This window comes from Microbacterium sp. NPDC091676 (assembly GCF_044756645.1).
GTDB lineage: Bacteria > Actinomycetota > Actinomycetes > Actinomycetales > Microbacteriaceae > Microbacterium > Microbacterium paraoxydans_D.
In genome coordinates, this window is sequence record NZ_JBIVTI010000001.1 from 1 (window position 1) to 445,837 (window position 445,837).

General features: G+C 69.7%; 449 protein-coding genes, 10 tRNA genes, 1 rRNA gene, 1 other RNA gene and 1 pseudogene (1 of these 462 cut by a window edge). 306 read left to right on the plus strand and 156 right to left on the minus strand.

Annotated features, from left to right (window positions below):
* From rrf to ACIQID_RS00090, 18 genes are all read left to right on the plus strand, one after another.
* Positions 1–86: ribosomal RNA gene (gene rrf, locus ACIQID_RS00005) — 5S ribosomal RNA — on the plus strand; the annotation flags it as partial.
* A gap of 75 nt (positions 87–161) precedes the next feature.
* Entirely contained in the window at positions 162–2,156 is a 1,995-nt protein-coding gene (locus tag ACIQID_RS00010) for a primosomal protein (protein ID WP_400280807.1), read from the plus strand.
* Positions 2,156–3,205, plus strand: a complete 1,050-nt coding sequence (locus ACIQID_RS00015) for an HAD-IIA family hydrolase (RefSeq protein ID WP_400280810.1) — start codon at positions 2,156–2,158, stop codon at positions 3,203–3,205. Before ACIQID_RS00010 ends, ACIQID_RS00015 begins: the two co-directional genes overlap by 1 nt.
* 49 nt (positions 3,206–3,254) lie before the next feature.
* Positions 3,255–3,434 (plus strand): hypothetical protein, encoded by a 180-nt coding sequence (locus ACIQID_RS00020; RefSeq protein ID WP_312672012.1) that lies wholly within the window; start codon positions 3,255–3,257, stop codon positions 3,432–3,434.
* The gene (locus tag ACIQID_RS00025) at positions 3,431–4,228 is read left to right on the plus strand and encodes a TlyA family RNA methyltransferase (RefSeq protein ID WP_331203108.1); all 798 of its coding nucleotides are present in this window, start codon (positions 3,431–3,433) and stop codon (positions 4,226–4,228) included. Before ACIQID_RS00020 ends, ACIQID_RS00025 begins: the two co-directional genes overlap by 4 nt.
* Complete coding sequence (locus tag ACIQID_RS00030; protein ID WP_331203107.1) at positions 4,225–5,145, plus strand: NAD kinase; 921 nt, start codon at positions 4,225–4,227, stop codon at positions 5,143–5,145. Before ACIQID_RS00025 ends, ACIQID_RS00030 begins: the two co-directional genes overlap by 4 nt.
* Positions 5,142–6,824 (plus strand): DNA repair protein RecN, encoded by a 1,683-nt coding sequence (gene recN / locus ACIQID_RS00035; protein WP_400280816.1) that lies wholly within the window; start codon positions 5,142–5,144, stop codon positions 6,822–6,824. Before ACIQID_RS00030 ends, recN begins: the two co-directional genes overlap by 4 nt.
* A gap of 26 nt (positions 6,825–6,850) precedes the next feature.
* A complete protein-coding gene (locus tag ACIQID_RS00040; RefSeq protein WP_187661851.1) occupies positions 6,851–8,545 on the plus strand; it encodes a CTP synthase in 1,695 nt (564 codons plus the stop codon).
* Positions 8,538–9,134 (plus strand): NUDIX hydrolase, encoded by a 597-nt coding sequence (locus ACIQID_RS00045; RefSeq protein ID WP_331203105.1) that lies wholly within the window; start codon positions 8,538–8,540, stop codon positions 9,132–9,134. The genes ACIQID_RS00040 and ACIQID_RS00045 overlap by 8 nt, the downstream gene beginning before the upstream one ends.
* A gap of 2 nt (positions 9,135–9,136) precedes the next feature.
* Positions 9,137–10,039 (plus strand): site-specific tyrosine recombinase XerD, encoded by a 903-nt coding sequence (xerD, locus tag ACIQID_RS00050; RefSeq protein ID WP_400280821.1) that lies wholly within the window; start codon positions 9,137–9,139, stop codon positions 10,037–10,039.
* A 162-nt stretch (positions 10,040–10,201) separates the two neighbouring features.
* On the plus strand, positions 10,202–11,035 hold the full coding sequence (locus tag ACIQID_RS00055; RefSeq protein ID WP_164498181.1) for a ParA family protein: 834 nt from the start codon (positions 10,202–10,204) through the stop codon (positions 11,033–11,035).
* Entirely contained in the window at positions 11,019–11,891 is an 873-nt protein-coding gene (locus ACIQID_RS00060) for a segregation and condensation protein A (protein ID WP_400280824.1), read from the plus strand. The genes ACIQID_RS00055 and ACIQID_RS00060 overlap by 17 nt, the downstream gene beginning before the upstream one ends.
* Positions 11,881–12,504, plus strand: coding sequence for an SMC-Scp complex subunit ScpB (gene scpB, locus ACIQID_RS00065; protein ID WP_400280827.1), 624 nt, complete (start codon positions 11,881–11,883; stop codon positions 12,502–12,504). Before ACIQID_RS00060 ends, scpB begins: the two co-directional genes overlap by 11 nt.
* Positions 12,501–13,298, plus strand: a complete 798-nt coding sequence (locus tag ACIQID_RS00070) for a pseudouridine synthase (RefSeq protein ID WP_312672021.1) — start codon at positions 12,501–12,503, stop codon at positions 13,296–13,298. Before scpB ends, ACIQID_RS00070 begins: the two co-directional genes overlap by 4 nt.
* Positions 13,295–14,431: a prephenate dehydrogenase gene (locus ACIQID_RS00075; RefSeq protein WP_312672022.1), complete on the plus strand. Its 1,137-nt coding sequence runs from the start codon at positions 13,295–13,297 to the stop codon at positions 14,429–14,431. Before ACIQID_RS00070 ends, ACIQID_RS00075 begins: the two co-directional genes overlap by 4 nt.
* Complete coding sequence (gene cmk, locus ACIQID_RS00080) at positions 14,424–15,122, plus strand: (d)CMP kinase (RefSeq protein WP_060921101.1); 699 nt, start codon at positions 14,424–14,426, stop codon at positions 15,120–15,122. Before ACIQID_RS00075 ends, cmk begins: the two co-directional genes overlap by 8 nt.
* The gene (gene der, locus ACIQID_RS00085) at positions 15,115–16,635 is read left to right on the plus strand and encodes a ribosome biogenesis GTPase Der (RefSeq protein ID WP_312672023.1); all 1,521 of its coding nucleotides are present in this window, start codon (positions 15,115–15,117) and stop codon (positions 16,633–16,635) included. Before cmk ends, der begins: the two co-directional genes overlap by 8 nt.
* 62 nt (positions 16,636–16,697) lie before the next feature.
* A complete protein-coding gene (locus ACIQID_RS00090; protein ID WP_400280832.1) occupies positions 16,698–17,645 on the plus strand; it encodes an NUDIX domain-containing protein in 948 nt (315 codons plus the stop codon).
* A gap of 160 nt (positions 17,646–17,805) precedes the next feature.
* On the opposite strand, the gene ACIQID_RS00095 is transcribed toward ACIQID_RS00090, so the two are convergent.
* The 5 genes from ACIQID_RS00095 to ACIQID_RS00115 form a co-directional block, all read right to left on the minus strand.
* A complete protein-coding gene (locus tag ACIQID_RS00095) occupies positions 17,806–19,251 on the minus strand; it encodes a DUF222 domain-containing protein (protein ID WP_400280835.1) in 1,446 nt (481 codons plus the stop codon).
* 39 nt (positions 19,252–19,290) lie between these two features.
* Positions 19,291–19,665, minus strand: coding sequence for an RNA-binding S4 domain-containing protein (locus ACIQID_RS00100; protein WP_400280838.1), 375 nt, complete (start codon positions 19,663–19,665; stop codon positions 19,291–19,293).
* On the minus strand, positions 19,665–20,333 hold the full coding sequence (locus tag ACIQID_RS00105; protein ID WP_400280841.1) for a lysoplasmalogenase family protein: 669 nt from the start codon (positions 20,331–20,333) through the stop codon (positions 19,665–19,667). The genes ACIQID_RS00100 and ACIQID_RS00105 overlap by 1 nt, the downstream gene beginning before the upstream one ends.
* Before the next feature lie 62 nt (positions 20,334–20,395).
* Positions 20,396–20,851 (minus strand): hypothetical protein, encoded by a 456-nt coding sequence (locus ACIQID_RS00110; protein ID WP_400280844.1) that lies wholly within the window; start codon positions 20,849–20,851, stop codon positions 20,396–20,398.
* Positions 20,848–21,456, minus strand: coding sequence for a GNAT family N-acetyltransferase (locus ACIQID_RS00115; RefSeq protein WP_400280847.1), 609 nt, complete (start codon positions 21,454–21,456; stop codon positions 20,848–20,850). Before ACIQID_RS00115 ends, ACIQID_RS00110 begins: the two co-directional genes overlap by 4 nt.
* A 108-nt stretch (positions 21,457–21,564) precedes the next feature.
* On the opposite strand from ACIQID_RS00115, the gene ACIQID_RS00120 reads away from it, so the two are divergent.
* A tRNA-Pro gene (locus tag ACIQID_RS00120) sits at positions 21,565–21,638 on the plus strand.
* Positions 21,639–21,732: 94 nt separating this feature from the next.
* On the opposite strand, the gene ACIQID_RS00125 is transcribed toward ACIQID_RS00120, so the two are convergent.
* The 3 genes from ACIQID_RS00125 to ACIQID_RS00135 all read right to left on the minus strand — a co-directional run bounded on the left by ACIQID_RS00125 (position 21,733) and on the right by ACIQID_RS00135 (position 23,894).
* The gene (locus ACIQID_RS00125; RefSeq protein ID WP_400280850.1) at positions 21,733–23,037 is read right to left on the minus strand and encodes a tyrosine-type recombinase/integrase; all 1,305 of its coding nucleotides are present in this window, start codon (positions 23,035–23,037) and stop codon (positions 21,733–21,735) included.
* Between the two features lie 29 nt (positions 23,038–23,066).
* Positions 23,067–23,381 (minus strand): ImmA/IrrE family metallo-endopeptidase, encoded by a 315-nt coding sequence (locus ACIQID_RS00130; protein ID WP_400280853.1) that lies wholly within the window; start codon positions 23,379–23,381, stop codon positions 23,067–23,069.
* 189 nt (positions 23,382–23,570) lie between these two features.
* Positions 23,571–23,894: a hypothetical protein gene (locus tag ACIQID_RS00135; RefSeq protein ID WP_378823063.1), complete on the minus strand. Its 324-nt coding sequence runs from the start codon at positions 23,892–23,894 to the stop codon at positions 23,571–23,573.
* 77 nt (positions 23,895–23,971) lie between these two features.
* On the opposite strand from ACIQID_RS00135, the gene ACIQID_RS00140 reads away from it, so the two are divergent.
* The 18 genes from ACIQID_RS00140 (at position 23,972) to ACIQID_RS00225 (ending at position 33,767) form a co-directional block, all read left to right on the plus strand.
* Positions 23,972–24,244, plus strand: a complete 273-nt coding sequence (locus ACIQID_RS00140) for a helix-turn-helix domain-containing protein (RefSeq protein ID WP_378823061.1) — start codon at positions 23,972–23,974, stop codon at positions 24,242–24,244.
* Positions 24,241–24,516, plus strand: a complete 276-nt coding sequence (locus tag ACIQID_RS00145; protein WP_400280858.1) for a helix-turn-helix domain-containing protein — start codon at positions 24,241–24,243, stop codon at positions 24,514–24,516. The genes ACIQID_RS00140 and ACIQID_RS00145 overlap by 4 nt, the downstream gene beginning before the upstream one ends.
* Positions 24,513–24,965: a hypothetical protein gene (locus tag ACIQID_RS00150; protein WP_400280861.1), complete on the plus strand. Its 453-nt coding sequence runs from the start codon at positions 24,513–24,515 to the stop codon at positions 24,963–24,965. Before ACIQID_RS00145 ends, ACIQID_RS00150 begins: the two co-directional genes overlap by 4 nt.
* A 62-nt stretch (positions 24,966–25,027) precedes the next feature.
* Positions 25,028–25,243, plus strand: coding sequence for a hypothetical protein (locus ACIQID_RS00155; protein WP_400280864.1), 216 nt, complete (start codon positions 25,028–25,030; stop codon positions 25,241–25,243).
* Positions 25,240–25,986: a phage antirepressor gene (locus ACIQID_RS00160; RefSeq protein ID WP_400280867.1), complete on the plus strand. Its 747-nt coding sequence runs from the start codon at positions 25,240–25,242 to the stop codon at positions 25,984–25,986. Before ACIQID_RS00155 ends, ACIQID_RS00160 begins: the two co-directional genes overlap by 4 nt.
* A 65-nt stretch (positions 25,987–26,051) precedes the next feature.
* Positions 26,052–26,378 carry a hypothetical protein gene (locus tag ACIQID_RS00165; protein WP_400280870.1) on the plus strand — a complete coding sequence of 109 codons (327 nt, stop codon included), beginning with the start codon at positions 26,052–26,054 and terminating at the stop codon, positions 26,376–26,378.
* Positions 26,375–27,355 carry a hypothetical protein gene (locus tag ACIQID_RS00170; protein WP_400280873.1) on the plus strand — a complete coding sequence of 327 codons (981 nt, stop codon included), beginning with the start codon at positions 26,375–26,377 and terminating at the stop codon, positions 27,353–27,355. Before ACIQID_RS00165 ends, ACIQID_RS00170 begins: the two co-directional genes overlap by 4 nt.
* Entirely contained in the window at positions 27,342–28,100 is a 759-nt protein-coding gene (locus ACIQID_RS00175) for a hypothetical protein (RefSeq protein WP_400280876.1), read from the plus strand. Before ACIQID_RS00170 ends, ACIQID_RS00175 begins: the two co-directional genes overlap by 14 nt.
* The gene (locus ACIQID_RS00180; protein WP_400280879.1) at positions 28,100–28,534 is read left to right on the plus strand and encodes a hypothetical protein; all 435 of its coding nucleotides are present in this window, start codon (positions 28,100–28,102) and stop codon (positions 28,532–28,534) included. Before ACIQID_RS00175 ends, ACIQID_RS00180 begins: the two co-directional genes overlap by 1 nt.
* Positions 28,531–30,357 carry a DNA cytosine methyltransferase gene (locus ACIQID_RS00185; protein WP_400280882.1) on the plus strand — a complete coding sequence of 609 codons (1,827 nt, stop codon included), beginning with the start codon at positions 28,531–28,533 and terminating at the stop codon, positions 30,355–30,357. Before ACIQID_RS00180 ends, ACIQID_RS00185 begins: the two co-directional genes overlap by 4 nt.
* Before the next feature lie 74 nt (positions 30,358–30,431).
* A complete protein-coding gene (locus ACIQID_RS00190; RefSeq protein WP_400280885.1) occupies positions 30,432–30,752 on the plus strand; it encodes a hypothetical protein in 321 nt (106 codons plus the stop codon).
* 139 nt (positions 30,753–30,891) lie between these two features.
* Positions 30,892–31,185 (plus strand): hypothetical protein, encoded by a 294-nt coding sequence (locus ACIQID_RS00195; RefSeq protein ID WP_400280888.1) that lies wholly within the window; start codon positions 30,892–30,894, stop codon positions 31,183–31,185.
* Positions 31,182–31,448 (plus strand): hypothetical protein, encoded by a 267-nt coding sequence (locus ACIQID_RS00200; protein WP_400280891.1) that lies wholly within the window; start codon positions 31,182–31,184, stop codon positions 31,446–31,448. Before ACIQID_RS00195 ends, ACIQID_RS00200 begins: the two co-directional genes overlap by 4 nt.
* Positions 31,449–31,784: 336 nt before the next feature.
* Positions 31,785–32,453, plus strand: a complete 669-nt coding sequence (locus tag ACIQID_RS00205; RefSeq protein WP_400280894.1) for a hypothetical protein — start codon at positions 31,785–31,787, stop codon at positions 32,451–32,453.
* Positions 32,437–32,613 carry a hypothetical protein gene (locus ACIQID_RS00210; protein ID WP_400280897.1) on the plus strand — a complete coding sequence of 59 codons (177 nt, stop codon included), beginning with the start codon at positions 32,437–32,439 and terminating at the stop codon, positions 32,611–32,613. Before ACIQID_RS00205 ends, ACIQID_RS00210 begins: the two co-directional genes overlap by 17 nt.
* On the plus strand, positions 32,610–32,882 hold the full coding sequence (locus tag ACIQID_RS00215) for a hypothetical protein (protein WP_400280900.1): 273 nt from the start codon (positions 32,610–32,612) through the stop codon (positions 32,880–32,882). Before ACIQID_RS00210 ends, ACIQID_RS00215 begins: the two co-directional genes overlap by 4 nt.
* Positions 32,882–33,355, plus strand: coding sequence for a single-stranded DNA-binding protein (locus ACIQID_RS00220; RefSeq protein WP_400280903.1), 474 nt, complete (start codon positions 32,882–32,884; stop codon positions 33,353–33,355). The genes ACIQID_RS00215 and ACIQID_RS00220 overlap by 1 nt, the downstream gene beginning before the upstream one ends.
* A complete protein-coding gene (locus ACIQID_RS00225) occupies positions 33,333–33,767 on the plus strand; it encodes a hypothetical protein (protein ID WP_400280906.1) in 435 nt (144 codons plus the stop codon). Before ACIQID_RS00220 ends, ACIQID_RS00225 begins: the two co-directional genes overlap by 23 nt.
* 5 nt (positions 33,768–33,772) lie before the next feature.
* Here ACIQID_RS00225 and ACIQID_RS00230 read toward each other — a convergent pair whose 3' ends face one another.
* Together ACIQID_RS00230 and ACIQID_RS00235 are read right to left on the minus strand one after the other, a co-directional pair.
* Positions 33,773–34,093, minus strand: coding sequence for a hypothetical protein (locus ACIQID_RS00230; protein WP_400280909.1), 321 nt, complete (start codon positions 34,091–34,093; stop codon positions 33,773–33,775).
* A gap of 44 nt (positions 34,094–34,137) precedes the next feature.
* The gene (locus tag ACIQID_RS00235) at positions 34,138–34,308 is read right to left on the minus strand and encodes a hypothetical protein (protein ID WP_400280912.1); all 171 of its coding nucleotides are present in this window, start codon (positions 34,306–34,308) and stop codon (positions 34,138–34,140) included.
* A gap of 137 nt (positions 34,309–34,445) precedes the next feature.
* Here ACIQID_RS00235 and ACIQID_RS00240 point away from each other — a divergent pair, with 137 nt between their 5' ends.
* A complete protein-coding gene (locus tag ACIQID_RS00240; RefSeq protein WP_400280915.1) occupies positions 34,446–35,387 on the plus strand; it encodes a hypothetical protein in 942 nt (313 codons plus the stop codon).
* Positions 35,384–35,581 (plus strand): helix-turn-helix domain-containing protein, encoded by a 198-nt coding sequence (locus tag ACIQID_RS00245; RefSeq protein WP_400280918.1) that lies wholly within the window; start codon positions 35,384–35,386, stop codon positions 35,579–35,581. The genes ACIQID_RS00240 and ACIQID_RS00245 overlap by 4 nt, the downstream gene beginning before the upstream one ends.
* A 65-nt stretch (positions 35,582–35,646) precedes the next feature.
* Here ACIQID_RS00245 and ACIQID_RS00250 read toward each other — a convergent pair whose 3' ends face one another.
* The 3 genes from ACIQID_RS00250 to ACIQID_RS00260 form a co-directional block, all read right to left on the minus strand.
* Positions 35,647–36,075 (minus strand): hypothetical protein, encoded by a 429-nt coding sequence (locus ACIQID_RS00250; protein WP_400280921.1) that lies wholly within the window; start codon positions 36,073–36,075, stop codon positions 35,647–35,649.
* Positions 36,072–36,890 carry a hypothetical protein gene (locus tag ACIQID_RS00255; RefSeq protein WP_400280923.1) on the minus strand — a complete coding sequence of 273 codons (819 nt, stop codon included), beginning with the start codon at positions 36,888–36,890 and terminating at the stop codon, positions 36,072–36,074. The genes ACIQID_RS00250 and ACIQID_RS00255 overlap by 4 nt, the downstream gene beginning before the upstream one ends.
* 441 nt (positions 36,891–37,331) lie before the next feature.
* Entirely contained in the window at positions 37,332–37,562 is a 231-nt protein-coding gene (locus ACIQID_RS00260) for a hypothetical protein (protein WP_400280925.1), read from the minus strand.
* 299 nt (positions 37,563–37,861) lie between these two features.
* Here ACIQID_RS00260 and ACIQID_RS00265 point away from each other — a divergent pair, with 299 nt between their 5' ends.
* The 17 genes from ACIQID_RS00265 to ACIQID_RS00345 all read left to right on the plus strand — a co-directional run bounded on the left by ACIQID_RS00265 (position 37,862) and on the right by ACIQID_RS00345 (position 52,178).
* The gene (locus ACIQID_RS00265) at positions 37,862–38,074 is read left to right on the plus strand and encodes a hypothetical protein (protein ID WP_400280928.1); all 213 of its coding nucleotides are present in this window, start codon (positions 37,862–37,864) and stop codon (positions 38,072–38,074) included.
* 600 nt (positions 38,075–38,674) lie between these two features.
* Positions 38,675–39,172, plus strand: a complete 498-nt coding sequence (locus tag ACIQID_RS00270) for a hypothetical protein (RefSeq protein WP_400280931.1) — start codon at positions 38,675–38,677, stop codon at positions 39,170–39,172.
* On the plus strand, positions 39,172–40,854 hold the full coding sequence (locus tag ACIQID_RS00275) for a hypothetical protein (protein WP_400280934.1): 1,683 nt from the start codon (positions 39,172–39,174) through the stop codon (positions 40,852–40,854). Before ACIQID_RS00270 ends, ACIQID_RS00275 begins: the two co-directional genes overlap by 1 nt.
* 13 nt (positions 40,855–40,867) lie before the next feature.
* Positions 40,868–42,208: a phage portal protein gene (locus ACIQID_RS00280; RefSeq protein ID WP_400280937.1), complete on the plus strand. Its 1,341-nt coding sequence runs from the start codon at positions 40,868–40,870 to the stop codon at positions 42,206–42,208.
* Entirely contained in the window at positions 42,186–43,010 is an 825-nt protein-coding gene (locus ACIQID_RS00285) for a hypothetical protein (protein ID WP_400280940.1), read from the plus strand. Before ACIQID_RS00280 ends, ACIQID_RS00285 begins: the two co-directional genes overlap by 23 nt.
* A 73-nt stretch (positions 43,011–43,083) precedes the next feature.
* Positions 43,084–43,593 carry a hypothetical protein gene (locus ACIQID_RS00290; RefSeq protein WP_400280943.1) on the plus strand — a complete coding sequence of 170 codons (510 nt, stop codon included), beginning with the start codon at positions 43,084–43,086 and terminating at the stop codon, positions 43,591–43,593.
* A gap of 56 nt (positions 43,594–43,649) precedes the next feature.
* Positions 43,650–44,894, plus strand: a complete 1,245-nt coding sequence (locus ACIQID_RS00295) for a hypothetical protein (RefSeq protein WP_400280946.1) — start codon at positions 43,650–43,652, stop codon at positions 44,892–44,894.
* Positions 44,895–44,914: 20 nt separating this feature from the next.
* Complete coding sequence (locus tag ACIQID_RS00300; protein WP_400280949.1) at positions 44,915–45,496, plus strand: hypothetical protein; 582 nt, start codon at positions 44,915–44,917, stop codon at positions 45,494–45,496.
* Positions 45,493–45,828 (plus strand): hypothetical protein, encoded by a 336-nt coding sequence (locus ACIQID_RS00305; RefSeq protein WP_400280952.1) that lies wholly within the window; start codon positions 45,493–45,495, stop codon positions 45,826–45,828. The genes ACIQID_RS00300 and ACIQID_RS00305 overlap by 4 nt, the downstream gene beginning before the upstream one ends.
* A 391-nt stretch (positions 45,829–46,219) precedes the next feature.
* The gene (locus ACIQID_RS00310) at positions 46,220–46,447 is read left to right on the plus strand and encodes a hypothetical protein (RefSeq protein WP_400280955.1); all 228 of its coding nucleotides are present in this window, start codon (positions 46,220–46,222) and stop codon (positions 46,445–46,447) included.
* Positions 46,448–46,516: 69 nt separating this feature from the next.
* Complete coding sequence (locus tag ACIQID_RS00315; RefSeq protein WP_400280958.1) at positions 46,517–47,077, plus strand: hypothetical protein; 561 nt, start codon at positions 46,517–46,519, stop codon at positions 47,075–47,077.
* Between the two features lie 82 nt (positions 47,078–47,159).
* On the plus strand, positions 47,160–47,468 hold the full coding sequence (locus ACIQID_RS00320) for a hypothetical protein (protein WP_400280960.1): 309 nt from the start codon (positions 47,160–47,162) through the stop codon (positions 47,466–47,468).
* Positions 47,468–47,839 carry a hypothetical protein gene (locus tag ACIQID_RS00325; protein WP_400280963.1) on the plus strand — a complete coding sequence of 124 codons (372 nt, stop codon included), beginning with the start codon at positions 47,468–47,470 and terminating at the stop codon, positions 47,837–47,839. The genes ACIQID_RS00320 and ACIQID_RS00325 overlap by 1 nt, the downstream gene beginning before the upstream one ends.
* A gap of 15 nt (positions 47,840–47,854) precedes the next feature.
* Positions 47,855–49,753 carry a tape measure protein gene (locus ACIQID_RS00330; protein ID WP_400280966.1) on the plus strand — a complete coding sequence of 633 codons (1,899 nt, stop codon included), beginning with the start codon at positions 47,855–47,857 and terminating at the stop codon, positions 49,751–49,753.
* 9 nt (positions 49,754–49,762) lie between these two features.
* On the plus strand, positions 49,763–50,509 hold the full coding sequence (locus ACIQID_RS00335; RefSeq protein ID WP_400280969.1) for a hypothetical protein: 747 nt from the start codon (positions 49,763–49,765) through the stop codon (positions 50,507–50,509).
* 12 nt (positions 50,510–50,521) lie between these two features.
* Positions 50,522–51,598, plus strand: a complete 1,077-nt coding sequence (locus tag ACIQID_RS00340; RefSeq protein WP_400280972.1) for a hypothetical protein — start codon at positions 50,522–50,524, stop codon at positions 51,596–51,598.
* Positions 51,588–52,178 carry a hypothetical protein gene (locus ACIQID_RS00345; protein ID WP_400280975.1) on the plus strand — a complete coding sequence of 197 codons (591 nt, stop codon included), beginning with the start codon at positions 51,588–51,590 and terminating at the stop codon, positions 52,176–52,178. Before ACIQID_RS00340 ends, ACIQID_RS00345 begins: the two co-directional genes overlap by 11 nt.
* On the opposite strand, the gene ACIQID_RS00350 is transcribed toward ACIQID_RS00345, so the two are convergent.
* Complete coding sequence (locus ACIQID_RS00350; RefSeq protein WP_400280978.1) at positions 52,175–52,627, minus strand: hypothetical protein; 453 nt, start codon at positions 52,625–52,627, stop codon at positions 52,175–52,177. The two genes, ACIQID_RS00345 and ACIQID_RS00350, sit on opposite strands and share 4 nt — an antisense overlap.
* Positions 52,628–52,780: 153 nt before the next feature.
* Between ACIQID_RS00350 and ACIQID_RS00355 the strand changes: the two genes are divergently transcribed.
* The 8 genes from ACIQID_RS00355 to ACIQID_RS00390 all read left to right on the plus strand — a co-directional run bounded on the left by ACIQID_RS00355 (position 52,781) and on the right by ACIQID_RS00390 (position 59,778).
* Complete coding sequence (locus tag ACIQID_RS00355; RefSeq protein WP_400280981.1) at positions 52,781–54,679, plus strand: hypothetical protein; 1,899 nt, start codon at positions 52,781–52,783, stop codon at positions 54,677–54,679.
* The gene (locus ACIQID_RS00360) at positions 54,669–55,895 is read left to right on the plus strand and encodes a hypothetical protein (protein ID WP_400280984.1); all 1,227 of its coding nucleotides are present in this window, start codon (positions 54,669–54,671) and stop codon (positions 55,893–55,895) included. Before ACIQID_RS00355 ends, ACIQID_RS00360 begins: the two co-directional genes overlap by 11 nt.
* An 8-nt stretch (positions 55,896–55,903) precedes the next feature.
* On the plus strand, positions 55,904–56,710 hold the full coding sequence (locus tag ACIQID_RS00365) for a hypothetical protein (protein WP_400280987.1): 807 nt from the start codon (positions 55,904–55,906) through the stop codon (positions 56,708–56,710).
* Positions 56,710–57,210: a hypothetical protein gene (locus tag ACIQID_RS00370; protein ID WP_312672825.1), complete on the plus strand. Its 501-nt coding sequence runs from the start codon at positions 56,710–56,712 to the stop codon at positions 57,208–57,210. Before ACIQID_RS00365 ends, ACIQID_RS00370 begins: the two co-directional genes overlap by 1 nt.
* Complete coding sequence (locus ACIQID_RS00375; RefSeq protein WP_400280990.1) at positions 57,207–57,710, plus strand: holin; 504 nt, start codon at positions 57,207–57,209, stop codon at positions 57,708–57,710. The genes ACIQID_RS00370 and ACIQID_RS00375 overlap by 4 nt, the downstream gene beginning before the upstream one ends.
* Positions 57,711–57,880: 170 nt before the next feature.
* Positions 57,881–58,348, plus strand: a complete 468-nt coding sequence (locus ACIQID_RS00380; RefSeq protein ID WP_315638511.1) for a hypothetical protein — start codon at positions 57,881–57,883, stop codon at positions 58,346–58,348.
* A gap of 86 nt (positions 58,349–58,434) precedes the next feature.
* Positions 58,435–58,605: a hypothetical protein gene (locus ACIQID_RS00385; protein WP_400280994.1), complete on the plus strand. Its 171-nt coding sequence runs from the start codon at positions 58,435–58,437 to the stop codon at positions 58,603–58,605.
* A 39-nt stretch (positions 58,606–58,644) separates the two neighbouring features.
* Positions 58,645–59,778 (plus strand): fatty acid desaturase family protein, encoded by a 1,134-nt coding sequence (locus tag ACIQID_RS00390; protein ID WP_400280997.1) that lies wholly within the window; start codon positions 58,645–58,647, stop codon positions 59,776–59,778.
* Between the two features lie 758 nt (positions 59,779–60,536).
* Here ACIQID_RS00390 and ACIQID_RS00395 read toward each other — a convergent pair.
* Positions 60,537–60,887 carry a hypothetical protein gene (locus tag ACIQID_RS00395; protein ID WP_400281000.1) on the minus strand — a complete coding sequence of 117 codons (351 nt, stop codon included), beginning with the start codon at positions 60,885–60,887 and terminating at the stop codon, positions 60,537–60,539.
* Positions 60,888–61,078: 191 nt separating this feature from the next.
* Between ACIQID_RS00395 and ACIQID_RS00400 the strand changes: the two genes are divergently transcribed.
* Together ACIQID_RS00400 and ACIQID_RS00405 are read left to right on the plus strand one after the other, a co-directional pair.
* The gene (locus ACIQID_RS00400) at positions 61,079–61,438 is read left to right on the plus strand and encodes an ArsR/SmtB family transcription factor (protein WP_400281003.1); all 360 of its coding nucleotides are present in this window, start codon (positions 61,079–61,081) and stop codon (positions 61,436–61,438) included.
* Between the two features lie 8 nt (positions 61,439–61,446).
* Positions 61,447–62,118, plus strand: coding sequence for a cation transporter (locus ACIQID_RS00405; protein ID WP_400285588.1), 672 nt, complete (start codon positions 61,447–61,449; stop codon positions 62,116–62,118).
* Between the two features lie 491 nt (positions 62,119–62,609).
* Here the strand turns inward: ACIQID_RS00405 and ACIQID_RS00410 are convergent, their stop codons facing one another.
* Positions 62,610–62,894, minus strand: a complete 285-nt coding sequence (locus tag ACIQID_RS00410; protein WP_331203095.1) for a tyrosine-type recombinase/integrase — start codon at positions 62,892–62,894, stop codon at positions 62,610–62,612.
* Between the two features lie 239 nt (positions 62,895–63,133).
* Positions 63,134–64,192 carry a GNAT family N-acetyltransferase gene (locus tag ACIQID_RS00415; protein WP_400281007.1) on the minus strand — a complete coding sequence of 353 codons (1,059 nt, stop codon included), beginning with the start codon at positions 64,190–64,192 and terminating at the stop codon, positions 63,134–63,136.
* A 30-nt stretch (positions 64,193–64,222) separates the two neighbouring features.
* Between ACIQID_RS00415 and ACIQID_RS00420 the strand changes: the two genes are divergently transcribed.
* Positions 64,223–64,717, plus strand: coding sequence for a MarR family transcriptional regulator (locus ACIQID_RS00420; protein ID WP_331203093.1), 495 nt, complete (start codon positions 64,223–64,225; stop codon positions 64,715–64,717).
* On the opposite strand, the gene ACIQID_RS00425 is transcribed toward ACIQID_RS00420, so the two are convergent.
* Complete coding sequence (locus ACIQID_RS00425) at positions 64,694–65,272, minus strand: TetR/AcrR family transcriptional regulator (RefSeq protein ID WP_136053054.1); 579 nt, start codon at positions 65,270–65,272, stop codon at positions 64,694–64,696. The genes ACIQID_RS00420 and ACIQID_RS00425 overlap by 24 nt on opposite strands.
* A 73-nt stretch (positions 65,273–65,345) precedes the next feature.
* Between ACIQID_RS00425 and ACIQID_RS00430 the strand changes: the two genes are divergently transcribed.
* Positions 65,346–65,753: a VOC family protein gene (locus tag ACIQID_RS00430; protein WP_136053053.1), complete on the plus strand. Its 408-nt coding sequence runs from the start codon at positions 65,346–65,348 to the stop codon at positions 65,751–65,753.
* A 31-nt stretch (positions 65,754–65,784) separates the two neighbouring features.
* Here the strand turns inward: ACIQID_RS00430 and ACIQID_RS00435 are convergent, their stop codons facing one another.
* Genes ACIQID_RS00435 through ACIQID_RS00445 form a run of 3 tightly spaced genes read right to left on the minus strand, consistent with a single transcriptional unit; the run spans position 65,785 to position 67,648 of the window.
* Positions 65,785–66,579 carry an ABC transporter permease gene (locus ACIQID_RS00435; protein ID WP_400281012.1) on the minus strand — a complete coding sequence of 265 codons (795 nt, stop codon included), beginning with the start codon at positions 66,577–66,579 and terminating at the stop codon, positions 65,785–65,787.
* Positions 66,576–67,292 carry an ABC transporter ATP-binding protein gene (locus ACIQID_RS00440; protein ID WP_136053051.1) on the minus strand — a complete coding sequence of 239 codons (717 nt, stop codon included), beginning with the start codon at positions 67,290–67,292 and terminating at the stop codon, positions 66,576–66,578. The genes ACIQID_RS00435 and ACIQID_RS00440 overlap by 4 nt, the downstream gene beginning before the upstream one ends.
* Positions 67,289–67,648 carry a hypothetical protein gene (locus ACIQID_RS00445; RefSeq protein WP_136053050.1) on the minus strand — a complete coding sequence of 120 codons (360 nt, stop codon included), beginning with the start codon at positions 67,646–67,648 and terminating at the stop codon, positions 67,289–67,291. The genes ACIQID_RS00440 and ACIQID_RS00445 overlap by 4 nt, the downstream gene beginning before the upstream one ends.
* 72 nt (positions 67,649–67,720) lie before the next feature.
* Between ACIQID_RS00445 and ACIQID_RS00450 the strand changes: the two genes are divergently transcribed.
* The 9 genes from ACIQID_RS00450 (at position 67,721) to ACIQID_RS00490 (ending at position 74,313) form a co-directional block, all read left to right on the plus strand.
* Entirely contained in the window at positions 67,721–68,248 is a 528-nt protein-coding gene (locus ACIQID_RS00450) for a helix-turn-helix domain-containing protein (protein ID WP_400281017.1), read from the plus strand.
* Positions 68,249–68,384: 136 nt separating this feature from the next.
* On the plus strand, positions 68,385–69,047 hold the full coding sequence (locus ACIQID_RS00455; protein WP_400281020.1) for a hypothetical protein: 663 nt from the start codon (positions 68,385–68,387) through the stop codon (positions 69,045–69,047).
* A 534-nt stretch (positions 69,048–69,581) separates the two neighbouring features.
* Positions 69,582–70,937, plus strand: a complete 1,356-nt coding sequence (locus ACIQID_RS00460; protein ID WP_400281023.1) for an alpha/beta hydrolase — start codon at positions 69,582–69,584, stop codon at positions 70,935–70,937.
* Positions 70,938–70,996: 59 nt separating this feature from the next.
* Positions 70,997–71,347, plus strand: a complete 351-nt coding sequence (locus ACIQID_RS00465) for a hypothetical protein (RefSeq protein ID WP_062764551.1) — start codon at positions 70,997–70,999, stop codon at positions 71,345–71,347.
* Between the two features lie 8 nt (positions 71,348–71,355).
* Positions 71,356–71,811: a DUF6389 family protein gene (locus ACIQID_RS00470; protein ID WP_312672036.1), complete on the plus strand. Its 456-nt coding sequence runs from the start codon at positions 71,356–71,358 to the stop codon at positions 71,809–71,811.
* Positions 71,812–71,869: 58 nt separating this feature from the next.
* Entirely contained in the window at positions 71,870–72,775 is a 906-nt protein-coding gene (locus ACIQID_RS00475) for a LysR family transcriptional regulator (RefSeq protein WP_312672038.1), read from the plus strand.
* Between the two features lie 108 nt (positions 72,776–72,883).
* The gene (locus ACIQID_RS00480; RefSeq protein ID WP_400281028.1) at positions 72,884–73,669 is read left to right on the plus strand and encodes an SDR family NAD(P)-dependent oxidoreductase; all 786 of its coding nucleotides are present in this window, start codon (positions 72,884–72,886) and stop codon (positions 73,667–73,669) included.
* A gap of 114 nt (positions 73,670–73,783) precedes the next feature.
* Complete coding sequence (locus ACIQID_RS00485) at positions 73,784–74,101, plus strand: hypothetical protein (protein ID WP_062764545.1); 318 nt, start codon at positions 73,784–73,786, stop codon at positions 74,099–74,101.
* Positions 74,101–74,313: a DUF2188 domain-containing protein gene (locus tag ACIQID_RS00490; protein ID WP_400281031.1), complete on the plus strand. Its 213-nt coding sequence runs from the start codon at positions 74,101–74,103 to the stop codon at positions 74,311–74,313. The genes ACIQID_RS00485 and ACIQID_RS00490 overlap by 1 nt, the downstream gene beginning before the upstream one ends.
* A 3-nt stretch (positions 74,314–74,316) precedes the next feature.
* On the opposite strand, the gene ACIQID_RS00495 is transcribed toward ACIQID_RS00490, so the two are convergent.
* Both ACIQID_RS00495 and helR read right to left on the minus strand, forming a co-directional pair.
* Positions 74,317–74,475, minus strand: coding sequence for a hypothetical protein (locus ACIQID_RS00495; RefSeq protein WP_153244972.1), 159 nt, complete (start codon positions 74,473–74,475; stop codon positions 74,317–74,319).
* 43 nt (positions 74,476–74,518) lie between these two features.
* A complete protein-coding gene (gene helR / locus ACIQID_RS00500; protein WP_400281034.1) occupies positions 74,519–76,648 on the minus strand; it encodes an RNA polymerase recycling motor ATPase HelR in 2,130 nt (709 codons plus the stop codon).
* Positions 76,649–76,785: 137 nt separating this feature from the next.
* Between helR and ACIQID_RS00505 the strand changes: the two genes are divergently transcribed.
* A complete protein-coding gene (locus ACIQID_RS00505) occupies positions 76,786–77,367 on the plus strand; it encodes an NADPH-dependent FMN reductase (RefSeq protein ID WP_029989877.1) in 582 nt (193 codons plus the stop codon).
* 17 nt (positions 77,368–77,384) lie between these two features.
* Here ACIQID_RS00505 and ACIQID_RS00510 read toward each other — a convergent pair whose 3' ends face one another.
* Positions 77,385–78,248 carry a DUF72 domain-containing protein gene (locus ACIQID_RS00510; RefSeq protein WP_400281039.1) on the minus strand — a complete coding sequence of 288 codons (864 nt, stop codon included), beginning with the start codon at positions 78,246–78,248 and terminating at the stop codon, positions 77,385–77,387.
* A gap of 84 nt (positions 78,249–78,332) precedes the next feature.
* On the opposite strand from ACIQID_RS00510, the gene ACIQID_RS00515 reads away from it, so the two are divergent.
* Positions 78,333–78,548, plus strand: a complete 216-nt coding sequence (locus ACIQID_RS00515) for a hypothetical protein (RefSeq protein ID WP_400281041.1) — start codon at positions 78,333–78,335, stop codon at positions 78,546–78,548.
* Between the two features lie 388 nt (positions 78,549–78,936).
* Positions 78,937–79,317, plus strand: coding sequence for a hypothetical protein (locus ACIQID_RS00520; RefSeq protein ID WP_400281044.1), 381 nt, complete (start codon positions 78,937–78,939; stop codon positions 79,315–79,317).
* A gap of 33 nt (positions 79,318–79,350) precedes the next feature.
* On the opposite strand, the gene ACIQID_RS00525 is transcribed toward ACIQID_RS00520, so the two are convergent.
* From ACIQID_RS00525 to ACIQID_RS00535, 3 genes are read right to left on the minus strand one after another with little or no spacing between them, the layout of a single operon-like run.
* Entirely contained in the window at positions 79,351–82,806 is a 3,456-nt protein-coding gene (locus tag ACIQID_RS00525) for an error-prone DNA polymerase (RefSeq protein WP_400281047.1), read from the minus strand.
* On the minus strand, positions 82,806–84,341 hold the full coding sequence (locus ACIQID_RS00530; RefSeq protein ID WP_331203080.1) for a DNA polymerase Y family protein: 1,536 nt from the start codon (positions 84,339–84,341) through the stop codon (positions 82,806–82,808). The genes ACIQID_RS00525 and ACIQID_RS00530 overlap by 1 nt, the downstream gene beginning before the upstream one ends.
* Positions 84,338–85,123, minus strand: a complete 786-nt coding sequence (locus tag ACIQID_RS00535) for a hypothetical protein (RefSeq protein WP_312672058.1) — start codon at positions 85,121–85,123, stop codon at positions 84,338–84,340. The genes ACIQID_RS00530 and ACIQID_RS00535 overlap by 4 nt, the downstream gene beginning before the upstream one ends.
* A 130-nt stretch (positions 85,124–85,253) precedes the next feature.
* Here ACIQID_RS00535 and ACIQID_RS00540 point away from each other — a divergent pair, with 130 nt between their 5' ends.
* The 6 genes from ACIQID_RS00540 (at position 85,254) to ACIQID_RS00565 (ending at position 89,641) form a co-directional block, all read left to right on the plus strand.
* On the plus strand, positions 85,254–85,724 hold the full coding sequence (locus tag ACIQID_RS00540; RefSeq protein ID WP_136053035.1) for an A24 family peptidase: 471 nt from the start codon (positions 85,254–85,256) through the stop codon (positions 85,722–85,724).
* A 47-nt stretch (positions 85,725–85,771) separates the two neighbouring features.
* A complete protein-coding gene (locus ACIQID_RS00545) occupies positions 85,772–85,987 on the plus strand; it encodes a hypothetical protein (RefSeq protein ID WP_025105115.1) in 216 nt (71 codons plus the stop codon).
* On the plus strand, positions 85,980–86,591 hold the full coding sequence (locus ACIQID_RS00550; RefSeq protein ID WP_400281054.1) for a CYTH domain-containing protein: 612 nt from the start codon (positions 85,980–85,982) through the stop codon (positions 86,589–86,591). The genes ACIQID_RS00545 and ACIQID_RS00550 overlap by 8 nt, the downstream gene beginning before the upstream one ends.
* A 62-nt stretch (positions 86,592–86,653) precedes the next feature.
* Complete coding sequence (locus tag ACIQID_RS00555; RefSeq protein WP_400281057.1) at positions 86,654–87,811, plus strand: type III polyketide synthase; 1,158 nt, start codon at positions 86,654–86,656, stop codon at positions 87,809–87,811.
* Positions 87,808–88,533 carry a methyltransferase domain-containing protein gene (locus ACIQID_RS00560; RefSeq protein ID WP_331203078.1) on the plus strand — a complete coding sequence of 242 codons (726 nt, stop codon included), beginning with the start codon at positions 87,808–87,810 and terminating at the stop codon, positions 88,531–88,533. Before ACIQID_RS00555 ends, ACIQID_RS00560 begins: the two co-directional genes overlap by 4 nt.
* Positions 88,520–89,641, plus strand: coding sequence for an FAD-dependent oxidoreductase (locus ACIQID_RS00565; RefSeq protein WP_400281061.1), 1,122 nt, complete (start codon positions 88,520–88,522; stop codon positions 89,639–89,641). The genes ACIQID_RS00560 and ACIQID_RS00565 overlap by 14 nt, the downstream gene beginning before the upstream one ends.
* A 54-nt stretch (positions 89,642–89,695) precedes the next feature.
* Here ACIQID_RS00565 and lpdA (ACIQID_RS00570) read toward each other — a convergent pair whose 3' ends face one another.
* Positions 89,696–91,093 carry a dihydrolipoyl dehydrogenase gene (gene lpdA, locus ACIQID_RS00570; protein ID WP_071329858.1) on the minus strand — a complete coding sequence of 466 codons (1,398 nt, stop codon included), beginning with the start codon at positions 91,091–91,093 and terminating at the stop codon, positions 89,696–89,698.
* Between the two features lie 9 nt (positions 91,094–91,102).
* Positions 91,103–91,756: a copper resistance protein CopC gene (locus tag ACIQID_RS00575; protein WP_400281064.1), complete on the minus strand. Its 654-nt coding sequence runs from the start codon at positions 91,754–91,756 to the stop codon at positions 91,103–91,105.
* Between the two features lie 100 nt (positions 91,757–91,856).
* On the opposite strand from ACIQID_RS00575, the gene ACIQID_RS00580 reads away from it, so the two are divergent.
* The 3 genes from ACIQID_RS00580 to ACIQID_RS00590 all read left to right on the plus strand — a co-directional run bounded on the left by ACIQID_RS00580 (position 91,857) and on the right by ACIQID_RS00590 (position 93,670).
* Positions 91,857–92,339 carry an FHA domain-containing protein gene (locus ACIQID_RS00580; protein ID WP_025105108.1) on the plus strand — a complete coding sequence of 161 codons (483 nt, stop codon included), beginning with the start codon at positions 91,857–91,859 and terminating at the stop codon, positions 92,337–92,339.
* On the plus strand, positions 92,339–93,025 hold the full coding sequence (locus ACIQID_RS00585) for a MerR family transcriptional regulator (RefSeq protein ID WP_312672067.1): 687 nt from the start codon (positions 92,339–92,341) through the stop codon (positions 93,023–93,025). Before ACIQID_RS00580 ends, ACIQID_RS00585 begins: the two co-directional genes overlap by 1 nt.
* A 99-nt stretch (positions 93,026–93,124) precedes the next feature.
* Positions 93,125–93,670: a MerR family transcriptional regulator gene (locus tag ACIQID_RS00590; protein ID WP_025105106.1), complete on the plus strand. Its 546-nt coding sequence runs from the start codon at positions 93,125–93,127 to the stop codon at positions 93,668–93,670.
* A gap of 69 nt (positions 93,671–93,739) precedes the next feature.
* Here the strand turns inward: ACIQID_RS00590 and ACIQID_RS00595 are convergent, their stop codons facing one another.
* Positions 93,740–94,552 (minus strand): ParA family protein, encoded by an 813-nt coding sequence (locus ACIQID_RS00595; RefSeq protein WP_025105105.1) that lies wholly within the window; start codon positions 94,550–94,552, stop codon positions 93,740–93,742.
* 92 nt (positions 94,553–94,644) lie between these two features.
* Here ACIQID_RS00595 and ACIQID_RS00600 point away from each other — a divergent pair, with 92 nt between their 5' ends.
* From ACIQID_RS00600 to def (ACIQID_RS00610), 3 genes are all read left to right on the plus strand, one after another.
* Positions 94,645–98,052 carry a pyruvate carboxylase gene (locus ACIQID_RS00600; protein ID WP_400281070.1) on the plus strand — a complete coding sequence of 1,136 codons (3,408 nt, stop codon included), beginning with the start codon at positions 94,645–94,647 and terminating at the stop codon, positions 98,050–98,052.
* A gap of 64 nt (positions 98,053–98,116) precedes the next feature.
* A complete protein-coding gene (locus ACIQID_RS00605) occupies positions 98,117–99,601 on the plus strand; it encodes an AAA family ATPase (RefSeq protein WP_400281073.1) in 1,485 nt (494 codons plus the stop codon).
* Complete coding sequence (gene def / locus ACIQID_RS00610; protein WP_400281076.1) at positions 99,601–100,092, plus strand: peptide deformylase; 492 nt, start codon at positions 99,601–99,603, stop codon at positions 100,090–100,092. The genes ACIQID_RS00605 and def (ACIQID_RS00610) overlap by 1 nt, the downstream gene beginning before the upstream one ends.
* An 89-nt stretch (positions 100,093–100,181) precedes the next feature.
* On the opposite strand, the gene ACIQID_RS00615 is transcribed toward def (ACIQID_RS00610), so the two are convergent.
* A complete protein-coding gene (locus ACIQID_RS00615; RefSeq protein WP_331203073.1) occupies positions 100,182–102,014 on the minus strand; it encodes a long-chain fatty acid--CoA ligase in 1,833 nt (610 codons plus the stop codon).
* 151 nt (positions 102,015–102,165) lie between these two features.
* Here ACIQID_RS00615 and ACIQID_RS00620 point away from each other — a divergent pair, with 151 nt between their 5' ends.
* Both ACIQID_RS00620 and ACIQID_RS00625 read left to right on the plus strand, forming a co-directional pair.
* Positions 102,166–102,855, plus strand: coding sequence for a 1-acyl-sn-glycerol-3-phosphate acyltransferase (locus ACIQID_RS00620; RefSeq protein ID WP_060921165.1), 690 nt, complete (start codon positions 102,166–102,168; stop codon positions 102,853–102,855).
* 47 nt (positions 102,856–102,902) lie between these two features.
* Positions 102,903–104,243 (plus strand): class II 3-deoxy-7-phosphoheptulonate synthase, encoded by a 1,341-nt coding sequence (locus tag ACIQID_RS00625; protein ID WP_029989865.1) that lies wholly within the window; start codon positions 102,903–102,905, stop codon positions 104,241–104,243.
* 61 nt (positions 104,244–104,304) lie between these two features.
* Here the strand turns inward: ACIQID_RS00625 and pknB are convergent, their stop codons facing one another.
* Together pknB and ACIQID_RS00635 are read right to left on the minus strand one after the other, a co-directional pair.
* On the minus strand, positions 104,305–106,260 hold the full coding sequence (gene pknB / locus ACIQID_RS00630; protein WP_331203072.1) for a Stk1 family PASTA domain-containing Ser/Thr kinase: 1,956 nt from the start codon (positions 106,258–106,260) through the stop codon (positions 104,305–104,307).
* A 76-nt stretch (positions 106,261–106,336) separates the two neighbouring features.
* Positions 106,337–107,473: a LysM peptidoglycan-binding domain-containing protein gene (locus ACIQID_RS00635; protein ID WP_400281081.1), complete on the minus strand. Its 1,137-nt coding sequence runs from the start codon at positions 107,471–107,473 to the stop codon at positions 106,337–106,339.
* A gap of 130 nt (positions 107,474–107,603) precedes the next feature.
* Between ACIQID_RS00635 and ACIQID_RS00640 the strand changes: the two genes are divergently transcribed.
* A complete protein-coding gene (locus tag ACIQID_RS00640; RefSeq protein WP_331203070.1) occupies positions 107,604–107,960 on the plus strand; it encodes an Rv2175c family DNA-binding protein in 357 nt (118 codons plus the stop codon).
* Positions 107,961–107,966: 6 nt separating this feature from the next.
* On the opposite strand, the gene ACIQID_RS00645 is transcribed toward ACIQID_RS00640, so the two are convergent.
* Positions 107,967–108,992, minus strand: coding sequence for a polyprenyl synthetase family protein (locus tag ACIQID_RS00645; RefSeq protein WP_400285591.1), 1,026 nt, complete (start codon positions 108,990–108,992; stop codon positions 107,967–107,969).
* A gap of 162 nt (positions 108,993–109,154) precedes the next feature.
* Between ACIQID_RS00645 and ACIQID_RS00650 the strand changes: the two genes are divergently transcribed.
* The 27 genes from ACIQID_RS00650 (at position 109,155) to ACIQID_RS00780 (ending at position 137,469) form a co-directional block, all read left to right on the plus strand.
* A complete protein-coding gene (locus ACIQID_RS00650) occupies positions 109,155–109,529 on the plus strand; it encodes a DUF3040 domain-containing protein (protein ID WP_025105096.1) in 375 nt (124 codons plus the stop codon).
* A 262-nt stretch (positions 109,530–109,791) separates the two neighbouring features.
* Positions 109,792–110,223, plus strand: a complete 432-nt coding sequence (gene mraZ, locus ACIQID_RS00655) for a division/cell wall cluster transcriptional repressor MraZ (protein ID WP_025105095.1) — start codon at positions 109,792–109,794, stop codon at positions 110,221–110,223.
* 103 nt (positions 110,224–110,326) lie between these two features.
* Positions 110,327–111,265 (plus strand): 16S rRNA (cytosine(1402)-N(4))-methyltransferase RsmH, encoded by a 939-nt coding sequence (rsmH, locus tag ACIQID_RS00660; protein WP_312672078.1) that lies wholly within the window; start codon positions 110,327–110,329, stop codon positions 111,263–111,265.
* Entirely contained in the window at positions 111,262–111,840 is a 579-nt protein-coding gene (locus ACIQID_RS00665; RefSeq protein ID WP_400281087.1) for a hypothetical protein, read from the plus strand. The genes rsmH and ACIQID_RS00665 overlap by 4 nt, the downstream gene beginning before the upstream one ends.
* 25 nt (positions 111,841–111,865) lie before the next feature.
* Positions 111,866–113,635: a penicillin-binding protein 2 gene (locus ACIQID_RS00670; RefSeq protein WP_331203067.1), complete on the plus strand. Its 1,770-nt coding sequence runs from the start codon at positions 111,866–111,868 to the stop codon at positions 113,633–113,635.
* A 27-nt stretch (positions 113,636–113,662) separates the two neighbouring features.
* Positions 113,663–115,075 (plus strand): UDP-N-acetylmuramoyl-tripeptide--D-alanyl-D-alanine ligase, encoded by a 1,413-nt coding sequence (gene murF / locus ACIQID_RS00675; protein ID WP_400281091.1) that lies wholly within the window; start codon positions 113,663–113,665, stop codon positions 115,073–115,075.
* On the plus strand, positions 115,072–116,178 hold the full coding sequence (mraY, locus tag ACIQID_RS00680; RefSeq protein WP_071329843.1) for a phospho-N-acetylmuramoyl-pentapeptide-transferase: 1,107 nt from the start codon (positions 115,072–115,074) through the stop codon (positions 116,176–116,178). The genes murF and mraY overlap by 4 nt, the downstream gene beginning before the upstream one ends.
* Entirely contained in the window at positions 116,168–117,703 is a 1,536-nt protein-coding gene (gene murD, locus ACIQID_RS00685) for a UDP-N-acetylmuramoyl-L-alanine--D-glutamate ligase (RefSeq protein WP_400281095.1), read from the plus strand. Before mraY ends, murD begins: the two co-directional genes overlap by 11 nt.
* The gene (gene ftsW / locus ACIQID_RS00690; RefSeq protein ID WP_136053013.1) at positions 117,672–118,877 is read left to right on the plus strand and encodes a putative lipid II flippase FtsW; all 1,206 of its coding nucleotides are present in this window, start codon (positions 117,672–117,674) and stop codon (positions 118,875–118,877) included. Before murD ends, ftsW begins: the two co-directional genes overlap by 32 nt.
* Positions 118,874–119,950, plus strand: a complete 1,077-nt coding sequence (locus ACIQID_RS00695) for a UDP-N-acetylglucosamine--N-acetylmuramyl-(pentapeptide) pyrophosphoryl-undecaprenol N-acetylglucosamine transferase (RefSeq protein ID WP_312672087.1) — start codon at positions 118,874–118,876, stop codon at positions 119,948–119,950. The genes ftsW and ACIQID_RS00695 overlap by 4 nt, the downstream gene beginning before the upstream one ends.
* A 42-nt stretch (positions 119,951–119,992) precedes the next feature.
* A complete protein-coding gene (gene murC / locus ACIQID_RS00700) occupies positions 119,993–121,393 on the plus strand; it encodes a UDP-N-acetylmuramate--L-alanine ligase (protein ID WP_400281100.1) in 1,401 nt (466 codons plus the stop codon).
* A 3-nt stretch (positions 121,394–121,396) separates the two neighbouring features.
* Complete coding sequence (locus ACIQID_RS00705) at positions 121,397–122,317, plus strand: FtsQ-type POTRA domain-containing protein (protein WP_400281103.1); 921 nt, start codon at positions 121,397–121,399, stop codon at positions 122,315–122,317.
* 162 nt (positions 122,318–122,479) lie between these two features.
* A complete protein-coding gene (gene ftsZ / locus ACIQID_RS00710; protein ID WP_312672093.1) occupies positions 122,480–123,634 on the plus strand; it encodes a cell division protein FtsZ in 1,155 nt (384 codons plus the stop codon).
* On the plus strand, positions 123,631–124,338 hold the full coding sequence (locus tag ACIQID_RS00715) for a YggS family pyridoxal phosphate-dependent enzyme (protein ID WP_400281106.1): 708 nt from the start codon (positions 123,631–123,633) through the stop codon (positions 124,336–124,338). The genes ftsZ and ACIQID_RS00715 overlap by 4 nt, the downstream gene beginning before the upstream one ends.
* A 43-nt stretch (positions 124,339–124,381) precedes the next feature.
* Positions 124,382–124,855 (plus strand): cell division protein SepF, encoded by a 474-nt coding sequence (locus ACIQID_RS00720; RefSeq protein WP_400281109.1) that lies wholly within the window; start codon positions 124,382–124,384, stop codon positions 124,853–124,855.
* Between the two features lie 3 nt (positions 124,856–124,858).
* Positions 124,859–125,158 (plus strand): YggT family protein, encoded by a 300-nt coding sequence (locus tag ACIQID_RS00725; RefSeq protein WP_025105081.1) that lies wholly within the window; start codon positions 124,859–124,861, stop codon positions 125,156–125,158.
* 181 nt (positions 125,159–125,339) lie between these two features.
* Positions 125,340–125,939: a DivIVA domain-containing protein gene (locus tag ACIQID_RS00730; protein WP_331203061.1), complete on the plus strand. Its 600-nt coding sequence runs from the start codon at positions 125,340–125,342 to the stop codon at positions 125,937–125,939.
* Between the two features lie 9 nt (positions 125,940–125,948).
* Positions 125,949–126,521 (plus strand): signal peptidase II, encoded by a 573-nt coding sequence (lspA, locus tag ACIQID_RS00735; protein ID WP_396654598.1) that lies wholly within the window; start codon positions 125,949–125,951, stop codon positions 126,519–126,521.
* Positions 126,522–126,523: 2 nt separating this feature from the next.
* Entirely contained in the window at positions 126,524–127,444 is a 921-nt protein-coding gene (locus ACIQID_RS00740) for an RluA family pseudouridine synthase (RefSeq protein ID WP_331203060.1), read from the plus strand.
* A gap of 57 nt (positions 127,445–127,501) precedes the next feature.
* Entirely contained in the window at positions 127,502–128,083 is a 582-nt protein-coding gene (locus ACIQID_RS00745) for a GNAT family N-acetyltransferase (RefSeq protein WP_312672098.1), read from the plus strand.
* Positions 128,084–128,114: 31 nt separating this feature from the next.
* Positions 128,115–128,717, plus strand: coding sequence for an RNA polymerase sigma factor (locus ACIQID_RS00750; protein ID WP_400281116.1), 603 nt, complete (start codon positions 128,115–128,117; stop codon positions 128,715–128,717).
* Positions 128,692–129,756, plus strand: a complete 1,065-nt coding sequence (locus tag ACIQID_RS00755) for a hypothetical protein (protein WP_331203059.1) — start codon at positions 128,692–128,694, stop codon at positions 129,754–129,756. The genes ACIQID_RS00750 and ACIQID_RS00755 overlap by 26 nt, the downstream gene beginning before the upstream one ends.
* A 38-nt stretch (positions 129,757–129,794) precedes the next feature.
* The gene (gene dnaE / locus ACIQID_RS00760) at positions 129,795–133,313 is read left to right on the plus strand and encodes a DNA polymerase III subunit alpha (protein ID WP_312672101.1); all 3,519 of its coding nucleotides are present in this window, start codon (positions 129,795–129,797) and stop codon (positions 133,311–133,313) included.
* Positions 133,314–133,380: 67 nt separating this feature from the next.
* Entirely contained in the window at positions 133,381–134,634 is a 1,254-nt protein-coding gene (locus tag ACIQID_RS00765; protein ID WP_400281120.1) for a hypothetical protein, read from the plus strand.
* 1 nt (position 134,635) lies between these two features.
* Positions 134,636–135,940: a histidinol dehydrogenase gene (gene hisD / locus ACIQID_RS00770; RefSeq protein WP_331203057.1), complete on the plus strand. Its 1,305-nt coding sequence runs from the start codon at positions 134,636–134,638 to the stop codon at positions 135,938–135,940.
* A gap of 10 nt (positions 135,941–135,950) precedes the next feature.
* The gene (nrdR, locus tag ACIQID_RS00775) at positions 135,951–136,421 is read left to right on the plus strand and encodes a transcriptional regulator NrdR (RefSeq protein ID WP_187661782.1); all 471 of its coding nucleotides are present in this window, start codon (positions 135,951–135,953) and stop codon (positions 136,419–136,421) included.
* A gap of 10 nt (positions 136,422–136,431) precedes the next feature.
* The gene (locus tag ACIQID_RS00780) at positions 136,432–137,469 is read left to right on the plus strand and encodes a quinone-dependent dihydroorotate dehydrogenase (RefSeq protein WP_400281124.1); all 1,038 of its coding nucleotides are present in this window, start codon (positions 136,432–136,434) and stop codon (positions 137,467–137,469) included.
* Here ACIQID_RS00780 and ACIQID_RS00785 read toward each other — a convergent pair.
* Positions 137,444–138,016, minus strand: a complete 573-nt coding sequence (locus ACIQID_RS00785) for a DUF3043 domain-containing protein (protein WP_060921218.1) — start codon at positions 138,014–138,016, stop codon at positions 137,444–137,446. The two genes, ACIQID_RS00780 and ACIQID_RS00785, sit on opposite strands and share 26 nt — an antisense overlap.
* A gap of 45 nt (positions 138,017–138,061) precedes the next feature.
* On the opposite strand from ACIQID_RS00785, the gene ACIQID_RS00790 reads away from it, so the two are divergent.
* The 5 genes from ACIQID_RS00790 to ACIQID_RS00810 all read left to right on the plus strand — a co-directional run bounded on the left by ACIQID_RS00790 (position 138,062) and on the right by ACIQID_RS00810 (position 143,105).
* The gene (locus ACIQID_RS00790; protein ID WP_312672106.1) at positions 138,062–139,465 is read left to right on the plus strand and encodes a dipeptidase; all 1,404 of its coding nucleotides are present in this window, start codon (positions 138,062–138,064) and stop codon (positions 139,463–139,465) included.
* A gap of 66 nt (positions 139,466–139,531) precedes the next feature.
* On the plus strand, positions 139,532–139,894 hold the full coding sequence (gene erpA / locus ACIQID_RS00795) for an iron-sulfur cluster insertion protein ErpA (RefSeq protein WP_025105067.1): 363 nt from the start codon (positions 139,532–139,534) through the stop codon (positions 139,892–139,894).
* A 109-nt stretch (positions 139,895–140,003) separates the two neighbouring features.
* Positions 140,004–140,930 carry a cytochrome c oxidase subunit II gene (gene coxB, locus ACIQID_RS00800; RefSeq protein ID WP_396654600.1) on the plus strand — a complete coding sequence of 309 codons (927 nt, stop codon included), beginning with the start codon at positions 140,004–140,006 and terminating at the stop codon, positions 140,928–140,930.
* A 3-nt stretch (positions 140,931–140,933) separates the two neighbouring features.
* Positions 140,934–142,667, plus strand: a complete 1,734-nt coding sequence (ctaD, locus tag ACIQID_RS00805; RefSeq protein WP_331203053.1) for a cytochrome c oxidase subunit I — start codon at positions 140,934–140,936, stop codon at positions 142,665–142,667.
* Between the two features lie 3 nt (positions 142,668–142,670).
* Entirely contained in the window at positions 142,671–143,105 is a 435-nt protein-coding gene (locus ACIQID_RS00810) for a cytochrome c oxidase subunit 4 (RefSeq protein WP_025105064.1), read from the plus strand.
* A 63-nt stretch (positions 143,106–143,168) separates the two neighbouring features.
* Here ACIQID_RS00810 and ACIQID_RS00815 read toward each other — a convergent pair whose 3' ends face one another.
* The 7 genes and pseudogenes from ACIQID_RS00815 to ACIQID_RS00845 all read right to left on the minus strand — a co-directional run bounded on the left by ACIQID_RS00815 (position 143,169) and on the right by ACIQID_RS00845 (position 148,750).
* Positions 143,169–143,588: a rhodanese-like domain-containing protein gene (locus ACIQID_RS00815; protein ID WP_400281131.1), complete on the minus strand. Its 420-nt coding sequence runs from the start codon at positions 143,586–143,588 to the stop codon at positions 143,169–143,171.
* Between the two features lie 9 nt (positions 143,589–143,597).
* Positions 143,598–144,197, minus strand: coding sequence for a GNAT family N-acetyltransferase (locus ACIQID_RS00820; protein WP_400281134.1), 600 nt, complete (start codon positions 144,195–144,197; stop codon positions 143,598–143,600).
* Positions 144,194–144,307, minus strand: a pseudogene (locus ACIQID_RS00825) (RidA family protein); the annotation flags it as partial. The gene ACIQID_RS00820 and the pseudogene ACIQID_RS00825, both read right to left, overlap by 4 nt.
* A gap of 140 nt (positions 144,308–144,447) precedes the next feature.
* On the minus strand, positions 144,448–146,262 hold the full coding sequence (locus ACIQID_RS00830; protein ID WP_312672114.1) for a cytochrome bc complex cytochrome b subunit: 1,815 nt from the start codon (positions 146,260–146,262) through the stop codon (positions 144,448–144,450).
* Complete coding sequence (locus ACIQID_RS00835) at positions 146,259–147,335, minus strand: ubiquinol-cytochrome c reductase iron-sulfur subunit (RefSeq protein ID WP_071329603.1); 1,077 nt, start codon at positions 147,333–147,335, stop codon at positions 146,259–146,261. The genes ACIQID_RS00830 and ACIQID_RS00835 overlap by 4 nt, the downstream gene beginning before the upstream one ends.
* A 36-nt stretch (positions 147,336–147,371) precedes the next feature.
* Entirely contained in the window at positions 147,372–148,172 is an 801-nt protein-coding gene (locus ACIQID_RS00840) for a c-type cytochrome (protein WP_071329602.1), read from the minus strand.
* Between the two features lie 20 nt (positions 148,173–148,192).
* Positions 148,193–148,750 carry a heme-copper oxidase subunit III gene (locus ACIQID_RS00845; protein ID WP_231729617.1) on the minus strand — a complete coding sequence of 186 codons (558 nt, stop codon included), beginning with the start codon at positions 148,748–148,750 and terminating at the stop codon, positions 148,193–148,195.
* A gap of 288 nt (positions 148,751–149,038) precedes the next feature.
* On the opposite strand from ACIQID_RS00845, the gene trpD reads away from it, so the two are divergent.
* Both trpD and ACIQID_RS00855 read left to right on the plus strand, forming a co-directional pair.
* Positions 149,039–150,109 (plus strand): anthranilate phosphoribosyltransferase, encoded by a 1,071-nt coding sequence (trpD, locus tag ACIQID_RS00850; RefSeq protein WP_312672121.1) that lies wholly within the window; start codon positions 149,039–149,041, stop codon positions 150,107–150,109.
* A 2-nt stretch (positions 150,110–150,111) separates the two neighbouring features.
* A complete protein-coding gene (locus ACIQID_RS00855; protein WP_400281140.1) occupies positions 150,112–151,098 on the plus strand; it encodes a PHP domain-containing protein in 987 nt (328 codons plus the stop codon).
* Positions 151,099–151,110: 12 nt separating this feature from the next.
* Here the strand turns inward: ACIQID_RS00855 and ACIQID_RS00860 are convergent, their stop codons facing one another.
* The 3 genes from ACIQID_RS00860 to ACIQID_RS00870 all read right to left on the minus strand — a co-directional run bounded on the left by ACIQID_RS00860 (position 151,111) and on the right by ACIQID_RS00870 (position 153,361).
* On the minus strand, positions 151,111–152,061 hold the full coding sequence (locus ACIQID_RS00860) for a 5'-3' exonuclease H3TH domain-containing protein (protein ID WP_400281143.1): 951 nt from the start codon (positions 152,059–152,061) through the stop codon (positions 151,111–151,113).
* Positions 152,062–152,093: 32 nt separating this feature from the next.
* Positions 152,094–152,594, minus strand: coding sequence for a hypothetical protein (locus tag ACIQID_RS00865; RefSeq protein ID WP_400281146.1), 501 nt, complete (start codon positions 152,592–152,594; stop codon positions 152,094–152,096).
* Positions 152,595–152,824: 230 nt separating this feature from the next.
* Complete coding sequence (locus tag ACIQID_RS00870) at positions 152,825–153,361, minus strand: hypothetical protein (protein ID WP_400281149.1); 537 nt, start codon at positions 153,359–153,361, stop codon at positions 152,825–152,827.
* A gap of 234 nt (positions 153,362–153,595) precedes the next feature.
* Between ACIQID_RS00870 and rpsA the strand changes: the two genes are divergently transcribed.
* From rpsA to ACIQID_RS00905, 7 genes are all read left to right on the plus strand, one after another.
* Positions 153,596–155,050, plus strand: a complete 1,455-nt coding sequence (gene rpsA / locus ACIQID_RS00875) for a 30S ribosomal protein S1 (RefSeq protein ID WP_400281152.1) — start codon at positions 153,596–153,598, stop codon at positions 155,048–155,050.
* 144 nt (positions 155,051–155,194) lie between these two features.
* Positions 155,195–156,046, plus strand: a complete 852-nt coding sequence (locus ACIQID_RS00880; protein WP_331203046.1) for an ABC transporter ATP-binding protein — start codon at positions 155,195–155,197, stop codon at positions 156,044–156,046.
* Entirely contained in the window at positions 156,043–157,083 is a 1,041-nt protein-coding gene (locus tag ACIQID_RS00885) for an aliphatic sulfonate ABC transporter substrate-binding protein (protein WP_400281155.1), read from the plus strand. Before ACIQID_RS00880 ends, ACIQID_RS00885 begins: the two co-directional genes overlap by 4 nt.
* Positions 157,080–157,937, plus strand: coding sequence for an ABC transporter permease (locus ACIQID_RS00890; RefSeq protein ID WP_400281158.1), 858 nt, complete (start codon positions 157,080–157,082; stop codon positions 157,935–157,937). The genes ACIQID_RS00885 and ACIQID_RS00890 overlap by 4 nt, the downstream gene beginning before the upstream one ends.
* Complete coding sequence (acs, locus tag ACIQID_RS00895) at positions 157,928–159,934, plus strand: acetate--CoA ligase (protein WP_400281161.1); 2,007 nt, start codon at positions 157,928–157,930, stop codon at positions 159,932–159,934. The genes ACIQID_RS00890 and acs overlap by 10 nt, the downstream gene beginning before the upstream one ends.
* Complete coding sequence (locus tag ACIQID_RS00900; RefSeq protein ID WP_400281164.1) at positions 159,931–161,235, plus strand: O-acetylhomoserine aminocarboxypropyltransferase/cysteine synthase family protein; 1,305 nt, start codon at positions 159,931–159,933, stop codon at positions 161,233–161,235. The genes acs and ACIQID_RS00900 overlap by 4 nt, the downstream gene beginning before the upstream one ends.
* Complete coding sequence (locus ACIQID_RS00905) at positions 161,232–161,804, plus strand: CoA-binding protein (RefSeq protein ID WP_400281168.1); 573 nt, start codon at positions 161,232–161,234, stop codon at positions 161,802–161,804. The genes ACIQID_RS00900 and ACIQID_RS00905 overlap by 4 nt, the downstream gene beginning before the upstream one ends.
* Positions 161,805–161,831: 27 nt before the next feature.
* Here the strand turns inward: ACIQID_RS00905 and ACIQID_RS00910 are convergent, their stop codons facing one another.
* From ACIQID_RS00910 to ACIQID_RS00920, 3 genes are read right to left on the minus strand one after another with little or no spacing between them, the layout of a single operon-like run.
* A complete protein-coding gene (locus ACIQID_RS00910; protein ID WP_400281171.1) occupies positions 161,832–162,362 on the minus strand; it encodes a hypothetical protein in 531 nt (176 codons plus the stop codon).
* Complete coding sequence (locus ACIQID_RS00915) at positions 162,359–162,874, minus strand: signal peptidase I (RefSeq protein ID WP_400281174.1); 516 nt, start codon at positions 162,872–162,874, stop codon at positions 162,359–162,361. The genes ACIQID_RS00910 and ACIQID_RS00915 overlap by 4 nt, the downstream gene beginning before the upstream one ends.
* Before the next feature lie 33 nt (positions 162,875–162,907).
* Complete coding sequence (locus tag ACIQID_RS00920) at positions 162,908–163,465, minus strand: hypothetical protein (protein WP_400281177.1); 558 nt, start codon at positions 163,463–163,465, stop codon at positions 162,908–162,910.
* A 128-nt stretch (positions 163,466–163,593) separates the two neighbouring features.
* On the opposite strand from ACIQID_RS00920, the gene coaE reads away from it, so the two are divergent.
* The 3 genes from coaE to ACIQID_RS00935 are packed head-to-tail and all read left to right on the plus strand — an operon-like array spanning position 163,594 to position 166,664.
* On the plus strand, positions 163,594–164,229 hold the full coding sequence (gene coaE, locus ACIQID_RS00925) for a dephospho-CoA kinase (RefSeq protein WP_400281180.1): 636 nt from the start codon (positions 163,594–163,596) through the stop codon (positions 164,227–164,229).
* A gap of 3 nt (positions 164,230–164,232) precedes the next feature.
* Positions 164,233–166,305, plus strand: coding sequence for an excinuclease ABC subunit UvrB (gene uvrB / locus ACIQID_RS00930; protein ID WP_312672140.1), 2,073 nt, complete (start codon positions 164,233–164,235; stop codon positions 166,303–166,305).
* A gap of 11 nt (positions 166,306–166,316) precedes the next feature.
* Positions 166,317–166,664, plus strand: a complete 348-nt coding sequence (locus ACIQID_RS00935) for a TfoX/Sxy family protein (protein WP_136052681.1) — start codon at positions 166,317–166,319, stop codon at positions 166,662–166,664.
* A gap of 11 nt (positions 166,665–166,675) precedes the next feature.
* Here ACIQID_RS00935 and ACIQID_RS00940 read toward each other — a convergent pair whose 3' ends face one another.
* A complete protein-coding gene (locus ACIQID_RS00940) occupies positions 166,676–166,924 on the minus strand; it encodes a hypothetical protein (protein ID WP_060921196.1) in 249 nt (82 codons plus the stop codon).
* 39 nt (positions 166,925–166,963) lie between these two features.
* Here ACIQID_RS00940 and ACIQID_RS00945 point away from each other — a divergent pair, with 39 nt between their 5' ends.
* From ACIQID_RS00945 to ACIQID_RS01020, 16 genes are all read left to right on the plus strand, one after another.
* Positions 166,964–167,407 (plus strand): MarR family winged helix-turn-helix transcriptional regulator, encoded by a 444-nt coding sequence (locus tag ACIQID_RS00945; RefSeq protein WP_062634051.1) that lies wholly within the window; start codon positions 166,964–166,966, stop codon positions 167,405–167,407.
* 63 nt (positions 167,408–167,470) lie between these two features.
* A complete protein-coding gene (locus tag ACIQID_RS00950) occupies positions 167,471–168,226 on the plus strand; it encodes a DUF4129 domain-containing protein (RefSeq protein WP_400281186.1) in 756 nt (251 codons plus the stop codon).
* Entirely contained in the window at positions 168,223–168,696 is a 474-nt protein-coding gene (locus ACIQID_RS00955) for a hypothetical protein (protein WP_400281189.1), read from the plus strand. The genes ACIQID_RS00950 and ACIQID_RS00955 overlap by 4 nt, the downstream gene beginning before the upstream one ends.
* Positions 168,693–169,664 carry a MoxR family ATPase gene (locus ACIQID_RS00960; protein ID WP_312672146.1) on the plus strand — a complete coding sequence of 324 codons (972 nt, stop codon included), beginning with the start codon at positions 168,693–168,695 and terminating at the stop codon, positions 169,662–169,664. The genes ACIQID_RS00955 and ACIQID_RS00960 overlap by 4 nt, the downstream gene beginning before the upstream one ends.
* On the plus strand, positions 169,661–170,968 hold the full coding sequence (locus ACIQID_RS00965) for a DUF58 domain-containing protein (protein WP_400281193.1): 1,308 nt from the start codon (positions 169,661–169,663) through the stop codon (positions 170,966–170,968). Before ACIQID_RS00960 ends, ACIQID_RS00965 begins: the two co-directional genes overlap by 4 nt.
* A complete protein-coding gene (locus ACIQID_RS00970) occupies positions 170,965–171,540 on the plus strand; it encodes a hypothetical protein (protein WP_400281196.1) in 576 nt (191 codons plus the stop codon). Before ACIQID_RS00965 ends, ACIQID_RS00970 begins: the two co-directional genes overlap by 4 nt.
* A 9-nt stretch (positions 171,541–171,549) precedes the next feature.
* Complete coding sequence (uvrA, locus tag ACIQID_RS00975) at positions 171,550–174,438, plus strand: excinuclease ABC subunit UvrA (RefSeq protein ID WP_312672151.1); 2,889 nt, start codon at positions 171,550–171,552, stop codon at positions 174,436–174,438.
* A complete protein-coding gene (gene uvrC / locus ACIQID_RS00980) occupies positions 174,438–176,342 on the plus strand; it encodes an excinuclease ABC subunit UvrC (protein ID WP_400281200.1) in 1,905 nt (634 codons plus the stop codon). Before uvrA ends, uvrC begins: the two co-directional genes overlap by 1 nt.
* A gap of 35 nt (positions 176,343–176,377) precedes the next feature.
* Positions 176,378–177,250, plus strand: a complete 873-nt coding sequence (gene rapZ, locus ACIQID_RS00985; RefSeq protein WP_312672153.1) for an RNase adapter RapZ — start codon at positions 176,378–176,380, stop codon at positions 177,248–177,250.
* A 63-nt stretch (positions 177,251–177,313) separates the two neighbouring features.
* Positions 177,314–178,291 carry a DNA-binding protein WhiA gene (gene whiA, locus ACIQID_RS00990; protein WP_060921191.1) on the plus strand — a complete coding sequence of 326 codons (978 nt, stop codon included), beginning with the start codon at positions 177,314–177,316 and terminating at the stop codon, positions 178,289–178,291.
* A gap of 161 nt (positions 178,292–178,452) precedes the next feature.
* Positions 178,453–179,079 (plus strand): superoxide dismutase, encoded by a 627-nt coding sequence (locus tag ACIQID_RS00995; RefSeq protein WP_025105027.1) that lies wholly within the window; start codon positions 178,453–178,455, stop codon positions 179,077–179,079.
* Between the two features lie 115 nt (positions 179,080–179,194).
* Entirely contained in the window at positions 179,195–180,205 is a 1,011-nt protein-coding gene (gene gap / locus ACIQID_RS01000; protein ID WP_025105026.1) for a type I glyceraldehyde-3-phosphate dehydrogenase, read from the plus strand.
* A 10-nt stretch (positions 180,206–180,215) separates the two neighbouring features.
* Entirely contained in the window at positions 180,216–181,430 is a 1,215-nt protein-coding gene (locus ACIQID_RS01005) for a phosphoglycerate kinase (protein ID WP_400281207.1), read from the plus strand.
* Entirely contained in the window at positions 181,421–182,212 is a 792-nt protein-coding gene (tpiA, locus tag ACIQID_RS01010; protein WP_025105024.1) for a triose-phosphate isomerase, read from the plus strand. Before ACIQID_RS01005 ends, tpiA begins: the two co-directional genes overlap by 10 nt.
* An 80-nt stretch (positions 182,213–182,292) precedes the next feature.
* Positions 182,293–182,541: a preprotein translocase subunit SecG gene (gene secG / locus ACIQID_RS01015; RefSeq protein ID WP_025105023.1), complete on the plus strand. Its 249-nt coding sequence runs from the start codon at positions 182,293–182,295 to the stop codon at positions 182,539–182,541.
* Positions 182,541–182,894, plus strand: a complete 354-nt coding sequence (locus tag ACIQID_RS01020) for an RNA polymerase-binding protein RbpA (RefSeq protein ID WP_025105022.1) — start codon at positions 182,541–182,543, stop codon at positions 182,892–182,894. Before secG ends, ACIQID_RS01020 begins: the two co-directional genes overlap by 1 nt.
* A 56-nt stretch (positions 182,895–182,950) precedes the next feature.
* On the opposite strand, the gene ACIQID_RS01025 is transcribed toward ACIQID_RS01020, so the two are convergent.
* A complete protein-coding gene (locus tag ACIQID_RS01025; RefSeq protein WP_312672162.1) occupies positions 182,951–184,057 on the minus strand; it encodes a hypothetical protein in 1,107 nt (368 codons plus the stop codon).
* Positions 184,058–184,251: 194 nt separating this feature from the next.
* A tRNA-Gly gene (locus ACIQID_RS01030) sits at positions 184,252–184,325 on the minus strand.
* A gap of 94 nt (positions 184,326–184,419) precedes the next feature.
* Between ACIQID_RS01030 and ACIQID_RS01035 the strand changes: the two genes are divergently transcribed.
* From ACIQID_RS01035 to clpX, 11 genes are all read left to right on the plus strand, one after another.
* Positions 184,420–184,493 (plus strand) — tRNA-Pro (locus tag ACIQID_RS01035).
* A gap of 60 nt (positions 184,494–184,553) precedes the next feature.
* Positions 184,554–186,050: a trigger factor gene (tig, locus tag ACIQID_RS01040; RefSeq protein ID WP_331203027.1), complete on the plus strand. Its 1,497-nt coding sequence runs from the start codon at positions 184,554–184,556 to the stop codon at positions 186,048–186,050.
* 72 nt (positions 186,051–186,122) lie between these two features.
* Positions 186,123–186,617, plus strand: a complete 495-nt coding sequence (locus tag ACIQID_RS01045; RefSeq protein ID WP_025105019.1) for a tetratricopeptide repeat protein — start codon at positions 186,123–186,125, stop codon at positions 186,615–186,617.
* A gap of 81 nt (positions 186,618–186,698) precedes the next feature.
* Complete coding sequence (locus tag ACIQID_RS01050) at positions 186,699–187,286, plus strand: ATP-dependent Clp protease proteolytic subunit (protein ID WP_025105018.1); 588 nt, start codon at positions 186,699–186,701, stop codon at positions 187,284–187,286.
* A gap of 17 nt (positions 187,287–187,303) precedes the next feature.
* Entirely contained in the window at positions 187,304–187,945 is a 642-nt protein-coding gene (locus ACIQID_RS01055) for an ATP-dependent Clp protease proteolytic subunit (protein ID WP_025105017.1), read from the plus strand.
* A 153-nt stretch (positions 187,946–188,098) separates the two neighbouring features.
* Complete coding sequence (locus tag ACIQID_RS01060) at positions 188,099–189,034, plus strand: sugar-binding transcriptional regulator (RefSeq protein ID WP_187661738.1); 936 nt, start codon at positions 188,099–188,101, stop codon at positions 189,032–189,034.
* 29 nt (positions 189,035–189,063) lie between these two features.
* The gene (deoC, locus tag ACIQID_RS01065) at positions 189,064–190,032 is read left to right on the plus strand and encodes a deoxyribose-phosphate aldolase (protein WP_400285595.1); all 969 of its coding nucleotides are present in this window, start codon (positions 189,064–189,066) and stop codon (positions 190,030–190,032) included.
* Between the two features lie 34 nt (positions 190,033–190,066).
* On the plus strand, positions 190,067–191,509 hold the full coding sequence (locus tag ACIQID_RS01070; RefSeq protein ID WP_312672165.1) for an aldehyde dehydrogenase family protein: 1,443 nt from the start codon (positions 190,067–190,069) through the stop codon (positions 191,507–191,509).
* Positions 191,506–192,357: an aldehyde dehydrogenase family protein gene (locus ACIQID_RS01075; RefSeq protein ID WP_259954546.1), complete on the plus strand. Its 852-nt coding sequence runs from the start codon at positions 191,506–191,508 to the stop codon at positions 192,355–192,357. The genes ACIQID_RS01070 and ACIQID_RS01075 overlap by 4 nt, the downstream gene beginning before the upstream one ends.
* Positions 192,358–192,461: 104 nt before the next feature.
* On the plus strand, positions 192,462–192,986 hold the full coding sequence (locus ACIQID_RS01080; RefSeq protein WP_400281218.1) for a hypothetical protein: 525 nt from the start codon (positions 192,462–192,464) through the stop codon (positions 192,984–192,986).
* A 116-nt stretch (positions 192,987–193,102) separates the two neighbouring features.
* Positions 193,103–194,371, plus strand: a complete 1,269-nt coding sequence (clpX, locus tag ACIQID_RS01085; protein WP_312672169.1) for an ATP-dependent Clp protease ATP-binding subunit ClpX — start codon at positions 193,103–193,105, stop codon at positions 194,369–194,371.
* A 57-nt stretch (positions 194,372–194,428) separates the two neighbouring features.
* Here the strand turns inward: clpX and ACIQID_RS01090 are convergent, their stop codons facing one another.
* From ACIQID_RS01090 to ACIQID_RS01100, 3 genes are read right to left on the minus strand one after another with little or no spacing between them, the layout of a single operon-like run.
* Positions 194,429–194,926: a GyrI-like domain-containing protein gene (locus ACIQID_RS01090; protein ID WP_400281221.1), complete on the minus strand. Its 498-nt coding sequence runs from the start codon at positions 194,924–194,926 to the stop codon at positions 194,429–194,431.
* Positions 194,927–194,945: 19 nt separating this feature from the next.
* Positions 194,946–196,997 carry a M3 family metallopeptidase gene (locus tag ACIQID_RS01095; RefSeq protein ID WP_400281224.1) on the minus strand — a complete coding sequence of 684 codons (2,052 nt, stop codon included), beginning with the start codon at positions 196,995–196,997 and terminating at the stop codon, positions 194,946–194,948.
* Positions 196,998–197,006: 9 nt separating this feature from the next.
* Positions 197,007–197,936 (minus strand): LysR family transcriptional regulator, encoded by a 930-nt coding sequence (locus tag ACIQID_RS01100; protein ID WP_400281227.1) that lies wholly within the window; start codon positions 197,934–197,936, stop codon positions 197,007–197,009.
* Positions 197,937–198,017: 81 nt separating this feature from the next.
* Between ACIQID_RS01100 and tdh the strand changes: the two genes are divergently transcribed.
* The 4 genes from tdh to ACIQID_RS01120 are packed head-to-tail and all read left to right on the plus strand — an operon-like array spanning position 198,018 to position 201,132.
* Entirely contained in the window at positions 198,018–199,061 is a 1,044-nt protein-coding gene (tdh, locus tag ACIQID_RS01105; RefSeq protein ID WP_331203021.1) for an L-threonine 3-dehydrogenase, read from the plus strand.
* Positions 199,061–200,239 (plus strand): glycine C-acetyltransferase, encoded by a 1,179-nt coding sequence (locus ACIQID_RS01110; protein WP_400281229.1) that lies wholly within the window; start codon positions 199,061–199,063, stop codon positions 200,237–200,239. Before tdh ends, ACIQID_RS01110 begins: the two co-directional genes overlap by 1 nt.
* Before the next feature lie 54 nt (positions 200,240–200,293).
* On the plus strand, positions 200,294–200,917 hold the full coding sequence (locus tag ACIQID_RS01115; protein ID WP_400281232.1) for an ArsR/SmtB family transcription factor: 624 nt from the start codon (positions 200,294–200,296) through the stop codon (positions 200,915–200,917).
* Positions 200,914–201,132, plus strand: a complete 219-nt coding sequence (locus ACIQID_RS01120) for a hypothetical protein (protein ID WP_085607812.1) — start codon at positions 200,914–200,916, stop codon at positions 201,130–201,132. The genes ACIQID_RS01115 and ACIQID_RS01120 overlap by 4 nt, the downstream gene beginning before the upstream one ends.
* Before the next feature lie 83 nt (positions 201,133–201,215).
* Here ACIQID_RS01120 and ACIQID_RS01125 read toward each other — a convergent pair whose 3' ends face one another.
* Positions 201,216–201,428 carry a hypothetical protein gene (locus ACIQID_RS01125; RefSeq protein ID WP_400281236.1) on the minus strand — a complete coding sequence of 71 codons (213 nt, stop codon included), beginning with the start codon at positions 201,426–201,428 and terminating at the stop codon, positions 201,216–201,218.
* Positions 201,428–204,022, minus strand: a complete 2,595-nt coding sequence (gene valS, locus ACIQID_RS01130) for a valine--tRNA ligase (protein WP_400281239.1) — start codon at positions 204,020–204,022, stop codon at positions 201,428–201,430. Before valS ends, ACIQID_RS01125 begins: the two co-directional genes overlap by 1 nt.
* A gap of 157 nt (positions 204,023–204,179) precedes the next feature.
* Here valS and ACIQID_RS01135 point away from each other — a divergent pair, with 157 nt between their 5' ends.
* Positions 204,180–205,229: a P1 family peptidase gene (locus ACIQID_RS01135; RefSeq protein WP_400281242.1), complete on the plus strand. Its 1,050-nt coding sequence runs from the start codon at positions 204,180–204,182 to the stop codon at positions 205,227–205,229.
* A 12-nt stretch (positions 205,230–205,241) separates the two neighbouring features.
* Here the strand turns inward: ACIQID_RS01135 and ACIQID_RS01140 are convergent, their stop codons facing one another.
* From ACIQID_RS01140 to ACIQID_RS01175, 8 genes are all read right to left on the minus strand, one after another.
* A complete protein-coding gene (locus ACIQID_RS01140; RefSeq protein ID WP_400281245.1) occupies positions 205,242–206,054 on the minus strand; it encodes a serine hydrolase in 813 nt (270 codons plus the stop codon).
* Positions 206,051–206,884, minus strand: coding sequence for a serine hydrolase (locus ACIQID_RS01145; RefSeq protein ID WP_400281248.1), 834 nt, complete (start codon positions 206,882–206,884; stop codon positions 206,051–206,053). Before ACIQID_RS01145 ends, ACIQID_RS01140 begins: the two co-directional genes overlap by 4 nt.
* On the minus strand, positions 206,881–207,843 hold the full coding sequence (locus ACIQID_RS01150) for an LD-carboxypeptidase (protein ID WP_400281251.1): 963 nt from the start codon (positions 207,841–207,843) through the stop codon (positions 206,881–206,883). The genes ACIQID_RS01145 and ACIQID_RS01150 overlap by 4 nt, the downstream gene beginning before the upstream one ends.
* Complete coding sequence (locus ACIQID_RS01155; RefSeq protein WP_400281254.1) at positions 207,840–209,489, minus strand: ATP-binding cassette domain-containing protein; 1,650 nt, start codon at positions 209,487–209,489, stop codon at positions 207,840–207,842. The genes ACIQID_RS01150 and ACIQID_RS01155 overlap by 4 nt, the downstream gene beginning before the upstream one ends.
* Position 209,490: 1 nt before the next feature.
* Positions 209,491–210,405, minus strand: coding sequence for an ABC transporter permease (locus ACIQID_RS01160; RefSeq protein WP_082758500.1), 915 nt, complete (start codon positions 210,403–210,405; stop codon positions 209,491–209,493).
* Complete coding sequence (locus ACIQID_RS01165; protein ID WP_136050635.1) at positions 210,402–211,445, minus strand: ABC transporter permease; 1,044 nt, start codon at positions 211,443–211,445, stop codon at positions 210,402–210,404. The genes ACIQID_RS01160 and ACIQID_RS01165 overlap by 4 nt, the downstream gene beginning before the upstream one ends.
* Positions 211,446–211,517: 72 nt before the next feature.
* On the minus strand, positions 211,518–213,323 hold the full coding sequence (locus ACIQID_RS01170) for an ABC transporter substrate-binding protein (protein ID WP_400281258.1): 1,806 nt from the start codon (positions 213,321–213,323) through the stop codon (positions 211,518–211,520).
* Positions 213,324–213,636: 313 nt separating this feature from the next.
* On the minus strand, positions 213,637–214,785 hold the full coding sequence (locus tag ACIQID_RS01175) for a M20 family metallopeptidase (protein ID WP_331203011.1): 1,149 nt from the start codon (positions 214,783–214,785) through the stop codon (positions 213,637–213,639).
* A 93-nt stretch (positions 214,786–214,878) separates the two neighbouring features.
* Here ACIQID_RS01175 and ACIQID_RS01180 point away from each other — a divergent pair, with 93 nt between their 5' ends.
* The 11 genes from ACIQID_RS01180 to ACIQID_RS01230 all read left to right on the plus strand — a co-directional run bounded on the left by ACIQID_RS01180 (position 214,879) and on the right by ACIQID_RS01230 (position 226,757).
* Complete coding sequence (locus ACIQID_RS01180; RefSeq protein WP_400281261.1) at positions 214,879–215,655, plus strand: GNAT family N-acetyltransferase; 777 nt, start codon at positions 214,879–214,881, stop codon at positions 215,653–215,655.
* Complete coding sequence (locus tag ACIQID_RS01185) at positions 215,652–216,341, plus strand: SIS domain-containing protein (RefSeq protein ID WP_312672195.1); 690 nt, start codon at positions 215,652–215,654, stop codon at positions 216,339–216,341. The genes ACIQID_RS01180 and ACIQID_RS01185 overlap by 4 nt, the downstream gene beginning before the upstream one ends.
* Positions 216,338–217,486, plus strand: coding sequence for an o-succinylbenzoate synthase (gene menC / locus ACIQID_RS01190; protein ID WP_400281265.1), 1,149 nt, complete (start codon positions 216,338–216,340; stop codon positions 217,484–217,486). The genes ACIQID_RS01185 and menC overlap by 4 nt, the downstream gene beginning before the upstream one ends.
* 30 nt (positions 217,487–217,516) lie before the next feature.
* Positions 217,517–218,404 (plus strand): aminotransferase class IV, encoded by an 888-nt coding sequence (locus tag ACIQID_RS01195; RefSeq protein ID WP_400281268.1) that lies wholly within the window; start codon positions 217,517–217,519, stop codon positions 218,402–218,404.
* A complete protein-coding gene (locus ACIQID_RS01200) occupies positions 218,388–219,518 on the plus strand; it encodes a dipeptidase (RefSeq protein ID WP_331203006.1) in 1,131 nt (376 codons plus the stop codon). Before ACIQID_RS01195 ends, ACIQID_RS01200 begins: the two co-directional genes overlap by 17 nt.
* A complete protein-coding gene (locus ACIQID_RS01205) occupies positions 219,515–220,228 on the plus strand; it encodes a type 1 glutamine amidotransferase (protein WP_400281271.1) in 714 nt (237 codons plus the stop codon). The genes ACIQID_RS01200 and ACIQID_RS01205 overlap by 4 nt, the downstream gene beginning before the upstream one ends.
* A complete protein-coding gene (locus ACIQID_RS01210; protein WP_400281274.1) occupies positions 220,225–221,751 on the plus strand; it encodes a serine hydrolase domain-containing protein in 1,527 nt (508 codons plus the stop codon). The genes ACIQID_RS01205 and ACIQID_RS01210 overlap by 4 nt, the downstream gene beginning before the upstream one ends.
* 84 nt (positions 221,752–221,835) lie before the next feature.
* A complete protein-coding gene (locus ACIQID_RS01215; RefSeq protein ID WP_400281277.1) occupies positions 221,836–223,449 on the plus strand; it encodes an ABC transporter substrate-binding protein in 1,614 nt (537 codons plus the stop codon).
* A 46-nt stretch (positions 223,450–223,495) separates the two neighbouring features.
* A complete protein-coding gene (locus ACIQID_RS01220) occupies positions 223,496–224,443 on the plus strand; it encodes an ABC transporter permease (RefSeq protein ID WP_400281280.1) in 948 nt (315 codons plus the stop codon).
* Positions 224,440–225,252 carry an ABC transporter permease gene (locus tag ACIQID_RS01225; protein ID WP_400281283.1) on the plus strand — a complete coding sequence of 271 codons (813 nt, stop codon included), beginning with the start codon at positions 224,440–224,442 and terminating at the stop codon, positions 225,250–225,252. Before ACIQID_RS01220 ends, ACIQID_RS01225 begins: the two co-directional genes overlap by 4 nt.
* A complete protein-coding gene (locus ACIQID_RS01230; RefSeq protein WP_400281286.1) occupies positions 225,249–226,757 on the plus strand; it encodes an ATP-binding cassette domain-containing protein in 1,509 nt (502 codons plus the stop codon). Before ACIQID_RS01225 ends, ACIQID_RS01230 begins: the two co-directional genes overlap by 4 nt.
* On the opposite strand, the gene ACIQID_RS01235 is transcribed toward ACIQID_RS01230, so the two are convergent.
* On the minus strand, positions 226,747–227,388 hold the full coding sequence (locus ACIQID_RS01235) for a pentapeptide repeat-containing protein (protein WP_400281289.1): 642 nt from the start codon (positions 227,386–227,388) through the stop codon (positions 226,747–226,749). The genes ACIQID_RS01230 and ACIQID_RS01235 overlap by 11 nt on opposite strands.
* Positions 227,389–228,577: 1,189 nt before the next feature.
* Here ACIQID_RS01235 and ileS point away from each other — a divergent pair.
* Genes ileS through ndk form a run of 4 tightly spaced genes read left to right on the plus strand, consistent with a single transcriptional unit; the run spans position 228,578 to position 234,186 of the window.
* Complete coding sequence (gene ileS, locus ACIQID_RS01240) at positions 228,578–232,006, plus strand: isoleucine--tRNA ligase (protein ID WP_400281292.1); 3,429 nt, start codon at positions 228,578–228,580, stop codon at positions 232,004–232,006.
* A complete protein-coding gene (locus ACIQID_RS01245) occupies positions 232,003–233,355 on the plus strand; it encodes a folylpolyglutamate synthase/dihydrofolate synthase family protein (protein ID WP_331202998.1) in 1,353 nt (450 codons plus the stop codon). Before ileS ends, ACIQID_RS01245 begins: the two co-directional genes overlap by 4 nt.
* Positions 233,352–233,768, plus strand: coding sequence for a DUF4233 domain-containing protein (locus ACIQID_RS01250; protein ID WP_312672214.1), 417 nt, complete (start codon positions 233,352–233,354; stop codon positions 233,766–233,768). The genes ACIQID_RS01245 and ACIQID_RS01250 overlap by 4 nt, the downstream gene beginning before the upstream one ends.
* A 1-nt stretch (position 233,769) precedes the next feature.
* Entirely contained in the window at positions 233,770–234,186 is a 417-nt protein-coding gene (gene ndk, locus ACIQID_RS01255) for a nucleoside-diphosphate kinase (RefSeq protein WP_071329548.1), read from the plus strand.
* 63 nt (positions 234,187–234,249) lie between these two features.
* Here ndk and ACIQID_RS01260 read toward each other — a convergent pair whose 3' ends face one another.
* On the minus strand, positions 234,250–234,861 hold the full coding sequence (locus tag ACIQID_RS01260) for a vitamin K epoxide reductase family protein (RefSeq protein WP_312672215.1): 612 nt from the start codon (positions 234,859–234,861) through the stop codon (positions 234,250–234,252).
* Positions 234,862–235,143: 282 nt separating this feature from the next.
* Here ACIQID_RS01260 and ACIQID_RS01265 point away from each other — a divergent pair, with 282 nt between their 5' ends.
* Positions 235,144–237,615: an Rne/Rng family ribonuclease gene (locus tag ACIQID_RS01265; protein ID WP_400281297.1), complete on the plus strand. Its 2,472-nt coding sequence runs from the start codon at positions 235,144–235,146 to the stop codon at positions 237,613–237,615.
* Here the strand turns inward: ACIQID_RS01265 and ACIQID_RS01270 are convergent.
* Complete coding sequence (locus ACIQID_RS01270) at positions 237,577–237,846, minus strand: DUF4031 domain-containing protein (RefSeq protein ID WP_136051936.1); 270 nt, start codon at positions 237,844–237,846, stop codon at positions 237,577–237,579. The two genes, ACIQID_RS01265 and ACIQID_RS01270, sit on opposite strands and share 39 nt — an antisense overlap.
* Positions 237,847–238,059: 213 nt before the next feature.
* Here ACIQID_RS01270 and rplU point away from each other — a divergent pair, with 213 nt between their 5' ends.
* The 11 genes from rplU (at position 238,060) to ACIQID_RS01325 (ending at position 245,710) form a co-directional block, all read left to right on the plus strand.
* The gene (gene rplU, locus ACIQID_RS01275; RefSeq protein ID WP_025104973.1) at positions 238,060–238,368 is read left to right on the plus strand and encodes a 50S ribosomal protein L21; all 309 of its coding nucleotides are present in this window, start codon (positions 238,060–238,062) and stop codon (positions 238,366–238,368) included.
* A gap of 18 nt (positions 238,369–238,386) precedes the next feature.
* Positions 238,387–238,644: a 50S ribosomal protein L27 gene (gene rpmA / locus ACIQID_RS01280; RefSeq protein ID WP_025104972.1), complete on the plus strand. Its 258-nt coding sequence runs from the start codon at positions 238,387–238,389 to the stop codon at positions 238,642–238,644.
* Between the two features lie 98 nt (positions 238,645–238,742).
* Positions 238,743–240,242 (plus strand): GTPase ObgE, encoded by a 1,500-nt coding sequence (gene obgE, locus ACIQID_RS01285; protein WP_331202995.1) that lies wholly within the window; start codon positions 238,743–238,745, stop codon positions 240,240–240,242.
* Positions 240,239–241,024: a glutamate 5-kinase gene (gene proB / locus ACIQID_RS01290; RefSeq protein WP_331202994.1), complete on the plus strand. Its 786-nt coding sequence runs from the start codon at positions 240,239–240,241 to the stop codon at positions 241,022–241,024. The genes obgE and proB overlap by 4 nt, the downstream gene beginning before the upstream one ends.
* A 9-nt stretch (positions 241,025–241,033) precedes the next feature.
* Positions 241,034–242,287 carry a glutamate-5-semialdehyde dehydrogenase gene (locus tag ACIQID_RS01295; RefSeq protein ID WP_331202993.1) on the plus strand — a complete coding sequence of 418 codons (1,254 nt, stop codon included), beginning with the start codon at positions 241,034–241,036 and terminating at the stop codon, positions 242,285–242,287.
* A 67-nt stretch (positions 242,288–242,354) separates the two neighbouring features.
* The gene (locus tag ACIQID_RS01300; RefSeq protein ID WP_025104968.1) at positions 242,355–242,576 is read left to right on the plus strand and encodes a hypothetical protein; all 222 of its coding nucleotides are present in this window, start codon (positions 242,355–242,357) and stop codon (positions 242,574–242,576) included.
* Between the two features lie 6 nt (positions 242,577–242,582).
* The gene (gene nadD / locus ACIQID_RS01305) at positions 242,583–243,185 is read left to right on the plus strand and encodes a nicotinate-nucleotide adenylyltransferase (RefSeq protein ID WP_029989831.1); all 603 of its coding nucleotides are present in this window, start codon (positions 242,583–242,585) and stop codon (positions 243,183–243,185) included.
* The gene (locus ACIQID_RS01310) at positions 243,182–244,243 is read left to right on the plus strand and encodes a hypothetical protein (RefSeq protein WP_400281306.1); all 1,062 of its coding nucleotides are present in this window, start codon (positions 243,182–243,184) and stop codon (positions 244,241–244,243) included. Before nadD ends, ACIQID_RS01310 begins: the two co-directional genes overlap by 4 nt.
* A complete protein-coding gene (rsfS, locus tag ACIQID_RS01315; protein WP_105949979.1) occupies positions 244,243–244,623 on the plus strand; it encodes a ribosome silencing factor in 381 nt (126 codons plus the stop codon). The genes ACIQID_RS01310 and rsfS overlap by 1 nt, the downstream gene beginning before the upstream one ends.
* Before the next feature lies 1 nt (position 244,624).
* Positions 244,625–245,314 carry an SDR family oxidoreductase gene (locus ACIQID_RS01320; RefSeq protein ID WP_400281309.1) on the plus strand — a complete coding sequence of 230 codons (690 nt, stop codon included), beginning with the start codon at positions 244,625–244,627 and terminating at the stop codon, positions 245,312–245,314.
* 138 nt (positions 245,315–245,452) lie between these two features.
* The gene (locus ACIQID_RS01325; RefSeq protein WP_312672234.1) at positions 245,453–245,710 is read left to right on the plus strand and encodes a hypothetical protein; all 258 of its coding nucleotides are present in this window, start codon (positions 245,453–245,455) and stop codon (positions 245,708–245,710) included.
* 63 nt (positions 245,711–245,773) lie between these two features.
* Here ACIQID_RS01325 and ACIQID_RS01330 read toward each other — a convergent pair whose 3' ends face one another.
* On the minus strand, positions 245,774–245,944 hold the full coding sequence (locus ACIQID_RS01330; protein WP_400281312.1) for a hypothetical protein: 171 nt from the start codon (positions 245,942–245,944) through the stop codon (positions 245,774–245,776).
* Positions 245,945–246,039: 95 nt separating this feature from the next.
* Positions 246,040–247,242: a DUF3500 domain-containing protein gene (locus tag ACIQID_RS01335; RefSeq protein ID WP_400281315.1), complete on the minus strand. Its 1,203-nt coding sequence runs from the start codon at positions 247,240–247,242 to the stop codon at positions 246,040–246,042.
* 170 nt (positions 247,243–247,412) lie between these two features.
* Between ACIQID_RS01335 and ACIQID_RS01340 the strand changes: the two genes are divergently transcribed.
* A complete protein-coding gene (locus ACIQID_RS01340) occupies positions 247,413–247,838 on the plus strand; it encodes a hypothetical protein (RefSeq protein ID WP_400281318.1) in 426 nt (141 codons plus the stop codon).
* 99 nt (positions 247,839–247,937) lie between these two features.
* Here the strand turns inward: ACIQID_RS01340 and ACIQID_RS01345 are convergent, their stop codons facing one another.
* Positions 247,938–249,038 carry a hypothetical protein gene (locus tag ACIQID_RS01345; protein ID WP_400281321.1) on the minus strand — a complete coding sequence of 367 codons (1,101 nt, stop codon included), beginning with the start codon at positions 249,036–249,038 and terminating at the stop codon, positions 247,938–247,940.
* 207 nt (positions 249,039–249,245) lie between these two features.
* Positions 249,246–249,318, minus strand: a tRNA-Ala gene (locus tag ACIQID_RS01350).
* Positions 249,319–249,453: 135 nt separating this feature from the next.
* Here ACIQID_RS01350 and ACIQID_RS01355 point away from each other — a divergent pair.
* The 5 genes from ACIQID_RS01355 to ACIQID_RS01375 are packed head-to-tail and all read left to right on the plus strand — an operon-like array spanning position 249,454 to position 253,781.
* A complete protein-coding gene (locus ACIQID_RS01355) occupies positions 249,454–250,521 on the plus strand; it encodes a flavin-containing monooxygenase (RefSeq protein ID WP_400281324.1) in 1,068 nt (355 codons plus the stop codon).
* Between the two features lie 42 nt (positions 250,522–250,563).
* Positions 250,564–251,355: a hypothetical protein gene (locus ACIQID_RS01360; protein WP_400281327.1), complete on the plus strand. Its 792-nt coding sequence runs from the start codon at positions 250,564–250,566 to the stop codon at positions 251,353–251,355.
* Positions 251,352–251,879 (plus strand): DUF3592 domain-containing protein, encoded by a 528-nt coding sequence (locus tag ACIQID_RS01365; RefSeq protein ID WP_400281330.1) that lies wholly within the window; start codon positions 251,352–251,354, stop codon positions 251,877–251,879. Before ACIQID_RS01360 ends, ACIQID_RS01365 begins: the two co-directional genes overlap by 4 nt.
* A 28-nt stretch (positions 251,880–251,907) precedes the next feature.
* Positions 251,908–252,564, plus strand: a complete 657-nt coding sequence (locus ACIQID_RS01370; protein ID WP_312672244.1) for an SDR family oxidoreductase — start codon at positions 251,908–251,910, stop codon at positions 252,562–252,564.
* Between the two features lie 5 nt (positions 252,565–252,569).
* A complete protein-coding gene (locus ACIQID_RS01375) occupies positions 252,570–253,781 on the plus strand; it encodes a glycoside hydrolase family 3 N-terminal domain-containing protein (protein ID WP_400281333.1) in 1,212 nt (403 codons plus the stop codon).
* Between the two features lie 5 nt (positions 253,782–253,786).
* On the opposite strand, the gene ACIQID_RS01380 is transcribed toward ACIQID_RS01375, so the two are convergent.
* From ACIQID_RS01380 to ACIQID_RS01390, 3 genes are read right to left on the minus strand one after another with little or no spacing between them, the layout of a single operon-like run.
* The gene (locus ACIQID_RS01380; protein WP_400281336.1) at positions 253,787–254,650 is read right to left on the minus strand and encodes a 3-methyladenine DNA glycosylase; all 864 of its coding nucleotides are present in this window, start codon (positions 254,648–254,650) and stop codon (positions 253,787–253,789) included.
* Position 254,651: 1 nt separating this feature from the next.
* A complete protein-coding gene (locus tag ACIQID_RS01385; protein WP_312672247.1) occupies positions 254,652–255,677 on the minus strand; it encodes a phosphatase domain-containing protein in 1,026 nt (341 codons plus the stop codon).
* 4 nt (positions 255,678–255,681) lie between these two features.
* A complete protein-coding gene (locus tag ACIQID_RS01390; protein ID WP_312672248.1) occupies positions 255,682–256,353 on the minus strand; it encodes a DedA family protein in 672 nt (223 codons plus the stop codon).
* 41 nt (positions 256,354–256,394) lie between these two features.
* On the opposite strand from ACIQID_RS01390, the gene ACIQID_RS01395 reads away from it, so the two are divergent.
* The 3 genes from ACIQID_RS01395 to ACIQID_RS01405 all read left to right on the plus strand — a co-directional run bounded on the left by ACIQID_RS01395 (position 256,395) and on the right by ACIQID_RS01405 (position 261,097).
* Positions 256,395–257,717, plus strand: coding sequence for an anthranilate synthase component I family protein (locus ACIQID_RS01395; RefSeq protein WP_400281340.1), 1,323 nt, complete (start codon positions 256,395–256,397; stop codon positions 257,715–257,717).
* Between the two features lie 46 nt (positions 257,718–257,763).
* A complete protein-coding gene (gene leuS / locus ACIQID_RS01400; protein WP_400281343.1) occupies positions 257,764–260,328 on the plus strand; it encodes a leucine--tRNA ligase in 2,565 nt (854 codons plus the stop codon).
* Positions 260,329–260,497: 169 nt separating this feature from the next.
* Positions 260,498–261,097 carry a helix-hairpin-helix domain-containing protein gene (locus ACIQID_RS01405; RefSeq protein WP_400281346.1) on the plus strand — a complete coding sequence of 200 codons (600 nt, stop codon included), beginning with the start codon at positions 260,498–260,500 and terminating at the stop codon, positions 261,095–261,097.
* Positions 261,098–261,104: 7 nt separating this feature from the next.
* Here the strand turns inward: ACIQID_RS01405 and ACIQID_RS01410 are convergent, their stop codons facing one another.
* On the minus strand, positions 261,105–261,437 hold the full coding sequence (locus ACIQID_RS01410; RefSeq protein WP_312672254.1) for a hypothetical protein: 333 nt from the start codon (positions 261,435–261,437) through the stop codon (positions 261,105–261,107).
* 186 nt (positions 261,438–261,623) lie between these two features.
* On the opposite strand from ACIQID_RS01410, the gene ACIQID_RS01415 reads away from it, so the two are divergent.
* On the plus strand, positions 261,624–263,987 hold the full coding sequence (locus tag ACIQID_RS01415) for a ComEC/Rec2 family competence protein (protein WP_400281350.1): 2,364 nt from the start codon (positions 261,624–261,626) through the stop codon (positions 263,985–263,987).
* 34 nt (positions 263,988–264,021) lie between these two features.
* The gene (gene holA / locus ACIQID_RS01420) at positions 264,022–265,059 is read left to right on the plus strand and encodes a DNA polymerase III subunit delta (protein WP_025103705.1); all 1,038 of its coding nucleotides are present in this window, start codon (positions 264,022–264,024) and stop codon (positions 265,057–265,059) included.
* Between the two features lie 68 nt (positions 265,060–265,127).
* Here the strand turns inward: holA and rpsT are convergent, their stop codons facing one another.
* Positions 265,128–265,388, minus strand: coding sequence for a 30S ribosomal protein S20 (rpsT, locus tag ACIQID_RS01425; RefSeq protein ID WP_187661676.1), 261 nt, complete (start codon positions 265,386–265,388; stop codon positions 265,128–265,130).
* A 220-nt stretch (positions 265,389–265,608) separates the two neighbouring features.
* Between rpsT and ACIQID_RS01430 the strand changes: the two genes are divergently transcribed.
* Positions 265,609–266,982 (plus strand): glycoside hydrolase family 1 protein, encoded by a 1,374-nt coding sequence (locus ACIQID_RS01430; RefSeq protein WP_400281355.1) that lies wholly within the window; start codon positions 265,609–265,611, stop codon positions 266,980–266,982.
* Positions 266,979–268,217 (plus strand): MFS transporter, encoded by a 1,239-nt coding sequence (locus tag ACIQID_RS01435; protein WP_400281358.1) that lies wholly within the window; start codon positions 266,979–266,981, stop codon positions 268,215–268,217. Before ACIQID_RS01430 ends, ACIQID_RS01435 begins: the two co-directional genes overlap by 4 nt.
* On the opposite strand, the gene ACIQID_RS01440 is transcribed toward ACIQID_RS01435, so the two are convergent.
* The 5 genes from ACIQID_RS01440 to ACIQID_RS01460 all read right to left on the minus strand — a co-directional run bounded on the left by ACIQID_RS01440 (position 268,209) and on the right by ACIQID_RS01460 (position 274,709).
* Positions 268,209–268,940, minus strand: coding sequence for an alpha/beta fold hydrolase (locus ACIQID_RS01440; RefSeq protein ID WP_400281361.1), 732 nt, complete (start codon positions 268,938–268,940; stop codon positions 268,209–268,211). The genes ACIQID_RS01435 and ACIQID_RS01440 overlap by 9 nt on opposite strands.
* A 75-nt stretch (positions 268,941–269,015) precedes the next feature.
* Entirely contained in the window at positions 269,016–270,728 is a 1,713-nt protein-coding gene (locus ACIQID_RS01445) for an ABC transporter family substrate-binding protein (RefSeq protein WP_136050748.1), read from the minus strand.
* A 132-nt stretch (positions 270,729–270,860) separates the two neighbouring features.
* Positions 270,861–272,789, minus strand: coding sequence for a dipeptide ABC transporter ATP-binding protein (locus ACIQID_RS01450; RefSeq protein WP_400281365.1), 1,929 nt, complete (start codon positions 272,787–272,789; stop codon positions 270,861–270,863).
* Positions 272,786–273,724: an ABC transporter permease gene (locus ACIQID_RS01455; protein WP_312672266.1), complete on the minus strand. Its 939-nt coding sequence runs from the start codon at positions 273,722–273,724 to the stop codon at positions 272,786–272,788. Before ACIQID_RS01455 ends, ACIQID_RS01450 begins: the two co-directional genes overlap by 4 nt.
* Before the next feature lies 1 nt (position 273,725).
* Positions 273,726–274,709: an ABC transporter permease gene (locus ACIQID_RS01460; RefSeq protein WP_025103697.1), complete on the minus strand. Its 984-nt coding sequence runs from the start codon at positions 274,707–274,709 to the stop codon at positions 273,726–273,728.
* A gap of 242 nt (positions 274,710–274,951) precedes the next feature.
* On the opposite strand from ACIQID_RS01460, the gene lepA reads away from it, so the two are divergent.
* From lepA to ACIQID_RS01535, 15 genes are all read left to right on the plus strand, one after another.
* Positions 274,952–276,820: a translation elongation factor 4 gene (gene lepA / locus ACIQID_RS01465; RefSeq protein WP_136050751.1), complete on the plus strand. Its 1,869-nt coding sequence runs from the start codon at positions 274,952–274,954 to the stop codon at positions 276,818–276,820.
* A 315-nt stretch (positions 276,821–277,135) separates the two neighbouring features.
* A complete protein-coding gene (locus ACIQID_RS01470) occupies positions 277,136–277,789 on the plus strand; it encodes a DUF1990 family protein (protein ID WP_025103695.1) in 654 nt (217 codons plus the stop codon).
* Positions 277,789–279,006, plus strand: coding sequence for a radical SAM family heme chaperone HemW (gene hemW, locus ACIQID_RS01475; protein WP_400281372.1), 1,218 nt, complete (start codon positions 277,789–277,791; stop codon positions 279,004–279,006). The genes ACIQID_RS01470 and hemW overlap by 1 nt, the downstream gene beginning before the upstream one ends.
* A gap of 107 nt (positions 279,007–279,113) precedes the next feature.
* Positions 279,114–280,145 carry a heat-inducible transcriptional repressor HrcA gene (gene hrcA / locus ACIQID_RS01480; protein ID WP_071329516.1) on the plus strand — a complete coding sequence of 344 codons (1,032 nt, stop codon included), beginning with the start codon at positions 279,114–279,116 and terminating at the stop codon, positions 280,143–280,145.
* Between the two features lie 36 nt (positions 280,146–280,181).
* Positions 280,182–281,294, plus strand: a complete 1,113-nt coding sequence (gene dnaJ / locus ACIQID_RS01485; protein WP_060922189.1) for a molecular chaperone DnaJ — start codon at positions 280,182–280,184, stop codon at positions 281,292–281,294.
* A gap of 2 nt (positions 281,295–281,296) precedes the next feature.
* Positions 281,297–282,025, plus strand: a complete 729-nt coding sequence (locus ACIQID_RS01490) for a 16S rRNA (uracil(1498)-N(3))-methyltransferase (RefSeq protein ID WP_312672272.1) — start codon at positions 281,297–281,299, stop codon at positions 282,023–282,025.
* A gap of 38 nt (positions 282,026–282,063) precedes the next feature.
* Entirely contained in the window at positions 282,064–282,411 is a 348-nt protein-coding gene (locus ACIQID_RS01495; RefSeq protein ID WP_071329514.1) for an HIT domain-containing protein, read from the plus strand.
* A gap of 46 nt (positions 282,412–282,457) precedes the next feature.
* Positions 282,458–283,483 (plus strand): PhoH family protein, encoded by a 1,026-nt coding sequence (locus tag ACIQID_RS01500; RefSeq protein ID WP_400285598.1) that lies wholly within the window; start codon positions 282,458–282,460, stop codon positions 283,481–283,483.
* A complete protein-coding gene (gene ybeY / locus ACIQID_RS01505) occupies positions 283,480–283,941 on the plus strand; it encodes an rRNA maturation RNase YbeY (protein ID WP_025103688.1) in 462 nt (153 codons plus the stop codon). The genes ACIQID_RS01500 and ybeY overlap by 4 nt, the downstream gene beginning before the upstream one ends.
* The gene (locus ACIQID_RS01510) at positions 283,938–285,230 is read left to right on the plus strand and encodes a hemolysin family protein (RefSeq protein WP_312672273.1); all 1,293 of its coding nucleotides are present in this window, start codon (positions 283,938–283,940) and stop codon (positions 285,228–285,230) included. The genes ybeY and ACIQID_RS01510 overlap by 4 nt, the downstream gene beginning before the upstream one ends.
* The gene (era, locus tag ACIQID_RS01515; RefSeq protein ID WP_187661663.1) at positions 285,223–286,119 is read left to right on the plus strand and encodes a GTPase Era; all 897 of its coding nucleotides are present in this window, start codon (positions 285,223–285,225) and stop codon (positions 286,117–286,119) included. Before ACIQID_RS01510 ends, era begins: the two co-directional genes overlap by 8 nt.
* A 54-nt stretch (positions 286,120–286,173) precedes the next feature.
* The gene (locus ACIQID_RS01520; RefSeq protein WP_400281379.1) at positions 286,174–286,695 is read left to right on the plus strand and encodes an RNA polymerase sigma factor; all 522 of its coding nucleotides are present in this window, start codon (positions 286,174–286,176) and stop codon (positions 286,693–286,695) included.
* Positions 286,695–287,681 (plus strand): hypothetical protein, encoded by a 987-nt coding sequence (locus tag ACIQID_RS01525; protein WP_400281382.1) that lies wholly within the window; start codon positions 286,695–286,697, stop codon positions 287,679–287,681. Before ACIQID_RS01520 ends, ACIQID_RS01525 begins: the two co-directional genes overlap by 1 nt.
* The gene (locus tag ACIQID_RS01530; RefSeq protein WP_312672276.1) at positions 287,678–288,148 is read left to right on the plus strand and encodes a hypothetical protein; all 471 of its coding nucleotides are present in this window, start codon (positions 287,678–287,680) and stop codon (positions 288,146–288,148) included. The genes ACIQID_RS01525 and ACIQID_RS01530 overlap by 4 nt, the downstream gene beginning before the upstream one ends.
* A gap of 42 nt (positions 288,149–288,190) precedes the next feature.
* Positions 288,191–289,132 carry a zinc-binding alcohol dehydrogenase family protein gene (locus ACIQID_RS01535; protein ID WP_400281385.1) on the plus strand — a complete coding sequence of 314 codons (942 nt, stop codon included), beginning with the start codon at positions 288,191–288,193 and terminating at the stop codon, positions 289,130–289,132.
* Here the strand turns inward: ACIQID_RS01535 and ACIQID_RS01540 are convergent.
* Positions 289,129–289,776 carry a hypothetical protein gene (locus ACIQID_RS01540; RefSeq protein WP_400281388.1) on the minus strand — a complete coding sequence of 216 codons (648 nt, stop codon included), beginning with the start codon at positions 289,774–289,776 and terminating at the stop codon, positions 289,129–289,131. The two genes, ACIQID_RS01535 and ACIQID_RS01540, sit on opposite strands and share 4 nt — an antisense overlap.
* A 191-nt stretch (positions 289,777–289,967) precedes the next feature.
* Between ACIQID_RS01540 and leuA the strand changes: the two genes are divergently transcribed.
* Complete coding sequence (gene leuA, locus ACIQID_RS01545) at positions 289,968–291,722, plus strand: 2-isopropylmalate synthase (RefSeq protein ID WP_312672280.1); 1,755 nt, start codon at positions 289,968–289,970, stop codon at positions 291,720–291,722.
* 73 nt (positions 291,723–291,795) lie between these two features.
* Here leuA and ACIQID_RS01550 read toward each other — a convergent pair whose 3' ends face one another.
* The gene (locus tag ACIQID_RS01550; RefSeq protein ID WP_400281391.1) at positions 291,796–292,176 is read right to left on the minus strand and encodes a VOC family protein; all 381 of its coding nucleotides are present in this window, start codon (positions 292,174–292,176) and stop codon (positions 291,796–291,798) included.
* Positions 292,177–292,242: 66 nt separating this feature from the next.
* Here ACIQID_RS01550 and ACIQID_RS01555 point away from each other — a divergent pair, with 66 nt between their 5' ends.
* On the plus strand, positions 292,243–292,953 hold the full coding sequence (locus ACIQID_RS01555) for a TetR/AcrR family transcriptional regulator (protein WP_400281394.1): 711 nt from the start codon (positions 292,243–292,245) through the stop codon (positions 292,951–292,953).
* A gap of 66 nt (positions 292,954–293,019) precedes the next feature.
* On the opposite strand, the gene ACIQID_RS01560 is transcribed toward ACIQID_RS01555, so the two are convergent.
* Positions 293,020–293,712, minus strand: coding sequence for a TRIC cation channel family protein (locus ACIQID_RS01560; protein ID WP_312672283.1), 693 nt, complete (start codon positions 293,710–293,712; stop codon positions 293,020–293,022).
* A 34-nt stretch (positions 293,713–293,746) separates the two neighbouring features.
* On the opposite strand from ACIQID_RS01560, the gene recO reads away from it, so the two are divergent.
* Both recO and ACIQID_RS01570 read left to right on the plus strand, forming a co-directional pair.
* Positions 293,747–294,490, plus strand: a complete 744-nt coding sequence (gene recO / locus ACIQID_RS01565; RefSeq protein ID WP_312672284.1) for a DNA repair protein RecO — start codon at positions 293,747–293,749, stop codon at positions 294,488–294,490.
* Positions 294,487–295,287 carry an isoprenyl transferase gene (locus tag ACIQID_RS01570; protein ID WP_400281399.1) on the plus strand — a complete coding sequence of 267 codons (801 nt, stop codon included), beginning with the start codon at positions 294,487–294,489 and terminating at the stop codon, positions 295,285–295,287. Before recO ends, ACIQID_RS01570 begins: the two co-directional genes overlap by 4 nt.
* Here ACIQID_RS01570 and ACIQID_RS01575 read toward each other — a convergent pair.
* A complete protein-coding gene (locus tag ACIQID_RS01575; protein ID WP_312672286.1) occupies positions 295,230–295,838 on the minus strand; it encodes an AAA family ATPase in 609 nt (202 codons plus the stop codon). The genes ACIQID_RS01570 and ACIQID_RS01575 overlap by 58 nt on opposite strands.
* 52 nt (positions 295,839–295,890) lie before the next feature.
* Here ACIQID_RS01575 and ACIQID_RS01580 point away from each other — a divergent pair, with 52 nt between their 5' ends.
* Positions 295,891–296,565, plus strand: a complete 675-nt coding sequence (locus tag ACIQID_RS01580; RefSeq protein ID WP_312672287.1) for a DsbA family oxidoreductase — start codon at positions 295,891–295,893, stop codon at positions 296,563–296,565.
* A gap of 64 nt (positions 296,566–296,629) precedes the next feature.
* Here the strand turns inward: ACIQID_RS01580 and ACIQID_RS01585 are convergent, their stop codons facing one another.
* Entirely contained in the window at positions 296,630–297,826 is a 1,197-nt protein-coding gene (locus tag ACIQID_RS01585; protein WP_400281403.1) for a metallophosphoesterase family protein, read from the minus strand.
* Between the two features lie 143 nt (positions 297,827–297,969).
* The gene (locus ACIQID_RS01590; RefSeq protein WP_062634283.1) at positions 297,970–298,464 is read right to left on the minus strand and encodes a glutathione peroxidase; all 495 of its coding nucleotides are present in this window, start codon (positions 298,462–298,464) and stop codon (positions 297,970–297,972) included.
* Between the two features lie 59 nt (positions 298,465–298,523).
* Between ACIQID_RS01590 and dusB the strand changes: the two genes are divergently transcribed.
* From dusB to ACIQID_RS01615, 5 genes are all read left to right on the plus strand, one after another.
* A complete protein-coding gene (dusB, locus tag ACIQID_RS01595) occupies positions 298,524–299,678 on the plus strand; it encodes a tRNA dihydrouridine synthase DusB (RefSeq protein ID WP_400281407.1) in 1,155 nt (384 codons plus the stop codon).
* A complete protein-coding gene (locus ACIQID_RS01600; RefSeq protein ID WP_331202963.1) occupies positions 299,668–301,053 on the plus strand; it encodes a deoxyguanosinetriphosphate triphosphohydrolase in 1,386 nt (461 codons plus the stop codon). Before dusB ends, ACIQID_RS01600 begins: the two co-directional genes overlap by 11 nt.
* The gene (gene dnaG / locus ACIQID_RS01605) at positions 301,053–302,921 is read left to right on the plus strand and encodes a DNA primase (protein WP_400281411.1); all 1,869 of its coding nucleotides are present in this window, start codon (positions 301,053–301,055) and stop codon (positions 302,919–302,921) included. The genes ACIQID_RS01600 and dnaG overlap by 1 nt, the downstream gene beginning before the upstream one ends.
* A gap of 36 nt (positions 302,922–302,957) precedes the next feature.
* Entirely contained in the window at positions 302,958–303,731 is a 774-nt protein-coding gene (locus ACIQID_RS01610) for an ATP-binding cassette domain-containing protein (RefSeq protein WP_025103667.1), read from the plus strand.
* 97 nt (positions 303,732–303,828) lie between these two features.
* Positions 303,829–303,904, plus strand: a tRNA-Asn gene (locus ACIQID_RS01615).
* Positions 303,905–304,022: 118 nt separating this feature from the next.
* On the opposite strand, the gene ACIQID_RS01620 is transcribed toward ACIQID_RS01615, so the two are convergent.
* Positions 304,023–305,459, minus strand: a complete 1,437-nt coding sequence (locus tag ACIQID_RS01620; protein WP_071329494.1) for an APC family permease — start codon at positions 305,457–305,459, stop codon at positions 304,023–304,025.
* Positions 305,460–305,505: 46 nt separating this feature from the next.
* The gene (locus ACIQID_RS01625) at positions 305,506–306,603 is read right to left on the minus strand and encodes an alcohol dehydrogenase catalytic domain-containing protein (RefSeq protein WP_400281415.1); all 1,098 of its coding nucleotides are present in this window, start codon (positions 306,601–306,603) and stop codon (positions 305,506–305,508) included.
* A gap of 114 nt (positions 306,604–306,717) precedes the next feature.
* Here ACIQID_RS01625 and ACIQID_RS01630 point away from each other — a divergent pair, with 114 nt between their 5' ends.
* Positions 306,718–308,130, plus strand: a complete 1,413-nt coding sequence (locus ACIQID_RS01630) for a PucR family transcriptional regulator (RefSeq protein WP_400281418.1) — start codon at positions 306,718–306,720, stop codon at positions 308,128–308,130.
* Between the two features lie 64 nt (positions 308,131–308,194).
* Here the strand turns inward: ACIQID_RS01630 and ACIQID_RS01635 are convergent, their stop codons facing one another.
* Both ACIQID_RS01635 and def (ACIQID_RS01640) read right to left on the minus strand, forming a co-directional pair.
* On the minus strand, positions 308,195–308,710 hold the full coding sequence (locus ACIQID_RS01635) for a hypothetical protein (RefSeq protein WP_136052491.1): 516 nt from the start codon (positions 308,708–308,710) through the stop codon (positions 308,195–308,197).
* Between the two features lie 116 nt (positions 308,711–308,826).
* Complete coding sequence (def, locus tag ACIQID_RS01640) at positions 308,827–309,393, minus strand: peptide deformylase (RefSeq protein ID WP_312672297.1); 567 nt, start codon at positions 309,391–309,393, stop codon at positions 308,827–308,829.
* Positions 309,394–309,454: 61 nt separating this feature from the next.
* Between def (ACIQID_RS01640) and ACIQID_RS01645 the strand changes: the two genes are divergently transcribed.
* The gene (locus tag ACIQID_RS01645) at positions 309,455–310,486 is read left to right on the plus strand and encodes a DMT family transporter (protein WP_400285601.1); all 1,032 of its coding nucleotides are present in this window, start codon (positions 309,455–309,457) and stop codon (positions 310,484–310,486) included.
* Here the strand turns inward: ACIQID_RS01645 and pgl are convergent.
* The 6 genes from pgl to tkt are packed head-to-tail and all read right to left on the minus strand — an operon-like array spanning position 310,480 to position 318,577.
* Complete coding sequence (gene pgl / locus ACIQID_RS01650) at positions 310,480–311,259, minus strand: 6-phosphogluconolactonase (RefSeq protein ID WP_312672298.1); 780 nt, start codon at positions 311,257–311,259, stop codon at positions 310,480–310,482. The genes ACIQID_RS01645 and pgl overlap by 7 nt on opposite strands.
* 5 nt (positions 311,260–311,264) lie before the next feature.
* Positions 311,265–312,200, minus strand: coding sequence for a glucose-6-phosphate dehydrogenase assembly protein OpcA (locus tag ACIQID_RS01655; protein WP_312672299.1), 936 nt, complete (start codon positions 312,198–312,200; stop codon positions 311,265–311,267).
* Positions 312,197–313,747 (minus strand): glucose-6-phosphate dehydrogenase, encoded by a 1,551-nt coding sequence (zwf, locus tag ACIQID_RS01660; RefSeq protein ID WP_312672300.1) that lies wholly within the window; start codon positions 313,745–313,747, stop codon positions 312,197–312,199. Before zwf ends, ACIQID_RS01655 begins: the two co-directional genes overlap by 4 nt.
* A gap of 20 nt (positions 313,748–313,767) precedes the next feature.
* Positions 313,768–315,375, minus strand: a complete 1,608-nt coding sequence (locus ACIQID_RS01665; protein WP_400281424.1) for a glucose-6-phosphate isomerase — start codon at positions 315,373–315,375, stop codon at positions 313,768–313,770.
* Positions 315,372–316,484, minus strand: coding sequence for a transaldolase (gene tal / locus ACIQID_RS01670; protein ID WP_400281427.1), 1,113 nt, complete (start codon positions 316,482–316,484; stop codon positions 315,372–315,374). Before tal ends, ACIQID_RS01665 begins: the two co-directional genes overlap by 4 nt.
* A complete protein-coding gene (gene tkt / locus ACIQID_RS01675) occupies positions 316,481–318,577 on the minus strand; it encodes a transketolase (protein WP_400281430.1) in 2,097 nt (698 codons plus the stop codon). The genes tal and tkt overlap by 4 nt, the downstream gene beginning before the upstream one ends.
* Positions 318,578–318,826: 249 nt before the next feature.
* On the opposite strand from tkt, the gene ACIQID_RS01680 reads away from it, so the two are divergent.
* Positions 318,827–319,732, plus strand: a complete 906-nt coding sequence (locus ACIQID_RS01680; protein ID WP_029989291.1) for a heme o synthase — start codon at positions 318,827–318,829, stop codon at positions 319,730–319,732.
* On the opposite strand, the gene ACIQID_RS01685 is transcribed toward ACIQID_RS01680, so the two are convergent.
* Together ACIQID_RS01685 and ACIQID_RS01690 are read right to left on the minus strand one after the other, a co-directional pair.
* Entirely contained in the window at positions 319,678–320,172 is a 495-nt protein-coding gene (locus tag ACIQID_RS01685) for a hypothetical protein (RefSeq protein ID WP_400281433.1), read from the minus strand. The two genes, ACIQID_RS01680 and ACIQID_RS01685, sit on opposite strands and share 55 nt — an antisense overlap.
* Positions 320,173–320,240: 68 nt before the next feature.
* A complete protein-coding gene (locus ACIQID_RS01690) occupies positions 320,241–321,362 on the minus strand; it encodes a heme A synthase (RefSeq protein ID WP_400281436.1) in 1,122 nt (373 codons plus the stop codon).
* A 232-nt stretch (positions 321,363–321,594) separates the two neighbouring features.
* On the opposite strand from ACIQID_RS01690, the gene sufB reads away from it, so the two are divergent.
* From sufB to ACIQID_RS01725, 7 genes are all read left to right on the plus strand, one after another.
* Positions 321,595–323,013, plus strand: coding sequence for a Fe-S cluster assembly protein SufB (gene sufB / locus ACIQID_RS01695; RefSeq protein WP_136052486.1), 1,419 nt, complete (start codon positions 321,595–321,597; stop codon positions 323,011–323,013).
* Positions 323,014–324,219 carry a Fe-S cluster assembly protein SufD gene (gene sufD, locus ACIQID_RS01700; protein ID WP_400281439.1) on the plus strand — a complete coding sequence of 402 codons (1,206 nt, stop codon included), beginning with the start codon at positions 323,014–323,016 and terminating at the stop codon, positions 324,217–324,219.
* Positions 324,216–324,542 carry a non-heme iron oxygenase ferredoxin subunit gene (locus ACIQID_RS01705; protein ID WP_025103649.1) on the plus strand — a complete coding sequence of 109 codons (327 nt, stop codon included), beginning with the start codon at positions 324,216–324,218 and terminating at the stop codon, positions 324,540–324,542. Before sufD ends, ACIQID_RS01705 begins: the two co-directional genes overlap by 4 nt.
* A 3-nt stretch (positions 324,543–324,545) precedes the next feature.
* On the plus strand, positions 324,546–325,316 hold the full coding sequence (sufC, locus tag ACIQID_RS01710) for a Fe-S cluster assembly ATPase SufC (protein ID WP_025103648.1): 771 nt from the start codon (positions 324,546–324,548) through the stop codon (positions 325,314–325,316).
* Positions 325,317–325,325: 9 nt separating this feature from the next.
* Positions 325,326–325,655, plus strand: coding sequence for a metal-sulfur cluster assembly factor (locus ACIQID_RS01715; protein WP_017202280.1), 330 nt, complete (start codon positions 325,326–325,328; stop codon positions 325,653–325,655).
* Between the two features lie 93 nt (positions 325,656–325,748).
* Positions 325,749–326,903: an aminotransferase class I/II-fold pyridoxal phosphate-dependent enzyme gene (locus ACIQID_RS01720; protein ID WP_312672310.1), complete on the plus strand. Its 1,155-nt coding sequence runs from the start codon at positions 325,749–325,751 to the stop codon at positions 326,901–326,903.
* Positions 326,900–328,273, plus strand: coding sequence for an MFS transporter (locus ACIQID_RS01725; protein ID WP_400281445.1), 1,374 nt, complete (start codon positions 326,900–326,902; stop codon positions 328,271–328,273). The genes ACIQID_RS01720 and ACIQID_RS01725 overlap by 4 nt, the downstream gene beginning before the upstream one ends.
* On the opposite strand, the gene ACIQID_RS01730 is transcribed toward ACIQID_RS01725, so the two are convergent.
* Entirely contained in the window at positions 328,236–328,820 is a 585-nt protein-coding gene (locus tag ACIQID_RS01730) for a TetR family transcriptional regulator (RefSeq protein ID WP_400281448.1), read from the minus strand. The two genes, ACIQID_RS01725 and ACIQID_RS01730, sit on opposite strands and share 38 nt — an antisense overlap.
* A gap of 50 nt (positions 328,821–328,870) precedes the next feature.
* Between ACIQID_RS01730 and ACIQID_RS01735 the strand changes: the two genes are divergently transcribed.
* Positions 328,871–329,584 (plus strand): energy-coupling factor ABC transporter ATP-binding protein, encoded by a 714-nt coding sequence (locus ACIQID_RS01735; RefSeq protein WP_400281451.1) that lies wholly within the window; start codon positions 328,871–328,873, stop codon positions 329,582–329,584.
* Positions 329,581–330,174 carry an energy-coupling factor transporter transmembrane component T gene (locus ACIQID_RS01740; RefSeq protein WP_400281454.1) on the plus strand — a complete coding sequence of 198 codons (594 nt, stop codon included), beginning with the start codon at positions 329,581–329,583 and terminating at the stop codon, positions 330,172–330,174. Before ACIQID_RS01735 ends, ACIQID_RS01740 begins: the two co-directional genes overlap by 4 nt.
* Positions 330,175–330,177: 3 nt before the next feature.
* On the opposite strand, the gene ACIQID_RS01745 is transcribed toward ACIQID_RS01740, so the two are convergent.
* The 4 genes from ACIQID_RS01745 to ACIQID_RS01760 all read right to left on the minus strand — a co-directional run bounded on the left by ACIQID_RS01745 (position 330,178) and on the right by ACIQID_RS01760 (position 334,144).
* On the minus strand, positions 330,178–331,488 hold the full coding sequence (locus tag ACIQID_RS01745; protein ID WP_400281457.1) for an acyltransferase: 1,311 nt from the start codon (positions 331,486–331,488) through the stop codon (positions 330,178–330,180).
* A 96-nt stretch (positions 331,489–331,584) separates the two neighbouring features.
* Positions 331,585–332,256: a response regulator transcription factor gene (locus ACIQID_RS01750; protein WP_062634324.1), complete on the minus strand. Its 672-nt coding sequence runs from the start codon at positions 332,254–332,256 to the stop codon at positions 331,585–331,587.
* On the minus strand, positions 332,253–333,521 hold the full coding sequence (locus tag ACIQID_RS01755; RefSeq protein WP_400281461.1) for a sensor histidine kinase: 1,269 nt from the start codon (positions 333,519–333,521) through the stop codon (positions 332,253–332,255). Before ACIQID_RS01755 ends, ACIQID_RS01750 begins: the two co-directional genes overlap by 4 nt.
* Positions 333,522–333,526: 5 nt before the next feature.
* The gene (locus ACIQID_RS01760; protein WP_400281464.1) at positions 333,527–334,144 is read right to left on the minus strand and encodes a DedA family protein; all 618 of its coding nucleotides are present in this window, start codon (positions 334,142–334,144) and stop codon (positions 333,527–333,529) included.
* 167 nt (positions 334,145–334,311) lie between these two features.
* Between ACIQID_RS01760 and ACIQID_RS01765 the strand changes: the two genes are divergently transcribed.
* The 3 genes from ACIQID_RS01765 (at position 334,312) to ACIQID_RS01775 (ending at position 339,977) form a co-directional block, all read left to right on the plus strand.
* Positions 334,312–335,910 carry an ABC-F family ATP-binding cassette domain-containing protein gene (locus ACIQID_RS01765; protein WP_210677646.1) on the plus strand — a complete coding sequence of 533 codons (1,599 nt, stop codon included), beginning with the start codon at positions 334,312–334,314 and terminating at the stop codon, positions 335,908–335,910.
* Between the two features lie 22 nt (positions 335,911–335,932).
* Positions 335,933–336,529, plus strand: coding sequence for a pyridoxal 5'-phosphate synthase (locus ACIQID_RS01770; protein WP_400281468.1), 597 nt, complete (start codon positions 335,933–335,935; stop codon positions 336,527–336,529).
* Between the two features lie 283 nt (positions 336,530–336,812).
* Positions 336,813–339,977, plus strand: coding sequence for an InlB B-repeat-containing protein (locus ACIQID_RS01775; protein WP_400281471.1), 3,165 nt, complete (start codon positions 336,813–336,815; stop codon positions 339,975–339,977).
* 15 nt (positions 339,978–339,992) lie between these two features.
* Here ACIQID_RS01775 and ACIQID_RS01780 read toward each other — a convergent pair whose 3' ends face one another.
* From ACIQID_RS01780 to ACIQID_RS01795, 4 genes are read right to left on the minus strand one after another with little or no spacing between them, the layout of a single operon-like run.
* Positions 339,993–340,802: an SURF1 family protein gene (locus ACIQID_RS01780; RefSeq protein WP_400281474.1), complete on the minus strand. Its 810-nt coding sequence runs from the start codon at positions 340,800–340,802 to the stop codon at positions 339,993–339,995.
* Positions 340,799–340,996 (minus strand): hypothetical protein, encoded by a 198-nt coding sequence (locus ACIQID_RS01785; protein WP_060921850.1) that lies wholly within the window; start codon positions 340,994–340,996, stop codon positions 340,799–340,801. The genes ACIQID_RS01780 and ACIQID_RS01785 overlap by 4 nt, the downstream gene beginning before the upstream one ends.
* On the minus strand, positions 340,993–341,337 hold the full coding sequence (locus ACIQID_RS01790) for a DUF3099 domain-containing protein (RefSeq protein WP_400281478.1): 345 nt from the start codon (positions 341,335–341,337) through the stop codon (positions 340,993–340,995). Before ACIQID_RS01790 ends, ACIQID_RS01785 begins: the two co-directional genes overlap by 4 nt.
* A 52-nt stretch (positions 341,338–341,389) precedes the next feature.
* Positions 341,390–341,875, minus strand: coding sequence for a DUF4190 domain-containing protein (locus tag ACIQID_RS01795; RefSeq protein WP_400281481.1), 486 nt, complete (start codon positions 341,873–341,875; stop codon positions 341,390–341,392).
* 140 nt (positions 341,876–342,015) lie between these two features.
* Between ACIQID_RS01795 and ACIQID_RS01800 the strand changes: the two genes are divergently transcribed.
* Entirely contained in the window at positions 342,016–342,726 is a 711-nt protein-coding gene (locus tag ACIQID_RS01800; RefSeq protein ID WP_312672330.1) for a beta-ketoacyl-ACP reductase, read from the plus strand.
* 15 nt (positions 342,727–342,741) lie between these two features.
* On the opposite strand, the gene ACIQID_RS01805 is transcribed toward ACIQID_RS01800, so the two are convergent.
* From ACIQID_RS01805 to ACIQID_RS01815, 3 genes are read right to left on the minus strand one after another with little or no spacing between them, the layout of a single operon-like run.
* Positions 342,742–343,437 carry an alpha/beta fold hydrolase gene (locus tag ACIQID_RS01805; RefSeq protein ID WP_312672331.1) on the minus strand — a complete coding sequence of 232 codons (696 nt, stop codon included), beginning with the start codon at positions 343,435–343,437 and terminating at the stop codon, positions 342,742–342,744.
* 38 nt (positions 343,438–343,475) lie between these two features.
* Positions 343,476–344,111, minus strand: a complete 636-nt coding sequence (gene serB, locus ACIQID_RS01810) for a phosphoserine phosphatase SerB (protein ID WP_400281486.1) — start codon at positions 344,109–344,111, stop codon at positions 343,476–343,478.
* Between the two features lie 48 nt (positions 344,112–344,159).
* A complete protein-coding gene (locus tag ACIQID_RS01815; protein ID WP_060921847.1) occupies positions 344,160–345,401 on the minus strand; it encodes a glucose-1-phosphate adenylyltransferase in 1,242 nt (413 codons plus the stop codon).
* A gap of 69 nt (positions 345,402–345,470) precedes the next feature.
* Between ACIQID_RS01815 and glgA the strand changes: the two genes are divergently transcribed.
* The 3 genes from glgA to ACIQID_RS01830 all read left to right on the plus strand — a co-directional run bounded on the left by glgA (position 345,471) and on the right by ACIQID_RS01830 (position 347,861).
* Entirely contained in the window at positions 345,471–346,655 is a 1,185-nt protein-coding gene (glgA, locus tag ACIQID_RS01820) for a glycogen synthase (protein ID WP_312672335.1), read from the plus strand.
* A 17-nt stretch (positions 346,656–346,672) separates the two neighbouring features.
* Complete coding sequence (locus ACIQID_RS01825; protein ID WP_312672336.1) at positions 346,673–347,458, plus strand: ABC transporter ATP-binding protein; 786 nt, start codon at positions 346,673–346,675, stop codon at positions 347,456–347,458.
* A gap of 145 nt (positions 347,459–347,603) precedes the next feature.
* The gene (locus ACIQID_RS01830) at positions 347,604–347,861 is read left to right on the plus strand and encodes a type B 50S ribosomal protein L31 (RefSeq protein ID WP_017202258.1); all 258 of its coding nucleotides are present in this window, start codon (positions 347,604–347,606) and stop codon (positions 347,859–347,861) included.
* A gap of 68 nt (positions 347,862–347,929) precedes the next feature.
* On the opposite strand, the gene ACIQID_RS01835 is transcribed toward ACIQID_RS01830, so the two are convergent.
* The 3 genes from ACIQID_RS01835 to ACIQID_RS01845 are packed head-to-tail and all read right to left on the minus strand — an operon-like array spanning position 347,930 to position 351,524.
* Entirely contained in the window at positions 347,930–348,214 is a 285-nt protein-coding gene (locus ACIQID_RS01835) for a hypothetical protein (protein ID WP_331202939.1), read from the minus strand.
* Between the two features lie 53 nt (positions 348,215–348,267).
* Positions 348,268–349,524 (minus strand): alpha/beta fold hydrolase, encoded by a 1,257-nt coding sequence (locus tag ACIQID_RS01840; protein ID WP_396654601.1) that lies wholly within the window; start codon positions 349,522–349,524, stop codon positions 348,268–348,270.
* Positions 349,521–351,524, minus strand: a complete 2,004-nt coding sequence (locus ACIQID_RS01845) for a DUF262 domain-containing protein (RefSeq protein WP_312672339.1) — start codon at positions 351,522–351,524, stop codon at positions 349,521–349,523. The genes ACIQID_RS01840 and ACIQID_RS01845 overlap by 4 nt, the downstream gene beginning before the upstream one ends.
* 176 nt (positions 351,525–351,700) lie before the next feature.
* Here ACIQID_RS01845 and ACIQID_RS01850 point away from each other — a divergent pair, with 176 nt between their 5' ends.
* Positions 351,701–352,474, plus strand: a complete 774-nt coding sequence (locus ACIQID_RS01850) for a hypothetical protein (protein ID WP_025103622.1) — start codon at positions 351,701–351,703, stop codon at positions 352,472–352,474.
* A 192-nt stretch (positions 352,475–352,666) separates the two neighbouring features.
* Complete coding sequence (locus ACIQID_RS01855) at positions 352,667–353,170, plus strand: DUF3145 domain-containing protein (protein WP_025103621.1); 504 nt, start codon at positions 352,667–352,669, stop codon at positions 353,168–353,170.
* Positions 353,171–353,309: 139 nt separating this feature from the next.
* On the opposite strand, the gene ACIQID_RS01860 is transcribed toward ACIQID_RS01855, so the two are convergent.
* The gene (locus ACIQID_RS01860) at positions 353,310–354,713 is read right to left on the minus strand and encodes a PLP-dependent aminotransferase family protein (RefSeq protein ID WP_400281495.1); all 1,404 of its coding nucleotides are present in this window, start codon (positions 354,711–354,713) and stop codon (positions 353,310–353,312) included.
* 95 nt (positions 354,714–354,808) lie between these two features.
* Between ACIQID_RS01860 and ACIQID_RS01865 the strand changes: the two genes are divergently transcribed.
* Positions 354,809–355,486 (plus strand): YitT family protein, encoded by a 678-nt coding sequence (locus tag ACIQID_RS01865; protein WP_400281498.1) that lies wholly within the window; start codon positions 354,809–354,811, stop codon positions 355,484–355,486.
* Between the two features lie 88 nt (positions 355,487–355,574).
* Here ACIQID_RS01865 and ACIQID_RS01870 read toward each other — a convergent pair whose 3' ends face one another.
* The 6 genes from ACIQID_RS01870 to aceE form a co-directional block, all read right to left on the minus strand.
* Positions 355,575–356,813: a beta-ketoacyl-[acyl-carrier-protein] synthase II gene (locus ACIQID_RS01870; protein ID WP_331202935.1), complete on the minus strand. Its 1,239-nt coding sequence runs from the start codon at positions 356,811–356,813 to the stop codon at positions 355,575–355,577.
* A 97-nt stretch (positions 356,814–356,910) separates the two neighbouring features.
* A complete protein-coding gene (locus tag ACIQID_RS01875; protein WP_400281501.1) occupies positions 356,911–357,159 on the minus strand; it encodes an acyl carrier protein in 249 nt (82 codons plus the stop codon).
* A gap of 69 nt (positions 357,160–357,228) precedes the next feature.
* The gene (locus ACIQID_RS01880) at positions 357,229–358,230 is read right to left on the minus strand and encodes a beta-ketoacyl-ACP synthase III (protein ID WP_312672344.1); all 1,002 of its coding nucleotides are present in this window, start codon (positions 358,228–358,230) and stop codon (positions 357,229–357,231) included.
* A complete protein-coding gene (locus tag ACIQID_RS01885) occupies positions 358,227–359,147 on the minus strand; it encodes an ACP S-malonyltransferase (protein ID WP_400281504.1) in 921 nt (306 codons plus the stop codon). The genes ACIQID_RS01880 and ACIQID_RS01885 overlap by 4 nt, the downstream gene beginning before the upstream one ends.
* A 94-nt stretch (positions 359,148–359,241) precedes the next feature.
* The gene (locus tag ACIQID_RS01890) at positions 359,242–360,438 is read right to left on the minus strand and encodes a CdaR family transcriptional regulator (RefSeq protein WP_136052517.1); all 1,197 of its coding nucleotides are present in this window, start codon (positions 360,436–360,438) and stop codon (positions 359,242–359,244) included.
* 31 nt (positions 360,439–360,469) lie between these two features.
* Positions 360,470–363,196: a pyruvate dehydrogenase (acetyl-transferring), homodimeric type gene (gene aceE / locus ACIQID_RS01895; protein WP_312672347.1), complete on the minus strand. Its 2,727-nt coding sequence runs from the start codon at positions 363,194–363,196 to the stop codon at positions 360,470–360,472.
* Between the two features lie 153 nt (positions 363,197–363,349).
* On the opposite strand from aceE, the gene ACIQID_RS01900 reads away from it, so the two are divergent.
* The 3 genes from ACIQID_RS01900 to ACIQID_RS01910 all read left to right on the plus strand — a co-directional run bounded on the left by ACIQID_RS01900 (position 363,350) and on the right by ACIQID_RS01910 (position 365,356).
* Positions 363,350–363,422: transfer RNA gene (locus ACIQID_RS01900), tRNA-Val, on the plus strand.
* Between the two features lie 28 nt (positions 363,423–363,450).
* Positions 363,451–364,338 carry a TIGR01777 family oxidoreductase gene (locus ACIQID_RS01905; protein ID WP_400281507.1) on the plus strand — a complete coding sequence of 296 codons (888 nt, stop codon included), beginning with the start codon at positions 363,451–363,453 and terminating at the stop codon, positions 364,336–364,338.
* A gap of 64 nt (positions 364,339–364,402) precedes the next feature.
* Positions 364,403–365,356, plus strand: a complete 954-nt coding sequence (locus ACIQID_RS01910) for an L-lactate dehydrogenase (protein ID WP_312672350.1) — start codon at positions 364,403–364,405, stop codon at positions 365,354–365,356.
* Between the two features lie 33 nt (positions 365,357–365,389).
* Here the strand turns inward: ACIQID_RS01910 and ACIQID_RS01915 are convergent, their stop codons facing one another.
* On the minus strand, positions 365,390–366,154 hold the full coding sequence (locus ACIQID_RS01915) for an SDR family oxidoreductase (protein WP_400281511.1): 765 nt from the start codon (positions 366,152–366,154) through the stop codon (positions 365,390–365,392).
* Between the two features lie 100 nt (positions 366,155–366,254).
* On the opposite strand from ACIQID_RS01915, the gene ACIQID_RS01920 reads away from it, so the two are divergent.
* Positions 366,255–367,091: a helix-turn-helix transcriptional regulator gene (locus tag ACIQID_RS01920; protein ID WP_400281514.1), complete on the plus strand. Its 837-nt coding sequence runs from the start codon at positions 366,255–366,257 to the stop codon at positions 367,089–367,091.
* A gap of 10 nt (positions 367,092–367,101) precedes the next feature.
* Here the strand turns inward: ACIQID_RS01920 and ACIQID_RS01925 are convergent, their stop codons facing one another.
* Positions 367,102–367,941, minus strand: coding sequence for an aldo/keto reductase (locus ACIQID_RS01925; RefSeq protein WP_400281517.1), 840 nt, complete (start codon positions 367,939–367,941; stop codon positions 367,102–367,104).
* 99 nt (positions 367,942–368,040) lie between these two features.
* Between ACIQID_RS01925 and ACIQID_RS01930 the strand changes: the two genes are divergently transcribed.
* The 4 genes from ACIQID_RS01930 to rnpB all read left to right on the plus strand — a co-directional run bounded on the left by ACIQID_RS01930 (position 368,041) and on the right by rnpB (position 371,303).
* A complete protein-coding gene (locus ACIQID_RS01930) occupies positions 368,041–368,424 on the plus strand; it encodes a YchJ family metal-binding protein (protein WP_312672355.1) in 384 nt (127 codons plus the stop codon).
* Positions 368,425–368,461: 37 nt separating this feature from the next.
* Positions 368,462–369,199, plus strand: coding sequence for a zinc ribbon domain-containing protein (locus tag ACIQID_RS01935; RefSeq protein WP_400281520.1), 738 nt, complete (start codon positions 368,462–368,464; stop codon positions 369,197–369,199).
* Between the two features lie 22 nt (positions 369,200–369,221).
* Complete coding sequence (locus ACIQID_RS01940; RefSeq protein ID WP_400281523.1) at positions 369,222–370,922, plus strand: bifunctional 3'-5' exonuclease/DNA polymerase; 1,701 nt, start codon at positions 369,222–369,224, stop codon at positions 370,920–370,922.
* A gap of 24 nt (positions 370,923–370,946) precedes the next feature.
* An RNA gene (gene rnpB, locus ACIQID_RS01945) (RNase P RNA component class A) lies at positions 370,947–371,303 on the plus strand.
* A 75-nt stretch (positions 371,304–371,378) separates the two neighbouring features.
* Here rnpB and ppgK read toward each other — a convergent pair.
* Positions 371,379–372,125 (minus strand): polyphosphate--glucose phosphotransferase, encoded by a 747-nt coding sequence (ppgK, locus tag ACIQID_RS01950; protein ID WP_136052455.1) that lies wholly within the window; start codon positions 372,123–372,125, stop codon positions 371,379–371,381.
* Between the two features lie 81 nt (positions 372,126–372,206).
* On the opposite strand from ppgK, the gene ACIQID_RS01955 reads away from it, so the two are divergent.
* The 4 genes from ACIQID_RS01955 to ACIQID_RS01970 are packed head-to-tail and all read left to right on the plus strand — an operon-like array spanning position 372,207 to position 377,738.
* Positions 372,207–372,446 (plus strand): hypothetical protein, encoded by a 240-nt coding sequence (locus tag ACIQID_RS01955; RefSeq protein ID WP_025103604.1) that lies wholly within the window; start codon positions 372,207–372,209, stop codon positions 372,444–372,446.
* 2 nt (positions 372,447–372,448) lie between these two features.
* Positions 372,449–373,786, plus strand: a complete 1,338-nt coding sequence (gene glnA / locus ACIQID_RS01960; RefSeq protein WP_071329447.1) for a type I glutamate--ammonia ligase — start codon at positions 372,449–372,451, stop codon at positions 373,784–373,786.
* Between the two features lie 7 nt (positions 373,787–373,793).
* Entirely contained in the window at positions 373,794–376,769 is a 2,976-nt protein-coding gene (locus ACIQID_RS01965; RefSeq protein ID WP_400281528.1) for a bifunctional [glutamine synthetase] adenylyltransferase/[glutamine synthetase]-adenylyl-L-tyrosine phosphorylase, read from the plus strand.
* 48 nt (positions 376,770–376,817) lie between these two features.
* Positions 376,818–377,738 (plus strand): diacylglycerol kinase family protein, encoded by a 921-nt coding sequence (locus ACIQID_RS01970; RefSeq protein WP_312672363.1) that lies wholly within the window; start codon positions 376,818–376,820, stop codon positions 377,736–377,738.
* Here ACIQID_RS01970 and ACIQID_RS01975 read toward each other — a convergent pair whose 3' ends face one another.
* Entirely contained in the window at positions 377,739–378,887 is a 1,149-nt protein-coding gene (locus ACIQID_RS01975) for an AI-2E family transporter (RefSeq protein ID WP_312672364.1), read from the minus strand. It abuts the gene before it with no gap.
* A 104-nt stretch (positions 378,888–378,991) separates the two neighbouring features.
* A complete protein-coding gene (locus ACIQID_RS01980; RefSeq protein ID WP_312672365.1) occupies positions 378,992–380,380 on the minus strand; it encodes a serine/threonine-protein kinase in 1,389 nt (462 codons plus the stop codon).
* Between the two features lie 136 nt (positions 380,381–380,516).
* Between ACIQID_RS01980 and ACIQID_RS01985 the strand changes: the two genes are divergently transcribed.
* Positions 380,517–380,909: a VOC family protein gene (locus tag ACIQID_RS01985; protein WP_400281534.1), complete on the plus strand. Its 393-nt coding sequence runs from the start codon at positions 380,517–380,519 to the stop codon at positions 380,907–380,909.
* Positions 380,910–380,932: 23 nt separating this feature from the next.
* Here the strand turns inward: ACIQID_RS01985 and ACIQID_RS01990 are convergent, their stop codons facing one another.
* The 5 genes from ACIQID_RS01990 to glnA (ACIQID_RS02010) all read right to left on the minus strand — a co-directional run bounded on the left by ACIQID_RS01990 (position 380,933) and on the right by glnA (ACIQID_RS02010) (position 384,908).
* A complete protein-coding gene (locus ACIQID_RS01990; RefSeq protein ID WP_312672369.1) occupies positions 380,933–381,217 on the minus strand; it encodes a WXG100 family type VII secretion target in 285 nt (94 codons plus the stop codon).
* Entirely contained in the window at positions 381,214–381,603 is a 390-nt protein-coding gene (locus tag ACIQID_RS01995; protein WP_312672371.1) for a hypothetical protein, read from the minus strand. Before ACIQID_RS01995 ends, ACIQID_RS01990 begins: the two co-directional genes overlap by 4 nt.
* 92 nt (positions 381,604–381,695) lie before the next feature.
* Positions 381,696–382,988 (minus strand): putative T7SS-secreted protein, encoded by a 1,293-nt coding sequence (locus ACIQID_RS02000; protein ID WP_400281538.1) that lies wholly within the window; start codon positions 382,986–382,988, stop codon positions 381,696–381,698.
* On the minus strand, positions 382,988–383,278 hold the full coding sequence (locus ACIQID_RS02005) for a hypothetical protein (protein WP_062634394.1): 291 nt from the start codon (positions 383,276–383,278) through the stop codon (positions 382,988–382,990). Before ACIQID_RS02005 ends, ACIQID_RS02000 begins: the two co-directional genes overlap by 1 nt.
* Positions 383,279–383,483: 205 nt before the next feature.
* Positions 383,484–384,908: a type I glutamate--ammonia ligase gene (glnA, locus tag ACIQID_RS02010; RefSeq protein ID WP_025103592.1), complete on the minus strand. Its 1,425-nt coding sequence runs from the start codon at positions 384,906–384,908 to the stop codon at positions 383,484–383,486.
* Between the two features lie 147 nt (positions 384,909–385,055).
* Between glnA (ACIQID_RS02010) and ACIQID_RS02015 the strand changes: the two genes are divergently transcribed.
* Positions 385,056–385,451 carry an RDD family protein gene (locus ACIQID_RS02015; protein WP_025103591.1) on the plus strand — a complete coding sequence of 132 codons (396 nt, stop codon included), beginning with the start codon at positions 385,056–385,058 and terminating at the stop codon, positions 385,449–385,451.
* Between the two features lie 3 nt (positions 385,452–385,454).
* On the opposite strand, the gene ACIQID_RS02020 is transcribed toward ACIQID_RS02015, so the two are convergent.
* Positions 385,455–385,943 carry an ATP-dependent zinc protease gene (locus tag ACIQID_RS02020; RefSeq protein WP_331202921.1) on the minus strand — a complete coding sequence of 163 codons (489 nt, stop codon included), beginning with the start codon at positions 385,941–385,943 and terminating at the stop codon, positions 385,455–385,457.
* An 18-nt stretch (positions 385,944–385,961) separates the two neighbouring features.
* Here ACIQID_RS02020 and ACIQID_RS02025 point away from each other — a divergent pair, with 18 nt between their 5' ends.
* The gene (locus ACIQID_RS02025; RefSeq protein ID WP_400281544.1) at positions 385,962–387,149 is read left to right on the plus strand and encodes a RimK family alpha-L-glutamate ligase; all 1,188 of its coding nucleotides are present in this window, start codon (positions 385,962–385,964) and stop codon (positions 387,147–387,149) included.
* 57 nt (positions 387,150–387,206) lie between these two features.
* Here the strand turns inward: ACIQID_RS02025 and ACIQID_RS02030 are convergent, their stop codons facing one another.
* On the minus strand, positions 387,207–387,917 hold the full coding sequence (locus ACIQID_RS02030; RefSeq protein ID WP_071328700.1) for a DUF4191 family protein: 711 nt from the start codon (positions 387,915–387,917) through the stop codon (positions 387,207–387,209).
* Positions 387,918–388,081: 164 nt separating this feature from the next.
* Between ACIQID_RS02030 and ACIQID_RS02035 the strand changes: the two genes are divergently transcribed.
* A complete protein-coding gene (locus ACIQID_RS02035) occupies positions 388,082–389,515 on the plus strand; it encodes a hypothetical protein (RefSeq protein WP_400281547.1) in 1,434 nt (477 codons plus the stop codon).
* A 15-nt stretch (positions 389,516–389,530) separates the two neighbouring features.
* Here the strand turns inward: ACIQID_RS02035 and sucB are convergent, their stop codons facing one another.
* From sucB to ACIQID_RS02050, 3 genes are all read right to left on the minus strand, one after another.
* A complete protein-coding gene (sucB, locus tag ACIQID_RS02040) occupies positions 389,531–391,300 on the minus strand; it encodes a 2-oxoglutarate dehydrogenase, E2 component, dihydrolipoamide succinyltransferase (RefSeq protein ID WP_400281550.1) in 1,770 nt (589 codons plus the stop codon).
* Positions 391,301–391,366: 66 nt separating this feature from the next.
* Positions 391,367–392,740, minus strand: a complete 1,374-nt coding sequence (gene lpdA, locus ACIQID_RS02045; RefSeq protein WP_400281553.1) for a dihydrolipoyl dehydrogenase — start codon at positions 392,738–392,740, stop codon at positions 391,367–391,369.
* A gap of 5 nt (positions 392,741–392,745) precedes the next feature.
* Positions 392,746–394,224, minus strand: a complete 1,479-nt coding sequence (locus ACIQID_RS02050) for a leucyl aminopeptidase (RefSeq protein ID WP_400281556.1) — start codon at positions 394,222–394,224, stop codon at positions 392,746–392,748.
* A 114-nt stretch (positions 394,225–394,338) separates the two neighbouring features.
* Between ACIQID_RS02050 and ACIQID_RS02055 the strand changes: the two genes are divergently transcribed.
* From ACIQID_RS02055 to ACIQID_RS02065, 3 genes are all read left to right on the plus strand, one after another.
* Positions 394,339–395,280, plus strand: coding sequence for a proteasome assembly chaperone family protein (locus tag ACIQID_RS02055; protein WP_400281559.1), 942 nt, complete (start codon positions 394,339–394,341; stop codon positions 395,278–395,280).
* Between the two features lie 167 nt (positions 395,281–395,447).
* Positions 395,448–396,689: an RNA polymerase sigma factor gene (locus tag ACIQID_RS02060; RefSeq protein WP_400281562.1), complete on the plus strand. Its 1,242-nt coding sequence runs from the start codon at positions 395,448–395,450 to the stop codon at positions 396,687–396,689.
* A complete protein-coding gene (locus ACIQID_RS02065; RefSeq protein ID WP_071328695.1) occupies positions 396,689–397,381 on the plus strand; it encodes a coenzyme F420-0:L-glutamate ligase in 693 nt (230 codons plus the stop codon). Before ACIQID_RS02060 ends, ACIQID_RS02065 begins: the two co-directional genes overlap by 1 nt.
* 89 nt (positions 397,382–397,470) lie before the next feature.
* On the opposite strand, the gene ACIQID_RS02070 is transcribed toward ACIQID_RS02065, so the two are convergent.
* Positions 397,471–398,487, minus strand: a complete 1,017-nt coding sequence (locus tag ACIQID_RS02070) for a sugar-transfer associated ATP-grasp domain-containing protein (RefSeq protein ID WP_071328694.1) — start codon at positions 398,485–398,487, stop codon at positions 397,471–397,473.
* 84 nt (positions 398,488–398,571) lie between these two features.
* On the opposite strand from ACIQID_RS02070, the gene ACIQID_RS02075 reads away from it, so the two are divergent.
* Together ACIQID_RS02075 and ACIQID_RS02080 are read left to right on the plus strand one after the other, a co-directional pair.
* Complete coding sequence (locus tag ACIQID_RS02075) at positions 398,572–399,276, plus strand: alanine racemase (RefSeq protein WP_400281567.1); 705 nt, start codon at positions 398,572–398,574, stop codon at positions 399,274–399,276.
* Positions 399,277–399,287: 11 nt separating this feature from the next.
* Complete coding sequence (locus tag ACIQID_RS02080) at positions 399,288–400,325, plus strand: alanine racemase (RefSeq protein ID WP_312672387.1); 1,038 nt, start codon at positions 399,288–399,290, stop codon at positions 400,323–400,325.
* Between the two features lie 26 nt (positions 400,326–400,351).
* Here ACIQID_RS02080 and ACIQID_RS02085 read toward each other — a convergent pair whose 3' ends face one another.
* Positions 400,352–400,570 (minus strand): hypothetical protein, encoded by a 219-nt coding sequence (locus tag ACIQID_RS02085; protein WP_025103577.1) that lies wholly within the window; start codon positions 400,568–400,570, stop codon positions 400,352–400,354.
* 181 nt (positions 400,571–400,751) lie between these two features.
* Here ACIQID_RS02085 and ACIQID_RS02090 point away from each other — a divergent pair, with 181 nt between their 5' ends.
* The gene (locus tag ACIQID_RS02090) at positions 400,752–402,863 is read left to right on the plus strand and encodes a type IIA DNA topoisomerase subunit B (RefSeq protein WP_400281570.1); all 2,112 of its coding nucleotides are present in this window, start codon (positions 400,752–400,754) and stop codon (positions 402,861–402,863) included.
* Positions 402,864–402,923: 60 nt separating this feature from the next.
* On the opposite strand, the gene ACIQID_RS02095 is transcribed toward ACIQID_RS02090, so the two are convergent.
* Entirely contained in the window at positions 402,924–405,365 is a 2,442-nt protein-coding gene (locus ACIQID_RS02095; protein WP_400281573.1) for a DNA topoisomerase (ATP-hydrolyzing) subunit A, read from the minus strand.
* Between the two features lie 44 nt (positions 405,366–405,409).
* On the opposite strand from ACIQID_RS02095, the gene ACIQID_RS02100 reads away from it, so the two are divergent.
* Entirely contained in the window at positions 405,410–406,531 is a 1,122-nt protein-coding gene (locus tag ACIQID_RS02100) for an alkaline phosphatase family protein (protein WP_400281576.1), read from the plus strand.
* A gap of 18 nt (positions 406,532–406,549) precedes the next feature.
* Here the strand turns inward: ACIQID_RS02100 and sepH are convergent, their stop codons facing one another.
* Positions 406,550–407,596, minus strand: a complete 1,047-nt coding sequence (gene sepH / locus ACIQID_RS02105) for a septation protein SepH (RefSeq protein ID WP_400281579.1) — start codon at positions 407,594–407,596, stop codon at positions 406,550–406,552.
* 199 nt (positions 407,597–407,795) lie between these two features.
* Between sepH and ACIQID_RS02110 the strand changes: the two genes are divergently transcribed.
* The gene (locus ACIQID_RS02110; RefSeq protein WP_025103572.1) at positions 407,796–408,089 is read left to right on the plus strand and encodes a DUF4193 domain-containing protein; all 294 of its coding nucleotides are present in this window, start codon (positions 407,796–407,798) and stop codon (positions 408,087–408,089) included.
* Positions 408,090–408,161: 72 nt separating this feature from the next.
* Here ACIQID_RS02110 and ACIQID_RS02115 read toward each other — a convergent pair whose 3' ends face one another.
* Positions 408,162–408,626 carry a DUF3093 domain-containing protein gene (locus ACIQID_RS02115; protein ID WP_400281582.1) on the minus strand — a complete coding sequence of 155 codons (465 nt, stop codon included), beginning with the start codon at positions 408,624–408,626 and terminating at the stop codon, positions 408,162–408,164.
* Between the two features lie 12 nt (positions 408,627–408,638).
* Here ACIQID_RS02115 and dut point away from each other — a divergent pair, with 12 nt between their 5' ends.
* From dut to ACIQID_RS02135, 4 genes are all read left to right on the plus strand, one after another.
* Entirely contained in the window at positions 408,639–409,109 is a 471-nt protein-coding gene (dut, locus tag ACIQID_RS02120) for a dUTP diphosphatase (RefSeq protein ID WP_168429000.1), read from the plus strand.
* Positions 409,106–409,693: a DUF3710 domain-containing protein gene (locus ACIQID_RS02125; protein ID WP_400281586.1), complete on the plus strand. Its 588-nt coding sequence runs from the start codon at positions 409,106–409,108 to the stop codon at positions 409,691–409,693. Before dut ends, ACIQID_RS02125 begins: the two co-directional genes overlap by 4 nt.
* Complete coding sequence (locus ACIQID_RS02130) at positions 409,690–410,424, plus strand: DUF3159 domain-containing protein (RefSeq protein ID WP_312672397.1); 735 nt, start codon at positions 409,690–409,692, stop codon at positions 410,422–410,424. Before ACIQID_RS02125 ends, ACIQID_RS02130 begins: the two co-directional genes overlap by 4 nt.
* 108 nt (positions 410,425–410,532) lie before the next feature.
* Positions 410,533–413,412 (plus strand): aconitate hydratase, encoded by a 2,880-nt coding sequence (locus tag ACIQID_RS02135; RefSeq protein WP_400281590.1) that lies wholly within the window; start codon positions 410,533–410,535, stop codon positions 413,410–413,412.
* A gap of 56 nt (positions 413,413–413,468) precedes the next feature.
* Here the strand turns inward: ACIQID_RS02135 and ACIQID_RS02140 are convergent, their stop codons facing one another.
* The 3 genes from ACIQID_RS02140 to ACIQID_RS02150 all read right to left on the minus strand — a co-directional run bounded on the left by ACIQID_RS02140 (position 413,469) and on the right by ACIQID_RS02150 (position 416,843).
* Positions 413,469–413,954 carry a DUF3644 domain-containing protein gene (locus ACIQID_RS02140; protein ID WP_400285605.1) on the minus strand — a complete coding sequence of 162 codons (486 nt, stop codon included), beginning with the start codon at positions 413,952–413,954 and terminating at the stop codon, positions 413,469–413,471.
* A gap of 41 nt (positions 413,955–413,995) precedes the next feature.
* Positions 413,996–415,960: a hypothetical protein gene (locus ACIQID_RS02145; RefSeq protein ID WP_400281593.1), complete on the minus strand. Its 1,965-nt coding sequence runs from the start codon at positions 415,958–415,960 to the stop codon at positions 413,996–413,998.
* A gap of 112 nt (positions 415,961–416,072) precedes the next feature.
* Positions 416,073–416,843, minus strand: a complete 771-nt coding sequence (locus tag ACIQID_RS02150) for a hypothetical protein (protein WP_400281596.1) — start codon at positions 416,841–416,843, stop codon at positions 416,073–416,075.
* Between the two features lie 255 nt (positions 416,844–417,098).
* On the opposite strand from ACIQID_RS02150, the gene ACIQID_RS02155 reads away from it, so the two are divergent.
* The 4 genes from ACIQID_RS02155 (at position 417,099) to dxs (ending at position 421,979) form a co-directional block, all read left to right on the plus strand.
* The gene (locus ACIQID_RS02155) at positions 417,099–418,982 is read left to right on the plus strand and encodes an ATP-dependent nuclease (RefSeq protein ID WP_400281599.1); all 1,884 of its coding nucleotides are present in this window, start codon (positions 417,099–417,101) and stop codon (positions 418,980–418,982) included.
* 200 nt (positions 418,983–419,182) lie between these two features.
* Positions 419,183–419,314 carry a helix-turn-helix domain-containing protein gene (locus tag ACIQID_RS02160; RefSeq protein ID WP_400285608.1) on the plus strand — a complete coding sequence of 44 codons (132 nt, stop codon included), beginning with the start codon at positions 419,183–419,185 and terminating at the stop codon, positions 419,312–419,314.
* 167 nt (positions 419,315–419,481) lie between these two features.
* On the plus strand, positions 419,482–419,634 hold the full coding sequence (locus tag ACIQID_RS02165; RefSeq protein ID WP_400281602.1) for a hypothetical protein: 153 nt from the start codon (positions 419,482–419,484) through the stop codon (positions 419,632–419,634).
* Between the two features lie 404 nt (positions 419,635–420,038).
* The gene (dxs, locus tag ACIQID_RS02170) at positions 420,039–421,979 is read left to right on the plus strand and encodes a 1-deoxy-D-xylulose-5-phosphate synthase (RefSeq protein WP_312672399.1); all 1,941 of its coding nucleotides are present in this window, start codon (positions 420,039–420,041) and stop codon (positions 421,977–421,979) included.
* Positions 421,980–422,008: 29 nt separating this feature from the next.
* Here dxs and ACIQID_RS02175 read toward each other — a convergent pair whose 3' ends face one another.
* Complete coding sequence (locus ACIQID_RS02175; RefSeq protein WP_400281606.1) at positions 422,009–423,463, minus strand: glycerol-3-phosphate dehydrogenase/oxidase; 1,455 nt, start codon at positions 423,461–423,463, stop codon at positions 422,009–422,011.
* Positions 423,460–424,068 carry a TetR/AcrR family transcriptional regulator gene (locus tag ACIQID_RS02180; RefSeq protein ID WP_400281609.1) on the minus strand — a complete coding sequence of 203 codons (609 nt, stop codon included), beginning with the start codon at positions 424,066–424,068 and terminating at the stop codon, positions 423,460–423,462. The genes ACIQID_RS02175 and ACIQID_RS02180 overlap by 4 nt, the downstream gene beginning before the upstream one ends.
* Before the next feature lie 20 nt (positions 424,069–424,088).
* Between ACIQID_RS02180 and ACIQID_RS02185 the strand changes: the two genes are divergently transcribed.
* The 3 genes from ACIQID_RS02185 to ACIQID_RS02195 are packed head-to-tail and all read left to right on the plus strand — an operon-like array spanning position 424,089 to position 428,290.
* Positions 424,089–425,720 (plus strand): FAD-binding oxidoreductase, encoded by a 1,632-nt coding sequence (locus tag ACIQID_RS02185; RefSeq protein ID WP_400281612.1) that lies wholly within the window; start codon positions 424,089–424,091, stop codon positions 425,718–425,720.
* 1 nt (position 425,721) lies between these two features.
* Complete coding sequence (locus ACIQID_RS02190; RefSeq protein ID WP_400281615.1) at positions 425,722–426,636, plus strand: YegS/Rv2252/BmrU family lipid kinase; 915 nt, start codon at positions 425,722–425,724, stop codon at positions 426,634–426,636.
* The gene (locus ACIQID_RS02195) at positions 426,626–428,290 is read left to right on the plus strand and encodes a GMC oxidoreductase (protein ID WP_400281618.1); all 1,665 of its coding nucleotides are present in this window, start codon (positions 426,626–426,628) and stop codon (positions 428,288–428,290) included. The genes ACIQID_RS02190 and ACIQID_RS02195 overlap by 11 nt, the downstream gene beginning before the upstream one ends.
* Here the strand turns inward: ACIQID_RS02195 and ACIQID_RS02200 are convergent, their stop codons facing one another.
* The 4 genes from ACIQID_RS02200 to ACIQID_RS02215 all read right to left on the minus strand — a co-directional run bounded on the left by ACIQID_RS02200 (position 428,291) and on the right by ACIQID_RS02215 (position 433,475).
* The gene (locus ACIQID_RS02200) at positions 428,291–430,432 is read right to left on the minus strand and encodes a 3-hydroxyacyl-CoA dehydrogenase NAD-binding domain-containing protein (RefSeq protein WP_312672405.1); all 2,142 of its coding nucleotides are present in this window, start codon (positions 430,430–430,432) and stop codon (positions 428,291–428,293) included.
* Positions 430,429–431,634, minus strand: a complete 1,206-nt coding sequence (locus tag ACIQID_RS02205; RefSeq protein WP_187661554.1) for a thiolase family protein — start codon at positions 431,632–431,634, stop codon at positions 430,429–430,431. The genes ACIQID_RS02200 and ACIQID_RS02205 overlap by 4 nt, the downstream gene beginning before the upstream one ends.
* A gap of 73 nt (positions 431,635–431,707) precedes the next feature.
* Complete coding sequence (locus ACIQID_RS02210; RefSeq protein WP_312672406.1) at positions 431,708–432,901, minus strand: HRDC domain-containing protein; 1,194 nt, start codon at positions 432,899–432,901, stop codon at positions 431,708–431,710.
* Positions 432,894–433,475, minus strand: coding sequence for a DUF3000 domain-containing protein (locus tag ACIQID_RS02215; RefSeq protein ID WP_400281623.1), 582 nt, complete (start codon positions 433,473–433,475; stop codon positions 432,894–432,896). Before ACIQID_RS02215 ends, ACIQID_RS02210 begins: the two co-directional genes overlap by 8 nt.
* Positions 433,476–433,500: 25 nt before the next feature.
* Between ACIQID_RS02215 and ACIQID_RS02220 the strand changes: the two genes are divergently transcribed.
* A complete protein-coding gene (locus ACIQID_RS02220) occupies positions 433,501–434,658 on the plus strand; it encodes an alpha/beta hydrolase family protein (protein WP_400281626.1) in 1,158 nt (385 codons plus the stop codon).
* On the opposite strand, the gene ACIQID_RS02225 is transcribed toward ACIQID_RS02220, so the two are convergent.
* Together ACIQID_RS02225 and ACIQID_RS02230 are read right to left on the minus strand one after the other, a co-directional pair.
* Positions 434,642–435,073, minus strand: coding sequence for a SufE family protein (locus ACIQID_RS02225; protein ID WP_025103555.1), 432 nt, complete (start codon positions 435,071–435,073; stop codon positions 434,642–434,644). The genes ACIQID_RS02220 and ACIQID_RS02225 overlap by 17 nt on opposite strands.
* Positions 435,074–435,091: 18 nt before the next feature.
* Positions 435,092–435,985 (minus strand): sulfurtransferase, encoded by an 894-nt coding sequence (locus tag ACIQID_RS02230; RefSeq protein ID WP_400281630.1) that lies wholly within the window; start codon positions 435,983–435,985, stop codon positions 435,092–435,094.
* Positions 435,986–436,129: 144 nt separating this feature from the next.
* On the opposite strand from ACIQID_RS02230, the gene zapE reads away from it, so the two are divergent.
* From zapE to ACIQID_RS02250, 4 genes are all read left to right on the plus strand, one after another.
* Positions 436,130–437,167 carry a cell division protein ZapE gene (zapE, locus tag ACIQID_RS02235; protein ID WP_400281633.1) on the plus strand — a complete coding sequence of 346 codons (1,038 nt, stop codon included), beginning with the start codon at positions 436,130–436,132 and terminating at the stop codon, positions 437,165–437,167.
* A 134-nt stretch (positions 437,168–437,301) separates the two neighbouring features.
* The gene (locus ACIQID_RS02240) at positions 437,302–438,540 is read left to right on the plus strand and encodes an ammonium transporter (protein WP_312672411.1); all 1,239 of its coding nucleotides are present in this window, start codon (positions 437,302–437,304) and stop codon (positions 438,538–438,540) included.
* A 19-nt stretch (positions 438,541–438,559) separates the two neighbouring features.
* On the plus strand, positions 438,560–439,159 hold the full coding sequence (locus ACIQID_RS02245) for a type II toxin-antitoxin system PemK/MazF family toxin (protein WP_400281638.1): 600 nt from the start codon (positions 438,560–438,562) through the stop codon (positions 439,157–439,159).
* Positions 439,160–439,242: 83 nt separating this feature from the next.
* The gene (locus tag ACIQID_RS02250) at positions 439,243–439,629 is read left to right on the plus strand and encodes an SPW repeat protein (RefSeq protein WP_400281641.1); all 387 of its coding nucleotides are present in this window, start codon (positions 439,243–439,245) and stop codon (positions 439,627–439,629) included.
* A gap of 62 nt (positions 439,630–439,691) precedes the next feature.
* Here ACIQID_RS02250 and ACIQID_RS02255 read toward each other — a convergent pair whose 3' ends face one another.
* Together ACIQID_RS02255 and ACIQID_RS02260 are read right to left on the minus strand one after the other, a co-directional pair.
* Positions 439,692–439,865, minus strand: coding sequence for a hypothetical protein (locus ACIQID_RS02255; RefSeq protein ID WP_400281644.1), 174 nt, complete (start codon positions 439,863–439,865; stop codon positions 439,692–439,694).
* A 112-nt stretch (positions 439,866–439,977) separates the two neighbouring features.
* Positions 439,978–440,403 carry a GIY-YIG nuclease family protein gene (locus tag ACIQID_RS02260; RefSeq protein ID WP_400281647.1) on the minus strand — a complete coding sequence of 142 codons (426 nt, stop codon included), beginning with the start codon at positions 440,401–440,403 and terminating at the stop codon, positions 439,978–439,980.
* A 103-nt stretch (positions 440,404–440,506) separates the two neighbouring features.
* Here ACIQID_RS02260 and ACIQID_RS02265 point away from each other — a divergent pair, with 103 nt between their 5' ends.
* Complete coding sequence (locus tag ACIQID_RS02265; protein ID WP_312672416.1) at positions 440,507–441,472, plus strand: TIGR03885 family FMN-dependent LLM class oxidoreductase; 966 nt, start codon at positions 440,507–440,509, stop codon at positions 441,470–441,472.
* On the plus strand, positions 441,469–443,133 hold the full coding sequence (locus tag ACIQID_RS02270) for an alpha-amylase family protein (protein ID WP_400281650.1): 1,665 nt from the start codon (positions 441,469–441,471) through the stop codon (positions 443,131–443,133). The genes ACIQID_RS02265 and ACIQID_RS02270 overlap by 4 nt, the downstream gene beginning before the upstream one ends.
* 53 nt (positions 443,134–443,186) lie before the next feature.
* Here the strand turns inward: ACIQID_RS02270 and ACIQID_RS02275 are convergent.
* A tRNA-Val gene (locus ACIQID_RS02275) sits at positions 443,187–443,259 on the minus strand.
* A gap of 151 nt (positions 443,260–443,410) precedes the next feature.
* Between ACIQID_RS02275 and ACIQID_RS02280 the strand changes: the two genes are divergently transcribed.
* The 5 genes from ACIQID_RS02280 to ACIQID_RS02300 all read left to right on the plus strand — a co-directional run bounded on the left by ACIQID_RS02280 (position 443,411) and on the right by ACIQID_RS02300 (position 444,745).
* A tRNA-Gly gene (locus ACIQID_RS02280) sits at positions 443,411–443,483 on the plus strand.
* A gap of 52 nt (positions 443,484–443,535) precedes the next feature.
* Positions 443,536–443,606: transfer RNA gene (locus tag ACIQID_RS02285), tRNA-Cys, on the plus strand.
* A gap of 27 nt (positions 443,607–443,633) precedes the next feature.
* A tRNA-Val gene (locus ACIQID_RS02290) sits at positions 443,634–443,708 on the plus strand.
* Between the two features lie 215 nt (positions 443,709–443,923).
* Entirely contained in the window at positions 443,924–444,244 is a 321-nt protein-coding gene (locus ACIQID_RS02295; protein WP_312672418.1) for a hypothetical protein, read from the plus strand.
* Between the two features lie 171 nt (positions 444,245–444,415).
* Positions 444,416–444,745, plus strand: coding sequence for an ATP-dependent DNA ligase (locus ACIQID_RS02300; protein WP_312672420.1), 330 nt, complete (start codon positions 444,416–444,418; stop codon positions 444,743–444,745).
* Positions 444,746–444,814: 69 nt separating this feature from the next.
* Here ACIQID_RS02300 and ACIQID_RS02305 read toward each other — a convergent pair whose 3' ends face one another.
* On the minus strand, positions 444,815–445,288 hold the full coding sequence (locus ACIQID_RS02305; protein WP_312672421.1) for a DUF4383 domain-containing protein: 474 nt from the start codon (positions 445,286–445,288) through the stop codon (positions 444,815–444,817).
* A 190-nt stretch (positions 445,289–445,478) separates the two neighbouring features.
* On the opposite strand from ACIQID_RS02305, the gene ACIQID_RS02310 reads away from it, so the two are divergent.
* On the plus strand, positions 445,479–445,837 hold the 5' portion of the coding sequence (locus tag ACIQID_RS02310) for a DUF6098 family protein (protein ID WP_400281655.1). The gene runs 139 nt beyond the window's last position; the window shows 359 of its 498 coding nt (coding positions 1–359); its start codon is at positions 445,479–445,481; the stop codon falls past the right edge of the window.

Below are 445,837 nucleotides of genomic sequence, written 5' to 3' on the forward strand. Positions count from 1 at the left end.
GTCACATTCCGAACCCGGAAGCTAAGCCTCACAGCGCCGATGGTACTGCAGGGGGGACCCTGTGGGAGAGTAGGACACCGCCGGACTCCTTTTAGTCGAAATGGCCACCCATCGTTGGGTGGCCATTTTGCGTTTACAGAACGAAGAGAACAGGGAGCACCATGCCGGAAGAGGAAGAGCGCCGTCCGCGTCGCAACGACGACAGGAACCAGCGCAACGAACGTCCTTCCGGAGGTCGCCCCGTATACCGTGACGGCGGATCTCGTGCCGGCTCCGGTGACCGCGCCCCGCGTCGCGAAGGTGGCTACAACCGCGACGGTGGTGCCCCTCGTCGTGAGGGTGGCTACAACAACCGTGACGGTGCCCCGCGTCGTGAGGGCGGCTACAACAACCGTGACGGTGCCCCGCGTCGTGAGGGCGGCTACAACCGTGACGGTGCCCCGCGTCGTGAAGGCGGCTACAACAACCGCGACGGTGCGCCCCGCCGCGAGGGCAGCTACAACCGCGACGGTGGTGCGCCCCGCCGTGAGGGTGGCTACAACCGTGACGGTGGTGCTCCGCGTCGCGAGGGTGGCTACAACAACCGCGATGGTGGTGCTCCGCGTCGCGAAGGTGGTTACAACCGCGACAGCGCTCCGCGTCGCGAAGGTGGCTACAACCGCGATGGTGGTGCGCCTCGTCGTGAGGGTGGTTACAACCGTGATGGTGGTGCGCCTCGTCGCGAAGGTAGCTACAACCGCGACAGCGCTCCGCGTCGCGAAGGTGGCTACAACCGCGATGGTGGTGCGCCTCGTCGTGAGGGTGGCTACAACCGTGACGGTGGTGCGCCTCGTCGCGAGGGTGGCTATAACCGGGACTCCGGCCCCCGTCGCGAGGGTGGCTACAACCGTGACGGTGGTGCCCCGCGTCGCGAGGGTGGCTACAACCGCGATGGTGGTGCGCCTCGTCGCGAGGGTGGCTACAACCGCGATGGTGGTGCGCCTCGTCGCGAGGGTGGCTATAACCGGGACTCCGGCCCCCGCCGTGAGGGTGGTTACAGCCGCGATGGTGGTGCCCCTCGTCGTGAGGGCGGGTTCGAGCGTGAGCGGGGGAGCGACCGTTCGCGGTCTTTCCCGCAGCGTGGCGGCGCCGGGCGGGAACGTCCGGCCAACGCGGCCAACGAGCGTCCGCGGTTCGATGAGCCCCGCCTTCCGGATGAGGTCACCGCGCGCGACCTGCACCCGTCCGCGCGCAACGAGCTGAAGACCCTCAGCAAGGAGAACGCCGAGTTCGTCGCCCGGCACCTGGCGATGGCGTCCCGGCTGATCGACGAGGATCCCGCTCTGGCGCACGAGCATGCGCTGGCGGCCTCGCGCCGTGCCGGCCGGATTGCGATCGTCCGCGAGACTCTCGGCATCACCGCCTACGCGACGGGCGACTTCGCGCTGGCGCTGCGCGAGCTGCGCACCTATCGCCGGATCTCCGGCAAGGACGACCAGATCGCCCTCATGGTCGACAGCGAGCGCGGCATCGGGCGTCCCGACCGCGCCCTCGAGACCGGCCGTGCCGTGGACCGATCGGCCCTCACCACGCCCGTGCGGGTCGCCCTCGCGATCGCGATGTCGGGTGCCCGGCTCGACCAGGGAGACCTCGAGCTGGCGCTCGGAGAGCTCGAGATCCCGGAGCTGGACCCGGACCGTGCGTTCGAGTGGAGCCCGGCACTGTTCTCTGCGCGCGCCGCCGTCCTGGAAGACCTCGGGCGCGGGGAGGAAGCGGAGTTCTGGGCGCACCGTGCCGAAGTCGCCGCCGAAGCCCTCGGCGTCGATGAGGCCGGCGACGAGGAGCTCTACGTGGAGGACGGTCTCATCGAGGACGAGTTCTCCGACGACGAGTCCTCCGAGGACGTCGCTTCTGTCGAGGACGTCGCTTCTGTCGAGGACGTCGCTTCTGTCGAGGACGTCGCCGACGACGCGACCGACGCCGACGACGCGACCGACGCCGACGACGCGACCGACGCCGACGACGCGACCGAAGCTCCCGACGCGACCGATACCCCCGAGCCCGCGGAGCCGTCCATCGAGGACGAGGTGCGCGAGCTGCTCGGCGAGGACGACGAGACGGAAGACGACGAGACGGAGGACGACTCGCCCTCCGCGCCCGAGAAACCGGAGGCGTAGTGGGACTCTTCACACCGAAGGCGCGGAAGCGACCCGCGGGACAGACGCCCCTCCAGGGCGTGGACACCGTCCTCGCTGATCTGGACGGCGTGGTCTACGCCGGTCCCGGCGCGCTGCCGCATGCGGTGGAGAGCCTGAACGCGGCGGCGCACGCGGTGCGTCTCGGCTACATCACCAACAACGCCTCCCGCACCGACGCCTCCGTGGCCGCGCACCTCACGAGTCTCGGACTCGATGTCGCTCCGCAGGACGTCGTCACGAGCCCGCAGGCGGCGATGCGCCTGCTGTCCGGGATCGTGCCGGCGCCGGCGACCATCCTCGTGGTGGGCGGCGACGGCCTCGTCGACGAGGTGCAGAAGGCCGGCTACACGGTGACCCGCAGCGCCGAGGATGCACCGGAGGCCGTGGTCCAGGGGTTCGCCCCCGAGGTGGCCTGGACCGATCTCGCCGAGGCGGCGTTCGCCCTCAAGGTCCCCGAGGACGAGGGCGGCATCCCCTGGATCGCCACGAACACCGACTGGACGATCCCGCGCGAGCGCGGCGTCGCGCCGGGGAACGGCACCCTCGTCTCCGCCGTCCACACGGCCATCGGTCGTCTGGCGACGGTGGCGGGCAAGCCGGAGACTCCGATCTTCGAAGAGGCGCTCGCCCGCTTCGGGGCGACGAAGGCGCTCTTCATCGGCGACCGTCTCGACACCGACATCATGGGCGCGAGCCGTGCAGGAATCGAGTCCGCGCTCGTGCTGACCGGCATCGACCGTCCCAAGCACGTCCTCGCCGCGCCCGAAGGATCGCGGCCGACCTACATCCTCGGCGACCTGCGCGGCCTGCACGAGCCGTATCCCGAGCCCGTGGTGACCGACGGCGTCTACGATGTGAACGGTGCCGCCGTCCGCGTCCACGGCGCGGATGTCGAGATCGTGGCGGAGTCCGGCGACCAGCTCGACCTGCTCCGGGCCGGTGCCGCCGCCATCTGGGCCTCCGGCACGCCCGTCTTCGTGCTGCGGGTTCCGGAGCGGCTGTACGCCGACCCGTTCCACCGCCCCTGAGCCACGCGTGGCGCCGCCGACCGTCGGCGGCGCCGCGTACAGTGGAAGCGTGAGCGACGAGACGACGAGCAGCGCGCCGACGGACGGCCTGTGGAGTCGTCTGCGCCTGATCGAAGGGCAGCCGCTCGCCGCACGCGCCGACGCCTACTCGGCCCTGCACGACGACCTCTCGCGACGGCTCGAGAGCGGATCCCGGCTGGAACAGCGGGAGACCCCGGGACCACGATGACGCGACTCGACGCCGCCCTCGCTCTCCGAGGACTCGCCCGTTCGCGCACGCACGCCGCCACCCTGATCGCCGACGGCCTCGTGAGCGTCGACGGCCGCCCGGTCGTCAAGGCCTCGACCGCGGTCGACGACTCGAACACGATCACGGTCGCCGGCGCGGACCACTACGTCAGCCGCGCCGCGCACAAGCTCGTCGCCGGGCTCGACGGCTTCGGCATCCCGGTGCAGGGACGCCTCGCGCTCGACATGGGTGCCTCGACCGGCGGATTCACGCAGGTCCTGCGCGAACGCGGCGCGCGCCGCGTGCTCGCCGTGGACGTCGGGCATGGCCAGCTCGCCCCCTCGGTCGCCGCCGACCCCGGCGTCACGGCCGTCGAGGGCTTCAACGTGCGGCACATGGACCGGGAGAGCCTCGCCGCAGCGACGGGGGAGCCCGCGCCGCCCGATCTGGTGGTGGGCGACCTCTCCTTCATCTCGCTCGAGCTCGTGCTTCCCGCGGTGGTCTCCGTCGCCGCGCCGGGTGCCGACGTGCTGCTGCTGGTCAAACCGCAGTTCGAGGTCGGGCGGACGGCCGTGCGCGGCGGTCTCGTCACCGACCCCGCCACCCGTGCAGACGCCGTCGCCCGCGTGGTGTGGAGCGCGTGGGACGCGGGGCTGGGGATGGCGGGGATCGTCTCCTCCCCGATCCTCGGGACTCACGGCAATGCGGAGTATCTCGTGCACCTCGTGCCGGGCGGCGGGAGCAATCCGACAGAATGGATGGACACCATCAACCGGCTGGCAGGGGGACGATGAACGAGCGCAGGATCCTGGTCGTCGCCCATGCGGGCCGCGTCGACACCGTCGCGGCCGCCCGTCGGGTGGTCGATGCCCTCCGGGGCGCGGGAGTGCGCCCCGTGCTGGCGGCCGACGACCACGCGGAGCTCTCCGCGGTCGATGTGTTCTTCGCGGACGTCGAGGTGCTGGATGCCTCCGCCGGTCCGGCGTCCCTCGAGCTCGCGATCGTGCTCGGCGGCGACGGCACGATCCTCCGTGCGGCGGAACTCGTCCGCGACAGCGGCGCCCCGGTGCTCGGCATCAACATGGGACACGTCGGCTTCCTCGCGGAGATCGACCGGGACGACATGGACGACGCGATGCGACGCGTCATCGCCCGCGACTACGAGGTCGAGGAGCGCCTGGCGCTGTCGGTGCGCGTCAAGGACAGGTCCGGCGACGTCGTCTTCGAGACCTGGGCTCTGAACGAGGCGACCGTCGAGAAGGCGAGCCGTGAGCGCATGATCGAGGTGGTGCTCGAGATCGACGGGCGCCCCCTGTCGAGCTTCGGCTGCGACGGCATGGTCATCTCCACCCCGACCGGATCGACCGCCTACAACTTCTCCGCCGGCGGACCCGTCATCTGGCCGACGGTCGAGGCCATCGCGGTGGTCCCGCTGTCGGCACACGCCCTGTTCGCGAAGCCGCTCGTGGTGAGCCCCGATGCGGCCGTGGCCATCGAGATGCTGGAGCGGACGGACGGCTCCGGCATCCTCTGGTGCGACGGCCGTCGTTCCCACGACCTCCCGCCGGGCGCCCGCGTCGTGGTGCGTCGCTCGTCGCGCCCGGTCCGCCTCGCGCGCCTGCATCCGACCGCGTTCACGAACCGTCTCGTCCGCAAGTTCCAGCTGCCGGTCGAGGGCTGGCGCGGGCAGGAGCGGAGGAGCGACGCATGATCGAGGAGATGCGCATGCAGGGGCTCGGCGTGATCGCCGACGCCGTCCTGCCGCTCGGCCCCGGCTTCACGGCCATCACCGGAGAGACGGGCGCGGGCAAGACCATGGTCGTCACCGGGCTCGGGCTGCTCCTCGGCCAGCGCGCCGATTCGGGCGCCGTGCGCAAGGGAGCCGCGCAGGCCTCGGTGGCCGGGGTGTGGATCGTGCCCGAGAAGGGTGAGGTCGCCGACATCGTGGCCGAGGCCGGGGGAGAGCTGGAGCCGGCCGGTGCGGGCACCGCCGAGCTGTATGTGTCGCGCACCCTCAGCGCCGAGGGCCGCAGCCGTGCGAGCGTCGGCGGGCGCGCCGCGCCGGCGGGAGTGCTGTCCTCGCTCGCGGACGAGCTCATCGTCGTGCACGGACAATCCGAGCAGCTGCGGCTGCGGTCGGCCGCCGCGCAGCGCGACGCCCTCGACCGCTTCGGCGGCGAACCGATCGCTCGGGCGCTGGAGGAGTACCAGGCCGCGTTCGAGCGCTGGCGAACGCTCGACGCCGAGATCATCGACATCACCGCGAACCGTGACCGGCGTGCCGAGGAGGCCGCCCGGCTGCGGGAGGATCTCGCCCTGATCGAAGCCACCGCCCCGGAAGAGGGGGAGGACGAGGAGCTGACGGCTCGTGCCGAGCGCCTCGCGAACGCGGAGGAGCTCCGCCTCGCGGCCGCGCTGGCGCACGGCACTCTCTCGAACGAGGAGGGCGAGCCCGATGCGTCGGCGCTGGTCGCGGAAGCGCGCCGAGCGATCGAGCGCGTGTCGGACCCGAAGCTGGCGGAGGTCGCGGAGACCCTGGCCGACATCGGCTACCGGATCGCCGACGCCGCCGGTGTGCTCTCCGGCTTCCTCGCCGACCTCGACGAGTCCGGCCCCCATGAGCTCGCTGCCGTCGAGGAGCGCCGGGCCGCGCTCGGCGTCCTCATCCGTCAGCACGGTTCGCTGGCGGAGGCGCTGGCGCTGTGGCAGACCGGGTCCGCGCGGCTGGCGGAGCTCGACGACGACGGGGAGCGCCTGGAGCGCCTTTCCGCCGAGCGCGACGAGGCCAGGGCGGAGCTCGACGCCCGCGCCGACGCTCTCACCGCCGCGCGGAGCGAGGCCGCCGTCCGGCTCGGTAAAGCCGTGACCGCCGAACTCCACGCGCTGGCGATGCCGGACGCGCGCCTGGAGGTCTCCGTGGCCCCGGGCGCCGAGAGCACTCACGGACGAGACGACGTCGCCATCCTGCTCGCCCCGCACCCCGGCGCCGAACCCCGTTCGGTGGCCAAGGGGGCCTCCGGCGGCGAGCTGTCGCGGGTGATGCTCGCGATCGAGGTCGTCATCGCGGCGACCGACCCGGTGCCCACCTTCGTGTTCGACGAGGTCGACGCGGGCATCGGCGGCGCGGCGGCGATCGAGGTGGGGCGGCGACTCGCCCGACTCGCCGAGAAGTCGCAGGTGATCGCCGTCACCCATCTCGCGCAGGTCGCCGCCTTCGCGAACAACCATCTCACCGTCGTGAAATCGCACGACGGCGCCGTCACCGCCTCCAGCGTGCGGCGGCTCGACGGGGAGGAGCGCGAGGCCGAGATGGCCCGTCTGCTCTCCGGACTCGCGGATTCCGATGCCGCACTCACCCACGCCCGCGAGCTTCTCAGCCTCGGCGTCTGAATGAACTGTTAGGATAGAAGCCCGTGATGAACTCTTCTTCTGCGGGGCCCAAGAACGACACGACCAAGCACATCTTCGTGACTGGTGGTGTCGTTTCGTCTTTGGGCAAGGGGCTCACCGCGGCCAGCCTGGGCAACCTCCTGACCGCTCGCGGACTCCGCGTGGTCATGCAGAAACTCGACCCGTATCTGAACGTCGATCCGGGCACCATGAACCCGTTCCAGCACGGCGAGGTGTTCGTCACCGACGACGGTGCGGAGACCGACCTCGACATCGGCCACTACGAGCGCTTCCTCGACATCAACCTGTCCGAGGCGGCCAACGTCACGACCGGACAGATCTACTCGCAGGTGATCGCCCGCGAGCGCCGCGGCGAGTACCTCGGCGACACCGTGCAGGTCATCCCGCACATCACCGACGAGATCAAGCGCCGCATGCGGCTGCAGGCGACCGAGGACCCGCGTCCCGACGTGATCATCACCGAGGTCGGCGGCACGGTCGGCGACATCGAGTCGCAGCCGTTCCTCGAGGCCGCGCGCCAGCTTCGTCACGAGCTCGGCCGCGACAGCGTGTTCTTCGTGCACGTCTCGCTCGTGCCGTTCATGGGTGCGTCCGGTGAGCAGAAGACCAAGCCGACCCAGCACTCGGTCGCCGCGCTCCGTCAGGTCGGCATCCAGCCCGACGCGCTCGTGCTCCGCAGCGACCGCCCGGTGAGCGCGAGCAACCGCAACAAGATCGCCCTGATGTGCGACGTCGACGTCGAAGGCGTCATCAACACCGTCGACCTGCCGAGCATCTACGACATCCCGTCGACCCTCAACGAGCAGGGCCTCGATTCCTACATCGTGCGTCGCCTCGGCCTCGACCAGAAGGCGGACGACGTCGACTGGACGCGCTGGAACAAGGTGCTGCACGCGGTGCACAACCCGAAGCACGAGGTCACGATCGGTCTCGTCGGCAAGTACATCGACCTTCCGGACGCCTACCTGTCCGTGACCGAGGCCCTCAAGGCGGGCGGCTTCGCACAGGAGACCAAGGTCAACATCCGCTGGATCCCGTCCGACCTCTGCGAGACCCCCGAGGGTGCGCAGGAGCAGCTGGCCGAGCTCGACGGCATCTGCGTGCCCGGCGGCTTCGGCATCCGCGGCATCGAGGGCAAGCTGGGTGCGCTGAAGTTCGCCCGCGAGCAGGGCATCCCGACCCTCGGCCTCTGCCTGGGGCTGCAGTGCATGGTCATCGAGTACGCGCGCGACGTGGCCGGGATCGCCGGAGCCTCGTCCAGCGAGTTCGATCCGGACACCGCCGAGCCCGTCATCGCGACCATGGCCGAGCAGATCGAGATCCTCGACGGCGGTGACCTGGGCGGCACCATGCGCCTCGGCCTCTACCAGGCGGCTCTCGCGGAAGGCTCGCTGGCGCGCGAGGTCTACGGTGCCGCCGAGGTGTCCGAGCGTCACCGTCACCGCTACGAGGTCAACAACGCCTACCGCGATCGCCTGTCGGAGGCCGGTCTGGTCTTCTCGGGCCTCAACCCGGAGCTGGACCTCGTCGAGTACGTCGAGCTGCCGCGCGACGTGCACCCGTACTACATCGCCACGCAGGCCCACCCGGAGCTCCGCTCCCGTCCGACCGACCCGCACCCGCTGTTCCGCGGGCTCGTCGGCGCGGCCATCGCCCGTCACCGGGCGAGCGAGCTGTTCGACGTGCCCGTCGATGAGTGAGTCGGAGGGTCCGGGCGCCGCGGAGCCGCTGCGGGACGAGCCCTTCGAGCCGGAGGTCCTGAGCAGCGACCTCGTCTACGAGGGGCGCGTCTGGGACGTGCGCTCCGATCGGGTCCGCTACGGCGAGGGCGAGATCGTGCGACAGTACGTCGCCCACCCCGGGGCGGTCGCGATCCTCGCACTGGACGACGAAGGGCGGGTGCTGCTCATCCAGCAGTACCGGCACCCGATCCGCCACCGCGACTGGGAGCTGCCGGCCGGCCTCCTCGACATCGCGGGGGAGGAGCCGCTGGCGGCCGCCCGACGCGAGCTCGCGGAGGAGGCCGACCTCGTCGCCGCCGACTGGGAGCCCCTGGTGTCGTCGTGGACGACGCCCGGCGGTAACGACGAGCTCATCCAGGTGTTCCTCGCGACGGGACTCACCGCCGCCGCGACCGCACACGCGCGCGAAGACGAGGAGGCGGACATCCGTCTCGCCTGGCTTCCGCTCGAGGATGCGGTCGCCGGGGTCGTGGCGGGACGCCTGCGCAACGGCATCCTGGCCCTCGGCGTGCTGGCCGCCGCGCAGAGGCTGCGCGACCGGAGCTGAGCATGCTGCTCGATCGCGCCCTCGACGCGTACCTGCGTCATGTCACGATCGAACGCGGGCTCAGCGCCCACACGGTCGGCGCCTACCGGCGGGATCTCGAGGGCTACCGGGACTGGCTCGCAGCGGAGGGGATCGACGACACCGCGGACATCACACCCGCCGTCGTGGACCGCTTCGTCGCCGACCGCGCCTCGGCGGAGCCGGCACCGGCCGCGACGAGCCTGGCGCGCCTGCAGTCCTCGGTGCGCGGCTGGCACCGGTTCCTCGCCCGCGAGGGCATCGAGGCGGACGACCCGACCGGACGGCTCCGTCCGCCGAAGACCCCACGCCGGCTGCCGAAAGCCCTCACGATCGACCAGGTGGAGCGACTGCTCGCCGCGCCGTCGGCCGAGGAGCCGCTCGGCATCAGGGACAGGGCGCTGCTGGAGCTCCTCTACGCGACCGGCGCCCGCGTGTCGGAGGCGGTCGGGCTCGACGTCGACGACATGGCGCACGGCGAGGTGCTGCGCCTGCGCGGCAAGGGGTCGAAGGAGCGCATCGTCCCGGTGGGCTCGTACGCCCGCGCGGCCGTCGACGCCTACCTCACCCGGGTCCGTCCGGAACTCGCGGCGAAGGGGCGCGCCTCTGCTCGGCTCTTCCTCGGTGCGCGCGGTGCCCCGCTCTCGCGACAGAGCGCCTGGCTGGTGATCCGTTCCGCGGCGGAGCGCGCACAGCTCACCGCCGAGGTCTCTCCGCACACGCTGCGTCATTCGTTCGCGACGCATCTCCTGCAGGGCGGCGCGGACGTCCGTGTGGTGCAGGAGCTCCTGGGGCACTCCTCGGTCGCGACGACGCAGATCTACACGCACGTGTCCGTGGACGCCCTCCGCGACATCTACGCGACCTCGCATCCCCGCGCGCGCTGATCGCGCCCTCGAAGGCCCGTACCGCGACCGCCCGCCGCGCGCCGAGGCGGCTGATCCGGGGGCTGGCCGCTACAATCGAGCAAGCACGACGAAGCGGGAGAACGGGTGGCGGAGAAAGTGGCGAAGTCCAGGGCGAAGGCGCAGAAGGCCGACGACACCCCCATGGGACCCACCGGCCGTCCGTACCAGGGCTTCCCGATCCCGGCGCCGCTGAAGTCGCACGGCCCCGCGCGCATCATCGCCCTCTGCAACCAGAAGGGCGGCGTCGGCAAGACGACCACCTCCATCAACCTCGCCGCCGCCCTCGCGGAGTACGGCCGCAAGGTGCTCGCCGTGGACTTCGACCCGCAGGGCGCGCTGTCCGCCGGTCTCGGCATCCAGACGCACGACGTGCCGACGGTCTACGACCTCCTACTCGACACGAAGCGCGACGCGCACGACGCGATCGTGCACTCGAACGTGCCCGGTCTCGACGTCCTCCCCGCGAACATCGACCTCTCCGCCGCGGAGGTGCACCTCGTCAACGAGGTCGCCCGCGAGACGATCCTCGCCCGCGTGCTCCGGCAGGTGGCGGGGGAGTACGACGTCATCCTCATCGACTGCCAGCCGTCGCTCGGTCTGCTGACCGTGAACGCGCTGACGGCGGCGCACGGCGTCATCATCCCGCTCGAGTGCGAGTTCTTCGCGCTCCGCGGCGTCGCGCTCCTCATCGAGACCATCGACAAGGTCCGCGATCGCCTGAACCCCTCCATCGAGATGGACGGGCTGCTGGCGACCATGTACGACCCCCGCACGCTGCACTCGCGCGAGGTGCTCGAGCGGGTCGTGGAGGCGTTCGGCGACGACGTGCTGGAGACCGTGATCGGCCGCACCGTGAAGTTCCCGGATGCCTCGGTCTCGGGGGTCCCGATCACCGAGTTCGCTCCGGAGCACGCGGCCGCACAGGCATACCTGCGGCTGGCCAGGGAGCTGGTCGCCCGTGGCGCCGTCGCCTGACGAGCTCGGAACCGCTGAGGTCCCGGCACTCGCCGGCGCCGTCGACGCCGCGGAGCCCTCCTCGGCCGACGACGCCGCCGGGTTCCGCGTCTCCCTGTCGAACTTCGACGGCCCCTTCGACCTCCTGCTGAACCTCATCTCGAAGCACGAGATGGACATCACCGAGGTGTCGCTGAGCGCCGTCACCAACGACTTCATCGCGTACCTCGCCGATCTCGAGGACGAGGAGGAGCTCGACCAGGCCTCGGAGTTCCTCGTCGTCGCCGCGACCCTGCTCGACATGAAGGTGGCGGGTCTGCTGCCGCAGGGCGAGCTCGTCGACGCCGAGGCCGTCGCCCTGCTCGAAGCGCGCGATCTGCTCTTCGCCCGCCTCCTGCAGTACCGCGCGTTCAAGGAGGTCTCCGTGTGGTTCTCGCGGTGCCTGCAGCGGGAGGACCGCCGTCATGTGCGTGCGGTGCCACTGGAGGAGAAGCACCGGAAGCAGACGCCCGAGCTCGTCTGGTCGCTCACGCCCGACGACTTCGCGGCGCTGGCGCTCCTGGCCTTCGCGCCGAAGGAGATCCCGCACGTCGGCCTCGACCATCTGCATGCACCCCTGGTCAGCATCCGCGAGCAGGCCGCCATCGTCGTCACTCTGCTGCGCGGCACCGAATCGCTGAGCTTCCGCGAGCTGGTCGCCGGCGTCACCGAGCCGGGCATCGTCGTCGCCCGCTTCATCTCGGTGCTGGAGCTGTACCGGCACGCGGCGCTCTCCTTCGAACAACTGGAACCGCTCGGGGAGCTCACGCTCCGCTGGGCCGCCGACTCCTGGTCGGACGAGACACTCGCGACCCTGGGGGCCGACTATGACCGATGACGTGACCACGGCAGAGACCGGGCTCCACGATGAGCGCGACGCCGTGACGGGTGCCGAGCTGCCGCTCACCGAGCGTGTGGAGGCGATCCTCTTCATCGTCGACGAGCCGATCGGCCTCGTGGCCCTCGCCGCGGCTGTCGGTGCGCCGGTGCCCGCCGTCCGGCAGACGGTCGAGTCGCTGGTCGAGGACTATGACGGCCGAGGCGCGGGTCCGCGGCGCGGCTTCGAGCTGCGGGAGGTCGGCGGCGGATGGCGGCTCTACGTCCGCGAGGACCTGGATCCGGTCGTGGCGGAGTTCGTCGGCGGTCAGGCTCCGGCCCGGCTCTCGCAGGCGGCGCTGGAGACGCTCGCCGTGATCGCGTACAAGCAGCCGGTCACCCGGAGCCAGGTGGCCTCGATCCGCGCGGTCAACGTCGACTCCGTGGTCCGCACCCTCCTCGCACGGGGGCTGATCACCGAACTGTTCGCCGACTCCGAGACAGGCGCGATCAACTACGGCACCACCGATGCGCTCCTCCAGCATCTCGGTATCAACTCTCTGGATGAGCTTCCGCCGATCTCGCCGCTCCTCGACGACGGCGCCGACGGCTTCGACGAAGGGACGGTCCGATGACCACCGATGCCCACGACCCCACCGCCCCCGAGGGTGTGCGACTGCAGAAGGTGCTGGCGGCCGCCGGTGTCGCGTCCCGCCGGGTCGTCGAGCAGTACATCGTCGAGGGACGCATCCGCGTGAACGGCCAGGTGGTCACCGAGCTCGGCCGCCGAATCGACCCGGAGCGGGACCTCGTGGACGTGGATGGCACCGCGGTGCAGCTCGACGTGTCCAAGCGCTACGTGATGCTGAACAAGCCGACGGGTGTGGTCAGCAGCATGCGCGACGAGAGCGGACGCCCCGATCTCCGACGCTTCACGAAGGACTACGAGGAGCGGCTGTACAACGTCGGGCGTCTGGACGCCGAGACCAGCGGACTGCTGCTGCTCACCAACGACGGCGAGCTCGCGCACGTCCTCGCGCACCCTTCCTTCGGCGTCACCAAGGTCTACATCGCGAAGGTCGAGGGTGCGGTGACGGCGCAGACCATCTCGAAGCTCACGAAGGGCATCGAGCTGGAGGACGGCCCCATCGCCGCCGACAAGGCCCGCCTGCTGGACACGTCCCGCGGCTCGAGCCTCGTCGAGCTCACGCTGCACTCGGGACGCAATCGGATCGTGCGCCGGATGATGGCGGCGGTCGGCCATCCGGTCACGGAACTCGTGCGGCGACAGTTCGGTCCGCTGCACCTGGGAACCCTCCCGGCCGGTCGGACGCGGGAACTGAGTAAAATCGAACTCGGCGCGCTGTTGACCCTCGCGCGCCGGGAATCCGGTGTCGCCGAGGCGCCAGGCGAGCAGGAGAGCGAATGACCCAGACGACGAGTGCGCCCGCGGCGCGGAAGGCCGGTGCCGTGGCGCCGCGTCTGTCCGGCACCGTGCGCATCGTCGGCGCCGGGCTGCTCGGTGCCAGCGTCGGCCACGCCCTCCGTGCGAAGGGCATCGACGTCGTCCTCACCGACGCGTCCCCCGCGCAGCTGCGCCTCGCCGTCGACTACGGCGCCGGACGCCTCCCGCAGGACGACGACGCGCCTGTGCTCGTCGTCGTGGCCGTGCCGCCGGACGTGACCGCCGACGTGATCCAGGCCGAGCTCGAGCGGTATCCCGACGCCGTCGTGACCGATGTCGCGAGTGTCAAGCTGGAGCCGTTCCGCACACTCCGTGAGCGGGGCGTGAACCTCGCCCGCTACATCGGCTCCCACCCGCTCGCCGGTCGGGAGCGCGGCGGGGCGATCTCGGCCAGGGCCGATCTCTTCATCGGGCGGCCGTGGGTCGTCTGCCGCGACGAGGACACCACCGCGCGGGACCTCGCGCTGGTCGAGGCGCTGGCCCTCGACGTCGGCGCGATGCCGCTGGAGATGACCCCGGAGGAGCACGACCGCTCCGTCGCCCTCACCTCGCATGTGCCGCAGGTCGTCGCGAGTCTCCTCGCCGGTCGTCTCGCCGGGGCCGAGGAAGGCGCCCTCCGTCTGGCCGGGCAGGGCGTGCGGGACACCACGCGCATCGCCGCGTCCGCTCCCGAGCTGTGGGTGCAGATCCTCGGGGCCAACGCCGGTCCCGTGGTCGAGATCCTCGACGCGCTCGCGACCGATCTGAGCGAGGTGGCCGATGCGCTGCGCGCTCCCGCGGCCCCCGGTGCCCGACGCGTGCTCGCGGAGACCATCCGCCAGGGCAACGACGGCGTCGAGCGCCTCCCCGGCAAGCACGGACAGAACCGACGCTTCGAGACACTGGTCGTCATGGTCGACGACACCGCCGGTCAGCTGGGGCGCCTGTTCGGCGAGCTCGGCGAGCTGGGCGTCAACGTCGAGGACCTGCGCCTGGAGCACTCTCCGGGCGCGCAGTTCGGCCTCGCCGAGATCAGTGTCGACCCCGCGGCGCTGCACGGCGCGATCACCGGGCTCCAGGAACGCGGCTGGCGCATCGCAGGGAACACCAATGACTGACACCTCCACCATCTCCGCCACGAAGTTCATCGCCATCGACGGGCCCGCCGGGTCCGGAAAGTCGAGCGTCTCCAAGGCGATCGCGCGTCGCGAGGGCTTCGGCTACCTCGACACCGGGTCGGCCTACCGGGCCCTCGCCTGGCATGTGCTCGATCGCGGTGCAGACACCGACGACGCCGAGGCCGTGCGCGCCGCGGCCGCCGACTTCCCCGTCCGTCTCGGGCTCGACCCCGACGACCGCACGGTGCGCGTCGGCGACGTCGACGTGACGGAGGCGATCCGCGAACCGCGTGTGTCCGGTGCCGTGAGCGGCGTGGCCCGCGTGCCGGAGGTGCGCACCCAGGTCAACGAGCTCTTCCGGGCGCTGGTCGCGGAGGCACCGTACCCGGCCGTCGTCGTCGAAGGACGCGACATCACGACCGTCGTGGCACCGGATGCGCCCGTGCGCATCCTGCTGACCGCGGCGCCGGAGGTGCGGGCCGCACGCCGCGCGGGCGAGCTCGCCGGCGAGAACGCCGCCGCCGTCGCGGACGCGCTGCACAAGCGCGACGCCTCCGACAGTGCCGTCGTCGACTTCCTCAACGCCGCGGAAGGCGTGGAGGTCGTCGATTCGACCGCACTCGATTTCCCCCAGACCATCGACGCCGTCCTCTCGGTGATCGAACGACTCCGAGGAGCAGACCGTGGCTGACGACGAATACGAAGGCGGTCCCGACCAGCTCGCCGAGAAGCTCGAGCAGATCGACGAGCAGCTGGCCGAACAGCGCGCGGAGACACTGCGCGCCGGGCTCGCCGACTACGAGCTCGACGATGAGGACGCGGCGCTCCTCGCCGGCGTGGCGCTGGGCGAGGACGGCATCGAGTTCCTTCCTGCGCTGCCCGTGGTGGCGATCGTCGGGCGGCCGAACGTGGGCAAGTCCGCGCTCGTGAACCGGATCCTCGGCCGTCGTGAGGCCGTCGTGGAGGACACCCCCGGTGTCACCCGCGACCGCGTCACGTACAAGGCCGAGTGGAACGACCGCCGCTTCACGGTCGTCGACACCGGCGGCTGGGAGCCCGACGCCCGCGGCATCGACCGTTCGGTCGCGGCGCAGGCCGAGGTCGCGATCGACCTGTCCGATGTCGTGCTGTTCGTCGTGGACGCCATGGTGGGCGCCACGTCGACCGACGAGCACGTCGTGAAGCTGCTGCGCAAGAGCGGCAAGCCGGTCTTCCTCGTCGCCAACAAGATCGACGACGCCCGTCAGGAGCCGGAGGCGGCCGCCCTGTGGAACCTGGGTCTCGGGGAGCCGCACCCGGTCTCCGCGATCCACGGTCGTGGTGTCGCGGACCTCCTCGACGCCGTGCTGAAGAAGCTGCCGGAGATCTCCGCGGTGGCGAAGCAGGAGATCGGCGGTCCGCGCCGCGTCGCGATCCTCGGACGCCCGAACGTCGGCAAGTCCTCGCTGCTGAACAAGGCCGCGGGGGAGGAGCGCGTCGTCGTCAACGACCTCGCCGGCACCACTCGCGACCCCGTGGACGAGGTCGTGGAGCTGGGCGGCAAGATGTGGCGCCTCGTCGACACGGCCGGTATCCGTCGCCGCGTGCACATGGCGCAGGGCGCCGACTTCTACGCGTCGCTGCGCACCTCGGCCGCGCTGGAGAAGGCCGAGGTCGCGATCGTCGTCCTCGACGTGTCGGAGTCGATCAGCGAGCAGGACGTGCGCATCATCGACCTCGTGCTCGAGTCGGGTCGCGCGCTCGTCCTGGCGTTCAACAAGTGGGACCGCCTCAACGACGACGACCTGGAGAACGCCGACCGCCGCCGCTACCTGGAGCGCGAGATCGAGCAGGACCTCGCCCACGTGGCCTGGGCCCCGCGGGTCAACATCTCGGCGAAGACGGGCCGTCACCTCGACAAGCTCGTCCCGGCGCTGGAGATGGCGCTGGAGAACTGGGACCGCCGGATCCCGACGGGCAAGTTCAACGCGTTCCTCGCCGAGCTCGTCGCCGAGCACCCGCACCCCCTGCGAGGCGGGAAGCAGCCGCGCATCCTCTTCGGGACGCAGGCCTCGACTCGTCCGCCGACGTTCGTGCTGTTCACGACCGGATTCCTCGACCCGGGCTACCGTCGGTTCATCCAGCGCCGCCTGCGCGAGCTCTACCCGTTCGAGGGCACGCCGATCGTCATCAACATGCGCGTGCGCGAGAAGCGCCAGCGCTGACTCGTTGCCGCGCATGTCGCGGCGGTGGCGCCGGAACCCCGATGCTGTGAAAAGCTGAGGGGGTGACTGTCGTACCTCCCGCCGCCGGTGAACCGCGTCGCCCCGAGGGGCCTCGCGATCCGGGCGATGCCTGGGTGGTCGCGGACACCGGTGAGCGCTACTGGGGGCGCTTCGGTGCCGCCGGTCTCCTCGCCGTCGACCCGGAGCGCGGCATCCTGCTGCAGCATCGCGTGGCGTGGAGCCACTTCGGCGGCACCTGGGGCCTGCCCGGCGGCGCGCTGCACGAGGGCGAAGCGGCCATCGTCGGTGCTGTGCGGGAGGCGCAGGAGGAGGCGGGAGTGCCGGATGGCGCGGTGCGGCCGCGCTTCACGAGCGTGCTCGACCTCGGCATCTGGTCGTACACCACCGTCGTCGCCGATGTGCGGACGCCGTTCGATCCCGTGATCAGCGACCCGGAGAGCGTCGCGCTGTCGTGGGTGCTGGTCGATGACGTGGACGGGCTGCCGCTGCACCCCGGCTTCGGTGCGGCGTGGCCGCTGCTGCGGGCGCAGCTCTCGGCGCATCCGGTGGTCGTGGTGGACGCCGCCAACGTCGTGGGCGCGGTCCCAGACGGCTGGTGGAAGGATCGCGCCGGAGCCGCGGCACGACTGCGCGATCGTCTGACCGGGCTGTCGGTGCCCGCGGACGACCTCGGGCTCGCGGGGGACGCCTGGTTCCCGGAGGTCTCGCTCGTCGTGGAAGGTCGCGCCCGGGACATCGCGGAGGCCGCTGCGGGGGGATCGCCCGCGGACGCCGCGGCCGCAGAAGCCGGAGTCGCGAGCTCGGCCATGGACGTCGTGCGCGCCGAAGGCGCCGGTGACGACGCGATCGTGGCCGAGGTCGAACGCCGGGTCGCGAGCGCGTCGCCGGTTCTCGCGGTGACCAGTGACCGCGAGCTGCAGTCCCGCGTCGAGGCCGCCGGGGCGCAGGTGCGCTCGAGCGGCTGGCTCCTCCGTCTTCTCGACGCCTAGAGCGAGACGCGGGCGCTTCGCTCCGCGGATCCAGGTGCGCGTACAGCCGCGTGGCGTGGTCTGGCGCGGCACGCGTGGTCTGACATGGCGGGGATCAACGTCGCCTGCGCTCCGCGGATCCAGGTGCGCGAAGGACCCGTCGTCGTGATGGCGGCGCGCTTCAGACGAAGGCGACCCGACGTGGGGCGTGATCGGTGTGGACCGCGCCGAGGGGACTTCGCCATTCGAGGACCCCACCGGGACGCTGCCGTACCGTCCAGCGCTGAGGCTCCGGGATATCGGGGTGCTTCAGCACCTGGTGTCCGCGGCAGAGGTGCGCGAGGTTGTCGACGCGGGTCGGGCCGCCCTTCGCGTGATCCCAGGTGTGGTCAAGGTCGCAGCGGTGTACCGGCTGGCGGCACCCCGGGAACCGGCAGTGCTGATCGCGGGCCCGGAGCAGCCGGCGCATGCTCTCGGTCGGGCTGTAGGCGTCCGTCTCGATGACCTGCCCATGGGGGTCGAGGAACAACCGCGTCCAGCCCCCGTCGCGACCGGCGAGAGCCCGCGCGATGTCCGGGTGCAGAGCGCCGTGTCCGTCCAGTTCAGCCGGACGGTCGTCGAGTCCGGCGAGGGTCGTCGCCGCCACGGTCACCTGCAGGCGGCCCCGCACCCCGATGAGACCGTCGCCCTCGACGGCACTCGGGTCGGCGGTGAGGAGCAGATCGGTCAGAAGGTCGGCCTGCACCTGGCTCCAGGTGCGGGTGTCCGCGGGGAGCGATTCCGCCTCGGGGTCGAGGGCGTACGTGTCGCCATCGGCGCTGGAGATCGTTGTGTCCGATCGACTCTCGCCGCACGGGCGATCCGTCGCGACGCCGTGAGCAGTCAGCAGGTCGTCATGCGCCAGGGCCGGGCGAAGCGTCGCCTCGCCCGACCCCGGCCCCGACTCACGCGTGGGAGCCGCATCACGGGCCCGGATGACGGTGCGGGTGAGCTGGCTCAGCCGGTCGGCGATCGCCACCGCCGCCCATTCCGGGAGTATGGCCGTCAGGACCGCGAGGCCGTCGTCGACCGATCGCACAGTGACGCAGCGCTCGTCCGCGGCGCGGCGGTGTCGCTCAGTGATCGTCTCGCCGACGAGCGCGGAGGCGACGCGGCGGGCATGCACCCGCGTGCGCGCCGCGGTCTCGGCTTCGGCGACGACGAGCACCGCCGTCTCGAACAGCGCCATCGTCTCGGGCGCGACGACGCGGTTGCGGATGGCCTCGGCCACGACGGCGCTCGCCCGCGCGATCTCGCGCACATGCGCGGAGCTCAGAGACCCGGTGTGGAAGGCCTCTCGCACGCAGGGGAGCGCGGTACTCAGGGCGAGAGCGTCGGCGAAGGCGAACTCCATGGTCCCGGTGGAAAGACGCGCCGCCGTGGCGAACTCGGCGACCATCGAGCGGTGAATGGCATCACGGTGGTGCGGAGCCGCGGCCACGTCTTCATCATGGAAAGCCATCTGCGCCACCAGGAGCTCCGCAGCCTCTGCCTCCAGTGCTGCGATGCGTCGACGGGTCTCCGTCCAGGCGTCTCGCACACGCCGCCGCTCCTCGAGATCGAGGGGTACGGTCGGCGGGTTCTTCATACCTCGAGTTTAGAACGTATGTTCGCATCGAGGAAGGGTTCAGTCGTGTTGTATATCGCCGCGTCCGCGGAGGCGGTCGATGTCCCGACGCTCTCGCTTCGTCGGTCGTCCGGCGCCGCGGTCTCGGACGCCGAGGGCTGCCTGCGGCTCCCGTTCCGGCGTCCGATCTTCGTAGGCGAGGGCGGCCAGCGGCGCCCCCACGCGCTTGACGAGGAACTGACGCACGATCAGGATCCGATCGAAGCCCGCGATGCGGATGCGGAGCTCGTCGCCCACGCGGACCGCCTGCGCGGCCTTCGCCTTGTCGCCGTTGACGCGCACATGCCCCGCGCGGCATGCGGTGGTCGCCGCGGACCGGGTCTTGTAGACGCGCACCGCCCAGAGCCAGCTGTCCACCCGCGCGCTGTCGACCATCAGGCGGCCCTCCGCTGCAGGGAGACGAGGGCGCCGGCGACGATCAGGCCCTGGCCGAGCGTGTAGGTGAGCATCACGGCGGGGCTGCTCCAGGCCGGTAGGGCATCCGGAAGGAAGAGCCGGAAGGCGAGGATCGTGTCGCTCGCCAGGAAGAACGCGCCGCCCGTCACGACCAGCGGATGGCATCGTGCGGCGAACGCGGCGGTACCCGCGAGGAGCAGGCCGTACAGGGCGACGCCGATGAGGAGCGGGCCCGTATGCGGGCCGAGGACGAGGATCATCGCGAGCCACCAGGCGGCGTAGATCGCCGTCCACCACGGCAGCCGGCGACGCGCCAGGTGGCGGGCGAAGAGGACGATGTAGGCGATGTGCGCGAGACCGAAGAAGCCCAGCATGAGCGGAAGCTCGGGTGCCGCGGGAAACAGCGCGCCCGCGCCGTCGCCCAGCCAGGAGAAGAGCAGGGCGACGAGGAGGAGGGCCACCGTCACGGGCGGGTGGATCCGTCGCGCCGCCACGAGGACCGGCACCGCGAGCAGCGGCATGAGCAACAGCTTCGTCGGACCCGCGAGATCGTGGCCGAGCGCCAGAAGCACGACGTGCAAGGCGGAGACCACGGCGTAGGGGACGAACGCCCACACGATCGCGGGAGGGAGGGTGCGGCGCTGCATCCCTCCATCGTATGACCGGAGGGGCATGTCGTCTCGAAGGCGGTCGATCGGACCGGCCCGACTCAGGACTCGACGGTGACCGTCGCCACGGCGCCCTCGGCATCGAGGTGCACGGCGGGCCAGTAGCCCTCCGGGAAGTGTTCACCGCAGGAGTCCGTGAAGTGGAGGACGACGGTGCCGTCGCCGGAAGCCTCGATGGTCTCGAGGTCCAGGTCGGCCGCTGCCTCGTCGAGCTCGGTGGGGTCCGGGTCGCCGGTGCTGAACGTCATGACCACGGCGTCCGAGGCGACGCGGCGGAGGCCCGGGAGGGCGGCTGCGACCGCACGCAGCCGGGGGAGCAGGGGTGCGACCTCGTCCGGCGACGCGCCCTCGACCATCAGCTCGTAGGTGCGGCCGTCGACCTCGACGCTGCCGACGAACCAATCGTGGGTGAGGACGGAGCCGTCGTCGAGCTCGGAGGTCGCGCGATGGAGCGGTCCGAGGTCGGGATCGTCGAGAGAGGAGTTCGCGGCGCTCATGCCTTCACGCTATCGCTCCCGTTCGGTGCGATTTCCAGGGCGACGAGCACGCGCCCCGGCTTCATCACCGCCTTCTCCGTGAAACCCGCGCGGAGGAACGTCCCGATCGTGCCGTGGTACAGATCGTTCGCGCGCTGCTTCTCGCCGCGGGTGTCGACGGGATACCCCTCGATGAGGCGGGCGCCCGACTCCCGCGCGAAGGCGATCGCGGCGTCGAGCAGCTCGGCGTTCAGCCCGGTGCCCCGATGCTCCCTGCGGACGACGAAGCAGGTGACGGCCCACACGGACTCGTCGTCGAACAGCTCGGTGCTCGAGGCAGCGATCATGCGGGTGCGGGGGATCCGGGCCTGACGGGTGCGTGGTCCGATGCGGATCCAGCCCGCGGCCCCGCCGTCGACGTACGCGACCAGTCCCGGAGGGGGACCCTCGTCGATCTCGGCGCGGAACATCGCCGTGCGCTGAGGCGTGGTGGTCTGATTCCAGTCCTTGTTCGGCAGTACCGGCCAGATGCACTGGCAGCTCGCCCCGTCACCGCCGCCGGTGAGCGCGTGCTGCACGTCATCCCAGCGGGCGGTCGTCGCCAGCGCGGTCGTGATCGTCGACATGCAGGCGACGGTACAAGCAGCTTCCGACACCCCGCAACGCCTCGGTTCGCGAGAGGGCCTCCGGTGCCGCTAAGATAGGGGAGTTGCCTGCGCGAGAGTGCAGAACAACGGGCTGTGGCGCAGCTTGGTAGCGCACTTGACTGGGGGTCAAGGGGTCGCAGGTTCAAATCCTGTCAGCCCGACCGATAAGCCCCGGAGAACCGCAGAATGACGCGGAACTCCGGGGCTTTCTTCATGCCCACCAAGCGTCCGGGAAACGACCGTCTCACATGCGTCTCACATGGGAATCCGCGACCCGACTAAAATCGCGCGAAGCTGGCCGCGGTCGAGAGCCGCGGCGCGGCGGCGCTCGACGGCTCCGATCACCTCGTCGACACGGTTCGGCCAGAGGTGTGAGTAGGTGTTCAGCGTCTCGGTCGCATCCTTATGCCCGAGCATGAGCTGAACCAGCTTCACGTCCGCGCCTGCCGCGATCGCGTTCGTCGCCGCTACATGTCGCAGGTCGTGCACCGAGTAGCCGACAGCCGCCTGGACGGCTCGGCGCGCCTTGAGCCAGACGCGGTTGTACCAGTTCTTCCCGTCCACCGCGGCTCCGCGAACGGTCACGAAGACGAAGTCCTCGGGGTCGCGTCCGATGACGATCGCGCGCAGCCCGTCGACGACGAAATCCGCGAGAGGGAGCCAGCGCTTCTCCCACGTCTTCACCGGGCCGAGCTTCCGCAGGCCGGCGCGATCGGTCGTCCACGTGCGGTGGATGCGCGCGCGCTTGTGGTCGAGATCGAGGTCCTTGATCTTGAGCGCGGTCGCTTCCCCGATTCGAGGGCCGCTGTGCGCGAGAATGTCGAAGAGCGCGCCGTCGCTCGGGCGCTGAGTGATCGAAACCACGGCCGCGGACAAATTGTCGAGCTGTACGTAGGAGAGCGACGGCAGGTCGTTCTCGATGTCGCCCTCGTCGCGGGGGAACTCGACCTTCGCGAGCGGGTTACGTCCGATCCATTGCTCGGCGACCGCATAGCGCAGTGCGCCGCCGAAGGTGGAGCCAACCACGTGGCGCAGGTAGGCGGCGCTCATCGCGACCGGCTTCCGACCAGCGTCGGTCAGATGGTTGTTCTTGTCGAACTCGAACACGGCCGTGCCGGCTCGTAGCTGCGAGATCCACTCGTCGATCTGCGGGCGGGTGATGCTCCCGACGGCGCGAGATCCCCACCGCGGCAAGACGTAGTTGTCGAGCTCACGCCGGTAGCGCCTCCAGCTCGAGTCCTTGATCCGGTTCTTCGACGAGAGCCACGCCTCAGCAGCTGCGGCGAAGGAGCGCTCACGCGCCGAAGGATCGATGTATCGGTCGGACCGAATGTCGTCTTCGATGCTTGCGATGAACGACTCGGCATCCGTGCGGCGAGCGAACAGGCGCTTCTTCTGGACGCCGTCGGGGTCGTACCACCCAGCCTCCCAGCGCGAGCCCTTGCCGAATTTCGCAGTGCGGAAGTGGTCGGGAAGCGTCTTGAGCGACTTCATCTGTGCACTCGTCGGGCTGATCTTCGTGATGGAACCGTCGGGCATTGTGACCGTCGCGTCCTTCACCCATCGGTCCGAGATCCAGGCCTTCGCCACTATCCGACCTCGATGCGGTGCGCGAACTGCCCTGCGCCCATGCGCGGGTCGACGTAGACGGCGCCTTCCGTGCGAAGCAACAGGCTTCGGAAGGCGACCACGAGCTCATCAGGCACGCCTAGCGCGATCGCCATCGAGGTTAAGTGACCCCCGTAGTGATGCTCGGCCTCGGCATAGGCCGCTGGCGTTATGAGCGCCTGCGCCGCCCACGCGTTCGCGGCGGCCTCCTGGCGGTTGCGGATCAGGCCGAAATCCGTCGGGCGGTGCCCGAGGACGTGATGCGCGATCTCGTGGCACATGACGCCGCGGAGCACGCGCCCCCGCATTCCAGGAGTTAGGTCAATGTGGTTCGCGTCGGGAGCGTAGCCGCTTCGGTGTGCGCCTCGCCGCTCCCGGACGGTTAGCCCCATGTCGGCAGCTAGATTCCAGACGTCCATGAGTAACCCCCTCGATCGGGCATGGTGGCGGTCGTTAAATGCGGTGCGTGATCGACAGGGCTGGTGTCACGCGTGGTCGTAATCCGCGTCGTCGCCTTCGGGGAACTCGTTGATCGAGTCGTTGGCGACCAGGTCGTAATCCTGTCTGGTGCGTACGACGTTCTCGGCTCGCTCGACGAGTTCCGATGCGGTAAGGCCGACTGCGGACCCGATCATGCCGATCTCGCCTAGCGTTGCAGGCGGCGACTCCTGGCGAAGAATGATCCCGATCCGGTTGATCGACATTCCCGTGGCTGCGGCGAGCTTGCGGTAGGTAATGCCCGCATCCTGGACCGCCTCGTGAAGGTATCCGGCAATTAGGGCGTCCATAGGGAGCAGGTTCTTGGCCACGCCCCGAGTGTACCCATTTCGGTTCACTCGGCGCAACCAACTTGACTTTGAACCGAGTTCGGTTCACAGTGGACGGCATGGAGATGAACCGAATTGGGTTCACCGGCCTTGATGCCGGTGTCGCCGCCGAAGTGCGGTCGGAGATTGCCCGGAGCCGGACGGCGTCTGTGAAGGGAATTGCAGAGAAGCTCGGAATCCGCCGCGCAACCCTGTCGTCTCGCGTCAACGGGCACGCGGCCTTCACCCCGTCTCTCTTGGCGGCGGTAGCGGCGGAGCTCGGCACGTCGGCTTCGAGCATCATCGCCCGCGCTGAGCGTGCGATCGAGTCCGCCGAGGCGGTTGCATCGTGAGGACGATTGCTTTCCCGGTCGCGACGGCCGATGCCTCGTCGGAAGCGCCGGAGGGCTTCGAGCAGATGCCGATGGTGATGTCGCCGAAGACACTCGCCGAGATCCTCGAAGTGAGCACGAAGACTCTCGAGCGTTGGCGCGATGCGCGGGCGCGCGGGGAGGAAGCCGGCCCGGTCTGGCACAAGATCCCGGGTTCGAGTCTGATCCGCTACTCGCGTACCGACGTGATCGAGTGGTTCGCCGCCTGCCGTGAAGCGGAGGCGGCCTCGTGAGCGAGCATCTCTTCAACGGCGTCTCGCATGATGATGGTCGCGGCCATGATTCGCTCCTCGCGCGTCATGCCCATGAGGTAGAGCATGGCGCGCTGACGGCAGACATCCGTGACGGGATCGTCCGCGTGGTCCGTGCGGAGCTAGCGTCCCAGGCGCCGGAACTGCTGCGCAATGCTGACTTCCGCAAGCTTCGCTGCGGCGGCAGGCGCAGCGTCGACGTGCTCGGCGAGCTTCTCAATCGCCTGCCAGAGTCGCTCAGCATCGCTGAGGTCTGCTTGGTTCTTGATCGCTTCGATGTCGCTCTTCGCGGTCACGCTAGTTCCCCTTTGGTCGATGCGCCGGGGCCGGAATCCCGCGTCGCTTCTGAGTCGATCGTAGGGGACGTGCCCGGCGCGGTTGAGACTTCCTCGACTCCCGCGCCGGGCGCACCATCTGGGGTGAAGTCATGAACTCCGAGACATGGGAACTCGGTCGGTCCGCTGGGGAGTCTGACCAGGCGGGTCGGGGCAGCGTGGGGACGGCTGCCCCGGCCGGACGGCTGAGCCCGATCGTGCGGGCCACGTCCTACGCCTACACCGTCGTCGCGGTCGTCGCCGCGGTCTTCGCGTTCGTCCTCGCACCATGGGGGCTGCTGCTCCTGATCGTGACGCTCGCCGCGCTGGCCGTCGCTGTCCTCCTGCGGCTGATGGCAGCCGGCCTCGCCGCGATCGAGGAGGACGAGTCGTGAGCGCGCTCGAGGTCTTCGACTACGCCGACCGACAGGTGCGCACCGTCGCGGTCGACGGCGAGGTCTGGTTCGTGCTCGCCGACATCTGCGGCGTGCTCGGCGTCGCAAACGTCGGCAACGTCGCCGCGCGCCTCGACGAGGCTGATATCCGCCAGACGGACATCAGCTCCGGTGGTCAGCGCCGCGCGGTCACGATCGTGTCCGAGTCCGGCATGTACGAGGTAGTCATCCGGTCCGACAAGCCGGAGGCCCGCCGCTTCCGCTGGTGGGTCACGCACGAGGTGATCCCCGCGATCAGCCGCACCGGCACCTATGCGGTCGAGACGCCGGAGCAGCTCATGGCGCGCGCCGTCGTGCAGGCGCAGGAGATCATCGCCCGCAAGGACGAGCAGATCGCCGTGCTCGCGCCGATGGCCGAGGCGTGGGAGGAGATCGCCGACGCGGGCACCGACTACGCGGTCCGCGACGTCGCCCCGATGCTCTCCCGTGCCGGGATCGAGACCGGCCCGCAGCGCCTCTTCGACAAGCTCCACGAGCTCGGCTGGATCTACCGCGGCGAGAAGGGTCGCTGGGCGCCGTACGCCCGCGCGGTCGACGCCGGCTACCTGAAGGTCCGCGCGATGCCCCCGTACCGCGACCACGACACCGGCGACCTCAAGCCCTCGGCACCGCAGGTGCGGATCACGCCGAAGGGCATCGAGCGCCTCCGCGTCCGGCTCGGCGCCGGCGCCCTCACACCCTGACCCCACACACGAAAGCGGGGCGCCCGCGGCAACGGACGCCCCACCAAAAAACGAAAGGCAAGCACATGCCTCAGACACAGGATACCGACGAGAACGTCGAACCGGTGGACGATTTCGCACCGCTGACCGCTGACATGCACCTCAGCGTCGCCGAGCGCACCGCACCCGTGATCGACGGACCGATCGCGACCGATCACCGCAGCATCTGGCCGTTGTCTCCCGGACGCATGGTCGCCGTCGTCGCCGCGCTCCTCGGCACGGCCATCTGCGGCCCCGCCGCCGCCGACCCGACGACCGGAGTCAACGGCGCGGACCTCGGCGTCCTCCTCAGCCTCGCGACGTTCGTCGCCGCGTTCCTCATCCCGCTCCCGAAGAAGGACGACCAGTCATGACCCCGCAGATCACTGCCGCCCGCGTCGTCGTACCCGGCGACGCGCCCCGCACCGTGTGGATGCTCGAGCGCGGCGAGGGCGTCACCGCCTCCGACGCGTGGCGCATCGCACGCGCCGGCATCAAGGCGCGCCGCGCCATCCTCGAGCAGAAGATGAACGGCTCGACCTTCCGCGGCAACCGGGCCACGGCGGCCGGGCACGCCCGCGAGGCCGCCCTGCTCGACGAGGCCGCCGAGCGCCTCGCGTCGCTCACCCCCAACGCCGCGCTGTGGGCCGCGCTCGACAACGACCTGCACCGAGCCACCCCGGACGCGATCGGCATCGACCAGGACGGCGCGCTCGTCGTCATCGAGGTGAAGTCCCACGAGTTCGGCTGGGACTCCTGGACGATCCCCATCGAGCACATGGCGCAGATGCAGTGGCAGATCCACGTCCTCGGCGCCGACTATGCCCTCTACGGGTTCGAGGTCCGCGACGAAGACGAAATGCCGCCCGTCAACGGCGCGACCTGGATCCCGGTGCCCCGCGACGAGGAGATGATCGCGTACCTCGTCGAGCGCGCCGACAACTTCATCGCCTGGCGCGACGCCGGATGCCCCGACGTCGACGACCTCCCCGACGACGTCACGGAAGCCGTCGCCGCTTGGGCGCCGCTGAAGCGCGACCTCGACGCCGCAGTGAAGGCGGAGAAGGCCGCGAACGCGAAGGTCAAGGCGGCGACCGCGAAGCTCCCCGGTGCTCAGCGCTTCGGCGCCGTCGGCATGACCGAGCACGGCGGGTTCCAGACCACCGTCTCCGAGACGGTGTCGATCGACGAAGCCGCATGGAAGGCCGCCGCCCCCGAGGTCCACGCCCACGTCGAGGCGCTGCGCGTCGAGCTCGCCGTGCTCGAGGCATCGGCGCTGAAGCACTTCCCCCGCACCACCCGCAAGGCGCCCGCTCTGAAGTTCCAGGAGGTCGAGCATGTCAACGACTGAGCTCATCGAGAAGAAGACCATCGGCGAGGTCGAGCACATCGTGCATGCCTCCGGCCTCTGGGACGGCACCGGCCCGGTCGAGTTCTCCGACGACGGCGAGACCTGGACCGAAGCATGGGCGCCGACCCTCGAGATCGGCCTGAGCGGCGAGCCCATCCGCACGCTCATCGCGCACCCCGAGTTCGCGCGAGTCGAGGTGTACCGCAAGGAGGTGCGCGTCCCGACCAAGGTCACCATCCGCTGGGCTGAGCAGTACCCCGCCGCGTCCGAGGAGTGGGCCGCGAAGTGGGACCGCTCGCCGATGCGGCACCTCGGCCGGACCGTGCGCATGGTCGCATTCCGGCAGACGTTCCGCGATCTCCTCGGCGACATCCGCATCGAGGAGGAGGTCGACGAACGCGACCTCCCGGACGCCCCCACGAGCACCGCGCCGGCGACGGAGCGCGACTGGGCGGCCGAGTTCCTCGCGGCCGAAACGATCGAGCAGATCGACGCGCTCGAGGCGGAGGCGCGCGCCGTGCGCGCGTTCACGCCCGACAAGGCCGGCACCGACCTGCACCGCACGGCCCGCAACCAGCGCAAGGCGCTCGTCGAGTCCGCCTGGGCGCTCTCCACCGCCGAGCCCGCACCCGTCGTCGCCGCCACCGAGACGCCCGTCGTCGAACGGCCCGCCGCGCGCGATCACCTGCCGCCGCAGAACCGCGCGGCCCGCCGCGCCTCGGCCCGCAAGAAGGGACGCCGCTGATGTACACGAACCCGAACACCGGTGAGGTGATGACGACCGAGGCCGCGACGTTCGCGATCAAGGCCGGCGCGCAGCTCCTCGACTACCACCCCACCAACCCCACCGAGATGGAGTACTTCATCCGCGAAGCCGTCGGCCTCATGGAGAAGCTGCCCGACGTGATGCTCGAGATCAACCGTCGCCGCTACGACGCCGAACGCGCGTACATCGCCAAGAAGCAGACGCGGCTCGCGCACTACGGGCGCAACAACGTGCCCGCCACGTTCGCCCGCGCGATGGCTGACACCGACGCGCAGACCGAACTCGAGGCATGGCACAACGTCAAGGCGGAGTACCACTACGCCGAAGGCACGGAGCGCGCGCTGCGCACGAAGGTCAACTCGATGCTCAACATCAACCGCGCGATCGCCACGCAGTACGGAGCGCACCGATGAGCGCCGCAGCCGGCTACCGGCACCCGGAGGTGCCGTGGAACGGCCTCACCGTGACGGACCTGTTCTGCGGAGCCGGCGGCTCGTCCTCGGGCCTCGTCGAAGCCGGATACAAGGTCGTCATCGCGGCGAACCACTGGGCGCTCGCGATCAAATCGCACCAGATGAACCACCCCGACACCGACCACTCGCAGGCGGACATCTCGCAGGTCGACCCGCGCTACTTCCCGCGTACGCACGTCCTCTGGGGATCCCCGGAGTGCACGAACCACTCGATCGCGAAGGGCATCAAGCGGCAGCGCCAGCAGGACCTCGCTCTGTTCGAGCTCGACGGCACCGCGCCGCTGCCCGACGAGGCCGCGAACCGGTCCCGCGCGACGATGTGGGACATCCCTCGCTTCGCCGAGCACCACCGGTACATGGCGATCATCCTCGAGAACGTCGTCGACGCGTACCGCTGGGACCAGTTCCCGGCATGGCAGCTCGCGATGGAGAAGCTCGGCTACCGGATGCAGTTCGCGTGGCTCAACAGCATGCACGCGCAGATCGGCGGACTCCCGGCCCCGCAGTCCCGCGACCGCATGTACATCGTGATGTGGCGCGAGGACCTCGCGAGCAAGAAGAAGGGTCTCACGGGTCCGAACGTCCGGAAGTGGACCAGTCCGATGGCGCTCTGCCTCGAACACGGTGAGATCCAGGCCGTGCAGGCGTTCAAGAAGACCGAGCAGTGGGGCCGCTACCGCGCCCAGTACCTCTACCGGTGCCCGAAGTGCTGGCAGGTCGTCGAGCCCGGCTGGCTCCCGGCCGCCTCGATCATCGACTGGTCGATCCCCGCGCCGCGCATCGGCGACCGTACCAAGCCGCTCGCGGCGAAGACCGTCGAGCGGATCCGCCGCGGCATCGAACGCCACTGGGCGCCCATCGTCGCGAAGGCCGCAGGGAACACCTACGACGGCGTCACCACCGGGTCGAACTACCTCCGGGTGTCCGAGCTCGACGCGCCGATGCCGGTGCAGACCGGCAGCGCCGAGCACGGGCTGGCGATCCCGCCCGCGTTCCTCGCTCAGTTCCGGCAGCGCGACCGCACTCAGGATCTCGGGGATGCTCTGCCCACGGTCGTCGCCGACGGCGCGAACCACGCGCTCCTCGTCAACAACCTCTCGGGTGCCGACGACTCGCGATCGCGACCGATCTCCGAGGCGCTGCCGTCGCTCGTCGCCGGCGGGAACCACGCCTCGCTGCTCGTGCCCGTCGAGGGCCGCGAGGGCAAGAGCGTCGCCTCCACCGCCGAACCGCTACGCACGCAGTCGACGCGCAACGAGACCGGGCTGCTGGTGCCCGCGGGCGGCACCTGGCGCGAATCCGCGACGCCGACGTCAGCTGCGATGCCTGCGATCACCACGCGGGAGGCTGACGGGCTGGTCGTGCCGCTGCGGAACCACGGTGTCGCGAAGCCGACCTCGCACCCGATCGACACGGTCAGCGCGGAGGGCAACCACCACGCCCTCGTCATGCGGAACAACAACGGCCGGGGCTCCGGTGCCGAGATGTCAACGCCCGTGGGCGAGCCGCTGCGCGCGCTCACGACCGCCGGGCACCAGTCGCTCATCGAGCCGAGCGAGCCGATCAGCCTCGACGTCGAGGACGCCGGCTTCCGGATGCTCGAACCGCACGAGATCCAGGCGGGCATGGGCTTCGCACCCGACTACCTGCTGCTCGGGTCGAAGCGAGACAAGGTCAAGCAGGCCGGGAACGCGGTCACGCCGCCCGCGGCGCGCGACCTCGGTCACGCCGTCGCCGAGTTCCTCCTGGCGGTGGCAGCATGAGCGCTCCTACGCCTGCAACTCGCGAGGCTGTCTACCGACGCGACGAGCGCAGGTGTGCCGCCTGCGGAGTGTTGGTGCTCACCTTCCAGCACCGTCGAGCGGTGGGCATGGGCGGCTCCAAGAACGTGCCCTCACCGGTCGATGGCCTGTCGCTCTGCGGTCCCTGCAACGAGGGCTGCGAGGGGGCGCTGCAGGCGACGGCGCTTCGCTTCGGATGGAAGGTCCGCCGCTGGGTGGCGCACCCGGAGCGCGTTCCCGTCTTCTACCCGCTCGAGATGGCCTGGTTCCGCCTCGAGGGTGTGATCCGTGTGCGGATCACCCGTGCGGTCGCGATGGAGATGGGCTGCAGCGTCTACGGCGCCGAGTGGCTGCGCTGGCATGAGGCGATCGCATGAGCGCGCCGCAGACGACCCAGACCGGCATCCGCATCATCCACTGCGAGCAGTGCGGCCGCCGGCATCCGGAGACGCGGAAGCACTGCTCTACGTGCGGATCTCCGAGCATGTTCCCGCATTCCGTCCACGGAGGTGTGTCGTGAGCATCATCAGCGAAGCGTTCTCCGCGTGGCGCGCCGAGTACGACGACACCCTCTATGCGCAGTTCCTCGCCGCGGAGGAGGCTACGCGCGGCGCGATGCTGAACGCCCGCGGCCGCGAGAAGGGCATCGACCCGTTCACCCTGTTCATGGGCACGGAGACCCGCGCGCTCGCGTACGCCTCGGAGGAGCTCGTCGAGCACTGGCAGTCGCACCCGCGGATCACGTTCGCGAAGTTCGAACGGCAGTGGCAGGCACGCCGTGAGGCCGAACTGATCGAGGACGCGGCATGACCGCCGTGCTCGAGGCGAACATCGCGCGATCGCTCGCCGCGACGACATCGGCGATCGAGGCGAAGCCATGGGTGCCGAACCGTGAGGTCACGCTCGAGCAGCTCCGTGTCGTCGACATGATCCACGAGGGCAAGCCGACCTGCCGCCTGTGCGGGCAGATCACGAACGGGCTCGACCGGTTCGGACTGTGCTCGAAGGTCTCGCCTGCACATCGGGAGTGGCGCGGCGACGTCGCGCCCGCGAAGAAGGCGAGGACGCGATGAGCGCGATGCCGGAGTTCGCGATGACCTACGTCGTGTACTGGCCCGAGGCTGGCGTGCTGAAGGTGGGGCGCGCGTGGCGGTTCCACCGGGTGCAGATGATGACCCGCTCCGGCGGGCACATCGTCGTCCTCGCCCGCGGCACGGACAAGACCTGGGAGGCCGAGGCACTGCGCACGCTGCGCCGCTGGTTCCCGCAGGCATTCAACAACGAGGACGAAGCGCGCGAGCTGCTGTTCATGGGCCGCGGGTGGACCGAGTGCTTCTCGGTCGACGAGCACCACCTGCAGCTCGCCGTCGACCTGTGCTTCGAGGGATTCGCGAGAGGGAACGATCAAGGTGTCAACGAAGAACGTGCAACGGAAGATCAGCGCGGAGGATCTGCAGTTCCCGGGGTATCTGCGAGCCCCGATGGTCGCGAAGCCGACGGCGATCGGCCTGTGGCTGCACACCGACGGCCTCGGCCGCCGCGAGGTGGTGCCGGAGCTGCTCGCGGCGGCGATCTATCCCGGCGAGGCGGCGACCGAGCTCGTGCTCGAGCATCTGCTGATGCTGGACGAGTCCGGGTTCCTGGACTTCTACCAGCACGACGGGACCGAGTACCTGGTGCTGCGGCGCCCGCTGCGGGTCGACGCGCGCCTCGCGTGGTCGAACTGCCCCGAGCCGCCTCACCGCGAATCTTCGCGAACGTTCGTGGCTGTGGGGGGAGCGCGGGTGAGAGCGGGGGAGCGGGTGCGTGCCGAGCAGGCCGAGCGGGCGTCGGAGTGGGCGCAGTGGGCGGACGAGCACGAGAGCAAGCCGCGGCCGCCTCGGAGACCGCTGCTGCTGGATGCTCCGCCCATCGGATGCCCCGATCACCCCTTCGGCAGGTTCAAGGACTGCGGACCCTGCGGCACCGCGCGCCGGCGTCACGATCGCTGGGTCCAGGAGGCCCGCTACGGCGAGCAGATGACCGAGTACGAGCAGATCCAAGAGACAGAGGAGCCCTGGAATGGAACCCCATTCTGACGCCCTCGCTGACTTCATCGAGATGACTGTCACGAGGTTCACGAAGGACCAGCGCTTCCGGTTCCGCCTCATGGCGGAGGCCGATGAGACCCCGCGGGAGACCGCACGCAAGATCGCAGCCGAGGCACACGCCGCGGCACTGAGGAGGACAGCATCATGAGCAAGCAGACCGAGATCGCAGCATCCGACTGGCTCGCCGTGCGCGAGCGCGTCGTCGACAAGCTGCGCGAGGCATCGCCCCAGTCGCAGAAGGACACCCGCGTGCGGATGGCGGAGGGACTCATCCTCGCCGGGTACGTCGATGTCGAGTTCATCGCCGCCGAGATCGCCGAGGAGCAGCGCGTCCGCGACGAGCGCACCGAGGCCGCACGAGTGGCCCGCGAGCAACGGGAAGCCGCCGGCGCCCAGAAGCCGGAGGGTAAGCGCTGATGGCCGGCGAGACCGTTATGACCGTCGTCGGCAATCTGACCGCCGACCCCGAGCTGCGCTACACCCAGAACGGCCTCCCGGTGGCGAACTTCACCATCGCGAGCACCCCGCGCATCTTCGACCGCGCCGCGAACGAGTACAAGGACGGCGACGCGCTGTTCCTCCGGGCCTCGTGCTGGCGGGAGTTCGCCGAGCACGTCGCCGGGACGATGGCGAAGGGCATGCGCGTCATCGCGCAGGGCCGTCTCCGTCAGCGCTCCTACCAGGACCGCGAGGGCAACCAGCGCACGGCGATCGAGTTCGAGGTCGATGAGATCGGCCCGAGCCTCCGCTACGCGACTGCGCAGGTCACGCGCGCCGCGCGCACCGATGGACAGAAGCCGGCGGCCGCGGCCCCGGCACAGGAGCAGTGGGCGACCCCGGAGCCGTCCGCGGAGGGGGGATGGACCTATGGCGACGACACACCGTTCTGAGCTCATTGACGAGCTCGAGAAGGCGCTGCGGGATGAGGTGTACGACGGCGGGATGGGTGCACTGTCGCCTGAGCAGTTCACGGACTATGTGCGTGGGCTGGCGGTGAAGGCGGCGAAGGTCGTGGAGGATGTGAGCACCCCGACCGACGACGAGCACCTCCGCACCCCGGATCCGCAGGGCGAACCGCCCGACGCGCGCCGCGTTTTGCTGGCGGAGTGCGACAAAACCGACGCAGACATGCGCAAGTGGGGGCGAGTTCCGGTGAAGTTCGTGCGGGCCGCTCTGCGTGCTGAATCCGCCGTCACCCCGGCGCCGTGGGACCGCGTGGACGGGTGCTTCGGTCCCTGCGGCCCCGAGGGGTGGTATTCGCCCCGCCGGGTGCAGGTGAAGCAGGAAGGGACCGAGGCGTGAACTCGCTATCCGCGTTCCGGATGCTGTCCAGCGATGTGCTTGGGCTTCAGAGAACGGTCGCGAGGCGCAGTAAGCGTCTCACCACCGTCGTCAGCCCAGTGTTCGGTGGCGTCCCGATCGGACCTATCGTCTGCGGCCGCACGGGCAGCTTCCTCCTCCTTCCCGCTTCGGCCGATGATCTCGCGGATCTTCTCTCCGGTCGTTCCCGTCGCGCTTTCAACGGCCGTAGTCGCATCGTTGACTCTGCGTTCGACCGCGTCGACCACGCGCTGGGTGAGGTGCGAGGCGCCTTCAGACGCCGCCTTGATGTGGTCTCCAACAGACATGGCATTGCTCCTTCGTTATCTCCGCCGGGATCGGCGGAGCACGTTCAGGGCCCGGAGGGGCCCTTACGGCTGCGGTTCCTCAAGAGCCCGAAGATCACAGTGCCGACGAACAGGATGATTCCGATGATTGCCAGCCAGAGCAGGCCCTTGATGGCGAAGCCGACAACGGCCAGGACGGCCCACACGATGAGCAAGATGACGAGGACGGTCCACATGTTGTTCACGCTACGCGCATCCGCACCCGATGGATACGGGTTCTGGATTCAGCCCAGGAAGCGCATCAAGATGATGACTCATCGCGTGGTCATCACCGAGCCGGTTCCTGCGCTGACGTCAGCGGAAGGAGCCGACGATGTCTGACCGCTACTGCATCCGCGATTGCAAGATCCGGGGTGAGCACTTCGCCACCTGCACCCGCAGCGGAGAGGCGTACAAGGGCGACGACCCGTGCCCCGGCTGTGCCCAGGTGGACGCTCGAGACGGCGTGCTCATCTGCGAGCGCTGTTACCGGACCCTCCGTCGCCACCTCGAGGACGCGGCCGACGTCGTCCGGCACCTCCGCTCGATCGCGGACCCGACGAAGGCCGCGGTCTTCGACCGGATCCGGGTGCAGTCCTCGTCGGTCGAGATCCCGGCGCCCGTGGCCGCCGACCTCATCGACGCCTCGAACGACATCACCACCACGCTGAACATGTGGGCGAACCACGTCGCGGGGGAGGACCGCCCCGGCGCGGGCCTCGCCGCCGGCGCGATGGCGGATGATGCGCACGACGTCGTCCGGATGGCCGCCGACGTGATCCTCGATGAGCTCGATGACCTCGCGAACGACTCGCACCAGATCGAGGCGCTCTGCGAGGGCGTCATGGTCGTGCACCAGGGCGCGCCGGACGTGTGGACTGTCGCGGACGCCGCGGTGCGCTGGCCGCTGGAGGACTCGCCCCGGTGGGCGCAGGCGCCGTGCCCCGAGTGTGACCTGATGGCTGTACGCGTCCAGCCCGGTCGCAATGGCCGCCCCTCGCGGTACCGCTGCGCGACACCCGAGTGCGACTGGGAGGCGAACTCGAACGACGACGGCGGCCTGTGGGCGTCGGTTTTCGCCGAGCCAGCCCCGCCCGAGATCCGCCCACACGACCCGAGCATGCTGACCCTCGTCGACGCCGCACGCCTCGTGCAACGCGAGCCGGGCACCGTGCGCGGCTGGATGAAGGCAGGAGACCTCGAGCAGACCCTCGGGCGGTATCGCAGGGACGACGTGCTCGCTGTTGCTGCTCGGAAGAGGGGAGAAAGCGCATGAAAATCTGGTTAACGTTGCAGGAGGCTGCGGATGTGGCAGGGCGCACTGATCGCACGGTGCGTAACTGGGTGGAAGCTGGCGAGCTCTCTACACGCCTAGGGCGATTCCATCGAGATGAGGTGCTCGCCGCCGAGCGGCGGATGCGTCGAAAGGTTGGACGCCCCCGCAAGAAAGCGGGTCCGAGAGACGTGTAGGCAGGGCCGTGACAAGGGGTAGCGATCCGAATGCAAATCGCTACCCCTTGGTGTGGTGCGGGTAATCACTTGCTGGATATGACCTCACTCCAGAGATCCCGGATAAGCGGGCCGCCGAAGACAGGGCTCTCTCTGTGTTTTCGCGCGAAAGACGCCCGCTGCTCGAGAGTTGCGCTGCGATCAGTCAGGTAACGGTCTATTGACAGCGTGCTGTGCTGGCCGGCGGGAGAGGGGTCTTTCGTATCCGGGAACGCGTTCGGATTGAGCCGCGCTTGCATCGAGAGGTCTCCGGAGGCCTCGCGGACGATGTCGTCAAGCACATCCGGTGGACACTTTGGATTCTGCGCAAGGCTGGAGACAACGCTGGCTTCCCCGGCCTCAAGCAGCATCCTGTATGCGAATTCAGGAAGATCTTCCCGCGCAGCGAGCTGCCACCTTTCATGCTCGGTTCCGCTAAGGATCTGCGTGCGGAAATCGTGCTCAGGCGAGGTCATGCTGCCGGGAAGAAGCACTTAAATCCGCCGGGCGTCTGTTCTCCGCAAACGCGACTTTGAGACGTGCTCCAGGTTCCGAAGACCTCTTCCCCGTTGGGCAACTTGACAGTCATCCCGTACTGCGCCTGGAAGCGATGCCCGTCGTTGGGTCTCTGCGGGTGGATGTTCCACTGCGTCCCGAACCCAGGGACATTCCAGGTCGAGATCTGCTGGCCGATGTAGAACTGGTCCTGCCAGATGTTTGAGAAGAGCTCGAAACGGGACAGGCGTCCGTCGCCGCCCTTTGTAGCGTTCCACTGGGAAGCGGTGTTTACATCGTTGGGGTCGGTGGTGACACGGAAATCGATCCACGCCTTGGGTACCCACTGGCCCCACTCCAGCTCGACGTACTCAACTCGGTCGCTGTAAACCCAGGAGTAGTTGTCGTTCGTGGGTTCGCCTCGGACGGGGTACGGGGAAGGCCCTTGGAGGGGTGAGAGGCGCTGCGTATCGTCCCGGGCGCTTTGGGCTGCAGCTTCGAGTATCTCCGTCGCTTGCTCCGGCGAATACTGATCGAGCTTCAGCGCTTCCAAGTCGGGTTCCTCAGCCGCCGCGATGGTCTCCAAAACTTCAGCGACCTCGTCGGCGTCGTTGAGCTGGAGCATCGAGTTGTAGACGTCCTCAAAGCTCGAGCTTCCGAAAGCGACGAAAGCTACAGGCGCGCTCGGCGTGCCGGTCTCGGTGTGTTGAGCGGCCTGAGCAGCGTTGCCGTATCCGAGAGTGACCAGAGCGACGATTCCCACGGCGGCAGTCGACTGCCAGAGCTTGCGCTTCATGGCCTTGGGCTCTTTCGCGGAGGATTCATACTCTGCGTGTCTGAATGGGCGTGGCATGTGTGTCCTCTCTGGTTTGCGCTCCTGGTGGAGGCGAACCCAGTTTGTCCGCCTCCCGCGCCCTTGTCTGTCGGCTCTTCGACCTACAGACAATTGATCAGGCTTGCTCTAAGCTTCGGCGGCGCTGGAGGGGCAAACACGACAGATGGACGCCAGGGATGAGTCTCATGCCTCAGGCTTTCCTATGCATCGATCACACTCCTGATGATCAGCGCGATCGTTAGGAGGCGCCGCCGCGCCTCATGTCGGTAACCACTGCGCCGAGGATCCCTCGGATGCACCGCTGAGGCGGAAACTCTTCAAACTCTTCAATCCGGTGTGTTAAGCTGTGCTTGCACCTGAACTATGACCGAAGCCCTGCCGATCCGGTGGGGCTTTCGTCGTTCACTGGGAAGCTCCGTGTGCATCAGTCGGTAGTGGGATGCGCATCCGCTTGATCGCGTTGCCGATCTGGAGGTCGGTGAGCTGCCGTTCAAGCTCGTTCGCTGGCCAGTCCTTCAACACGGCGAGGACGAGGAGTCCGCCCTGCATCGTCCGCACCGGCCGCCCTAACTTGTCGGCCGCCTCGCGTGCCCGGGCTCGCCAGGCCTCTGCCTCGGCAGCCGTGGTCACCATGCGTTGAGCGTGGCCTCGGCGGCGCAACCGATCGCTGAGCTCCTCTGTCGAGTCCATGGACGTCAACGTACTGGATCACGCGGCGAGCGGAGAAGACCCCCGCGAGGAGAGGTGGTCCTCCGGGGGCATGACCGGCTCGGAGAGGAGCCGATGCCGCCCAGAGTACAGGCAACAGCTCCCCGTTCATAGAGGCGGTGGGCAGTCCCTCACAATCTCCCGGCTCGCCTTCGCTGCGGCGCACATCTTCCCGCGCGCAGGCTGAGCGAGCCGGGCACCATCACCAGCGAAGGGGGCTGACCATGGCGACCGAGATTCTTCCTCCCGAGGACCCGAACCCGATGCACGGGCTCGAGGAGACCGAGGTGGTCGACGGCGTCCGGTACGAGCGGTATCACCAGCCCGAGCGGTCGGGTGATGCCTGGCTCGTCGGCGCGACACCCGAGGACACGGCAGACGCGACGCGCTGGTTCCTGCTGGCATCGAAGCGCGCAGCTCGCGCTCATCGAATCTGACGAGGCGGGTATCTCGTGGCGTGGGATAACAGCCGCCCCTCCCATGTACCGTCCCGGGTGCGTGACGCCTGCCTCACCCGGGATGGCCACCGTTGCACTGCGATCCTGAGGGACACCCGCACGCGATGTGCGGAGACGACGCAGCTCGAAGCCGCCCATGTCCGGCGCTGGTCTCCGGGTGAGCGCACGACCGTCGATGATGTCCGCACTCTCTGCCATTGGCACCACAACCGGGAGACGCAGACAGAGGCCGCCGAAGCACGCGCCTCACGTCCACGACCGCCGTCCGCATTCCGAGCCCGTGAGCAGCATCCTGGACGCTCCTGAGGGGGTGGGGGAGCCCCCGCCCCCCTGTCCCGCTCCGCGGGGAGGAGCTGTGATTTTCCCCGTGTACGAATCTGGGGATTTTCGCCTCTGGCAGGTCACGAGCGCTGCGTGAGCGGCCGATCGTGCCTCAGGTAGGCGCGTGGAAGGGATGCGAACGACCGGCGCGTGAGAGCGGCGTCTGGCGTGCGTAGTTGACAGCGAAGGTGACCGAAACGGCCCCCTCGCTCACCCGAAACGGGGAGTGATACGGATGCCTCAGAAACGAGTCGCGTAGTGCCCGGCAAGGGCCGGCCGCCGAAGAACCCCGCGCAGCGAGCGCGCCGGAACAAGGATGTCGTCGAGCTGCGCGTCGTGGAGATCCAGCCGACGGCACAGCCGAAGCTCCCGACGATCTACTTCGACGCGCTCGGGAAGGACAAACAGGGCGAGACCACTGTCGTGAAGAAGCGCTTCACGTGGCCGAAGACTACGCAGGACTGGTGGGCGATGCTCGCCCGGCACCCTCTCGCGGTGGAGTTCACCGAGCTCGACTGGGCGTACCTTGCCGAGACCGCGATGATCCATGCGCAGTTCTGGAAGGGCGACGTGAAGCTCGCCGGAGAGTTGCGGCTGCGCGAGGCGAAGTATGGCTTCACCCCCGAGGACCGCGCACGCCTGCGCATGTCGTTCGCGCTCGCGACCGGCGCCGAGGCGGACACGGCGACGAAGGTCGACCGGGCGGTCTCGGCGCGAGAGCGAATGCGCGGCATCACCCGGAAGGACACCACCTGATGCCCTGGGTCCCGCAGCACGAAGACGACTTCCCGACGCTCGGGTGGACGGTTGCTGATCAGATGGCGACATACCTCGGCCGGCCGGACGCCGGCGACGATGACATCTTCGACCCGTTCATCCTGACCGTGGAGCAGCAGGAGTTCCTGAACGAGCTCTACCGCCTCGACCCGCGCACCGGGCGGCGCCTGATTCACCGCGGGAGCCTGATCCGCCCGCGCGGTTGGGGCAAGTCCCCGTTCGTCGGCGGCATCATGATCTCCGAGGCGATCTTCGATGTCGTGCCCGACGGATGGGACGCGGACGGCCAGCCCGTCGCGAAGCCCTGGTCGAAGGTACGCACGCCGTACGTTGCGATCGCCGCGGTTACCGAGGAGCAGACGAAGAACACCTGGGAACCGCTGCTCGAAATGCTGCGGCAGGGGAGCGCGGTCGACGAGTTCAACCTCGACCCGATGGACTCCTTCGTCGCCCTCGAGCGCGGCCGCATCGTTCCGATCACCTCCTCGCCGAACTCGATCAAGGGTTTCAAGGCCGTCGCCGCGTCGCTCGACCAGACCGAGACATGGGTGAAGGGCAATGGCGGCGTGAAGCTCGCGCAGACCCTCCGCAACAACGCGACCAAGCTCGGCGGCGTGACCATCGAGACGCCGAACGCGTACACGCTCGGCGAGCGGTCGGTCGCGGAGGCATCGTTCGAGTTCTGGGCCGACATCCGGTCGGGGAAGTACACCAACCTCGAGGACGTCCGGTCGATCTACTTCGATCACCGCCCGGCACCGCCCGACACCCGCATCGACGACATGGACTCGCTCGTGCACGGCCTCCGCATCGCCTACGGCGACTCGTCGGGGCACCCCGACGGATGCCTGCTGCACGATCCGCCCTGCGAGCCCGGCTGGTTCGACGTGCACCGCGGGGCACTGGACTTCTTCGACACCGCGAACGACCCGGCCGTGATGCGCGCGGACTTCCTCAACCAGATCGACGCCGCACGCGACGCGTACGTGTCCGATCCCGAGATCCGCGCCTGCATCGACACGACGAAGGTCGTCGGGCCGCGCGAGCCCGTCACGCTCGGCTTCGACGGGTCCGAGGGACGCAAGGACAAGCACATCGCCGACACGACGGTGCTCATCGGCTACTCGGTGACGCAGCGCCACTTCTTCCGCATCGGCATCTGGGAACAGCCCGACGGTCCGCGCGGCGAGGGGTGGCGGCCGCCGAAGGTCGAGATCGAGCAGGCCGTCGCGAAAGCGTTCCGGGACTACAACGTCGTCGGCTACTACGCAGACCCGTCCGCCGGATGGGCCGGCGAGGTGAAGCAGTGGGAAGCCTCGCACCACAAGCGGCTGAAGGCGAAGATGAGCGTCCAAGAGCCGATCCGGTGGAGGCAGAAGGACGTCACGCGCACCTGCGAGACGTTCGACCAGCTCTACTCCGCGATCCGACAGGTCGAGGTCACCTTCGACGGCGACCCGACGCTGATCCAGCACTTCCTCAACGCGCGCCGCGACCCGCGCCGCGCCGGGTACGTGCTGAAGAAGGCCGACGACAACCAGGACTACGGGAAGATCGACGCCACCTATGGGTGCATGTTCGCCTTCGCCGCAGGAACCGACGCCCTCGGCAAGGGGGTGACGGCGAACACGACACGGCGGATGCCGCGACAGCTCAGGTGAGGGAGGTTCGTACATGGCTTCCACGCCCGAAGAATGGCTGCCGGTGCTCGCGCGGCGGATGGACGCCCGGATGCCCGCGATCGCCAAGCTCCGAAAGTACGCGAGCGGGGACGCGGTGCTGCCTGAGATGGGTGCGAACACGAAGGCATCCTGGAAGGCATTCCAGAAGAAGGCCCGCACCAACTACGCGGGCCTCGGCTGCCAGTCGCTCGCCGGACGCATCGTGCCGACCGGCGTCAGCGTCGGCAACTCGCGTACGAACGCCGCGGTCGACGCGCTGCGCCGCGTGTGGCGTGACAATCGCCTCAGCATCGTGTTCGCCGACGTCATCCGACTCATGCTGTCGGTGCGCGTCGGATACCTGATCACCGGCATCCGCGACGGCGAGCCCGTCATCACGTCCGAGCCGCCCGAGCGCGTCATCACCGCACCCGACCCGGTCCAGCCGTGGCGTGCACGTGCGGCGCTGAAGGCATGGCGCGACGACGACGCGCAGAAGGACTACGCCTACGTGTGGGTGCCCGGCATCCGCCAGCGCTTCTCGCGCGACGTCAAGACCGAGACGGGCACCATTCGCGGCACCATCGCCGAGGGATGGGAGCTCGACGGCGAACCGGAGATCTACGACGGGCCCGTACCCGTGTACGCCGTCGAGAACGAGGACGGAGTGGCCGAGTTCGAACCGCACATCGACGTCATCGACCGCATCAACCTCGGCAAGCTGCAGCGCCTCGTCGTGACCGCGTATCAGGCGTTCAAGGCCCGCGCGCTGAAGAACCTGCCCGAGAAGGACGAAGAGGGCAACGACATCGACTGGGGCAAGCGCCTCGACTTCGCCCCCGGCGCGCTCATCGATCTCCCCGAGGGCATCGACGTGTGGGAGTCCGAAGCTGTCGACATCCGCCCACTCCTCGAGGGGGAGAAGCAGGACGCCCGCGACTTCGCAGCCGTCATGCGCACCCCGATCGACGTCTTCATCCCCGAGGGGCAGAACCAGTCCGCCGCCGGTGCCGCGAACGCGCACAAGGGCGAGATCCAGAAGGCGAAGGACCGCATCAACCGGGCCCGCGCCCCGATGGAGGCGGCGCTGCTGTCGGCGCTGCGCATCCTCGGCCTCGACGAGGGCGAGACGATCCAGGTGACCTTCGAGTCGCCGGAGCACATCTCGCTCACCGAGAAGGCCGCAGCCGCGCAGGCCGCGAAGGGCGCAGGGAAGTCGCAGCGCTGGATCGATCAGCACATCTGGGGCATGTCTCCCGATGAGATCGACCGTGAAGAGGCCGACCGCGCCGCCGAGCAGCTGCAGATGATGGCGCTGACGGGAGCGATCAGTGGCGACGACTCTGACACCTGACCGTCTCACCGACGCCTACATGGCGCAGGTGACATCGGTTCGTGACCGGGTGCTCGCCTACGCCTCCGCGATGTGGATCGGCGCGCCGCAGCTGCGCGACGAGGACATCGACCGCCTCGTGTCCCGCATCGTCCCCGCCGTGCGCGGAGGGCAGGTGCAGGTCGCGACGATCACGAACGCCTACATCGAGCGCCTCGCGGCGCTCGATGGTGTCGCCGTCGCACGCGTCGCGATCGACGCGAGCACGGTGATCGACTACCGCGGCGTGCCGGCGGAGGAGGTCTACCGGCGCCCGGCCGTCGCCACCTACGCGGCACTCGGCGCCGGTAAGCCGTTCGAAGCCGCGCGAAAGGAGGGGCTGAATCGGCTCCGCTCGATCGTCTCCACCGACATCCAGCAGACGCGCAACCGGCAGGCCCGCGCCGCGTACAGCGAATCGGGCTTCGACTACACACTCCGAGTGCTCTCCGGCGCGGAGAACTGCGCGCTGTGCGTGATCGCATCCACCCAGCGATACCTCGCGAAGGACCTGCAGCCGATGCACCCCGGGTGCGACTGCGGCCAACGCGGCATTCGTGCCACGCAGGACCCCGGCCAGATCATCGACTCCGATCTGCTCGAGCTCACCCATGCCGCCGTCGAAGCCAAGGTCGGCGCGACCGACCGCAGCGCCCATCTGCTCACCGGAGAGAACCCGGTCAGCGACTTCCTGGACCTCATCGTCACGCGCGAGCACGGCGAACTCGGCCCGACCCTCACCTGGCGCACCGACCGCTTCACAGGTCCCAGCGACCTCCACTGACTTCCCGCACTCCCGCGGGAACGGGCACCCGAAACGGGCGCCCTTCTCATGACCCGAAACGGGGAAAGAAACCATGCCGAAGACACCCGAAGAGATCGCCGCCGAGGAAGCCGAAAAGGCCGCCGCGGCGAAGACCATCGAGCAGCAGCTCGCCGACGCCCAGGCGGAGGCCGAAAAGTGGAAGGCTCTCTCGCGCAAGAACGAGGAGCGGGCCAACTCCAACGCAGACAAGGCGAAACGCTTTGACGAGTTGGAAGACGCGAACCGCACCGAGCTCGAGCGAGAGAAGGCCCGCGCGGATGCCGCGGAGAAAATTATCGCTGACCAGAAGGCCAAGGATGACGCCGCCAAGCTCCGCGACGAGATCGCGAAGGCGAAGGGCTTCGAGGAACGAAAGGTTCCCGCATCTGCCCTGCGCGGCTCCACTCGCGAGGAGCTCGAGGCCCACGCCGACGAGATCCTCGCTCTGCTGCCCGAGCCGAAGCCCGCACCGTCCGCCGACGGCCAGGGCGACAACGGGAAGAACATCGGCGACGGCGAGATGTCCGCTGACGACATCGTCGCAGCGGCTACCGCCCGGTAGTCCCCGGACCATCGCAATCCGCGATGGTCCTCGCACACCAGCACTAAGGAGCCATCGTGGCAGAGAACATTTTCGTGAAGGGGCAGAAGCTCGCGGCCACCGCGCTCTCTCTGCTCCGCAAGCAGGTGAAGGCCCCCGGGCTCTTCACGTTCAAGTTCGGCATCGCCGACTTCAAGGGAGCCGAGGGTGACGTCGTCAACATCAAGCGCCCCGCTGTGCTCGTCGCCCGCGAGAAGCCGTGGCGCGGCGACGACGCGATCGTCGTCGACCGTCTGGCGAACTCGAAGATCCAGGTGAAGCTCAACCGGCACATCTACAGCGCCGTGGCGCTGTCGCCGGAGGAGGAGACCCTCGACGAGATCAACTACGTCCGCGACGTGCAGGCACCCCAGGTGCAGGCCGTTCTCGACTTCTTCGAGAACATCGTCGTCGGTGCGCTGCGCGTCGCCGCGTTCGTCTTCGGCGTGACCTTCAACGTCGACTCGACCAACCCGGTCGAGAAGGACGCTCGCAAGGTGGCCGTGCGAGCCCGCAAGCTCGCTCAGAAGGCGCACTGGCCGCTGACGGGTCGGTACTGGCTCGTCGGTGCCGATGTGTCCGAGGCGATCGCGACGCACGACAAGCTGCTCGAGGTCGACGCCGCGGGCCTGCCTGAAGCGCTCCGCGAGGGCGTCGTCGGCCGCCTCGGTGGCTGGACGATCGTCGAGCTCGACGCGCTCGGCGACACGGAGTCCTACTTCGTGCACGAGACCGCGATCGGCATCGCGACCGTCGCCCCCGCTGTGCCGAACGGCGTGGCGAAGGGCGGAGGCGTCGCAGCCGGTCAGGGGCTCGCGGTCACCCAGCTGTGGGACTACGACAGTGACCACCTGAAGGACCGCTCGATCGTCCACGCGTTCGCCGGTGCGACCGCCGTGCTCGACCCGGAGCAGGCACCCGACGGGTCGATCGTCCGCGACGAGAACGACGAGGTCGTGCTGAAGTTCCAGCGCGCGATCAAGGTCACCTTCGGCGCTGGCGGCTCCGAGAAGCCGACCTACACGCTGACGATCACCGGCGCACCGACCGGCGGTACGTTCACGATCACGATCGATGGCGAGACCACCGACCCGATCGCGTACAACGCCTCCAACGCCGACATCGCCAAGGAGCTCAACGAGCTCGACGGCGTCTCCGGCGCCACCGTCACCGGCGGCACCTTCCCCGGCAACGCGAAGACGATCACTCTCGCCGAGCGTGCGACCGTCGCCGCGGCCGGATCGTTCACCGGCGGCACCTCGCCGGCCATCACCGCGGCGTGAGCCCAGGAGGAGGTCAGATTGTGGCTGAGACGTACACTCCACTCGCATCCAGCGAGGATGTGGTGAAGGCCCTCGGCCGCGATCTGACCTCCTCCGAACAGGCCAAGGTCGACGTGGCCCTCGCGAAGGCATCCGAGCTGTTCCGCAACGAGGCCCGCCGCACGTTCACCCGGGGGCGGAAGACGGCCCGCCTGAAGGTGAGCCGCGGCGAGGTGCACCTGCCCGAATCGCCCGTTGTCACCGTCCACTCGGTGACCGACGACCACGGGCACCGCTTTCGCTTCACGCACTTCGGCGTCATGCTCAATATCAGCGCGTGCGCTGAACCCTTCGTCCGCGTCGACTACGAGTTTGGCGACGACAAGGTCCCCGAACTCGTAGTCACCACCGTCGCCGAAATGGTCGCCGCGACCTTCGGACTCGACAAACGCGCACGCGCTGGCATGACCCAGTTCCAGGACACCACCGGCCCATTCAGCGACGGGGGCACGTTCGCCGCCTGGGCTGTCGGCGGCAAGATCGCGATGTCGCCCGCCGACCTCGCCACCGCCCAAAGCTTCCGACCCGTCAAACTCGGCGGCACTGTCACCCAGGGCGGGTGAGCACGATGCGCGACATCACCGAGCACGTGCTGTACGAAGCGCCCGACCACACCATGACCGACGCCCACGGCAACCCCCGCACCGAGTGGGAGGACCCCATCGATGTCGGCATCTTCGAGTTCGACCCCGGCTCGACATCGGAACCCCGTGAGGGTCAGAACCGCGTCATCGTCGAACCCACCCTCTACATGCCGCCCGACATCGTGCTCGCACCCGCGGGACGCGTGACCGCCCGCGGCAGGCTCTACCAGGTCGAAGGCGAGACCCGCGAATGGCGACGCCGCGGCGAACCCATCGGAAACGTCGCCACGCTGCGCCGCGTCGATGGCTAGGAGGACACCATGGCAACCGTCGTGCGACTCAACCTGCGTGGACTAAACGAGATCATGACATGCGCGGCTGTCCGAGACGACCTCGATGCCCGTGGGCGTCGCATGGCTGCGGCCGCCGGAGGGGAGTTCGAGTACGTCTCCCGTCCGCACTCCCGTACCGCCCGTGGCTACGTCCAACCGCGCAGCGCGAAGGGCGCTCGTCAGGAAGCGCGCGAGAAGCGATTGACGAGGTCGATCGATGCCGGACGTTGAGCTTGTTGACGTTGAGGCGTTCGTCATCCCGTTCCTGAACGCACGAAACGCGGAGTCGCCAGCGGCAACGAAGGTCCCTGCGGCGCGCCCGAAACGGTTCACTCGTGCGTGGCGTACCGGAGGAGCGGCGGAGAATCGTGTGCTCGACGTCCCGGTCATCACGGTGTCGTGCGCGGCGCCGGACGCCGTCACTGCGGCCGCTGACGCGGCTACCGCTCGTCACGCGCTTCTGAACGAGTACACGGCGATGCCGCTCGTGCGATCGGTGTCCGTCTTCTCGGGGCCGTACTACGACCCGGACCCTGACACGAACGAAGACCGCTACACGTTCGCTGTCCGTCTGCGCGTGCGCGGTGCGCGCCGCTGACCCACGTTCGACCCCGTCGTCTGGCGGGGCGTGTCTATGCCCAGATTCGGGCGATTGGAGAACACCAGCATGAGTGTGAACTCAGCACTGGCCCGAATCTTCGGGTCGGACAGCGATGCCGTCTGGCTCGCTGAGCTCGGAGCGCAGCTCCCGGCAACGCTCGCAGCGTCCCCGGGCGCGGCCTACGAGGACATCGGGTGGCTGAACACGGATACCGGCGTCACGGAGACGCTGCTCGGATCGGTGACCGACATCCGCGGCCACCAGGGCGCCGGCGTGGTCCGCACCCGCATCGAGACGCCAGGAACGCAGTTCCAGTTCGTCGCGCTCGAGCAGAAACGGATGACCGACGAGCTTCGCTACGACGTGAAGTCGTCGTCGACCACGGGCGGGGTGCGGACGTCGGTGCGCGGCTCGGGGCAGAAGGTCCGCCCGCGGACGGCCGTCATCGACCTCTACGACATCGATGACGAGAACGTGCAGGTGCGCCTGTGCATCCCGCGTCTGGAGATCGTCCCGAACGGCGATCGCACCTTCATCAACAGCGACATCGCGGGGTACCCGATGCTCGGCACGGTCATCGGCGACATCACGGTCATCGAGACCGACCTCGAGAACCCCGACGACTGAGCACTCCCAACCACCGGGCTGGTGACGATCCCCTCACCAGCCCGGTCTCTCAACCTCACGGGGATCAGACAGGGGATCGATCATGGCCGAGGCCAAGAAGCCGCAAGACCGCAAGCCGAAGCAGAAGCCGGGAGCACGCACAGTCACCGTGCGTGGGATCACGGTCACCGTGGAGGACGCAGCGCTCGACGACTTCGAGCTCATCGAGGACTTCGCCGCCATCCAGGGCGGGCAGACGCACCTCATCCCGTCGGCGATGCGTCGCCTATTCGGGGACGACTTCCAGCGCATCCTCGACGAGCTGCGGGACGAGAAGACCGGGCGGGTGCGCGCCTCCGAGGCGAACACATTCTTCGTGGACGTGTTCCGGGAGCTCGCCCCAAATGCGTGATGCTCGCAGTCGCGCTCGCGCATCATCGCGGCGCGCTGCGAGCATCCCTGATCGCTGACTGCAACGGCCTCCGGCTCGCGGACGCTGTCACGTGGCCCGCCCGCGAGTTCGCCGACATCGTCGCATGGCTCCCCCCGGGGTCCGCGCTCTGGCGCGATATGGGAGGACCCGCCGCACTGTCCGAAGAAGTGCGGATGCTGCGGGCGGTGGAGTTCGGGCTCCGTGTTCTCGACTGGCGGATGCGTCAGGGCAAGGGCCAGCGCCCGAGGCCACTCCCGGACCCGCCATACGCGCACGAGCGCCGCGCCGCGGAGGCGAAGCAACGTCGGAAGGCCGAGTCCTTCCTGAAACGGTCCCAGGGCCGGATCTGACCGTCAGGGGGACGCATGGCTGATTCGATCGAGATCGCAAACGCCTACGTCGCTCTGACGGTCAAGGCTCCGGGGATCAAGAAGGACATCGAGCGCGAGATCGGCTCGATCGACGGAGACAAGGCCGGACGCGGCGTCGGCTCCAAGCTGATGGGCGGGATGAACGCCGGTGCCCTCCTGGGCGCGGCTGCCGTGGGTGCTGCCGTCGTCGGCACTCTCGGCGTCGCACTCACCAAGGGATTCCAGCGCCTGAACGCGATCGATCAGGCGACGGCGAAGATGCAGGGACTCGGGTTCTCTGCTCAGGACACCGCCGGTCTGATGGACAACGCCCTCGCGTCGGTGAAGGGCACGGCTTTCGGCCTCGGCGACGCCGCCGGGGTGGCCGCGCAACTCGCCGCGACAGGAATCGGGCCCGGCGACGAGATGGCGTCCGTGCTCAAGACGATCGCGAACACCGCGGCGGCGGCCGGCGGCTCCATGGACGAGATGGGATCGATCTTCGCGAAGGTCGCCTCGTCCGGAAAAGCGCAGAACGACTCCCTGCAGCAGCTCTCCGACCGCGGCATCCCGATCTACCAGAAGCTCGCCGAGCAGCTCGGCGTCACCACCGACGAGGTGTTCTCCATGGCTTCGGCCGGGAAGATCGGGTTCGCGGAGTTCTCGGCAGCCGCCGAAGCGGCCGGTGGAAACGTGGCCGCCGCGATGGGCACCACCGTGCAGGGATCGTGGGACAACCTCCTCGCCTCGCTGGGCCGCGTCGGCGCGGGCCTCCTTGGCGGCGTCTTCGGACAGCTCGCCCCCATGTTCCAGAGCATCACCTCCGCCCTCGCTCCGCTGGAAGCGTCCGCTGCCCAGTTCGGCGACACCGTCGGCGAGATCATCACGGTCATCAAGGCCGGATTCACGGGCGAGCTGATGGAGGAGGATTCCTTCCTGCCGCTGTCGATGGTGCAGCGGCTGATGGAGTTCGGCGGATTCCTGCGCGAAGTGTTCGACGCGGTCGGGCCGCTGATCGGGCAGGTGCTCGAGCTGGCATCCGCACTGTCGCCGATGGGCATCGCGTTCCAGGCTCTGGCCCCGATGCTGCCGCTCATCGCGGAGACCTTCGGAGAAGTCGCGGGAATCATCGGTGGCGCTCTCGGCCAAGTGCTGCAAGCGCTCTTGCCGGTGATCGCGCAGGTCGTGAACGTGCTGGCGCAACTGGTCGCACAGATCCTGCCTCCGCTGATGCCGATCTTCACCCAGCTCGCCGGCGTGATCGCACAGGTGCTCCTCGCAGTCCTGCCCCTGCTCGAACCGCTGATGATGTTGATCGAGGCGATCTTCCCGATCCTGCAGACCGTGATCGCCGCGCTGATTCCGATCATCCAAGGGGTCGTGAACGCGATCGCATCGATCCTCATCCCGATCGTTGAGACTCTGGTCGCGATCCTCGGGGGAGTGATCGAGTTCCTCACCGGGGTGTTCTCCGGCGACTGGGAGAAGGCATGGAACGGAATCCTCTCCGTGTTCGAGGGGATCTGGAACGGCCTCGGCGACATCTTCAAGGGCGTCCTGAACGGCGTGATCGACCTGATCAACGGGTTCCTCGGCGGACTCAACGAGGTCGGGAACTTCGTCTCCGATGTCACCGGCGGGTCGATCTCGTTCGAGGTGGGGACCATCCCGCACCTCGCGACAGGCGCGACGATCCTGCCCCGCGCAGGCGGCACGCTCGCCGTGCTTGCGGAGGCCGGGCGGCCCGAATCCGTCGTCGACACGGGCCTCATGAACCGAGCCCTCGAGGAAGGCCTGTCCGGAAACGGGACCGGCATCACTCAGAACAACTACTTCCAGCACCTGCCCCCGGAAGAGGGCGCGGAACTCGCTGGGCAGAAGCTGGCGACCGCTGCGAAGCGGGCGCGCGGGTAGGGGGGACGGATGCTCAGGATCAACGTCGGCGGGGTCACGTTCGTAGACGGGGCGGCAGCCAACCGGACCAGAGAGTGCTTCCTGATCAGCCCCGAAGGTTTCCTCGGCTGGCGGGGACTACCCACAGGGCGACGCGAAGCGTTGGCCCGGGCGATGCAACACGGGGAGCACGACGTTCCCGTGTTCCTCCCCTCGCGGGTGGTCACCCTCAGCGGGTGGATTCTCGCTGCCGACGAAGAGACCCTCGAGTACAAGGCGGATCAGATCGCCGGGCTCGGGGCAGCAGGACAACGCATCGAGATGGTGGTCACGAGCGGCGGGCGAACACTGCGGGCTTTCGGGCGCCGGGTGGCCGCAGAAGTCGAAGACGTCCCTGGCGGGGCGACTGAGGCGCCGTTCGAGATCCAGTTCGTGTTCGCGGACCCACGCAAGTACGGCGACATCCGCGAGATCCCTTCCCGCGGCGTCGCCGTACCCGTGGCGCACAAGGGTAACTTCCCGGCATCCCCCGAGTTCGTGCTGCAGGAGCCGCCCTCGTCATACAGCATCACCTCGCCGGGTGGGACGTTCACCGTCATCGGGTCGACCGCGGGCGGCACGCACGTCGTCAGCCTCCGCAACGGTCGCGTATACCGCAACGGGGTCGAACAGGTCGACGTGGGGCGCGGCGATCTATGGGCGGTTCCTCCGGGAACGGTCTGGAACCACCAGACCACCGTCGGCGGCACGATCCGAATCGCTGACACCTACGTGTAGAGGAGGCCGCCGATGAAGCTCGAGCTGTGGGTGCACGACGCGATCACCGGCAACGAGATCACCCAGGTTCACCCGCTTGAGCAGGACGCGTCCTGGTCCACCAACATCGGCGGGACGGGGGAGTGCGCCTGGTCCTTCCAGACCGACGACCCTGACACCGGCATGGACGGCGCCCGCATCGGGTCCCTGTTCCAGCCGAACGCTCGACTGCTGGCACTGCGCTTCGACACCGCCGTGCTGGGCGCCTGGAAGATCGACGACTGGGACTACGCCTACGACACCGCGCGCCTGGCAGTCTCCGGCGTCGAGCTCGTGCGCAGCGAGTCGAAGTGGCGGATGACGTACGGGCTGAACGAGTACGAGCTCGGCACCCTCACCGTGACGAACCGGTCCTACTCGGGTGCCGTGCGGGCCATCCTCTCCCGATTCAAGGACCGCGCCCCAGCCTGGAACTACCCGATCGACCTGCCCGCCGACGGCGTCGGCACCTTCACCCAGACGTGGGAGTTCTGGAAGAAGTTCACCATCGAGGACCTCCTCGCGCAGATCGAAGCCGAGGGCATCGAGATCTTCTTCCGCCCGTACCTCACGGCGAGCCGTCAGCTCCGGTACGAGACCATCGTCAGCCCGCGCCCGACGTCGGGCGCGAGCGCGTTCCACCTGCAGGCCGACGACACCCCGCTCGGCGGTGTGCACTACAAGGTCAGCGGTGCCGAGCAGATCACCGGCGGCCAGGGGCTCGGACAGGGCACCGGGCAGGACCAGGCGGTCGCCTACGCGGGCGCACCGCCCTACCCGATCCCGATCCGTGACGTGAAGCGGACGTTCGCCGACCTCACCGGAACCCGCCTGCAGGCCGCGACCGACGCCTGGTACGCGGAGGCGAAGAACCCCGTCGTGCAGTGGACCGTGGGCAGCTTCACCGCCTCCGACGAGTACCCGCCCACGCACGCCGTCACCGGCCGCGCATGGACCCTGCACTCCACCGGCCACCCCGTCATCCCCGACGGCCCACACGCGCTGCGCGTCATCGCCGCTTCCGGCACATTCGGCGCGCAGATCACCACGGAGGTCCAGAGTGCTCAGTAACCTCGCCGACGCATGGGGCTGGATCGCCCGGCTCATCCGCCGCATCGAACGCATCGAGAGCGGCGCGCTGCTCGAGAACTCCTCGATCACCGGCGGCCGCATGCGCTTCATCGGCGCTGTGCTCCGTCTCGACTCCGGCGCGCTGCTCGACCTCGTCGGACAGTGGCGGTTCCGCGGCAACGGGGCGATCACCGGCGATGTCGTCGCGGAAGGCAAGTGGACGCAGAACGGCACATGGGAGTTCAACGGCGACGGCAAGATCTTCGGCGACGTCCAAGTTCTCGCCGGCGGACGCATCCGCGTCGGCCAGATAGTGCTGAACCCTTCCGCGAACGGCGGGACGATCGAGGTCGGCGGGCACACGATCTTTGCCTCGGGGAACGTGCTGAGCATGAATCACTCGGATGGCGCCCAAGTCGTGCTGAACAGCAGCGGCGTATCCCTCCTCGGCGGGGGGAAGAGCCTGTCGCTACAGACCGTCGGCGTGGGCTTCGGAGGTCTTCCCAGGGTCGCCAAAGCTGGAATCCCGTCCGGCTGCATCTACAAGGGGACCGACGGGCTTGTGTATGAGGCTCCCTAGAGCGTCTTGCCGTTCATCTCGGGGCAGAGGTAGAGCAGGCCAGCCGAGGCGATAGCGGCGCTGTCAAGGTAGCTACCCTGAACGCGCTCCTCCCCGCTGATGACCGAGACGTCCGTGAACGGGGTTTCTGCGATCAGGGCTGCACATGCTTCGTGACCGGCCACAAGGAGTTGCTCGTCAGTCGCATTGGGGATCGTGGTTGCGGAGCCGAGCCCGAACAACCGTGCTCGTGCCTCGGCGAGGAACAGTTCCTCTGGGTCCGACGTGTCCGGCGACTCCGCGACCAGTGGTTCGGGCGAGGCGCTGGGAGTGTCCGGGGCACTCGTCGAGCGATCCGCCCCGGCGTCGGCGGCATTGTTGCGGTCGCTGGCGTCCCCTCCGTCGTCGCCGCATCCGGCGAGGGCGAGAACTAGTACCAGTGCCGCTGCGGCGGCTGTTACCTTGGGCACGTCGACTCCTTCGTAGTCGGCTCTGCCCCTCATCGGACGCACTTCCGGTGGGGGGCTTTTCCGTGCCCTCACGATAGCGGGTCGCGTTTGCGCCTGCCAGAGCTTCAGGTGGAGGCACCGATGACCGATTCCCGTGTTCTTGTGCGTGGGAGTGTGACCGACGCCGCGCTGGTGCCGCTGTGGGCGGAGCAGCTCGAGCTGGAGTTTCGCCTGTCGCGTCCCGGCACCGGGGCGGCGGCATCCGTCGCCGACGGTGCGCTGTACTCGACGGCACCGGTGAAGGTGTCGCCCGATGCCAACGGCGAGTTCGTGGTGCGGCTGACGCCGAACGACCTGATCCAGGGCGACACGTTCTACCAGGTGCGTGCGACGTGGCTCGGTTCGTCTGGTTCGGCGGAGTCGCTGGACCTGTACCGGATCTTCGTGCCGATGACCGGCGGCTGGATCACGGAGCTCGTCGACAAGTCGTGGCAGGTCGCGCAGGTGATCTACTCGCCGACGCAGCCGACGGAGTGGCCGCTGGGCGCGGTGTGGATCAACTCGGTGACTGGCGAGACGATCCGCAACCAGCCGTCCAAGCTCGCGTACTTGGGCAACATCAAGGGGCCTCGGGGTCCGGAGGGCAAGGAGGGTCCGGAGGGTAAGCCGGGTGTGAACGCGGTCCCCGCGCAGTCGGCGGTCGCGCAGTACCTCACGGCCGAGGGGCCGGTGAAGGATGCCGCTCGGGCGATCATCGACCAGGACCGGAAGCGGTTCGACCTCGCCGCGGCGCGAGTCGAGTACGGGGCGCGGGCGATGCGCCCGCCGTCCGAGAACCGGGTGATGCAGTCGGTGCAGGTCGTCGCCGGGCTCGGCGGGGAGATCTGGTACTCCCAGGTCGGAGCCGGTACCGCCGGCGGCCGGGAGTCGACGGTGGTCGTGCGGTGCACGCCCGCCGGGGCGTACCTGGGCGAGATGGTGTTCGTCGACGCCGGCCACGGTACCGGGGTGTTCGTCGAGGTCGACAGCAGCGGCACCCCGTGGGTGTGGGTGTCGTTCACGAACCACGCCGTGGCCTCCAGTGCCGGACGGTTCAACTACGTCCGGGTGCCGTGGGCATCCGGAGCGTCCCGGACCTGGGCGCAGGTGGCGCAGTACAAGGTCGCCGCGTTGTCCCGTGCGACCTATCTCACGGCGCACTTCGACGAGTTCAACGGCGAGATCGGTGTCCGCGACAACCCCGCCTCCGGCGGCTACCAGTTCTCCCGCCACAGCCTCGCCGCGATCAAGGCCGGCACCTGGAACCCCCAGGACGTCATCAACTACACCCCCGGCGGCGACTGGTACGGGCAGGGGTGGGCGCTGCTCGACCGGGTCTGGTACCTGCTGTCGGGCAACGGGTCGACGTACTCGCCGTACTTCCCGATCCAGATCTGGCAGCTCGACTCCACCGGCGCCCGCGTCCGCATCAAGGACCTCGAAGGAATCCGGAAGTCCCCGCTCGGTCCCGTGCCGGGCGGCTTCACCGAGCCCGAGGGGCTGGCCGCAGCGCGCGGACCGAAGGGTGAGCCGTCGCTCATGCTCGGCATCAGCGCCGGCCCCACCGGCGGCCGCTCCTACACGTTCTGGTCCGTGAACATGGGCGTCGACCCGTTCGTGAACCAGCGCTACGCGCAGGACGGCGCCTGGGGTGAGACCGGGTGGACGGACACCGTCGTCGAGACGTGGCTCAACGACTTCAAGCCGGACGCCAGCACCGATCAGAAGTTCGAGGGCCGCATCAGCGGCGGATACCTCGAGCTGGACGGGCGCATCAACGGCACCTTCACCTCCGGGCAGAACGTCGTCGGGCAGATGCGCGCCGGGTACTACTCCCCGGTCAAGCAGCGCCGCGGCCTGGCGACGAAGTCCATGGGTGCCGGCTCTCCCAGCGCGGCCGTCCGTGTGGAGCTCAACCCCTCCGGGCAGCTGTCCATCTGGCTCCCGTCGGGGGACTCGTCGATCTCGTGGATCGACCTGACCGGGTTCCGTGTCCCGCTGTTCATCGAAAGGGGAGTGTCCTATGCCTCCTGAGTACCCGTTCGGTCGCGTCGTCGGCCGCATCGTCCAGGTCGTCCAGGGCCTTCCCGGCGACGGGTCGGAGCCGGTCTACACCCCCGTGCGGGGCGCGCGGATCCGCTTCGACCCGGCCACCGACGAGGAGCGGCAGCGCGTGCTGCGCGCGTCGAACCCGACCTCGCTGCTGCTGCAGTCCTTCACCTGCGGCACCGACGAGGACGGCTACCTCATCAACGGCGCCGGCCAGCGGTGGCAGGAGCTGCCGGCGACGGTCGACCCGGAGCTGGGGTTCTCGGAGTGGCTGTGGCGGTGCACGATCACCAGCCCGGTGGGTAACCCCGCCCCATTTCGGTTCACGCTGCCCGTCTACACGATCACGGGAACGGAGCGCGACATCACCACCGTCGCGCACGTTCCCGCGACCCCGGGCCGTGAGCTTGCCGAGTGGGAGTCGACCTACCTGCGTGCGCAGGGCGTGGTCGGTCTGATCGACGACGCCGGACAGGCGATCATCCTCGACATCCAGGCCGAGGGTGCCGGGATGGAAGCCCGCGCAGTCGCGGCCGCCACCGCCGCGGCCGCCGCGTCATCGACGCAGGCCGCGGCGTCCGCGTCAGCGGCAGCGAACAGCGCAACGCTCGCCGGCACCCGGGCGGACGCCGCCGGGACGTCGGCGGCGACCGCGAAGACGGAAGCCGACCGGGCCACGACCGCCGCGAACAGCGTCGGCCCGCAGGTCGCGGCCAAGGCCGACAAGACCTACGTCGACGCGCAGATCCAGACGCAGAAGGACTACACCGACTCACGGACCGCGATCGCGCGCACCCGGCGGACGAAGACCGCCGCCCAGGCCATCAACAACGCCACCTGGACGCAGGTCACCTGGCCGGTCGACGGCGGCACGGTCGGCATCACCGGGGCGGAGACGTTCACGATCCCGTCCGCGGGCCAGTACCTGATCGTCATCGAGCTCACGTTCGCGATCCAGGGCACCACCGGGCAGCGGGTCTTCCGACTGCGCCGCGGCACGTCCGAGGTCGTCGCGCAGACACCGCAGGTCACCCCGGTCGGCACCACCTACCCGGTGACGATGCAGCTCATCACGACGCTGCAGTGCGCCGCCGGCGACGTGCTCGTCGTCGACTGCTACCACTCCGCCGGCTCCGGGCAGACGGTCAACGTCGGCGGCGCCCCGGAGGCCAACTTCCTCAGCATCGACCGCATCAGCTAGGAGCACCCATGGGCATCAGCTACGCCGGAGACGCGTACAACCGCGCCTCCGGCACGCGCGCCGCATTCGACGCGCTCTCCAACGACCTCGAACGCGAGGGGCACCCGCCGATGGTGTCGATCTCCGGCGACCGCGAGCCGGAGGACCAGGAGCGGATCTGGCACGAGCGGATGACGCTCAACCCCGGCAACCGCAAGGTCTACGGTTACCGCTTCTGGCAGGGCCAGAAGTGGTACCAGATCCACCCCGACACCGTCGCCCCGCCCCGGACGAGCAACCACGAGGCCCGACGGTCGAACGATCTGAAGTGGCCGTACAACTCCGACACCCCGGCCGCGCGCCGCGCCGAGGAACTTGCGCCGAAGCACAACATCACCCGCGAGGGCAAGAGCTTCCGCGAGCTCTGGCACTGGACGCACTGGGGACCGCTCGGCCCGATCGGTGCGCCGGCATCCGCCGGCGGCTCCGCACCCACCACCGCAATCCCGCATGAGGAGGACGAGGACATGCGCATCATCGTCGTGAACAACAACTACTACGCCATCGCGAAGCAGTTCCTGTCGCACCTGAACGACAAGAACCAGGTTTCCGAGGCCGAAGCGGCCTACGGCAAGGCGCGCCAGCTCGGGAACGGTAACGCTGCCAGCGCCGCCGGTGTGAAGCTCCGGGCGCAGCTCGACCTTCACGGGATCCCGCGCACCGTCCTCGACGGCGACGGTCGGGTGCTCAACCCCCAGTCTGGGAAGTTCGAGGCGAACGGCACCTGGTCGCGCGAGCGCGAGATCCTCGCGCGCTCGACCTCGGCGAAGAGCTGATGGTCGGGACGGAGCCCGCGACTGCAACGCATCCGACTCGGCACACGAGCAAGATCGGCTGGGGATGGTGGCTCGCCGCGATCGTCGGCGCAGCCGTCGCGGTCGCCGTCGTGGTCGTCGCCCTGGTGGCGTCACTGCGGTCCGGGCGTGAGATCGACCCGAACCAGGTGATGCTCGCCCTGATCGCGCTCCTGTCGAGTCTCGGCGCGGTCATCATCCCGAAGCTCAACGCGGTCGGGAAGAACACCTCGCAGACCGCGGAGCACGTCGCGAACTCACACACGACGAATCTCCGAGACGACATCGACGAGATCAAGCGGATCGTCAAGGCCACTGACTCACGGCTCCACGGCGTCGAGCAGACCCAGAACTTCCAGGCTCGCGACATCCTCGGCATCCGCGAGGAGATCGGCCAGATCCGCAAGAGCGAACGCGACCAGTGGGACGCGATCGAAACGACCGCCGGCAAGCGCCGGCAGAACCCAGGAGACACCCCATGAGTAAGCTCACCGACCCCGCTTGGTGGAAGGCCGCATTCCTGCGCGCCCTCTACACCGCGATCGCCATCGCGATCCCGTACGTCGCCGCCGTCCAGTTCGCCGACGTCCCCTGGCTCCTGGCCGCATCGGCGGCCACTGTCGGCGCGATCCTCTCCTTCGCGACGTCGCTCTTCGGCCTGCCGGAATCCGTCGGCGTCGACCTGCCCTGGTGGCTCGCCGCCCTCGAACGCGTTACCAAGACGTTCGGGCAGTCCCTCGCCGCCGGACTCACCGGCGCCGTCCTTCTCTCCGACGTCGACTGGCCGGTCGTGCTGCAGGCCGCTCTCGGCGCCGCGTTCATCTCGCTGCTCCGCCTGATCCTCGCCACCCTCCCCGCGAACCCCACCGCCCAGCCCGTGGTCGTCGTGCAGAGCCTCACCGCACCCCGCACCCCCGGCGTGCCGGGTACCCTCCACGTCGACGAGAGCGGGATCATCGGCCGCGAGCCGGATCAGTCCTGAGCGCATTCAGACCCCCACCTAGCCTTCTGGCCGGGTGGGGGTCGCATTTTTGTGCGGGCTCGGGCGAGAGCATCAGGTGTCTGTTCAGTGCTGTGGGCGGTCGGTTCATCGATGGGGCACGACGGAGGCAAGCTGGGAGCGCACACATGTTGTGGGAGTACCGTCCGAACATGAACACACAACTGAAGAACGAAGATGTCCTTGGACTCGGGGCCGTTCTTGTCGGCTCGCTCCCAGCCACTCTCCTCACCGACGAGGCACCTGAGCGGTATACCGTCGAAGCGGTGTTCACGCGGAAGGCCGACCCAGACGAAGTGAGCGCGATCGAAGGCCTCGACATGCGCGACCACCTGGCGCAGAACGGATTTCCGACCGTCGAGCTTCACGTCTCGGATCGCAGGCTTGAGATCATCAACACCAACCTCGAGGAACTGCGCGACGGTCTCGCCGCAGTCCTCGCGGATCGCCTCGCGGAAACCAGCCGAGCTCTCGTGGCTGCGCGGGAGATCACAGCGCTACGCCACGAGGAAGCATCCATCCGTGAAGAAGAGCGCGCTGCCTCTGTTGCTGCCCTCGCGGGGTCGGTCGTGTTTCAACACCGCGCAGAGCGTCCCGAAGACAACTCCGTAACCTCCTGACGGTGCAACTAAGCACACCCGCCGCCTCGTTCGTCGAATTGTCAACGGGCCTCCGTTAACGAGACCCTGCACGTAGCTTCACAGGCATGTGGACCGTACTGATCATCCTGCTCGTCGTGTGGGCCGTTCTCTCCGTCGTCGGTTTCGCCATCAAGGGGCTCCTGTGGCTGGCAGTGATCGGCATCATCCTGTTCATCGGCACTCTCATCTTCGGATTCGTCCGTAATCGAGCGCGTCGTCAACGCCCACCGCAGTAGCGTGCTTCGCCACTGGGGAGACATCGAAATCAGGTCATCATGGATGCGCCCCGTCGTTATACTCCGACCCGACCGCGCGATACCGCAAGCTCTCAGGGCAGTTCTTTCACCCCACTGGCTCAGCAGGTGCGTGAGCTCGGGTTACTGCGTAGACGCTACGGCTATTACTGGACCAGGCTTGTCGCCGCCCCCGCAGCGGTCGGGCTTTGCCTTCTCGTCTTCGCGTGGATAGGAGACTCCTGGTGGCAGTTGTTCACTGGCGCCGTCTTGGCGGTACTTTTCACACAGATCGCGTTTCTCGGGCACGACGCCGCGCATCGGCAGATCTTCATCTCGGGGCGCTGGAATGACTGGATCAGCCTGATCCTCGGGGATCTTCTCGTAGGCATGAGCTATGGGTGGTGGCAGCACAAGCACACCCGCCATCACGCCAACCCCAACAAGCTCGGTTCGGACCCAGACATCGAACTTCCCGTTATCGCCGTGACCACGGAATCCGTCGCGTCGCAACGAAACCGGAGCTTCGCCTGGTTGCAAGCGCACCAAGGACTGCTGTTCTTCCCGATCCTGCTACTGGAAGGGATCTCGCTCCATGCGTCCAGCGTTCGACGGGTGTGCTCAAGAGGCCGCCTACAGCGCCGGTGGGTGGAGATCGCGTTCTTGGTCGTGCGCCTCGTCGGCTACCCTGTGCTGGTCTTCTTCGTGCTCTCTCCGGGCATAGCAGCCACGTTCCTGGCGGTCCAGTTGGGAGTGTTCGGCTTCTACATGGGCATCGCGTTCGCCCCCAACCACAAAGGAATGCCAGTCGTGCCGCGCGGACTCGTGCTCGACTTCCTCAGCCGTCAGGTAAGAATGAGCAGGAACATCCGCGGAGGACGCTTCCTCGACGTGCTGATGGGTGGGTTGAACTATCAGGTAGAACACCACCTGTTTCCATCAATGCCGCGCCCTCACCTTCGCCGGGCGGCGCCGATCGTGCAGCAATACTGCGAGACGAACCGGGTGCCGTACACCCAGGTTGGCCTGTTCACCTCGTACGCGATCGTTGTCAGGTACATCAACCGAGTTGGGCTAGGCGAACGCGATGTCTTTACCTGCCCGCTAGTGCAGTCCCGGGCAGCGATCGGACCGGAAACTCTGCATAGGGGTTCCGGTGGGGCTGCTGGAGAGTAGAGTGGCGAAAGAGCGCAGCTCGGGACTCTGGGGAGATCCCCTGGGACGGCTCCGGTAGGGGGCTCTCACCCCGAGGACTCGGGCCCGAGTGAGAGCCCTTCTCTAGCCGTCGAGAACAGCCAGGTTCCTAGATGGGCTTCGCTGCCTTCTGCTGATTCCCCGTTCGGGACTTCAAGAGGTTGCGCCGCCGCAAGTGGGGCGCCTTCGGTTGGCTCGTGAACGAGGTACAGGCCCGTGGGGCCGTTCGCTTTAAACGCGAGAGCGTCGACCCAGGCGCGGTTGATCGAGGGTTGCCTGCTGCCGTGGTCCTTGAAAACCAGGTTGCTTCCGGCGTGGATCCCCGCCGTGCTTCCCTCGGACAACTGTGTCACAACTCCCAGTCGGCCCAGTCGTCAGCAGCGGGGCGCGAGCCCTCCTCGTCTCCGGAGGGATCCACGGTCACCGTAACCCGGGTGTGCATTCCCACAAGCACGCTGATGAGTTCATGTGCTGCGGCGAAGGTGACGAATGTCGGCTCCGAGCGAGCAGCGGATTCCACACGTTCCATGATTGCGGTCAGATCTGCCCCTACTGGAAGTTGGTAAGTCTCTGCATCGAACGAGATTCTTGTGGTGTGCACGGTGGCTCCAAATTCGCGGGCCGAACCCTCACCCAACCTGTACCGTATCCATCTCCGCGGCTGCGCCCAGGGGGATTGCGGATCATAGGAAGGTGTGCGCGGATGGCGCTCTGCCACCCGCCACGGGCACCCTGCGGCTTCAGGAGGACGGCGCGGTGCTGATGTAGAGGGGGAGCGCGGCCGCCTGACCATGACCCAGGATGGCGGGCGTGCTCGGGTTCGGGAGGGACCGGCGGTGCTGGCCAAGCGCGATCCACGGTTCGAGGCCCGGGAGCGTGCGCAGCGCCGTGCAGAGGACGGCGACCTGCTTGTCCTCGAAGTAGCCGACCCAGGTGCCGACCGCTTCGGCGAGCACGTCGTCGCGGTCGCCGGCGGTCGCGCGGAGCTCGGCGATCACGGGTGCCGGGTCGGTGGTGTACCTGTTGCGGGAGCAGATCGCGTCGAGGGCGATGCTGAGCTTCACCGTGGGTGAGAGGCCTCGAGTGGGCATGGCCGGGTGTCCTTCCTCCGGCCGAGACGAAGTCTCAGCGTACCGTTGCCGCGCTGCAATCTGACCGGCGTACTGGCGGAACTGATCCCCTCCGCGCCTCCCCGCACCGAGGGGATTGGTCCTCCCAGCGGCTCAGGCGTGCGTTTCCGAATCTATTTGGGATCAGTCAGTTGCCGCTGTATAGTCAGCGTGTGCTGACTATTGCTTCTCGCATGGATGTGATGAACAGGCTCGGACGGGCGATGGCCGATCCGACGCGTTCGCGGATACTTCTCACGCTGCTGGATGGCCCCAGCTATCCGGCGGTTCTGTCTCGAGGGCTCGAACTGACTCGGTCGAACGTGTCGAATCACCTCGCATGCCTCCGCGACTGCGGCATCGTCGTCGCTGAGCCGGAGGGGCGGCAGACGCGCTACGAGATTGCGGACCCGCATCTTGCGGCGGCGCTCTCTGCTCTCGTATCGCTGACGTTGGCGGTAGACGAGAGCGCTCCATGCGTCGATCCGGCGTGCTCGGTTGACGGCTGCTGTGACGCTGGGGAGTCCCGTTGACCGCGGTCATGCTCGCGCCTGGGCGTCGTGACGTGCTGCGCCGGCGCATCCGGATCGTGGTCGCGATCACGATCACCTGGAACGTCATCGAGGCGGTAGTCGCGCTCATCGCCGGCGGCGTCGCCTCGTCGGCCGCGCTCATAGGGTTCGGATTGGACTCGATTGTCGAGGTGCTCTCGGCGGCGGCAGTCGCGTGGCAATTCGCTGCGCCTGACCCGGAGAAGCGCGAGAAGGTCGCACTGCGGGTGATCGCCGTGTCCTTCTTCGGCCTCGCCGCATACGTGAGCGTCGACGCCGTGCTGTCGCTGTTCGGCCTGCGAGATCCTGAGCACTCGCCGGTCGGCATCGCTATCGCGGCGTTGAGCCTGCTTGTGATGCCCTTCCTCAGCTGGTTCGAGCGCCGCACCGGCCGCGAGCTAGGTTCGGCCTCCGCCGTCGCTGACTCGAAGCAGACCCTTATCTGCACCTATCTCTCGGCCGCGCTCCTAGCGGGCCTGCTGCTCAACAGCCTGTTCGGTTGGGCATGGGCTGACTCTGTGGCCGCGCTGGTAATCGCTGTGTTCGCCGTTCGAGAGGGTGTCGAGGCGTGGAAGGGCGATGCCTGCTGTGCCGCGCCGGTCGCGGTACTCACTGGGGAGCGGCAGCCTGGTACCTGCGCGGACGGCTGTTGCGCGAGCTAGGCGTCGGTCGAGACGGTCACGCCGCGCGAATGTGCCGCGATCGCCCTGAGTGCGGCCGCATTCATCGTCGCGATCTGAGGCGCTCGGCGCGAGTCCTCTGAACGTGGTGTCTCATATTCGTCTCACATGGCGAAGTTCGCGGGAGTCTTTAGGTGTCCCTCGCTGTCGACACGGTGAATCCGAAAAGTGCTGATCACGCAGCGCAAATAGGGCGATTGTCCCTGGTGGTCGCCGGATGTCGGAACGCTGTTTTTCGACAAGGGGTCGCAGGTTCAAATCCTGTCAGCCCGACCAGATAAGGCCCTGATGAGAAGCTATTTTCATCAGGGCTTTGTCATGTCTTCGGGCGAGTTTTTGTTGGTCCCCCTCTGGTCCCCTCGCCGACGAGCCGCTGCGTCTCCTCGGGCGACGGACGGCTGTTTCGGGCGTTCGCAGGCTCCAACCTGTGGATAAGGGGACCAGAGCCTCCGATCATGGCTCCTCGCTACCCGTCACAGTGACCTCGAGGCCTCGCGCCGGCTCGGTCTGCTGGCCTTGGCAGATCGGGCAAGGAAGGCGTTGGCCTGCTCCGCAGCGGAGGCGAGGTGGCGGTCGTCGGGATGCAGGTATCCGCGGGCGGTCTCCACCGAGGCGTGCCCGAGGATGTCCTGGAGGACGTGCAGCGGGATGCCGGCGTCTGCCATCCAGGTCGCGCCGGTGTGGCGGAGGCCGTGCCGGGTGAGATCGGGCAAACCAAGATCGCTGACGATCTGGTCCCAGTTCGTCGCGTCCCGCACGGTCGCGGTCGTGAGTGCGCCGCCCTTCGGGCCGACCAGCAGCCGGTCCTCGGGCTCCTTGCCGTCATCCCAGCCGGCGGCAGCGGTCTTCGAACGATCCCGGTCGCCGCTGGCCCCCCGCGTGTCGAGTACCTCGCCTGGAGCAGCTTCAACCCCACTCCCGCGGCAAGAGCTCTCCTCGAAAGCAAGCGTTCTGACCGGTGATCAGGGAACCGAGTGTCAGTCCGCCGGAACTCCCTTCAAAAACGCTTGACAAGTTCGACGGTTCCTCCGCGATCCTCGGTTTGCTGGACGAATCCTTCGCTTGTGTACAGACGGATGTTCTTCACGCTGTGCGAGCCGGTACTGAGCTCTATCCGGTCGCAGGAGCTGGCGAGAGCATCCGTCGCCTGCTGGAGGAGCCAGCGCCCGAGTCCACGTCTGTAGAGGTCTGGAACGACGGCGAGTCTGCCGATGTGCCCTGTTCGCGATGTGCGTCGAGCGCGAACCATTCCGATGAGACGGCCGTGGAGCCAGAGACCGACGCTCTCCCAGTCGGTGAGCCAGGCCTGCACATCTTCGAGGGTCTCGGTGAACGGAGCGAGGCCTAGTGTTTCGTTAGTCAACGCCTCGTCGACCCAGCAGCATCGCTGCAGCACCAGTACATGCGGGGCATCGTCGGGAGTCAACCGGCGTGTGTAGCTACCGGGCAACGGCCCGACTTCGATACCGGGTCGTGCAGCCTCGCGCATGGGCTTGAGCGCGTGAGCTAGTCTGACCAGTTCCTCCAGCAAGACGGTCACCGACGCGGTCAGCTGCGCACTCGGACGCACCCCAGTCGAATCGATCGTGTCTTTTAGGCGCAGGGCGACGGTCGAGCCGAGCGGGACGAGACGAAGCGTCGTTATCACCTGCTTCGCGTGCTGCACGGACCGGGTGCCTGCCGACGTGTTGCCGTAGCTCACGAACCCCATGGGCTTCCATGCCCATTCACGGCTCAGGTAGTCGAGGGCGTTCTTGAGCGTTGCGGGCATGCCGTAGTTGTATTCAGGCGTGACCGCGATGAAGCCATCTGCGTCGTCGACGATCTTGCTCCACGCTTTGGTGTGCGGGTTTCGATAGGCGCCGAGAGCAGGGTGTTCCTCCTCGTCGAAGAACGGGAGATCGAGATCGCGCAACGACACATGCTGAAGCTCGACGTCGAGTGCGTCAGCGGGGGAGGAGAGGGTTCGCAGGAGCCAGTCTGCGATCGCCGGGCCTATCGCTCCGGGCCTGGTGCTGCAGGTGAGGACCACGACTCTAGGTGATTTTGTTGACATGTAATCGACGGTAGATCGTAGAATGATTACATGTCAACGAAAAGGATGGGGTCGGCGGCGCCTTGGCTGAGCGAGGATGAGGAAGTCGCCTGGCGCGCGTTCCGTCGCATGACGATCGCAGTGCAGGCCGGTGTGGTGCACGACCTTGCAGCGTCGGGTCTCTCGGAGCCCGACTATGAAGTGCTCAGCACCCTGGTCGAAGCGCCGGAGATGACGAGCACGCTGCACGCGCAGGCGCAGAAGATGGGGTGGTCACGGAGCAGGCTCTCGCGTCACGCCGGCAGGATGGAAGCGCGGGAGATGATTCGCCGTGACCCCGACCCGGCAGATGGTCGCGGCTGTCTGCTCGTACTCGCCCCCCTCGGTCTCGACACCCTTCGCGGAGCGACTGCCATGCACTTGGAATCCGTGCGCCGCCGCTTCGCTGATCGGCTCGACGCGCGTGATCTCCGCGACATCGCACGAATCTCTGAGAAACTCGCGCATGCCCCAGAGTCGGGTCTACGACACGTAGGCCGTGAGTAGTCTGTCGAGAACCCTATGGGACTGCCGGCGAGCCAGGTCGGTGTCATCGTGTTGGGCTGTCCAGAGGGCCGCCTCGTTCATCGCGCCGGAGAGCTGCGCGGTCGATGCATCGAGGATCTCTTCTGCAACTCCTGCCTCGCGTAGTGCCTCTCGCAGATGAGTCGCCGAATTCTCCGCGTCGAGTCGGCGCCACTCCTGCCAGCCGCTCACCGCAGGTGCATCGATGAGCAGGATGCGCATGGCGGCCCCGTTCGTGATCGCATCGAGGAACGCGTGCGACCCGGCCCTGAGCTGTTCGAGAGGCTGCGGGTCTGCATTCTCCGCTGCCGTGACGACGGCTCGTGCGACGTCGGCTTGGAGGCGGGCGACGACCTCGGCGAACAGTGCGACCTTGTTCCGGTAGTGGTGGTAGACCGCTCCTCGCGTGACCCCGGCGTCCCGGGCGACGTCGTCGACGGAGACTTCACCGAAGCCTCGTGCTGAGAAGAGCTCCTTCGCCGAATCGAGGATGCGTTGGGCTGTCTGGGCGGCGTCGGCCGCGGAGGCGCGGGGCATGGTCCTCTTCCTTTACGTACAGCGTGTATGTATGCTGGCTTCGTTACATTCATATCGTACGTAAAGGAGTGCAATGTCCGTCAGCAGCCTCTATCCCGTGCTCATGTCTCGCGATGTCGACGCCGCGGCGTCCTTCTACCGCGACTTCATGGGTTTCGAGACGACTTTTGAATCCGACTGGTATGTCAGCTTGCGCTTAGGCGAGTTCGAGCTGGCAGTCTTGGCTCACGATCACTCCACGGTGCCGGCCGAATACCGTGAGCTTCCCCGAGGGGTGATCGTCAACCTCGAAGTCACCGACGTCGATGCCGTCCACAAGCAGCTGGCCGGCAGAACAGGGGTGAACGTGGTGTTGCCGCTTCGCGATGAGGACTTCGGCCAGCGGCACTTCATCGTTGCCGCCCCCGACGGTGTCCTGCTCGACATCATCCAGCCCGTGGCACCCAGTGAGGACTACGCGAGCGCGTATGCGCAGCCATAGCGGCTCCCGTTCGGCGAGACCCCGGCTCCGGTCATCTCAGGTCTCGCCGAAGGGGAGCGAAGACGGCGAGAATCGCCGCGATGACCGCGTATGCCAGGAGGATCGCAGCGCCGAGCATGGGTGAGACCATCGTCGCAGGCGTCAGTGCCGTCTGGCTCGCGATCGCGCCGGTGAGGAAGTCAAAACTCGTCAGCGATGCCGTTGCGCCGCCCGGCAGGAACGGGTAGATCACATTGACGCCGGGAACCATCATCAGGACGTACTCGACGAACAGGAAGTAGCCGAGCACGACGCCGATCGCGACGAAGGGTGAACGGGCCAACGCGCCGACCCCCACTCCGAGCAGCATGTAGGCGGCAGCGGCGAGGCTGAGCTGTATGAGTGCCGGTGTCAGGTCCGCCACATCGACGCCCAGCGGTATACCTCGCGTCCATGTTGCGACGATCAGGGCGAGCAGGGCCGACAGGGATGTGATCATTCCATAGACGATGCCCAGCATCGTGTATACGGCGAGCTTGGCCGTGAGTACTCGATCCCGTCGAGGAACGACGAGGAGCGTCGTGCCGATCGTGCGGTGTCGATACTCACTTGCGATCGCGGTTGTCCCGATCAGCGCGGGGACGAACAGAAGCACGGTTCCGATGCCGAGCACGAAACCCACGCCTTCGGGGGTATCGATATCCGGCATAGGAGGCTGGGCGTTTTGCGGTCCGGTGAGCGCAAGGAGAAGCGTCAATCCGCCACCGCACGCTAGCGCAACCAGTGCCGACCACAGTGCTACTCCGGTCGCGCGCAGTCGCAGGACTTCGCCGTAGACGACGTTCATGAGAGGGGTCCTTTTTGCGTGAGGCGCAGGAAGGCTTCTTCGAGGGGAGCATCTTGCGCCAGGAGTCGTTCGAGTGCGCCCGCCCAGACGGTGCGGCCCTGGTCGATGAGGATGACGTCGTCGATCGTGTGCTCGATCTCATGAAGCACATGGCTCGAGAGCAGTACAGCGCCGCCAGCATCGGCGAACTCGCGCAGGAATGTGCGGAGCCAGGCGATTCCGCTCGGGTCCAGACCGTTCGACGGCTCATCGAGCACGAGGATGTCCGGGCCGCCGAGCATCGCGGTAGCCAGCGCGAGGCGCTGGCGCATCCCGGTGGAGAAGGTGCCGATCCGACGATCGGCGTACGACTGTGCCCCCACTAGGGATAACACGGTCTCGACCCGCGACCGGTCCATTCCTCCGAGTGCCGCGTACGTGTGAAGGTGAGCGCGTGCCGTCACGCGTGGATGCGCCGAGGCAATGTCCAGGACCGCGCCCACCGTCTTCGCGGGCGCAGGCAGGTGGACGTAGGGCAGTCCGGCGATGTGCGCCTCACCACTGTCTGAGCGGACCAGGCCGAGTAGTGCGCGCATTAACGTCGATTTCCCTGCCCCATTGGGCCCGAGGAACCCGACGACGCGCCCGTACTCGACTTTCAAGCTCACGTCTTCGAGCGCAACGACTGCCCCGAAACGTTTTGAGAGCGCCTCTACCTCGATCGCAGCGTTCAAGAGTGCACGTCCGATCGGAGGTCTGCCGCGATCGACTCTGCAGCATCGGTGCTCAGGAGAATCTCGTCGAACCCGACCGCCGCCCGGTCGACCGCGATCCGCAGCAGCGGGAGCCCGCGCTTCATCGAGACCAGGCGCCGCAGTCCCGAAGGGTGCCTGAACGTGCCCAGTTTGCGGTAGCCAGAGATGACGAGACCGGACTTCATCCCGAGGATCTCGGAAATCCATCCCTGCTCGGTCGCTACCCCACGGATTGCCGACCTCGGAATCGACAGCTTCGATAAGCCCGTCATCGTCGCCTCCCAGCCGGGAAACTGCACGTGCACTCCCGTTCGGTCGCATGTGATGTTCGTCATCGTGCTCTCCTCGATCGCTAGAATAGAATCGTACTGAGAACATTATCAGCGTGATAACAGTGAGGAGTCAAGGTGCCGGACAATACTGCTCTGGCAGAGGTCGTGCTGCACCCGGTGCGATTACGGATCATCCAGCAGCTGGGTGGTCGCAACCGCACGACGGCGCAGTTGCGCGAGGCGCTCCCGGATATCCCGCAGGCCACGCTCTACCGACATGTGGCTGCCCTCCTCGATGCCAAGGTTGTCGCCGTGGTCGATGAGCGCAGATCTCGTGGCGCGATCGAGCGAACCTTGGCGCTGGGCGACCGGATGGCCGCCATTGACCACGCCGAGCTTTCTGCGATGAGCAGCGCGCAGCTGAGCGCTGCCTTCCTGACTTTCCTGGGAGACGTCACGGGTGACTTCGATCGCTTCCTCGATGCGGATTCCCCCGAAGCCCGCGAGCTGGTCGGATTCGCTCGAACGCCCTTGTACGTGAACAGGGAGGATCTCGCAACGATCCAGGCCGGCCTCGCCGACCTACTGACCCCTTACCTGACGGAACGGGAGGACGGTCAGCAACGCGTCAACCTCGCCACGATCCTACTTCCAGACCCGTGAGTGCATAAAGAGAACGACGGCAACTTAAAGGAGCCAGGATGCCAACGACGGAGGAGGACTGTCTCAACGGGCGTCGAACCGCCTCGACGATGGAGCCCTGACCACGATCAGCGATATCGAACAGCATGCCGCGGACGTGCTCCGAAAGCACATGTGGACGGAACTTGCCCCGAACTGGGCGGAGTACACCGGAGACACTGACTCGGCGGGCATCACCCAAGTGCTACTTAGTAGGCTCGCTCGAATCCTTGACGAGGATCGCGACCAGAAGTTCACGACTCACCCGAGCCATCGCTACGTGTATCCGCCCGCATCGGACCGCCGATCACCCGGTGACGTACTTCGCGCAACAGACCAGACCTGGTGGGTAGTTCTCACGCCTGCATGTGACTTTGAGCAGGACAAGGTGGAATACGTTCTTCTCGCCAAGGCCAGCCCGCTGGCGGAGCATCCGAAGTATCAGAGGTGGGCGAGCGCGAATGCTGGCAGTAACAACGAGAAGGACCGTTGGAAGAGTCTGGACCAGGATGTCCTCAGGGCGACTCACGGGAGGTTCCACTTCCTCCCTGCGTTCCGCGAGATCCCAGACTTGGTGATCGATCTAGAGAACGTGAGGGCCGTGGAGGTCGAAGCGCTGGACCACTTCGCCTGGGTTGCATCACTCGTCAGTCCGTTCGCTGAGGCATTGCTGGTGCAGCACAGCCAGGTCCGTGGACGCATCGGAGTGCCCGACCTCGATTCTGAACGTGTCAAGCAGCGCCTACTTGGCGACCAGCCGGCGGACAGCCAACTTGACTGAGTGGACCAATCAAGTGACCAACAGCGTGCAAACCTTGCAAGACATGACGCGCTAAGCGCGATCCTGAATCGTAGAACCCCAGGCCAGGTGGGCTATGAGCCCTACCCCTGGCGCCTGGGGGCAAGGGGCTGACGTAGACGGTGCATTGGGAAAGGCTCAGCCAGTTGTCATCAGTAACCCACCTCAATCACCCACCGCGAGCCGCCACCAACCGGCTACACTCGGATCAAGCGAACCGCCCGGTTCCCTGTAAACACAAGGGAATCCGCGAGTTCCCGAGACGATCGGTGGAGACCGGAAATTGCCCGGATCCTCCAAGGGGTCGCAGGTTCAAATCCTGTCAGCCCGACCAGATAAGGCCCGGAAACTCGCGAGAGTCTCCGGGCCTTCTGCATGTCCGGAAGATGAGCAGGAGTCCACGGTTCTCGGAAGAACGGGCAGCATTGATGACAGGCCTTGTCGGCTCGGCCTGGGTGCGGGTGGCCTCCGCTGCTACCGTCGGGGAAAGTCGGCTGTACGGAGCATAGGAGTGTCGTGGACGAAGAACTCGCGGCCTTTACGGTTCATCAGGGTCCGGAGACGATCGCGCCGACGACGGAGTATGAGGGCACGAATGCCTCACGCTTCGCGCTCATGGCACCTCTGGGGCCGGTGCGGGAAGACAGCCAGGCAAGCGACGGAGTGGTTGCGACCGAGCACTTGGTGCAGTTCGGCCTCAACCCGGAGCTCATGCGCACGCGTGACTTCGTGGCAGGAGAGCGTGCCGGCCAGGAGGCGGAGTTCTTCTTCGAGAGCTACCGCCCGGGCATGGAACTCACGGAACTTCGATACACCGCCTTCAACGCACTCAACACGGAGGCAAGGCTCGATGCCCGCCTCGCGTTCCTCGCGGCCGGTCTCGGGAGCGCCCTGGAACGGGAGTCCGTCACGGCAGCGTCGGCTGTGCTTACGTCGGTCCCTCCGCCGGAAGCACCATCACCGGCGGCCGGCTGGCGAGGATGGCCGTATCGGTTCTTGACTCGCCACATCGATTCGCTCCGGTTCACCGACCCCCTGCTGGAGTTCGTGCCTTTCCCGGACGAGGACGGCGAGGCGGCCGCGACCGTCCCGTGGGATGGCGAAGCCTGGCAACGCTACTGTTCATACTGGCTTGGCGAGGTGGGCAAGGATGCGGATCCCGCCAGCTTGTCGGCGGCGGTGCGCTTCCTTGCACAAGTGCGGGTAGAAATCGCTGAGCGGTCGGCGGACCCTATCGTGCGCGAGCTGGCCTTCGCCTCGTACCTGAACCTGCCTGGGGGTGCGGCGCCCTCGCCACCGTCTGCTGCACCGGCCGCACCTGCCGGAGAGGCAATCCTCGTTTCCACGATGGTGCACGGTACATGGGGGTGGAAGGGCGCATGGTGGTATCCCGGCGGCGACTTCCACCGGTACGTCGCTTCAGGGATTCGGCCCGCTCTCTATGCCGGCGGTCAGGAGTTCTCATGGTCGGGGGCTTACAGCACGAACCAGCGGGCCATCGGCGGAAACAGGTTCGCTCGTTGGGTGCAAGCTGTCGGTGGCGCCGACGGACTCGGCACGGTGTTCGGGCACAGCTACGGCGGCGAGATCATCGCCCGGGCCGTCAACGCAGGTTCCACGATCGATGAAGTCGTGTTCTTGAGTGCGCCCGTGCATGCGCACCACAGACGGATGCTGAGTGCCGTCCGTCGCGTCGTTGACGTCCGTCTCCCTTTCGACATCGTTCTCACGGCTGCTCGCGCATCGCAGAAGCTTCCTCCCGCCGGGAACGTGGTCGAGTACGTCGTGAAGCAGAACTTCTGGAGCCACGGCGCAACCCACAACCCCGAGGTCTGGGCATCGGAGGGCATTGCAACGGCTGTCGGACTGTGAGCGCGGCTGTCTGGTCAAGGGGGTGCGACGCCACAGCCTCGCGTCCTAACGTCGGAGTCATGGCTATCGAACTGAACCGACCGGCGCTGAAGCTCGCGCGTTCCCTCGTCCGCGACGGCAAGGTCGTGCGGGACGAACGCGACGACTGGTCCGAGGCGGCGCCCAGCGCCGAAGAAGAGAACCGCTTCATCGACGAGCACGGGTGGACGGAGTTCGCCCACTGGCACCTCGGCATCGACAAGAGCGAGAACCTCGAGACGAAGAAGGCGTACAGCTTTCCGTTCGGCGACTTCCGGAAGGTGCGTCGTTCCGGCGTGATCTCGGGGGAGAGCCGCGCCGGGCAGTATGACCACACGGAGATCAGGGACGAGCTGCGGAAGCTCCTCGAGCTCATCGACTCGGAGGCTTGACACCTCCCATGAGCGCTCCGGAGGCAGCAGAGGAGGGGGACGGCACCGGGTCCTACGCTCGCGCCCTGCGCACCGTGCTCGACGGGGAGAGCGAGCGCGTCGCCGCCGCGCTGGGGGACCTGCATCGGGCCGCCGTCGAAGCGGAGAGCGGTGTGGAAGCGATCCTCATCGACGTCTTCGTCGACCAGGACGGCGAGGGCCCCTTCGACGTCTGGGCGCGGTTCGACGGAGCCGATGCCTTCGACCTGGACCGGCGGTTCGACGATCAGCGCCACCTGTTCGGTGTGGAGTGGACCGCGGACGGCTGGGAGCCCGCGGTGCCCTCGCGCCCGCGCGGATGGACGCGGGACCGCCTGGAGGAAGCCGTCCTCGTGGTCGTCGCCGAATGGATAGAAGGCCTGCTCCCGGCCGGTGCGAGGGAGGGCCTCTTCTGGGTGGGTGCTCCCGATCTCGGCTACGCCTGACCGACGGCGACCGACGCGAACGGCCCGGCCCGCCGTCGTCCGGTGATAACGTCGGGCTATGAGTGACCGCGTGAGCCTCGAAGCCCTCCGCTATGCCCAGGCCGTCTCGGAGACGCACTCCTTCGGTGCCGCCGCGCGTGCCTACGGCGTGACGCAGCCGGCCCTCTCCACCGGGATCTCCAAGTTGGAGGACCGCCTGGGGGAGCGCCTGTTCGAGCGCTCGCCCCGCGGGGTCGTCCCGACAGCCTTCGGCGCGCATCTCCTCCCGGTCATCGACCGCGCACTCCTCGCCGTGGACCAGGTCGCCGCCGAGGCCGCACGCTGGAACCGGTCGGCCGACGCGCGGGTCCGGGTCGGCGTCTCGCCGCTCATGAATCCGGCCATCGTCGCGCGCGCCTACACGGCCGTGTGCGGGCTTCCCGCCTCGCCGGCGCCGCGGCAGCTCGTCCTCCGCGAGGCGAACGTCGCCGACCTGCGGCGCGAGCTCTCCGCCGGGGAGCTGGACCTCATCCTCGTCCCGTCCGTCGCGCCGATGCCCCGATTCCGGCACCGCATCGTCGATGCGGAGCCGGTGGTGGTCGTGGACCAGGAGCCGTCACAGGGCGGCGCGGTCGAGCTCAGCGACCTCACCGACACACCCCTGATCCTGATGCCGGACACGTGCGGGCTGACGACCTTCACCACCGACCTCTTCGCCGCGAACGACGTGCCGCTGAGTGCCTACGACGGCGAGGCCGCGACCTACCGCGTGCTCGAGGAATGGGCGAAGCTGGGCCTGGGCACGGCGGTCATCCCGCGCTCGAAGCTCGCCTCCCCGGACGCGCCGCACCGCCCGCTGCGTGAGCGGGGCATGGACGTGGAGATCTTCTACGAGGCGGTCTGGGACCCTTCCTCGCCGCTCGCCGACGATCTGGCAGACCTCACCGCCGCGCTCTCGCTGGACGTGGCCCCTGTCGACTCATAAACAAGGGTTATCACTCGATCACGTGCGCTCGTCTACTCCCGACGGCTCCTGCTTCGTAGCGTGGAGACGCGACGGCACCCGCCGTCCAGGACGGAGAGGAGCCGCACCATGGCCGAGCTCGACAAGGAATTCACCGGACGCACCGCGATCGTGATCGGGGGCACGAGCGGGATGGGTCTCGCCATCGCCGAGCGGATCGGACGCGAGGGGGCCGCGGTCGTCGTGGTCGGTCGACGTGAGGAGAAGCTGGAGACGGCGCGAGACTCCCTCGTCGGCCAGGGCATCGACGCGACCACCCTGCAGGCCGATCTGACGGACCCCGCGAGCGTGGAAGCACTCCGGGCTCGGCTCGCCGCGGAGCACGCCGGTGCCGACCTCCTCGTCAACGCTGCGGGCGTGTTCGCACCGAAGCCGTTCCTCGAGCACACCGAAGCGGACTACGACGCGTACCTGGACCTCAACCGGGCGACCTTCTTCGTCACCCAGACGGTGGTGTCCGGCATGGTGGCGACGGGCCGCGGTGGGGCCGTCGTCAACCTCGGCTCGATGTGGGCGCACCAGGCCGTGGCTGCGACGCCGTCCTCGGCCTACTCGATGGCCAAGGCCGGCCTGCACTCGCTCACTCAGCACCTGGGGATGGAGCTCGCGTCGCACGGCATCCGCGTGAACGCCATCGCTCCTGCGGTCGTGCGCACGCCCATCTACGAGGGCTTCATCCCGAAGGACGAGGTCGACGGTGTCGTGTCGAGCTTCGACGCCTTCCACCCGCTCGGCCGGGTGGGAACCCCCGAGGACATCGCCGAGGTCGCCGCGTTCCTGCTGTCCGACCGCGCGGGCTGGGTGACCGGGGCGGTCTGGGATGCCGACGGCGGCGTCATGGCCGGGCGCAACTGACGCCGCCTCTCCGCGGGGCTCCGGAACCTAGCTGCTCGGCGAGGTCTCCTCAAGCCCCTCGGCGACTCCGATTCCGGCCGGGAGACTGGGGGCAGCCCGATCGAAGGAGGAGACATGGAATCGACACCCGACGACGTCGGCGGTCAGCCGCTGCGCGACGGCGACGCGACCACCGAGGCCGACCCGAGCAACGATCCCGCGCAGGCGGAATGGGAGCGCACGGAAGCCCTCGACGACGGTGCGGCACCGGAGGATCTGGAGGCGTCGACCGCCACCGGCCGTGATCCCGACGAGATCCCGGACCCCGACGACGAGGTGCCGGCGGAGGACCTGCCGGGTTCCGCGCCGCAGCCGGAGAGCCAGGGAGAGGACCCGGTCCTCGCCGATCTCGGCGAAGAAGGACAGGGCGACCTGGGGCCGGGGGACGTCTGATGGCCATCACGGCAGTCGTCACCCGGTCGAAGAACGGGCAATGGGTCAACGAGGTGGAGGGCGCTCCCGAGCTCTCCCGCAGCTACACCAGCCGCGACGAGGCGATCGAGGAGGGGGAAGCCCTCGCGGCGGAGCACGGTGCCCGCCATGAGATCGAGCACAGCGAGCCGACGGGCACGATCACCGACGGTGGCGCACCCGACGACGCCTGATCGTCACCGCCGCGGCGTGAACTCGTCCGGAGCCTCCGGCTCCTCGACATCCTGCGGCTGCTGGAGGTGTCCGCATTCCGGACACCTCCAGCCGCCGTGGATGGCGAGCATCACGACATCGTCCTCCGGGCAATGCGGTGCCGCCCCCTCGCCGTTCGTCATCGCCCCAGGCTAGAGCTCCCGGTCCGTCGGGACCAGGGGGTGCTCACCGCAGGACCACGAGCTCCCGCGTCGTACGGGTCATGGCGACGTAGCGGTCGACCGCTCCCGTCCGGCCCTCGCCGAGCGCCTCCGGGCGCACCAGGACGACGAGATCGAACTCGAGTCCCTTCGCCCCTTCCGGGCTCAGCGCGCGCACCCGGGGCCGCGGAGTGAACCCCGGGTCGCCGATGACGGCGGCCACTCCCTCCGGGTTCGCCGCGAGCCATTCCGCCACCACCTCGTCGCGCTCGGCCACGGCCCCGTGCCGGACCGGGATGCCGCTCTCCCGCACGGACACCGGGACGTTGGCGTCGGGCAGAGCCTGGCGGATGGTCGGTGCGGCCACCGCCATCACCTCGGCAGGCGTCCGGTAGTTCACTCGGAGCGAGGCGACCCGCACGTTCCGCAGACCGAGGCGTTCGAGGCGATCCGCCCACGACTCCGTGAACGCCCTCCGCGCCTGGGCCCGGTCGCCCACGACCGTGAAGCTCCGAGAGGGGCACCGGGCGATCAGCATGCGCCACTGGGCGTCGGTGAGCTCCTGCGCCTCGTCGACGACGATGTGCCCGAAGGGGCCGGCGAGTTCGTCCGCCGGGAGTGGGGGAGGCACGTCCGCGCCGGCGAGGACGTTCCGCGCATCCTCACCCCGCAGGATGGACATCACCTTCATCTCGCTGTCGTCGCTTGCGACGAGGTGGTCCACCACGGCGGACATCTGCTCCCGCGCCGCGGCGGCCGTGACCTGTCGGCGGTGCTGCTCGCGCACGAGGTCGGGGTCGCCGATCCGGCGGTGTGCGGCATCCAGCAGCGGAAGATCGGCATCCGTCCACGGCGCCCCCTCGGCCCGGTGCAGCAAGGCGACCTCCTCGGACGGGAGGTCCGGGACGCACTGCGCGAGCAGCGTCGGCGATGCCCAGAGAGCGGCGACCACCGCGGCCGGGGACAGGAGCGGCCACGCCCGCCGGAACGTCCCCGTGAGCTCGTCGTCCTGCCGCAGCCACCGGCGGATCGAGGACTCCGGGATCTCCGGGTCGCGGACCTGGTCGACGAGCATCTCCAGAACCTCCTCCCACACCTCGTCGCGAGCCTCGTTGAGCGGGGACGCGGGATCCGCGGCGGCGAACAGATCGGCCCAGTCCTCTCGGCTCACCCAGAGATCGGCCCACGGCGCCTCGATGCGGAGCGCGTGCGTCGGCGGTCGGGTCAGGGCGGAGATCGCCGCGGCGAGCACCTGCTCCGGGTCGAGGCGCTGCTTGGCCTCAGCCACGCGGGGGTCCACCTCCGGGATGGCGCCCGCCCCCTCGGGAGTGAGGTCGCGCAGGGTGCACAACCTCACCGTGTCCTCCCCGAGGCTCGGTAGCACGTCCTCCACGTAGCCGAGGTACTGCGGGTTCGGCCCCACCAGGAGCATGCCGCCGGCGCCCTTCGTCAGCTGCGGCTCGGCATACAGGAGGTGCGCCGCCCGATGCAGGGCGACCACCGTCTTGCCGGTACCGGGACCGCCGTCCACCACGAGAGCGCCGGGGGAAGGGGCGCGCACGATGGCGTCCTGATCCGCCTGGATCGTCGCCAGCACGTCCCGCATGCGCCCGGTACGGTGCGTGTCCAGGCTCGCGAGGAAAGCGGACTGGTCGTCGAGGGAGGCGGCGCCGTCGAGACCCTCCGGCGACAGGGCCTCGTCCCAGTAGTCCGTGATCCTGCCACCTTTCCACCGGTACCGCCGCCGGGAGAGGAGCCCCCGGGGGTCTTCCCAGGTCGCCGCGAAGTACGGCTCCGCAGCCGGAGCCCGCCAGTCGACGAGCAGGCGGGTGCCGTCCGCATCGGACACCCCGGCGCGACCGATGTACACCGGTGGTCCGGCCGCCGGCGTCATCCGCCCCAGACATATGTCGATGCCGAAGCGCTCCCGCAGGCGCAGGGTCGCGGTGAGGCGGCGGATCTCCAGGTCGCGATCGACCGCCGTGACGCCGGCGTCCGCGGCCTGCCGACGCACGAGGGCGAGACGAGCGGTCAGGGCGTCGCGCTCCTGGGAGAGGGCGACGCCGAGCCGCCGGAGGTGGACGCGGTCGGCGGCGATGAGGTTGTCTGCGGACTTCGCCGCATGGTCCGCGGAAAGGTCAAAGGGGTCGAGCACGGAGGTCTCCTTCGCGAGGGCATGCGGGGGCACGCGGGGGCACGCAAGCCGTCGATTCTGCCTCTCGAGGGGGGCCTTGTGGCAAGCCCCCACCCCGGCGATATCCTGGAGATGCACGGAGACGAGGGGACCTCACCATGACCCATCGGATCGGCTACCTCATCGGCAGCCTCGCATCGGATTCGATCAACCGCGTCCTGGCCACGGCGCTCGTACGGCTCGCCCCGCCGGACCTCGAACTCGTGGAGATCCCCATCCGGGACCTCCCCCTCTACAACCGCGACGACGAGCTCGAACCGGTCGCGGCGGTCACCGCGTTCAAGAGCGCGATCGAGGGGGCGGACGGTCTGCTGCTCGTCTCGCCGGAGTACAACCGCTCCATCCCCGGGGCGTTGAAGAACGCCATCGACTGGGGCTCGCGACCCTGGGGCCACAACTCGTTCGCCCGCAAGCCCACCGGCATCATCGGCGCGTCGACCGGAGCGATCGGCACAGCGGTGATGCAGTCGTCGATGCGGAGCGTGCTGAGCTTCCTCAATGCGCCGCAGCTGAACGCCCCGGAGGCGTACATCACGTTCCGGCCCGAGGTGTTCGGCGCCGACGGGCAGGTGCACGACGCCGACACCGAGAAGTTCCTCGCGCACTACATGGAGGAGTACGCGGCGTTCGTCGAGCGCGTGCTGTCGCTCACCGCTCCGGGTCACGTCGGCGACCGGTAGCCGCCGCGCTCGCCGCGTCAGGAGGGCGCGTCCGCCACGAGGGCGCTCAATGCCAGGGCGTCGTGGGGTGCGTGCCCGCGGGCGTCGTTGTCGAAGTACACGAAGACGTCGCGCGGCTTCCCGTCGTCGGCTCCGGTCCCGTCGGCCCACCCGCGGATGAGCCTCGCCCACTCCCGCAGCTCCTCCTCGGTGTAGGCGCTGTGGTAGAGCATCTGCGCGCCGTGGAGGCGGATGTAGACGAAGTCCGCGGTGAGGGCGTCGAACCGCGGCCAGGTCCCCGCGGTGTCGGCGATGACGAGAGAGGTTCCGTGCTCCTGCAGGAGGCGAAGGCCCGAGGGGTCGGCGAAGGAATCGGAACGCGGTTCGAGGGCGTAGCGGAGCGGGCGGTCGGCATCGATCTCCAGCCACGCCCGGTCGTGCAGCCGCTCGTCGTGCCGCCGGGCGAGGGAGAGGGCCTCCGCCGTCGTCTGCGGGAGGGCGTCGAGGAACGCCTCCACGAGCTCGGCGTCGAAATGCTGCCGTGCGGGGAGCTGCCAGAGGATCGGTCCGAGGCGGGGGCCGAGGGCGAGGACGCCGGAGGCGAAGAAGTTGGCCAGCGCCTGCTCGACATGGCGCAGCCGCAGCATGTGGCTGACGTAGCGCGAGCCCTTGACGGCGAACACGAAGTCGTCGGGGACGCTCGCGGCCCACCGGCGGTAGCTCTCGGGCCGCTGCAGAGAGTAGAACGATCCGTTGAGTTCCACGGTGGAGAACTGCGACCCGATGTGCTCGAGCTCTCGACGCTGCGGCAGGCCGCGCGGGTAGAAGTCACCGCGCCACCGGGCGTACCGCCACCCGGAGACGCCGATGCGTACCCGACCTCGACGGCTCTGGCGCGTCACGGTCGCCTCCGTCGGGTCAAGCCCCTTGTCGCTGTCGTTCGACCTCGGCAGGCTGGAGTCATCCACACCGAAGGAGGAGGAGCCATGTCCCTCAATGACCATCCGATCGACGATGTGAAGCCCGAGGCGGACCTGCAGGAGCAGGAGCGCCTTGCGGAGGAGGTTCCCGAGGACCCGGAAGCGCCGGCCCCCTCGGCCCCGGAGCCGCACCCCATCGAGGCGGACCCGGCGGACGCTGCGGAGCAGCGCATCGAAGTGCCGCTGGATGAGGACGGCCTCGACGAGCCCACCGTCGACTGACGGCCTCCGGTGGCAGGTGCACCGGGGCGGCGGTCGAGACAGGGGAGAGGCGTCATGACGAACGACCGTAGCCCGAGCGGTGCACGCCCTCGCCGGGGTTGACGCTCGGCGGGACGGCGGCTAGCCGCGGGGTATGCCCTCTCGACGGGACCGCCCCAACCCGGTGCTGCCGAGAGGGCTCACCGTCCTACCCGGACGGTTGGGGAGGCGGCGAAGTCTCGCTGTCTCTACGGCTGATCCCCCAGAGATTCAGCCGGTAGCCCCCGCTACGAAGAGCAGAATATCCCTTAATCCTCTTGTCCGCCATTTGGGGGACAAAGATTTCTTCGAAAATTCTGCGCGGCTCCCGGCTCTGTCGCCGATACGGGCCGTTCCGTAGGGTGGGGGCATGGACAGGATGCTCGTCTTCGCTGGTCAGGTCGCACTCCCGGTCGGGCACCGGGTCGAGGTCTCCGAACTCGTCGACCCGCAGACGGAGGAGCCCGTCATCCTCTCGCTGCTCGATCTGGACACCGGCATCCGTTACCGACGTGCCGAGGAGCCGCGAGCCGAGGTGACGCACTGGATCGGCCGCGTCCTCGACTGCACGGTGGCCGTGGGCGTCGCTCCGCGGACGTCGCTGCTCATCGACCCCATCGGGCCGTCGGCCAGCGGCGCGGGCATCGCTCTGCGCGGCGCGGACGCGGCGGTCAATGCGGCCAAGGCCGAGGCGGATCGCTGGGGTGGATCGGACCGGCCCCCGCCGGAGGAGCCCGAACGCTTCTGGTGACCGCCGGAAGCCGGGGCCCCGCGCGCGCCCGGGTCATCGGAAGTCCCGCGAGCGGTGCATGACCCCCGTGCGGAGGTCTTCGAAGGCGTCGGCGAGCACATTGACGACCCCCTCCGGGGAGCGCTCGAGGATGCCGCGGATGATGAGCGCCGGGGACTCTCGGGCGATACGACCGAACCGACCCCAGACCCCCGTCGAGCAGATCACGTTGACCAACCCGCTCTCGTCCTCGAGGTTGACGAAGGTGACGCCGGCGGCCGTGGCGGGGCGCTGTCGATGGGTGACGAGACCGGCCACCTCGACGCGTCGTCCGGTCTCGTGGCGCTGCAGGTCTGCGGCCGTCAGGACGCCGCGAGCCCGGAGGTCGTCGCGGAAGTGCGTCATCGGGTGGTCGTCGGTCGAGATGCCCGTGGCCCAGAGATCGGCCGAGAGACGCTCGTAGCTGGTCTGGTCGGCGAACAGCGGCGGCTGCACCGCCACCGTGGTCCCCGGGAGGAACCGGGCGCGGTCTTCCGCGGCGGCCCCGGCGAGCCAGATGGCCTCTCGGCGCTCCAACCCGAGGCACGCGAAGGCCCCGGCGGTGGCGAGGGCCTCCAACTGAGAGGCCGTCGCGTCGGTCCGGCGCACGAGGTCGTGCAGATCGCGGTAGGGACCGTGCGCCTCCCGCTCGGCGACGATGCGCTCCGCCATCGGCACCCCGATCCCGCGGATGCCGCTGAGTCCCAGGCGCACCGCGAACCGTCCGTCCCGCCGGTGCGCCGCGGACTCGTCCGGTGCGCTCCGGTCGAACCGATGCACGGGCGGTTGCGGGTCGGCCAGGCAGTCGTCCCTCCCGGTCGTCCCTGCCGCGTCCGGCGAGAGAGGTTCGAGGGTCTCGGTGGCGGAGGAGAGATGGAGATCCGGGCGACGGACCTCCACGCCGTGCCGACGGGCATCCGCCGTGAGGGTCGCGGGGGAGTAGAAGCCCATCGGCTGCGACCGCAGGAGGCCCGCGAGGAACGCGGCCGGATAGTGCAGCTTCAACCACGAGCTCGCGTAGACCAGCAGGGCGAAGGACAGCGAATGCGACTCGGCGAAGCCGAAGTTCGAGAACGCCTGGATCTGCGCGTAGATCCGGTCGGCGGCCTCGTCGACGAGCCCGCGGCGGGCCATCCCGGCGTACAGCTTGTCCCTGACCTTCTCGATCTTCTCCAGACCCCGCTTCGACCCCATCGCGCGGCGCAGCAGGTCGGCCTCGTCGGCCGTGCAGTCGCCGACGGCCGTGGCCATCTGGATCAGCTGCTCCTGGAAGATCGGGATGCCCAGAGTCCGCGCGAGGATGTCTTCGAGGTCGCTGTGCGGGTAGGGGATAGGGAACTCCTCCGGGGGCTCGCCCCTGGCCTCCCGTTCCCGGTTCGCCTCGTCCACCTTGTCCTTCGCCATCTTCCGACGGACGAACGGGTGCACGGCGCCGCCCTGGATGGGGCCAGGGCGGATGAGGGCGATCTGGATGGCGAGATCGTAGAAGCGTCGCGGCTGCAGCCGGGGGAGCAGCCCGATCTGCGCGCGGGACTCCACCTGGAAGACGCCGATCGAGTCGGCCCGGCAGAGCATGTCGTAGACGCCGGCCTCCTCCTTCGGCAGGGTCTCCAGCGTCCACTCCTCGCCCGTCGCCTCCCGGACCAGGTCGAAGCAGTGCTGCAGCGCCGCGAGCATGCCCAGACCGAGCAGATCGAACTTCACCAGCCCCATGAAGGCGGCGTCGTCCTTGTCCCACTGGATGACGGTGCGGTCCTCCATGCGGGCGTGCTCGACCGGCACCACCTCACCGACCGGCCGGGCTGTGAGCACCATGCCGCCCGAGTGGATCCCCAGATGCCGTGGAGCCTTCAGCAGCTCGGCCGCGTAGTCGAGCACGGTGTCGGGGATGTCGTGGCCCTCGACGGGTTCGAGCCCCGATCCCCAGCCGTCCACCTGCCGCGACCAGGAGTCCTGCTGTCCCGCGGAGTGCCCCAGAGCTCTGGCCATGTCGCGGACCGCGTTCTTCGGCCGGTACTGGATGACGTTCGCCACCTGGGCCGCCCGCTCCCTGCCGTACTCCCGATAGACCCACTGGATGATCTCCTCCCGTCGCCGTGAGTCGAAGTCCACGTCGATGTCCGGTTCCTCCGTGCGGGTGGTGGCGAGGAAGCGCTCGAAAGGGAGACGGTAGAGGATCGGGTCGACCGCGGTGATACCCAGCAGATAGCAGACCGCGCTCGCCGCCGCCGAACCCCGGCCCTGGCAGAGGATGCCGCGTCGCCGGGCTTCCGTCACGATGCCGTGCACGATGAGGAAGTACCCGGGGAAGTCCTTCTCCTCGATCACGTCGAGCTCGCGGGCGATGCGTCGGCGGCCGTCCGCGTCCAGCCGCGGGTACTTCGACGGGACCGCCTCCCAGACGAGGTGCCGCAGCCAGCTCATCGGCGTGTGCCCCGGTGGGACGTCCTGACGGGGGAGGGCGGGACGGGCCATCCGGAGCGGGAAGGCCGAGGCCGCGGCCAGCTCCAGGCCGTGGGAGATCGCGCCGGGGTACCGTCGGAAGCGCGTGGTCATCTCCGCCCCGCTGCGCAGGTGCGCGCCGCCGTGGGCCGGCAGCCAGCCGTCGAGCTCGTCCATGCTCCGGACCGCGCGGACCGCGGCCACCGCTTCGGCGAGAGGGGCCTGGTCCGGGCGGGCATAGTGCACGTTGTTGGTCGCCACGACGGGAAGCCGCATCCGGCGGGCGAGGTCGGCGAGGGCGTCGTTGCGCCGGGTGTCCAGCGGATCGCCGTGGTCGAAGAGCTCGACGGAGACATTGTCGCGTCCGAAGAGGTCGACGAGATGGCGCAGCGGCGCGGCGGCGTCTCCGGCCTCCAGCCCCTGTCGTACCGCCCCCTTGCGGCAGCCGGTGAGGATCGTCCAGTGCCCGTCGGCGGTCGCCGCCAGTTCGTCGAGGTCGTAGACCGGGCGCCCCTTCTCCCCGCCTCGGAGCTGGGCCGCCGTGATCGCCCCCGACAGACGGTGGTACCCCTCGAGGCCCCGGGCGAGCACCAGCAGATGCGTGCCCGGCGGGTCGGCGGCCCCCTGCGGAGCGGAGGGCAGATCGAGGGAGAGCTCGGCGCCGTAGACGGTCTGCAGGCGCAGCTCCATGAGCTCCGCCAGCTCGGCGAAGCGCGCGGCGCCGTAGAACCCGTCGTGGTCGGTGAGGGCGAGCGCGCTCAGGCCGAGACGCTCGGCCTCCGCGAGGAGGTCTTCGGGGGAGGACGCCCCGTCGAGGAAGGAGTAGGACGAGTGCGCGTGCAGCTCGGCATAGGGCACCGCCTCCTCCGGACGCTCCGGGAGGGACGGGGGGATGCGCTTCCGCGGACGGCTCACCGGCCCCGGATCCGGTCGGAGCCCCGGCGGCGCGGAGGTCGCTGCGGGGGTGGGCTCTCCGCTGAGGGTGCGTTCGAGCTGATCCCAGGTCAACGGCGGATTGTGCCAGCCCATCAGCGGTACCTCCCCTCAGCCCACCAGCGCTCGCCGGCCAGGAAGACGAGCCAGGCGCGGTCGCGGTCGTCGATGATCTGGAGTCGGTGGCCTCGCTTGCCGCCGCCCGTGCTCCAGCGCCGTTCGTGCACGGGCCACGGGCCGGCCCAGGCCTGCACGGTCGCCCCGTCGATGCGGGCGGGGTCATGCGTGAGGGCGCCACGATCGTCGACGTCGATCGTGCTCCCGTCCGCGGCGACGACGCCGATGGGGCGCGGTGGGCGGAACACCTCGGAGGGGAGAGGGTCGGGAAGACTTCCCGGCCAGGGGGACCGCGGATCACGAGGCGGGACCGGGCGCTCGCCCCACGGCGTGAGCACCTGACGATCGGCGAGCCAGCGCCCTCCGGAGAGAGCGGCGGTGACCACGCCCTGATGCCCCAGCATGGTCTGCACCCGCGAGACCGCGTGATGCAGTCGCTCATCGGTGCCCGAGCCGAAGAGTCCCGGTTGGTGATGGGCCGCATCGTCCACCGCGACAGGGAGGAGGCGGGCGGCCACGATGCCTCCGAATGCCCTCGCCTCGTCGACCGGCGCGCTCGCGGTCAGGGCGGCCAGCGCCTCCAGCTGCCAGCGCACGCGGTCCACGAGGTCGGCGGCGTCGAAGCTCGTCGGGTGCAGCCAGGTGCGGGAGTGGACGGCGCCGTCGTCGTCGGTCAGATCGATCCGCACCTCGGTGCACACGAGCGACGCGTCCGCCAGAGCGAGCATCACGGCATCGGCGGTCTGCCGCACGGCGAAGGCCACCTGGTCGGTGCCTCCGAGAGGGGACTCGAACTCGATGGTCCTGGCCAGTTCGGGGTCGGGCGGGCGGGGAGCCAGTGGTCGGGAGTCGGCTCCGGCGGCGAGGGCCTGCAGGCGGGCGCCGTGCTCGCCGAAACGGTCGCGGACATCGAGAGGGGCGAGTGCGGTGAACTCGCCGAGAGTGCGCACGCCGAGGCGGAGGAGGAGATCGCTGATCTGCTCGTCGCGGAGCACCTGCACGGGATAGGGGGCCAGGAACTCGCGGGAGCCGCCCGGGGGTACGACCGTGCAGGACGCCGTTCCTCGGGCCGCGATCTCGGCGGTGAAGGGTCCGTCGGCGACGCCGACACGCACTTCGGGGAAGCCGGCAGCGGCGAGGATCGCGGACAGGGCTGTCGCCGCCTCGGCCTCCCCGCCGTGATAGCGGGCGATCCCGCGGGCGCGCAGGATCGCGAGGCCGGGGCGCAGCAGCGTGACGCCAGGGGCATGCTTCTCGATGAGCTGCAGCACCGGGACGAAGGCGCGCTCGTCCTTCTCGGCGTCGTGGGGGAGGACCTGCAGCGAGGAGAGGAGTCCCTGGGCGACGCGGCGACGCTGCCCGATGCGGACGCCGTGCGCGCGAGCCGATGCGGTGCAGGCGACGACCGTGTTGGCCTGCACCAGGGCCGTGGGCGGATGCGACCCTCCGCCCAGCACCGCTCGCAGCGGCCAGTCGGGGAACCAGAGGACGAGGACACGGAGAGGGGCGTTCATCCTGCCTCCGCCCAGAAGAGGAGGTCGGACGACCCGGCCTCAGCGCTGTCCGCCGCAGAGGGGGCGAGCGGCGGCAGGGCGGTCAGCTCTGCGACCACGGTCTCCACGGCTCCGTGCCCGCCGGGCAGTCGGACACGCACGCTCGAGGCGCGAGGGCTGTGCCTGGTCCGCGCCGTGACCGTCACCGTGCAGTCCGAGAGCAGTCCCCACCCCTCACCGAGCCCCTGCCAGTCCGGGTCGTGGAGCCGGATGGTCCCCTCGCTCTGCGCCCAGCGCCCCGCGCCCGGCTCCTCCGCCACGAGCAGCGTGGACCCGCGGTCGCGCAGGCGGGCACTGAGCCGGGACACATCGGCATCCCGTGCCCTCGTCGTGGGCTGCACGACGATCAGGGGCACCACCTCGGCCAGCGCGGATGCGACGGCGAGCCAGCGGTCCCCCGGGTCGGGGACGAGGATCAGGCGGCTCAGATCGATGCCGTAGGCGGCAGCGGCCTCGACACCCAGGGTGGGCATGCCGATCACCGCGCACCAGTGCCCGCGGTCGGAGGAGGCGCTGAGCAGCGCGAGCACGAGGGCGGGCGAAGGGGAGACGGTGTACGAGGTGCCCGTCTGCAGCCCCTCCTCCGGCAGCAGTGCGGCGAAGGCGGGATCGAGGGGGAGGAGCGTATGCTCGCTGCGCCGCCGCTGCATCCGGCTGATCTCGCGGCGCAGGCGCAGGACCTCTCCGGCGCGGGTGTCGCTGGTCGGAGAGAGCGCGGTCATCGCATCGAGCCCGATCCCCATGTGTCCATCCTCGAAGATATGTACGAATAAAGCAAGTGACGCGACTGACGCTAGTTCGTACATCCGACATCGCCTCGCGGGTTGTCCACAAGGCTCTCCGCGCCCTCCCGGATCTCCCTAACCTGCCGGGATGGACATCCGTCTCGCCCTCGTCGGTCTCGTGCATGGCGGCCTCCTCGCGATCGGCATCCTGCTGACCGTGATCGACGCCCGCACGCACCGCCTCCCGAACCGCATCGTGCTGCCGACCCTGTTCCTGCTGCTCCTGGCGGCGGCCGCCGACGCCGTCGTCACCGCCGACGCGGCCGCGCTGGGGCGGGGCCTGCTCGGGGCCCTCGTGCTCGGCGGCTTCTATGCGGCCCTGCGGCTGCTCAGCCGGGCGGGCATGGGCGGAGGCGATGTGAAGCTCGCCCTCGTGATCGGGCTCGTCCTCGCCTGGCACGGCTGGGGCGCGTTCCTCCTCGGCGCCTCATCCGCCTTCGTGCTCGGAGCGGTCTACGCGCTCGTGCTCCTCGCCGCGGGACGGGCCGACCGGAGGACCCGCATCGCCTTCGGCCCGTGGATGATCGCGGGGGCGGTCCTCGGCGTCCTCGGCGGCTGACCGGGCAGGTCGCCCCGAATGAGGGAGGGCGGCGCTACCCTGGGCACATGGCACTCGCACGACTTCACGGCGGCCCGCTGGACGGGCAGATCATCCCCCTCGACGACGACGCGGACGACAAGCTGATCGTCCCCTACAGCGAGACGCAGGTGGTCTACAACCGCCGCGGCGAGCCGCAGAACACGGGCGAGGGCGACGGCCCCACCGAGATCGACTACTGGTTCGAGGAAGCCCTCGAGGACCTCACGCTCGAGGATGACTGAGCCCTCTCGCACCGTCGAGGTCGAGCGCAAGTACGACGTCGACGAGGGGACGCCCCTGCCCGACTGGACGGCGATCCCCGGCGTCGATGCCGTCTCGCCCGGCGAGCACCGCGCTCTCGACGCCCGCTACCTGGACACCGCGGACGGAACGCTGGCCCGCGCCGGCGTCGCGGTGCGCCGTCGCTCCGGAGGACCGGACGAGGGATGGCACATCAAGGGTCCGCGGCAGGGCGACGGCCGGGTCGAGCAGTGCTGGCCTCTCGGTGGCGAGGAGATCCCGACGGCGGTGCGTGAGGCGATCGCCACCTGGACGACCGCGCCGCTGGAGCCGCTCGCCCGCATCGAGAACGATCGGACGGCCTATCTCCTCACCGGACCGGGCGGCGTCGTGGCGGAGTTCGTCGACGACCATGTGCACGCGACCGACCTGCGCAGCGGAACACGTCGGGCGTGGCGGGAGTGGGAGGTCGAACTCGGACCGGCGGCTCCGTCCGACGACGCCGGTCGCGCGGCGTTCTTCGCGGCGATCGAGCGCGCCGTGCGGGCGGCGGGCGGCCGCGAGGCCGGCTCCGATTCGAAGCTCGCCCGGGCTCTCGGCTTCTAGGTCGGCGGCCCTCGGGATGCAACCCCTTTCCGGGCGGGGTTCCGGGGTGATTGAGTGACGACATGAGTCGACCGCCCGTGCTCCGATCGCTGCAGACGATCGTCCCCGAGACCGTCATCGTGCAGGAGCAGGTGCGCGACGTCTTCGCCGCGCAGCCCGGCCTGGGACGGCTGGCGCAGCGCATCGTGGCGACGTCGTTCAACGTCTCCGGCATCGACACGCGGCACACCGTGATCGCGGAACTCGCCGCCGACGCCGCGCCGGACGAGCCGCTGTTCTACGACCGCGGTTCGGGACGGCTGTTGGCGCCGGGCACGAAGGCGCGCAACGACGTCTACACGCGTGAGGCGTCCCGTCTCTTCGTCGAGGCCGCGCGCCGCGCCCTCGAGGCGGACCCCGACCTGGACGCGGCGGACGTGACGCACGTCATCACGGTCTCCTGTACGGGCTTCCACGCCCCGGGACCCGAATACGAGATCGTGCGCGGGCTCGGCCTGTCCGACGCCGTCCAGCGCTACCACCTCGGCTTCATGGGGTGCTACGCCTCGATGCCGGCTCTCCGCGCCGCCGCACAGTTCTGCGCGTCCGATGATAACGCGGTCGTCCTCGTCGTCAGCGTCGAACTGTGCACGCTGCACCTGCGCTCCTCCGAGGACCCGGACACCATCGTGGCCTCCTCCTTGTTCGCCGACGGGGCGGCCGCGGGGATCGTGACGGCACGGGAGCTGCCCACGGCCGTCCCCGCGCTCCGGCTCGACGGCTTCCACACCGCGATCGTGCCGGAAGGCGTGGACGACATGGCCTGGACGATCGGCGACTCCGGTTTCGAGATGATCCTGTCGACCGCCGTCCCGCAGATCATCGGCGAGTCGATCATCGGGGCACTCGCGCCGCTCTACGGGCGGGAGGAGGGGCTGGCGGAGGCCTTCGCCGCGGGGCGGGTGGGAGACCGGGTGCGCCACTGGGCGATCCATCCCGGCGGACGGAGCATCCTCGACCGCGTGCAGGAGCGGATGGCGCTGAGCGATGCGCAGCTGCGGCCCGCGCGGGAGACGCTCCGGGAGTACGGGAACATGTCGAGCGCGACGGTGCTGTTCGTGCTGAAACGCATCCTCGAACAGGAGGGCGCGGAGCCCGGCGACCGCGTCGCCGCGATGGCCTTCGGGCCGGGCCTCACCGCCGAGAGCGCGCTGCTGACCGTCGTCGCACCCGCACCGTGAGCGTGGATCTGTCGGCGCGCGCCGCCGACCTCGTCGAGCTCATGGACGACCCCGCCGCCGACGACGAGGCACTCGGGCGCACGTACCGACGCTTCAGCGCCGTCAACGCGGTCGTCTCGCGCCCCGGGCGGCTGTACCGACGCGACATCCGTCCCCGGGCGGCGACCGGGCGTCCGCTGCGCATCCTCGACATCGGCGCCGGCGGGGGAGACCTGTGTCGCGACCTCGTCCGCAGACTGCGACGCGACGGCCTCCGTGCCGACATCACCGCTCTGGACGCCGACGAGCGCGCGATCCGCTGGGCCTCGGCACACGACGACGGCGCGGGGATCCGCTATCGCCACGCGTTCTCCGGCGATCTCGTGGCGGCGGGGGACACCTATGACGTCGTGCTCTCCAACCACGTCCTCCATCACCTCGACGCCGCAGCGCTGCACGCGGTGCTCGACGACTCCCGTGCGCTGGTGGGTGACCGCGGACTCGTCACCCACCACGACATCGCCCGCAGCCGTCTGGCCTATGGGGCGTTCGCGGCAGGGACCTGGCCGTTCGCGCGGAACCTCCTCGCCGGGTCCTTCATCCGGGTCGACGGCCTCCTGAGCATCCGCCGCTCGTACACCCCGCAGGAGCTCGCGGCCGCGGCCCCGTCGGACTGGGAGGTGCGGTCGCACCTACCCGCACGGCTCGAGCTGCGCTGGGAGGGCGCCGATGGTCGACCATGACGTCCTCGTGGTCGGGGGCGGCCCGGTCGGGCTGCTCCTGGCCTGCCTCGTGGCGCAGGACGGCCGCCGGGTGCGCGTGTGCGAGCGTCGCACGGACCCGGGCACGCAGACGCGCGCGATCGGGATCCACCGTCCGGGGCTCGATGCCCTCGATGAGGCCGGGGTGGGCTCCGAGGTGCGCTCCGAGGCGCTCCTGCTGTCCGGCGGGGAGGTCCGCAGTCGCGGCCGACGGCTCGCCGCCCTGACCTTCACCTCCGAACGTCCGATCCTCATGCTCGCGCAGCCCCGCACCGAGGAGCTGCTGCGAGGCCGTCTCCGGACGCTGCGACCCGATGCGCTCCAGTCCGGTCGCACCGTCCGGTCTCTCCGTGACGAGGGTCCGTTCGTGCGGGTCGGGATCGACGGCGAGAGGGGACGCGGCGAGGAGACGGCGTCGATCGTGGTCGTCGCCGACAGCGTACGGAGTCTTTTCCGGACGGCGTCCGGCGCCGGCTGGGACCCGCGGTCGGGGAGCGCGGACTACGCGATGCTCGACGTCGATGCCCCGCAGGCCGACGATCGCGCCGTGCTGTTCTTCGAGCCCGACGGCCTCGTCGAGTCCTTCCCCTTGCCGGGCGGGCGGCGCCGCTGGGTGGTGCGCGAAGACCGTGGCAGGACGGTGACATCGGCCGCTGAGCTGGCAGGCCTCGTCGCGCAGCGGACGGGGCACGCCCTCGACGTGGACCCCGCCGCGCCCGTGTCGTCGTTCCGCGCGGCCCAGCACACGGCGCGACGGCTGCATCACGGACGGATCGTCCTGCTCGGGGACGCCGCGCACGAGGTGAGCCCCATCGGCGGTCAGGGCATGAACCTCGGCTGGGCGGATGCGCTCCGGCTGCGGGACGCGTTGCGCCGGACCGGCCGGGGCGCCGTCCCCGACCTGGACGGCTTCGCCCGGGAGGTCCGGAGGACCACGCGGAGGGCGCATCGCCGTTCCACGTTCTTCATGGCGATGGGAGCCCCGACGATCGCGCCGGTCGTCGCCGCCCGGGAGGCGCTGGTCGGCGTGCTCGGTTCCTCGGCGCTGCGCGGGTGGACGACCGGCCTCATCACGATGCGCGGCCTGTGACACGAGAAGGCCCGGTCCGCGATGCGCGGACCGGGCCTTCACCGAGGCGTCGGATCAGAAGTTGATCATGTGGCCGGCCAGGCCGTGGAAGCCCTCCTGCAGCGCCTCCGACAGCGTCGGGTGGGTGTGCACGTTGCGGGCCAGCTCGAGAGCCGTGAGGTCCCACTTCTGCGCGAGGGTCAGCTCGGGCAGCAGCTCCGACACGTCGGGGCCGATCATGTGCGCGCCGATGAGCTCGAGGTGCTCGGCGTCGGCGATGAGCTTGACGAAGCCGACCGGCTCGCCGAGGCCGTGCGCCTTGCCGTTGGCCATGAACGGGAAGGTCGCGACCTTGATCTCGCGCCCCTCGTCCTTGGCCTGCTGCTCGGTGAGCCCGAACGAGGCGACCTGCGGGGAGCAGAACGTCGCGCGCGGCATCATGCGGTAGTCGCCCAGCGTCTGGGTCTCGGCGCCGCCGATGGTCTCGGCTGCCACGACCCCCTGGGCCTCGGCCACGTGTGCGAGCTGCAGCTTGGCGGTGACGTCGCCGATGGCGTAGATGCCCTCGACGTTGGTGCGCATGTGGTCGTCGATGTCGATCGCGCCGCGCTCCGTCAGCTTCACACCCGTCTTGTCGAGTCCGAAGCCCTCGACGTTCGGGGCGAACCCGACCGACATGAGCACCTTGTCGGCCTCGATCGACGCCTGCTGACCGTCCTTGCCGGTGTAGGAGACGGTGACGGAGGAACCGTTGTCGACGACCGACTCGACCTTGGTGGAGGTGAGGATGTCGACGCCGTAGTTCTTGTACTGCTTCGTGATCTCCTTCGACACGTCGGCGTCCTCGTTGGGGAGGGCCCGGTCGAGGAACTCGATGATCGTGACCTTCACGCCGTAGTTCGTCATCACATAGGCGAACTCCATGCCGATGGCGCCGGCGCCGACGATGACGATGGACTTCGGCAGCTCGCGGGAGAGGATCTGCTCCTCGTAGGTCACCACGTTGTCGCTCAGCTGCACGCCGGGGAGCAGGCGCACCTTGGAGCCGGTCGCGATGATCGCGTTGTCGAACGTGACCTCCTCGGTGGAGCCGTCCGCCTTGGCGACCGAGATGGCCTTCGGGCCGGTGAAGGTGCCGCGCCCGTCGTACTCGGTCACCTTGTTCTTCTTCATGAGGAAGTGGATGCCCTTGACCCGGCCGTCCGCGACGACGCGGCTGCGGTCGAACGCCTTGCCGTAGTCGATCGTGAACTCTCCGGAGATCCCGAAGAAGTCGGCCTTGTGGTTCAGGGTGTGCGCGATCTCCGCGTTCTTCAGGAGCGCCTTGGAAGGGATGCAGCCGACGTTGAGGCAGACACCACCCCAGTACTTCTCCTCGATGATCGCGGTGGACAGGCCGAGCTGTGCGCTGCGAACCGCAGCGACGTATCCGCCAGGACCTGCACCAAGGATGACGACGTCGTAATGTGGCATGCCTTAAGCCTATCGCTCCGAGGGGGCGTCGGAATCGGTCGGAGCGGGGCGACGACGACCGCGCACGATGAGCCAGATGACGACGCCCAGCACCGCGAGCGCGCCGAGGATCACGAGCACCCAGATCCACGCCGGAGCGGCTCCGGCGTCTTCTCCGGCGTCCGGCGCCGTCGTCGCGGTCGCCTCGGGGGTGGCGGTCTGCTCCGTCGTCGGTGCTGCGGTCGGGGGAGCGGTGGTGGGCTCGCCCGTCGCGGCGCCCTCGTCGCCGAGGGTGACGGTGAAGGAGAACGCGCCGGACGTCGGGTGGCCGTCGCTCGAGACGACCTTCCAGACGACGCGGTACTCGCCGGCGGGCCCGGAGCCGGTCAGGGGCTGGGTCACGATCGCGCCGTCGACCGTCGGGGCGCCGTCGATCACGGACTCGCCGGCCGGGTCGGTGACGGTGAGCTCCGTCGCACCCTCCCCGTCGATGAGCTTGGCGCTGAACGTCAGGGTCAGCTCCGCGGGCAGGGTCTCCACGCTGCTGTCCGCCGCGGGCGACGACGACACGAGGGCGTCGTGGGCCGAGGCCGACAGCGGGGAGAAGAGGACGAGGAACGCGGCGAGGAGGGTGGCCGCGAGGGCGATCGGGGCCGCCGTGCGGCGCAGGGCTGTGGTCTTCACGAGTCCAGCCTATGAATCCCCGGTATGGGACCGCTGAGTGTGAAAGCGGCCTCCCGCGCACCCCTTCGGATCGGATAGTCTGGACGACCAGGAGGGCACAGTGACAGACAGCGACAGCCGACCGGCCGGTGAAGCCGCCATCCATCGCTCCGGCGAGCCGAGACACGATGTGACGCAGACGTTCGGACACGATTCCGATCTGTCGTTCGTCCCGTTCGGCGTGGAGTTGACCGATGTCGAGCAGTCGGCCATCGCGGCGCTGCCCTCGGGTTCCGCACTCCTGCTCGTCCGCTCCGGCGCCCTCGCCGGCGCCCGGTACCTCCTCGACACCGACGTCACCACCGTCGGTCGTCACCCGGAGGCCGACATCTTCTTCGACGACGTCACGGTGTCCCGTCGTCACGCGGAGATCACCCGCACCGGGACGACGTTCGAGATCATCGACCAGCGCTCCCTCAACGGCACCTACGTGAACGGAGAGCGCGTCGATCGCAGCGCCCTCGCGGACGGCTCCGAGCTGCGTGTCGGCAAGTTCCGTCTGAACTTCTTCGCTTCTCCGCTCGACCGCGCGGCGAACGCCTGATGGCGGCGACTCCCGCCCGCGAACGCTCGGCGTCCGCGGGCCTGCTGAGTATCGGTCAGGTGCTCGCCCGCCTCACTCCGGAGTTCCCCGACCTGACCTCCAGCAAGCTGCGGTTCCTCGAGGTGCAGGGCATCGTCCGCCCCTCCCGTACCGAGTCCGGCTACCGGAAGTTCTCCGCGTCCGACATCGAACGCCTGCGCCTGGGGCTCACGCTGCAGCGGGATCACTACCTTCCCCTCAGCGTGATCCGCGAGCAGCTCGACGAGGCGGAGGCATCCGGGGAGACCGCCGCGCTCGCGCCGCCGCCCTCGATCGCCCCCGCGCCGCGTCGCTACCGCCGCGAGGAGCTGCTCGCCGCGGCGGGAGCGGGACCGCAGCTGCTCAACGACGCGATCAGCACGGGTGTAATCACCGCCCAGGAGACGTACCCGGAGTCCACCGTCTCGCTGCTCCGCGGGCTCGTCGCCCTCGATCGGCACGGTATCGAGCCTCGGCACCTGCGCTCCCTGCGGCAGGGCGCCGAGCGCGAGGTGTCGCTCATCGAGTCGGCGCTCTCCACACTGCTGCGCCGCACGGACGCGGCGTCCCGTGCTCGCGCGAACGAATTGGCCCCGGAGCTGGCCACGCGGATCGACGACGTCCGGACGCTCTTCGTGAAGGACGCGCTCACGCGGATCCTTTCGTAACGAACTGATTGCGACACACCTTCGGCCACGCACGGATGTCGTTGCCGGTGCCGGGACCCTGCTCTACCGTGGAGATAACCGTTCCAGGGAGGATTTCAGATGAATGCGGATGAGCTCGCAGGCGACCCGCGGTTCGTGACCGAACTCCTCTTCACGGACGGTCTGCCCGCGATGGACGACGAGGTCGGCTACCGCGGCGCCGTGGCGGCCCGCGCCGCCGGCATCACGTACCGCCAGCTCGACTACTGGGCTCGCACCGAACTCGTGGAGCCCACCGTTCGCGGCGCGAACGGCTCGGGATCGCAGCGTCTGTACGGCTTCCGCGACATCCTCGTGCTCAAGCTCGTCAAGAGCCTGCTCGACACCGGCATCTCCCTGCAGCAGATCCGCACCGCGGTGGACGAGCTCCGTCGTGCGGGCATCCGCGACCTCGCCGGCACGACCCTCATGAGCGACGGCGCTTCCGTCTACCTCTGCACGTCGAACGACGAGGTGATCGACCTGGTCAGCCGTGGTCAGGGCGTGTTCGGCATCGCGGTGGGCAAGGTCCTCCGTGAGGTGGAGTCGACGCTCGTCGCGTTCGATCCGACCGCACCGGACCCCGTCGACGAGCTGTCGGCCCGCCGCGCCAAGCGCACCGCCTGACGCGTCCCGTCCCGCTTCACGAAGAACGGCCACCCTCGAAGAGGATGGCCGTTTCGTCGTTCCGCGGGATCAGCTCTGCGGTCCGTTCTCCGGCACCGGGACGCGGCCCGTGCGGATGATGCGGTCGAGGAGCTGATCGAAGTCGGCGGCGAGTTCCTGAGCGGAATCGCCGGGCCAGATGTGCAGCGGCTTCGCAGCGCCCTGCGCCTGCTGGAGCGAGGTGCGCTCGGGCAGCTGGGGCGAGAGGACCAGGGGGCCGAACATGTCCCGCAGCTCTTTGATGCGGAACTGGTGCTCGATCGACTGCGGACGGACGCGGTTGACCACGATGCCCAGCGGCTGGAGGCGCGGCGAGAGACCGCGGCGGATCTCCTCGATCGCACGGAGGGCGCGATCCGCTGCGGCCACGGAGAAGAGGCCCGGCTCGGTGACGACCATGACCCGGTCGCTGGCGGCCCACGCCGTCCGCGTGAGGGCGTTCAGCGACGGGGCGCAGTCGATGAGCACGAGGTCGTAGTCGGCCTCGACCGCCGCGAGGGCCTCCTCGAGCTTCCACACGTCGCGGACGCTCGGGTGCGGACCGTCGAAGTTGATGGCGGACGGACTGCCGATCAGCACGTCGATCGTGCCGGGGTGGACCTTGGCCCAGCCGCTGGAGGTGATCGCCTGACGGACGGTCTTCTCCTTCGGGTTCGCCAGCACATCGGCGATGTTGAGTCGTCCCGCGACCTGGATGTCCATCCCGGTGGAGACGTCGGACTGCGGGTCGAGGTCGACGACGAGCGTCCGGACACCCCGGGCGAAAGCCGCGGAGGCCAGCCCGAGTGTCACGGTCGTCTTGCCGACGCCCCCCTTGAGAGAGCTGACGCTGAGTACGTGCACGGACTCCACGTTACCTTCCCCTAGGCTGGGGGAACACTCAGCCCCGCCCCATGTGCGTGCTTCGGCCGTGCATCGAGCTCTCAGAGGTGTGCATGTTCCAGAAGATCCTTGTGGCGAATCGTGGCGAGATCGCGATCCGGGCATTCCGGGCAGCGGTCGAGGTGGGGGCGCGCACCGTCGCCGTCTTCCCGCACGAGGACCGCGGCTCGGTCCACCGACTCAAAGCCGACGAGGCGTACGAGATCGGCGAGCGCGGACACCCGGTCCGCGCGTACCTGGATGTCGACGAGATCATCCGCGTGGCCACCGAGGCCGGCGCCGACGCCATCTACCCCGGCTACGGCTTCCTCTCGGAGAACCCCGAGCTCGCGGAGAAGGCCGCGGCGAACGGCATCGTGTTCATCGGGCCGCCGGCGAAGGTCCTCGAGATGGCCGGCAACAAGGTCGAGGCGAAGCGTCATGCCGTCGAAGCGGGCGTCCCCGTGCTCCGGTCCACCGAGGCCTCGGACGACGTCGATGCGCTCGTGGCCCAGGCGGAGGAGATCGGGTTCCCCCTCTTCGCCAAGGCGGTCGCCGGAGGAGGAGGCCGCGGCATGCGGCGCGTCGAGACGCTCGGCGATCTCGGACCGGCCCTCGCCGAGGCCATGCGGGAGGCCGGCAGCGCCTTCGGTGACCCCCGCATGTTCCTCGAGCAGGCCGTCGTGCGGCCTCGGCACATCGAGGTGCAGATCCTCGCGGACAAGACCGGTGAGACGGTGCACCTGTTCGAGCGGGACTGCTCCGTGCAACGGCGGCATCAGAAGGTCGTCGAGATCGCTCCCGCCCCCAACCTCGACGACGACGTGCGCCAGGCCCTGCACGGCTACGCCGTGGCCTTCGCCCGCTCCATCGGCTACGAGAACGCGGGCACCGTCGAGTTCCTGCTGGAGACGGCGGGGGAGCGCGCCGGCGAGGTCGTGTTCATCGAGATGAACCCGCGCATCCAGGTCGAGCACACGGTCACCGAGGAGGTGACCGACGTCGACCTCGTGCAGAGCCAGATGCGCATCGCCGCGGGGCAGACCCTCGCCGAGCTCGGACTGCAGCAGGAGAACCTGCACCTGCGTGGTGCCGCGCTGCAGTGCCGCATCACCACGGAGGACCCGACGCAGGGCTTCCGGCCCGACACCGGGAAGATCACGACCTACCGCTCGCCGGGCGGCGCGGGCATCCGCCTCGACGGCGGCACGGTTCACCAGGGCGCCCAGATCAGCCCGCACTTCGACTCGATGCTGGCGAAGCTGACCTGCCGCGGCCGCGACTTCCCGGCCGCCGTCGCCCGGGCGCGCCGTGCCCTCGCCGAGTTCCGCATCCGCGGTGTCTCCACGAACATCCCCTTCCTCCAGGCGCTGCTCGACGACGAGGCGTTCGTCCGGGGCGACGTCAGCACGTCCTTCATCGACGAGCGCCCGGAGCTGCTCCGCGGACGCGAGTCGAAGGACCGCGGGACGAAGATCCTGAACTGGCTCGTCGACGTGACGGTGAACAAGCCGCACGGCGCGCACCCCGGCGTCATCGACCCCGCGACCAAGCTGCCGCCGATCGACCTGGCCGCCGAACCGGTGCCCGGATCCCGGCAGCGGCTCCTCGAGGTCGGCCCGGAGGAGTTCGCCCGCGGCCTGCGTGCGCAGAGCGCCCTCGCGATCACCGACACGACCTTCCGCGACGCGCACCAGTCGCTGCTCGCGACCAGGGTCCGCACGAAGGATCTCGTCGCCGCCGCCCCCTACCTCGCCCGGCTCACACCGGAGCTGCTCTCGGTCGAGGCCTGGGGAGGCGCCACCTACGACGTCGCGCTGCGCTTCCTCGGCGAGGACCCGTGGGAGCGGCTCGACAGACTGCGCGCGGCCCTGCCGAACGTCGCGATCCAGATGCTGCTGCGCGGGCGCAACACGGTCGGCTACACGCCGTACCCGACGGCGGTGACCGAGGCCTTCGTCGCGGAGGCGGCGGCGAGCGGCGTCGACATCTTCCGCATCTTCGACGCGCTCAACGACGTGGAGCAGATGCGCCCGGCGATCGAGGCCGTCCGCGCCACGGGGACCGCGGTGGCGGAGGTCGCGCTCTGCTACACCGGCGATCTGCTGGATCCGGCGGAGGACCTTTACACCCTCGACTACTACCTCGGGCTCGCGGATCAGATCGTCGCCGCCGGCGCGCACATCCTCGCGATCAAGGACATGGCGGGCCTGCTCCGCCCGGCCGCGGCCGCGAAGCTCGTCACAGCGCTCCGGGAGCGCTTCGACCTGCCCGTGCATCTGCACACCCACGACACTCCTGGGGGCCAGCTGGCCACCCTTCTCGCGGCCAGCGCCGCCGGCGTGGATGCGGTGGATGCGGCGTCGGCGCCGCTGTCCGGGACGACCAGCCAGCCGTCGTTGTCGTCTCTCGTCGCCGCCCTCGCCCACACGGAGCGGGACAGCGGCATCTCGCTCGCGGCCGTCTCGGATCTGGAGCCCTACTGGGAGGCGGTGCGTCGCCAGTACGCACCGTTCGAGTCGGGGCTTCCGGGGCCCACCGGACGCGTGTACCACCACGAGATCCCCGGCGGTCAGCTCTCGAACCTCCGGCAGCAGGCCAAGGCTCTCGGTCTCGCCGACGACTTCGAACTCATCGAGGACATGTACGCCGCCGCGGACCGCATCCTCGGACGCGTGCCGAAGGTGACCCCGTCGTCGAAGGTCGTGGGCGACCTCGCTCTGCACCTCGCCGCGGTGAAGGCCGATCCCGCGGACTTCGAGGCGAATCCCGAGAAGTACGACGTGCCCGACTCCGTGGTCGGATTCATGGCGGGCGAGCTCGGCGACCTCCCCGGCGGCTGGCCCGAGCCCTTCCGCTCCAAGGTGCTCGCCGGCCGCTCGGTGCGCACGGGGCTCACGGCGCTGTCGGACCAGGACGAGGCGGAGCTGGCGGGGACGAGCGCCCAGCGCCGGTCCCGCTTGAACACGCTGCTCTTCCCCGCCCCCACGGCGGAGTTCACGGAGCGACGGGAGCAGTACGGCGACCTGTCCGTGCTCGACACGAGCGACTACCTGTACGGGCTGGTTCCCGGCCAGGAGCATCTCATCGAGATCGACCGCGGCGTGCAGCTCTACGTCGGTCTCGAGGCCATCGGCGAGGCGGACGACAAGGGCATGCGCACGGTGATGACCACTCTGAACGGTCAACTCCGGCCCGTGTTCGTGCGCGATCGCTCCATCTCGGTCGACGCGCATGAGGTGGAGAAGGCCGATACGTCGGTGCCCGGTCAGGTGGCGGCGCCGTTCTCCGGCGTGGTCACCCTCAAGGCCGAGGTGGGCGCGACCGTGCGGGCGGGCGAGCCGGTCGCGTCGATCGAGGCGATGAAGATGGAGGCCACCATCACCGCGCCGGTGGACGGGGTCGTGGAGCGGCATGCCATCGCCGAGACGCAGCAGGTGGACGCGGGTGATCTTTTGGTCGTGATCCGACCGGCACACTAATCTTGTCCGGGCGAGGCCGCGCACCCTGGGCGCATCCCGAGGCCCGCACAGGTTGGAGTGACACGTGACCGCGAAGAACAACGCCGATCCCGAGGACAGTCCGCTGGGGGTGCTCGACGACGTCACGTCGGTCGACACCGCCGGCATCGGCATCCTCGGCGGGACCGCGCAGGTGCGGGTGACCCTGCCGGCGGAGGAGGACGACGACCTCGCCGACGACGGCGTGGTGGAGGGAGAGGTCGGCATCGACCTCGTCGTCGACGACCTCACGCTCCCCGCCGCGCCGAAGCCCGTCCTGGACCCGCCGCGCGTCGATGACGTGATCGATGCGGTCGTGGTGGAGGAGCCCGCGCCGACGGCGGAGACCGCACCGGACCGGGTCGCCGAGGAGGAGGCTGCGGCCCTCTTCCTCGCGAAGGCCGGTGCCGACCGTGCGGAGATCCCGGCTGCGAAGCCGACGCGCGCCCCGCAGCCCCCTGTGCAGAAGGAGACCACGATGCCCGCATCCGACGACAAGCCCGTCGCCTCCGCGCCCGCGCGTCCGGCCCCGCGCACCGATGTGACGCTCACCGCGAAGCGGCTCGACGAGCTGGGGGAGTCCGCCCGCGAGTCCGCGGACCTCCTCACCACCGATCGCCTCCTCGACCCGCACCGCGTGGCCAAGCCGGAACCAGAGGGCGGGTGGAGCCATCTGCTCTACACGTTGTCCGGTCGCCGGCTGAACATCGGCGACGGTCGGCGCGCTCGCGAGCGCAAGGAGCTGACCGCGCGCATCGCGGCACCGCTCGCCGGCGGTGCCCGATTCGTGCCGGTGCTCTCCCGCAAGGGCGGCGTGGGCAAGACCACGGTCACGGCGCTCCTGGGCATGGCCCTCGCGGACGCGCGTGAGGACCGCGTCATCGCCGTGGACGCGAACCCCGACCGCGGCACGCTCGCCGACCGGGTCCAGCGCGCGCCGCACGGCAAGTCCGTGCGCGACCTCGTGCGCATCCGCGACGACGTGCGGGGCTACCACGACGTCTCCGCCATCGTGGCTCGGGATGCGACGCGCCTCGACGTGCTCGCGTCCGACGCCGATCCCCGCGTCGCCGAGGCCTTCAGCGACAGCGACTACCGCGATGTGGCCGACGTGGCCGCGCACTACTACTCGCTCGTCCTCACGGACACCGGGACGGGGATCGTCCACTCGGTGATGTCGGCGACCCTCGACCTCGCCGACCAGATCGTCATCGTCTCCGGCCTCAGCGTCGATGAGGCACGACTGGCCTCCGAGACGCTCACGTGGCTGGAGACGAACGGGTACGCGCAGCAGGCGCGGGACGCGATCGTGGTGCTCAACCAGTCCACGCCCGGGACGCCGCTCGTGCGTCTCGGAGAGCTGCAGGCGCACTTCGCGTCGCGGGCCCGCAGCGTCGTGCGCGTGCCGTACGACCCGCAGATCGCCGCGGGCGGGACGATCGTCTTCGCGAACCTCCTCCCCGAGACCCGGAAGGCGGCGCGGGAACTCGCGGCGCATCTCGTCGAGGGTCTGCGGACGAAGGCCGCCTGATGACGGTTCGCGAGATCCGCATCTTCGGCGACCCGGTCCTGCGGACGGTGTGCGCGCCGATCGAGGAGATCGACGACGGCGTGCGCGCCCTGGTCGCGGATCTCCTGGAGACCGTCGAGCTCCCCGGTCGCGCCGGTGTCGCCGCGCCGCAGATCGGCGTCGCGCTCCGCGCCTTCAGCTACAACGTCGACGGCGAGATCGGGTACGTCCTCAACCCCGTGCTCACGGAGGTGCGCGGAGAGCCCGAGCCGACGGGGGAGGGCTGCCTCTCGGTGCCCGGGCTCTGGCACGACGCCCAGCGCCACCCCTGGGCCCGGGTCGAGGGGATCGACCTCGACGGGCAGCCGGTGGTGCTCGAGGGGGGCGGCTTGCTCGCGCAGGCGCTCCAGCACGAGACCGACCACCTCGACGGCAAGCTCTTCCTCTCCCGGCTCGACCCGGAGACGCGGAAGGTCGCGATGCGCGAGGTGCGCGAGAGCTCCTGGTTCTAAGCCCGACCCACCCCTTCTCGTACGAACCGGCCCCTTGCGCTCGCGCGCAAGGGGCCGGTTCGGTCAGAAGGGGGTGGGTCGACGAGGGGTCAACCGCCGATCGCGACGTTGGTCGTGGCGACGGGCTCGTCGTAGATCGCGGAGATCTCGTCGGCGAAGTCGTTCATGATGATGTTCCGCTTGATCGACAGCTTCGGAGTGAGGTGGCCCGAGGCCTCCGTCCACTCCGAGTCGAGGATCGTGAACTTGCGGATGGACTCCGCGCGCGACACCCGCTCGTTCGCCGCATCCACGGCGCGCTGCACCTCGGCGCGGACCTGCGCGTTGGTCGAGGCCTCCGCGAGCGTCATCTTCTCGTCGAGACCGTTGTTCGCGAGCCAGGTCGGCAGCATCTCGGGGTCGAGGGTGACGAGGGCCGAGATGAACGGACGCTGGTCGCCGACGACGACGACCTGCCCGACGATCGGGTTCGCGCGGATCGGGTCCTCGAGTGCCGCCGGAGCGACGTTCTTGCCGCCCGCCGTGACGATGATCTCCTTCTTGCGCCCGGTGATCGTGAGGAAGCCGTCGGCGTCGAAGCTGCCGATGTCGCCGGTGTGGAACCAGCCGCCCTCGCTGAACGCCTCGGCGGTGGCCTCGGGGTTGTTCCAGTACTCCTTGAACACGTTGATGCCGCGCACCTCGATCTCGCCGTCGTCGGCGAGACGCACCCCGACGCCGGGAAGGGCGGGGCCGACCGTGCCGATCTTCGACTTCGAGGCGAGGTTCACCGTCGCGGGCGCCGTCGTCTCGGTCAGACCGTAGCCCTCGAGGATGACCACGCCGAGGCTGTGGAAGAAGTGGCCGAGGCGTGCACCCAGGGGAGCGGAGCCCGACACCGCATAGACGACGTTGCCGCCCATGGCCTCGCGGAGCTTGGAGTAGACGAGCTTGTTGAAGAGCGCGAACTTCATCTTCGTGCCGAAGGGGATCTTCTTGCCCTCCTCGAGCAGCCGGGAGTGCTCGATCGCGACGTCGGCGGCGGCGCGGAAGATCTTGCCCTTGCCGCCCGCCTCGGCCTTCTGCTCGGCGGAGTTGTAGACCTTCTCGAACACACGGGGGACCGCGAGGAGGAAGGTGGGCTTGAACGAGCCGAGGGCAGGCAGCAGCTGACGCGTGTCGGGCTGGTGTCCGGTGCGCACCCCGGCGTGGACGTTGAGGATGGAGATGAAGCGCGCGAAGACGTGCGCCGTCGTGATGAAGAGCAGCGTGGAGGAGCCGGGGGTCTGCACGACCTCGTCGAGGGCCTTCGCGGAGTTGCGGGACAGCTCGACGAAGTTGCTGTGCGTGAGCACGCAGCCCTTCGGCCGTCCGGTGGAGCCCGACGTGTAGATGAGGGTCGCGATGTCGGAGCCGACGGCGAGGTTCCGGCGCCGCTGGATCTCGTCATCGGAGACCGATGCCCCCTGCGCGGTGAGCGTGTCGATGGCGCCCAGATGCAGCTGCCAGACCTCACGGAGCAGCGGCAGGTCGCCGCGCACCTCGTCGACGCGGGCGAAGTGCTCCGGTGACTCGACGAGGAGCGCGATCGCGCCCGAGTCCTCGAGGATCCACTGGATCTGCGACGGGGAGCTCGTCTCGTAGATCGGCACCATCACGGCGCCGGCATAGAACAGGGCGAAGTCGACGAGGCTCCACTCGTACGTGGTGCGGGCGAGGAAGCCCACCTTCTCGCCGGGCTGGATGCCGGCGGCGGCGAAGCCCTTCGCGAGCGCGATCACGGCGGTCTCGAAATCGGCGGCGGAGATGTCGCGCCATCCGTCGCCCTGCGGGACGGAGAACAACGCCCGGTCGGGAGTCGCCTCGACGCGCTTCGCAAGCAGGTCGGCGACGTTCGCGTCGGGATCGGCGGGGACGATCGCGGGGACTTCAAACTGGACCACGGCAGCTCCTTCGGTACCGGTCGGGCACGGGCGTTGGTCCGAGTCTAGGGCATGGCACCCGGTCGCGGTCAGGATGAAACTGAGTCGCTTTCCCGAGGTCGCGAGGGGGAACGGGGGGAGGATCCGCGACACGGCGCTAGACTTCACCTCGATGTTCTACTGGCTGATGAAGTACGTCGTGATCGGCCCCGTGGTCAAGGCCGTGTTCCGCCCCTGGATCGTGGGGCGGAAGAACGTGCCCGCGACCGGGGCGGCGATCCTCGCCAGCAACCATCTCTCCTTCGCGGACTCGATCTTCCTGCCTCTCGTGATCGATCGGTCGATGTCGTTCCTCGCGAAGAGCGACTACTTCACCGGACGGGGCCTGAAGGGGTGGTCCACCCGCTTCTTCATGAAGGCGACGGGCCAGATCCCCATCGACCGCTCCGGTGGCAAGGCCTCCGAGGCCTCCCTGAACACCGGCCTCCAGGTCCTCGGTGGGGGCGACCTGCTCGGCATCTATCCGGAGGGCACCCGCAGCCCCGACGGCAAGCTCTACCGCGGCCGCACCGGCATCGCCCGGATGGCGCTCGAGGCGAAGGTCCCCGTCATCCCGGTCATCATGGTCGACACCGACACGGCCATGCCCATCGGCCGCCGCATCCCGCGCGTCATGCGGGTCGGGATCGTCATCGGCGAGCCGCTCGACTTCTCCCGCTACGCCGGCATGGAGAACGACCGCTACATCCTCCGTTCCGTCACGGACGAGATCATGGTGGCGCTCCAACGGCTCGGTCAGCAGGAGTACGAGGACGTCTACGCATCGACCGTCAAGGACCGCCTCCCGGCGCGCGTCACATAGGCTCCGGGGCGCGTCTCGGCGGTGTCGCCGCCCACTAGGCTGGACGCATGCTCCCGCACCACATCGAAGCCCTTGATGCCTGGCGCTCGCTTCCCATCAAGCAGCAGCCGCAGTGGCCAGACGCCGACCGCGTCGCCGACGTCTCCCGGCAGATCTCGAGCCTTCCGCCGCTGGTCTTCGCGGGTGAGGTCGACAACCTCCGTGACCGTCTCGCTCGCGCCGCCTCCGGGCAGGCCTTCCTGCTGCAGGGCGGCGACTGCGCCGAGACCTTCGCCGGTGCGACGGCGGAGCAGATCCGCAACCGCATCAAGACGGTGCTGCAGATGGCCGTCGTGCTCACGTACGGCGCCTCCATGCCGGTCGTCAAGATGGGACGCATGGCCGGGCAGTTCGCCAAGCCGCGCTCCAGCGACACGGAGACCCGGGGCGAGGTCACGCTCCCGGCGTACCGGGGCGACATCGTCAACGGCTACGACTTCACCGAGGGCTCGCGCCAGGCCGACCCCGGTCGTCTGCTGCAGGGCTACCACACCGCGGCGTCGACGCTGAACCTCATCCGGGCCTTCACGCAGGGTGGATTCGCCGACCTCCGCGAGGTGCACTCCTGGAACAAGGGCTTCGCCCAGAATCCCGCCAACCAGCGCTACGAGCGCATGGCCGCGGAGATCGACCGGGCGATCAAGTTCATGGAGGCCGCCGGTGCCGACTTCGACGAGCTCAAGCGCGTCGAGTTCTTCACCGGGCACGAGGGCCTGCTCATGGACTACGAGCGCCCGATGACCCGCATCGACTCCCGCACGGACACCCCGTACAACACCTCGGCCCACTTCCTGTGGATCGGGGAGCGCACGCGCGAGCTCGACGGTGCGCACGTCGACTACTTCTCGAAGATCCGCAACCCGATCGGCGTGAAGCTGGGCCCGACGACGACGCCGGAGACGGCGCTGGCGCTCATCGACAAGCTCGACCCGGAGCGCGAGCCCGGACGCCTGACCTTCATCACGCGCATGGGGGCCGGGCGCATCCGCGACGCGCTGCCCCCGCTGCTGGAGGCCGTCCGGGAATCCGGCGCGCAGCCGCTGTGGGTCACCGACCCGATGCACGGCAACGGCATCACCACTCCCACCGGGTACAAGACGCGGCGCTTCGACGACGTCGTCGACGAGGTCCGCGGCTTCTTCGAGGCGCACCGCGCGGTGGGCACGTTCCCCGGCGGCATCCACGTCGAGCTGACGGGCGACGACGTCACCGAGTGCCTGGGCGGTTCGGAGCAGATCGACGAAGCCGCGCTCGCGACCCGCTACGAGAGCCTGTGCGACCCTCGTCTGAACCACATGCAGTCCCTGGAGCTGGCCTTCCTCGTGGCCGAGGAGCTGGAGAAGCGCTGATCCGCGAGGCGGATGCACGAAGGGGCCGGAACGGTGTTCCGGCCCCTTCGTCGTCTCGGTCTCAGCCGGCGAAGCCCATCGTGAGCGTGATGCTCGTGCCCTTGCGCTGGGGTTCGGACGGGCTGTACGACTCCACCCGGGTGTTCTCGTTGGCGAGGAGATCCCACACCGAGTCCGGGAGTCCGGTGCTGCTCGTGTAGCTCCAGGTGAAGCCGGCGTCACGGAGGGCGGCGGTCGCTTCGTTGCGCGTCATCCCCGACACGTCGGGGACGTCGAACAGCGGCGGCCCCTGCGAGATGATGAGCTGGATGGTCTCGCCCGGTCTCCAGGCCCCCTCCTCGGTGCGGTCCGCGTATCCGATGACGCGGTCCTTGCCGATGGAGTCGCTCGGGCGGTAGATGCTCTCCTCGGCGACCTTGAGGCCCTTGCCGGTGAGCGCCTCGGTGGCCTGCGCGACGGTCATGTCCGTGACGTCGGGAACGGCGCCGCGGGAGACCTGCATGGTCGCGGTGTCCTTCTCGTGCACCGTGCAGCCCTCTTCGCAGCCGAAGGCGTCTCCGCCGTCCCGCGGGGTGATGCGCACGTTGATCACGGTTCCGTTCGCCGCGTCGGTGAAGAACTCCTCGTCGTCGGTGATCTCCAGGTTCGCCGCCTCCAGCGCCGCCCGGACGTCGTCGGCAGACTGCCCGGCGACGGCGGCGAGGTCGTGCGAGGCCGGTCCGGCGGAGACGACCACGGCTACCGTCGTGCCCTTGTCGACCCTGGCGCCCGCTCCCGGATCGGTCTCGATGACGGTGCCCTTGTCGACGTCGACGGAGAACTCGTCGCGCTGCGTCGGTTCGAACCCGGCTTCGGTGAGATCGGCAGCCGCCTCGTCGTAGGTCTGTCCTGCGACATCGGGGACCGCGATCAGGGAGCCGGGGCCGGAGCCGAACCACCAGCCCACGCCTCCGGCGAGGACGGCGAGCAGGAGCACGAGGGACAGCAGGAACGTGCCGCGGGCGCGTCGCTTCGAGGCCCGCCGCCGGAGGATCGTCGCGTTGTCGATGCCGGGGGAGGTGGCCGTCGCCGGCTCCGGGAGGACCATCGTGCCCGGCATGACCTTGGTGAGGTCGCCGGAGTCCGCCTGGTCCCGCGTGGAGCCGGTCGTCCGGGTCACGGCGGGGGCGACGCCGATCTCGCGCTCGATCTCGCGCAGGCGCTCGAGCATCTGCTGCGCGTCGTCGGGCCGCTCGTCCGGCGACTTCTCGGTCGCCCACAGCACGAGCTCGTCGAGCTGCTCCGGGACCGCGGGGTTGCGCACACTGGGGCGGGGGACCGATTCGGTGGCGTGCTGGAAGGCGATCTGCATCGGCTGCTCGCCCTTGTAGGGCTGCTCGCCGACGAGCATCTCGTAGAGCATGATGCCGAGCGCATAGATGTCGCTGCGGGCGTCGGCCGTGCCGCGCGTGACGAGCTCGGGCGCGAGGTAGGCGATCGTCCCGAGCAGCTGCTGGCCGGTCGCCGTGTTGGCCGTGGTGGCCCTGGCGAGGCCGAAGTCGCCGATCTTGATGCGGCCGTCTTCCGCGAGCAGCACGTTCTCCGGCTTGACGTCGCGGTGGACGATCCCGGCTCGGTGCGCAGCGGAGAGACCGGCGAGCACCGCATCCATGATCGTGATCGTCTGGGCGACCGTGAGGCGCTTCTGCTCGCGGAGGAGTTCGCGCAGGGTGATGCCCGGCAGGTACTCCATGACGAGGTAGGCGAGCTCGCCGTCCTGGCCCTGGTCGAAGACGTTGACCACGTGGGGGTCGGCCAGGCGGGCGGCGGCGCGGGCCTCCTGGATGAAGCGGCTCTGGAACGCCGAGTCGTCGCTGAGGTGCGCGTGCATGACCTTCAGTGCGATGCGGCGCTCGAGGCGGAGATCGGTCGCGACGTAGACGGTGGCCATCCCGCCGCGTGCGATCCGCGCGCGGACGCGGTAGCGACCGTCGACAAGCCGCCCGATGAGGGGGTCGGCCTGATGGTTGGTCGTCACGACAGAAGTCTATGGACGATTGGCTGAAAGCCCCGGGAACGCCTCACCCCTCGACGCATCCGGATTTCCGGATGCGTCACCCGTGCTGGGCGAGCCACGCGTACGCCTGCGTCTCCCACTGCCCGTAGCGCTCGGGGTAGGCGGAGATCTGCACGGCCTGCGCCGCGTCGGTGAAGGACAGCGACTCCCACCCGGGGATGTCGAACAGACCGCGGGTGACCTCGCCGTTGGGATCGCCGGTTCCGCCGTAGAAGACCCGCGTGCTCCGTTCCGCATCCATGATCTGCTCCGGGGTGCCCCAGCCCGTGCTGGGGCGCTGCTGGAACAGCCCGAGCGAATCGCGGTCTCCCCAGTCGAGGTTCCGCAGACCCGACTCCACCATTCCCGTCGCGAGAGCGGTGGCGATCGCGCGGTCGGAGGCGCCCAGCTCACGGCCGACGCGGATGATGAGGGACGCGTTGGCCGCCTGCTCCGCATTCAAAGCGGCGGTGCGCTGGCCGCTCGGGGCGGCGGCGGGCGCCGGCGCCGGAGCCGCCTGGACGGCGAGCTTCTGACCGGGATAGATGATCGAGGAGGCTTCGAGACCGTTCCAGGCGAAGAGGGACTGCATCGTGGTGCCGTACTTCTGGGCGATCGAGAACAGCGTCTCACCGGCGGCCACGGTGTGCGTGGCGGCGGCCGGCGCGGGGGCGGGCGTCGACGGCGCGGCGGCCGGCGCGGCCGCGGGGGCGGCGGGTGCGCCCGCGGAGACGACGAGCTTCTGGCCCGGGTAGATGATCGCGCCCTGGGGCAGACCGTTGGCGGCGAGGATCGCGCTCACCGAGGTCCCGTACGTCCGCGCGATGGCGAACACCGTGTCGCCGGCCGCGACGACGTGCGTCTTCTCCGCGGCCGGGGCAGGCGTCGCTGCCGGGGCCGGAGCCGACGCCGGTGCCCGCAGGGAGAGCGTCTGTCCGGGGTAGATCACGGAGCGCATCGAGAGCCCGTTCCAGCTGAGCACGTCTGCGGTGCGGAGTCCGTAGCGACCGGCGACACCGGCGACCGAGTCTCCGGGCTGCACGACGTGCCCTGGCGGCACATCCTGCGTGGGGACGACGCGCGCCGGAGCGACGCGCTGGCGTTCGTGCGGTGCGAGCGGTGGTGCGGGTGCGGCGGCGGGTGTCGCCGTCAGGGTGGCGGCGAGAGCGCCGGCCACGGCTGTCTGCAGGATCACGTCGGGCCCCCTTTTCGAGCACTTCACGCTGACACGGATGTATAGAGATGTCAACAGAAGTGACGGGTGTGACTGGTGAGACGGAAGTGACGAACATGCGACCGAGCCACGGAGGTGAGATAGTGGCAACGTGTCTGAGAACGTCGCTGCAACCCCTGACTCCGCTCTCGAGTGGCTGACCATGCCCGACCTCGTCGAGGTCCTCGGCGAGCCGCTGGGTCGCGTGCGTCGCCTGATCGACGAGCACTACCTCGTCGGCTCGCGCCGCAGCGGTGTCTTCGCGGTCCCGTCGGTGTTCATCGTGGACGGCGAGCCGCTGAGCTCGCTGCGCGGAACGATCATCGTGCTGCAGGACGCCGGGTTCTCTGACGACGAGCTGATCGACTGGCTGCTCGCCGAGGACGAGACCCTCGGGCGTTCGCCGATCGCCTCCCTCCTCGCGGGACACAAGAGCGAGGTGCGCCGGCTCGCGCGCACGCTCGCCTGAGCGCTCTCAGGAGGAGCGCACGGTCGCGGCCCTGGCGAGGTCGCGCAGCTCGCCGACCGCCGCGTCGTCGAGGTGCGCGCCGGACAGAGCGCGGTCGGCTTCCCTGGCGTACTCGGCGATCATCGTCTCGACGCGATCCAGCGCCCCGGTCCCGGCGATGGTCTCCTGCAGGAACGAGACCTGGGACGCCGACAGCTCGGGATCTCCGAGCATCTCGTCGAGCACCCGGCGGGCGGGGACGTCGAGGCTCTCCCTGGTGAGGGCGATGAGTACGGTCCGCTTGCCCTCCCGCAGGTCGTCGCCCGCGGGCTTCCCGGTGACGGCGGCGTCGCCGAACACGCCGAGCACATCGTCGCGCAGCTGGAAGGCGAGACCGAGCGGATGCCCGAAGCGGCGGAGCGCCCGCATCTGCTCGGCATCGGCGCCGGCGAGGCTCGCGCCGAGGATCAGCGGTTGCTCGATGCTGTAACGCGCCGATTTCAGCGAGGCGACGCGGAGAGCCCGCTCGGCGTGCGCGCGGTCGTCGCTGACGCTCCACGCCGACTCCTCGGCGATGTCGAGGAACTGGCCGGTCGTGACGTCACGGCGCATCCGGGCGTACTCCGCCCGCACCGTCCCCGCCTCGGCGTGCCCGTCCAGCGCGGACTCCAGGAGGTCGTCGCTCCAGGCCACGAGGAGATCGCCGAGCAGCACGGCTCCGGCGCGACCGAAGGCCGCGGCGTCCCCCCACCATCCGGCGGCGCGGTGCGAGGACTCGAGCGCGCGGTGGGCGGCGGGGCGTCCTCGACGCGTGTCCGAGTTGTCGATCAGGTCGTCGTGGACCAGCGCCGCGGACTGGAAGATCTCGAGGGCCGCGCACGTGTCCCACAGGCGGTCGTCCTCGAGCGCGTGACGGTCGCGGAACCGGGCGACCGCGCGCCACCCGGCGTGGCAGAAGCGGGCACGCAGCCGCTTGCCGCCGGAGAGGGTGTCGGCGGCCGCATCGAGGAAGGCGGCGGCGTCCTCGCCGTACTCGGCCGACTCGGCTCGCATGCGGTCGAGGAAGAGGTCCAGCCGCGCGGCTACGGCCTCGGCGACGGAGGGGGAGGGGGACGGCACGACTCCCAGCATACGTAAAGGATGAGAGGCGGGAACCGCTAGCCCCGGACGCTGCTCGCGCGTAGACTGGAGGGCACGATACCCGAGGGGGATGAGATGCCACTCTCCGAACAGGAGCAACGTCTGCTCGACGAGATGGAACGCCATCTCCTGCACAACGACGCCGACGTCGTGAGCGCGCCGTCGGGTGATCGCACGCTCAGCTATCGCAACCTCGTCTACGGGGCCCTCCTGCTGCTCGCCGGCATCGGCGGGCTGGTCGTGGGTGTCATCCTCGGCGACGTCTGGGGCATCGTGGTCGGCGTCATCGGATTCGCGGCCATGCTCGGCGGAGTGATGCTGGCCGTCACCCCGGTCCGGCGCAGCGGTCCGGCCGAGACCCGTACGCGCACCGCCCCGAAGCGGCAGGACTCCTCCTCCTTCATGGATCGCATGAACGATCGGTGGGATCGGCGCCAGGACGGTCACTGACCCCCTCCCTTCTCCTCCACCACGAAGCCCGGATGCTGAGCATCCGGGCTTTTTCGTGTCTGCGACGCGTCGTCGCCTCCTGAGCCCTCCACTGGCCCTCCACTGACCCTCCACCTTCCTCCACCGCGAAATCACGCGGGTCGCGGTCGTGCTGGCCGGGACCCGACGCGCGATACTCTGGATTCGCCGTAGGAATGTGGAGGAAAGTGGAGTAAAGTGGGGCGCACCTCGAGTTGGCCGGACGGAGAGGGGGTGATGGCCGATGCTGCTGGGCACGCACTCACCGAAGCTGGACGACAAGGGACGGGTCATCCTTCCCGCGAAGTTCCGCGAGGACCTGGGCGGCGGCATCGTCGTCACCCGGGGTCAGGAGCGGTGCCTCTACGTCTTCAGCACGGCCGAGTTCGAGGCGATGCACGAGCGGATCCGTCAGGCTCCGCTCGCCAACAAGCAGGCGCGTGACTTCATGCGCATGTTCCTCTCCGGTGCCAGTGCGGAGATGCCCGACAGCCAGAACCGCATCACCATCCCCGCCCACCTGCGTCAGTACGCGGGTCTTCAGAAGGAGCTCATCGTGACCGGAGTCGGCGCCCACGCCGAGATCTGGGATGCGGAGAGCTGGAACGCCTACCTCGCCGCCGGCGAGGAGTCCTACGCCGAACTGGAGCAGGAGGTGATTCCCGGACTGTTCTGACCACGGCTGTGATGCCCCGCCGCTCCCGCCCCGACACACTTCCCCGGTGCCGGGTCGAGAAGCGGAGGGGGATCAGAGCCGAAGGTCGGACCCGAGAGAGATCATGAGCCTCCGCGACATCCACACCCCTGTCCTGCTCGACCGCTGCGTCGAGCTCCTCGCACCGGCCCTCCAGGAGGACGGCGCCGTGCTCGTCGATGCCACCCTCGGCATGGGCGGCCATTCCGAGGCGCTGCTCGAGCGCTTCCCCGGCATCCGCCTCATCGGGCTGGACCGGGATACCGACGCGCTGAAGATCGCGGGGGAGCGGCTCGCCCGGTTCCGGGATCGGATCACGCTCGTCCACACCGTCTACGACGAGATCGGGCTGCACGCCCAGGGCGCCGCCGGGATCCTCTTCGACCTCGGCGTCTCGTCGCTGCAGCTGGACGAGGCCGAACGCGGCTTCGCGTACTCCAAGGACGCTCCGCTGGACATGCGGATGGACCAGACGAAGGGGGTCACGGCCGCCGACGTCATCGCGACGTACAGCGAGGGGAACCTGCGCCGCATCTTCGAGCGGTACGGCGAGGAGAAGCTGGCGGCTCGGTATGCGCGCTTCATCATCGACGCCCGCCAGAAGCAGCCGATCACCCGGTCCGGGGAGCTCGTCGACATCCTCGTCGCGGCGACGCCCGCCGCGGCGCAGCGCGCGGGGCACCCCGCGAAGCGCGTGTTCCAGGCACTGCGCATCGAGGTCAACGCGGAGCTGAACGTGCTCGCGGACGCCATCCCCTCCGCGATGGACGCCCTCGCCGTCGGCGGACGCATCGTGGTGATGTCGTACCAGTCCCTCGAGGACCGGCTGGTCAAGCAGGCCTTCGCCGCCGCATCCTCCTCGACGGCGCCCGCCGGACTCCCGGTCGAGCTGCCGGAGCACGCCCCCCGCTTCCGCGTCCTGACCAAGGGGGCGGAACTCGCCGACGACGAAGAACGCGCACGCAACCCGCGTGCGATACCGGTGCGCCTGCGCGCCGCCGAGAAGGTGCGGGAGAGCGCATGAGCATGAACGCAGTCCGCAAGCCGACCCTGCCGCTGCAGCCGGCCGCCCCGGAGAGAGCGCCGGGGCGTCGCCTCCAGCCGGTCACGACGCCGGCACCCTCGCGGCGGCGGAAACCGAAGCTCGCCTACGCCCTCGTCGCCCTCGGCGGTGCCCTGGCGATCGGTGCGGCGCAGGTCGGGCTCTCCCTGGCCATCACGCAGGACTCGTTCACCCTCGCCGGGTTGACCTCCCAGCAGCGCGAGCTGGACCTCCGCACGGATGCGCTGAAGGAGGAGCTCACGGGGCTGAGCTCTCCGCAGGTGCTCGCCGGCAGTGCGGCCGACCTCGGCATGGTCGTCGCGGGAGCACCCTCCTACCTGCGCCTCAGTGACGGCGCGGTGTTCGGCGCCGGTGCCGGCGCGGAGGGGGTCTCGACGGTCGACCCCCACGGACCGGCTGCCGTCGGCAACGTCCTCGTCACCGAGGAGACGCCCGCGGCGGAACAGACGGCGGATGAGTCGACAGGGGGCACGCCGCCCGCGACGGATCTGCCGCCCGCCCTCACCGACGGCCTCCCCAGCCCCACGACCCACTGACCATCCCGATCGACGGAGAGATCCCATGACGACTCGAGCCACGCGCGGACCGCGGCGACGCACCGTCGTCGCACTGGCGGTCATCCTCTCGGTGCTGGTGGCGTTCGTCGTCCGCCTCATCGACATCCAGGTCGTGAGCGCCGACGAGCACGTCAGCCAGTCCCTCGAGCACATCGGGGACGGGTCGACGATCCCCGGCCAGCGGGGCTCCATCGTCGATGCGCAGGGCACGGTCCTCGCGTCGAGCGTCATGGTCTACGACGCCCAGCTCAGCCCGCAGGTCATCAGGCTCACGGAGGAGAAGGACCCGGCGCTGCCGTGGGCCGAGGCGTCCGAGAAGATCGCGGCGATCACGGGGGTGCCGGGCGACGAGATCCGCAAGCGGGTCTCCGACGCCCTGGCCGAGAACCCGAACAGCCAGTACGCGCCGCTGAAGACCGGGTTGAACACCGAGCAGTACATCGAGCTCCGCGACCTGGGCCTCGGGTCCTACCTGGCGCTGAAGCCTCGGGAGACCCGGGTCTATCCGAACGGCGCCGTCGCCGGCAACGTCCTCGGCTTCCTCGACAACACGGGGGAGGCCAAGGCGGGCATCGAGCAGCTCGAGCAGTCCTGCCTCGCACCCGTGGACGGCGAGAAGACGTACCGCAAGGGCAAGGACGGGGTCGTGATCCCGGGCAGCGAGTCCGTCACCGACGCCGTGAACGGCGGCACGGTCCAGCTCACGATCAACAGCGACCTGCAGTGGTACCTCCAGCAGATGGTCGGCGAAGAGGCCCAGAAGCAGGGCGCCAAGGGCGGGACCGTGACGGTCGTCGAGGTGGGCACCGGGAAGATCCGCGCCGCCGCCGAGTGGCCGGCCATGGACCCGAACGACCTGGACTCCTCCACGCCGGAGACGCGGTACAGCCAGATCTTCCACCGCGACTTCGAGCCGGGCTCCACCTTCAAGGCGATCACCGCGGCCGCGGCCATGGAGGGTGCCGGCCTCACTCCACTCAGCACGGTCACCGCGTCGTCGCGGGAGACCTTCCCCAACGGTGCCGTGGTCAACGACGCGTTCAGCCACCCCGCGTACAACTACACGCTGGCCGGCGGACTGATCGACTCGTCCAACACCGCGCTGTCGAAGTTCGGCACGATGGTCGCCCCCGAGGTCCGCTACGACTACCTGCAGCGCTTCGGCGTCGGTCAGAAGACGCTGGACTTCCCCTCCGAGGTGGGCGGCATCCTCCACCCGGTGAGCGACTGGGACAGCCAGTCGCTCTACACGACGACGTTCGGCCAGTACTTCACGGTGACGGCCCCCCAGCTCGCCGGCGCCTACCAGGCCATCGCCAACGGCGGGGAGAAGATCGACCTGTCGATGGTCGAGTCCTGCACCGCACCCGACGGGACCGTCACGGAGACCCCGAAGCCGAAGCACGAGCAGATCGTGAAGGAGCAGACGGCGGCAGACCTGACCCGGATGCTGGAGAACGTGGCCGTGCAGGGCGGGAACGCGGATCGCATCCAGGTGCCCGGCTATCGCGTGACCAGCAAGACCGGTACCGCACAGGTGTCCGACGGCAAGGGCGGGTACAAGGCGGGCGTCTACTACACCAGCATGGTGGGCTTCGCTCCCGTCGACGACCCCCAGTACGTCGTCGTGGTGACCCTCGACGAGCCGACTAAGGTTGTATCGTCCGCGGCCACCGCTTCCGCCTTCCAGAAGGCGATGACGCAGGTGATGAAGACCTATCGCGTGATGCCGTCCTCTGTCCCGATGGACGCGCTCCTCCCCAAGTTCGGATAGCCGGCGAGAGCCGCGCATGGAGATGACATGATCGCCCTGACGCTCGCTGAGATCACCGCCGCCATCGGTGGTGAACTGCGCGTGGCCGGAGAGCACACGCCGGAGACGGTGGTCGACGGCATCGTCGACACCGATTCCCGCACCATGGAGGCGGGGTCGATCTTCGTCGCCAAGCCCGGAGCCGAGACGGACGGGCACCGCTTCGTCGGTGCCGCGGTCGAAGCTGGTGCCGTGCTGGCGATCGTCGAGCACCCGGTCGACGTCGATGTCTCGCAGATCGTCGTACCCGATGCCGTCGCGGCGCTCGGCGAGCTCGCCCGCGAGGTCGTGGCGCGCGTGCGGGCCGGCGGGAACCTGCGCATCGTCGGCATCACCGGCTCCAACGGCAAGACGACGACCAAGAACTTCCTCGCCCGCATCCTCGAGGACGAGGGCGAGACCGTCGCCCCGGTGAAGTCCTTCAACAACGAGGTCGGGGCCCCGGTGACGATGCTCCGCGTGACGCACGACACCCGCTTCCTCGTGAGCGAGTTCGGCGCCGCCGCCCCGGGCAGCATCGCGCGGCTCGCCGGCCTCGTCGAGCCCGACCTCGTCGTGGTGCTCATGGTCGGGATGGCGCATGCCGGGGGCTTCGGCGGCATCGAGGCCACCGCGAAGGCCAAGTCCGAACTCGTCGCCGCGGCCCGCGTGCCCGGCACCGCCGTGCTCAACGCCGACGACCCCCGCGTCTGGGCGATGCGGGAGCTGGCGGAGGGCCGAGGCCTCCGGGTCGTCGGCTTCGGCCAGTCCGCCGCGGCCGCCGTGCACGCGCGGGACATCGAGGTGTCGGCCTCCGGCACGCAGTGCGTGATCGAGGCCGCGGGAGAGGAGCTGCCGCTGCGGCTGCGCGTCCTCGGGGCCCACCACGTCACGAACGCCCTCGCCGCGATCACCGCCGCCGTGGAGCTCGGCGTGGCCCCGTCGGAGGCCGTGTCCCGGTTAGAGACCGTGGAGATCGCCGAGCGCTGGCGTATGCAGCCGCTGGGCAACGACCGCGTCCGCATCATCAACGACGCGTACAACGCCAGCCCCGATTCGATGGCGGCCGCGCTGCGGACGCTCGCGCAGATCACCGGACCGGACGAGCGCACTGTCGCCGTGCTCGGCGCCATGAGCGAGCTCGGCGAGAGCGCAGGGGAGGAGCACGACCGCATCGGTCTGCTCGCCGTGCGCCTCAACATCCGGCGCATCGTCGTCGTCGGCCCTGAGGCCCGTCGGCTCTACCTCGCCGCCGTCGGCGAGGGGTCGTGGGACAGCGAGGCCGTGCATCTGCCGGACCAGGACGCCGCGTTCGAGTACCTCCGCACCGAGCTGCGCGACGGCGACCGCGTCCTCGTGAAGTCGTCCAATTCCGTGGGCCTCCGGCATCTCGGCGATCGTCTGGGAGAATTGTTCTCGTGAGGTCCCTCATCATGGCGGCGGCCATCTCGCTCGCCTTCACTCTCTTCCTGACTCCCGTCTTCCTCCGGCTCTTCCGGAAGTGGGGCTGGGGGCAGGTCATCCGCACCCCGGAGGCCGCGGGCAACCCGAGTCACGAGGCCAAGCGCGGCACGCCCACGATGGGCGGGGTCATCTTCATCCTCGGCTCGATCGTGGGGTACTTCACCGGCGTCCTCGTCAGCGGGGAGACCCCGGCGCTGTCCGCGATCCTCGTCATCTGGCTCATGGTCGGCTTCGGCGTGGTCGGGTTCATCGACGACTACATGAAGGTGCGCAGCCAGCGCAGCCTCGGGCTGTCGGGGTGGCGCAAGGTGATCGGTCAGCTCATCGTCGTGATCCCCTTCGGCATCGTGGCGCTGAACTTCCCGAACAAGTGGGGACAGACGCCGGCCAGCGCGTCCATCTCCCTCTTCCGGGACATCACCTGGCTGAACCTCTTCGCGTTCGGCGTCATCCTCGGCTGGATCCTCTACCTCGCCTGGATCTCGATCATCGGGGTCGCGACCTCCAACAGCGTCAACCTCACCGACGGCCTCGACGGCCTCGCCGCCGGGGCGGGCGTGATCGTCGTCGGTGCGTACAGCCTCATCGCGTTCTGGCAGTTCAAGCAGCCCTGCATCGGCGGAGACCCCGGTTCCCTCGGCGGCTGCTACGAGGTGCGCGACCCGTTCAACCTCGCCATCATCTCGGCCTCCTTCGCCGCCAGCCTCATCGGCTTCCTGTGGTGGAACGCCCCGAAGGCGAAGGTCTTCATGGGCGACGTGGGCTCGATGGCCATCGGCGGCGTCATCACCGCGATGGCGATCATGACCAGGACGGAGCTGCTGCTCCTCATCATCGCGGGCGTCTTCGTGCTCGCCTCCGGATCCGTGATCCTCCAGCGCGCCTACTTCAAGATCACCCGCGGCAAGCGGCTCTTCCTCATGAGTCCGTTCCACCACCACCTCGAGATGCGGGGATGGTCGGAGGTCACGATCGTGGTGCGGATGTGGATCATCGCGGGGCTGCTCGCGGTGTCCGCCGTCGGACTGTTCTACGTGGAGTGGCTGACCCGTGTCGGCTGAGCGCCTCGCCGGGCTGACGAGCTGGCATGCCGACTGGCGCGGCCTGCGCGTCGCCGTCCTCGGGCTCTCCATGACCGGCTTCTCCGTGGCCGACACCCTCGCCGAGCTCGGCGCCGACGTCCTCGTGCTGAGCGAGTCCGCGGAAGAGGAGTACGCCCGCCTCCTGCCCGTCATCGGCGCACGGCTGGAGCTCGGACCGCTCGACGCCGTGCCCGAGGCGCTGACGGCGTTCGCGCCCGAGGTCGTCATCGCGTCCCCGGGGTTCGCTCCGGCGCACCCGGTCATCCGCTGGGTCCAGGACGAGGGCATCGCCCTGTGGGGTGACGTCGAGCTCGCCTGGCGGGTGCGCGACAAGGTCCTCCGCGCGGACGGCACGCCGGCGGACTGGGTGCTCATCACCGGCACCAACGGCAAGACGACCACGACCCAGCTCACGGCGACGCTGCTCGTCGCCGGCGGGCTCCGGGCCGCACCGTGCGGCAACATCGGCGTCCCCGTGCTCGACGCGGTACGGGACCCCGCCGGATTCGACGTGCTCGTCGTCGAACTCTCCAGCCACCAGCTCTGGTATCTCGGCCTGTCGCGCCCGGAGGGGGAGCTCTTCCCGCACGCCGCGGTCTGCCTGAACCTCGCCGACGATCATCTGGTCTGGCACGGCAGCGCCCAGGCTTACCGGGACGCGAAGGCCCTGGTCTATCGGAACACCCGCGTCGCCTGCGTCTACAACAAGGCCGACGAGGCCACGCGCCGGATGGTGGAGGAGGCCGAGGTCGTCGAGGGTGCTCGTGCCATCGGCTTCGACCTCGGCATCCCCGGGCCGAGCGACCTCGGCGTCGTGGAGGGGCTGCTCGTCGATCGGGCCTTCCTCGACGACCGCGCGCGCAGCGCCCTGGAGCTGACGACGGTCGCCGACCTGGAGGCCGCAGGCCTGTCGGCCCCGCACATCGTGCAGAACATCCTCGCCGCCAGTGCTCTCGCCCGCTCTCTCGGGGTCGAGCCCGAGGCCATCCACGGGGCGCTGCAGAGCTTCCGGCTGGACGCGCACCGCATCGAGGTCGTCGCGCGCCACGCCGGCATCACCTGGGTCGACGACTCCAAGGCGACGAACCCGCACGCGGCCGCGTCGTCGCTGCGCGCGTATCCCGGAGCGGTGTGGGTCGTGGGCGGCGATCTCAAGGGCGTCGACATCGGCGATCTCGTCGCGGACGCGGGCGCGACCGCACGCGCGGCGGTCGTCATCGGAGTGGACCGCGCGGCGGTCGTCGCGGCATTCGAGCGACACGCGCCGACGGTGCCGGTCTTCGAGGTCGAAGCTGGTGACACTGGACAGGTCATGAACCGCGTCGTGGAGATCGCGGCGGGGATCGTCGACGGGGAGGGCACCGTGCTCCTCGCTCCCGCCGCCGCGTCCTTCGACCAGTTCTCCAGCTATGCGGATCGCGGCCACCGCTTCGCCGAGGCGGTGCGGGAATGGATCGATCGGGGGAGCGCCGATGACGCAGGTGGCTCGCCCTCCGCGGTCTGAGTCGGGAGGCCTCGCGGCGCGGGTCTCGCTCGGACGCCGGTTCACGCCGGTGTCCACCGAGTTCCTGCTGATCGCGTCGACCGCCCTGCTCCTGACGATCTTCGGTCTCGTGATGGTGCTGTCGGCGACGAGCGCGACAGCGGTGGCCAACGCGCAGAACCCTCTGGACGGCGCCCTCCGGCAGGGTGTCTTCGCCCTGCTCGGCATCCCGATGATGTTTCTCATCAGCCGCTTCCCCGTGGCGTTCCTCAAGCGCATGGCGTGGCCGGCGCTGTTCGGCGCGGTGGCCCTCCAGCTGCTCGTGTTCACGCCGCTCGGCATCGCCGACGGCGGGAACCGGAACTGGATCCAGGTGGCGGGCTTCCAGATGCAGCCGTCCGAGTTCCTCAAGCTGGCACTCGCGCTGTGGATCGCCGCCGTCCTGCTGCGCAAGCAGACCATGCTCGGAACCTGGCATCACGTCTTCATCCCCGTCATCCCCGTCGGCGCGCTGGCGATCGGCACGGTGCTCGCGGGCAAGGACCTCGGCACGGCGATGGTGATGGTCCTCATCCTCCTCGGCTGCCTCTTCTTCTCCGGCGTGAAGCTGCGCCTCTTCATCATCCCGATGATCCTCGGCGTGGTCGCGGTGCTCGCCTACGCGCTCTCCAGCGAGGACCGTATGCGCCGCATCACCGCGACGTGCGACGACATGGCGCTGTACTACACGGACTGCTACCAGTCGATCCACGGCATCTGGGGCATGGCCACCGGCGGCATCTTCGGCCTCGGGCTCGGCAACTCCCAGGAGAAGTACGGGTGGCTCCCGGCGGCAGGGAACGACTTCATCTTCGCCATCGTCGGTGAGGAGCTGGGCCTGATCGGCTGCATCGTCGTGCTCGCCCTCTTCACGTTCTTCACGGTCGGTGCCTTCCACGTGATCCGCAAGACGTCCGACCCGTTCATCCGTGTGGCGGCCGGCGGGATCACGGTGTGGATCGTGGGTCAGGCCGTGCTGAACGTCGGCGTCGTCATCGGGGTCTTCCCGGTGATGGGTGTGCCCCTTCCCTTCATGTCCCAGGGCGGGACGGCGCTCTTCGCCGTGCTCATCGCCTGCGGTGTGCTGCTGGCTTTCGCGCGGACCATCCCGGTCGCCGAGAAGCAGTCAGCCGAGCGGGGTAGGGTCGCGAGGTGACTTCGTACCTCCTCGCCGGCGGTGGCACCGCCGGCCATGTCAACCCGCTGCTCGCCGTCGCCGACGCGTTGCGTGAGCGTGACTCCACGGCGACGATCCTGGTGCTCGGCACCGCAGAGGGGCTGGAGTCCCGTCTCGTCCCCGAGCGCGGCTACGAGCTGCTCATCGTCGACAAGGTGCCGTTCCCGCGGCGCCCGAACGCGCAGGCCGCCGCGTTCCCCGCGCGGTTCCGCCGGGCGATCGCCCAGGTGCGTGCGCACATCCGGCAGCACGGCATCGACGTCGTGGTGGGCTTCGGCGGGTACGCCTCCGCACCCGCCTACGTCGCCGCGCGTCGCGAGCGCGTGCCCTTCGTCGTGCACGAGGCCAATGCGAAGCCCGGGCTGGCGAATGTGCTCGGCGCCCGTGCAGCGGCGGGCGTGGGCGTGGCGTTCGCCGGGACGCCCCTCCGCGGGAGCGAGGTGGTCGGCATGCCGCTGCGGCGGGAGGTCATCACTCTCGACCGGGCGGCACGGCGCGCCGAGGCGGCGGAGTACTTCGGACTCGACGCCGATCGTCCTGTGCTGCTCGTCTTCGGCGGTTCGCTCGGGGCGCAGCGGCTGAACGACGCCCTCGCGGACTCCTGGCGCGACATCCTCGCCGCCGGTTGGCAGCTGCTGCACGTCACTGGGGAGCGCAGCGACCTCGCCGACCCTGGAGTGCCCGGCTACGCCCTCCGCCGGTACGTCGACCGCATGGATCTCGCGTTCGCGCTGGCCGACCTCATCGTGTCGCGTTCGGGATCGGCGACGGTGAGCGAGATCAGTGCGCTCGGCATCCCCGCGCTGTACGTGCCGTACTCGGTGGGCAACGGGGAGCAGCGTCTGAACGCCGGATCGGCCGTGGCCGCCGGTGCCGCGCAGCTCCTCGACGACGCGACCTTCGACGGCGACGCCGTCCGGCGGATCGTCGTGCCGCTGCTCGGCGATCCGGACCGCATCCGGCGCATGGCGGAGGCGGCGGAGACCGCGGGCACCCGGACAGGGACCGAGAACGTCGTGGCGATGATCGATCGTGCCCTCGGTGCGGCGTGACGCCGCCGCCCGGACGAGAACGAAAAGTAGACTGAAGCGGACATGATCAGACCCGACCTCTCCCTCCCCATCCCCGAGACGATCACCTCCGCGCACTTCATCGGCATCGGTGGATCCGGGATGAGCGGACTCGCCAAGATGTTCCTCGACGCGGGCATCCGCGTCTCCGGCAGCGACCGCGCCGACAGCGACAACCTGCGGGCGCTGGCCGCCGCGGGGGCGACGGTCCACGTCGGTCATGATGCCGCCCACCTCGGCGACGCCGACACGGTCGTGCACACCGGCGCCATCTGGCCGGAGAACCCGGAGTTCGTCACCGCCAAGGAGCGGGGTCTCCACGTCATCCACCGGTCCCAGGCGCTGCACTGGCTGATCGGGACGCGGCGCCTCGTCTCGGTGGCGGGCGCGCACGGCAAGACCACCTCGACGGGCATGATCGTCACCGCGTTGCGTGACCTCGGCGCCGATCCGCACTTCGTCAACGGCGGCGTGATCGAGCAGCTCGGCACGTCCAGCGCGACCGGGAGCGGCGACCTCTTCGTCATCGAGGCCGACGAGTCCGACGGCACCTTCCTCCTCTACGACACGGCCGTGGCGCTCATCACGAACGTCGACCCCGATCACCTCGACCACTACGGCTCCGACGAAGCCTTCCACGACGCCTTCGTGCGGTTCGCGGATGCCGCGTCGGAGGCGGTCGTCATCTCCAGCGACGACCCCGGCGCGCTCCGGGTCCTGGCAGGGCTGTCCCACCCGCGCATCCTCACCTTCGGACAGGCCGAGGAGGCCGACGTCCGCGTCAGCGAGATCGTCACGGCAGGCCCCGTCGCCGCCGTCGTCGCACACGGCGGCGAGACCGAGCGCATGCAGCTCGCCGTCCCCGGCGTGCACAACGCGATCAATGCGACCGGGGCGGTCGCCGTCCTCCTCGCGCTCGGCCATCCGCTCCGCGACGCCGTGCGCGCCGTCGAGGGCTTCGCGGGAACCGTCCGTCGTCTCGAGCGCCACGGCGAGGAGCGCGGGGTCACGGTCTACGACGACTACTCCCATCACCCCACCGAGGTGCGCGCCGCGTTGGAGGCCATGCGCAGCCTGGCGGGTTCCGGCCGGCTGATCGCGATCCAGCAGCCGCACACGTACTCCCGGACGCAGCACATGTACCAGGAGTTCGCGGACGTGCTGGAGGAGCTCGCCGACCACACCGTGATGCTCGACGTCTACGGTGCCAGGGAGGACCCGGTGCCGGGTGTCACGGGCGAGCTGGTGAGCGGCGCGTTCCACGACCCCTCCCGCGTGCACTTCGTCGCCGACTGGCAGGAGGCGGCCGACTACACGGCGTCCGTCGCGAAGGACGGGGACTTCGTCGTGACCCTCGGCTGCGGCAACGTCTACCAGCTCATCCCGCAGGTGCTGGACTCGCTGCGCCGGACCGACGGGGCGTAGCCCATGCGCCGGCCGCCCCCGCTCCCGAGCGCCCCGGATGCACCGGAGGAGACGGACGTCGCACCCGCGCGGAGCCTCCGCCGACGCGGCGCCGCTCCGTCGCCCGCGGAGGAGGGCGCGCAGGACGTCGCCGCTGCGGCGGGAGAGGACCGGGGAGAGGCCGCCGTCCCGAGCTCCTCGATGGACGTCTGGCGCGCGGCGCGGGCGCGGCGCAAGGCTCTCCGCGCGGAGATCCGTCGCTTCACCCAGCGCTCGCGGCGGCGCCGGATCACCTGGCTGAGCATCGTCGGCGCGATCGTGCTGCTGATCGGGGGAAGCGTCGCGGCGGCGTACAGTCCGCTCTTCGCCGTGGAACGCATCACGGTCACCGGAACGACCACGATCGATCCGGCGGTGATCGAGGGCGCCCTCGCGGACCAGATGGGCACGCCGCTCGCGCTGGTGGACAGCAGCGAGGTCAAGGCCGCGTTGCTGGCCTTCCCGCTCATCGAGACCTACGCGCTGGAGGCACGACCGCCGCACGACCTCACGGTCCGCATCGTCGAGCGCACGCCGATCGGCGTGATCGAGTCCGGTGCCGGCTTCACTCTCGTGGACGCCGCGGGCGTCGCGCTCTCGACGACCGAGGAGCGGCCGGCGGGCCAGCCGCTCGTGGAGGTCGAAGGCGGCGTGGACTCGTCGGCGTTCCGTAGCGCCGGGCTCGTCGTGCGTGCGCTGCCTGCCGATATCCGCGGCGCCCTCACCGGCGTCCGCGCGTCGACGGCGGACGACGTGACCCTCACCCTCGACTCCGGCCTCACGGTGGTGTGGGGGAGCGAGGAGGACTCGGCGCTGAAGGCGCTCGCGCTCTCCGCGGCGCTCGTGAAGAACCCCACGGCCTCGTCGATCGACGTGACCTCGCCCGACGTCGCGGTCGTCGGCTGACCGCTTTCCGCGGGAATGGCGCGACACGCCCACGGCGTTGCGCGCGCGCGGCCGGGCGGCGCTTACCTTCGATCTGAGAGAACGCAATACCGGGAAATACTTTACACCTCTAGTTGAGGTTTAAGGTTCCCCCTTCCAGGCTCTACTAATCGGAGGCCGGCCATGAGCCAGAACCAGAACTACCTCGCCGTGATCAAGGTCGTCGGCGTCGGCGGTGGCGGCGTCAACGCCGTCAACCGCATGATCGAGCTCGGTCTCCGCGGAGTCGAGTTCATCGCCGTCAACACCGACGCCCAGGCGCTGCTCATGAGCGACGCCGACGTCAAGCTGGACGTGGGCCGCGAGCTCACCCGCGGCCTCGGTGCCGGCGCCGACCCCGAGGTGGGTCGTCGCGCCGCAGAGGACCACGCGGAGGAGATCGAGCAGGCGCTGACCGGCGCCGACATGGTCTTCGTCACCGCCGGAGAGGGCGGTGGCACCGGAACGGGTGGCGCTCCCGTCGTCGCCCGCATCGCGAAGTCGATCGGTGCGCTGACCATCGGTGTCGTCACGAAGCCGTTCTCCTTCGAGGGGCGTCGCCGCCAGAGCCAGGCCGAGGCGGGCGTCGCGAAGCTGAAGGAAGAGGTCGACACCCTCATCGTCGTCCCGAACGACCGTCTGCTCGAGATCAGCGACCGCGGCATCTCGATGATCGAGGCCTTCGCCACTGCCGACCAGGTCCTCCTCGCCGGTGTGCAGGGTATCACCGACCTCATCACGACCCCCGGTCTCATCAACCTGGACTTCGCCGACGTGAAGTCGGTCATGCAGGGAGCGGGATCCGCCCTGATGGGCATCGGCTCGGCCCGCGGTGCCGACCGTGCGATCAAGGCGGCCGAGCTCGCCGTCGAGTCGCCGCTGCTCGAGGCCTCGATCGAAGGCGCGCACGGTGTGCTGCTGTCGATCCAGGGTGGCTCGAACCTCGGCATCTTCGAGATCCACGACGCAGCGGACCTCGTCAAGGAGGCCGCGCACCCCGAGGCCAACATCATCTTCGGTACGGTCATCGACGACACGCTCGGCGACGAGGTGCGGGTGACCGTGATCGCCGCGGGCTTCGACGGCGGCGAGCCCTCGCTGCGGCTGGACCCGATGGTCGTCTCGCGTCCCTCGACCGCATCCCTTCCCGAGGTGGCGCTGTCGGAGACCGCCGAGCCTGCCGCCGAGAAGAGCACGCCCGAGCCCGCCCCGGCGCCGACGGCACCGCGCACGCCGACGACGAGCATCGAGCCGGCCTTCGCCGACGACGACATCGACATCCCCGAATTCCTGAAGTGACGACACCGGTCGGCGCCTCGGCGCCATCGGACCTGGCCGCGCGGCTGTCGGCGATCGACGAGAAGATCGCCGACGCCGCGCGTGCCGCCGGGCGGTCCCCCGAGGGGATCACCCGGATCGTCGTCACGAAGTTCCACCCCGCCTCCCTGGTGCGCGATCTGCACGCTCTCGGCGTGCACGCGGTGGGGGAGAACCGGCAGCAGGAGCTCACCGCCAAGGCGGGCGAGCTCTCCGCCCTCGACCTCGAGTGGCATTTCATCGGCCAAGGGCAGACGAACAAGGCCGCGGCGATCAGGCGGAGTGCTGGCGTCGTGCATTCGGTGGACCGTGACCGCTTCGCCGACGCCCTGCACCGTGCAGCGGAGACCGACGAGGTGCTCGACGTGCTCGTGCAGGTGAACCTCACCGATGACGAGGGCAGGGGAGGCGTGGCCCCGGCGTCGGCGGTGGCGCTGGCCGAGCACGTGCTCGGTCTGTCCTCGCTGCGGCTCCGGGGTGTGATGGCCGTCGCGCCCCTCGACGAGGATCCCGCGAGCGCCTTCGCCCGTCTGCACCACATCGCCGCCGACGTGCGGGCCGTCGCTCCCGACGCGACGTGGATCTCCGCCGGGATGACCGGCGACTTCGCCGAGGCCATCGCCGCCGGCGCGACACACCTGCGGATCGGTTCCGCAATCACGGGACCGCGCCCCGCCCGGGGATAACCTGTGACAAGACCAGCCCGAAACGTTCGAACCGGAGGACACGATGGGTAACCCGCTGAAGAAGACCATGGTGTATCTCGGCCTCGCCGACGAGGAAGAGGTCTACGAAGAGGAGACGCCAGTGCCCGCCCGCGCCCAGCGCGAGCGTGAGCGTGAGCGCGAAGAGCCGGCTCCGGCTCCCGTCACGCCGCTCCGTCGTCCCGTCGCCGTCCGCCAGCCTGCAGCAGGAGCCGTGAACGAGATCCTCACCGTCCACCCGAAGCAGTACCGCGACGCCCAGTTGATCGCGGAGAGCTTCCGCGAGGGCGTCCCGGTCATCATCAACCTCTCCCAGATGAGCGACGCCGACGCGCGCCGCCTCATCGACTTCGCGAGCGGTCTCTCCCTCGGCCTCTACGGCCGGATCGAGCGGGTGACCTCCAAGGTCTTCCTGCTCTCGCCGGAGAACATCGCGGTGTCCGGCCACGGGGGTATCGCGCACGCAGACGCCGAGTCTGCGGGCTTCGACCACTCGTAGACCGTGCAGCTGGTCTCGGTCCTCGCCAGCATCGTCCATCTGGTGCTGCTGGTCTACATCCTCGTGCTCTTCGCGAGGCTCATCCTGGACTACATCCCGATGTTCAATCGGGAATGGCGTCCCAAGGGCTTCGGTCTCGTGGCCGCCGAGGCGGTGTACACCGTCACCGATCCGCCCATCCGGTTCTTCCGGCGGATCATCCCGCCGCTGCGTATCGGTCAGCTCTCGCTGGACTTCGGCTTCGCGCTGACCCTTCTGGTCGTCCTGATCCTGATGAACATCGTCCGGTTGTTCATCCGCTGACCACCCCGCGTGTCGCGCCCGGGGACGGCGGCGAGTTCGCCGAGCCTGGGTGTCGTGGCATCGCGACCCCAAGGCTCGGGGGCTATGCTGGCACCCAGGTGCGCGCCCCGGGTTCGCGCCACATCACGAACACGCCATACATCGGTACTGGCAATCGAACTCATCGAAAGAGGAGCCACCCATGGCACTTACCCCGGATGACGTCGTCACCAAGCAGTTCCAGCACGTCCGCTTCAAGGACGGCTTCGACCCGGACGAGGTCGACGACTTCCTCGACGAGATCGTCATCGAGTGGCGCAAGGCCCTCGAGGAGAACGCCGAGCTGAAGGCGAAGCTCGCCGCGTACGAGTCGGGTTCCACCCCTGCTCCCGCCGCTGCCGCCGAGCCGGCCGCCGCTGCTCCCACCCCGGCCCCCGCGGCCGAGGCCCCCGCCGAAGCCGCACCGACCGGCTCCGCCACCGCCACCGCCGGCATCATCGAGCTCGCGCAGCGTCTGCACGACGAGCACGTGGCCGAGGGTGAGGCCAAGCGCAACCAGCTCATCTCCGAGGCCGAGGCCGAGGTCGCCCGCATCCGCACGGAGGCCGAGGCGAAGCAGCGCGAGGAGACCGCACGCCTGGAGCGCGAGCGCAACACCCTGGAGGCCCGCATCACGGAGCTGCGCAACTTCGAGCGCGACTACCGCTCGCAGCTCCGCGGCTACATCGAGGGTCAGCTCCGCGAGCTCGACGAGAAGTCGGCGTCCACGGACTCCACGCCGGTCTCCGCGATCGGCCTGTAAGGCGCCCTCTTGTCAGGACGTCGTCCCCTTCGTCGGTCGGCGGCCGGTGCGATCGTTGCGATTCTCGCAGCGGTCGTGCTGGCCGCCGATCAGTTTGTGAAGTACCTCACGATCGAGAACCTGCCGCTGCATGAGGCGGTCCCCGTTCTCGGAGAGTTCCTGCAGCTCTACTACGTGCGCAATCCCGGCGCGGCGTTCTCCCTCGGCTCGGGCGTGACCTGGATCTTCACCATCGCCCTCGCGATCGTGGCGGGCGTCATCGTCTGGAAGGCGTTCGGGCTGCGGTCGCGTCTCTGGGCCGTCGTCCTCGGCTGCCTGCTCGGAGGCGTGCTCGGCAACCTGTCGGACCGTCTGTTCCGCGAGCCCGGATTCCCCGTCGGCCACGTGGTCGACATGATCTCGATGCCCTGGATGATGCCGGCCATCTTCAACGTCGCCGACATCTTCATCGTCACGGGGATGATCTCCGTCGCCCTGCTGGTCGTGTTCGGACTGCGATTCGACGGCACGCGGGAGAAGGACCATGCCCCGATCGAGACCGACGAGGACGCCGAGGCGGCTGCGGCGTCCGAGGAGCGCTGACCGTGGAGTCGCGTTCGCTGCCCGTCCCCGACGGCCTCGACGGCACGCGGGTCGACGCCGCCCTCGCCAAGCTCCTCGGGTTCTCGCGGACCTTCGCGGCGGAGGTGGCCGCGTCCGGCGGCGTCCGCCTGGACGGTGTCACGCTCGACAAGTCCGACCGCCTGCGGGGCGGCGCCTGGCTCGAGGTCGAGTGGGAGCCGAAGGAGGGGCCGAAGATCGTGCCCATCGCGGTGCCTGAGCTGGGCATCGTCTACGACGACGACGACATCGTCGTGGTCGACAAGCCGACCGGGGTCGCCGCCCACCCGTCGCTCGGGTGGGAGGGGCCCACGGTCGTCGGCGCTCTCGCCGCCGCCGGGTTCCGCGTGGCCACCAGTGGCGCACCGGAGCGTCAAGGCGTCGTGCACCGGCTGGACGTCGGGACGAGCGGACTCATGGTCGTCGCCAAGAGCGAGGCGGCGTACACCGCCCTCAAGCGCGCGTTCAAGGAGCGCACGGTCGAGAAGATCTATCACGCGGTGGTCCAGGGGCATCCGGACCCGCTCGTGGGCACGATCGACGCGCCGATCGGTCGGCACCCGAACCACTCCTGGAAGTTCGCCGTCGTCCCGGACGGGAAGCCCTCCGTGACGCACTACGAGACGCTCGAGGCGTTTCCCGGTGCCTCTCTGCTGGAGATCCACCTGGAGACGGGCCGCACCCATCAGATCCGCGTGCACATGGCGGCACATCGGCACCCGTGCGTCGGGGACCCGCTCTACGGCGCCGATCCGACGCTCTCCGCCCGCCTCGGACTCACGCGGCAGTGGTTGCATGCGCATCAGCTGGCCTTCGCCCACCCGACGACGGGGGAGTGGGTGCAGTTCTCCTCGCCCTATCCGGAGGACTTCCAGCACGCGCTGGACGTGCTGCGCGGGGAATAGCGGCACCCGCCGGGGCGTCCGTCCGCCGGTGTCCGTGGTCTCCGCCACACTGACCACATGAGCATCGTGGTGCGCCCGGCGACGGTCTTCGACGACGTCGCGGCGGTCGTGGGACCCAAGAATCCGACGTCGAACGTCTGCTTCTGCCTGAGCTATCGGATCGGCAACAAGGAGAACGTCTCGCTGCGCGGTCCCGCACGGGCCGAGCGGGTGCGTGAGCTCTGCCACCAGGATCCTCCTCCCGGCGTACTCGCCTACCTCGACGACGAGCCGGTCGGCTGGGCGGCGCTGCACCCTCGACGCGACACGAGCTTCGCGCGCAATCGCCTCATCCCGCACGTCGACGACCTCGACGTATGGTCGCTGTGGTGCTTCCGGGTCCGCCCCGGGCACCGCAAACAGGGTGTCTCCCACGCCCTCATCGAGGGCGCGGTCGCCTCTGCGCGGGAACGGGGCGCGCCCGCGATCGAAGGGTATCCGGTCGACAACGCCGGGGCGAAGGTGAACCTGACGATGGCGTACGTCGGGACGCGGCGTCTCTTCGAGAGCGCGGGGTTCGAGAAGGCGGCGGACACGGGTTCCGTCCTCGACGGCTTCCCCCGTGTGCTCATGCGACTGGACCTCCGCGAGAAAGCGTGAACCGTCTTCCGCTTCCGGGGCAATACAGAGTGTGAACACAGACAGCGAGGTCATCGCTCGGTCGCTCGATGAGCCGCGGGCTTTCTCCGCCATCTTCGAGCGCCACGTGCGCCCGGTCGGCGGATACATCCGGCGGCGGATCGGCGAGGACGCCGTCGACGATGTGCTCAGCGAGACGTTCCTGGTCGCCTTCCGACGTCGAGCGTCTTTCGATCTCGACGTCCCCTCGGCGCTGCCCTGGCTCCTGGGCATCGCCACGAGGATGATCAAGCGGCACCGCGCGGCCGAAGCGCGGCAGTGGCGGGCCTTCGAGGCCACGTCGATCGCCGAGGGACCCGCGGAGCACCCGTACGCGGCGTCCGACGCGCGGCTGGACGCCGACGCCGCCCTGCGCGCACTCGCGCCCCGCATCGCCGGGCTCCCGGCCAGGGACCGGGACGTGCTGCTCCTGCATGCCTGGGGTGATCTCACCTATGACCAGATCGCCGAGGCCCTCGGCATCCCGGTCGGGACCGTGCGGTCGCGGCTCAACCGGGTCAGACGACGGCTCGCCCCGCCCGGCTCACGGGGACGGACCCGACTCACGTGGATGGCGAAGGAGGAGAGCGATGCTGCTTATGGAACGGGTGCGTGAACTCGGTGCGGATCAGGCGGAGCCGTCGGAGGAGAGCGTCCGTCGCGCCCGCGCCGCTCTGACGACCGCGGTGTCCGGAGCGCGTGCTCCGCGGGGCGGTCGACGACGGGCGCGGGTGTGGGCCGGCCTCGGCGTCGGAGGACTGACGGCCGGAGCCGCGGTCGTGGCGCTGGGAGCCGGAGGCATCCTGTTCCCTGTCACGCCCGACGCCGCCGCAGCGGCGGTTCTCGAGCAGGCGGCGAGCGTCACGGTCGATGCCCAGGACCTGACCCCGGGGGAGGGGCAGTACATCCGGATCCGGACCGTCGACGAGTTCGTCCAGTTCTGGGACGAGGACGCGGCCGACGACGGCGATGACGACACCTTCGCCTTCAACGCCTCGCGGGACACGGGAGACGCCGCCGTCCTGGTCAGGGACACGCGCGTGCTGTACGTCCCTGCCGACCGCTCGTCCGACTGGTTCTACGACTGGGGGAACGCGGAAGTCGTGCGGTCGTTCGGCGGGCAGGGCGCGCGGGCCGCTCAGGAGTGGTCCTCGTCACCCGGAGCGTCGATCCGCGAGCGCGGCACGGTGCAGGTCCTTCCCGGCGGGGTCTGGCCGGTCGGCGACGGCGATCCGACGCCCGTTCCGCAGCTGGCGGACGGCTATCGCCCGCACTACGACGAGATGCCACGGGAACCGTCGGCGCTGCGGGACTGGCTGCGTGCCCGGTCCGGGCTGGCCGGCGAGGAGGGCGATCGGTGGGTGGTGGCGAGCCTCTCCGACCCCTCCGCGATCAACCTCATGCCGGCCGAGCTGAGAGCGGCCTTCTTCCGCGCGATCGCCCTGATCCCGGGCTTCCAGCTGATCGGGGAGGACGGCGGCACGGCCACGCTGCGCTACGCGGTTCCCGGCCACCGCACGACGACCATCGTCGTCGACACATCCCGTGGGCTCGTGGAGTCGATCGCGGAGGGCTACGGATCCGGAGGGGTCATCGGCGACACGCCCGAGTCGACGACGAGCGTCGTCACCGAGGTGGTGGACGAGGTGCCGTGAGGCCGACCGATGTCGATGGCCGAACGTAGACTCGAAGCATGGCATCCGACTCCTTCGTCCACCTGCACGTGCACAGCGAGTACTCGATGCTCGACGGGGCTGCGAAGATCAACGCCATGACGCAGGCGGCCGCCGACTACGGCATGCCGGCGATCGCGGTGACCGATCACGGGAACACCTTCGCGGCGTTCGAGTTCTACAACGCCGCGCGCAACGCCGGCGTCAAGCCGATCGTCGGGCTCGAGGCCTACGTCACCCCCGGGACGCACCGCAGCGACAAGACCCGCGTGCAGTGGGGATCGCCGGACCAGCGCAGCGACGACGTCTCGGGCTCCGGCGCCTACACCCACATGACGATGTGGAGCCAGAGCACCGAGGGCATGCACAACCTCTTCCGGCTGAGCTCGCTGTCGAGCATGGAGGGGTACTACTTCAAACCGCGTATGGACCGCGAGCTGCTCCAGACCTACGGAAAGGGCCTCATCGCCACGACGGGATGTCCGTCGGGAGAGGTGCAGACGCGACTCCGGCTCGGCCAGTACGACGCCGCCCGCGCGGCGGCGGCGGAGTTCCAGGACATCTTCGGCAAGGAGAACTACTTCGCCGAGATCATGGACCACGGCCTGTCGATCGAGCGCCGCGTGATGACCGACCTGCTGCGTCTGGCGAAAGACCTCGGCATTCCGCTGGTGGCCACCAACGACTCGCACTACACCCACCAGCATGAGGCCGATGCCCACGAGGCCCTGCTGTGCGTGCAGTCCGGCTCCACGCTCGACGACCCCAACCGCTTCAAGTTCGACGGCGACGGGTACTACATCAAGACCGCGGCCGAGATGCGGCAGCTCTTCCGCGACCACCCGGAAGCCTGCGACAACACGCTCCTGATCGCCGAGCGCTGCGAGGTCGAGTTCAACACCTCGGCGAACTACATGCCGCGGTTCCCGGTCCCGGACGGCGAGACCGAGGACAGCTGGCTCATCAAGGAGGTCGAGAAGGGACTCCACTACCGGTACCCGAACGGCATCCCGGACAAGGTGCGCAAGCAGGCCGAGTACGAGACCGGCATCATCCTGCAGATGGGCTTCCCCGGCTACTTCCTCGTCGTCGCCGACTTCATCAACTGGGCCAAGGACAACGGCATCCGGGTCGGTCCGGGGCGAGGCTCCGGTGCCGGTTCGATGGTCGCCTACGCGATGAAGATCACGGATCTCGATCCTCTCGAGCACGGTCTGATCTTCGAGCGGTTCCTCAACCCGGACCGCGTCTCGATGCCCGACTTCGACGTCGACTTCGACGACCGTCGTCGTGGCGAGGTCATCGAGTACGTGACGAGGAAGTACGGATCCGAGCGCGTCGCCCAGATCGTCACGTACGGCACGATCAAGTCGAAGCAGGCCCTCAAGGACGCCGGTCGCGTCCTCGGCTTCCCGTTCAGCATGGGCGAGCGGCTCACCAAGGCCATGCCCCCGGCCGTGATGGGCAAGGACATGCCCCTCGACGGCATGTTCGACTCCGCGCACCCGCGCTACAAGGAGGCGAGCGAGTTCCGTGCCCTCATCGAGACCGACCCCGAGGCGAAGACGGTCTTCGACCGGGCCCTCGGCCTCGAAGGGCTGAAGCGACAGTGGGGCGTGCACGCCGCCGGCGTCATCATGTCGTCGGAGCCCCTGCTCGACATCATCCCGATCATGCGCCGCGAGCAGGACGGCCAGATCGTCACGCAGTTCGACTATCCGTCGTGCGAGTCCCTCGGCCTCATCAAGATGGACTTCCTGGGTCTCCGGAACCTGACGATCATCTCCGACGCCCTCGACAACATCCGGATGAACCGGGGCGAGGAGCTCGACCTCGAACACCTCGGTCTCGATGACCCCGCCGTCTACGAACTGCTGGCCCGCGGCGACACCCTCGGCGTCTTCCAGCTCGACAGCCCGCCGCTGCGTTCGCTCATGCGGCTCATGAAGCCGGACAACTTCGGCGACATCTCGGCCCTCATCGCGTTGTACCGTCCGGGGCCGATGGGAGCGAACTCCCACACCAACTACGCGCTGCGCAAGAACGGGCAGCAGGAGATCACCCCGATCCATCCCGAACTGGCGGAACCGCTCGCCGAGATCCTGGAAGAGTCCTACGGACTCATCATCTACCAGGAGCAGGTCATGGCCATCGCGCAGAAGGTGGCCGGATTCAGCCTCGGCCAAGCCGACATCCTGCGCCGTGCGATGGGCAAGAAGAAGAAGTCCGAGCTGGACAAGCAGTACGCGGGCTTCGCCGGCGGCATGACGGAGCGCGGCTTCGGAGAAGGGGCGATCAAGGCGCTCTGGGACATCCTCCTGCCGTTCTCGGACTACGCCTTCAACAAAGCGCACTCCGCTGCCTATGGACTCGTCTCGTACTGGACCGCCTACCTCAAGGCGCACTATCCGGCCGAGTACATGGCCGCCCTCCTCACGAGCGTGGGCGACTCGAAGGACAAGATGGCGCTCTACCTCAACGAGTGCCGCCGGATGGGCATCAAGGTGCTCCCGCCGGACGTCTCCGAGTCGATCAACTTCTTCGCGGCCGTCGGCGACGACATCCGCTTCGGCCTCGGCGCCGTCCGCAACGTCGGCACGAACGTCGTCGACGGCATCGTGCAGTCGCGCAAGGACGAGCGGTTCACCTCGTTCCATCACTTCCTCGACAAGGTGCCGCTGCACGTCGCCAACAAGCGCACGGTCGAATCGCTCATCAAGGCCGGCGCCTTCGACTCCATGGGGGACACCCGCAGGGCCCTCCTCGAGATCCATGAGGACGCCGTCGAGGCGGCGGTCGACAGGAAGCGCAACGAGGCCCAGGGCGCCATCGGCTTCGATTTCGACAGTCTGTACGACGGTCTGGAGGAGGTCGCGCCCGCGAAGGTGCCGCCGCGTCCGGAGTGGATCAAGAAGGACAAGCTCGCCTTCGAGCGCGAGATGCTCGGCCTCTACGTCTCGGATCATCCGCTCGCGGGTCTGGAGGTGCCGCTCGCGAAGCACGCCTCGATCTCGATCCACGACCTCAACAACTCCGAGGACCTGCAGGACGGTGATCAGGTGACCGTGGCGGGTCTCGTCACGAGCGTGCAGCATCGGGTGGCCAAGGCGAGCGGAAACCCCTACGGCATGATCACCGTGGAGGACTTCAACGGCGAGGTCACCGTGATGTTCATGGGCAAGACGTACCTCGAGTTCCAGCACACCCTGCAACAGGATGCGATCCTCGCCGTGCGCGGACGTGTGTCGCGCCGCGACGACGGCTTGAACCTGCATGCCCAGTCCGCCTTCGCGCCCGACGTCGGCTCCTTCGACGCCGCCGGTCCTCTGGCGCTCGTGCTCGCCGAGCAGCGCGCGACGGAGCGGGTCATGACCGAGCTGGCAGAGGTGCTCCGCCGACACAGCGGCGACACCGAGGTGCTGCTCCGTGTGCACCGCGGAGGGACCGCGAAGGTGTTCGAGGTCCCCATGCCCGTGAAGGTCTCCGCTGACCTCTTCGGTGACCTCAAGTCTCTGCTCGGACCAACCTGTCTGGGGTGAGCGGGTAGGATCGGGAGCCGTCGAGAGCACCGGAAACGCGTGGTGCGCCGATGAGGAAAGGACGACTATGAGCACGGATCTTCCCGAGCCGGACGCCGAGGCGGTGTTCAGCGACGAGGACGGCGTCCTCTACGACGACGAGGTGACCCCGGAGTACGGCATCCTCGGATTCACGCTGCGCGAGCTGCTGATCGTCGGAGTCTGGCTCGTCTCCTTCCTCGTCTCCTTCTTCCCGCTCAGCGGGGGGATCTCGCTGTGGGGCATCGGCATCCAGTGGATCCTGCCGATCGGCGTTCCGACCGTCGCCGTCTTCCTCCTCATCCTCCGACGGTTCTCGCCCGACGGCATCCGCCGGGTGGGTTCGCTCGGCATCGACCAGTTCGCCTCCGTGGCCTTCTCGGTGTCCGCGTGCGTGTGGGCAGGCAATCTGTGGCTCGCCCTGTCAGCCGTTATCTCGACCGGCAACTGGGGCCTGCCGTGGAACGCGGTCGTGCAGGTCATCACCTCCACTGCGCTCGTCGTGCTCACCGTCTTCGCTCCGCTCATCCCGGGGCTCAAGGAGGACTTCCAGGGGCGGCTCGTGACGCTGGCGCACCGCAACGCGAACCCGGTCCGCCCCGTGATCCCCCGTCCGCGTCCCGAGACGACGCCGGACGCGACTGCCGCCGCCCCCGAGCCTGACGCTTCGCCCTCCGAGACCGACGCGACTCCGGCGGAGGACGAGACCGCGGTCATCGCGGCTTCGGACATCGCACCGTCGACGACGGATGCCGCTCCCGCGCAGGCCGGCACGGCCGACGAGGTCTCCGATGACGCCTCCGCGGTTGCGACAGGGGACGACGCCGACCGCGTCCCGCTCACGGCGCACGCGTCCGGTGGGGGGACCGGAACCGTTCCCGTGTCCGCCGAGCCGGAGTACGCCCCGCCGTACTCGCGTCGCTCCCGTGGGGAGCAGCCCGAGATCGTGTCGGACACCGGCAGCATCGAGTCTCTCCTCGGAGCCAAGGCGCTCACCGAGGAAGAGCTCGCCGCGTACCGGGAGCCGGAGCCGGCCGACGCCACGGCCGTGAACCCGGTCGTCGACGACCGCACCGAGGACGAATCCGCGGCTCCGCGGGACAGCGCGGTCGTCGCGCAGCCCTTCTGGATCCTCGCGCCGACGGAGCGGGACGTCCACGACGAGCGCGGTGAGCCGATCTTCCGCGTCGGCCCGACGGCGTGGGCTCTCGTGATCGAGGATCGCGGTGGCGCCTTCGTCGTCCGTCATGACGACGGCCGCATCGGCTACCTCCACGACATCGCCGGCATCACGAAGGGCTGACATGCGCACGATCGATCTGCGGGAGCGCGAGCTCTCGCCCGCCGACATGCTCGCGGCCGTGCCGCGCGCGACCCAGGCGCGAGCCGAGGCCCTGGACACCGCGGCGCGCCTCGTCGACGACGTCCGGGAGCGCGGCGAGGACGCTCTGCGCGAGCAGGCGGAGCGCTTCGACCGGGTCACTGGTCACGCGGTGCGGGTTCCCGAATCGCACCTCGCGGAAGCTCTGGCCGGGCTTGCCCCCGCCGTGCGTGCGGCTCTGGAGGAGGCGATCCGTCGGGTGCGTCTGGCTTCGGCCGCGCAGGTGCCCGCCCCGCAGGTCACCCGCATCGGTGACGGCGCGACCATCACGCAGCGCTGGCAGCCCGTCTCCCGCGTCGGGGTCTACATCCCCGGGGGCAAGGCCGTCTACCCGTCGAGCGTCGTCATGAACGTCGTCCCCGCGCAGGTCGCGGGGGTGCAGCAGATCGCCCTCGCCTCCCCGCCGCAGGCGTCGGAGAACGGCCGTGTCCACCCGACGATCCTCGCCGCGGCAGCGCTTCTCGGGGTCTCCGAGGTGTATGCCATGGGCGGCGCGGGCGCCATCGGCGCCCTCGCCCACGGCGTCGGAAGCCTGGGGCTCGATCCCGTCGACGTCGTGTCCGGGCCCGGCAACAACTACGTCGCCTCGGCGAAGCGTGCCGTCGCGGGCGTGGTCGGAACGGACTCCGAAGCCGGGGCGACCGAGATCCTCGTCGTCGCGGACGCCGCATCGGACCCCCGCCTCATCGCTGCCGACCTCGTGAGTCAGGCCGAGCACGACGAGCAGGCTTCGGCCGTCCTCGTCACGGACGCGCCGGAGATCGCCGAGCAGGTCAGGGGAGAGGTCGAACGGCAGGCGGGGCGTACGCGGCACAGCGAGCGTGTCGCGGCCGCGCTGTCCGGACCGCAGTCGGCGATCGTGCTCGTGGACGACCGGGCGATGGCCGTCGCGTTCAGCAACGCCTACGCCCCGGAGCACCTGGAACTGCACCTCGCGGACGCGGAGGAGGCGGCAGCCGACTTCACGAGCGCGGGTGCCGTCTTCGTCGGCGATCAGACCCCGGTCAGCCTCGGCGACTACATGGCCGGCAGCAACCACGTGCTGCCCACGGGGGGCCAGGCGCGTTACGCCCCGGGTCTGGGCGCCTACACGTTCCTGCGCCCGCAGCAGGTCGTGTCGTACGACCGTGCCGCTCTGGCCGCGGTGCGGGAGGGCGTCGTCGCACTGGCCGACACCGAGGTCCTCCCGGCGCACGGCGAGGCGATCGAGGCCCGTTTCACCGCGTAGGATCTGTCAGATGCACTGCCCCTTCTGCCGTCATCCCGATTCCCGGGTCATCGACTCGCGCACCAGCGACGACGGGCTGTCCATCCGGCGCCGTCGACAGTGTCCGGAATGCGGAGGACGGTTCTCCACGACGGAGACCGCGAGTCTCAACGTCATCAAGCGCTCGGGCGTCATGGAGCCCTTCAGCAGGGAGAAGGTCATCTCCGGCGTGCGGAAAGCCTGCCAGGGGCGTCCCGTGACGGAGGCGGACCTCGCGATCCTCGCGCAGCGGGTGGAGGAGGCCGTCCGGCAGACCGGCGTCTCCCAGCTCGACACGAACGAGATCGGCCTCGCCATCCTGGGACCGCTGCGTGAGCTCGACGAGGTCGCCTTCCTCCGCTTCGCGAGCGTGTACCAGGCGTTCGACTCGCTCGAGGACTTCGAGTCGGCGATCGGCGACCTCCGGGCCGACCACGCGAAGGCGGAGGCGGCGGACCGGTAATCTGGCAGGGATGTATCCGCTGCTCTTCCGCGCCGTCCTTTCGCGCTTCGACCCCGAGTTCGCCCACCACGCCGGCATGGCGGTGATCCGCGTCCTCGGCGTGCCGCCGTTCTCGTGGGCCACCCGTGCGATGACCCGGCCGGACCCCTCGCTGCGGGTCGAAGCCCTCGGGCTCACGTTCCCGTCGCCGTTCGGCGTCGCCGCCGGGTTCGACAAGAACGCCGTCGGCGTGCGCGGTCTCGCGGCGCTCGGCTTCGGCCACGTCGAAGTCGGGACGATCACCGCCGTCCCGCAGGAGGGCAACCCGAAGCCGCGCCTGTTCCGACTGGTCGCGGACCGCGCGGTCGTCAATCGCATGGGCTTCAACAACCGCGGTGCGGATGCCGCAGCCCGCCGCCTCGCTCGACTCCGCCGGGGCGCACCGGACACGGTGATCGGCGTGAACATCGGGAAGAGTCGCGTGGTGGACGTCGAGGATGCCGTCGCCGACTACGTCGCCTCCGCCACTCGACTCGCTCCGCTGGCCGACTATCTCGCGGTCAACGTCTCGTCGCCGAACACTCCGGGGCTGCGGGGCCTGCAGGCGGTCGAGACTCTGGCGCCCCTGCTGCGCGCCGTCCGTGACGCGGCCGGCTCCACTCCGCTGCTCGTGAAGATCGCCCCCGATCTGCCGGATGACGAGATCACCGCGATCGCGCGGCTCGCCGTCGAGGAAGGGCTCGCGGGCATCATCGCCCACAACACGACGATCAGCCGTGACGGCCTGCGTACCGATGCAGCCGTCGTCGAGGCGGCCGGCGCCGGGGGGCTCTCCGGTGCTCCGCTCAAGCAGCGGTCGCTGGAGGTGCTCCGGGTCGTCCGTGCCGCCGTCCCCGAGGACTTCTGCGTGATCGCGGTGGGCGGTGTGGAGACGGCCGCCGACGTGCAGGAGCGTCTGGATGCCGGGGCCACCCTGGTCCAGGGCTACACGGCGTTCCTCTACCGCGGACCGTTCTGGGGCCGCGAGATCAACCGCGGACTGGTCAGTCCGGGTACTGCCCGCGCTTGACCTGCGGCTTGGGCAGGCGCATGAAGCGCATCTGCAGGGCTCGCATGCCCGCGTACCAGCCGAGACCCTTCTCGACGCGGTCCTTGCCGAACTTCGCGGCCGCCTTGCGCTTGACCCGCATGCCGAGGAGGATCATGCCGCCGATCGCGATCACGAGGTACGCCATCATGAACAGGTACGCGTAGAACGAGATCATCATGTTCGTCGGCAGCAGCGAGGCCAGGATGACGAGCACCATGACACCCATCACGAACTCGGCGGGGTGCCAGCCGGCGTCGACGTAGTCGCGCACCCACCGGCGCTGCGGGCCCTTGTCACGCGCGGGGAGGTACTTCTCCTCGCCGGCGGCCATGCCGGCCTGCGCCTTCGCGCGACGCTCGTTGAGCTCGGCGCGAGCCGCGGCCTTCGCCTCCTTGGTGTTCGCCACGAGGGGGCGGCGGCGCGCGGCCTCCTGCTCGGCGCGGGTCGGCGTCGCGCGTCCCTTGCCGACGGCAGGCGTCTGGGGGGCGTCGTCGTTCGTCGAAGGGGAGGCGGGGGTAGTGGCCACGAGGTTCCTCGGTTCGCTGGGGTGGGTCGCCTTAAGATTACTCGCATGACCTCACCTGCACTTCCCAGCGAGTCCGACGCCGCCGTCCTCGAAGCCGTCGCCACCGGCATCCCCTCCGCGCTGTCGGACCTCGGGAACCTCGTGCGCATCCCCGGCATGGCCTGGCCGGCGTTCGACCAGACGCAGCTCGAGCGCAGCGCCGACGCCGTCGCCACCCTCGCGCGCGGCACCGGCGTGTTCGACGAGGTGACCGTGCTCCGCGCGGACATCCCCGGCACCGACGAGCAGGGCCAGCCGGCCGTCCTGGCGACCCGCGCCGCGCGGAACGGCAAGCCGACGATCCTCCTCTACGCCCACCACGATGTGCAGCCTCCGGGGGACGACGCCCTGTGGGAGACGCCGCCGTTCGAGCCGACCGTGCGCGACGGGCGCCTCTACGGCCGCGGCGCGGCAGACGACAAGGCGGGCATCATGGCGCACATCGGCGCGATCCGTGCGGTCGCCGACGTCCTCGGCGACGATCTGGACCTCGGGATCGCGATGTTCGTCGAGGGGGAGGAGGAGTACGGCTCGCGGTCGTTCGCGCAGTTCCTCTCCGACAACAAGGACGCCCTCCGCGCCGATGCGATCGTCGTCGCGGATTCCGGCAACTGGGACTCCGTCACGCCGGGCCTGACCGTGTCCCTCCGCGGCAACGCACGCTTCACCCTGAAGGTGCGGACGCTCGACCACGCCTCCCACTCGGGGATGTTCGGGGGAGCGGTGCCCGACGCGATGATGGCCACCGTCCGACTCCTCGCCACGCTGTGGAACGAGGACGGCTCCGTGGCCGTCGACGGGATGACGGCGCGGGATGCCGAGACCCCTGAGTACACCGAGGACACGCTACGCGACGAGGCCGGACTCCTCCCCGGGACCACGCCCATCGGCGACGGCACGATCCTCAGCCGCATCTGGAACAAGCCCTCCGTCACGGTCATCGGCATCGACGCGACGAGTGTCGCTGCCGCGTCGAACACGCTGCTCCCGGAGGTGACCGTGGTGATCAGCGCCCGCGTCGCCCCCGGGCAGTCCGGTCAGGAGGCCTACGAGGCTCTCGAGCGGCACCTCCGCGCCCACGCGCCGTTCGGCGCCGAGCTGACCTTCTCCGATGTGGACCTCGGCAACCCCTTCCTCGTGGACACCAGCGGGTGGGCGGTCTCCCTCACCCGCGACGCGATGCGCGACGGGTACGGAGTCCCTCCGGTGGATCTGGGCGTCGGCGGTTCGATCCCGTTCATCGCCGACCTCGTGCGGGAGTTCCCCGAAGCGCAGATCCTCGTGACGGGCGTGGAGGATCCGCATTCCCGTGCGCACAGCCCGAACGAGTCCCTGCATCTCGACACCTTCCGGCACGCCGTGGCGACCGAGGCCCTGCTCCTCGCACGCATGAACGCGCGGGAGATCTGAGCCTTCGGTCCGCACCGGCGGTAGAATCGTCGAAGAGCACGTACCCGGCCCGTCACGAGGAGCGACATGAGCGACACCACCCTGTCCGCAGAGACCACCCGCGCACACGGCGTCAAGCTGACGGACGCCGCCGCCACGAAGGTGAAGAACCTTCTGGAGCAGGAGGGCCGCGACGACCTCCGTCTGCGCGTCGCCGTGCAGCCCGGCGGCTGCTCGGGCCTGATCTACCAGCTCTACTTCGACGAGCGGTACCTCGAAGGCGACGAGACCGTCGACTTCGACGGTGTCGAGGTCATCGTCGACAACATGAGCGTTCCCTACCTCGACGGTGCCTCGATCGACTTCAAGGACACCATCTCGGAGCAGGGTTTCACCATCGACAACCCGAACGCGGCGGGCAGCTGCGCCTGCGGCGACAGCTTCCACTGACACGTACTTCCCGCGAACGGCCGCCGTCACGTCCTGTGACGGCGGCCGTTCGGCGTCTCAACCTGCATGGTTGGCATGAATCAGGTGTGAGGTTGCTCTAGACTTGGACATGCCTTGTCCGCGATCTGAAAGGTGCATCGTGCCCTCGAAACGCCGCCTTCGTTGGGCCGCACTCCCTGTGGGAGTTGTGGCAGCTGTGGCTCTGGCGGGATGTACTCCCACCGAGCTGAACGGCTTTCTTCCGGGCTTCGTGGATGGTGGTCCGGCAGCAACCAACCAGACGGAGCGCGTCTCGTCCCTCTGGGTGAACTCCTGGATCGTGCTCCTCGCGGTCGGCGTCATCACCTGGAGCCTCATGGCGTGGGCCGCGATCGCGTACCGCCGTCGCAAGGGCCAGACCGGTCTCCCGGTGCAGATGCGCTACAACATGCCGATCGAGATCTTCTACACGATCGTGCCGCTCATCCTCGTGCTGGGCATGTTCTTCTTCACGGCTCGCGACCAGACCGAGATCGAGACGAAGTGGGACGACCCCGACGTCGAGATCACCGCCATCGCCAAGCAGTGGGCATGGGACTTCCAGTACAACGGCGAGACCGAGGAAGACACCGTGTGGACCATGGGCATCCAGGCCCAGCCCGACGCGGAAGGCAACATCGACCAGGCGGAGCTGCCGACCCTGGTGCTGCCGGTCGACCAGAAGGTCACCATCAACCTGCAGTCGCGTGACGTCATCCACTCCTTCTGGATCATCGACTTCCTCTACAAGAAGGACATGTTCATCGGGAAGGACAACTCCTGGTCCTTCATCCCCACCCGCGAGGGCGAGTACGCCGGCAAGTGCGCCGAGCTCTGCGGCGAGTACCACTCGATGATGCTCTTCAACGTGAAGGTCGTCTCGCAGGACGAGTACGACGCCTACCTCGAGACCCTCGAGGAAGAGGGCAACACCGGGGACATCACCGACGCGTACGACCGTCTCTCGAACCTCCCCGGCACCTCCGGGAAGACCGACACCGAGGAAGGAGAGGAGTAAGCCATGTCGACCACTGAAGCTCCTCGCACCGACGAGGCACCCCGCTCCCGTCCCACCACCCTGCCCGCGCGTCAGGCCGCTCTGATGAGCTCCTCGCGCGTCGAGCAGAAGGGCAACATCGTCGTCAAGTGGATCACCTCCACGGACCACAAGACGATCGGGTACATGTACCTCATCGCCTCGGTGATGTTCTTCCTCCTCGGCGGCGTGATGGCCCTCGTCATCCGCGCCGAGCTGTTCGCGCCGGGCATGCAGATCATCCCGACGAAGGAGCAGTACAACCAGCTGTTCACGATGCACGGCACGATCATGCTGCTGATGTTCGCGACGCCGCTGTTCGCGGGCTTCGCGAACGCGATCCTGCCGCTGCAGATCGGTGCTCCCGACGTCGCATTCCCGCGTCTGAACGCCTTCGCCTTCTGGCTGTTCCTGTTCGGGTCGACCATCGCGGTCGCCGGCTTCCTCACCCCGCAGGGTGCCGCCTCGTTCGGGTGGTTCGCGTACCAGCCGCTGGCCAACGCCTCGTTCTCACCGGGTGCCGGTGGAAACCTCTGGATGCTCGGTCTCGGCATCTCGGGCTTCGGCACGATCCTCGGCGCGGTGAACTTCATCACGACGATCATCACGATGCGCGCGCCCGGCATGACGATGTGGCGCATGCCGATCTTCAGCTGGAACACGCTGATCACCAGCCTCCTGATCCTGATGGCCTTCCCGGTCCTCGCCGCGGCGATCTTCGCTGCCGCGGCCGACCGCGTGCTCGGTGCCCACATCTACGACCCGGCCAACGGCGGTGTCCTGCTCTGGCAGCACCTGTTCTGGTTCTTCGGTCACCCCGAGGTGTACATCATCGCGCTGCCGTTCTTCGGCATCGTCTCGGAGATCTTCCCGGTGTTCAGCCGCAAGCCGATCTTCGGTTACAAGACCCTGGTCTACGCGACCATCGCGATCGCGGCCCTGTCCGTCGCGGTGTGGGCGCACCACATGTACGTCACGGGCTCGGTGCTCCTGCCCTTCTTCGCCCTGATGACGATGCTCATCGCGGTGCCGACGGGTGTGAAGATCTTCAACTGGATCGGCACGCTGTGGCGAGGTTCGGTGACGTTCGAGACGCCGATGGTCTTCGCGCTCGGCTTCCTCGTGTCGTTCGTCTTCGGCGGTCTGACCGGTGTGATCCTCGCGGCCCCGCCGCTGGACTTCCACCTCAGCGACTCGTACTTCGTCGTGGCGCACTTCCACTACGTCGTGTTCGGTACGGTCGTGTTCGCGATGTTCGCCGGCTTCTACTTCTGGTGGCCGAAGTGGACGGGACGCATGCTCAACGAGCGCCTCGGCTACGTGCACTTTTGGATGCTGTTCATCGGCTTCCACATGACCTTCCTCATCCAGCACTGGCTCGGTGTCGACGGCATGGTGCGTCGCTACGCGGACTACTCCGCGGCGGACGGCTGGACCTGGCAGAACCAGGTCTCGACGATCGGTGCGATCATCCTCGGTGCGTCGATGCTGCCGTTCTTCCTGAACGTCTGGATCACGGCCCGCAAGGCTCCCAAGGTGACGGTGAACGACCCGTGGGGCTACGGCGCCTCGCTCGAGTGGGCCACGTCGTGCCCGCCGCCGCGGCACAACTTCACGTCGATCCCGCGCATCCGCAGCGAGCGTCCGGCCTTCGACCTGAACCACCCGGAGGCCGCGGAGTTCGCGACCACCGCACCCGGCGAGCGAGAGGGCCACTGAGCCATGCGCGACAACGTCATCATCTGGTGGGTCCTCACCGCGTTCTTCGCCCTCGTCGGCGTCGTCTACACGGGGTGGAACATCCTGGCTCACCCGGGGCTTCCGCTGGTGAACCAGATCGAGTGGGTCGGCACGGTCGCCCTGTTCTTCTCGGCCTTCATGGGCGCGATGGTCGCCTTCTACCTCGACCGGACGCACAAGGCGCAGAACGGCGAGCTGCCCGAGGACATCCTCACGTCGGACATCGACGACGGTGACCCCGAGCTCGGCGAGTTCAGCCCGTGGTCCTGGTGGCCGCTGGTGCTCGCGGCTTCGGCGGGAGTGTTCGTCGTCGGCCTCGCGGTCGGTCACTTCCTGCTCCCGATCGGGCTCGCGATCTTCGTGGTCGCGATCGTCGGCTGGGTCTACGAGTACTACCGCGGGAACTTCGCCCGCTGACGCTCTTCCTACGACGAAGGCCCCCGGATCGCTCCGGGGGCCTTCGTCGTCTCCATACCGTGTTCAGGCGCGGGACCGGATGCGCGGGATTCCGGTGAGGGGATCGACGGGGCGATGGTGGACCCCCTCGGCGTCTTCGACGGGGTACCCCTCTCGGACCCAGTACTCGAAGCCTCCGATCATCTCGCGCACCCGGTAACCGAGCCGCGCGAACTCGAGCGCGCCGCGGACGCCGCCGTTGCATCCCGGGCTCCAGCAGTACACGACGACATCCGCATCCGCGGGGATCTCCTGCGGAGCCCTGGCCGCGACCTCGCTGTGGGGCATGTGGACGGCGCCGGCGACCCGCCCCTGCGCCCATGCCTCGGCCGAGCGCACGTCGACGACCACGAGGGCTCGACCCGCTGCACGTTCGGAGTGGACGTCGCTCGGATCGGTCTCGTAGGAAAGGCGGGCTGCGAAGTACTCGGCGCGGTCGATCATGACTCCAGGCTAGGGAACCAGGTGGGTCCGCGGCCCGAGCGATCCTGTCGACCCTCGCGTGAATCCTGCCGTTCCGGCGCTGCCGAGGAGAGCGGTCATCTGGATCCGTCGGCCGTGTGCGGGGAGAGCGAGGCGTTCCTCCACGGCGACCAGTGCGCTCAGGAAGTCGGTGTCGGGCTCGGACTCCTCGAATCCGCATCGCCTGTAGAACGGCGCGTTCCACGGCACGTCCGCGTACGTGCGCAGGGTGAGGCGGCTGTAACCCCGCCGACGTGCCTCCTCCTGCGCTGCCAGGACCAGGGCACGGCCGATGCCTTGGCGGCCGTGCTCGGGATGGACGGAGAGCTGCTCCAGGTGTGCCTGGTCGTCCACCTCGAGCACCTGGACGAAGCCGATGGGCGGCGTGTGGTCGACCTGCTCGTCGTCGACGGGGGAGGAGGGAGCGGCCACGAGCACGAATCCCGGGGCGCCCTCGCGCTCCGCGTCGGTCGTCGGCGGTGGCCACGCCTCTGCATCGAAGCGCTCGACCAGGAGGCGGTCGGCGGCGCGCTCGATCTCTTCCAGGGCGATGTGGTCGTGGGGCGTGGCGTGACGGATGGTGAAGCTCATGAGCGGTCCTCCGGGAGAGCGGCGACGGCCTCGATCTCCACGAGCTGGTGGTCGTAGGCGAGCGCGGTGACCTCGAGAAGGGTGCTCGGCACGTCGTGAGCGCCGAACGCGGCAGAGGCGTCGGGGCTGGCGGCGAGCGGGGGTGCCGGGAGCAGACGGACGACGCTGGACATGATTCGATCCTCTCATCGGGGTGGGACGACGAAGGCCCCGTCCGAGTGGACGGGGCCTTCGCGAGGGGGAGCGACGATTACGCGTCGTCCTCCGACTTCTTCTTCCGAGGCTTCTTGACCGGCTCGGTCGAGATCACCGTGCTGGGCGTGTTCGGCGTCTCGTCGACGTGCGTCTCGTCGACGGTGAGCGGCGCATCCGGGAACCCGGCGCGCTCGTGAGCGCCCTGGATCTCGGCGGCCTCCGCCTCCTCGTTCCCCGCAGTGACGTGGTGCTGGTGCGCGTCGGCGGCATCGATCTCGGCCTGCGTGAGCGGAGCGAGACGGTCCTCGAAGAACCAGCGCGACATCGCGGAGCGGAGGTTCTCCGTCCACGGGATGCGGCCCTTGGCGTTCGGACGGACGACCAGCGGCTCGTAGCCGTCGACGTCGATGAGCTTCCAGCGGTCGTAGACGTCGACCGGCTGGTGCACCTCGATGAACTCGCCGCCGGGGAGGCGGACGATGCGTCCGGACTCGAAGCCGTGCAGGACGATCTCGCGGTCCTTCTTCTGGAGCGCGATGCAGATGCGCTTCGTCACGAAGTAGCCGATGATCGGGCCCAGGAACAGCAGCGCCTGCAGCGTATGAATGACGCCTTCCATGGTGAGCATGAAGTGCGTGGCGATGAGGTCGGACGAGGCCGCCGCCCACAGGACTGCGTAGAAGATGACGCCGGCGACGCCGATCGCGGTACGGGTGGCCGCGTTGCGCGGACGCTGGGCGATGTGGTGCTCGCGCTTGTCGCCGGTGACCCACGCCTCGATGAACGGGTAGATCGCGACGATGACGATGAACAGACCGAGGACCGCGACCGGGGCCAGGATGCCGAACGACCAGGTGTGGTCGAGGAACACGATGTCCCAGTTCGACGGTGCCAGGCGCAGCGCGCCGTCCGCGAACCCGATGTACCAGTCCGGCTGCGTACCGGCCGAGACGGGGGACGGGTCGTAGGGGCCGTAGTTCCAGATCGGGTTGATCTGGAAGAACGTCGCGATCAGCACGATGGTGCCGAAGACGATGAACAGGTAGCCACCCATCTTGGACATGTAGACCGGCATCATCGGGTAGCCCACGACGTTGTCGTTCGTGCGGCCGGGGCCGGCGAACTGCGTGTGCTTGTTGATGATCATGAGCATCAGGTGCACGGCGATGAAGGCGATGACCAGCATCGGGAGCAGCAGGATGTGCAGCGTGTACAGGCGTCCCACGATGTCGGTGCCGGGGAACTCGCCGCCGAAGAGGAGGAACGAGGTCCAGGTGCCGATCAGCGGGAGACCCTTGATCATGCCGTCGATGATGCGCAGGCCGTTGCCCGAGAGCAGGTCGTCGGGGAGCGAGTAGCCGGTGAAGCCCTCGGCCATCGCGAGGACGAACAGCACGAAGCCGATCACCCAGTTCAGCTCGCGCGGCTTGCGGAACGCGCCCGTGAAGAACACGCGCAGCATGTGCACGCCGATGCCGGCGATGAACACGAGTGCGGCCCAGTGGTGGATCTGACGCACCAGCAGTCCGCCGCGGAGGTCGAACGAGATGTGCAGCGTCGACTCGAGAGCGGACGACATCGCGATGCCGCGCATCGGCGCGTACGCGCCGGTGTAGTGCGTCTCCACCATGGATGCCTGGAAGAAGAACGTCAGGAAGGTTCCGGACAGGAACACCACGACGAAGCTCCAGAGAGCGATCTCACCGAGCATGAACGACCAGTGGTCGGGGAAGATCTTGCGACCGAGCTCCTTGACGAAGCCCGAGAGGCTCGTGCGCTCATCGATGTAGTTCGACGCGGCGCCGACGAAGCGGCCGCCGAGAGGCGCCTTGGTGTCCTTCTCGTCCTTGGACAGCGTTGCGGTGCTCAATGGCGCTCCCAGAAGCTCGGGCCGACGGGTTCGGTGAAGTCGCTGCGTGCGATGAGGTAGCCCTCGTCGTCCACGGTGATGGGCAGCTGCGGCAGCGGCCGGGCGGCCGGGCCGAAGATGACCTTCGCGTGGTCCGTGACGTCGAACTGCGACTGGTGGCACGGGCACAGCAGGTGGTGGGTCTGCTGCTCGTACAACGCGACGGGGCAGCCGACGTGGGTGCAGACCTTGGAGTACGCGACGATGCCGTCGTAGGACCAGTCCTTGCGGTCCTCGGCCTCGATGAGCTGCTCCGGGCGGAGACGCATCATCAGCACGATGGCCTTGGCCTTCTCCTCGAGGTAGCCCTCGTCGTGCCCGAGCTCTGCGAGATCCTCCGGGATCACGTGGAACGCGGAGCCGAGCGTGACATCGGCGGCACGGATGGGGGTGCCGTCGGGGTCGCGCACCAGGCGCATGCCCTCGTCCCACATGGTGTGCTTCAGCAGCGCGACCGGGTCTCCCGCAGTGGGGTCGTCCGGCGTGGAGTGCGGAGCGAGGCCGCGGAACAGCGTCACACCGGGGATGATCGACGCGACGATCGCTGCGAACAGCGAGTTGCGGATCATCGTGCGACGGCCGAAGCCCGACTCCTCGTTGGCGTCGGCGAAGGCCTTGATGGCCGCCTCACGCGTCGAGTCCTTGCCCCGGGTGGGGTGGCGGTGCTCGACGTGCTCCTTGTCGGACATGAGCGCCTTCGACCAGTGGATGGCGCCGATGCCCAGGGCCAGCAGCGCGAGAGCGATGCCGAGACCGATGAAGAGGTTGTTCTGACGGATGTCGATGAGAGCGCCGCTCTCGATCGGGAACAGCATGTAGGCGGCGACCGCCCAGATGCTGCCGGCGAGCGACAGGTAGAACAGCGTGTAGACGGTGCGGACGGCGGCCTTCTCGGCGCGCGGGTCCTTGTCGGTCATCCGCTCGCGATGCGGCGGAAGACCGGGGTTCTGCACGGGATCGCTGACTGCGACACCCAGCCCCGGAGAGGGCTGGTAGGCCCTGTCAAGAGCCTGCGAGTCGTCGTCGTGTGCCATGGTGCTCCTCGTACGTTCCTCTTCGATGAATAAGCGTCAGTTGGACTTCGCCGTGATCCACACGGTGATGGCGACCAGAGCGCCGATACCGAAGATCCACACGAACAGGCCCTCGGAGACCGGTCCGAGCGAGCCGAGGGAGAAGCCGCCGATCTGGACGGACTGCTGCTGGAAGAGCAGAGCCGAGATGATGTCGCGCTTGTCCTCGTCGGACAGGTTCATGTCGCCGAAGACCGGCATGTTCTGCGGGCCGGTGACCATGGCCGCGTAGATGTGCAGCGCGCTGGTCTCCGTGATGGCCGGAGCGTACTTGCCCTCGGTCAGTGCGCCACCGGCGGCGGCCACGTTGTGGCACATCGCGCAGTTGACGCGGAAGAGTTCGGCGCCGTGCGCCACGTCGCCTTCGCCGTCGAGGATCTCGTCAGCGGGGTACGTCGGGCCGGGGGCCTCGGACTGCACGTAGGCCGCCATCGCGAGGATCTGCTCCTCGGTGAACTGCGGCTCCTTCTGCGGAGCCTGCGGTCCCTGCATCTGCAGCGGCATACGGCCGGTGGACACCTGGAACTCCACCGCCAGCTCGCCGACGCCGTAGAGGCTCGGTCCGTTGGGGGTGCCCTCCAGGTCGAGGCCGTGGCAGGTGGCGCAGTTGGCCGTGAACAGCTTCTCGCCGTCTTCGACCGTCAGCTGCGTCGATGCCGTGGGGGCGTCGTTGGCCGCAAAGGCCGCCGTCGCACCGGCGTACACCGCGCCGGTGATCATGAGGCCTGCTCCGATGAGCGCGGCCGCCGCCAGTGGGCTGCGACGACCGCTCGAACGGCGCTTCTTCTCTCGTGCCATCTCGGGGATCAGCTCCGCTCTTATTTCAGGAAGTAGATAACGAAGAACAGCACGATCCAGACGACGTCGACGAAGTGCCAGTAGTAGGACACCACGATCGAGGAGGTCGCCTCCTTGTGCCGGAAGTTCTTGACGGCGTACGCGCGGCCGATCACCAGGAGGAACGCGACGAGTCCGCCGGTGACGTGGAGGGCGTGGAAGCCGGTGGTCAGGTAGAACGCCGAGGCGTACGAGTCCGCCTGGATCGGCATGCCCTCAGCGACGAGCTGGGCGTACTCCCAGACCTGGCCCGACACGAAGATCGCGCCGAGGGCGAAGGTGAGGAAGAACCACTCGACCATGCCCCAGCCGAACAGGCGACGGCGGCCGGCGCCGTTCTTCTGTCCCTTGCCGATCTTGTAGGGCTGCAGGTCTTCCGCCGCGAACACGCCCATCTGGCAGGTGAACGAGGAGAGCACGAGGATCGCCGTGTTCACTGCCGCGAACGGCACGTTCAGGAGCTCGGTACGGTCGGCCCACAGCTCGGGGGATGTGCTGCGGAGGGTGAAGTAGATCGCGAAGAGTCCCGCGAAGAACATCACCTCGCTGCCGAGCCACACAATGGTGCCGACAGCTACCGGGTTGGGCCGCTTGATGGTTCTCGCCGCCGGGGCATACGTCGCTGAGGTCGTCACCCCTCCATTATGGCCGATCCGCAGGCGTGATTCTTGCACCCGCGCCCCTCGATTCGCCTGCCGAGGACTTAGGGGACCCTAAGAAAACACTGCGAATACCCGGTGAATACGCGGGAAACGTCGCACTTCAACGGCCTGGGCGCCCGCCCGTATCGATCTGCACGTTTTCTCCGCGCCGATAGGATCGCACACATGGCTGATTCCCTGACCTGGTCCGATGTGCTCACCTCTCTCCTGGAGCGTCGCGACCTCAGTGTGTGGGAGTCGACCTGGGCCATGCGGCAGATCATGAAGGGCGGCGTCTCCGAGGCGCAGCTCGCCGGGTTCCTCGTCGCGCTGCGGGCGAAGGGCGAGACGATCGACGAGATCGTCGGCTTCCGCGACGCGATCCTGGAGGCCGCCGTGCCTCTGCCCGTCTCGCCGAACGTGCTGGACATCGTGGGTACGGGAGGCGATCGCGTCGGGACCGTGAACGTGTCGACGACGGCCGCCGTCATCATCGGCGCCACCGGGATCCCCGTGGTCAAGCACGGGAATCGGGCCGCGAGCTCGGCCTCCGGCTCCTCCGACGTCCTCGGTGCACTCGGCCTCGAGCTCTCTCTCGACCCTGCGGCCGTCGCCTCCATCCTCGACCGGACGGGCATCACCTTCGCTTGGGCGGGAGCCTTCCACCCCGGTTTCCAGCACGCCGGTGCCGTCCGCTCTCAGCTCGGCGTACCCACCGTCTTCAACATGCTCGGGCCGCTCTGCAATCCGGCCCGCGCCGAGGCCAACGCGGTCGGTGTGGCCCAGATGGAGCGCGTCCCGCTGATCACCGGAGTCTTCCGCACGCGGGGAGCGACGGCGCTGGTCTTCCGAGGCGACGACGGCCTCGACGAGCTCACGACGACCGGGCACAGCCGCATCTGGGAGGTCACCCGCGGAGACATCCACGAGCACGACCTCGATCCCCGTGATCTGGGCATCCCGCTCGCCGACCTGTCCGACCTCATCGGCGGCTCTCCCGCCCACAACGCCGAGATCCTCCGACGGACGCTCGCAGGGGAGCAGGGGCCGGTGCGGGACATCGTCCTCCTCAACGCCGCCGCCGGCATCGTCGCCTTCGAGCTGTCGCAGGACGCGACCCAGGTGCAGCGGCCGATCCTCGAGCGGCTCCGCGCTGCGCTCGCCCGCGCGTCCGCCGCGGTGGACGACGGGCGCGCGCTGGCCAAGCTGGATCAGTGGATCGGCGTCAGTCGCGAGCTGGCCGCCCCGAAGGAGTGACCATGGACCCGGTCGACGCGCTGCTCGAGATCGCTTCGCTGCTGGAGCGCGAGCGGGCGTCGCGATACCGGGCCCAGGCGTTCCGCCAGGCAGCGGCGACGTTCCAGGATCTTCCGTCCGACGTGCAGGGCGACCCGACGCGTCTGCGAGCGGCCAAGGGCATCGGTGAATCCACCTTCGCCGTCATCCGCCAGGCGCAGGCCGGAGAGGTGCCGGAGTATCTGGTCGAGCTCCGTGGCGACGTGGAACCAGAGAAGGTGTCGGAGCTCCGCGGCAAGCTGCGCGGTGACCTGCACGCCCACACCGAGTGGTCGGACGGGACGACCTCCATCGAGGTGATGGCTGCTGCCGCCCGCGCGCAGGGTCACGAGTACCAGGCCATCACGGACCATTCTCCGCGCCTCCGTGTGGCGCGAGGCCTGTCGGCGGAGCGACTCCGAGAGCAGATCCCGCAGGTGCGCGCGCAGTCGGGGGACGGGTTCACACTCCTCGCCGGTATCGAAGTGGACATCCTGGAAGGCGGCGGTCTCGATCAGGAGGACGCGCTCCTCGCCGACCTGGACATCGTCGTCGCCTCGGTGCACTCCAAGCTCCGCATGGACGGACGGGCGATGACCGCGCGGATGATCGCGGCCGTCTCGCATCCTCGGGTGAACGTCCTCGGACACTGCACCGGCCGGCTCGTCCAGGGCGACCGGGGCACCCGCCCGCCCTCGGCCTTCGATGCCGCGGCGGTGTTCGCGGCGTGCGCGGAGAACGGGGTCGCAGTCGAGATCAACTCCCGCCCCGAGCGCCAGGACCCGCCGGACGAGCTCATCGCGATCGCGCTGGAGGCGGGATGCCTCTTCTCCATCGACTCCGACGCGCACGCCCCCGGACAGCTGTCCCTGCTGGACCACGGTGCCGAACGTGCGGAGCGTGCCGGCGTGCCGGCGTCGCGCATCGTCACCACGTGGGGCCTCTCGCGCCTCCTCGCCTGGGCGGAGTGACGTCCGGCCGGATCAGCCCTCGGTGATCTGGTTCGCGGCCGCGGTGACAGCGGCGACGGCGCGTGTCATCGAGCTGCCGAGGTTCCAGCGCTCGGCGAGGGCCGTGGCCTCCGCCGCTTCGTCCGGCGTGAGGGCCCGCAGCGCGACATCGGGAGCGGTGATCGGGAGCTCCGTGGCGACGGCGACGACGGTGGGGGCGACGTCGAGATACGCCTGCGCGTCGAGGATCTTCGCGCGGATACCGGCGCTCATGCCCTCACCCGCTTCCGCGGCCTCCCGGATGCCGAGGAGGTCACCGTGCTTCTGCAGCAGGGTGGCGGCGGTCTTCTCGCCGATCCCGGCGACGCCGGGAAGCCCGTCCGACGCGTCGCCGCGCATCGTCGCGAAGTCCGCATACTGCGTGGGGAGCACGCCGTACTTGGTGACGACCGTGGCGTCCGTCACGATCTCGAGGTTGCTCATGCCGCGCGCCGTGTAGATCACACGCACGTCGCGCTCGTCGTCGACGAGCTGGAACAGGTCGCGGTCTCCGGTGACGATGTCGACGGGCATCGTCGCGTGCGTCGCGAGGGTGCCGATGACGTCGTCCGCCTCATGTTCGGCGACGCCGACGATCGGGATGCCGAGGACCGCGAGCGTCTCGCGGATCAGCGGGATCTGCGCCTCCAACGGATCGGGCACCTCTTCGACGTCCGGTGCACCCGCGACCACCTCCACCACGCGATGGGTCTTGTAACTGGGGATGAGGTCGACCCGCCACTGCGGACGCCAGTCGTCGTCCCAGCACGCCACGACGTGGGTCGGGTGATAGGTGGTCACCAGCTTCGCGATCATGTCCAGCAACCCGCGGGCCGCGTTGATGGGAGAGCCGTCGGGTGCCTTCACCTTGTCGGGGACGCCGTAGAACGCTCGGAAGTAGAGGCTGGCGGTGTCGAGCAGCATGAGGCGTTCGGCGCGGGTCATGGATTCAGGGTAGAGCGTGCCCCATCCGGTGTTCAGCAGCCGACAGCCGCGGGTCGTTCTTCGCACGACCACGCCACGAGTGCGGTGGCCGCCTCGTAGATGCGGATCTGCCTGGATGCGCCGTCGACCGACAGCTCCCCGGACACCGGGAACCAGCCCCCGCCGACGTCGACCTCCGCCGTGTAGGCCACGGTCGTGCTCGTCGTGTACGTGCCTCGTCGGGTGTAGACGTGGCTCGTGGAGGTCGCGGTGAAGGGCGCTTGGCCGAGCGCCGACCACGTGCGGCCGCCGTCCGGCGCGGTGGCCGTCGTCCCGTCGCCGTGGTCGAACACGACCCGTACGGGTGTGAAGCGCACCGTCACCGGCCGGTCGAGGAGCGTGCCGCTCGCCGTGTGCGCCGCGACGGTCGCCACGAAGTTCGTCGCCATCCCCTCAACCCCCACGTTGCCCGGCTCCGCCGTCGTCGTCACGGGATCCGGCGCGAACTGTGCGAGATCCTCGATCGTGAGGGGGTGCTCGGATTCCTCCGTCACCCGCACCCCGTACATCCCGCACGACCGGCTCAGCGCTGTGTCCGTCTTGCAGGGCTCGCGTTTCGGTTCTGGGGTGGAGGGGTCCAACGTCTCAGGCTTCCAAGGTTTATCGAGCGGATGACGAGACGCTGACACACTCACGCTTGAGGCGTCAGTGCCCGCGAGGAAGTCAGAGAAACCAGGAGAGTCTGAGCCTGAGCTCAACGGAACGAGCAGTGCGAGTAATGCGATCAGTCTGAACACCGAACATCCTTGTTCCGGTTGGCGGAGTCGATAGTGAGAGTTCCTCCTGCTTGTCTCAGCAAAACCAGTTCGAGTGCATAAACGTCGGGGCGGTCCGAGCTGACTGCTGATGAGCCATCCTGGTTCGTGATTTCGACATCCGAAACGTCCAGACACGAGTAGGCCTGGATGCGTTCGTAGGGCTCGTCGCTGGCTACACCTTCGAAGCGAATAATCGTGGTTTCGCCGCTCAACGTCTGACCCTCGGCATGCATCCGCGAGAAGTTCTTGCGGTCGGCAGCCTCGACCGCGCCACTGGAAAGCTCGAATAGCGGTTCAAAGGAAGTTGGGTCGCGGGTGTCGACGCGATTGAGGGCATCGATGTACTCGGCGAAGGTGGCCTCGGCGGCGGCGAAGGCCTCTTCCTCGGAGGTGAAGGCGGGGGAGGGTGTCGGGGTGGGCTCCGGAGTGGGGGCGCAGCCGGACAGGGCCGAGACGCCGAGGGCCAGCACGGCGAGCATGCGGAGAGCGGTGGACGACATCACCGGGCCACCGTACGCGGAATGGACGGAGCGGCGCCGACGTTATCCACAGAGAAGGTCGCACCAATCCGCTCTTTCGTGGACGGCAACTTCTGATAGCCTGAACTGTCACTCGTGGCGTGTACGCGCATGCCCAGGTGACGAAAACACCACAATCCACCTGCTGCGAAGCACATCCCGGCCGTACGCGGCCATGCTCCGCAGCCCGAGTATCCATTCACAAGGACAACCCACTACATGACTACCGCAACGACCGCCCCGGCCACCAAGCAGGTCGCCATCAACGACATCGGATCTGCTGAGGACTTCCTGGCCGCGGTCGAGAAGACCCTGAAGTTCTTCAACGACGGCGACATCATCGAAGGCACGATCGTCAAGATCGACCGCGATGAGGTCCTGCTCGATGTCGGCTACAAGACCGAGGGTGTCATCCCCTCGCGCGAGCTCTCGATCAAGCACGACGTCGACCCCAACGAGGTCGTCAAGGTCGGCGACGAGGTCGAGGCCCTGGTTCTCCAGAAGGAGGACAAGGAAGGCCGCCTGATCCTCTCCAAGAAGCGTGCGCAGTACGAGCGCGCCTGGGGGGACGTCGAGAAGATCAAGGAGAACGACGGCGTCGTCACCGGTACGGTCATCGAGGTCGTCAAGGGTGGACTCATCGTCGACATCGGCCTCCGTGGCTTCCTCCCGGCGTCGCTCATCGAGCTGCGCCGCGTCCGCGACCTCACGCCGTACCTCGGCCAGGAGATCGAGGCGAAGATCCTCGAGCTCGACAAGAACCGCAACAACGTCGTCCTCAGCCGCCGTGCGCTGCTCGAGCAGACGCAGTCGGAGTCGCGCACCACGTTCCTGAACAACCTGCACAAGGGTCAGGTCCGCAAGGGTGTCGTGTCGTCGATCGTCAACTTCGGTGCGTTCGTCGACCTGGGTGGCGTGGACGGCCTCGTGCACGTCTCCGAGCTGTCCTGGAAGCACATCGAGCACGCCTCCGAGGTCGTCGAGGTGGGCCAGGAGGTCACCGTCGAGATCCTCGAGGTCGACCTCGACCGCGAGCGCGTCTCCCTGTCGCTGAAGGCGACGCAGGAGGACCCGTGGCAGGTCTTCGCCCGCACCCACGCGATCGGTCAGGTCACGCCGGGTAAGGTCACCAAGCTCGTTCCGTTCGGTGCGTTCGTCCGCGTCGCAGACGGCATCGAGGGCCTCGTCCACATCTCCGAGCTCTCCAGCAAGCACGTCGAGCTGGCCGAGCAGGTCGTGTCGGTCGGCGAAGAGGTCTTCGTCAAGGTCATCGACATCGACCTCGAGCGTCGTCGCATCTCGCTGTCGCTGAAGCAGGCCAACGAGTCGGTCGACCCCAACGGCACCGAGTTCGACCCGGCCCTGTACGGCATGCTCGCCGAGTACGACGAGAACGGCGAGTACAAGTACCCGGAGGGCTTCGACGCCGAGACCGGTGCGTGGAAGGAAGGCTTCGACGCCCAGCGCGAGGCATGGGAGCAGGAGTACGCTGCGGCCCAGGCTCGCTGGGAGGCGCACAAGGCTCAGGTCGCGAAGGCGGCCGAGGCCGAGGCTGCGGCCGGCGAGGACTTCGGCGGCCAGTCCTTCTCGAGCGAGTCGGCCGGTGCCGGCACGCTCGCCGATGACGAGGCTCTCGCGGCTCTGCGCGAGAAGCTCTCGGGCGGCAACTCCTAAGCAATACTCCGAAAAGGGTCGTCACCCCGCTTCACGGCGGGTGTGGCGGCCCTTTTCGCATGCCCGGATTCCCGCGGAACAGCTGCGTGACGCAACATTACGGCCGCATTCGTAACATTCCGGGGCCTCCGCCAGCATGGGGACATGACCGCCCTCCTGCCCGCTGCGTCGCGCACCGCTGAGGCCCCGAAGACAGCGGGCTCCGCACAGCCCGTGCGCCTCGACGGCATCGCGCGCTCGTTCCCGCTCGCGCAGGGGCGACGCGAGGTGCTCCGCGATCTCGACCTGGACATCGCCGCCGGGGAGATCGTCGCCGTCGTCGGCCCGTCCGGGTGCGGGAAGTCGACGCTGCTGCGCCTCATCGGCGGACTGGACACCCCCACGCGGGGGACGATCCGCCTGGACGGCTCCGGTGTCGCCGATGTCGACGAGCGCACGGCGATCGCGTTCCAGGAGCCGCGGCTGCTTCCGTGGCGCACCCTCGCGCAGAACGTCGAGCTCGGTCTTCCCCGTGGCGTCTCCCGCAGCGTCGGACGCACTCGGGTCCGCGAACTGCTGCAGCTCGTCGGTCTCGAGCACGCCGCCGATCAGCGTCCGCGCGAGGTGTCCGGAGGCATGGCGCAGCGGGCGTCCCTCGCCCGCGCTCTCGCCAGGAACCCCGGGGTGCTGCTGCTCGACGAGCCGTTCGGCGCCCTCGACGCCCTGACCCGCCTCCGCATGCACGACCTGCTCCTGAAGATCCACGCGGCCGAGCCCACCACGGTGCTGCTCGTGACCCACGACGTGGAGGAGGCCCTCTATCTCGCCGACCGCGTGCTGCTGCTGCGCACCGTCGGCGACGCGGACGACACGGCGTCGTCCGTCGCGCGGACGATCCGCGTCCCCGGCATCCGCCCCCGAGACCGCGCCGATCGCGGCCTCGCCGACCTGCGCGCCGAGCTCCTCGAAGGGCTCGGCGTCGACACGCATCACCACACCCCCGAGGAGACCCGATGAGCACCATCACCCGCCGCATCATCCCTGCGTTCGCCGTCGCCGGGACGATGATGCTCGTCGCCACCGGCTGCGTCGCCGGCGAGAACGCGTCCGCCGAGGCTGAGTCCACCCCCGCCGGGAACGGCGAGTGGTCGGCGGACACGCTGTCCATCGACTTCGCGACCTACAACCCCCTCAGCCTCGTGATCCGCGACCAGGGCATCCTGGAGGACATCCTCGGTGACGACGTCACCGTCGAATGGGTGCAGTCCGCCGGGTCGAACAAGGCCAACGAGCTCCTCCGCTCGGGTTCGGTCGACGTGGGATCGACGGCGGGCTCGGCGGCGCTGCTCGCCCGCGCGAACGGTTCGCCCATCCAGGTGATCGACATCTTCTCCCAGCCCGAGTGGTCGGCCATCGTCGTCGGTCCCGACAGCGACATCACCTCGGTGGAGGATCTCAAGGGCGCCTCCGTCGCGGCCACCAAAGGCACCGACCCCTACTTCTTCCTCCTCCAGGCCCTGGAGGAGGGCGGGCTGTCGCTGGCCGACGTCGAGGTGCAGAACCTCCAGCACGCCGACGGGCGCGCGGCGCTCGACGGCGGTTCCGTCGACGCGTGGGCGGGGCTCGACCCCATCATGGCCGCCGCGGAGCAGGAGTCGGGCGACAAGCTCATCTACCGCAACGTCGACTTCAACACCTACGGCTTCCTCAACGCGACCGAGGACTTCATCGACAACCACCCCGACCTCGCTCAGGCCGTCGTCGACGCCTACGAGGAGGCGCGTGCGTGGGCGCTCGAGAACCCGGAGGAGACCGCCGCCCTGCTGGCAGAGGTCGCCGGCATCGACCTCGAGGTCGCGACCACGGTCATCCAGGAGCGGTCGAACCTCGACGTGAACGGCGTCCCCGGTGACGACCAGCTCGCGGTGCTCGAGAAGATCGCCCCCGTGCTCGTCGAGTCCGGCGACGTCCAGGGCGGACAGGAATCCGTCGACAAGGCGCTGTCCAGCATCATCAACGACACCTTCGCGACGAAGGCGGGCGCGAGCGAGTGACCGGTCTGGAGGAGCGGGCGGTCGTCCCGGCGGACTCGCGGGACGCGCTCGCGTTCGCGAAGGGCGCTCCCCGGAGGGGGACGGGAGGAGCACGCCGTGGCCTGCCGCCCGTCGTGCGGGTCCTCGGGGGCTTCCTGCTCCCGGCCGTGATCCTCATCGCCTGGCAGGTGGTCACGACGGCCGGTCTCATCGAGCCGTACCGACTCCCGGCGCCGGCGTCGGTCTTCCAGGCCGGGGTGGAACTCGCCGAGTCCGGACAGCTCTGGACCCACATCGCCATCTCCGTCCAGCGGGTGCTTCTCGGGTTCGCGATCGGCTCGGTCGTCGGCCTCGCCGCGGCCGGCATCGTCGGGCTGTCGCGCTGGGGTGACGTGCTGCTCAGCCCGACGCTCGCCGCGGTTCGCGCGGTGCCGTCGCTCGCCTGGGTGCCGCTGCTGATCCTGTGGATGCAGATCGGCGAGGAGTCCAAGGTGACCCTCATCGCGATCGGTGCGTTCTTCCCGGTCTACACGACGGTCGCCTCGGCGCTCCGGCATGTGGATCCGCAGCTCGTCGAGGCGGGACGCTCGTTCAGCCTGCACGGATGGTCGCTGTTCCGCACGGTCCAGCTCCCGGCTGTCGTGCCGTCCGTCGTGTCCGGCCTCCGCCTCGCGCTCGCCCAGGCGTGGCTGTTCCTGGTTGCCGCCGAACTGATCGCGTCGTCCATGGGGCTCGGCTTCCTGTTGACGGACTCGCAGAGCACGGGTCGCGTCGACCGCATCCTGCTCTCCATCGTGCTGCTCGCGCTGCTCGGCACGATCACCAACGGCGTGCTCGCGCTGTTGGAGAAGTACCTGCTGCGGCGATGGACGTGACGACGACCGAGGCTCGGCTGCGGGAGGAACGGATCTATCCTCCGTCGCCCGCGTTCCTCGATGCCAACGTGACCGCGGAAGCCTATGCCCGGGCGGCCGCTGATCCTCTGGCCTTCTGGGAAGATGCGGCCCGCCGGCTGGAGTGGGCGGAGCCGTGGACGGCCGTGCACGAGTGGGAGCCGCCCGTCGACGGTGCGGTCCCGGCAGCGCGATGGTTCCTCGGCGGGCGGCTGAACGTCGCGGTGAACTGCGTGGACCGGCATGTCGACGCCGGACGCGGAGACAAGGTGGCGCTGCACTTCGAAGGGGAGCCCGGTGACCGGGTCTCGGTGACCTACGCCGACCTCCAGCGCCGTGTGGCCCAGGCCGCGCACGCGCTCGAAGACCTCGGGGTCCGACCGGGGGACCGCGTGGTGATCTACCTCCCCGTGCTCGTGGAGACGGTGGTCATCACGCTCGCCTGCGCGCGGATCGGAGCCGTCCACTCTCTCGTCTTCGGAGGGTTCTCCGCAGAGGCCGTGCGTTTCCGGCTCGAGGACACCGGGGCGAAGCTGCTCGTCACCAGCGACGGCCAGTTCCGGCGGGGGACGGCGACCGAGGTCAAATCCGCCGCCGATGCCGCCGCTGCGGGACTGCCGGAGCTCGAACACGTCCTCGTGCTCCGTCGCACCGGACAGAGCGTCCCGTGGACCGAAGGCCGCGACGTGTGGTGGCATGACGTCGTCGACACGGCCCCCACCGCGCATCAGGCGAAGGCCTTCGATGCCGAGCACCCGCTCTTCCTCATCTACACCTCCGGTACGACGGGGAAGCCCAAGGGCCTCGTGCACACCTCCGGCGGCTATCTGACGCACGCGAGCTGGGCGCACTGGGCGCACTTCGACGCCAAACCGGACGACGTCCACTGGTGTACCGCCGACCTCGCCTGGGTCACCGCGCACACCTACGAGATCTACGGGCCCCTGTCGAACGGGCTCACCCAGGTCATCTACGAGGGCACGCCGGACACTCCGCGCCGCGGACGCCATCTGGAGATCATCGAGCGCTACGGCGTCACGGTCTACTACACGGCCCCCACGCTCATCCGCACGTTCATGACCTGGTTCGGCGACGAGCTGCCGAGCGGCCACGACCTGTCCACCCTGCGACTGCTCGGCACGGTGGGCGAGGCGATCAATCCGGAGGCCTGGGTGTGGTTCCACCGGAACTTCGGGCGGAACGAGCTCCCCGTCATCGACACGTGGTGGCAGTCGGAGACCGGTGCCGCGATGATCGCCCCCTTGCCCGGCATCACCCCCCTGAAGCCCGGCTCCGCGTCGGTCCCGCTTCCGGGCATCGACGTCGCGGTGGTCGACGAGAACGGTGACGAGGTGGCGCCGGGCCGGTCCGGGACGCTGGTCGTCCGGCGTCCGTGGCCGGGGATGGCGCGGACCGTCTGGGGGAATCCGGAGCGCTACCGCGACGCGTACTGGTCTGCGTACGCCGGTGTGGGCGCGCACGGCGGCTACTACGTCGCCGGAGACGGGGCGACCAGGGACGCCGACGGCTTCATCTGGATCCTGGGACGACTCGACGACGTCGTGAACGTCTCGGGTCATCGCCTCTCGACGATCGAGATCGAGTCGGCCCTCGTCGCGCACGAGACGGTCGGCGAAGCCGGGTCCGCCGGCGTGGCGGATCCTGTCACCGGCCAGGCGGTCGTGGCGTTCGTCACCCCGTCCGGCCGGGCGGAGATCGACGCGCACGCGCTGCGCGCGCAGGTCGCGCGCTCGATCGGTCCGGTCGCGAAGCCGAAGCACGTCGTCGTCGTGCCGGACCTGCCCAAGACGCGCTCCGGGAAGATCATGCGCCGGCTGCTCGCGCAGCTCTGGGACGCCGAACAGGATCGGCGGGCGGGACGCACCCCGCAGGCCCTCGGCGATACGACGTCGCTGCAGAACCCCTGGGCCGTCGACGACATCGCCGACGCTCTCGCCGCAGAATCGAGGACATCATGACCGACGACCACCGCTTCGGGTTCCGCACCCGCGCCCTGCACGCCGGGGGTACACCGGACGCCGCCACCGGAGCGCGGGCGGTCCCGATCTACCAGACGACGTCGTTCGTCTTCGACGATGCGGCCGACGCCGGGAACCTCTTCGCGCTGCAGAAGTACGGCAACATCTACTCGCGCATCGGCAACCCCACCGTCGCCGCCCTGGAGGAACGGCTGGCCTCGCTGGAGGGCGGCATCGGAGCCGTGGCGACCGCCTCGGGGATGAGCGCGGAGTTCATCACGTTCGCCGCCCTCGTGGGCGCGGGCGATCACGTCGTCGCCGCCGCGCAGCTCTACGGCGGCACCGTCACCCAGCTCGACGTGTCGCTGCGGCGCTTCGGCGTGGAGACGACCTTCGTCAGCTCCTCCGACCCTGCCGACTTCGCCGCGGCCATCCGTCCGGAGACCAAAGTCGTCTACGTCGAGATGATCGGGAACCCGTCGGGCGAGATCGCCGACATCGCGGGTCTGGCCGCCGTCGCCCACGACGCCGGGGTTCCGCTCGTCGTCGACGCCACCCTGGCCACGCCGTACCTCGCGCGCCCGCTGGAGCACGGGGCGGACATCGTCATCCACTCGGTCACGAAGTTCCTCGGCGGCCACGGCACGACCCTCGGGGGTGTGGTCATCGAGAAGGGCACGTTCGACTGGGGCAACGGGAAGTTCCCCCAGATGACCGAACCGGTGGCCTCCTACGGCGGCATCTCCTGGTGGGGCAACTTCGGCGAGTACGGATTCCTCACCAAGCTGCGCTCCGAACAGCTGCGCGACATCGGGCCCGCCCTGAGCCCGCAATCGGCCTTCACGCTCCTGCAGGGCGTGGAGACGCTGCCCCAGCGCATCGACGCTCACATCGCCAACGCCCGGGTCGTCGCCGAGTGGCTGGCCGCAGACCCGCGCGTGTCCTACGTCACCTGGGCAGGGCTCGAAGGTCATCCGCATCATGAGCGTGCCGCCCGGTACCTGCCGCTGGGGCCGGGATCCGTGTTCGCGTTCGGGGTCGCCGCCGAGGACGGCCGCGCCGCGGGGGAGGCGTTCATCGAGAACCTGCAGCTCGCGTCCCACCTCGCCAACATCGGCGACGCCCGCACCCTGGTGATCCACCCGGCCTCCACCACGCACCGCCAGCTCACCGAGGAGCAGCTCGTCGCCGCCCGCGTACGCCCCGACCTGATCCGCATCTCCGTCGGCCTGGAGGACGCGGAGGACATCATCTGGGACCTCGATCAGGCCCTCACCCTCGCGACGGGAGCCCACCGATGAGCGCGACCTCCGCCGGCGACGCCTGCGCCCTTCCTCCGGCCACGGATGCCGCCAGCTGCGCGCTCCCCGCGGTCGTCGAACCGGGCCGCACCTGGACCGGCCCCACGCAGCCGCAGCGGTTCGGACTGCTGCGGCGGGCGCGATCGATCGCCATCGTCGGGGCGTCGGGCAACCCCGCGCGGGCCTCCTACTTCGTCGCGACGTACCTGCTCTCCAGCACGGCCTACGACGTCTACCTCGTGAACCCGAGGGAGACCGAGATCCTCGGGCAGCCGGTGTATCCGTCGTTGAGTGCCCTGCCGGTGCAGGCCGACATCGTCGACGTCTTCCGTCGTCATGACGACCTCCCCGGGGTGGCGCAGGAGGCGGTCGACAGCGGTGCCAAGACGCTGTGGCTCCAGCTCGGCTCCTGGAACGAGGAGGCGGCCGCGCTCGCGGAGGAGGCCGGTCTCTCGGTCGTCATGGATCGCTGCATCAAGATCGAGCACGCCCGTTTCCACGGCGGCCTGCATCTCGCCGGCTTCGACACCGGCGTGATCAGCTCCCGGCGGCAGCTGCTCGCGCGCTGAGGGGCGCTCGCGGCGTCCCCGGGGTGCTCACGCGCAGATCGTGTTCGCCGTGCTGCGCTGCAGCGTCACGGGAACCTGGAGGTCGGTGAGGTGCCAGTCGAGACTGCGGCCGGTGAGCCGCGGCAGCGATGAGCACGTCCACGCGCGGTCGGGCGTGACATGGCTGCCCGGGAGCACCCCCGCTTCGGCCCAGGAAGTCCACGTCCGGGGAAGGCCCGTCGCCCTCTTCAGATCGACGTCGACGTCGACGTGGTGCGACCCGCCCGGTGCGTTGGTGCTGATGTAGAAGTGGCCGGAGGTGTCGCTGATCTCCTCATAGCGGATCGCCGTGATCGCGCAGGTGGTGGGGGCGGCCGACGGGCTGCTGTACGCCTTGCACGTGTTCCCGGTGAACGGGGACAACCATGCCGAGGCGGACGTCACCGTCGCCGTGACCACGGTCCGATCCGTCCACGCCGCGCTGGTGGTGGAGACGCCTCCCTGGGCGACGGCCAGGAAGACGAGCGCCATCGCGACCGCCACGCCGGCCAGCGGGGAGAACCGTCGTGCGGGCGTCACGTGGTCAGGGGCTTTCGTGCCGGTCGCTCGGCGGGGCTCATCATGCCGAGGCCGAGCAGCCCCAGGAGACCGAGGAACAGCGGGACGGCGACCGCCGGCGTCGTCATCCGCATGATGGCGGTTCCCCATCCGGGAAGCTGTACCGCCGGCTTCCACACGTCGCCGGTCACCGGATAGTCGAGCGCGTCGGAGAACTCGTTGTGGTCGCCCTTCATGGTGATCGTGCGCGCGCCGTGGGAGTCCGCGATGGCGGTGATGCGGTGGGTCACCAGCGAGTCGGTCAGCGCGCTCGGCAGGCTGACGACGTCACCGACCGCCAAGGAGTCGGCGGGGACCTTCGTGGCGATGAGGAGGTCGCCCGTCATGATCTCGGGTTCCATGGAGCCCGAGATCACGACGAGCGGCTGGATGAGCCCGATCGCCGTGGCGCCCCAGACGACGCCGCAGCCCACGCCCATGGCTGCCAGCGCCCAGAGCACGGGCAGGGCGAGGCGGCGAAGGATCTGCACCACGGTCCGTCCTTCGTCTCTGCTGCGGGTGAGGGGTCAGTTGGTGGCGGTGGCGGAGACCGTGACCAGGATCGTGCCGGTCTTGCCCTGGTTGCTCGTCGCCCAGTCCGCCGGCGTGGTGACGACGAGTTCGAACTCATCGGTCGCCGTGGAACCGGAGGAGGTCAGCGAGGCCGCGAGTCCGGTGACCGTCGCGGTCGGCTTGACGGTGAAGTCCGTCGCCGTGTTACCCGGGGCGTACTCGACCGTCGACGTCAGCGCGGCATTGACCGAGCTGACGTTCTTCACCCAGAGCTTGATGGTGCGGGTCTCGCCCGGGAGCAGGTTCGCCAGCTTCTCGGCGGGGACCACGAGCTCGATGCTGTTCTTGGCCGCCGAGTCCTTCCAGGTCGTCCCGTCGGTGGAGCCCTGGAGGTTGAAGGTGGCCGCCGCGGCGGGGGCGCTGAAGAACGTGTTGTCGGTCCACGCGGCACTGGTGAGGGCGGCGCCGATGCCACCCGTCGCGAGGACGGCCAGCGCGAACGCCATGATCGGGCGCCGCCGTGAGCGTCGCTCAGTGCGGAGAGGGCGTGTGCGGGCTTCCGTGTGGGTCATGGCTCCGACGTTACGCAGCACACCTCAGGGGACGGTCAAGTCTTCCTCAAGACGGACCGAGGCTTTCCCGATTGTTCTGCCGCAGCGTCGTGCGAGCCCGGCCCTGGCCGGCGTGGCAGGATGGTCGGATGCCGCTCATCGCTCTCACCGGAGGCATCGCGTCGGGGAAGTCCACCATCGCCGACCGGCTCGCCGAGCTCGGCGCGGAGGTCGTCGACGCGGATCGGATCGTGCGCGAGGTGCAGGCGCCGGGATCCGAGGTCCTCCGTGCGATCGCGCGGACGTTCGGCGACGAGGTCATCGCCGAGGACGGATCGCTCGACCGGGCCGCGCTCGGGGCGACCGTGTTCGCCGATCCGGACCGTCTCGCGCAGCTGAACGCCATCGTGCACCCTGCCGTGCGGGCCGAGTCCCAGCGCCGTTTCGACGCCGCGTTCCGTGCCGATCCGGATGCCGTCGTCGTCTACGACGTGCCGCTTCTCGTGGAGGCGCGTGTCGATGACCCGTGGGATGAGATCGTCGTCGCGCACGCTCCCGAGGAGGTCCGTCTCGAGAGGCTCATCGGGCTGCGCGGGATGACGCCGGAGGAGGCGCGCCGGCGGATCGCCGCCCAGGTCCCGGACGACAGGCGGCTCGCGATCGCCGACGTCGTGATCGACACCGCGGGATCGATCGCGGACACGCTGGCACAGACGGACGCGCTCTGGGACCGGCTCCGAGCGCAGGGACGCGGCCCCGATGTCGGAGGGGCGGCATACGCTTGATGTATGCAGCCCACCCGCAGTGTCCGCCCCTTCGAGGTCATCAGCGAGTACGCCCCCGCCGGTGACCAGCCGCAGGCGATCGCCGACCTGGCTTCCCGCATCAACGCGGGCGAGACCGACATCGTGCTGCTCGGTGCGACCGGAACAGGCAAGTCGGCGACCACGGCCTGGCTCGTCGAGCAGGTGCAGCGCCCCACGCTCGTGCTCGCGCACAACAAGACCCTCGCCGCACAGCTCGCCAACGAGTTCCGCGAGCTCATGCCGAACAACGCCGTCGAGTACTTCGTCTCGTACTACGACTACTACCAGCCCGAGGCCTACGTCCCGCAGACGGACACCTTCATCGAGAAGGACTCCTCGATCAACGCGGAGGTCGAGCGCCTCCGCCACTCGACGACGAACTCCCTGCTGAGCCGTCGCGACGTGGTCGTGGTGTCGACCGTCTCCTGCATATACGGGCTCGGAGCCCCGGAGGAGTACCTGCGCGCCATGGTCGCGCTCCAGGTGGGGGAGCGGTACGACCGCGACGCCCTGATCCGTCAGTTCATCGCGATGCAGTACAACCGCAACGACGTCGACTTCTCGCGCGGCAACTTCCGCGTGCGCGGCGACACGATCGAGATCATCCCGGTGTACGAGGAGCACGCCATCCGCATCGAGCTCTTCGGCGACGAGATCGAGGCGCTCTACTCGCTGCACCCGCTCACGGGCGAGGTCATCGAGAAGCTCGACGCCGTGCCGATCTTCCCGGCGTCGCACTACGTCGCGGGTACCGACGTCATCCAGCGCTCCATCGGCACCATCGAGCACGAGCTCGAGGAACGGCTGAAGGAGTTCGAACGTCAGGGCAAGCTCCTCGAGGCGCAGCGACTCCGGATGCGGACCACGTTCGACCTGGAGATGCTGCAGCAGCTCGGATTCTGCTCCGGCATCGAGAACTACTCGCGTCACATGGACGGACGGATGCCGGGCGAGCCCCCGCACACGCTGCTCGACTTCTTCCCGGACGACTTCCTGCTCGTCATCGACGAGTCCCATGTCACGGTGCCGCAGATCGGCGCGATGTACGAAGGCGACGCCTCCCGCAAGCGCACTCTGGTCGATCACGGATTCCGGCTGCCGAGCGCGATGGACAACCGACCGCTGCGCTGGGACGAGTTCAAGAACCGCGTGGGGCAGACCGTCTACCTCTCCGCGACCCCGGGCAAGTACGAGATGGGCATCGCCGACGGCGTGGTGGAGCAGATCATCCGCCCGACCGGTCTGGTCGATCCGGAGATCATCGTCAAGCCGTCGAAGGGGCAGATCGACGATCTCCTCGAAGAGATCAGGCTCCGCGTGGAGCGTGACGAGCGCGTGCTCGTCACGACGCTCACGAAGAAGATGGCGGAGGAGCTGACCGACTTCCTCGGCGAGCACGGCGTCCGGGTGCGCTACCTGCACTCCGACGTCGACACCCTGCGTCGTGTCGAGCTCCTCAGCGAACTGCGCGCCGGGGTCTACGACGTCCTGGTCGGTATCAACCTGCTGCGCGAGGGACTGGATCTCCCGGAGGTGTCGCTCGTCGCGATCCTCGACGCCGACAAGGAAGGGTTCCTCCGCTCCGGGACGTCGCTCATCCAGACCATCGGCCGCGCCGCGCGAAACGTCTCCGGTGAAGTGCACATGTACGCGGACAACATGACGGACTCCATGGCCAAGGCCATCGAGGAGACCGACCGTCGCCGTGAGAAGCAGATCGCGTACAACAAGGAGCACGGCATCGACCCGCAGCCGCTGCGCAAGCGCATCGCCGACATCACCGAGGTGCTGGCGCGCGAGGGGCAGGACACGGCAGAGCTGATGTCCGGCCGCGGCCGGGCGTCGGGCAAGGGGAAGTCGCCGACACCGAACCTGCGGCGCACCGGGATCGCTGCCGAAGGCGCCCAGCAGCTGGAGGCCACGATCCAGGACCTCACCGATCAGATGCTCGCGGCCGCCGCCGAGCTGAAGTTCGAGCTCGCCGGACGCCTGCGTGACGAAGTGCAGGATCTGAAGAAGGAGCTCCGGTCGATGGAGCGGGCCGGGCACGCGTAGACGGAGTCGAGATGGATGCCGCAGGAGAGGAACTCGCGGACCGCGTCCGCGCACTGCTCGGGGCCGATCCTTCCATCGAGGAGCGCCGGATGTTCGGGACCAGGGCGTTCCTCGACGAGGGGCGCATCCTCGTGGGCGCCCGGAAGGACGGGACGCTTCTCGTCCGCGTGGATGAGGAGAACGGCGCCGTCGCGGTAACCCTGCCCGGAGCATCGCGCGCCGTGATGGGATCCCGCACCATGGGCTCCGGGTGGATCGATGTCTCCGCCTCGGCGATCGCCGACGATGGCGCGCTGATGACCTGGATCGACATGGCCCGGGAGTCGGTCGGCGCCGCCCTCGCCGACGACGACGACTGACGCCGAGGGGTCTACGGGCAGTGCACCAGCGTCTTCGGGCCGGAGCGGTCGATCTCGTGCTCGGTCATCGGCGCACCGCAGAGCGGACAGGCCCGTTCCGCGCGCTCCGCGGCGCTGGGCGGGGGCGTCTTCTCGTAGGGCCCGACCGAGGCCGGACCGGCGAGACGCACGAGGTTGGTGTTCACCCAGGTGTAAAGGCCCCCCGCCTCGCGGATGCGGGTGCGAAGAGGGGGGCGGCTGGAGTCGCGTGACATGTTCATTAGTGTACTAATGATTCGTGCAGATGTATAGTCGGGGTCGTGACTGACACCGATGATCTGCTCCGGCTCGAGAACCAGCTCTGCTTCGCCGTGGTCACGGCGGCGCGGAACGTCGTCGCGATCTACCGGCCGATCCTCGAGCCGCTCGGGTTGACGCACCCGCAGTACCTGGTGATGCTCGCCCTGTGGGAGCGGTCGCCGCGGACCTTGAACGACCTCGCGGCCGACCTCGCGCTGGAGCCCGCGACCGCGTCGCCGCTCGTCAAGAGGCTCGAGGCCGACGGCCTGGTGACCCGGCAGCGCAGCAGCGAGGACGAGCGCCGGCTGGAGATCACGCTCACCGACGCCGGCGCGGCTCTGCGCGCGAGGGCCGTGGACGTGCCGCGGCAGGTGATGGCCGCTGTCGGGATGGGCATCGGTGAGATCGCCGCTCTCCGGGACGGGCTCGGAGCCTTCGCGGGGCGGCGCTCGGAGCAGAGCTGATCGGTTCCGCGGCGCCCCGCCCCTGAACGCGGCCGCGCCGAACCGCACCCCTAGGGTGGAGGCATGTCGCGCCCAGAGCCTCCGGTCCGTGGGCCGGGGACCGTGCGCCGGACAGGGCCACTTTCGTCGCTGCTCGGCCTCGCCGCGATCGCCGGACTGTTCGGCCTCCTCATGCTCGCTGCCGCGGGACAGGGCACTCCGCAGTTCTCGTCGTCGGGACCGGAGAGCACGCCGTCGCCCCCGGAGGACGTCGTCCTCCCGATGCCGTCGGCGACCGGCACACCACCGCCCCCGGAGTCGTGGGGTGATTCCGCGCTCGCGCAGGTTCTCGGCGTGATCTTCGGGGCGCTGCTGACGCTGGCCGTCCTCGCGCTGGTCATCGTGGTCCTGCGCCAGCTCCTGCGCTTCCTTCGACGTCTGTGGCAGGCACGTCCGCTCGATCGCCGTGAGGTCATCGCCGCCGCCGCGGAGGGCGGTGCCAGCACTCCCGCGGCGCCCCCGGACGAGGAGGTCATCCGCCGCGGGGTGTCCGCCGCGCTGCGCACCGTGACCGAGAGGACCGACCCCGGTGACGCGATCGTCGCCGCGTGGGTCGGGCTGGAGGAGTCCGCCGCCGACGCCGGTCACGGTCGCGGGCCGGCCGAGACGCCGGCGGAGTTCACGGCCCGGGTGGTCGGCGCCCGCCAGGGCATCGCGGCCGAGGTCCTGGCGCTGCAGGGTCTGTACGAGCGCGTCCGCTTCGGGGGAGCGGTCGCCGGGGAACAGGACCGCCGGAGCGCGGCGGCCGCCCTCCGGGGCATCAAGGAGGGGTGGCGATGAAGGGGAGGATCGTCCTGACGGTGATCGGCGTCCTCGTCGCGGCCGCTCTCCTCGGACTGCTGATGGCGTTCGGGGTGCCCGCACCCTTCGCCGTCGCGTGGGCCCTCATCCTGCTCGCGGTCGTCGCAGCCACCCGGCAGGTCTTCGTCGACGAGGCGGTGGTGTGGCCACCGCAGGCCCCGCGGGCGGAGGCGCGCGGCTCGGACGTGTCACGGATGGCCTGGGCGATCAACACGCGTACGGGCGTCGCCGGACATGTCGTCGTACGGCGCGTCCAGGGCGTCGTCCGGCGCCGTCTCGCTCATCGCGGCCTCGACCTCGACGATCCCGAGGATCACCCGCGCATCGACGCGATGCTGGGGGACGGCGTCCGCGCTTCCCTGCATGCGCGTGACGTGCAGCGCGCCGACATCGAGCGCGTCCTCGACGCCCTCGACCGCATCCCGACCGACACGGAGGAGACATCATGACCAACGACGAGACCGGGCAGATCGCCGACGTCGGACGCCGCGTGCTCGCCGGCGTCCGGACAGCGGTCGTCGGGATGGACGAGCCCCTGACCCTCGCGCTCGCCACGATCCTGGCCGGTGGGCACGTGCTCTTCGAGGACGTCCCCGGCCTCGGCAAGACGCTCGCCGCGCGGAGTCTGGCGGGGGCGCTCGGGCTGGACTTCCGTCGGCTGCAGTGCACTCCCGACATGCTCCCCGGCGATGTCACCGGCTCGTATGTGTACGCGCCCGGGACCGGAGAGTTCGTCTTCCGCCCCGGCCCTCTCTTCACAGGCCTGCTGCTCGCGGACGAGATCAACCGGACGACGCCGAAGACGCAGTCGGCCATGCTCGAGGCCATGGCCGAGCGCCAGGTGACGGTGGAGGGCAACCGGTTCGCGCTCCCACGGCCGTTCCATGTGATCGCGACCTCGAACCCGATCGAGTACGAGGGGACGTACGCGCTGCCGGAAGCCCAGCTCGACCGGTTCATGGTGCGGCTCGCGGTGGGCTACCCGGGGCCGGAGGAGGAGGCGCGCATCATCCTCGACCGGGTGGAACGGCAGAGTCCCGACATGGACGTCGACCCGGTGCTCGACGCCGAGGGTCTCCGGCGCCTCCAGGCCGCCGTCGAGCGCATCCACGTCGATCCCGATGTCGTGCGGTACGCCGTCGATCTCGCCCGAGCGACCCGCGAGGCGGCGACGGTATCCGTCGGCGTGTCCCCGCGCGGCTCGCAGGCGCTCGTCCTCCTCGGGCGCGCGCTCGCCGCCCTGGACGGCCGGGCGTACGTGCGCCCGGACGACATCAAGCGCGTCGCGGTGCCGGTCCTCGCGCACCGCCTGACGCTGACGCCGCAGGCCTGGGCACAGGGCGTGGACCCGCGGACGGTGGTGGACGCGGCTCTCGCTCGGACGCCGGTGCCTCCGACGGTCGCGACGACGCCGTGACGGACCAGACGGCGGCGCAGTCCACCGCCGCGCTCACCTGGCGGCGCACACCGGCCATCGCGCTGGGCATCGCCGGCGCGGCGATCGTCGCGGGTGTCGGGCTCGCCCTCTCCCGTCCGGACGTCGTCGCCCTCGGGCTGCCGCTGGCGCTGACCGCCGGCTGGGCGCTCCTCTCGCGTCCCCGTCCCGAACACGCGCGCCTCGTGCTGCGGGCCCAGGCGGCCGGCGACGGCGACCGTCCCGAGGTGCGGACCACCGTGGACGTGCTGCTGACGGCCGACGCCGTGCAGGTCGCCGTGGATCAGGACGGGCGGCGCACCGGCCTCGCGGACGTGCGGCCGGGCGCCGCGTGCGTCACCGCGCGCAGCACCTTGCAGCATTCCGGTCCGAGCGAGCCGCTCGGCGTGACGGCGCGGGGATTCGACCTCGACGGTGCCTGGGTCACGGGGCTCCTTCCCCGGACGGCCGTCGCCTGGAACGCGCCGCCGCGTGACGCGCGGATCAGCGCCCTCCCGGTGGCGCCGCGACTCACCGGACTCCACGGTGTGCATCCGGGCACGCGTCCCGGTCAGGGCGGGGACTTCCGCGACATCCAGCCCTTCGTCCCGGGGGATGAGCTCCGACGGGTGGACTGGCGCGCGACCGCGAGGGCTGCCCGTCGCCCCGGCGACCTGCTGGTGCGCAGGGACGACGCGCTGAGCGATTCCTCGGTGGTCATCGCGATCGACACCGCCGAGGACCTGGGCGCCGTCGTCGCGGCGTGGGGGAGCGGCGACGCCGATCGCTCCGGAGTCACCTCGCTCGACCACGCGCGCGAAGCGGCCCTCGCGATCGCCACGACCGCCGTCGGCGTCGGGGACCGTGTCGCCTATCACGCGCTCTCCCCGGCCGGGGTCTCGCTGCCGTCCGGCGGCGGAGTGCGGCACCTCGCCCGTCTCCGCCGCGCCATTGCCGCCACCGGTCTCGGCATCGACCCCTCGTACCGTCGCTCGCCGGTGGTGCCGCCCGGCTCGATCGTCTTCGTGCTCTCGACGTTCGTCGACGGCGTCGCCGCGCGGCTCGCGACGAGCTGGCGCGCCGCCGGTCACGCCGTCGTGGCCGTCGATGTGCTCCCGGTGCCGGAGCAGACCCGTCTCACCCGGGAACAGCGCATCGCGCTCCGCACGCTGCTCGCCGAGCGCGCGGACATCCTGACCGAGCTGGTACACGCGGGCATCGAGGTGGTGCCGTGGCCGAGCGGAGCCGATGCGGCGATGCGGCTGGCGGGGCATCGCCTCGCGCGTCGGCGGACGGGGCGCCGATGAGTCGTCCCCTCCGCTCGTTCCACATCGGCGCCGCGGTGCCGGGCGCCGTCATCCGGCTCGCGGTGGTCGCCGTGGCCGCCGGCGGAGCCCTGCTGCTGATCCCGTTCCCGCTGTGGCAGGGCATCGCGGTGCTCGCCGCGCTCGTCGCCGTCGCGATCCCGCGCAGCCTCGCCGCCTGGGTGGCGCTGGCATGCCTGCCGTTCGGGGTGATCCTCACGGAGCCGGATCCCGGTCGGACGGCAGGGGCGCTGCTGTTCGTGCACGCTCTGCACGTGTGCGCGTCGCTGAGTCTCGTGGTGCCGCTGACCTCGCGTGTGGGCCTGCCGGTCCTGATCCCGACCATCGGCCGCTTCCTCACGGTCCAGCTGCTCGCGCAGCCGGTCGCGTTCGGAGTGTGGCTGCTCGCCCAGCGGCAGCTCACCGGGACGACCGCGCTCCTCGCGCCCATCGCCGCCGCGATGCTGCTGGCCGGCGTCCTGCTCGCGGTCCGCGCTGCGAGACGGGCCGACGCCGCGGCCGCGGGAGCCAAGGCGTTGGGCGTTCTCGGAGCCGATGTCCGTGGCCCCTCGTAGACTTGTTCGGTGCCCATCGTCCCCGTTGCTTCCCCAGGAAAACTCAGTGTCCGCGGCGCCCGCGTGCACAATCTCAAGAACGTCGACATCGACATCCCCCGTGACTCGCTGGTGGTCTTCACCGGACTCTCCGGGTCGGGGAAGTCCAGCCTCGCCTTCGACACGATCTTCGCCGAGGGGCAGCGTCGGTACGTCGAGTCGCTGAGCGCCTACGCGCGGCAGTTCCTCGGCCAGGTCGACCGGCCGGACGTCGATTTCATCGAGGGGCTGAGCCCGGCGGTGTCGATCGATCAGAAGTCGACGAACCGCAACCCTCGGTCGACGGTCGGCACGATCACCGAGATCTACGACTACATGCGTCTGCTCTGGGCGCGCATCGGCGTTCCGCACTGTCCGGTGTGCGGGGAGAAGATCCAGCGTCAGACCGTCCAGCAGATCGCGGATCAGCTCATGGAGCTCCCGGAGCGCACCCGCTACCAGGTCGTCGCGCCGATCGTCTCGCAGAAGAAGGGCGAGTTCGTCGACCTCTTCCGCGAACTGGGAGCGAAGGGCTACTCCCGCGCCATCGTCGACGGCGAGCTCATCCAGCTGGCCGAGCCGCCGACGCTCAAGAAGAGCTACAAGCACGACATCGCCGTGGTCGTCGACCGCCTCGTCGCCTCGCCGGACATCCTCGGACGCGTGACCGACTCGGTGGAGACCGCTCTCGGACTCGCCGGTGGTGTGGTGCAGATCAACTACGTCGACGGCGAGGGCGACGACGCCTGGCAGACCTTCTCGGAGAAGCTCGCGTGCCCCAACGGCCACGCGCTCACCCTCACCGAGATCGAGCCGCGCACGTTCTCCTTCAACGCGCCGTTCGGCGCCTGCCCCGCCTGCTCGGGCCTCGGCACCCGCATGTCCGTCGACGTGGACCTCATGCTCGGCGACGAAGACCTCTCGATCCGCGAGGGCGTCATCATCCCGTGGACCACACAGGGCAAGGGCCTCTTCCAGTACTACGAGCGGCTGCTCGAAGGGCTCTCCCGCGACCTCGACTTCTCCCTCGACACCCCGTGGCGCGACCTGCACTCCGACGTCAAGGAAGCCGTGCTGCGCGGAGAGAACTACAAGGTCACCGTCAAGTGGAAGAACCGCTACGGCCGTGAGATGCGCTATGCCTCCGGCTTCGAGGGCGTGGTGCCGTACATCGAGCGGCAGTACCTGCAGGCCGAGTCCGACACGCAGCGCAGCCGGTGGGGCGAGTACCTCCGCGAGGTGCCGTGCCCGGTCTGCAACGGCGACCGTCTCAAGCCCGAGGTGCTGGCCGTGCAGGTGCACGGTCACTCCATCGCCGAGGTCTCGCACCTCAGCCTCGCGGACGCCCGCGGCTTCATGGAGAAGCTGCAGCTCACCGACCGGGAGGCCAAGATCGCCGCACAGGTGCTCCGTGAGATCCGCCTGCGCCTCGACTTCCTGCTCCAGGTCGGTCTGTCGTACCTCAACCTCAGCCGTTCGGCGGGCTCGCTGTCGGGTGGTGAGGCCCAGCGCATCCGCCTCGCCACGCAGATCGGCTCCGGTCTGACCGGCGTGCTCTACGTCCTCGACGAGCCGTCGATCGGACTGCACCAGCGCGACAACCGCCGACTCATCGAGACGCTGCTCACGCTGCGCGATCTCGGCAACACCCTGATCGTCGTCGAGCACGACGAGGAGACGATCGAGGCCGCGGACTGGGTGGTCGACATCGGCCCCGGCGCGGGTGTGAACGGCGGAGCGGTGGTCCACTCCGGGCCGTACTCCGCGCTTCTCGCCGACACCGACTCCATGACCGGCGATTACCTCTCGGGCCGTCGCGAGATCCCGATGCCGGCGAAGCGCCGGAAGATCGACAAGAAGCGCATGCTGAGCGTCGTGGGCGCGCGCGCCAACAACCTCCGCAACGTCACGGCCGACTTCCCGCTCGGTGTCCTCACCGCGGTCACCGGCGTCAGCGGATCCGGGAAGTCGTCCCTCGTGAACGACATCCTGTATCAGGTGCTCGCGTCGCGGCTCAACGGGGCCCGGACGGTGCCGGGCAAGCACACACGCGTGACCGGGCTCGACAACCTCGACAAGGTCGTGCACGTCGACCAGGCGCCGATCGGCCGCACCCCGCGATCGAACCCGGCGACCTACACCGGCGTCTTCGACCGCATCCGCACGCTCTTCAGCGAGACCCCCGAGGCGAAGGTCCGCGGTTACCAGCCCGGACGCTTCAGCTTCAACGTCAAGGGCGGACGCTGCGAGGCCTGCTCGGGTGACGGCACGATCAAGATCGAGATGAACTTCCTCCCGGACGTGTACGTGGACTGCGAGGTGTGCCACGGCAAGCGGTACAACCGCGACACCCTGGCCGTGCACTACAAGGGCAAGAACATCGCCGAGGTGCTGGAGATGCCCATCGAGGAGGCGGCCGAGTTCTTCGAGCCGATCCAGGCCATTCACCGCTACATGAAGACCCTGGTCGACGTGGGGCTGGGATACGTGCGCCTCGGGCAGTCGGCGACGACGCTCTCCGGCGGTGAGGCGCAGCGCGTGAAGCTCGCGACCGAGCTCCAGCGCCGCAGCAACGGTCGGAGCATCTACGTGCTCGACGAGCCGACGACGGGTCTGCACTTCGAAGACGTGCGCAAGCTCCTCGAGGTGCTGAACGGTCTGGTCGACAAGGGCAACACGGTCATCGTGATCGAGCACAACCTCGACGTGATCAAGTCGGCCGACTGGGTGATCGACCTGGGTCCGGAGGGCGGTTCCGGCGGCGGCACGATCCTCGCCACCGGCACGCCGGAGCAGATCGCGCGGGTCGAGGAGAGCCACACCGGCCAGTTCCTCGCCGAGATCCTGGGTGAGGGGCGCTCTGCGCGGAAGGCCAGCTGATGGCCGACGTGCTGCCGTACAAGCCCCGGGCGGGCGAGATCCCGACCGACCCGGGGGTGTACCGGTTCCGCGACGCCAACGGACGGGTGCTGTACGTCGGGAAGGCGAAGAACCTCCGTCAACGGCTGTCGAACTACTTCGCTCCGTTGCGGACCCTGCACGAACGCACGCGCCGGATGGTGACGACGGCCGCGTCCGTCGAGTGGACGGTCGTGCCCACCGACGTCGACTCTCTGCAGCTCGAGTACATGTGGATCAAGGAGTTCGATCCGCCGTTCAACGTCAAGTACCGGGACGACAAGTCGTACCCGTTCATGGCGGTCACGCTGGGGGACGAGGCCCCGCGGGTGCTGGTCACCCGCAACCGGAAGATCCCCGGGGCCCGCTACTTCGGTCCCTATCCGAAGGTCTGGGCGGTGCACGAGACCATCGACCTGATGATCAAGGCGTTCCCGATCCGCACCTGCAGCGACGCGAGCTACAAGCGGGCGATGCAGACCGGACGGCCGTGCTTCCCCGGGCAGATCGGCAAGTGCGGCGGGCCGTGCTCGATGACGGTGTCGATCGAGGAGCATCGCGCCATGGTCGACGATTTCGTCGCGTTCATGGCGGGCGGTGACGAACGCTTCACCCGCGAGCTCACGCAGCGCATGCTCGCCGCGTCGGCGGCCATGGACTACGAAGCGGCCGCGAAGTACCGCGACAAGCTCTCGGCGATCGAGGCCGTGCTCGGCAAGAGCGCCCTCGTCCTCCCCGCCGACGAGGACGCCGACCTGTTCGGCATCGCCGAGGACGAGCTCGCCGCCGCCGTGCAGCACTTCGTCATCCGCGGCGGTCGTGTCCGAGGGGTCCGGGCCCTGACGATCGAGAAGGAGATCGACATCTCGGGCGGCGACCTCGTGGAGCAGGTCCTCCAGCAGGCATACGGCGAGGCCCAGGACGTGCCGCGCCGCATCCTCGTCCCCGTGCTTCCCGACGACGCCTCCGAGCTGGAGGTGTGGCTGCGCGGACGCCGGGGCCGGAAGGTCGAGATCGCGGTGGCGCACCGCGGCCAGCGCGCCGACCTCATGCGCACGGCCACCCTGAACGCCCAGCAGGCGCTGATCAGGCACAAGACGCGTCGGACGAGCGACTACGTCGCGCGCACGCAAGCGCTCACCGATCTCCAAGAGGCGCTGGGGATGGAGGAGGCGCCGCTCCGGATCGAGTGCTTCGACATCTCGCACCTCGGGGGCACGAACGTGGTGGCGTCCATGGTCGTGTTCGAGGACGGGCTGCCGCGCAAGGACCAGTACCGCACGTTCAACATCGCGGAGACCACCGACGACACCGACTCGATGTATCAGGTGCTGCGTCGTCGGCTCGCCTACCTCGACCGCCCGGAAGAACAGGAGACCGTCGACCCCACCACCGACGAGGTGGTCGCGGAAGACGTCGGCGAGGCGGGGGTGCGCCGGAAGCCCCGGTTCGCCTACCCGCCGCAGCTGCTGCTCGTCGACGGCGGTCAGCCGCAGGTCGAGGCCGCCGCGCGGGCCCTTCGCGACGCCGGACACACGGAGATCGCCGTCTGCGGCATCGCCAAGCGTCTGGAGGAGATCTGGTTGCCGGGAGACGACTTCCCGGTCATCCTGCCGCGGACCAGCGAGTCCCTCTACCTGCTCCAGCGCCTTCGCGACGAAGCGCATCGGTTCGCCATCACGCACCAGCGGAAGAAGCGCAAGAAGGACATCACGACGGTGCTCGCCGAGGTCCCGGGCCTCGGCGCTTCCCGGATCAAGGTCCTCCTCAAGCACTTCGGCTCGGTCACCGCGCTGCGCGCCGCCGAACCTCAGCAGATCCAGGAGGTCCAGGGGATCGGTCCGGTGCTCGCCCAGAACATCCATACGCACCTGTCCACTCGCTAGGCTGGGAGGCCGAGGGGGAGAAGGAGCAGTGAGCGATGTCTGACGGGGAACAGGGCGAATTCCTCATCGTCACCGGGATGTCCGGCGCGGGTCGGACGACAGTGGCGAACGCGCTGGAGGATCTGAGCTGGTACGTCGTCGACAACCTGCCGCCGCAGATCCTCCGACCGCTGCTCGATCTCACGGGTATGGGGGGAGACTCGCTGCCGAAGGTCGCCGCGGTGGTCGACGTGCGAGGACGCAACCTCTTCGACGACTTCCCGGGGGTCGCTCGCGTGCTGCGTACACGCGGATCCATCCGCGTGCTCTTCCTCGACGCCTCGGACGACGTCCTCGTCCGTCGCTTCGAGGCCGTGCGGCGCCCGCATCCACTGCAGGGCGACGGCACCCTCCTCGACGGCATCCGCACCGAGCGCGCCCGGCTCGCCCCGATCCGCGAGGCCGCGGATCTCGTGATCGACACCTCGGCGTTGAACATCCACCAGCTCGCGACCAAGGTCTCCGACATCTTCTCGGAGGAGGGCGAGGCGCGACACCGGGTCACCCTGCTCAGCTTCGGCTTCAAGTACGGTCTGCCCACCGACGTCGACGTGGTGGCCGACATGCGATTCCTCCCCAACCCGTACTGGAACGAAGACCTGCGGGGCCTCACCGGACAGGACGAGACGGTACGCGAGTACGTGCTCTCCCGGGACGGCGCGGAGGAGTTCCTCGACGCCTACGCGAAGGCTCTCGTGCCCGTCCTCGAGGGGTACCAGCGCGAGAACAAGAGCCACTCCACGATCGCCATCGGGTGCACGGGAGGCAAGCACCGTTCGGTCGCCATGTCCGAGGAGCTCGCCCGTCGACTGGCGGGGATCCCGGGCGTCGCGGTCAACGTCCGCCACCGTGACCTCGGCAGGGAATAGGCCCCCGAGCGAGTAAGCTGGAGGTTTGCGTCGCGACCCGGCGCGTGAACGTGAAGGAGTCTCGTGGCACTAACCACCGACGTCAAGGCTGAGCTCGTCAGCATCCGCAATGCACCCCCGACGGTGCGCGTCGCTGAGGTGACGGCCATCCTCCGGTTCGCCGGTGGTCTGCACTCCATCGCCGGCCGTGTGGCGGTGGAAGCGGAGGTCGATGCCGAGACCCTCGCCCGCCGTGTGGCCCGTGACCTCGCCGAGATCTACGGCGTCCGTCCGGAGATCGCCCAGGTACAGTCGAGCACCGCCAACGACGGCGCCCGCTGGGCCGTGCGCGTCATCGCGCAGGGGGAGACCCTGGCCCGCCAGACCGGACTGCTCGACCAGCGTCGCCGCCCGGTCCGCGGACTCCCGAACCGCCTCACCACGGGTTCCCGTGCGGAGGTCGCCGGTCTCTGGCGCGGGGCGTTCCTCGCCGCGGGGACGCTCAGCGAGCCGGGCCGCTCCGCCATGCTCGAGGTCGCCTGCCCGTCGTCGGAGGCCGCCATGGCGCTCGTGGGTGCCGCTCACCGTCTCGGGGTCGCCGCGAAGGCCCGCGAGGTCCGCGGGCTTCCCCGCGTGGTCGTCCGCGAGGGCGAGGCCATCCGCACCATCCTCAGCGAGATGGGCGCCCAGCGCACCGCCCTCGCCTGGGAAGAGCTGCGACAGCGCCGCGAGGTGCGCGCCGGCGTGAACCGCCTCGTCAACTTCGACGACGCGAACCTGCGCCGTTCCGCGCAGGCGGCCGTGGCGGCATGCGCCCGCGTCGAGCGCGCTCTGGAGATCCTGGCCGACGAGGTGCCCGACCACCTCCGTGTCGCCGGCGAGCTCCGCCTCGCGCACCGCGACGCCAGCCTCGACGAGCTGGGACACCACGCCGACCCTCCGCTCACCAAGGACGCCGTGGCCGGCCGCATCCGCCGCCTGCTGGCGATGGCGGACAAGCGCGCGCAGCAGGAGGGCATCCCGGGGACCGAGGCCGCCGTCCCCGCCGGGCTCGACGTCTGACCCGGGTGACGCCGCCCTGGACGGCGTGTCAACCCCCGGAAGGATCCGGACACCCGAGGCGTTGTCGTCAGTAGGATGAAAGTCGTCCGCTCTCCGTCGCACATCGGCGACGCGGAGCATCGGCAAGCGCCGCGGCGCGGCGCGGATTGGATGAATGCGATATGGCAACCTACACGCTCCCCGACCTTCCCTACGACTTCGCCGCTCTCGAGCCGCACATCAGCGGCAAGATCATGGAGCTGCACCACGACAAGCACCACGCGACGTATGTCGCGGGCGCCAACACCGCGCTGGAGCAGCTGGCCGAGGCCCGCGAGAGCGGCAACCTCGCGAACGTGAACAAGCTCGAGAAGGACCTCGCGTTCAACCTCGGCGGACACGTCAACCACTCGATCTTCTGGACCAACCTCTCGCCGAACGGCGGCGGCCAGCCCGAGGGCGAGCTCAAGGCGGCCATCGACGAGTACTTCGGCTCCTTCGAGAAGTTCCAGGCGCACTTCACCGCCGCTGCCACCGGGATCCAGGGTTCCGGCTGGGCCGTCCTGAGCTGGGACTCGATCGGCTCGCGCCTCATCATCCAGCAGCTCTTCGACCAGCAGTCGAACACCGCGCAGGGCACCATCCCGCTGTTCCAGCTGGACATGTGGGAGCACGCCTTCTACCTCGACTACCTCAACGTGAAGGCCGACTACGTCAAGGCCGCGTGGAACATCGCCAACTGGGAGAACGTCGCCCAGCGCCTCGAGGTCGCCCGTCAGCAGACGAACGGCCTGCTGGTACTGTCGTAATCGGGTCGCGTCCCGGCGGGCCCACGGCTCGTCGGGGCGCCATCTCAGCCAAAAAACCCGCGCATGGCGCACGCTCGACGGCGGCGCTCGGCGCATGAGAAACAGGGAGACCTGAGTGTCTGTCAAGATCGGTATCAACGGCTTCGGCCGCATCGGACGCAACTACTTCCGCGCAGCTCTCGCGCAGGGAGCAGACCTTGAGATCGTCGCGGTCAACGACCTCACCGACAACAAGACCCTGGCACACCTGCTGAAGTACGACTCGGTCAGCGGCGTCCTCGACGCCGAGATCACGTACGACGACGACAGCATCACCGTCGACGGCAAGGAGATCAAGGCCTTCGCAGAGCGTGACCCGGCCAACCTCCCGTGGGGCGAGCTGGGCGTGGACATCGTCATCGAGTCCACCGGCTTCTTCACCAACGCCGACGCCGCGCGCAAGCACATCGACGCCGGTGCGAAGAAGGTCCTCATCTCGGCCCCGGCCACGGGTGACGACCGCACCATCGTCATGGGCGTGAACGAGGAGACGTACAACCCGGAGACGGACCACATCATCTCCAACGCCTCCTGCACCACGAACTGCCTCGCGCCGCTGGCCAAGGTGTTCAACGACGCCTTCGGCATCGACCGCGGCTTCATGATGACGGCCCACGCGTACACCGCCGACCAGAACCTGCAGGACGGCCCGCACAAGGACCTCCGCCGCGCCCGCGCCGCCGCGATCAACATCACGCCGGCCTCGACGGGTGCCGCGAAGGCCATCGGTCTCGTCCTCCCGGAGCTGAACGGCAAGCTCAGCGGCTCGTCGTACCGCGTGCCGGTCCCCACGGGCTCGATCGTCGACCTCACCCTCATCACGGACCGCGAGAACCTCACGGTGGACGAGGTCAACGAGGCCTACAAGAAGGCTGCGGCCGAGGGCCGTCTGGCCGGGTACCTGCAGTACAACGAGGACCCGATCGTGTCGAGCGACATCGTGCACAACCCGCACTCGTCGATCTTCGACTCCACGCTCACCAACGTCAGCGGCAACCTGATCAAGGTCTCGAGCTGGTACGACAACGAGTGGGGCTACTCCAACCGTCTCGTCGACCTGACCGAGTACGTCGCCGAGCGCATCTGAGCTCCGACACATGACTCTGCGCACCCTGGACTCACTGGGTTCGCTCGAGGGCAAGCGCGTCATCGTCCGTTGTGATCTGAACGTCCCCCTGCGGGATGGGATCATCACGGACGATGGCCGTGTCCGCGCCTCGTTGCCGACCCTGAAGACCCTCATCGACGCGGGCGCCCGCGTCGTCGTCTGCTCGCACCTCGGCCGTCCCGACGGCGCCCCCGACCCGCAGTACAGTCTCGAGCCGGTCGCCCAGCGGCTGTCCGAGCTGCTCGGCGCGCCGGTCGCCTTCGCGGGCGACACGGTCGGCGAGGCCGCGAAGGATGCCGTGGCGTCCCTCGAGAACGGTCAGGTCGTCGTGATCGAGAACCTCCGGTTCAACCCGGGGGAGACGTCGAAGGACGACGCCGAGCGCGGTGCCTTCGCGGCGCAGCTGGCCGAGCTCGGCGACGTGCTCGTCTCCGACGGCTTCGGCGTCGTGCACCGCAAGCAGGCGAGCGTCTACGACCTCGCGAAGCTGCTGCCCTCGGCGGCCGGCCTCCTGATCGCGACCGAGCTCGACGTGCTCGACCGCTTGACGGAGAACCCGGAGCGGCCGTACGCGGTCGTGCTCGGCGGGTCCAAGGTGAGCGACAAGCTCGGAGTCATCTCCCACCTGCTGCCGCGGGTGGACCGCATCCTCGTCGGCGGCGGCATGCTCTTCACCTTCCTGAAGGCGCAGGGTCATGCCGTCGCGTCGAGCCTCCTCGAGGAGGACCAGCTCGACACCGTGCGCGGGTACATCGCCGAAGCGGCAGAGCGCGGGGTGGAGCTCGTGCTCCCGACCGACGTGGTCGTCGCCGCCTCCTTCGCCGCGGATGCGGACCACGAGGTGGCCGCCGCGGACGCGATCGAGGAGACGGCGTTCGGCTCGTCGGGCATCGGCCTCGACATCGGGCCGGAGACCGCGGCGCGCTTCGCCGAGGTCATCCGCGGGTCGAAGACCGTGTTCTGGAACGGCCCGATGGGCGTGTTCGAGTTCCCGGCGTTCGCCACGGGCACCAAGGCCGTCGCGCAGGCGCTGACCGAGGTCGACGGCCTCAGCGTGGTCGGTGGCGGCGATTCCGCCGCAGCCGTCCGTCAGCTCGGATTCACCGACGACCAGTTCGGGCACATCTCGACCGGCGGCGGCGCGAGCCTCGAATTCCTCGAGGGCAAGAAACTACCTGGGCTGGAGGTCCTCGGATGGGCGTGAGCTCCCGTACCCCGCTGATCGCGGGCAACTGGAAGATGAACCTGGATCACCTGCAGGCGGTGGCGTTCGTGCAGAAGCTGCACTGGACGCTGAAGGACGCCAAGCACGAAGACGGATCCGTGGAGGTGGCGGTGTTCCCGCCCTTCACCGACATCCGCAGCGTGCAGACGCTGATCGACGCGGACAAGATCCCGTTCGCGTTCGGTGCGCAGGACGTCTCGGCGCACGACTCCGGTGCGTACACCGGCGAGATCTCCGGGGCTTTCCTGGCGAAGCTCGACGCGAAGTACGTCATCATCGGACACTCCGAGCGTCGCGAGTACCACGCCGAGTCGGACGAGATCGTGGCCGGCAAGGTGAAGGCTGCACTCAAGCACGGACTCTCCCCGGTGATCTGCGTCGGTGAGACGGCGGAGGACCTGGAGAAGTTCGGTGCCAGCGCCGTTCCGGCCGGACAGCTCGAGGCCGCCCTCCAGGGCGTCTCCCCGTCGGCCGACATCGTCGTGGCGTACGAGCCCGTCTGGGCCATCGGATCGGGCCAGGCGGCCACCCCGCAGCAGGCGCAGGACGTCTGCGCGGCGCTCCGCGGCGTGATCGCGAAGGTCCTCGGCGACGAGGCGGCGGCCCGCACCCGCATCCTCTACGGCGGATCGGTCAAGGCGGCGAACATCGCCAGCTTCATGCGCGAGCCCGACGTGGACGGCGCCCTGGTCGGCGGCGCGAGCCTCGTCGTCGACGAGTTCGCGGCGATCATCCGCTTCGAGAAGCACGTCGGCGTGTGAGTGCGGCGGGGCTCCGGCCCCGCTGCACCGTATACTTGACCGTTACGGGGGCGCTCCGGCCCCAGCGAAAGGCTCTTTCCGTGGCAATTCTCGAGTTCGTCCTGCAGGTCGTGCTGGGCATCACCAGCGTCCTGCTGACTCTCCTCATCCTCTTGCACAAGGGTCGCGGCGGCGGCCTGTCCGACATGTTCGGCGGCGGCATGACCACTGCGGTCGGCTCCTCCGGTCTCGCGGAGCGGAACCTGAACCGCTTCACCGTCGTCCTGGCGCTCACGTGGTTCATCGCCATCGTGGCGCTCGGCCTCATCACGAAGTTCGAGGTGATCTGATGGCTACCGGTGGAAACGCGATCCGCGGTACCCGTGTCGGTTCCGGTCCCATGGGGGAGCAGGACCACGGCTACCACGCCGACCGCATCGCGGTATCGTACTGGGACGGTCTCGGCAACGAGACGGTCCGCTACTTCGCCGCCGGTCTCCCCGAGGAGGAGATCCCGGAGATCATCGACCACCCGCAGTCCGGTCTTCCGGCCGGGCGCGACAAGGAGAACCCTCCTGCCGTCGCCAAGGCCGAGCCGTACAAGACGCACCTGGCCTACGTGAAGGAGCGTCGCACGGACGAGGAGGCCGTCCAGCTCCTGGAGGACGCCCTCACCCAGCTTCGCGAGCGTCGGGGTCAGTGACCGCCGACTGAGCGAGAGGAGAAGCCGCCGTGGTGACCACGGCGGCTTCTTCCGTCTCAGCGGCAGCCGGCGGCCGCGTCGATGTAGTTCTGCGGGGGATACCCGTAGGCCCAGACCCCGTTCGCGTCGTCCGTGAAGCCCATGCTGATCGCCCAGGCCGTCGCCCACTTCTCGATGCTGTCCTGGGTGGATGAGTCGTACATGCCCTCGCACTTCACGCTGATGGCATGGCCCACCTCGTGGGCGACGAGCGCCCTGCTGCGTTCGGCAGGCCACTGCTCGGCGACCGAGTCCGACAGCTGGATGACCGCGCGTCCCGGCTCGTCCCACCACCAGGTGGTGTACCCGCCCATGCTGCCGTTGTACCCGGCGCCGTTGACGACAGGGGCCCAATCGAACTCCAGCAGGACCCCGGGGGCGAGGGACCGTGCGAAGGCCTCGACCTCGAGCCGGGCGTTCCGCAGCGGACCGGCCTTCTCCGCGAGCTCCGCGTCCTCGGCCGCGACGACATCAGTGGCCGCCTTCTGCAGGGCGACGTAGGCGGCCGCGGCTGCGTCGTCGACCTCGGTGACGGCGCGCGCATCCGCGGCGGCTCCGCGCAGGGCGATCACGGCGGCGTTGCGGGTCGACGGATGCGCGCTCTCGAAGGCGCCGGCGGCCTCGGCCGCGGCGGTGAGCACGGCCACGCCGTTCGTCCGGACCGCGTCCACGCTCGCGGCGGCGGACGTGGAGGCGCTGTCCATCGACTCGGCGACGTCGCGCAGGATGCTCTGGTCCTCGGCGAGACGGCTCGTCGCGGCGAAGAGCTCCCAGAACCAGCCGGGTTTCGCCTCGTCGGCCGGAAGTCGCGTCGCGAGGACGTCCTCGGCCTCGCCGCCGGTGGTCTCGCCCTCCGCCACGGCGGAGTCCAGGGCCGCCCAGAGGTCCTCGGGAACGGCAAGGGCGGGCGCACCGGTGTCGACGATGACATGCCCGGCGTCCGTCGCCGCGATCAGGTCGGCGGTCCGCTGCCGGAGTTCCGTCTGCTGGGCGGTCACCGATCGGGTGGCGTCCTCGACTCCGCTGGCGGCCTCGTCGTATCCCTGGCTCGCGACGAGCTGCGTGATGCCGAGACCGCTCAGCACCACGACCGCGCCGATGGTGACGGCGAGGACGCCCCTCATCCTTCGCCGGTCGCGCGGCGGCCGGGGGACGCCGGACGCGGAGGAGAGGACGGGCGGGAGACGATGCCCACCCGGAGCCGGCCCCGTGGCGGTCGCGGCAACCGACGGCGGAGGGGCGGTCACGAGGCGCTCATCTCGGCAGGCCTTCCGGTCGGGAGCTGATCCTGTCAGCGTATTCGACCGAGGTGACGACGTGGAGGGGGTGACGGGAATCGAACCCGCGCAATCAGTTTGGAAGACTGAGACTCTACCATTGAGCTACACCCCCGGAACCGGAGTCCGGACTCCATCGATCATAGCGGACGGTCGGGCGTGCTCCGGTCCGTTAGACTCGATGGGGCTGAATCTGCGTGCGGATTCCCCGGGGCGTAGCTCAGCTTGGTAGAGCGCCCGCTTTGGGAGCGGGAGGTCGCAGGTTCAACTCCTGTCGCCCCGACTCGATCCCACGACCTTCCAGCCGCGTTCCGCGCGGAAACCACAAGGAGAACACACCAGCATGGCGAACAGCACCGTCGAGAAGCTGACCCCGACCCGGGTCAAGCTCACCATCACGGTCACCCCGGACGACCTCAAGCCGAGCATCGCGCACGCCTATGAGCACATCGCGCAGGACGTCCAGATCCCCGGCTTCCGCAAGGGCAAGGTGCCCGCCCCCATCATCGACCAGCGCATCGGCCGCGGCGCCGTCATCGAGCACGCCGTCAACGAGGGCCTGGACAAGTTCTTCCGCGAGGCGACCGCCGAGCACAAGCTCCGCATCGTCGGCCGCCCGTCGGCCGAGATCACGCAGTGGCCGAACGAGAAGGACTTCTCGGGCGACCTCCTCGTCGACGTCGAGGTCGACGTGCGCCCGGAGATCGAGCTCCCCGACTACGAGGGCATCACCCTCGAGGTCGACGCCGTGGAGGCCGACGAGGCCGCCCTCGACGCCGAGCTGGAGAACATGCGCGCCCGCTTCGGCACTCTCATCCCCGTCGACCGCCCGGCAGCCAAGGGCGACTTCGTCGAGCTGGACCTCGTCGCCACCATCGACGGCGCCGAGATCGACCGCGCCGAGGGCGTCTCCTACGAGATCGGTTCCGGCGAGCTCCTCGAGGGCATCGACGACGCGATCGAGTCGCTCACCGCCGGTGAGGACACCACCTTCCGCTCCGCCCTCGTCGGTGGCGACCACGCCGGCAAGGAGGCGGAGGTCTCCGTCACCGTCAAGGCCGTCAAGGAGCGCGAGCTCCCCGAGGCCGACGACGAGTTCGCGCAGATCGCGAGCGAGTTCGACACGATCGCCGAGCTGCGCGACAGCCTGCGCGAGCGCGTGGAGCAGCAGGGCGTCTTCACGCAGGGCTCCGCCGCCCGCGACAAGCTCGTCGAGACGCTGCTCGCGCAGATCGAGATCCCGGTCCCGCCGCAGCTCATCGAGGACGAGGTGCACAACCACCTCGAGGGCGAGGGCCGTCTCGAGGACGACGTGCACCGCGCCGAGGTGACCGAGGCCAGCGAGAAGCAGTTCCGCACGCAGGTGCTGCTCGACACGATCGCCGAGCAGGCCGACGTGCAGGTCTCGCAGGAGGAGCTCTCGCAGTACCTCATCCAGTCCGCGGCGCAGTACGGCATGGCTCCGCAGGAGTTCGTCGAGGCGCTGCAGTCCTCGAACCAGCTGCCCGCGCTGGTCGGCGAGGTCGCCCGGAACAAGGCGCTCGCGATCGCCCTGGGCAAGGTCAAGGTCGTGGACACCAACGGCAAGGCCGTCGATCTCTCCGACTTCGTCGTGACCGACGACGAGGCCGAGGCCGAGGGCGAGAAGGCCCCCGAGGCCGAGGAGAAGCCGACCGCGAAGAAGAAGGCCCCCGCCAAGAAGGCGGCCGCCAAGAAGGACGCCGACGCGGACGAGAAGCCCGCCGCGGAGAAGAAGCCCGCCGCGGAGAAGAAGCCTGCCGCCAAGAAGCCGGCGGCGAAGAAGGCTCCGGCCAAGAAGGACGCCGACACCGCCGAGTGATCGGCACGGTCGAGTGAAGAGGGCGGGTGCTGCGGCATCCGCCCTCTTTCTCATCGAGGGAAGGACGACAGGATGACGAGCTGGGACGACCGCATCGAGCAGGTGTGGGCGGAGGCCTCCGGAGAGGAGGTCGGCGACGAGACGATCGCCCGCATCGACGCCCTCGCCGCCGAACGGGGTGCGGACGACGCCCGGGCCGAGTTCGAGCGCGCCGGTGCGCGCGATTCCGCCGGCCGCCCGGCGGAGGCCGTGGAGCTGTACCGCCGCGCTCTGGCCCTCGGCCTCGACGAGGAGCATCGCCCTCAGTGCGTGATCCAGCTCGCGAGCTCGCTGCGCAACCTCGGGGACTACGACGAGGCGCTGCGGGTGATCCGCGCCGAAGAGGAGATCGCGGCGGACGGGCCGTATCGGGACGCGGTCGCGGTGGTGCACGCCCTCATCCTCGCGAGTGCCGGCCGGCCCGCGCAGGGCCTGTCGGTGGCCATCCTCGCGCTCGTCCCGCACCTGCCGCGCTACCACCGGTCGATGACGGCGTATGCGCACGAGATCGCCGGCAGCGACACCTGATATGCCGACGGCGAACACGACCTAGGGGCTGTGCGCGCGCCGGTAGATTCGAATCACTGAAACACGGAAGCAGGAGCTGACATGGCTGAACCCCTCGTCGCGACAAGCGTCTTCGACAGGTTGCTGAAGGACCGCATCATCTGGCTCGGCTCGGAGGTGCGAGACGACAACGCCAACGAGATCTGCGCGAAGATCCTCCTTCTCGCCGCCGAAGACTCCGAGAAGGACATCTACCTCTACATCAACTCGCCCGGCGGCTCGATCACCGCGGGCATGGCGATCTACGACACGATGCAGTTCGTGCCGAACGACATCGTCACCGTCGGCATCGGCATGGCCGCGTCCATGGGCCAGCTGCTGCTGACGAGCGGCACCAAGGGCAAGCGCTACATCACGCCGAACGCCCGCGTGCTGCTGCACCAGCCGCACGGCGGCTTCGGCGGCACCGCGAGCGACATCCAGACCCAGGCGCAGCTCATCCTGTCGATGAAGAAGCGCCTCGCCGAGATCACGGCGTCGCAGACCGGCAAGCCCGTCGAGCAGATCAACGCCGACGGCGACCGCGACCGCTGGTTCACGGCGGAGGAGGCCCTCGAGTACGGCTTCGTCGACCACATCCGCGAGCACGCCAGCGACGTCACCGGCGGCGGCGGCACGGGCGTCGAGTAAGGATTCGAGAGGACACCATGTACACACCCACGTTCCAGTCCGCCGGAAACCTGCCCTCCAGCCGTTATGTGCTGCCGCAGTTCGAGGAGCGCACCGCCTACGGCTTCAAGCGCCAGGACCCGTACAACAAGCTGTTCGAAGACCGCGTGATCTTCCTCGGCGTGCAGGTCGACGACGCGTCGGCCGACGACGTCATGGCGCAGCTCCTCGTCCTGGAGAGCCAGGACTCCGAGCGCGACATCACCATGTACATCAACTCGCCCGGTGGCTCCTTCACCGCGATGACGGCGATCTACGACACGATGCAGTACGTCGCGCCGCAGATCCAGACCGTCGTGCTCGGCCAGGCGGCCTCGGCCGCCTCCGTGCTGCTCGCGGCGGGTGCCCCCGGCAAGCGTCTGGCGCTGCCGAACGCCCGCGTGCTGATGCACCAGCCGGCGATGGGGGAGGCCGGGCACGGTCAGGCCTCCGACATCGAGATCCAGGCGGCGGAGATCCTCCGCATGCGCACCTGGCTGGAGGAGACCATGGCCCGTCACACCGGCAAGCCGGTCGAGCAGGTCAACCGCGACATCGATCGCGACAAGATCCTCTCGGCCAACGAGGCGCTGGAGTACGGCATCGTCGACCAGGTGCTCACCTCGCGCAAGCGCGCGTAGTCCGCACCCGCAGAAGAGGACGCCCGTCGATCGACGGGCGTCCTCTTCGCGTCTCCGGCGGATGCGCGCGGGAGGATGGCGCGAATGCGCATATGAGCAGATGGGTGCGCGAACGCTGAATCCGGCCTACCCTGGAAGAGGAAGGAGGACACCGTGGAAGAAGATCTGCTCATGGTCCGGGTCGCCGAGCTGTACTACGACGAGGACAAGACGCAGGACGAGATCGGTGGTCTCCTGAAGATCTCCCGGTGGAAGGTCGGGCGCCTCCTCACGCAGGCGCGGCAGCGCGGCATCGTCCGCATCGAGATCGTCCACCCGCGGGCCCGTCGACTCGGCCTCGAGCGCGAGCTCGTGGAGCGCTTCGGCCTCACCGACGCCGTGGTCGTCCCCTCTCCCGAGGGTGACGAGGGCACCCTGGAGCGCGTCGCTCAGGCGGCCGCCGACTTCCTGACCGCCCTCCGCCCTGTTCCGCGCACCCTCGGGGTGAGCTGGGGCAAGACGCTCCGCGCCGTGGCCGAGGCCCTGCCCGACGGCTGGGCGAACGGCGTCACCGTCGTGCAGCTCAACGGCGGCGTCAGCCTCAACCGGCGCTCGGGCGGGGCCGCGGGACTCGCGGTGACCATCGCCCAGCGCGCCTCCGGCCAGGTCTCCCTGCTGCCGAGCCCCGCGATCCTGGAGCACGTCGAGACGAAGCAGGCCATCGAAGGGGACCGCACCGTCGCGGCCGTGCTGGAGGAGGCCGCGGACGCCCAGGCGTTCCTCTTCACCGCCGGACCGTGCGATGCGACCTCCGCCCACGTCGAGAACGGCTATCTCACCGCCGACGATGTGGAGGAGCTCGCGCGCCGCGGCGCCGTCGGCGACGTCCTCGGACGCTACGTCGACGCCGAGGGCAACATCGTCGACCCGCAGCTGGACGCCCGCACGGTCGGCGTCTCGCTCGACCGCCTGCGCGGCGCCGCGCGGGCCATCTTCGTGACGGCGGGCCCCGCCAAGCACGACATCGCGCGCACGGTCGTGACCAGCGGCCTGTGCGGGGTCCTGGTGACCGATGAGACCACAGCACGAGCATTGTTGGAGGAACAGTGACGACGACAGAACTCAGCCGCAGGACGGCGGTGGACGTCCTCGGCGGTGAGCCGGACGACGCGACCCTCCGTCGTTTCCTGCACGGCCTCCCCGGCGTGGACGCCGTCGGGCTGGAGCAGCGCGCTGCCGGCCTCGGCACGCGCTCGATCAAGACCACGTCGAAGGCGTGGGCGCTGGACACGATCATCAAGCTGATCGACCTGACCACCCTGGAGGGCGCGGACACCCCCGGCAAGGTACGGTCCCTCGTCGCCAAGGCGAAGAACCCCGACGCCGCCGACCCCTCGACGCCCCGCGTCGCCGCGGTCTGCGTCTACGGCGACATGGTCGCCGGCGCGGTCGAGGCCCTCGGCAGCCTGCACGGCGACCCCGACGACGGCCTCATCTCGGTCGCCGCCGTGGCCACCGCCTTCCCGAGCGGCCGGTCCTCCCTCGCGATCAAGCTCGCCGACACCGCGGAGGCGGTCGCGGCCGGCGCGGACGAGATCGACATGGTCATCGACCGCGGCGCCTTCCTGTCCGGCCGCTACGGGCTGGTGTACGACCAGATCGCCCAGGTCAAGGAAGCGTGCCGCCGCGAGGACGGCTCGTACGCCTCGCTCAAGGTGATCCTCGAGACCGGCGAGCTGAACACGTACGACAACATCAAGCGCGCCTCTTGGCTCGGCATCCTCGCCGGCGGCGACTTCATCAAGACGTCGACCGGCAAGGTGCAGCCGGCGGCGACGCTGCCGACCACGCTGCTCATGCTGGAGACGGTGCGCGACTGGTATCGCGGGACGGGCGAGCGCATCGGCGTGAAGCCCGCCGGCGGCATCCGCTCGTCGAAGGACGCGGTCAAGTACCTGGTGACCGTCGCCGAGACCGTGGGGGAGGAGTGGCTCCAGCCGCACCTGTTCCGCTTCGGCGCCTCGAGCCTTCTCAACGACGTGCTCCTGCAGCGCCAGAAGCTCACCACCGGCCACTACTCCGGCCCCGACTACGTCACGATCGACTGATGCTTCGACAAGCTCAGCAACCCAAGGGATTGAAATGAACTTCCTGGAATACGCTCCGGCTCCGGAGTCCACGGCGGTGCTGAACCTCAAGGACAGCTACGGGCTGTTCATCGACGGCGAGTTCGTCGACGGCTCCGGCACACCCTTCCGCACCATCTCCCCGGCGACGGAGAAGGAGATCGCCGAGATCGCCTCCGCCGACGACGCGGACATCGACCGCGCCGTCGCCGCGGCACGTCGCGCCTACGACAAGGTCTGGTCGCGCATGAGCGGCCGCGACCGGGGCAAGTACCTGTTCCGCATCGCCCGTCTCGTGCAGGAGCGCGCCCGCGAGCTGGCCGTCGCCGAGAGCCTCGACAACGGCAAGCCGATCAAGGAGAGCCGCGACGTGGACGTGCCCCTCGTCGCGTCCTGGTTCTTCTATTACGCGGGGTGGGCCGACAAGCTCGACTACGCCGGTCTGGGCGCGAACCCGCGCGCGCTGGGCGTCGCCGGGCAGGTCATCCCGTGGAACTTCCCGCTGCTGATGCTCGCGTGGAAGCTCGCGCCCGCGCTGGCGGCCGGCAACACGGTCGTGCTCAAGCCTGCCGAGACCACGCCGCTGACGGCGCTGATCTTCGCCGAGATCCTGCAGCAGGCCGATCTTCCCGCCGGTGTGGTGAACATCGTCACCGGGGCCGGGGCGACCGGTGCCGCCCTGGTCCGTCACCCGGACGTCGACAAGGTCGCCTTCACCGGCTCGACGGGTGTCGGTCGCGACATCGCCCGGGCTGTCGCGGGGACGAACAAGAAGCTGACGCTGGAGCTGGGCGGCAAGGCCGCGAACATCGTGTTCGACGACGCGCCGATCGATCAGGCGGTCGAGGGCATCGTCAACGGCATCTTCTTCAACCAGGGCCACGTCTGCTGCGCCGGGAGTCGTCTGCTCGTGCAGGAGTCGATCCACGACGAGGTCGTCGACCGGCTGAAGAACCGGCTGTCGACGCTGCGTCTCGGCGACCCGCTCGACAAGAACACGGACATCGGCGCGATCAACTCCGCGGCGCAGCTCGCCCGCATCCGCGAGCTGAGCGACATCGGCGAGGCCGAGGGCGCGGAGCGCTGGACCGCCGACTGCGCGATCCCGGAGCAGGGCTTCTGGTTCGCTCCGACGATCTTCACCGGCGTCGAGGCCTCGCACCGCATCGCCCGCGACGAGGTGTTCGGCCCGGTGCTGTCGGTCCTCACCTTCCGGACGCCCGCCGAGGCGATCGCGAAGGCCAACAACACCCCGTACGGTCTCTCCGCCGGCATCTGGTCCGACAAGGGCTCGCGCATCCTCGCGGTCGCGGATCGGCTGCGGGCGGGCGTCGTGTGGGCGAACACGTTCAACCGTTTCGACCCGTCGAGCCCGTTCGGCGGGTACAAGGAGTCCGGGTTCGGCCGCGAGGGCGGTCGCCAGGGGCTCACCGCCTACCTCAAGGGAGCCGCAGCATGAGCAAGCGACTGACCGTTCCGAAGACCTACAAGCTCGCCATCGGCGGGGCCTTCCCCCGTAGCGAGTCAGGACGCACGTACGAGGTCGTCTCCCGCAAGGGCGCCTTCCTCGCCAACGCGGCCAAGGCCTCCCGCAAGGACGCTCGCGATGCGGTCGTCGCCGCGCGCGCCGCCGTCAAGGGCTGGTCGGGGGCGACGGCCTACAACCGCGGCCAGGTGCTCTACCGCGTCGCCGAGGTGCTCGAGGGGCGCCGCGCGCAGTTCGTCGACGAGATCGTGGCGCAGGAGGGCATCTCGTCCTCGGCGGCCACGGCCCAGGTCGACGAGGCGATCGACCTCTGGGTCTGGTACGCCGGCTGGTGCGACAAGTACGCCCAGGTGGCGGGCAACGCCAACCCCGTCTCCGGTCCGTACTTCAACATCTCGGTGCCAGAGCCCACCGGTGTGGTCGCCATCGTGGCCCCGCAGGACTCGGCGCTGCTCGGCCTGGTCTCCGTCGTCGCCCCGGCCCTCGTCGCCGGGAACACCGTCGTCGTGGTCGCGAGCGAGCAGTACCCGCTCTCCGCGATCAGTCTCGCCGAGGTGCTCGCGACCAGCGACGTCCCCGGCGGCGTGGTCAACGTGCTCACCGGTTCGCCGGCCGAGATCGCCCCCTGGCTCGCCTCGCACCAGGATGTGAACGCCCTCGACCTCGCCGGCGCCGGTGCGCTGGAGTGGGTGGACATGCAGATCGCCGCAGCAGACACGCTGAAGCGCGTGCTCGCCCCCGGTGACGTGGTCGCCTCGCCCGAGCGGATCGCCGCTTTCACCGAGGTCAAGACGGTCTGGCACACGAAGAGCATGGTCTGACGACGCGTGCGGATGACCGAGGGCCCCGTCGTGCACCCGCACGGCGGGGCCCTCGTCGTGCGCGCAGCGTGCGCGTGCCGCCGGTGCTGTGGTTTCATGGCCGGATGATGGCGATCTCCGGCGTTCGCGCCCGCCCTGGGCGTGTGACGCTCGTGCTCGCGGCGATCCTCGTGCTCGGCGGATGCGCTGCCGCGCCGGCTGACGTGGGCGCAGGAGAGCCGACGCCGACCGTGACGCCCACCGCCGCCTGCCCGCAGGTGGACGGCGCCGAGCTTCCGCCGGAGTGTGCGCCGTACGACCCGGAACACGCGATGGAGCAGAACGACCGACATCGTGAGCGGATGGACACGTCGGCCGAGGCGCGGGCGGCCGCCGAGCAGCCGGTGGCGGATCTCCGCGTGCGTCTCGAAGCGCTGCGCACGGAGAGCGCGATCTCCGTGACCGCCGTCGAGGGCGCCTTGCGCGAGGCCGGGCTCGTCCATCACGTCGCCCGGGGAGATGCCCGCGCAGTGGCGTTCGGGGCCGACGGTCCCGCGGGTGGCTGCGTCTTCGGAGAAGTGCGTCCGGACGAGGTCCGTGTCGAGGTCGGCGGATACATCATGGACGGTGGCTGCCTCCCCGCGGAATGACGGGGAGACACCGTCATCCGCCGGACCCGCCGAACGACTCGTCGCCAATGCGGCCCGGTGTCGTATGCAGCGGTTAGGCTCGAAGAACGATCCTGATCCCCCCGAGGAGGACGCGCATGGCCCGCATCGGTGAAAGCGCTGACCTGTTCAAGTGCTCGTTCTGCGGAAAGAGCCAGAAGCAGGTGCAGCAGCTCATCGCCGGACCCGGCGTGTACATCTGCGACGAGTGCGTCGAGCTCTGCAACGAGATCATCGAAGAGCGCATGGCGGAGTCGTCCGCCGAGGGTGTCGCCGAGTTCGAGCTGCCGAAGCCCCGCGAGATCTTCTCTTTCCTCGAAGAGTACGTCGTCGGACAGGAACCCGCGAAGCGCGCGCTGTCCGTCGCCGTCTACAACCACTACAAGCGCGTGCGCGCGCACGGCACCCTGCAGCCGGCCGAGCAGAAGGCCGAAGAGATCGAGATCGCCAAGAGCAACATCCTGCTCATCGGCCCGACGGGCTGCGGCAAGACCTATCTGGCGCAGACGCTCGCCAAGCGCCTCAACGTGCCGTTCGCCGTCGCCGACGCGACGGCACTGACCGAGGCGGGCTACGTCGGCGAAGACGTCGAGAACATCCTGCTCAAGCTCATCCAGGCCGCCGACTACGACGTGAAGCGCGCCGAGCAGGGCATCATCTACATCGACGAGGTCGACAAGATCGCCCGCAAGGCCGAGAACCCGTCGATCACCCGCGACGTGTCGGGTGAGGGCGTGCAGCAGGCGCTGCTGAAGATCATCGAGGGCACGGTCGCCTCGGTGCCGCCGCAGGGCGGTCGCAAACACCCGCACCAGGAGTTCCTGCAGATCGACACCTCGAACGTGCTCTTCATCGTGGCCGGCGCCTTCGCCGGGCTGGAGGACATCGTCTCGGCGCGCGTCGGCAAGCACGGTGTCGGCTTCGGTGCTCCGCTGCACGACAAGGGCAAGGACCTCGACCTGTTCAGCGAGGTGCTTCCGGAAGACCTCCACAAGTTCGGTCTCATCCCGGAGTTCATCGGTCGTCTGCCCGTCGTGACGAACGTGTCGCCGCTCGACCAGGCCGCCCTCATCGACATCCTCACGGGTCCGCGCAACGCCCTCGTGAAGCAGTACCAGCGCATGTTCGAGCTCGACGGCGTCCAGCTCGAGTTCGAGGAGGACGCGCTGCGCTCGATCGCGGATCTCGCCGTCGAGCGCAAGACCGGTGCTCGTGGACTCCGTGCGATCCTGGAGGACGTGCTCGGCCCGGTGATGTTCGAGATCCCGTCGGCCGACGACGTCGCCAAGGTGATCATCACCCGCGCCGCCGTCGATGAGGGTGCCCCGCCCACCATCGTGATGGAGCGCAAGCGCAAGAGCGCCTGAACCCCGCGCGTCAGCGAGCCGTCGACGGTGCGGCGTACCGACAGCGGACGTCGCGGTTCACGCCACGGGCAGGAGCAGGTCCGTGCGGAGCTCGTCCGGAGCGACGTCCGGGTCCGAGACGTAGACCTCGATCCACACGCCGCGCGGGTGCAGCCCCGCCTCCGCGGCGCGCGCGACCAGCCCGGCCCACCCGGCGCCGAGGCCGTCGTAGGAACCGAAGACGCTGCTCGCGACGGCCTGCCCGCTCGGCAGGGTCGAGGCGATGATGGCGGCCCCGTCGCCGGTGGCGATCGGGTCGGATGGCGGGGCCTGCACGGGGAAGCCGAGCTCCAGGTCGAACACGCCCATCGGGTCGCCGTGGTAGATCGCGAGTGCCGGGCCGGCGGGGATCAGCGTGCCGGCGGCGAAGGCGGCGCCGATCGCCGCGTATCCGGAGTCGAAAGCAGCGCGGAGGTCGGCGATCCGGATGCCCTCATGGCGGATGACGGCCAGGGGAACGGCGTCCAGCTCCAGGCTGTCCGCCGGGCCGAACGGGGCGTCGGGGAATGCGTCCATGCGCTCAGGGTCTCACGACTCAGGAATCCAGTCCACGGCGTTTCAGGAGCGGCTCGATCTCGGCGTCCCGTCCGCGGAAGTCGCGGTAGGCGGCCAGCGGGTCCTTCGCGCCGCCGACCCCGAGCAGCCGGGTGCGGAAGCGGTCCCCATTGGCGCGGGTGAGGCCGCCGTTCTCCCGGAACCACTCCACGGTGTCGGCGTCGAGCACCTCGCTCCAGATGTAGGAGTAGTACCCCGCGCTGTAGCCCCCGGAGAAGACGTGGGCGAAGTAGGTGGAGGAGTACCGGGTCGGAACGGCGGGGTCGTCGAGCCCGATGTCCGCCAGCGCGGCCGCCTCGAATCCGGCGACGTCGTGCACCGCGTCGTCGGCGGTGAGCCGGTGCCACGCCTGATCCAGCCACGCCGCGGCGAGATACTCGCTGGTCGCGTGGCCCTGGTCGAAGGTCGCGGTCTCCCGCAGTCGCTCCACGATGGCGGGATCCAGCGGTTCCCCGGTCTCGTGGTGCCGGGCGTAGTGGTCGAGGACCTCGGGCCAGAGGATCCACATCTCGTTCACCTGACTGGGGAACTCGACGAAGTCGCGGAACACGTTGGTCCCGGCGAAGTGCGGGTAGGTCACCGTGGCGAACAGGCCGTGCAGAGCGTGTCCGAACTCATGGAACAGCGTCGTCACCTCGTCGAGCGTCAGCAGCGTGGGCTCGCCGTCCCCGGGCTGCGGGACGTTGAGGTTGTTGACCACGACCGGGGCGCTGCCGCGCAGCCGGGACTGGCTGACGATCGCGTTCATCCATGCCCCGCCGCGCTTGGAGTCGCGGGTGTAGAGGTCGAGCACGTAGAGGCCCAAGGGGGAATCGTCGGCATTGCGCACTTCGAAGACCCGGGCCTGCGGGTGGTAGGCCGCGAGGTCGTGCCGCTCGTGGAAGGTCACCCCATACAGTCGGGTCGCCGCGAAGAACACGCCGTCCTGCAGCACGCGCTCCGCCTCGAACCAGGGGCGCAGGGCCGCGGTGTCGATGTCGTAGCGGGCGGTGCGCACGCGCTCGGTGTAGAACGCCCAGTCGTGGGCTTCCACGGGGAAGGGCTCCGGTTCGGTCTCGTCGACGATCGCCTGGAGGGCGGCGCGCTCGGCGCGGGCGTTGCGCGCGGACGGCGCGGCCAGCCGTCGCAGCATCTGCTCCACGGCCTCCGGGGAGCCCGCCGTCTCGTCGGCCGTGACGGAGGCGGCGTGCGAGGCGTAGCCGAGGAGGCGCGCGCGCTCCGCCCGGAGGCGCACGATCTCGCGCAGCACCGGACGGTTGTCGTTGCCGTTGTCCCGCGATCCGCGTGCACGGGACGCCGCCATGATCCGGTGGCGGGACTCCCGCACCGCGAGCCGGGCGAGGGCGGGGTGGCCGGTGAACAGCGGCAGCGTGAGGAGGTAGCGGCCGTCGAGTCCACGGTCGGCCGCAGCGCGCGCGGCGGACGAGAGCTCGCCGGCGCTGAGACCCTCCAGTTCGGCGGCGGAATCGAAGACCACGGCGAGGTCGTTCGTGTCGCTCAACAGGTTCCGCTCGAACGTGTTCGTGAGCACGGACAGCTTCTGGTTCAGAGCCGTGAGCTGCGCCTTCGCCTCGTCGTCGAGCCCGGCGCCGGCGTGCGTCATCTCGCGGTGGTAGCGCTCCACGAGATACCGCTGCTCAGGATCGAGGTCGAGCGCCTCACGCTGCTCGTACACGTGGGCCACGCGGGCGTAGAGGGCCGCATCCAGCGTGATCGCATCCTGATGGGCGGCCATGAGCGGAGCGAGCTCCTCATCGATCGCCTGGATCTCCGGTGTGGCATCGGCGGAGCTCACCGTGTAGAACGCGTGCGCCACCCGGTCGAGGAGCTCGCCGGACCTCTCCAGCGCCTCCAGGGTGTTCTCGAACGTCGGCATCGACCGTACGCGGGTGATGTTCGCGACCTCGGTGAGCTGCTCCGCGAACCCGGCGCGGAAGGCGGGGAGGTAGTGCTCCGGTCGGATGGCGCGATAGTCCGGGAGCCCGAAGGGGAGGGTCGACGGCTGCAGCAGCGGGTTCGTGGCGTCGCTCATCCTCCGAGCCTAGCCACCGCCGTCGGAACGCTCCGCGCTCAGACGGGTCATCACCTCGCGCAGGGCGTCGACGACGACACGGGCCGAGCGGCGTCGGAGGTTCTCCGGGCGCGCGAGGACGTCGATCATGCGGTGCGTGCTCACGCCGCGCAGGGGGATGCGGACGATGTCGCGATCGTCGACGCTGCGCGAGGTGAACCGGGGGAGCATCCCCAGGACACCGCCGGCGGCGACCACTGCCGCCACCGCGCCGTAGTCGTTGATGCGGTGGCGGACCTCGACCGGACGGCAGGCGACGGCGGCGACGGCCCGGAGCACGTCGTCGGGGGAGTAGCCCACTCTGCTCGTCACCCAGCGCTCGTCGGCGACCTCGGCCGGCGAGAGGGTGCGGCGACCGGCGAGCGGGTGTGCGGCGGCGACCGCGACGTCCAGCGGCTCGCGGACGAGACCCACGGCGCGGACGCCCTCGGTCGGCCACGGTGCGGAGTGCTCCATCCGATGGGCGAGGACGAGGTCGTACCGCGCGGTGAGCCCGGGGAACTCGCTCTGCGCGACATCCTCGTCCGTGAGACGCACGGTCGGGGCGTGCTCCTTCCCGGACAGCTCCCGCACGAGCGGGCCGAAGAGCGCCTGACCGACGCTGTGGAAGCCGCTGACGCTCACCTCTCCCGTCGCGGCGCCCTCGAAGTCGTCCAGGGCGTGCCGCGCGGCGGCCACGGCATCGATGGCCTCGGCCCCGGCCGCCGCGAGCACCTCGCCGGCGGAGGTCAGCACGAGCGTGCGGCCCTGACGGCGGGTGAGCGGAGCGGGGAAGGAACGCTGCAGCGCGGCGAGCTGCTGCGAGACGGCCGAGGGGGTGACCCGGAGCGCATCGGCGACCGCCGTCAAGCTGCCGAGCGCTCCGAGCTCGCGCAGGATCTGGAGCTGATGGAGTTCCACGGACAGAGTTTAGCCACAGCTACAGGAAAGGTGCAGAAGGCGCCGATTGTTCTACAGCAACGGATGCGATGAGATCGGATCATGAAGGCTCTGTTCACACAGGACGCCGGCGCCGGTCTCGCGCTCGTCGAGCGTCCCGACCCCATCGGGGGTCCGGATGAGGTCGTGATCCGCGTCCTCCGCACCGGTATCTGCGGAACCGATCTGCACATCCGGCGATGGGACGACTGGGCGGCCTCCGCGATCGCCGCGCCCCTCATCCCCGGACACGAGTTCTACGGCGAGGTCGTCGAGGTCGGACCGCTCGTCCACGACATCGCTGTCGGCGACCGCGTGTCCGGCGAGGGGCACATCGTCTGCGGCACCTGCCGGAACTGTCGCGCCGGACGGCGGCAGATGTGCATCCGCACGATCGGGCTCGGGCTGCAGCGTGACGGCGCCTTCGCCGAGTACCTCGCGCTGCCGGCGACGAACGTGTGGGTCCATCAGGCCGACGTCACCCCGGAGCTGGGCGCGATCTTCGACCCGCTCGGCAACGCGGTGCACACCGCGCTGCGCTTCCCGCTCGTCGGCGAGGACGTGCTCGTCACCGGCTGCGGTCCGATCGGCCTGATGGCCATCGCCGTCGCCCGCCATGCCGGTGCCCGCTTCATCGTGGGGACCGATGTGAGCGCTCCGCGGCTGGAGATGGCACGAGGGATGGGAGCCGACGAGGTCGTCGACGTCTCCCGTCAGGAGATCCGCGACGCGCAGCGCGCGCTCGGCATGCGCGAGGGGTTCGACATCGGCTTCGAGATGAGCGGCGCGGCATCGGCGCTCCCGGCGATGATCGACAACATGAACCACGGCGGACGGATCGCCATGCTCGGGCTGCCGTCGACCGGGTTCGACATCGACTGGGGCAAGCTCGTCACGCACATGCTCACCGTCACCGGCATCTACGGCCGCGAGATGTTCGAGACCTGGAACGCCATGGGGGCGATGCTGCAGACGAGTGCGACACTGCGCGAGGCGATCGGCCGGGTGATCGCCGAGGTCGTGCCGGCGCGCGACTGGGAGCGCGGATTCGCGGCGGCGGAGTCCGCCGGCACGGGCAAGATCATCCTCGACTGGACGGAGCTGTGATGTACGCCACCTTCAAAGACCATGTGACGCAGGAGCTGGCGGGGATCGAGGAGGCCGGCCTCACCAAGCACGAGCGCGGCATCCGCGGACCGCAGCGCGCCGAGATCACGGCCGACGGCGTCGAGGTGCTCAACTTCTGCGCCAACAACTACCTCGGTCTCGCCGACGACCCCCGGATCCTCGCTGCGGCCCGCACGGCGCTGGACGAGTGGGGGTACGGACTCGCGAGCGTCCGCTTCATCTGCGGCACGCAGGAGCAGCACCTCGAACTCGAGCGTCGGCTCGCGGACTTCCTCGGCACCGACGAGGCGATCCTCTACTCCTCGTGCTTCGACGCGAACGGCGGGGTGTTCGAGACGCTGTTCTCCGCGGAGGACGCGATCATCTCGGACGAGTTGAACCACGCGTCCATCATCGACGGGATCCGGCTGTCCAAGGCGCGCCGGCTCCGCTACCGCAATCGCGACATGGCGGACCTGGAGGAGCAGCTGCGGGCGGCCGCCGATGCCCGGTTCCGCGTGATCGTGACCGACGGTGTCTTCTCGATGGACGGCTACATCGCCCCGCTGGCCGAGATCTGCGACCTCGCGGAGCGGTACGACGCCCTCGTCTTCGTGGACGACTCGCATGCGGTCGGCTTCGTCGGCGAGAACGGGCGCGGAACGCCGGAGCTGTGCGGCGTCGCGGATCGCGTCGACATCTACACGGGCACGTTCGGCAAGGCGCTGGGTGGCGCCTCCGGCGGGTACGTCGCCTCCCACGCGGAGATCGTCGCGCTGTTGCGTCAGCGCTCCCGTCCGTACCTGTTCTCGAACACCCTCGCTCCGGCCATCGTGGCCGGCACGCTGACCGCGCTCGACCTGGTCGAGGGATCCGCCGACCTCCGGGCGCAGCTGCGGGACAACGCGGCCCTGTTCCGCGCCCGGATGGCGGAGGAGGGCTTCGACCTGCTTCCGGGCGCGCATCCGATCGTCCCGGTCATGTTCGGTGATGCGGCCCTCACCGCACGGATCGCCGCGGCGATGCAGGAGCAGGGTGTGTACGTGACCGCATTCAGCTTCCCGGTCGTGCCGCGGGGCAAGGCGCGCATCCGGGTGCAGCTCTCCGCCGCGCACACCCCGGACCAGGTGGAGCGCTGCGTGGCGGCCTTCGTCGCGGCGCGGGACACTGTGAGCTGACCGGATGCAAAGAAATACTTGCAAAGAGTTGTTTGCAAGCGTATCTTTGCATTCATGACGAACGAGACGCAGGTACGGACGCTGGATGCGGGGGCGCTCAAGGCGCTCGCCCATCCGCTGCGGGTCAAGATCTTCGACCTGCTCGCCTCTCGCGGTCCTCAGACGGCCAGCTCTCTCGCGGCCCTCGTGGGAGAGACGTCGGGATCCACCAGCTACCACCTCCGCGCCCTCGCGGCCCACGACCTCATCCGCGAGGTGGAGGGCCGGGGCACGGCACGGGAGCGATGGTGGGAGCGTCCGAAGGGTCGCATCGACGTGCCGGGACCGGACGAGCAGATGTCGCCGGCCAACCGCGCCGCGGCGCAGATCGTGACGTCGGAGTTCTTCCGACTCCGGCACGAGACGCTGATGCAGTACCTCAACCGCCCGGAGTCGGAGGTCCCCGAGGGCTGGCGCGACGTGGGCATCACCATCACGACCCACCTCGACGTCACGCCGGCGCAGGCCATGGCGCTGCGGCAGGAGATGGAAGATCTCATCGAGAAGGCCATCGAACGCTATCGTGGCCAGACCGGGCCTGACATCCGGCGGGTCTCCGTGCGGGCCGAGCTGTTCGACCTGCCGACATCGCCGCGGGCGACCACCGCCGGTGCGGGCGAGACGACGGAGGCATCATGACCGCCGCGACCCTGCACCTCGTCAGCCCCACGCGTACGGAGCGCGGCCTGCTGCGCCTCGCCGACCGGGTCACCGCCATGATCGAGCACCGCATCGAGCGGCGCGCACAGCGGCGGACCCTCGCCCTCGACCTCCTCCGTGAACAGCAGGCCCGCCGCCACGACCCGCACGCCGTGGATCATCTCCTCGCGCAGCTCGGAGCCCCGCGCCGCTGACCCGAGACCCCGGGTACGCGCCGAGACCCCCTCCTTCCCGCGCGGGAAGGAGGGGGTCTCGGCGATGAAGCGGGGTCTCGGGATCAGGTGAAGGGGCGGGCGATGACCTCGCCGGAGGGGGTCTGCAGGACCTCCCAGCCGGCGTCGAGCTCGGCGATCGCGCGGCCCTCGAGCCAGGTGAGGGTCCAGTGGCCGGTGAGGCCCTGGGACTCGACCTCGGCGATCGCGGGACGCAGCGCCTCGGGGACCGACGCGGGCGGCTGCGCACCCGCCGCCCAGCGCGTGCCGAGCTGCATCAGGAGGCCTCGACCGGGGCGAGCTCGATCGCGGTGACCGCGAACTCCTCCGCCTCGGTGATCTCGAGCTCGGCGATGCGGCCGACCGCGCGGAGGTCGTCCGCCGCCGCGCGCAGGGCCTCGACCTTCGCGGCGGGAGCGGCGATGGCGGCACGGGAGACCGGGGTCTTCTGCGATGCCTTCGCCTCGGTCTTCGCGCGCCGGATGCCGATGAGCGCCTCGCTCGCGGCAGCCAGCACGGCCGGGTCGCCCTCGATGCCGAGCTTCTCGGGCCACGCTGCGGTGTGCACGGAGCCCTCCTCGAACCACGACCAGGCCTCCTCCGTGGCGAAGGAGAGCACCGGGGCGAGCAGGCGGAGCAGCGTGGACAGCGCCAGACGCAGTGCGAGGGCGGCCGAGGCCTGGCCCACGTCGTTCTGGTTGTAGGCGCGCTCCTTCACGAGCTCCAGGTAGTCGTCGCAGAACGTCCAGAAGAACGCCTCGGTCAGCTCCAGCGCCCGGGCCGCGTCGTACCGGTCGAAGGCCGCGGTCGCCTCGGCCACCGCGCCATCGAGTGCCGTGAGCATCGACGCGTCGAGCGCATGCGTCACCTGAGCGCCCGCGGGCACCGGGAACGACAGCACGAACTTGGCGGCGTTGAGCACCTTGATCGCGAGACGTCGGCCGATCTTCACCTGGGTCGGGTTCTGCGGGTCGAAGGCCGCGTCCATGCCGAGTCGGCTCGAGGCCGCCCAGTACCGCACCGCGTCAGAGCCGTGGGTGTCGAGCACGTCGGCCGGGGTGACGACGTTGCCCTTCGACTTCGACATCTTCTTGCGGTCGGGGTCGACGATGAAGCCGGAGATGGCGGCGTTCTTCCACGGGGCGCGGCCGTCTTCGAGCGTGGAGCGCAGCATGGTCGAGAAGAGCCAGGTGCGGATGATGTCCTGTCCCTGCGGGCGCAGGTCGAACGGAGCGGTGAGCTGCCACAGCTCCTCGTCGCGCTGCCAGCCGCCCGCGAGCTGCGGGGTCAGCGACGAGGTCGCCCACGTGTCGAGGATGTCGGCTTCGGCGTCGAACCCGCCAGGAACCCCGCGCTGGGCCTCGGTGTAGCCGGCCGGCACATCCGTGGTCGGGTCGATGGGCAGCGCGGCCGCATCCGGGGTGAGCACGCGGTCGTAGTCGCGCTCGCCGTTCTCGTCCAGCGCATACCAGAGCGGGATCGGCACGCCGAAGAACCGCTGCCGGGACACGAGCCAGTCGCCGGTGAGGCCGCCGACCCAGTTCTCGTAGCGGACCCGCATGAAGTCGGGGTGCCAGGCCAGCTCGGTGCCGTGCGCGAGGAGCTGATCGCGCAGCTCGCCGTCGCGGGCGCCGTTGCGGATGTACCACTGCCGGGTCGAGACGATCTCGAGCGGGCGGTCGCCCTTCTCGAAGAACTTCACGGCGTGCTGGAAGGGCTTGCCGACGGCGGTCATGTCGCCGGTCTCCTGCAGCTTCTCCACGATCGCCTTGCGGGCGCTGAAGACGGTCTTCCCTGCCACGTTCTCCGCGTACCAGGCGCGCGCGTCGGCGTCGGCCACGATCGACGGGGCCTCGGCGAGGAAGCGGCCGTCGAGACCGATCGTCGTCATGTTCGGCAGGGACTCGCCGGCGGTGGTGCGCAGCTCGCGCCACCAGATGATGTCGGTCACATCGCCGAAGGTGCAGACCATCGCGGCGCCGGTGCCCTTGTCGGGCTGGGCGAGGTGGTGGCCGTGGATCTCGATCTCGGCGCCGAAGTAGGGCGTGCGCACCTTGGTGCCGATGAGGTGCTTGTGCGGCCCCTCGGGGTGGGTCACGATCGCGATGCACGCGGGGAGGAGCTCCGGACGCGTGGTGTCGATCGCGATGGAGCCGGATCCGTCCGCGAAGGGGAACTCGATCGTGTGGTACGCGGCCTGCTGGTCGCGGTCCTCGAGCTCGGCCTGCGCGATCGCGGAGCGGAAGTCGATGTCCCACAGGGTCGGCGCGAGGGCCTGGTACGCCTCGCCGCGCTCGATGTTGCGGAGGAAGGCGAGCTGGCTCTGCCGGATCGTGTCGTCGGAGATGGTGCGGTAGGTCTGCGTCCAGTCCACGCTCAGCCCGAGCTGACGGAACAGCGCCTCGAACTGCTTCTCGTCCTCGATCGTGAGGCGCTCGCACAGCTCGATGAAGTTGCGACGGCTGATCGGCTGCTGGTCGGCAGCCCGGCTCGACTTGTTGTCGCCGCCCTCGAAGGGAGGGGTGAAGTCGGCGTCGTAGGGGAGCGAGGGGTCGCAGCGCACGCCGTAGTAGTTCTGCACGCGGCGCTCGGTGGGAAGGCCGTTGTCGTCCCAGCCCATCGGGTAGAACACGGTCTTGCCGCGCATGCGCTCGTATCGGGCCTTGACGTCGGTGTGCGTGTAGGAGAACACGTGACCGATGTGGAGGCTGCCGGAGGCGGTGGGCGGCGGGGTGTCGATCGAGTAGACGCCCTCACGGCCGAGCTCGGCGGCGCGCAGGCGGTCGAACAGGTACGTGCCCTGCTCCGCCCAGGCGGCGTCCCACTTCGCTTCGAGACCTTCGAGTGCGGGCTTGTCGGGAATGGCGGACATGGAGGTCTCCTCGAGCGATGTATGCGGCACTGTGTGAGCGTGCCTGAGTGTGGGTGGTGCCGCCCAGTCTACCGAGCGCACGGGCGGGGCGCTCGACCCGGGGGAGCGTCCGGCGCGGCGCTGCGGCCGGCCCCTCCGGCGCTGGAAGGATCGGAGCATGACACCGCCGTCGTCCTCGTCCTCCCGTCCCCGTCTCGCCGACCTCGGTGTGCCGCCCGGAGCTTTCCCGCGCGGCACGGAGAACGCGATCACCGACGTCCCCGGTGTGCGGGTGGGGCACGCCACGCTGCACGGCGACGGTCTGCACACGGGCGTGACGGCGATCGTCCCCGACGCCCTCACCGCCGAGCGCCGCAGCCTTCCCGCGAACCTCTCCGTCGGCAACGGCTACGGCAAACTCGTCGGTGCCACGCAGCTCCGCGAGCTCGGGGCGCTGGAGACGCCGATCCTGCTGACCTCGACGCTGTCCGTGTTCCGCGTCGCGGATGCGCTGCTCGGGCACCTGCTGGCGACGCCGGCGCACGCACGGACGACCACGTTGAACCCGGTGGTGGGCGAGACGAACGACGGATTCCTCTCCGACATCCGTCGCCGCGCCGTGGGGGAGGAGCAGGTGGCGGCGGCCCTGGCTGCGGCCGCTCCGGGGGCGGTCGCGGAGGGAGGCGTGGGCGCCGGTGCCGGGACCGTCGCCCTCGGGTACAAGGGCGGCATCGGCACGGCATCGCGGCTGGTCGAGGTCGCGGGGCGGACGGCCACGGTCGGCGTCCTCGTGCAGACGAACTTCAGCGGCACGCTGCGGATCGCCGGCGTCCCGTTGCCCGCGGAGGAGCTCCTCGCCGATGCTCCGGCACAGCCCGTCGGCAATTCCTGCATGATCGTCGTCGCGACGGACGCCCCCGTCGACGGGCGGCAGCTCGGCCGCGTGGCCAACCGGGCCGTGTTCGCGATGCGCGGTGTCGGCGCCGACTACGCGCAGGGCAGCGGCGACTACGCGATCGCCTTCTCGGTGCACGACCAGGCGGACGGCGGTCCGGCGGCGGACGACGAGCTCTCGCCGCTCTTCGCCGCGACGATGGACGCGGTCGAGGAGGCCCTGGTCAACTCGGTGCTCGCCGCGGAGACCACCGTGGGCCCCGAGGGGCGGACGGCGCACGCGGTGCCGATCGACCGGGTGCGGGAACGCCTGGCTCGCGCCGGGGTCGTCTGAGTCGCGGCGGTCTCAGTCGGCGAGCGCGGCGTGGATGCCCTCGCCGATGCGGCGCATGGCGGTCAGCACCGGGCCGCGCCCGTCGGCGCCCCGGTCCCAGTTCGCCAGGACGGCGTACGCGATCCGGCGGGTGGGGGACATGACGATCCCGGTGTCGGCGCGGACGCGGGAGATCGTGCCGGTCTTGTTCAGCAGCCACACGCCGCGATCGAAGCCCCAGTGCGCGAGCGGGTCGAGGTCGAAGGCCGACGCGACCATCGACAGATCCATGCCCGCGCCCAGCCAGCGGCGCAGCGTGTCGGCCGAGGCGGGGGAGAGATCGGTGCCGTCGGCCAGGCGCGACATGAAGAGCACGAGCTCCGCGGCGTTCGCGTGCGACAGCGTCTTCGGGGCCCCGGGCGGGATCGGCCACCGCACGATGTCGTCGAGGGCGGAGGCGGTGTAGCCGAGCGCGCGGGTGTGCTCCTGCACGGTCGGGATGCCGATGACGCGGCCCAGCGTGTTGGTCGCGGCGTTGTCGCTCACCGCGCCGATGAGCGCGGCCACGTCGTACAGCGACAGCTCGGACGCCTGCAGCAGATACCAGAGCCCGGAGTCCTCGATGGCCTCGACCGGCCGTCGGATCACGCGCTCGTCGAGAGTCCGCGTGCCGGCGTCCACCTCGGCGAGCAGGCGGTGCAGGAGGAAGATCTTGCCGACGCTCGCCGTGTCCTGCACCGTCTCCGGGTCATGGCGCAGCAGCACCTCGCCGGAGTCGATGTCCTGGACGAGGATCGACCACACCGTGCCGTTCTCGTCGGGGAGCTCCACGTCGATCGCGCTCATGCGTCCTCCTCGTCTCGTGCGCGCCCGGTGACGTGCGCGCGGATGAGCTCGCCGACGGCGCGCATGCCGTCGAGCACGGGCGCGCGGAGATCGGCCGCGGAGTCCTTCCAGTTCGCCGCCACCGCATACGCGACGGCGGCCCTCGGGCCCCGCAGCAGCCCGACGTCGACGCGGGCGAAGCTCACGCTGCCGGTCTTGTGGCGCAGCACCATGCCCTGATACTCGGCCTCGACGTGGGCGAGGGGGTCGAGGAGGAAGGCGTCTGCGGTCATCGACGTGTCGGTGTCGGCGGCGAGCCAGTCCAGCACCCGTGCGCTCACCGCGGGGGAGAACGCCTCGCCGGCTCCGAGCCGGCGCATCACGTCGGACAGTTCCGCCGCGGTGCCGAACGACGGCGTCCAGGGCAGGTCGGGGGTGCGCTCGTTGCGGATGTAGTCGTGGAGGGCGGTGTCGCGGTATCCGAGTGCCGGAGCGACGGCCCGCACCTCCTCCAGACCGCAGAGGTGGATCAGGGCGTTCGTGGCGAGGTTGTCGCTCACCGCCCCGACGAGGAGCGCCGCATCGTGGACCGTGATGCGCTGATCGTGCATGCGGTACAGCAGCCCGGAGTCCTCGACGCGGTGCTCGTCCGGGATCTCGATCCGGTCGTCCTCGGCGAGCGTGCCCGCCTCCAGCCGTCGAGCGACCTCGAGGAGCAGGAAGATCTTGCCGATGCTCGCGGTCTCGCACTGCGTGTGCGGCTCGTGCTCGGCCAGGGTCTCCCCGCTGCCGGCGTCGACGAGCCGGATCGACCAGGTGACACGGGGGTCGAGCGGCGGAAGAGCGATCATGGCCGTCCCACCGTGAGGCGGGGCTCGTCGGCGGTCGCGTCCAGCACTCCATCGACACCGAGCGGGATGGTCAGGGCGTGCGGGTCGTGGCCGAAGCCCTGCTCCCACAGCACGGGGACCCCGGCGTCCTGGAACTCGTCCCGCATGAGCGCGTGGACGAGGTCGAGGTCGCCGCACTCGTGCCAGGAGCCGAGCACGATGCCCGTCGCCTGGGCGAGACGGCCCGCGCGCCGGAGCTGCGTGACGAAGCTGTCGAGGCGGTACGGCTCCTCGGTGATGTCCTCCAGGAACAGGATGCCGGGGGAGGGGACGTCCGCCTCCGGGGCGCCGAGTCCGGCGGCGAGCAGGCTGAGGTTGCCGCCCGTGAAGCGCCCTTCGGCGCGGCCCGGCGTCATGATCTCGGTCTTCGGGCCGATGAGCTCCCGCCCGCGCCAGGGTTCGAAGAGCCAGCGCTGCACGTCGTCGCGCACCTGCTCCGAATCGCGGAAGACGTTGTTCCCCGCCATCGGGCAGAAGAGCGTCGCGACGTCGAGGTGCGCGCGCCACGTCTCGTGCAGGGCGGTCACATCGGACGAGCCCGTGAGGAGCTTCGGTCGCCCGTCCCGGCGCAGCGCCCCGCGGCGCATGTCGGCCCAGTCGATGCCGTCGAGCAGGCGCAGGGCACCGTAGCCGCCGCGTGCCGTGACGACGGCGTCCACCTCGGGATCGAGCCAGGCGTCGACGAGGTCGGCGCGGCGGAGGTCGTCCGGCCCCGCGAGGTAGGACGCGCGCGGGTGCGGCGTGAGGACGTGCGCGCCCACCCGGACCTTCAAGCCCCAGGACTCGTAGTAGCCGACGGCGCGCTGGGTGTTCTCCTCGTTGCCGGGGCCGGACGGCGAGACGATCGCCACCGTGTCGCCGGGTTGCAGGGGAGCCGTGTCGAGATACGGCGACACCGCCGCCTCCGTCAGGACGCTCATGCCGTCTTCTCCTCGATGCGCGGCGCCGCGGACAGCAGGTGCCGGGTGTACTCGTGCTGCGGGTTCAACAGCACCTCTTCGGTGGGTCCGTGCTCGACGATCTGTCCGTGATACATCACCGCGACCGTGTGGGCGATGTTCCAGGCCAGGCCGAGGTCGTGCGTGATGACGAGGGCGGAGAGCCCGAGGCGGCGACGCAGCTCCAGCAGGAGTCCGAGGATCTCTCCGCGCACGGACGCGTCGAGCGAGGCGACGGGTTCATCGGCGATGAGCATCTGCGGCTGCACGGCGAGCGCACCGGCGATGACGACGCGCTGTCGCTGCCCGCCGCTGAGCTCCTGCGGGATGGCGCCGAAGTAGCGCTCCGGCGGGGTGAGCTCCGCGTCGGCGAGGCTCTGCGCCACACGCTCGCGTTCATCACCGCCGAAGCGCTGCACACGCAGCCCCTCGGCGACGGACTCGTACACGCTGTGCTTCGGGTTCAGAGCCGCCCACGGATCCTGCAGCACGAGCTGCACCTGCGAGCGGAACCGCGCGAGGTCGCGTCCTTTCGACGGGATCGGTGCGCCGTCGAAGAGGATCTGCGACCCGGGGTCGGCAGGCTGCAGGCCCATGAGTGCGCGGGCGAGGGTCGACTTGCCGGAGCCGGACTGACCGACGAGCGCCACGATCTCGCCTGTGCGCACGGAGAGGTCGACGTCGCGGACCGCATGCACGGGGCGCCCGCCGGAGCGGTAGGTGACGTTGACTCCGCGCGCCTCCAGCAGCACCTCGTCGCCGTGGGTGATCTCCGGCACCTCGTCCGCATCGCGGCCGTGCCGGGTCACCGGGGCCATCCGGGACGCCGGATCGCCGATCGTGGGGAAGGCGTCGGCGAGCTGTCGCGTGTACGCCTCCTGCGGGGTCGTGCAGACCGCGTAGCTCTCGCCGACCTCGACCAGCTCCCCGTCGCGCATGATGGCGATCCGGTCGCACGCCGTGGCGAGCACCGAGAGGTCGTGGCTGATCATGAGCATCGAGATGCCGCGCTCCGCCACGAGACGCGAGATCATGTCGAGGATCTGCTTCTGCACGATCACGTCGAGCGCGGTGGTGGGCTCGTCCGCGATGATGACCTCCGGATCGCACGCGAGGGCCATCGCGATCATCACGCGCTGCTTCTGGCCGCCGGAGAGCTCGTGCGGATACGACTCGCTCTTCTGCTGCGGCAGGTCGACGACGTCGAGCAGCTCCCTGACCCGTTCCTTGCGCGCCTTCTCGCCCTTCCACCGGTCGGAGGCGTGCAGCTCCAGCGCCTCCAGGAGCTGCCAGCCGACGGTGCGGACCGGGTTGAGCGAGTGCATCGCGCCCTGGAACACGATGGACGTCTGCGCCCAGCGCACGGCGCGGAGCTGCCCGAAGGACAACGTGGCGACGTCCTCGTCGCCCAGCAGCACGCGGCCGCTGAGCCGGGCGTTGCGCGGCAGGAGCCGGAGCACGCTCATGGCGAGCGTGGACTTGCCGGAGCCGGATTCGCCGGCGATGCCGAGGGTCTGCCCGGCGGGGAGGGTGAGCGAGACGTTGCGCACGGCCGCCACCTCGTCGCGGCCCGACCGCCCCGAGGTGCGGTACGTGATGGAGACGTCGTCGAAGATCAGGTCGGGCATCTCAGCGGCTCCTCAGCGTCGGGTTGGTGATGTTCTCGACGGCGCGACCCATGAGGGTGAACGACAGCACGACGAGGACGATGGCGATGCCGGGCACGAGCACGTACCACCAGTAGCCGCTGGTCGCCGCGGAGACGTCCATCGCGTTCTTCAGGATCGAGCCCCAGGACTGCAGTGTGGTGTCGCCGAGGCCGAGGAACGCCAGGGTGGATTCGGAGATGATCGCCGAGCCGACCGTCAGCGTCGTGTTGGCGAGCACGAGCGGCAGCACCCCGGGGAGGAGGTGCTTCATGATGATGTGCCAGTGCCCGGCGCCGAGGGCCCGCGAGCGTTCGATGTAGTCGCGCGACTCCACGGAGAGGGTCTGCGCCCGGACGACGCGGGCGGTGCCGGCCCACGAGGTCAGGCCGATCGCGATGATGATCGTCCAGACGCCGCGGCTCAGCACCGACGACAGCACGATCGCGAGGATCAGCGACGGCAGCACGAGGAAGAAGTCGATGATGCGCATCATCAGCCCGCCGAAGAAGCCGGTGAAGTGGCCCGCCGAGAGGCCGACGAGGGTGCCGATGATCATCGACATCGCGGTGGCGGCGAGGCCGACGAGCAGGGACACCCGGGCGCCCCACACCATGCGGACCCAGATCTCGCGACCCTGATGGTCGGTGCCGAGGGGATGCTCCCAGGACGGCGGGGCGAAGCGCTGCACGTCGACGAGCTTCGTGACGTCGAGCATGCTGGCGGGGGCGATCACGGGGGCGAAGATCGCGATGAGCGCCACGATCACGAGGAAGACGAGGCCCACCATGCCCGCCCGGTGCTGGGCGAACTGCCGGCAGAAGTCGACGAAGGCGGTGCCGCGGCGATGCCACGCCAGGGCACGGGGCGAACGGATGGTCGGGGATGCCGTGGTCATGCGCGCCTCACCCTCGGGTCGAGCTGACGGTAGATGAGGTCCGCGATGAGGTTCATCGCGATGATGATCGTGGAGAACACCACGAAGGTGCCCTGCAGGAGCGGGAGGTCGGGGCCGGAGATGGCCTCGAAGGTCAGCTTCCCGAGCCCGGGCCAGGAGAACACCGTCTCCACCGTGACGGCCCCGGCGATGAGGCCGCCGATGTGCATGAAGACGAGGGTGACGGTCGGCAGCAGGGCGTTGGGGACGGCGTGCCGACGCCGGACGAGGTCCTCCCGCAGGCCCTTGGCCCGCGCGGTGGTGAGGTAGTCGGCGCCCATCTCCTCGAGGAGCGAGCTGCGCATCACCATGAGGTACTGCGCGTACACGACCGCGACCATCGTGATCACCGGGAGCACCATGTGCGAGATCACGTCCAGGACCGCGCCGACCGGATCGGTGGGCGGGTTGGGGGAGACCATGCCTCCGGTCGGGAACCAGTGCAGCGTGCCGCCGAAGATCATCAGGAGCAGCAGCGCCAGCCAGAAGGTCGGCACCGACCAGAACACGAGCGACGTGCCGGAGACGACGCGGTCGAAGGTGGAGCCGTGCTTCCAGGCCGCCTTCTGCCCGAGCCAGAGCCCGAGGGCGATCGCGATGATCGCCGCCGTGCCGGTGAGGAGGATCGTGTTCCAGAAGTACTGGCCGATGAGCTCGGACACCGACGTGCGATAGACGTAGCTCGTGCCGAAGTTCAGGGTGAACACGTTGCCGAGGTAGTCGATGAACTGTTGCCACAGCGGCTTGTTCAGACCGAGCTGCTCGCGCAGCTGGTCGGCCTGCTCGGCGCTCATCCCGCGCTCGCGGGCGATCGAGGCGACCGGATCGCCCGGCAGGATCTTGAAGGCGAAGAATCCGAGGAGGATCACCATCGCCAGGCTGATGGCCGCGCCGCCGAGCTTGACCAGGAAGTAGCGGAGGGCGCCGACGCCCTTCGGCTGCTCCTCGGCCGCGGCGCTCGTCGCGATGGCGGAGGTGGACGGGGGAACCGCGTTGGACATGGGGGTCTCCTTACAGCGGACCGGGAGACGCCGCGGGGGCGGAGGCCCGCCACCCGCGGCGTCTCGCCGGACTCATTCGACGTCGGCGATGTTGCGGCGACGGATCAGGAAGAAGATGAGCCCTCCGATGAGGACCACCCCCACGACGACGCCTCCGATGAGGAGCCCGGTGTTCGTGCCGGTGCCGCCGGCGGTCGCCCCCTCGACGGGCTCGACGGTGAGGTAGCCCCAGTAGCCGGCCTGGTTGGCGATGATGCCGCCGTCCTTCGGCTGCAGGGTGAAGCCGGTGAAGCGGTCGGAGCGGTAGGCCTCCAGCGAGTTCGCGTACCAGGTGGCGACCTGCGCGGTGTCCGTGTAGTTCAGCGCGAGCATGTCGTGCACGATCTCCTGGCGCTTGTCGGCGTCGATCTCGGAGCGCTGCGCGGCGTACATCTCGTCGAACTCCGGGTTGCAGTACCCGTCCTGCGTGGTGCCGCCGGTGCCGTCGGTCGCGGTCGGCAGGTTCATGCAGGTGTTGATGCCGAGCTGGTAGTCGGGGTCCGGGTTGACCGACCAGCCGCTGAAGTACAGGTCGTAGTCGCCGGACGTGGCCTTCGCGCTGATCGTGTCGGAGTCGGTGGACTCGACCGTGATCTCGATGCCGATCTCCTTCATCCAGGGGACGAAGAAGTCGGAGATGGACTGCTCGTTCGCGTCGTCCGCGTCCGTCAGCAGGCGCAGGCTCAGGCGCTGGCCGTCCTTCTCGCGGATGCCGTCGGCGCCGGGGACCCAGCCCGCGTCGTCGAGCTTCGCCTGCGCGGCCTCGGGGTCGAAGCCGACGATGACGTCGTCGTCATCCGAGAGGTGCCACTTCGGGAAGGACGCCGGGATGAAGCTCGTCGCGAGCGTGCCCTCGCCGTCCAGGACCTTGTCGAGGAGGGTCGCCGTGTCGGTGCCGAGACGGATGGCCTGGCGGACCTCGAGCTCCTTCAGCGCGGCGTTGCCGGTGCCGTAGGGCACGTTGTCGCGCGTCTGCTGGCCGACGTTGATGCTGATCGAGTGGTACCGGCGGCCCTCACCGGAGTGCGTGGTGATGCCGTCGACGCCTTCGAGCGCCGAGAACTGCGTCGGGGTGAGGCCGGTGACGAGGTCGACGTCGCCCGCCTTGAGGGCCTGCACCTGGGCGTCCGAGTTCGTGTAGTAGACGTACTGGATCGCATCGATCTTGGGGGCGCCGCGCCAGAAGTTCCCGTTCGCCTTCAGCACGATGGACTGGTTGGCCGAGTAGCTGTCGAGGACGAACGGGCCGGAGCCGACCACGTCGGCGTCGTTGGTGAAGGTCGTCGGGTCGTCCACCGCCTCCCAGATGTGCTTCGGGACGATCGGGATCTCCGAGCCGGGGTTCGGCGCCTGCGGGGTCTTCAGGGTGATCACGACGGTCTTGTCGTCGGGGGTCTCCACGGTGTCGAAGTTGGAGACGAGGTTGCCGTTGGCGGTGCCGAGGGCGGGCACCGTCATCATCTGGTCGTACGTGTACTTCACATCGGCGGAGGTGATGGGCTCGCCGTCCGACCAGACGAGGTCGTCCTGGAGGGTGAAGGTCCACGTCTGGCCGCCGTCGGACGCCTCCCAGCTGTCGGCGAGGCCCTTCGTGGGGGAGCCGTCCTCGGCGTCGTTCTGCACGAGCGACTCGTAGACGTACCGGATGATGTTCGTCGGCGTCAGGTAGATCGAGATGAACGGGTTGAACGTGTCCACGAATCCGGAGGTGGCGATCCGGAGCGTGGTCTCGGACGCCGGGGATTCGGTGGCGGCGCTGACGGACTGCGCCTGAGCGGCACCGACCGGAGCGGCGATGAGGAGCGCGGAGGCGATCGCGGCGGCGGTCAGACTTCGCACGGTTCTGGAGCGGGGGGCAAGACGCATGGAAGGTCCCTTCGGGCGCCGCCCGGATCCACAGTGAAGCCGGGTCGGTGCTGACCATGCAAGCGGAAGACGGCCCCGCGGTCAAGACATTCGATGCGTATCGCGGAAGAAATCTGCCGACGTCGGGAAAGATCGCCGGCTGTCGAGGTGGTGTAACACGGCGGAAACACGCGGATGCCAGGATGCGCACGCCGGAACCGATCGCGGAGGCGTCGATCACGCGTCGCAGACATCCGGAACGTATCTCCGGCCGTTCGGGTCGGGCACGGGAACCGGAATCGTATCGTCACTCCGCCGTGACGGTGAGCACGGCACGCAGGAGCGCGATGCGCTCGTGCAGAGAGGAGCGCAGGAAATGCTCGTCCACCGCATGCGCGCCACCGCCTCGGGGACCGAAGCCGTCGACCGTCGGCACCCCGCGTCCGCCGAGGAGGTTCGTGTCACCGGCTCCGGCCGCGGGGCGGCCGTCGACCTGCTGGCCGAGCTCCGCACCGGCGGCGGCGATCCGTGCCAGGAGGGCGCTGTCCGCCGCGGAGGCCTGCCAGGCCGGCCGGGCGCTCAGGACGGCGACCTCGACGCGGGCGCCGGGGCGTACAGGGGTCAGCCCGTGGAGAGCGGCGAGGACGCGCTCCTCCGAGTCCGGGTCGAGGAAACGGAGGCCGACCTCGGCTGCAGCCTGCGCGGGGACGACGTTGGTGCGGGCGCCGCCGTCGATGACGCCGACGTTGCAGAGCACCGGGCTCGGCAGGGTGGGGTCGGCCACGATCGCGCGGACCCGGAGGAGCTGGTCCACGAGCTCGTCGATCGCCGAGACGCCGTGCTCCGGGTCGAGCGCGGCGTGGGCCGCGCGGCCGGTGACGGCGATGCGCACCCTGGCGCTGCCGCGGCGGCCGACCTTGAGGGCGCCGTCGGGATGCGGGGACTCGAACCCGATGGCGCAGGCCGCCCCCTTGGCCCGTTCCTCGAGCAGGGGGCCCGACACGGGCGAACCGATCTCCTCGTCCGCGACGAGCACGATCCGCACGGCGCGGCGCTGCGCGAGCGGCAGCGGCTGCAGGTGCCGCAGGGCCTCCAGCATCACCACGATGCCGGCCTTCATGTCGTAGGAGCCCGGTCCGCGCACGACGTCGTCCTCCTCGGTCCACGGCAGGTCGTCCGCCAGGGTGCCGACCGGCCACACGGTATCGGTGTGGCCGATGAGGAGCACCGGGTCTCCGGTGCCGGGGACGTCGATGACGAGATCCGTCCCGAGCTCGTGCGGGACCCGCTGGACGGTGCCGCCGACGCCGGCGAACCAGGCGGACAGCAGATCGGCGATGCGGGCGCTCGCCTCGACGTCGCGGCTCGGCGTCTCGAGCAGCACGAGTTCGCGCACGAGTGCGATGATGTCGTCGGAAGGATGGTCCGCGTCGCGCACTGCCGGAGGAGTCGTCACGGTTACGAACCGTATCTTGCCCCTTGATCGCCCCGCAACCCGCCGATAGCATCGCTCACAGCAGCAGGACTCCTCGATCTTAGGAAACGTATCGTGCCTCATTCTTCGGTGGCCGCCGATGTCGCCCACGGCTGCCGCGAACTCACCCGGTACGCCGAGTTCCGTGAGGCCGCGGCGTTGTATGCCCGCGTGTTCGCCTACACGGAGAACGAGTACGCCCTCAATGCCAACCTGCTCACCGCCCTCGCCCGCAACGGCGGTTCGGCGGTCGGCGCGTTCGCCGACGACGGGGAACTGATCGGGTTCGCGTACGGTTTCGCCGGCTGCGACACCGCGGGCGCCTCGTTCCACTATTCGCAGGCGGCCGCCGTGGACGCCGCGTATCAGGGGCGGGGCGTCGGCCAGGCCCTCAAGCGGGCGCAGCGTGCCGTGGCCCTGCGCTGGGGGCAGCGGACGATGCGGTGGACGTTCGATCCGCTGCTCTCGCGCAACGCCCATTTCAATCTGAGCTCTCTCGGGGCCGTCGGCATCGCCTACGAGCGGGACTACTACGCCCGCCCCGACACCGACCGCCTGGTGGTCTCGTGGGACCTGGACGCCGCCGACCGGCCTTCCCGGCGATCCCTTCCCGTCCCACCCGTGCTCGGGCCGGACGACTGGGGGCGGGGCATGGCGGCGGACGACGGCACCTGGATCGCGATCCCGACCCGTCCCGGCGACCTCGACGTCGAAGCGCGCGCAGTGCTCCGGCGGGATCTGGAGCGGACGATGACCGCGGCGTTCCGCCGCGGAGACGTCCTCGTCGGGGCCACGCGCCTCGACGACGACACGGCGGTCTACCGCGCGACACCCGGGGAGGGCACGGCATGAACGACCACGATCACGACCAGGAGGATCGCGACCTCGTCTCTCCGCGGGACCGCTACGGCGAGCGCATCCGCACCAACCTCTCCGCCGAGAGCATCCAGGCGCGGATCATCGAGACGGAGCAGCGCACGCTCGCCCAGACCTTCGAGGAGCTCAGCCGTTCGGCGCAGGTCCCGCAGGCCGCCGCGCTGCTGCTCGGCGCCCGACGACGGTACGTGGCCGGCGAGGGCAAGGCGGCGGCGTACGCGCAGCTCCTCAACGCGGATCTCTCGGCGACGCTGTCGAACGTGTTCCTCGTCGACGGGCACGCGCTGCAGCCGCTCACCGTGCTCACGGACGTGCGGGCCAGCGACGTGCTCATCGCGTTCTCGCTGCGGCGCTACCGCGAGGAGACCGTCAGGCTCGGGCGGCTCTTCCATGAGGCGGGCGGTCAGCTCGTCGTCATCACCGACAGCGAGGACGCCCCGCTCGCATCGATCGCGACCTCGCTCATCCGGGTGCGCACCGGATCGGCGTCGTACGCCGACTCGCCGACCCCGGTCGCGGCCGTGTGCCATCTGCTGAGCGCGCTCACCACGGCGAGCGCGAAGGGAGCGCGTCGGCGGCTGGCCGAACGCGACCGGCTGGTGGCCCGCCTGGGTCTCTACGGCCCCGAGACGGCGCGCCCCCGCCCCGAGGAGGAGGCGTGAGGGTCGTCCGCGTCCGGCTGTTCGCCCTGCGGCAGGCGCTGCGCCACAGCTTCGAGACGAGCTCGCACCGCAAATCCGGCATCGAGCACGTGCTCGTCGAGGTCACCGATGCCGACGGCCGGACGGGCTGGGGGGAGATCGCGTCCCCGAGCGACCCGTTCTACGGCGCGGAGACCACGGTCACCGCGTGGGAGATCGCCACGCGGTACCTCGTGCCCGCGCTGCTCCGTGCCGAGGGGGAGGAACCGGCCGAGCTGGAGGCGTCGTGGGCGCGGGTCCGCGGGCACGAGTTCGCGAAGGCCGGGTTCTCCGGCGCGGTGTGGGACCTGTCCTCCCGGCGGCGGGGGGTCGCGCTCGCCGCGGCCCTGGGCGGGACGCGCGACGAGGTCGTCGCGGGGGTGTCGTTGGGCATCGAGCCGTCGATCGACGAGCTGCTCGCGCAGGTGGAGCTGCAGCGCGCCGCCGGCTACCCCCGCGTCAAGCTCAAGATCGCTCCGGGATGGGATGTCGAGCCGGTGCGTGCGGTGCGCGGCGCCTACCCCGACCTCGACCTCCACGTGGACGCGAACGGCGCCTACGCCGATGACGAGCGGGCGGCCGCGGTGTTCGCGCGCCTGGATCGCGAGGCGCTGACCATGATCGAGCAGCCCTTCGCGCCGCGGGATCTCGTGGCCCACGCCGATCTGCAGGCGCGGCTCGACACGGACGTGTGCCTGGACGAGTCGGTCGTCGACCTCGGCGACCTGCGGACCATGATCCGGCTGGGAGCGGGGCGGGTCCTCAACATCAAGGTGTCGCGGATGGGCGGGCTCACCGTCGCCCGCGCCGCGCACGACGTGGCGCGGGACGCGGGCATCCCCGTGTGGTGCGGCGGGATGCACGAGTTCGGCATCGGGCGCGCTGCGAACGTCGCGCTGTCCTCGCTCCCGGGGTTCCTGCTGCCGTCGGATGTGTCGGGATCGGACAAGTACTACGAGTCCGACATCATCGCCCCTCCGGTGACCGCGGTCGCCGGTCGCGTCGCGGTCCCCACCGGACCGGGCATCGGGCACGAGGTGCTCGCCGAGCGCATCGCCCGCGACGCGTCCCGTGTCTTCGACTCCTCCGCGGCCGAGGCCCCCGAGGCCGTCCTGACCGCGGGCTGACCGGCCCCGAACCTGCGAGAGCGGAATCCCATGCGCGCACTGCTGCTGTACCGGCTCGATCTCGCCGCCGAGGCCGGGGAGGACGGGATCCACCCCGTCGATCCGCGGGAGCCGATCATCCGGGCGACCGACCTCGGCGTCACCCGCGGCGACGGCGTGTTCGAGACCGCCGTGGTGCGCGGGGGCAGGCCGCAGGCGCTGGAGGCGCACCTCGCGCGGCTGGAGCGTTCGGCGCAGCTCCTGGGGCTGCCCGCGCCAGGCCACGAGCGGTGGGCACGGGCGGTGCGCCGCGCGGCCGCCGAGGTCTCCCGCCCCGGAGTGCTCCGGGGCGGGGAGATCGCCTCGATCAAGTTCGCGATGACCCGCGGGGACGAGATCGACGCGGCCGGCCCGACGGGGTGGGTGCTGGGCTTCGCAGGAGAGGATCCCGCCGGCGTCCGTACGCGGGGCGTCGCCGCGGTCGTCCTCGACCGCGGATACCGGCACGACGTCATGGAGACGGCACCCTGGCTGCTGCAGGGAGCGAAGTCCCTCGCCTACGCGGTGAACCAGGCGGCCCTGCGGGAGGCGCGGAGCCGGGGTGCGGACGATGTCATCTTCGTCAGCGCCGACGGCTTCGTGCTGGAGGGGCCGCGGTCGACGCTGATCGCGCTGCTCGACGGGACGCTGGTCACGCCACCGCCCGAGTACGGGGTGCTCCCCGGGACGACCCAGGCCGACGTCTTCGCGGGACTCGCCGAGATGCCCTCCCGCGTCGGTCCGATGGTGCGGGACGATCTGGAGCGGGCGGACGCCCTCTGGCTCTGCTCCAGCACCCGGGGTGCCGTGCCCGTGCGGGAGCTGGACGGCGTCGCGCGCGCTGTGGACCCGGTACTCACCGCGCGGATGAACGCGGTGCTGGATGGACGAGAGGACTGAGATGGTCGACGCGGACCTGCCGATCGATCGGGTGATCGACGGCCACAACGATCTGGCCTGGGCGAGCAGGACCCTGCTCGGCTACCGGGTCGCGGAGCTCTCCGGGGCGGTGGCGGCCACGCAGACCGACCTGCCGCGACTGGTCGCGGGCGGGGTCGCCGGCCAGTTCTGGTCGGTCTGGGTCGACCCCGTGCTGGAGGGGGCGGAGCAGGTCGTGGCCACGCTCGAGCAGATCGACTTCGTGCACCGGCTCGTCGACGCCCACCCGCAGCGCTTCGCGATCGCTCGGACGGCGGCCGACGTGCGTGCGGCGATGGCCGAGGGGCGGATCGCCTCGCTCATCGGCATCGAGGGCGGCGACCAGCTCGGCGGATCGCTGGCCGTGCTGCGGCAGTTCGCGCGTCTCGGCGCGCGGTATCTGACGCTCACCTGGTCGCGGACGATCGCCTGGGCGGACTCCGCGACCGACGAGGCGCGCCACGGCGGTCTGACGGACTTCGGACGCGAGGTGGTGCGCGAGATGAACCGCATCGGTGTGCTCGTCGACCTCTCGCACGTCGCTCCGACGACCATGCGGCACGCCCTGGAGATCACGACCCGCCCGGTGATGGTCAGTCACTCCGGCGCCTTCGCCCTGTGCGACCACCCTCGCAACGTGCCGGACGACGTGCTCGCCGCGATCGGCGCGCAGGGCGGCGTCGTGATGGTGCCGTTCGTCCCCACGTTCGTCTCGCAGGCCCGTCGCGACTGGTGGGAGGCGGGGGGAGAGGGAGAGGCCCCGCGCGTCGGCGTCGCGGACGTCGCCGATCACCTGGATCACGTGCGTCGCGTGGCCGGCGCGCATGCGGTCGGGATCGGTGCCGACTACGACGGCTCCGATGCGATGCCGGACGGTCTCGGCGACGTTTCGGGGTACCCGGCGCTGTTCGCCGAACTGCGACGTCGCGGCTGGTCGGAGGACGACCTCCGGGCGGCGGCGCACGAGAACGTCCTCCGCGTGCTGGAGGCGTCGGACCCCGACCACGAGGCCTTCCTCGCGGGCGGCGCAGGAGAGCCCGCCGCGGCCGCGCTCGTGCCGGCGGTCGACACGACGATCCGGGAGGGGGCGCTGTGACCCCGCGCGTCCTCGTGATCGTGAACTCCGCGAGCTCCGGCCCGCGCCGCCTCGGCGCCTGGCTGCGGGAGAAGGCGATCGATGTCGACGAGATCGTGGGAGCCGCGCAGCCGCTGCCGACCTCCCTGGACGGCTACGCCGGACTCGTCATGCTGGGCGGCGGGCTCATGCCGGACGACGATCACCGCGCGCCGTGGCTCGTCGCCGAGCGCGCGCTCGCCGCAGAGGCCATCGCCCGCGACCTCCCCACACTCGGCATCTGCCTGGGCGGTCAGCTGCTCGCCCACGTGGCCGGCGGCGAGGTCGCGGAGAAGACCGGACCGATCGAGCGCGGGGCGACCCCCATCCGCCCGACGGCGGCCGGGCGTGCGGATGCCCTGTTCGCGGCGTTCGGCGACGAGGCTCCGATGATCGAGAACCATCAGGACATGATCACGCGGCTCCCACCCGCGGCGGTGCTGCTGGCATCGAGCGCCGCGGTCGAGAACCAGGCCTTCCGGCTGGGAGCGCGGGTGCGCGGCGTCCAGTTCCATCCGGAGGCCTCCGCCGCCGACCTCGCCCGATGGGACGACGCGGCGCTGCGGGGGGAGGGACGCTCTCTTCCCGCGCTCATCGCGGACGCCGAGCGCGTGCACGATCACAACACCGCGGCCAGCCGCGCGCTGATCGAGGCCTTCGCCGACGAGGTGCGCGCGGGAGTCCCGGCATGACCGGGGAGGATGCGGATCTCCTCGTCACGGAGGAGACCGCCGCGGAGGCCCTCCGCCACGGCCTGGGCGAGCGCGCGCGTCGTGCCGCCCCGGCCGCCATCGCCGCGGTGGCCGAACGGGGGAACATCCGCGCGGTACGGACCCACGGGCATCCCCGCGGCGACGAGGCCGTGACGACGCGGGACACCGTCTTCCGCATCGCCTCGATGTCCAAGAGCTTCCTGGCCGCCACCGTGCTCTCCCTTCGAGACCGCGGCCTGCTCGACCTCCACGCGCCGATCCGCACCTATCTGCCGGAGGTCCGACTGCGGCACCGCGGTGCGGACGTGGAGGTCAACGGCGACCTGCTCCTCTCCAACAGGTCCGGTCTGGGGGAGGACAACGCCTGGGTGGACCGGCATCTCGGCGCTTCCCGCACGGAGATCGCTGCGCTCTTCGCGGGTGGGGTGCAGCTCGCAGCCGCGCCGGGAACCGTCTACCAGTACTCCAACCTCGGCCAGTCGCTGCTCGGCCGCGTCGTGGAAGCGGTGACGGGGCGGCCCGTGGAGGACGTCATCCGGGAGACCCTGCTCGAGCCCCTCGGACTGCGCCGGACGGCGCACGGGGCGGACGGCTACGCGCCCGGGACACTGGCCGGTGGGTTCCGGACGTTCGACGACGGCGCCACATTCCGCCCCGAGCCGTTCGTGGGGTCCGGCGCGCTCGGCTGCATCGGCAGCATGTTCAGCACCGTCGACGACATCGCGAGATGGATGTGGTTCCTCGGCTCGGCCTTCACCGACGACCCGCTGGCGCCCGACGTGCTGGCCCCGGCGTCCCGACGGGAACTGCAGCAGGCCCGCACCCCCATCCCGGTGCCGTCGGCGATGTTCGACGGGCGCGATCTCGCGGGGGCCGGCTACGGCTACGGCCTCTTCGTCGAAGACGACCGGCGGTTCGGGCGGGTCGTGCAGCACTCCGGCGGCCTTCCCGGCTTCTCGGCGCACATGCGCTGGCACGCCGCCTCCGGCGTCGGCGTCGTGGCCTTCGGGAACTCCGACGAGTTCGGCGCCCGGCGGATCGCGGGAGCCGCGCTCCAGCAGGTGCTCGAACGGACGGACGCCCCCTCCGCGGTCCTGCACCCGTGGGCGGAGACGGTCGCCGCCGCGCGCGCTCTCGACGACGCGATCCGCTCCGGACGGCCTGCCGCCACATACCCGTTCCTCGCCGACCATGTGCTCGACGACGTCCCGGCCGACGTCCGCGATGCCCGGCTGGCGGCACAGGTCCAGGAGATCGGCGGATTCCGCGCGGAACAGGACACATTCCCCGATCGCGTGGTGGCCGCGGCGACGGAGGCCGAGCTGCGCTGGCGGATAGCGGGGAACCGCGGCGACCTCCTCGTCGACATGCGGCTGGTCGGGCTGCCGGAGCCTCGCGTGCAGGGGGTGAGCGCGGCGGTCGTCGCGCCAGGGCGGACACATGTCGAGGGGGAAGGGGCCGGGGCCGCAGAGCGGCATCGGATCATCCTGCCGTCCCCCTGATCCCGGGACGGGCACTGATCGACCGGGTCCAAAAAACCGCCCTAGGATGGAGACATCCCGACCCGTCCGTTCTGAGGAATCCTCATGCCCGCCACCCCTGTGCGTCGCCTCCTGCCCTTCGCCGCGCTCGCCGCCGCCACCGCCCTGGTGCTGAGCGCGTGCGCCGGCCCGTCCACGGAGAGCGACGGCGGTGAGCTCGTGTGGTCGATCGAGGGCGCGAACCTGTCCGCCGGGCACATGGACCCGCAGGTGAGCCAGCTCGACGTCTCCGGCATGGTGCAGCGGGCGGTGCTCGACTCCCTGGTCTTCCAGGAGGACGACGGCACGTTCAGCCCGTGGCTCGCGAAGAGCTGGGACGTCTCGCCGGACAGCACGGAGTACACGTTCATGCTGCGCGACGACGTGACCTTCACCGACGGCGAGCCGTTCGACGCGGAGGCCGTCAAGGCGAACTTCGACCGGATCGTCGACCCGGAGACCGCCTCGGCCCAGGCGGCGAGCATGCTCGGCGCGGACTTCTACGCCGGCACCGAGGTCGTCGACGACCACACGGTGAAGGTCTCGTTCACGCAGCCCTATGCGCCGTTCCTGCAGGCGGCCAGCACCCCGCAGCTCGGCTTCTACTCACCGGCCGTGCTGGCCGAGTCGGCCGACAAGCTCAAGGCGGGCGGCCCCGACGTCACGGTCGGCACCGGACCCTTCGTGCTCACCGAGTACACCGCCGACCAGGAGATCGTCTACACGCGCAACGACGACTACGCCTGGGGCCCGCACGAGGCGAAGGCGCCGGCGTTCGAGACGCTGCGCGTGCAGATCCAGCCGGAGGCGTCGGTGCGCACCGGAGTGATCGAGAGCGGAGAGGCCGACCTCGCCAGCAACATCCCGCCGAACCAGGTCGCCGGTCTGGATGACGCCGGCGTGACGGTCGACTCGGTGGAGTACCCCGGACTGCCCTACTCGCTCTACCTGAACGAGAAGTACGGCGTCTTCGCCGACGAGAAGGTGCGGCAGGCGTTCGCCCGCGGCATCGACGTCGACGCGGCGGTCGAGGAGATCTACTTCGGGCAGTTCCCGCGGGCCTGGAGCGTCCTCGGCAGCACGACCCCGGGCTACGACGCGTCGCTGGCGGACTCCTGGCCGTTCGATCAGGACGCCGCGAACGCCCTGCTCGACGAGGCCGGGTGGACGGAGCGCGACGCCGACGGCATCCGCATGAAGGACGGCGAGCGCCTGTCCGTGCGGTGGATCGCCTGGACCCCGGTCCCGGACGACCGCGCGGCGCTGGCCAACGCGATCCAGTCTGACCTCAAGGCGATCGGCTTCGAGGTGCAGCGCGAGGAGCTGGAGCCCGGCGCCTACAACGCCCAGTACGAGCCGAAGACGTTCGACCTCACCGACTGGGGCTTCTCCGGCGTGGACGCCGACTTCCTCCGTGCGCACCTGCACACCGACGGCTTCCAGAACGCCTCGCAGGTGAGCGATCCGGAGATCGACGCCCTCTTGGAAGAGGCCGTCGCGTCGAGTGATCAGGACGCCCGCAACGAGCTCTACACGCAGCTGCAGCAGTGGAACGCGGAGTACACGGCCATCGTCCCGCTCTACAGCCCCTCGGCGATCACGGCGGTCGGCGAGCGCGTGCAGGGCCTGGACTACGACCTCTACGGGCGGCCGCTCTTCTACGATGTGAGCCTCGGCTGACATCCGGCGGCCGTCGTTTCGAGGGAGCGGGCGGAGTGATCGAACCGTGAAGGCGGTGCTCGGCCGTGTCCTCGGGCTCGTCGCCTCGGTGGTCATCGTGCTGTGGGGCGCCGCGACGGTCGCGTTCCTGGCCTTCCGGGTGATCCCCGGCGATCCGGTGTCGGTGATGCTGGGGCCGCAGGCGCAGGTGAGCGAGGCGGTCAAGGACGGCATCCGCGCCGATCTCGGGCTCGACCGTCCCCCGCTGGAGCAGTACGTCGGCTTCATCGGGCAGCTCGCCCGCGGCGACCTCGGCGAGTCGTATCAGCTGCGGCTGCCGGTGACCGAGGTCATCGGACGACAGCTCGGCGCGACCGTGCAGCTCTCGGCCCTGGCACTGGGGATCGCCGTCGTCCTCGCCCTCGCGGTCGCGGTCTTCGTGCGGGGCCGTGTCGGGCGCACCGTCGCCGCCGGCGTCGAGCTCGTGGTGCTCTCCTCGCCGGTGTTCTGGATCGGGCTGCTGCTGCTCAGCGTCTTCGCGTTCGGACTGGGGTGGTTCCCCGTCTCGGGCACCCGCAATCCGGCCACCATCGTCCTGCCGGCGATCACGCTCGCCCTCCCGGTGGCGGCGCTGCTCAGCCAGGTGCTGCGCGACGGGTTGATGCAGGCCGAGCGGATGCCGTTCGCGGAGACGGTCCGTGCGCGTGGCGCCGGGCCGACCTGGTTCACGCTGCGGCACGGGGTGCGGCACGGCGCCGCGTCGGCGGTCACCCTCGCGGCCTATCTCACCGGCTCCGTGCTCGGGGGCGCGGTTCTCGTCGAGACCGTGTTCGCCCGGCCCGGCCTGGGGCGGGTCACCCTCGCCGCCATCAACGACCGGGATCTCCCCGTCCTCACCGGCATCATCCTCCTGAGCGCTCTCGTCTTCGTCGTCATCAACGTGGTGGTGGAGCTCGTGCATCCGCTGATCGACCCCCGCGTCGCCGCCTCCTCCCGACCGGGAGTCGTCCGATGAGTCGGGGGCAGCGACTCCTGCTGAGCTCTGCCGCGGTCGTGCTGCTCGTCGTCGCCGTCGCCGCCCTCTGGCCGGGGCTGCTCGCCACGCACGATCCGCTGCAGACCGAGGTGCGGGCCGCGTTGCTGCCGCCGAGTGCCGAGCACCTCTTCGGCACCGATCAGAGCGGCCGCGACGTGTACTCCCGCGTGGTGTTCGGCGCGGGGCGTTCGGTCGGGATCGGACTTCTCGCCACCGCCATCGCCCTCGCCGCCGGCCTGCTCGTGGGGGCGCTCGCCGGCATGTCGCCGCGGGGCGTGGACGTCACGCTCATGCGCATCAACGACGTGCTCATGGCGTTCCCGGAGTTCCTGGTGGCGCTCGTCGTGGTGGCCGTGCTGGGACCGGGCCCGGTGAACATAGCCATCGCGGTGACGCTGGCGGCCGCACCCGTGTACGTGCGGCTCGCCCGCGTGCAGACCCGGACGCTCCGCGTGGCCGAGCACGTCGAGGCCGCCCGCATCCTCGGCGTGCCACCGCTGCGGGCGTTCCGCCGGCACGTCATCCCGGGAGTGCTGGGATCGCTGAGCGTGCTGGCGACCATCGGTATCGGGTCGAGCATCCTCGCCGCCGCCGGACTGAGCTTCCTGGGCCTCGGGCCGTCCGAGCCGACCCCGGAGTGGGGCCTCATGCTCGCCGGCGGTCGCAATGTCCTCGGGCAGGCGTGGTGGGTGTCGGTCTTCCCCGGTCTCGCGATCACGCTGACGGTGGTGTGCGCGACCGTGATCGGACGGATCCTCCGGGCTCGGGCGGAGGGGAGGGACGCATGAGTGCGGCGATGGAGGTCGAGGGCCTGCGGATCGCCTTCGCGGGGACTCCCGTCGTGGAGGGCGTGTCGTTCGCGGTGGAGGCCGGCGAGTGCGTGGCGATCGTCGGGGAGTCGGGGGCGGGGAAGTCGCTCTCGGCCCGCGCTCTGCTCGGCCTCACGCCGCCCGCGGCCGACGTCGCCGTCGACCGGCTCCGCGTCGACGGGGTGGACGCCGCCGCCCTGACCGAGCGCGGCTGGCGACGGATCCGGGGCACGGGGATCGGCCTCGTGTCGCAGGACGCCCTCGTCTCCCTGGACCCGCTGCGACGGATCGCGGACGAGATCGCGGAGCCGCTGCGGCTGCACCGCCTCGTGCGCGGTCGGGCGGCCCTCGCCGCGCGCGTCCGGGACCTCCTCGCGCGGGTGTGGATGCCCGACCCCGAACGCCGCGCACAGCAGCGTCCGCAGGAGCTCTCCGGAGGGTTGCGGCAGCGGGCGCTCATCGCCTCGGCACTGGCCGGGAACCCCGCGGTGCTCGTCGCGGATGAGCCCACCACGGCCCTCGATGCGACCGTGCAAGCTCGGATCCTCGTGCTCCTGCGGGAGATCGTCGACGACGGCACCGCCGTGGTCTTCATCAGTCACGACTTCGCGGCGGTGCGGCGGGTGGCGGACCGGGTGCTGGTGATGAAGGACGGCCGGATCGTGGAGTCCGGGCCGGTCGCGGAGGTGCTCGCCGCCCCTCGGCACCCGTACACCCGGCAGCTCCTCGCGGCGACGATGCACGAGCCGAGGGAGGAGCGTGCGGCGTCCTCGGAGGTCGTGGTCGCCGCCGACGAGGTGTCCAAGACGTTCGGCGGGGTGCCCGCGGTCGTCGACGCGTCGTTCACGGTGTCCGCCGGTCGGACGCTGGGCATCGTCGGCGAATCCGGATCGGGCAAGACGACCCTCGCCCGCATGCTGGTGGGCGTGGAGACGCCGGACACTGGAGTGCTGCGGTGGACCGGGGCACCACGGGTGCAGCTCGTGCACCAGAACCCGCTCGGCGCCTTCGACCCGCGGTGGACGGTCGGGCGCTCCTTGGAGGAGGCGCTGGAGGCGGGGGGAGTGCCGCGCGGTGCCCGTCGGATGCGGGTCGCGGCGCTGCTCGCGGAGGTCGGGCTCGACGAGAGCGTCGTGGCGCGACGACCGGCGGCGCTGTCGGGTGGGCAGCGGCAGCGGGCGGCCCTGGCCCGCGCCCTCGCGGCGGACCCGGACGTGCTGGTGCTGGACGAGCCCGTCTCCGCCCTCGACCCGTCGGTGCGGGAGCGGGTGCTCCGGCTCCTCGCGCGGGTGCAGGAGGAACGGCGGCTGACGATGGTCTTCGTCTCCCACGACCTCGACGTCGTCGGCGCCGTCGCGGACGACGTCCTGGTCATGCAGGACGGCCGGATCGTGGAGCAGGGGCCCACGGCCGCGGTGTTCGCCGCCCCGCACCACCCGTTCACGCAGGAGCTGCTCGCGGCGAGCGGCCCCGTCAGTCCGTGACGATGATCCCGAGGCCCGTCGCCATCACCGGGGCGAGCTGCTGCACCTGCACCGACGAGAGCGTGGCGCCGCGGAGGCTCTGGACGTCGAGGTAGGAGAGGGCGTCGAGGCCGCGGAGGTCCACATCCTTCGCGCGCAGGCCTCGGGGGTCGACCTCGTCGCTGCGCGTGGCCTGGAACCGGACGCGCGTGAGCTCGGCCTGCGGGATGTCGATCGTGCGGATGGCGCATCCCACGACGTCGACGTCGTCGGCGCGTGCGGCGCCCAGGTTCAGATAGTCGATGCGCACGTCGCGCAGTTCGAGCTCCGCCACGCGGGCGTCGCTGAGGTCGAGGGTCCCGATGCGCCCTCCGGTGATCCGGAGCCGACGGATGCTCGCGTTCCGCAGCCGGAGCGCCGCGATGCGCGGATCCGGGAGATCGACGTCGAGGAGCGTGGCCCCGGTGAGGTCGACGCTCTCGGCGTCCGCCTGCACCGCGCACTGCTCGAGCGTGGCGTACGCGAGGTCGACGGTGCCCGTGAGCTCCAGGACGGCGGCGAGGAGATCGGCCCGGCGCGCGGGTTCACGCGGCTCCAGCACGGGCGGCAGATCAGGCGCGGACACACGGGGTGCGGTCGGGGAGTTCGGCATCCTCCGAGGCTATGTCCTCCCTCCGACACCCTCGCCCCGGCCCGCCCCGGCTCCGGGACTCACCCTGTAGGAGCGCGCTGATCTGCGCCGCGTCGCAGGCTCTCCGCGGGAACGTCCGACGGGGGTGGGAATCTGCGACATCGAGCGGGCGTCCGGAGGAGAGGGACTCGGGCTGCACAGGAGGGGGCGCGGGGGAGTTGTGCACAGGGAAGGGGAGGAGGTGGCTGAGGCAGGGAACGAGGGAGCGGGCGGGGGAGCAGTATCAGGGCCATGAACGGGATGAGGCGGGCGCGGCTGCTGCAGGCGATGCGCGAGGTCGATGGAGTCGCACGGGTCGAGCGGCTCCAGGAACGCGGGGTCAGCCGGTACGACCTCGAGACGGCGGTCTCGGAGCGGATGATCCAGCGGGTGCGGGTCGGGTGGGTGGCGCTGCCCGATGCCGATCCGCTTCGGGTGGCCGCGGCGCAGCACGGTGTCGTGCTGACGTGCGTGACGCAGGCACGGCGGCTGGGCATCTGGGTGCACGACGAGAGACCCCGCCTCCACCTCGCCGCCAGCCCGGGTAGCCGGGGCGGGAAGCCGTCGGAAGCCCGCGTGCACTGGGCTCGGCCCCTGGTCCCACGACACCCCGATGCCCTGGAGGACCCGATCGAGAACGTGCTGAGCCTGGTGTCCACGTGCGAGCCGTACGAACAGGCGCTCGCGACCTGGGAGTCGGCATTGAACAAAGGGCTCGTCGATCGGGAGAAGCTGCTCGCTGCGCGGCTTCCACGTCATCCGTCTGGGGTATCACCAGGTGATGGACGAGTGGCCCGCGGTGCAGGACCTCGTCATGCGCGCCGTCGCCCAGGGACTGCATCGTGCGCGCACGGCGTGATGTCGCAGATCCCGCCCCGGGTCGCAGGGGTGTCTTCGGTTCCTGCGACGTCGAAGAGAATCCGCGGGGGGAGGAGCACGCGTACAATGGGCACACGAGCATCGATCCGGCCATCACCGGGGAGCTCTCGGAAGAACGGTCCGGCGACGGACTCAGTAGAACCGAGCGGGGCAGGCCCGTCACAGCCGCAGTGAGAGTGGTCCATGGATCTCTGAGCTTGTCGAGGGGATTCAGGGGCACGCGAGGTGGTACCGCGGTCCGCGAGGATCGTCCTCGCAGCAGCATCCGCCACGACGACCACTGCGAGAGACCATGACCTACCCGCGCTCCTCCTTCGGCCCCGCCGCCGACCAGGCCGCCACTGTGGCCCCGAGCCCCCGCTTCCCGCAGATCGAGGAGGAGGTGCTCGACTTCTGGAAGACCGACGACACCTTCCGCGCCTCCATCGAGCAGCGCGAGGGCGCCCCCGAGTGGGTGTTCTACGACGGCCCTCCCTTCGCGAACGGTCTGCCGCACTACGGCCACCTGCTCACGGGCTACGCGAAGGACGTGTTCCCGCGCTTCCAGACCATGATCGGGCACAAGGTCGACCGCGTCTTCGGATGGGACACCCACGGGCTCCCGGCCGAGCTCGAGGCGATGAAGCAGCTCGGGATCACCGAGAAGAGCGAGATCGAGGAGATGGGGATCGACGTCTTCAACGAGAAGGCGCGCTCCTCGGTCCTGAAGTACACGCGGGAGTGGGAGGACTACGTCACCCGCCAGGCCCGGTGGGTGGACTTCGAGCGCGGCTACAAGACGCTCGACCTCGGCTACATGGAGAGCGTGCTCTGGGCCTTCAAGACCCTGTACGACAAGGGACTCGCCTACGAGGGCTACCGCGTCCTCCCGTACTGCTGGCGCGATGAGACGCCGCTCTCCGCCCACGAGCTGCGCATGGACGACGACGTCTACCAGATGCGACAGGACCCGTCGGTCACCGTCACCTTCCCGCTCACCGGCGCGAAGGCCGAGGCGCTGGGCCTCACCGGCGTGCGCGCCCTCGCCTGGACGACGACCCCGTGGACCCTGCCGACCAACCTCGCGCTCGCCGTGGGCCCGGACATCGAGTACGTGGTGCTGCCCGCCGGTCCCGCCGGCGCCTCCGACGTGCACCAGGGCCGCGCCGCTCCCTCGGCCGACCAGCTCGCGGTCGAGGCCTCCGCGCACCGCTACCTGCTCGCGAAGGACCTGCTCGGCGGCTATGCCAAGGATCTCGGCTACGAGAGCCCGGAGGACGCGCTCGCCGCGGTCGACGCCACGCTGCGCGGTGCGGAGCTGGCCGACGTCACCTACGACCGCCTGTTCGACTACTACGCGGACGAGGAGACCTACGGCACGGGGAACGCTTGGCGCATCCTCGTCGACGACTACGTCACCACCACCGACGGCACCGGCATCGTCCACCAGGCACCCGCCTACGGTGAGGACGACCAGCGCGTCGCCGGCGCCGCGGGCATCCCCACGATCCTGTCCCTCGACGACGGCGGGCGCTTCCTCCCGAACGTTACCGATGTCGAGGGCGAGCTGTGGATGGATGCGAACACCCCGCTCGTGCGGATCATCCGCGACAACGGCCGTCTGGTCCGGCTGCAGAGCTACGAGCACTCCTACCCGCACTGCTGGCGCTGCCGGAACCCCCTCATCTACAAGGCCGTGTCGAGCTGGTTCATCCGGGTCACCGACATCAAGGACGACCTCCTCGCGAACAACGAGGAGATCACCTGGGTGCCGGAGAACGTGAAGGAGGGGCAGTTCGGCAAGTGGCTCGAGGGCGCCCGCGACTGGTCGATCAGCCGCAACCGCTACTGGGGCTCGCCCATCCCGATCTGGAAGAGCGACGACCCGGAGTACCCGCGCGTCGACGCCTACGGCTCGCTGGAGGAGCTGGAGCGCGACTTCGGCACGCTGCCGCGCAACCCCGAGGGCGAGGTGGACCTGCACCGCCCGTACATCGACGACCTGACGAGGCCGAACCCCGACGACCCCACGGGCAAGAGCACGATGCGGCGCATCGGCGACGTCTTCGACGTGTGGTTCGACTCCGGCTCGATGCCGTACGCCCAGGTGCACTATCCGTTCGAGAACCAGGAGTGGTTCGACTCGCACTCCCCGGCGGACTTCATCGTGGAGTACATCGGCCAGACCCGCGGCTGGTTCTACGTCATGCACGTGCTCTCGACGGCGCTGTTCAACCGCCCGGCGTTCACGGGCGTCAGCTGCCACGGCATCGTGCTCGGCAGCGACGGCTACAAGATGTCGAAGTCGCTGCGGAACTACCCGGACGTGTCCGAGGTGCTGGATCGCGACGGGTCCGATGCGATGCGCTGGTTCCTGATGTCCAGCGCCGTGCTCCGCGGCGGCAACCTCATCGTCACCGAGGAGGGCATCCGGTCCGGCGTGCGGGAGTTCCTGCTCCCGTTGTGGAACTCGTGGTACTTCTTCGCGACGTATGCGAATGCGTCGACAGGCTCGGCTACCCCGCACGGCACGGGCTCGGCTACCCAGGAAGGCGGGTACGAGGCGTCGTGGCGCACCGACTCGACCGACGTCCTCGACCGGTATATCCTCGCGCGCCTGGGCGACCTCGTCCGCGAGGTGCGGGCCGATCTGGAAGGTCTGGACTCGACCACCGCGTCCGCGCGCCTGCGCGACTTCGCCGAGGTGCTGACGAACTGGTACATCCGCCGCTCGCGCGACCGGTTCTGGGTGGGCGTGACGGACGACCCGAAGAGCCGCGAGGCATTCGACACGCTCTACACGGTGCTGGAGACCCTGTGCCGTGTGGCCGCGCCGCTCGTCCCGCTCATCAGCGAGCGCGTGTGGCAGGGCCTCACCGGCGGGCGCAGCGTGCACCTGCAGGACTGGCCTGATGCGGATCAGTTCCCCGCAGCCGACGAGATCCGCGACGCCATGGACGCCGTCCGTGAGCTGTCGAGCGTCGGCAATGCGCTGCGCAAGAAGGAGAAGCTCCGCGTGCGGCTGCCGCTCGCTCGGCTCACGGTGGTCTCTCCGCTCGCGGCCGACCTCGGCCAGTTCGAGGACATCCTCCGCGAGGAGCTCAACGTGAAGACCGTCGAGCTCGTCCCGCTGACCGACGAGGCGGCGGGGGAGTACGGCATCAGCCACCGGCTGAGCGTGAACGCCCGCGCTGCGGGTCCGCGCCTCGGCAAGGACGTGCAGAAGGCCATCCAGGCCGCGCGCTCGGGTGACTGGTCCGAGACCGACGGCGTCGTGACCGCCGGCGGCATCGCGCTGGAGCCCGCCGAGTACGACCTCGTCCTCGAGACCACGGGTCGCCCCGAGGGGGAGGCCCTGGCCATCGTCCCGTCCGGAGGCTTCGTCCTGCTCGACACCGACACGACGCCGGAGCTGGAGGCGGAGGGCATCGCCCGCGACGCCATCCGCGTCGTGCAGGAGGCGCGCAAGAACGCGGGTCTCGAGGTCAGCGACCGGATCGTGCTGGCACTCAATGCCGCTCCCGCGGAAGCGGCGGCGCTGGAGACCCACGCCGACCTCATCGCCGCCGAGACGCTCGCCGTCGCGATCGCCGTGCAGCCGACGGACGGCCTCGACCGGCTCGTCGACGAGGTCGCGAGCCCGGGAGACGGCGTGCATCGGAGCGGGGCGAAGGCCCTCGGGGCCGGGAAGGCGCCGCTCCTCGTCACGATCGACACGAACCTGGAGAAGGTGGGCGCATGAGTGCGAGAGACCGGGCCGACGCCGTCTACGAGACGCTGCTGAGCCGAGCCGGGGAACGCTGGGTGCAGCCGCGCAAGGAGCGGACGGCGCGGATCCTCGAGTACCTCGACGATCCGCAGCGCACCTACCGGGTCATCCACATCACGGGAACCAACGGCAAGACGTCCACCGCGCGGATGATCGAGAGCCTGCTGCGCGCCCATGATCTGCGCACCGGTCTGTTCACGAGCCCGCACCTGGAGCGGTTCACCGAGCGCATCATGATCGACGGCGAGCCGATCGCCGACGAGGCCGTCGCCGACGCCTGGGACGAGATCGAGCCGTTCGTGGGGATCGTCGACGCCGAGCTCGAGGCAGCGGGGGAGGCCCCGCTGACGTTCTTCGAACTGCTCACGGTCCTCGCCTTCGTCGCGGTCGCCGACGCGCCCGTCGACGTGCTCGTCCTCGAGGTCGGCATGGGTGGCGAGTGGGACTCCACGAACACCGCGGACGGCGACGTGGCGGTGTTCGCTCCGATCGACATCGACCACGCGGACCGTCTGGGAAGTACCATCGCCGAGATCGCCCAGGTCAAGGCCGGCATCATCAAGGAGGGCGCCGCCGTCGTCTCCGCCCAGCAGCCCGCCGAGGCCGCCGATGTGCTGCGCCGTGTGGCCGCGGAACGCCATGCCACCATCGCCTTCGAAGGCGAGGACTTCGGGCTCGCCGAGCAGAAGCTCGCCGTCGGCGGTCAGCTCCTCACCATCCGGGGCCTCGCGGGGCAGTACGAGGAGGAGTACCTGCCGCTGTACGGTGCGCACCAGGGGCACAACGCCGCGCTAGCCGTCGCCGCGGTCGAGTCGCTCATCGGCGGAGCCGGTCAGGCGATCGCCGGCGGAGTGATCTCCGACGGACTCCAGGGCAGCACGTCTCCCGGCCGGCTGCAGCTCCTCGGCATCGCCCCCACCGTCATCGTCGACGCCGCGCACAACCCGCACGGGGCCGCGGCGCTCGCCCAGGCGCTCGACGACAGCTTCGACTTCGACGAGTGGGGCCTCGTGCTCGGCGTCCTCGCGGACAAGGACGCGGCGGGGATCGTCGCGCGGCTCGCACCGGCCGCCGCGCACGTCTTCGCGACCGCGCCGGAGTCGGACCGCGCCAGCGATGCCGACCTCATCGCCGACCTCGTCGAACAGGCCGGACAGCGCGCCACCGTGCACCCGTCGCTCGCCGACGCCGCAGACGCGGCCCGGGAATGGGCGGCCTCGTCGGATCGTCGGGCCGTGGTCATCGCCGGATCCGTCGTGCTCGCGGGCGAGGCGATCGCGCTCTCCGAGGAGGAGGACTGGAAGTCGGGGTGGCGCGCATGAGTGCCTCCGCCGCACCGCGTCGACCGCGTGCCCCGCGCACCCTCGTGCAGAAGCTCGCACCGGTGGTGCTCGGCTTCGAGGCGATCGTCGTCTTCCTCGTCGGCCTCACCATCTTCGGCTTGAAGGCTCTGCCCAGCGGCATCGAGCAGTGGTGGGGGATCGTGGGCGGCGCCGTCGTGGCCGTGGCCTGCGTCGTCATCGCGGGCATGATCACGAAGCCCTGGGCGATCCCCGCCGGGTGGATCGTGCAGATCGTGGTCGCGCTGTCGGCCATCGCCGTCCCCGCCGTGCTTCTCGTCGTCCTGATTTTCGGCGGCATGTGGGCGTATGCGACCATCATGGGGGCCCGCCTGGACGCACGACGCCCGAGCGGGTCTCCGACCGCGCAGAACGCAGACACAGAGAGTGAATGACATGGCCACCGAAGAAACCCTCGTCCTCGTCAAGCCGGACGGTGTCGCCCGCGGCCTCACCGGAACGATCCTCGCCCGCATCGAGGCGAAGGGATACGCCCTCGTCGACATCCGCCTCGTCGAGCCCGATCGCGACCTCCTCGCCGCGCACTACGCCGAGCACGAGGGCAAGCCGTTCTACGAGCCGCTTCTCGAGTTCATGATGTCCGGTCCCTCCGTGGCGATCCGCCTCGCGGGCAACCGCGTCATCGAGGGCTTCCGCTCCCTCGCCGGCACGACCGACCCCACGACCGCCGCGCCGGGCACCATCCGTGGTGACTTCGGTCGCGACTGGGGCCTCAAGGTGCAGCAGAACCTCGTGCACGGCTCGGACAGCCCCGAGTCGGCCGCCCGCGAACTGGGCATCTGGTTCGACTGACCCCGATCCTCACGACGAAGCCCGTCCGCCGGAATGGCGGACGGGCTTCGTCGTTCGAGGGGATCAGAAGAGGATCTTCGCCATCTCGCCGAGGAAGTCGAGGCCCTGCAGCTGCGCGAGGAAGATGATCAGCGCGTAGGCGACGACGGTCGCCAGCGGCACCCACGGCATGAGCTTCTCGGCGCCCGCGCGGACCTTCGCATTGCTCGTGAACGTGCCGTTGCGGGCCAGGTGGACCATGGTGGCGAAGAAGGTGGGGATCGTGACCGCCCAGGTGACCATGCACCAGGGGCAGAGCACGAAGAGGTCGTAGAGGCTCTGGCCGATCAGCCAGCACACGAGGCCGAACGCGAAGGTGATGCCGGCCCCGAACGCGGCCCAGAACCAGCGCGGGAAGCGCGCGCCGGCGAGGATCGCGACGCCGACGACGAGCGGCGCCATCCAGCCGGTGAGACCGATGATCGGGTTCGGGAAGCCGAACACCGAGCCCTGCCACGACTGCAGGTTGGTGCTGCACTGGATGAACGGGCTGAGGTCGCACCCGAGCGCTTCCTGCGGGTGCTCCAGCAGCGCGAACTTCTCGACGGTGAGCTGGAAGGCGGCGTACCAGCCGATGACGCTCGCGATGATCAACCACACGGCATAGACGACGGGGCGGGTGCGCTGCTCGCTCATGCTCAGGATTATCCCAGCGACGGCTATGGAAAGGGCGAGAACCTCCCGGAGAAAACGGGCGGGGACCGACGGGATGCCGCGATCGGACCGACTTGGTGCGATAATGACCTGTGATGCGATGAACGGCGTTGCCGCGACACGTGTCGAGCAGACTTCGGGGCCCATGCCCCACGCGACCAGAGCCATGAGCCGGTCGCAGGCCGATTGAGTTCGCGGCACCCGCGGGTGCCGCATGAGATTTCACGGGACACGCAGTGGACCGTGCCAGGGAGCACGCCAGAGATGGCCGATGAGAACAATGACAACAACGCCCCCGCCCTCGACGCCCCGGCTGACGCCGCGGAGCCGCTGACGGCGCCCACCGACGCTCCGGTCGTCGAGACGGAGAGCGACGCTTCCGCGGCGCAGGCCCCGACCGAGGACGTCCCTGCGGAGCCCGACGCCGCCGCCGAGCCCGAGGCTCCCGCTGAGTCTGAGGCTCCCGCAGAGCCCGAGGCTCCGGCCGAGCCCGAGGCTCCGGCTGAGTCCGAGGCTCCCGCAGAGCCCGAGGCTCCCGCAGAGCCTGAGGCTCCCGCTGAGCCCGATGCTCCTGCCGAGTCCGAGGCTTCTGCCGAGCCTGAGGCCCCGGCCGAGCCGGAGAAGCCCGCGGCCGTCACCGCCGTGTCGCTCGGACTGCTGCCCGAGGTCTTCGTGTCGCAGGTGTCGACGCAGCTGCACTTCTACGCGCCGGAGGTCGTCCCGCTTCCCGCACGCCCCGGTCGTGACGACCGTGCGCCGGAGCGTGACCAGGAGGAGTCCGGGGGAGGGCGCCGCGGGCGTCGTCGCCGCGGCGGCTCCGAGGGGGACGAGCAGCGCGAGGAGCCGCGCCAGCGCCAGCGGGTCGTCGAGTACATCACCGAGCCGAAGGCGATCAAGGGCTCGACCCGCCTCGAGGCCAAGAAGCAGCGCCGTCGCGACGGACGCGACGCCGGCCGTCGTCGTCCGGTCGTGACCGAGGCCGAGTTCCTCGCGCGTCGCGAGTCCGTCGACCGCAAGATGGTCGTGCGCTCCAAGAACGGCCGGACCCAGATCGGTGTCCTGGAGGACGGCGTGCTCGTGGAGCACTACGTCGCCCGCAACCAGGACGCCTCGCTGATCGGCAACGTCTACCTCGGTCGCGTGCAGAACGTGCTTCCCAGCATGGAGGCCGCGTTCGTCGACATCGGTCGCGGCCGCAACGCCGTGCTCTACTCGGGCGAGGTGGACTGGGACGGCGTCGAGACCGGCAACCAGCCCCGTCGCATCGAACTGGCGCTCAAGCCGGGCGATCGCGTGCTCGTCCAGGTCACCAAGGACCCGGTGGGCCACAAGGGTGCCCGCCTCACGAGCCAGATCTCGCTGCCCGGCCGCTACCTCGTGTACGTGCCCGGCGGCTCGATGAACGGCATCAGCCGCAAGCTCCCCGACAACGAGCGCGCACGCCTCAAGCGCATCCTCAAGGAGGTGCTGCCGGAGTCGTCCGGCGTGATCGTCCGCACGGCGGCCGAGGGCGCCACCGAGGAGCAGCTGACCCGCGACGTGCAGCGCCTCACCTCGCAGTGGGAGCACATCCAGAAGCAGGTCGAGAGCCAGCAGGCTCCGGCGCTCCTGCACGCCGAGCCCGACCTGCTCGTGAAGATCGTCCGTGACGTCTTCAACGAGGACTTCACGAAGATGCTCATCCAGGGCGAGGAGTCGCAGCGCACGATCCGGGCGTACCTGGAGAGCGTCGCGCCCGACCTGCTGGAGCGTGTCGAGGCCTACGAGGACGACGTCGATCCGTTCGACGCGTTCCGCATCACCGAGCAGATCGAGAAGGCGCTGGACCGCAAGGTCTGGCTGCCCTCCGGCGGCTCGCTCGTGATCGACCGCACCGAGGCCATGACGGTCGTCGACGTCAACACCGGCAAGTTCGTCGGCTCCGGCGGCAACCTCGAGGAGACCGTCACCAAGAACAACCTCGAGGCGGCCGAGGAGATCGTCCGCCAGCTGCGTCTGCGTGACATCGGCGGCATCATCGTCGTCGACTTCATCGACATGGTGCTGGAGTCCAACCGCGACCTCGTTCTGCGCCGGCTGATCGAATGCCTGAGCCGGGACAGGACGAAGCACCAGGTCGCCGAGGTCACCTCGCTCGGCCTCGTCCAGATGACGCGCAAGAAGCTCGGTCTCGGGCTGCTGGAGACCTTCAGCGAGGCGTGCGAGGTGTGTGCCGGTCGCGGCGTGATCGTGCACCACGACCCGGTCGTGAAGCACCGCGCGAACGGCAACGGTGGCGGCAACGGCAACGGCAACGGCGGACGTCGTCAGCGGGGGAACGGCGGCAACGGCAATGGCAACGGCAACGGTGGAGGCAACAACCAGTCCGCCCCCGCCGCCCCGCCGGTGACCCACAGCATCACCGAGGGGGCCAAGTCGGCCCTCGCCCAGATCGCGGCCTCCACGATCGTGCCTGCGGGCGATGCGCCTGCCGACGTCCCCTCTACCGAGGCCACTCCGGCTCCGGCCCCCGAGCGCCCGAAGAAGGCCCGGAAGAAGCGCGGCGACCGCAAGGGGCCGAAGACGCCGACCGAGGAGCTGCTCGACTCGGTGCTGGACGCGCTTCCGGAGCCGAAGGCACCGGGTCAGGGCCGTGGACGGCGCCGGGTCACCACCGCCGCCCTCTCCGGCACGCCCGTGTCCGTGAACTCGGAGGCGTCAGTGCCGCCGGTCGCGTCCGCGGACCCGGAGGCCTGAGGCGATCAGGCGCCGGACCAGCTCCTTGCCGGGGACATGCTGCGCACCCCCGGCGATGAGCCGGGGGACGGCGTCCTCCGGGACGTCGTAGTGGTCGAGGTCGAAGGCCCGGGCGGGGATGCCGTGCGCGCGAGCGAACGCGTGCAGCTCGTCGAGGTTGTCGTCGCTGACCAGGTGCGCCCACAGGCGTCCATGGGCGGGCCAGCGGGGGTCGTCGACGAGTACGGTCACTCCGTCAGCCTACGACCGGCCCCGTCACCCGGCTCACTTTGCGAGGTCAGCCGGCATCCGGTAAAGTAGTCCCTTGGTGCGCATGCCGCGTCGTCCTCGACGGCCGAAGCGGAGAGTCTTGCATTCGCGCCCGTCGTACCAGCGACGCATGCAAGCAACAGTCTTCCCGTGAGATTCTCGGAGCCGCGTGCTCCCCAACGAAACAGGTATGAAGTGGTTTACGCAGTAGTGCGCGCCGGTGGCCGGCAGGAGAAGGTCGAGGTCGGCACCATCGTTCAGCTCGACCGTGTTCAGGCTGCCCAGGGCGACAAGATCCAGCTGCCCGCCGTGCTGCTCGTCGACGGCTCCACGGTGACCACCGACGCCGACGCGCTGGCGAAGGTCACCGTCACGGCTGAGGTCGTCGGCAACCTCCGCGGCCCGAAGATCGTCATCCAGAAGTACAAGAACAAGACCGGCTACAAGAAGCGTCAGGGCCACCGCCAGGAGCTCACGCGCGTCAAGATCACCGGCATCAAGTAAGACCGAGGAGACCAGGACATGGCACACAAAAAGGGCGCAAGCTCCACCCGTAACGGTCGTGACTCCAACGCACAGCGCCTCGGCGTGAAGCGCTTCGGCGGTCAGCAGGTCCTCGCCGGCGAGATCATCGTCCGCCAGCGCGGCACGCACTTCCACCCCGGCGCCAACGTCGGCCGTGGTGGCGACGACACGCTGTTCGCTCTGGCCGCCGGTGCGGTCGAGTTCGGCGCGAAGGGCGGCCGCAAGGTCGTCAACATCGTCGCTGCTGCTGAGTGATCACAGCACCACGCTAAACATCCGGTTCGGGGCGGGCTTCGGCTCGCCCCGTCCGTGTATCTGCCGTCAGGCACCCTGAGCAACCGAAGGACTCGCACATGGTCACGTTCGTCGACACCGTCACACTGCACCTGCGTGCGGGCAAGGGCGGCAACGGCTGCGTCTCCGTGCACCGGGAGAAGTTCAAGCCCCTCGGCGGCCCGGACGGCGGCAACGGGGGCGACGGCGGCGACATCGTCCTCGTCGCCGACACGCAGACCGGCACGCTGCTGTCGTACCACCACTCGCCGCACCGCTCGTCGGGCAACGGCGGCCCCGGCATGGGCGACCACCGCTCCGGCTTCGACGGCGAGACCCTGGAGCTCCCCGTCCCGGTCGGCACCGTGGTCAAGAACCCGAACGGCGACGTGCTGATCGACATGATCGAGCCCGGTGAGCGCTTCGTCGTGGCCGCGGGCGGTCAGGGGGGACTGGGCAACGCCGCCCTGGCGACCCCCAAGCGCAAGGCTCCTGGCTTCGCCCTGCTCGGCACCCCGGGCTTCGAGGGCGACGTCGTCCTCGAGCTCAAGACCGTGGCCGACGTGGCGCTCGTCGGCTACCCGTCCGCGGGCAAGTCGAGCCTCATCGGTGCGATCTCGGCCGCGCGGCCCAAGATCGCCGACTACCCGTTCACGACCCTGCACCCGAATCTCGGTGTCGTGCAGGTGGAGGACTTCCGTTACACCGTCGCCGATGTGCCCGGCCTCATCGAGGGCGCCAGCGAGGGCCGCGGGCTCGGACTCGAGTTCCTGCGGCACGTGGAGCGCTGCTCCGCCCTGCTGCACGTGCTCGACTGCGCGACGCTGGAGCCGAACCGCGACCCGATCTCCGACCTCGACGTGATCCTCGCCGAGCTCGCCGCGTACGAGGTCCCGGAGGGGCAGACGCCGCTGCTGGAGCGCCCGCAGTTCGTGGCGCTGAACAAGGTCGACGTGCCGGAGGCGCGCGACCTCGCCGATCTCGTGCGCCCCGATCTCGAGGCTCGCGGATTCCGGGTCTTCGAGATCTCCACGGTCTCGCACGAGGGGCTCCGCCCGCTCACGCTCGCCCTCGGCGAGCTGGTCGAGCAGCATCGCAAGGAGACCGCGGTCGAGGCGCCGCGCGAGCGCGTCGTCATCCGCCCGAAGGGCTCCGTGAAGCCGTTCACCATTCGCGTCGAGGGCGGCACGTACGGCAACGTCTACCGCATCCTCGGCGAGAAGCCGGTGCGCTGGGTGCAGCAGACCGACTTCCAGAACGAGGAGGCCGTGGGCTACCTCGCCGACCGTCTGGAGAAGCTGGGCGTCGAGGATGAGCTCTTCCGTCTCGGCGCCGTGCAGGGCTCGACCGTCGTGATCGGCGAAGGCGACAGCATCGTCTTCGACTGGGAGCCCACGATGAGCTCGGCTGCCGAGCTCATGACGGCGCCCCGAGGCACCGACCCGCGTCTGGCTCCGAACGCCCGCCGGACCACGTCCGAGCGTCGTGAGAAGTACTACGAGCGCATGGACGCGAAGGCGCAGGCGCGCGCCGAGCTTGAGGCGGAGCGGCTCGCCACGTACCGCGAGGACGAGGCGTGACCGCACGTACGCGCGCCGATCTCGCGACGGCGACGCGGATCGTCGTGAAGGTGGGCTCGTCGTCCATCAGCGGCGAGTCCTCCTGGCGGATCCCGGTTCTCGTCGAGGCACTGGCGGCCGCGCACGCCCGCGGCGCCGAGGTCGTGCTCGTGTCGTCGGGGGCGATCGCCTCCGGCATCCCGTTCCTCCGTCTGGACGCGCGACCCACCGACCTCGCCACGCAGCAGGCTGCGGCGGCGGTCGGCCAGAACATCCTCGTGTACCGGTATCAGGAGGCCCTGCGTCCGTTCGACATCGTCGCCGGCCAGGTGCTGCTCACCACCGGAGACCTGGAGAACCCGACGTCGCGCTCGAACGCGCGTCGCGCGATGGAACGCCTCCTCGGGCTGCGCACCCTGCCGATCGTCAACGAGAACGACACCGTCGCGACGCAGGAGATCCGCTTCGGCGACAACGACCGTCTCGGCGCTCTCGTCGCCCAGCTCATCGAGGCCGACGCGCTCATCCTGCTCAGCGACATCGAGTCGCTGTACACCCGCCCGCCGAGCGACCCCGGCGCGGAGCCCATCGACATCGTGGCCCCCGACGCCGACCTCTCCGGACTGGAGTTCGGTGCCAGCGTCGTCAACAGCGTCGGCACCGGGGGAGCGGCCACGAAGGTCTCCGCCGCCCGGCTGGCCGCGGCGTCCGGCATCGGTGTCCTCGTGACCAGCGCGGACCTCGTGGCACAGGCGCTCGCGGGTGCCGACATCGGAACCTGGTTCGAGCCGGCCACCTCCTAGACTGGGCGGATGACCGACCTCACCCCTCAGACGCGCCTGGAGCGGGCCAAGGACGCCTCGCGCGACACCGCCGCCCTCACCAGCGACGACAAGGCGCGGGCGCTCGAAGCCGTCGCCGTCGCCCTCGAGGAGAACGCCGCCCGCATCATCGAGGCCAACCAGCGCGACGTCGCGCGCGGTCGGGACGACGGCATCGGCGAGTCGCTCATCGATCGGCTCCGTCTCGACGAGAAGCGGGTGTCGGCTCTCGCGGACGCCGTCCGCCAGGTGGCCGCGTTGCCCGATCCCGTCGGCCGGGTCGTGGGTGGTCATCGGATGCCCAACGGCGTCGCCCTCGAACAGGTGCGCGTCCCCTTCGGAGTGGTCGGGGCGATCTACGAGGCGCGTCCCAACGTCACGGTCGACATCGCGGCGCTCGCCCTGCGGTCCGGGAACGCCGTGGTCCTGCGCGGAGGCAGTGCCGCACGCGAGTCGAACACGGTGCTCGTCGATGTGATGCGCTCCGCCCTGGGAACGGCGGGCGTGACGCCCGAGGCGATCCAGACCGTCGACGACTTCGGTCGCGACGGGGCGAAGGCGCTCATGCACGGCCGCGGCTTCATCGACGTGCTGGTGCCGCGCGGCAGCGCCGGCCTCATCGAGACCGTCGTGACGGAGTCGACCGTGCCCGTCATCGAGACGGGCGCCGGCAACGTGCACATCCTGCTCGACGAGAGCGCCCCCGACGACTGGGCCTGCGACATCGTCGTGAATGCCAAGGTGCAGCGGCCGAGCGTGTGCAATGCGGTCGAGACCGTCCTCGTGCACCGGCAGGCCGCCCCGCGGCTGATCCCCCTCGTCGCGAGCGCGCTCATGAGCGAGGGCGTGGCGATCCACGGCGACGATGTCGTGGCGGGGCTCGTCGCCAACGTGATCCCGGCCACGGAGGAGGACTGGGCCACCGAGTACCTCAGCCTCGACGTCGCCATGAAGGTGGTCGACAGCCTCGATGACGCTCTCGACCACATCCGCCGCTACAGCACGGGACACACGGAGTCGATCATCACCACCGACGCGCGCAACGCGGAACGCTTCCTGGCCGAAGTCGACTCCGCCGTCGTGATGGCCAACGCGTCCACCCGGTTCACCGACGGGGCCGAGTTCGGCTTCGGCGCCGAGGTGGGGATCTCGACGCAGAAGCTGCATACGCGCGGGCCGATGGGGCTCTCCGAGCTGACCAGTACGAAATGGCTGGCGCGTGGGGCAGGTCAGACGCGCGGGTGAGGGCTAGACTGGGGGACGCTGTATCCCTACAGGACCCCCGAGACAGCACGCCACGAACGGAGTCAGGATGAACCTCGTCGCACAGATCGCGATGGCCGCCGCAGAGACCGAGCACCACGGCAACGTGGCCCTCGACACCCTGATCTTCGGAGTCATCGCCGCGATCGTGTTCGCCGCCCTCGGGATCGTGACGCTGTCGTACAAGAACGTGGCGAACCGTCACTCGGCCAAGGCCGAGGCCTGGGCGGCGAAGCACGGCAAGGACCACGAGGCGGGACACGGCCACTAGGCCCTCATGAGCACCGCGACCACGCGCGCACCGCGCATCGGCGTGATGGGCGGCACCTTCGACCCGATCCATCACGGCCACCTGGTCGCCGCCAGCGAAGTCGCGCACTCGTTCGATCTCGACGAGGTGGTCTTCGTCCCGACGGGTCGTCCGTGGCAGAAGGCGGACGTGACGCCCAGCGAGCACCGCTATCTCATGACCGTCATCGCGACGGCGTCCAACCCGCAGTTCACCGTGAGCAGGGTCGACATCGACCGCGCGGGACCCACCTACACGATCGACACCCTCCGGGATCTCAAGGCCCAGCGTCCGGACGCGGAGCTGTTCTTCATCAGCGGCGCCGATGCCGTGGCGCAAATTCTCAGTTGGAGAGACCATGATGAACTGTGGGAGCTGGCCCACTTCGTCGCGGTCTCCCGCCCAGGACACGTTCTGAGCATCGACGGCCTCCCGAGCGACGACGTCAGCCAGCTCGAGGTGCCGGCGCTGTCGATCTCGTCGACGGACTGTCGTGAGCGCGTCCGTGACGATCAACCGGTCTGGTACCTCGTCCCCGACGGGGTCGTCCAGTACATCGCGAAGCATCATCTGTATCGGAGCAAGGCATGAGCACATCGGATCAGCGAGGTCCGCTGACGCGGAAGCAGCTGCGGGAGATCCGGTTGACGGGATCCACCCCGATCATCAGCGAGGAAGAGGCGAAGGCCGCCGCGGAGTCCGCTCCTCCCGCCCAGCCGTTGCCCCGCGCCGCCGAGCCCGTCGTGGTCCCTCCGGCGCCGGTCGCCGAAGGCCCCGTCGAGCCCGGTGCCGCTCCGCTGACCCGCCGTCAGGCGCGGGAGCAGGAGAAGATCAAGACCGCCTCGGTCCCGGTCGTCGACGCGGAAGATCAGGACGCACCTGACGTCCCTGCCGACGAGCAGCCCCCGGCACCGGTGGAGGACGATGACGCCGTCGACGACGAGGTCGCCGCCGAGCCCGTCAGCGCCGCCGGCGTCGCCGAGACCGTCGGCACGGTGCCGCTCGTCGAGGACGAGGATGCACCGGCGGAGTCGACCTCCGAAGACCTCTCGGAGGTCCTCGGCGTCCCTGCGGAGGACGAGGCCTCGGACGAGGACCTCCTCGAGGACGAGGCCGACGACGACATCGAGCCGGGCGAGCGCCCGACGGTGAGCCCGACGTTCGGAGAGGGAGTGCTCCAGGAGGAGGCACCCGCCGAGCCCGCGCCGTTCCGTCCTTCGTTCGACGAGCTGCTCACCTCGAACGACTCCGGCGGCACTCAGCATTCGGCGCCGAACGCGTTGATCTTCACCCCGTCGGCCGGCGAGGGCTCGCTGTCCGGGCCGGTGGCCTCCACCGGCGAGATCCTCGTCACGGGGTCGTACGAGCTGCCGAAGGGGCTCGGCTCGCAGGGCCACGCCCACGGCACGACGGACGGCAAAGAGGTCGACGCCGTCCTCATCGACGGCGAGCTCCCGCCCGCGTCTTCTCCGACTCCGATCGCGGCGAGCTCCGCGATCAGCACCATCAAGCCCGCCGGTGAGGTGATCCGTCCGCCGGCACCCGAGAAGGGCAACCGGCTCATGCTGATCGCCGCCATCGTCGCGGGCGCCCTCGCGCTGGGCCTGGGCACCGCCCTGGTCATCGCCTTCACAGGAAACGTCTTCTGATGCAATCACCCGAAACCGCCGAAGAGATGCTGCGCATCGCTGCCGAAGCCGCCGTGGCCAAGGGCGGTGAGGATCTCGTCGCGCTGAACGTCTCCGAGCCGCTTCCGCTCGTCGACATCTTCCTCCTCGTGACCGGCAACAGCGAGCGGAACGTCGCCGCCATCGCCGACGAGATCGAGGATCGTCTCGTCGAGTCCGGGCACAAGCGTGTGCGCCGGGAGGGGCGAGCCGAGGCGCGCTGGGTGCTGCTGGACTTCGGAGACCTCATCGTCCACGTCTTCCACCAGGAGGAGCGGGTCTACTACGGCCTGGAGCGCCTGTGGAAGGACTGCCCGGTCATCCCGCTCGAGGTGGCCGAAGCGTCGGCTGACAACGCCTGACATGGCCACGCACCTGCTGACCGGTGCGGGCTCCGGCATCGGCGCGGTCCTCGCCCGACGCCTCCTGGAGCGCGGCGACGACGTCCTGGTCCTCGCGCGCGACGCGGGACGGGCACGACAGATCGCCGAGGAGCTCCCCGGGGTCTCGACCCTGGTCGGCGACCTCGCCCAGCCGGGACGCCTCTCCTGGGCGCTGTCGAAGCAGAGCCTGCCCGATCGCATCGACTCCCTGGTGCATGCCGCCGGAGTCGTCGACCTCGGGACCGTGGGGGATCTCGCCCCGGCGCTCTGGGACCAGCAGCTCGCGGTCAATCTCGTCGCCCCGGCGGAGCTCACGCGGCTCCTGCTTCCCGTCCTCCGCGTCTCGCGGGGGCACGTCGTGTTCGTGAACTCCGGCGCCGGGCTCCGGGCGAGCCCGGGGTGGTCGGCCTACGCGGCCTCGAAGCACGGCCTCCGCGCTCTCGCGGATGCCCTTCGGCAGGAGGAGGCCGAGCACGGTCTCCGCGTGACCTCGGTCTACCCGGGGCGCACGGCGACGCCCATGCAGGAGCGGGTGCACCGGCAGGAGGGCCAGGAGTACGACCCGACGCGGTTCATCACACCGGAAGCGGTGGCGACGACGATCCTCACCGCGCTCGACCTGCCGCGGGACGCCCACCTGACGGACCTGACGATACGGCCTCAGGGCTGAGCGAGCCGATCACACCATTCTCCTGCATCTCCTCGTGAGGGTGTCAAGGCCCTTCCCTTCCCTGGCGGGGTATCGGAGGCTCGTCATCAGAGAGTCCTGGAGGGCCGACTGATGTCAGAAGTTCCTGATCCCCGTTTCGTGCTTCACCGCATCACGCCGTCGGAGTGGGTGATCAACGATCTGCGCTATCCACCGAACGATCCCCGCCACGTCGTCGCCTGCGTCTACGAGCTCGCCGACACCGAAGTCGAGGTCACGTGGCTGCGCGATCTTCCGCTGGCGATCCGCTACGGTACGGCGTTCGAGGTGCTGGAGGAGGTCGAGCGGATGCAGGGCGCCAGCCGGGCCACGCGGCCCATCGCGATCCCGTCTCGCCCGCCGCTGCTCGCCACCTGAGCCGGCTGCCCACGAGAAAGGGCACCCCTCCGTGAGGAGGCGGTGCCCTTTCTCGTGTCCGGGTCAGTCGTCGCCGACGACGGCGGCGCGATCGGCCTGGGCGCTGTCGATCTGGGCGTCGTCCGCGTCCTCGTCGAGCACCTCTTCGCCGTCCACCTCGCGCGTCGGGACGTCTTCGGCGTCTCCGTCGCTGATCGGGGGGAGAGGCGGGATCGGGGGAGTCGTGTTGGACATGTCGTCTCCTTTCGTCGGATGCCCTCTGTCTACGCCGGCACGCGCGGAGGCGGGAGACCGTTGACGTGCGGAGGCGGGGACGGCTACGGAGCCGCTCAGGAGGCGGGCGGCGTGCCGCCTCCCGGGCCGCCGCTCACCCCGGACGCGGACTGCTGCTCGACGCTGTTCGCGTAGTCGTCGGTCGGGTCGCGGTAGATGGTGTGCACGTGGCCCCAGCCGGACGTCGTCACCCCCTCGACATCGGCGCCCGCGGAGCCCTGCTGCGCCTGGAACGCGATGTACACCTTCGGGCCGGAGATGGAGAAGTCGATGCCGTCCCCGGTGCTCATGTCGTACGCCGTCGCCCCGGACCAGGCGATGACGGTGTCGTCCAGCGTCTCCTCGATCTCGGCCAGCGCCGCGTCGGTGGTCTCCTCGTCGCTCATCCCCGCCCAGTTCGCGATGAGCTGGAGCAGCAGGTCGCGCTGCTCGTCCGAGAGATCGGCTCCGGACAGGCCCGCGCCGGTGGAGAAGTCGCACGTGTCGCCCGGTGCGCACATGCTCACGTCGCCGGAGGTCAGCGTGGCCTGCTGGTCCTCGGTGAGGCTGTCGAAGAACGCGAAGGCATCCGTGTAGATCCCGTCGAACGGCTGCACCTCCTCGCCGTCCTCGTCCGTGTAGACGGCGGGCTGGACGCCGAGGTGCGTGGGAGCGAACGTGATCGCGTCGGCACTGCCGTCCAGCGTGGCGTTGATACCGAGGTGGTGCCCGCCGAACTGCACCTCGAAGGCGCTGTCGGTCGCCGTCGGATCGCCGAAGAAGGCGATGTAGTACTGCCCGAGAGACTCCTCCGTGCTGCTGCTGTTCTCGGCGAGGTACTCGTCGCCGCCCATGATCCCGGTCACGGTGGCATAGGCCTCGTCGCTCAGCAGAGACTCCAGCACGGCGAGCGCCGCCGCCCGCTGCTCCTCCGTGAGATCAGCGAGGTTCAGCCCGGCTCTCTGCACGAACGTCACCGGGAAGTTCGACCACGACGTCGTCTTCGTCTCGTCGTCGAAGTCGTACAGCACGGCCTCCCGCTGCTCGTCGGTGAGCGTGGCGAGGAAAGCCGCCGCCGCAGCGGAGGTGTCGGCGATCGTCCCCGCCGTCGTTCCGGCGTCCGTCGACGCGGCGGCGGTGGTCGAGGTGGACGACGAGGCAGAGGTCGTCGGTTCGGCGGTGGTGGCGGCCGCGCAGCCGCTGAGGACGAGGCCGCCCGCGAGGACGAGGCCGGAGAGCCAGGCGAGGCGTTTCTGTGCGGGAGTGGATGTCGTGTTCATGGCCTCAGGTTAGGATGACGATCAGTGGCGATCCTTTGTGCCGTCGATGGGGTTCCTATGACCACTGCGGAACCGTGCATTTTCGGAGGACCCGGACTTCATCCGGACGGGGGAGCCGCGTACGCCGACCGACCGATTCGTGACGAGCGCGCCGATGACAGCGTGGAGGTATGACCACGAAGAAGAGAGCAATCGTCCTGGGAGTGTCCATCGCCGCCGGCCTGGCGGTCATCGGAGGACTGGGCGCCGCCGGTTACTACCTGTTCAACCAGCCGACCGACTACCGCATCACGTATGAGCTCCATGGCCTGAGCGGCGACGAGAAGATCCGCTACCAGGACACGGATTTCGCCGAGGGGTTCGTGTTCGGGACCAAGGAGACGGAGGAGACGGTCGTCGATGCCCGTCCCGGCGACATGACCCTGGAGGCCATCGTGACCGAAGGTCAGGAGGCCGCCGTGGTCATCGAGAACGCGGGAGCAGGCGTGACCTGCGCGATCGTGCAGGATGCCGGGGATGCGAACCTCGAGCTCCTCCGCACGGACGAGGAGATCGCGACGGCAGGCTCCCTCGCGTGCCGTGCCCTCCTCGACTGAGCTGCACGGCGCGCGTCGCCCCAGGCATTCGCGCGGCAGCAGGCATTCCCGCTCAATGGGGCCTGTTGTCGCGCGAGTGCCTGAGGCCGAGCGGATGAGCTAGGGGAGGTAGCGGTCCACGATCGTGCGGAGTTGTGCCTCGTCGGGTGCCGTGGTCACGCCGGTCACGCGCTGCAGCGTCGCGAACGGAGTCGACGCGGACCCGACGGGAGCCGGCTCGATCTGCGTCTTCCAGTCGGGAGCGATGTGGTCGAGGAGCAGGCCGAGCTGGGCTCCCGAGAAGTAGGAGTAGTCGCGTTCCAGGATGATCTGCTGTTCCGGGTCGTCGATCAGAGCGTCGAGGCCGTCGGTGAAGGTGGTCTGTACGGGCGTGAGGCCTCGTGCCTTGTCGAAAGCCCGCTCGACGTAGGTCGCCGTCCCTTCGATGGCCTCCAGCTGGATCTCCAGCTCCAGAGTCGGCCACGTCGTATAGCGTGCCATGCGCACCGTGGCGAGGTCGGACGCGAGGGTGGCCAGCGCCTGCGGGTCCGTCTCGGTCTCGACCTTGTCGAAGATCCGCGCCTCGACGCGGAGCAGCTCGTACTGCGCCTCCGTGTGCGGGTAGTCGGGGATGAGCCCACCGGCCACCCAGGGCCAGGCGCCGGGCGCTTCCGGATCGAGCCCCTGCTTCGTGACGTGGAAGTTCTCGTGCAGGGAGAAGCGCGCGAAACCCTGCGATGTCGTCGTCTCGGTGTCGAGGATCGCCTGGTTGTACTTGAACGCGAGGACATCGTCTCCGCTCACGTCGATGACGCCGAAGTTCGACGGAGCGTACAGCAGCCACTCCCCGACACCGAATGTCCGGCTGATGCGGACGTCATCGAGGTGAGTGGCTCCGGGAACGTCGATCTTCGTCATGCCGGAGGTGTCCGTGACGCCGCTCATGTTGACGAGGATCGCGTGCGACCAGAAGGAGCTCTTCTCCCCGTCCGTGCGCAGCAGCACCAGCGGTTGCTCCTCGTACCGGTAGGCGTCCGTCCAGATCTCCGCCGCATGCGCCGCCGTGATGTCGTACTGCTCCGACAGCTGCGTGAGCATCTCCTTGTCGGTGGCGTCGAGCCCGTCGTAGTCCGACGGGGTGGGGGCGAGGAGGCGCCACGCGATCACCCCGCCGATGCCGAGCGCGAGGACGGCGAGAACACCGAGGATCACAGGGGCCACGCGGCGACCGCGAGACCGGGTGACGGAAGAGTGCATATGTAACACGTTACCGCCGAGGTTGTTCGATTTCGTATGCTCCTCTTCAGGCGAGCGCGCGGCGTCAGGCGAGGAGAACGGTGAGTGCCTGATGGGGCGCGCATGCCTGATGCGGCGGGATGCGGCACGGCCCAGAAACACGAAAACCCCTGGATAACCAGGGGTTTTTCGTGGACCTGAGGGGACTCGAACCCCTGACCCCCTGCATGCCATGCAGGTGCGCTACCAGCTGCGCCACAGGCCCAGACGCTGCTCCAGAGTGCTCCGGGCAACGTGAAAACACTACTACACGAATCCGCATCCGCACCAATCGGGGCGGGCCGCCCGGGCGCGTCGGGGCACGAGGAACATCCGGAGGACCGACGGCGTTCGATCCATCGTGAGCACTCTCGACAGCATCGTGATCGGCGCCGGCCAGGCCGGGCTGTCCGCGTCGTTCCACCTGCGCCGTCGTGGGATCGAGCACGTCGTGCTGGATGCCGATGCACGGGCCGGGGGAGCCTGGCAGCACCGGTGGGACGCCCTCACGATGCGCGACGTGCACGGGGTCGCCGAGCTCCCGGGAGACGCCGCGCCGCCGCGGGACGGGCGTCGGGCCAATATCGCGGTGCCGGAGTATTTCGCCGCGTACGAGAAGGCCCATGATCTGCCGGTGCTGCGGCCGGTGCACGTCCGCCGGGTCCATGGCGACGCCGGGGTCCTGGTCGTCGAGGCCGACGAGGGGGAGTGGCGCACCCGCACCCTCGTCAACGCGACGGGCACCTGGACGCAACCCTTCCTCCCGCACTATCCGGGGATGGAGACGTTCCTCGGGGAGCAGTTCCACACCGTCGACTATCCGGGTCCGGAGCACTTCCTCGGCAAGCGGGTGCTGGTCGTCGGCGGCGGTGCGTCCGCGGTGCAGTTCCTCGGTGCCCTCGCTCCTCTCACCGAGACGCTGTGGGTCACCCGGCGCCCGCCCGTCTGGCGCGACGACGACTTCACGCCGGAGGCCGGTGCGGCCGCTGTCGCGCTCGTCGAGAAGCGGGTGGCAGCAGGACTGCCCCCGGAGAGCGTGGTCAGCGTCACGGGTCTGATGCTGCGACCGCAGGAACGGGAAGCGGAGCGTCTCGGGGCGTATGCCGACCGTCGGCCGCTCTTCCAGCGCATCGAACCCGACGGCGTGTGCTGGGCCGATGGAGCGTTCGAGCGCGTCGACGTGATCCTGTGGGCGACGGGGTTCCGACCCGCGATCGGTCACCTCGCTCCCCTCCATCTGCGCAGTGCCGCCGGCGGAATCCAGCTCGACCGCGGCGGCCGCGGCACGACAGCGGTGGCCGACCCCCGGGTGCAGCTCGTCGGGTACGGCCCCTCTGCGAGCACCATCGGCGCGAACCGGGCGGGGCGGGCCGCTGCGGCCGGTGTCGTCCGCGCGCTCGCGAAGACGGGAGCCGCGGTCTCGTCCTGACCGTTTCGTCGCCCGAGGCCTCCTCTGGATACGCTGGGAGGCATGCTGCGCATCGTCCTGACCGTCGTCTGGCTGCTTCTCTCCGCGTGGCTCCTCGTCTGGGTCGGCGAAGGCCTGTTCGGGGTGGATCAGCGCGAGTCGATCCTCCCGTTCGCGAGCGGTGACGGTCTCGGCGGCCCCATCGTGATCGGTGTGGCGTGGGGTCTGCTGCTCACCTTCGGTGGGCCGATGTCGGGACTGGCGCGGCGCAAGAAGGTCCGTGGTCCGGCCCAGATCGGTGTCGGCACCGTCGTCGAGATGTCCCGGACCGGCGTCACCGTGAACGACGTCCCGCAGTACGACCTCTTCATCCGGGTCAGCCCCAGCATCGGCGACGACTTCATCGGACAGCTGCGCATGCTGCTCGACGCCGGCGACGTCGGAGCGCTGCAAGTGGGGCAGCCCGTCCCCGTCCGCTACAACGTCGACGACCCCGATACGGTCGAACTCGCGGACCTCAGCGACCCGAGCGTCCGAGAGGCGATGCTGCAGTGGCGCATCGACCGCGGCCTCATCGACCCGTCCCAGGTCCGCGCGCGCACGACGGGGACCCAGGTGCCCGCGTCCGTCGTGGAGGTGCGTCCGACCGGCCGGCGTCGTGAGGGGCAGAGCGAGCTCGCGCTGAAGGTGCTCGTGGCCCCCGAGGGCGCAGAGCCGTGGGAGGCCGACACCACCGTGTTCGTCTACCCGCAGGCCGTGTCGCGCCTGCAGGTGGGGGCGCCGATCTGGGCGTTCTACCGGCGGGAGGACCCGCACACGGTCGCCGTCACCATCGAGAAGGAGCCGGCCCGATGAACCCCCTCGACACGCTGATGTGGCTGGTGAACTTCCCGGCCGCGCACGGTTACGCGATGGTGTTCATCGCGGCGTTCTCGATCCTCGGTCTGTTCGCTGTCTCGGCGCGGGGAACCAGCGGCGGCGGTTCGCTGAGAGCCGTGCGCGAGCGCGAGGGTCTGCTCCCGGCAGCCACGCGCTCCCGCGGGAACGTCGTCGGCGCCGTGGTCCGCGTGGTCTTCCGGGTGCTGGCCTTCGTCATGCTCGGCTTCCTCGTCATCGGGATCCTGAGTCTGACCGGCGTCCCGGTGACCCGCGCGTACATCTTCGAGAACGGGCGCCCGACGACGGGCACGGTCGACGGGGACTGGGTGACGTTCACGGCTGCCGACGGCACCGAGTACACGCTGGAGAGCGATTTCTTCACTCCGGCCGTGTACCCGGACCGTGACGCGTGGCTCCCGAGCGGGGCGCCGGTGGTCGTGCGGTACCTGCCCTCGCACCCGCAGGCCTTCGTCATCGACAGTTCCCAGATCCCGGACTGACGTCGGAGAGGGCGCGTAGGGTGAAGACATGTCGCGCATCCTCGTCTTCGGCGGCCACGGCCGCATCGCCCTGCTGCTCGCCCCGCTCCTCGTCGCCCGCGGGCACGAGGTCACGGGGGTGATCCGCAACCCCGATCACGTGTCCGAGGTGGAGGAGGGGGGCGCGATCGCTCTCGTCGCCGACATCGAGACCATGGACGTCGACGCCCTCACCGAGATCATCCGCGGGCACGACGCCGTGGTGTGGTCCGCCGGCGCCGGGGGCGGGAGCCCCGAGCGCACCTACGCCGTCGATCGGGACGCGGCGGAGCGGACCATGGACGCGGCCGAACGCGCCGGCGTGCGCCGATACGTCATGGTGTCGTGGATCGGCTCCACGGCTGAGCACGGCATCCCGGAAGACGACTCCTTCTTCCCGTACGCCGATGCGAAGTGGGCCGCAGACGAGCACCTCCGCGCTTCCGGTCTCGACGGGACGATCCTCGGCCCCGGCACGCTGACCTTCGATGATCCGACCGGGCGCATCCGCATCGACCCGGAGGGCCGCGGCGAGGTCTCCCGCGCCGACGTCGCGGCGGTCATCGTCGCCACCCTCGAGGACCCCGGCACGATCGGGCGCACGATCCGCTTCGGCAACGGCGACGAGGAGACCTCGGTGCCGATCGCCGAGGCGCTCGCGCGCTGAGGACGATGAACCGGGGCCGGTCACTCGGGCGCCGGGTGCGGCGGGTCGTCGGTGCCGCGCTCGTCCTGGTCGCTCTTACCGGGGGCACGTCGCTGTCGGCGGTCGCGCAGTCCAGCCCCGAGTCCGCTGCCGAGGCGGTGTCGGTGCAGGCCGCAGAGCCCGGCGCGACCCGAGAGCAGGCCGCCGCCCTCGTCGCGGACATGAGCACCGCGGAGCAGGCGTCATCCATCGTGATGGGGCACATCGGCGGGACCGACCCGGCGGCGCTGCGTGCCTACATGCAATCGGGGCTCGGCGGATTCATCCTCATGGGCGGGAACATCCCGGCCACGGAGGAAGAGCTCCGCACACTGACGGCCGCGCTGACGATCGACCCCGCCCTCCCGCCGCTGATCGCCGTGGACCAGGAGGGCGGCATCGTCTCGCGCCTGCCCTGGGACACCTTCCCGGCGTCGACGACCCTGAAGAGCCGACCGGTGACCGAGACCTCGGCGGCCTTCGCGGCCCGCGGCGCGCTCGTCGCCCGCGCCGGGATCACGGTCGACTTCGGCACCGTCGCCGACGTCCCCGCGGACCCCGGCTCGTTCATCTTCGGACGAGCCCTCGGCACCGATCCGGAGGGTGCCGCCGCTCGCACCGCCGCCGCGACAGAGGGTCAGGAGCACTTCGTCGCGTCGACGCTCAAGCACTTCCCCGGGCACGGAGCGGCGCCGGGAGACTCCCATCACGCGATCCCGAGCACCGGCATGACGAAGGCCGCGTGGCGCGAAGCGGACGCCGTCCCGTTCGCCGCCGGCATCGACGCCGGCGCCTCGGTGCTCATGTACGGCCATCTCGCGTACACCGCCGTGGACTCCCGTCCGGCGTCGCTCTCCGCGGAGTGGCATCGCATCGCGCGGGAAGAGCTCGGGTTCGACGGTGTGGCCGTGACGGACGACCTCGGCATGCTGCTGTCCTCGGGGGATCCGGCGTACGCCGACCCCGTCGCGAACGGCGTCGCCGCGGTCGCGGCCGGCAACGACCTCGTGCTCATGATCGCGGGCTCCACGGCGCAGACCGCGACCGAGATGGCCGCGGGGATCACCGCGGCGGTCGACGCCGGGACGCTCCCCGCCGAGCGTCTGGAGGACGCGGCGACCCGTGTGCTCGCCCTGCGTCTGGAGCTCGCCGCCGCGTCGTCGTCGTGGGCCGTCTGCGGGGACTGCACCGCCCGCTGACGCGCTCAGGCTGCGGCGCGCTCGTCCGGGCTGAGCCAGGCGGCGAGGAGGGAGGCGCGGAGCGCGGCGCCGCGGTCTGCGAAACCGCGCTGGCGCCGGACGTACTCGGCCTTGCCCTCCGGCGTCTCGATGCGCACCGGTTCGACATCCCACGCGGACAGATCGTACGGGGCGGCCTGCATGTCGAGCAGCCGGATGTCGCGCGCCAGCTCGAACGTGTCCAGCAGCAGTTCCCCGGGGATCAGCGGGCCGAGCTTCATCGCCCACTTGTACAGGTCCATGCCGGCGTGCAGACAGCCGGGCTGTTCGAGGAGCGGCTGATCCTCTCTCGTCAACGCGGCCCGGTTGCGGGGCACCGCCTCCGGAGTGAAGAACCGGAAGGCGTCGAAGTGCGTGCAGCGGAGATCGTGCCCCTCGACCACCGCGTCCGTGCCCTCCTGTCCGAGCCGCAGGGGGACGGCATGCCGATGCTCTGCGGCGCGGTAGACCATCGCCCACTCGTGCAGGCCGAAGCAGCCGAACTGCCCGGGCCGGGAGCCGGTACGGCGCAGCATCAGCGAGACGAGGCGAGCGAGCTCGGGCTTCTCGGCGGCGAAGCGCTGGGCGTCGGGGATCGCGCCGCCGGGTGTGATCCCGGGGGAGTACCAGCGCCAGGCCACCCGCTCTGGGGCCTCCTCCAGCTCCACACGCGCTCCGGGGTGCCACCGGCGGAGCTGTGCGGGCTTGTAGCCGTAGTAGGTGAAGAGGAAATCCCACACGGGATGCTTCTCCCCGCGTGCGACGCGCTCTCGGTGCCCGGCCGTCAGCGCGTCGGCCCGTTCCCGATGCGCGTCCTCGCGCCGGAGCCAGTCGTCACGCGTGAGGATCATGTCAGTGCAGGATGCCGGCGTCGCCGAGCTGGTCGCGCAGACCCGCGCCGTCCTCCGCGCTCACCCACGGCACCTCGTCCGCGTCATGCGACTCCATCTCGGCACGGCCGCCGGCGAGCACCGCCTCGGCAGGGAGCAGCCGCCGGATCGCGACACCGGCGACCGAATCCGGGTACTCCTCCTGGAACTGCGTGTAGATGGCCTCGTCGTGCTGGCCATCGTCGCCGATCAGGAGCCATCTGACGTCCGGGAACTCGGTGGCCAGCCGCCGGAGGTTCGTGAGCTTGTGCTCGCGGCCGCTGCGGAACCAGCGATCGTGGGTGGGTCCCCAGTCGGTCAGGAGCAGCGAGCCGGCGGGGAACAGATGCCGACCGAGGAACCGTGACAGCGTGGGGGCGACGTTCCAGGCGCCGGTGGAGAGATAGACCATCGGGGCACCCGGATGCTCCCGGAGCAGCTGGTCGAGCAGCACGGCCATCCCCGGCACCGGGATGCGGGCGTGCTCGTCGACGACGAACGAGTTCCAGAAGGCGATGAAGGGCCGGGGGAGCGCCGTGACCATGACCGTGTCGTCGACATCGGAGACGACGCCGAAGCGGGTGCTCTCCGCGACGATGAAGGCCCGCGCCTCGATCGGCTCCTGTCCCTCGACGGTGATGGTGAACGTCTGCCAGCCGGGCTCGAGGTCGGCGCGGATGACGGTGTCGATGACACCGCCGCGGTCGGCGACCACCCGATGCGTGCTGTCGCCGACATGCACGTCGACCGAGGCGAAGCCCACGGGGATGCCGACGAAGCTGCGCCAGCCGCGGATGCTCGCCGGTTCCCCGTCGCGACCGCGGCGCTGCGGCGGGACGATGAGCACGCGACCCAGTACACGGACCCATCCGGGGCCGCCGTAGCCCGGGAAGGGCAGCACGGTGGCGTTCCGGCCGCGGCGGCGCGCTCGTCCCTCGCGCCACACGTGCAGGCGGTGCTCGAGACGGGCGAACCAGTGGATCCTGGGCGCCGGGGGTGCGGGGGCCATTGCCTCAGTCTTTCACGTCGGCGTCGGACTCCGCCGCCGGGGCCTCCAGATGACGAGCTTCGAGACGGTGCAGCAGCCGCTTGCCCAAGTAGGCGAGCACGAGGAACAGGGCGATGACTCCGACGAACAGGTAGCCCGCGAAGTGCACGCGGTCGACGAGCTCACGGAAGCTCCCGGCCGCCAGCGAGGTGACGCTCACATACGCCGTGGCCCAGATGATGCAGGCCGGGGTCGTCCAGGCCAGGAAGCGCCGGTAGGGGTACTCGCTCATTCCGACCGTGAGAGGGACGAGCGAGTGGAGGACCGGGAGGAAGCGGGAGAGGAAGATGGCGATGCCGCCGCGTCGGGCCAGGTAGTTCTCCGCACGGACCCAGTTGTGCTCGCCGATCCGCCGCCCGAGCCAGGAGGCACGGATGTAGGGGCCCAGCCAGCGGCCGAGCCAGAAGCCGATGCTCTCGCCGATGAGGGCGCCGACGACGACGGCCACGCCCATCGCGATGCCCTCCAGAGGGGTGGCGACCCCCATCGAGGCGATGATGACGATCGTGTCGCCCGGGACGATGAGGCCGATGAGGATGCTCGTCTCCAGCATGACGGCCAGACCTGCGACCAGCGTGCGCGTGACCGGATCGATCGACTGCACGGTGTCGAGGAGCCAGAGCAGGAGGTCGTCCACCCCATGAGGATACGGGAGCGGCCCGGTCCTAGGCTGGAAAGGTGCCCGACCGTCTGAGCCCCCGACCGCTGTCGTCCTGGGTGGCTCCGGAGCGCCTCTTCCCGGTGCTCGCGGCGCGGCGGTCGGACGTGTTCTGGCTCGATGCGGGCGCTGACGCCGTCGAGGGATGGAGCTTCCTCGGCACCGGGGTCGCGGAACCGCTCCCGGAGGACGTGCGGCTGGATACCGGGCCCGTCGAGGCGGGGATGCCGCCGTTCCGCGGGGGATGGGTGGGCTGGCGCGACTACGAGAGCGGAGCCGTCCGCGCGGGGGCTCCGGTCGCCACCGATCCGGAGCCGGAAGCCCGGACGTGGCTGCGCGTGAGCATGGCCATGGCGTTCGATCATGCCGCGCACCGCTTGTGGCTCCTGGCCCCGGCGGAGGAGACGGGCGAAGGGGAGGGCTGGCTGCAGAGTCTCCTGGCCGCCACCGGTCCCGAGACGCCGACCCCGCGGCCGCGGGAGGACCGTCACGTCGCCGAGGCCCGCCATACCCCTGCCGCATACGAGCAGCTCATCGAACGCTGCCGTGACCTCATCCACGCCGGCATCGCCTACCAGCTCTGCCTCACGACGCGGTTCACCGTGCCAGGGTCCCACGACCCCGTCGCCGTGTACGAGCGGCTCCGGGCGGCGACTCCCGCCCACCATGGCGGATTCCTGCGCATCGGGGGACGTGCGCTCCTCAGCGCCAGCCCCGAGCAGTTCCTCCACGCCGGCGGTGGCGTCATCCGCACCCGGCCCATCAAGGGGACCCGCCCTCGAGGCACCGATGCCGTGACCGATGCCGCGCTCGCCGCGGAGCTGGCCGCGGACCCGAAGGAGCGGGCCGAGAACGTCATGATCGTCGACCTCATGCGCAACGACCTCTCCCGGGTGTGCGTGCCGGGGTCGATCCGGGTCGAGGGGCTCTGGGAGGTGGAGAGCTATCCCGCCGTGCATCAGCTCGTCAGCACCATCAGCGGCACGGCCGCGGAGGGGACCACGGTCGGAGCGCTGCTGGAGGCGGCGTTCCCCGCCGGGAGCATGACCGGCGCGCCGAAGCTGTCGGCGATGACGCAGCTGCACGAGCTCGAAGAAGGCCCGCGCGACATCTACGCCGGCTGCTTCGGCTACATCGGCGTCGACGGCGCTCTCGATCTCGCGATGGTGATCCGCAGCATCGTCGTGGACGAGGAGGCGGCGTTCGTCGGCGCCGGTGGTGGGATCACGTGGGGATCGGTGCCCGCGGCCGAGGTGCGTGAGGTCGCCACGAAGGCCCGCGCCCCTCTCGCGGCGCTCGGCGCGGAAATGCCCGTCACCTGGCGTTCCGATATCCTGAACTGATCCCGTTTTTTCCTTCAGATTGGTCGTGCGTTCGTTGTCCGAGAACATGTCCACCGCTCCCGTCGACGAGGAGTTCTCCTCGCCGCACGCCATCCAGGCCAAGTGGCAGAAGTACTGGGCGGAGCACGAGACGTTCCTCACGGGCGGCGACGACGACACGCGGCCGCGGCGCTACGTGCTGGCCATGTTCCCGTACCCCTCCGGTGACCTGCACATGGGGCACGCGGAGAACTACCTGTACTCCGACATCGTCGCCCGCTTCTGGCGGCACCGCGGTCACAACGTCCTGAACCCGATCGGGTGGGACTCCTTCGGCCTGCCCGCGGAGAACGCCGCGATCCGTCAGGGTGCCGACCCGCGCGAGTGGACGTACCAGAACATCGCGCAGCAGAAGGTCGGCTTCCAGCAGTACGGCGTCTCGTTCGACTGGAGCCGGGTGCTGCACACGTCCGACCCCGAGTACTACCGCTGGAACCAGTGGCTGTTCCTGAAGATGTACGAGCGCGGTCTGGCGTACCGGAAGAAGAGCCCGGTCAACTGGTGCCCGAACGACCAGACGGTCCTGGCCAACGAGCAGGTCGTGGACGGGCGCTGTGAGCGCTGCGGCTACGAGGTCGTCAAGAAGAAGCTCACCCAGTGGTACTTCCGCATCACCGACTATGCGGACCGCCTGCTCGACGACCTGAACCAGCTCGAGGGGTTCTGGCCGCACAAGGTGCTGCAGATGCAGCGCAACTGGATCGGCCGTTCCGTCGGTGCCGATGTCGACTTCCGCATCGAAGGCCGCGAGGAGCCCGTGACGGTGTTCTCGACCCGTCCGGACACGCTGCACGGCGCGACGTTCTTCGTCGTCGCGCCCGACGGCGACTTGGCCGCCGAGATCGCCGCGGAGGCCGAGCCCGAGGTGCGCGAGCGCTTCCAGGCCTACCTGGCCGAGGTGCAGAAGACCACGGACATCGATCGGAAGTCCACCGACCGTCCTAAGACGGGCGTGTTCCTGGGCCGCTACGCGATCAACCCGGTCAACGGCGAGAAGCTCCCGATCTGGGCCGCCGACTACGTGCTGGCCGACTACGGGCACGGCGCCGTCATGGCGGTCCCGGCGCACGACCAGCGCGACCTGGACTTCGCACGCGCGTTCGATCTGCCGGTCAAGGTCGTCGTCGACACCACCGCTCCGGTCACCGGTGCCATGCCGGTCATCGAGGTGGATGAGGACGGCGTCCCGATCGACGCCGATGCCGCGCTCGACGAGCAGAACCCGGCGAAGACCGGTGTCGCGCTCACCGGCGAGGGGCGCATGATCAACTCCGGTCCGCTGAATGGACTGTCGAAGCGCAACGCGATCGCGCGCGCCATCGAGCAGCTGGAGGCCACGGGGACGGGTCGGGCGGCGAAGAACTACCGCCTGCGTGACTGGCTGATCTCGCGTCAGCGGTTCTGGGGGACCCCGATCCCGATGCTGCACACCGACGACGGCCGCATCGTCCCGGTCCCGGAGGACCGGCTGCCGGTCAAGCTGCCGAGCGTCGAGGGCCTCGACCTCAAGCCGAAGGGCACGTCCCCGCTGGGTGGGGCCGAGAGCTGGGTGCGCACGACGGATCCGGAGACCGGCGACCCGGTGCTGCGTGATCCGGACACGATGGACACCTTCGTCGACAGCTCCTGGTACTTCCTCCGGTTCCTGTCGCCGAACAGCGATACGGTGGCGTTCGACCCGGCCCAGGCGGCGCGCTGGGCCCCGGTGGACTCGTACATCGGCGGTGTCGAGCACGCGATCCTGCACCTGCTGTACGCACGCTTCATCACGAAGGTGCTCTTCGACATGGGACTCATCGACTTCACCGAGCCGTTCTCCAACCTGATCAACCAGGGCATGGTGCTGCTCGACGGCCAGAAGATGTCGAAGAGCAAGGGCAACCTGGTGCTGTTCCAGGAGGAGCTCGACGCCCACGGCGCCGACGCGCTCCGCGTCGGTCTGGCCTTCGCCGGTCCGGTGGAGGACGACAAGGACTGGGCGGACGTGTCGACCACCGGTGCGCAGAAGTTCCTCGCGCGCGCCCTGCGGATCGCGCACGAGGTCGCCAGCCCCGTCGACGTCGTTTTCGACGGGGGCGACGCGGCGCTGCGCCGCGCGACGCACAAGCTGCTCGCCGAGGCGCCCGCGCTGGTCGAGCAGACGAAGTTCAACGTGCTCGTCGCCCGTCTGATGGAGCTGGTCAACGTGACCCGCAAGACGATCGACGGCGCTGCCGGTGCTGCCGACCCCGCCGTCCGTGAGGCGGCGGAGACCATCGCCGTCATGCTCGACCTCATCGCCCCGCACACCGCGGAGGAGATGTGGGAGATCCTGGGACACGAGCCGTCCGTCGGACTCGTGTCGTGGCGTTCCGCCGACCCGGCGCTGCTCGTCGAGGACACCGTCACCGCGGTCGTGCAGATCGGCGGCAAGGTGCGCGCGCAGCTCGAGGTGCCGGCACGCATCGGCGAGGCCGAGCTCGAGGCGCTGGCGCGAGCCGATGAGCGCGTCATCCGGTCGATCGGCGATCGCGAGATCGTCAAGGTCGTCGTGCGAGCCCCGAAGATCGTCAGCATCGTCGTCAAGGGCTGAGTCCTCGGCGTGCTCCGCGGTTCCGCCTACCCCGGTGCGAAGGGATGATGCCCGGATCACGTCGCGACCGGGAACGGCAGTCCTCCACGATGAGTCCCGTCTGAGCGCTTCTCCACGGTCGCTGTGTCCGGCGCCCGAAGGTGGTGGGCGCGGAGCTTAGTGTGACCGGATGACCTCGCCTCCGCCTCCACCTCCTCCGCCCCGTCGGAGGCTCCGCCTCGGGCTCGGCGCGGCGGTCGTGCTGGCGATCGTCGCGCTCTCCACGGCCGTCGGCCTCGGGCTGATGCGGGGTCAACCGTCGTCCGTCGATGCGGTTCCGCTCGCGGAGAGCTCGGCGTCGGTCGAGCCCGCGCCCGCGGAGATCTACGTGCATGTGCTCGGGGCGGTCGAGCGCCCGGGCCTGTACGTCCTGCGCGCCGACTCCCGGGTCGTCGACGCTCTCGCGGCCGCCGGCGGGTCGACGGACGCCGCCGACCTCGCGGGGGTCAATCTCGCCCGCCGGGTCGAGGACGGTGAGCAGATCCTGGTCCCGGTCGTGGGTGCCGTCGCCGACCCCTCGGCTGCGCCGCCCGGTGACGGCACCGTCGATCTGAACACGGCGGATCAGGCGGCTCTGGAGGAGCTCCCGGGAATCGGACCGGCGCTGGCCGAGCGCATCGTCGCGTGGCGCGAGGACAACGGTCGGTTCCGCACGGTCGACGATCTCCTGGCGGTGCCGGGGATCGGGGAGAAGGTCTTGGAGGGGCTGCGAGACGGGGTGCGCGTGTGAGAGTCGCCTACCCCTGGGGATCAGCGGTGTCGTGCGACGACTGCGTGTCGGCGTCCGGTCCGTGCGCAGCCTCCTTCCCCTGAACGCTGCCCGCGTTGATGAGCTCCCGCCGGCACCGCTTCTGATCTCGGATCAGTTGGATGAACATACCCAGGCCGATCGTGAGCCCGAGGAAGACGGTCGGGATCCATCGTCCGGTGAGGCCGGCGAAGAGAAATGCTCCGCCCACGGTCATCCCGAGCCACCCCACTGCGAGGAGCGCAATCAGCCATCCCCGACGGCGGAGCTTGCGCTCGGCCACAGCGGGTTCGTCCGGAGAATCCCCCAGAGATTCCGTCATGCGCGAACCATAGCGGGCTGTCTCCGCTATCGGAGAAGTGCTCCTCCACACCCTGACCTCCAGGGTCGTTGTCCTCTGCTCCTGCGGGAGCGCTCGAGGCGGGCGGAGCGGGAGTCGGCGCGACTCTACGTTGATCGGATGCATGAGCTGCCGCGTTCGTCCCCGGGTTTCGAGTGGGGATCCGCGATGACGCGTGATCTGCGCCTGCTGCCGGTGGCTGTCGGTGCGTGGGGTGCGGCCCTGGTCTGCGTATTCGTGCCGGGAACGGCGGGGTGGTTGGTGGGGGGATGCCTGGCATCCGCGGTGATCATCGGCGCCGCGCTCGCGATCCGGCGCCGCGCCGTCGCGACGATCGGAGGAGTCGTCATCGTGGTTCTCGTCGCGGCGGCGTCCGTGGCCTTCACCGCGCTTGCACAGTCCGCGGACCGTGACGCCCTGCACGGGTGGGACGGCAGGGTCATCGAAGCGGTCGGTGAAGTCTCGTCATCGGCGTCCGTGGGACGGGACGGGCGCCTGTGGATGGACGTGCAGCTGAGCGGCATCGGTGCGCCGGGAGCCGTGGCGCCGGCGGCCGGTCCGGTGCGCATCGGCATCGAGGAGGCGCGGGGGTTCGTCCTCGGTGCGCAGGTGCGGGTGACCGGAGAGAGTGTGCGAACGGACCCGGGGGAGCGGGCCGTGCTCGTCGTCTTCGTCACCGCGGGAACGGTGGAACGGCCCGCACCTGGCGTCTTCGGGTTCGCTGCCGACCTCCGCCGGTCGTTCGTCGAGCGCGCGACACGGCTCCCGGAACCCGGTGCCGGACTCCTCCCGGGGCTGGCGGTGGGCGACACCACCGCCGTGCCCGCTGCGGTCGACGCCGACATGCGCACGAGCGGCCTCAGCCACCTCACCGCCGTGTCCGGGGCGAACTGCGCGATCGTCGTCGCCGCGGTGTTCGGGATCGTGGCGCTCAGCGGCGGGACGCGGGCGCTGCGGGTCATGCTCGCCGCCCTCGCGCTGGCGGCGTTCGTCGTTCTCGTGACCCCGGAGCCGAGCGTCGTCCGGGCCTCCACGATGGCTGCGACGGGCATGCTGTCGATCCTCGTCGGGCGGCCGAGCGCAGGGGCCGGAATGCTGGCCCTGTGCGTGGCCGCGCTCCTCGTCGCCGATCCCTGGCTCGCGTCGACCCCGGGATTCGCGCTGTCCGCCGTGGCCTCCGGGGCCCTCATCCTGCTCGCCCCGGCGTTGGCGAACGGGATCGGGCGCTGGCTGCCCGGTCCGCTCGCCCTGGCGATCGCCGTGCCTCTGGCGGCGCAGCTCGCGTGCGCGCCCGTGATCGCACTGTTCGCGGAACAGCAGTCGCTCGTCTCGGTCGTCGCGAACCTCCTCGCCGAGCCGGCTGCGCCGGTCGCCACCGTGATCGGGCTCGTCGCCTGTCTCGCTGCGCCTCTCCCACTCGTCGCGGATCTGCTCGCCGCGTCCGCCTGGCTGCCGTCTGCGTGGATCGCGACGGTCGCGCACGTCACTTCCGGGCTCCCCGGCGCTCAGGTGCTCCTCCCCGCCGGCCTCGGCAGCGCTGCGCTGGTCGCGCTCGTGAGCGTCGCGATCGCCATCGTGTGCTGCCGCGGAAGGCCGCGCCCCAGGGACGTCGCGCGCACCGACGTCGTGGCGGTGCGGTCTCGTCAGCGGGGGACTTCGACGTTCGGCGGGGTCCTCACCGTCGCCCGATGCGTGGCGGCCGCCGTCCTCATCGTCGTGGCGTCCGTCGGCACCTCCCGCGCGTTGGTCGACGGTCCGCTCGCCCCGCTCGTGACGCCGCACGCGTGGGCGATCGCCGCGTGCGACGTGGGCCAGGGCGACGCGATCCTGGTGCGTTCGCAGGGCGCGATCGCCCTCATCGACACGGGACCGGACCCGGGGACGCTCGATGCCTGCCTCCGCTCGCTGAGCGTCGATCGCATCGACCTCCTCGTGCTCACGCACTTCGACGCGGACCACATCGGGGGTGCGGCGGTGCTCGAAGGGCGGGTGGGTACGGTGCTGCACGGACCGCCCGCCGATGACGCCGATGCGCGCGTGCTCGACGACCTGGCGCGGGCGGGCGCGGCCCTCCGCGCGGTCGGCGCCGGGGACCGGGGCGCTCTCGGCGCAGCGTCGTGGCGAGTGCTCTGGCCGCCGAAGGACAGCGTCGCCTTCCCGTCGGGCAACGATGCGAGCGTCGTCACCGAGTTCGCCGGGGGAGGAGTGCCCCGTGCTCTGTTCCTCGGCGATCTGTCCGCGGCCCCGCAACGCGCGCTGCTCCGCGGTATGTCGCTGACACGATACGACGTGGTGAAGGTCGCCCACCATGGGAGCGCTGACCAGGAGCCCGCCCTCTACGAGGCTCTGCAGCCGAGCGTGGCGCTCATCACGGTCGGCGCGGGCAACGACTACGGGCACCCGCGTCAGGAGACCCTGGAGATGCTGTCGGCTCTCGGTACGCACGTCTACCGCACCGACCACGACGGCCGCACCCTGCTCGGCATCGAGGACGATGCCCTCCGCGTCTGGACCGACGTCGCGCCGCCCTGAGTCGGGTGTCCGACGCCGCCGGTAGGCTGGTCCCATGGCAGCTTCCCGTCCCCCCTCCCGCGGCGGCGCGAAGGCCACGAAGATCCCGCAGGTATCGTGGCGGGAGCCGCATCCCGCACCGCTGGTGCTCGTCTCAGGGCCGGAAGAGGTCTGCGCCGAGCGCGCGATCGCCGGGGTACGCGACTACCTCCGTGCCGAGGATCCGGCGCTCGAGGTCAGCGACGTCCGAGCCGACGACTACGCCCCCGGCACGCTGCTCTCCCTGACCTCGCCGTCGCTGTTCGGAGAGCCGCGACTGGTCCGCGTGTCCGGCGTGGAGAAGTGCTCCGACGCGTTCCTGCAGGAGGCCATCGGGTATCTGGAGAACCCGCAGGAGGGCGCGACCGTCGTCCTGCGGCATACCGGAGCCAGCGTCCGCGGGAAGAAGCTCCTCGACGCGCTGCGCGCAGGAACCGGCGGCGGGATCGAGATCGCGTGCCCCGCCATCAAGCGCGACGGCGACCGGGTCGACTTCGCCGCAGGCGAGTTCAAGGCGGCGAAGAAGCGCATCGCTCCGCCCGCGCTGCGGGCGCTCGTCTCGGCCTTCGCCGACGACCTCACCGAGCTCGCCGCCGCCTGCCAGCAGCTCATCGGCGACGTCGAGGGCGACATCACCGAAGAGGTCGTCACCAAGTACTACGGCGGCCGAGTCGAGGTGTCGGCGTTCGTCGTCGCCGACACCGCCATCGCCGGTCGCTACGGCGAGGCTCTCGTGGCGCTCCGCCATGCCCTGTCCTCCGGCGCGGACCCGGTGCCGATGGTCGCCGCGTTCGCGATGAAGCTGCGCACGATGGCGCGCGTCGCCGGCAACCGCGAACCCAGCAGGCAGCTCGCCCAGCGCCTCGGGATGAAGGACTGGCAGGTCGACCGCGCGCGCCGCGACCTGGCGGGCTGGAACGAGCGCTCCCTGGGCATGGCCATCCAGGCGACCGCGCGCGCCGACGCCGAGGTGAAGGGTGCGGCGCGCGACCCGATCTTCGCGCTCGAGCGCATGGTGACGGTCATCGCCACCCGTGAGCCGTTCGGGGGCTAGGGCTCTCGCCTCCCGGAAAAGCAGAAAGCCCGCCTCACGAGGAGACGGGCTTTCCGGAAGTCAGAAGCTCAGAGAGCCGAGACCTGCTTGGCGATCGCCGACTTGCGGTTCGACGCCTGGTTCTTGTGCAGGACACCCTTGCTGACGGCCTTGTCGAGCTTGACCGAGGCCTTCTTCAGGTTCTTCTCGGCGGCGGCCTTGTCACCGGCGGCGACGGCCGCGCGGGTCTGGCGGACGAGAGTCTTCAGCTCGCTCTTCACGGCCTTGTTGCGCTCGTGAGCCTTCTCGTTGGTCTTGTTGCGCTTGATCTGCGACTTGATGTTTGCCACGTGTGGACGCTTTCTGTACAGGAGTGATTCGGAGTGCCGGCAGCAGAAGAGGGCTGCTGCACGGCGGTCGTGAGGGAAGAACCCACACGCAAGCCAAGAGTCGAGTCTACCAGTACCGGATGGGATCGTGCGAAACGACATCGACCGGACGAGACGCCGTCGCGCGGAAGGTGGGACCGGGTGCAGAATCATCCTCAACGACGACGACGTCAGGAGCCCGATGACCCCCCTCAGCACCGACCCGACCGCGCGTGCGCGGCTCCGCTGGTCCGCCGCCACCTCCTCCGTCCAGATCGAGGGTTCCCGCCGTGCCGATGGCGCGGGACGATCGATCTGGGACGACGAGATCGCCAAGCCCGGACGCATCCGCGACGGCTCGACGGCGGAGCCGGCCTGCGACAGCTATCGCCGCGTGGCCGATGACGTCGCCCTGGTGACCGGTCTCGGACTCGATCGGTACCGGTTCTCGATTCCGTGGGCGCGCGTGCAGCCGGACGGACGCGGACCCGGGAACGTCGCGGCGCTGGACCACTACGCCCGCGTCGTCGACGCCCTGCTGGAGGCCGGTGTCACCCCGTTCCCGACGCTCTATCACTGGGAGCTGCCGAGCCGGGTCGAGGCGGACGGCGGCTGGCTGGCCCGCGACACCGCCGAGCGCTTCGGGGAGTACGCCACCCTCGTCGCCGCCCGCCTCGGAGATCGGGTGTCGTCCTGGTACACGCTGAACGAGCCCGCCATGACCACCCTGCAGGGCTACGCGGTCGGCGCGCTCGCGCCCGGCAGGCAGCTCCTCTACGGCGCGCTTCCGACCGCGCACCATCAGCTGCTCGCCCATTCCCGAGCCGCTGACGCGCTGCGACACCAGGGTGCGGAGAGCGTGGGCCTCGTCAACAACCACACCTGGGTCCTGCCCCTGCGGGACACCGAGGAGGATCATGCCGCGGCGGCGATGTACGACATCCTGCACAACCGGCTGTTCAGCGAGCCGCTGCTCTCCGGGACGACACCCGACCTGGAAGCGCTCGGGCTCCCGCCGCTGCCCGTCCTCGGCGACGACCTCGCTCGCATCGCGAGATCGATCGACTTCTACGGCGTGAACTTCTACAACCCGACGACCGTCACCGCCGCCGGCGCCGGGAACGACATCCCGTTCGAGATCGTTCCGACCCCCGGAGCGCCCGTCACGGGGTTCGGTCCCGAGTGGCCGATCGTGCCGTCCGCACTGCGCGACCTCCTGATCGATCTGCACCGGCGACACCCGAGCATGCCACCGATCATCATCGGGGAGAACGGGGCATCGTTCCCGGAACCCGACGTCGCCGGCCCGGTGGAGGACACCGATCGGATCGCCTACCTCTCCGCGCACATCGACGCGGTGGGCGAGGCCATCGACGCCGGCGTCCCCGTCGAGGAGTACACGGTCTGGTCGCTGCTCGACAACTGGGAGTGGACGGACGGCTACACGCAGCGGTTCGGTCTCGTGCACGTGGACTTCTCGACGGGGGAGCGCACCCCGAAGGCCTCCTACGGCTGGTACCAGGAACTCGTCGCGGGCGCTCATGCCGCCCGCACCGCCGGGGCGGCACGCGCATGAGCGGGACGCCGGGCCTCGTCACCCGCCGAGCGGGCCTGCGCTGGATGTCGCTGTTCACCCTCGCCTGGCTCGCGATCTGGACCGTCCAGCTCACGCCGGTCCAGCTCCTCCTCCCGCTGCAGCTCGACACTCCGGAGGACGACTGGATCCGCGGCGTCGTCTCCTCCGGGATCGTGCTCGGAGTGGGTGGTCTCGCCGGCGTCGTCGCCGGGCCGCTCGCCGGGGCGCTCTCCGACCGCGCCCGCGCCGGCGCACACCGCCGGCGGCCATGGGCTCTGGGAGGGGTCGCGCTCACGGCCGTCTGTCTCGTCCTCACCGGGTTCGCCGACGGCCCGTGGGCGGTCGGCGCCGGCTGGGTCGGCGTCTCGATCGGCGTCGCCGTCTCCTCCGCCGCGTTCACCGCGCTCATCGCCGACCAGCTCCCGACGACGCAGCGCGGCGCCGCGTCCGCCGCGGTCGGGTCGAGCCAGGCGGTCGGAATCGTGCTGGGGGTCGGCCTGGTCGTGTTGCTGGGCCTCGACATCGTCGCCGGGTATCTGCTCCTCGCAGGGATCATCGCGGTGGTGGGCATCGCCGCGGCGCTGCTGCTGCCGGACCCGCCGAGCACCGAGGCGCTGCGTCCGCCGCGCATCGGGCGTCCCCGCCTGGCGTCGCTCCGCGACCGCGACTTCGCCTGGATGCTCTCCGGCCGCCTCGTCACCAACATCGGCAATGCCCTCGGGACGGCCCTGTTCCTCTTCTTCCTCCTCCACGGCCTCGGCCAGGAGAGCACGACCGCACAGGACAACCTCCTGCTCCTCATCGTCGTCTACACGGTGTTCGTCGTGCTCGCCTCGGTGATCACCGGGATCGTCTCCGACCGCACCGGAGAACGGCGCCGACTCGCCGTGGCGGCCACGGTCGTCCAGGCGGCGTCGGGTGTGGTGATCGTGGCTCTACCCACCTTCGAGATGACGATGATCGCCGCCGCGCTCATGGGCGTCGGCTACGGCGCCTTCTCGACCGTGGGGCTGGCGTTCGCGGCCGATCTGCTCCCGGATGAGCAGGACCACGCGCGCGACCTCGGCATCGTGAACGTCACCGCCGCCCTCGGACAGCTCATCGGGCCCGTCCTCGGAGCCGGGCTCGTCGCGCTGGCCGGCGGGTTCTGGCTCGTGTTCCTCGCGGCGGCCATCCTGTCGCTCGTCGGGGGAGCACTCACCGCCGCCGCGCGGCCCCGGGCGCTCTCAGCCTGACGCCGTGCGCTGTTCGATCGTCGCGATCGCGACGGCGAGGACGGCGTTGAACACCCGCGGGCGCATGGCCGTGAGGAGATGGGTGGTCCGCGGCACGACGATGAGCTCGGCCTCGGGGGCCAGGCGCCGGAACAGGGGCTCGTTCAATCGGAGCTGATCGTACTGACCGTTCACGAACCAGAGGGGCACCTCGATGCGGGGGACTGCGGCGGCGACGTCCAGGGCGGCGAGACTGCGGAGCGTCTGGTCCTGGATGTCCAGAGCGTACCCGCCGGCGGCGAAGTCTCCGCGATTCTCCTCGGGGATCGTCGCGGCGAGCATCCGTCGCGTCAGCCACATGCCGCGGTCGGGCAGGGAATCGACCGCCCGGGCGAACAGCCGGTACGCGCGCAGCCCGGCGCCGCGGGGGAGCGAGGTGCACGCGGCGGCGACGAGTCCGTCGACGGGCGGAGGCTCCGCGCCACCGGTGTACGCGAGCGAGAGCAGGCCGCCCATCGAGTGCCCGACCAGCAGCACGGGGCCCCTCTCGGCCGCGGCGCGGACGGCCGCGTCGATCGTGTGCAGCGCCTCGTGGAGGCTGAAGTCCTCGTCCATCCGGCTGCCGTGGCCGGGGAGGTCGACGGCCGTGACGGGATGCCCGTGCGCCTCCAGGTACTCGATCTGCGACCGCCACATGGTCGCCGACGTGCGGATGCCGTGCACGAGGACGGTCTGGACGGTCACGCCTTCAGCATAAGGAAAGCGGGGCCGGTGGATGAACCACCGACCCCGCTTCGACACGAGATGTGTCAGAGGATGTTACTTCTCCCAGCCGACGTTCTCGACCGGCGTGACGCCGAACAGGTCGAGACCGACGTAGGGCTCCGGCGTGAGGTTCGCCAGGCCGTTCTTGACCACGTAGATCGAGGGGCCGCTGTACAGCGGGATGAGGCCCCAGGTCTGCTCGATGATCTTCGGCTCGAGGTCCATCGCCGCGGTGGTCCAGGACTCCGCGTCCTTCTGGCTCTCGACCTCGTCGGCGATCTGCTGGTCGATCTCCTCCGTGCCGGTCGCCGACAGGTTCAGACCGCTGTCCGAGCAGTAGAGCTGGCAGAACCAGGCCGGGCCGAACGGGTCGGAGTCGGTGAAGCGGAGCGAGACGACGTCCCAGTTCTTCGTGGTGAAGTCGCTGGAGAAGTCGGCGGAGGCGCGGACATCGATCTTGAGGTCGATGCCGATCTCCTTCTGCTGCGCCTGCAGCGACTTCGCGAGGGCCTCGATGGTCGGGTCCTCACCGAAGATCGGGAAGGTGACGGAGAGCTTCTCGCCGTCCTTCTCGCGGATGCCGTCCTCGCCCTCGGTCCAGCCGGCGTCGTCGAGGAGCTTCTTGGCGCCCTCAACGTCGTGCTTCAGACCGGCTTCGGCGAACGAGTCCTTGTAGCCGTCCTGGAACGAGTACAGGTTGAGCGAACCGGCGACCGGCTCCTCGTAGCCGAGGCCGTTCCACGCGATCTGCTTCTGCTGGTCGACGTTCACGCCGAGGAAGAACGCCTTGCGCACGTCGATGTCCTCGAACTGCGGCTTGTCGGCGTCGACGAGCAGGACCGTCTTGGCGGTCTGCTGCGCACGGCGGACGACGGTGTCGTCCACTTCCTGGACCTGCTTCAGGCGGTCGTTGGTGTTGGCGCCCACCATGTCGATCTCGCCGTTCTTGAAGGCGTTGATCGAGGCGTCGGGCTCCATGGCCGTGAAGGTGACCGTGTCGAGCAGCGGCGCGTTGCCCCACCACTCGGGGTTCGGCTTGAAGGAGACGAAGCCGCCGTTCGCGTCGAACGTGTCGACGGTGTACGGGCCGGCGCCCCACTCGGGGTGCATGTTGCCGATGAAGGCCTCGTTGAACACGGTCGGGTCGGCGATGTCCGGGTGCAGCACGCCACCCGTGAGGAACGCCATCGACGGCCAGGCGTAGATGCCGTCGAAGGTCACGACGGCGGTCTTCGCGGTGTCACCCTGCTCGACGGTCTTGATCTGCTTGTAGCCGTCGGTCGCGTTCGGGTTGAAGCCCTCGTCGTAGGAGCGGTTGGCCTTCCACGTGGCGTCGATGGACGTCCAGTCCATGTCCGTGCCGTCGTTGAAGTGCGCCTCGTCCTTGAACGTGAAGGTGATGGTCGTGTTGCCATCCTCCTCGCCGATCTCGTAGGCGTCGAGGTACGCGTCGTTCTTCGTGACCTCGCCCTCCGGCGAGACCAGGAGGATCTGCGGCATGTACCACGACCACAGGCGAGCGGTGTCAGCACTGGCGTCGCTGTTGAAGCCGTTCAGCTGCTCCGGGATCTCGTTGATGGGGAAGTTGACCTCGCCACCTTCCTGGAGGTTGCTGCGGTCCTGCGGGTTGTAGTCGGCGGTCTTGGTCTCGACCTTCTCGCCGTTGTCCCCGCCACCGGTGTTCCCGGAACCGCTCGCGCAGCCCGCGAGGGCGAGTGCGAGGGCGCCGCCGATCGCGACCGCCCCCAGCAACTTCTTGTTCTTCATGGTGCTCCTTTCGCCTTTCGGCGTTTCATAAAGGGAAGACTAGTTCGCGCTTTATCCCGGTACACCGCACTGCGGTGAATGCCGCCTAACCGTTATCGGACGGTGACCAGGAACGGGCGCAGGGGTTCCGGGTCAGACCGTCGCGGGCTTCGTCGACATCGTCTCGGCGTCGAACACGACCCGCTCGCGGGTGCGCTCGATGTCGGGATCGGGCACGGGGATCGCCGACAGCAGCGCCTTCGTGTAGGGGTGCTGCGGGGCGTCGAAGACCTGGTCGACGTCACCGTGCTCCACGAACTCGCCGAGGTACATCACGGCCACGCGGTCGGCGATGTGACGCACCACCGAGAGATCGTGCGCGACGAAGAGGTACGACAGCCCGAGCTTGGTCTTGAGCTCGTCGAGCAGGTTGATGACGCCCGCCTGGATCGACACGTCGAGCGCGGAGACCGGCTCGTCGAGCACGACGATCTTCGGGTTCGTGGACAGGGCACGGGCGATGCCGATGCGCTGTCGCTGACCGCCGGAGAACGCCTGCGGGAAGCGGTCGCTGTGGGCGGGGTTGAGGCCGACGAGGTCCATGAGCTCGTCCACCCGCCGGTGCGCCTCCTCCTTCGGCGTGCCGATCGCGAACAGCGGCTCCGAGATGATGTCGGCGACCGTCATACGCGGGTCCAGGGCTCCCATCGGGTCCTGGAAGACGATCTGGATGTCGCGGCGCAGGGCGCGCTCCACCTTGCGGCTGTGGATGTCGTTGACACTGGTGCCGGCGATCACGATGTCGCCCTCGGTCTGCTTGACCATGTCCATGATCTGCAGCAGCGTCGTCGTCTTGCCCGAGCCGGACTCGCCGACGATGGCCATCGTCTCGCCCTCGCGCACGTCGAAGCTGATGCCCTTGATCGCCTGGACCTCGCCCACCTTGCGCTTCAGGAACGCGCCCTTGACCAACGGGAAGGTCTTGCGGAGGTTCTTCACCTCGAGCGTGATCGGCCGCTCCTCGCGCGGCGTCCGCGTGAGGTCGCTCTCCGGCACGGGGCGGACGGGGTAGACGGGCAGGCCGCCGAGGAGACCGCCGTCCTCGATCTCGTGCGCGCGGATGCAGGCGGCCTGGTGCAGGTCGCCCGAGCCCGTCGGCACGGGGAGCAGCTCGGGCTCCTTGGTGCGGCAGGCATCCATGACGATCGGGCAGCGGTCGGCGAAGGGGCAGGCATCCGGCAGATCGATGAGCAGCGGCGGGTTGCCCTTGATGGGGGTGAGCGGCTCCTTCTCGGCCTTGTCCACGCGGGGGATGGCGCCGAGCAGGCCGATCGAGTACGGCATGCGGGTCTTGTGGAACAGCTCGCGCACCGGGGCGTGCTCCACCGGCTTGCCGGCGTACATCACGAGGACGTCGTCCGCGGTGCGGGCGACCACGCCCATGTCGTGCGTGATCATGATCACGGCGGCACCGGTCTCGTCCTGCGCCTTCTCGATGAGGTCGAGGATCTGCGCCTGGATCGTGACGTCGAGCGCCGTGGTCGGCTCGTCGCAGATGATGAGCTTGGGGTCGTTGGCCATCGCGATGGCGATCACGACGCGCTGCCGCATGCCGCCGGAGAACTCGTGCGGGAACGACTTCATCCGACGCTCGGGCTCCGTGATGCCGACGAGCTTGAGCAGCTCGACGGAGCGGTCCCAGGCGTCCTTCTTGGACAGCCCGCGGTGGACCGTGAGGGCCTCGATGAGCTGATCGCCGACGGTGTAGACCGGCGTGAGCGACGTCAGCGGATCCTGGAACACCATCGACATGCCGTTGCCGCGGATGATGGACAGCTGCTTGTCGTTCATGCCGACGAGCTCCTGCCCGTCGTACATGATCGAGCCGGTGACCTTGGCGTTCTCGTCGAGGAGGCCCATGATGGCGAGCGAGGTCACGGACTTGCCGGAGCCGGACTCGCCGACGATGCCGAGCGTCTTGCCGGCCTCGAGGTCGAAGGAGACGCCGCGGACGGCGTCGACGCGGCCGGCCTCGGAGGCGAAGCTGACCTTGAGGTCGCGGACGGAGAGGACGTTGGTCATGCGCGGCCTCCTGCAGCCGAAGTGGGATCGAGGGCGTCGCGCAGGCCGTCGGCGATCAGCGCCATCGACACGGTGAGCAGGGTCAGCGCCGCCGCCGGGAAGTAGAACAGCCAGGGCGCCGTGGTCAGCGAGCTCGAGCCGGCGCCGATCAGGGCACCGAGCGAGACGTCGGGGATCTTCACGCCGAAGCCGAGGAAGGACAGGCCGGTCTCCGTCACCACGGCGTTCACGACGCCGAGGGTGAAGTTGATGACGAGGAGCGAGCCGATGTTCGGCAGCAGGTGACGGAGCACGATGCGCATGCCGCCGACGCCCATGTAGCGCGCCGCACTGACGTACTCCCGTTCCCGGAGGGACAGCGCCATCGTCCAGATGACGCGGGCGGGGAAGTACCACCCGATCACGAAGATCATGATGAGCGCGATGACGCGCCAGTCGCCTCCGGCCTTGTTCGAGATCATCGCGAGGATCAGGAAGCTCGGGATCACCATCATGAAGTGGATGACCAGCAGCGAGATGCGCTCGGTCCAGCCGCCGAAGTAGGCCGCGGCCGTGCCGACGAGCGCCGACACGATCGTGACGCCGACGGAGACCGTGATGGCGATCATGAGAGACCGCTGCAGGCCGACGGCGACCTGGGCGAAGAGGTCGTTTCCGGCGTTGTTCGTGCCGAACCAGTGCTCCGCCGACGGCGGGCTGCTGAGGTTCAGGAAGTCGAGCTCGATGTGGTCGTAGCGGGCGATGAGGGGCCCGAGGACGGCGAACAGCACGAGGACGACGAAGATGACGAGGCCGATGAGGGCTCCGCGGTTGCGGGCGAAGCGCCGCCAGTAGAGCGTCCACTTCGACAGCCGCTTGGTCGCGACGCGTGTGGTCTCGGGGCCGGCGATCTCCGGCTCCGGGTGGATGGTCGGGTCGAGCATGTCGGTGCTCATGTCAGCTCACTCTCACGCGCGGGTCGAGGACGACGACGGCGATGTCGGCGAGGATGGCGCCGATCGCCGTGAGGACCGCACCGAAGGCGGCGATCGCGACGGTTCCGTGGATGTCGTTCTTGGTGATGGTCTCGATGAAGTACCTGCCCATGCCGTTCCACGCGAAGATCGTCTCGGTCAGGACCGCTCCGGTGAAGATTGCGGGGATCGTGAACGCGACCTGGGTGGCGACGGGGATGAGCGACGTGCGCAGCGCGTGCTTGCGGATGGCCTGCTGCTTGGTCAGGCCCTTCGCGCGGGCGGTGCGGACGTAGTCGGCGTTGATGTTGTCGAGAAGGAGCGACCGCTGCAGGAAGTGGATGCTCGCGTACCCGGTGAGCACCAGCGCGATCGTCGGCAGCGTCAGGTGTTGCAGCACGTCTATGAGGGTGGGGAAGAAGCCCTCGACCCCTTGGCTGGCGTTACCGGTCACGTAGAAGATGCGGGTGCCGGTGGCGTTGTTCAGGCCGATGGCGAGGAGGACGATCGCGAACGCCGCGACGACGATCGGGATGTTCAGGGTGATGATGCTCGTCGCCTGGCCGATGCGGTCGGCGAGCTTGTACTGCCGCGAGGCGGTGTACACGCCGAGCGCGATGCCGAGGACGGTGGTCAGGATCGTCGCGCCGAGGACGAGCTCCGCACTGACCCACATGCGGTACGCGACCTGCTCGTTGACGGATCCGCCCGTCGGGCTCACGCCCCAGTCCCAGCGGAGCAGGATGCCGGTGAGCCACGTCCACCACCGCTCGATGAGTGGGACGGTGTCGCTCAGGTTGCGGGGAGCGAGGGTGTTCACGATCTGCTCTTCGGTGAGCGGAGGGCGACGACCCACATAGTTGCTGCGCGGATCGAGGAAGCCCCACGCGAGGAAGTAGGTGAGGTTCGTCGCGACCACGATCATGAGCAGCCAGCCGAGGGCACGGCGCGCGAGGTACTTGATCAAGGGGGATTTGTCTTTCTCTTCTCCAGACGCGCTCGGGGTCTGCCGACGCAACGCTGAGCCGGGCGGATGATCGGGTTTCATCCGCCGTTCCGCGCGACGCGACAGCCCTCACGGAGTCTGTGACGGAGTCGTATCGCTTACGGGATCCGGTGTCACGGATTGATCCCGGGCAACTTCGGGAGACTATCACCGATACGCACGAATGGGGATTATGAGGACCCTCACCGTAGAATCGACGGGACATGTCCCCACGCGCTCTCACCCCGCTTCAGCCTGCCGCGACGCCGGCTGCGCAGATCCGTAATTTCTGCATCATCGCCCACATCGACCACGGCAAGTCGACCCTGGCCGACCGCATGCTCCAGATCACCGGCGTGGTCGCGGAGCGGGACATGCGCGCCCAGTACCTCGACCGCATGGACATCGAGCGCGAGCGGGGCATCACGATCAAGAGCCAGGCGGTGCGGATGCCGTGGGCGCTCGGTCAGGCGCAGGGTCCGGACGAGGTGTTCGCGCTCAACATGATCGACACCCCGGGTCACGTCGACTTCACGTATGAGGTGTCCCGGTCGCTGGCCGCGTGCGAGGGTGCCATCCTCCTCGTCGACGCCGCGCAGGGCATCGAGGCGCAGACGCTGGCCAACCTCTACCTCGCGCTGGAGAACGACCTCCACATCATCCCGGTCCTCAACAAGATCGACCTCCCCGCGGCCGACCCCGAGAAGTACGCGAAGGAGCTGGCGTCCCTCATCGGCGGCAAGCCCGAGGACGTGCTCCGGGTCTCCGGGAAGACCGGCATGGGCGTGGAGGAGCTGCTCGACCGGATCGTCGAGCAGATCCCGGCACCCGTCGGGGACGCGGACGCCCCGGCGCGCGCGATGATCTTCGACTCCGTCTACGACGCCTATCGCGGCGTGGTCACCTACGTGCGGATGGTCGACGGCAGCCTCTCGCCCCGCGAGCGCATCCAGATGATGTCCACGGGCGCGAACCACGAGGCCCTCGAGGTCGGCGTGTCGAGCCCGGAGCCCACCCCGACCAAGGGTCTCGGGGTCGGTGAGGTGGGCTACCTCATCACGGGCGTGAAGGATGTGCGGCAGTCGAAGGTCGGTGACACGATCACGAACGCGCGCAAGCCCGCGGCGGAGGCGCTTCCCGGCTACACGGACCCGAAGCCGATGGTGTTCTCGGGCATCTACCCGATCGACGGCAGCGACTATGCCGAGCTGCGCGAGGCGCTGGACAAGCTCAAGCTCTCCGACGCCTCGCTGCAGTACGAGCCGGAGACCTCGGTCGCGCTCGGCTTCGGATTCCGCTGCGGCTTCCTCGGACTGCTGCACCTGGAGATCGTCACCGAGCGCCTCGCGCGGGAGTTCGGCCTCGACCTCATCACCACCGCCCCGAGCGTGATCTACGAGGTCGTGACGAGCGACACCGGCGAGACGGTGACCGTGACGAACCCGAGCGAGTACCCCGACGGTCGTATCGGCTCGGTGTCCGAGCCGATGGTCAAGGCGGCGATCCTGCTGCCGAAGGACTACGTCGGCACCGTCATGGAGCTGTGCCAGTCGCGGCGCGGCACGCTGCTCGGCATGGAGTACTTCTCGGAGGAGCGGGTCGAGCTGCGCTACAACATGCCCCTCGGCGAGATCGTTTTCGACTTCTTCGACCAGCTCAAGTCCAAGACGCAGGGCTACGCCTCGCTCGACTACGAGCCCTCGGGGCAGCAGGAGGCCGACCTCGTCAAGGTCGACATCCTCCTGCAGGGCGAGAAGGTCGACGCGTTCAGCTCGATCGTGCACCGCGACAAGGCCTACGCCTACGGCACGATGATGGCGGAGCGGCTGCGCAAGCTCATCCCTCGTCAGCAGTTCGAGGTGCCGATCCAGGCGGCGATCGGTGCCCGCATCATCGCCCGCGAGACGATCCGCGCGATCCGCAAGGACGTGCTCGCCAAGTGCTACGGCGGTGACATCACCCGCAAGCGCAAGCTCCTCGAGAAGCAGAAGGAGGGCAAGAAGCGCATGAAGATGGTGGGCCGCGTCGAGGTTCCGCAGGAGGCGTTCATCGCCGCGCTCTCCGGCGACGTCGAGACCAAGGACAAGAAGTAGCCCACCCCCGCTGAGCCGGTCGACGCGCGCGGTTCTCAGGGTCCGTTCGCGCTGGGTCGCTGAGCCTGTCGAAGCGCGCGGTTCTCAGGGTCCGTTCGCGCTGGGTCGCTGAGCTTGTCGAAGCGCACTGTACGACCTCGACAACGACGGAAGGTCCTCCCACCGATTCTCGATCAACGCCATCTTCTTCCGGCGATTCCACGGGCTCAGGGGCCCACCCTTCGACGGGCTCAGGGATCCGGTCGACGCCGGGGGATGTGACGGCGTGCGGCGCGGGGGGTGTTCGCTCAGGGAACCCGAAGTAGGCTGGATCTCATGCGGCGCGGGACTTTCCGAGACGACACGGTGGACTATGCGGCCGTGGGTGCGACCCACGCCCCCGATCTGATGCAGTACCCGCCGGAGCGCAGCATCCCGGCGGAGGAATCCTGGCGGATCGGCAGTGGCGAGGAGCGTTTCCAGACGGCCGGCGAAGCCCTGCTGTCGTGGACGGCGCAGCGTGCGGCCGGGTTGTCCGTGGAAGACGTCCGCCCTGCTCCCGGTCCCGCCTATGCGGGCGTGAGCTTCGACGCCGAGGGCAATCCCATCGCGCCGAGCAAGCGCGACGTGGAGCCGCGGTACGACGCGGAGGGGATGCCCTTCGTGGGTGCGGGCATGACGCTCCACCTGCGGGGCCGCGTGGGCGGCATGCGCGCCGACTCCGAGCTGCGTGTGATCTCGGTCACCGAGGAGACGCGGCGGATCGGCTTCGTGCTGGGCACGGTCGGAGGCTCCGTGGTCAGCGGCGAGGAGTCGTTCGACGTGGACTGGCGCGAGGACAACGACGAGGTCTGGTTCACGGTCCGGGCCTTCGACGCCCCGAACACGCTGCTCTACCGTCTCGTCCCCGCTCTGATGAAGCGCCGCCGTCGCGAGCTCTTCGCGCGCTACCTCCGCGCGATCTCCCCGCTCTACGCGACCCCGGTGTGATGGCGGGACCACTTCCGCTCGGGGATCCGGCGCCCGCGGACGGGCGGCTCCCCGAAGACCTTCCGATCTCCGCGGAGACCCCGTTCTCCGCCTACCTCCACATCCCGTTCTGCCGGGTGCGCTGCGGCTACTGCGACTTCAACACGTACACGTCCGGCGAGCTGCGCGGGGCGAAGCAGGAGGACTACGCGTCCACCCTCATCGGCGAGATCGCCCTGGCGCGCACGGTGCTGGACGAGGCCGGAGCGCTGCGCCCGATGGACACGGTGTTCTTCGGCGGCGGCACGCCCACCCTGCTCCCCGCGGGAGACCTCGCCCGGATGCTGGGAGCGGCCACCGCGGCGTTCCGGCTCGCGCCGGGCGCCGAGGTCACGGTCGAGGCCAATCCCGACACGGTGACGCCGGAGGTTGCGCGCATCCTCGCCGAGGCAGGGGTCACGAGGCTGTCCATCGGCATGCAGTCGGCCGTCCCGCACGTCCTCGCCGCGCTCGACCGAACGCACCGCCCGGACAATGTGCGCACCGCCGTCGCCGCCGCGAAGGAGGCGGGACTCGCCGTCAGCGTCGACCTCATCTACGGCGCACCGGGGGAGACCCTCGCCGACTGGGAGGCCTCGCTCGACGCCGCCCTGGCCCTGGAGTCCGACCACATCTCCGCATACGCCCTCATCATCGAGGACGGCACCAAGCTCGCCCGTCAGATCCGTCGCGGTGAGGTGCCGACCCCGGACGACGACCTCCAGGCCGACATGTACGAGCTGGCGGACGAGCGCCTCGCCGCCGCCGGGTTCGAGTGGTACGAGGTCAGCAACTGGGCTCGCAGCGAGGGGCAGCGGTCGCGCCACAACCTCGCGTACTGGCGGGGGAGCGACTGGTGGGGCTTCGGCCCCGGCGCCCACAGTCATGTCGCCGGGCTCCGGTGGTGGAACGTCAAGCACCCCGCCGCTTACGCGCAGCGTCTGGCGGCCTCGTCGTCGCCGGCGGCAGGGCGCGAACGGCCGGACCCGGAGGCGCAGACGCTCGAGCGCATCCTCCTCCTCAGTCGCATCCGCGAGGGGATCGCGGTGAGCGACGTCCCGGAGCAGAACAGGGAGCGTGTCGCTGGACTCATCGCCGACGGCCTGATCGATGCGGCGGCGGCCATTCGCGGGCGCGTCCAGCTCACGCTCCGCGGCCGTCTCCTCGCCGATGCCGTGGTGCGCGAGCTGACGGACTGAGCCGCGACGCCGGGCTGTCCGCCTTCGGAGATCTCCCGATCGCAGGAGGTAGGATTGGCACTCAGGGCGGCAGAGTGCCAGCATCCGGTCGGCGGGAAGGGGAACCCATGGTCACAGAGCGAGGGTTGCAGGTCCTCCGTGCGATCGTGCAGGACTACGTCGAGACGCACGAGCCGGTGGGCAGCCGTTCCATCGTCGACCGTCATTCCTTCGGCGTCTCGGCGGCGACCATCCGCAACGACATGGCGCAACTGGAGGATGAGGAGCTGATCACGGCTCCGCACACCTCATCCGGACGCGTGCCGACGGACAAGGGGTACCGGGTGTTCGTCAATCACCTCGCCCAGCTCCGCCCGCTCTCCACCGCGCAGCGTTCCGCCATCGAGTCCTTCCTCGCCGACCCGGCCGACCTCGACGATCTGATGGCGCGGACCGTCCGCGTGCTCACACAGCTCACCGGACAGGTCGCCCTGGCCCAGTACCCGTCGTTCGCGCGGGCTCACGTGACCCACGTGGAGCTCGTGACGCTCGCCCCCAACCGGCTCCTCACGGTCCTGGTGACCGACGCCGGCGGGGTGTCGCAGCGGATCACCGTGCTCCCGGACATGATCGACGAGGCGGATCTCGCGGTGCTTCGCGCGCGACTCTCCGCCCTCATCACCGGCCAGGCGATCGCGGCGGCCTCCGACCGGCTGCAGGCGCTCCTGGCCGCAGACGAGACGCCGCAGGACCGCGTGCTCCGCACGGTCGCCGCCGTCGTCGTGGACGAACTCGGCGGCTTCCGGCAGGAGCGGCTCGTGATGGCGGGCGCGGCGACTCTGGCGCGGCGCGAGCAGGACTTCCGCGGCAGCATCCACCCCCTCCTCGAGGCCATCGAGGAACAGGTGACGCTGCTGCGGCTGATGAGCGAGATGGTGCCCGACGAGCACGGCCTCGCGGCGAGCATCGGCACCGAGAACGCCTCCTTCGGGCTCGGCGAGGCGTCGATCGTCGCCAGCAACTACGCGGCGCCCTCGGGGACCGCGCGGGTCGGTGTCATGGGGCCCACCCGGATGGACTATCCGAGCAACCTCGCGGCGGCACGGGCGGTCGCCCGCTACCTGTCGCGGATGCTCGACGACGACGAGGCCGGCCGCTGAGGCGGCCCCCACGGAAACACACGCAGAAGGGCGATTGTGGCGGACCACTACGAGGTTCTCGGGGTGTCCCGGGACGCTTCCACCGATGAGATCAAGAAGGCGTATCGGCGCCTGGCACGGCAGCTCCACCCGGACGTGAATCCGGGCGAGGAGGCCGCAGAGAAGTTCAAGCTCGTCACGCACGCCTACGACGTGCTCAGCGACGAGGAGTCACGCCGCCGCTACGACATGGGCGGCGGCGACGGCGCGAACAACTTCGGCGGCTTCGGCGGCTTCGGCGACATCTTCGAGACGTTCTTCGGGGCGTCGCAGGGTGGCGGACGCGGTGCCCGCCCGCGGTCGAGGCGTGAGCGCGGGCAGGACGCGCTCGTCCGGGTCACCCTCGACCTCGGCGACGTCGTCTTCGGCGCGCACCGCGACATCGAGGTCGACACGGCCGTGCTCTGCGAGACCTGCCAGGGCTCCTGCTGCCAGGAGGGCACCTCGCCGGTCACCTGCGACATCTGCGGTGGCACCGGTCACGTGCAGCGTCAGGTGCGGAGCCTCCTCGGCAACGTCGTCACCTCCCAGCCGTGCGGCACGTGCGAGGGCTACGGGACGACCATCCCGTACCCCTGCGGCACCTGCGGCGGGCAGGGACGGGTCCGGTCGCGTCGCACGGTCTCCCTCGACATCCCGGCGGGCGTCGAGACCGGCCTGCGGCTGCAGCTCCCCGGTTCCGGCGAGGTCGGCCGCGCGGGCGGCCCGAACGGCGACCTCTACGTCGAGGTCACGGTCAACCCGCACCCCGCGTTCAGCCGTGACGGCGACGACCTGCTCGCCACGCTCGAGGTGTCCATGACCGATGCCATCCTCGGCACCGAGACCTCGATCGAAGGACTCGACGGGGAGGTCGACCTGGAGATCCGCGCGGGCGTGCAGTCCGGCGACGTGCTGACCATCAAGGGGCGGGGCATCACGCCGCTGCGCGGCACCCAGCGCGGCGACCTCCGCGTCGGCGTGCAGGTGGTCACCCCCACCAAGCTCGACTCCGCACAGCGCAAGCTCATCGAGGACTTCGCCAAGAAGAACAAGGCGCCGGGCCCGCAGCTCGCGCAGTTCCAGCAGGGCCTGTTCTCCAAGCTCCGCGACCGGTTCCGCACCCACTGATCGTGGCGCTGCACTTCCTCGTCGAATCCGCGGGTGACGCCGCGGTGGGCGGTCTCGTGTCGCTCACCGGGGCCGAGGCGAAGCATGCGGCCGTCGTCCGGCGGCTCCGCGTCGGTGAGGCCGTGACCGTCGGCGATGGCCGGGGCGTCTGGCTGACCGGCGTCGCCGAAGAGGTGTCGCCGTCGCGCGTCGACGTCCGGATCACCGAGCGCGTCGAGCACGAGCCCGCGAGTCCGCGTCTCGTGCTCGTGCAGGCACTGGCGAAGGGCGACCGCGACGAACTCGCCGTGCAGGCCGCGTGCGAGCTCGGCGTCGACGAGATCGTGCCCTGGCAGGCGGGGCGCAGCGTGTCCCGCTGGGAGGGACCGAAAGCCGTGAAGGGGCGCGAGCGCTGGGCGACGATCGTCCGCGAAGCGGCCAAGCAGGCGCACCGGGCCTGGGTGCCCGAGGTGGCCGCCCCGGAATCGACCGCGCAGCTCGCGGCCCGCGCAGCGACGCAACGTGTGCTGCTGCTCGACCCGACCGCTCCCGCCCGGCTCTCCGCGCTCGTCCCCGATGACCGCGACCTCGTGCTCGTGGTGGGGCCGGAAGGCGGGATCGCTCCGGAGGAGCTCGAGAAGCTCACGGCGGCGGGCGCCGAGCGCGTTCTCCTCGGCGACACCGTGCTGCGCACGTCGACCGCGGGTCCCGCGGCGATCGCCGTGCTGTCGGCCGCCCTCGGCCGGTGGTGACCGGCCGCGCCACGCGTCCCCCCCAGTAAGCTGAGAGCATGAGCGAACCCTCGATCTTCACGCGCATCCTCACCGGTGACATCCCGGGGGAGATCCTGCTCGACACGGGCCGCGTCTTCGCGATCCGCGACATCGATCCGCAGGCGCCGCTCCATGTGCTCGTCATCCCCAAGACCGAGGAGTACCGCGACGTCACCGCACTCGCGGCCGGGGACCCCGCACTGCTGGCCGAGATGGTCGCCGCGGCGAAGCGCATCGCCGACGAGCACGCGAACGGCGAGTACCGCCTCATCTTCAACAACGGCGCGAGCGTCGCGCAGTCCGTCTTCCACGTGCACGCCCATGTGCTCGGCAACCTCGAGGAGAACAAGCTCGTTGGCTTCTGACGATCAGGAAAACGTCACCGAACGGCTCTACGCCGACGGCGTCGCGATGGTGCAGCTGCTCGGTCCGCAGGACCGGCTGCTGCGGATGATGGAGCGCGAGCACCCCGACGTGCAGGTGCTCGTCCGCGGCAACGAGATCACGCTCACGGGCGAGCGCGAGGCCGTCGCCAAGGCGAAGAACCTCGTCGACGAGCTCCTCACGATGACGAAGGCCGGGCACGACCTCGCCCCGAGCGACGTGTCGAGCTCGGCGCGCATGCTGCGCCAGGGCGGCGGCCCGCGGCCCAGCGAGGTGCTGGGCGAGGCGATCCTCTCCACGCGGGGCAAGGTGATCCGGCCGAAGACCCTCGGTCAGAAGGAGTACGTCGACGCGATCGAGGAGAACACGATCGTGTTCGGCATCGGTCCGGCCGGAACGGGCAAGACCTACCTCGCGATGGCGAAGGCCGTCCAGGCGCTGCAGCGCAAGGAGGTCACCCGCATCATCCTCACCCGTCCGGCGGTCGAGGCGGGGGAGCGCCTCGGGTTCCTCCCCGGAACGCTCACCGACAAGATCGACCCGTACCTGCGGCCGCTCTACGACGCACTGAACGAGATGATGGACCCGGAGATCGTGCCGCGCCTGATGGCGACCGGCACCATCGAGGTCGCCCCGCTCGCCTACATGCGGGGGCGCACGCTCAACGACTCCTTCGTCGTGCTCGACGAGGCGCAGAACACCACGCCCGAGCAGATGAAGATGTTCCTGACCCGTCTCGGGTTCGGCACCAGGATGGTCGTCACCGGGGACATCACGCAGGTCGACCTGCCGCAGGGTGCCTCCGGCCTCCGCCTGGTCACCCGGGTGCTCGACGGCATCGACGACATCCACTTCTCCCGTCTCACCAGTGACGACGTGGTCCGGCACTCCCTGGTGGGGCGCATCGTCGACGCGTACAGCGAGTACGACGAGCGGCGCGTGGCGCAGCGGGCCGAGCGCGAGCAGGCGCACGAGTTCGCCAACCGTGCCGAGCGCCGCGGCGCCCAGCGACCAGGACCACGCGACCGCATGCCGAAACGAGGGCTCTCATGATCGAGATCAACAACGAGTCGGCGATCGACGTCGACGAGACCGTGCTGCAGCGGCTGACCGACTTCAACCTCGCGCAGCTCCATGTCAGCGCAGACGCCGAAGTGGCCATCGTGCTCGTCGACGAGGGCGCCATGGAGGCGCTGCACGTGCAGTGGATGGACGAGCCGGGGCCGACCGACGTCCTCAGCTTCCCGATGGACGAGCTCCGGCCCGGCACCGAGGACCGTCCGACGCCTCCCGGGCTGCTCGGCGACATCGTGCTGTGCCCGCAGGTCGCGGAGACGCAGGCCCAGGCCGCCGGCCACACCCTCATGGACGAGCTCATCCTGCTCACGACGCACGGACTGCTGCACCTTCTCGGCTTCGATCATGCCGAGCCGGACGAGGAGCGGGAGATGTTCGGGCTGCAGAAGCAGCTCATCCAGGGCTTCGCCGCGTCCGAGCGCCGCCGACGATGACAGAGCTGCTGCTGCTCGTCGCCGCCGTCCTGCTGGTGGCGTTCGGCGGCCTCATGGCCGCGATCGACGCGGCGTACAGCGTCACCTCCCGCGCCGGTCTGGCCGACATGGCGACGGAGGGCCGCCGCGCGAAGGCGCTGGAGCGGATCGCCACCGACCTCGACGCGCACGTCAACGCGGTCGCCTTCATCCGCGTCCTCGCGGAGGTGACGGCCGCCGTGCTCGTGACCGTGGCGTTCACCCTCTTCTTCGAGAACATCTGGTGGGCCATGCTCGCCGCCGCGATCCTGATGACCGGCATCACCTTCGTCCTCGTCGGGGCGAGTCCGCGCACGTTCGGTCATCAGCACGCCGAGAGCATGATCCGGGGCAGCGCGAACGTCGTCCGCGGACTGCGCATCATCCTCGGGCCGATCGCCCAGGGGCTCGTCGTCCTCGGCAACCGGGTGACGCCGGGAACCGGACGCAGCTCGTTCTCCAGCGAGGACCAGCTGCTGAGCATGGTCGACGAGGCCGCGTCCAACGACCTCATCGAGGAGGACGACCGCGACCTCATCCACTCGGTGTTCGACTTCACCGACCAGTTCGTCCGGGCGGTGATGGTGCCGCGCACCGAGATGGTCACCGTGGGTGCGGAGGCGACGACCGACGAGGCGATGTCGCTCTTCCTGCATCGCGGCGTGTCCCGTATGCCCGTCGTCGACGACGAGGCCGACGACGTCGTCGGGGTGCTGTACCTCAAGGACCTCGTGCAGTTCGCGTACCGCGACGACAGCGCCTGGCGTGCGGCCTCCATCCGTCCGATCGCGCGACCGGCGACCTTCGTCCCCGAGTCGATGCGCGCGGAGACCCTGCTGCAGCAGATGAAGCGCGACGCCGTGCACGTGTGCCTCGTGATCGACGAGCATGGCGGCATCTCCGGCCTCGTGACCCTGGAGGACCTCATCGAGGAGCTCGTGGGGGAGATCTCGGACGAGTACGATCAGGTATCCGCCGAGTTCGTCGACCTGGGCGACGGCCGTTATCGCGTGAGCTCTCGGCTCTCCCTGGAAGACGTGGGCGATCTGTTCGGCCTCGAGCTCGAGGACGAGGACGTCGATTCCATCGGCGGTCTGCTCGGCAAGACGCTCGGCCAGGTGCCGCAGCCCGGTGCGACGGCGACCGTCCACGGACTCGTGCTCACCGGCGGGGCCTCGCGCGGGCGGGGGCGCGGGATCGCGACGGTGTTCGTGGAGCGGGCGGCAGAGCCCGAAGATGTGCAGGATGAAGGAGAACGGCGCGATGACTGAAGACACCCGGAGCGGGTTCGTGACCTTCGTCGGGCGGCCGAACGTGGGCAAGTCGACGCTCACCAACGCGCTCGTCGGCGAGAAGATCGCCATCACGAGCGAGAAGCCGCAGACCACCCGCCGGGCGATCCGCGGCATCCTCAACCGCCCCGACGGACAGCTCGTCATCGTGGACACCCCCGGCATCCACAAGCCGCGGACGCTCCTGGGCGAGCGCCTGAACGATCTCGTGGAGCAGGTCCTGGGCGACGTCGACGTGATCGGCTTCTGCGTGCCCGCGACGGAGAAGGTCGGTCCCGGCGATCGCCGCATCGCCGCCTCGCTGGACGGGTACCCGCGCGCGCAGAAGATCGCGATCGTCACCAAGACCGACGCCGCGGGTCGCGACGAGATCACCGAGCGGCTGATGGAGGTGGACTCCCTCCGGGAGGACTGGGCCGCGGTGATCCCGCTGTCGGCGCTGACGCGCGACCAGCTCGAGGTGCTCGCGGACGAGATCCTGCAGCTCATGCCGGAGGGGCCCGCGCTGTACCCCGAGGGCGTCACCACGGACGAGTCGACCGAGGACCGCATCGCCGAGATCATCCGAGAGGCGGCCCTCGACGGCGTGCGCGACGAGCTCCCGCACTCGATCGCCGTCGTCGTCGACGACATCGCCCCGCGCGAGGACAGCGACCTCACCGACGTGCATGCCTCCATCGTCGTCGAGCGGGACAGCCAGAAGGCGATCATCATCGGTCACAAGGGCAAGCGCCTCCGCGACGTGGGGGCGCGCTCCCGCGCCGGCATCGAGGAGCTCCTCGGGACCCGCGTGTTCCTCGGACTCCACGTCAAGGTCGCGAAGGAATGGCAGCGCGATCCGAAGCAGCTCGGGCGGCTCGGGTTCTGACATGCCGGGCAGCAGGACGTCGGAGGCGGCGGGCCGACCGCCGACCCCACCGACATGATCGGCCGCGGCGAAGACCCGAGCTCGCTGCGGAACGAGGTCTTCACACGAGTGTTCGACGAGCACTGGGCGACGGTGCGCCACCACATCGAGGGTGTCGTCCCCGACGACGACGAGGTCAGCGAGATCGTGTCGGAGGTCTTCCTCGTCGCGTGGTCGCGGCTGCGCCCCAGCCGTCCGCCGGGGAAGGTCTGGCTGCTCCGTCAGACCGACCGTCACCTCCGCGCGCGGGCTCGTCGCTCCTCCGCCGTGCACGGGGCGATCGACGCGGTGCATTCGGGGCTCTCGGGCGACCCGGAGGCCCTCGGCGGATTCGGACGCAGCGAGGTGCTCAGAGCTTTGGGTGTCCTCACTCCGGGGCAACGGCGTATCATCATGCTCACGTACTGGGATGGACTCGCGGTGGGGGAGATTGCGGAGTTGCTGCGCACCTCCGAGTCCCGGGTGCGGAAGACGTTGGCGCGGGCCGAGGAACGCCTGCGCGCGACGCTGGGACTGGAGGATACGGGGAGTGCGTGATGCCTGAGAATGCCCTGCTCGAGCGCGTGCTCGTCGAGGCCGATCCCGCGCGCACGCCGCGCGATGCGGAGCCGGACGCGCGCGCGATCGCCGCGCGCGACCGCATCATCCGCTCCGCCGGCGCTCCGCAGCGCCGTCGTCGTCGGACTCGCACGATCGGCTGGGCGGCGGGCCTGACCGCCGTCGCCGCGTCCGCTGCGCTGGCCTTCGCCGTCCTCGTGCCGCCGCAGTCCGCCGTTGCGGGTACGCCGTCGCCCCTGGTCTTCGAGGGCGCGGGTTCCCTGAGCGACATCGTGGCCGACGCGGAGACCGAGCTGACGGTGTTCGCGCCGCCCGCCGACCCGGAGCGCTCGGTGCGGACCGCCTCCTGGTCGTTCAACGCGGAGATGGACACGGGGCGCACCGAGGTCATGCCGCAGTTCTCGACGTTCACCTGGCGGGAGGATCTCTCCGGGGAAGCCGTCGCCATCAACGGGGTCCCGTACGATCCCGAGGACGCGGTCGCGAACGGCGACTCCGAGATCGTGAGCAGTGGCGAGGTGGCCTCGCGGGTGACCTTCGCCCCCGGCGAGTTCGAGACCCCGGTCGTCGCTGCGCCCGGAGAGTCCGCCGCCGACGTGCGCGCGCTCCTGGAGGCGTTCGGCATGCCGGACGATCCGACGGCTTTCGACGTGGTGACAGCCCTCACCTCGGTCTTCGGCCAGTGGACGCTCACCAACGCGCAGCACGCCGAGGTGCTGACGCTCATCGAGACCTCCGGAGGGGCGCAGGCGCTCGGCGAGTCCAGCGACCGCCTCGGGCGTCCTGTCGCCGGCATCCGAGTGCTGTCCGCGGACGGTGTCGTGAGCGACGACCTTCTGGTGTCCCTCGACACCGGCCGCATCGTCGGCATCGAACGAACCGTCCTGAAGGACGACGGCGTCTTCCCGGCCGGTGCGGTCGTGGACTACCGGATGTGGGACATCCCTGAGGAGGTTGTGCAATGAAGCACTCGCGCCCGCTGACCGCGGTTCTCCTGGCTCTGGCTCTCGTCGCGATGGGTGGGCCCGCCGTCGCGGCCACCGAGGAGCCGGTCGATCCGCAGCTCACCCGGTTGCTCGACGAGGTTCCCGGTGGCGTGGTGATCGACGGCGGAAGCGCTGTCTGGCCGGAGCTCGACATGGAGTACCGCCCCGCCGCAGTGACCCCGAGGGCCGCCGCGCGCGCCGTCGGTTCCTGCGCGACCGGGAGGATCTGCGCGTACAACGCCTCCAACCTCGGGGGCGGCGTGCTGAGCTGGGGAAGCTGCACCACCATCTCCATCCCTTCGTCCTTCGCCACGCGGTCCGCCGCGAACGCGCGCACCTCCGGATACATGCAGGTGCGCAACGGGACGTCGGTGCTCGCGAGCGTCAACGCCAACGCCTGGAGCAACGTCTCGGGTTCCGCGACCAACATCCGCTGCTTCCTCTGAGCATCGCGGCAGCCCGTACGAGAGACGACGAGGAACGGGAGCATGGCGGAGCACTGGGTGGCGACGACGGCGGGGCCTCCCGAGTCGTGGACCTTCGAGGAGTACGTGCCCGCGGCGCCGCGCACGGGCGAGGTCACGATCCGGGTCCGCGCCGCCGGAGTGAATCCGGCCGACGCGAAGCACGTGGCGACGGCCCGGTCGGGGCTGGAGTTCCCCGTCGCCATCGGATACGAGGTCTCGGGTGAGCTCGTGGCGATCGGCCCCGGGACCCGCATCGGCTCCGGCGATGCCGAGCTCGGGGATGAGGTGGTGGCCTTCCGCGTCCGGGGCGGGTATGCGTCCGAGGTCACGGTGCCGGCTGCCAAGGTCTTCGCGAAGCCGACGACGCTCTCGCATCCGGAGGCGGCGAACCTGCTGCTCGTCGGCACGACCGCTGCCGAGATGCTCGCCGTCACCGGCGCGGCCCCGGGCGAGACGATCCTGCTGCACGGAGCATCCGGTGCGGTGGGGGTCAGCGTGCTGCAGCAGGCGCGGCTGCGGGACGTCCGGGTCATCGGCACGGCGAGCCCGGGGCGCTTCGACGAGGTGCGGCGATTCGGCGGCATCCCGGTGTCCCACGGTGCCGGGCTCGCGGATCGGGTGCGCGCGCTGGCGGACGGCCCGATAGCCGCGGCTCTCGACGCCGTGGGAACGGACGAGGCCATCGACGTCTCCCTGGGTCTGGTGGCCGACCGCCGGCGGATCGTCACGATCGCGAATCCGTCGCGGGCGTCCGCCGAGGGCTTCCTCGCCATCGCGGGATCGATGCCGGACAGCGCACGGTTCCGGGACGAGGTGCGCAGCGAGCTCATCGCCCTGGCGCAGATCGGCGACCTCGTGGTCCCCGTCGCGCGGACCTTCCCGCTGGGCGAGGCTCCCGACGCCCACCGGCTCCTCGCCACCGGTCACCCGGGCGGCAAGCTGGCGCTGATACCCGAGGGCTAGTCGATCTCCCGCAACGCCGAGGTCACGACCACGACGTCCTCGCCGTACTCCTCATCGACGGCCTTCTGCATCGTCCCGTCGTCCCAGACGACCTGGAGCCACACGTAGCCGCGGTCGGTGGCCAGCGTGAGCGCCTCGACGCCGAGGCGGCCGCTGATGTCGTTCTGCACGCGGTCGAGCTCCGCCGCGGCGCTGGTGCCGTCCACGCCCGCCGTGGGGTCGTCCGGCGCCATCGGATCGTAGAGCGCGAGGAGGGCGGGAGGTTCTGTCACCGTGAATCGCTCGCCGTCCCAGGTGCCGGTGACCGCGTAGGCCCCCCACCGCGTCTCCCCGGACGCCTCGTCGCCGTCCACACCGTCCCAACTCCAGTCCTCGAGCGGGACGCCATCGCACTGCGGAGGGTGCGACTCGCGGATCGCGCCGAGACACAACCGCACGTCCCCGGACTCGTCGAGGACGGTTCCGGTGGCGACCACAGGGTCCTGCGGCGGTGCGGGCTCCGCCTCCTCCAGGAGCATGTCCGAGGGGACGGTCGTGCTGGTCGGTGGAGGGGATACTCCCGGCGCCGTGGTGCAGCCGGTCAGCAGCAGCACCGCCGTCGCGACGCCGACGGCGGTGACAGGGCGGTCGCGGAAGATGCTCATACCGACCAGTGTCGCGCCCGCACGCATCGTCTCCGACGTCGAAACGCCCGCGGCTTCCCTGCTAGCATGACCACATGCCTTTCGGCGGTCTGCTTCTTCTTAGCTGCCGCGACGAGTCCTAAAGCTAGGGCCTTCCTCGTCGCGGCGCTTGTGTTGGCCCGTTCATCTTGACGAAGAGAAGAAGCCCCATCATGCAGAACACCCAGCGCCCGTCCGCGATGCCGATCCACAAGTACCGGCCGTTCCACGAGCAGATCGCCGTCCACCTGCCTGACCGCACCTGGCCCGACGCCCGCATCACCGAGGCGCCCCGCTGGTGCGCGGTCGACCTCCGCGACGGCAACCAGGCCCTCATCGACCCGATGTCGCCCGAGCGCAAGCGCGTCATGTTCGAGCTGCTCGTGAGCATGGGCTACAAGGAGATCGAGGTCGGCTTCCCCTCGGCGAGCCAGACCGACTTCGACTTCGTGCGTCAGCTCATCGAGGAGAACGTCATCCCGGATGACGTCACGATCCAGGTCCTGACGCAGGCGCGCGAGCACCTGATCGCGCGCACCTACGAGGCGATCGCGGGAGCCAAGCAGGCCATCGTGCACCTGTACAACTCCACGAGCGTGCTGCAGCGCGAGGTCGTCTTCCGCACCGACAAGCAGGGCATCATCGACATCGCGCTCGAGGGTGCCCGGCTGTGCCGTCGGTTCGAGAAGACGATCCCGGACACGCAGGTGTACTACGAGTACTCCCCGGAGAGCTACACCGGCACCGAGCTGGAGTTCGCGGTCGACGTCTGCAACCAGGTCATCGAGATCTTCGAGCCCACGCCGGACCGCAAGGTCATCATCAACCTCCCCGCGACCGTGGAGATGGCGACGCCGAACGTCTACGCCGACTCGATCGAGTGGATGAGCCGTCACCTGAACCACCGCGAGAACGTGATCCTATCGCTGCACCCGCACAACGACCGCGGCACCGCGATCGCCGCGGCCGAGCTGGGGTACATGGCCGGAGCCGACCGCATCGAAGGCTGCCTGTTCGGCAACGGGGAGCGCACGGGCAACGTCGACCTCGTCGCCCTCGGCATCAACATGTTCACGCAGGGCATCGACCCGCAGATCGACTTCAGCGACATCGACCAGGTCAAGCGCACGGTCGAGTACTGCAACCAGCTGCCGGTGCCCGAGCGCAGCCCGTGGGCCGGGGACCTCGTCTTCACCGCGTTCAGCGGCTCGCACCAGGACGCCATCAAGAAGGGCTTCGAGGCCATGGCCGCCAAGGCCGAGGCGCAGGGCGTGACGGTCGACGAGATCGAGTGGGCCGTGCCGTACCTGCCCGTGGACCCGAAGGACCTCGGTCGGTCGTACGAGGCCGTGATCCGCGTGAACTCGCAGTCCGGCAAGGGCGGGGTCGCGTACCTGCTGAAGTCCGACCACGCGATCGACCTGCCGCGCAAGCTGCAGATCGAGTTCTCGGGTGTCGTGCAGGCTAAGACGGATGCCGAGGGCGGCGAGGTCACCAGCGACCAGATCTGGTCGATCTTCACCGACGAGTACCTGCCGGCCGTCGATACCGAGGCGAAGTGGGGGCGGTTCGAGCTGCTCGCCACGCAGACCCGGAGTGACATGTCCGGCGACGTCGTGCTCGACGTCGTGCTGCGGGACGACGACCAGGAGGTCTCCGTCTCGGGCAACGGCAACGGTCCGGTCGCGGCGTTCGTCGAGGTGCTCCGGGGCCAGGGCTTCGACATCACGGTCTACGACTACGTCGAGCACGCTCTCAGCGCCGGTGGTGACGCGCAGGCCGCGGCCTACGTCGAGCTGCAGGTGGGCGACCAGCGCCTGTGGGGCGTCGGCATCGACGGCGACATCTCGACCGCGTCGCTCAAGGCGATCGTGTCCGGTGTGAACCGTTCGATCCGCAGCCGTCAGCAGGAGCTGGCCGCCGTCTGACCCTCTTTCGAATCGCGCGATTGGTCGTATCCGGCCGCCGGATGGGACCAGTCACGCGATTCGAAGTGACGGATCAGTCCATCCACTGCACCAGTTGCCAGACGAGGCCGTTGGGGTCGGCGAACTGGCAGTACCGCTCGCCCCAGGGCTCGGTCTCGGGAGCGGTGACCACGCGAGCGCCCGCGGCGGCGATGCGGGCGAACTCCCGGTCGATCTCGTCGACGACGAAGACGATCAGGGTGCCCTGGCCGGCGGATCCGGCGATCTCCTCCGGGCGGAACGTCGACAGCCCCGTCTCGAGGAAGACGACGTTCGGTACGGGCCCCGGGTGCTGCAACGAGACGAAGCCCTCCGCGGACATCGCCTCCTCGAATCCGAAGTGCGTCATGGCGAAGGCCGCGGAGGCGGCGACGTCGGGGACGTTGAGCGACAGGGCGGTCTGCGTGATGTTCACGGTTCTCCATTCCGAAAGTCTGTACAGCGTATAGGGTTAAGGCCCGAGCGGTCTAGGCTATTCCCGATGACCAAGAACCTCGTCGATCTGCTCTGGCGGCACAGCCCCGTCGCTCCGGCCCCACGGCGCGGGCCGAAGGCGCGTCACTCGACGGATGATGTCGTCGACCGCGCCGTCGCGCGGGCTGACGCCGACGGCCTCGGCGCGGTGACGATCCGGTCCCTCGCGATGAGTCTCGAGCTGACTCCGATGTCGATCTACACGCACGTCAACAGCCGCGCCGACCTGCTCGTCCTGATGGCGGACGCTGTGCATGCCAGGATGCTCGTCGCGCCTGTGCAGGCCTCCGGGTGGCGGGCGGCGGTCCGGGCGGTCGCCGAGGACAATCTGCGGCTCCTCCGAACCCACCCGTGGCTCATCGACATCCACGATCCGCGCGTCGCGCTCGGCCCTGGCACCATCGCCAAGTACGACCGGGAGCTCCACGCCTTCGACGGCCTCGGCCTCGGCGCCGTGGAGCGCGACGCGGCATTGAGCTTCGTGCTGGATTTCAGCCTCTCGGCGGCGGCGCGCATGCGGGAGCAGCAGAGTGCCGAGTCGTTCGCGGCTTCGTGGGTGGAGGCGGCACCGCGTCTGGCGGCCTATCTGGGTGACGACATGCCGCTCGCCCGGTCGGTGGGCCAGGCTGCCGGAGAAGCGATGGGGGCGCCCTACGACGCGCGAACGGCGTGGGACTTCGGTCTCGCGCGCGTGATCGACGGGCTCGCCGCCACCTGACCCTCTTTCGAATCGCGCGACTGGTCGTATTCGGCCGCCGGATGGGACCAGTCGCGCGATTCGAAGTCAGTCTTGGGACTTCACGATCGCGATCGCACCGGTCTCCGCGGCGACCTTGCGACGGTGGAGCCGCCGCTGCTCCGGGAGCGAGACGTCGAACACGACCGCGAGGATCCGGATCACCGCGGTCACGGCGATGCCGATGACGGCCGCGAGCGGGATCGGCATACCGAGCGCGTTCGCGACGACGATGAACGTGCACCCGGCGGCCGCGGCCACCGCGTACAGGGAGCCGACGTGCATGATCGCGGTCGGCAGCCCCATCAGCATGTCCCGGAGGACGCTCCCGCCGACGGCGGCGCAGACGCCGATGAAGACCGCGGGAACCTCGGGGATGCCGAACGCGAGGGCCTTGCTCGTGCCGAAGGCGCCGAACATGCCGATCACCACGGCGTCGAGCGCGACGATGGCGGCGTTGAGCCGGGTGAACAGCCCGCCCAGCAGCATTCCCAGAAGCGCCGCTCCCGCCGCGGTCACCAGGTACCACTGGTTCTGCAGAGTGGCCGGGGTCTGGCCGAGCAGGATGTCGCGGATGAGGCCGCCGCCCATGCCGATCATGATGCCGATGATCGCCACGCCGAGCCAGTCGAGTCGTTGCTGGCCCTGGAAGCCTGACGCGAACATCGCGCCCTGCACTCCGCCGAGCCCGACGCCGAGGAGGTCCGCCCACAGCGGAATGGTGAAGAGCGGTTCGGTCACCCGTCCATTGTCGCGCACGGAGGATAATCGAAGGGTGCCCACCTATCGAGACGAAGCGGTGATCCTGCGCACCCACAAGCTGGGTGAGGCGGATCGCATCGTCACGATGCTGTCCCGGCGGCACGGCAAGGTGCGTGCGGTCGCCAAAGGTGTGCGTCGCACCTCGTCGAAGTTCGGCTCCCGCCTCGAGCCGTTCATGGTCGCGGACGTGCAGCTCTACGAAGGCCGCTCGCTCGACATCGTGCAGCAGGCAGAGTCGCTCGGGGCCTACGGCACGGACATCGCCGCGCACTACGACCGCTTCACCGCCGCGAACGCCATGGTCGAGACGGCCGACCGCCTCAGCGACGCCGAGGCGACCCCGGAGCAGTACCTCCTGCTCGTCGGCGGGCTGCGGGCGCTGTCCCGGGGCGAGCACGCTCCGCGCAGCATCCTCGACTCGTACCTGCTGCGGGTCATGTCCCTCTCGGGGTGGGCACCGTCCCTCGAAGACTGCGCGCGCTGCGGGGCTCCGGGGCCGCACGCCGTCTTCGTCGCGCAGCTGGGCGGGCTCGTGTGCCACGCCGACGCACCGGCCGGCAGCCCCCGGATCGCGGAGAAGACCCTGACGTTGCTGCGGGCGCTGATCCGCGGCGACTGGGACCTCATCGACGCGGCCCCGCACGCCGACACCGCCGCCGCGTCGGGCCTCGTCGCGGCGTACGCCCAGTGGCACCTGGAGCGGGGCATCCGCTCGCTCGCGCACGTGTCGTCCACCCCCGGAGAAGGAGCACGGTGAGCCCGAAGCCCTACACGCACAAGGACGCCGTGCCGTACCGGCCGCTCGACTGGACCGGCGTGTACCCGCCCGCGTTCCCGGCCGTCCCGGAGCACGTCGCCATCGTCATGGACGGCAACGGCCGCTGGGCGAACCGCCGTGGCCTCAACCGCATCGAGGGCCACAAGGCCGGGGAGGAGGTGCTGCTCGACGTCGTCGCCGGCGCCATCCAGGCCGGCGTGAAGCACCTCTCCGTCTATGCGTTCTCCACCGAGAACTGGGCCCGTTCGCCCGAGGAGGTCCGCTTCCTCATGGGGTACAACCGCGATGTGCTGCATCGCCGTCGGGATCAGCTCAACGAGTGGGGCGTGCGCGTGCGGTGGGCCGGGCGCAAGCCGCGCCTGTGGGGGAGCGTCATAAAGGAGCTCCAGCACGCCGAGCAGCTCACCCGTGACAACGACGTGCTCACCCTCACCATGTGCGTCAACTACGGGGGCAGGGTCGAACTCGTCGACGCGATGCGGGCCATCGCGGCCGACGTCGCGGCCGGGCGGGTGAAGCCGAACGCGATCAGCGAGAAGACGATCCGTCGTCACCTCTACGTCCCGGACATGCCGGACGTGGACCTGTTCCTGCGCAGCTCGGGGGAACAGCGCACGTCGAACTTCCTGCTGTGGCAGTCGGCCTACGCCGAGATGGTCTTCCTTGACACGCTGTGGCCCGACTTCTCCCGCGAGGAGCTCTGGCGCGCGATCGGGGTCTACCTCTCCCGCGACCGACGCTTCGGCGGCGCCGTGGACACCCCGACCTCGGCCTGAGCCCGCAGCCAGCGCTCCGTCTCCCGCGGATGGGTCAGTCGCACGATCGTGAGGTGGGGGAAGCGCGCCTCGACCTCCGGAAAGCGCTCCGCCCAGGTTCGCAGCGTCTTGGTCTGCCAGGCCAGGATGTTCGCCTCCGGATCGCTGCGCAGGAGGTGCCAGATCGGCTTCTCGACGTTCCCGTTCCACATCCGGGTGCGGAGGATGCTGCGGCTGAGGGTGCGCCGGAGCAGACGCGACCGCACCACGCGGTACGGGTAGTCGAGCCAGAGAGCGAGCTGCGCCCTCGGGGTGAGGATCTCGTCGGTGCCCTTGCTCGTGTACTGCCATTCGGTCACCCAGCGCTCCTCCGCCGCGAAGGCGCGCACGTCGTCGAGGAACTCCGCGCGCGGGATCCAGTCCGGGCCGTGGAACAGCCCGTCGATCTCCACGTGGCGGAGGTCCCAGAGCGCGGCGAGCCGGCGGGACAGGGTCGTCTTCCCCGAGCCGGTGACCCCCGCGACGAGCACCCGCGCGGGCCGGAAGGGCAGAGGATCGTCGGCGGAGAGCATCCGAGGATTCTACTGACGGAATACGTCGGACGCCCGAGCGGTTGTCCCCGGTGTGACTGAACCCATCTCCATCGACATCTGGTCCGACATCGCCTGCCCCTGGTGCTACATCGGCAAGCGCAACCTCGAGAAGGGTCTGGAAGCGGTCTCCGCCGACGAGGACGCTCCGCAGGTCACGGTCACCTTCCACTCGTTCGAGCTCTCCCCGGACACACCGGTCGACTTCGACGGCGATGAGATCGACTTCCTCTCCGGCCACAAGGGCATGCCGCGCACACAGGTCGAGCAGATGCTGGCCAACGTCACGAACGTCGCCGCGAACGCGGGCCTGCAGTACCGGTTCGACCTGCTGCAGCACACGAACACCGTGAAGGCGCACGAGCTGCTCCACTTCGCGAAGGCCGAGGGGCGCCAGCACGAGATGGAGGAGCGGCTCATGTCCGCCTACTTCACCGAGGGCAAGCACGTGGGACGCATCGACGACCTCGTCGCCCTCGCCGCCGAGGTCGGTCTCGATGCCGATCGTGCCCGTGCCGCGCTCGAGAGCGAGCAGTACCTCGCCGATGTCCGTCAGGACCAGGCGCAGGCCCGCGCGTATGGCATCCAGGGGGTGCCGTTCTTCGTGGTCGACGGCCAGTACGGCATCAGCGGTGCGCAGCCGCCGGCCGCGTTCGAGAACGTGATCCGCGACCTCTGGGCGCAGCGCAGCACCGCGGTCGACGCCTGACCCGCACCGGCAGACGACGGCGGGGACCCCGGGTCGGGGGTCCCCGCCGTTCTGCTGCCCGGCCTCAGAGGCGCTGCTGGCGGGGCCCGAGGGGGAGCGGCTCCATAGGCTGGTCGTTCGCGGTCAGGTCGATGCCGAGATCCCTGGCATACACGACGCGCGTGGCGATCGTGACGTCCTCGCCGGCTTCCGTCAGCTCGAACACCCGGCCGCCCCGGAGGCGGTTGCGCTCGGCGCCGGCGAGACCGTAGGCGCCGAAGCCGGTGCCGGGGGCGTACCCGAGCATCACGCCGTAGTAGTCGCCCATGTAGTCGTTGACGTGATCGTGGCCGACGAAGACGCCCTTCACGTCGCCGCGCTCGAGGATCGCGTTGAACATCCCCGAGTTGAACGGACCGGGGCACTCGTCCTCGTTGCGCTCCCCGATGATGCCGTGGCGGGCTCTGCCGCGGGCGGCGTCGGCCGCCGTGCGGGTGTCCACACCGCCCCACCACATGAAGCGGTGCTCCCACAGGGCGATGTGGAGGAACATGAGGCCGGGCACCTTGCGTCCTCGGCGCTGCTCCAGCCGCTGCGACTGCTCGCGGTACCAGGCCACCTGGTCCATCCGCAGCCAATCCCAGGCCGGGTAGCCGGCGAAGTCCTGGCCGTCGATGGCGTCCGGCGCATACCGGCCCGAATCCATCAGCCAGAGGGCGAACGTCTCCCGGTTCTTCTTGGCGGCGGAGCCGATCGTCACGATCGTGTTGCTCGTACCCGTCACGCCGCGCGTGCTCTCGGCGTTCACGTTGTACTCGTACGACCGGTAGATCTGCAGCATCCCCGCCTCATCGACGCCGGACTGAGGCAGCGAGTCCTCGTCATGGTTGCCGTAGGTGACGGCCCAGGGGATGCGACGGGTCTCCATCGGCATGACGACGTTGTTGATCGCCTGCTTCACCGCCAGCCGCGTCTCGCAGCCGCCCGTGATCACATCGCCGTTGATGACGACGAAGTCCGGCTTCTCCTGGTCGAGCACCTTCTCCATCAGCTCGACGGTGCGACGGTCGGTGAGCTCGTCGTCCTGCGTGTCGTTGAACTGGACGACCTTGAAGGTGCCGTCCGCACGGAAGCGCAGGCTCCGTCCCTGGCCGCCACCCGGCGCTGCGGGGACGACGGTCGCCGCGGCGGGAGCGGCTCCGAGGGGGAGGGCGGTGCCGAGCGCGCCGAGCGCTCCCGCGGTGAGGACAGTTCGCCGGCTGAGGGGCAGTCGGTCGGGCATTCGTGGTCTCCTTCGTCTTCGGCGCGTGTCGCCGCGGTGAGACTAGGGACGCCAGATGTCGACGGGGAGACCGGAAGATGAACGAGGACGGCCTCGTCGAGCGCCGGGACGCGGTGCGCGCGTGACGCGGAGGTGAACGACGCTCAGCGGGGGAGCGCGGCCTCGATCGCCTGGACGATCTCCGGGGCGTCGGGCTTCTGCTTGGGCCGGAAGCGGAGCACGTCGCCGTCCGGAAGCACGAGGAATTTCTCGAAGTTCCACTCGACGCGGCCGGCCTTGCCCCCCGCGTCCGGCGTCTCCTTGAGAGCCTTGTAGAGCTCGGCGGCGTTCTTGCCGTTGACCTTGATCTTGTCGTTCACGGGGAAGGAGACGCCGTACGTCGTGGAGCAGAACTCGAGGATCTCGTCGACCGACCCGGGCTCCTGGCCGAAGAACTGGTTGCAGGGGAAGCCGACCACGGTGAAGCCGCGGTCGCCGAACCGGCGCTGCAGCTCCTCCAGCTGCTCGTACTGCGGGGTCAGTCCGCACTTCGAGGCGACGTTCACCACGAGCACCACGTCGGCGCCGAGATCGTCCAGAGTCTTCTGCTGGCCCTGGGCGTCGGTGAAGGGGATGGAACGGAGGGCGGGATCGGTCATATGCACAGCTTAGGTCGCCGCATCCCCACCGGCTCCGGGTCTGGGAGAATGGACACGCCATGACTCTCGCCACCGCCCCCGCCCGCCCCCTCCGCATCGGCCCGATCGACCTCGACGTGCCGGTCGTCCTCGCGCCGATGGCCGGGATCACGAACACGGCCTTCCGACGCCTGTGCCGGGAGTACGGGGCCGGCCTCTACGTGAGCGAGATGATCACCTCGCGCGCGCTGGTCGAACGCAACGAGACCACGATGCGTCTCATCCGGCACCATGAGTCCGAGACGCCGCGGTCCATCCAGCTCTACGGCGTCGACCCCCAGACCATCGCCGAGGCCGTCCGCATCATCGTCGCGGAAGACCACGCTGACCACATCGACCTCAACTTCGGCTGCCCGGTCCCGAAGGTGACGCGCAAGGGCGGCGGAGCGGCGCTGCCGTGGAAGTCGAAGCTCTTCTCGGACATCGTCGATCAGGCCGTCAAAGCCGCCGGCGACATCCCGTTGACGGTGAAGATGCGCAAGGGCATCGACCGCGACCACCTCACCTTCCTCGACGCCGGCCGTGCCGCGGAGGATGCCGGAGCCGCCGCCGTGGCTCTGCACGCCAGGACCGCGAGCGAGTTCTACTCCGGTCACGCCGACTGGAGTGCGATCGGCGAGCTCAAGCAGGCCGTGACCAGCATCCCCGTGCTGGGCAACGGCGACATCTGGTCGTCGGACGACGCCGTGCGGATGATGGCGGAGACCGACTGCGACGGCGTGGTCGTCGGCCGCGGGTGCCTGGGACGGCCGTGGCTGTTCGGGCAGCTGGCCCTCGCGTTCGGGGGAGAGGGCAAGACGGTCGATGCGACCCTCGGCTTCGTGGCCGACGCCTTCCGCCGGCATGCGGAGCTGCTCGTCGAGTTCTTCGAGGACGAGGACCGCGGCTGCCGCGACATCCGCAAGCACGTCTCCTGGTACTTCAAGGGCTACCCCGTGGGCGGCGACATCCGCACCGGCCTGGCCACCGCGTCGAGCCTGCAGGAGATCGACGACCTCCTCGGACGGCTCGATCGTGCGGCCCCGTACCCGGGTGCGGACGCCGAAGGGCAGCGCGGCCGCGCGGGGCACCCGAAGAGGACCGCGCTTCCGGAGAAGTGGCTGGAGTCGCGCGAGCTCGCCTCGTCGGCCTCGGAGATGATGCGTGGAGCGGAGATCGAGAACAGTGGCGGATGACCCCAGGGTCGGCGCACGCGCCGACGGTTACGACCCTCGCGACGCGGAGCGCTTCTTCGCGGAGACCCATCGTTCCGAGCGGGACGACTTCGCCCGCGACCGGGCCCGGGTGCTGCACTCCGCCGCTCTTCGGCGACTCGCCGCCAAGACGCAGGTGCTCAGTCCCGCCAGCACGGCCGACTTCGCGCGCAATCGCCTGACCCACTCGCTCGAGGTCGCTCAGGTCGGCCGGGAGCTCGCCACCGCCCTCGGCGTCTCGGCGGACGTGGTGGACACCGCCTGCTTGAGCCACGACCTCGGCCACCCGCCGTTCGGCCACAACGGGGAGCGCGCGCTGAACGAGTGGGCGGCGGACATCGGCGGCTTCGAGGGCAACGCCCAGTCCCTGCGCATCCTCACCCGGCTGGAGGCGAAGGCGCTCGACGCCGACGGCTCCTCCGTCGGGCTGAACCTCACGAGGGCGAGCCTCGACGCGACCTGCAAGTACCCGTGGACGGTCGACAGTCCCGTCCCCGACCCGGGCGGCCGACTGAAGTTCGGCGTCTACCCGGAGGACGAGGCCGTGTTCCGCTGGATGCGCGACGGAGCACCGGGGCGGCTGCGCTGCATCGAGGCCGAGATCATGGACCTCTCCGACGACATCGCCTACTCGGTGCACGACTTCGAGGACGCGATCGTCAACGGCTACGTCGACGTCGCGCAGCTCGCCGACCCGGCGGCGCACGAGGCCCTGCTCAGCCGGATCCAGCAGTGGGTCGGCTACGACTTCACGCGCGACGAACTCGCCGATGCGCTCTACCGGCTCGCCTCGCAGCCGATGTGGCTCGCGTCCTTCGATCGTTCCCGACAGGATCTCGCCCGGCTCAAGAACCTGACCAGCGACCTCATCGGCCGGTTCGCCCGCGCGGCGGTCTCGGCCACGCGCGAGGCCTTCGGCGGCACCCGCCTGGTCCGCTACAACGCGCACGTGATCGTGCCCCGCGTCGTCGAGGTCGAGATCGCCGTGCTCAAGGGGATCATGGGTCAGGCGATCGTCACGATCGAGGCCAGGAAGGGCGTCTACAAGGAGCAGCGGAGGGTCCTCAAGCGGCTGGCCGATGCCCTGTGGTCGACGGACACCCTGTGGTCGGCCGGTGCCGACGTGCTGGAGCCCGCGTTCGCAGCCGACTTCGTCGCCGCCGAGGGCGACGCGGAGCGGGCGCGCGTGGTCGTGGACCAGATCGCGAGCCTGACCGATCAGAGTGCGATCGACTGGCACAACCGGCTGGTCGGCGAGATCGACCCGGCGGAGGTCGGCATCTGGACGCCGCGTCATGCGCGCCCCGGCGCGCGCACGCCTGTCGAGAGGCGGCCCGTCGCAGAAGGCGCACGCTGATGCCCCGTATCCGGCAGGCCGATGTCGACGAGGTCAAGGCCCGCACCAACATCGCGGACATCGTGGGGGAGCGCGTCGCCCTCAAATCGGCGGGAGTCGGGTCGCTCAAGGGGCTCTGCCCCTTCCACGACGAGAAGAGCCCCAGCTTCCACGTGCGTCAGCAGGTCGGCTACTACCACTGCTTCGGCTGCGGCGAGTCCGGCGACGTGTACTCCTTCCTCCGCGCCATGGACCACGTCAGCTTCACGGAGGCGGTGGAGCGGCTCGCGGGCCGGATCGGCTACACCCTCCACTACGAAGACGGCGGCCCGGCGCCCGAGACCAGCGGTCGCAGCCGCCTGTATGCGGCGAACACGGCGGCGGCGGAGTTCTTCCGCTCCCAGCTGCTGTCCCCGGATGCCGAGGCCGCCCGCCGTTTCCTCGGGGAGCGCGGTTTCGACGCCGGCGCGGCGGCGCACTTCGGCGTCGGCTTCGCCCCCCGCGGCTGGGACGGCATGCTCAAGGCGCTGACCGCGCAGGGGTTCACGCGCGAGGAGCTGAGCACCGCGGGCCTCGTCTCGACGGGCCAGCGCGGCGTGTACGACCGTTTCCGCGGCCGCCTCGTCTGGCCGATCCGCGACGTGTCGGGGCAGACCATCGGCTTCGGCGCCCGCAAGCTCTTCGACGACGATCAGGGCCCCAAATACCTCAACACCCCCGAGACCCCGATCTACAAGAAGGCGCAGGTGCTCTACGGGCTCGACCTCGCCAAGCGGGACATCGCTCGCGGCGACCCCCGCCGGGTCGTCGTCGTCGAGGGCTACACCGACGTGATGGCCTGCCACCTCGCCGGCCTGACGACCGCGGTCGCGACCTGTGGCACGGCCTTCGGCTCCGAGCACATCAAGGTCCTCCGCCGGGTCATGGGCGACGACAACGCGTCCGGGGAGGTGGTGTTCACCTTCGACGGCGACGAGGCGGGGCAGAAGGCCGCCCTGCGGGCGTTCACCGAGGACGACCGGTTCAACGCGCAGACGTTCGTCGCGGTCGCACCGGACGGCCTCGATCCGTGCGACCTCCGGCTGCAGCGCGGAGACGCGGCGGTGCGCGGTCTCATGGACGCGAAGCAGCCGATGTTCGAGTTCGCGATCGACCGCAAGCTCGCCGGCTTCGACCTCGCCACGGTCGAGGGCCGGGTCGGCGCCCTCCGCGCGGCGGCCCCGATCGTCGCGGAGATCCGCGACCGCCTCCTGCGGCCCGGCTACGAGCGGGTGCTGGCACGCCGTCTCGGCATGGACCCGACCGAGGTGCACGGGGAGGTCGAGCGCGCCGCGCGCGGTGCGCAGGCCGCCGCTCCTCAGACGCGTCGGGAGGCCTCGCCGCGGGTCGATCCCGCCACGGGCGGGCCGGTCGTCGCGGCCGTGACGCTCGCCAGCCTGCCCCGTTCGCCCGACGTCGCCGTGGAGCGCGACGCGCTCATGGGTGCCCTCCAGTACGGTCACCAGATCGATGCGGCGCTGCTGACCCGAGCCCTCGCGGAGCCGTTCCGCACCCCCGGCCTCGATGCGGTGCGCGAGGCGGTCGCCGCGGCCCCCGACCGCAGCCGTGCCGGATGGGTGACGGACGCGGTGAACAGCGTGCGCGAGCCGTACCGTTCGCTCGCCGGCGAGCTGTTGATGACGCCGTTCCCGGCGCGGGACGAGGCCGGCGCGGTGGCGTCCGCGACGGATCTCGCCCGACGGCTGGTGGTGCGCCAGCTCGAGTACGAGAAGCAGGAGCTGCTGGGCGCGGTCCAGCGCGTCCCCGCGGACTCCGACGGCGGACGCGCGCTGCGGGTGCGGCTGCGGGACATCGACGTGGAGCGCCAGCGGTTCTTCGCCGAGTCGTAACCGGAACGGTCCCGGACGAGACGGCAGGATGGAGATATGCCCCGTACGCCCGAATCCTCGAACGCGATCGAGTGCTCCGATCTGGTCATCGACCGGATCGGTCACGGCACGCCCAATCGCGCGGTCGACGGCGTGACGTTCTCGCTCGCCCCCGGCGGGCTCATCTGCGTCGCGGGACCGACCGGCTCGGGCAAGTCGACGCTCGTCGCCGCACTTGCGGGTTCCACGGATCCCTCGGTGCGCGTCGTCGGCGGCCGGGCACAGGTCTGCGGCATCGACATCCGTCGTCCGGGTCGCAAGCACCGCATCCTCACCTATCGCACCGGCTTCGTGCCCCAGGGCGCCGGGGCGGATCTGCCGCCGCAGCTGACGGTCAACGAGGTCATCGCCGAGCCGATCCTCATCCGGGAGAAGCGCGTCAACACCCGCGCGCTCTCCATCCGGGTGGCGACGCTCCTGGATGAGCTCCACCTGCCGCTCGGGACCGCGGCGAAGTTCCCCTACGAGCTCAGTGCGGGCATGCGCCAGCGGGTCGCGATCGCCCGCTCCTTCGTGCTGGAGCCGCGGGTGCTCATCGCCGACGAGATCCTCGCGAACCTCGATCTGGAGGTGCGACCGGTCGTCTTCGACGCCATCACCCGGCGTCGCAAGGAGGAGGGGATGGCGGCTCTCCTCGTCACCAACGACGCGGACTTCATCCGGGAGTTGAACGCCGAGACGCTCATGCTGCGCGGGGGGCACGTCGTCGCGCGCGGCGTCGGCAAGGACCTGCTCTGGGTGCCCAACGCGGAGTCGGATTCCCGCCGCTGAGCGCGACACGCCCGAGGGTCGCGGAAGGTGGCCCGGTGTCACGAACAGCGTCACGAGTTTGCTAAGCTTGACGAGTTGCCCGCACCGCGGTGCACATTCCTCGGTAGCTCAATTGGCAGAGCAGCCGGCTGTTAACCGGCAGGTTCTTGGTTCGAGTCCAAGCCGGGGAGCCAACGAGAGAAGCCCCCTCCACGGAGGGGGCTTCTCTCGTTCCCGGACCGCTCGTCTGCACGCCCGGACACAGGAAGAGCCCCTCCTGGCGGAGAGGCTCTTCCTGTCAGGGTGGAGGGTTCAGCCGACGCCCTCCATGGCGCTCGTCTCGGTGTTGCCGATCCGGGCGATCACGTCAGGGCGGCGACGGGCGAGGTAGGCGTACCGGGTCAGCGCGAGAGCGACGGTCACGAGGAACACGTAGGGGATCACGTTGTACGGGAAGGCCGGTACGGGCCACACGTTCGCGAAGAAGACGTACGCCATCGTCACGACGGCGACCGTGGCGCACACCTTCACGAGACCGTTCCGCATCTTCGCCCGCTGCGTGTAGACCACGCACGCGATGGCGACGAGGGCGTAGGCGACCATGTAGCCGTAGGTGCCCCAGGTGTTGACCCAGACGAGGATGTCGCCCGTGGCCGCTCCCGCCACCAGCAGCACGATGTCGACCGTGATCGCCGCGGCACCGGCGAGGATGAGCACGCGGTGCGGCGTGAGGTGCTGCTCGTGCGTGCGACCGAAGCGCTCCGCGACGACCCCTTCCTTGCCCATCACGTAGACGATGCGGCCGATCACGTTGAGCGGGGCGACGACGACCGCGAAGAACGATGCCGAGACGCCGAACGTGAGTACTGCCGCGAACCACCCCGGCATGCCGATGAGGGCGGACATGCTCTCCAGCGGGCTCGCGGCGGTGGCGAGGTCGTCGCCGAGGACCGCGATCTGCGTGTACGCGGCGAAGACGTAGAGCACGCCGACGCCGAGGGCGCTCCACATGATGGCGCGGGGGATCGCCTTGTACGGCTCCTTGGCCTCGCGTCCGAGGGCGTCCGCAGAGGAGAAGCCGACGAAGCCCAGGATGCCCAGCACCATGCCGGACGCGATGCCCTGGAACGACGAGCCGGTCGCGAGCACCTGCGCGGGGTCCCACGCGGAGGGGCCCGCCCACGCGAGCGCCGCGATGAGCAGCACGAGGATGATGCCGACGGAGAGCAGCTCGAGGACGAGCGAGACCCGGGCGGACAGGCGGATGCCGCGGATGGTGAACAGCGTCGCCAGCCCACCGAGCACGATCGCCAGGCCGATGTCCCAGCCGAGTCCCTGGGCGGGCAGGCCCAGCATGCTCAGGAACTGTCCCATGTAGCTGACCGAGCCGCTGAGCGAGGCGGCCGCGATGCCGAAGCAGCCGATCAGCAGCGTCACGCCGGCGAGGAAGGCGCCGAACGGGCCGAGGCCCTTCGACACGTAGGTGTACAGCGAGCCCGCGGAGGCGTGCTTGCGGGCGAACACCACGACGCAGTAGCCGACGCACAGGATCACGATGGTGGCCAGTGCGAAGGCGTAGATGGTGCCGTTCCCGGCGCCGAGGAAGATGGCGGCGGCCGTGAAGGCGATGACGGCGCTGGGGGCGATGTTGGCGATGGCCTGGGCGGCGAGCTCGGGTCCGCTCATGACGCCGGTGCGGAGCCCGGCATCCTGCGGGGCGCCGGGCGGGGCGACGACGGTGTCTGACATGGTTCTCCTGGATTCGGGTTTCAGGGATGGGAGCCGCGCGGGGCGGTCAGGGGATGAGGAGGGTGCGCAGTGCCGAGCCGCCGTCGAGGTCGTCCAGGGCGGCGGCGGCCTCGGAGAGCGGACGGCGACCGGAGATCAGCGGATCGATCTTGAGCTGCCCGTCCATGTAGCGGTCCACGAGCGCGGGGACGTCGATCGACGGCCGCACCGAGCCGTAGTTCGAGCCGAGGATGCGCTGGTCGGCCTCGGCGAGGACGAGCGGCTCGAACGAGGCACGGGCTCCCGTGGGCGGCAGCCCGACGATGACGGCGGCGCCGCCGAGTCCGAGCATCTGGATGGACTGCTCGGTCGTGGAGGTGCGTCCGATCGCGTCGAAGGCGTAGTCGACGCCGTCCGGGATGAGTTCGCGCAGCTGTGCCACGGCATCGCCCTGGGAGGCGTCGATGCGGTCCGTGGCCCCGAACTGCAGGGCCATCTGCGTCTTCTCCGGACGCACGTCGATCGCGACGATGCGCTCCGCCCCGGCGAGACGGGCGCCCTGGACGACGTTGAGCCCGACGCCGCCGCAGCCGATCACGGCGACGGTCGACCCCGGTTCCACGGCGGCGGTGTTCAGGACGGCGCCGACACCGGTCGCGACCGCGCAGCCGACGACGGCGATGACGTCGAGCGGCGCGTCGTCACGGACCTTCACGGCTCCGGATGCGGGGACGACGACCTCCTCCGCGAAGGACGAGACGCCCAGGTAGTGATGCAGCTGCTCGCCGTCGCGGCTCAGCCGGGACGTGCCGTCGAAGAGCACGCCGAGGGGAGCGACCACGGTCGCGACCTTCTGGCACCGGGCTTCGTGCCCGGCACGGCAGTACCGGCACTCGCCGCACGGCGGCACCCAGCTCAGCACGACGTGGTCGCCGACGGCGAGCGTGGTGACGCCCTCGCCGAGTTCGGTGACGACGCCCGAGCCCTCGTGGCCCATGACCAGGGGAGCGGCGGCATCCCACTCGCCGCGCTTGACGTGCAGGTCGGAGTGGCAGACGCCGGCGGCGGCGATGCGCACCCGCACCTCACCGGCGCGAGGCGGAGCGAGGTCGACGTCGACGAACTCGATGGGCGACTGGGGGTCGCTGAAGACAACAGCTTTCATGACATCCTTCGGGAAGTGGGGATGCGCACGATGCTAGGAGAGAGCGGAAGGCCTCGGCATCCGACAGAAGTGTGAACGGAATGGCCGCTCTTCGACAATCTGTATGATCGGAGGGTGGCTCGTGACGTCGCCTCCGTGGCCCGATATCTCCGCGCGGAGCTGCTGCCCGGCGCCGTCCCCGGTGCGCGGCCCGTCAACGCGGTTCTTCCCCTCGACGACTTCGGTCCGCCGGTGGATCCGCTCCATGCGACGCTCGTCGTGGCCGAGGAGGCCGCGCTCCTCGGCGTCGCCGGCGACCACCGCGCCGCGCTGGGGGAGACCGTGGTGGTCACGAGCGCCGACAGCCCCCGCCTTCGCGAGGCTCTGCGGGACGCGGGGATCACGGCGATCGTCGGGGTCCCCCTGTCGCCGCCGCTGGTGGTACCGACGCTGACCTCGCTCCTCGCCGTCGATCAGGCGGCGGAGGCTCGCGCCATCACCTCGGCGATGCGTGTGCTCACGCTGGCGGCGCGGCGCAGCGGCATCACCGGCGTCATCGCGGAGCTCGCGCACCGCATCGACGGGTGGGCGGTGCTCCTGGATCGGCATGGCGAGGTCATCACGACCGCGGGAGCAGGAAGCCTGCACATCGACGATGCGATCGCCGTCGCCGTCGGCCGACCGGTGCGGGTGCGCCATCGCGCCCTGCAGGTGCACCCGGTCGGTCCGGGCCAGGACATCACCGCGCAGCTCGTGACCGCTCCGCGCAACGACAGCTCCGGCCGCGGTCGGGAACTGAGCTCGCAGGCCGCGGCGTTACTCGATCTCCTGATGCGCACCCGGGACAGCAGCCAGCTGGAGCGCCTCGGCCGCTCGATGATGTTCGAGACCGTCCGCGAGGGAGGGGAGGAGGCCACTCGTCTGCTCCGCCGCTGGGGGGTGCACGAGCGCGTGCTGGTGGGCTTCGCGCTCGCATCCCGCACGAGTGGTGTCGACGTCGAGCATCTGCTCGGCCTCTGGCTCGACGAGCTCGGCGCCGAGCACGTCTTCACGTCGCAACGGGGAATCGTCCAGGGTGTCGTGCGCGAGGACCATGCCGACCAGATCGCGCATCGCGCCAGGGCGTTCGCCTCGACCCTCTATCTCGGTCTCGGACGCCCGGCGGGTACCGATGCCCTCGCGCGCAGCATCGACGAGGCGCGGCACGCCTGCGAAGCCGCGCGCACCGGCGGCGAACGCGTGGTCCGCTACGAGACCATCCCGACGGTGTCGTTCGTTCTCGCGGCGCTGGACCCGGATCAGACCACGCGCCTCGCGCGTCTGCTCGACCCGCTGCGCGCGGCCGAGCGGTCGGCCGAGCTCCTCGAGACGCTCCGGGTGTTCCTCGCGTGCAACGGGGCGTGGAGCGAGAGCGCCGCGCGACTGCGCATCCACCGGCAGACGCTGACGACCCGCGTCCGACGGATCGAGGACCTCACGGGGCTCTCGCTGTCCGATCCGGACGACCGCGTCGCGGCGTGGCTCGCCCTCCGTGCTGCGGACGGCTGAACCGTGGCACGGACGACGAAGGGCCCCGCCTCGTGGCGGAGCCCTCCGTGAAGGTGCGCTCAGATCAGCGTGCGGCGCCCTTGAGCGATCCCTCGACCTGTCCGGCGGGGTCGATGATGATGCACTGGATCACGCGGTCGTTGGCCTGCTCCCACGAGTCCTTGCTGGGGGTGAGCGTGGTCACGTCCAGAGCGGACTCCTGGTAGGAGACACCGACGAAGGACGTGTACGCGTCGCCGATGCAGTCCTCGGACGCGGCGCCGATGGCCTCCTCGGAGTAGTCGCCGTCGTCCATCTTGATCTCGTAGAAGACCTCTTCGTCGTGGGGCTCGGAGCACGGCACGACGTTCGCGTCGGTGAGCATCCCGGAGCCGGTCTCGAGCATGCAGTCGCCGAGCTTCACCGAGAAGACGTCGATGTTCGCGCTCTCGGTGACCTGGCCGGTCTCCTCGTCGCGGTCGGCGTCGGCGCGACCGCCGCCGAGGATGCTGTTGATCGCGCTGCAACCGGTGAGAGCGAGCGAGACGGCGACGGCCGAACCGGTGAGCACGAGTGCGCGACGGGTGCGCGACTTCATCATGGATTTCCCCTTCAGAGCGTGACGCGGGGCATGCTGAATATCCCCGCCGCGAACACGCTATAGTGCCCGGAGTCTATGACGCAACTTGAAGGATGCTGTGCGTGGGCTGAATGTGATCAGCCCTCCAGGTCGTCCACACCGGGGAGCCAACTGGCCCCCGGACGCCCCCAGCCGCGCTTGCGCGCGATCTTCTGCGTCGTCTTCCAGTCGGAGTCCGAGAGACGGTCGATGTAGAGCACGCCGTCCAGATGATCGAACTCGTGCTGCATGATCCGAGCGCGCCAGCCGTCCACCTCCAGCGCGACCGGTCCGCCGTCCAGGTCCGTCGCCGTCACCCGCACGCGGTCGGACCGGCGCAGCGGGAACCGCTCGCCGGGGAACGACAGGCAGCCCTCGGACTCCAGCTCGGGGTCCGGTGCGCCCGGTTCCGTCGGCGTCATCCACAGTTCCGGATTGATGAGCACACCGCGCCACGGCTGGTCGTCGTCGTCGACATAGGAGTACGTGTAGATCCGCAGCGGTACCCCCACCTGGGGAGCGGCGAGGCCGACGCCGGGCGCGGCGTCCATGGTCTCGAACATGTCGGCGACGAGGGTGCGGATCTCGTCGGTGATCGCCTCGACGGGGGAGGCGGGGGAGTGCAGGACGGGATCGCCCATGATGCGAATCGGAAGGACAGCCACGTCACAACCCTAGTCGGCGCCACTCTCCGGGTAGGGTCGTACTGTGAGCGCAGGGGTGTGGATGGGGACGGTCGAGGACGTCGGCGACCAGCTGGTCGGAGCGTTCCAGAACCCCGGCCTGCTCCTGGGGATCCCGCTGGCTCTCGCCGGTGCCGTGTTCATGTCGCTCGGCGCGCAGTACCAGCACCGGGGCGTGGAGAAGGTCGAGCGGCTCAGCGGCTCCGACGGCGCCGCCGGCCTCAGCTTCGATCAGCTCAAGCGCCTGTTCACGCGCCCGTCCTGGGTGGTCGGGACGCTCATGCTGGGTCTCGCGATCGTCTGTCAGCTCGCGGCCCTCGTGAAAGCGCCGCTGATCGTGGTGCAGCCGCTCGGCGCCATCGCCCTGGTCATCACGACGCTGCTGAACGCCCGCGTCTCCGGTCACGCCCCCACGCGGCAATCCCTCACCGCGATCATCGCCTGCGTCGGCGGCATCTTCCTGTTCGTGTTCTTCGCCGCGATCTACGCCACGGAGAAGGAGGTCACGGACCGCGAGCTGTTCGTCATCCTCGCGATCCTGCTCGTCGTGATCATCGTGCTCGGGGCGTGCTGGCTCATCCTCCGGCACCGGATGCGGGCGCTGTTCTACATCATCGGCGCCGGCATCCTCTACGGCTTCGTCGCCACCCTCGCGAAGGTCATCATCAAGCGCATCGAGGCGGGCCAGTTCGAGTGGATCACCGCGGTCTGCCTGCTCGCGCTCCTCTCGGCGGGAGCCGTGGGCGCCTACTTCGTGCAGACGGCCTACAGCTCCGGACCACCGGACCTCGTCATCGCCGGTCTGACCGTGGTCGACCCCATGGTGGCCGTGCTCATCGGCATGCTCGTGCTCGGCGAGGCCGCGGCGGCCCCGTGGTGGGTCTTCATCATCTTCGGCGTCGCCGGCAGCATCGCCGTCTGGGGCGTCGTCGGGCTCGCCCGGTTCCACCCGCAGGTCCTCAGCGAGAGCCAGGACCTCGGCATCACCCGAGGCAGCGACCCGGTCGCCCCGCCGGCCCCGAGCGCTCCGGAGCGCGCGGACGCCCCGGAGATGCGCGACCCCGACGCTCAGTAGGCCTGGTCGATGAGGTCGGGGGAGACCTCGGAGGCCGCCGCCTCGTCGACGAAGAAGACCGTGCGCTTGCGCCCCTTCGCCCCTGCTGCCGGCACGCTCGTGTAGCTCGCGCCGGCGAGGGCGAGGCCCAGCGCCGAGGCCTTGTCGGCGCCCGTGAGCACGAGCCAGACGCGCTTGGACGCGTTCAGCACCGGACGGGTGAGGGTGACGCGCTCGGGCGGGGGCTTGGGGGAGTCCCGCACCGGGAGCGCCGCGGCGTCGGTCACGGTGACCTCGTCCCGATCCGGGAAGAGAGAGGCGATGTGGCCGTCGGGGCCGACGCCGAGGAAGCACACGGCGAACGAGGGCCACGGATGGTCCTCGGTGCCGAACCGGGCGAGCTCGGCGGCGTACGCGGCGGCGGCCTCATCGAGGTCGAGTCCGCTGTCGGATCCGGCGACCTCGTGCACGTTGTCCGCGGGGACGTCGATGTGGTCGAGCAGCGCCTCCCGGGACTGCCGGGCGTTCCGGTCCGCATCGTCCCGCGGCACGTACCGCTCGTCTCCCCACCAGAAGTGGACGAGGGACCAGTCGATCTCGGCGGATCGCGGGTTCTCCCGGACGGCGCGCAGGACGGCACCGCCCATCGACCCGCCCGTGAGGGCGACGTGGGCCAGACGGCCGTTGCGCGTCCGCGCGCGGACACGGGTGAGGAAGCGATCGGCGACCCGGAGGGCGAGGGCGGCGGGGGTGGCTTCGACCACGACCCGCTTCTCTGCGGACGATCCCGGCATCGAGGTCACTCTCCTGTCTCGGGCGGACCGAGCTTCTCCCAGCCCTCCGTGATCACTCGACCGTACAGGACGTCGGGGTCGAGCCGGCGCAGCTCCTCCGCGAGGCACTCGCGCAGCGTCCGGCGCGGCAGGTGGAGGTCGTGGTCGGGCTGGTCCGGCTGGGTGAGCACCGCCACGCCGGGCGACGGGCGCTCGAGAAGGATGTCACCGGACTCCCGCGTGAGGCGCACCGACTTGATGCCCTCCTGCCAGTGCTCCGGGTCCTCGTACGACCACCGCACCGGCACGTCCAGTGCCATCTGCAGCCACGCCGCGAGCAGCGCGGTGGAGGGCGAGGCGCTGCCGCCGCGGACCTCGACGGCGGTGATGGTCTCGTACGGCGGCTGGTCCAGCACCGCGGCGAGCTGCTCGCGCCAGTGCGTCAGACGGGTCCAGGCCAGGTCGGTGTCGCCGGGGGCGTGCGTACGCCCGAGGAGGGCGAGGCGGTCGCGCACATCCGGCGACGTGGCGGCGTCGGTGATCCGGCGCTGGGCGATGCGGCCGAGCGGCGAGGTCGCGGGGGAGGTGGGGGCCTCGTCCGGCCACCACGCCACCACCGGGGCGTCCGGGAGGAGCAGGCCGGTGAGCAGGCTCTCCTCGTTGCTCGCGGCGTCGCCGTGCGCGTGCAGCACGACGACCTCGCTCGCTCCGGCGTCTCCGCCCACGCGGATCTGCGCGTCGAGGCGGGACTCGCCGTCGCCGGTGGTCAGCACGATCACACGCATCGGGTGCTCGCGCGACGCGTCGTTCGCGGCGTCGATCGCGGCTTCCGCGACGCCCTTGCGGGCGGCGATGACCAGGGTGAGGACACGGCCGAGGGCGACCGCGCCGCCCTCCTCGCGCACCTTGACGAGCTGCTTGGCGACCTGGCTGACGGTCGTGTCGGGAAGGTCGATGATCACGGGCGTCTCCAGACTCGTCCGTCGCGGGCCAGCAGGTCGTCGGCCGAGGCCGGTCCCCACGAGCCGGGCGCGTACTGCTCCACCGGACCGCCCTGGGCGGCCCAGTACTTCTCCACCGGGTCGAGGATCTTCCAGGAGAGCTCGACCTCCTCGTGCCGCGGGAACAGCGGCGGATCGCCCAGGAGGACATCGAGGATCAGGCGCTCGTACGCCTCCGGGCTCGCCTCCGTGAACGCGTGGCCGTAGCCGAAGTCCATCGTCACGTCGCGGACGTTCGTCCCGTTGCCCGGCACCTTCGAGCCGAAGCGGATCGTCACGCCCTCGTCGGGCTGGACGCGGATCACGAGCGCGTTCTGCCCGAGCTCCGAGGCGTTGCCGCGGCCGAACAGGTGCTGCGGCGCACGGTTGAACACCACGGCGATCTCCGTCACGCGACGTCCGAGGCGCTTGCCCGTCCGCAGGTAGAACGGCACGCCCGCCCAGCGTCGGGTGTCGATCTCCAGCTTGATGGCCGCGTAGGTCTCCGTCGTCGACTCGGGGTCCATCCCCTCCTCGTCGAGGAAGCCGGTGACCTTCTCGCCGCCCTGCCAGCCTCCGGCGTACTGCCCGCGCGCGGTGGCGAGGGAGAGATCCTCCGGCACGTGCACCGCGGCGAGGACCTTCTCCTTCTCGGCCCGCAGATGCTCGGCGGAGAGGCTGATGGGCTCCTCCATCGCCGTGAGCGCGAGGAGCTGGAGCAGGTGGTTCTGGATGACGTCGCGTGCGGCGCCGATCCCGTCGTAGTACCCGGCGCGACCGCCGACGCCGATGTCCTCGGCCATCGTGATCTGCACGTGATCGACGTAGTTGCGGTTCCAGATCGGCTCGTACAGCTCGTTGGCGAAGCGCAGCGCGAGGATGTTCTGGACCGTCTCCTTGCCGAGGTAGTGGTCGATGCGGAAGATCGAGTCGGCGGGGAACGCCACCTCGAGGGCGGCGTTGAGAGCGCGAGCCGACTCGAGGTCGTGCCCGAACGGCTTCTCGATGACGACGCGCCGCCAGCGCTCGTCGTCGTCCGCGTCCTCGCCCACGAGACCCGAGTCCTTGAGCTGCTTCGCGACGAGCGGGAAGTCCTTCGGCGGGATCGAGAGGTAGTAGGCGTGGTTGCCCATGGTCCCGCGTTCCACGTCGAGCTTCTCGACGGTCTCCCGCAGCTTGCGGAAGGAGTCGGGGTTGTCGAACTCGCCGGAGACGAACCGGATGCCCTGGAGCAGCTGCGTCCAGGTCTCCTCGCGGAACGGCGTGCGGGCATGCTGCTTCACCGCGTCGTAGACGACCTGGGCGAAGTCCTGGTCCTCCCAGTCGCGGCGGGCGAAGCCCACGAGCGCGAAGCCGGGCGGCAGCAGCCCTCGGTTCGCGAGATCGTAGACCGCCGGCATGAGCTTCTTACGGGACAGATCACCCGTCACGCCGAAGATCACGAGGGCGCTCGGCCCCGCGATCCTGTTGAGACGACGATCGTCGGGGTCGCGCAGCGGGTTGTGCCCGCGCGAGATGGGTACAGACATCGGTGGGGGCTCTCCTGCGGTTACTTCTGTGCGGCTTCGAAGAGGGCGAGCACGTCGTCCGAGGACTCGGTGATCGTCAGCGAGACGACGGGCCGTCCGTGCTCCGCGAGCACACCCGCGTCGCCGGCCGCCTGCGCCTGGATGAGCTGCCCGAACGTGAACGGGCGGTCGGGGATCTCGAGATCCACGTCCGTGCGCTCCAGGATCTGCAGGAACACGCCCTGAGCGGGGCCGCCCTTGTGGTACTGGCCCGTGGAGTGCAGGAAGCGCGGTCCCCAGCCGAACGTGGTCGGGCGCCCGGAATCGGCGGCGACGAGCTCGCGCAGGCCCTGGAGCTGCGGCACCTCGAGGCGGTTGACGTACGCCTGGATCGACACGTAGCCGTCGGCGGGGAGCTGGGCCCAGAGAGCGTCCAGCACGCCTTCGACCGTTCCCGACGCGGCGAGGGCGGGGTCGGAGACCCGGACCTCGACGCCGTTCTCGACGAATGCGGGCGCCGTGGGCTCCGGGCGCGCGTCGAGCAGGCCCCGGGCGGCGACCTTGGCCGACTCGACGTCGGGCTGGTCGAACGGGTTGATGCCGAGGAGATGCCCGGCGATGGCCGTCGCGTACTCCCAGACGATGAACTGCGCGCCGAGCGTGCCGCTGACGAGGATCTCGCCCTCGTGACGCTCGTGCAGGTGGAACTCGTTGGCGTCGTCGACGAGACGCACGATCTGGAGGTCGGCGGGGACCGGGTCGAGCTCCGGCGAGACCGGGAGCAGGACGACCGGCAGGATGCCCGTGCCCTCCTTGCCGGTGGACTCGGCGATCAGCTGCTCGATCCAGTCCGGCAGCCCCTTGATGTGCGTGCCGTCGGTGATCAGACCCAGCTTGTCGCGGCGGGGGCTGGTGGCAGCGATCGCGGCTCCGAGACGGAGCGCGGGGTTGTCGGCGGAGTCCACGGCCACCTCGAGCATCGAGGCCTCGGCCTCGTCCAGGAGCTCGTCGATGTCGACGCCGGCGAGTCCCGACGGGACGAGGCCGAAGGCGGTCAGCGCCGAGTAGCGGCCGCCCACGTTCGGGTCGGCGTTGAAGACCCGGTAGCCGGCCTCGCGTGCCGACGTGTCGAGCGGGGAGCCGGGGTCGGTGACCACGACGATCCGCTCGGTGGGATCGATGCCGAGGTCGCGGAAGGCGGCCTCGAAGGTCCGGCGCTGCGAGTCGGTCTCGACCGTGGAGCCCGATTTCGACGACACGACGAGGACCGTCTCGGCGAGACCCTCGTCGAGCGCGGCGAGCACCTGCCCCGGGGCGGTGGAGTCGAGGATCGTGAGCGGGACGCCGGACGTCTGCGCGATGACCTCGGGAGCGAGCGACGAGCCGCCCATCCCGGCCAGCACCACGCGGGTGACGCCCTTCGCCGCGAGCTCCTCGCGCAGCGCGACGATCTCCGCGACCAGCGGGCGGGAGACCGAGACGGCCTCGACCCAGCCGAGGCGGACCGAAGCCTCGGCCTCGGCGGCGGGACCCCAGAGCGTGGCGTCGCCACCGGTGATGCGGGAGGCGACGAGGTCGTGGACCAGGGCCGGCACGGTCTCCTCGATGGCGACGCGCGCCGCGCCCGATGCGTGGATGGCGAAGGTCATCGCTGTGCCTCCAGAGCCTCGGTGACCTGTGCGAGCAGATCGTGCCAGGAGTCGATGAACTTCGCGACCCCCTCCTCCTCGAGCACCTCGGTCACGGCGTCGAAGTCGACGCCCACCGCCGCGAGCCCGGCGAAGACCTCGCGGGCCTCCTCGTAGCCGCCGGTGATGGTGTCTCCCGTGACGACGGCGTGGTCGAACGTCGCCTCGAGGGTCTTCTCCGGCATCGTGTTGACGACGCCGTCGGCGACCAGTTCGGTCACGTACAGCGTGTCGGGGAGGTTCGGGTCCTTGACGCCGGTCGAGGCCCACAGCGGACGCTGGAGGTTGGCGCCGAGCGCGAGGAGGTCCTGCGCGCGCTTCTCGGCGAACTTCTGCTCGAAGAGCTCGTACGCGAGGCGCGCGTTCGCGAGACCGGCCTTGCTCTTGAGAGCCTCCGCCTCGGGGGTGCCGATCGCCGACAGGCGCTTGTCCGTCTCGGTGTCGACGCGGGACACGAAGAACGAGGCGACCGAGTGGATGCTGGACAGGTCGAAGTCGCCGCTGTGCGCGCGCTCCAGTCCCGTCAGATAGGCGTCGATGACCTCGGCGTAGCGCTCCAGGCTGAAGATGAGGGTCACGTTGACGCTGATGCCGTTCGCGATGGCCTCGGTGATGGCCGGGAGGCCGGCCTTGGTCGCCGGGATCTTCACGAGGAGGTTGGGCCGGTCGATCCGGTTCCACAGCTCCTTGGCCTGCGCCACGGTGCCGTCGGTGTCGTGGGCGAGGTCGGGGGAGACCTCGATCGAGACGCGACCGTCGACGTGGCCGGACTCCTCCCACACCGGGCGGAAGACGTCGAGCGCGGCACGGACGTCCTGGGTCGTCGCGGCGAACACGGCGTCCTCGGCGGAAGCTCCGGACGCGGCGAGCTCGGTGACCTGCGCGTCGTAGGACGTGTCGTTCTTGTCCGTGATCGCGTTCGCGAAGATGGTCGGGTTCGTGGTGACGCCCACGACGTTGCGCGACGCGATCAGCTCGGCGAGGTTGCCGGAGGAGATGCGGGTGCGCGAGAGGTCGTCGAGCCAGATGCTGACGCCGGCGGCGGCGAGCTGGGCGGTGGGGGTGCTCATGCGTTCTCCTTGATGGTCTCGCGGGCGGCCGCGACGACGGCCTCGGTGGTGATGCCGAACTTCTCGAAGAGGGTCTTGTAGTCGGCGGAGGCGCCGAAGTGGTCGATGCCGACCGATCGTCCGCGGTCGCCGACGATGCCGCGCCACGTGAGCACGGAACCGGCCTCGACCGAGACGCGGGCGGTGACGGACGCCGGCAGCACGCTCTCGCGGTAGGCCTCGTCCTGCTCCGCGAACCACTCCAGCGAGGGGGCGGAGACGACGCGGACGTTCACGCCCTCGCCGGCGAGCAGCTCACGGGCGTTCACCGCGAGCTGCACCTCGGAGCCGGTGGCCACGATGATGACGTCCGGCGTGCCGCCCGGGGCTTCGGCCAGGACGTAGGCGCCCTTGGCGGCCTGGGCGGCGGAGGCGAAGGTATCGCCCGAAGCCTCGCCCTCGCCTCGGGGGAACACCGGGATGTTCTGACGGGTCAGCGCGATGCCGGCCGGGCCCTCGTGGCGCCGGAGGATCTCGAGCCACACGGCGGCCGTCTCGTTGGCGTCGGCCGGACGGACGACGGCCAGGTTCGGGATCGCGCGCAGCGTCGCGAGCTGCTCGATCGGCTGGTGCGTCGGGCCGTCCTCGCCGAGGGCGACGGAGTCGTGCGTCCAGACGAAGACGCTCGGCACGTTCATCAGCGCGGCCAGGCGCACGGCCGGACGCATGTAGTCGCTGAAGATGAGGAACGTGCCCCCGAAGGCCCGCGTGGGCCCGTGCAGCACGATGCCGTTGACGATCGCACCCATCGCGTGCTCGCGGATGCCGAAGTGGAGCACCCGGCCGTACGGGGTGCCCGACCACTCGTGGGTCGACCACTCGGCGGGGATGAACGACGGCGCGTCCTTGATCGTCGTGAGGTTCGACTCGGCCAGGTCGGCGGAGCCGCCCCAGAGCTCGGGGAGCTGCGCCGCCAGCGCGTTGATGACCTGGCCGGACGCGGCACGGGTGGAGACGTCCTTGCCGGCCTCGAAGACCGGGAGCGCGTCCGCGATGTCGGCGGGGAGCTCGTGCGCCTCGACGCGGTCGAGCAGGGCCTTGCGCTCGGGGTTGGCGGCCGCCCAGGCGTCGAACGACTCCTGCCAGGTGGCGCGGGCCTCGGCGGCGCGCTCCGCGAGGCCGCGGGTGCGCTCCAGCACGTCGTCGGCGACGACGAAGCTCTGCTCCGGGTCGAACCCGAGGACCTTCTTGGTGGCGGCGAGCTCGTCGGCTCCGAGCGCCGATCCGTGGATCTTGCCCGTGTTCTGCTTGCCGGGAGCCGGCCAGCCGATGATGGTCTTGAGGATGATGAGCGACGGCTTGTCGGTCTCGCCCTTGGCCGCCTCGATCGCGGCGTGGAGCTCGGCGACGTCCTCCACGTACTCGCCGGTCTTCTTCCAGTCCACGGTCTGCACGTGCCAGCCGTAAGCCTCGTAGCGAGCGGCGACGTCCTCGGTGAAGGCGACGTTCGTGTCGTCCTCGATGGAGATCTGGTTGGAGTCGTAGATCGCGATGAGGTTGCCGAGCTGCTGGTGGCCGGCGAGCGAGGAGGCCTCGCTGGTGACGCCCTCCTGCAGGTCGCCGTCGCCCGCGATCACGTAGACGAAGTGGTCGAACGGGCTCGTGCCCGCTGCGGCCTCGGGGTCGAAGAGCCCGCGCTCGTACCGGGCGGCGTACGCGAAGCCGACTGCCGAGGCGAGGCCCTGGCCCAGCGGGCCCGTGGTGATCTCGACGCCCTTGGTGTGGCCGTACTCGGGGTGCCCGGGGGTCTTCGAGCCCCAGGTGCGGAGTGCCTTGAGGTCGTCGAGCTCGAGCCCGAACCCGCCCAGGTAGAGCTGCACGTACTGCGTCAGCGACGAGTGGCCGACCGACAGGATGAAGCGGTCGCGACCGAGCCAGTCGGTGTCGGTCGGGTCATGCCGCAGCACCCGCTGGTAGAGCAGATAGGCGGCGGGAGCCAGACTCATCGCCGTGCCGGGATGACCGTTGCCGACCTTCTCGACCGCATCGGCCGCCAGGATCCGGGCGGTGTCCACCGCGCGTCGATCGATCTCGTCCCACTGCAATTCCGACACGTTCATGCCCTTTCCGACAGTTTCGAGGGCGCCGGTATTCCCTGGCGCATCCGCAACTTCCCTGGCGCATCCCGCATCGTCCGGGAGACGGGCGGGGTTGTGCGCAGCACCGGGCGCGCGAGTGCTCTCAGCATAGCGGGGACGGTCCCGGCGACTGAGGGGTGGAAGGCGCGGAACGCGTCACGGCGTGTCATACACTGGAGAGGTTGTCCGGTAACGCGCGCGGAGGAGGCGATCGAGATCTCGACGATGTCTGATCAGACCGTACGGAAGTCGTCCATCGGTCGCACGGTGAGCGCCTACGTCACTCTGACGAAGCCCCGAGTCCTCGAACTCCTCCTCGTCTCGACCGTTCCGGTCATGTTCCTCGCGCAGGGCGGACTGCCCGATCTCTGGCTGGTCCTCGCGACGGTCATCGGCGGGTCGATGAGTGCCGGTTCGGCCGGCGCGTTCAACATGTACCTCGACCGCGACATCGACGCGCACATGCACCGCACGGAGAACCGGCCGCTCGTGACCGGCGAGGTCAGCCCGCGGGGCGCCCTGATCTTCTCGTGGACGCTCGCGATCGTGTCGACCGTGTGGCTCTGGTTCACCACGAACCCGCTCACGGCGATCCTGTCGGCCTCCGCGATCTTCTTCTACGTCGTGATCTACACGATGATCCTCAAGCGCCGCACCGAGCAGAACATCATCTGGGGCGGCATCGCAGGATGCTTCCCGGTCCTCATCGGCTGGTCTGCCGTCACCGGGTCTCTCGACTGGCCGGCCTTCATCCTCTTCCTGCTCGTCTTCCTCTGGACGCCGCCGCACTACTGGCCGCTGTCCATGAAGTACAAGGACGACTACGACGACGTCGACGTGCCCATGCTCGGAGTCACCCGCAACGCGTCGCAGGTCGGCCTGCAGGTCATCCTGTACGCGTGGGCCACGGTCGCCTGCTCGCTGCTGCTCGTGCCGATCGCCGGCATGGGCCTCGTCTACACCGTCTCCGCCCTGGTGTTCGGCGGCTGGTTCATCTACGAGTCGCACCGCCTGTACAACCAGGCGGTCCGGGGGACCGAGGCGCGGCCGATGCGAGTCTTCCACGCCTCGATCACCTACCTGACGCTGCTGTTCGTCGCCGTGGCGATCGACCCGCTGCTGCCCTTCTGATCCTCGTCGGCCTGGGGCTCCGCGGACGCCGGCTCCGCATCGACCTGCGGCTCTGCCAACTCGGCGGCGGCGGTCGGGAGAGCGGGCTCCTCGCGCGGGGCTGAGACCGTCTCGACCGTCTCGACCGTCTCGTCCTGGATGATCGGCGCCTCCTGCTCGACGATCGTCGCGGCGGTGACGGGGGTGGCGACCAGCGTGCGCGCGGCGACGAGGCCGAGCGACAGGAGCAGGCCCACCAGGCCCGCACCGAGGACGACCGCGCCGACGACGACGAGCGACTGACCGACGTACACCTCCACACCGGTGGCGGTGCCGTCCATCAGGGTCGTGGTCATCGTGCCGACCTGTCCGGCGATCATCCAGCCGCCGACCCCGACCGCGGCGAGGGAGACGACGATGAGGAGCCAGAACCCGGCGCTGCGGGTGAGTGTCTTGTTCATGTCGACCACCATGGTCGATGCGGTGATGAGCGCCCGGTGCGCGCGCTATGGATCGTCTGTGCGGCAGGTCAGTCGACGGGGGCGGGTACGACGGACGCGGTGCGCTTGAGGTGCAGCACGACGACCGTGTAGGTCGCGGCCGACAGCGATGCCAGGACCATGTGGATGCCCACGAGCACGGGCGGCAGCCCCTCCCGCGCCTGCCAGACGCCGACGGCCACCTGCACGAGGATCGCGATGACGAGCACGAGCAGCCACCGGCGGGGCTCGAGGCGCAGGACCCAGGCGGCCACCGTCAGGAAGAGCACGAGCGCGGCCAGGATGTAGCCCGGCCAGGAGTGGACATGGGCGAGGACCGTGGCGTCGAAGCCGCGGCGCAGCACGTCGGCGTCGCCCGAGTGCGGGCCGGATCCGGTCGTCAGCACGCCGAACAGGATGGTCACGGCGAGGGCGAGGCCGGTGACGTGCGTCACGATCGCGAACCAGGAGGGGACCGCCCGTTCGCGCGGTCCTTCCGGAGTCGCCAGCCGCACGAGGAACGCGGCGGTGATGCAGACGAGCAGGAGCGACGACGTGTAGTGGAACCCGACGATGAACGGGTTCAGGCCGGTGAGCACGGTGATGCCGCCGACCAGGGCCTGCGCGACGACGCCGATCAGCACGAGCCAGGCGAGGAGGACGAGATCCCGCCGGGCGGGCGTCGTACGCACCGAGTGGACCGCCGCCGCGATCACCGCGATCAGGAGCACGGCGGAGGCGACGGGGAACGCCGGGAAGTCGGTGAGCGAGACCAGGACGAAGGCCACGGCCGCACCGGCGAGACCGCCGACGGCGAACCACAGGGCGTCGATGAGCGCCCGGCGGCCGCTGATGGTGTGCAGGACGAGCAGGACGACCGCGATCGCGATGATCCCGACGACGCCGGTCATCAGCCGGTTGCCGAACTCGATCATGCCGTGGATGCCCTGCACCTCGACGATCGGGACGAGCGACTCGGGCGTGCACAGCGGCCACTCGGTGCAGCCGAGGCCGGAGCCGGTCAGCCGCACGGCGCCGCCGGTGCCGATGATGATCGTCTCGCTGAGGAACGACAGCCACGCGAAGACGGTGAGCGCGCGACCCCACGCCGCGGAGCGGGGGGAGGCGGTCGCCCCGGTCGTCGAGGGGGCGGGGATGGTCGTCTCGGGCATAAGTCCTCCGGCCCGTCGAAGACGTGGCGCACGGCCCGTCCGTCAGGCGGAACCTGTAGAATCGGATTGTTGCGATGAGCGCTGACAGCGCTGAAGCATCGTCAACAGTTTAGGCGCGATGGAAGCGCCCGTGATGAGGGCCCCACCAACGGCACCCGCTCCCGCAGACTCGACGGGGATCAGGTGTGTCGGGGCGGATGACACCGTTTGGGACCTGTGAGGAGAGTGTTGCATGTCGGATGTGCTGATCGACCGCCCGGAGCTCGATGGTCTGGGGGTGTACGAATTCGGCTGGCACGATGAGGATGCCGCGGGTGCCGTCGCGAAACGCGGGATCTCGGAAGAGGTCGTCCGCGGGATCTCGGCCCTCAAGAACGAGCCGGAGTGGATGCTGAAGACCCGTCTCAAGGGCTATCAGCTCTTCGGCCGCAAGCCGATGCCGACCTGGGGCGCCGACCTCAGCGACATCGACTTCGACAACATCAAGTACTTCGTCCGCTCCACCGAGAAGCAGGCGCAGAGCTGGGAAGACCTCCCCGAGGAGATCCGCGAGACGTACGAGCGCCTGGGCATCCCCGAGGCCGAGCGTCAGCGCCTGGTCGCCGGCGTGGCCGCGCAGTACGAGTCCGAGGTCGTGTACCACCAGATCCGCGAGGACCTGGAGCAGCAGGGCGTCATCTTCATGGACACCGACACCGCCCTGCGCGAGCACCCCGAGTTCTTCGAGGAGTACTTCGGCACGGTCATCCCCGCCGGCGACAACAAGTTCGCCGCGCTGAACACCGCCGTCTGGTCGGGCGGATCGTTCGTCTACGTCCCCAAGGGCGTGCACGTCGAGATCCCGCTGCAGGCCTACTTCCGCATCAACACCGAGAACATGGGCCAGTTCGAGCGGACCCTGATCATCGCCGACGAGGACAGCTACGTCCACTACATCGAGGGCTGCACGGCACCGATCTACAAGTCGGATTCCCTGCATTCGGCCGTCGTCGAGATCATCGTGAAGAAGAACGCCCGCGTGCGCTACACGACGATCCAGAACTGGTCGAACAACGTCTACAACCTGGTCACCAAGCGCGCGGTGGCGCACGAGGGCGCGACCATGGAGTGGGTCGACGGCAACATCGGCTCCAAGGTGACGATGAAGTACCCGTCGATCTACCTGATGGGTGAGCACGCCAAGGGCGAGACCCTCTCCGTCGCCTTCGCCGGCCCCGGCCAGCACCAGGACGCCGGCGCGAAGATGATCCACATGGCGCCGTACACGCAGTCGTCGATCGTCTCGAAGTCGATCGCCCGTGGCGGTGGCCGTGCCGGCTACCGCGGCGAGGTGCGTGTCGACGCTGCTGCCCATCACTCGGCGAACACCGTCCGCTGCGACGCCCTCCTCGTGGACACGAAGTCCCGTTCCGACACCTACCCGGCGATCGACATCCGTGTCGACGACGTGCAGCTCGGGCACGAGGCCACGGTCTCCAAGGTCAGCGAGGAGCAGCTCTTCTACCTGCAGTCCCGTGGCATGCCCGAGGACGAGGCGATGGCGATGATCGTGCGCGGCTTCATCGAGCCGATCGCGCGCGAGCTGCCGATGGAGTACGCGATGGAACTGAACAAGCTCATCGAGATGGGCATGGAAGGATCGGTCGGCTAAATGGCGGCCTCGACGACAGCGCCCAGCGAGGCGCAGCACACGAACGCGCACATCGACCCGGCCGCCCAGGTGGCGGACGCCGGATTCGTCCCGGTGCAGACCCGCTCCGAGCGTCCGCACTCGTTCGACCCGGACGACTTCGGCACGCCGACCGGCCGCGAGGTGAACTGGAAGCACACGCCGGTGGCCGTGCTCACTCCGCTGTTCCGCACGGCCGAGGGCGATGAGGGCGTGCGGTACTCCTTCACGTCCGGCGAGCAGTACGTCGCCGCGCCGCTCACGGCGGGAACCGCTCCGCGCGGTGAGGTCTTCCTCGCCGAGGACATCACCGCCGCCGTCGCGTGGCAGGGGGCCTCCGACGCCCTGCACATCCGCATCCCGCGCGAGGAGGAGGTCGCGGCGCCGATCTTCCTGTCGCTCACGGGCACCGGAGCCGACCGCCGGGCGGACGCCCACATCGTGATCGAGGCCCTCGAGCACAGCGTCGCCACGGTGGTGCTGCAGCACAAGGGCTCGGCGCAGTACGCCCAGAACGTCGAGATCATCGTCCGTGACGGGGCGAAGCTCACCGTCGTCTCCGTGCAGCAGTGGGACGACGACGCCGTGCACGCGGCCGCCCACCAGGCGCGGGTCGCGGCCGACGCCACCCTCAAGCACTTCGTGGTGAGCTTCGGCGGCGGCGTGGTGCGCGTGAACCCGAGCGTCGAGCTCGCCGGTGCCGGCTCCGAGGGCTACCTGTACGGGCTGTCCTACGCCGACTCCGGTCAGCACCTGGAGAGCCAGGTGTACCTGCACCACAAGGGCCCGCACACGACCGGCGACGTGCTCTACAAGGGCGCGCTGCAGGGCGAGAGCGCCCACAGCGTGTGGATCGGCGACGTGCTGATCGGGGCGGACGCCACCGGCACCGACTCCTACGAGGCCAACCGCAACCTGGTGCTCACGGAGGGCGCGCGCGCCGACTCCATCCCGAACCTCGAGATCGAGACGGGCGACATCGTCGGCGCCGGGCACGCGAGTGCCACCGGCCGCTTCGACGACGAGCAGCTCTTCTATCTCCAGGCCCGCGGCATCCCGGAGGACGAGGCCCGCCGACTGGTGGTGCTCGGCTTCCTCACCGACATCGTGCTGCGCCTCGGCATCCCCGACCTGGAGTCGGAGCTGCTGGCCGCCATCGAGGCCGAGCTCGCCGAGGTGGACGCGTGACCGCGCAGCGCGTCTGCGGCGTCTCCGAGCTGGAGCAGGACACGCCGCTGCGCGTCGAGCCGGACGGTGTGCCGATCACGGTCATCAAGGACGGCGAGGGCGTCATCCACGCCATCGGCGACACCTGCACCCACGGCGACATCTCGCTGTCCGAGGGCTTCGTGGAAGGTGACACGGTGGAGTGCTGGGCCCATGGCTCGGCGTTCTCCCTGATCACCGGCAAGCCCCAGAATCTCCCCGCATATGAGCCCGTCCCGGTCTACGTCGTCGAGATCGACGGCGACGACGTGCTCATCGATCCCGCTGTGACGAAGGAAGTCTGAAGAATGTCTGTTCTCGAGATCCGCGACCTGCATGTGACGGTCGAGACCGAGGCGGGGACCACCCCGATCCTCAACGGAATCACCCTCACCATGAACACCGGTGAGACCCACGCCATCATGGGCCCCAACGGCTCCGGCAAGTCCACCCTGGCCTACACGATCGCCGGCCACCCGAAGTACACCGTCACCTCCGGCTCCATCACCTTCGACGGTGAGGACGTCCTGGCGATGAGCGTCGACGAGCGCGCCCGCGCCGGTCTGTTCCTCGCGATGCAGTACCCGGTCGAGATCCCCGGCGTGACGGTGACGAACTTCCTGCGCACCGCGAAGACCGCGCTCGACGGCGAGGCGCCCTCGATCCGGCAGTGGACCAAGGACGTCAAGGAGTCCATGGCCAACCTCCGCATGGACCCGAAGTTCGCGCAGCGCAACGTCAACGAGGGCTTCTCGGGCGGCGAGAAGAAGCGCCACGAGATCCTCCAGCTCGAGGTGCTCAAGCCGAAGTTCGCGGTGCTCGACGAGACCGACTCCGGCCTCGACGTGGACGCGCTGAAGATCGTCTCCGAAGGTGTCAACCGTGCGAAGGAGTCCACCGGCCTCGGTGTGCTGCTCATCACGCACTACACCCGGATCCTCCGCTACATCCGTCCCGACTACGTGCACGTGGTCGTCGCGGGCAAGATCGTCGAGGAGGGCGGCCCCGAGCTCGCCGACCGTCTGGAGAACGAGGGCTACGACCGGTTCCTCGACCCCTCCGCTCCCATCGAGGCGTAGGCTGATCGCATGACAGCGACCCTGACGGACGAGAAGTACGACGCGGTCACCGAGGCTCTCAAGGACGTGATGGATCCTGAGCTCGGGATCAACGTCGTCGACCTCGGACTCATCTACGACCTCGCCTGGGATGACGAGAACGACGCTCTCGTGATCCACATGACGCTGACCAGTGCGGGCTGCCCGCTCACGGACGTCCTCGAAGACCAGACCGCGCAGGCCCTGGACAACGTCGTGGACCGCTTCCGCATCAACTGGGTGTGGATGCCGCCGTGGGGACCCGAGCGGATCACGGACGACGGGCGCGACATGATGCGTGCGCTCGGTTTCGCGATCTGAGCGTTCCGGTCACCTGACCACCAGACGAAGCGGGCGTGCCGGGCACGCCCGCTTCGACGTCTCCGCATCGGCGCGGAGAGAATCGGAGGACGAATGCTGTCGGTGAAGGCCCTGTCGCTGTCGGAGCTGCGCGAGCGGACCAGCGAGAAGTGGCGGGAGTATCCCGAAGACGTGCTGCCCCTCTTCGTCGCGGAGACGGACTTCCCGCTCGCTCCGGCGATCACCGCCGCACTGCAGCGGGCGCTGGATCTGGGGGACACCGGGTACATCGCCTCGCGGACGCCGCTGGCGGCGGCGTACGCGGGTTTCGCGGAGCGCCGCTTCGGCTGGCGTCCCGACCCGGCGCGGATGCGCAGCACGGCGGACGTGAGCATGGGCATCGTCGAGGTCCTCCGCCGCGTCACCCAGCCGGGGGAGCGCGTCGTCGTGACGCCGCCGGTCTACCCGCCCTTCTACGACCTCGTCGCCGAGGCCGGCGCCGAGGTGCAGCGCGTCCCGCTGCGCGACACGGGGACGCGGTGGGAGCTCGACCTCGACGGGATCCGCGCCGCGTTCGAGGACGGTGCGACGGCCATGCTCCTCTGCAACCCGCACAACCCGACCGGCACCGTGCACGATCGGGAGACGCTGTCCGCGTTGGCGGAACTGGCCGAGGAGTTCGGCGCGACCATCGTCTCGGACGAGATCCATGCGCCGCTCGCCCAGCCGGGCACGGGATTCACGCCCTTCCTCGCCGCGAGCGACGCGGCGGCCCGGGTCGGCTACGCCGTCGTCAGCGCGAGCAAGGCCTTCAACCTCGCGGGACTGAAGTGCGCGCTCATGGTGACCGCCGCGGACGAGACGTCCGCGGTCGTCCGCGACCTGCCGGTCGAGGTGGAGTGGCGGACGGGGCAGTTCGGTCTGCTCGCGGCCGTCGCCGCGTTCTCGGAGGAGAGCGACGCGTGGCTCGACGGCCTCCTGCGCACCCTCGACGAGAACCGCGTGCTGCTGGAGGACCTCCTCGCCCGCCACCTGCCCGCCGCCCGCTACCGCATTCCGGACGCGGGATACCTCGCGTGGATCGACCTCTCCGCCCTCGGCTGGGGCGACAACCCCGCCCGGAAGATCCTCCGCGAGGCGAAGGTCGCGCTGCACTTCGGCCCGGCCTTCGGGGAGGAAGGGGCCGGGCACGTGCGGCTCAACTTCGGCACCAGCCCCGAGATCCTCACCGAGGCGATCGAGCGCATCGCCGCGCTCGTCGAGCGATGACGGCGGCGGCGGAGCCCACCGCCACGATCTGGGACCGCAGCCGGGTCTGGGTGACTCTGGGTGCTGTCGCCCTGATCTTCCTCGCCGCGATCGAGGCCCTCGCGGTGACGACGGTCATGCCGATCGTCAGCGATGCCCTGGACGGCCAGTCGCTGTATGCCGTCGCGTTCGCGGGCACGCTCGCGACCAGCGTGATCGGGATGGTCGCCACCGGAGCCTGGTCGGATGCGCGTGGCCCGCGCGGCGCGCTGTACGCCGCGGTCACCCTCTTCATCCTGGGTCTGCTGATCTCCGGGTTCGCGACGACGATGCCCCAGTTCCTGATCGGGCGGCTGGTGCAGGGGCTGGGCGCGGGCGGCCAGACGGTCGCCCTGTACGTCGTGGTCGCGCGGCTGTACCCGCCGCACCTGCACGGGCGGGTGTTCGCCGCGTTCGCCGCCGCCTGGGTGATCCCGTCGATGATCGGGCCCTTCCTCGCGGGAGCGGTGGCGGAGTACCTCGATTGGCGGTGGGCGTTCCTGGGCGTGGCGGTCCTGACCGCGGTCGCGTTCGTGATGATCGCGATCCGACTGCGGGGCGTCGATCTCGGCCGTGGCGAGCCGCAGGACCGTCGTGCGCTGCTCACCCGCCTGCTGCTGGCCGTCGTCGTGGCGGTGCTCGCGGTGGCCATCGGACTGTCCGCCGAGCTGGAGCCGGGGATCGGCTGGCCGGTGGCTCTGGGCGCCATGCTCGCGATCGGCGTGGCCGTGCTGCCCCTCCTGCCACGGCGGACGCTTCGCGCGGGCGCCGGGCTCCCGAGCGTCGTGCTCATGCGCGGGATCGCAGCTGGGGCGTTCTTCGCCGCCGAGGCCTACATCCCGTACCTGCTGATGCGGAAGTTCGACTTCTCCGCCACCTGGGCCGGGATCGCCCTGATGCTGGCGGCCTTCGCCTGGGCCGGGGCCTCCGCCGCGCAGGGTCGCTACGGCGAGCGGCTGGGCAATCACCGCATCACGGCCCTCAGCCTGGGGGCACTGCTGGTGGCGATGCTCTGCGTGCTGGCTGCGGCGGCGTTCGACGTCTCCCCGGTGTTCGTGATCATCGGCTGGGCGTTCGCCGGGGGCGGCATGGGGCGGCTGTACCCGCGGCTCACCGTGCTGACCCTCGCCTACTCGGATGAGACGAACCAGGGGTTCAACTCCTCGGCGCTCTCGATTTCGGATGCCACGGGCTCGGCGGTGGCGATCGCCCTCGCCGGGCTGGCTGTGGCGTCTCTCGGCGGCGGCGCGGACGCGTTCGCGGTCGTCTTCGTCCTCGGCACCGCGCTGGTGCTGCTCGCAGTGATCCCCGGGCTCAGGCTCGGGCACGCCGCGGAGTCACCGGCGCGCTGAGCGCGCCGGCCAGAGCGACGACGCCGAGGTCGAACACCCGGTCCAGGCCCGCGGTGACGTCGACCTCGCCGGATGCCGGGAGAGCGCCGTGGCTGTCGGCGTGCATCCGCTGCTGGACGAGGGTGGCGTGGCCGAGCACGAAGTGCAGGAGCGCCGCCCCGCGGTCTTCGGCATCGGCGGCCCCCTCGGTGCGGAGCGCGGCGACCAGGGCGTCGCGGGCGTGTGCCGAGCCGAGCTGGAGCGCGTACGTGCTGAGGACGAGCTCGGCGCCGTCCCGGTAGGCGAAGAGGGCGTCGCGGAGCGCACGGGCGGTCGCGAGCACTCCCTCTGCTCCGTCCGGGACGGTTGCGGTGATCCGATCGGCGAGGTCGGCGAGGAGCTCCTGCTTGTTCGCCACGTGCCAGTAGAGGGCGCTCGGCTGCACATCGAGCCGGGCCGCGATGCGGCGCATGGAGAGATCGGCCAACCCCACCTCGTCGAGAAGGGCGAGGGCGGTCCGAGCGACGCTCTCCCGATCGTGACGGGCGGGATTCGTCTCGGGACTCATGCCCCCACTATAGTGAACGGCGTTCAGGTGAACGGTGTTCAGGAGGATGCATGTGCTGGCGGGAACGGGACGCGACGACGATCGCGGAGCCGGGGACGCTGCGTCTCGACGGCGTGGGCGTGACCGTCGACGACCGCGTACTCCTCGACGACGTGACGCTGGAGCTCACCGCACCGCGCATCGCCGTGATCGGAGCGAACGGCTCAGGGAAGTCGACGTTCGCCCGGCTGCTGAACGGCCTGATGACGCCGACCACGGGAACGGTCACCGTCCACGGTTTCGACGCGCTCCGGGAGCGGACCGCCGTCCGCCGCCGGGTGGGCTTCGTCTTCACCGATCCGGATGCCCAGATCCTGATGCCGACCCCGGCCGAGGATCTCGCTCTGTCCCTCCGCGGGCGGCCCCGTGACGAGGTCTCTCGCCGTGTGCAGGAGACGCTGGACCGGCATGGTCTCGGGGGGCATGCCGACGTCCCGGCGTCGTCGCTCTCGGGAGGCCAGAAGCAGATGCTGGCCCTCGCCGCGGTGCTCCTCGCCGAGCCGGCCCTGATCGTGGCGGACGAGCCGACGACGCTCCTCGACCTGCGCAACGCGCGGCGGATCGGAGACCTCCTTCTGTCGCAGGAGGCGCAGGTGCTCGTCGTCACCCACGATCTCGAGCTCGCCGCCCGCTGTGACACGGCCATCCTCTTCGACGGCGGACGCGTCATCGATCAGGGGGATCCCGCGGCGGTCGTCTCTCGCTACCGTCGGCTGTGCGCATGATCCTGCCGCCCCCGGTCGGTGCGGGACTGCTGCACCGGGTGCCCGCCGGTCCGAAGCTCGCCGGGCTCGCCGTCGCGGCGCTCGCGCTGACGGTGGCGCCGCAGGGGCCGATCAGCATCGCCGTCTGCCTCGCGGCCGTGATCGCGCTCTACCCGATCGCGGGTGTGCCGCTCTCCGCGGCCGGAACCGAGCTGTGGCGGCTGCGTGCGGTCCTGGTCGTGCTCGCGGTCGCCCTCGCCGTCTTCGTGTCTCCCGTCGCCGCGTGGGTGAGCACCGGAAGAGTCGCTGCACTGCTGCTGCTCGCCGCGCTCCTCACCCTGACCACGCGCATGTCCGATCTCCTGGCCGTGCTGCAGCGCCTCCTGCGTCCCGTGCGCCGCGTCGGGATCGATCCCGAGGCGGTGTCGATGGCGGTGTCTCTCACGGTGACCATGGTGCCCGTCGTCGCCGGATTCGCGCAGCGGGTGCGGGACGCGGAGCGCGCACGAGGAGTGCGCCTGGGTGTGCGCGGCGTCGTTCCGCTGCTCGTGCTGACGCTGCGCCACGCGGATCAGGTCGGCGACGCCCTCGCCGCGCGCGGGATCGGCTGACGGTCACGCCACGACGGCGGTGCCGGGGACGGCACTGCCGGGGTGTCTCGCCAGCCGCAGCGCCGCGACCAGGAGCAGGACGGCGAGCGCGGCGGTGGCGACCGTCGTGCCGAGCACCAGGAGCAGCACCACTCCGCCGAGACCCAGCAGCGTGCCCAGCGCCAGGCGGCGGTGCGACGCCGTCGGCTCCGGCGAGGGGTGATTCTCGAACCGGTCGACGCGCACCGCGAGCACCGCGGTGAGGACGACGGCCGTCAGGAGCCACAGCGGCCGGCCGGCCCACCACTCCGCACTCTCGAGGGCGGGAAGGGCCACGCCGCCGAGAAGGGCGACCAGGGCCGTCGCTCCGGCCATCCCCAGGAGCACCGGCATGTGCCAGAGGTAGATCGTCATCGTCCGCCGGGTGACGAAAGCGGTGAACGCGGCCACCGGGATGCGACGACTGCAGCGGCCGATACGCGCGCGGTGGAGGGAGAACAGGGTCGTGTGGATCAGCCCGACCAGCAGCAGGGCGGACGTCGGCGGGTTGATGTTGGCGATGAGGTCGGGGGAGTAGACCCCGACGAGGAACAGGGCGACCAGGAGGGCGAGGGAGCCGGCGCCGATCACGACGCGCGTGCGGGCACGCAGCGCGTCGAGGCGGCCGTCGGCGAGGAGGAATCCGAGCTGCTGCATCGTCAACCACACGAAGGCGAGGTTGAGGAACCCCACGGCGTCGTTCCCGGTCGTGGCCCGCAGGACATCGACCGCCACGGCCGCACCCGCGAGGAGGGTGATCGTGCGCAGGGGCGCGCGGTCGTGCAGGGCGACGAACGCGGGGAGCAGCGCCTGACACAGCAGGAACACCCCGAGGAACCACAGGGGCTGTCCGTATCGGAAGCCCGCGACGGCGATGAGATCCGGCGCGACGCCGATCACGGTGAGCACCGCGAGCGCGACCCCGACCGCGCCGACCGTGAACAGGGCCGGGCGCAGGAGCCGGTGCACCCGACCGGCCACGAAGGCGGTCGGGCTCCCCCCGCGGGCGCGGAGGCGGCGGTACGCGAGGAGGCCCGAGAACCCTCCGATCACGAAGAAGAGCGGCATCACCTGCAGCAGCCAGCTCAGCGGCGCGATCCAGCCCGTCCCGTCGCTCGCGTTCTCGAACACCGGCCCGGTCTCCGACACGGTGACCCCGACCATGACCGCGTGCAGCAGGACGACGCCGAGCACGCACAGCGCGCGCACGAAGTCGATTCCGGTGTCGCGATGGCCCGCGAGGGCTGATGGAGCGGGAGCGGGGGTGCTGAGGCGCGGAGCCGCGGCGATGACCATGAGTCCTCCTGGGAACGGTGTCCTCGGAGGCTATGGAGGCGGCGGGGGGCGGGACATCACTCCGTGGTGCCGTCCCGCCCCCTACGCAGGGGTGACTCAGGCCGACGGCTCGACCAGGCCGGTGTCGTAGGCGAGGATGACGGCGTGCACGCGGTCCCGGAGGCCGAGCTTCGCGAGCACCTTGCCGACGTGGGTCTTCACGGTCTGCTCCGCGATGAACAGGTCGCCGGCGATCTCGGTGTTCGACCGGCCCTTGCCGATGAGGACGAGGACCTCCCGTTCGCGGTCGGTGAGGTCGGCGAGAGCCGTCGCGGACCGGCGCGACGCCGGCCGCCGTCCGGCGAACTGCTCGATCATGCGCCGGGTCACGCTGGGGGCGAGGAGCGCATCGCCGCCGGCCACCACGCGGACCGCATGGACGAGCTCTTCCGGCAGAGCGTCTTTGAGGAGGAAGCCACTGGCCCCGGCGGCGAGGGCGTCGTAGACGTAGTCGTCGATGTCGAACGTGGTGAGCATGAGGATCCGCGGCACGTGCGCGGCCGGGTACGACGGGCCGAGGATGCGGCGGGTGGCCTCGATGCCGTCGAGCTCCGGCATGCGGACGTCCATGAGGATGACGTCGGGATCGAGCCGCGCGGCGAGTGTCACGGCCTCCGCACCGTCGGCCGCCTGGCCCACCACGCGGATCCCCTCGTGCGCGTCCAGCAGGGCGGCGAAACCGGCGCGGACCATCGCCTGGTCGTCGGCGATGAGCACGCTGATGGTCACGGGTTCTCCTTGTCTTCCGCCGAGGCGGTCGGGGCGGGCGGTGCAGTGGCCGTGGACAACGGCAAGGTGGCCTCGACCGTCCAGCCGCCGTCGTCGGACGGCCCGGCGGCGAGACTCCCGCCGAGCAGCTCTGCGCGTTCGCGCATTCCCCGGAGGCCGTAGCCGCCGGAAGGGCTCTCGGCCGGCTGCGGGGGCGCGGCGTTGCGGACGCGGATGTGCAGGCTGTCGGCGTCGGCATGGAGGCGGACGGTGACACGAGCACCCGGCGCATGGCGGACGGCATTGCTCAGGGCCTCCTGCACGATGCGGAAGGCGGCGATCTGCACGCCCGGTCCGGCCGCGGACGCGGCGTCGATCCCCTCGAGCACGAGGCCGACCTCCACCCCGGCCCGGCGGATCGTAGCGACGAGGGCCGGGACGTCGTCCAGTCCCTGCTGCGGTGCGAGCTCCGCATGCTGGTCCTCCGTGCGGAGCACCCCCAGCATGCGCCGCATCTCGGTGAGCGAGGTCCGGGCGGTGGCGGCGATGTCGTCGAACTCGGCGGCGGCGTCGGCATCGAGGCCTGTGATCCGATAGCGCGCGGTCGACGCCTGCACCTGGATCACCGACATGCTGTGCGCCACGACGTCGTGCAGCTCCCTGGCGATCCGGGTGCGCTCCTCCACGAGGGCGCGCCGGGATTCCTCCAGCGCGCTGTGCTCCTTCTCCCTGGTCAGCTCGGCCGCGACCCGCACGCGGCCGGCGACGAGCACGGCGATGAGGAACATCGCGGCGGTGACCGATGTCGTCACGATGAGGTTGGCTGTCGCGCTGCCGGAGCTCGCCGGGGTCGCGACCATGTCCGGACGCAGCAGCGGCGCCGTCAGCGAGGTGAGCGCGCCGATCACGAGAGTCAGGGCGCCGAGTCGGGCTCCCTGCACGAAGGACATCACGCCCACGAAGAGGACGAACGCGAGCAGCGCCGGCACCGACCAGGGCCAGGGGGAGTGGATCGCGCGCGCCGGCTCGACGAGCAGAGGCAGCAGGAAGGCGCCGGCGGTGAAGACGACGATCGCCGTCCGCGGCCGAGAGGGGACGAGGAGGGGAGCGCCGCAGACGGCGGCGCCGAGCAGGAAGGACAGCGGCAGCGGCGTGCCGGAGAGCACCGTCTGGAGGGGGACCAGGAGCGCGTACAGCACGACGACCGCCGCGGTCAGCGCCGCGAGGGCGCCGGTGCGACGGCTGATCCGTGACGGGCGCGGGGTGCGCTCTCGGCGGCGTGCCATGCGTCTCATCCTGCCAGGTGCGCGACCGGCGTACGGCGGCGGCGGAGGGCGGCGACGCGGTCGATGATCACCCCGACGATCAGGGCGACGGCGACGCCGATGGCCGCGCTGAGGAGGGGCTGGTCGTGCAGCCAGGCACCCGCGAGCAGCCCGATCGCGAGACTGAACACGCTCCAGCTGACGCCGGCGATGAGGCTGAGCGGGAGGAATCGTCGCCACGGGAATCCGAGCGCTCCGGCGGACATGTTCACGGCGACGCGTCCGATCGGGATGTAGCGGGCCCCGAGGATCAGCGTGGCACTGCGACGGTCGAGGGCGCGCTGCGCGAAGGCGAACGCCGCGGCGACGCGGGGGCGCCGCATCCAGGCGAACCTGGTCGTACCCAGCCGGCGTCCGATGAGGAAGGCGATGTTGTCGCCGACAGCGGCCCCCACGGCGGCGACCGCACCGAGCAGCAGGATGTCGCCGTTGCCGGTGGACGCCGTCACGGCCGCCGCGGCGACGAGGACCGTCTCGCTCGGGACCGGCGGGAAGAACCCGTCGATCACGGTCACCGCGAACAGCACCGCGTAGAGCCAGGGGGAGGCGATCGCCTGCAGGATCAGGTCGTTGAGGATGTCCACTCCCGCACCGTATGCAGCGGGTGCGGGGGGAGGCATCACTCCCGGGTATCGCCTCGGTCACCCTGGAGAGGGATATCGGTGCCGGGCGTCGACACAGTCGCGGCGGCATATACTGGGGGGCTGGCCGCTCGGCCATCACCCTCCTCCCGAACGAACGGACGTCCGCTGTGCTTGCCGTGCACGACCTCGAGATCCGCGTTGGCGCGCGCCTGCTGATGGAGAACGTCTCGTTCCGTGTGTCCGACGGCGACAAGATCGGCCTCGTCGGACGCAACGGTGCGGGCAAGACCACGCTCACCAAGGTGCTCGCCGGCGACGTCCTGCCCTCCGGCGGCACCGTCACCCGTTCCGGCGAGCTCGGCTACCTGCCGCAGGACCCCCGTTCGGGCAATCCGGAAGACCTCGCCCGTACCCGGATCCTCGACGCGCGTGGGCTCGGCCAGCTCAACCTCGGCATGACGGAGGCCTCGCTCGCCATGGGCTCCGACGACCCCGCGGTCGCCGCCAAGGCGATGAAGCGCTACGGGGCGCTCACCGAGAAGTTCGAGGCGCAGGGCGGCTACGCGGCCGAGGCCGAGGCGGCCTCGATCGCGCACAACCTCTCGCTGCCGGACCGCATCCTCGACCAGCCGTTGTCGACGCTGTCCGGCGGCCAGCGCCGCCGCATCGAGCTCGCGCGCATCCTCTTCTCCGACGCCCAGACGATGATCCTCGACGAGCCCACCAACCACCTCGACGCGGACAGCGTGGTGTGGCTGCGGGAGTTCCTCAAGAACTACAAGGGCGGGCTGATCGTGATCAGCCACGATGTCGAGCTCGTGGGCGAGACCGTCAACCGGGTGTTCTACCTCGACGCCAATCGCCAGGTCATCGACATCTACAACATGAACTGGAAGAACTATCTGCGGCAGCGCGCTGCGGACGAGGAGCGTCGCAAGAAGGAGCGGGCCAACGCCGAGAAGAAGGCGACGACGCTCCAGCAGCAGGCGGCGCGCTTCGGGGCGAAGGCGTCGAAGGCGGCTGCCGCGCACCAGATGCTCGCGCGTGCCGAGAAGCTCCTCTCCGGGCTGGAGGACGTGCGTCAGGAGGACCGCGTCGCGAAGCTGCGGTTCCCGAAGCCGGCCCCCTGCGGCAAGACCCCGCTCATGGCCTCCGGGCTGTCGAAGTCCTACGGCTCGCTGGAGATCTTCACCGACGTCGATCTCGCGATCGATCGCGGCTCCAAGGTCGTCGTGCTCGGCTTGAACGGTGCGGGCAAGACGACGCTGCTGCGCATGCTCGCGGGTGTCGACCAGCCGGACACCGGTCAGCTCGAGCCCGGACACGGCCTCAAGGTCGGGTACTACGCGCAGGAGCACGAGAACCTCGACGTCAGCCGCTCGGTCCTGGAGAACATGGTGTCGGCGGCCCCGCACATCACGGAGACGGAGGCCCGCAAGGTCCTCGGCTCCTTCCTGTTCACCGGCGACGACGTCCTCAAGCCGGCGGGCGTGCTGTCCGGTGGCGAGAAGACCCGGCTGTCGCTGGCGACGCTCGTCGTGTCGTCCGCGAATCTGCTCCTGCTCGACGAGCCCACGAACAACCTCGATCCGGCGTCCCGCGAGGAGATCCTCGGGGCACTGGCCCACTACGAGGGCGCGGTGGTGCTCGTGTCGCACGACCCCGGTGCGGTGCAGTCGCTGAACCCCGAGCGCGTCCTCATCCTGCCCGACGGCGTCGAGGACATCTGGAGCCAGGAGTACCAGGACCTCATCGAGCTCGCGTAGCGGATCGTGGCATAGTCGGAGGATGGCGGAGCATCCGATCCTTCCTCCCTCGGAACTCGCGGCGTGGCTGCGGGCTCAGCCCACCCTCACCGGCACCGCGCCGCCGCTGCGCCTCGATGACCTGCCCGTCGACCCGGTGCCGCTCTTCCACGAGTGGATCCGCGGGGCGGCCGCGGCCGGTGTCGCCGAACCCCACGCCGCGACGCTGGCGACGGTGGACGCCGACGGCATGCCCGACGCGCGCACGCTGATCCTCAAGGATGTCGACGACCGCGGCTGGGCGTTCGCCGGGGCGCGGTCCTCCCGGAAGGCCGCGCAGCTCGACGCGCACCCGGCTGCGGCCCTGAACTTCTGGTGGCAGCCGCAGCGTCGTGCCGTGCGGGTGCGGGGAACCGTGCACGAGGCGTCGGCGGCCGAGAGCGACGCCGACCTCGCGGCCCGCTCCGCGAGCGCACGCACCGGTCTCGGGCCGGGAGACTGGGTGCTGTGGCGGGTGGTGCCGACGCGGGTCGAGTTCTGGCAGGGATCGTCCGACCGGAACCATACCCGGATCGTCTACCGCCGTGTCGACGGCCGCTGGCAGCTCGTCGCCCCCGCCCCGGGCCCACGGGTGCGATAACGCCCCGCTCCGCCACTCCGGCGGCCCGTTTCCGATCCCGCACCGTCGTCGCGCGGGATCGAACACGTGCGTCCCGTCGCTGCCGCACGCCCCTTTTCGATCCCGCACCTGCGGGGCACGGGTGCGCGGGATGGAAAACGGGCGTAGACGGGCGAGGTGCGGAGAGTTTTTGAGCTCCGCAGGGGGGAAGGGGGGAGGGTGAGACGCGGGGTGAGAGGGGGTGGAACGGAGAGTGGCGGGGTGACACACTGTAGCGATCTGCTCGTCGGAGGGGGACGACCACATGCGCAGGGCACGACGTCGGACTCTGGCTGCCGCGCTCGCGCTGGCCCTCGGTCTCGCCGGAACGGTCGTCATCGCGGCCCCTGCTCTCGCCGCCACGCCGGTGGGCGGACCGACGACTCCGGGCATCTGGGGGTATCACACCGTCACGTTCGAGTCCCTCGGCAGCACCGTCGCCCAGGTCGCCGTCGTGGACGGGGGACTGGCGCCGCGGCAGCCCGCCCCGACGTCCGCAGAGGGGCCGTTCGACGGCTGGGTCACGGGACCTGCCGGCGCCGAGGAGCCCTTCCGGTTCGAGAGCACGGTCATCACGGCGGATCTCGTCGTGCGGGCGACCTTCGCGGACACCCGCGTCGTGCAGTTCCTCGCCGGTCCCGCGGGAGAGGACGCCGAGCGGATCATCGATGCCGACGAGGTGCGCGACGGCGAGCCGCTGGGGCAGATCGCCCCGGATGTCGCCGAGGTGCCGGACGGGAAGGTCTTCACGGGGGAGTGGTACCGGGAGGACGACCCGACCCGGACTCCTTACGACTTCGCGGATCCCGTCACGGAGGACTTCCGGCTGGTGCCGATCCTCGTCTCCGGTTTCGCGGTGTCGTTCGTGACGGATGGCACGGCCGTGGCCCCGGAGTTCGTGGTCGAGCCCGACACGGCCTTCACCGCGGCGGATCTCGCCGCCATCCCGCCGCCGACCCGGACGGGATACACGTTCACGCAGTGGTGGGCGGACGCGGCGCGGTCGCAGCCGGTGGATCTTCCCCTGACCGACACCGCCACGCTCTACGCGGGGTGGCAGGGGCAGGACGTCGAGTACCACGTGAGCTACTGGCTGGAGAAGCCGAACGTCGTTCCCGAGTCCTACCCGTCCCCGGTGTTCACAGCGGCGGGCGGCGCACCGCCGGCGTGGACCGACGACGACGGGAAGCTCAGCGACGCCCAGGTGGCGGACCCGGAAAACTTCCTCTTCCTCGACGACATCGCCTCGTCCGCGACGGCCGGGTCCACGGTGGGAGGGCCGACCGCGAAGGCGGAGATCCCGACGCTCGTGCAGGAGCTGGTGCGCGCGCAGCTCGATCCCGCCGTCGTGCAGCCGGATCCGCTCACGTTCGCCGATCTCGCGGTGAGCCAGCACGATGTCACGGTGCAGGGCGACGGCTCGACGGTGGTGAACGTCTACCTGACCCGCGCGCTGTGGCGGACGGATTTCCGGCTCATCGCCCCGGGAAGCGCGGCGAACGTGCCCGCCGCGTGCGCCGCCGCCGGCACGTACGACGTCGCCATGGACGTGGGCGGCACCACCTACTTCGCCTCGACCGTGTCCGGTGGCGCGCAGCTGCTCGGTACGTTCTCGGTGCGCGAGAAGATCGGTCTCGACATGCAGGCCGCGGGCGTGGCGCCGGTGCCGTTGTCGCAGACCGACGGGTCCGGGATGATCACCGTCTACGACGCCGGGACCGAGAACCAGAGCTGCGTCCTCCGGGGTTGGGGACCCCAGCAGTTCACGCCGTTGATCTTCACCGCGGTCTACACCGGCGCGGGTGCGGATGCCGGGTCCGTCGATCTCGCCGGACGCACCACGACCATGACCGGCAAGATGGCGGCCGCCTCCACGCAGAATCTCACGCAGCGGTTCGAGTACGCCGAGGCTCTCGACCAGGGCCAGTCGGCACCGGACGTCGTCCTCGGCCCGGACGGCACGCCGAACGACCCGCTGCGGGTGGAGACGCTGTACGCCAACAACAAGACCGCCGTCCGCGCCGCCGTCCCCGCCGGTCACCAGGTCTTCCAGCAGTATCGGAGCGCCTGGTACTGGGCGTCGAACGGCGATCGGCAGGTGGCGAGCGTCATCGACGGCTTCACGTCGTATGTCGGGTACGGCACCGGCACGAACACCCAAGGCAACTACTTCCAGCTCGACCAGCCGTCCGGACGGCTCTATCAGCTGAACAACAACGGGAACGTCAACGACCGGTATCGGTACCAGTTCTACAGCCGCAACACGTATGCGCTCAGCTTCGTGACGGGTGGCGGCACAGCGATTCCCGCCGTGACGGGCATCCCCTTCGAGACCGCGCTCGAGGCATCGGCGCCGGCCGATCCCACCCGAGGCCGCGATGTCTTCCTCGGCTGGTACACCGACTCCCAGTTCAACGTGCCGTTCGCGTTCGACGGAGCGACGATGCCGGCCAGCAACCTGGTGCTCTACGCGCGGTGGCTGACGGATCCGCACACCGTCCGGTTCTACGACCACCCCTCCAGCCCGGAACCGATCGACGATCTGACGCAGACGGTGGAGGACCAGGGGATGGCGACCAGTCCGGATCCGTTGCCCCCGCAACCGGACGGCCAGACGTTCCTCGGCTGGTACCAGCGGACGACGGCAGGCTTCTTCGTGCCGTATGACTTCGACACGCCGGTCGGCGCCGACCTCGACTTCTATGCCCGGTGGCAGCAGCCGGAGGCCGCTCCCTTCACTCTCCACTACGACGGGGACGGCAACACCGGCGGCACCGTACCGACGGATCCGCTCGGCTACGACGCCGGATCGAGCGCGATCGTCGTGGACGGAGCGGGACTGACCCGGGGCGACGAGGTCTTCGTCGGCTGGCGTATCGCGACGATCGCGGCGGCGCGCATCATCACGAGCCCCGTGGCGGCCGACGGACTCTTCCAGGCCGGACGTACGGTGCGCTTCGCGGGACGGGACATCACGCTCACCGCGGTGTACGCCGATCCGTCGCCCTCGTTCACCGTGACCTTCCGCGAGAACGGCGGGGCCGACGGCACCGTCACCTGGGATGGGCCTCCGGAGGCGTCCATCACCTATCCCGGAGCATTCGACCTGCTCTTCAGAGGTCCCGGGACCACGTTCCTCGGGTGGTCGACGTCCGCGGACGCGACGGTCGCCGATCCCGCGTTCGACCGGCTCCGCATCTCGGCGCTCACCGCCGACCTCGTCCTCTACGCCGTCTGGGAGGACGCCCCCGTGCCGGCGACGCCGACGCCGACGCCCACTCCGCCCTCGAACGGCTCCGGAACGGACCCTGGCGACGGTCGTCTCCCCCGCACCGGTGGGGACCCATGGGGCACGTTGCTCCTCGGGGCTCTCCTGTTCGCCACGGGGATCGTGGCGATGACGGCGCGGCGCCGACGGGGTCGGGGCTGACGATCCCCGGCCCGGTCAACGAGCGTCGAGCAGTTCGTCCTCGGCGTCCGCGTCGCGGTCGCGACGTTTCGGTGCCTTCACCGGTGCCGGCTTCCCCTCGACCTCTTCGCGGTGCTTCACGATCTCCGTGCGGATGATGTACCCGATGAAGATGAAGCCCATGATGGCGAACAGGATCCACTGGATCGCATAGGACAGGTGCGGACCCGGGTCGTCGGTGGGGGACTCGAAGCCACCCAGCGCCGTGTCGGCGGCGGGGCGCTCCTCGACCAGGCGTCCGTACGTTCCGGTGATCACGTCGTCCCCGACGAGGTCGGCGATGGACGGGAGGTGGATCGTGGGCACCTGGCCCTCCGGAGCCCCGCGTCCGGACCCGGGAAGCGGCTCGCCGGGACGCAGGCGGACGGTCACCGTGACCTCGCCGGACGGCGGGGACGGAACGGCGTCCGGGAGCTGCCCCTCACCCGGGGGCACCCAGCCGCGGTCGACGATGAGGACGCGGCCGTCTGCGTCCCGGAAGGGGACGAGGACCTCGAACGCGCTCGTGCCTCCATGCGGACGGTTGCGGACCAGGAGCTGCTCGTCGGCGAGGTACTCGCCCTGCAGCGTGACGGGGCGCCATTCGTCTGCGGGGTCGAGCTCGTCGTCGGCGACCACGTCGGCGAGGGGGACGGCCGGGGCGTCGTAGTTCTGCTCCACGAGCGCGATCTGCTCGGCCCTGGACTCGTTCCGCTCGAACTGCCAGTTCGACAGGAAGACGCAGGCGATCGCGAATCCGATGGCGATGAGGACGTACACGCCCCAGCGGGTCAGGCGGTTGCTCATGAGGAGGGCACCCCGTCTCGAACCGTCACCGGGAAGTCCCGCGCGGCCAGGTAGTCGTGGAGGAAGCCGACGTGCTCATCGCACGCCAGCCAGATCTTCTCGCGGTCGGCGGCGTGGATGCGCGGGTTGCGCCAGACGACCTGCTTCGTGGCCGCGCTCCGGCATCCGGCGCGCGAGCAGATGAGCTCGCTCATCGGTCCGTGCGGCCTTCGCGGATGGTGATGACGTCGGGGGCGGTCTCCGGAGCGAGCGACGGCGCGGGCGGCGCGTCGATCTCGCGCATCGGCGACTCGGCGGAGGTCTCCGTGCTGTCGCTTCCGGCGTTGGCGAAGACCACCGCGATGTACGGGAGCACGGCGGCGGCCAGCGCGAAGACCCACGTCCACCAGCCGAAGGGCTGCACGAAGAACATCAACCCGAAGCAGACGATGCGGATCGTCATCGTGAGGGCGTATCGGCGCACACGGTGGTCACCCTCATCCCGCGGGGACTGCGGCAGTGAGGTGACGGCCGGGACTCGACGTGCGTTCTTCACGATGATTCCAGCCTACGCCGCCGCAGCGACATCGGCATGCGCGTGCGGAGCGTCAGCTCGCGAAGACGAACGGCAGGGTGAAGGCGCCGAAGACGACCAGGCCGATGAGCGTCGAGACGATCGTGAAGACGAGGACGCCGATCATGAGATACCCCATGACGAGCCCGGCGATCGCCATGCCGCGCCCGCCGAGGCCCGGGGTGCGACGGATCTGCCCGAGGGCCATGTGGCCGGTGATCACGGCGGCGATGGAGGCGAGCATCGGCAGGAGGGCCCAGAACAGCACGACACCGGCGATGCCGCAGACGAGAGCGGCGACGGCGAGGCCGCTGGTCGGGCGAGCGGGCGCTGCCCCATACGACTGCGGTGCGCCGTACTGCTGCGGGGCCGCGTACTGCTGCGGGGCCGCGTACTGCGGCGGTGCGGCGTGCGCCGGGGGCGTCTGCGGGAATCCCGGGTACGCAGGCGAGGAGCCGGGGGCCGGCGGGAGGGCCGGGGGCTGCTGGCCCGACGGACCGGAGATACGGGGATCGCTCACTCTGATGCCTTTCGTCGCCCTCAGAGTCCCAGCACGTCCCGCGTCTGTCAAACGGCTGTCGCGGAGGCGAGAGGGCAACGTCGCTAGGATCGATCACGGTTCGGATTCCCGACCCTCGACCCCAGACCCAGGAGTGTCCCATGAGCGCGGAGCGCGTCGTCCTCGTCACCGGAGGCAACCGCGGCATCGGCCGCGCCATCGCGGAGCGCTTCGTACGCGAGGGATACCGCGTGGCGGTGACCGCGCGCAGCGGCGAGGGCCCGGACGGCACCCTGACGGTGCGCGCCGACGTCACGGACGCCGCCGCTCTCGACGCGGCCTTCACCGAGGTGGAACAGCAGCTCGGCCCGGTGGAGATCGTCGTCGCCAACGCCGGCATCACCAAGGACACCCTGCTCATGCGCATGAGCGAGGACGACTTCGACAGTGTCGTGGCGACGAACCTCGGCGGCACCTTCCGGGTCGTCAAGCGGGCCTCGAAGGGGATGCTGCGGGCGCGGTTCGGACGGGTCATCCTCATCTCCAGCGTCGTGGGTCTCTACGGCTCCGCGGGGCAGACGAACTACGCCGCCTCCAAGAGCGCACTGGTCGGTTTCGCCCGCTCGCTCACGCGCGAGCTCGGCGGACGGGGCATCACGGCCAACGTGGTGGCCCCGGGCTTCATCGAGACCGACATGACGGCGGAACTGCCCGAGGAGACGCAGAAGCAGTACAAGGCGAACATCCCCGCCGGGCGTTTCGCGACGCCGGATGAGGTCGCGGGCGTCGTGACCTGGCTGGCGAGCGACGACGCCGGCTACATCTCGGGCGCCGTCATCCCGGTCGACGGCGGTCTCGGCATGGGGCACTGACCCCGGCTCTCCCCGTCAGCGATCGATCGCGCGCACGAGGAGCTCCGCGAGACGCTCGGGCGCCGAGAACTGCGGCCAGTGGCCGGAGCCGATCCGGACGACCTCGGCGTCGTCGATCGCCCGATACTCCTCCGCGTACGGACCCCACTGGCTGATCACCGCGTCGAAGGCGTCCTGGTCCAGCCCTCCCATGAGCAGGGTGACCGGGATGCGGTGCCGCGCCGGGTCGCTCAGAGCGAGCTCGTCCGTCGGCACCCGCGCGGGCACGCTGTGCGTGAGCGGGGCCGTCCTCGCGCGGGTCTCGGTGTCCAGATCGTGCACGTCCTCGTCGGGGAAGAAGTCCCAGCCCGGAAACGGGACGACGCCGTCCTGCACGGGGAACTCGCTGATGCCCGAGCCCGGAGGCGGGGGCACGGTGTCGACGAAGACGACCCGGGCCAGGCGATCCGGGCGCGCATCGGCGACTCCCCAGGCGACGTTGCCTCCACCGCTGTGTCCGACGACCACCACGTCCCCCTCCGCGGCATCGACGGCGGCGACCGCGGCCGCGACCCAGTCGTCGATCCCGATCCCCGCCGCCGTCTCCGCGGAGGCGTCGAGACCGGGCATGGTCAGTGGCCGCGGTCGGTGACCGGCGCGCTCGAGCGTGGGGACCACGGCGTCCCAGCTGATGGCGTCGAGCCAGAGGCCGGGGATGAGGATGATGTCCATGACCCGACCGTAGACCCGGCCCCGGACATCGGCCAGGGTCAGGGGAGCAGGGAGATGACCGTTCCGAGGTCGACCGGACCGATGACCAGGCTCGCGGACTCGCGGACGGCGGGCTTGGCGTTGAAGGCGAGCCCCAGGCCGGCGACCGCCATCATCGGAAGATCGTTGGCGCCGTCACCGATCGCGATGGTCGCGTGCGGCGCCACGCCGAGCTCCTCCGCCCAGGTGCGCAGCCAGAAGGCCTTGGCCGCGCCGTCGACGATGTCACCGTCCACCCGCCCAGTGAGCGCGCCGTCGGCGACCTCGAGGCGGTTCGCCCGCCACCGGTCCACGCCGAGCCCCGGTGCGACGTCGTCGAGGATCTCGTGGAACCCACCCGAGACCACGCCGACCAGCCCTCCGCGTGCGTGCACGGCGGCGGTGAGGTCGCGGACCCCCGGCGTCGGCTCGATGCGTGAGCGGACCCGGGCGAAGGCCTCGACGGGAACGCCCGCGAGGGCCGCCACCCGGGAGCGGAGGCTGGTCGCGAAGTCGATCTCGCCGCGCATCGCCGCTTCGGTGGCCGCCTGCACCTCCGCGCGGCGGCCGGCCTCGTCCGCGAGCAGCTCGATCACCTCGTTCCGGATGAGCGTGGAATCGGCATCGAGGACGACGAGGAATCGCGCGGTGGTCACCCACCGAGCCTAGCGACCGGGGGACCGGAGCCCGTGCCGCATGACGCGTCAGCGTTCGATGAACACGCCCTTGCCGACGACCGTGATCCCCGACTCCGTGACCGTGAACCCGCGGGCGAGATCCCGTTCGCGGTCGACGCCGACCGTCGCGCCGTCGGCGAGGACGACGTTCTTGTCGAGGATCGCGCGGTGCACGCGGGCGCCCTGGCCGACGTGTACGTGATCGAACACCACCGAGTCGGTGATGGTCGAGCCGCCGCCGGCGAGCGTCCACGGGCCCACGACGCTGCGTTCGAGGTGCGTGCCGGACAGCACCGACCCCAGCGACACGATCGAGTCGATGGCGTTGCCGATCCTCCCCACCGAGTCGCGGACGAACTTCGCCGGCGGGGAGTTGACCGCCTGCGAGTGGATCGGCCACTCCATGTTGTAGAGGTTGAAGATCGGGAGGGTGGAGATCAGATCCCGGTGCGCGTCGAAGAACGAGTCGATCGTCCCCACGTCGCGCCAGTAGGAGCGGTCGCGCGGCGACGACCCCGGGACCTCGTTCTGCTTCATGTCGTAGTAGCCGGCCTCGCCGCGGTCGACGAAGTACGGGACGATGTCGCCGCCCATGTCGTGGCTCGACGTGGGCAGCTCACCGTCGGCCTCGACGGCCGCGATCAGGGCGTCGGTGTCGAAGATGTAGTTGCCCATCGAGGCCAGGACCTCGTGCGGGGAGTCCGCGAGACCCGTGGCGTCGGTCGGCTTCTCCAGGAACTGCCGGATCCGTCCGGATTCCGGATCGGCGTCGATGACCCCGAACTGGGACGCCAGGGCGAGCGGCTGACGGATGCCCGCCACCGTCGCCTTCGCCCCGGACTCGATGTGCGCCTCGAGCATCTGGCGGAAGTCCATCCGATAGACGTGGTCGGCGCCGATGACGACGACGATGTCGGGCTTCTCGTCGTTGATCAGGTTCATGCTCTGCAGGATCGCGTCCGCGGAGCCGGAGAACCAGCGCTTGCCCAGGCGCTGCTGGGCGGGGACCGAGGTCACGTACGAATCGAGCAGGGCCGACATCCGCCAGGTCTGGGAGATGTGCCGGTCGAGGCTGTGCGACTTGTACTGCGTGAGCACGACGATCTGTCTCAGCCCGGAGTTGATGAGGTTCGAGATGGCGAAATCGATCAGGCGATACTGCCCGCCGAACGGGACGGCAGGTTTCGCGCGGTCGGCTGTCAGCGGCATGAGTCGCTTGCCCTCGCCGCCGGCGAGGATGATCCCGAAGACCTTCTTTGGAGCGGACATGGCTCCACCATAGATCCCGTTCGGCGCGGGGAACTAGCATCTGGACAACCCGCTCGATAGCGTCTAGGAATGCGAGTCGAGATGATCACCAAGGAGTATCCGCCGGAGATCTACGGAGGCGCGGGTGTGCACGTGGCCGAGCTCGTGTCCGCGCTGCGTCGGGACATCGACGTGACGGTGCGCGCGTTCGGTGCGCCGCGCGACGAGGAGGGCACCTTCGCCTACCGGGCGCCGGAGAGTCTCGCCGGCGCCAATCCGGCGCTGCAGACGCTCGGCACGGACCTGGAGATCGTGTCCGCGATCGCGGGCGCCGACGTCGTGCACAGTCACACCTGGTACGCGAACTTCGCCGGTCATCTCGCCTCCCAGCTCCACGGGATCCCGCACGTGCTCACGGCGCACAGCCTCGAACCGCTGCGGCCGTGGAAGGCCGAGCAGCTCGGGGGCGGCTACGCCGTGTCGAGCGGGATCGAGAAGCTCGCCTACGAGAACGCCGCCGCGGTGATCGCGGTGAGTGCCGGCATGCGCGCGGACATCCTCCGCAGCTACCCGCAGGTCGACCCTGCGCGGGTCCGGGTGATCCACAACGGCATCGACGTGGAGCGCTGGCGTCCTGTCCAGGACCCCGCGTTCCTCTCCTCGATCGGCATGGACCCGGAGCGGCCCTCGGTGGTCTTCGTCGGACGCATCACGCGGCAGAAGGGTCTGCCTTACCTCCTGCAGGCGGCACGACTGCTCCCGCCGGAGGTCCAGCTCATCCTCTGCGCCGGCGCGCCCGACACGCCGGAGATCATGGCGGAGGTCCAGGAGGGGGTGCGGCTGCTGCAGCAGACCCGGGAGGGCGTCGTGTGGATCGAGCGGATGCTGCCGCGGGACGAGCTGTCGGCGATCCTGGCGGCGGCGACGACCTTCGTCTGCCCGTCCGTCTACGAGCCGCTCGGGATCGTGAACCTCGAGGCGATGGCCTGCGGAGCCGCCGTCGTCGGGACGGCGACGGGCGGGATCCCCGAGGTGGTGGACGACGGCGTGACCGGCCGACTGGTCCCGATCGAGCAGGTGCAGGACGGGACGGGCACGCCGACCGACCCCGAGCGCTTCGTCGCCGATCTCGCCGCGGTCCTCACCGAGGTCGCCACGGATCCGGAGAAGGCCCGGGAGTACGGGGAGGCCGGTCGGGAGCGGGCCCGCACGCAGTTCAGCTGGGCCGCGATCGCCGACGAGACCCGCGCGCTCTACGCGGAGCTGACCGCCTGAGCCGATAGGCTTTCGGTATGCCGATCGCTCTGGAGTTCACCGACGTCGTCGTGCGCCGAGAGGGGCGCAACATCATCGATCACGTGACCTGGCAGGTCTCGGACGATCAGCGATGGGTGATCCTCGGGCCGAACGGTGCCGGCAAGACGACCCTGCTGCAGCTCGCCGACACGCTGATGCACCCCACCTCCGGCACCGTGACGGTCCTCGGCGAGACGCTCGGGCGCGCGGACGTCTTCGAGATCCGACCGCGGATCGGGTTCGCGTCGTCGGCCATGGCCAAGCGCATCCCGCGGGAGGAGACGGTGCTCAACACCGTCCTCACCGCGGCCTACTCGGTGCTCGGACGCTGGAACGAGAGCTACGAGGACATCGACGAGCGGCGTGCGCTGCGCGTGCTGGGCGACTGGCGTCTCGCGCACCTCGCCGACCGTACGTTCGGCACGCTGAGCGACGGCGAGCAGAAGCGTGTGCAGATCGCCAGGGCGGTCATGACCGACCCGGAGCTGCTGCTCCTCGACGAGCCGACCGCCTCGCTCGACCTCGGCTCGCGCGAGGAGCTCCTCGCGCTGCTGGGCGGCTACGCCTCCGCACCGACGACGCCCGCGATGCTCATGGTGACGCATCACGTCGAGGAGATCCCGGTCGGGTTCACCCATGTGCTCCTGATCCGTGACGGCGCCGTGGTGGCGGCGGGGCCGATCGCCGAGACGCTCACCGCGGATGCCCTGGGCGAGACCTTCGGGATGCCGATCGCCCTCAGCAGCGAGGACGGGCGCTACTCCGCCCGCGCCGCCTCCTGACCTCGGTCCCCGCTGGGTTACTGAGTTCGGTCCCCGCGGGGTTACTGAGCTTGTCGAAGTACTGGTAGAATCGATCCTTGGTGCGCTCGGCACCACAGACTTCCCTCGTCCCTGGCACAATCCAGGGCAGCAACAAAGGAATCCCATGAAGACTGACATTCACCCCGACTACAAGGCTGTCGTGTTCCGCGACCTGGGCTCGGGCGAGACCTTCCTCACCCGTTCCACCGTCACCAGCGACAAGACCATCGAGCTGGACGGCGTGGAGTACCCGGTGATCGACGTCGAGATCTCCTCGGCCTCGCACCCCTTCTACACGGGCAAGCAGCGCATCATGGACTCGGCCGGCCGCGTCGAGAAGTTCAACCAGCGCTTCAAGGGCTTCGGCGGCTCCTCCAAGTAAGACCGCCCACGAAGGCCCCGCACTCCTCGGAGTGCGGGGCCTTCGTCATGCCCGGGTGGGCGCGTCGCTCAGACGTCGATGACGATGCGGCCGCGCTCGATGCGGCCCGGCGGATCTCCGGGTGTCGGCGCCGGGGCCGTGCGCCGGGTCTGCCGGTCCCGCTCCTGGCCCGCCTCGTGCGCGGTGGGGGACCACACCGCGTCGAAGACGCCGACGAGCCCTCCGGAGCCGGCCTGCTCGTACTTCTCCTCGACCGGACGACGGGAGAGGGTATGCCGGATGCCCACGAAGAACAGCACCGGCCCCGTACCGAGCACGAGGACGATGGTGGTCCACCCGAGCAGATGCTCCATGGCCCCAGGATAGATCCCGGAGCGCGCGGGTGGCACCCGTCACGCGGCGGAGGTCAGCGGATGCGGCGTCCGTGGGCGAGGTCGATCAGCCGCTCCAGCACGGGCCCCGTCCGCAGGCCGTTGTGCTCATGCTCGCTCGTCACCCAGGGCGTCACGCCGGGGAGGAGACGGGCGGTCTCCAGGGAGAACTCCAGGGGCACATACACGTCGTTGACGTAGATGGCGGCCGCGCCCGTCGCCCCGGAGGCGGCGAGGGCGGCGGTGTCGTAGATCCGCGGCCAGGGGTGCTCCGCCAGGATCGACGTCACCTCGCTCCACGGTCGCAGTGCCGGGACGGTGTCGGCCCATTCGCGGCGGACGTGCTCGCCCGTGAACAGTGTCGGGTCGTCGCGGAAATCGGCGGGCTCGACGCGCTCGGCGGACCACCGCGTGGTGTGTCCGTTCGCATAGCTCGACTCGTGGAAGGCGTAGTACAGCGGGTTGCGGCCGCCGAAGGGCATGGCGTGCTGGAGGTCGTGCCGGAAGGCGTTGGACGCGGGATCCCGTTCCAGCAGCGACCAGACCGTCTGCCAGCCGTCGTCGGTGCCGAGAGCGGAGCCGACCGAGCGCAGGCGGGAACGCGACACGACCTCGCCGTCGGGGAGGACGAGTTCACCGGCGTCCGCGAGATCGATCAGGCGCCGCATGACGTCGCGGTGCTCCGGGAAGCGCCGGTAGTACCGCTCGGACGCCGTGCGCATCTTGTCGTAGCAGAGGGCGTAGACCTCGTCCGGGTCGCGCTGGACCGTGCTGAGGCCTCCGGTGATGAAGACGTCGTCGAGCGAATCCGCGTGGGTCGACAGGTAGGCCAGCGTCGTGAACCCGCCGAAGGACTGCCCGAGGACGCTCCACGTCGGCGCCCCCAGGTGCTCCCGCAGCGCCTCGCAGTCGCGCACGATGGCATCGGCGCGCAGGTGCGTCAGATGCTCGGCCACGGCTTCGGCGCCCCGCACGAGGTCGCCGTCGCCGACCGGGGAGGACAGCCCGGTGCCGCGCTGATCCAGCAGGACGAGTCGATAGTGCGCGAGGGCCTGATCCAGCCACGCCGGCGCGGTGGAGGAGTGGAAGGGGCGCGGCGCCTCGTGGCCCGGCCCGCCCTGCAGGAACACCAGATAGGGGAGGGCCTCGCCTCCCTCCCGTGCGACGACGCGGGCGAACACGTCGATCGTGCGGGTGTCTGCCGGGTCGTCCCAGACGAGGGGGACCGTGAGCGTGTGCTCCTCGACGGCGAGGTCGAGCAGGCGGCGGCGGAGGACAGTGGTCATGGTCACATCACATTCCCGATGTAGGAGTACTTCACGAAGACCTCGGCGGCGATGCCGGACTCGTCGAGGACTCCCTGGACGGCCGTCATCATGTAGTTCGAGTCCCAGCCCATGTAGAGGAAGTGCGTGTCGTCGAGGTCGTCCCACTGCCCCTTCCATGCCTTGTCGCGGTAGATCGGGCCGCCGTGGGTCGCGCAGTACGCCAGAGCGGCCTCGGTCGTGTCGGTCCAGGCACGGCGGAACACGCGGTTGAACAGGTGCTTGACGTCGTAGACCTCCCACCGTTCGCCGCGATACTCCACGTAGTCGAACTCGCGCTCCCACCCCGCGGGCCAGCCGCGGCGGCGGACGGCGTCCAGGATCGGGGTGAGGCCGTCGTCGTCGATCTCGGGCAGCGCGGGTCGTGCCCACACGCGGACGAGGTCGGCCGTCAGTCCCACCGTGCGTGCGGTGATGGCCGCCGTGCCCCAGGACTCCTGCGCGGCGAGGGCGCGGGTCGCCGGCACGCTGCTGCGTGCATAGGCCTCATCGCGTTTGACGGGGAACGAGGCGCCGAACACCCGCTCCGTCAGCCCCTGCTCCAGCAGCGTGAGGTTGCCGAGGGTGGGTGCGAGGGCGCGGTGACTGTTCTGCTCGTCCTCGGAGTACTCGCTCCAGGGGCGCACGCCGTCGCCGGACCAGGCGTCGCCGGGCACGGCGGGCACGATGTGCTCGACGTCGAAGCCGTCCACGTCGTCGACGCCCTCGAGCCGGCCGAGCACGTAGGCCGGATACGGCAGCTCGCTGTACTTGAGCACGGCGCTGACCCGCTCGTCCGACGGGGTGATGCGCGCGATGGCGCGGGCGAGGGCGTCGTGTCCGTCGCGACGCGCACGGCAGAGCCGGGCGATGAGGCGTTCGGCGGGAAGGTTCACGAGCGCGCGACGAAGGAACATCGCCTGCAGCCACTCGAGCGTCTCGAGGAGCTGACTCCGGTCGATGAGGCCACGCGCGTGATCGCTGTAGGCGCTCATGACCAGCGGGGAGGAGGAGCGTCCGAACGTATTCACGTACCGCAGCTGCCGCGCGATCTCGGGGTCCTGCTCCTTCGTCGGATCGAGGAGGATGCCGTAGATCTCCGCATAGTGCCGCCACGTCTCGGCGTCGGCCTGGAGGTGGGCGGCGTCGACGCGCGGGAACGACTGGCGGAAGGCGCTGTACACGCCGTGCTCCCCGTTCGCCGCCACCTCTCGCCCCGTCACGAGCACGAGGTAATGACGCCAGAACGCCCCGATCGCCTCGCCCGTGTGCTGCTCGATCGGCAGCCAGTACCGCGCTTCCACGTCCATCTGCTCGGCGTGGCTCAGACCCATGAGGATGTAGTTGTGGATCAGCTCGTGATCCCGCAGCGGCTCGCCGGTGGAGTTCAGGCTCTCGAAGATCTGCTGCGCGTTGGCCTGGGCGCCGAGCGTGATCGACACGTGTTCGAGCCGCTGCAGTCCCCGCCAGATCGACGGCGCCTCGTCGGCATGGATCTGGCTGCGGAAGAAGGCGTAGTTGTCGTCGAAGCGCGACTCGCGATCGAGGTCGTCGCGGCGATCGAGCACGACCGATTCGTAGAGATCGGCCCAGGCGTTGTGCGGACGCAGCTTCGTGCGCTCAGGGTCGTCGGATCGGACCAGCACGCGGGCGAGGTCGGCGGCGAGCTCCGGGTCGCGGTCACGCACCGAGTGATGAAGTGCGGCGACGAGGAGCATGAGCGTGGTGAGGCGCTGCTGCCCGTCGATGAGGATGAGGTCGGCGTCCGGGCCGGAGCCGTCCTCGGCGGAGAGGATCGAACCGATGAAGTGGCGATGCGCGTCGTCCTCCGCGGCCACCGCCCTGACGTCGGAGAGGAGCCTCTCGCAGCCGCCGATGTCCCAGCGGTACTGCCGCTGGTAGACGGGAACGACGATGGTCGTGCGTCCCGCCGCGAGCCATTCGATCGTGTTGACTGCCGTCGCCTCGACGTTGGTCGCGGTGCTCATGCTGGTGTCTCGTCCTCCCGTAGCGACAGGCGCCACGGACGCGCCGGGTGCCCCGCCCAGTCTATTCGCTTATCCACGGCGACCCTCCGGGGGAGCGCCAGGTCCCGCTGTTAGCCTTGCCTTATCAGGGCCTGTTAAAACGTGCTGGCCCCCGATGAAAGGAACATGACTCGATCATGGGATACATCAAGTCCGCAGCGCTGGAGGAGAAGGGCTTCGTCGTCCTCGACAGCTACGACCAGGAGGCCGACCCCAAGGAGTGGCTCGACATCGAGTACGTCGACTGGAAGTCCTCGGGCGACACCCGGTTCGCGCCCCTCGCCAGCGCCTTCGGCGACATCGAGTGCAACGGCTTCTGGAACCACAAGCCGCCGCGCACCGACAAGGACGGCGTCTGGATCGACGAGCAGACCGCCAAGGCCCCGAACCTCACGCGCCGTGCGCAGGAGCCCGGCGCGAACGTCGGCCGCTGCCGTGTCATCGAGCTGCAGCCGACCCCGTACGGCGACTGCCTCTACAACCTCCACCAGGACGACAACAACCGCCTGAACCCGGACGGCACCGGCTGGGTCGTGCGCGGGTTCTTCAACCTGACGGACGACAAGGACAGCTACTTCGTGCTGCGTGAGAACCGCACGGACCCCAGCATCGAGTACCGCATCGCCCTGCCGGCCGGTGCGCAGCTCATCGTCGACACCCAGCGTCTGTGGCACGCGGCCACCCACAACGGCACCGACCCGCGCTACTGCCTCATCACCTCGTGGACCTCCGGTCCCGAGCTCGACGCGTACATCGAGAAGTACCACGGCACCGACGACGTCCCGAACGTCGAGGTCCCGCAGGACGTGCTCGAGTTCGGCTATGCCGAGCAGGCCCGCAAGGACGCCGCTCGCGCGGCCTACTACGCCGCGAAGGGCCAGCAGGTCAAGCAGGCCATGAGCGAGGCCTGAGCGTTCCCATACTGGGTCGCTGAGCTCGTCGAAGCGCCCGAAGGCCCCGGTCCGCGGACCGGGGCCTTCGTCGTCGAATCACATGCTTGTGATTTCGCGGGAACTCGGCGAGAATGGGCGCACAACCGCATACTCTCGCCACTTCGTGGTTCAGGTCGTAGGGGAAGACGCACCTGATGAAACGGAGAGATCATGGCGACGGCTTACGCACGCGGAGTGGTGTTCATCCACTCGGCGCCTCGCGCGCTCTGCCCGCACCTGGAATGGGCGGTGGGTCGCGCTATCGGGCGTGCGGTGAACTTCGACTGGACCGAGCAGCCCGTGCTGACCGGCGCGCGCCGCGCCGAGTTCTACTGGGACGGTCCCGTCGGTACCGGTGCTGCCCTCGCGACCGCGATCCGGGGCTGGGAGCACCTCCGGTTCGAGGTGACCGAGGATCCCACGCCGCGCAGTGACGGCGGTCGGTGGCTGCACACGCCGGACCTCGGCATCCACTACGCCCAGACCGATGCCGCCGGCAACATCGTCATCGGTGAGGACCGCATCCGCTACGCGATGGAGATCGCCGCGGGCAACGCCGTCGAGCTGCAGCGCGAGCTCGACATCGCCCTGGGCTCCGCCTGGGACGAGGAGCTGGAGCCCTTCCGTCACGCCAGCGACGACGCGCGCGTCGTCTGGCTCCACAAGGTCGGCTGACCGACCGCTGAGACCGGGAGCGCGGAGGCGTGAGTATCGGATTCCGGTGAGTGATCCCGGACGCTGAGAAGACGAATCCCCGCTCCGCTCGACGAAGACCCCGCCCCGGGCGACCGGGCGGGGTCTTCGTCTGCGCCGGTCAGATCACGGCGGCGTGCGCGAGGTCGTCGACGGTGCGGACTCCACCGCCGCGCACGTCCGCCCAGGCCTGTGCCAGGCGCGTCATCGCCTCCGCCGCACGCTCCGGCGGCAGCGTGATCGGGACCCGGAGCCGCCGCTCCAGCACGCCTCCGGTGGTGAAGCGCGGCCCGGGCGGGAGGATGAGTCCCCGCTCCCGGGCAGCGAGGGACAGCGTGGTCGACAACGGGGCGCCGAGATCGATCCAGGCGGAGAGGCCGCCGGGCGTCTCCGGCATCCGCATCCCCGGGATCTCGGCGATCGCCGCGGCCACCGCGTTCCGCCCGGCGCTCAGGCGGCGCCGCACGTGATGGGTGAGCGCGGGGACGTCGGCGAGCAGCTCCACGGCGATGCACTGCTCGAGGAGCGCCGTGCCCAGCTCGAACGAGGGACGGACGGCCAGCAGCCGGGCGATGACCGAGCGCTCGGCGCGGATCCAGCCGATGCGCATGCCTCCCCACGCGATCTTCGACATCGATCCCACCGTGATCACGTTCGGGCCCTCGGCCGCCATCGGCGCCGGTGCCCAACCCCTGTCGATGTCGAGTTCTGCCGTGGTCTCGTCGACGATCAGGTGCGTGCCGGTGTTGCGGGCCGTCGTCGCGATCCGAGACCGCTCCTCCTGCGGCAGCGTCGCGCCGGTGGGGTTGTGGAAGTCCGGGATGAGGTACGCGACGTGCGGGCGTGCGGTCAGCAGGGTGTCGGTGAGGTGCCGGGTGTCCCAGCCGTCGGTGTCGACCGGCGTCGGGAGCAGCCGGTAGCCGTGCCGGTGCAGAGCCTCGAGCGCGTGCGGGAAGGTCGGCTGCTCCACGAGGGCGCGTTCGCCACGGCGGCCGATCGCCGTGAGGATGAGGTTGACGGCGTTGAGGGCGCCGGAGGTGATCATGATCTCGTCCGGCGAGGTCGCCGCGCCGCGTTCGGTGAATCGGCGGGCCACGGCTTCGCGCAGCTCGGGAAGGCCCTGCAGCGAGTAGCCGCTCGTCCCGCGCAGGGCTGCCAGCCGGGGGAGGGACCGCACGGTCGCGTCGTACAGGCCGGGGGTCGAGTCCATCGAAGCGATCGACAGGTCGACCGCCTCGTCGTCCCCGTCGGGAGCGGCGGCGGACGGACCGTGCGGGAGGGTCACCCTGGTGCTCCCGCCATGATGCCGGGACACATAGCCGCCGGCCTCGAGAACGCCGTAGGCGCGGGTGATGGTCGAGCGTGATCGCCTTAGTTCGAGGGCCAGGGCCCGTTCGCTCGGCAGTCGCTCGCCCACCGTGAGGCGTCCGTCGAGGATGAGGGCCCTGATGCGGTCAGCCAGGCCCGAGGCCGAGGCGTCATCGATGTCCTGAGTGCCGAGCTGAGTGACGAGACGGGAGGCCATGCGTCCAGCCTGCCGCAAAGTGGCCTTCCATGTGCAGGCCACTTTTCGCTCAGTGGTCGGTCTCGGGACGCCGTCGTCCGGGCCACGATGGGGAGATGCTCTTCCGTGCCGTCTTCCTGCCCTTCACCGCGACCAGCCGTCGAGACCTGGTCGAGCGGCTGGCCCAGCTCGTGGGTGGGCTCTTCCTCTACGGCGTCGCGCTCGGCTTCATGGTGCGGGGCGGCATCGGCGTCGCGCCCTGGGACGTCCTGTCGCTCGGCGTCGCACGCGGGACGGGCCTCGGGTACGGAGTCGTCACGGTGCTGATCTCGATCGTCGTCCTGCTGCTGTGGATCCCGCTCCGTCAGCGGGTGGGCCTCGGCACCCTGCTCAACGCGTTGCTCATCGGCCCGTTCGCCGATCTCACGCTCCTCGTGCTGCCTGCTCCGCCGTCCGTGTGGGTCGGGGCCCCCATGTTCGTCTTCGGACTCGTGCTGCTGGCGTTCGCCACCGGTCTCTACATCGCGGCGGACTTCGGCCCCGGACCGCGCGACGGACTCATGACGGGGCTCGTCCGGGTGACCCGGTGGCCGGTCTGGCTGGCGCGGACGGTCATCGAGGGGTCCGTGCTGCTCGTCGGCTTCCTCCTCGGCGGTCCGGTGGGCGTCGGCACCGTGCTGTTCGCGTTCGGCGTCGGTCCGTTGATCGGCTGGTTCCTCCCGCGGATCGAGCGCCGCCGTCGGGAGCGTTCGCAGCGCCTCGCCGTCCGGGCGAGCGCGCCCCTGGGTCCCTGAGCCTGTCGAAGGGCGGGTAGCGTACCGCGCATGACGAAGGCCCCCGGGGAGATGATCCCGGGGGCCTTCGTCGCGAATGCGGAAGCGGTCAGCCGACGCCGCCGAGCACGAGCACGGCGTTGTGTCCCCCGAAGCCGAACGAGTTGCTGATGGCGATCTGCGGGCCGTCGCCGAGCGGAGTTGCCTCTCCAGACAGACGGAACGGCACCTCCGGGTCCGGCTCGGTCATGTTGATCGTCGGCGGGGCCACGCGGTCCCGCAGCGCGAGGAGCGAGAAGATCGCCTCCAGCGCGCCGGTCCCGCCCAGGAGGTGTCCGGTCGACGCCTTGGTCGCCGACACCGGGATCTCATCGATCCGGTCGCCGAAGACGTTCTTCAGCGCGACGTACTCGTTGGGGTCGCCGACCGGCGTCGAGGTCGCGTGGGCGTTGATGTGCGTCACCTGGTCGGGGGTGATGCCGGCCTCCTCGAGTGCCTGGACGACGGCACGGGCCGCTCCCTTGCCCTCGGGGTCGTTGCCGGTGATGTGGTAGGCGTCGGCGGTCACTCCACCGCCGAGGACGTAGCCGTAGATCTTCGCGCCGCGGGCCTTGGCGTGCTCCTCGGTCTCGAGGATGAGGGCCGCGGCGCCCTCGCCCATCACGAAGCCGTCGCGGTCGATCGCGCCGGGTCGGGAGGCGTGGGCGGGGTCGTCGTTCCGACGCGACAGCGCCTGCGCGGAGGCGAACGCGGCCATCGTGATCGGGTGGATCGCCGACTCGGTACCGCCGGCGATGACGACGTCGGCCAGGCCCTCCTGCAGGTGGTGGAAGGCGTGGATGATCGACTCGGTGCTGGAGGCGCAGGCGCTGACGACGGTCTGTGCGTAGGCGCGGGCCTCGAACTGCAGCGACAGGTTGCCGGCCGCCGCGTTCGGCATCAGCATCGGCACGGTCAGCGGCATGACCCGGCGGGGGCCCTTCTCGCGCAGCGTGTCCCAGGCGTCGAGCAGCGTCCAGAGGCCGCCGATCCCCGTCGCGAAGTCGACGCCGAGGCGCTCGGGAGCGACCTCCGGCGAGCCTGCGTCCTCCCAGGCCTCGCGGGCCGCGATGAGGGCGAACTGCGAAGACGGGTCGAGACGCTTCGCCTCGTGGCGGGGCAGCACCTCTTCCGGACGGACGCTCGCAGAGGCGGCGAACGTGACGGGCAGGTCGTACTCCTGCACCCAGTCGTGCTCGATCGTGCGGGCGCCGGAGGCACCGGCGAGAAGGTTGTCCCAGTTCTCCGGAGCCGTCCCGCCGATGGCGGAGGTGGCGCCGATGCCGGTGACGACGATGCGCTTGGTCATGAGGTGTGGTTCCTTGTCGAAACGAGGTCGTGCGGGGGATGGGCAGGGCCGGAGGATGCCACTCCTCGCCCGGGGCGAGGGTGGCATCCTGCCGGGATTACTCCTGGCCCGCGACGATGAAGTTGACGGCGTCGCCGACGGTCTTCAGGTTCTTGACCTCGTCGTCGGGGATGGTGACGCCGAACTTCTCCTCGGCGTTGACGACGATCGTCATCATCGAGATCGAGTCGATGTCGAGGTCGTCCGTGAACGACTTCTCCAGGGCGACCTCGCTGGCGTTGATGCCGGTCTCGTCGGTGATCAGTCCTGCGAGGCCGGCGAGGACCTCATCGGTGGTGAAAGCCATGGTGGTCTTCCTCTTTCTTGCGGGTTGTATTCGGAACCGTGGAACAGTCTAGGGAAGGTCGACGCGTCTTCAGGGGAGGACGACGACCTGGGCTGCGAAGACGAGGCCGGCGCCGAAGCCGATCTGCAGGGCGAGGCCGCCGGAGAGCTCCGGGTGCTCGGCCATGAGGCGGTGGCTGGCGAGGGGGATCGAGGCGGCCGACGTGTTGCCGGTGGTCTCGATGTCGCGGGCGATGACGGTGGTCTCCGGCAGGCCGAGCTGCTTGGCGAACTCGTCGATGATGCGCATGTTGGCCTGGTGCGGGATGAAGGCGGCGAGGTCGGAGGCCTCGATCCCGGCCTTCTCCAGCGCCTCGCGGGCGACCTTGGCCATCTCCCACACAGCCCAGCGGAAGACCGTCGGGCCCTCCTGGCGGAGTGTCGGCCACGGCACCACACCGTCGCGGAAGTCGGTGAGGGTGCCGTTCATGCCCACGGCGTCGGCCTTGGAGCCGTCGCTGCCCCAGACCGCGGGGGCGATGCCCGGCGTGTCGCTCGGGCCGATGAGCGCGGCGCCGGCGCCGTCGCCGAGGAGGAACGAGATGCTGCGGTCGGTCGGGTCGACGACGTCGGAGAGCTTCTCCGTGCCGATCACGAGCGCGTGGCGGGCCGCACCCGCCTTGATGAGAGCGTCGGCCTGCGCCACGGCGTAGGCGTAGCCTGCGCAGGCCGCGTTGATGTCGTAGGCCGCGGCCGGGTTGGCCCCGACGCGGTCCGCGACGATCGCCGAGACGGACGGCGTCTGCTTCGGGTTGCTGATGGTCGCGACGATGACGAGGTCGACCTGGTCGGCCGGGACGCCCGACTTCTCGATGGCCTCGGCTGCCGCCGCGGTCGCGAGGTCGATGGCGTCGGTGCCCTTGTCGGCCCGCGCGCGCGTGATGATGCCGGTGCGCTGACGGATCCACTCGTCGCTGGAGTCGATCGGCCCGATGAGGTCTTCGTTGGGCACCGCGTTCTCGCCGCGAGCCGCGCCGAACGCGTAGATGCGGGTGTAGGCGGGCCCGGCGATCTGGGCGAGGGAGGCGGTCATGCGGCTTCTCCGTTCAGCAGCGCGACGGCGGCTTCGAGGTCTTCGGGGGTCTTCACGGCGACCGTCGGCACGCCGCGCAGGCCGCGCTTGGCGAGACCGACGAGGGCGCCCGCGGGGGCGAGCTCGATGACGCCGGTCACGCCGGCGTCGGCGAAGGAAGTCATGCAGAGGTCCCACCGGACAGGGGAGGAGACCTGGTCGACGAGGTAGTCGAGCGCTGTCCGGCCGTCTGTCACGACCGAGCCGTCACGGTTGGTCCAGAGCGTGATTCCGGGGTCGGACGGCTGCACGTCGGCGACCCCGTCGCGGAGGGTCGAGACGGCGGAGGCCATGTAGTCGGTGTGGAACGCGCCGGCGACCTGGAGCGGCACCACGCGCGTGCCCTTGACCGGCTCCTCGGCGAGAGCCGCCAGGGCCGGAAGGGGACCGGCGACGACGATCTGCCCGCCGCCGTTGAAGTTCGCCGGTGCGAGGCCGAGTTCGGCGAGTCGCGCGAGGAGCGCCTCCTCATCGCCGCCGAGCACCGCGCTCATCCCCGTCGGGGTCTGGGCGGCGGCATCGGCCATCGCCCGCCCGCGGATGCCGACGAGGCGCATGCCCGTCTCGGCGTCCAGCACGCCGCTGCCGACGAGCGCCGCGATCTCCCCGACGGAGTGCCCGGCGATGCCGTCGGCGCGGCGGCCGGCGGCGGCCACGAGGGCGTCACCGGCGACGAGGGAGGCGGCCACGATCAGCGGCTGGGCGACGCGGGTGTCGCGGATGGTGTCCGCGTCCGATTCGGTGCCGTGCGCGCGGAGATCGAGCTGCGCGGCCTCGGAGTAGGCGGCGAGACGCTCCTCCACTCCGTCGAGCTCGAGCCAGGGGGCGAGGAATCCGGGGGTCTGCGAGCCCTGTCCAGGGCAGACGACGACAATCACCCACCCAGTCTGCCAACGATCGCGGCAGAACGGTGGATGATCCATCACAAGATTGCGCGAAACCCTTGTGTGTGGCGCACAGATCGCGCGCGGCTCAGCGCGGAGGGCGGCGCAGCGGCGGACGGCGCCGGACCTGCTCGGCCGCCCCGATGGAGCCGAGGATGAGCGCGGTCTGCAGGATGAGGGCCTCGCGGGGTCCGGTCGCGTCCCACCCGATGACCTCGCTCACCCGCTTGAGGCGGTAGCGCACGGTGTTCGGATGCACGAAGAGCTCGCGAGCCGTCGCCTCGAGCGAGCGGCCGTTGTCGAGGTAGCTCCAGAGCGTCGTGACGAGATCGGTGGAGTGCGCCTGCAACGGGCGGTAGATGCGCTCGATGAGGGTCTGCTTCGCGAGAGGGTCGCCGGCGAGGGCGCGCTCCGGGAGCAGGTCGTCGGCCTCCACGGGCCGCGGTGCGCTCCGCCAGGCGCGGGCCACCGCGAACCCGGCCAGGGCGGCACGAGCGCTCTGACTGGCGTCGACGAGGGCGGCGACCGCCGGGCCCAGCACGACGAAGCCGGGACCGAAGGACGGCTCCAGACGCGAGGCGATCTCCTGGAACCCGAGCTCCTCGTCCTCGCCCTCCTGACCCTCGACCCGCGCGCGCCCGAGCACGAGGACGAGGCGCGAGCCCTGCACGCCGATGAGCACATCGACCGCGAGCTTCCGCGCCGTCCGGCGCACGAGGTCGACGTCGAACTGCGGGGGCGTGGTGCCGACCAGGACCGCGACCTCTCCATGGCCGTGCCACCCGAGTGCGGCGATCCGGCTGGGCAGCTCCTCGTCGGCCTCACCCGTGAGGATCGAGTCGACGACGAGCGCCTCGAGCCGCGCGTCCCACAGCCCGCGGGCCTCGGCGGCACGGGCGTAGACGTCGGCAGCGGCGAACGCCACGTCCCGCGAGTAGAGCAGGATCGCCTCGCGGAGATCCTCACCCTTCCCCGCGACCCGTTCCTCGGTCACCTCGACGGTGACGCGGATGAGCTGGAGCGTCTGCTGCAGGCTCACGCTCCGCAGCAGCTCACGGGGAGCGGCGGCGAAGATGTCCGCCGCGATCCACGGGGTGGACGTCGGGTCGTCGTACCACTGGATGAACGACGTGATGCCCGCCTGCGCCACCAGCCCGACCGCGGAGCGGCGGGCCGGTGGCATGTCGGCGTACCAGGGGAGGGTGTCCTCCAGCCGCTTGATGGTTACCGTGGCGATGTCGCCGGAGATCCGGCGCAGCCAGGTGAGCGTGGCGGCCTTGTCCATGCCGGCGGCGGAGACGGGTGTCACCGAGGGCTCAGCTTTCGCCGCCAGCGTTGCCGCTCGTGCCGGCGTTCACGTCGTGCAGGCGGTACTTCTCGATGGCCTGAGCGGAGAGGCCGCGGTCGACCTTGCCCTCCTCGGCCAGTGCCTGCAGGGTGCGCACGACGATCGACGGGCCGTCGATCTTGAAGAAGCGGCGGGCAGCGGCGCGGGTGTCCGAGAAGCCGAAGCCGTCGGCACCGAGGGTGGCGAAGCGGTTCGGGACCCACGGGCGGATCTGGTCCTGCACGGCGTGCATGAAGTCGCTCACCGCGACGACGGGACCTTCCGCGCCCTGGAGCTTCTGCGTGAGGTACGCGGTGCGCGGCTCCTGCTCCGGGTGGAGGAAGTTGTGCTCGTCGGCGGCGAGGCCGTCGCGGCGCAGCTCGGTCCACGAGGTGACGGACCACACGTCGGCGACGACGCCCCAGTCCTTCTTCAGCAGCTCCTGCGCCTCGAGGGCCCACGGCAGACCGACGCCGGAGGCGAAGAGCTGAGCGCGCGGGCCGTCGCCCTCGCCGACGGCGACGCGGTGGATGCCGCGGACGATGCCGTCCACATCCACGTCGGCCGGCTCGGCGGGCTGCACCATCGGCTCGTTGTACACCGTGAGGTAGTACATGACGTTCGGGTCTTCGTGCTGTCCGCCGTACATGCGCTCGAGACCGGAGCGCATGATGTGTGCGATCTCATAGCCGTACGCCGGGTCGTAGGAGACCGTCGCCGGGTTGGTGGAGGAGAGCAGGTGCGAGTGGCCATCGGCGTGCTGGAGGCCCTCACCCGTGAGGGTGGTGCGACCGGCGGTGGCGCCGATGATGAAGCCGCGCGCCATCTGGTCGCCGGCGGCCCACTGGGCGTCACCGGTGCGCTGGAAACCGAACATCGAGTAGAAGATGTAGATCGGGATGAGCGGCTCGCCGTGCGTCGCGTAGGACGTGCCCGCGGCGGTGAACGCCGCGAGAGCGCCGGCCTCGTTGATGCCGACGTGGACGATCTGGCCCTGCGGGCTCTCCTTGTAGGCGAGCAGCAGCTCCCGGTCGACCGACGTGTAGTGCTGGCCGTTGGGGTTGTAGATCTTCGCGGTCGGGAAGTACGCGTCCATGCCGAACGTGCGCGCCTCGTCCGGGATGATCGGCACGATGCGGTGGCCGAACTCCTTCGAGCGCAGCAGGTCCTTCAGCAGACGGACGAACGCCATGGTCGTGGCGATCTCCTGCGTGCCGGAGCCCTTCTTCGGCAGCGCGTAGGCGTTCTCCTCGGGGAGGGAGAGGCCGACGTGCGTCGACCGGCGCTCCGGGAGGAAGCCGCCGAGGGCCTTGCGGCGCTCGAGCATGTACTGGATCGTCTCGTCCTGCGGTCCCGGGTTGTAGTACGGGGGCAGGTACGGGTTCTCCTCGAGCTGCGCGTCCGTGATCGGGATGTGCATCGCGTCGCGGAACGTCTTGAGGTTGTCCAGCGTCATCTTCTTCATCTGGTGGGTCGCGTTGCGGCCCTCGAACTGCGGGCCGAGCCCGTAGCCCTTGACGGTCTTCGCGAGGATGACGGTCGGTTTGCCCTTGTGCTCGGTCGCGGCCTTGAACGCGGCGTAGACCTTGCGGTAGTCGTGGCCACCCCGCTTGAGGTTCCAGATGTCGTCGTCGGAGTAGTCCTTGACGAGTGCGGCGGCGCGCTCGTCGCGGCCGAAGAAGTGCTCGCGGATGTACGCGCCGGACTCGGCCTTGTACGTCTGGTAGTCGCCGTCGGGGGTGACGTTCATGAGGTTGAGCAGTGCGCCCTCGGTGTCACGGGCGAGCAGGTCGTCCCACTCGCGGCCCCAGACCACCTTGATGACGTTCCAGCCGGCGCCGCGGAAGAACGACTCCAGCTCCTGGACGATCTTGCCGTTGCCGCGCACCGGGCCGTCGAGACGCTGCAGGTTGCAGTTCACGACGAAGGTGAGGTTGTCGAGGCCCTCGTTCGCCGCGACCTGCAGCTGTCCGCGGCTCTCGACCTCGTCCATCTCGCCGTCGCCGAGGAAGGCCCAGACGTGCGACTGCGAGGTGTCCTTGATGCCGCGGTTCTCGAGGTACTTGTTCGACATCGCCTGGTAGATGGCGTTGATCGGGCCGAGACCCATCGACACCGTCGGGAACTGCCAGTACTCCGGCATGAGGCGCGGGTGCGGGTAGGACGGGATGCCGTTCGGCGCGTGCGATTTCTCCTGGCGGAAGCCGTCGAGCTGGTCCTCCGAGAGGCGACCCTCGAGGAAGGAGCGGGCGTAGGTGCCGGGGGAGGCGTGACCCTGGATGAAGATCTGGTCGGCGCCACCGGGGTGGTCCGCGCCCTTGAAGAAGTGGTTGAAGCCCACCTCGTACAGCGCCGCCGAAGACGCGTAGGTGGAGATGTGACCGCCGACGCCGATGCCGGGGCGCTGGGCGCGGTGCACCGTGATGGCGGCGTTCCAGCGGATCCAGGCGCGGTAGCGCCGCTCGATCTCCTCGTCGCCGGGGAACTCGGGCTCGTTCTCCGGGGCGATGGTGTTGATGTAGTCGGTGGTCGGAACCATCGGCACGTTCAGGTGCAGTTCCTTGGAGCGCTTGAGCAGGCTGAGCATGATCTCGCGCCCGCGGCCGTGGCCCTTGGCGTCCACCAGCTCGTCGAGCGACTGCTGCCACTCACCGGTCTCTTCCGGATCGCTGTCGAGGGGGCCCTGAGAGTACGGATCCTGGTCGTGGACGGTCACGGGGGAACCTTTCGTCAAGCTGGCAGGTCATGCCAAGGAAACGGGAAGCGACACGGGCAGCCTTGTCGGCCGTGCACAACGCGCGCCGACCTCAGCCTATCCCTCTTCCACGACACGGGTGCGCATCCGCGCCCGGATAGACTGAGCGCACCAGGGCCTTTAGCTCAGCTGGTAGAGCGCCACGTTTACACCGTGGATGTCGTCGGTTCGATCCCGGCAGGGCCCACCCGTAACGTTTGCAGCGGGGAGCGGCAATGGCGCGACGCATCGTCATCAGCGGGGCATCAGGCCTCATCGGTTCCGCCCTCGCCGCCTCCCTGCGGGCGGACGGCATCGAGGTGAGCACCCTCGTGCGGCGTCCGCCGCAGGCCGAGGGCGAGATCGAGTGGGCTCCGGGAGAGGCGGCGCTGGATCCCGATGCCCTCGCCGGGGCCGAGGCCGTCGTCGCCCTCGGGGGCGCGAGCGTCGGCCGGCTGCCGTGGACGCGCGGGTACCGCCGGCAGCTCGTCGAATCGCGGCTCGACGCGACGAACACGCTCACCACCGCGCTGCGCGCTCTGCGCACCGACGCGCCCGCCTTCCTCTCCGCCTCCGCCGTGGGCTACTACGGATCGGCGCCCGGCGAGGTGCTCACCGAGCACTCCGGCCCCGGGAGCACCTTCCTCGCCGACCTCACCGTGCGCTGGGAGACGGCCGCGCGACGAGCGGAGGACCACACGCGGGTCGCCCTGCTGCGGACGGCACCGGTGATCCACCGCCGGGGTGTGCTCCGGCCCATGATCACGCTGACGAAGCTCGGCGTCGCCGGCCCGCTGGGGCCGGGTACGCAGATCTGGCCGTGGATCTCCCTGGACGACGAGGTGCGCGGCATCCGCCATGTCCTCGATGAGAAGCTCGCGGGGCCCGTCAACCTCACCGGGCCCACCCGGGCGTCCGCGAACGACATCGGTCGCGCGCTCGCGCAGCGGATGCACCGGCCGTTCTGGCTGCCCGCTCCCCGGTGGGCCCTGCGCCTCGCCCTCGGCGATGCCGCCGACTCGTTGCTGCTCCCGGATGCCGACGTGCGCCCCGAGGCTCTCCAGCGGTCCGGCTTCCGGTTCGCCCATTCCACCGCCGTCGACGCCGTGGCCGCCGCGATCTGACGAGCCCGCGATTCTCCCGGCGAGACCCCTGCCGTGACGGCGACCGCGCTGTCAGGATGGGCGCATGGAGATCATCGAGAACTCGAAGCTCACCGTCGTCGGCGCCGGAAGCGTCGGATCGAGCGTGGCCTATGCGGCTCTGATCCGCGGCTCGGCCCGCCACGTCGCGCTATACGACATCGCGACCGAGAAGGTCGAGGCGGAGGTGCTGGACCTCGCACACGGGACGCAGTTCACCGGCAGCAGCGACATCATCGGCGGCAGCGACATCTCGGTGGCGGCCGGTTCCCACGTCGTGGTCATCACCGCGGGAGCGAAGCAGAACCCGGGGCAGACGCGCACCGAGCTCGCCGGGGTGAACGCCGGCATCATCCGGCGCATGATGCCGGAGCTGCTGTCCGTCGCGCCGAACGCGGTCTACGTCATCGTCACGAACCCGTGCGACGTGCTCACCGTCATCGCTCAGCAGGAGACGGGCCTGCCCCCGGAGCGCATCTTCGCCTCCGGAACGGTCCTCGACACCTCCCGGCTGCGCTGGAAGCTGGGGGAGCGGGCGGGCGTGTCCACGGCCAGCGTGCACGCCCACATCATCGGGGAGCACGGCGACACCGAGTTCCCGCTCTGGTCGCGGGCGACGATCGGCACGGTCCCGATCCTCGACTGGGAGACTCCGGAGCACCCGCGCTTCACCCTGGAGGAGCTGGACGAGATCGCCGTCGACGTCCGGGACGCCGCCTACAAGGTGATCCAGGGAAAGGGCGCCACGAACTACGCGATTGGGCTCTCCAGCGCGCGCATCGTCGAGGCGATCCTCCGCGACGAGCATGCGGTGATGCCCGTGAGCACGGTTCTCCGCGACTTCCACGGGATCGACGGCGTCGCCCTGTCCGTGCCGTCGATCGTCAGCGCCGCCGGGGCCGTGCCGATCCGCACGACGGCGTTCTCGGACCGCGAGCTCCACCTGCTGCGGCAGTCCGCCGACGCGCTCACCACGGTCGCGGCATCCCTGGAGGGATGACGGCGGTGGGGCGGCGGTCCGCCCCACCGAGGTTCACCGGCCGTGGGGATCGGTGCGGTTGAGCATCGCGACGACGTCGTCGTAGTCGCCGCGCGCCTCGCCGTAGCGGAGGAACTTCACCCGCTCGACCTGGATCTCGGTCGCGTCAGGCTGGGTCTCGATGAGTGTCATGACCTCGTCGACGAACGCGTCGAGCGGCACAGCGGCCTCGTTCTCCGCATGCCCGGGCATGAGGTCCGTACGCACGGCGGGCGGCTCGAGCTCCTGCACGGCGACGGTCGTGCCGGTGAGCTGCAGCCGCAGCGACTCGCTGAGCATGTGGATCGCCGCCTTGCTCGCGTTGTACGTGGGCGTGACCTTCAGGGGTGCGAAGGCGAGACCGGAGGAGACGGTCATGATGGTCGCGGCGGGCTGGGCCCGCAGGTGTTCGATGAAGGCGGCGATGAGACGGATCGGGCCGAGGATGTTCGTCGTGACGGTCTCCTCGGCGGTGGACAGGAAGCCTGCCGGCGTGGTCCAGTCCTCCGTGCGCATGATGCCCGCCATCGTGATCAGCACGTTCAGCGTCGGATGCGCGGCGAGGACCGCGGCCGCGGCCTCGCTGATGCTGGTCGGGTCCGCGGTGTCGATGCGGACGGTGTGCAGCTCGGGATGCGCGGCAGCGATCGCGGTCAGCCGGTCCCCGCGGCGTCCCCCGACGATCACGGTGTTCCCGCGCTCCTGCAGGCGGAGCGCCAGGGCCAGACCGATCCCGCTCGTCGCGCCGGGGATGAAGATGGTGTTTCCGGTGATGTCCATGACCTCAGCCTCGGCGCTGTTCCGGCGCCGTTCCAGAGACGGCTGATCGGGGGATCGGCGGTCCCTGGATCCCGTCCCGTGTCCGGGGGATACTGCACGGATGGATCGCGATGCCCTGGCCGACTTCCTCCTCCGCCGTCGGGAGGCGCTCCGTCCCGCCGATGTGGGTCTGCCTGAGGGGCCGCGTCGGCGGACGGCCGGGCTGCGCCGGGAGGAGGTCGCGCAGCTGGCGACCATGTCGACGGACTACTACACGCGTCTCGAGCAGCGCCGGGGCCCGCAGCCGAGCGCCCAGATCCTCGCCGCCCTCGCCCGCGCGCTGCGGCTGTCCTCGGACGAGCGCGACTACCTCTACCGGCTCAGCGGGCTCAGCGCTCCCGATCGCGCGGTGATCACCGACTACGTCCGTCCCGGCATCCTCCGCGTGCTCGACCGTCTGCACGACACCCCGGCGTTCGTGGTCTCGGCACTCGACGAGGTGCTGGTGCAGAACGACGCCTCGCGGGCTCTGATCGGAGACGCGAGCGGGCTGACCGGGCTCGACCGGAGCGGCATCCATCGCTGGTTCGCCCGACCCGAGGAGGAACGGCGGCGATACCGGGAGGTCGATCACCCCCGGCAGTCACGGGCGCTGGTGGCGGCGTTGCGCGCGGCGTACGGCACCATGGGCGCGCGGTCGCGGGCGGGGGAGATCGTGGCGGATCTGTCGGAACGGAGCCCCGAGTTCGCGCGGCTCTGGGCGGCCCACGAGGTCGCCCGTCGCTTCGAGCAGCACAAGGTGATCGTCCATCCGGAGCTGGGGGAGATCGAGGTGGACTGCCAGGCGCTGTTCACCGAGGACGAGTCGCAGGCGCTCATCGTCCTCACGGCGCAGCCCGGGAGCGAGGCCGCCGGGAAGCTGGAGTTCCTGCGCGTGCTGGGCACGCAGAGCGTCTGAGCCCTCGCGCTCAGGACTCCTCGTGCACGGCGGGATCGCCGTCGAACAGGCGCCCGTCCGCGCGTCCGAGTGCGGTGATCGCGGCGACCTCCGCGTCGTCGAGCACGATGACAGCGGCGGCGAGGTTCGCGGCCTGGTGCTCCGCGGACGACGCCTTCGGGATCGCGACCGTCTCCCTGGCCACGTGCCAGGCGAGGACGGTCTGTGCGGGTGTGATGTCGTGAGCTGTGGCCACCTCGCGGACGACGTCCTCGTCGAGGAGGGCCTGCGCACGCCCCAGCGGGCTCCAGGCCTCGGTGAGGATGCCGCGCTCTCGGTGATAGGCCAGCTGCTCCTCCTGCGGGAAGTACGGGTGCACCTCGATCTGATTCACGACCGGCCGGACCCCGGTCTCCCGTTCGATGCGCTCGAGATGCTCGGGGAGGAAGTTCGAGACGCCGATTTGGCGGACGACGCCGCGCGACTGGGCGTCGACGAGCGCCTCCCATGCCTCGACGTACTCGTCCTGGCTCGGGTTCGGCCAGTGGATGAGGTGCAGGTCGGTCGCGTCGAGGCCGAGGCGGGAGCGGCTCTCCTCGATGCTGGCGGTCGCCGTCGCGCGGGCATGGTGCCGTCCGGGGAGCTTCGTCGTCACGATGACCTCGGAGCGGGGGACGCCGGAGGCCGTGACCCCGCGCCCGACGGAGCCCTCGTTCTCGTAGTTGAACGCCGAGTCCACGAGGCGGTAGCCCGCCCGGAGGGCCTGGGCGACCGCGTCGGCTCCGGCGTCGCCGTTCAGTCGATACGTGCCGAGACCGAGTGCCGGCAGGGCGAAGCCGTTGTGGGCGCGGAAGGTGGGGACAGTGGTCATCGATGCTCCTCCGTAGGCGTGCCTCCAGCGTAGGGCGAGTTGGCGCGCCGCGGCCCTCCGCGCGATGCTGGCAGGCATGATCCTGATCGTCGCGCCCTCATGACGGCATCCTTCCGCTGCCCCTGCGCTTCGGGGGACACCTTCGCCGCGTGCTGCGGCCCCCTCCTCGACGGCGCTCCTGCCCCGACCGCCGAGCGGCTGATGCGCTCCCGGTACACCGCGTTCGCGCGGGAGGACGGAGCCCACCTGCTCCGCACCTGGCACCCGGGGACACGACCGAAGACGATCGCCTTCGAGGACGACCTCGAGTGGCGTCGGCTGGTGATCGTGGATCGCGTGGCGGGCGGCCCCTTCGACACGGAGGGCGTGGTCGAGTTCGAGGCCTTCTGGCGGCAGGGCGGCACGCGCGGATCGCTGCACGAGCGCAGCCGCTTCGTCCGCGAGGACCGGACGTGGTTCTACCGGGACGGCGACATCCGGTGATGCGGCGCTCGGCCCGGCAGCGACTAGATTTGAGAGCGTGAACGCCACCCCGGAGACCCAGCGCACCCTGCTCGACATCGCGGACCTCGACCGGCGCATCGCGCAGGCGGAGCGTGCCCGCACGCAGCCGAGCCAGGCGGGCCGGATCGCCGAGCTCGTCGCCATCCGTCAGGAGCAGCTCCGCGAGCTCACCGTCCTGACCGGCGCCAGGGACGACGCCCGCACCGAGCTCTCGCGGCTGGAGTCCGACGTCGCGCTGGCCGAGCAGCGGCGCGACCGCGACGCCCAGCGCCTCGCGGCGGCCACCAACCCGAAGGAGGCGCAGGCTCTGGAGCACGAGCTCGCCAGCCTCGCCAAGCGTCTGAGCGACCTGGAGGATGCGGAGCTCGACGTCATGGGCCGGGTCGAGGAAGCCGACGCCGCCGTGGCCGCGCAGCAGGCGCTGCTGGATGCGACGACCGCGGAGGGGAGTGCCCTCACCGCGCAGGGCAAGGCCGACGTCGCTGCGGCGACCGAGCTCGGCGCGCAGCTCGCCCGCGACCGGGAGGCGGTCGCCGCCACCGTTCCCGCGCCTCTTCTCGCGGAGTACGATCGCCGCGCCGCGAACAGCGCCGGAGCCGCGCTCCTCACCCGCGGGACCTGCGAAGGCTGCCGCATGATGCTCCCCGGCACCGATCTCAACGAGATCCGTCGCGCGCCCGAGGACGAGGTCGTCTCGTGCCCCGAGTGCGGCTGCATCCTCGTGCGCACCGAGGAGTCGGGACTCTCTTCATGAGCGCATCCGGCCTGCACCGCCCGTGACGGCGCCGGCGTCGGGCCCGGAGCGACGCCTCGCGCTGGTCGGCCTCGGTGCGGGGGAGTACGCCGCGATCGAGCTCGACGAACACGACGAGGAGCAGCAGCGCACGCTCCTGCCCGCGGCGGAACTCGCCGGATGGGTGGCCGCGGTCGAAGCCGCCGATGCCCCGCGGTGGATCATCCGCAGCGCGGCCGAGATCTACGCGCTGCTCCTGACCGAAGGCGTCAGGATCACGCGCAGCCATGATCTCGTGCTCTGCCACGCGATCCTGCGCGACACGGCCATGGTGTCCACGCCGCTGGCACCCGCCGCGGCGTGGGAGCGCCGCGACCCGGTCGACACCACCCCCTCCCTGTTCGACGTCCTCGACGAGGAGTCCGGCGAGGATGCGATCGCCGCGGCACTCGAGCAGTACCGCGCGCAGCGGACCGTGATGGCGGAGGCGGCGGACGGGCGCCTGACGCTGCTGTGCGCCGCGGAGTCGGCCGGCGGGCTGATCGCGGAGGAGATGCGCGTCGCGGGGCTCCCGTGGGACGCCGGGGTGCACGATGCGATCCTCACCGAGACCTTGGGGGCTCGTCCGGCCGCGGGCGGGCTGCCCCGACGGATGGTGGAGCGCGGCGACGAGGTGCGGGCCCTGCTCGACGACCCCACGCTGCACCTGGACAGCCAGCCGAAGCTGCTGCGGGCGCTGCACCGCGTGGGAGTGTCGGTGGAGTCGACGAGCAAGTGGGAGCTGTCCGCCCACGAGCACCCGGTGATCGAACCCCTCCTCGCCTACAAGAAGCTGTCTCGACTGCTCAGCGCGAACGGCTGGAGCTGGCTGTCGGAGTGGGTGCAGGACGGCCGTTTCCGCCCGGTGTACGTCCCCGGGGGCGTCGTGACCGGACGGTGGGCATCGGCCGGCGGCGGCGCACTGCAACTGCCGCGCAACCTCCGCCCCGCGGTGCGCGCGGACCCGGGCTGGGCCCTCGTCGTCGCGGACGTCGCCCAGCTCGAGCCGCGGATGCTCGCGGCCATGGCTGCCGACGAGGCGATGGCGGCCGCGGCGCGCGGCGGCGACCTCTACGCGGGGGTCGTCGCGTCGGGTGCCGTTGCAACCCGCGAGGAGGCGAAGTACGCGGTGCTGGGAGCGATGTACGGCGCCACCAGCGGAGACAGCGGGCGACTCGTTCCCCGGCTGCGGAAGGTGTACCCGCGTGCGATGGCGCTCGTCGACGACGCGGCGCGGGTGGGGGAGGACGGCGGCATCGTCTCTACCTGGCTCGGGCGCTCCTCGCCGCGTCCGTCCACGGAGTGGATGCGGCTGCAGGCCGATGCCACGGGCGCCGATGCCGACGCCGCCGTGGTCTCCCTCGCCCGCCGCCGCGCGCGGGAGTGGGGGCGCTTCACCCGGAACTTCGTCGTCCAGGGCACCGCGGCGGAGTGGTCGCTCATCTGGCTCGCCGAGATCCGTCACCGCCTGGCGCAGCTCCCCGAGGTCTTCGGCGCCGCCGAGGCGTCGGGACCGTTCGCCCGGGAGCCGCACCTGGCGTTCTTCCTGCATGACGAGGTCATCCTGCACACGCCGCAGGAGCACGCGGAGGCCGCCGCCGCCGCCGTCCGAGAGGCCGCTGCCGTCGCCACCACCCGCCTGTTCGGCACCTTCCCGATCGACGTGCCGCTCGACCTGCGCATCGCGGACTCCGCAGAGAAGTGACGCCGCGTAGACTGGAGGGGCGAATGGGTCGACTGGACGGTCGCGTGGCGGGCAACCGCACCGAGGAACGTCCGGGCTCCACAGGGCAGGGCGGTGGGTAACACCCACCCGGAGTGATCCGCGAGACAGTGCCACAGAGAGCAGACCGCCCCGCGAGGGGTAAGGGTGAAAGGGTGGTGTAAGAGACCACCGGGGGACGTGGTGACACGGCCCGCCAGGTAAACCTCGCCCGGAGCAAGGTCAGACAGAGGATGATGACGCGGCCCGCCGAGTCCTCGGGTAGACCGCTGGAGCGGCACGGCAACGTGTCGCCGAGAGAGATGGCCGTCGAAGGGGCGAAGAACCCCGGAACAGAACCCGGCGTACAGGTCGGCCCATTCGCCTCGAACGAGAAAGGCCCCGATGACTCACGTCATCGGGGCCTTCCCTCGTTGGGTCCCTGAGCCTGTCGAAGGGTCAGTCGCCGGCGAGCGAGGCCGCGCCGATGATGCCGGAGTTGTTGCGGTGGATCGCGGGGACGATCGGCGTCTTCAGGTCGAGCAGGGGCAGGAAGTCGCCCGCGTTCTTCGACACGCCGCCGCCGACCACGAACAGGTCGGGGCTGAACAGGAACTCGATGTGCGAGTAGAACGCCTGCAGGCGCTCGGCCCACTCCGCCCAGCTCAGGCCCTCGCGCTCGCGCGCCGAGGTGGCCGCATAGGTCTCGACGGACTCGTACTCGCGGAAGTTCAGGTGGCCGAGCTCCGTGTTCGGCAGCAGGACGCCGTCGTACAGGAACGCGGAGCCGATCCCGGTGCCGAGCGTGGTCAGGAGCGTGAAGCCGAGCACATCGCGGGCGGCTCCGTGGCGGGCCTCCGCGACGCCGGCGGCATCGGCGTCGTTCACGAAGACGATGTTGCGGCCGAGGCCGTCGCGGAAGAAGCGCTCGGCGTCGAAGTCGATCCACTCCTTCGAGACGTTGGCCGCGGAGAGGGTCTTGCCGCGCTTGACGATCGCGGGGAACGCCACGCCGAGCGGCAGGGTCGACTCGTGCACGTCGAGCGTCTTCAGGACGGTCTGCACCGCGACGAGGACGTCTTCCGGCGCCGCGCCGGCCGGAGTGGGCACGCGCACCCGATCCGAGGCCATGGTGCCGTGTTCGAGGTCGACGATTCCCGCTTTGATACCCGTGCCGCCGATGTCGACGCCGATCGCTTTTGCCATGGCCGATAGCTTAGCGACCACGGTGCACGCCAGTAGGATCGATGACATCACCCCAACCGCTCGCGGGAAGAAGGAGCAGCCATGACCGACGGCGATCACAAGTACTGGTACAACTCCGTCACGGGCGAGGTCGAGTTCGGCATGCTGTCGCCGTCCATCGACCGCATCGGTCCGTTCGACACCGAGGCCGAGGCGCGCCGCGCCCCCGAGGTGCTCAAGGAGAGGTCGCGTGCCTGGGCCGAGGAAGAGGCCGCGGAGCAGGGCTGGGATGCGAAGCCGTCCAGTGGCTTCGGTGCGGAGAAGGGCCAGGGCGCAGAGTAGCCATGGACAAGCAGAGGGACTTCGTCCTCCGGACGATCGAGGAGCGCGGCGTCAAGTTCGTGCGCCTGTGGTTCACCGACGTGATCGGCACGCTCAAGTCCGTCGCCATCGCGCCGGCCGAGGTCGAGGGCGCCTTCGCCGAGGGCATCGGTTTCGACGGCTCCGCCATCGAGGGGCTGACCCGCACGTACGAGTCCGATCTGCTCGCCCAGCCCGATCCGACGACCTTCCAGACGCTGCCGTGGCGCGGGGAGATCGACCCGACCGCCCGCATGTTCTGCGATCTCACCACGCCCGACGGGCAGCCCGCGGTGGCCGATCCCCGTCATGTGCTGAAGCGGACGCTCGCGAAGGCCGCCGATGCGGGCTTCACGTTCTACACGCACCCGGAGATCGAGTTCTACCTCCTCAAGTCGTCGTCGTTCGGCCCTGAGGGGCCCGTCCCCGTCGACTCCGCCGGCTACTTCGACAACGTGCCCGGGGGCACGGCGCACGACTTCCGTCGCCGTTCGGTCCGCATGCTGGAGGACCTCGGCATCTCCGTGGAGTTCAGCCACCACGAAGGCGGCCCCGGCCAGAACGAGATCGACCTGCGCTACGCCGACGCCCTCACCACCGCGGACAACGTGATGACCTTCCGCACGGTCATCAAGGAGGTCGCGATCGAGCAGGGCGTGTACGCCACGTTCATGCCGAAGCCGCTCAGCGGCCAGCCCGGCAGCGGCATGCACACGCACATGTCGCTGTTCGAGGGCGATCAGAATGCCTTCTACGAGGAGGGCGCGAAGTACCAGCTCTCCAAGACCGGACGCCACTTCATCGCGGGCCTGCTCAAGCACGCCAACGAGATCTCCGCCGTGACGAACCAGTTCGTCAACTCGTACAAGAGGCTCTGGGGCGGCGACGAGGCGCCGAGCTTCATCACGTGGGGCCACAACAACCGCTCCGCCCTGGTCCGCGTCCCGATGTACAAGCCCAACAAGGGGCAGTCGTCGCGCGTCGAGTACCGCGCGCTCGATTCCGCGGCGAACCCCTACCTGGCCTACGCGCTCATGCTCGCTGCCGGTCTCAAGGGCATCGAGGAGGGGTATGAGCTTCCGCCGGAGGCGGAGGACAACGTCTGGGCGCTGAGCGACGCCGAGCGCCGGGCGCTGGGCTACTCCGCCCTTCCTGCCAGCCTCGACCACGCCCTGGAGTACATGGAGGCCTCCGAGCTCGTCGCGGAGACCCTGGGCGAGCAGGTGTTCAACTACGTGCTGCTCAACAAGCGCAAGGAGTGGGAGGCGTACCGCGGCCAGGTCACGCCGCTGGAGCTGAAGAACAACCTCGAGCTCCTCTGAGCGCGGCATGGCTCGCCCCGACGCCTCCGTCTCGCTCTCGGCCCTCGCCCGGCTCGGCTTCGCCGAGCTGAGCGAGGCCGCGGCGTCGCTGGCGGAGCTCGAGAGCCTGCTCGGCGTGCCGCGCGCGATGCTGCTCGAGGCGGCCGTCGCCGCGGATCCGGATGCGGCGGTCCGTGGGATGCTGCGGGTCGCTCGACGAGATCCCTCCCCGCTGCGGGCGCTCGTCGGCGACGAGGAGACGCGCCGGCGCGTCTGGCGTGTCTTCGGCGCCTCCGTGGGACTGGCGGAGTTCTTCCTGCGGCATCCCGAGGAGCTGGAGGTGCTGGCGGCAGCGGTCGACGTGCTCCCCGCGGCGGACGTGTGGCGCGATCGGCTCCTCGCTGCCGTCGGAGCGCAGGACGGGTTCGCCGACTCGGCGGAGGACGGGACGGTCGTGGCGCTCCGCGTCGCGTATCGGCGGAACCTCGCGGAGATCGCCGCCTTCGACCTCGGTCATCCGCGCCCCGAAGACGTCGTCGCCGCGGTCGCCGCCTCCCTCGCGGATCTCGCCGGAGCCGCCCTCGAGGCCTCGCTCGCGATCGCCCGCACCCGCCAGGCACCGTCCGCCGGTCGCGAGGCCGTCGCTGCCACCCAGCTGGCCGTGATCGGCATGGGGAAGGCCGGCGCGCGGGAGCTCAACTACGTCAGCGACGTCGATGTGATCTTCGTCGGCGGCACCACGGATGAGGAGGTGCTGTCCGAGCCGCAGGCGATCGACATCGCCACGCGTCTGGCCAGGGACACCATGCGCCACCTCAGCGCCATCGAGGTCGAGCCGCCGCTCTGGGAGGTCGACGCGGCGCTGCGCCCGGAGGGCAAGCAGGGCGCGCTCGTGCGTTCCCTCGCGTCGCACGTCGCGTACTACGACCGGTGGGCGAAGAGCTGGGAGTTCCAGGCGCTGCTGAAGGCTCGTCCGCTGGCCGGCGATCCCGACCTGGGCGCCGCCTACATCGATGCGGTGCAGCCGCGCGTGTGGTCGAGTGCCGCCAGAGAGGAGTTCGTCGAGAGCGTCCAGCGCATGCGCGAGCGGGTCATGGAGCACATCGACCCGGAGGACGCCCCGTACCAGCTCAAGCTCGGCGCGGGCGGGCTGCGCGACATCGAGTTCACCGTGCAGCTGCTGCAGCTCGTGCACGGTCTCACCGACGAGTCGCTGCGCACGCGTGGCACGCTGGAGAGTCTGGACGCCCTGGTCGCCGGGGGCTACATCGGGCGGGCGGATGCGGGCACCTTCGCGGACGACTATCGGGTGCTGCGGCTCATGGAGCACCGTCTGCAGCTGCGCGACCTCAGCCGCACCCACCTCATGCCCAAGACGCCGGCCGGACTGCGCATCCTGGCGCGCAGCACGAAGCTGGCGGAGACGGGGGAGGGCGTCTGGGCGCGGTGGGAGAGCGTCCGTCGCGAGGTGCGCGACATCCATACCCGCCTCTTCTACCGCCCGCTGCTGAGCGCCGTGGCCGGACTGCCCGAGGAGGAGCGCACCCTCTCCGCGGAGCAGGCTCACGACCGGCTCGCCGCGATCGGGTTCCGCGACCCGGCGGGAGCGCTGCGGCACATCGGCGCGCTGACACGCGGGCTCAGCCGCAAGGCGACGATCCAGCGGCATCTCATGCCCGTCATGGTGCGCTGGTTCGCGGACGGCAGCGACCCCGACTACGGTCTCCTCGCGTTCCGCCGCATCAGCGAGCGGCTGGGGGACACCTCGTGGTTCCTGCGCATGCTGCGGGACTCGTCCGGCGCCGCGGAGAGCCTCACCCGGCTGCTGTCGTCCTCGCGGTACATCGGCGAGCTGCTGGAGTGGATCCCGGAGTCGGTGGCGTGGCTGGACAGCACCGAGCGGCTGCGTCCGCGGAGCGCGCAGGCGCTCGACGACGAGGCCCGAGCGATCCAGACGCGCCATGAGACGGTCGCCGATGCGCTGCGAGCCGTGCGGGCCCTGCGGCGTCGCGAGCTCCTGCGCACCGCGATGGCGGCCGTCCTCGACGTCGTCACCATCGAGGAGGTGGCCACCGCGCTCACCGACATCACGGATGCGACGATCCAGGCCGGCCTCCGCGCCGTCCTCCGCGAGGTCGTGCCTCCCGAGGACGCGGCGCTCGACTTCGCGGTCATCGGCATGGGGAGGTTCGGCGGTGCCGAGCTCGGCTTCGGCTCCGATGCCGACGTCCTGTACGTGTACGACGCGAACGGCGTCGACCCGAGCCGAGCAGAGAAGCTCGCGACGAGGGTCGTGGCGGGACTCCGTGAACACCTCACCGATCATCGCCTCCCTCTCGAGCTCGACGCGGGTCTGCGCCCCGAGGGGCGCAACGGTCCGATCGTGCGGTCGCTCGACGCCTACGCGGCCTACTACCGCCGCTGGTCGCTGTCGTGGGAGGCCCAGGCGCTGCTGCGGGCGCGGGGTGTCGCCGGGAGCACGAAGCTCATCGGGCGGTTCATGGAGCTCGCGGACAGCATCCGGTACCCGGAGGCGGTCGACCTCCAGGGCCTCCGGGAGATCAAGCGGATCAAGGCCCGCGTCGAGGGGGAGCGCCTGCCGCAGGGCACGGACCCGCGTCGTCACCTCAAGCTCGGGCCGGGGACTCTCAGCGACGTGGAGTGGCTCGTGCAGCTCCTCCAGCTTCAGCATGCGACCGACGTTCCGGGTCTCCGCACGACATCCACGCTGCAGGCGCTGGACGCCACGGTCGAGGCCGGGCTCGTCGAGGAGGACGACGCCGAGCGCCTGCGGGCGGCGTGGCTGCTGTCCAGTCGGCTCCGTTCGGGCATCACGCTGCTCACGGCCCAGACGAGCGACGTCCTCCCCGCGGACCGCCGTCAGTTGGACGCCCTGGCCCGTCTGCTCGGCTATCCGCCCCGGTCGGCGACACCGCTGGAAGAGGACTATCTGGCGGTCACGCGGCGCGCGCGACGGACCTTCGAGCAGCTCTTCTATGGCTAGACGGCCGGTCGAGTTGCACGATCGCCCTCCGTCGCTCAGAGTGAGCGTATGACCTCTCCTCGCATCGGCGTGATCTGGAACCCGACGAAGTCCGACCGGGATGTCCTCGAGGAGGCCGTCACCCTCGCGTTCGGCGAGGAAGCCGATGTGCGCTGGGGGGAGACCACCCCGGACGACCCCGGTCGGGGAGTCGCCGCGAAGGTCGTCGAGGAAGGCTGCGCCCTCGTCATCGCAGTCGGCGGCGACGGTACGATCCGCGCCGTCGCCGAAGCTCTGGTCGGCACGGATGTCGCCCTCGGGATCGTGCCGCAGGGCACCGGCAACCTCCTGGCGCGCAACCTGGGCGTGCCGCTGGAGGGCGTGCTGCCGGCGCTCGAGCACATCCGCGATTCGGAGCCCCACCGCATCGACCTCGGCTGGGTGGAGTTCGACGGCGAGGAGCACGCCTTCTCCGTCATGGTCGGCTTCGGGGTCGATGCGCAGATGCTCGTGGAGACCAACGACGACCTCAAGGATCGCGCCGGCTGGCTCGCGTACGTGGAGGCGATGGGGCGGGCACTCGCCGGTACCGAGATGACGGACATCACGCTGCAGCTCGACGACCACGAGCCGGAGAAGGTGCGCGGGCACACGCTGCTCGTCGGCAACTGCGGGATGCTCCAGGGTGGCATCCGGCTGCTTCCGGACGCCGTCCTCGACGACGGCCTCCTCGACATGCTGCTCATCAGCTCCGACGGCGCGCTGCAGTGGCTCGACACCGTCCGCTCGGTCGTCTGGGACAACGGGATCCGTCGCATGATCGGGAACGTCGATCAGGCGGTCAGCACGGACTCCACGACCCACGTCTCGGCGGAGCGGATCCGGGTACAGCTCGCCGCGCCGCAGATGTTCGAGATCGATGGCGAGGAGATCGGCGAGATCGACGCCTTCACCGTCCGTGTGCAGCCTGGCGCCGTCCTCGTCCGCTGATCAGGCGACGGTCACCGCGGGCGGCGTCTTCTTCCTGTCCTGATTGGGGAAGACGACCTTCTGCACGATGATGATGATGCTCGCGGCCACCGGGATGGCGACGAGCGCACCCAGGATCCCGCCGAGCGCACCACCGGCCACTGCGGCGATGACGACCAGCGCGCCAGGGACATCGACGGCCTTGTTCATGATCCGCGGAGAGAGCACGTACGCCTCGATCTGCATGTAGATCAGGTAGTAGATGATCGCGATCAGCGCGGTCGTCGGCGAGACGAACAGGCAGATGAGCGAGATGATGATCGACGCCGAGAGGGTTCCGACGAGCGGGATCATCGAGCCGATGAAGGCGATCAGTGCGAGCAGCGCCGGCACCGGCGCTCCGATGATGGTCAGGAAGATGAGGCTCAGGATGCCGTTGATGAGCGCGAGACTCGCCTGACCGATGACGTAGCGCCCGACGGCGCTCGAGACGTCCTCCAGGAGCTCGCTGAACGTCTCGCGCTGGTAGGCCGGGACGAACCGGGCAGCCACCCGCTTCATGCTGCGCAGCGACGCCATGAAGTAGAGCGTGAGGATGACCACGATCGTGATGCCCGTCAGGCCACCGGCGATCCCGGCACCGACGGCGAAGACGCCGCCGCCGATGTCGAGGAAGTTGTCCGGGTTCTGCACGAAGCCGAGCACGCCGTCGACCGCGTCCTTGATCGTGCCGCCGAACTGTCCGCTCACGTCCTGGAACCAGGCGCTGTTCGTGAAGTCCTCGATCATCTTCGGACCGTCTTTGATGAGGTTCCCGATCTGCTCCACGAGGGTGGGGACGATCGCGAGGATGATCCCGGCGAAGGCGAGGAGGACCCCGATCACGACCACGGCGACCGCGGCCGGACGGGGGAGCTTGCGCTCGATGAAGCGCACGATCGGGTCAAGCCCGAGCGCCAGGAAGAGCGCGACGCCGATGTAGACCAGCACGGTGGCGAGCTGGCCGACGATGCCGCCGATCATGAGCGCGACGAGCACCCCGAGGGCACCGAGGAGACCGAACATGAAGGGGTTCGCCCTGGCACCGGCGACCACGCTCGACGGCGACCGTCGCTGCGCGGCCACACTCGGTGCCTGGTCCGGCGGTGCGATCAACTTCCTGCGACGCATGGTCCCCTCCCTCTGTCGATACTCGACACTCGATCATCCTCCACCCGGTCCCGCGCGCTGCTCAGCGACACCCGCGGGCGGTGCGGGTGCTCGAGGGACGCGGGTCAGTGGCTGCTGTTTCCCTTGCCGCTGTTGCCGTTCCCGTTGCTGTTGCCCTTGCCGTTGTTGCCGTCGCGGCCGGGGCTCTTCCCCCGGTTCTCCTGCGCCTGAGGTGCGGCGTTCTCGGGCAGGCTCGCATCCGGCACCGACTCGGTGACCGATGACGCCGGTGCCACCGGGGTCGCGGCCACCGGTTCCACGGCGATGGTCTCCGCCGGCACCGGGTCGGCGACAGCGTCGGCGGGCGCCGGTTCGACGGGCACGAGGTCCTCGACGATCCTCGACGCGCCGTCGGAGACGGCACCCGAGCTGGCGAGGGCCTGCTCGCCGTGACCGAGCAGTGCGGCGGAGGCCGTGGTCACCGCGCCGAGCACGACCACGGCGGCGATGAGCAGAGACTCGCGACGACGACGCGTGCGCCGCGACGGGGACGCAGCGGGGTGCGCCGAGGCGGCGCGACGACGGGCGCGAGCCTCGGCGCGGGTCCGGGGGAGGGCCACTGCGGTCGGCGTAGGAAGTGGCACGATGACATCCGTGGTCACTTCTTCGGCCGAAGGCAGGTCGATCAACCGGCGCAGTTCGCTCTCGACCTCCAGCGCGTGCGGCCGTGCCTCGGGGTCGATCGCCGTCATCGCGCTGAGCAGTGCGGTCCACTCCGTTCCCAGCGCCGACGGGATCTCCGGCGCGGTGTGGAGACGGGCGAGGGCGGATTCGACGCTGAGGGTGGGGGCGAAGCCGGGCTTGCCGGTGAGCGCCTCCAACAGCACGAGCCCGAGCGCGTAGATGTCGACCGCGGGACGGACGTCGCCGTTTCGCAGCTGCTCCGGCGCCATGTAGGTCAGCGTCCCGAGGACGATCCCGGGAGTGGTGACACGGGACATGTCGATGGCGCAGGCGATCCCGAAGTCGGCGAGCTTCGCGCTCCACCGGCCGTTCGTGTCGAGGGGTGGGGTGAGCAGGACATTCGAGGGCTTGATGTCGCGGTGCACGATGCCGGCGCTGTGCACGGCGTGGAGGGCGGAGGCGATGTCCGCACCGATCGTGGCGAGCTCGCGCGGAGTGACCGTCGCGCGGGCCATGCGCTTGCTCAGAGTCGGTCCGGGCACGTACTCCATCACGAGGTACTTCGGTCGTCCGGGCTCGAGGTGCGCGTCGAGGAGTGTGACCAGGCCCGGGTGGTTGAGACCCGCGAGGAGCGCCTTCTCCGAATGCACCCGCTCCACGGACACGACGGCATCGTCGGATTCGCGGAACATCTTCACCGCGACGGTGCGTTCGAGGGCGATGTCCTCCGCGCGATACACGGTCGCCATCCCGCCCATGCCGACAGCCTCCGCCAGGCGGTAGCGGCCGTCCAGAAGCGCGGCGGTGGGCGGGGCTTCCTGGGTGATCACGGCGTCCTCCACTGGCGGGACCGGGTATCCCGACGATGTATTCACCGTATCCGCGCAGAAAAAACGCTGCGTTGGGGTTGACGTGGAGGCCGACACCTGCAACGGCGGATTCACGGGGAGCTGAGAGACTGGACGGATGGCAGGGATTCACCACGTGGAGGTCTGGGTCGCCGATCTCGTGTCGTCGCGAGCTGAGTGGGGGTGGCTGCTCGGTGCGGTGGGTTTAGTCCGCGCCGGCGCATGGCCCGAGGGCGAGTCCTGGGAGGCGGGCGGCGCGTATGTCACCCTCACGACATCCCCGAACCTCAGCGGCAGCGCACACGATCGTCGCGCTCCGGGTGTGAACCATCTCGCCTTCGCTGCGGGCCCGAAGGACCGTGTGGACGCGATCATGGCGGCGGCGCCCGAACACGGCTGGCGGCCGTTGTACGCGGAGCGCTACCCGCACGCCGGCGGGCCGGATCACTACGCCGGATGGCTGGAGAACTCCGCGGGGTTCAAGGCCGAGATCGTCGCCGACGAGCCCTGACGGGGGTCATGTCCGGAGGCTCGTTACCGCCAGAGGCGGGCGGCGGTGCTGGCGGTCTCCATGGAGATGGCGTTGGCGGTGATGAGTCGTCGGTTGGCTTCGGCGAGGGCGGCCTTCATGCGGCGGATGGCGGTGTCCCAGTCATGGTGGGCGCGGTCGTATGCCGCCTGCGCCGCACCGTTCCATGAGGATCGAAGTCGAGCGGCCTCCGCGTCGAGGGTGTCGAGCTGCTCCTGGAACTGCCGGACGGTGAGGGCGAGACGCGCGACGGTGTCGGCGATGGCGTCGTGACGGACGGCGATTCTCATCGTTCCTCCGACAGCTCCTGGCTGAGGTCGAGCTCGCGGAGGACGTACGGCTGAGCGACGGCGTCGGTGAGGTAGTACGTGTAGAAGATGACCGCGGCTTCGTCGGCGGTGAACACCTCGTTCGAGAACACGCGCACCGCACGGGTCTGACTGATCGGGATCAGCGTCGTCGTCTCGTCGACGGGCTCGGCACGCCCGACCGTATACAAGTGGCTCTCACCGTCAGGTCCAGGCAGTTTCACCTCCACCGTCATTGCGTCGGCAGAGCCTGCCGCCTGCATGAAGGTATCCCTGGCAGGCTCGCGGAAGCCCACGGTGCTGGAGGGATCGGATCCGGGCCAGATTATGTAGGTGAGCTTTCGCTCGCCGTCCAGGTGGCCCAGCATGAGCCTCAGATGCGCGGGAATGGGGCGGAAGCCGTCCGTGATCCAGCCGCGCTGCCCGCTGGGTGTTTCTTCGCCATGCGTAAATGGCGCTCTCATGGGACATCCCTGCTCTCTACTCGCGTGATGATGATGTCATCACCGTCTAGTTTGCCGCGCGCGGGCGTACCTGCGTTTACGGCATCGTCGAACTGGCGCTGGGTGCTCGATGCCCTGCCATACTCATCGATAGCCGAGCCGGACTTGACCTCGATCCCGGTATAGGTGTTCGTCCCGTCATTGTTCTTGACCAACCCGTCGTACGAGCGGCTCGCTTGCGGGGCGCCCTCATAGGTGACGTGAACTTTCCTTCGAATCACGTCGACCCCTGCCTCAGAGGCATACTCGTCGAGTCCGACTTTCTCCTTGTCGACCCAGGGCCTGATCTCCTGGCCATTCGCATAGCGCCCACCGGTGTCGCGCCCATCCCCGCGATCGACACCCTTGCGGGAGTCGGCGGCTCGGTCGGTTTCGCGGAACCACCGCCCGGTCGCATCGCCGATGAGTCCTGCACCGACGCCGGCGACGCCGACGCCTGCGGCGGCGATGGCAGGCGCACCGGCGAGTGCGCCGGCTCCGGTGATGGTCAGTCCTCCACCACCGACAGCGAGTGCGGCGCCTCCGATGAAGGTTGCAGCCCCGCCGAGGAGTTCGAGGATGATGTCCGGGTGCTCCCACAGCGTCTGCGCGGAGACGGCGAGCATGTCCATCGTCGCCTGGAACGGCTGCACGACAGCGAGCGTGAACACCACCTCGGTGACGGCATGCTGGGCTGCGGTCGCGGCCTCAGCCTCGGTGAGCGGCATGCGCGCGGCCTCTGCAGCCTGGTCCAACCGGACTGCGCAGTCTCGGGCGAACACCTCCAGCGTCGCCCGGGCATTGAACAGCACCTCTCTGGCCTGCTCACGCGCCGGACCGGACGGGTCGACGAATGGCACCTCCACCGCCGGGTGCCGAAGGCCCTGCCCGACCCGAAGCTCGCGGACGTAAGCGCGGTGCGCGGCTAACGCCGTGGCGGCCTGCTGCTCGGCCTCGTCCCACAGGATGATGGCGCGCGCGGCCTCCTCCTGTGCCCACTCCAGCGCATCCGCCCAGGTGAACAGGGCGTGAGCGCCCTCGCGGAGCCCGTCTCCGGCGTTCGACCAGTGCAACAGCTGACGATCGAAGCGCGTCAGGTACGCGTCGTAGGCCTCGCCTGTCCAGGTGCCGTCGTCGTCGAGCGTCGCGAGTTGGTCGCGCACCCGTGCCGCAGCCACGCCGTGTGCCTTCCATGCCTCGGCCGTCGCCCTGACCTCGCCGGGGGAGCCAGGAATGAGGGCGGTGGCGGAGCGGGTCTGCCCGAGCTCCATCACTCTTCCCAGATCATCGCGTCGACCTCGGCCTTCGCGGCATCCGTCCCCTCGTCGAAGACCCGGGCCGTCGTCGCCAAACGCTCGGTGAAGTCGTCGGAGTCCGTCACCCGGGACGCGAGGCCCGCAGACCAGGCTTCGGCGAACCGCTCAGAGGCTGCGACCACCCACTCGTGGCCGGCACTCGTCGGCGGGGCGAGGTCGGTCGATCCGACGTCTGCGACGATGCGTCGCGTCTTCGCCGCCATCGCCCGCAACACGTCCGTGTCGACTTCATAGTCCTGCGACATGCTGCCCTCTTCCTGCGAGCCCCCCGGCTGCGGGATCGAGCATAGGCGACTACTAAGTCAAAGGACAGTGAAAAGTCTGTATCTGTGTATGAAGTACCCCCAAATGAGTACGTAGGGGTCTGGGTGCCGTATTCGCACGGGCCACCAGACGGCGAAAGAGCCCGCCCCCGGATGGGGACGGGCTCTCTCGCGATCCGCGGTCGGCTCAGACTCCGAAGTACAGCTCGTACTCGAACGGGTGCGGGCGCTGAGCGATCGGCAGGATCTCGTTCTCGTACTTGTAGGAGATCCAGGTCTCGATGAGCTCCTCGGTGAACACGCCGCCCTCCAGGAGGAACTGGTGGTCGGCGCGGAGCGCCTCGAGCGAGTCCAGCAGGGAGTTCGGCACCTGCGGGATGTTCTTGGCCTCCTCGGGCGGGAGCTCGTAGAGGTCCTTGTCGACGGGCTCGTGCGGCTCGATGCGGTTCTTGATGCCGTCGAGGCCCGCCATGAGCTGCGCGGCGAAGGCGAGGTACGGGTTGCCCGAGGCGTCGGGGGCGCGGAACTCGATGCGCTTGGCCTTCGGGTTCGAGCCCGTGATCGGGATGCGGATCGCGGCGGAGCGGTTACCGGCCGAGTAGACCAGGTTGACCGGAGCCTCGAAGCCCTTGACCAGACGGTGGTAGCTGTTCAGCGTCGGGTTGGTGAAGGCGAGCAGTGCCGGCGCGTGCGCCAGGATGCCGCCGATGTACCACCGCGCGATGTCGCTGAGCTGACCGTAGCCGGCCTCGTCGTAGAACAGCGGCTTGCCGTCGTTCCACAGCGACTGGTGGGTGTGCATACCCGAGCCGTTGTCGCCGTACAGCGGCTTCGGCATGAAGGTGGCGACCTTGCCCCACTCCTCGGCGGTGTTCTTGACGATGTACTTGAACTTCAGGATGTCGTCGGCCGCGTGCACCATGGTGTCGAAGCGGTAGTTGATCTCCTGCTGGCCGGCCGTGCCCACCTCGTGGTGGGAGCGCTCGAGGATGAAGCCCGCATCGATGAGCTTGAGGGTGATGTCGTCGCGCAGGTCGGCCGTCTTGTCGACCGGGCTGACGGGGAAGTAGCCGCCCTTGTAGGGGGTCTTGTTGGCGAGGTTCCCGCCCTCCTCCTCGCGGCCGGTGTTCCACGCAGCCTCCTCGGAGTCGACCTTGTAGAAGCTCTCGCCGGCGGTCACGGAGTAGCGCACGTCGTCGAAGATGTAGAACTCGGCCTCGGGAGCGAAGAACGCGGTGTCGGCGATGCCGGTGGAGGTGAGGTACTTCTCCGCCTTCTTCGCGACCTGACGCGGGTCCTTCGAGTAGATCTCGCCGGTGCGCGGGTTGTAGATGTCGAAGATCATCACGAGGGTGCTCGCCTCGCGGAAGGGGTCGATGTACGCCGTCGTCACATCCGGGATGAGCTGCATGTCCGACTCGTGGATGCTGGCGAAGCCGCGGATGGAGGAGCCGTCGAACAGCTGTCCGTCCGTGAAGAAGGCCTCGTCGACCGTCGCCGCAGGGATGTTGAAGTGCTGCTGCACACCAGGGAGGTCGGTGAAACGGATGTCAAGGAATTTGACGTCGTTCTCCTTGATGTAGGCCAGTACCTCGGACGAATCTTTGAACATGTACGACTCCTGTGATGCGGATCGATGGCTTCGGGGCCACTTTGCACAGTACGGACGGGGGATTTCTCCACGGTATCCGCTTTGTTTCGTCCGTGTTACAGCGTGAGCAGGATCGGAGAGCATCCACAGCCTCGGTAGGCTGGAGGGGTGACGGATGCTGTGAACACGTACCCCGGTGAGCGACTCGGACTCCCGGAGTCCGGACCGGGGAGCATCGGCCGCCCCGGACGCCGGATCGGCGCCCTCGCGATCGACTGGACGGCAGCCGTCATCCTCTCCGTCGCGTTCTTCCAGTACGACCCGTTCGCCACGCTGCTCATCTTCGGCGTCGTGCAGATCCTCTTCATCCCGACCGCGGGCGGCAGCCCCGGGCACCGTATCCTCGGCATGCGCGTCGTCCGTCTCGACGGCGGATGGGTCGGCCTGTGGCGCCCGATCGTGCGCACGCTGCTGCTCCTGATCGTGATCCCGGCCGTGGTGTGGGATCCGGATCAGCGTGGCCTGCACGACAAGGCTGTGGGAACGGTCCTCATCCGCGCCTGACGCTCAGGCGCGGCCGCGGTTGCGCCGACGCGCCTCACGGGGTGCACGGCCGCCGAGGAAGGAGCGCGCCGGATCGACGACGTAGCCGCGACGCAGCGCTTCGCGGCCGATCAGCATGCGGAAACCCATCTCGTCCCGGTTGCTCAGGGTCACCTCGGCCATCACCTCGCGGTCGACGAGCCGGATCATCAGCTGCACGACGAGACGCTCCTGCGCGTGCCCGGACGAGCTCCGGACGGCTCGGCGGTCGTGGATGGGGGACTCCACGACGACGGCGTCCTCCTGGCTGTCCTGCCAGGGCTTCACGCGGAAACGCACCCAGGCCTCGCCGTCGCGTGCGAACTCCCGGATGTCGAACGCGTGCAGGGACGAGGTGCGGGCGCCGGTGTCGATCTTGGCTTTGATCCAGTCGACGCCGAGATCGGGCAGGCTCACCCACTCGCGCCACCCCGTAAGGGTGTTTGAATGGGTAGACCTACTCACCTGATACATCCTGGCAGGAAATCCCCCGTGAAGATCGCAGTGCTGTCCCGTGCGCCGCAGGCGTACTCCACCCAACGCCTCCGCGCGGCCGCACTGCAGCGGGGCCACAACGTGAAGGTGCTCAACACGCTGCGCTTCGCGATCGACCTGACCTCCGATGAGCCCGACCTGCACTACCGGGGCCGGCAGCTCAGCGACTACGACGCGATCCTGCCCCGCATCGGCAACTCGATCACGTACTTCGGCACCGCCGTGGTGCGGCAGTTCGAGCAGATGGACGTCTACACCCCCAACACGGCGAACGGCATCTCCAGCGCGCGCGACAAGCTGCGGGCGAACCAGATCCTCTCCCGGCACAACATCGCGATGCCTCCGACGGCCTTCGTGCGCAACCGCGCCGACGTGCGACCGGCGATCGAGCGCGTCGGCGGTGCTCCCGTGGTGATCAAGCTGCTCGAGGGCACCCAGGGCATCGGCGTCATCCTCGCGCCTCAGGTGAAGGTGGCCGAGGCCATCATCGAGACGCTCCACTCCACCAAGCAGAACGTGCTCATCCAGAAGTTCATCGCCGAGAGCCGGGGGCGCGACATCCGCGCGCTCGTCGTCGGCGATCGCGTCGTCGCCGCGATGCGCCGATCGGCGGCCGGGGACGAGTTCCGTTCCAACGTGCACCGTGGCGGCTCGGTCGAGGCGATCGAGCTCGACCCGGTCTACGAGCGGGCCGCGGTGCGCTCAGCGCAGATCATGGGACTCCGCGTCGCCGGTGTGGACATGCTGGAGGGGGACGAGGGACCCCTGGTGATGGAGGTCAACTCCTCCCCGGGCCTGCAGGGCATCGAGACCGCGACCAAGCTCGACGTCGCGGGCGCGATCATCGACTACATCGCCGGTCAGGTCGCCTTCCCGGAGATCGACGTGCGGCAGCGCCTCACGGTCTCCACGGGATACGGCGTCGCCGAGCTCATGGTCCACGGCGCGGCCGACCTCGTCGGCAAGACGCTGGGGGAGGCGGGCCTGTGGGAGCGCGACATCACCGTCCTCACGCTGCACCGCGGGGTGAGCGTGATCCCGAACCCGCGGAAGCACGTGGTCCTCGAACCCGACGACCGCCTGCTCTGCTTCGGCAAGCTCGATGAGATGCGCTCCATGATCCCCGAGCGTCGTCGCCGCCGGGCGAAGGTGCGCCGCCTCCCCAAGCAGCCGCTCTCGGAATGAGAGAAGCGCGGCCGCCCTCGGTGAGGACGGCCGCGCTTCGCGGTCGGGGGGAGCGGCTCAGCGCGGACGCTGCGCCCGCACCTTCGTCGGATCGATCCCCTTCGGGATGGGAAGCGACGACAGCGACTGCGAGACCGAGTCGATGCGGCGGATGACCGCCGCCATCGTGGCCTTGTCGATGGCCTTCGGGAGCTTCTTGATCGTCTTCGCGAGATCTGCGATCGGCACCTCGTCTTCGCCGTGCCCGACGTAAAGCACCGTGATGGGCACGCCGTGGGCGACGCGCTGCGCACGGCTGCGCTCCTCGTTCACCAGTCGCGTGAGGCGTCCGCGCGCGCCCTCGCCGACGACGACGATGCCGCCGCGGCCGACCGTCCGGTACACGGCCTCCTGCGTCTTCGGGTTGATGCCCACCGGGGTCTCGGAGGCCTGCCACCGTCGTCCGAGGCTGGTGCTGAGCACGTGCCCCGTCGCACCGGGCATGCCGTCGATCTTCGTGTACATGGCCGAGGTCGAGAGCCGGGTCATGAGGAAGAGGGCGCCGAGCACACCGAGCATGAGACCGGTGATCGCCCAGAGGACGAGCGTCCACACCTGGAACGGTGGGATCAGGTAGCCGGCAAGGAGACCGAGCAGCACGCCGCCGATGAGGATCGCGGCCTGCGCCCAGGGGAGCCAGGGGTAGGCCTCGCGCGTGAACCGGAAGAGGGACTTGATCTGGGAGAAGAACCCAGGACGCTTCTCGGGTTCAGGAGCACGCTTTGCCATGGAGACCAGCCTACCGAGTCCGAGGGCCTTGCGATGCCGTCGTTCGCGTGCAGCGGAGAGGAGGACCCGTCATCTCTCCTGCACAGCGCGCCGGATCGCCGGATCCCGTCCCGGAGGTGCGGAACGCGATGGCGGGAGGGCGGAGTTCGACTGGGATGGAGCGCATGACAGACGAGCGTGAGAATCCGCCTTCCGAGCAGGCCGTGCTGCCGCAGGCTCATCGCACGATCCGACTCCTCGGCCCCGCGGAAGGACCGCTCGGAGGCGCACTCGTCACCTCGCCGGATGGCCCCGTCGTGCGCCTCGATGCCGAGGGGCTCAGAGGCTGGGCAGGGTGGCGGTACGCGGGGGCGCAGCACGTCGCCGCTCCGGTCGATGTCGTCCGCCGGCCGCGCGGACACGATGTGCTGTTGCCGTGGTGCACGGAGACCCTGGAGAGCTTCCTGGACCGGGCTGCGCGAACGCGTGGCGGGCTGTCGTCGGGCGAGGTCAGCACGGTGGTCGCCAGCATGCTGCGCGGGCTGTCGGAGTTGGGACCGACGCCGGCCGCGGAGATACGGGGGGTGTGGTGGCTCACCGAGAGCGGCCGTCCCGTCTTCGTCCTCGGATCAGGCCAGGAAGCGGCGCCTGCCGTCGTGGCGATCGTCGAGCGCCTGGCTGCGGAGTGCGCCGACAAGGCGCTGGTGAGGATTCTCGTCAGGGTCCTGGAGCGCCTCCGCACGGCCGTCGCGCAGCGTCGGGTGCCGCGACGGCTGCTCGAAGACGGAGAGCGAGAGCTGCTGGAGATCGCGGCGCCGCGCCCGTTGGAGAAGACGACAGACGATCACGAGACGGCGAGTGCGGCCGTCGGCGTGGGCGCGGCGCTGCGACGCGACCGGAGCGAACCTCCCGCCCGCACTCGATCGAGGGAGCGCAGAGCAGCGCGTGACCGTCCGCGCGCCGAGGAGCGGGGAGCGGTCGCCGTCCGCCTCCGTGCCCTCCGAGACCACCTCGCCGACCGGGTACGCACCCTCCGAGGCTCGCGGGGGGCCGCGACCCGCGAGCAGAAGGACCATCGGGGCACACCGCCGCGACGGACGCGGGTCTTCGTCGTCGCCGGAGCCTGCGCGGCCGCCGTGTTCCTCGCGGGTTCGCTCTGGCCCAGCGGAGGAGGCGGTTCCGCGGCGGGGACCCCTGATCGCCGCTCGACGGCCACTGCACGCCCGTCCACGCCGGATCCCGCGGACGAGACCTCGCCGGAGCCCATGGGTTCGTCGGCGCCCTCGGCCAGCGCGGGGGCCGTCCCCCCGCGGATGGATGACCCGTTGGCCGCTCTGCCCGGGGTGATGAGGCAGATCGCGGAGTGCGAGGCCCACGAGGATCCGGTGTGCTCCTCGGCGATGGCGGCCGGGTCGTCGGGGATCACGGCCGTCGTCGCGGAACTGGAGGGCGCGGAGGGCGCTCTGGTGGACCGCTATGGAGACATCGCCGTCGTGGAGCTGTCGTCATCGCCCACGGGCCCGGAATCGGCCGCGGCGTCGACGATGGTCGTGCTGGTGTGGGCAGACGAAAAATGGCTGGTCCGCGACGCGTATCGCGTCGCGGACCAGCCGAAGTGAGGCGAAGCCGCCGGATCAGGCTCCGAGCTGACCGCTGAACTGCGCGGCTTCGAGGCGGGCCTTCACCGCACCGAGGAAGCGTGCCGCGTCGGCACCGTCGATGATGCGGTGGTCGTACGACAGAGCCAGATACACGTAGGAGCGCACCGCGATCGCGTCCGTGCCGCCGACCTTGACCAGACCCGGGCGCTTGACGACCGTGCCGGTGCCGAGGATCGCCGACTGCGGAAGGAACACCACGGGGGTGTCGAACAGCGCGCCGCGCGACCCGGTGTTGGTCAGCGTGAACGTGCCGCCGGCGAGCTCGTCCGGCTTCAGCTTGTTGTCGCGCGTGCGCGCCGCGAGATCGGCGATCTCATGGGCGATCTGGGCGATGTTCTTCGACGCGGCATCGCGGAGGACCGGCGTGAGCAGACCGCGCTCGGTGTCGACCGCGATCGAGACGTTCTCGGAGGCCGGGTAGACGATCTGCTCGCCGTCGACCGTCGCGTTGATGATCGGGAAGGCCTGGAGGGCCTCCGCCGCGGCGAGTGCGAAGAACGGCAGGAAGGAGAGCTTGTCGCCCGTCTTCTCGAGGAACGACGCCTTCACGCTGTCGCGGTACTCGGAGAGAGCGGTGACGTCGACCTCGACCACGGTGGTGAGCTGGGCCGTCTGCTGCATCGACTCGACCGCGCGCTTGGCGAGGACCTTGCGCAGTCGCGACATCGGCTGGGTGGTTCCGCGCAGCGGCGACACCTCGAGCGGAGCCGGAGCGGGGGCCGCGGCCGCAGCGGGTGCTGCGGTGGCGGACTCGGCCGCCTTGAGGACGTCCTCCTTGCGGATGCGGCCTCCCACGCCCGTGCCCTTGACGGTGGCGAGGTCGACACCCTGCTGCGAAGCCAGACGACGCACGAGCGGCGTCACGTACAGGTTGTCGTTCTCGGTCGGCAGCGACAGCTTGGGAGCCTCGGCCTGCGCGGGCGCTGCCGGAGCGGCGGGAGCCGCCGGAGCGGCGGGCGCAGCCGGAGCCTCGGCCTGCGGAGCCGGAGCGGAAGGAGCCTCGGCCTGCGGAGCGGGAGCGGCGGGAGCCTCGGCCTGCGGAGCCGGAGCGGAAGGAGCCTCGGCCTGCGGGGCGGCGGGAGCCTCGGGCTGAGCGGCGGGCGCAGCACCGGAACCGACGCGCGCCAGCACGGCGCCGACCTCGACGGTCTCGTCCTCGCCGGCGACGATCTCCTGCAGCACGCCGGCGACCGGCGACGGGATCTCGGTGTCGACCTTGTCGGTGGAGATCTCGAGGAGCGCCTCGTCGACCTCGACCGAGTCGCCGACCTGCTTGAGCCAGCGGGTGACCGTGCCCTCGGTGACGCTCTCGCCGAGCTCGGGGAGCACGATGTCGGTGGCGTCGCCGGCCGGTGCCGCAGGGGCGGCCTCGGCGGGAGCGGACTCGGCGGGAGCCTGCGGCTCCGCTGCGGGAGCCGCGGCGGGCTCCGGAGCGGCGGGGGCGGCGGCTTCGGCCGGAGCGGCCTCGGCGGCAGCAGGGGCATCGCCGGCAGGGGCCGCGCCGCTGCCGTCACCGATGCGGGCCAGCAGAGCACCGACCTCGACGGTCTCGTCCTCGGCGACGAGGATCTCCTCGATGACGCCGGTGACGGGGGAGGGGATCTCGGTGTCGACCTTGTCGGTCGAGATCTCGAGCAGGCCCTCGTCCGCCTGGACGGTGTCTCCCACCTGCTTGAGCCAGCGGGTGACCGTACCCTCTGTGACGCTCTCACCGAGAGCGGGGAGGACCACGGATGTGCTCATGACTGAGTCTCCTTCAGAAGTTGTATGACGCTTGTCTAGCTTAGTGACTCGGACACCGGTTGGTGCTCAGAGGGCGTGCAGGGGCTTTCCGGCCAGCGCGAGGAAGGCTTCGCCGAGGGCCTCGCTCTGGGTCGGGTGGGCGTGGATGAGCGGCGCGATGTCCTCCGGGTGGGCTTCCCACGCGACCGCGAGCTGCCCCTCGGTGATGAGCTCGCCGACGCGGTCGCCGAGGAGATGTACACCGAGGACCGGACCGTCCTTGAGTCGGACGACCTTGACGAGGCCGCCCGTGCCGATGATCTCGCTCTTCCCGTTCCCCGCGAGGTTGTACTCGTAGGAGTAGACGGCATCGGCACCGTGCGCGGCGACAGCCGCCTCTTCCGTGAGACCGACCGAGGCGACCTCGGGGCTGGAGTAGGTGACCTTCGGGATCTGCACGTCGGGCACGTTCACGGGGGAGAGGCCCGCGATGCGCTCGGCGACCGCGATCCCCTGCTGGAACCCGCGGTGGGCGAGCTGCAGGCCGGGGACGATGTCGCCGACCGCCCACACGCCGGGGACGTCGGTCCGGAGGTCGCCGTCGACCGTCACGAACCCCCGGTCCAGGCGCACGCCGGCCTCCTCGAAGCCCAGGTCGGCGGTGGCGGGGCCGCGGCCGACGGCGACGAGGAGGTAGTCGGCGGTGAGATCCTTGCCGTCCTCCAGGGTGACGGTCACGGACGAGTCGTCCTGCGTGGCGGTCTGGAAGCGCACGCCGAGCGAGTACTGGATGCCACGCCGGCGGAACGCGCGTTCGAGGCCCTTGCTCATCGCGATGTCCTCGTTCGGGACGAGGTGGGGCAGCGCCTCCACGATGGTGACCTCGGCGCCGAAGGAGCGCCATACGCTCGCGAACTCGACGCCGATCACGCCGCCGCCCAGGATGAGCACGCGCTCGGGGATGACGTCCAGGGCGAGTGCCTGCTCGCTGGTCAGGATGCGTCCGCCGATCTCCAGCCCGGGAAGGGAGCGGCTGTACGATCCCGTGGCGAGGATCACGTCGGTGCCGACGTAGACGTCGTCGCCCACGCTGATGCTCCGGTCCGTGTTGAGGCGGCCGAGCCCGGGGACCGTCGTGATCCCGCGCGCCTTCACGAGCCCCTCGAGGCCCTTGTACTTCTTGGCGACGATGCCCTCGCGGTACGTGCGCACACCCGCGGGGTCGATCCCGCCGAACGAGGCCGTGACTCCCACGGAGGAGGCGTCGCGCACGTGGTCCGCCACCTCGGCGGCGTGCAGCAGCGCCTTCGTCGGGATGCACCCGCGGTGGAGGCACGTGCCTCCCACCTTGTCCTTCTCGATCAGTGCGACGGACTTGCCGAGCTCGCTGGCTCGCAGTGCCGCGGCGTACCCGCCGCTGCCGCCGCCCAGGACGACGATGTCGAAGGTGTGGGTTGTCATGGGTGTCATGCCTCCGGGTGGGATGCTGCTTCGGCGAAGGCGATGATCGATCGGACCATCGCCCCCGTGGGGCCCTTCTCGGTGAAGCCGTAGGGGGCGCCGGCGTGTTCACCGGAGCCCGCGATGTCGAGGTGCACCCAGGGGATGCGCGGCGCGTCGTCCGCGTCCGAGGTGCGGCCGACGAAGCGCCGCAGGAAGAGGCCGGCGAACGAGGCGCCGCCCATCCGATCTCCCATGTTGGCGTTGATCATGTCGGCGATCGGGGAGTCCAGCGTCTCCTCCATGTAGGCGGGCAGGGGCATGTGCCACGCCGGCTCCCCCGTGCGCGCGGCGGCGGCGAGGAACTCCGCGACCGTCTCGTCGTCGCCGAAGACGCCGGTGTGGCGGTGGCCGAGCGCGGCGACGATCGCGCCGGTGAGGGTGGCGACGTCGATGATGACGTCGGGATTCTCCCGGCTCGCCGCGACGAGCCCGTCGGCGAGGACGAGACGCCCCTCGGCGTCGGTGTTCAGCACCTCGACGGTGGTGCCGTCGAGGATGCGGATGACGTCGCCGGGGCGCAGGGCACGGCCGGAGGGCATGTTGTCGGTGATGCAGAGCCACGCCGTCACATGCACGGGGAGGCGGAGGGCCGCGATGGCGCGGAGAGCGGCGAGGGAGGTCGCGGCGCCCGCCATGTCGAACTTCATGCCGACCATCGACGCGGCCGGCTTCAGGGAGAGCCCACCGGTGTCGAACGTGATCCCCTTGCCGACGAGGGCGATGTGGCGCTGCGCGTCCGCCGGTGCGTAGTCGAGGCGGACGAGGCGCGGCGGCCGGTCGGATCCCTGGCCGACGCCGAGGATGCCGCCGAAGCCCTGCGCGGCGAGGTCGTCCTCGTCGAGGATCTCCACGGTGACGTCGAGGTCCGCGACGCTGTCCGCGGCGCTCTGCGCCAGCTGCGCAGGACTCTGCCACTCGGCGGGCACGTTCACGAGGTCCTTGATGAGGGCGACGGCCTCACCCGTGGCCTGGGCGCGCGCGACGGTCGCGTCGTCGAGCGGGGCGTGGACGACCACCGCCGTCGCCCGCTTCTTCCGGCCGTTCTCGGCGCGGTAGTCGTCGAAGCGGTAGCCGCCGAGGACGGCGCCCTCCGCGGCCGCGGCGGCGTGCTCCTCGAGACCGGCGGCGAGGCCCAGCGCGACGGTGTCGAAGCCGGTCAGCGCGCGCAGGGCGGAGCCCGCGGCGCTGCGCACGGACGCGTCGTCGACGGTGGAACCGACGCCGACGACGGCGAACGGGAGGGTCGTCAGCTCCGGTGCGTACACCCGCGCGAAGGCACCGGCGGCGCCGGTGAAGCCGATGCCCGCCAGGACGTCGGCGAGGCCGGGGTGAGCCGCCAGCGACTCGGCCGACTCGGAGAGATCGGGGACGACGAGCACTGCGGCATCGGCAGCGCTTCCGGGGAACTGATCGGTGGTGTGCGAGAGCACGGGAAGCGTCATGCTCTCCATCCTAGGATCTCCGCACCGAGGTCGTCGGTCCGGCGGCCGGGGTGTGTTCGCTCTCAGCGAGACACGTCAGAGCCCGGCTCCGGGTGCGGCTCGTAGCATGGAGACATGCCCTTCTCCGGAGAGATCCACGAACGCGTCGCGAACGCCCCCGCGGTGCCCCACGGCCTGCCTCTCGTGATGCTGCTCACCGGTTTCACCGACGCAGGCAGTGCGGTGTCCGGGCTCATCGATCACCTGCGGGAGACGACGTCGCCGCAGCCGCTCGCGATCTTCGACAACGATGTGCTCCTCGACTACCGCGCGCGCCGCCCGGTCATCTCGTTCGACCAGGACCACCTCGCCGAGTTCCGCCCGCCCCGCCTCGAGCTCTCCCTCGCCACGGATGCGTTGGGACGCCCGTTCCTGCTGCTCACGGGGTATGAGCCCGACTTCGCGTGGAACGCCTTCGCGGAGACCGTTCTGGATCTCGCTGCGGAGTTCGAGGCCTCGGGACTGCACTGGGTGCACTCGATCGCGATGCCCGTGCCGCACACGCGACCCATCGGGACGACGGTGAGCGGGAACCGGCGCGACCTCGTGGTGTCGCACTCCGTGTGGCGTCCGCGCACGCAGGTCCCGGCGACCGCGGGTCACCTGCTCGAGTACCGGTTCGCGGAGCGCGGGGAGCGTGTCGTCGGCTTCGTCCTCCTCGTGCCGCACTACCTCGCCGAGACCGAGAACCCGGAAGCGGTCAGCGCCGCGGCGGAGAAGCTCATGGCGTCGACCGGTCTCGTGCTCATGCTGGATGCGGTGCAGGAGCGGCGTGCGGACTACATCGCGCGCGTGGACGAGCAGGTCGCCGCGAACGAGGAACTCCAGCAGATGGTGCACAACCTCGAGCGGCGCTACGACGCCTACATGGCCGGACGTGACCCCGAGGACGACTCGTACGACGAGGGCGGATTCAGCGAACGCGACCTGCCCAGCGCCGATGAACTCGCGGCCGAACTCGAGCGCTATCTCGCCTCGCGTCCGTCCGGCGACGAGGACAAGCCGGGGCGCGGCTGAATCCGTCCGCACGGATCGGGCGCGAATGCGTCCTCATCGCCATACGTGTGCGATACTAGGAGTCCGACCCGTTGTCAATCAGTGTTTTCGAGCACTGGACTTGACAAGGGTCTTACTAGTGTCCGAAATGTCCCGGGGTCTCCCAGCGGCCCCGTGAAAGGCGAAACGTGACTCCTGCCACGACGAAGAACACGCGGACGAAGAAGGCCGATCAGATCACCGCGGATCCCGAGGTCGAGGACGTCGAAGCGACCAAAGCGGCTCCCGCGCCCAAGCGCGCCGCGGCCAAGCGCGCCCCCGCGAAGAAGAAGAAGTCGGACGACGTCGTCGAAGAAGACGATGCCGCTGCGGCCGAGGGCTCCGAAGACGCCGCGGGCGACGAGGACGAGGACGACGCGAAGCCGACCTTCACCGAGCCGCTGCCGACCGGTGCGATCGTCATCTCCTCCAAGGACGACGAAGAGGTCCCGGTCTACTCGACCCAGATCACCGGCGCGACCGCCGACCCGGTCAAGGACTACCTGAAGCAGATCGGAAAGGTCGCGCTGCTGAACGCGGCCGAAGAGGTCGAGCTCGCGATGCGCATCGAAGCGGGTCTGTTCGCGGAGGAGAAGCTCTCCGCGATGTCTCCCGCCGAGAAGACGAGCCAGCTCGGACTCGACCTGCAGTGGGTCGCCCGCGACGGTCAGCGCGCGAAGAGCCACCTCCTCGGCGCGAACCTCCGCCTCGTCGTCTCCCTCGCCAAGCGCTACACGGGTCGCGGCATGCAGTTCCTGGATCTGATCCAGGAGGGCAACCTCGGCCTCATCCGCGCGGTCGAGAAGTTCGACTACACCAAGGGCTTCAAGTTCTCGACCTACGCCACCTGGTGGATCCGTCAGGCCATCACCCGCGCCATGGCCGACCAGGCCCGCACGATCCGCATCCCGGTGCACATGGTCGAGGTCATCAACAAGCTCGCCCGCGTGCAGCGGCAGATGCTGCAGGACCTCGGTCGCGAACCCACTCCGGAAGAGCTGAGCCGCGAGCTCGACATGACGCCGGAGAAGGTCGTGGAGGTGCAGAAGTACGGCCGCGAGCCGATCTCGCTGCACACCCCGCTCGGCGAGGACGGCGACAGCGAGTTCGGTGACCTCATCGAGGACACCGAGGCCGTGGTCCCGGCCGACGCCGTGGGCTTCACGATGCTGCAGCGTCAGCTCGAGCAGCTCCTCGACTCGCTCTCCGAGCGCGAGGCCGGCGTGATCCGGATGCGCTTCGGCCTGGGCGACGGTCAGCCGAAGACGCTCGACCAGATCGGTGACACGTTCGGCGTGACGCGTGAGCGCATCCGCCAGATCGAGTCGAAGACGATGGCCAAGCTGCGCCACCCGAGCCGGTCGCAGTCGCTGCGGGACTACCTCGAGTGATGCAGGCGAACGAGGGCAAGGCGCTCGAGACGAGCGTCGACGGAAAGAGCTACGCGCGGATCCCGCTGCGCACCCGTGTCGTGATGCCGGACGACGATCTCGACGCCATCATCACGGAGTACGCGAAGGCCGCCGTCCAGCCGGGCGACCTGCTCTTCGTGACCGAGAAGATCGTCGCGATCACGCAGGGCCGGTCCTACCGCCTCGACGAGATCAAGCCGCGCAAGCTCGCGCTGTTCCTGTCGAAGTACGTCACCCGCACGCCGTACGGCATCGGTCTCGGCATGCCGGAGACGATGGAGATGGCATTGCGCGAGTGCGGCACGCCGCGCATCCTCTTCGCGGCGGCCGTCTCGGCGGTCACCAAGGCGTTCGGGCGCAAGGGCGACTTCTACCGCATCGCGGGGGACAAGGCCCGCGCGATCGACGGACCGACGAAGCACACCATCCCGCCGTACAACGAGGCTGTGGTGCTCGGGCCGAAGGACCCGGACCGGGTTGCGGCGCACCTGAAGACGCTGATCGGCGGCCAGGCCGAGGTGGCCGTGGTCGACATCAACGATCTCGGCGGCAACATCCTCGGCTCCACCCTGGACAAGGCGGGGGAGCTGCGGCTGGTGAAGATCCTCGGGGACAACCCGCTCGGCCAGGGCCTCGAGTCCACCCCGCTCGGCATCGTCCGCGCGGTCTGAGCAGGGCGAACCACCCCTTTACGAACGAACCGGCCCCTTGCGTGCACACGCAAGGGGCCGGTTCGTTCGAAGGGTGCGCCTGCTGAGGGTCAGAAGCCGATGACCTCGCGATACCGCGGCTTGTGTCCGGTCCGGATACCGGTGACGCTGGGCTTGTTCTCGTAGACGCCCGCACCCCAGTTGCCCTCGACGAGGACGGGGCCGTCCGGGGTCACCACGACATCCCACCCGACGTACTGCACCTGCGGGACGACCCGGGCGACCTGATCGATGAACGCGCGCACCTCGTCCATGTAGGGCAGCTGGAAGTCGGCGATGCGGAACCCGGAGTCCGGGTGCGTCTCGTGGACGTGGCCGTGCGAGTCGTAGCCGGCCCCGACCGCGTGCCCGTTCTCGTCGAGCATCGTGTAGAAGCCGCCGAAGGTCATCTGGTCGCTCACCGCGCCGCGGCCGAACTTCTGCGCCATCGCCAGGATGTGCGCCTTCTCGCCGTCGAAGAACGCGGTGATGCGCGTGGTGTTCACAGTCCCGGGGCACACGGCCGCCAGGTCGTCGTGCTGACGGATGACCTCTTCGATCAGCAGCTCGCCGCGATCGAGGAGGCCGCGGTGGAACTCGGTCCAGTCCGTGATGTCGGCCGCGTGATACCGGTGCACGCCGGTTCCGGCCTGGCCGACCGGCTCCTTCGTGACGATCGTGCCGAGGCGCTCCGTCAGGGCACGGACCTCGTCGGCGTTCCCCTCCTCGACCACCATCCACTCCCGGTGGAGGTGCGCGGAGAACTTGCGGTTGAACTCGATCTTGTCCTGGAAGATCCAGCGGAAGTCGGGGTGGTCGTACTTCTGCGAGAGCTGGTTGGACACCGGGTGCGTCATGTACGTCTCGCGCTCAGCGCGGTTCAGCATCGCGAAGTCGTAGTCGATGTAGTCCTGAAAGCCGACGTTGTGACGGGCCGCCGACCACAGCATGTCCGCGACGATCGTGGGCACGGGCCGGTGGTGCTGGGCCGAGGCCTCCCTGGCCCGTTCGAACACCGAACCGACGTCGATGCGGCGGGCACGGCCGAGGAGGTAGCGGATGCGGGGCGCGAGAGAAAGACGAGACATGGAGCTCCGGGTCTAGGGATCGACGTCCCAGTCTACGCGGGGAGCCCCCAGGGTCCTGGGAGCGCGGAAGCTAGGCTGGACCACGTGTGTGACACGAGTTCGAGTGCGCTTCCGCAGGCGATGATCTCGCGTTCGGCCCTCGCTGCCGGCGCGTCCGCGGCGATCCGGGCGGGGGGGCGCAGAGCCGACCTCCGGCGCGATGCGTGGGGACATGGACTGCTCGCCGTCGCTCAGGCGGTGACCGCCGCGGGGGCGGAGGAGGTGCTCGTGGACTCTCCCGGAGAGGTCGAGGCGCTCCGGCTCGAAGGCATCACCGCCACCACCACCGGAACGCCGGACCTCGATCCCGGTCTCCTCTACGGGCTGCCGTCCGCACAGGGACTCCCGGCGACGCCTCCGGTCATGCGCCTGGTCGGCCGGGTCATGTCCACCAAGCGTCTCCGGGCAGGGGAGGCCGTCTCCTACGGCTACACCTTCCGTGCGGCGGAGGACACCGTCGTCGCGCTCGTGACGGGCGGCTACGCCCAGGGCGTCGTCCGAAGCCTCGGCAATCAGGTCGACGTGGAGATCGACGGTGCGCTTCGTCCCATCGTCGGACGTGTCGCGATGGACGTCTGCGTCATCGATCTCCAGGGCACCGCGGCGGACGTGGGCGACGCGGTGACCTTCTTCGGCGGTTCTGGGCCCGGGTCCGGCGCCATCGCACGTTGGGCGACGCTCACCGGGATGACTCCGGCAGAGCTCGTCGCCGTCCCCGGGGCGCACGCCGTGCGCGGATGGGAGGCATGATGGGTGGCCCGATGCGCCCCGAACTGCGTCTGGACAGCGCCGTGTTCCGCACGAACATCCAGGCGGTCCGCGACCGCCTGGGCGACTCCGCGCTGATGCTGGTCCTCAAGGACGACGCCTACGGCCACGGGCTCCGCTGGGCGGTCGAGACGGCTCTCGAGGCCGGAGTGACATCTTTCGGCAGCTACGACGTGCGCGGGGGCGTCGAGGTCCGGCGTATCGCGGGCGGCGAGGTGACGGTGTTCGCCTGGGCGACCTCGACCGATGAGGAGATCGACGAGGCGCTCCTGCAGGACATCGAGCTCGGCGTCGGCACGGTCGAATACCTCCGACGGATCATCGCCCGGGCGGAGGTCCTCGGTGCGCGCGCCCGGGTGCACCTCAAGATCGACACCGGGCTGCACCGCAACGGCGTGCGGCCGGAGGATTGGGAAGGCGCGGTCGCCGAAGCTCGGGAGGCGGAACGGTCCGGTGCCCTCGCCCTCGTCGGGGTCTGGAGCCATATCGCCGAGGCGAGCGACGCCGAGGACGACGCGGCACAGGCCGTGTTCCTCGACGCCGTCCGACTGGTCGGCCTCTCCGGGCCGCGACCGGCGTCCCTGCACCTCACGGCCTCGGCGGCGTCCTGGTGGCGACCCGAGCTGCGCGGCACCGTATCGCGCGTCGGCGCGTTCTGCTACGGCATCCGCTCGGCGGACGGCCCGGATCTCGACGGCGTGCGCCCTGCGGCCCGTCTCGTCGCCCCGGTCGTGCGGGTGGAGGGCGAGAGGGCGATCGTCGCCGTCGGGAGTCTGGACGGTGTCCCCTCCACGCTGACCGGGATGACGGTGGGCACCCCCGCCGGCTCGCGTGCGGTCTCGACCATCGATGTCGCCACCATGACCGTCGAGGGTTGGCCCGGGATGGCGGTCGGCGACGAGGTGACGATCTTCGGCCCCGGCGCCCAGGGGGAGGAGACAGCAACGACCCTCGCCGAGCGGATCGATACAGTGGGCGAGGAGATCCTCACCCGCCTCGGTCCGCGGATTCGGCGGAGGGTCGTGGACTGAACCGGCGCGGCCGGGTCAGACGCTGATCAGACCGTCTCGATGAGACGAGCGGTCTCGTCGTGCCAGCTCGTGGCCACGCTGCGCAGCTTCTCTTCGTACTTGCGGCCGTGGTGGGCGCAGAAGAGCAGCTCGGAACCGTTGACCTCGGCGGCGATGTAGGCCTGCGCTCCACACGAGTCGCAGCGGTCCATCGCGGTCAGGCGGTACTCGACAGCGGAGGTCTCACGTTCGGTCGTTGCATTCATCTCGGGGCCTCCTCGGGTGTCGGCGTCCTTGTTGGTCGTGCTCAATACAACCACGCTGCACCTGGGGGCATGCCCGGTCGACGGCGTGTTTCGCTCAGCGCGTACGCGCGCACCCGCGAAGGCGGCCCTGCGGGGAGTGTCGGCAGAGCGCGGGAGGCGCGCGCGAATAGACTCGGAGATTGTGAATGCCGAGTACTCCGCCCATCATCTCCAGGTGCTCGAAGGACTCGAAGCGGTCCGCAAGCGCCCCGGCATGTACATCGGCTCGAACGGTTCGCCCGGGCTCATGCACTGCCTCTGGGAGATCATCGACAACTCCGTCGACGAGGCCGTCGCCGGCAATGGCTCCCGGATCGACGTCATCCTCCACGACGACGGCAGCGTCGAGGTGCACGACCGCGGTCGCGGCATCCCCGTCGACGTCGAGCCCCGGACCGGTCTGACCGGTGTCGAGGTCGTCTACACCAAGCTGCACGCCGGAGGGAAGTTCGGCGGCGGCTCCTACGCCGCGTCGGGCGGTCTCCACGGCGTGGGCGCCTCGGTGGTGAACGCGCTCTCCGAGCGCCTCGACGTCGAGGTCGACCGCGGCGGCAGGACCTACGCGATGTCCTTCCACCGCGGCGAGCCCGGTATCTTCCACGACTCGGGGGAGAAGCGGCCCGATGCGCCCTTCACCCCGTTCGAGGAGAACAGCGAGCTGCGGGTCGTGGGGAAGGCTCCGCGCGGGGTCACCGGCACCCGCGTGCGCTACTGGGCGGATCGTCAGATCTTCACCAAGGACGCCGCGTTCCAGCTCGCCGAGCTCGAGACGCGGGCGCGACAGACGGCGTTCCTGGTCCCCGGGCTCGAGATCGTGGTGCGCGACGAGCGCGCCGCGAGCGCCGTGGTGGGCGAGGACGGCACCCCGACCGGCCCCGTGGAGACCTCGTACCTCTACGAGGGCGGCATCTCCGAGTTCGTGGAGTACCTGGCGGTCGACCCGCCGGTGACCGACACCTGGCGCATCCAGGGCGAGGGCACGTTCACCGAGACCGTCCCGGTCCTGCAGCCCGACGGGCACATGGTGGCGACCGAGGTCGAGCGCGTGTGCGCGGTCGACATCGCCCTGCGCTGGGGCACGGGCTACGACACCCGTATCCGCTCCTTCGTCAACATCATCTCCACGCCCAAGGGCGGCACCCATCAGCAGGGCTTCGAACAGGAGCTGCTGAAGGTCCTGCGCAGTCAGGTCGAGCAGAACGCCCGCCGGCTCAAGGTCGGCAACGACAAGCTGGAGAAGGACGACGTCCTCGCCGGCCTCACTGCGGTGCTCACGGTCAACGTGCCGGAGCCGCAGTTCGAGGGGCAGACGAAGGAGGTGCTCGGCACGCCCGCCGTGCGCCAGATCGTGGCCCAGGTGATGCGGAAGGACCTCCAGCAGCGGTTCACCTCCACCAAGCGCGACGACAAGAGCCAGGCCACGCAGCTGCTCGACAAGATCGTCTCCGAGATGAAGGCCCGCGTGTCGGCACGAGCGCACAAGGAGACGCAGCGCCGGAAGAACGCGCTCGAGTCCTCGACCCTGCCGACCAAGCTCGTCGACTGCCGGACGAACGACGTGGAGCGCAGCGAGCTCTTCATCGTCGAGGGCGACTCGGCCCTCGGCACGGCCAAGAACGCGCGCAACAGCGAGTTCCAGGCGCTGCTGCCGATCCGCGGGAAGATCCTCAACGTGCAGAAGGCCTCGGTCGGCGACATGCTGTCCAACGCCGAATGCGCGTCGATCATCCAGGTGATCGGGGCCGGCTCCGGTCGGACCTTCGACATCGACGCCGCGCGCTACGGGAAGATCATCCTCATGAGCGACGCCGACGTCGACGGCGCGCACATCCGCACCCTCCTGCTCACGCTGTTCTTCCGCTACATGCGGCCCCTCATCGAGCACGGGCGGGTCTTCGCGGCGGTGCCGCCGCTGCACCGGATCATCGTCGTCAACCCGGGATCGAAGCCGAACGAGACCATCTACACGTACAGCGAGCAGGAGCTGCACGCGCTCCTCGCCAAGCTCCGCAAGGCCGGCAAGCGCTGGCACGAGCCGATCCAGCGCTACAAGGGTCTCGGCGAGATGGACGCGGAGCAGCTCGCGAACACGACGATGGACCGCTCCGGTCGTCTGCTCCGCCGTGTGCGGATGGAGGACGCGGAGGCGGCGGGCCGTGTCTTCGAACTGCTCATGGGCAACGAGGTCGCTCCGCGACGCGAGTTCATCATCGACTCCGCCGACCAGCTCTCGCGCGAGTCCATCGACGCCTGACGGTCACCGCGACGAAGAAGGGGACTCGGCGACGCCGAGTCCCCTTCTTCGTGGAACGGATCAGACGAGGGTGCGGCCGATGCTGCCGATCACGCCGTCGATCGGCTGGCCGGAGGCGTCGCGGCGTGCCCCGGCGTCCGGCAGCTTGCGCACGGCGCCGGTGGGGTCGACCGCGAGCGGCGGGTGGGGACCGACCCAGGCGACGGTGAGACGATCCTCGCCCTTGAGGAAGGCGTGGGCGCGGACGCCGCCGGTCGCACGTCCCTTGGCCGGGTACTCCGTGAACGCCGAGACCTTCGCGCGGCCCGGATCGGTTCCGGGCAGGATGCTCTCCGCGCCCGAGACCGTGGCGACCACGGCCTCGGTGTCGGGGGCGACGGCGCCGAAGAAGAGGACCGTGGCGCCGGAGCCGAGCTTGATGCCCGCCATGCCACCTGCGGGCGCCCCCTGGGGGCGGACCGTCGAGGCCGAGAACCGGAGGAGCTGGGCGTCGGTGGTAAGGAACACGAGATCGGCGTCATCCGCAGCGTCGGCTGCACCGACCACGGCGTCGCCGGCCTTGAGGCCGATGACCTCGAGGTCGGGGCGCACCGGGAGGGTCGACGGCACGATCCGCTTCACGATGCCCTGAGCGGTGCCGAGGGCGATCGGGGTCTCGCTGTCGAAACGGACGAACCCGAGGATGCGCTCGCCCTTGGTCGTGATCCCCAGGTAGTCGCGCAGCGGGGTCCCCGCGGCGAGCTGCACGGAGGTGCCGGGCACGGAAGGCAGGTCGACGGGGGAGAAGCGGACGACGCGCCCGGTGCTCGTGAGGGCACCGACCTCACCGCGGACCGTCGTCTCGACGGTCGCGAGGATGGCGTCGTGCTTGCTGCGCCGGGCAGGAGCCGTGAGCTCCTGGCCTTCGCCGAGGTCCACGCGAACGGCGCGGCCCGTGGTCGAGAGGACGACGGTGGTCGGCGCGTCGGCGATCTGCAGATCCACCGCGCCCTTCGTCGCGCGGGGCTTCGGCGGGGCGGCGTTCATCAGCAGCGTGCGGCGCGGCGTGCCGTAGGCCTCGGCCACGGCGTCCAGCTCCTGGGCGACGGCCGCGCGCAGCAGCGCCGGGCTGGCGAGCAGCTCGCGCAGCGACGCGATCTCCGCGAGGAGGGCGTCCCGCTCCGCTTCGAGCTCGATGCGGGAGAACTTCGTCAGGCGGCGCAGACGCAGCTCGAGGATGTACTCGGCCTGCGGCTCGCTGAGGTCGAACACGGAGCGGAGCCGGGTGCGGGCCTGCTCAGTGTCGTCCGAGGACCGGATGACCTGGATGACCTCGTCGATGTCGAGGATCGCGATGAGCAGACCCTCCACCAGGTGCAGGCGCTCCTCCCGGCGGGCGAGACGATAGCGGCTGCGGCGGGTGATGACCTCGATGCGGTGGCCGACGTAGACGCTGAGCATCTCCTTGAGCCCGAGCGTGCGGGGCTGGCCGTCGACGAGGGCGACGTTGTTGATGCTGAAGGAGTCCTCGAGCGGCGTGAGCCGGTACAGCTGCTCCAGCACGGCGTTCGGGTCGAATCCGGTCTTGATCCCGATGGCGACGCGGAGACCGTGGTTGCGGTCGGTGAGGTCGGTGACGTCGCTGATGCCCTGGAGCTTCTTCGCCTGCACCGCGTCGCGGATCTTCTCGATCAGACGTTCCGGGCCGACCATGTACGGCAGCTCCGAGACGATGATGCCCGTGCGGCGGGGGCCGAGCGGCTCGATCGACGTGCGTCCGCGGACCTTGAGGGCGCCGCGACCGGTCGTGTAGGCGTCCTTCACGCCGTCGAGCCCCATGAGGATCCCGCCCGAGGGGAAGTCGGGGCCCGGGACGTACTCCATGAGGTCCTCGGTGGTGGCGTCCGGGTTCTCGAGCAGGTGGGTCGCCGCGGCGACGACCTCGATGAGGTTGTGCGGCGCCATGTTGGTCGCCATGCCCACGGCGATGCCGCTGGCGCCGTTGACGAGCAGGTTCGGGAAGGCCGCAGGCAGCACGGCGGGCTGCTGGAACTGGCCGTCGTAGTTCGGGATGAAGTCGACGACGTCCTCGTCGAGGTTCTCGGTGAGCGACAGGGCGGGGGCGGCGAGACGCGCCTCGGTGTACCGTGCGGCGGCGGGCCCGTCGTCCAGGGAGCCGAAGTTGCCGTGGCCGTCGACCAGCGGCACCCGGAGGGCCCACTCCTGCGCAAGACGGACGAGTGCGTCGTAGATCGCCGAGTCGCCGTGGGGGTGCAGCTTCCCCATGACCTCGCCCACCACGCGGGCGCTCTTCACGTGACCGCGGTCAGGACGCAGCCCCATCTCCGCCATCTGGAACAGGATCCGTCGCTGCACCGGCTTGAGGCCGTCTCTGGCGTCGGGGAGTGCGCGCGAGTAGATGACGGAGTAGGCGTATTCCAGGAACGAGCCCTGCATCTCGTGGGAGAGATCGATGTCCTGGATGCGTTCCTCGACAGGCTCGGGCGGCGGGGTTTTCGGCATGGACTTCCTGAGGGCGTACGGGAGCCTGTGTCAGACTGGCTCGGATGTCCTTCATGCTACCGTCCGCGCCGCCGGGCGCCCGGAGCGTCGTCGGGGTGGCGGACGACCTGTGCGCCGCTCTCCGCGGCGGATCCGCGACGCTGCCGCGCGCCGAGTCGGCCGTGCTCGTCGTGATCGACGGGCTCGGCGCGATCAGCCTCCGCGGGCACGCGGGCCATGCGCGCGCGCTCACCGCGACGATGACGAAGAAGGACATCGCGCAGACGGTGTTCCCGACGACGACCGCCGCCGCCCTGACGAGCCTCACCACCGGCGTGTGGCCGGGGGAGCACGGTCTCGTCGGGTACCGCGTGCGGGACCCGGAGCGGGATGTCCTGGTCAATCAGCTCAGCGGGTGGGAGACGGACGGCCTGGACCCGCTGACCTGGCAGGCGGCTCCCACGGTCTTCGAGCGTGCGGCGGCGACCGGACGGCCGACCTTCGCCGTGGGGCTCGCGGCCTACGCGCACAGCGGCTTCACCCGGGCGACCCTGCGGGGCGCGACGTTCGTCCCCGCGGCGACGCCGGAGGAGCGGGTCGAGACCGCCTACACGCTGGCCGAGGAGAATCCGGGATCGCTGGTGTACTGCTACCTCCCCGAGGTCGACAAGGCCGGGCACAAGCACGGCGTGGCCTCCGCCGAGTGGGTCGCCGCACTGGAACGGATCGACGGTGCGCTGTCGATCCGCGTCCCCCCGCGGGTGGGCGTGGTCGTGACGTCGGACCACGGGATGGTCGACGTGCCGTTCCACCGACAGGTGGTGCTCGAGGAGGAGCATCTCGTCGGGATCCGGCACGTCGGCGGCGAGCCCCGCATGCTGCACCTCTACCGTGAGCCGGACGCCGACGTCGCTCTGGTGACCACGCGCCTTCGCGGCGACCTCGAGGGCGCGGCCGATGTCGTCACCCGTGAGGACGCGGTGGAGGCCGGGCTCTTCGGCCCCGTCGTGCGAGACGAGGCCCTCGATCGCATCGGCGACGTGCTGGTCATCGCCACGGGAGTCCGGGCGCTCTACGACGGCACGGCCGACGACCAGCGCAATCGCGGCATGGTGGGGCAGCACGGAGCGCTCACGCCGGAAGAGACGCGGGTCCCCTTCCTGCGGTTCGGGTCGTTCGCCTCCTGAGGCGCGACCCGGGACCGATCACTCGTCGGTCCGTGCTCCGAAGACGATCTCGTCCCACGACGGCATGGCGTTCCGGCGTCGTCGGCGTCCGTTGCCGTCGGCGTCCCCGGATGCCGGCTGGCGGGGTGCGGGTTCCGGGGCCTCGGGCTCGTCGTCCGGCTCCTCCAGCGCGGCGAACAGGGCGATCGGGTCGGACTCGTCCCGGCTCTCCTCGACCTCGTGCTCGACCGGCGACGGCTCCCGCTGGCCGCGACGACGGCGCAGGGCCTCGAGGAGGTCGGCGGTCTCCGGGCTCGTCGAGGCGGAGTCGGGAGCACGGTTGATCGCGGCGTCCTGGACCGCCGGTGCCGAGCGCTCGGGCTGTGCCGGCTCTTCGGCCTCCGTGGCGGGGGCGGGAACGAGGCGCGGGCCGAAGGCGCCCGAGTCGAAGCGGCTGTCGTCCTTGTACGGCGAGGCGGCGCGGTCGGCCTCCACAGCGCGGAGCCGGGGGATCAGACCCTCCGGCAGCGAGCCCTGACGCGAGAGCTGCGTGGCGTCGGCGTTCAGCGGCGAAAGCGCGCTGCGGCGCGGGTCGAAGCTCCAGCGGGCGTCGTGCTCGACGTCGTTGGCGGAGAACTCCAGCTTGATGATCCAGCCGGATTCCTCCTTCCAGCTCGCCCAGCGCTCGGAGGACGCGGCCACCTCGGCGAGCTTGGCGCGCACGGCGGCGCCGAAGGTCGGCTGCGCATCGGGCTCGACTTCGCTGCCGATGAGGACGGGCACAGCGAGCGCCTGACCGATGATGTGCTCACGCTCCGCGAGGACGGGCCCCTCGAAGCGCGCGACGTCGTCGACACTGATCCCGAGCAGTTCGGCCACCTCCGCGGCGGTGAGACCGGCGCGGATCTGCGCCTGGATGTCCCGCGGACTCGCGGCGAGCTTCTGTGCCGCAGGCTCGGCCTGGCGGGTCGCGCGGCGGATCTCCCGCTGCAGCACGGCGTCGATGGGCAGCGCGAACCGCTCGCCCGCCTCGGTCGCGAGGACGAGCACTCCTGCTTCTGTGCCGACGATGGTGACGTTTTCCATGCGAATGCCCCTCTGATGGGTGTGCGTTCATGGTGTCACGGGAGACGCGTCGGGACAGGGAATACGGCGGGCGTGCCGTGAGTTTGCCCTGTCGCATGGGAGGGCATTTGCGAAACGCCCGCCGGTCATGCAAACTATGGCCGCCGATTACCCGACGGCGCACCCGCCCACTCGCACCATGAAAGTGGAGATTCACCGCATGGCAACCGATTACGACGCTCCCCGAAAGAGTGAAGACGACTCCGAGTCGATCGAAGCCCTCAAGGAGCGTGTGCCGGACAAGCTGTCCGGCACGACCGGAGACGAGGACTCCGACAACCCGTCGAACTTCGATCTCCCGGGCGCGGACCTCTCCGACCTCGAGCTGGATGTCGTCGTGCTGCCCGCGCAGCAGGACGAGTTCACCTGCATGAGCTGCTTCCTCGTGAAGCACCGCTCGCAGCTCGACCACGAGGGACCCGATGGCCCCATCTGCAAGGAGTGCGCTGCCTGAGCAGCCCTCCGAGCGACGCCCCACGCGCCCCCGACCATCCCGGTCAGGGGCGCGCTGTCGTCTGCGGGGGATTCAGGCCTGAGCCGCGCGGAGGACGGCGGCGAGACGATCCGGGGTGCGGGTCGAGACGGTCCAGGCGATCACCGGATCGGCCTCGTCGATGTTGGGGATCACGACCACCCCGTCGATGCCGCCGCGGATGAGATGCCATCCGCGCGCCGGGAGCTCCGTGCCCCGGGCGGCGCGCGCCTCGGGGCCGGTCAGGGCCACGGGGTCGCCGAGGTGGCGCACGTCGATGTGAGCGCGTCCGGCGCGGAAGACGCCGTCCTGCACCGACACCACCGGAGCCAGCGCGATGGCAGCCACCACGAGCAGCGCCGACACCGCTCCGCCGAGCAGCAGCGCGAAGGTCGAGCCGACCGGCACGAAGATCAGGGACACCATGGGGCCCGCCAGGGCGATGGTGACCAGCAGCCACAGGCTGGGGGCCAGTCGTTCGTGGTAGCGGGGACGTGCGTCCGTTGCGGGGTTCTGCATTAGCCTCATGGGGTGACCGATTCCGTTGATGTCCCCATTATCGCCGCAGTGGTCCCCGGCTACGCGCATCCGGGCGACGCCGGAGCCGATCTCGTCGCCGCCGAGGCCGTGCGGCTGGAGCCGGGGGAGCGGGCTCTCGTGCCCACGGGCGTGCGCATCGCGCTGCCCGACGGCTATGCGGCCTTCGTGGTGCCCCGCAGCGGTCTCGCGGCGAAGCACGGCATCTCGATCGTGAACTCTCCCGGCACCGTCGACGCCGGCTACCGGGGTGAGATCAAGGTCAGTCTGATCAACACGGACATCCACAGCGCGTACGATGTCGCCGTCGGCGATCGCATCGCACAGCTCATCGTGATGCCCGTCACCCGTGCCCGGTTCCTCCCGGTCGACGAGCTGCCGGACAGCGTCCGCGGCGCCGGCGGATTCGGCTCGACCGGCTACCAGGCACAGATCCCCGAGAACGAAGCAGGACAGGCGAAATGACCGACAGCAACGAGACTCCCTCCAAGTCGGCGCCGGATAACCGCGCCACCGAAGGCCCGTTCGACGACTCCGAGGCGAACCCCGTCCGCCCGTACATCGACCTCGGCGGGATCAAGATCCTGCCGCGCGAGGGCCTGAACCTGCGGCTCGAGGTGGAGGAGCAGAGCAAGCGCATCGTGGCGGTCGGGCTCGACTACGCCGAGTCCTCGCTCCAGGTGCAGCCGTTCGCGGCTCCCCGCAGCGGTGGTCTCTGGGACGAGACGCGGGTGCAGCTCCGCGACCAGGTGAAGGCGCAGGGCGGTCGCGTCGAGGAGCGGGAGGGGCCGCTCGGCAAGGAGCTCCTCGCCGAGGTCCCCGCGACGGCCAGCGAGGGCTCCGGCCTGCGTCTGGCGCGCTTCATCGGCATCGACGGTCCGCGCTGGTTCCTCCGCGGCGTGATCGGCGGTGCGGCGGCGTCCGACCCCGAGGCCGCGGCGAAGGTCGAAGACCTCTTCCGCTCGATCGTGGTCGTGCGCGGGGGAGCACCCATGCCGCCGCGCGACCTCATTCCCCTGAAGATGCCGGCGACGCCGGGCTCCGCGTGACGACGCCGGACGCCGAGGAGCCGCGCACGCAGAGCGCGTCGGAGATCCTCGGAGCAGCGCTCGGGGGTGCGGCGCGCAAGGCGGGACTCGACCCGGCGGAGAGCGCGAGCACGCACAAGGTCGTCTGGTCGGCCATGGGCGGCTGGCGCGGGATCCTGGAATCGGTGCTGCCGAGCCTCGCGTTCGTCATCCTGTTCACCCTCCGCCCGGAGCCTCTGCTGCTGCCACTCGGGGTGTCGGTCGGTCTGGCCGCCGTGTTCACCGTCGTGCGTCTGGTGCAGAAGTCGCCGCCGTCGGCCGCCCTCGGCGGACTGATCGCGGCCGTGGCCGCCGCCGGGCTGGCGCTGTGGACGGGGCGCGGCGAGGACAACTTCGTCCCCGGCCTCATCACGAACGCGGTCTACGGCTCGGCGATCCTCGTCTCGGCCCTCATCGGCTGGTCCGTCATCGGGCTCGCGGTCGGCTTCCTCATGGGGGAGGGCACCGCCTGGCGCTCCGACCGCCGCAAGCGACGCGCGTTCTTCTGGCTCGGCATCGCCTGGGCGGCACTGTTCTTCGCGCGGCTGATCGTGCAGTTCCCGCTGTACCTGGCCGGCGACGTGACGGCTCTCGGAACCCTCAAGCTCGTGATGGGGCTGCCGTTGTTCGCGCCCCTGATCGCCGTGACCTGGCTGGTCGTGCGAGCGCTCTATCCCCGCGCGTCGTCGCACGACGACGCCGCCGCGGCGTGATAGATTTATCTCGACATCAAGATAAATCACAGGCTTTCGCCGGTGACCTGCGCGGAGCAGACTGGTTAGGTCCCCCTTGCTAGCCGCGCGGCCGCACCGGCGAGCAAGATGGAGGCGCCTGTCGCTCCCATCCGAATAGAAGGAGACGGATTCGTGTCCACGGTGAACAGCTTCGGTGCCAAGAGCACCCTGACGGTCGGCAGCACCGACTACGAGATCTTCCGCATCGACACGGTGCCCGGTTTCGACAAGCTCCCGTTCAGCCTCAAGGTCCTCCTGGAGAACCTGCTTCGCACCGAGGACGGCGCGAACGTCACGAAGGCGCAGATCGAGGCGCTCGGGTCCTGGGACGCCAACGCGGAGCCCAACACCGAGATCCAGTTCACGCCGGCGCGCGTGGTCATGCAGGACTTCACCGGTGTGCCCTGCATCGTCGACCTCGCCACGATGCGCGAGGCCGTGACGGCGCTCGGTGGAGACCCGAACAAGATCAACCCGCTCTCGCCGGCCGAGATGGTCATCGACCACTCCGTCATCGCCGACCTGTTCGGCACCGAGAACGCCCTCGAGCGCAACGTCGAGATCGAGTACGAGCGCAACGGCGAGCGGTACCAGTTCCTGCGCTGGGGCCAGACCGCGTTCCAGGACTTCAAGGTCGTGCCCCCCGGCACCGGCATCGTCCACCAGGTGAACATCGAGCACCTGGCGAAGGTCATCTACGACCGCACCAACGGCGGCGTCCTCCAGGCCTACCCCGACACCTGCGTCGGCACCGACTCGCACACCACGATGGTCAACGGCCTGGGCGTGCTCGGCTGGGGCGTCGGCGGCATCGAGGCCGAGGCCGCGATGCTCGGCCAGCCCGTGTCGATGCTCATCCCGCGGGTCGTCGGCTTCAAGCTCTCGGGCGAGATCCCCGCCGGCGTCACCGCGACCGACGTGGTGCTCACCATCACCGACATGCTGCGCAAGCACGGCGTCGTCGGCAAGTTCGTCGAGTTCTACGGCGAGGGCGTCGCCTCGGTGCCGCTCGCGAACCGCGCGACGATCGGCAACATGTCGCCCGAGTTCGGCTCCACCGCCGCGATCTTCCCGATCGACGACGTCACCCTCGACTACCTGCGCCTCACCGGCCGCAGCGACGAGGCCGTCGCGCTGGTGGAGGCCTACGCCAAGGAGCAGAAGCTCTGGCACGATGCCTCCCACGAGCCGGTCTTCAGCGAGTACATGGAGCTCGACCTGAGCACGGTCGTCCCGTCGATCGCCGGCCCGAAGCGCCCGCAGGACCGCATCCTCCTCTCCGAGGCGAAGACGCAGTTCGAGCAGGACATCCTGAACTACGCCACGGCCTCGACCAGCGACGACATCGTCGACCTCGAGTCCAAGCACTCCTTCCCGGCGTCCGACCCCGGTCAGGTCCCCGGCGAGGAGGAGCCGACCACGCGTCCCGTGCACATCAGCAGCGGTGCGCCGGCCAACGTGTCGAACCCCGTGCCGGTCACGACTCCCGAGGGCGAGAAGTACACCCTCGACAACGGCGCCGTCACGCTGGCCGCCATCACGTCGTGCACCAACACGTCCAACCCGTCGGTCATGATCGCCGCCGGTCTCCTCGCCCGCAAGGCGCGGGAGAAGGGCCTCAAGCAGAAGCCGTGGGTCAAGACCACGCTCGGCCCCGGCTCGAAGGTCGTCACCGACTACTACGAGAAGTCGGGTCTGGACAAGGACCTCGAGGGTCTCGGCTTCTACACCGTCGGCTACGGCTGCACCATCTGCATCGGAAACTCCGGTCCGCTGATCGAAGAGGTCTCCGAGGCGATCAACTCGCACGACCTCGCGGTCACGGCCGTCCTCTCGGGCAACCGCAACTTCGAGGGTCGCATCAGCCCGGACGTGAAGATGAACTACCTGGCCAGCCCGCCGCTGGTCATCGCGTACGCCCTCGCCGGCTCGATGCACTTCGACTTCGAGACCGACGCGCTCGGCAAGGACGCGGACGGCAACGACGTGTTCCTCAAGGACATCTGGCCTTCGCCGGACGAGGTGCAGGAGATCGTCGACTCGTCGATCTCGCGCGACCAGTTCATCAAGCAGTACGCCACCGTTTTCGACGGTGACGAGCGCTGGCGCAACCTGCCCACGCCGGACGACGACACGTTCCAGTGGGACGAGAACTCGACCTACGTGCGCAAGGCCCCGTACTTCGACGGCATGACGATGGAGCTCACCCCGGTGAAGGACATCGAGGGTGCGCGCGTCATGGCGACGCTCGGCGACTCGGTCACCACCGACCACATCTCGCCCGCCGGGAACATCAAGCCGGGCACCCCCGCGGCGCAGTACCTCACGGAGCACGGCGTCGACCGCAAGGACTTCAACTCCTTCGGCTCGCGTCGCGGCAACCACGAGGTCATGATCCGCGGCACCTTCGCGAACATCCGCCTGAAGAACCTCATGGTCTCGGCCGTGAACGACGGACAGGTCGTCGAGGGTGGCTACACCCGCGACTTCACGCAGCCGGACGGCCCGCAGTCGTACATCTACGACGCGTGCATGAACTACGCCGAGCAGGGCACCCCGCTCGTCGTCTTCGGCGGCAAGGAGTACGGCTCCGGCTCGTCGCGCGACTGGGCGGCCAAGGGCACCAGCCTCCTGGGCGTCAAGGCCGTCATCACGGAGAGCTTCGAGCGCATCCACCGCTCCAACCTCATCGGCATGGGCGTCGTCCCGCTGCAGTTCCCGGCCGGTGAGAGCTGGGAGTCGCTGGGCCTCGACGGTACCGAGATCGTCTCGATCACGGGGCTCGAGGAGCTCAACAACGGCGTGACCCCGAAGACGGTCAAGGTCACCGCCACACCGAGCGAGCACTCGCCCGAGGGCAAGCAGACCGTCGAGTTCGACGCGGTCGTCCGCATCGACACCCCCGGTGAGGCTGACTACTACCGCAACGGCGGCATCCTGCAGTACGTGCTTCGGAGCTTGGTTTAAGAGGCGGCAAAATTGCTTCTGACCAGGTTGTTCTCTCGAAATCGGTACATGCTTCGCTAACTTATCGGTAGTTGACTGAATGCCTGGTCAGAAGTGATTTTTCCGAATTCTTCATTGCTGCTCCTGAACATGCTTCGCCAACTCAGCGGTAGTTGACTGAATACCTGGTCATGCGCAATTTGTGCCAGAGATGCCCGCTCGGCAGATGGTCGTAAAAACAAGCTCGCACCACTCGGGAATGCCGAGTGGTGCGAGCTTGTCTTGCGAAGGCGTGGCTGGGGTTGTCTGAGGGCCGCGACGCCATTGTCGAGAGATGTTTCGGCGTCGCGGGCGTAAGGCTGCAGCCGATTCGTGCACTGCGGGTCCCAGTATCGAAAGTCCCCGTCGTCGCTGACGAACCTGGCGTGGCGCAAGTACAGCCAGGCGCGGCGCATGTGGTGATGAAGCCCACGAACGAACTCACGTGCTACCGTAGCGTCGTTATAGAGGGGTACCGCCAGGCGCGCCTCTTCGATGCTCGCGTCGAGTGTCGCCTGGCGCAGTGGGGGCTCTTAGCTTCGGCGGCTTGGATCCTTCGATCGATTCACGATGATGGGGTCAATCGGTTCGCGGTGGACCGCTGGAAATCGTCCAAGATCTTGAGTGCCAGCGACACCACCATCCGGAGTAGTTGCAAGTACGACTGCTTGTGCGCACTCACGTCCTCAGGGTCGGCGTTGGTCCCATGCGCGTATCTGTTGCGAAGATCCGGACCGTCACTGAACTCGCTCTTGTTCAGGAAGAAGTTGAAGTAGCTCGACTCGGCTGATGTCAGAAGGGTCGACTTGAAGGTGAGCCATCCCTTGTCCACGAGGGTGCGGGCCGCAGCAGATTCGTCCGCTCCGTAGTGACCGTAGGCCGCCGCTTCACGCTTATAGATGTCGCTCAGTATGAGGACCTGGACTGGCTGCGCGAATTCGATCGCACCATCTTCGATTGCAACAAGTCCCTCGGCGGACAGCCAATCGACCGTCCCCTTCTGGTACGGATGCAGAGAGTCGTAGAGTAGCTCGTTCTCTGTCGCCAACTCCACGAAACTCTCGGCCCGAAGCTCCTCGTTGACGTAGGTAAGCCCTGACTGGCTGCTGAAGAGGACGCCGAGCACCCGTTCGCAATCACTACCTGGGCTCGGCTCCAAGTACTTGCGTTCGACAAGACTGGGAATCTCGGCCCACGGGCGCGATCCAGAGGCCATCCGCAGGAGCTCGGGATCCATTTCACCCTCCTCGCAAAAGAGCGCGAACTGCTTGGCGATGCTCTCCATTTCAGCGGCGACATGACGGCACCGCTCGAGGAACGAACTGTGCGGGCTGGAAGGTGCGTAGTAGAAGTTCGCCGCCCCGTACTCGTTGACGAGGTGTTCTCGGAACAGCCACGCGACTGCATCCTCGACTTCGACGTCGTTCCGAGTGAGAAGTTCTGAGTACAGCTGCGTCCCGAGAAAGGTCAGTGAGTCCAGATACTTGAACATGGTTCCCGCGGGGTATGCATCTTTTCCCGAGATGAAGATCCCCTCGAACACGCTGGCCTGGGATCGAAATGCAGGCATCGCCAGCAGGCCGTGGCCATCCACATAGCCAATCACGGAGGCGAAATTCTTCAGCACTCGGGCCGGCTCGACAGAGGGCGACAGGTACTGCTCGCTGAATGACCGCATGTGGGTCGTGCCGTTGTCCTCGTGGTCAACCTTGTCGATCACGGGATCACGCTGATCGGGATCGAGCCGAACCCCGTAGCCGTTCTTGATCAGGGAGCTGCTGTCGTCTGCGAAGAGTTCCTTCATGAGCGCCTCATAACGCTTCTTCGCATGCAGCCTGAGCTTCGGAGTGATGCCGAACGCGTCGTTGTCCTTCGCCTGCGCGATCGCCTGGACATGGTTCGGATGCGGCGACTCGCTGTCAATGTACGCACGCAAGAGTTGCTGCGAGTCCTCGCTACTGAAACTCGTTGGTAGGTGGCCGGAAGACCTGGATCCTTTGATCAACCGCCTGCTAATCAGAATCTGGCCATTGCGAGGGTCGCCCAGCAGCTCGCCGCGGAGTTGCCGATCGTAGCGGTCGACAAACTTGCGGTCCGCGAGCATGACGGTCAAGGGCATGCGAGCTTTCAACAGCGCGTCGAAGAGCACCTGTCCGCCAACGTTCTTGGCGACTTGATGCCTCTCGAGCAACTGAATTAGGTCACCTGCGTACTGGAAGGCAAAGCCGACCAAGACTGATTCGACGTTCGACGCATCCAAGCCTGCGAAGAATGAGGCGATCTGTCGCCGGGACTCACGAGCTGCTGGTCTCAGGCTCTCTTGCCCCCGCTGGTCGAGAGAACTCGGGAAAATGCCGTGCTCCTCGAACGCGAGCGCGTTGTGCAACTCGAGGGCATCGTCCAATGACCGTATCTTGCGACCTGCCCCATAGTCCCGGATCAGCCCGACCGCTCGATCCGCACCCCAACTGGCCGCGAGATCATGCGGGCCATAGAACTTGATGCGTTCGGGTGAGGCCGGATCTTCCATGGTCGCATCGTATTCGAGTCCCACAGCGCAGCGTTGTCCATGAGGCGGTTTCGCTCTTCTCGAGTTCGCGCGGACTTCTTGGCGAGGATGCGGAGCCGCACGCGACGTCATGCTACTTCGGCGGGAAGTCGATCCATGACCATGTCGCGTCCCTGTGGACGAGGTAGCGGTGCCAGTAGTCAGACCAGACCCACAACGCGTCCAAGCCGTCGAATCCCTGTGGCGACGTCTCGGGCGCATCGAAGTCGTCGGTTAAGAAGCGAACGGGCAAGGCTTCGCTCACGACCACCACAAACAGGTGCCGCTGTGCGGACTGCGATGCACGCTTTACCTTCTCGAGATGAGGTGCCAGGTGCGGATGCTCGTGCCAGGAGTCCGCCACTCGCGAGAAATCTGCCGATGCGGCCTCCACGAACTCTGCCGTGCTGCTCTGATACAACTTGATCCCTGGTTCGAATGGTGTGCGCCTGAGGGTCCCGATGTCGTCCTCCAAGAACCTCGCGAGCTCTGGCTCAGCCGCCACGACCTCCGCTGGAAGGTCGGACGGGCCGTCCACGGCCCACTGATCACAGAGTTCGACAGCTCTGGTCGTCACTCGCTTGGTCTTCTTGTACGCGAAGCTAACGTCGTTAGGTCGGAATTCCCACGACGTATCTGCCGGCCAGCTCCAGCCTTCCTTCATCGCCATGCCTTGCCATGCGATTGACGTCCGCTCCGTCACCAGCGTGACCTCAAGAGCGCCGACCCGGCCGTCGGGCCACTGGAGAAGGAAGTCCACGGCTGCCTGGCGACCGTCGATGTCGTGGGGGATGATTTCTGCGCCAGTTTCGTGGCCGACGAGGTGCGCAGCGATCTGTTCGGCTCGGGCGGAGAGCGTGGTCATTACGTGATTGTCGCATCGACCAGACCGCGTGCACCGGGGTGGAGTTCTGTCCAACCTATGGCCTAGCCGAGATATAGATCTCATCGACGACTCTATTTCGAAGCCGCCGCGGAGCTTCCCGAGGCAGCACAGCGTCGGTGCCTCCAAGTAGGCTCAGGAGTGTTCACAGAGGCGTGAGGGAGAGGTCGCATAGTGAGGCTGATGTCGTTCCGAGTGTCCCGGTACAGGAACGTGCTGGACTCGAAAGAAGTGTTGGTGGAGAGCGACGTCACGACCCTTGTCGGCATGAACGAGTCGGGCAAGTCCACGATGCTGGACGCCCTCTATCGGCTCAACCCGGTTTACGGCGACAAATTCGTCGAGCTCGACGACTACCCCCGCTGGCGGCGCAGTCGCGACAGTCGCAACGAAGACCTGCAGAAGATCTCGCCGATAGATGCGACCTTCGAGCTTGACCAGGATGACCTCGAGGCGCTGGAAAACGCGCTGGGGGCGGGTGTCGCCGCACCCGAGACGGTTCAGATGGGTCGACGCTACGACGACAGCCATTGGGTGAGTGTCCAGGTTGATGAACGCCGATTCATGCGCAACGTGCTCGATGGGCATCGTGCTGCCGAGGCTCTTGCGGAGGTGCATGAGACGGTCGCGTCGCTCAAGACAGCTCTCACGGCTCTCGTCAAGGAGGAGGCGAACGCGGCCGCCACGGCTGCCGCCGAAGCTTCAGAGCAAGAACCAAGCCCGACCGAGGAGGTTATCGGCACGCCCACCGGCGACGTGCTCGATCGCATCACTGGTTTCCTCGGCGCTGACGGAAGCCCGGGCGCGGTAGCCCGATCTACAATCTGGTCGCGACTGCCGAAGTTCTTCCTGTTCACCGACTACCAGAGCCTCGAGGGGCGGGTAGACGTTACTGAGCTGAAGACGCAGTCAGATGAGCAACCGGGTGCCTCTCCGAAGCAGACGGCCCGTGCCCTTCTGAAACTCGCGAACACCGACGTGAACGCTATGACGGACTCGAACTTCGAGTCGAGCACAGCAGAGCTCGAGTCGGTCTCCAATGACCTCTCCAGAGAGATGAAGGAGTACTGGAGCACGAACCCGGAGCTGCGCATCAAGATCATGACGGAGCCGGAGACTCTCTCTGACCAGCGCGGCCAGTACAGCGTCGTGCGGTATCTGAACTTCCGGGTCGAGGACCGCAAGCACGACTTCACCAACAACTTCTCGCGTCGCTCGTCGGGTTACCGGTGGTTCTTCTCGTTCCTTGCCGCGTTCAGCGAGTTCGAGACCCGCGAGAGCAACGTGGTCATCCTGCTCGACGAGCCGGGGCTCACGTTGCACGCGAAGGCCCAGCGAGACTTCCTGCGCTTCATCAACGAGCGACTCGCACCGGCAGGCCAAGTGCTCTACACCACCCACTCGCCGTTCATGGTCGACCAGATCGAGCGAGTTCGCGTTGTCGAGGACCGCGGTGAAGACATCGGCTCGGTGACCACATCCGAGGCTCTGGAGGTCGGGGACGACAGTGCGTTCCCGCTTCAGGCGGCCCTTGGCTACGACCTGACGCAGAACCTCTTTATCGGTGAACGGAACCTCCTTGTCGAAGGCCCGTCCGATCTAGTGTTCCTGGACCTGGTCAGTCGTCGCCTGCGCGATCTCGGACGCGAGGGCGTCGACGAGCGGTGGCGCATTCTGCCGGCCGGCGGATCATCCAACGTGCCAGCGTTCGTCTCGCTTCTCGGACGCAAGGTTTCGGTCACTGTGCTGCTCGACTCTGGCACCGAGGGAGGCGGAAAGATCGAAGCAGCCATGAACGCGAACAAGATCGATAGCGAACGTATCGTTCTCGTCAGCTCTGTCCTCGAGCAGAAGCACGCCGACATCGAAGACCTCTTCTCAGTCGATGACTACATCGCGCTCTACAACGCGGCGTTCGGTAAGAAGCTCAAGGCCAAGGACTTGTCCAACCATCATGAACGCATCCTGAAACGCTTGGAGAACTCTGGCGAACCCAAGTTCGATCACTGGCGTCCAGCCGAGGTCCTTCTGCGAGACCCGACTCGTGTCGAGAGACTCTCGGAAGCTACGTTGGTCAACTTCGAGGCGCTGGCGCGGAAGATCAATGCCACCCATGAGTAATGCTCGGCGCAGCCGAAGGTCGGTATGTGCGGCGACGCGATGGCGTTGTGCCCTGCCGGTCTGTACCGGCGTGGTACGCGTCGGACTGAGTCGCTCTTGGGCGCTCGCGAATGGGAAGCTGTAAGTGCCTGGAACTCATAGCTTCCTATCGGGAGCCTTGAGGTGTGGCAAGTTCCCTCAAGTCGACACTTGGCTCGCAAGTGCGCGGGGTCAGACGTTTCCGAGGATTGACGCAGGAGGCCCTTGCCGAGCAGCTTGAGGTGACGTCCCGCTACCTTGCTGGCGTCGAGCGAGGTAAGCGGAACCTGGGGACTGCTGAAGGTCGTGTCTGATTCGCAGTCGCCGCCACAGACTGTGCACTTGTGATAGTCGTCGTTCGTGGGTACTCAGATGTCGAGCCCATCCGGTCCCTCGATGCGCTCGTAGTCCATACCCGGCAGGATACTCTGCTATGTCGTCCCGCCACCTCCCCGCCCCCGAGAATGAGTACGGATACACCTTGCCTCAGGTCGAAGCGATCGTCGGCGAGGGGCGGATGCCGGCGTTCCGTGAGCACATGCTGATGCGTGCACACGTGCTCGACGGTCCCGACGGCGAGGTGGTCTACCCGTTCGACGTGTTGCAGTTCGTGGAACGCCCTGCTCGGAGCTAACCGACGACAACCCGCAGGCTGAGTTACTCAATTCCGTTGGCAGATTGGGCGCTCCCAGGAATGGCGACGAGGAATGGGTCCTGACCCCCGTCCGCTTTGCTACCGCGCGATGTGCTGGTTCCAGCTGTGGCCGTCCTACCAGCGGACGCGCCCGACAGCGGGAGCCGCCGTAGGGGCGGATCGAATGCCGATGAGTAACCGTGCACTTCGTGAAGCATCCTGCAGTACGTGCTGCGCTCGCTCGTCTGAGCCACCGCGACGAAGGGGCCCGTGTCCACGGACACGGGCCCCTTCGGCATGTCAAGGGTCTGCCGCCCTCGGGGGATTCCCGGCTCCGAGCGGTAGGATCGGGAGCGTGTCCGCACCCGTTCGGGCGCACCGCCGAGGCCTGTGAGGAGGCGCAGATGCCCATTCTTCCGAGCATCTCTGGACCGCGCGATCTTGATCGGCTCTCACCGGAGCAACTGGAAGAACTCGCTGCGGAGATCCGGGCTTTCCTCGTCGAGAACGTCTCGCAGACGGGTGGGCACCTCGGTCCGAACCTCGGTGTCGTGGAGCTGACGATCGCCCTGCACCGCGTGTTCTCGTCTCCGGACGATCCCTTCATCTTCGACACCGGCCACCAGTCCTACGTCCACAAGATCCTCACCGGTCGGCAGGACTTCTCGAAGCTCCGCGTCCGGGAGGGTCTGGCCGGCTATCCACAGCGTGCGGAGAGCCCCCATGACGTCGTCGAGTCGTCCCACGCGTCCAGCTCCCTGAGCTGGGCCGACGGCGTGTCACGGGCGCTCACCGCCACGGGCCGCGCGGATCGACACGTCGTCGCGGTGGTCGGCGACGGTGCGCTGACCGGCGGGATGACCTGGGAGGCGCTGAACAACATCTCCGACGACAACGACCGGAACCTCGTCATCGTCGTCAACGACAACGGCCGCTCGTATGCGCCGACCATCGGCGGCATGTCCCGGTTCCTCAACCGGGTCCGCACCGCGGCGGCCTACAAGGACCTCCACCACAAGTCCGACCGCCTCTTCCGCGCGTTCGGGCCGGTGGGCCGCGCGGTGTTCCGTGGCGTGCGCGGCGGCACCCACGGCTTCCTCTCCCGGTTCACGAACAACGAGGCCCTGTACTCCAACCTCGACATCAAGTACCTCGGTCCCGTCGACGGTCACGATCTTCCGGCGCTGCTGGAGACCCTGGAGCTGGCGAAGTCGTACGGCGCACCGGTCATCGTGCACGCGATCACCGAGAAGGGCCGCGGCTACCAGCCGGCCCGCGACGACGAGGCCGACCAGTTCCACGCGGTCGGCAAGATCGATCCCACGACGGGGGAGACCCTGTCCTCGGGCGGCCGCGGATGGACCGACGTGTTCTCCGATGCTCTCGTGAAGGTCGGGGAGCGGCGCTCGGACGTGATCGCGATCACCGCGGCCATGCTCCGGCCCACCGGCCTCGCCCCGTTCGCGGAGCGCTTCCCGGACCGTGTCTACGATGTCGGCATCGCCGAGCAGCACGCGGTGGCCTCGGCCGCCGGACTCGCGTACGGCGGCCTGCATCCGGTCGTCGCCGTCTACGCCACGTTCATGGGACGGGCATTCGACCAGGTGCTGATGGACGTCGCGCTGCACCGCGCCGGTGTGACCTTCGTGCTCGATCGGGCCGGCGTCACGGGTCCCGACGGCCCCAGTCACCACGGCATGTGGGACCTCGCCATGCTGCAGATCGTCCCGCACATCCGCATCGCCGCACCCCGTGACGGTGCGCGGCTGACCGAGGCCCTGGACGAAGCGGTCGCCGTCGAGGACGCTCCGACCGTCATCCGCTTCCCGAAGGGCGATGTCTCCGCCGATCTGCCGGCGCTCGAGCGCCTCTCGGACGGCGTGGACGTGCTGGCCCGCGGCGAGGGCGAAGACGTCCTCATCGTCGCCATCGGCCCGTTCGCCGCCCTGGCTCTGGACGTGGCCGACCGGCTGCGCGCCCAGGGCATCGGCGCGACTGTGATCGACCCGCGGTGGGCGATCCCCGTGCAGCCCTCGGTCGTCGAGCTCGCGGCGCGCCACCGTCTGGTGATCACGCTGGAGGACGGCATCCGCGTGGGCGGCATCGGCACGCGCGTGCGGCAGGTGCTCCGCGAGGCGGGCATCGACACGGCCGTCGACGAGCTGGGCCTTCCCGACGAGTTCATCGACCACGCGTCGCGCGATCAGATCCTCGCCGACGCCGGGCTGACCGCCTCGAAGATCGCCCAGGACGTCGTGGCACAGGTGCTGGGCACCCGCATCCCGAAGGCCCGCCACGCCGGCGAGACCGGCGCGATCGAGCTCCCGCTGCACGAGCGCCACTGACGCGCTTCCCTGCGCAGGACTCCCGTCGGTCAGCGGAGGTCGGCCACCGTCTCGGCGACGATCCGTTCCACCGCAGGGAGGGCGCGGGCGCGCTCGTCGAGGACGAGACCGATCCGCGTGCGGCGGTCCAGCACATCGGCTGCGGTGAGGGCGCCCTGGAACCGGACGGCGTGCTCGACGGCGGCGCGGGAGAGAGGGGCTCCCTCGACGACGGCGTCCTGCGGGCCGTCCGGTGCGGGATCGTCGATCAGGCGCAGGGACGCGGTGCTGCTGGGGCCGGCGCGGAGACCGCGCTGCCGCACCGCCAGGTCGACGGCGTCCTCGGCCATCCGACGGTAGGTCGTCAGCTTGCCGCCGAGAACGGAGACGACGCCCGACGCGGAGGTGCGCACGAGATGCCGCCGGGAGACGTCCGCGGTCTCGGCCGCTCCGGTGTCGACGAGCGGGCGGAGGCCGGCGAACGCCCCGCGGACGCGGTCCCGCGCCAGCGGCACCGCGAGCAGGCGGTTCAGGGTCTCCAGGAGGAAGGCGATCTCCGCCTCGGTGGGTTCGGCGACGGAGGGGATGGGTCCCGGTGCGTCGACATCCGTGAGCCCGACGATGACCCGACCGCCGCGCTGCGGCAGGGCGAACACGTAGCGGCTGATGGAGCCTTCCAGCGGGATGGTGAGCGCGGCGGTCGGACGGCCGAGGTCGGCGGCGTCGAGGACGATGTGGGTGCCGCGGCTCGGGCGCAGCGTGAGGCCGTCGTCCAGAGTCGCCGCCCAGACTCCGGTGGCGTTGACGACCGCCCGTGCACGGATCTCGAGGCGTTCCCCGGTGAGCATGTCCGTCGCCGTGGCTCCATCGGCATGCAGCCGCTCAGCGCGGACTCTGGTCAGGATGCGCGCGCCGAGACCGGCAGCCGTGCGGGCAACGGCCACGACGAGGGCGGCGTCATCGGAGAGCTGGCCGTCGTACGTGACCATGCCGCCGCGCAGTCCCCGGGGGTTCAGGGCGGGGAACAGGCGCAGCGCCTTCGCCCGCCCGACGGGGTGCGGGCTCGGCAAGACCTTCCCGCTCGTGCGCGCCTGCAGGCGGAGGAGGTCGCCCATGGCCATCCCCGCCGCGCCGGCCCCGCGCTGGCGGCCGCTGACGCCCGGGGCGAACGGGAGAAGCTGTCCGAGCGGACGGATGAGGTGCGGTGCGATCACCGACATCAGCAGATGCCGCTCGCGCGCACTCTCGCGTGCCGTCGCCACGTCGCCCGTCGCGAGGTACCGCAGGCCGCCGTGGACGAGCTTCGAGCTGAACCGGCTCGTCCCGAAGGCGAGGTCCTCCGCCTCGACGAGGGTCACGCGAAGCCCGCGTGATGCGGCGTCCAGGGCCACGCCCGTCCCGGTGATCCCGCCGCCGACGACGAGGAGGTCGCAGGTGTCATCGGCCGCGGCCGCGAGGTCGCTGCGGCGGCGCGCCGCGTGGAGGGCGGTCGAGGCGGCGGTCATGGCCGGAGATGGCCGTTCAACGCGGCGCGGAGCTCGCGTTCCCAGGCCTGCTCGTCGATGAGGTCGGCCACTGTGCCGTGCGACAGGACGGCGGACTGGGCGATCAGGAGCAGCATGACGGCGATCTCGCCCGGTTCGCCCGCGCGCACCGAACCCTGGGCCTGAGCCGCGGCGATCGCGTCGGCGAGCCACCGCAGGATGAGCCGCTGGCTGGAGCCCACCCGGTGCAGCGTGTACCGCGTGAACGCCTCGGGCTCCTCGTCGAGGAGGTGCCTGTACACCGGATCGGCGCGGAAGAGGGAGGTGAACCGCAGCACGTCGGCGACGAGCGCATCCCGGGAGTCGACCTTCTCGGGGAACTCCTGGAGGAGGGTGGCGACGCGCCGCAGGAGCGCGGAACGGACGACGTCGTCGGCATCGCGCCAGGTCCGGTAGATGGTGGGGCGGCTGAGGCCGGAGCGCCGGGCGAGTGCGGCGATGGTCACACCGTGGACGCCGCCGCGGACGAGCAGGTCGTCCGCCGCGTCGAGGACTCGGCGCTGCGTGGCATCCCAGGGGGGAGTGAAGGCTTCCGAGGGAACATCCGAAGGTTGACGTTCTTTCATGATGTGTCACACTGTAACCCATGGAGCAGCGGAACGGCAGAGCAGCCGACAGACCCGAGATGCGCTGGAACGGCTGGGGCGACCCGGAACGGGCGAAAGACCTCCCGCTCGCGGTCCGCGGACTGCTGCCACTGCTGCTGGGCCGTGTTCCCCGTCCGCCGCGTCCGCCCGCGCTGGAGGACGTGCGTGTGCCGCCCTCCCGGCTGACGGCCGATGACCTGGACGCGCTGGTGGCGGCGGTCGGTCCTGACGCGGTCGACGCCACGTCGTCGGAGCGCCTTCGGCATGCCGGGGGGCGCTCCACGCCCGATCTCCTGCGGCGGCGGGCTGCCGAGCAGGACGCGCCCGACGCCGTCGTGTTCCCCGCGGACCACGACGCCGTGCGCGCCTGCCTCGCGCTGGCGGGGGAGCGCGGGATCGCCGTGATCCCCTTCGGCGGGGGAACGAGCGTCGTCGGGGCGCTGGACCCGCAGTCCGGCGCGCACCGTGCGGTCCTCAGCCTGGACCTGCGTCGGCTGTCCGGGCTGCTCCGGCTCGACGCGATCAGCGGCGAGGCGACCCTCGCGGCAGGCACGACCGGACCCGAGGCCGAAGCGCTGCTGTCGGCGCACGGGTTCGAGCTGGGGCACTTCCCGCAGAGCTTCCGGTACGCGACCATCGGCGGTTTCGCCGCTGCCCGATCGTCCGGCCAGAACTCGGCGGGCAACGGCCGCTTCGACGCGATGGTGACGGGGATCCGCGTCGCGACACCGACGGGCGACCTCGACCTCGGCCGCGCGCCGGGATCGGCGGCCGGGCCCGATCTCCTCCGCCTCTTCCTGGGATCCGAGGGGATCTTCGGCGTGATCACGGAGGTCCGCGTCCGCGTGCACCCGGTACCGACGGTGCGGATCTTCGAGTCGTGGTCCTTTCCCGACTTCGACCGCGGGGCCGACGCTCTCCGCCGGGTCGTCCAGCAGGGAGCCGGCCCCACGGTCATCCGGCTCTCGGATGAAGCCGAGACCGCCGTGAGCCTCGCCCAGGTCGGCCGGATCGGGAAGGCTCTCGCGAAAGGGGCGAGCGTCGTGACGGTGTTCGAGGGCGACGACGCCGCGGCGCGCCGGGACCGGACCGCGGAGATCCTCGCCGCGGTCGGCGGTCGCTCGGCGGGCACCGGCGACGCGGAGGAATGGGCGGCGGGACGCTTCGACGGTCCGTATCTGCGCGATGCTCTCCTCGACGCCGGGGTGTTCTGCGAGACGCTGGAGACCGCGACCACGTGGTCGAACCTGCGCACGCTGAAGGAGGCCGTCGAGGCGGCGCTGCGGGACGGCTTCGATGCGGTCGATGCGCGCACGTACGTCATGTGCCATGTCTCGCACGTGTACCCGACCGGCGCGTCCCTCTACTTCACGGTGCTCGCCGGGCTGCGACAGGATCCGCTCGGCGCCTGGACCGTCGTGAAGGGCAGGGTGAACGACGCGATCCTCGCGAACGGCGGGACGATCAGCCACCATCACGCCGTGGGTCGCGATCACGCCCCCTGGCTCGCGCAGGAGATCGGGGACACCGGCGTGCGGATCCTCACCGCCGTGAAGCGGGAACTCGATCCTCGCGGCATCATGAACCCGGGCGCCGTCCTCGTCGACGGCGGGCAGAGGGCGACCGTCTGACATGGGTCACATCGCGGTGCTGTCGAACCCGCTGTCCGGCAAGGGCCGCGGACAGCGGGTCGCGCAGGACGCGCTCGATCATCTGCGGCAGCGGGGCGCCGTCGTCCGCGTCTATGTCGGAGAGTCGGCTGCGGATACGAGGCGGCTGGCCGGGGCCGCGCTGGACGCGGCACCGGACGGACTCGTCGTGGTCGGCGGCGACGGCACCCTCTCCGGCATCCTCGAGCTCGTGTGCGCCGCGGGCGTCCCGGTCACGGTCGTCCCCGCCGGCACGGGGAACGATCTGGCGCGCGCGCTCGGGCTGCCGCGCGCGGACGTGGCGGAGGCGGTCGAGCTCGCGCTGACCGGCGTGCCCCGTGCCATCGACATCGGCGAGGTGCGGACCGCGACGGGCACCTCGCTGTTCCTCACCGTGGCGGCTCTGGGGTTCGACGCCCAAGTGAGCGATCGCACCAACCGCCTCCGCTGGCCCTCCGGCGCGTTGCGGTACTACCTCGCGCTGCTGATCGAGCTCATCCGGCTGCGTCCCCTCGATTTCACGATCCGTGCCGATGACGGCCCGGTGACCCCGGCCCGCGGCACTCTCGTGGCGGTCGGGAACACGGCCAGCTACGGCGGGGGGATGCCGGTCTGCGTGGGTGCGGCCCCGGACGACGGCGCCCTGGACGTCGTCGCCGTGGGCCCCCTGGGCCGCCTCCGGCTGGTGCGCCTGTTCCCGCTCCTCCTGCGCGGGACGCACCTCGCACGGCCCGAGGTCCGTCACCTGCGCGCCCGCACCGTCACGGTCTCCGCTCCGGGCCTCGTGGCCTACGCGGACGGCGAGCGCGTGGGGGAGGATTCCTGCACGATCTCGGTCCGGGCGGGGGCACTGACCGTCATGACCCGGGCGGAGCGGAGGGACGCGCATGTTCGATGAGGACGTCGTCATCGTCGGGTCGGGGTTCGGCGGATCCGTCGCGGCGCTCCGGCTCACGGAGAAGGGCTACCGCGTCCGTGTGTTCGAAGCCGGGCGGCGCTTCGCCGATGAGGACTTCGCGAAGACGAGCTGGGACGTGCGTCGCTATCTCTGGGCCCCGGCGCTCGGGTGCTTCGGGGTGCAGCGCATCCATCGGCTGCCGCACGTCATGATCCTCGCCGGCGCGGGCGTCGGCGGCGGGTCGCTCAACTACGCGAACACGCTGTACGAACCGGGCGCGGCATTCTTCGCCGACCCTCAATGGGCGTCGATCCGAGACTGGCGCGCGGCACTGGCACCGCATTACGCCACGGCCCGGCGCATGCTCGGTGTCGTGGAGCGCTACCCGCACGAGGGTCCGGTGGAACGGATCATGGCCGGAGCCGCGGAGGACCTCGGGGTGGGCGCGACCTTCCGTCGAGCCCCGGTCGGCGTGTGGTTCGGGGAGCCGGGGGAGACGGTCGCCGATCCGTTCTTCGGCGGTGAGGGTCCGGAGCGCACGGGATGCACGCTCTGCGGCAACTGCATGGTCGGCTGCCGCGTCGGTGCGAAGAACACCCTGGTGAAGAACTACCTCGCCCTCGCCGAGCGCCGCGGAGCGGTCATCGAGCCGCTGCGCACCGTCACCGAGGTGCGGGAGCTGCCGGACGGCGGTTTCTCCGTCACGACGCGGCGCAGCGGGGCGTGGTTCCGGCGGCGGGCTCGCACGGTCACCGCGCGAGAGGTCGTGCTGGCCGCGGGGACCTGGGGCACCCAACAGCTCCTGCACCGGATGAAGGACGCCGGAGCGCTGCCACGGATCTCCGACGCCGTGGGCCGGCTCACGCGCACCAATTCGGAGGCCTTGGACGGGGCCGTCGCCGTCCGAGTGCCCGAGGGAGTGGAGCTGGCGCGCGGCGTGGCGATCACCACCTCGTTCCACGTGGACGAGCGCACCCACGTCGAGAACGTCCGCTACGGTCCGGGATCGAACCTGATGGGCGCTCTCGCCACCGTGCTGGTCCCCGGGGACCGCGGCCTGCCGGGCCGCCTGGTCGCGCTCGCGGGGCAGGTGCTGCGCCGCCCCGCGCGGGCCCTGCGCCTCGCTTCTCTCCGACGCTGGAGCGAGCGGGGGATCATCGCGCTCGTCATGCAGACCGCCGACAACTCGCTCACGCTGTCGCTGCGGCGGCGCTTCGGGCGCGTGCAGCTCACGAGCGCCCAGGGGCACGGCGCGCCGAACCCCAGCCACCTCCCGGAGGCGCATCGTGCCGCCCGTGCCATCGCTGCCCGTCTGCAGCGCGAGGGCGGTGTGCCCACCGAGGCGCGCGGCTCCTGGCCGGAGGTCTTCGGGATCCCGCTCACCGCGCACTTCCTTGGCGGGGCGGTCATCTCCGGTTCGCCGGAGCACGGCGTCGTGGACGAGTATCAGCGCGTCTGGGGACACCCCGGACTGCATGTCGTCGACGGAGCCGCCGTGCCCGCGAATCCGGGGGTGAATCCCTCCCTGACCATCACCGCCCTCGCGGAGCACGCCCTGTCGCACTGGCCACGACGCGGGGAGCCGGATTCCCGGCCGGCGCCGGGGACGACACAGGGGGCCACGCCTTCGGCGGGACCCCCTGCGGAGATGTGATCAGCGGTTCTCCACGCCGCGGATCTGCGGCGTGTGGAACGAGCCGCCGAACGCGCGCTCGGACGCTCCCTCGCGGTCGAGGTACGGCGACGCCCCACCGTCGATGAACGGCCATCCCGCGCCGAGGATGAGGCACAGGTCGATGTCCTCGACCTCCGGCACGACGCCCTCGTCGAGCATCCGCTTGATCTCGGTCGCGAGTCCGTCCTGCACACGCTGCAGGATCGTCGCCGCCGACGCCGGGCTCTTGCCGACGGCGGGAGCGAGGACCTTCTCGGCCTGCTTCGTCCAGCCGACCACGCGGCCGCCCTTGTCCTTCTCGACGACCTGGTCGAGTTCGGCCAGGGCATGGAAGTTCTCGTTGGCGTAGAACCGGTCGGGGAACGCGCGCACCATCGTGTCCTGCACGTGCGCGGCGACCTTCCAGCCGACGAGGTCGATGAGCTGGAAGGGACCCATCGGCAGGCCGAGCGGCGCGAACGCCTTCTCGACGTCGGCGATCGGGGTGCCTTCGTAGACGGCGCGCGCCGCCTCGCCCATGACCTTCGCGAGCAGACGGTTCACCACGAAGCCCGGGGCGTCGGCGGTGAGCACCGCGTTCTTGCCGAGGTTCCTGGCGACGACGAACGCGGTCGACAGCGCGGTGTCCGCCGTCGCCGGCGTCTTCACGATCTCGATCAGCGGCATGACCGCGACCGGGTTGAAGAAGTGGAAGCCGACGAGCCGCTCCGGGTGGGCCAGCTTCGCGCCGATCTCCTCGACCGACAGCGACGACGTGTTCGTGGCGAGCACCGCGTCCTCCGCGATGATCTTCTCGATCTCGCCGAAGACCTGCTGCTTGACGCCGACCTCCTCGAAGACCGCCTCGATGACGAAGTCGCAGTCCGCGTAGAGGCTCTTGTCGGTGGTGCCCGTGACGAGGCCGCGCAGCTTGTTCGCGGTGTCCGCGTCCACCCGGCCCTTGGTCTCCAGCTTGCCGATCTCCTCGTGGATGTAGGCGACACCCTTGTCGACGCGCGCCTGGTCCAGGTCGGTGATGAGCACCGGCACCTGCAGCTTGCGCACGAACAGCAGCGCGAACTGGCTGGCCATGAGACCCGCGCCGATGATGCCGACCTTGGTGACCTTCTTCGCGAGCTCCTTGTCGGGGGCCCCGACCGGACGCTTCGCGCGCTTCTGCACGAGGTCGAACGCGTACATCGAGGCCGCGAACTGATCGCCGGTCACGAGTTCCGCCAGCGCCTCGTCCTCGCGGGCGAAGCCCTCCGCCTTGGTGCCGCTCTTCGCCTTGTCGAGCAGCTCGAGGGCGGCGTACGGCGACTTCGGCACGGTGCCGATCTTCGACTCCAGCATGCCGCGGGCCATCTTGATGGCGATCGGCCACTTGGTGAGGCGCTCGATCTTGCCCGGCTCGTTCTTGCGCACGACCTTCTTGCCGCCGAGGACCGCGTCCGCCCACGCGAGGGAGTTCTCGAGGTAGGTCGCGGCAGGGAAGATGGCGTCGAAGATGCCGAGGTCGAAGGCCTGCTGGGGCTTCAGCATGCGGTTCTGCTTGAGCGGATTGGAGATGACCACCTCGAGGGCGTTCTCGATGCCGATGAGGTTCGGCAGCAGGTAGGCGCCGCCCCAACCGGGGATGATGCCGAGGAAGACCTCCGGCAGCGCCACGGCCGCGGCCGAGGCGTCGACCGTGCGGTACGTGGAGTTCAGGGCGATCTCCAGGCCGCCGCCGAGCGCGAGGCCGTTCACGAACGCGAACGACGGCACCCCGAGCTCGCTCAGCTTGCCGAGGACCTTGTGGCCGAGCTGGGCGATCAGACGCGCGTTGTCGCGCGAGCCGACCTTGCTGATGTCCGAGAGGTCGGCGCCGGCGGCCATGATGTACTGCTTGCCGGTGATGCCGACCGCCTGGATCTCTCCCGCCGCCGCCCGGGCCTTGAGTCCGTCCAGCGTCGCGCCGAGCTCGGTGAGGGTGGCCGGGCCCAGGGTGTTCGGGCGGGTGTGGTCACGACCGTTGTCCAGCGTGATCAGGGCGAGGATCTTCCCCGAGGCGAGGCGGATGTCGCGCACGGGGGAGTGCGTGACGACCTCTCCCTCGGTGAGTGCCTGGATGGGCGAGAAGTCGACGTCGTCGTAGCTCACTTCTTCTTCTTTCCGTCGTAGTGCGGGTTCTCCCAGATGACCGAACCGCCCTGGCCGAGACCCACGCACATGGCCGTCAGGCCGTAGCGCACGTCCGGGCGCTCGGCGAACTGCGCCGCGAGCTGGATCATCAGGCGGACGCCGGAGGCGGCCAGCGGGTGACCGACGGCGATCGCGCCGCCCCACGGGTTCACACGAGGGTCGTCGTCGTCGATGCCGAAGTGGTCGAGAAGGGAGATCACCTGGATGGCGAACGCCTCGTTGAGCTCGAAGAGCCCGATGTCGGAGATGTCCAGACCGGCCTTCTTGAGCGCCTTCTCGGTCGAAGGGATCGGGCCGATGCCCATGATCTCGGGCTGCACACCGGCGAAGGCGAACGAGACCATCCGCATCTTCGGTGCCAGTCCGAGCTCCTTGACCGCGCCGCCGCCGGCGAGCAGGGACATCGTCGCGCCGTCGGTGAGCGGCGAGGACGTCCCGGCGGTCACCCGGCCGTGCGGGCGGAAGGGCGTCTTGAGGCCGGCGAGGTCCTCCATCGTGGTCTGCGGACGGCGGCCCTCGTCCTCGGTGGCGAGGCCCCAGGCGCCGTCGGCACCCTTGATCGCGACGGACACGAGGTCCGGCTGGATCTTGCCGGCGTCGTACGCGGCCTGCACCTTCTGCTGGCTGCGCATGCCGTAGCGGTCGGAGCGCTCCTTGGTGAGGTGCGGGAAGCGGTCGAAGATGCGCTCCGCGGTGACGCCCATGTTGAGAGCGCCCGGGTCGACCATCTTCTCCGCCACGAAGCGCGGGTTCGGGTCGGCGTTCGCGCCGATCGGGTGGTGACCCATGTGCTCGACGCCGCCGGCGAGGGCGAGGTCGTACATGCCCACGCCGATCGAGGCGCCCATGGTCGTCACGCTCGTCATCGCGCCGGCGCACATGCGCTCGACCGCGAGTCCGGGGACGGTCTGGGGGAGTCCGGCGAGGATCGCCACCGACCGGCCGAGGGTGAGCCCCTGGTCGCCGGTCTGGCTCGTCGCCGCGATGGCGACATCGTCGATGCGATCCGCCGGCACGGCCGCGTTGCGTTCCATCAGGCCGATGGTCGCCTTGACGGCGAGGTCATCCGCGCGGGTGTTCCAGTACATGCCCTTTTCGCCGGCGCGCCCGAAGGGGGTGCGCACTCCATCGACGAAGAAGACGTCCGAGATCTCGGCCACTCTGCCTCCAAGTTAGTGCGGTGGCCTCAGTCTATGAACGGCCGGAAACCGGGAGGAATCGGTTGGATCGAACCTACGAAGCGGTCGCGGACGTGGTGTCGGGCGATTGCGTCGCCTCTACAAAGGCGTCGGCGATCTTCTGTGCAGTCTGTTCAACCTGCCAGGGGCGTGCCCCGAGCGCGGACAGGGCGGCGCCGACCTCTTCCGCCGTGGCGTCGGGGCCATCCCACGCGACCCGGCGCAGGTACTCGGGCGTGAGGAGGTTCTCGGTGGGCATGCCCAGCTCCTCCGCGACCGCCTCGACGGCGGGACGGGCCGCCTTCAGGCGGGCGTCCGCCTCCGGATTGCGGTCGCCCCAGGCGCGGGGCGGGGGGAGCGCGTCGCTCGGCACGCGCTCGCGCGGCAGCGTCTCGGCGGCACGGCCGTCGACGATCGCCTGCCACCAACGGTCGAGCTGGGTGCGGCTCGCGCGGCCCTGGAACTCCTTGACCCCCGCGAGGGCCTGCTTGGAGGCCGGGTTGGCGAGGACCGCGGCGACGAGGGAACGGTCGGGCACGAGGCGGCCGGGGGAGATGTCCTGCTGCTGCGCGTACATCTCCCGCGCCTCCCACAGGGCGCGGGCGACGGCGAGGTTGCGGGCGCCGCGCACCTGGTGGAGACCGCTCAGCCGCCGCCAGGGGTCTTCGCGCGGGGCCTTCGGGGCTCGGGCCAGGGTGGCGGCGAACTCCTGGGCGGCGAAGGCGGTCTTGCCCTGTTCCTCGAGCTCGGCGACGAGGGCGTCACGGACGTCGACGAGGTGCAGCACGTCCAGCGCGGCGTAGTCCAGCCAGGAGTCGGGCAGCGGACGGGTCGACCAGTCGGCCGCCGAGTGCTCCTTCTTCAGGGTGATGCCGAGAGTGTCCTCGACGACCGCGGCCAGACCCACCCGATCATGACCGAGCAGGCGGGAGGCGAGCTCGGTGTCGAAGATCTCCTTCGGCTCCAGGTGCAGCTCGCGCAGCGAGGGGAGGTCCTGGCTGGCGGCGTGGAGCACCCACTCGACCTCGCCGATGGCCTCCTGCAGCGGAGCGAAGTCGCCGATCGCGGGCGGGTCGAACAGGAAGACCCCGGCGTCGCGCCGGAAGACCTGGACCAGATACGCCCGCTGCGAGTACCGGAATCCCGATGCCCGCTCCACGTCGACGGCCACGGGGCCGGTGCCTGCGGCGAGCGCAGCACAGGCGGCGCGGAACTCCTCGGTTTCGGAGATCACGGAGTATTCAGTCACGTACAGCCTTTCGCGCGCCGATCACGGCGATGCCCTCGGAGCCCGGCGGAAGTCCCGCCAGCATTCCGACCAGCTCGGCCCATGCTTCGACGTGCGGTCGGAACGGGCCCTCCGGAGTCCAGGACGCCCGCAATTCTATCTGTGCCCCGTCTCCCTCGTCGGCGAGGCCGCCGAATCCCTTCGACAGCGTCTTCGTCGACGTGCCGGACGGGGAGTGGGAGATCGCGTCCCGGGAATCCAGCGCGTCCACGAGCCACGACCAGGTGACGTCGGCGAGCAGAGGGTCGGTGCCGATCTCGGTCTCCAGCGGAGCCTGGGCGAAGATCACGATGCGCCAGGCGCCGCCCCAGGCATCCGGTTCGTCCGGATCGTGCAGGAGGATGAACCGCCCGGTGCCGTACACGGAATCGCCGTCCTCGCCCGGGCGGACGTCGGCGGACAGGGCGATCGCGAAGGGCGCCAGATTCGGCGGGGTGGGGATCTCACGGACCGCGATGTCGTCACGGAACATGGTCGCGCGCAGTTCGGCGACGGCGGCGTCGAAGGGCGTCCCGGCCTCGGGGTGTGCGGTCACGGCAACAGGCTAGAGTCGGAAGGCGATGAAGAGTCTCAGGCACGCCGTTGCGATCGTTGTCCCCGCGCTCCTCGCCCTGGGCGCCGCCGTCGGCGTCCTCGTGATCGCGGTGGCGCGCCGTGTCGTCATCCCGTTGCGCAGTCGCACCCTCGACACCGAGATCCTCGCGATCGACACCGGGGCGCAGACGATCGAGCTCCGCCGCACCCTCGACACCGAGCTGCCGGGGCGATACGGCCTCTTCACCACGGGCACCTACGGGTACGTCAAGCTCGGCGCGGTGCTCAGCGCGGACAGCACGACCGTGCGGCGCAAGCTCCTCACGAAGATCGACCCCGGAGCCCGGGTGGACCGCGGAGCCTCGTTCAGCGGCAGCTACTACACGTCGCCGAGCGAGCTGCATCTGCGATGGGAGAACGTGCTCATCGGCTCTCCGGCCGGACCGTGCCCCGCGTGGTTCTTCCCCGGGGACTCCTCGACCTGGGTCATCCAGGTGCACGGTCGCGGCACCACGCGGGCGGAATGCCTCCGTGCCGTGCCGGTGCTGCACGCGGCGGCGCTGCCCACGCTCGTCGTGTCGTACCGCAACGACGGCGAGGCACCGCGGACCAAGGCGGGTGCCTACGCCCTCGGGGCGTCGGAGTGGCGGGACGTGGACGCCGGGATCGCCTACGCGCTGCGTCATGGCGCGGAGCGCGTCGTGCTGATGGGCTGGTCCATGGGCGGGGCCGTGTCGTTGCAGGCCGCGGTCAACTCCGGCCATCGGGATCGCATCGCGGGCATCATCCTCGAGTCGCCGGTCGTGGACTGGCGCACCGTGCTGCGCTTCCAGGCCCGGGTCGCCCGGGTCCGCGAACCCCTGCCCGCCCTCGCGATGGGGGCGCTGCAGCTGCCGCTCACGGCGAGGCTGAGCGGCGCGGACGAACCGATCCTGTTCGACCGTCTGGACATGGTCGCGCGGGCCGACGAGCTGCGGTCGCCGATCCTCATCCTGCACAGCGACGACGACGGCTTCGTCCCCGCGGACGCCTCGCACGCCCTGCAGGAGGCGCGTCCGGACCTCGTGACCATGCCGCGCTTCACCGTCGCCCGGCACACCAAGCTCTGGAACTACGACGAGAAGGGCTGGACCACGGCCATCACGGAGTGGCTCGCGGCACAGGGGCTCAGCGCTTCTGCCTGACCTGGTTCTTGGCTCGCATCAGCATGCCGGTCATGCCGCCGATCCGCAGCGGTGACACGGCCTTGGTGAGCCCGATCGACTGCGGGTAGTCCTCGGGGATCGCCAGCACCTCGTCCGCCGTCAGTCCGGTGAGGCCCTGCACGAGGATGCTCGCGAAGCCCCGGGTCGTCGGCGCCTCTTCCGGGGCCGTGGCGTGCATGGTGACGACGTCGTCGTGGACCTCGACGTAGATGTAGACCGGCGACTGGCATTCCGCGACGCGCTCGCACATCTCCGGATGCGCCGCGACCTCATCGGAGACGGCGGGCAGCTCGTCGGCGTACTCCAGGAGCAGCAGCAGGCGGTCCGATTCCGGGGTCTCCAGGAATCCGTCGCGGATCTCGGCGAGGGTCTCGGGCAGGGCGGAGGCGTTCATCCCCGCCATTCTCCCACCTCAGACGGTGCCGGGCTCGGTGCCCGTGACGATCGGGACGCGCACCGCGCTGCCCCACTCCGTCCACGAGCCGTCGTAGTTGCGGACGTTCTCGAAGCCGAGGAGGTGCTTCAGCACGAACCACGTGTGGCTCGAGCGCTCCCCGATGCGGCAGTAGGCCACGACGTCGTCGCCGTCCTGCAGCCCGGCGCCGTCCCGGTAGATGGCATCGAGTTCGGCGCGGCTCTTGAAGCCGCCGTCCTCGGCGACCGCCTTCGCCCACGGCACGCTCTGCGCGGTGGGGATGTGGCCGGCCCGCAGGGTCCCCTCCTCCGGGTAGGCCGGAGCCGTGGTGCGCTCTCCGCTGTACTCCTCCGGCGAACGGACGTCGATGAGCGGGTTGCCGAGGTGGGCGAGCACGTCCTCCTTGTATGCACGGATGGCCGTGTCGTCCCGCTCCACCACCGGGTACTCCGTGGCGGGACGGTTCGTCGCCTCGCGGGTGAGCTCGCGGCCCTCCGCGATCCAGCGGTCACGGCCGCCGTCGAGCAGACGGACGTCCTCGTGGCCGAACAGCGAGAACACCCACAGCGCGTACGCCGCCCACCAGTTGTTCTTGTCGCCGTAGATGACCACCGTGTCGTCGCGGGCGATGCCCTTGCGGCTCAGCAGCTCGGCGAAGCCCTCGCCGTCGACGTAGTCCCGCACCACCGGGTCGTTGAGCTCGGTGTGCCAGTCCACCTTCACCGCTCCGGCGATGTGGCCCGTCTCGTAGAGGAGGACGTCCTCGTCCGACTCGACGACCACGAGGCCGGGCTCTCCCAGGTGGGCCGCGAGCCACTCGGTCGTGACAAGGCGGCCGGGCTCGGCGTACTCGGCGAACTTGGGGGAGGAGGAGTCGAACTCGATGGCCATGGGGTCTCCGTAGCGGTGAGCGGGCGAGCGGGCGGTGCGGACGGCGTAGTGTGGATCCGTCCCTTCGACGATAGATCCTCCGCGCGCCTCCGGGACCCGATCCGTAAGACTTCGACACAGGCCGTTGCCTGATTCAGGACCGTGATGACCGACCCGACCACCCGCACCGGAACCGTCCACCTCACCGAGCGCACGCCGACGGTCAGCGGACCCGAGATGCTCGCGAGCCTGGTGCCGCCGCCGCAGTTCGACGACGCCACGTTCGACAGCTACCGGGCGGACCCGGCCTACCCGTCGCAGGAGGAGGCGAAGCAGACGCTGCTCCGGTTCGCCGGACGCGGCGCCCCCGTCAAGCGGGGCGGTCTGTTCAGCAGGGCGAAGAAGGAGCCGGAGCTCAAGCCGGGGGTCTACCTCGACGGCGGCTTCGGCGTGGGCAAGACCCACCTGCTCGCGTCGATCTACCACGCGATGCCCGCGCGCCGGAAGTACTTCGGCTCGTTCATCGAGTACACCGCGCTGGTGGGCGCCCTCGGGTACAAGAACACCGTCGACCTCCTGAAGGGCGCCGATCTGCTCTGCATCGACGAGTTCGAGCTCGACGACCCGGGCGACACCATGGTGATGACGCGTCTGCTCGGTGAGCTCGTGCCCACCGGGACCCGGCTCGCGGCGACCTCCAACACGCCGCCGAACGCACTCGGCGAGGGCCGCTTCGCCGCGCAGGACTTCCTCCGGGAGATCCACGCGATGTCGGACAGCTTCCAGACCCTGCGCATCGACGGCGTCGACTTCCGGCAGCGCGCGATCGACGGGCACGCCGTGACGCTGGACGACGCGGCCTACGGGGCCGCCGTGGAGGTGGCCGCGGCGGACGGCGCCGTGTCGGACGACGCGTTCGACGATCTCATCCGGCACCTCGCCCAGGTGCACCCCTCGCGCTACATCCGCCTCATCGACGGGTTGCATCGGGTGGGCCTGCGGGGCGTGCGCCAGCTCACCGACCAGTCGGAGGCGCTGCGGTTCGTGGCGTTCGTCGATCGCGTCTACGACGCGCAGATCCCGATCCTCGCGACGGGCGTCGGGCTCGATGCCGTCTTCTCCGACGAGATGCTCGCCGGGGGCTACCGCAAGAAGTACCTGCGCGCCATCTCCCGGTTGAACGCACTCACGCATTCTGCGTAAGCCCGAAGGCCGACGTAACGCGATGTTCACACCCGGAGCCGGGCTGTAACAGCGGGGAAACAAACCTCACGCATGGGCGAAATCGCCCGTGGTCACACTGAAGCTCTCAACTACTTCGGATGTGAGGTTTTCCTATGGATGCTCCCGGCAACATCTCGTGGGCGATCACCGCGACGGCACTGGTGCTGCTCATGACGCCCGGCGTCGCGTTCTTCTACGGCGGTCTCGTCAAGGCGAAGAGCGTCGTCAGCATGATGATGATGAGCTTCGGCTCGATCGGACTCGTCGCCGTGCTGTGGATTCTCTTCGGCTTCTCGATGAGCGCCGTCGACAGCCCGACCGCTTTCGCGGGCAACCCCTTCGCGGACATCGGCCTGTCCAGCCTCGCCTCGGGTGAGGGGTCGAACGTCGCCCTCCTCAGCGTCGCGTACGGCGCCACGTTCGCGATCATCACCGTCGCCCTCATCTCCGGGGCGATCGCCGACCGGGCGAAGTTCGGCAGCTGGCTGATCTTCGCGGGTGTCTTCGCGACCGTCGGCTACTTCCCGGTCGCCGCCTGGGTCTGGGGCGGTGGCTGGATCATGAACCTCGGCACCACCCTGTTCGGCGAGGACAGCGGCATCGGCGTGATCGACTACGCCGGCGGCACCGCGGTGCACATCAACGCGGGTGCCGCGGCGCTGGCCCTCGCCCTGGTGCTCGGCAAGCGCATCGGCTTCCAGAAGGGCATCCTCAAGCCGCACAACGTGCCGCTGACGCTGCTCGGCGCCGCCCTGCTGTGGTTCGGCTGGTTCGGCTTCAACGCCGGTGCGGAGTGGCTCGCCGAGGACATGGGCGGCGTCGGCCTCATCGGCTTGAACACCCTGGGCGCGACCGCGGCCGCGATCCTCGGCTGGATCCTCATCGAGCGCATCAAGGACGGCAAGCCCACCTCGGTCGGCGCCGCTTCCGGCGCCGTGGCGGGTCTCGTGGCGATCACCCCGGCGTGCGCCAACCTCACCCCCGGGTGGTCCCTCCTGCTCGGCGCGGTCGCCGGGATCGTCTGCGCCCTCGCCGTGGAGCTGAAGTTCCGCCTCGGCTTCGACGACTCGCTCGACGTCGTCGGTATCCACCTCGTCGGCGGACTCATCGGCACCCTGTACCTCGGCTTCTTCGCGACCGGCACCGGCCTGTTCGTCGGCGGCGACGCCCGCCAGCTCGCCGTCCAGGTGATCGCCGCGGCCGGAGTGCTGATCTACTCCTTCGTGGTGGCCTGGGTGATCGGCTTCGTGATCCAGAAGACGATCGGGTTCCGCATCACGAACGAGGACGAGATCGCCGGTGTCGACCAGGTCGTGCACGGCGAGGAGGGCTACGCTCTCGCGAACGCGTGACGACGGTTAGGGTGACCGTGTGGGCACGACCAGCAACGGCATCCTGAAGACACTCGCGGACCTCCTGCGCCGAGCAGTGGGCTCCTCCCGGGCGTCGCAGACCCCTCCCGGTCCGCGGCGCCCGGACGCGCGTCTGCGGACGGCCGAGGAACGCGAGCGGCGGTCCGCCCCTGTGGCGGACTCCGGCGCGGAGCCGGGGAGGACCCGCGGCACCGAGACCGTGCGGCTCGACGCGGCACGCATGCCGGCCGTCCGCGTGGCGTACGCGCCGCAGCGGGACGGCGCTCCGGATGCGGGCGAGGTGGTCTGGACCTGGGTGCCGTACGAGGAGAACGACGGCCGAGGCAAGGACCGACCGGTGCTGGTGATCGGACGGCAGTCGTCCGAGCGCGTGTACGCGGTGCGGATGACCAGCAGGCCGCATGACGGCGACCGTGACTACCTCTCGATCGGGAGCGGGGAGTGGGACGGGCAGGGGCGCGAGTCGTGGGTCGACATCGAACAGCTCTACAGCGTCCACGAGCGTGGTCTCCGCCGGGAGGCGGCGGCCCTGGACCGTACCCGGTACGCACGGGTCGCGGCAGCGCTCCAGCGGCGATACGGGTGGGCGCAGAGCTGAGACGGACGCCGCAGTCCCATCCGATCGACGCGGGGCTCCGAACCTTCCTGTGAGTCGCCGCCGGCGGCACCCAAGGAGGAATCATGCGTTTCATCCCGACCAAGGTCCATGGTGTTCTCGACTACGTCGTCGGAATCGCTCTGATCGCCGCGCCCTGGCTCTTCGGCTTCGCCGGCATGGGCGGAGCCCCCGTCGTCATCCCGATCGTCCTCGGCATCGGCCTCATCGTCTACAGCCTCTTCACGAAGTACGAGTGGGGTCCGTTCGGTCTGATCCCGATGCCCGTGCACCTCGTCTTCGACATCGTGGCGAGCCTCTTCCTCGCCCTGTCGCCGTGGCTGTTCGGCTTCGCGGACGAGGCGCCGAACGTCTGGCTCCCGCACGTCGTCGTCGGTGCCGCCGTCATCGTCGTCGTGCTGTTCTCCCAGCCGCAGCCGCAGAGCACGCGCGGACGCGCGGCGACCGCCTGACGCCGGACATGACGAAGGGGCGACCGGATGCCGATCCGGTCGCCCCTTCGTCGTCGTGAGGACTACTCCTCGTCGTCGGCTTCGGCCTGATGCTCCTGCTGCTGCTCGGCGTCGACCTGGGCGGGAGGCAGGTCCTGCAGGAACTGGCGGTCGCTGTTCGGGTCGCCGCTCCCGTCTCCGGCGAGCGGATCCTGCGCGCTGACGTCGTCGGCGGGGATGTTCTCTCGTCCGTTCATGTCCTGTCCTCTCACGCGGGGCGCCGGGTGCGCCCGTTCGCAGGCGAGTCTGCCTGCCGTCGGCGGAGGGCGGGATCCCCTGGTGCGATCGGACGCGCAGTGATAGACGCGATCATCCCCGGAGCGCGGCGCTGAGCCACCGCGCGTACTGGTGCCAGGGGTCGCAGTCCTGCTGCAGGACCGCGATGTGCGCGCGGATCTCGGGCGTCAGCGTGAACCACTCGCCGCCTTCGCGGGCGGAGGCGAACTCGCGATGCCGCTGCTGCTCGCGCACGCGGTCGCCCCTCTCGAAGGCGAGGAGCTCGTCATGACGGATGCTCGCGAGGCGGCGCCGCGGCTGCCTGCTCGTGCCGATCTTCACCCTGCGGTCGTAGCGGAGGTAGTACACGACGTCGATCCGCGGGAACGGCAGGTCGGGGTCGGGGGAGTCCCCGTAGCGCCATCCGCAGAGCGCGCAGTGCCAGGCGTCGTCCGTCCGCAGCCCGGCGAGACCGCCGCACAGCGGGCAGGGTCCGGGGAGAAGTCGGGGTTTCGGCACCGCAGCAGCGTACGTCGTGCCTCGGACATCGCGGGCACCTGGCAGCACCCGGCGCTCCTGTCAACCACTGCCGCCGAGCGTCGTCCCTTGCCAGACTCGGCCTATGGTGTTCATCGGATTCCACGCGTCCCACGAGCAGGTCCCGCCCAGCGCGCTGCTCGACGCGGTCGTCAGCGCGGAGTGGGCCGGCTTCGACGGGGCGATGTGCTCCGACCACCTGGCCCCGTGGCTGCCCGAGCAGGGGGAGTCGGGTTTCGCGTTCAGCTGGATCGCCGCGGCCTTGGCCCGTACGCGATTCCCCATCGGCATGGTCAACGCGCCGGGACAGCGATACCACCCGGCGATCGTGGCGCAGGCCTTCGGGACGCTGGAGGAGATGTTCCCCGGGCGGTTCTGGGCCGCGCTCGGCAGCGGGGAGGCGATGAACGAGCACGTGACCGGTGAGGTGTGGCCCGCCAAGGACGTCCGGAACGCGCGGCTGCGCGAGAGCGTGGACGTGATCCGCCGGCTGCTGGCCGGTGAGGAGGTCGACCACGACGGTCTCGTGCGCGTGCACCGCGCGCGGATCTGGACCCGCCCGGCTCAGCCGCCGCCGCTCCTCGCCACCGCGGTCAGTGCGGAGACGGCGGAGTGGGCGGCCGGCTGGGCGGACGGGCTCGCCACCGTCGCGCAGGAGCCGTCCGTGCTCCGGAGGGTGGTGGAGGCCTATCGCTCGGCCGGTGGACAGGGTCCGTGCATCCTGCAGACCCACGTGAGCTGGGGCACCGACGACGCCGAGGCCTACGCGACCGCGAAGGAGCAGTGGCGGCAGGGCGTCGTCACCCCGCCGCTCGCGTGGAACATCGAGCAGCCGGAGGACTTCGACGCGGCGGTGGGCGAGGTCGACGAGGCGGGGCTGCGCGCGGCGGTCCTCGTCGACCACGACGCCCGTTCCCTCGCGGAACGGCTGGCGGAGCTCGTCGGCGTCGGCTTCGACCGGATCTACCTGCACCACGTGGGCCGCGAGCAGACCGGGTTCCTGAAGGCGGCCGCCTCCGAGATCCTCCCGGCCCTGAGAGAGCGCACATGAAGATCACCGACACGAGCGACCTCTGGTGGAAGACGGCCGTCGTCTACTGCCTCGACGTGGAGACCTTCCTGGACGCGGACGGCGACGGCGTCGGCGACCTCCGCGGCCTCGCGCAGCGCATCGACTACCTGGCACAGCTCGGTGTGACGTGCCTGTGGCTCATGCCGTTCTATCCCTCGCCCGACCTCGACGACGGCTACGACGTCAGCGACTTCTACGGCGTGGACCCTCGTCTGGGCACCCACGGCGACCTCGTGGAGGTGATCCGCACGGCCCGCGACCGCGGCATCCGCGTGATCGTCGACCTCGTCGTCAACCACACCTCCGACCGTCACCCGTGGTTCCGCGCGGCGCTCCGGAGCGTCGACTCGCCCTATCGCGACTACTACGTGTGGCGGGACGATGCGCCGCCCGAGGGCCAGAAGAACACGGTCTTCCCCGGCCAGGCCGACGGGATCTGGACGAAGGACGAGAAGTCGGGGCAGTGGTACCAGCACAGCTTCTACGAGCACCAGCCCGACCTCAACATCGCCAACCCCGTGGTCAGGGACGAGATCGCGAAGGTGATCGGATTCTGGCTGCAGCTCGGCGTCTCGGGTTTCCGGGTGGACGCCGTGCCGTTCCTCCTCGAGGTCCCGAAGACGGCCGACCTCCCCGACCCGCACGAGCTGCTGCGGGACATGCGACGCTTCCTCCAGCGCCGCTCCAGTGAGGCGATCCTGCTGGGCGAGGTCAATCTCCCGTACGAGGAGCAGCGGGTCTACTTCGGCGGCGCGGACGGCGACGAGCTGACCATGCAGTTCGACTTCGTGGCGATGCAGGCTCTCTATCTGTCGCTCACCCGCCGCGATCCCGCCCCTCTCGTCGCCGCGCTCACCGCGCGGCCCGTCCTCGGACCGGAGGTGCAGTGGGCGAACTTCCTTCGGAACCACGACGAGCTCACCCTCGACAAGCTGACCGAGGCCGAGCGCCAGGAGGTCTTCGACGCCTTCGCGCCGGACGAGCGGCAGCGGGTGTTCGGTCGTGGGATCACACGCCGCCTCCCCCCGATGCTGGAAGGAGACCCCCGGAGGATCCGGATGGCGTACAGCCTGCTCTTCACGCTCCCCGGGACGCCGGTGCTGTTCTACGGCGAGGAGATCGGGATGGGCGAGAACATCGCCGTCGAGGGGCGGCAGGCCGTGCGCACCCCGATGCAGTGGTCGGCGGATCGCAACGGCGGCTTCTCCGATGCGCGTCCCTCCCGGCTGGTCGCGCCGTTGCCGACGGACGGGTACGCGCCCACGCACGTGAACGCCGCCGCCCAGCTCGAGGATCACGGTTCGCTGCTCCACTTCGTCCGCGACCTGACCGCGCGCTACCGGGTGTCGCCCGAGCTCGGGTGGGGGATGTTCCGCGTCATCGACCAGCCGCAGGACGCCCTGCTGGTGCACTCCCTGGAGGCCGATGTCGGGCGCACGATCGCCGTCCACAACTTCGCGGAGCGGCCGGCGACGACGCGGTTCCGGCTGGGGGAGGAGCCCGCGGGCACCACCCTGGTCGACCTCCTCGACGCACGGCGCGTGCCCCTCGACGACGACGGCGGGGTGGAACTGGAACTTCCGGCCTACGGCTACCGGTGGCTGCGTGTCTCGCGCCCGGGGGACGGCAGGGTCCTATGACGATCCGGAAACGCCGAAGGCCCCGGGTGACCGGGGCCTTCGAAGGGATTCTGTGGGCGATACCGGACTCGAACCGATGACCTCTTCCGTGTGAAGGAAGCGCGCTACCAACTGCGCCAATCGCCCATACCCGTGGGGTACGTCAACCGATACTACCCGACCCGCGAGCGCCTCGATGACCAGTCCCGGAGACACGCGCGAGATTCGCCACGGGTTTGGCGGAGCGCGGATCATCGGCTAATGTTTCATAAGTGCCCGGGACAACCGGGAACGAAATGCGGATGTAGCGCAGTTGGTAGCGCACAACCTTGCCAAGGTTGGGGTCGCGAGTTCGAGTCTCGTCATCCGCTCGAGTGCAGTAGATCTTCTCGAAGATCGGCGGCACGTGGGGTCAATCCACACGGTGGCGTGGCCGAGCGGCTAGGCACCGGCCTGCAAAGCCGTTTACACGGGTTCGAATCCCGTCGCCACCTCACGGGAAAACTGAATAGCCCCAACGGGCGCGATTGGCGCAGCGGTAGCGCGCTTCCCTGACACGGAAGAGGTCACTGGTTCGATCCCAGTATCGCGCACCACCTGAAACCCCCGGTTCTGCCGGGGGTTTTTTCTTGCCCGCACGCAGTCCTCCCGCTCCTCCCTCCGCGCGGCGTCGCAGATCCGCGCGAGGGCGCAGTCTCACGGCAGAGCTCGGCGACGTCGGTGCTGATCTGCGTGTCGGCGCTGACTGAACCGAGTTCGAAGATGTGTTCGAATATCGGTATCCTGGACGAGGCCGGAGGAAGGAGCCGGTGTGGGGAACTCGGGTCGCGCGCTCTCCGCGTACAACGACATGCGGTCGCAGCATCAGGCCATCGAGGCCGCCGCACGCCGCGGCCCCCTGCAGTCCCTGTCCGATCGCGAGCTCGCCCTGCGCGAGTCCGCCATCACCGTCTATCCGCACGCGCTCCAGCGGCGGGTGCGGGCATGGGTGCGGTTCGGCCCAGAGGCGATCCGCGTGGAGGCCAAGGTCGTCCGCTCCACTCCGCTCGCGGCGGGTATCGAGTTCCGTGCCGGCGAGCGCACGTACCGCTGCTGGGTCTGGGGGAACGCCGTCCAGCCGGTGGAGGGGTGACCCCGAGAGTGGACACCGCTCGCACGATCTGTTCGTTTCCCGTCCGCACATCGGCGTCTTCGGCCCGCCGGGGGCGTGCGGCTGACAGGGTGGACCGACATCACCACCCGCGATCGACGATCGCTCCTCCGTGGGACGAGATTCCGTGGCGATCACCCCAGGAGGGCGGACATGGGCAGGTTCATCTACGAAGGAAGCACCAAGGTCGAGGTCGAGGACCGCGCGCTGCGGCATCTGCAGCTGGTGATGACCGCGAAGCTGCGGCGGGGCGAGCCCTTCCCGTACACCTGGAAGGAGGACGCCAGCATCGGGGGCGGACGGATCACCGTCTGGATCCATGCCGGGAGCTCCATGGTGTTCAAGTACGTGGGGAGCCGCCAGCCCGAGGTTAATCGGGCCTGGGTCGACGCGCTGGCGTACACGGCCAATGCACCGAGCGGGCTGTATCTCGTGCCGGAGCCGGCTGGCAGCGCGGTCACCGGCACCCTCGACGCCGCGTAGGGGGCGGCGGCGGACGGGACGCCCCCTCCGCGAGGCGAGGAGGAGGCGTCCCGTCTGGGGGTGCGGGGGTCAGACCTGCGCGGTGCCGGGCCCGTTCTGCGGGACGCGCGGCTCTCGACTGACGAAGATGCCCAGCAGCACCATGCCGATCGCGAGGCCGAGGTGGAGCCAGTTGTCGGCGTTGTTCACCGGCAGGAAGTTCAGCTGCTCGTTGCCGACCGCGATGAGGCCGTACAACCAGACGACGAGGTACGCGAGTCCGCCGATGATGAGGTACAGGCGGGAGGCGCGCGGCGAGGCGGCGAGCGCGATGCCCGCGACGGCGAACAACAGGTGCACGACGTTGTGCAGGACCGAGACCTGGAAGAGGCCGAGGAGCAGGGCCTCCGACGCTGCTCCGGCTCCGTGCAGGTGTTCGGCCGAATGGGTGAGGCCCGGGATGAAGCCGGCGATGCCGACGATGAGGAAGACGATGCCGACGATCAGCGCCGTCTTCTGGATCGGTGTCCCGGCGTAGCGGGTGGTGCGGGTGGTGTCGCTCATGATCCCCTCCAAGGTGTGGTGCGGTTGCCCGAAAGTAGGACTCCTGTGTGCCGGCTGAGAGGGCATTGACGCATCAGAAGCCGCGCGGTAGCTTCGCGCGGGCGTCCGCAAGCGCTCCTGCGACGATGTGCCCGGAGCACGGATTGTCAATCCCCCTCGCAGCCGCCGGACCGGTTCCTACGCTCAGGCCATGACCGACGCCGCTCTCGACCGCACCTGCGGCACCTCGACCTCCGATCGCGATGCGGCGACCGGGCTGCGACGCATCGACCACCTGGCGCAGCTGGCCGCGGTCGTCCGCGCGTGCCCCGGTCTGCACGTCCGCTACTCCGAGGGGCCGGACGCGGACACCCGCCGCTCCAGCATCGACACCGAGAGCGGACTCGAGCTTCCCGGGCTCTCCGTCAATCCTCTCGACGCCGAGCGGTGGTGGACGCGTCCGCTGGAGGACTGGCTGGCACGCCAACTCTGCCAGTACCGGCACCTCGCCGAGAAGGAGCCGCAGCGCATCGCCTGGATCCTCCGGGGCGAGCACTGCGGCCGCGGCCC

What these genes read in the sequence shown, in the direction of transcription:
- ACIQID_RS00010 (WP_400280807.1), top strand. Translation starts at nt 162, where the DNA reads ATGCCGGAAGAGGAAGAGCGCCGTCCGCGTCGCAACGACGACAGGAAC.
- ACIQID_RS00025 (WP_331203108.1), top strand. Translation starts at nt 3,431, where the DNA reads ATGACGCGACTCGACGCCGCCCTCGCTCTCCGAGGACTCGCCCGTTCG.
- ACIQID_RS00030 (WP_331203107.1), top strand. Translation starts at nt 4,225, where the DNA reads ATGAACGAGCGCAGGATCCTGGTCGTCGCCCATGCGGGCCGCGTCGAC.
- recN (WP_400280816.1), top strand. Translation starts at nt 5,142, where the DNA reads ATGATCGAGGAGATGCGCATGCAGGGGCTCGGCGTGATCGCCGACGCC.
- ACIQID_RS00040 (WP_187661851.1), top strand. Translation starts at nt 6,851, where the DNA reads ATGAACTCTTCTTCTGCGGGGCCCAAGAACGACACGACCAAGCACATC.
- ACIQID_RS00045 (WP_331203105.1), top strand. Translation starts at nt 8,538, where the DNA reads ATGAGTGAGTCGGAGGGTCCGGGCGCCGCGGAGCCGCTGCGGGACGAG.
- xerD (WP_400280821.1), top strand. Translation starts at nt 9,137, where the DNA reads ATGCTGCTCGATCGCGCCCTCGACGCGTACCTGCGTCATGTCACGATC.
- ACIQID_RS00055 (WP_164498181.1), top strand. Translation starts at nt 10,202, where the DNA reads ATGGGACCCACCGGCCGTCCGTACCAGGGCTTCCCGATCCCGGCGCCG.
- scpB (WP_400280827.1), top strand. Translation starts at nt 11,881, where the DNA reads ATGACCGATGACGTGACCACGGCAGAGACCGGGCTCCACGATGAGCGC.
- ACIQID_RS00070 (WP_312672021.1), top strand. Translation starts at nt 12,501, where the DNA reads ATGACCACCGATGCCCACGACCCCACCGCCCCCGAGGGTGTGCGACTG.
- ACIQID_RS00075 (WP_312672022.1), top strand. Translation starts at nt 13,295, where the DNA reads ATGACCCAGACGACGAGTGCGCCCGCGGCGCGGAAGGCCGGTGCCGTG.
- cmk (WP_060921101.1), top strand. Translation starts at nt 14,424, where the DNA reads ATGACTGACACCTCCACCATCTCCGCCACGAAGTTCATCGCCATCGAC.
- ACIQID_RS00095 (WP_400280835.1), bottom strand. Translation starts at nt 19,251, where the DNA reads ATGAAGAACCCGCCGACCGTACCCCTCGATCTCGAGGAGCGGCGGCGT.
- ACIQID_RS00100 (WP_400280838.1), bottom strand. Translation starts at nt 19,665, where the DNA reads ATGGTCGACAGCGCGCGGGTGGACAGCTGGCTCTGGGCGGTGCGCGTC.
- ACIQID_RS00105 (WP_400280841.1), bottom strand. Translation starts at nt 20,333, where the DNA reads ATGCAGCGCCGCACCCTCCCTCCCGCGATCGTGTGGGCGTTCGTCCCC.
- ACIQID_RS00110 (WP_400280844.1), bottom strand. Translation starts at nt 20,851, where the DNA reads ATGAGCGCCGCGAACTCCTCTCTCGACGATCCCGACCTCGGACCGCTC.
- ACIQID_RS00115 (WP_400280847.1), bottom strand. Translation starts at nt 21,456, where the DNA reads ATGTCGACGATCACGACCGCGCTGGCGACGACCGCCCGCTGGGATGAC.
- ACIQID_RS00140 (WP_378823061.1), top strand. Translation starts at nt 23,972, where the DNA reads ATGGAGATGAACCGAATTGGGTTCACCGGCCTTGATGCCGGTGTCGCC.
- ACIQID_RS00165 (WP_400280870.1), top strand. Translation starts at nt 26,052, where the DNA reads ATGCCTCAGACACAGGATACCGACGAGAACGTCGAACCGGTGGACGAT.
- ACIQID_RS00170 (WP_400280873.1), top strand. Translation starts at nt 26,375, where the DNA reads ATGACCCCGCAGATCACTGCCGCCCGCGTCGTCGTACCCGGCGACGCG.
- ACIQID_RS00175 (WP_400280876.1), top strand. Translation starts at nt 27,342, where the DNA reads ATGTCAACGACTGAGCTCATCGAGAAGAAGACCATCGGCGAGGTCGAG.
- ACIQID_RS00180 (WP_400280879.1), top strand. Translation starts at nt 28,100, where the DNA reads ATGTACACGAACCCGAACACCGGTGAGGTGATGACGACCGAGGCCGCG.
- ACIQID_RS00185 (WP_400280882.1), top strand. Translation starts at nt 28,531, where the DNA reads ATGAGCGCCGCAGCCGGCTACCGGCACCCGGAGGTGCCGTGGAACGGC.
- ACIQID_RS00200 (WP_400280891.1), top strand. Translation starts at nt 31,182, where the DNA reads ATGACCGCCGTGCTCGAGGCGAACATCGCGCGATCGCTCGCCGCGACG.
- ACIQID_RS00210 (WP_400280897.1), top strand. Translation starts at nt 32,437, where the DNA reads ATGGAACCCCATTCTGACGCCCTCGCTGACTTCATCGAGATGACTGTC.
- ACIQID_RS00215 (WP_400280900.1), top strand. Translation starts at nt 32,610, where the DNA reads ATGAGCAAGCAGACCGAGATCGCAGCATCCGACTGGCTCGCCGTGCGC.
- ACIQID_RS00220 (WP_400280903.1), top strand. Translation starts at nt 32,882, where the DNA reads ATGGCCGGCGAGACCGTTATGACCGTCGTCGGCAATCTGACCGCCGAC.
- ACIQID_RS00225 (WP_400280906.1), top strand. Translation starts at nt 33,333, where the DNA reads ATGGCGACGACACACCGTTCTGAGCTCATTGACGAGCTCGAGAAGGCG.
- ACIQID_RS00230 (WP_400280909.1), bottom strand. Translation starts at nt 34,093, where the DNA reads ATGTCTGTTGGAGACCACATCAAGGCGGCGTCTGAAGGCGCCTCGCAC.
- ACIQID_RS00235 (WP_400280912.1), bottom strand. Translation starts at nt 34,308, where the DNA reads ATGTGGACCGTCCTCGTCATCTTGCTCATCGTGTGGGCCGTCCTGGCC.
- ACIQID_RS00240 (WP_400280915.1), top strand. Translation starts at nt 34,446, where the DNA reads ATGTCTGACCGCTACTGCATCCGCGATTGCAAGATCCGGGGTGAGCAC.
- ACIQID_RS00245 (WP_400280918.1), top strand. Translation starts at nt 35,384, where the DNA reads ATGAAAATCTGGTTAACGTTGCAGGAGGCTGCGGATGTGGCAGGGCGC.
- ACIQID_RS00250 (WP_400280921.1), bottom strand. Translation starts at nt 36,075, where the DNA reads ATGACCTCGCCTGAGCACGATTTCCGCACGCAGATCCTTAGCGGAACC.
- ACIQID_RS00255 (WP_400280923.1), bottom strand. Translation starts at nt 36,890, where the DNA reads ATGAAGCGCAAGCTCTGGCAGTCGACTGCCGCCGTGGGAATCGTCGCT.
- ACIQID_RS00260 (WP_400280925.1), bottom strand. Translation starts at nt 37,562, where the DNA reads ATGGTGACCACGGCTGCCGAGGCAGAGGCCTGGCGAGCCCGGGCACGC.
- ACIQID_RS00265 (WP_400280928.1), top strand. Translation starts at nt 37,862, where the DNA reads ATGGCGACCGAGATTCTTCCTCCCGAGGACCCGAACCCGATGCACGGG.
- ACIQID_RS00275 (WP_400280934.1), top strand. Translation starts at nt 39,172, where the DNA reads ATGCCCTGGGTCCCGCAGCACGAAGACGACTTCCCGACGCTCGGGTGG.
- ACIQID_RS00280 (WP_400280937.1), top strand. Translation starts at nt 40,868, where the DNA reads ATGGCTTCCACGCCCGAAGAATGGCTGCCGGTGCTCGCGCGGCGGATG.
- ACIQID_RS00290 (WP_400280943.1), top strand. Translation starts at nt 43,084, where the DNA reads ATGCCGAAGACACCCGAAGAGATCGCCGCCGAGGAAGCCGAAAAGGCC.
- ACIQID_RS00315 (WP_400280958.1), top strand. Translation starts at nt 46,517, where the DNA reads ATGAGTGTGAACTCAGCACTGGCCCGAATCTTCGGGTCGGACAGCGAT.
- ACIQID_RS00320 (WP_400280960.1), top strand. Translation starts at nt 47,160, where the DNA reads ATGGCCGAGGCCAAGAAGCCGCAAGACCGCAAGCCGAAGCAGAAGCCG.
- ACIQID_RS00325 (WP_400280963.1), top strand. Translation starts at nt 47,468, where the DNA reads ATGCTCGCAGTCGCGCTCGCGCATCATCGCGGCGCGCTGCGAGCATCC.
- ACIQID_RS00330 (WP_400280966.1), top strand. Translation starts at nt 47,855, where the DNA reads ATGGCTGATTCGATCGAGATCGCAAACGCCTACGTCGCTCTGACGGTC.
- ACIQID_RS00335 (WP_400280969.1), top strand. Translation starts at nt 49,763, where the DNA reads ATGCTCAGGATCAACGTCGGCGGGGTCACGTTCGTAGACGGGGCGGCA.
- ACIQID_RS00340 (WP_400280972.1), top strand. Translation starts at nt 50,522, where the DNA reads ATGAAGCTCGAGCTGTGGGTGCACGACGCGATCACCGGCAACGAGATC.
- ACIQID_RS00360 (WP_400280984.1), top strand. Translation starts at nt 54,669, where the DNA reads ATGCCTCCTGAGTACCCGTTCGGTCGCGTCGTCGGCCGCATCGTCCAG.
- ACIQID_RS00365 (WP_400280987.1), top strand. Translation starts at nt 55,904, where the DNA reads ATGGGCATCAGCTACGCCGGAGACGCGTACAACCGCGCCTCCGGCACG.
- ACIQID_RS00370 (WP_312672825.1), top strand. Translation starts at nt 56,710, where the DNA reads ATGGTCGGGACGGAGCCCGCGACTGCAACGCATCCGACTCGGCACACG.
- ACIQID_RS00375 (WP_400280990.1), top strand. Translation starts at nt 57,207, where the DNA reads ATGAGTAAGCTCACCGACCCCGCTTGGTGGAAGGCCGCATTCCTGCGC.
- ACIQID_RS00380 (WP_315638511.1), top strand. Translation starts at nt 57,881, where the DNA reads ATGAACACACAACTGAAGAACGAAGATGTCCTTGGACTCGGGGCCGTT.
- ACIQID_RS00385 (WP_400280994.1), top strand. Translation starts at nt 58,435, where the DNA reads ATGTGGACCGTACTGATCATCCTGCTCGTCGTGTGGGCCGTTCTCTCC.
- ACIQID_RS00390 (WP_400280997.1), top strand. Translation starts at nt 58,645, where the DNA reads ATGGATGCGCCCCGTCGTTATACTCCGACCCGACCGCGCGATACCGCA.
- ACIQID_RS00395 (WP_400281000.1), bottom strand. Translation starts at nt 60,887, where the DNA reads ATGCCCACTCGAGGCCTCTCACCCACGGTGAAGCTCAGCATCGCCCTC.
- ACIQID_RS00405 (WP_400285588.1), top strand. Translation starts at nt 61,447, where the DNA reads ATGCTCGCGCCTGGGCGTCGTGACGTGCTGCGCCGGCGCATCCGGATC.
- ACIQID_RS00415 (WP_400281007.1), bottom strand. Translation starts at nt 64,192, where the DNA reads ATGTCAACAAAATCACCTAGAGTCGTGGTCCTCACCTGCAGCACCAGG.
- ACIQID_RS00420 (WP_331203093.1), top strand. Translation starts at nt 64,223, where the DNA reads ATGTCAACGAAAAGGATGGGGTCGGCGGCGCCTTGGCTGAGCGAGGAT.
- ACIQID_RS00425 (WP_136053054.1), bottom strand. Translation starts at nt 65,272, where the DNA reads ATGCCCCGCGCCTCCGCGGCCGACGCCGCCCAGACAGCCCAACGCATC.
- ACIQID_RS00430 (WP_136053053.1), top strand. Translation starts at nt 65,346, where the DNA reads ATGTCCGTCAGCAGCCTCTATCCCGTGCTCATGTCTCGCGATGTCGAC.
- ACIQID_RS00435 (WP_400281012.1), bottom strand. Translation starts at nt 66,579, where the DNA reads ATGAACGTCGTCTACGGCGAAGTCCTGCGACTGCGCGCGACCGGAGTA.
- ACIQID_RS00445 (WP_136053050.1), bottom strand. Translation starts at nt 67,648, where the DNA reads ATGACGAACATCACATGCGACCGAACGGGAGTGCACGTGCAGTTTCCC.
- ACIQID_RS00465 (WP_062764551.1), top strand. Translation starts at nt 70,997, where the DNA reads ATGGCTATCGAACTGAACCGACCGGCGCTGAAGCTCGCGCGTTCCCTC.
- ACIQID_RS00470 (WP_312672036.1), top strand. Translation starts at nt 71,356, where the DNA reads ATGAGCGCTCCGGAGGCAGCAGAGGAGGGGGACGGCACCGGGTCCTAC.
- ACIQID_RS00475 (WP_312672038.1), top strand. Translation starts at nt 71,870, where the DNA reads ATGAGTGACCGCGTGAGCCTCGAAGCCCTCCGCTATGCCCAGGCCGTC.
- ACIQID_RS00480 (WP_400281028.1), top strand. Translation starts at nt 72,884, where the DNA reads ATGGCCGAGCTCGACAAGGAATTCACCGGACGCACCGCGATCGTGATC.
- ACIQID_RS00485 (WP_062764545.1), top strand. Translation starts at nt 73,784, where the DNA reads ATGGAATCGACACCCGACGACGTCGGCGGTCAGCCGCTGCGCGACGGC.
- ACIQID_RS00490 (WP_400281031.1), top strand. Translation starts at nt 74,101, where the DNA reads ATGGCCATCACGGCAGTCGTCACCCGGTCGAAGAACGGGCAATGGGTC.
- ACIQID_RS00495 (WP_153244972.1), bottom strand. Translation starts at nt 74,475, where the DNA reads ATGACGAACGGCGAGGGGGCGGCACCGCATTGCCCGGAGGACGATGTC.
- ACIQID_RS00505 (WP_029989877.1), top strand. Translation starts at nt 76,786, where the DNA reads ATGACCCATCGGATCGGCTACCTCATCGGCAGCCTCGCATCGGATTCG.
- ACIQID_RS00515 (WP_400281041.1), top strand. Translation starts at nt 78,333, where the DNA reads ATGTCCCTCAATGACCATCCGATCGACGATGTGAAGCCCGAGGCGGAC.
- ACIQID_RS00520 (WP_400281044.1), top strand. Translation starts at nt 78,937, where the DNA reads ATGGACAGGATGCTCGTCTTCGCTGGTCAGGTCGCACTCCCGGTCGGG.
- ACIQID_RS00525 (WP_400281047.1), bottom strand. Translation starts at nt 82,806, where the DNA reads ATGGGCTGGCACAATCCGCCGTTGACCTGGGATCAGCTCGAACGCACC.
- ACIQID_RS00530 (WP_331203080.1), bottom strand. Translation starts at nt 84,341, where the DNA reads ATGAACGCCCCTCTCCGTGTCCTCGTCCTCTGGTTCCCCGACTGGCCG.
- ACIQID_RS00535 (WP_312672058.1), bottom strand. Translation starts at nt 85,123, where the DNA reads ATGGGGATCGGGCTCGATGCGATGACCGCGCTCTCTCCGACCAGCGAC.
- ACIQID_RS00540 (WP_136053035.1), top strand. Translation starts at nt 85,254, where the DNA reads ATGGACATCCGTCTCGCCCTCGTCGGTCTCGTGCATGGCGGCCTCCTC.
- ACIQID_RS00545 (WP_025105115.1), top strand. Translation starts at nt 85,772, where the DNA reads ATGGCACTCGCACGACTTCACGGCGGCCCGCTGGACGGGCAGATCATC.
- ACIQID_RS00550 (WP_400281054.1), top strand. Translation starts at nt 85,980, where the DNA reads ATGACTGAGCCCTCTCGCACCGTCGAGGTCGAGCGCAAGTACGACGTC.
- ACIQID_RS00555 (WP_400281057.1), top strand. Translation starts at nt 86,654, where the DNA reads ATGAGTCGACCGCCCGTGCTCCGATCGCTGCAGACGATCGTCCCCGAG.
- ACIQID_RS00565 (WP_400281061.1), top strand. Translation starts at nt 88,520, where the DNA reads ATGGTCGACCATGACGTCCTCGTGGTCGGGGGCGGCCCGGTCGGGCTG.
- lpdA (WP_071329858.1), bottom strand. Translation starts at nt 91,093, where the DNA reads ATGCCACATTACGACGTCGTCATCCTTGGTGCAGGTCCTGGCGGATAC.
- ACIQID_RS00585 (WP_312672067.1), top strand. Translation starts at nt 92,339, where the DNA reads ATGGCGGCGACTCCCGCCCGCGAACGCTCGGCGTCCGCGGGCCTGCTG.
- ACIQID_RS00590 (WP_025105106.1), top strand. Translation starts at nt 93,125, where the DNA reads ATGAATGCGGATGAGCTCGCAGGCGACCCGCGGTTCGTGACCGAACTC.
- ACIQID_RS00600 (WP_400281070.1), top strand. Translation starts at nt 94,645, where the DNA reads ATGTTCCAGAAGATCCTTGTGGCGAATCGTGGCGAGATCGCGATCCGG.
- def (WP_400281076.1), top strand. Translation starts at nt 99,601, where the DNA reads ATGACGGTTCGCGAGATCCGCATCTTCGGCGACCCGGTCCTGCGGACG.
- ACIQID_RS00620 (WP_060921165.1), top strand. Translation starts at nt 102,166, where the DNA reads ATGTTCTACTGGCTGATGAAGTACGTCGTGATCGGCCCCGTGGTCAAG.
- ACIQID_RS00625 (WP_029989865.1), top strand. Translation starts at nt 102,903, where the DNA reads ATGCTCCCGCACCACATCGAAGCCCTTGATGCCTGGCGCTCGCTTCCC.
- ACIQID_RS00645 (WP_400285591.1), bottom strand. Translation starts at nt 108,992, where the DNA reads ATGCGAGCCGAGTCGGCCGAGTACGGCGAGGACGCCGCCGCCTTCCTC.
- ACIQID_RS00650 (WP_025105096.1), top strand. Translation starts at nt 109,155, where the DNA reads ATGCCACTCTCCGAACAGGAGCAACGTCTGCTCGACGAGATGGAACGC.
- mraZ (WP_025105095.1), top strand. Translation starts at nt 109,792, where the DNA reads ATGCTGCTGGGCACGCACTCACCGAAGCTGGACGACAAGGGACGGGTC.
- rsmH (WP_312672078.1), top strand. Translation starts at nt 110,327, where the DNA reads ATGAGCCTCCGCGACATCCACACCCCTGTCCTGCTCGACCGCTGCGTC.
- ACIQID_RS00665 (WP_400281087.1), top strand. Translation starts at nt 111,262, where the DNA reads ATGAGCATGAACGCAGTCCGCAAGCCGACCCTGCCGCTGCAGCCGGCC.
- ACIQID_RS00670 (WP_331203067.1), top strand. Translation starts at nt 111,866, where the DNA reads ATGACGACTCGAGCCACGCGCGGACCGCGGCGACGCACCGTCGTCGCA.
- murF (WP_400281091.1), top strand. Translation starts at nt 113,663, where the DNA reads ATGATCGCCCTGACGCTCGCTGAGATCACCGCCGCCATCGGTGGTGAA.
- ftsW (WP_136053013.1), top strand. Translation starts at nt 117,672, where the DNA reads ATGACGCAGGTGGCTCGCCCTCCGCGGTCTGAGTCGGGAGGCCTCGCG.
- murC (WP_400281100.1), top strand. Translation starts at nt 119,993, where the DNA reads ATGATCAGACCCGACCTCTCCCTCCCCATCCCCGAGACGATCACCTCC.
- ACIQID_RS00705 (WP_400281103.1), top strand. Translation starts at nt 121,397, where the DNA reads ATGCGCCGGCCGCCCCCGCTCCCGAGCGCCCCGGATGCACCGGAGGAG.
- ftsZ (WP_312672093.1), top strand. Translation starts at nt 122,480, where the DNA reads ATGAGCCAGAACCAGAACTACCTCGCCGTGATCAAGGTCGTCGGCGTC.
- ACIQID_RS00720 (WP_400281109.1), top strand. Translation starts at nt 124,382, where the DNA reads ATGGGTAACCCGCTGAAGAAGACCATGGTGTATCTCGGCCTCGCCGAC.
- ACIQID_RS00730 (WP_331203061.1), top strand. Translation starts at nt 125,340, where the DNA reads ATGGCACTTACCCCGGATGACGTCGTCACCAAGCAGTTCCAGCACGTC.
- ACIQID_RS00745 (WP_312672098.1), top strand. Translation starts at nt 127,502, where the DNA reads ATGAGCATCGTGGTGCGCCCGGCGACGGTCTTCGACGACGTCGCGGCG.
- ACIQID_RS00755 (WP_331203059.1), top strand. Translation starts at nt 128,692, where the DNA reads ATGCTGCTTATGGAACGGGTGCGTGAACTCGGTGCGGATCAGGCGGAG.
- dnaE (WP_312672101.1), top strand. Translation starts at nt 129,795, where the DNA reads ATGGCATCCGACTCCTTCGTCCACCTGCACGTGCACAGCGAGTACTCG.
- ACIQID_RS00765 (WP_400281120.1), top strand. Translation starts at nt 133,381, where the DNA reads ATGAGCACGGATCTTCCCGAGCCGGACGCCGAGGCGGTGTTCAGCGAC.
- hisD (WP_331203057.1), top strand. Translation starts at nt 134,636, where the DNA reads ATGCGCACGATCGATCTGCGGGAGCGCGAGCTCTCGCCCGCCGACATG.
- nrdR (WP_187661782.1), top strand. Translation starts at nt 135,951, where the DNA reads ATGCACTGCCCCTTCTGCCGTCATCCCGATTCCCGGGTCATCGACTCG.
- ACIQID_RS00780 (WP_400281124.1), top strand. Translation starts at nt 136,432, where the DNA reads ATGTATCCGCTGCTCTTCCGCGCCGTCCTTTCGCGCTTCGACCCCGAG.
- ACIQID_RS00790 (WP_312672106.1), top strand. Translation starts at nt 138,062, where the DNA reads ATGACCTCACCTGCACTTCCCAGCGAGTCCGACGCCGCCGTCCTCGAA.
- erpA (WP_025105067.1), top strand. Translation starts at nt 139,532, where the DNA reads ATGAGCGACACCACCCTGTCCGCAGAGACCACCCGCGCACACGGCGTC.
- coxB (WP_396654600.1), top strand. Translation starts at nt 140,004, where the DNA reads ATGCCTTGTCCGCGATCTGAAAGGTGCATCGTGCCCTCGAAACGCCGC.
- ctaD (WP_331203053.1), top strand. Translation starts at nt 140,934, where the DNA reads ATGTCGACCACTGAAGCTCCTCGCACCGACGAGGCACCCCGCTCCCGT.
- ACIQID_RS00810 (WP_025105064.1), top strand. Translation starts at nt 142,671, where the DNA reads ATGCGCGACAACGTCATCATCTGGTGGGTCCTCACCGCGTTCTTCGCC.
- ACIQID_RS00815 (WP_400281131.1), bottom strand. Translation starts at nt 143,588, where the DNA reads ATGATCGACCGCGCCGAGTACTTCGCAGCCCGCCTTTCCTACGAGACC.
- ACIQID_RS00820 (WP_400281134.1), bottom strand. Translation starts at nt 144,197, where the DNA reads ATGAGCTTCACCATCCGTCACGCCACGCCCCACGACCACATCGCCCTG.
- ACIQID_RS00835 (WP_071329603.1), bottom strand. Translation starts at nt 147,335, where the DNA reads ATGGCACACGACGACGACTCGCAGGCTCTTGACAGGGCCTACCAGCCC.
- ACIQID_RS00840 (WP_071329602.1), bottom strand. Translation starts at nt 148,172, where the DNA reads ATGGCACGAGAGAAGAAGCGCCGTTCGAGCGGTCGTCGCAGCCCACTG.
- ACIQID_RS00845 (WP_231729617.1), bottom strand. Translation starts at nt 148,750, where the DNA reads ATGTTCTTCGCGGGACTCTTCGCGATCTACTTCACCCTCCGCAGCACA.
- trpD (WP_312672121.1), top strand. Translation starts at nt 149,039, where the DNA reads ATGGCTGATTCCCTGACCTGGTCCGATGTGCTCACCTCTCTCCTGGAG.
- ACIQID_RS00855 (WP_400281140.1), top strand. Translation starts at nt 150,112, where the DNA reads ATGGACCCGGTCGACGCGCTGCTCGAGATCGCTTCGCTGCTGGAGCGC.
- ACIQID_RS00860 (WP_400281143.1), bottom strand. Translation starts at nt 152,061, where the DNA reads ATGACCCGCGCCGAACGCCTCATGCTGCTCGACACCGCCAGCCTCTAC.
- rpsA (WP_400281152.1), top strand. Translation starts at nt 153,596, where the DNA reads ATGACTACCGCAACGACCGCCCCGGCCACCAAGCAGGTCGCCATCAAC.
- ACIQID_RS00880 (WP_331203046.1), top strand. Translation starts at nt 155,195, where the DNA reads ATGACCGCCCTCCTGCCCGCTGCGTCGCGCACCGCTGAGGCCCCGAAG.
- ACIQID_RS00885 (WP_400281155.1), top strand. Translation starts at nt 156,043, where the DNA reads ATGAGCACCATCACCCGCCGCATCATCCCTGCGTTCGCCGTCGCCGGG.
- acs (WP_400281161.1), top strand. Translation starts at nt 157,928, where the DNA reads ATGGACGTGACGACGACCGAGGCTCGGCTGCGGGAGGAACGGATCTAT.
- ACIQID_RS00900 (WP_400281164.1), top strand. Translation starts at nt 159,931, where the DNA reads ATGACCGACGACCACCGCTTCGGGTTCCGCACCCGCGCCCTGCACGCC.
- ACIQID_RS00905 (WP_400281168.1), top strand. Translation starts at nt 161,232, where the DNA reads ATGAGCGCGACCTCCGCCGGCGACGCCTGCGCCCTTCCTCCGGCCACG.
- ACIQID_RS00920 (WP_400281177.1), bottom strand. Translation starts at nt 163,465, where the DNA reads ATGACCCACACGGAAGCCCGCACACGCCCTCTCCGCACTGAGCGACGC.
- coaE (WP_400281180.1), top strand. Translation starts at nt 163,594, where the DNA reads ATGCCGCTCATCGCTCTCACCGGAGGCATCGCGTCGGGGAAGTCCACC.
- uvrB (WP_312672140.1), top strand. Translation starts at nt 164,233, where the DNA reads ATGCAGCCCACCCGCAGTGTCCGCCCCTTCGAGGTCATCAGCGAGTAC.
- ACIQID_RS00935 (WP_136052681.1), top strand. Translation starts at nt 166,317, where the DNA reads ATGGATGCCGCAGGAGAGGAACTCGCGGACCGCGTCCGCGCACTGCTC.
- ACIQID_RS00940 (WP_060921196.1), bottom strand. Translation starts at nt 166,924, where the DNA reads ATGAACATGTCACGCGACTCCAGCCGCCCCCCTCTTCGCACCCGCATC.
- ACIQID_RS00950 (WP_400281186.1), top strand. Translation starts at nt 167,471, where the DNA reads ATGTCGCGCCCAGAGCCTCCGGTCCGTGGGCCGGGGACCGTGCGCCGG.
- ACIQID_RS00955 (WP_400281189.1), top strand. Translation starts at nt 168,223, where the DNA reads ATGAAGGGGAGGATCGTCCTGACGGTGATCGGCGTCCTCGTCGCGGCC.
- ACIQID_RS00960 (WP_312672146.1), top strand. Translation starts at nt 168,693, where the DNA reads ATGACCAACGACGAGACCGGGCAGATCGCCGACGTCGGACGCCGCGTG.
- ACIQID_RS00970 (WP_400281196.1), top strand. Translation starts at nt 170,965, where the DNA reads ATGAGTCGTCCCCTCCGCTCGTTCCACATCGGCGCCGCGGTGCCGGGC.
- uvrC (WP_400281200.1), top strand. Translation starts at nt 174,438, where the DNA reads ATGGCCGACGTGCTGCCGTACAAGCCCCGGGCGGGCGAGATCCCGACC.
- rapZ (WP_312672153.1), top strand. Translation starts at nt 176,378, where the DNA reads ATGTCTGACGGGGAACAGGGCGAATTCCTCATCGTCACCGGGATGTCC.
- ACIQID_RS00995 (WP_025105027.1), top strand. Translation starts at nt 178,453, where the DNA reads ATGGCAACCTACACGCTCCCCGACCTTCCCTACGACTTCGCCGCTCTC.
- ACIQID_RS01005 (WP_400281207.1), top strand. Translation starts at nt 180,216, where the DNA reads ATGACTCTGCGCACCCTGGACTCACTGGGTTCGCTCGAGGGCAAGCGC.
- tpiA (WP_025105024.1), top strand. Translation starts at nt 181,421, where the DNA reads ATGGGCGTGAGCTCCCGTACCCCGCTGATCGCGGGCAACTGGAAGATG.
- ACIQID_RS01020 (WP_025105022.1), top strand. Translation starts at nt 182,541, where the DNA reads ATGGCTACCGGTGGAAACGCGATCCGCGGTACCCGTGTCGGTTCCGGT.
- ACIQID_RS01025 (WP_312672162.1), bottom strand. Translation starts at nt 184,057, where the DNA reads ATGAGGGGCGTCCTCGCCGTCACCATCGGCGCGGTCGTGGTGCTGAGC.
- tig (WP_331203027.1), top strand. Translation starts at nt 184,554, where the DNA reads ATGGCGAACAGCACCGTCGAGAAGCTGACCCCGACCCGGGTCAAGCTC.
- ACIQID_RS01045 (WP_025105019.1), top strand. Translation starts at nt 186,123, where the DNA reads ATGACGAGCTGGGACGACCGCATCGAGCAGGTGTGGGCGGAGGCCTCC.
- ACIQID_RS01050 (WP_025105018.1), top strand. Translation starts at nt 186,699, where the DNA reads ATGGCTGAACCCCTCGTCGCGACAAGCGTCTTCGACAGGTTGCTGAAG.
- ACIQID_RS01055 (WP_025105017.1), top strand. Translation starts at nt 187,304, where the DNA reads ATGTACACACCCACGTTCCAGTCCGCCGGAAACCTGCCCTCCAGCCGT.
- ACIQID_RS01070 (WP_312672165.1), top strand. Translation starts at nt 190,067, where the DNA reads ATGAACTTCCTGGAATACGCTCCGGCTCCGGAGTCCACGGCGGTGCTG.
- ACIQID_RS01075 (WP_259954546.1), top strand. Translation starts at nt 191,506, where the DNA reads ATGAGCAAGCGACTGACCGTTCCGAAGACCTACAAGCTCGCCATCGGC.
- ACIQID_RS01080 (WP_400281218.1), top strand. Translation starts at nt 192,462, where the DNA reads ATGATGGCGATCTCCGGCGTTCGCGCCCGCCCTGGGCGTGTGACGCTC.
- clpX (WP_312672169.1), top strand. Translation starts at nt 193,103, where the DNA reads ATGGCCCGCATCGGTGAAAGCGCTGACCTGTTCAAGTGCTCGTTCTGC.
- ACIQID_RS01090 (WP_400281221.1), bottom strand. Translation starts at nt 194,926, where the DNA reads ATGGACGCATTCCCCGACGCCCCGTTCGGCCCGGCGGACAGCCTGGAG.
- ACIQID_RS01095 (WP_400281224.1), bottom strand. Translation starts at nt 196,997, where the DNA reads ATGAGCGACGCCACGAACCCGCTGCTGCAGCCGTCGACCCTCCCCTTC.
- tdh (WP_331203021.1), top strand. Translation starts at nt 198,018, where the DNA reads ATGAAGGCTCTGTTCACACAGGACGCCGGCGCCGGTCTCGCGCTCGTC.
- ACIQID_RS01110 (WP_400281229.1), top strand. Translation starts at nt 199,061, where the DNA reads ATGTACGCCACCTTCAAAGACCATGTGACGCAGGAGCTGGCGGGGATC.
- ACIQID_RS01115 (WP_400281232.1), top strand. Translation starts at nt 200,294, where the DNA reads ATGACGAACGAGACGCAGGTACGGACGCTGGATGCGGGGGCGCTCAAG.
- ACIQID_RS01120 (WP_085607812.1), top strand. Translation starts at nt 200,914, where the DNA reads ATGACCGCCGCGACCCTGCACCTCGTCAGCCCCACGCGTACGGAGCGC.
- ACIQID_RS01125 (WP_400281236.1), bottom strand. Translation starts at nt 201,428, where the DNA reads ATGCAGCTCGGCACGCGCTGGGCGGCGGGTGCGCAGCCGCCCGCGTCG.
- valS (WP_400281239.1), bottom strand. Translation starts at nt 204,022, where the DNA reads ATGTCCGCCATTCCCGACAAGCCCGCACTCGAAGGTCTCGAAGCGAAG.
- ACIQID_RS01135 (WP_400281242.1), top strand. Translation starts at nt 204,180, where the DNA reads ATGACACCGCCGTCGTCCTCGTCCTCCCGTCCCCGTCTCGCCGACCTC.
- ACIQID_RS01140 (WP_400281245.1), bottom strand. Translation starts at nt 206,054, where the DNA reads ATGAGCGCGATCGACGTGGAGCTCCCCGACGAGAACGGCACGGTGTGG.
- ACIQID_RS01145 (WP_400281248.1), bottom strand. Translation starts at nt 206,884, where the DNA reads ATGATCGCTCTTCCGCCGCTCGACCCCCGTGTCACCTGGTCGATCCGG.
- ACIQID_RS01150 (WP_400281251.1), bottom strand. Translation starts at nt 207,843, where the DNA reads ATGAGCGTCCTGACGGAGGCGGCGGTGTCGCCGTATCTCGACACGGCT.
- ACIQID_RS01155 (WP_400281254.1), bottom strand. Translation starts at nt 209,489, where the DNA reads ATGCCCGACCTGATCTTCGACGACGTCTCCATCACGTACCGCACCTCG.
- ACIQID_RS01160 (WP_082758500.1), bottom strand. Translation starts at nt 210,405, where the DNA reads ATGACCACGGCATCCCCGACCATCCGTTCGCCCCGTGCCCTGGCGTGG.
- ACIQID_RS01165 (WP_136050635.1), bottom strand. Translation starts at nt 211,445, where the DNA reads ATGTCCAACGCGGTTCCCCCGTCCACCTCCGCCATCGCGACGAGCGCC.
- ACIQID_RS01185 (WP_312672195.1), top strand. Translation starts at nt 215,652, where the DNA reads ATGAACGACCACGATCACGACCAGGAGGATCGCGACCTCGTCTCTCCG.
- ACIQID_RS01195 (WP_400281268.1), top strand. Translation starts at nt 217,517, where the DNA reads ATGCGCGCACTGCTGCTGTACCGGCTCGATCTCGCCGCCGAGGCCGGG.
- ACIQID_RS01200 (WP_331203006.1), top strand. Translation starts at nt 218,388, where the DNA reads ATGGACGAGAGGACTGAGATGGTCGACGCGGACCTGCCGATCGATCGG.
- ACIQID_RS01210 (WP_400281274.1), top strand. Translation starts at nt 220,225, where the DNA reads ATGACCGGGGAGGATGCGGATCTCCTCGTCACGGAGGAGACCGCCGCG.
- ACIQID_RS01215 (WP_400281277.1), top strand. Translation starts at nt 221,836, where the DNA reads ATGCCCGCCACCCCTGTGCGTCGCCTCCTGCCCTTCGCCGCGCTCGCC.
- ACIQID_RS01225 (WP_400281283.1), top strand. Translation starts at nt 224,440, where the DNA reads ATGAGTCGGGGGCAGCGACTCCTGCTGAGCTCTGCCGCGGTCGTGCTG.
- ACIQID_RS01230 (WP_400281286.1), top strand. Translation starts at nt 225,249, where the DNA reads ATGAGTGCGGCGATGGAGGTCGAGGGCCTGCGGATCGCCTTCGCGGGG.
- ACIQID_RS01235 (WP_400281289.1), bottom strand. Translation starts at nt 227,388, where the DNA reads ATGCCGAACTCCCCGACCGCACCCCGTGTGTCCGCGCCTGATCTGCCG.
- ileS (WP_400281292.1), top strand. Translation starts at nt 228,578, where the DNA reads ATGACCTACCCGCGCTCCTCCTTCGGCCCCGCCGCCGACCAGGCCGCC.
- ACIQID_RS01245 (WP_331202998.1), top strand. Translation starts at nt 232,003, where the DNA reads ATGAGTGCGAGAGACCGGGCCGACGCCGTCTACGAGACGCTGCTGAGC.
- ACIQID_RS01250 (WP_312672214.1), top strand. Translation starts at nt 233,352, where the DNA reads ATGAGTGCCTCCGCCGCACCGCGTCGACCGCGTGCCCCGCGCACCCTC.
- ndk (WP_071329548.1), top strand. Translation starts at nt 233,770, where the DNA reads ATGGCCACCGAAGAAACCCTCGTCCTCGTCAAGCCGGACGGTGTCGCC.
- ACIQID_RS01260 (WP_312672215.1), bottom strand. Translation starts at nt 234,861, where the DNA reads ATGAGCGAGCAGCGCACCCGCCCCGTCGTCTATGCCGTGTGGTTGATC.
- ACIQID_RS01265 (WP_400281297.1), top strand. Translation starts at nt 235,144, where the DNA reads ATGGCCGATGAGAACAATGACAACAACGCCCCCGCCCTCGACGCCCCG.
- rpmA (WP_025104972.1), top strand. Translation starts at nt 238,387, where the DNA reads ATGGCACACAAAAAGGGCGCAAGCTCCACCCGTAACGGTCGTGACTCC.
- obgE (WP_331202995.1), top strand. Translation starts at nt 238,743, where the DNA reads ATGGTCACGTTCGTCGACACCGTCACACTGCACCTGCGTGCGGGCAAG.
- ACIQID_RS01295 (WP_331202993.1), top strand. Translation starts at nt 241,034, where the DNA reads ATGACCGACCTCACCCCTCAGACGCGCCTGGAGCGGGCCAAGGACGCC.
- ACIQID_RS01300 (WP_025104968.1), top strand. Translation starts at nt 242,355, where the DNA reads ATGAACCTCGTCGCACAGATCGCGATGGCCGCCGCAGAGACCGAGCAC.
- nadD (WP_029989831.1), top strand. Translation starts at nt 242,583, where the DNA reads ATGAGCACCGCGACCACGCGCGCACCGCGCATCGGCGTGATGGGCGGC.
- ACIQID_RS01310 (WP_400281306.1), top strand. Translation starts at nt 243,182, where the DNA reads ATGAGCACATCGGATCAGCGAGGTCCGCTGACGCGGAAGCAGCTGCGG.
- rsfS (WP_105949979.1), top strand. Translation starts at nt 244,243, where the DNA reads ATGCAATCACCCGAAACCGCCGAAGAGATGCTGCGCATCGCTGCCGAA.
- ACIQID_RS01320 (WP_400281309.1), top strand. Translation starts at nt 244,625, where the DNA reads ATGGCCACGCACCTGCTGACCGGTGCGGGCTCCGGCATCGGCGCGGTC.
- ACIQID_RS01330 (WP_400281312.1), bottom strand. Translation starts at nt 245,944, where the DNA reads ATGTCCAACACGACTCCCCCGATCCCGCCTCTCCCCCCGATCAGCGAC.
- ACIQID_RS01335 (WP_400281315.1), bottom strand. Translation starts at nt 247,242, where the DNA reads ATGAACACGACATCCACTCCCGCACAGAAACGCCTCGCCTGGCTCTCC.
- ACIQID_RS01340 (WP_400281318.1), top strand. Translation starts at nt 247,413, where the DNA reads ATGACCACGAAGAAGAGAGCAATCGTCCTGGGAGTGTCCATCGCCGCC.
- ACIQID_RS01360 (WP_400281327.1), top strand. Translation starts at nt 250,564, where the DNA reads ATGCTGCGCATCGTCCTGACCGTCGTCTGGCTGCTTCTCTCCGCGTGG.
- ACIQID_RS01365 (WP_400281330.1), top strand. Translation starts at nt 251,352, where the DNA reads ATGAACCCCCTCGACACGCTGATGTGGCTGGTGAACTTCCCGGCCGCG.
- ACIQID_RS01370 (WP_312672244.1), top strand. Translation starts at nt 251,908, where the DNA reads ATGTCGCGCATCCTCGTCTTCGGCGGCCACGGCCGCATCGCCCTGCTG.
- ACIQID_RS01375 (WP_400281333.1), top strand. Translation starts at nt 252,570, where the DNA reads ATGAACCGGGGCCGGTCACTCGGGCGCCGGGTGCGGCGGGTCGTCGGT.
- ACIQID_RS01380 (WP_400281336.1), bottom strand. Translation starts at nt 254,650, where the DNA reads ATGATCCTCACGCGTGACGACTGGCTCCGGCGCGAGGACGCGCATCGG.
- ACIQID_RS01385 (WP_312672247.1), bottom strand. Translation starts at nt 255,677, where the DNA reads ATGGCCCCCGCACCCCCGGCGCCCAGGATCCACTGGTTCGCCCGTCTC.
- leuS (WP_400281343.1), top strand. Translation starts at nt 257,764, where the DNA reads ATGTCCACCGCTCCCGTCGACGAGGAGTTCTCCTCGCCGCACGCCATC.
- ACIQID_RS01405 (WP_400281346.1), top strand. Translation starts at nt 260,498, where the DNA reads ATGACCTCGCCTCCGCCTCCACCTCCTCCGCCCCGTCGGAGGCTCCGC.
- ACIQID_RS01410 (WP_312672254.1), bottom strand. Translation starts at nt 261,437, where the DNA reads ATGACGGAATCTCTGGGGGATTCTCCGGACGAACCCGCTGTGGCCGAG.
- ACIQID_RS01415 (WP_400281350.1), top strand. Translation starts at nt 261,624, where the DNA reads ATGACGCGTGATCTGCGCCTGCTGCCGGTGGCTGTCGGTGCGTGGGGT.
- holA (WP_025103705.1), top strand. Translation starts at nt 264,022, where the DNA reads ATGGCAGCTTCCCGTCCCCCCTCCCGCGGCGGCGCGAAGGCCACGAAG.
- ACIQID_RS01430 (WP_400281355.1), top strand. Translation starts at nt 265,609, where the DNA reads ATGACCCCCCTCAGCACCGACCCGACCGCGCGTGCGCGGCTCCGCTGG.
- ACIQID_RS01435 (WP_400281358.1), top strand. Translation starts at nt 266,979, where the DNA reads ATGAGCGGGACGCCGGGCCTCGTCACCCGCCGAGCGGGCCTGCGCTGG.
- ACIQID_RS01445 (WP_136050748.1), bottom strand. Translation starts at nt 270,728, where the DNA reads ATGAAGAACAAGAAGTTGCTGGGGGCGGTCGCGATCGGCGGCGCCCTC.
- ACIQID_RS01450 (WP_400281365.1), bottom strand. Translation starts at nt 272,789, where the DNA reads ATGACCAACGTCCTCTCCGTCCGCGACCTCAAGGTCAGCTTCGCCTCC.
- ACIQID_RS01455 (WP_312672266.1), bottom strand. Translation starts at nt 273,724, where the DNA reads ATGAGCACCGACATGCTCGACCCGACCATCCACCCGGAGCCGGAGATC.
- lepA (WP_136050751.1), top strand. Translation starts at nt 274,952, where the DNA reads ATGTCCCCACGCGCTCTCACCCCGCTTCAGCCTGCCGCGACGCCGGCT.
- ACIQID_RS01470 (WP_025103695.1), top strand. Translation starts at nt 277,136, where the DNA reads ATGCGGCGCGGGACTTTCCGAGACGACACGGTGGACTATGCGGCCGTG.
- hemW (WP_400281372.1), top strand. Translation starts at nt 277,789, where the DNA reads ATGGCGGGACCACTTCCGCTCGGGGATCCGGCGCCCGCGGACGGGCGG.
- hrcA (WP_071329516.1), top strand. Translation starts at nt 279,114, where the DNA reads ATGGTCACAGAGCGAGGGTTGCAGGTCCTCCGTGCGATCGTGCAGGAC.
- ACIQID_RS01495 (WP_071329514.1), top strand. Translation starts at nt 282,064, where the DNA reads ATGAGCGAACCCTCGATCTTCACGCGCATCCTCACCGGTGACATCCCG.
- ACIQID_RS01500 (WP_400285598.1), top strand. Translation starts at nt 282,458, where the DNA reads ATGGTGCAGCTGCTCGGTCCGCAGGACCGGCTGCTGCGGATGATGGAG.
- ybeY (WP_025103688.1), top strand. Translation starts at nt 283,480, where the DNA reads ATGATCGAGATCAACAACGAGTCGGCGATCGACGTCGACGAGACCGTG.
- ACIQID_RS01510 (WP_312672273.1), top strand. Translation starts at nt 283,938, where the DNA reads ATGACAGAGCTGCTGCTGCTCGTCGCCGCCGTCCTGCTGGTGGCGTTC.
- era (WP_187661663.1), top strand. Translation starts at nt 285,223, where the DNA reads ATGACTGAAGACACCCGGAGCGGGTTCGTGACCTTCGTCGGGCGGCCG.
- ACIQID_RS01520 (WP_400281379.1), top strand. Translation starts at nt 286,174, where the DNA reads ATGATCGGCCGCGGCGAAGACCCGAGCTCGCTGCGGAACGAGGTCTTC.
- ACIQID_RS01525 (WP_400281382.1), top strand. Translation starts at nt 286,695, where the DNA reads ATGCCTGAGAATGCCCTGCTCGAGCGCGTGCTCGTCGAGGCCGATCCC.
- ACIQID_RS01530 (WP_312672276.1), top strand. Translation starts at nt 287,678, where the DNA reads ATGAAGCACTCGCGCCCGCTGACCGCGGTTCTCCTGGCTCTGGCTCTC.
- ACIQID_RS01535 (WP_400281385.1), top strand. Translation starts at nt 288,191, where the DNA reads ATGGCGGAGCACTGGGTGGCGACGACGGCGGGGCCTCCCGAGTCGTGG.
- ACIQID_RS01540 (WP_400281388.1), bottom strand. Translation starts at nt 289,776, where the DNA reads ATGAGCATCTTCCGCGACCGCCCTGTCACCGCCGTCGGCGTCGCGACG.
- leuA (WP_312672280.1), top strand. Translation starts at nt 289,968, where the DNA reads ATGCAGAACACCCAGCGCCCGTCCGCGATGCCGATCCACAAGTACCGG.
- ACIQID_RS01555 (WP_400281394.1), top strand. Translation starts at nt 292,243, where the DNA reads ATGACCAAGAACCTCGTCGATCTGCTCTGGCGGCACAGCCCCGTCGCT.
- ACIQID_RS01575 (WP_312672286.1), bottom strand. Translation starts at nt 295,838, where the DNA reads ATGCTCTCCGCCGACGATCCTCTGCCCTTCCGGCCCGCGCGGGTGCTC.
- ACIQID_RS01585 (WP_400281403.1), bottom strand. Translation starts at nt 297,826, where the DNA reads ATGCCCGACCGACTGCCCCTCAGCCGGCGAACTGTCCTCACCGCGGGA.
- ACIQID_RS01590 (WP_062634283.1), bottom strand. Translation starts at nt 298,464, where the DNA reads ATGACCGATCCCGCCCTCCGTTCCATCCCCTTCACCGACGCCCAGGGC.
- dusB (WP_400281407.1), top strand. Translation starts at nt 298,524, where the DNA reads ATGACTCTCGCCACCGCCCCCGCCCGCCCCCTCCGCATCGGCCCGATC.
- dnaG (WP_400281411.1), top strand. Translation starts at nt 301,053, where the DNA reads ATGCCCCGTATCCGGCAGGCCGATGTCGACGAGGTCAAGGCCCGCACC.
- ACIQID_RS01610 (WP_025103667.1), top strand. Translation starts at nt 302,958, where the DNA reads ATGCCCCGTACGCCCGAATCCTCGAACGCGATCGAGTGCTCCGATCTG.
- ACIQID_RS01620 (WP_071329494.1), bottom strand. Translation starts at nt 305,459, where the DNA reads ATGTCAGACACCGTCGTCGCCCCGCCCGGCGCCCCGCAGGATGCCGGG.
- ACIQID_RS01625 (WP_400281415.1), bottom strand. Translation starts at nt 306,603, where the DNA reads ATGAAAGCTGTTGTCTTCAGCGACCCCCAGTCGCCCATCGAGTTCGTC.
- ACIQID_RS01635 (WP_136052491.1), bottom strand. Translation starts at nt 308,710, where the DNA reads ATGATGAAGTCGCGCACCCGTCGCGCACTCGTGCTCACCGGTTCGGCC.
- ACIQID_RS01645 (WP_400285601.1), top strand. Translation starts at nt 309,455, where the DNA reads ATGGGGACGGTCGAGGACGTCGGCGACCAGCTGGTCGGAGCGTTCCAG.
- pgl (WP_312672298.1), bottom strand. Translation starts at nt 311,259, where the DNA reads ATGCCGGGATCGTCCGCAGAGAAGCGGGTCGTGGTCGAAGCCACCCCC.
- zwf (WP_312672300.1), bottom strand. Translation starts at nt 313,747, where the DNA reads ATGTCTGTACCCATCTCGCGCGGGCACAACCCGCTGCGCGACCCCGAC.
- ACIQID_RS01665 (WP_400281424.1), bottom strand. Translation starts at nt 315,375, where the DNA reads ATGACCTTCGCCATCCACGCATCGGGCGCGGCGCGCGTCGCCATCGAG.
- tal (WP_400281427.1), bottom strand. Translation starts at nt 316,484, where the DNA reads ATGAGCACCCCCACCGCCCAGCTCGCCGCCGCCGGCGTCAGCATCTGG.
- ACIQID_RS01680 (WP_029989291.1), top strand. Translation starts at nt 318,827, where the DNA reads ATGTCTGATCAGACCGTACGGAAGTCGTCCATCGGTCGCACGGTGAGC.
- ACIQID_RS01685 (WP_400281433.1), bottom strand. Translation starts at nt 320,172, where the DNA reads ATGAACAAGACACTCACCCGCAGCGCCGGGTTCTGGCTCCTCATCGTC.
- ACIQID_RS01690 (WP_400281436.1), bottom strand. Translation starts at nt 321,362, where the DNA reads ATGCCCGAGACGACCATCCCCGCCCCCTCGACGACCGGGGCGACCGCC.
- sufB (WP_136052486.1), top strand. Translation starts at nt 321,595, where the DNA reads ATGTCGGATGTGCTGATCGACCGCCCGGAGCTCGATGGTCTGGGGGTG.
- sufD (WP_400281439.1), top strand. Translation starts at nt 323,014, where the DNA reads ATGGCGGCCTCGACGACAGCGCCCAGCGAGGCGCAGCACACGAACGCG.
- sufC (WP_025103648.1), top strand. Translation starts at nt 324,546, where the DNA reads ATGTCTGTTCTCGAGATCCGCGACCTGCATGTGACGGTCGAGACCGAG.
- ACIQID_RS01715 (WP_017202280.1), top strand. Translation starts at nt 325,326, where the DNA reads ATGACAGCGACCCTGACGGACGAGAAGTACGACGCGGTCACCGAGGCT.
- ACIQID_RS01720 (WP_312672310.1), top strand. Translation starts at nt 325,749, where the DNA reads ATGCTGTCGGTGAAGGCCCTGTCGCTGTCGGAGCTGCGCGAGCGGACC.
- ACIQID_RS01725 (WP_400281445.1), top strand. Translation starts at nt 326,900, where the DNA reads ATGACGGCGGCGGCGGAGCCCACCGCCACGATCTGGGACCGCAGCCGG.
- ACIQID_RS01730 (WP_400281448.1), bottom strand. Translation starts at nt 328,820, where the DNA reads ATGAGTCCCGAGACGAATCCCGCCCGTCACGATCGGGAGAGCGTCGCT.
- ACIQID_RS01735 (WP_400281451.1), top strand. Translation starts at nt 328,871, where the DNA reads ATGTGCTGGCGGGAACGGGACGCGACGACGATCGCGGAGCCGGGGACG.
- ACIQID_RS01740 (WP_400281454.1), top strand. Translation starts at nt 329,581, where the DNA reads ATGATCCTGCCGCCCCCGGTCGGTGCGGGACTGCTGCACCGGGTGCCC.
- ACIQID_RS01745 (WP_400281457.1), bottom strand. Translation starts at nt 331,488, where the DNA reads ATGGTCATCGCCGCGGCTCCGCGCCTCAGCACCCCCGCTCCCGCTCCA.
- ACIQID_RS01755 (WP_400281461.1), bottom strand. Translation starts at nt 333,521, where the DNA reads ATGGCACGCCGCCGAGAGCGCACCCCGCGCCCGTCACGGATCAGCCGT.
- ACIQID_RS01770 (WP_400281468.1), top strand. Translation starts at nt 335,933, where the DNA reads ATGGCGGAGCATCCGATCCTTCCTCCCTCGGAACTCGCGGCGTGGCTG.
- ACIQID_RS01775 (WP_400281471.1), top strand. Translation starts at nt 336,813, where the DNA reads ATGCGCAGGGCACGACGTCGGACTCTGGCTGCCGCGCTCGCGCTGGCC.
- ACIQID_RS01780 (WP_400281474.1), bottom strand. Translation starts at nt 340,802, where the DNA reads ATGAGCAACCGCCTGACCCGCTGGGGCGTGTACGTCCTCATCGCCATC.
- ACIQID_RS01785 (WP_060921850.1), bottom strand. Translation starts at nt 340,996, where the DNA reads ATGAGCGAGCTCATCTGCTCGCGCGCCGGATGCCGGAGCGCGGCCACG.
- ACIQID_RS01800 (WP_312672330.1), top strand. Translation starts at nt 342,016, where the DNA reads ATGAGCGCGGAGCGCGTCGTCCTCGTCACCGGAGGCAACCGCGGCATC.
- ACIQID_RS01805 (WP_312672331.1), bottom strand. Translation starts at nt 343,437, where the DNA reads ATGGACATCATCCTCATCCCCGGCCTCTGGCTCGACGCCATCAGCTGG.
- ACIQID_RS01815 (WP_060921847.1), bottom strand. Translation starts at nt 345,401, where the DNA reads ATGTCCGCTCCAAAGAAGGTCTTCGGGATCATCCTCGCCGGCGGCGAG.
- glgA (WP_312672335.1), top strand. Translation starts at nt 345,471, where the DNA reads ATGCGAGTCGAGATGATCACCAAGGAGTATCCGCCGGAGATCTACGGA.
- ACIQID_RS01825 (WP_312672336.1), top strand. Translation starts at nt 346,673, where the DNA reads ATGCCGATCGCTCTGGAGTTCACCGACGTCGTCGTGCGCCGAGAGGGG.
- ACIQID_RS01830 (WP_017202258.1), top strand. Translation starts at nt 347,604, where the DNA reads ATGAAGACTGACATTCACCCCGACTACAAGGCTGTCGTGTTCCGCGAC.
- ACIQID_RS01835 (WP_331202939.1), bottom strand. Translation starts at nt 348,214, where the DNA reads ATGGAGCATCTGCTCGGGTGGACCACCATCGTCCTCGTGCTCGGTACG.
- ACIQID_RS01845 (WP_312672339.1), bottom strand. Translation starts at nt 351,524, where the DNA reads ATGAGCACCGCGACCAACGTCGAGGCGACGGCAGTCAACACGATCGAA.
- ACIQID_RS01850 (WP_025103622.1), top strand. Translation starts at nt 351,701, where the DNA reads ATGGGATACATCAAGTCCGCAGCGCTGGAGGAGAAGGGCTTCGTCGTC.
- ACIQID_RS01855 (WP_025103621.1), top strand. Translation starts at nt 352,667, where the DNA reads ATGGCGACGGCTTACGCACGCGGAGTGGTGTTCATCCACTCGGCGCCT.
- ACIQID_RS01860 (WP_400281495.1), bottom strand. Translation starts at nt 354,713, where the DNA reads ATGGCCTCCCGTCTCGTCACTCAGCTCGGCACTCAGGACATCGATGAC.
- ACIQID_RS01865 (WP_400281498.1), top strand. Translation starts at nt 354,809, where the DNA reads ATGCTCTTCCGTGCCGTCTTCCTGCCCTTCACCGCGACCAGCCGTCGA.
- ACIQID_RS01870 (WP_331202935.1), bottom strand. Translation starts at nt 356,813, where the DNA reads ATGACCAAGCGCATCGTCGTCACCGGCATCGGCGCCACCTCCGCCATC.
- ACIQID_RS01875 (WP_400281501.1), bottom strand. Translation starts at nt 357,159, where the DNA reads ATGGCTTTCACCACCGATGAGGTCCTCGCCGGCCTCGCAGGACTGATC.
- ACIQID_RS01880 (WP_312672344.1), bottom strand. Translation starts at nt 358,230, where the DNA reads ATGACCGCCTCCCTCGCCCAGATCGCCGGGCCCGCCTACACCCGCATC.
- ACIQID_RS01890 (WP_136052517.1), bottom strand. Translation starts at nt 360,438, where the DNA reads ATGGACAAGGCCGCCACGCTCACCTGGCTGCGCCGGATCTCCGGCGAC.
- ACIQID_RS01905 (WP_400281507.1), top strand. Translation starts at nt 363,451, where the DNA reads ATGGCGCGACGCATCGTCATCAGCGGGGCATCAGGCCTCATCGGTTCC.
- ACIQID_RS01910 (WP_312672350.1), top strand. Translation starts at nt 364,403, where the DNA reads ATGGAGATCATCGAGAACTCGAAGCTCACCGTCGTCGGCGCCGGAAGC.
- ACIQID_RS01915 (WP_400281511.1), bottom strand. Translation starts at nt 366,154, where the DNA reads ATGGACATCACCGGAAACACCATCTTCATCCCCGGCGCGACGAGCGGG.
- ACIQID_RS01920 (WP_400281514.1), top strand. Translation starts at nt 366,255, where the DNA reads ATGGATCGCGATGCCCTGGCCGACTTCCTCCTCCGCCGTCGGGAGGCG.
- ACIQID_RS01925 (WP_400281517.1), bottom strand. Translation starts at nt 367,941, where the DNA reads ATGACCACTGTCCCCACCTTCCGCGCCCACAACGGCTTCGCCCTGCCG.
- ACIQID_RS01930 (WP_312672355.1), top strand. Translation starts at nt 368,041, where the DNA reads ATGACGGCATCCTTCCGCTGCCCCTGCGCTTCGGGGGACACCTTCGCC.
- ppgK (WP_136052455.1), bottom strand. Translation starts at nt 372,125, where the DNA reads ATGGCAAAAGCGATCGGCGTCGACATCGGCGGCACGGGTATCAAAGCG.
- ACIQID_RS01955 (WP_025103604.1), top strand. Translation starts at nt 372,207, where the DNA reads ATGACCGACGGCGATCACAAGTACTGGTACAACTCCGTCACGGGCGAG.
- glnA (WP_071329447.1), top strand. Translation starts at nt 372,449, where the DNA reads ATGGACAAGCAGAGGGACTTCGTCCTCCGGACGATCGAGGAGCGCGGC.
- ACIQID_RS01965 (WP_400281528.1), top strand. Translation starts at nt 373,794, where the DNA reads ATGGCTCGCCCCGACGCCTCCGTCTCGCTCTCGGCCCTCGCCCGGCTC.
- ACIQID_RS01970 (WP_312672363.1), top strand. Translation starts at nt 376,818, where the DNA reads ATGACCTCTCCTCGCATCGGCGTGATCTGGAACCCGACGAAGTCCGAC.
- ACIQID_RS01975 (WP_312672364.1), bottom strand. Translation starts at nt 378,887, where the DNA reads ATGCGTCGCAGGAAGTTGATCGCACCGCCGGACCAGGCACCGAGTGTG.
- ACIQID_RS01985 (WP_400281534.1), top strand. Translation starts at nt 380,517, where the DNA reads ATGGCAGGGATTCACCACGTGGAGGTCTGGGTCGCCGATCTCGTGTCG.
- ACIQID_RS01990 (WP_312672369.1), bottom strand. Translation starts at nt 381,217, where the DNA reads ATGAGAATCGCCGTCCGTCACGACGCCATCGCCGACACCGTCGCGCGT.
- ACIQID_RS01995 (WP_312672371.1), bottom strand. Translation starts at nt 381,603, where the DNA reads ATGCTGGGCCACCTGGACGGCGAGCGAAAGCTCACCTACATAATCTGG.
- ACIQID_RS02000 (WP_400281538.1), bottom strand. Translation starts at nt 382,988, where the DNA reads ATGGAGCTCGGGCAGACCCGCTCCGCCACCGCCCTCATTCCTGGCTCC.
- ACIQID_RS02005 (WP_062634394.1), bottom strand. Translation starts at nt 383,278, where the DNA reads ATGTCGCAGGACTATGAAGTCGACACGGACGTGTTGCGGGCGATGGCG.
- glnA (WP_025103592.1), bottom strand. Translation starts at nt 384,908, where the DNA reads ATGTTCAAAGATTCGTCCGAGGTACTGGCCTACATCAAGGAGAACGAC.
- ACIQID_RS02020 (WP_331202921.1), bottom strand. Translation starts at nt 385,943, where the DNA reads ATGTATCAGGTGAGTAGGTCTACCCATTCAAACACCCTTACGGGGTGG.
- ACIQID_RS02030 (WP_071328700.1), bottom strand. Translation starts at nt 387,917, where the DNA reads ATGGCAAAGCGTGCTCCTGAACCCGAGAAGCGTCCTGGGTTCTTCTCC.
- ACIQID_RS02035 (WP_400281547.1), top strand. Translation starts at nt 388,082, where the DNA reads ATGACAGACGAGCGTGAGAATCCGCCTTCCGAGCAGGCCGTGCTGCCG.
- sucB (WP_400281550.1), bottom strand. Translation starts at nt 391,300, where the DNA reads ATGAGCACATCCGTGGTCCTCCCCGCTCTCGGTGAGAGCGTCACAGAG.
- lpdA (WP_400281553.1), bottom strand. Translation starts at nt 392,740, where the DNA reads ATGACAACCCACACCTTCGACATCGTCGTCCTGGGCGGCGGCAGCGGC.
- ACIQID_RS02050 (WP_400281556.1), bottom strand. Translation starts at nt 394,224, where the DNA reads ATGACGCTTCCCGTGCTCTCGCACACCACCGATCAGTTCCCCGGAAGC.
- ACIQID_RS02055 (WP_400281559.1), top strand. Translation starts at nt 394,339, where the DNA reads ATGCCCTTCTCCGGAGAGATCCACGAACGCGTCGCGAACGCCCCCGCG.
- ACIQID_RS02065 (WP_071328695.1), top strand. Translation starts at nt 396,689, where the DNA reads ATGCAGGCGAACGAGGGCAAGGCGCTCGAGACGAGCGTCGACGGAAAG.
- ACIQID_RS02070 (WP_071328694.1), bottom strand. Translation starts at nt 398,487, where the DNA reads ATGTCTCGTCTTTCTCTCGCGCCCCGCATCCGCTACCTCCTCGGCCGT.
- ACIQID_RS02080 (WP_312672387.1), top strand. Translation starts at nt 399,288, where the DNA reads ATGCGCCCCGAACTGCGTCTGGACAGCGCCGTGTTCCGCACGAACATC.
- ACIQID_RS02085 (WP_025103577.1), bottom strand. Translation starts at nt 400,570, where the DNA reads ATGAATGCAACGACCGAACGTGAGACCTCCGCTGTCGAGTACCGCCTG.
- ACIQID_RS02095 (WP_400281573.1), bottom strand. Translation starts at nt 405,365, where the DNA reads ATGCCGAAAACCCCGCCGCCCGAGCCTGTCGAGGAACGCATCCAGGAC.
- ACIQID_RS02100 (WP_400281576.1), top strand. Translation starts at nt 405,410, where the DNA reads ATGTCCTTCATGCTACCGTCCGCGCCGCCGGGCGCCCGGAGCGTCGTC.
- sepH (WP_400281579.1), bottom strand. Translation starts at nt 407,596, where the DNA reads ATGGAAAACGTCACCATCGTCGGCACAGAAGCAGGAGTGCTCGTCCTC.
- ACIQID_RS02110 (WP_025103572.1), top strand. Translation starts at nt 407,796, where the DNA reads ATGGCAACCGATTACGACGCTCCCCGAAAGAGTGAAGACGACTCCGAG.
- ACIQID_RS02115 (WP_400281582.1), bottom strand. Translation starts at nt 408,626, where the DNA reads ATGCAGAACCCCGCAACGGACGCACGTCCCCGCTACCACGAACGACTG.
- ACIQID_RS02125 (WP_400281586.1), top strand. Translation starts at nt 409,106, where the DNA reads ATGACCGACAGCAACGAGACTCCCTCCAAGTCGGCGCCGGATAACCGC.
- ACIQID_RS02135 (WP_400281590.1), top strand. Translation starts at nt 410,533, where the DNA reads ATGGAGGCGCCTGTCGCTCCCATCCGAATAGAAGGAGACGGATTCGTG.
- ACIQID_RS02145 (WP_400281593.1), bottom strand. Translation starts at nt 415,960, where the DNA reads ATGGAAGATCCGGCCTCACCCGAACGCATCAAGTTCTATGGCCCGCAT.
- ACIQID_RS02150 (WP_400281596.1), bottom strand. Translation starts at nt 416,843, where the DNA reads ATGACCACGCTCTCCGCCCGAGCCGAACAGATCGCTGCGCACCTCGTC.
- dxs (WP_312672399.1), top strand. Translation starts at nt 420,039, where the DNA reads ATGCCCATTCTTCCGAGCATCTCTGGACCGCGCGATCTTGATCGGCTC.
- ACIQID_RS02175 (WP_400281606.1), bottom strand. Translation starts at nt 423,463, where the DNA reads ATGACCGCCGCCTCGACCGCCCTCCACGCGGCGCGCCGCCGCAGCGAC.
- ACIQID_RS02180 (WP_400281609.1), bottom strand. Translation starts at nt 424,068, where the DNA reads ATGAAAGAACGTCAACCTTCGGATGTTCCCTCGGAAGCCTTCACTCCC.
- ACIQID_RS02185 (WP_400281612.1), top strand. Translation starts at nt 424,089, where the DNA reads ATGGAGCAGCGGAACGGCAGAGCAGCCGACAGACCCGAGATGCGCTGG.
- ACIQID_RS02190 (WP_400281615.1), top strand. Translation starts at nt 425,722, where the DNA reads ATGGGTCACATCGCGGTGCTGTCGAACCCGCTGTCCGGCAAGGGCCGC.
- ACIQID_RS02195 (WP_400281618.1), top strand. Translation starts at nt 426,626, where the DNA reads ATGTTCGATGAGGACGTCGTCATCGTCGGGTCGGGGTTCGGCGGATCC.
- ACIQID_RS02220 (WP_400281626.1), top strand. Translation starts at nt 433,501, where the DNA reads ATGAAGAGTCTCAGGCACGCCGTTGCGATCGTTGTCCCCGCGCTCCTC.
- ACIQID_RS02225 (WP_025103555.1), bottom strand. Translation starts at nt 435,073, where the DNA reads ATGAACGCCTCCGCCCTGCCCGAGACCCTCGCCGAGATCCGCGACGGA.
- ACIQID_RS02230 (WP_400281630.1), bottom strand. Translation starts at nt 435,985, where the DNA reads ATGGCCATCGAGTTCGACTCCTCCTCCCCCAAGTTCGCCGAGTACGCC.
- zapE (WP_400281633.1), top strand. Translation starts at nt 436,130, where the DNA reads ATGACCGACCCGACCACCCGCACCGGAACCGTCCACCTCACCGAGCGC.
- ACIQID_RS02240 (WP_312672411.1), top strand. Translation starts at nt 437,302, where the DNA reads ATGGATGCTCCCGGCAACATCTCGTGGGCGATCACCGCGACGGCACTG.
- ACIQID_RS02250 (WP_400281641.1), top strand. Translation starts at nt 439,243, where the DNA reads ATGCGTTTCATCCCGACCAAGGTCCATGGTGTTCTCGACTACGTCGTC.
- ACIQID_RS02255 (WP_400281644.1), bottom strand. Translation starts at nt 439,865, where the DNA reads ATGAACGGACGAGAGAACATCCCCGCCGACGACGTCAGCGCGCAGGAT.
- ACIQID_RS02265 (WP_312672416.1), top strand. Translation starts at nt 440,507, where the DNA reads ATGGTGTTCATCGGATTCCACGCGTCCCACGAGCAGGTCCCGCCCAGC.
- ACIQID_RS02270 (WP_400281650.1), top strand. Translation starts at nt 441,469, where the DNA reads ATGAAGATCACCGACACGAGCGACCTCTGGTGGAAGACGGCCGTCGTC.
- ACIQID_RS02300 (WP_312672420.1), top strand. Translation starts at nt 444,416, where the DNA reads ATGGGCAGGTTCATCTACGAAGGAAGCACCAAGGTCGAGGTCGAGGAC.
- ACIQID_RS02305 (WP_312672421.1), bottom strand. Translation starts at nt 445,288, where the DNA reads ATGAGCGACACCACCCGCACCACCCGCTACGCCGGGACACCGATCCAG.